At 59.9% G+C, this 458,787-nt stretch carries 417 protein-coding genes, 2 tRNA genes, 1 pseudogene and 3 riboswitches (2 of these 423 cut by a window edge); of the genes and pseudogenes, 216 read left to right on the top strand and 204 right to left on the bottom strand.

Annotated elements, in window-relative coordinates; genetic code table 11:
* Positions 1-832, top strand: partial view of a choline ABC transporter ATP-binding protein gene (gene choV / locus ACYQ54_RS15710; protein WP_460084839.1) — the 3' portion only. The gene continues 197 nt to the left of window position 1, outside the view; the window shows 832 of its 1,029 coding nt (coding positions 198-1,029); its start codon lies beyond the left edge, outside the window; the stop codon is at positions 830-832.
* A 196-nt stretch (positions 833-1,028) separates the two neighbouring features.
* Here choV and ACYQ54_RS15705 read toward each other — a convergent pair whose 3' ends face one another.
* Positions 1,029-1,241 carry a cold-shock protein gene (locus ACYQ54_RS15705; protein WP_006934329.1) on the bottom strand — a complete coding sequence of 71 codons (213 nt, stop codon included), beginning with the start codon at positions 1,239-1,241 and terminating at the stop codon, positions 1,029-1,031.
* A gap of 383 nt (positions 1,242-1,624) precedes the next feature.
* Here ACYQ54_RS15705 and ACYQ54_RS15700 point away from each other — a divergent pair, with 383 nt between their 5' ends.
* Together ACYQ54_RS15700 and ACYQ54_RS15695 are read left to right on the top strand one after the other, a co-directional pair.
* Positions 1,625-1,984 carry a BA14K family protein gene (locus tag ACYQ54_RS15700; RefSeq protein WP_330559221.1) on the top strand — a complete coding sequence of 120 codons (360 nt, stop codon included), beginning with the start codon at positions 1,625-1,627 and terminating at the stop codon, positions 1,982-1,984.
* Between the two features lie 306 nt (positions 1,985-2,290).
* Entirely contained in the window at positions 2,291-3,181 is an 891-nt protein-coding gene (locus ACYQ54_RS15695; RefSeq protein ID WP_460083848.1) for a hypothetical protein, read from the top strand.
* Between the two features lie 39 nt (positions 3,182-3,220).
* Here ACYQ54_RS15695 and ACYQ54_RS15690 read toward each other — a convergent pair whose 3' ends face one another.
* Both ACYQ54_RS15690 and ACYQ54_RS15685 read right to left on the bottom strand, forming a co-directional pair.
* Entirely contained in the window at positions 3,221-3,670 is a 450-nt protein-coding gene (locus tag ACYQ54_RS15690) for a YaiI/YqxD family protein (protein ID WP_460083847.1), read from the bottom strand.
* Positions 3,667-4,908, bottom strand: a complete 1,242-nt coding sequence (locus ACYQ54_RS15685) for a BaiN/RdsA family NAD(P)/FAD-dependent oxidoreductase (protein ID WP_460083845.1) — start codon at positions 4,906-4,908, stop codon at positions 3,667-3,669. Before ACYQ54_RS15685 ends, ACYQ54_RS15690 begins: the two co-directional genes overlap by 4 nt.
* A gap of 176 nt (positions 4,909-5,084) precedes the next feature.
* Between ACYQ54_RS15685 and ACYQ54_RS15680 the strand changes: the two genes are divergently transcribed.
* Complete coding sequence (locus tag ACYQ54_RS15680) at positions 5,085-6,278, top strand: HD domain-containing phosphohydrolase (protein WP_460083843.1); 1,194 nt, start codon at positions 5,085-5,087, stop codon at positions 6,276-6,278.
* 29 nt (positions 6,279-6,307) lie between these two features.
* On the opposite strand, the gene ACYQ54_RS15675 is transcribed toward ACYQ54_RS15680, so the two are convergent.
* Entirely contained in the window at positions 6,308-7,096 is a 789-nt protein-coding gene (locus tag ACYQ54_RS15675; protein ID WP_460083841.1) for a glycosyltransferase family 2 protein, read from the bottom strand.
* An 89-nt stretch (positions 7,097-7,185) separates the two neighbouring features.
* Entirely contained in the window at positions 7,186-8,856 is a 1,671-nt protein-coding gene (locus tag ACYQ54_RS15670) for an alpha-glucosidase family protein (protein ID WP_460083839.1), read from the bottom strand.
* A 570-nt stretch (positions 8,857-9,426) separates the two neighbouring features.
* Between ACYQ54_RS15670 and ACYQ54_RS15665 the strand changes: the two genes are divergently transcribed.
* From ACYQ54_RS15665 to ACYQ54_RS15655, 3 genes are all read left to right on the top strand, one after another.
* Positions 9,427-10,593 carry an acetyl-CoA acetyltransferase gene (locus tag ACYQ54_RS15665; protein WP_460083837.1) on the top strand — a complete coding sequence of 389 codons (1,167 nt, stop codon included), beginning with the start codon at positions 9,427-9,429 and terminating at the stop codon, positions 10,591-10,593.
* Between the two features lie 221 nt (positions 10,594-10,814).
* Positions 10,815-12,542: a methyl-accepting chemotaxis protein gene (locus ACYQ54_RS15660; RefSeq protein WP_460083835.1), complete on the top strand. Its 1,728-nt coding sequence runs from the start codon at positions 10,815-10,817 to the stop codon at positions 12,540-12,542.
* A gap of 280 nt (positions 12,543-12,822) precedes the next feature.
* A complete protein-coding gene (locus ACYQ54_RS15655; RefSeq protein ID WP_460083833.1) occupies positions 12,823-13,275 on the top strand; it encodes a hypothetical protein in 453 nt (150 codons plus the stop codon).
* Positions 13,276-13,450: 175 nt separating this feature from the next.
* Here the strand turns inward: ACYQ54_RS15655 and ACYQ54_RS15650 are convergent, their stop codons facing one another.
* Complete coding sequence (locus ACYQ54_RS15650; RefSeq protein ID WP_460083831.1) at positions 13,451-14,569, bottom strand: hypothetical protein; 1,119 nt, start codon at positions 14,567-14,569, stop codon at positions 13,451-13,453.
* 362 nt (positions 14,570-14,931) lie between these two features.
* On the opposite strand from ACYQ54_RS15650, the gene cysG reads away from it, so the two are divergent.
* The 7 genes from cysG to ACYQ54_RS15615 all read left to right on the top strand — a co-directional run bounded on the left by cysG (position 14,932) and on the right by ACYQ54_RS15615 (position 22,820).
* Positions 14,932-16,395 carry a siroheme synthase CysG gene (gene cysG / locus ACYQ54_RS15645; protein ID WP_460083829.1) on the top strand — a complete coding sequence of 488 codons (1,464 nt, stop codon included), beginning with the start codon at positions 14,932-14,934 and terminating at the stop codon, positions 16,393-16,395.
* A gap of 21 nt (positions 16,396-16,416) precedes the next feature.
* Positions 16,417-16,716 carry a DUF2849 domain-containing protein gene (locus ACYQ54_RS15640; protein ID WP_460083827.1) on the top strand — a complete coding sequence of 100 codons (300 nt, stop codon included), beginning with the start codon at positions 16,417-16,419 and terminating at the stop codon, positions 16,714-16,716.
* A 63-nt stretch (positions 16,717-16,779) separates the two neighbouring features.
* Positions 16,780-18,438, top strand: a complete 1,659-nt coding sequence (locus tag ACYQ54_RS15635; protein WP_460083825.1) for a nitrite/sulfite reductase — start codon at positions 16,780-16,782, stop codon at positions 18,436-18,438.
* Positions 18,425-19,186: a phosphoadenylyl-sulfate reductase gene (locus ACYQ54_RS15630; protein ID WP_460083823.1), complete on the top strand. Its 762-nt coding sequence runs from the start codon at positions 18,425-18,427 to the stop codon at positions 19,184-19,186. The genes ACYQ54_RS15635 and ACYQ54_RS15630 overlap by 14 nt, the downstream gene beginning before the upstream one ends.
* 34 nt (positions 19,187-19,220) lie before the next feature.
* Positions 19,221-19,754: a DUF934 domain-containing protein gene (locus ACYQ54_RS15625; RefSeq protein ID WP_460083821.1), complete on the top strand. Its 534-nt coding sequence runs from the start codon at positions 19,221-19,223 to the stop codon at positions 19,752-19,754.
* Positions 19,755-20,263: 509 nt separating this feature from the next.
* A complete protein-coding gene (locus tag ACYQ54_RS15620) occupies positions 20,264-21,037 on the top strand; it encodes an enoyl-ACP reductase FabI (RefSeq protein ID WP_460083819.1) in 774 nt (257 codons plus the stop codon).
* A 355-nt stretch (positions 21,038-21,392) separates the two neighbouring features.
* Positions 21,393-22,820 carry a GGDEF domain-containing protein gene (locus ACYQ54_RS15615; protein ID WP_460083818.1) on the top strand — a complete coding sequence of 476 codons (1,428 nt, stop codon included), beginning with the start codon at positions 21,393-21,395 and terminating at the stop codon, positions 22,818-22,820.
* Between the two features lie 22 nt (positions 22,821-22,842).
* On the opposite strand, the gene ACYQ54_RS15610 is transcribed toward ACYQ54_RS15615, so the two are convergent.
* The gene (locus ACYQ54_RS15610; RefSeq protein WP_460083816.1) at positions 22,843-23,487 is read right to left on the bottom strand and encodes a TetR/AcrR family transcriptional regulator; all 645 of its coding nucleotides are present in this window, start codon (positions 23,485-23,487) and stop codon (positions 22,843-22,845) included.
* A 75-nt stretch (positions 23,488-23,562) separates the two neighbouring features.
* On the opposite strand from ACYQ54_RS15610, the gene ACYQ54_RS15605 reads away from it, so the two are divergent.
* Positions 23,563-24,357, top strand: coding sequence for a MipA/OmpV family protein (locus tag ACYQ54_RS15605; RefSeq protein WP_460083814.1), 795 nt, complete (start codon positions 23,563-23,565; stop codon positions 24,355-24,357).
* A gap of 28 nt (positions 24,358-24,385) precedes the next feature.
* On the opposite strand, the gene ACYQ54_RS15600 is transcribed toward ACYQ54_RS15605, so the two are convergent.
* The 6 genes from ACYQ54_RS15600 to ACYQ54_RS15575 all read right to left on the bottom strand — a co-directional run bounded on the left by ACYQ54_RS15600 (position 24,386) and on the right by ACYQ54_RS15575 (position 29,265).
* Positions 24,386-24,784, bottom strand: coding sequence for an MAPEG family protein (locus ACYQ54_RS15600; RefSeq protein ID WP_460083812.1), 399 nt, complete (start codon positions 24,782-24,784; stop codon positions 24,386-24,388).
* A gap of 113 nt (positions 24,785-24,897) precedes the next feature.
* On the bottom strand, positions 24,898-25,281 hold the full coding sequence (locus tag ACYQ54_RS15595; protein WP_460083810.1) for a VOC family protein: 384 nt from the start codon (positions 25,279-25,281) through the stop codon (positions 24,898-24,900).
* A 142-nt stretch (positions 25,282-25,423) separates the two neighbouring features.
* Positions 25,424-26,668: an RNA polymerase sigma factor gene (locus tag ACYQ54_RS15590; RefSeq protein WP_460083808.1), complete on the bottom strand. Its 1,245-nt coding sequence runs from the start codon at positions 26,666-26,668 to the stop codon at positions 25,424-25,426.
* Positions 26,637-27,029, bottom strand: a complete 393-nt coding sequence (locus ACYQ54_RS15585) for a YciI family protein (RefSeq protein WP_460083807.1) — start codon at positions 27,027-27,029, stop codon at positions 26,637-26,639. Before ACYQ54_RS15585 ends, ACYQ54_RS15590 begins: the two co-directional genes overlap by 32 nt.
* A 170-nt stretch (positions 27,030-27,199) precedes the next feature.
* On the bottom strand, positions 27,200-28,183 hold the full coding sequence (mbfA, locus tag ACYQ54_RS15580; protein WP_460083805.1) for an iron exporter MbfA: 984 nt from the start codon (positions 28,181-28,183) through the stop codon (positions 27,200-27,202).
* 158 nt (positions 28,184-28,341) lie between these two features.
* Positions 28,342-29,265, bottom strand: a complete 924-nt coding sequence (locus ACYQ54_RS15575; RefSeq protein WP_460083803.1) for a LysR family transcriptional regulator — start codon at positions 29,263-29,265, stop codon at positions 28,342-28,344.
* Positions 29,266-29,344: 79 nt separating this feature from the next.
* Between ACYQ54_RS15575 and ACYQ54_RS15570 the strand changes: the two genes are divergently transcribed.
* Positions 29,345-30,217, top strand: a complete 873-nt coding sequence (locus ACYQ54_RS15570) for an oxidoreductase (protein ID WP_460083801.1) — start codon at positions 29,345-29,347, stop codon at positions 30,215-30,217.
* Between the two features lie 66 nt (positions 30,218-30,283).
* Here the strand turns inward: ACYQ54_RS15570 and ACYQ54_RS15565 are convergent, their stop codons facing one another.
* The 3 genes from ACYQ54_RS15565 to ACYQ54_RS15555 all read right to left on the bottom strand — a co-directional run bounded on the left by ACYQ54_RS15565 (position 30,284) and on the right by ACYQ54_RS15555 (position 33,981).
* A complete protein-coding gene (locus ACYQ54_RS15565) occupies positions 30,284-31,678 on the bottom strand; it encodes an aspartate aminotransferase family protein (protein WP_460083799.1) in 1,395 nt (464 codons plus the stop codon).
* Positions 31,679-31,709: 31 nt separating this feature from the next.
* Positions 31,710-33,116: a glutamine synthetase family protein gene (locus ACYQ54_RS15560; protein ID WP_460083797.1), complete on the bottom strand. Its 1,407-nt coding sequence runs from the start codon at positions 33,114-33,116 to the stop codon at positions 31,710-31,712.
* A 151-nt stretch (positions 33,117-33,267) separates the two neighbouring features.
* Positions 33,268-33,981, bottom strand: coding sequence for a GntR family transcriptional regulator (locus ACYQ54_RS15555; protein WP_460083796.1), 714 nt, complete (start codon positions 33,979-33,981; stop codon positions 33,268-33,270).
* 164 nt (positions 33,982-34,145) lie between these two features.
* Here ACYQ54_RS15555 and ACYQ54_RS15550 point away from each other — a divergent pair, with 164 nt between their 5' ends.
* From ACYQ54_RS15550 to ACYQ54_RS15520, 7 genes are all read left to right on the top strand, one after another.
* Complete coding sequence (locus tag ACYQ54_RS15550) at positions 34,146-35,534, top strand: glutamine synthetase family protein (RefSeq protein ID WP_460083794.1); 1,389 nt, start codon at positions 34,146-34,148, stop codon at positions 35,532-35,534.
* Between the two features lie 150 nt (positions 35,535-35,684).
* On the top strand, positions 35,685-36,779 hold the full coding sequence (locus tag ACYQ54_RS15545; RefSeq protein ID WP_460083792.1) for a polyamine ABC transporter substrate-binding protein: 1,095 nt from the start codon (positions 35,685-35,687) through the stop codon (positions 36,777-36,779).
* Between the two features lie 77 nt (positions 36,780-36,856).
* Positions 36,857-38,014, top strand: coding sequence for an ABC transporter ATP-binding protein (locus tag ACYQ54_RS15540; RefSeq protein ID WP_460083791.1), 1,158 nt, complete (start codon positions 36,857-36,859; stop codon positions 38,012-38,014).
* A gap of 9 nt (positions 38,015-38,023) precedes the next feature.
* The gene (locus tag ACYQ54_RS15535; RefSeq protein ID WP_460083789.1) at positions 38,024-38,953 is read left to right on the top strand and encodes an ABC transporter permease subunit; all 930 of its coding nucleotides are present in this window, start codon (positions 38,024-38,026) and stop codon (positions 38,951-38,953) included.
* Positions 38,950-39,774: an ABC transporter permease gene (locus ACYQ54_RS15530; RefSeq protein ID WP_460083787.1), complete on the top strand. Its 825-nt coding sequence runs from the start codon at positions 38,950-38,952 to the stop codon at positions 39,772-39,774. Before ACYQ54_RS15535 ends, ACYQ54_RS15530 begins: the two co-directional genes overlap by 4 nt.
* 178 nt (positions 39,775-39,952) lie before the next feature.
* Positions 39,953-41,107, top strand: coding sequence for a GNAT family N-acetyltransferase (locus tag ACYQ54_RS15525; RefSeq protein ID WP_460083785.1), 1,155 nt, complete (start codon positions 39,953-39,955; stop codon positions 41,105-41,107).
* A gap of 377 nt (positions 41,108-41,484) precedes the next feature.
* Complete coding sequence (locus ACYQ54_RS15520; RefSeq protein ID WP_460083783.1) at positions 41,485-42,249, top strand: GNAT family N-acetyltransferase; 765 nt, start codon at positions 41,485-41,487, stop codon at positions 42,247-42,249.
* 12 nt (positions 42,250-42,261) lie between these two features.
* Here the strand turns inward: ACYQ54_RS15520 and ACYQ54_RS15515 are convergent, their stop codons facing one another.
* Positions 42,262-42,507: a DUF6460 domain-containing protein gene (locus ACYQ54_RS15515; RefSeq protein WP_460083781.1), complete on the bottom strand. Its 246-nt coding sequence runs from the start codon at positions 42,505-42,507 to the stop codon at positions 42,262-42,264.
* A 297-nt stretch (positions 42,508-42,804) separates the two neighbouring features.
* On the opposite strand from ACYQ54_RS15515, the gene ACYQ54_RS15510 reads away from it, so the two are divergent.
* From ACYQ54_RS15510 to ACYQ54_RS15500, 3 genes are all read left to right on the top strand, one after another.
* Positions 42,805-43,500, top strand: coding sequence for a CoA transferase subunit A (locus tag ACYQ54_RS15510; RefSeq protein ID WP_023002182.1), 696 nt, complete (start codon positions 42,805-42,807; stop codon positions 43,498-43,500).
* 13 nt (positions 43,501-43,513) lie between these two features.
* Positions 43,514-44,143, top strand: coding sequence for a CoA transferase subunit B (locus ACYQ54_RS15505; protein ID WP_460083779.1), 630 nt, complete (start codon positions 43,514-43,516; stop codon positions 44,141-44,143).
* A 386-nt stretch (positions 44,144-44,529) separates the two neighbouring features.
* Positions 44,530-46,698 carry a putative bifunctional diguanylate cyclase/phosphodiesterase gene (locus ACYQ54_RS15500; RefSeq protein ID WP_460083777.1) on the top strand — a complete coding sequence of 723 codons (2,169 nt, stop codon included), beginning with the start codon at positions 44,530-44,532 and terminating at the stop codon, positions 46,696-46,698.
* 28 nt (positions 46,699-46,726) lie between these two features.
* On the opposite strand, the gene ftsH is transcribed toward ACYQ54_RS15500, so the two are convergent.
* The 5 genes from ftsH to ACYQ54_RS15475 all read right to left on the bottom strand — a co-directional run bounded on the left by ftsH (position 46,727) and on the right by ACYQ54_RS15475 (position 57,343).
* The gene (gene ftsH, locus ACYQ54_RS15495) at positions 46,727-48,553 is read right to left on the bottom strand and encodes an ATP-dependent zinc metalloprotease FtsH (protein ID WP_460083775.1); all 1,827 of its coding nucleotides are present in this window, start codon (positions 48,551-48,553) and stop codon (positions 46,727-46,729) included.
* Between the two features lie 106 nt (positions 48,554-48,659).
* Positions 48,660-50,348, bottom strand: coding sequence for an ABC transporter permease (locus ACYQ54_RS15490; protein WP_460083773.1), 1,689 nt, complete (start codon positions 50,346-50,348; stop codon positions 48,660-48,662).
* Between the two features lie 318 nt (positions 50,349-50,666).
* Entirely contained in the window at positions 50,667-51,710 is a 1,044-nt protein-coding gene (locus tag ACYQ54_RS15485; protein WP_460083771.1) for a Fe(3+) ABC transporter substrate-binding protein, read from the bottom strand.
* Between the two features lie 269 nt (positions 51,711-51,979).
* Complete coding sequence (locus ACYQ54_RS15480; RefSeq protein ID WP_460083769.1) at positions 51,980-52,672, bottom strand: DUF4336 domain-containing protein; 693 nt, start codon at positions 52,670-52,672, stop codon at positions 51,980-51,982.
* A gap of 24 nt (positions 52,673-52,696) precedes the next feature.
* The gene (locus tag ACYQ54_RS15475; RefSeq protein ID WP_460083767.1) at positions 52,697-57,343 is read right to left on the bottom strand and encodes a PAS domain-containing sensor histidine kinase; all 4,647 of its coding nucleotides are present in this window, start codon (positions 57,341-57,343) and stop codon (positions 52,697-52,699) included.
* 261 nt (positions 57,344-57,604) lie between these two features.
* Between ACYQ54_RS15475 and ACYQ54_RS15470 the strand changes: the two genes are divergently transcribed.
* The 7 genes from ACYQ54_RS15470 (at position 57,605) to ACYQ54_RS15440 (ending at position 63,126) form a co-directional block, all read left to right on the top strand.
* Entirely contained in the window at positions 57,605-57,991 is a 387-nt protein-coding gene (locus ACYQ54_RS15470; RefSeq protein WP_460083765.1) for a phasin, read from the top strand.
* 366 nt (positions 57,992-58,357) lie between these two features.
* Positions 58,358-58,876 carry a phasin gene (locus tag ACYQ54_RS15465; protein ID WP_460083763.1) on the top strand — a complete coding sequence of 173 codons (519 nt, stop codon included), beginning with the start codon at positions 58,358-58,360 and terminating at the stop codon, positions 58,874-58,876.
* 226 nt (positions 58,877-59,102) lie between these two features.
* Positions 59,103-59,179, top strand: a tRNA-His gene (locus ACYQ54_RS15460).
* A gap of 360 nt (positions 59,180-59,539) precedes the next feature.
* Positions 59,540-60,298 (top strand): SDR family oxidoreductase, encoded by a 759-nt coding sequence (locus ACYQ54_RS15455; RefSeq protein ID WP_460083761.1) that lies wholly within the window; start codon positions 59,540-59,542, stop codon positions 60,296-60,298.
* Between the two features lie 255 nt (positions 60,299-60,553).
* Positions 60,554-61,630: a bifunctional DNA-binding transcriptional regulator/O6-methylguanine-DNA methyltransferase Ada gene (gene ada / locus ACYQ54_RS15450; protein WP_460083759.1), complete on the top strand. Its 1,077-nt coding sequence runs from the start codon at positions 60,554-60,556 to the stop codon at positions 61,628-61,630.
* Positions 61,627-62,379 (top strand): 2OG-Fe(II) oxygenase, encoded by a 753-nt coding sequence (locus ACYQ54_RS15445; RefSeq protein ID WP_460083757.1) that lies wholly within the window; start codon positions 61,627-61,629, stop codon positions 62,377-62,379. The genes ada and ACYQ54_RS15445 overlap by 4 nt, the downstream gene beginning before the upstream one ends.
* Before the next feature lie 258 nt (positions 62,380-62,637).
* Entirely contained in the window at positions 62,638-63,126 is a 489-nt protein-coding gene (locus tag ACYQ54_RS15440; RefSeq protein ID WP_460083755.1) for a hypothetical protein, read from the top strand.
* A gap of 16 nt (positions 63,127-63,142) precedes the next feature.
* On the opposite strand, the gene ACYQ54_RS15435 is transcribed toward ACYQ54_RS15440, so the two are convergent.
* The 3 genes from ACYQ54_RS15435 to ACYQ54_RS15425 all read right to left on the bottom strand — a co-directional run bounded on the left by ACYQ54_RS15435 (position 63,143) and on the right by ACYQ54_RS15425 (position 65,181).
* A complete protein-coding gene (locus ACYQ54_RS15435) occupies positions 63,143-63,448 on the bottom strand; it encodes a GNAT family N-acetyltransferase (protein WP_460083753.1) in 306 nt (101 codons plus the stop codon).
* 333 nt (positions 63,449-63,781) lie between these two features.
* On the bottom strand, positions 63,782-64,486 hold the full coding sequence (locus tag ACYQ54_RS15430; RefSeq protein WP_460083751.1) for a pirin family protein: 705 nt from the start codon (positions 64,484-64,486) through the stop codon (positions 63,782-63,784).
* Positions 64,487-64,614: 128 nt separating this feature from the next.
* A complete protein-coding gene (locus tag ACYQ54_RS15425; protein ID WP_460083750.1) occupies positions 64,615-65,181 on the bottom strand; it encodes a DUF3291 domain-containing protein in 567 nt (188 codons plus the stop codon).
* A 188-nt stretch (positions 65,182-65,369) separates the two neighbouring features.
* Here ACYQ54_RS15425 and ACYQ54_RS15420 point away from each other — a divergent pair, with 188 nt between their 5' ends.
* From ACYQ54_RS15420 to ACYQ54_RS15410, 3 genes are all read left to right on the top strand, one after another.
* Positions 65,370-66,197, top strand: a complete 828-nt coding sequence (locus ACYQ54_RS15420) for a sulfite exporter TauE/SafE family protein (protein WP_460084836.1) — start codon at positions 65,370-65,372, stop codon at positions 66,195-66,197.
* 132 nt (positions 66,198-66,329) lie between these two features.
* On the top strand, positions 66,330-67,031 hold the full coding sequence (locus tag ACYQ54_RS15415) for an AzlC family ABC transporter permease (RefSeq protein WP_460083748.1): 702 nt from the start codon (positions 66,330-66,332) through the stop codon (positions 67,029-67,031).
* Positions 67,024-67,344, top strand: coding sequence for an AzlD family protein (locus ACYQ54_RS15410; protein ID WP_062490371.1), 321 nt, complete (start codon positions 67,024-67,026; stop codon positions 67,342-67,344). Before ACYQ54_RS15415 ends, ACYQ54_RS15410 begins: the two co-directional genes overlap by 8 nt.
* A gap of 4 nt (positions 67,345-67,348) precedes the next feature.
* Here ACYQ54_RS15410 and ACYQ54_RS15405 read toward each other — a convergent pair whose 3' ends face one another.
* On the bottom strand, positions 67,349-68,896 hold the full coding sequence (locus ACYQ54_RS15405; RefSeq protein ID WP_460083746.1) for a bifunctional aminoglycoside phosphotransferase/ATP-binding protein: 1,548 nt from the start codon (positions 68,894-68,896) through the stop codon (positions 67,349-67,351).
* Positions 68,897-69,024: 128 nt separating this feature from the next.
* Here ACYQ54_RS15405 and ACYQ54_RS15400 point away from each other — a divergent pair, with 128 nt between their 5' ends.
* The 4 genes from ACYQ54_RS15400 (at position 69,025) to ACYQ54_RS15385 (ending at position 74,547) form a co-directional block, all read left to right on the top strand.
* Positions 69,025-69,405, top strand: coding sequence for a hypothetical protein (locus ACYQ54_RS15400; RefSeq protein WP_460083744.1), 381 nt, complete (start codon positions 69,025-69,027; stop codon positions 69,403-69,405).
* A gap of 271 nt (positions 69,406-69,676) precedes the next feature.
* Complete coding sequence (locus tag ACYQ54_RS15395) at positions 69,677-71,341, top strand: thiamine pyrophosphate-binding protein (RefSeq protein WP_460083742.1); 1,665 nt, start codon at positions 69,677-69,679, stop codon at positions 71,339-71,341.
* Positions 71,342-71,791: 450 nt separating this feature from the next.
* Complete coding sequence (locus ACYQ54_RS15390) at positions 71,792-73,507, top strand: thiamine pyrophosphate-requiring protein (protein WP_460083740.1); 1,716 nt, start codon at positions 71,792-71,794, stop codon at positions 73,505-73,507.
* A gap of 164 nt (positions 73,508-73,671) precedes the next feature.
* Positions 73,672-74,547 carry a bifunctional allantoicase/(S)-ureidoglycine aminohydrolase gene (locus ACYQ54_RS15385; RefSeq protein WP_460084835.1) on the top strand — a complete coding sequence of 292 codons (876 nt, stop codon included), beginning with the start codon at positions 73,672-73,674 and terminating at the stop codon, positions 74,545-74,547.
* 95 nt (positions 74,548-74,642) lie between these two features.
* Here the strand turns inward: ACYQ54_RS15385 and bhcR are convergent, their stop codons facing one another.
* On the bottom strand, positions 74,643-75,503 hold the full coding sequence (gene bhcR, locus ACYQ54_RS15380; protein ID WP_460083738.1) for an HTH-type transcriptional regulator BhcR: 861 nt from the start codon (positions 75,501-75,503) through the stop codon (positions 74,643-74,645).
* Between the two features lie 170 nt (positions 75,504-75,673).
* Between bhcR and bhcA the strand changes: the two genes are divergently transcribed.
* The 5 genes from bhcA (at position 75,674) to ACYQ54_RS15355 (ending at position 81,485) form a co-directional block, all read left to right on the top strand.
* Complete coding sequence (gene bhcA, locus ACYQ54_RS15375; RefSeq protein ID WP_460083737.1) at positions 75,674-76,864, top strand: L-aspartate--glyoxylate aminotransferase BhcA; 1,191 nt, start codon at positions 75,674-75,676, stop codon at positions 76,862-76,864.
* Positions 76,861-77,853: a beta-hydroxyaspartate dehydratase BhcB gene (gene bhcB, locus ACYQ54_RS15370; RefSeq protein ID WP_460083735.1), complete on the top strand. Its 993-nt coding sequence runs from the start codon at positions 76,861-76,863 to the stop codon at positions 77,851-77,853. The genes bhcA and bhcB overlap by 4 nt, the downstream gene beginning before the upstream one ends.
* Positions 77,854-77,952: 99 nt before the next feature.
* Positions 77,953-79,116 (top strand): 3-hydroxy-D-aspartate aldolase BhcC, encoded by a 1,164-nt coding sequence (gene bhcC / locus ACYQ54_RS15365; protein ID WP_460083733.1) that lies wholly within the window; start codon positions 77,953-77,955, stop codon positions 79,114-79,116.
* Between the two features lie 327 nt (positions 79,117-79,443).
* Positions 79,444-80,409: an iminosuccinate reductase BhcD gene (bhcD, locus tag ACYQ54_RS15360; protein WP_460083731.1), complete on the top strand. Its 966-nt coding sequence runs from the start codon at positions 79,444-79,446 to the stop codon at positions 80,407-80,409.
* A gap of 92 nt (positions 80,410-80,501) precedes the next feature.
* Positions 80,502-81,485, top strand: a complete 984-nt coding sequence (locus tag ACYQ54_RS15355) for a type I glyceraldehyde-3-phosphate dehydrogenase (protein WP_460083729.1) — start codon at positions 80,502-80,504, stop codon at positions 81,483-81,485.
* A gap of 421 nt (positions 81,486-81,906) precedes the next feature.
* Here ACYQ54_RS15355 and ACYQ54_RS15350 read toward each other — a convergent pair whose 3' ends face one another.
* From ACYQ54_RS15350 to puuE, 3 genes are all read right to left on the bottom strand, one after another.
* Positions 81,907-83,343, bottom strand: coding sequence for a uracil-xanthine permease family protein (locus ACYQ54_RS15350; RefSeq protein ID WP_460083727.1), 1,437 nt, complete (start codon positions 83,341-83,343; stop codon positions 81,907-81,909).
* 72 nt (positions 83,344-83,415) lie between these two features.
* Positions 83,416-83,913 (bottom strand): ureidoglycolate lyase, encoded by a 498-nt coding sequence (locus tag ACYQ54_RS15345; RefSeq protein ID WP_460083725.1) that lies wholly within the window; start codon positions 83,911-83,913, stop codon positions 83,416-83,418.
* Positions 83,910-85,304: an allantoinase PuuE gene (gene puuE / locus ACYQ54_RS15340; RefSeq protein WP_460084832.1), complete on the bottom strand. Its 1,395-nt coding sequence runs from the start codon at positions 85,302-85,304 to the stop codon at positions 83,910-83,912. The genes ACYQ54_RS15345 and puuE overlap by 4 nt, the downstream gene beginning before the upstream one ends.
* Before the next feature lie 226 nt (positions 85,305-85,530).
* Between puuE and uraH the strand changes: the two genes are divergently transcribed.
* The gene (gene uraH, locus ACYQ54_RS15335) at positions 85,531-85,884 is read left to right on the top strand and encodes a hydroxyisourate hydrolase (RefSeq protein WP_460083723.1); all 354 of its coding nucleotides are present in this window, start codon (positions 85,531-85,533) and stop codon (positions 85,882-85,884) included.
* Between the two features lie 5 nt (positions 85,885-85,889).
* Here uraH and ACYQ54_RS15330 read toward each other — a convergent pair whose 3' ends face one another.
* Complete coding sequence (locus ACYQ54_RS15330; RefSeq protein ID WP_460083721.1) at positions 85,890-86,303, bottom strand: hypothetical protein; 414 nt, start codon at positions 86,301-86,303, stop codon at positions 85,890-85,892.
* A 54-nt stretch (positions 86,304-86,357) separates the two neighbouring features.
* Positions 86,358-87,686, bottom strand: a complete 1,329-nt coding sequence (locus ACYQ54_RS15325) for a mechanosensitive ion channel family protein (protein WP_460083719.1) — start codon at positions 87,684-87,686, stop codon at positions 86,358-86,360.
* A 256-nt stretch (positions 87,687-87,942) separates the two neighbouring features.
* Here ACYQ54_RS15325 and ACYQ54_RS15320 point away from each other — a divergent pair, with 256 nt between their 5' ends.
* The gene (locus tag ACYQ54_RS15320) at positions 87,943-88,542 is read left to right on the top strand and encodes a SagB/ThcOx family dehydrogenase (protein WP_460083717.1); all 600 of its coding nucleotides are present in this window, start codon (positions 87,943-87,945) and stop codon (positions 88,540-88,542) included.
* 4 nt (positions 88,543-88,546) lie between these two features.
* Here ACYQ54_RS15320 and ACYQ54_RS15315 read toward each other — a convergent pair whose 3' ends face one another.
* The 8 genes from ACYQ54_RS15315 to ACYQ54_RS15280 all read right to left on the bottom strand — a co-directional run bounded on the left by ACYQ54_RS15315 (position 88,547) and on the right by ACYQ54_RS15280 (position 95,811).
* On the bottom strand, positions 88,547-89,320 hold the full coding sequence (locus tag ACYQ54_RS15315; RefSeq protein WP_460083715.1) for a Stf0 family sulfotransferase: 774 nt from the start codon (positions 89,318-89,320) through the stop codon (positions 88,547-88,549).
* 469 nt (positions 89,321-89,789) lie between these two features.
* Positions 89,790-90,131: a RidA family protein gene (locus ACYQ54_RS15310; protein WP_460083713.1), complete on the bottom strand. Its 342-nt coding sequence runs from the start codon at positions 90,129-90,131 to the stop codon at positions 89,790-89,792.
* Positions 90,128-91,531, bottom strand: coding sequence for an FAD/NAD(P)-dependent oxidoreductase (locus tag ACYQ54_RS15305; protein ID WP_460083711.1), 1,404 nt, complete (start codon positions 91,529-91,531; stop codon positions 90,128-90,130). The genes ACYQ54_RS15310 and ACYQ54_RS15305 overlap by 4 nt, the downstream gene beginning before the upstream one ends.
* Positions 91,524-91,835, bottom strand: a complete 312-nt coding sequence (locus tag ACYQ54_RS15300; protein ID WP_460083709.1) for a (2Fe-2S)-binding protein — start codon at positions 91,833-91,835, stop codon at positions 91,524-91,526. The genes ACYQ54_RS15305 and ACYQ54_RS15300 overlap by 8 nt, the downstream gene beginning before the upstream one ends.
* On the bottom strand, positions 91,810-92,910 hold the full coding sequence (locus ACYQ54_RS15295; protein ID WP_460083707.1) for an NAD(P)/FAD-dependent oxidoreductase: 1,101 nt from the start codon (positions 92,908-92,910) through the stop codon (positions 91,810-91,812). Before ACYQ54_RS15295 ends, ACYQ54_RS15300 begins: the two co-directional genes overlap by 26 nt.
* Positions 92,911-92,982: 72 nt before the next feature.
* Entirely contained in the window at positions 92,983-93,993 is a 1,011-nt protein-coding gene (gene dctP / locus ACYQ54_RS15290; RefSeq protein ID WP_460083705.1) for a TRAP transporter substrate-binding protein DctP, read from the bottom strand.
* A 46-nt stretch (positions 93,994-94,039) separates the two neighbouring features.
* Positions 94,040-95,338, bottom strand: a complete 1,299-nt coding sequence (locus ACYQ54_RS15285) for a TRAP transporter large permease (protein WP_460083703.1) — start codon at positions 95,336-95,338, stop codon at positions 94,040-94,042.
* On the bottom strand, positions 95,335-95,811 hold the full coding sequence (locus ACYQ54_RS15280) for a TRAP transporter small permease (protein WP_460083701.1): 477 nt from the start codon (positions 95,809-95,811) through the stop codon (positions 95,335-95,337). The genes ACYQ54_RS15285 and ACYQ54_RS15280 overlap by 4 nt, the downstream gene beginning before the upstream one ends.
* A 136-nt stretch (positions 95,812-95,947) precedes the next feature.
* Here ACYQ54_RS15280 and ACYQ54_RS15275 point away from each other — a divergent pair, with 136 nt between their 5' ends.
* Complete coding sequence (locus ACYQ54_RS15275) at positions 95,948-96,889, top strand: LysR substrate-binding domain-containing protein (protein WP_460083699.1); 942 nt, start codon at positions 95,948-95,950, stop codon at positions 96,887-96,889.
* A 23-nt stretch (positions 96,890-96,912) separates the two neighbouring features.
* Here ACYQ54_RS15275 and ACYQ54_RS15270 read toward each other — a convergent pair whose 3' ends face one another.
* Positions 96,913-97,833 (bottom strand): LysR family transcriptional regulator, encoded by a 921-nt coding sequence (locus tag ACYQ54_RS15270; RefSeq protein WP_460083697.1) that lies wholly within the window; start codon positions 97,831-97,833, stop codon positions 96,913-96,915.
* A gap of 122 nt (positions 97,834-97,955) precedes the next feature.
* On the opposite strand from ACYQ54_RS15270, the gene ACYQ54_RS15265 reads away from it, so the two are divergent.
* A complete protein-coding gene (locus ACYQ54_RS15265; protein WP_460083695.1) occupies positions 97,956-99,218 on the top strand; it encodes a urate hydroxylase PuuD in 1,263 nt (420 codons plus the stop codon).
* Between the two features lie 112 nt (positions 99,219-99,330).
* Here ACYQ54_RS15265 and ACYQ54_RS15260 read toward each other — a convergent pair whose 3' ends face one another.
* A complete protein-coding gene (locus ACYQ54_RS15260) occupies positions 99,331-102,060 on the bottom strand; it encodes a bifunctional acetate--CoA ligase family protein/GNAT family N-acetyltransferase (RefSeq protein ID WP_460083693.1) in 2,730 nt (909 codons plus the stop codon).
* A gap of 345 nt (positions 102,061-102,405) precedes the next feature.
* Positions 102,406-103,239 carry a universal stress protein gene (locus ACYQ54_RS15255; protein ID WP_460083691.1) on the bottom strand — a complete coding sequence of 278 codons (834 nt, stop codon included), beginning with the start codon at positions 103,237-103,239 and terminating at the stop codon, positions 102,406-102,408.
* Between the two features lie 155 nt (positions 103,240-103,394).
* Between ACYQ54_RS15255 and ACYQ54_RS15250 the strand changes: the two genes are divergently transcribed.
* The 5 genes from ACYQ54_RS15250 (at position 103,395) to ACYQ54_RS15230 (ending at position 110,130) form a co-directional block, all read left to right on the top strand.
* A complete protein-coding gene (locus tag ACYQ54_RS15250) occupies positions 103,395-105,191 on the top strand; it encodes a sensor histidine kinase (protein WP_460083689.1) in 1,797 nt (598 codons plus the stop codon).
* On the top strand, positions 105,188-106,582 hold the full coding sequence (locus tag ACYQ54_RS15245; RefSeq protein ID WP_460083687.1) for a sigma-54-dependent transcriptional regulator: 1,395 nt from the start codon (positions 105,188-105,190) through the stop codon (positions 106,580-106,582). Before ACYQ54_RS15250 ends, ACYQ54_RS15245 begins: the two co-directional genes overlap by 4 nt.
* 440 nt (positions 106,583-107,022) lie before the next feature.
* Positions 107,023-108,039, top strand: a complete 1,017-nt coding sequence (locus ACYQ54_RS15240; RefSeq protein WP_460083685.1) for a C4-dicarboxylate TRAP transporter substrate-binding protein — start codon at positions 107,023-107,025, stop codon at positions 108,037-108,039.
* A 76-nt stretch (positions 108,040-108,115) separates the two neighbouring features.
* On the top strand, positions 108,116-108,760 hold the full coding sequence (locus ACYQ54_RS15235; RefSeq protein WP_460083683.1) for a TRAP transporter small permease subunit: 645 nt from the start codon (positions 108,116-108,118) through the stop codon (positions 108,758-108,760).
* Entirely contained in the window at positions 108,757-110,130 is a 1,374-nt protein-coding gene (locus ACYQ54_RS15230; protein ID WP_460083681.1) for a TRAP transporter large permease, read from the top strand. Before ACYQ54_RS15235 ends, ACYQ54_RS15230 begins: the two co-directional genes overlap by 4 nt.
* Positions 110,131-110,226: 96 nt before the next feature.
* On the opposite strand, the gene ACYQ54_RS15225 is transcribed toward ACYQ54_RS15230, so the two are convergent.
* The 5 genes from ACYQ54_RS15225 to ACYQ54_RS15205 all read right to left on the bottom strand — a co-directional run bounded on the left by ACYQ54_RS15225 (position 110,227) and on the right by ACYQ54_RS15205 (position 115,556).
* Positions 110,227-110,823 carry a DUF805 domain-containing protein gene (locus ACYQ54_RS15225; RefSeq protein ID WP_460083679.1) on the bottom strand — a complete coding sequence of 199 codons (597 nt, stop codon included), beginning with the start codon at positions 110,821-110,823 and terminating at the stop codon, positions 110,227-110,229.
* Positions 110,824-110,943: 120 nt separating this feature from the next.
* Positions 110,944-112,506 carry an exodeoxyribonuclease VII large subunit gene (gene xseA, locus ACYQ54_RS15220; RefSeq protein ID WP_460083677.1) on the bottom strand — a complete coding sequence of 521 codons (1,563 nt, stop codon included), beginning with the start codon at positions 112,504-112,506 and terminating at the stop codon, positions 110,944-110,946.
* Positions 112,507-113,721: 1,215 nt separating this feature from the next.
* The gene (locus ACYQ54_RS15215; RefSeq protein WP_460084829.1) at positions 113,722-114,063 is read right to left on the bottom strand and encodes a ShlB/FhaC/HecB family hemolysin secretion/activation protein; all 342 of its coding nucleotides are present in this window, start codon (positions 114,061-114,063) and stop codon (positions 113,722-113,724) included.
* Entirely contained in the window at positions 113,948-115,207 is a 1,260-nt protein-coding gene (locus tag ACYQ54_RS15210; RefSeq protein WP_460083675.1) for a ShlB/FhaC/HecB family protein, read from the bottom strand. The genes ACYQ54_RS15215 and ACYQ54_RS15210 overlap by 116 nt, the downstream gene beginning before the upstream one ends.
* A gap of 94 nt (positions 115,208-115,301) precedes the next feature.
* Positions 115,302-115,556: a hypothetical protein gene (locus ACYQ54_RS15205; RefSeq protein WP_460084877.1), complete on the bottom strand. Its 255-nt coding sequence runs from the start codon at positions 115,554-115,556 to the stop codon at positions 115,302-115,304.
* A gap of 3 nt (positions 115,557-115,559) precedes the next feature.
* Here ACYQ54_RS15205 and ACYQ54_RS15200 point away from each other — a divergent pair, with 3 nt between their 5' ends.
* The 4 genes from ACYQ54_RS15200 (at position 115,560) to ACYQ54_RS15185 (ending at position 120,773) form a co-directional block, all read left to right on the top strand.
* Positions 115,560-116,318: a 16S rRNA (uracil(1498)-N(3))-methyltransferase gene (locus ACYQ54_RS15200; RefSeq protein WP_460084827.1), complete on the top strand. Its 759-nt coding sequence runs from the start codon at positions 115,560-115,562 to the stop codon at positions 116,316-116,318.
* A gap of 4 nt (positions 116,319-116,322) precedes the next feature.
* On the top strand, positions 116,323-118,083 hold the full coding sequence (locus ACYQ54_RS15195) for an adenylate/guanylate cyclase domain-containing protein (RefSeq protein WP_460083673.1): 1,761 nt from the start codon (positions 116,323-116,325) through the stop codon (positions 118,081-118,083).
* A 396-nt stretch (positions 118,084-118,479) separates the two neighbouring features.
* Positions 118,480-119,853 carry a glutamate--cysteine ligase gene (locus ACYQ54_RS15190; RefSeq protein WP_460083671.1) on the top strand — a complete coding sequence of 458 codons (1,374 nt, stop codon included), beginning with the start codon at positions 118,480-118,482 and terminating at the stop codon, positions 119,851-119,853.
* A gap of 146 nt (positions 119,854-119,999) precedes the next feature.
* Positions 120,000-120,773: a DUF937 domain-containing protein gene (locus ACYQ54_RS15185; protein WP_460083669.1), complete on the top strand. Its 774-nt coding sequence runs from the start codon at positions 120,000-120,002 to the stop codon at positions 120,771-120,773.
* Between the two features lie 125 nt (positions 120,774-120,898).
* Here ACYQ54_RS15185 and ACYQ54_RS15180 read toward each other — a convergent pair whose 3' ends face one another.
* Positions 120,899-121,213, bottom strand: coding sequence for a DUF1127 domain-containing protein (locus ACYQ54_RS15180; protein ID WP_460083667.1), 315 nt, complete (start codon positions 121,211-121,213; stop codon positions 120,899-120,901).
* Positions 121,214-121,476: 263 nt separating this feature from the next.
* Between ACYQ54_RS15180 and ACYQ54_RS15175 the strand changes: the two genes are divergently transcribed.
* Positions 121,477-122,352 carry a LysR substrate-binding domain-containing protein gene (locus ACYQ54_RS15175; RefSeq protein WP_460083666.1) on the top strand — a complete coding sequence of 292 codons (876 nt, stop codon included), beginning with the start codon at positions 121,477-121,479 and terminating at the stop codon, positions 122,350-122,352.
* Positions 122,353-122,522: 170 nt separating this feature from the next.
* Positions 122,523-123,413 (top strand): LysR substrate-binding domain-containing protein, encoded by an 891-nt coding sequence (locus tag ACYQ54_RS15170; RefSeq protein WP_460083665.1) that lies wholly within the window; start codon positions 122,523-122,525, stop codon positions 123,411-123,413.
* A gap of 39 nt (positions 123,414-123,452) precedes the next feature.
* Here the strand turns inward: ACYQ54_RS15170 and ACYQ54_RS15165 are convergent, their stop codons facing one another.
* Positions 123,453-124,370, bottom strand: a complete 918-nt coding sequence (locus tag ACYQ54_RS15165) for a DMT family transporter (RefSeq protein WP_460083664.1) — start codon at positions 124,368-124,370, stop codon at positions 123,453-123,455.
* Between the two features lie 157 nt (positions 124,371-124,527).
* Between ACYQ54_RS15165 and ACYQ54_RS15160 the strand changes: the two genes are divergently transcribed.
* Positions 124,528-125,226: a type 1 glutamine amidotransferase gene (locus ACYQ54_RS15160; protein WP_460083662.1), complete on the top strand. Its 699-nt coding sequence runs from the start codon at positions 124,528-124,530 to the stop codon at positions 125,224-125,226.
* A gap of 48 nt (positions 125,227-125,274) precedes the next feature.
* Here the strand turns inward: ACYQ54_RS15160 and ACYQ54_RS15155 are convergent, their stop codons facing one another.
* Positions 125,275-126,252 carry a threonine dehydratase gene (locus ACYQ54_RS15155; protein WP_460083660.1) on the bottom strand — a complete coding sequence of 326 codons (978 nt, stop codon included), beginning with the start codon at positions 126,250-126,252 and terminating at the stop codon, positions 125,275-125,277.
* 129 nt (positions 126,253-126,381) lie between these two features.
* Between ACYQ54_RS15155 and ACYQ54_RS15150 the strand changes: the two genes are divergently transcribed.
* Positions 126,382-127,182, top strand: coding sequence for a helix-turn-helix transcriptional regulator (locus ACYQ54_RS15150; RefSeq protein ID WP_460083658.1), 801 nt, complete (start codon positions 126,382-126,384; stop codon positions 127,180-127,182).
* 4 nt (positions 127,183-127,186) lie between these two features.
* On the opposite strand, the gene ACYQ54_RS15145 is transcribed toward ACYQ54_RS15150, so the two are convergent.
* Together ACYQ54_RS15145 and ACYQ54_RS15140 are read right to left on the bottom strand one after the other, a co-directional pair.
* Positions 127,187-128,323 carry an alpha-hydroxy acid oxidase gene (locus ACYQ54_RS15145; protein ID WP_460083657.1) on the bottom strand — a complete coding sequence of 379 codons (1,137 nt, stop codon included), beginning with the start codon at positions 128,321-128,323 and terminating at the stop codon, positions 127,187-127,189.
* A gap of 32 nt (positions 128,324-128,355) precedes the next feature.
* Positions 128,356-129,108, bottom strand: a complete 753-nt coding sequence (locus ACYQ54_RS15140; RefSeq protein WP_460083655.1) for a FadR/GntR family transcriptional regulator — start codon at positions 129,106-129,108, stop codon at positions 128,356-128,358.
* Between the two features lie 195 nt (positions 129,109-129,303).
* Here ACYQ54_RS15140 and ACYQ54_RS15135 point away from each other — a divergent pair, with 195 nt between their 5' ends.
* Positions 129,304-130,602, top strand: a complete 1,299-nt coding sequence (locus ACYQ54_RS15135) for a DUF3422 family protein (RefSeq protein WP_460083653.1) — start codon at positions 129,304-129,306, stop codon at positions 130,600-130,602.
* A 161-nt stretch (positions 130,603-130,763) separates the two neighbouring features.
* On the opposite strand, the gene ACYQ54_RS15130 is transcribed toward ACYQ54_RS15135, so the two are convergent.
* Positions 130,764-131,159, bottom strand: coding sequence for a c-type cytochrome (locus ACYQ54_RS15130; protein WP_460083651.1), 396 nt, complete (start codon positions 131,157-131,159; stop codon positions 130,764-130,766).
* A gap of 137 nt (positions 131,160-131,296) precedes the next feature.
* Positions 131,297-132,241, bottom strand: coding sequence for a LysR family transcriptional regulator (locus ACYQ54_RS15125; RefSeq protein WP_460083649.1), 945 nt, complete (start codon positions 132,239-132,241; stop codon positions 131,297-131,299).
* A 170-nt stretch (positions 132,242-132,411) separates the two neighbouring features.
* Between ACYQ54_RS15125 and ACYQ54_RS15120 the strand changes: the two genes are divergently transcribed.
* From ACYQ54_RS15120 to ACYQ54_RS15110, 3 genes are read left to right on the top strand one after another with little or no spacing between them, the layout of a single operon-like run.
* Positions 132,412-133,893 (top strand): FAD-linked oxidase C-terminal domain-containing protein, encoded by a 1,482-nt coding sequence (locus tag ACYQ54_RS15120; RefSeq protein WP_460084825.1) that lies wholly within the window; start codon positions 132,412-132,414, stop codon positions 133,891-133,893.
* Between the two features lie 9 nt (positions 133,894-133,902).
* Positions 133,903-135,093: a glycolate oxidase subunit GlcE gene (gene glcE / locus ACYQ54_RS15115; protein ID WP_460083648.1), complete on the top strand. Its 1,191-nt coding sequence runs from the start codon at positions 133,903-133,905 to the stop codon at positions 135,091-135,093.
* 44 nt (positions 135,094-135,137) lie between these two features.
* Positions 135,138-135,497 carry a DUF4870 family protein gene (locus ACYQ54_RS15110; protein ID WP_460083646.1) on the top strand — a complete coding sequence of 120 codons (360 nt, stop codon included), beginning with the start codon at positions 135,138-135,140 and terminating at the stop codon, positions 135,495-135,497.
* Between the two features lie 75 nt (positions 135,498-135,572).
* Here the strand turns inward: ACYQ54_RS15110 and ACYQ54_RS15105 are convergent, their stop codons facing one another.
* Entirely contained in the window at positions 135,573-136,202 is a 630-nt protein-coding gene (locus tag ACYQ54_RS15105; protein WP_460083644.1) for a hypothetical protein, read from the bottom strand.
* A gap of 269 nt (positions 136,203-136,471) precedes the next feature.
* Between ACYQ54_RS15105 and glcF the strand changes: the two genes are divergently transcribed.
* Positions 136,472-137,809, top strand: a complete 1,338-nt coding sequence (glcF, locus tag ACYQ54_RS15100; RefSeq protein WP_460083642.1) for a glycolate oxidase subunit GlcF — start codon at positions 136,472-136,474, stop codon at positions 137,807-137,809.
* Between the two features lie 44 nt (positions 137,810-137,853).
* On the opposite strand, the gene clcA is transcribed toward glcF, so the two are convergent.
* From clcA to ACYQ54_RS15085, 3 genes are all read right to left on the bottom strand, one after another.
* Positions 137,854-139,215, bottom strand: a complete 1,362-nt coding sequence (clcA, locus tag ACYQ54_RS15095; RefSeq protein WP_460083640.1) for a H(+)/Cl(-) exchange transporter ClcA — start codon at positions 139,213-139,215, stop codon at positions 137,854-137,856.
* Between the two features lie 154 nt (positions 139,216-139,369).
* The gene (locus ACYQ54_RS15090) at positions 139,370-140,164 is read right to left on the bottom strand and encodes a L,D-transpeptidase (RefSeq protein ID WP_460083638.1); all 795 of its coding nucleotides are present in this window, start codon (positions 140,162-140,164) and stop codon (positions 139,370-139,372) included.
* Between the two features lie 239 nt (positions 140,165-140,403).
* On the bottom strand, positions 140,404-141,072 hold the full coding sequence (locus tag ACYQ54_RS15085) for a DUF2927 domain-containing protein (RefSeq protein ID WP_460083636.1): 669 nt from the start codon (positions 141,070-141,072) through the stop codon (positions 140,404-140,406).
* Positions 141,073-141,383: 311 nt separating this feature from the next.
* Between ACYQ54_RS15085 and ACYQ54_RS15080 the strand changes: the two genes are divergently transcribed.
* Together ACYQ54_RS15080 and ACYQ54_RS15075 are read left to right on the top strand one after the other, a co-directional pair.
* Positions 141,384-142,133, top strand: a complete 750-nt coding sequence (locus ACYQ54_RS15080) for a protein phosphatase CheZ (RefSeq protein WP_460083634.1) — start codon at positions 141,384-141,386, stop codon at positions 142,131-142,133.
* Positions 142,134-142,278: 145 nt separating this feature from the next.
* Positions 142,279-142,959 carry a DNA-3-methyladenine glycosylase I gene (locus ACYQ54_RS15075; RefSeq protein ID WP_460083632.1) on the top strand — a complete coding sequence of 227 codons (681 nt, stop codon included), beginning with the start codon at positions 142,279-142,281 and terminating at the stop codon, positions 142,957-142,959.
* Positions 142,960-143,254: 295 nt separating this feature from the next.
* Here ACYQ54_RS15075 and hisG read toward each other — a convergent pair whose 3' ends face one another.
* From hisG to hisS, 3 genes are read right to left on the bottom strand one after another with little or no spacing between them, the layout of a single operon-like run.
* Positions 143,255-144,223, bottom strand: coding sequence for an ATP phosphoribosyltransferase (gene hisG / locus ACYQ54_RS15070; RefSeq protein ID WP_460083631.1), 969 nt, complete (start codon positions 144,221-144,223; stop codon positions 143,255-143,257).
* On the bottom strand, positions 144,220-145,374 hold the full coding sequence (locus ACYQ54_RS15065; RefSeq protein WP_460083629.1) for an ATP phosphoribosyltransferase regulatory subunit: 1,155 nt from the start codon (positions 145,372-145,374) through the stop codon (positions 144,220-144,222). Before ACYQ54_RS15065 ends, hisG begins: the two co-directional genes overlap by 4 nt.
* A 2-nt stretch (positions 145,375-145,376) precedes the next feature.
* Positions 145,377-146,843 (bottom strand): histidine--tRNA ligase, encoded by a 1,467-nt coding sequence (gene hisS, locus ACYQ54_RS15060; RefSeq protein WP_460083628.1) that lies wholly within the window; start codon positions 146,841-146,843, stop codon positions 145,377-145,379.
* A gap of 476 nt (positions 146,844-147,319) precedes the next feature.
* On the opposite strand from hisS, the gene ACYQ54_RS15055 reads away from it, so the two are divergent.
* The 4 genes from ACYQ54_RS15055 to ACYQ54_RS15040 all read left to right on the top strand — a co-directional run bounded on the left by ACYQ54_RS15055 (position 147,320) and on the right by ACYQ54_RS15040 (position 151,874).
* Positions 147,320-148,483, top strand: a complete 1,164-nt coding sequence (locus tag ACYQ54_RS15055) for a glycosyltransferase family 2 protein (protein WP_460083627.1) — start codon at positions 147,320-147,322, stop codon at positions 148,481-148,483.
* Positions 148,484-148,519: 36 nt separating this feature from the next.
* The gene (locus tag ACYQ54_RS15050; RefSeq protein ID WP_460083626.1) at positions 148,520-149,992 is read left to right on the top strand and encodes an ArnT family glycosyltransferase; all 1,473 of its coding nucleotides are present in this window, start codon (positions 148,520-148,522) and stop codon (positions 149,990-149,992) included.
* 108 nt (positions 149,993-150,100) lie between these two features.
* Positions 150,101-150,898, top strand: a complete 798-nt coding sequence (locus ACYQ54_RS15045; protein WP_460083624.1) for a ChbG/HpnK family deacetylase — start codon at positions 150,101-150,103, stop codon at positions 150,896-150,898.
* A 379-nt stretch (positions 150,899-151,277) separates the two neighbouring features.
* Complete coding sequence (locus ACYQ54_RS15040) at positions 151,278-151,874, top strand: Crp/Fnr family transcriptional regulator (protein ID WP_208984547.1); 597 nt, start codon at positions 151,278-151,280, stop codon at positions 151,872-151,874.
* 142 nt (positions 151,875-152,016) lie between these two features.
* Here ACYQ54_RS15040 and ACYQ54_RS15035 read toward each other — a convergent pair whose 3' ends face one another.
* Positions 152,017-152,448: an RrF2 family transcriptional regulator gene (locus ACYQ54_RS15035; protein ID WP_460083622.1), complete on the bottom strand. Its 432-nt coding sequence runs from the start codon at positions 152,446-152,448 to the stop codon at positions 152,017-152,019.
* A gap of 97 nt (positions 152,449-152,545) precedes the next feature.
* Here ACYQ54_RS15035 and ACYQ54_RS15030 point away from each other — a divergent pair, with 97 nt between their 5' ends.
* The 3 genes from ACYQ54_RS15030 to ACYQ54_RS15020 all read left to right on the top strand — a co-directional run bounded on the left by ACYQ54_RS15030 (position 152,546) and on the right by ACYQ54_RS15020 (position 153,872).
* Complete coding sequence (locus ACYQ54_RS15030; protein WP_460083620.1) at positions 152,546-153,037, top strand: group III truncated hemoglobin; 492 nt, start codon at positions 152,546-152,548, stop codon at positions 153,035-153,037.
* Positions 153,038-153,039: 2 nt separating this feature from the next.
* Positions 153,040-153,261 carry a hypothetical protein gene (locus ACYQ54_RS15025; protein ID WP_460083618.1) on the top strand — a complete coding sequence of 74 codons (222 nt, stop codon included), beginning with the start codon at positions 153,040-153,042 and terminating at the stop codon, positions 153,259-153,261.
* A 266-nt stretch (positions 153,262-153,527) separates the two neighbouring features.
* Positions 153,528-153,872: an acyl-CoA thioesterase gene (locus ACYQ54_RS15020; protein WP_051990218.1), complete on the top strand. Its 345-nt coding sequence runs from the start codon at positions 153,528-153,530 to the stop codon at positions 153,870-153,872.
* A gap of 67 nt (positions 153,873-153,939) precedes the next feature.
* On the opposite strand, the gene ACYQ54_RS15015 is transcribed toward ACYQ54_RS15020, so the two are convergent.
* On the bottom strand, positions 153,940-154,239 hold the full coding sequence (locus ACYQ54_RS15015) for a hypothetical protein (protein ID WP_460083616.1): 300 nt from the start codon (positions 154,237-154,239) through the stop codon (positions 153,940-153,942).
* A gap of 41 nt (positions 154,240-154,280) precedes the next feature.
* A riboswitch (SAM-I-IV-variant riboswitch) is annotated at positions 154,281-154,405 on the bottom strand.
* Between the two features lie 98 nt (positions 154,406-154,503).
* On the opposite strand from ACYQ54_RS15015, the gene ACYQ54_RS15010 reads away from it, so the two are divergent.
* Complete coding sequence (locus tag ACYQ54_RS15010; RefSeq protein ID WP_460083614.1) at positions 154,504-155,193, top strand: YoaK family protein; 690 nt, start codon at positions 154,504-154,506, stop codon at positions 155,191-155,193.
* 65 nt (positions 155,194-155,258) lie between these two features.
* Here ACYQ54_RS15010 and ACYQ54_RS15005 read toward each other — a convergent pair whose 3' ends face one another.
* The 4 genes from ACYQ54_RS15005 to ACYQ54_RS14990 form a co-directional block, all read right to left on the bottom strand.
* Positions 155,259-155,978, bottom strand: a complete 720-nt coding sequence (locus ACYQ54_RS15005) for an ABC transporter ATP-binding protein (RefSeq protein ID WP_460083612.1) — start codon at positions 155,976-155,978, stop codon at positions 155,259-155,261.
* Positions 155,975-157,210, bottom strand: coding sequence for an ABC transporter permease (locus ACYQ54_RS15000; protein ID WP_460083610.1), 1,236 nt, complete (start codon positions 157,208-157,210; stop codon positions 155,975-155,977). Before ACYQ54_RS15000 ends, ACYQ54_RS15005 begins: the two co-directional genes overlap by 4 nt.
* Positions 157,210-158,223, bottom strand: a complete 1,014-nt coding sequence (locus ACYQ54_RS14995) for an efflux RND transporter periplasmic adaptor subunit (protein WP_460083608.1) — start codon at positions 158,221-158,223, stop codon at positions 157,210-157,212. The genes ACYQ54_RS15000 and ACYQ54_RS14995 overlap by 1 nt, the downstream gene beginning before the upstream one ends.
* Before the next feature lie 144 nt (positions 158,224-158,367).
* Entirely contained in the window at positions 158,368-158,580 is a 213-nt protein-coding gene (locus ACYQ54_RS14990; protein WP_460075131.1) for a SlyX family protein, read from the bottom strand.
* Positions 158,581-158,775: 195 nt separating this feature from the next.
* Between ACYQ54_RS14990 and ACYQ54_RS14985 the strand changes: the two genes are divergently transcribed.
* On the top strand, positions 158,776-159,480 hold the full coding sequence (locus ACYQ54_RS14985) for a glutathione S-transferase N-terminal domain-containing protein (protein WP_460083606.1): 705 nt from the start codon (positions 158,776-158,778) through the stop codon (positions 159,478-159,480).
* A gap of 17 nt (positions 159,481-159,497) precedes the next feature.
* Here ACYQ54_RS14985 and ACYQ54_RS14980 read toward each other — a convergent pair whose 3' ends face one another.
* From ACYQ54_RS14980 to ACYQ54_RS14950, 7 genes are all read right to left on the bottom strand, one after another.
* Entirely contained in the window at positions 159,498-159,701 is a 204-nt protein-coding gene (locus ACYQ54_RS14980; protein WP_460083605.1) for a hypothetical protein, read from the bottom strand.
* 102 nt (positions 159,702-159,803) lie between these two features.
* The gene (locus ACYQ54_RS14975) at positions 159,804-160,478 is read right to left on the bottom strand and encodes a YceI family protein (protein ID WP_460083603.1); all 675 of its coding nucleotides are present in this window, start codon (positions 160,476-160,478) and stop codon (positions 159,804-159,806) included.
* Positions 160,479-161,033: 555 nt separating this feature from the next.
* Positions 161,034-162,674 carry a chaperonin GroEL gene (gene groL, locus ACYQ54_RS14970; RefSeq protein ID WP_460083601.1) on the bottom strand — a complete coding sequence of 547 codons (1,641 nt, stop codon included), beginning with the start codon at positions 162,672-162,674 and terminating at the stop codon, positions 161,034-161,036.
* Positions 162,675-162,731: 57 nt separating this feature from the next.
* A complete protein-coding gene (gene groES, locus ACYQ54_RS14965; RefSeq protein WP_006935644.1) occupies positions 162,732-163,019 on the bottom strand; it encodes a co-chaperone GroES in 288 nt (95 codons plus the stop codon).
* A gap of 280 nt (positions 163,020-163,299) precedes the next feature.
* A complete protein-coding gene (locus ACYQ54_RS14960) occupies positions 163,300-163,875 on the bottom strand; it encodes a hypothetical protein (RefSeq protein WP_460083599.1) in 576 nt (191 codons plus the stop codon).
* 184 nt (positions 163,876-164,059) lie between these two features.
* A complete protein-coding gene (locus ACYQ54_RS14955) occupies positions 164,060-165,550 on the bottom strand; it encodes a sigma-54-dependent transcriptional regulator (RefSeq protein ID WP_460083597.1) in 1,491 nt (496 codons plus the stop codon).
* A 215-nt stretch (positions 165,551-165,765) separates the two neighbouring features.
* A complete protein-coding gene (locus ACYQ54_RS14950; RefSeq protein ID WP_460083595.1) occupies positions 165,766-166,557 on the bottom strand; it encodes a hypothetical protein in 792 nt (263 codons plus the stop codon).
* 355 nt (positions 166,558-166,912) lie between these two features.
* Between ACYQ54_RS14950 and ACYQ54_RS14945 the strand changes: the two genes are divergently transcribed.
* Positions 166,913-168,472, top strand: coding sequence for an EAL domain-containing protein (locus ACYQ54_RS14945; RefSeq protein WP_460083593.1), 1,560 nt, complete (start codon positions 166,913-166,915; stop codon positions 168,470-168,472).
* A 412-nt stretch (positions 168,473-168,884) separates the two neighbouring features.
* On the opposite strand, the gene ACYQ54_RS14940 is transcribed toward ACYQ54_RS14945, so the two are convergent.
* The 5 genes from ACYQ54_RS14940 to ileS form a co-directional block, all read right to left on the bottom strand.
* Positions 168,885-170,213: a M16 family metallopeptidase gene (locus ACYQ54_RS14940; RefSeq protein ID WP_460083591.1), complete on the bottom strand. Its 1,329-nt coding sequence runs from the start codon at positions 170,211-170,213 to the stop codon at positions 168,885-168,887.
* A gap of 2 nt (positions 170,214-170,215) precedes the next feature.
* Positions 170,216-171,616 carry a M16 family metallopeptidase gene (locus ACYQ54_RS14935; RefSeq protein WP_460084823.1) on the bottom strand — a complete coding sequence of 467 codons (1,401 nt, stop codon included), beginning with the start codon at positions 171,614-171,616 and terminating at the stop codon, positions 170,216-170,218.
* Between the two features lie 270 nt (positions 171,617-171,886).
* Positions 171,887-172,594, bottom strand: a complete 708-nt coding sequence (locus tag ACYQ54_RS14930; protein ID WP_460083590.1) for a hypothetical protein — start codon at positions 172,592-172,594, stop codon at positions 171,887-171,889.
* Positions 172,595-172,674: 80 nt separating this feature from the next.
* Complete coding sequence (lspA, locus tag ACYQ54_RS14925; RefSeq protein WP_460083588.1) at positions 172,675-173,208, bottom strand: signal peptidase II; 534 nt, start codon at positions 173,206-173,208, stop codon at positions 172,675-172,677.
* 21 nt (positions 173,209-173,229) lie between these two features.
* Positions 173,230-176,190 (bottom strand): isoleucine--tRNA ligase, encoded by a 2,961-nt coding sequence (ileS, locus tag ACYQ54_RS14920; RefSeq protein ID WP_460083586.1) that lies wholly within the window; start codon positions 176,188-176,190, stop codon positions 173,230-173,232.
* Positions 176,191-176,570: 380 nt separating this feature from the next.
* Between ileS and ACYQ54_RS14915 the strand changes: the two genes are divergently transcribed.
* Positions 176,571-177,854, top strand: a complete 1,284-nt coding sequence (locus tag ACYQ54_RS14915; protein WP_460083584.1) for a glycosyltransferase family 87 protein — start codon at positions 176,571-176,573, stop codon at positions 177,852-177,854.
* On the opposite strand, the gene ACYQ54_RS14910 is transcribed toward ACYQ54_RS14915, so the two are convergent.
* From ACYQ54_RS14910 to ACYQ54_RS14900, 3 genes are all read right to left on the bottom strand, one after another.
* Positions 177,846-178,781: a DMT family transporter gene (locus ACYQ54_RS14910; protein ID WP_460083582.1), complete on the bottom strand. Its 936-nt coding sequence runs from the start codon at positions 178,779-178,781 to the stop codon at positions 177,846-177,848. The two genes, ACYQ54_RS14915 and ACYQ54_RS14910, sit on opposite strands and share 9 nt — an antisense overlap.
* A gap of 248 nt (positions 178,782-179,029) precedes the next feature.
* Positions 179,030-180,028, bottom strand: a complete 999-nt coding sequence (locus tag ACYQ54_RS14905) for a bifunctional riboflavin kinase/FAD synthetase (RefSeq protein WP_460083581.1) — start codon at positions 180,026-180,028, stop codon at positions 179,030-179,032.
* Between the two features lie 185 nt (positions 180,029-180,213).
* Positions 180,214-180,660: a MaoC family dehydratase gene (locus ACYQ54_RS14900; protein WP_460083579.1), complete on the bottom strand. Its 447-nt coding sequence runs from the start codon at positions 180,658-180,660 to the stop codon at positions 180,214-180,216.
* A gap of 249 nt (positions 180,661-180,909) precedes the next feature.
* Here ACYQ54_RS14900 and ACYQ54_RS14895 point away from each other — a divergent pair, with 249 nt between their 5' ends.
* Both ACYQ54_RS14895 and ACYQ54_RS14890 read left to right on the top strand, forming a co-directional pair.
* Positions 180,910-181,293 carry a response regulator gene (locus tag ACYQ54_RS14895; RefSeq protein WP_006935666.1) on the top strand — a complete coding sequence of 128 codons (384 nt, stop codon included), beginning with the start codon at positions 180,910-180,912 and terminating at the stop codon, positions 181,291-181,293.
* Positions 181,294-181,466: 173 nt separating this feature from the next.
* The gene (locus tag ACYQ54_RS14890) at positions 181,467-182,159 is read left to right on the top strand and encodes a protein phosphatase CheZ (RefSeq protein ID WP_460083577.1); all 693 of its coding nucleotides are present in this window, start codon (positions 181,467-181,469) and stop codon (positions 182,157-182,159) included.
* Positions 182,160-182,279: 120 nt separating this feature from the next.
* Here ACYQ54_RS14890 and ACYQ54_RS14885 read toward each other — a convergent pair whose 3' ends face one another.
* Together ACYQ54_RS14885 and ACYQ54_RS14880 are read right to left on the bottom strand one after the other, a co-directional pair.
* Entirely contained in the window at positions 182,280-185,405 is a 3,126-nt protein-coding gene (locus tag ACYQ54_RS14885; RefSeq protein ID WP_460083575.1) for an efflux RND transporter permease subunit, read from the bottom strand.
* Positions 185,402-186,775 carry an efflux RND transporter periplasmic adaptor subunit gene (locus ACYQ54_RS14880; protein ID WP_460083574.1) on the bottom strand — a complete coding sequence of 458 codons (1,374 nt, stop codon included), beginning with the start codon at positions 186,773-186,775 and terminating at the stop codon, positions 185,402-185,404. Before ACYQ54_RS14880 ends, ACYQ54_RS14885 begins: the two co-directional genes overlap by 4 nt.
* Positions 186,776-186,979: 204 nt before the next feature.
* On the opposite strand from ACYQ54_RS14880, the gene ACYQ54_RS14875 reads away from it, so the two are divergent.
* Positions 186,980-187,552, top strand: coding sequence for a TetR/AcrR family transcriptional regulator (locus tag ACYQ54_RS14875; protein ID WP_460083573.1), 573 nt, complete (start codon positions 186,980-186,982; stop codon positions 187,550-187,552).
* 28 nt (positions 187,553-187,580) lie between these two features.
* On the opposite strand, the gene ACYQ54_RS14870 is transcribed toward ACYQ54_RS14875, so the two are convergent.
* Complete coding sequence (locus tag ACYQ54_RS14870) at positions 187,581-188,456, bottom strand: TIGR01459 family HAD-type hydrolase (protein ID WP_460083571.1); 876 nt, start codon at positions 188,454-188,456, stop codon at positions 187,581-187,583.
* A 114-nt stretch (positions 188,457-188,570) separates the two neighbouring features.
* Here ACYQ54_RS14870 and mutL point away from each other — a divergent pair, with 114 nt between their 5' ends.
* Together mutL and ACYQ54_RS14860 are read left to right on the top strand one after the other, a co-directional pair.
* Positions 188,571-190,463, top strand: a complete 1,893-nt coding sequence (mutL, locus tag ACYQ54_RS14865; RefSeq protein ID WP_460083569.1) for a DNA mismatch repair endonuclease MutL — start codon at positions 188,571-188,573, stop codon at positions 190,461-190,463.
* A gap of 63 nt (positions 190,464-190,526) precedes the next feature.
* Positions 190,527-191,405: an alpha/beta hydrolase gene (locus tag ACYQ54_RS14860; protein ID WP_460083567.1), complete on the top strand. Its 879-nt coding sequence runs from the start codon at positions 190,527-190,529 to the stop codon at positions 191,403-191,405.
* A 76-nt stretch (positions 191,406-191,481) separates the two neighbouring features.
* On the opposite strand, the gene ACYQ54_RS14855 is transcribed toward ACYQ54_RS14860, so the two are convergent.
* Positions 191,482-192,666 carry a porin gene (locus tag ACYQ54_RS14855; RefSeq protein WP_460083566.1) on the bottom strand — a complete coding sequence of 395 codons (1,185 nt, stop codon included), beginning with the start codon at positions 192,664-192,666 and terminating at the stop codon, positions 191,482-191,484.
* 162 nt (positions 192,667-192,828) lie between these two features.
* Positions 192,829-193,290, bottom strand: a complete 462-nt coding sequence (locus ACYQ54_RS14850; protein WP_460084821.1) for a nucleoside deaminase — start codon at positions 193,288-193,290, stop codon at positions 192,829-192,831.
* Positions 193,291-193,506: 216 nt separating this feature from the next.
* Between ACYQ54_RS14850 and ACYQ54_RS14845 the strand changes: the two are divergent.
* Positions 193,507-194,673, top strand: a pseudogene (locus ACYQ54_RS14845) (pseudouridine synthase); the annotation flags it as partial.
* 263 nt (positions 194,674-194,936) lie between these two features.
* Positions 194,937-195,494 carry a 16S rRNA (guanine(966)-N(2))-methyltransferase RsmD gene (gene rsmD, locus ACYQ54_RS14840; RefSeq protein ID WP_460083564.1) on the top strand — a complete coding sequence of 186 codons (558 nt, stop codon included), beginning with the start codon at positions 194,937-194,939 and terminating at the stop codon, positions 195,492-195,494.
* A gap of 69 nt (positions 195,495-195,563) precedes the next feature.
* Here rsmD and ACYQ54_RS14835 read toward each other — a convergent pair whose 3' ends face one another.
* The 7 genes from ACYQ54_RS14835 to ACYQ54_RS14805 form a co-directional block, all read right to left on the bottom strand.
* Positions 195,564-196,433: an MBL fold metallo-hydrolase gene (locus ACYQ54_RS14835; protein ID WP_460083562.1), complete on the bottom strand. Its 870-nt coding sequence runs from the start codon at positions 196,431-196,433 to the stop codon at positions 195,564-195,566.
* Between the two features lie 218 nt (positions 196,434-196,651).
* A complete protein-coding gene (locus ACYQ54_RS14830; protein ID WP_460083560.1) occupies positions 196,652-196,918 on the bottom strand; it encodes a hypothetical protein in 267 nt (88 codons plus the stop codon).
* A 193-nt stretch (positions 196,919-197,111) separates the two neighbouring features.
* Entirely contained in the window at positions 197,112-197,951 is an 840-nt protein-coding gene (locus ACYQ54_RS14825) for a patatin-like phospholipase family protein (RefSeq protein WP_460083558.1), read from the bottom strand.
* Between the two features lie 154 nt (positions 197,952-198,105).
* Complete coding sequence (locus ACYQ54_RS14820; protein ID WP_460083556.1) at positions 198,106-201,255, bottom strand: putative bifunctional diguanylate cyclase/phosphodiesterase; 3,150 nt, start codon at positions 201,253-201,255, stop codon at positions 198,106-198,108.
* A gap of 407 nt (positions 201,256-201,662) precedes the next feature.
* Positions 201,663-202,583: an alpha/beta fold hydrolase gene (locus tag ACYQ54_RS14815; protein ID WP_460083554.1), complete on the bottom strand. Its 921-nt coding sequence runs from the start codon at positions 202,581-202,583 to the stop codon at positions 201,663-201,665.
* Positions 202,584-202,688: 105 nt separating this feature from the next.
* Complete coding sequence (purD, locus tag ACYQ54_RS14810) at positions 202,689-203,966, bottom strand: phosphoribosylamine--glycine ligase (protein WP_460083552.1); 1,278 nt, start codon at positions 203,964-203,966, stop codon at positions 202,689-202,691.
* 104 nt (positions 203,967-204,070) lie between these two features.
* Complete coding sequence (locus ACYQ54_RS14805; protein ID WP_460083550.1) at positions 204,071-204,841, bottom strand: PEBP family protein; 771 nt, start codon at positions 204,839-204,841, stop codon at positions 204,071-204,073.
* Positions 204,842-204,978: 137 nt separating this feature from the next.
* Here ACYQ54_RS14805 and ubiA point away from each other — a divergent pair, with 137 nt between their 5' ends.
* Complete coding sequence (ubiA, locus tag ACYQ54_RS14800; protein WP_460083548.1) at positions 204,979-205,935, top strand: 4-hydroxybenzoate octaprenyltransferase; 957 nt, start codon at positions 204,979-204,981, stop codon at positions 205,933-205,935.
* Between the two features lie 50 nt (positions 205,936-205,985).
* Here ubiA and ACYQ54_RS14795 read toward each other — a convergent pair whose 3' ends face one another.
* Positions 205,986-206,576 (bottom strand): DUF6101 family protein, encoded by a 591-nt coding sequence (locus tag ACYQ54_RS14795; protein WP_460083546.1) that lies wholly within the window; start codon positions 206,574-206,576, stop codon positions 205,986-205,988.
* Between the two features lie 444 nt (positions 206,577-207,020).
* On the opposite strand from ACYQ54_RS14795, the gene ACYQ54_RS14790 reads away from it, so the two are divergent.
* Genes ACYQ54_RS14790 through lpxK form a run of 6 tightly spaced genes read left to right on the top strand, consistent with a single transcriptional unit; the run spans position 207,021 to position 212,516 of the window.
* Positions 207,021-208,364: a TldD/PmbA family protein gene (locus ACYQ54_RS14790; RefSeq protein WP_460083544.1), complete on the top strand. Its 1,344-nt coding sequence runs from the start codon at positions 207,021-207,023 to the stop codon at positions 208,362-208,364.
* On the top strand, positions 208,351-209,184 hold the full coding sequence (locus tag ACYQ54_RS14785; protein WP_460083542.1) for a 3'(2'),5'-bisphosphate nucleotidase CysQ: 834 nt from the start codon (positions 208,351-208,353) through the stop codon (positions 209,182-209,184). The genes ACYQ54_RS14790 and ACYQ54_RS14785 overlap by 14 nt, the downstream gene beginning before the upstream one ends.
* A 34-nt stretch (positions 209,185-209,218) precedes the next feature.
* On the top strand, positions 209,219-209,458 hold the full coding sequence (locus ACYQ54_RS14780; RefSeq protein ID WP_460083540.1) for a DUF4170 domain-containing protein: 240 nt from the start codon (positions 209,219-209,221) through the stop codon (positions 209,456-209,458).
* Between the two features lie 31 nt (positions 209,459-209,489).
* Complete coding sequence (locus ACYQ54_RS14775; RefSeq protein WP_460083539.1) at positions 209,490-210,188, top strand: lysophospholipid acyltransferase family protein; 699 nt, start codon at positions 209,490-209,492, stop codon at positions 210,186-210,188.
* Positions 210,181-211,497 carry a 3-deoxy-D-manno-octulosonic acid transferase gene (locus ACYQ54_RS14770; RefSeq protein WP_460083537.1) on the top strand — a complete coding sequence of 439 codons (1,317 nt, stop codon included), beginning with the start codon at positions 210,181-210,183 and terminating at the stop codon, positions 211,495-211,497. The genes ACYQ54_RS14775 and ACYQ54_RS14770 overlap by 8 nt, the downstream gene beginning before the upstream one ends.
* Positions 211,494-212,516, top strand: a complete 1,023-nt coding sequence (gene lpxK / locus ACYQ54_RS14765) for a tetraacyldisaccharide 4'-kinase (RefSeq protein ID WP_460083535.1) — start codon at positions 211,494-211,496, stop codon at positions 212,514-212,516. Before ACYQ54_RS14770 ends, lpxK begins: the two co-directional genes overlap by 4 nt.
* Positions 212,517-212,542: 26 nt before the next feature.
* Here the strand turns inward: lpxK and ACYQ54_RS14760 are convergent, their stop codons facing one another.
* Positions 212,543-212,755, bottom strand: coding sequence for a DUF2093 domain-containing protein (locus ACYQ54_RS14760; protein ID WP_023002031.1), 213 nt, complete (start codon positions 212,753-212,755; stop codon positions 212,543-212,545).
* 341 nt (positions 212,756-213,096) lie between these two features.
* Here ACYQ54_RS14760 and tldD point away from each other — a divergent pair, with 341 nt between their 5' ends.
* Together tldD and ACYQ54_RS14750 are read left to right on the top strand one after the other, a co-directional pair.
* Positions 213,097-214,521, top strand: coding sequence for a metalloprotease TldD (gene tldD / locus ACYQ54_RS14755; protein ID WP_460083533.1), 1,425 nt, complete (start codon positions 213,097-213,099; stop codon positions 214,519-214,521).
* 19 nt (positions 214,522-214,540) lie between these two features.
* Positions 214,541-215,155, top strand: a complete 615-nt coding sequence (locus ACYQ54_RS14750; RefSeq protein ID WP_460083532.1) for an HAD family hydrolase — start codon at positions 214,541-214,543, stop codon at positions 215,153-215,155.
* Positions 215,156-215,191: 36 nt separating this feature from the next.
* Here the strand turns inward: ACYQ54_RS14750 and ACYQ54_RS14745 are convergent, their stop codons facing one another.
* A complete protein-coding gene (locus ACYQ54_RS14745; protein WP_460083530.1) occupies positions 215,192-215,806 on the bottom strand; it encodes an AraC family transcriptional regulator in 615 nt (204 codons plus the stop codon).
* A 298-nt stretch (positions 215,807-216,104) separates the two neighbouring features.
* Here ACYQ54_RS14745 and ACYQ54_RS14740 point away from each other — a divergent pair, with 298 nt between their 5' ends.
* Positions 216,105-217,898, top strand: a complete 1,794-nt coding sequence (locus ACYQ54_RS14740; protein ID WP_460083528.1) for a monovalent cation:proton antiporter-2 (CPA2) family protein — start codon at positions 216,105-216,107, stop codon at positions 217,896-217,898.
* A gap of 85 nt (positions 217,899-217,983) precedes the next feature.
* On the opposite strand, the gene ACYQ54_RS14735 is transcribed toward ACYQ54_RS14740, so the two are convergent.
* Complete coding sequence (locus ACYQ54_RS14735) at positions 217,984-218,457, bottom strand: invasion associated locus B family protein (protein ID WP_460084818.1); 474 nt, start codon at positions 218,455-218,457, stop codon at positions 217,984-217,986.
* A 585-nt stretch (positions 218,458-219,042) separates the two neighbouring features.
* Here ACYQ54_RS14735 and coxB point away from each other — a divergent pair.
* The 8 genes from coxB (at position 219,043) to ACYQ54_RS14695 (ending at position 225,719) form a co-directional block, all read left to right on the top strand.
* Positions 219,043-219,990 carry a cytochrome c oxidase subunit II gene (gene coxB, locus ACYQ54_RS14730; protein ID WP_460083526.1) on the top strand — a complete coding sequence of 316 codons (948 nt, stop codon included), beginning with the start codon at positions 219,043-219,045 and terminating at the stop codon, positions 219,988-219,990.
* A gap of 77 nt (positions 219,991-220,067) precedes the next feature.
* Positions 220,068-221,663, top strand: a complete 1,596-nt coding sequence (gene ctaD, locus ACYQ54_RS14725) for a cytochrome c oxidase subunit I (protein WP_460083525.1) — start codon at positions 220,068-220,070, stop codon at positions 221,661-221,663.
* A gap of 150 nt (positions 221,664-221,813) precedes the next feature.
* On the top strand, positions 221,814-222,749 hold the full coding sequence (locus ACYQ54_RS14720; protein WP_460083524.1) for a heme o synthase: 936 nt from the start codon (positions 221,814-221,816) through the stop codon (positions 222,747-222,749).
* 4 nt (positions 222,750-222,753) lie between these two features.
* Complete coding sequence (locus tag ACYQ54_RS14715; protein ID WP_460083522.1) at positions 222,754-222,915, top strand: hypothetical protein; 162 nt, start codon at positions 222,754-222,756, stop codon at positions 222,913-222,915.
* A gap of 10 nt (positions 222,916-222,925) precedes the next feature.
* Positions 222,926-223,531: a cytochrome c oxidase assembly protein gene (locus tag ACYQ54_RS14710; RefSeq protein ID WP_460083520.1), complete on the top strand. Its 606-nt coding sequence runs from the start codon at positions 222,926-222,928 to the stop codon at positions 223,529-223,531.
* Between the two features lie 50 nt (positions 223,532-223,581).
* On the top strand, positions 223,582-224,454 hold the full coding sequence (locus tag ACYQ54_RS14705; RefSeq protein WP_460083518.1) for a cytochrome c oxidase subunit 3: 873 nt from the start codon (positions 223,582-223,584) through the stop codon (positions 224,452-224,454).
* Between the two features lie 80 nt (positions 224,455-224,534).
* On the top strand, positions 224,535-224,930 hold the full coding sequence (locus tag ACYQ54_RS14700) for a DUF983 domain-containing protein (RefSeq protein ID WP_460084816.1): 396 nt from the start codon (positions 224,535-224,537) through the stop codon (positions 224,928-224,930).
* A 27-nt stretch (positions 224,931-224,957) separates the two neighbouring features.
* Positions 224,958-225,719, top strand: a complete 762-nt coding sequence (locus ACYQ54_RS14695; RefSeq protein WP_460083516.1) for an SURF1 family protein — start codon at positions 224,958-224,960, stop codon at positions 225,717-225,719.
* Positions 225,720-225,985: 266 nt separating this feature from the next.
* Here the strand turns inward: ACYQ54_RS14695 and ACYQ54_RS14690 are convergent, their stop codons facing one another.
* Together ACYQ54_RS14690 and ACYQ54_RS14685 are read right to left on the bottom strand one after the other, a co-directional pair.
* Positions 225,986-226,474, bottom strand: coding sequence for a redoxin family protein (locus ACYQ54_RS14690; protein ID WP_460083515.1), 489 nt, complete (start codon positions 226,472-226,474; stop codon positions 225,986-225,988).
* Between the two features lie 133 nt (positions 226,475-226,607).
* Positions 226,608-227,429, bottom strand: a complete 822-nt coding sequence (locus tag ACYQ54_RS14685; protein WP_460083513.1) for a protein-disulfide reductase DsbD domain-containing protein — start codon at positions 227,427-227,429, stop codon at positions 226,608-226,610.
* Between the two features lie 184 nt (positions 227,430-227,613).
* On the opposite strand from ACYQ54_RS14685, the gene ACYQ54_RS14680 reads away from it, so the two are divergent.
* The 5 genes from ACYQ54_RS14680 to ACYQ54_RS14660 all read left to right on the top strand — a co-directional run bounded on the left by ACYQ54_RS14680 (position 227,614) and on the right by ACYQ54_RS14660 (position 234,749).
* Positions 227,614-228,210: a YqgE/AlgH family protein gene (locus ACYQ54_RS14680; protein WP_460083511.1), complete on the top strand. Its 597-nt coding sequence runs from the start codon at positions 227,614-227,616 to the stop codon at positions 228,208-228,210.
* A gap of 229 nt (positions 228,211-228,439) precedes the next feature.
* A complete protein-coding gene (gene thrC, locus ACYQ54_RS14675) occupies positions 228,440-229,846 on the top strand; it encodes a threonine synthase (RefSeq protein ID WP_460083509.1) in 1,407 nt (468 codons plus the stop codon).
* Positions 229,847-229,850: 4 nt separating this feature from the next.
* On the top strand, positions 229,851-231,140 hold the full coding sequence (locus ACYQ54_RS14670; RefSeq protein ID WP_460083508.1) for a M16 family metallopeptidase: 1,290 nt from the start codon (positions 229,851-229,853) through the stop codon (positions 231,138-231,140).
* 29 nt (positions 231,141-231,169) lie between these two features.
* The gene (locus tag ACYQ54_RS14665; protein ID WP_330559042.1) at positions 231,170-231,808 is read left to right on the top strand and encodes a GNAT family N-acetyltransferase; all 639 of its coding nucleotides are present in this window, start codon (positions 231,170-231,172) and stop codon (positions 231,806-231,808) included.
* Positions 231,809-231,839: 31 nt separating this feature from the next.
* Positions 231,840-234,749 carry an EAL domain-containing protein gene (locus ACYQ54_RS14660; RefSeq protein ID WP_460083506.1) on the top strand — a complete coding sequence of 970 codons (2,910 nt, stop codon included), beginning with the start codon at positions 231,840-231,842 and terminating at the stop codon, positions 234,747-234,749.
* A gap of 458 nt (positions 234,750-235,207) precedes the next feature.
* On the opposite strand, the gene ACYQ54_RS14655 is transcribed toward ACYQ54_RS14660, so the two are convergent.
* The 4 genes from ACYQ54_RS14655 to ispH are packed head-to-tail and all read right to left on the bottom strand — an operon-like array spanning position 235,208 to position 238,584.
* A complete protein-coding gene (locus ACYQ54_RS14655; protein WP_460083504.1) occupies positions 235,208-236,131 on the bottom strand; it encodes a diacylglycerol/lipid kinase family protein in 924 nt (307 codons plus the stop codon).
* A 17-nt stretch (positions 236,132-236,148) separates the two neighbouring features.
* A complete protein-coding gene (gene rnhA, locus ACYQ54_RS14650; RefSeq protein WP_460083502.1) occupies positions 236,149-236,616 on the bottom strand; it encodes a ribonuclease HI in 468 nt (155 codons plus the stop codon).
* Positions 236,613-237,578 (bottom strand): homoserine kinase, encoded by a 966-nt coding sequence (gene thrB / locus ACYQ54_RS14645; RefSeq protein WP_460083500.1) that lies wholly within the window; start codon positions 237,576-237,578, stop codon positions 236,613-236,615. The genes rnhA and thrB overlap by 4 nt, the downstream gene beginning before the upstream one ends.
* 4 nt (positions 237,579-237,582) lie before the next feature.
* Entirely contained in the window at positions 237,583-238,584 is a 1,002-nt protein-coding gene (gene ispH / locus ACYQ54_RS14640) for a 4-hydroxy-3-methylbut-2-enyl diphosphate reductase (RefSeq protein ID WP_460083499.1), read from the bottom strand.
* Between the two features lie 188 nt (positions 238,585-238,772).
* On the opposite strand from ispH, the gene ACYQ54_RS14635 reads away from it, so the two are divergent.
* From ACYQ54_RS14635 to gcvPB, 6 genes are all read left to right on the top strand, one after another.
* Positions 238,773-239,357, top strand: a complete 585-nt coding sequence (locus tag ACYQ54_RS14635) for a hypothetical protein (RefSeq protein ID WP_460083497.1) — start codon at positions 238,773-238,775, stop codon at positions 239,355-239,357.
* A gap of 230 nt (positions 239,358-239,587) precedes the next feature.
* Positions 239,588-239,680, top strand: a riboswitch (glycine riboswitch).
* Positions 239,681-239,862: 182 nt separating this feature from the next.
* Positions 239,863-241,014, top strand: coding sequence for a glycine cleavage system aminomethyltransferase GcvT (gene gcvT, locus ACYQ54_RS14630; protein ID WP_460083495.1), 1,152 nt, complete (start codon positions 239,863-239,865; stop codon positions 241,012-241,014).
* Between the two features lie 26 nt (positions 241,015-241,040).
* The gene (gcvH, locus tag ACYQ54_RS14625) at positions 241,041-241,412 is read left to right on the top strand and encodes a glycine cleavage system protein GcvH (protein ID WP_460083493.1); all 372 of its coding nucleotides are present in this window, start codon (positions 241,041-241,043) and stop codon (positions 241,410-241,412) included.
* A gap of 3 nt (positions 241,413-241,415) precedes the next feature.
* Entirely contained in the window at positions 241,416-241,901 is a 486-nt protein-coding gene (locus ACYQ54_RS14620; RefSeq protein WP_460083492.1) for an OsmC family protein, read from the top strand.
* A 233-nt stretch (positions 241,902-242,134) separates the two neighbouring features.
* Complete coding sequence (gcvPA, locus tag ACYQ54_RS14615; protein WP_460083490.1) at positions 242,135-243,481, top strand: aminomethyl-transferring glycine dehydrogenase subunit GcvPA; 1,347 nt, start codon at positions 242,135-242,137, stop codon at positions 243,479-243,481.
* Complete coding sequence (gcvPB, locus tag ACYQ54_RS14610; protein WP_460083488.1) at positions 243,478-245,070, top strand: aminomethyl-transferring glycine dehydrogenase subunit GcvPB; 1,593 nt, start codon at positions 243,478-243,480, stop codon at positions 245,068-245,070. Before gcvPA ends, gcvPB begins: the two co-directional genes overlap by 4 nt.
* A gap of 65 nt (positions 245,071-245,135) precedes the next feature.
* On the opposite strand, the gene ACYQ54_RS14605 is transcribed toward gcvPB, so the two are convergent.
* Positions 245,136-245,951, bottom strand: a complete 816-nt coding sequence (locus ACYQ54_RS14605; protein ID WP_460083486.1) for a class I SAM-dependent methyltransferase — start codon at positions 245,949-245,951, stop codon at positions 245,136-245,138.
* 198 nt (positions 245,952-246,149) lie between these two features.
* On the opposite strand from ACYQ54_RS14605, the gene ACYQ54_RS14600 reads away from it, so the two are divergent.
* Together ACYQ54_RS14600 and ACYQ54_RS14595 are read left to right on the top strand one after the other, a co-directional pair.
* The gene (locus ACYQ54_RS14600; protein ID WP_460083484.1) at positions 246,150-246,617 is read left to right on the top strand and encodes a MarR family winged helix-turn-helix transcriptional regulator; all 468 of its coding nucleotides are present in this window, start codon (positions 246,150-246,152) and stop codon (positions 246,615-246,617) included.
* Between the two features lie 22 nt (positions 246,618-246,639).
* On the top strand, positions 246,640-247,284 hold the full coding sequence (locus tag ACYQ54_RS14595) for a cysteine hydrolase family protein (protein WP_460083482.1): 645 nt from the start codon (positions 246,640-246,642) through the stop codon (positions 247,282-247,284).
* A 44-nt stretch (positions 247,285-247,328) separates the two neighbouring features.
* Here the strand turns inward: ACYQ54_RS14595 and ACYQ54_RS14590 are convergent, their stop codons facing one another.
* Positions 247,329-248,033, bottom strand: a complete 705-nt coding sequence (locus tag ACYQ54_RS14590) for a glutathione S-transferase family protein (RefSeq protein WP_460083480.1) — start codon at positions 248,031-248,033, stop codon at positions 247,329-247,331.
* A 97-nt stretch (positions 248,034-248,130) separates the two neighbouring features.
* Here ACYQ54_RS14590 and ACYQ54_RS14585 point away from each other — a divergent pair, with 97 nt between their 5' ends.
* From ACYQ54_RS14585 to tyrS, 3 genes are all read left to right on the top strand, one after another.
* Positions 248,131-248,574, top strand: coding sequence for a MarR family winged helix-turn-helix transcriptional regulator (locus ACYQ54_RS14585; protein ID WP_460083478.1), 444 nt, complete (start codon positions 248,131-248,133; stop codon positions 248,572-248,574).
* Between the two features lie 98 nt (positions 248,575-248,672).
* Positions 248,673-249,257 carry a hemerythrin domain-containing protein gene (locus tag ACYQ54_RS14580; RefSeq protein ID WP_460083476.1) on the top strand — a complete coding sequence of 195 codons (585 nt, stop codon included), beginning with the start codon at positions 248,673-248,675 and terminating at the stop codon, positions 249,255-249,257.
* Positions 249,258-249,656: 399 nt separating this feature from the next.
* Entirely contained in the window at positions 249,657-250,934 is a 1,278-nt protein-coding gene (gene tyrS / locus ACYQ54_RS14575; RefSeq protein ID WP_460083474.1) for a tyrosine--tRNA ligase, read from the top strand.
* A gap of 6 nt (positions 250,935-250,940) precedes the next feature.
* Here tyrS and ACYQ54_RS14570 read toward each other — a convergent pair whose 3' ends face one another.
* The 4 genes from ACYQ54_RS14570 to ACYQ54_RS14555 all read right to left on the bottom strand — a co-directional run bounded on the left by ACYQ54_RS14570 (position 250,941) and on the right by ACYQ54_RS14555 (position 253,026).
* A complete protein-coding gene (locus tag ACYQ54_RS14570) occupies positions 250,941-251,501 on the bottom strand; it encodes a DUF4166 domain-containing protein (RefSeq protein WP_460083472.1) in 561 nt (186 codons plus the stop codon).
* A 310-nt stretch (positions 251,502-251,811) separates the two neighbouring features.
* The gene (locus ACYQ54_RS14565) at positions 251,812-252,027 is read right to left on the bottom strand and encodes a tautomerase family protein (protein WP_460083470.1); all 216 of its coding nucleotides are present in this window, start codon (positions 252,025-252,027) and stop codon (positions 251,812-251,814) included.
* A 1-nt stretch (position 252,028) separates the two neighbouring features.
* A complete protein-coding gene (locus ACYQ54_RS14560) occupies positions 252,029-252,415 on the bottom strand; it encodes a nuclear transport factor 2 family protein (protein ID WP_460083469.1) in 387 nt (128 codons plus the stop codon).
* Positions 252,412-253,026, bottom strand: coding sequence for a glutathione binding-like protein (locus ACYQ54_RS14555; RefSeq protein WP_460083467.1), 615 nt, complete (start codon positions 253,024-253,026; stop codon positions 252,412-252,414). Before ACYQ54_RS14555 ends, ACYQ54_RS14560 begins: the two co-directional genes overlap by 4 nt.
* A 221-nt stretch (positions 253,027-253,247) precedes the next feature.
* Between ACYQ54_RS14555 and ACYQ54_RS14550 the strand changes: the two genes are divergently transcribed.
* Together ACYQ54_RS14550 and ACYQ54_RS14545 are read left to right on the top strand one after the other, a co-directional pair.
* Positions 253,248-253,556 (top strand): winged helix-turn-helix transcriptional regulator, encoded by a 309-nt coding sequence (locus ACYQ54_RS14550; protein ID WP_460083466.1) that lies wholly within the window; start codon positions 253,248-253,250, stop codon positions 253,554-253,556.
* Between the two features lie 22 nt (positions 253,557-253,578).
* Positions 253,579-254,301 carry an alpha/beta fold hydrolase gene (locus ACYQ54_RS14545; protein ID WP_460083464.1) on the top strand — a complete coding sequence of 241 codons (723 nt, stop codon included), beginning with the start codon at positions 253,579-253,581 and terminating at the stop codon, positions 254,299-254,301.
* A gap of 110 nt (positions 254,302-254,411) precedes the next feature.
* Here ACYQ54_RS14545 and adh read toward each other — a convergent pair whose 3' ends face one another.
* Positions 254,412-255,932: an aldehyde dehydrogenase gene (gene adh, locus ACYQ54_RS14540; protein WP_460083462.1), complete on the bottom strand. Its 1,521-nt coding sequence runs from the start codon at positions 255,930-255,932 to the stop codon at positions 254,412-254,414.
* Positions 255,933-256,105: 173 nt separating this feature from the next.
* Entirely contained in the window at positions 256,106-257,050 is a 945-nt protein-coding gene (locus ACYQ54_RS14535) for a GAF domain-containing protein (protein ID WP_460083460.1), read from the bottom strand.
* Between the two features lie 442 nt (positions 257,051-257,492).
* Between ACYQ54_RS14535 and ACYQ54_RS14530 the strand changes: the two genes are divergently transcribed.
* Together ACYQ54_RS14530 and ACYQ54_RS14525 are read left to right on the top strand one after the other, a co-directional pair.
* Positions 257,493-258,077, top strand: a complete 585-nt coding sequence (locus ACYQ54_RS14530) for a heme NO-binding domain-containing protein (RefSeq protein WP_460083458.1) — start codon at positions 257,493-257,495, stop codon at positions 258,075-258,077.
* Positions 258,074-259,879 (top strand): putative bifunctional diguanylate cyclase/phosphodiesterase, encoded by a 1,806-nt coding sequence (locus ACYQ54_RS14525; protein WP_460083454.1) that lies wholly within the window; start codon positions 258,074-258,076, stop codon positions 259,877-259,879. The genes ACYQ54_RS14530 and ACYQ54_RS14525 overlap by 4 nt, the downstream gene beginning before the upstream one ends.
* Positions 259,880-260,055: 176 nt before the next feature.
* On the opposite strand, the gene ACYQ54_RS14520 is transcribed toward ACYQ54_RS14525, so the two are convergent.
* The 4 genes from ACYQ54_RS14520 to ACYQ54_RS14505 all read right to left on the bottom strand — a co-directional run bounded on the left by ACYQ54_RS14520 (position 260,056) and on the right by ACYQ54_RS14505 (position 263,857).
* Positions 260,056-261,195 (bottom strand): DNA methyltransferase, encoded by a 1,140-nt coding sequence (locus ACYQ54_RS14520; RefSeq protein WP_460083453.1) that lies wholly within the window; start codon positions 261,193-261,195, stop codon positions 260,056-260,058.
* Between the two features lie 131 nt (positions 261,196-261,326).
* Positions 261,327-262,013: a DNA-3-methyladenine glycosylase I gene (locus ACYQ54_RS14515; protein ID WP_460083451.1), complete on the bottom strand. Its 687-nt coding sequence runs from the start codon at positions 262,011-262,013 to the stop codon at positions 261,327-261,329.
* A gap of 114 nt (positions 262,014-262,127) precedes the next feature.
* Complete coding sequence (locus ACYQ54_RS14510) at positions 262,128-262,934, bottom strand: amino acid ABC transporter permease (protein ID WP_460083449.1); 807 nt, start codon at positions 262,932-262,934, stop codon at positions 262,128-262,130.
* Positions 262,935-263,056: 122 nt separating this feature from the next.
* A complete protein-coding gene (locus ACYQ54_RS14505) occupies positions 263,057-263,857 on the bottom strand; it encodes a transporter substrate-binding domain-containing protein (protein WP_460083447.1) in 801 nt (266 codons plus the stop codon).
* A 198-nt stretch (positions 263,858-264,055) separates the two neighbouring features.
* Here ACYQ54_RS14505 and ACYQ54_RS14500 point away from each other — a divergent pair, with 198 nt between their 5' ends.
* On the top strand, positions 264,056-265,564 hold the full coding sequence (locus tag ACYQ54_RS14500) for an AMP nucleosidase (RefSeq protein ID WP_460083446.1): 1,509 nt from the start codon (positions 264,056-264,058) through the stop codon (positions 265,562-265,564).
* A gap of 297 nt (positions 265,565-265,861) precedes the next feature.
* On the opposite strand, the gene ACYQ54_RS14495 is transcribed toward ACYQ54_RS14500, so the two are convergent.
* The 4 genes from ACYQ54_RS14495 to mutY form a co-directional block, all read right to left on the bottom strand.
* Positions 265,862-266,968: a Gfo/Idh/MocA family protein gene (locus ACYQ54_RS14495; protein ID WP_460083444.1), complete on the bottom strand. Its 1,107-nt coding sequence runs from the start codon at positions 266,966-266,968 to the stop codon at positions 265,862-265,864.
* 83 nt (positions 266,969-267,051) lie between these two features.
* Positions 267,052-267,537, bottom strand: a complete 486-nt coding sequence (gene bfr, locus ACYQ54_RS14490; protein ID WP_460083442.1) for a bacterioferritin — start codon at positions 267,535-267,537, stop codon at positions 267,052-267,054.
* A 249-nt stretch (positions 267,538-267,786) separates the two neighbouring features.
* Positions 267,787-268,335, bottom strand: a complete 549-nt coding sequence (locus ACYQ54_RS14485; protein ID WP_460083441.1) for a 2OG-Fe(II) oxygenase — start codon at positions 268,333-268,335, stop codon at positions 267,787-267,789.
* A gap of 82 nt (positions 268,336-268,417) precedes the next feature.
* A complete protein-coding gene (mutY, locus tag ACYQ54_RS14480) occupies positions 268,418-269,497 on the bottom strand; it encodes an A/G-specific adenine glycosylase (protein ID WP_460083439.1) in 1,080 nt (359 codons plus the stop codon).
* Between the two features lie 224 nt (positions 269,498-269,721).
* Between mutY and ACYQ54_RS14475 the strand changes: the two genes are divergently transcribed.
* The 8 genes from ACYQ54_RS14475 to ACYQ54_RS14440 all read left to right on the top strand — a co-directional run bounded on the left by ACYQ54_RS14475 (position 269,722) and on the right by ACYQ54_RS14440 (position 277,607).
* On the top strand, positions 269,722-270,231 hold the full coding sequence (locus tag ACYQ54_RS14475; protein WP_460083437.1) for a DUF721 domain-containing protein: 510 nt from the start codon (positions 269,722-269,724) through the stop codon (positions 270,229-270,231).
* Between the two features lie 365 nt (positions 270,232-270,596).
* Positions 270,597-271,232, top strand: coding sequence for a DsbA family protein (locus tag ACYQ54_RS14470; RefSeq protein WP_460083435.1), 636 nt, complete (start codon positions 270,597-270,599; stop codon positions 271,230-271,232).
* An 87-nt stretch (positions 271,233-271,319) separates the two neighbouring features.
* On the top strand, positions 271,320-274,778 hold the full coding sequence (gene smc, locus ACYQ54_RS14465; protein WP_460083433.1) for a chromosome segregation protein SMC: 3,459 nt from the start codon (positions 271,320-271,322) through the stop codon (positions 274,776-274,778).
* Between the two features lie 212 nt (positions 274,779-274,990).
* Positions 274,991-275,377 (top strand): AtpZ/AtpI family protein, encoded by a 387-nt coding sequence (locus ACYQ54_RS14460; protein ID WP_460083431.1) that lies wholly within the window; start codon positions 274,991-274,993, stop codon positions 275,375-275,377.
* 53 nt (positions 275,378-275,430) lie between these two features.
* Positions 275,431-276,180, top strand: a complete 750-nt coding sequence (locus ACYQ54_RS14455; protein WP_460083429.1) for a F0F1 ATP synthase subunit A — start codon at positions 275,431-275,433, stop codon at positions 276,178-276,180.
* A 70-nt stretch (positions 276,181-276,250) separates the two neighbouring features.
* Positions 276,251-276,475 carry a F0F1 ATP synthase subunit C gene (locus ACYQ54_RS14450; RefSeq protein ID WP_006935776.1) on the top strand — a complete coding sequence of 75 codons (225 nt, stop codon included), beginning with the start codon at positions 276,251-276,253 and terminating at the stop codon, positions 276,473-276,475.
* A gap of 81 nt (positions 276,476-276,556) precedes the next feature.
* On the top strand, positions 276,557-277,117 hold the full coding sequence (locus tag ACYQ54_RS14445) for a F0F1 ATP synthase subunit B (protein WP_460083427.1): 561 nt from the start codon (positions 276,557-276,559) through the stop codon (positions 277,115-277,117).
* Positions 277,118-277,127: 10 nt separating this feature from the next.
* Positions 277,128-277,607: a F0F1 ATP synthase subunit B family protein gene (locus ACYQ54_RS14440; RefSeq protein WP_460083425.1), complete on the top strand. Its 480-nt coding sequence runs from the start codon at positions 277,128-277,130 to the stop codon at positions 277,605-277,607.
* Positions 277,608-277,828: 221 nt separating this feature from the next.
* Here the strand turns inward: ACYQ54_RS14440 and ACYQ54_RS14435 are convergent, their stop codons facing one another.
* The 4 genes from ACYQ54_RS14435 to ACYQ54_RS14420 all read right to left on the bottom strand — a co-directional run bounded on the left by ACYQ54_RS14435 (position 277,829) and on the right by ACYQ54_RS14420 (position 281,199).
* Positions 277,829-278,386 carry an N-acetyltransferase family protein gene (locus ACYQ54_RS14435; protein ID WP_460083424.1) on the bottom strand — a complete coding sequence of 186 codons (558 nt, stop codon included), beginning with the start codon at positions 278,384-278,386 and terminating at the stop codon, positions 277,829-277,831.
* 23 nt (positions 278,387-278,409) lie between these two features.
* On the bottom strand, positions 278,410-279,060 hold the full coding sequence (locus tag ACYQ54_RS14430) for a ribonuclease HII (protein ID WP_460083422.1): 651 nt from the start codon (positions 279,058-279,060) through the stop codon (positions 278,410-278,412).
* A gap of 45 nt (positions 279,061-279,105) precedes the next feature.
* Positions 279,106-280,242: a PA0069 family radical SAM protein gene (locus ACYQ54_RS14425; RefSeq protein ID WP_460083421.1), complete on the bottom strand. Its 1,137-nt coding sequence runs from the start codon at positions 280,240-280,242 to the stop codon at positions 279,106-279,108.
* A 132-nt stretch (positions 280,243-280,374) separates the two neighbouring features.
* Positions 280,375-281,199, bottom strand: coding sequence for a substrate-binding periplasmic protein (locus ACYQ54_RS14420; RefSeq protein ID WP_460083419.1), 825 nt, complete (start codon positions 281,197-281,199; stop codon positions 280,375-280,377).
* Between the two features lie 385 nt (positions 281,200-281,584).
* On the opposite strand from ACYQ54_RS14420, the gene ACYQ54_RS14415 reads away from it, so the two are divergent.
* Complete coding sequence (locus ACYQ54_RS14415; RefSeq protein WP_460083418.1) at positions 281,585-282,280, top strand: glycosyltransferase; 696 nt, start codon at positions 281,585-281,587, stop codon at positions 282,278-282,280.
* A gap of 56 nt (positions 282,281-282,336) precedes the next feature.
* On the opposite strand, the gene moaB is transcribed toward ACYQ54_RS14415, so the two are convergent.
* On the bottom strand, positions 282,337-282,894 hold the full coding sequence (gene moaB / locus ACYQ54_RS14410; protein ID WP_460083416.1) for a molybdenum cofactor biosynthesis protein B: 558 nt from the start codon (positions 282,892-282,894) through the stop codon (positions 282,337-282,339).
* Positions 282,895-283,080: 186 nt separating this feature from the next.
* On the opposite strand from moaB, the gene ACYQ54_RS14405 reads away from it, so the two are divergent.
* The 6 genes from ACYQ54_RS14405 (at position 283,081) to ACYQ54_RS14380 (ending at position 290,663) form a co-directional block, all read left to right on the top strand.
* Positions 283,081-284,307 (top strand): aminotransferase-like domain-containing protein, encoded by a 1,227-nt coding sequence (locus ACYQ54_RS14405; protein ID WP_460083414.1) that lies wholly within the window; start codon positions 283,081-283,083, stop codon positions 284,305-284,307.
* A gap of 39 nt (positions 284,308-284,346) precedes the next feature.
* Positions 284,347-284,991 carry a ceramidase domain-containing protein gene (locus ACYQ54_RS14400; RefSeq protein WP_460083412.1) on the top strand — a complete coding sequence of 215 codons (645 nt, stop codon included), beginning with the start codon at positions 284,347-284,349 and terminating at the stop codon, positions 284,989-284,991.
* A gap of 108 nt (positions 284,992-285,099) precedes the next feature.
* Positions 285,100-287,394, top strand: coding sequence for an NADP-dependent malic enzyme (locus ACYQ54_RS14395; RefSeq protein WP_460083410.1), 2,295 nt, complete (start codon positions 285,100-285,102; stop codon positions 287,392-287,394).
* A gap of 81 nt (positions 287,395-287,475) precedes the next feature.
* Positions 287,476-287,823, top strand: coding sequence for a chorismate mutase (locus ACYQ54_RS14390; RefSeq protein WP_460083408.1), 348 nt, complete (start codon positions 287,476-287,478; stop codon positions 287,821-287,823).
* A 71-nt stretch (positions 287,824-287,894) separates the two neighbouring features.
* Positions 287,895-289,019, top strand: coding sequence for a PQQ-dependent sugar dehydrogenase (locus ACYQ54_RS14385; protein WP_460083406.1), 1,125 nt, complete (start codon positions 287,895-287,897; stop codon positions 289,017-289,019).
* A 333-nt stretch (positions 289,020-289,352) separates the two neighbouring features.
* Entirely contained in the window at positions 289,353-290,663 is a 1,311-nt protein-coding gene (locus ACYQ54_RS14380) for a DEAD/DEAH box helicase (protein ID WP_460083404.1), read from the top strand.
* On the opposite strand, the gene ACYQ54_RS14375 is transcribed toward ACYQ54_RS14380, so the two are convergent.
* Positions 290,636-291,007 carry a hypothetical protein gene (locus ACYQ54_RS14375; RefSeq protein ID WP_460083402.1) on the bottom strand — a complete coding sequence of 124 codons (372 nt, stop codon included), beginning with the start codon at positions 291,005-291,007 and terminating at the stop codon, positions 290,636-290,638. The two genes, ACYQ54_RS14380 and ACYQ54_RS14375, sit on opposite strands and share 28 nt — an antisense overlap.
* Before the next feature lie 849 nt (positions 291,008-291,856).
* Positions 291,857-293,533 (bottom strand): electron transfer flavoprotein-ubiquinone oxidoreductase, encoded by a 1,677-nt coding sequence (locus tag ACYQ54_RS14370; protein WP_460083401.1) that lies wholly within the window; start codon positions 293,531-293,533, stop codon positions 291,857-291,859.
* A 381-nt stretch (positions 293,534-293,914) separates the two neighbouring features.
* Here ACYQ54_RS14370 and ACYQ54_RS14365 point away from each other — a divergent pair, with 381 nt between their 5' ends.
* The 4 genes from ACYQ54_RS14365 to ACYQ54_RS14350 all read left to right on the top strand — a co-directional run bounded on the left by ACYQ54_RS14365 (position 293,915) and on the right by ACYQ54_RS14350 (position 296,877).
* Positions 293,915-294,874: a uracil-DNA glycosylase gene (locus ACYQ54_RS14365; RefSeq protein ID WP_460084813.1), complete on the top strand. Its 960-nt coding sequence runs from the start codon at positions 293,915-293,917 to the stop codon at positions 294,872-294,874.
* A 197-nt stretch (positions 294,875-295,071) separates the two neighbouring features.
* A complete protein-coding gene (locus ACYQ54_RS14360; protein ID WP_460083399.1) occupies positions 295,072-295,668 on the top strand; it encodes a PilZ domain-containing protein in 597 nt (198 codons plus the stop codon).
* Between the two features lie 118 nt (positions 295,669-295,786).
* Positions 295,787-296,644 (top strand): S49 family peptidase, encoded by an 858-nt coding sequence (locus ACYQ54_RS14355; protein WP_460083398.1) that lies wholly within the window; start codon positions 295,787-295,789, stop codon positions 296,642-296,644.
* Positions 296,645-296,691: 47 nt separating this feature from the next.
* The gene (locus ACYQ54_RS14350) at positions 296,692-296,877 is read left to right on the top strand and encodes a hypothetical protein (RefSeq protein ID WP_460083396.1); all 186 of its coding nucleotides are present in this window, start codon (positions 296,692-296,694) and stop codon (positions 296,875-296,877) included.
* 35 nt (positions 296,878-296,912) lie between these two features.
* On the opposite strand, the gene ACYQ54_RS14345 is transcribed toward ACYQ54_RS14350, so the two are convergent.
* Entirely contained in the window at positions 296,913-298,304 is a 1,392-nt protein-coding gene (locus ACYQ54_RS14345; RefSeq protein ID WP_460083394.1) for an MATE family efflux transporter, read from the bottom strand.
* A gap of 317 nt (positions 298,305-298,621) precedes the next feature.
* Between ACYQ54_RS14345 and ACYQ54_RS14340 the strand changes: the two genes are divergently transcribed.
* Positions 298,622-299,563 carry a glycine--tRNA ligase subunit alpha gene (locus ACYQ54_RS14340; protein ID WP_460084811.1) on the top strand — a complete coding sequence of 314 codons (942 nt, stop codon included), beginning with the start codon at positions 298,622-298,624 and terminating at the stop codon, positions 299,561-299,563.
* 117 nt (positions 299,564-299,680) lie between these two features.
* Here the strand turns inward: ACYQ54_RS14340 and ACYQ54_RS14335 are convergent, their stop codons facing one another.
* Positions 299,681-300,031 carry a hypothetical protein gene (locus ACYQ54_RS14335; RefSeq protein WP_460083392.1) on the bottom strand — a complete coding sequence of 117 codons (351 nt, stop codon included), beginning with the start codon at positions 300,029-300,031 and terminating at the stop codon, positions 299,681-299,683.
* A 187-nt stretch (positions 300,032-300,218) separates the two neighbouring features.
* On the opposite strand from ACYQ54_RS14335, the gene ACYQ54_RS14330 reads away from it, so the two are divergent.
* The 3 genes from ACYQ54_RS14330 (at position 300,219) to gltS (ending at position 304,054) form a co-directional block, all read left to right on the top strand.
* Positions 300,219-300,779, top strand: a complete 561-nt coding sequence (locus tag ACYQ54_RS14330; RefSeq protein WP_460084808.1) for a LemA family protein — start codon at positions 300,219-300,221, stop codon at positions 300,777-300,779.
* A gap of 10 nt (positions 300,780-300,789) precedes the next feature.
* Positions 300,790-302,736: a DUF2207 domain-containing protein gene (locus ACYQ54_RS14325; protein WP_460083390.1), complete on the top strand. Its 1,947-nt coding sequence runs from the start codon at positions 300,790-300,792 to the stop codon at positions 302,734-302,736.
* Between the two features lie 97 nt (positions 302,737-302,833).
* Entirely contained in the window at positions 302,834-304,054 is a 1,221-nt protein-coding gene (gene gltS, locus ACYQ54_RS14320) for a sodium/glutamate symporter (RefSeq protein ID WP_460083388.1), read from the top strand.
* A gap of 11 nt (positions 304,055-304,065) precedes the next feature.
* Here the strand turns inward: gltS and ACYQ54_RS14315 are convergent, their stop codons facing one another.
* Positions 304,066-305,496 (bottom strand): putative bifunctional diguanylate cyclase/phosphodiesterase, encoded by a 1,431-nt coding sequence (locus ACYQ54_RS14315; RefSeq protein ID WP_460083386.1) that lies wholly within the window; start codon positions 305,494-305,496, stop codon positions 304,066-304,068.
* Between the two features lie 367 nt (positions 305,497-305,863).
* Here ACYQ54_RS14315 and glyS point away from each other — a divergent pair, with 367 nt between their 5' ends.
* Complete coding sequence (gene glyS / locus ACYQ54_RS14310; RefSeq protein WP_460083384.1) at positions 305,864-307,951, top strand: glycine--tRNA ligase subunit beta; 2,088 nt, start codon at positions 305,864-305,866, stop codon at positions 307,949-307,951.
* Between the two features lie 141 nt (positions 307,952-308,092).
* Here the strand turns inward: glyS and ACYQ54_RS14305 are convergent, their stop codons facing one another.
* Positions 308,093-309,328 carry an MFS transporter gene (locus ACYQ54_RS14305; RefSeq protein WP_460083382.1) on the bottom strand — a complete coding sequence of 412 codons (1,236 nt, stop codon included), beginning with the start codon at positions 309,326-309,328 and terminating at the stop codon, positions 308,093-308,095.
* Between the two features lie 81 nt (positions 309,329-309,409).
* On the bottom strand, positions 309,410-309,754 hold the full coding sequence (locus ACYQ54_RS14300; RefSeq protein WP_460083380.1) for a hypothetical protein: 345 nt from the start codon (positions 309,752-309,754) through the stop codon (positions 309,410-309,412).
* Between the two features lie 38 nt (positions 309,755-309,792).
* Here ACYQ54_RS14300 and nadA point away from each other — a divergent pair, with 38 nt between their 5' ends.
* The 3 genes from nadA (at position 309,793) to nadC (ending at position 313,452) form a co-directional block, all read left to right on the top strand.
* Complete coding sequence (gene nadA, locus ACYQ54_RS14295) at positions 309,793-310,875, top strand: quinolinate synthase NadA (protein ID WP_460083378.1); 1,083 nt, start codon at positions 309,793-309,795, stop codon at positions 310,873-310,875.
* 99 nt (positions 310,876-310,974) lie between these two features.
* The gene (locus ACYQ54_RS14290; protein WP_460083376.1) at positions 310,975-312,576 is read left to right on the top strand and encodes an L-aspartate oxidase; all 1,602 of its coding nucleotides are present in this window, start codon (positions 310,975-310,977) and stop codon (positions 312,574-312,576) included.
* A gap of 12 nt (positions 312,577-312,588) precedes the next feature.
* Entirely contained in the window at positions 312,589-313,452 is an 864-nt protein-coding gene (nadC, locus tag ACYQ54_RS14285) for a carboxylating nicotinate-nucleotide diphosphorylase (protein WP_460083375.1), read from the top strand.
* Positions 313,453-313,661: 209 nt separating this feature from the next.
* On the opposite strand, the gene ACYQ54_RS14280 is transcribed toward nadC, so the two are convergent.
* Positions 313,662-314,255 (bottom strand): HupE/UreJ family protein, encoded by a 594-nt coding sequence (locus ACYQ54_RS14280; protein WP_460083373.1) that lies wholly within the window; start codon positions 314,253-314,255, stop codon positions 313,662-313,664.
* Between the two features lie 304 nt (positions 314,256-314,559).
* Between ACYQ54_RS14280 and ACYQ54_RS14275 the strand changes: the two genes are divergently transcribed.
* Positions 314,560-315,624, top strand: coding sequence for a GlxA family transcriptional regulator (locus tag ACYQ54_RS14275; RefSeq protein ID WP_460083371.1), 1,065 nt, complete (start codon positions 314,560-314,562; stop codon positions 315,622-315,624).
* A gap of 65 nt (positions 315,625-315,689) precedes the next feature.
* On the opposite strand, the gene ACYQ54_RS14270 is transcribed toward ACYQ54_RS14275, so the two are convergent.
* Positions 315,690-316,346, bottom strand: coding sequence for a GntR family transcriptional regulator (locus ACYQ54_RS14270; RefSeq protein WP_460083369.1), 657 nt, complete (start codon positions 316,344-316,346; stop codon positions 315,690-315,692).
* Between the two features lie 133 nt (positions 316,347-316,479).
* Between ACYQ54_RS14270 and dctP (ACYQ54_RS14265) the strand changes: the two genes are divergently transcribed.
* The 5 genes from dctP (ACYQ54_RS14265) to ACYQ54_RS14245 all read left to right on the top strand — a co-directional run bounded on the left by dctP (ACYQ54_RS14265) (position 316,480) and on the right by ACYQ54_RS14245 (position 322,284).
* Positions 316,480-317,466: a TRAP transporter substrate-binding protein DctP gene (gene dctP / locus ACYQ54_RS14265; RefSeq protein ID WP_460083367.1), complete on the top strand. Its 987-nt coding sequence runs from the start codon at positions 316,480-316,482 to the stop codon at positions 317,464-317,466.
* A 75-nt stretch (positions 317,467-317,541) separates the two neighbouring features.
* On the top strand, positions 317,542-318,090 hold the full coding sequence (locus ACYQ54_RS14260) for a TRAP transporter small permease (protein WP_460083365.1): 549 nt from the start codon (positions 317,542-317,544) through the stop codon (positions 318,088-318,090).
* Positions 318,090-319,406 carry a TRAP transporter large permease gene (locus tag ACYQ54_RS14255; protein ID WP_460083363.1) on the top strand — a complete coding sequence of 439 codons (1,317 nt, stop codon included), beginning with the start codon at positions 318,090-318,092 and terminating at the stop codon, positions 319,404-319,406. Before ACYQ54_RS14260 ends, ACYQ54_RS14255 begins: the two co-directional genes overlap by 1 nt.
* Entirely contained in the window at positions 319,406-320,671 is a 1,266-nt protein-coding gene (locus ACYQ54_RS14250) for a malonyl-CoA decarboxylase (RefSeq protein ID WP_460083361.1), read from the top strand. The genes ACYQ54_RS14255 and ACYQ54_RS14250 overlap by 1 nt, the downstream gene beginning before the upstream one ends.
* A gap of 92 nt (positions 320,672-320,763) precedes the next feature.
* Positions 320,764-322,284, top strand: coding sequence for a malonate--CoA ligase (locus ACYQ54_RS14245; RefSeq protein WP_460083359.1), 1,521 nt, complete (start codon positions 320,764-320,766; stop codon positions 322,282-322,284).
* A 193-nt stretch (positions 322,285-322,477) separates the two neighbouring features.
* Here ACYQ54_RS14245 and ACYQ54_RS14240 read toward each other — a convergent pair whose 3' ends face one another.
* The 6 genes from ACYQ54_RS14240 to ygfZ all read right to left on the bottom strand — a co-directional run bounded on the left by ACYQ54_RS14240 (position 322,478) and on the right by ygfZ (position 328,394).
* Positions 322,478-323,317: a hypothetical protein gene (locus tag ACYQ54_RS14240; protein ID WP_460083357.1), complete on the bottom strand. Its 840-nt coding sequence runs from the start codon at positions 323,315-323,317 to the stop codon at positions 322,478-322,480.
* Between the two features lie 370 nt (positions 323,318-323,687).
* Positions 323,688-324,935, bottom strand: coding sequence for a cell wall hydrolase (locus ACYQ54_RS14235; RefSeq protein WP_460083355.1), 1,248 nt, complete (start codon positions 324,933-324,935; stop codon positions 323,688-323,690).
* Between the two features lie 233 nt (positions 324,936-325,168).
* Positions 325,169-326,200: an NUDIX hydrolase gene (locus ACYQ54_RS14230; RefSeq protein ID WP_460083354.1), complete on the bottom strand. Its 1,032-nt coding sequence runs from the start codon at positions 326,198-326,200 to the stop codon at positions 325,169-325,171.
* Between the two features lie 20 nt (positions 326,201-326,220).
* Positions 326,221-326,727 carry a tyrosine phosphatase family protein gene (locus ACYQ54_RS14225; protein ID WP_460083352.1) on the bottom strand — a complete coding sequence of 169 codons (507 nt, stop codon included), beginning with the start codon at positions 326,725-326,727 and terminating at the stop codon, positions 326,221-326,223.
* Between the two features lie 54 nt (positions 326,728-326,781).
* Entirely contained in the window at positions 326,782-327,444 is a 663-nt protein-coding gene (locus ACYQ54_RS14220) for a YfbR-like 5'-deoxynucleotidase (RefSeq protein WP_460083350.1), read from the bottom strand.
* Between the two features lie 23 nt (positions 327,445-327,467).
* Positions 327,468-328,394, bottom strand: coding sequence for a CAF17-like 4Fe-4S cluster assembly/insertion protein YgfZ (gene ygfZ / locus ACYQ54_RS14215; protein ID WP_460083349.1), 927 nt, complete (start codon positions 328,392-328,394; stop codon positions 327,468-327,470).
* Between the two features lie 195 nt (positions 328,395-328,589).
* On the opposite strand from ygfZ, the gene ACYQ54_RS14210 reads away from it, so the two are divergent.
* The 4 genes from ACYQ54_RS14210 to ACYQ54_RS14195 all read left to right on the top strand — a co-directional run bounded on the left by ACYQ54_RS14210 (position 328,590) and on the right by ACYQ54_RS14195 (position 333,614).
* Positions 328,590-329,921, top strand: a complete 1,332-nt coding sequence (locus tag ACYQ54_RS14210) for a dihydroorotase (protein ID WP_460083347.1) — start codon at positions 328,590-328,592, stop codon at positions 329,919-329,921.
* A gap of 263 nt (positions 329,922-330,184) precedes the next feature.
* Positions 330,185-331,393 (top strand): L,D-transpeptidase family protein, encoded by a 1,209-nt coding sequence (locus ACYQ54_RS14205; RefSeq protein WP_460083345.1) that lies wholly within the window; start codon positions 330,185-330,187, stop codon positions 331,391-331,393.
* Positions 331,394-331,662: 269 nt separating this feature from the next.
* Positions 331,663-332,925: a BtaA family protein gene (locus ACYQ54_RS14200; RefSeq protein WP_460083343.1), complete on the top strand. Its 1,263-nt coding sequence runs from the start codon at positions 331,663-331,665 to the stop codon at positions 332,923-332,925.
* 32 nt (positions 332,926-332,957) lie between these two features.
* Positions 332,958-333,614, top strand: coding sequence for a class I SAM-dependent methyltransferase (locus ACYQ54_RS14195; RefSeq protein ID WP_460083341.1), 657 nt, complete (start codon positions 332,958-332,960; stop codon positions 333,612-333,614).
* 43 nt (positions 333,615-333,657) lie between these two features.
* Here the strand turns inward: ACYQ54_RS14195 and ACYQ54_RS14190 are convergent, their stop codons facing one another.
* The 3 genes from ACYQ54_RS14190 to ACYQ54_RS14180 form a co-directional block, all read right to left on the bottom strand.
* Positions 333,658-335,163, bottom strand: a complete 1,506-nt coding sequence (locus tag ACYQ54_RS14190) for a caspase family protein (RefSeq protein WP_460083339.1) — start codon at positions 335,161-335,163, stop codon at positions 333,658-333,660.
* Between the two features lie 7 nt (positions 335,164-335,170).
* A complete protein-coding gene (locus ACYQ54_RS14185) occupies positions 335,171-336,253 on the bottom strand; it encodes an OmpA family protein (RefSeq protein ID WP_460083338.1) in 1,083 nt (360 codons plus the stop codon).
* A 163-nt stretch (positions 336,254-336,416) separates the two neighbouring features.
* Positions 336,417-337,385 carry a LysR family transcriptional regulator gene (locus ACYQ54_RS14180; RefSeq protein ID WP_460083336.1) on the bottom strand — a complete coding sequence of 323 codons (969 nt, stop codon included), beginning with the start codon at positions 337,383-337,385 and terminating at the stop codon, positions 336,417-336,419.
* Between the two features lie 108 nt (positions 337,386-337,493).
* Here ACYQ54_RS14180 and ACYQ54_RS14175 point away from each other — a divergent pair, with 108 nt between their 5' ends.
* The 10 genes from ACYQ54_RS14175 to ACYQ54_RS14130 all read left to right on the top strand — a co-directional run bounded on the left by ACYQ54_RS14175 (position 337,494) and on the right by ACYQ54_RS14130 (position 346,792).
* Entirely contained in the window at positions 337,494-338,360 is an 867-nt protein-coding gene (locus ACYQ54_RS14175) for an ABC transporter permease (RefSeq protein ID WP_460083334.1), read from the top strand.
* A complete protein-coding gene (locus tag ACYQ54_RS14170; RefSeq protein ID WP_077290682.1) occupies positions 338,360-339,145 on the top strand; it encodes an ABC transporter permease in 786 nt (261 codons plus the stop codon). Before ACYQ54_RS14175 ends, ACYQ54_RS14170 begins: the two co-directional genes overlap by 1 nt.
* Before the next feature lie 49 nt (positions 339,146-339,194).
* Positions 339,195-340,334, top strand: coding sequence for an extracellular solute-binding protein (locus tag ACYQ54_RS14165; RefSeq protein ID WP_229003065.1), 1,140 nt, complete (start codon positions 339,195-339,197; stop codon positions 340,332-340,334).
* Between the two features lie 86 nt (positions 340,335-340,420).
* On the top strand, positions 340,421-341,506 hold the full coding sequence (locus ACYQ54_RS14160) for an ABC transporter ATP-binding protein (protein ID WP_460083332.1): 1,086 nt from the start codon (positions 340,421-340,423) through the stop codon (positions 341,504-341,506).
* Positions 341,503-342,858: an aminotransferase family protein gene (locus tag ACYQ54_RS14155; RefSeq protein ID WP_460083331.1), complete on the top strand. Its 1,356-nt coding sequence runs from the start codon at positions 341,503-341,505 to the stop codon at positions 342,856-342,858. The genes ACYQ54_RS14160 and ACYQ54_RS14155 overlap by 4 nt, the downstream gene beginning before the upstream one ends.
* 10 nt (positions 342,859-342,868) lie before the next feature.
* Positions 342,869-343,798 (top strand): beta-keto acid cleavage family enzyme, encoded by a 930-nt coding sequence (locus ACYQ54_RS14150; RefSeq protein WP_460083329.1) that lies wholly within the window; start codon positions 342,869-342,871, stop codon positions 343,796-343,798.
* Positions 343,799-343,800: 2 nt separating this feature from the next.
* Positions 343,801-344,289: an N-acetyltransferase family protein gene (locus tag ACYQ54_RS14145; RefSeq protein WP_460083328.1), complete on the top strand. Its 489-nt coding sequence runs from the start codon at positions 343,801-343,803 to the stop codon at positions 344,287-344,289.
* Positions 344,286-345,308, top strand: coding sequence for a histone deacetylase family protein (locus ACYQ54_RS14140; protein WP_460083326.1), 1,023 nt, complete (start codon positions 344,286-344,288; stop codon positions 345,306-345,308). The genes ACYQ54_RS14145 and ACYQ54_RS14140 overlap by 4 nt, the downstream gene beginning before the upstream one ends.
* Positions 345,305-346,405, top strand: a complete 1,101-nt coding sequence (locus ACYQ54_RS14135; RefSeq protein ID WP_460083324.1) for an NAD(P)/FAD-dependent oxidoreductase — start codon at positions 345,305-345,307, stop codon at positions 346,403-346,405. Before ACYQ54_RS14140 ends, ACYQ54_RS14135 begins: the two co-directional genes overlap by 4 nt.
* 36 nt (positions 346,406-346,441) lie before the next feature.
* Complete coding sequence (locus tag ACYQ54_RS14130) at positions 346,442-346,792, top strand: RidA family protein (RefSeq protein ID WP_330558947.1); 351 nt, start codon at positions 346,442-346,444, stop codon at positions 346,790-346,792.
* A gap of 50 nt (positions 346,793-346,842) precedes the next feature.
* Here the strand turns inward: ACYQ54_RS14130 and ACYQ54_RS14125 are convergent, their stop codons facing one another.
* Positions 346,843-347,076, bottom strand: a complete 234-nt coding sequence (locus ACYQ54_RS14125; protein WP_460083323.1) for a hypothetical protein — start codon at positions 347,074-347,076, stop codon at positions 346,843-346,845.
* A complete protein-coding gene (locus tag ACYQ54_RS14120; RefSeq protein ID WP_460083321.1) occupies positions 347,073-348,680 on the bottom strand; it encodes an FAD-dependent monooxygenase in 1,608 nt (535 codons plus the stop codon). The genes ACYQ54_RS14125 and ACYQ54_RS14120 overlap by 4 nt, the downstream gene beginning before the upstream one ends.
* A 91-nt stretch (positions 348,681-348,771) precedes the next feature.
* Between ACYQ54_RS14120 and ACYQ54_RS14115 the strand changes: the two genes are divergently transcribed.
* The gene (locus tag ACYQ54_RS14115) at positions 348,772-349,482 is read left to right on the top strand and encodes a helix-turn-helix transcriptional regulator (RefSeq protein ID WP_460083319.1); all 711 of its coding nucleotides are present in this window, start codon (positions 348,772-348,774) and stop codon (positions 349,480-349,482) included.
* 14 nt (positions 349,483-349,496) lie between these two features.
* Here ACYQ54_RS14115 and ACYQ54_RS14110 read toward each other — a convergent pair whose 3' ends face one another.
* Positions 349,497-350,315, bottom strand: a complete 819-nt coding sequence (locus tag ACYQ54_RS14110) for a helix-turn-helix domain-containing protein (protein ID WP_460083317.1) — start codon at positions 350,313-350,315, stop codon at positions 349,497-349,499.
* Between the two features lie 133 nt (positions 350,316-350,448).
* Here ACYQ54_RS14110 and ACYQ54_RS14105 point away from each other — a divergent pair, with 133 nt between their 5' ends.
* On the top strand, positions 350,449-350,859 hold the full coding sequence (locus ACYQ54_RS14105) for a hypothetical protein (RefSeq protein ID WP_460083316.1): 411 nt from the start codon (positions 350,449-350,451) through the stop codon (positions 350,857-350,859).
* Between the two features lie 12 nt (positions 350,860-350,871).
* On the top strand, positions 350,872-351,192 hold the full coding sequence (locus ACYQ54_RS14100) for a DUF1330 domain-containing protein (protein ID WP_460083314.1): 321 nt from the start codon (positions 350,872-350,874) through the stop codon (positions 351,190-351,192).
* 83 nt (positions 351,193-351,275) lie between these two features.
* On the opposite strand, the gene ACYQ54_RS14095 is transcribed toward ACYQ54_RS14100, so the two are convergent.
* The 6 genes from ACYQ54_RS14095 to ACYQ54_RS14070 all read right to left on the bottom strand — a co-directional run bounded on the left by ACYQ54_RS14095 (position 351,276) and on the right by ACYQ54_RS14070 (position 358,083).
* A complete protein-coding gene (locus tag ACYQ54_RS14095; protein ID WP_460083313.1) occupies positions 351,276-352,076 on the bottom strand; it encodes a hypothetical protein in 801 nt (266 codons plus the stop codon).
* 20 nt (positions 352,077-352,096) lie between these two features.
* Positions 352,097-352,888: a transporter gene (locus ACYQ54_RS14090; RefSeq protein ID WP_460083311.1), complete on the bottom strand. Its 792-nt coding sequence runs from the start codon at positions 352,886-352,888 to the stop codon at positions 352,097-352,099.
* A 140-nt stretch (positions 352,889-353,028) separates the two neighbouring features.
* A complete protein-coding gene (locus ACYQ54_RS14085; protein ID WP_460083310.1) occupies positions 353,029-354,984 on the bottom strand; it encodes a multiheme c-type cytochrome in 1,956 nt (651 codons plus the stop codon).
* Positions 354,985-355,031: 47 nt separating this feature from the next.
* Positions 355,032-356,030, bottom strand: a complete 999-nt coding sequence (locus ACYQ54_RS14080) for an HAD family hydrolase (RefSeq protein WP_460083308.1) — start codon at positions 356,028-356,030, stop codon at positions 355,032-355,034.
* 83 nt (positions 356,031-356,113) lie between these two features.
* On the bottom strand, positions 356,114-357,760 hold the full coding sequence (locus ACYQ54_RS14075) for an arylsulfatase (protein WP_460083306.1): 1,647 nt from the start codon (positions 357,758-357,760) through the stop codon (positions 356,114-356,116).
* Positions 357,761-357,762: 2 nt separating this feature from the next.
* Entirely contained in the window at positions 357,763-358,083 is a 321-nt protein-coding gene (locus ACYQ54_RS14070) for a hypothetical protein (protein WP_460083304.1), read from the bottom strand.
* A gap of 176 nt (positions 358,084-358,259) precedes the next feature.
* Between ACYQ54_RS14070 and ACYQ54_RS14065 the strand changes: the two genes are divergently transcribed.
* Entirely contained in the window at positions 358,260-360,065 is a 1,806-nt protein-coding gene (locus tag ACYQ54_RS14065) for a tetratricopeptide repeat protein (RefSeq protein WP_460083302.1), read from the top strand.
* A gap of 128 nt (positions 360,066-360,193) precedes the next feature.
* Here ACYQ54_RS14065 and ACYQ54_RS14060 read toward each other — a convergent pair whose 3' ends face one another.
* Both ACYQ54_RS14060 and ACYQ54_RS14055 read right to left on the bottom strand, forming a co-directional pair.
* Positions 360,194-360,406: a hypothetical protein gene (locus ACYQ54_RS14060; RefSeq protein ID WP_460083300.1), complete on the bottom strand. Its 213-nt coding sequence runs from the start codon at positions 360,404-360,406 to the stop codon at positions 360,194-360,196.
* Positions 360,407-360,588: 182 nt separating this feature from the next.
* A complete protein-coding gene (locus ACYQ54_RS14055; protein ID WP_460083298.1) occupies positions 360,589-361,278 on the bottom strand; it encodes a hypothetical protein in 690 nt (229 codons plus the stop codon).
* Between the two features lie 212 nt (positions 361,279-361,490).
* Here ACYQ54_RS14055 and ACYQ54_RS14050 point away from each other — a divergent pair, with 212 nt between their 5' ends.
* Complete coding sequence (locus ACYQ54_RS14050; protein ID WP_460083296.1) at positions 361,491-362,144, top strand: LysE family translocator; 654 nt, start codon at positions 361,491-361,493, stop codon at positions 362,142-362,144.
* A gap of 57 nt (positions 362,145-362,201) precedes the next feature.
* Here ACYQ54_RS14050 and ACYQ54_RS14045 read toward each other — a convergent pair whose 3' ends face one another.
* The 4 genes from ACYQ54_RS14045 to ACYQ54_RS14030 all read right to left on the bottom strand — a co-directional run bounded on the left by ACYQ54_RS14045 (position 362,202) and on the right by ACYQ54_RS14030 (position 364,021).
* Positions 362,202-362,474: a hypothetical protein gene (locus ACYQ54_RS14045; RefSeq protein WP_006933467.1), complete on the bottom strand. Its 273-nt coding sequence runs from the start codon at positions 362,472-362,474 to the stop codon at positions 362,202-362,204.
* Positions 362,475-362,665: 191 nt separating this feature from the next.
* Positions 362,666-363,076 (bottom strand): TIGR02301 family protein, encoded by a 411-nt coding sequence (locus tag ACYQ54_RS14040; protein ID WP_460083295.1) that lies wholly within the window; start codon positions 363,074-363,076, stop codon positions 362,666-362,668.
* A 38-nt stretch (positions 363,077-363,114) separates the two neighbouring features.
* Positions 363,115-363,573 carry an NUDIX hydrolase gene (locus ACYQ54_RS14035; protein ID WP_460083293.1) on the bottom strand — a complete coding sequence of 153 codons (459 nt, stop codon included), beginning with the start codon at positions 363,571-363,573 and terminating at the stop codon, positions 363,115-363,117.
* Between the two features lie 58 nt (positions 363,574-363,631).
* Positions 363,632-364,021, bottom strand: coding sequence for a hypothetical protein (locus ACYQ54_RS14030; protein ID WP_460083292.1), 390 nt, complete (start codon positions 364,019-364,021; stop codon positions 363,632-363,634).
* 236 nt (positions 364,022-364,257) lie between these two features.
* On the opposite strand from ACYQ54_RS14030, the gene ACYQ54_RS14025 reads away from it, so the two are divergent.
* Both ACYQ54_RS14025 and ACYQ54_RS14020 read left to right on the top strand, forming a co-directional pair.
* Positions 364,258-365,016, top strand: coding sequence for an SOS response-associated peptidase (locus ACYQ54_RS14025; RefSeq protein WP_460083290.1), 759 nt, complete (start codon positions 364,258-364,260; stop codon positions 365,014-365,016).
* Between the two features lie 78 nt (positions 365,017-365,094).
* Positions 365,095-365,970 (top strand): methyltransferase, encoded by an 876-nt coding sequence (locus ACYQ54_RS14020; RefSeq protein ID WP_460083288.1) that lies wholly within the window; start codon positions 365,095-365,097, stop codon positions 365,968-365,970.
* A 106-nt stretch (positions 365,971-366,076) separates the two neighbouring features.
* Here ACYQ54_RS14020 and ACYQ54_RS14015 read toward each other — a convergent pair whose 3' ends face one another.
* The 4 genes from ACYQ54_RS14015 to ACYQ54_RS14000 form a co-directional block, all read right to left on the bottom strand.
* Positions 366,077-366,508, bottom strand: a complete 432-nt coding sequence (locus tag ACYQ54_RS14015; protein ID WP_460083286.1) for a glyoxalase superfamily protein — start codon at positions 366,506-366,508, stop codon at positions 366,077-366,079.
* A gap of 418 nt (positions 366,509-366,926) precedes the next feature.
* Positions 366,927-368,390, bottom strand: a complete 1,464-nt coding sequence (gene dnaA / locus ACYQ54_RS14010; RefSeq protein ID WP_460083284.1) for a chromosomal replication initiator protein DnaA — start codon at positions 368,388-368,390, stop codon at positions 366,927-366,929.
* Positions 368,391-369,335: 945 nt separating this feature from the next.
* On the bottom strand, positions 369,336-370,616 hold the full coding sequence (locus tag ACYQ54_RS14005) for a glycoside hydrolase family protein (RefSeq protein WP_460083282.1): 1,281 nt from the start codon (positions 370,614-370,616) through the stop codon (positions 369,336-369,338).
* A gap of 311 nt (positions 370,617-370,927) precedes the next feature.
* Positions 370,928-372,340, bottom strand: coding sequence for an FAD-binding oxidoreductase (locus ACYQ54_RS14000; protein ID WP_460083280.1), 1,413 nt, complete (start codon positions 372,338-372,340; stop codon positions 370,928-370,930).
* Positions 372,341-372,509: 169 nt separating this feature from the next.
* On the opposite strand from ACYQ54_RS14000, the gene fabI reads away from it, so the two are divergent.
* From fabI to ACYQ54_RS13985, 3 genes are all read left to right on the top strand, one after another.
* Positions 372,510-373,328, top strand: a complete 819-nt coding sequence (gene fabI, locus ACYQ54_RS13995; RefSeq protein ID WP_460083278.1) for an enoyl-ACP reductase FabI — start codon at positions 372,510-372,512, stop codon at positions 373,326-373,328.
* An 89-nt stretch (positions 373,329-373,417) separates the two neighbouring features.
* Entirely contained in the window at positions 373,418-374,062 is a 645-nt protein-coding gene (locus ACYQ54_RS13990; RefSeq protein WP_460083276.1) for a histidine phosphatase family protein, read from the top strand.
* A gap of 235 nt (positions 374,063-374,297) precedes the next feature.
* Positions 374,298-375,482 carry a DUF3095 domain-containing protein gene (locus ACYQ54_RS13985; protein ID WP_460083274.1) on the top strand — a complete coding sequence of 395 codons (1,185 nt, stop codon included), beginning with the start codon at positions 374,298-374,300 and terminating at the stop codon, positions 375,480-375,482.
* Here ACYQ54_RS13985 and ACYQ54_RS13980 read toward each other — a convergent pair.
* Positions 375,473-377,728 (bottom strand): putative bifunctional diguanylate cyclase/phosphodiesterase, encoded by a 2,256-nt coding sequence (locus ACYQ54_RS13980; protein WP_460083272.1) that lies wholly within the window; start codon positions 377,726-377,728, stop codon positions 375,473-375,475. The two genes, ACYQ54_RS13985 and ACYQ54_RS13980, sit on opposite strands and share 10 nt — an antisense overlap.
* Positions 377,729-378,058: 330 nt before the next feature.
* On the opposite strand from ACYQ54_RS13980, the gene aroC reads away from it, so the two are divergent.
* Positions 378,059-379,144 (top strand): chorismate synthase, encoded by a 1,086-nt coding sequence (gene aroC / locus ACYQ54_RS13975; RefSeq protein ID WP_460083270.1) that lies wholly within the window; start codon positions 378,059-378,061, stop codon positions 379,142-379,144.
* A gap of 140 nt (positions 379,145-379,284) precedes the next feature.
* The gene (gene yghX / locus ACYQ54_RS13970) at positions 379,285-380,172 is read left to right on the top strand and encodes a YghX family hydrolase (protein WP_460084805.1); all 888 of its coding nucleotides are present in this window, start codon (positions 379,285-379,287) and stop codon (positions 380,170-380,172) included.
* 131 nt (positions 380,173-380,303) lie between these two features.
* Here yghX and ACYQ54_RS13965 read toward each other — a convergent pair whose 3' ends face one another.
* The 14 genes from ACYQ54_RS13965 to ACYQ54_RS13900 all read right to left on the bottom strand — a co-directional run bounded on the left by ACYQ54_RS13965 (position 380,304) and on the right by ACYQ54_RS13900 (position 396,245).
* Positions 380,304-380,858, bottom strand: coding sequence for a hypothetical protein (locus ACYQ54_RS13965; protein WP_460083268.1), 555 nt, complete (start codon positions 380,856-380,858; stop codon positions 380,304-380,306).
* A 23-nt stretch (positions 380,859-380,881) separates the two neighbouring features.
* Positions 380,882-382,201 (bottom strand): 3,4-dihydroxy-2-butanone-4-phosphate synthase, encoded by a 1,320-nt coding sequence (gene ribB / locus ACYQ54_RS13960; protein ID WP_460083266.1) that lies wholly within the window; start codon positions 382,199-382,201, stop codon positions 380,882-380,884.
* A 71-nt stretch (positions 382,202-382,272) separates the two neighbouring features.
* Complete coding sequence (locus ACYQ54_RS13955; protein ID WP_460083264.1) at positions 382,273-383,382, bottom strand: class I SAM-dependent methyltransferase; 1,110 nt, start codon at positions 383,380-383,382, stop codon at positions 382,273-382,275.
* Positions 383,383-383,396: 14 nt separating this feature from the next.
* Positions 383,397-384,629, bottom strand: a complete 1,233-nt coding sequence (locus ACYQ54_RS13950) for a class I SAM-dependent RNA methyltransferase (protein WP_460083262.1) — start codon at positions 384,627-384,629, stop codon at positions 383,397-383,399.
* A 131-nt stretch (positions 384,630-384,760) separates the two neighbouring features.
* The gene (locus ACYQ54_RS13945; protein ID WP_460083260.1) at positions 384,761-385,501 is read right to left on the bottom strand and encodes a TlyA family RNA methyltransferase; all 741 of its coding nucleotides are present in this window, start codon (positions 385,499-385,501) and stop codon (positions 384,761-384,763) included.
* Positions 385,502-385,508: 7 nt separating this feature from the next.
* Positions 385,509-385,637, bottom strand: coding sequence for a hypothetical protein (locus tag ACYQ54_RS13940; protein WP_286192660.1), 129 nt, complete (start codon positions 385,635-385,637; stop codon positions 385,509-385,511).
* Positions 385,638-385,670: 33 nt separating this feature from the next.
* Positions 385,671-386,297 (bottom strand): SCO family protein, encoded by a 627-nt coding sequence (locus ACYQ54_RS13935; protein WP_460083257.1) that lies wholly within the window; start codon positions 386,295-386,297, stop codon positions 385,671-385,673.
* Between the two features lie 117 nt (positions 386,298-386,414).
* Positions 386,415-386,933 (bottom strand): copper chaperone PCu(A)C, encoded by a 519-nt coding sequence (locus ACYQ54_RS13930; protein ID WP_460083255.1) that lies wholly within the window; start codon positions 386,931-386,933, stop codon positions 386,415-386,417.
* Positions 386,934-387,471: 538 nt separating this feature from the next.
* Positions 387,472-388,896 (bottom strand): MFS transporter, encoded by a 1,425-nt coding sequence (locus ACYQ54_RS13925; RefSeq protein WP_460084802.1) that lies wholly within the window; start codon positions 388,894-388,896, stop codon positions 387,472-387,474.
* Positions 388,897-389,103: 207 nt separating this feature from the next.
* Entirely contained in the window at positions 389,104-391,065 is a 1,962-nt protein-coding gene (gene dxs, locus ACYQ54_RS13920) for a 1-deoxy-D-xylulose-5-phosphate synthase (RefSeq protein WP_460083253.1), read from the bottom strand.
* A gap of 347 nt (positions 391,066-391,412) precedes the next feature.
* Positions 391,413-392,516, bottom strand: a complete 1,104-nt coding sequence (locus ACYQ54_RS13915) for a helix-turn-helix transcriptional regulator (RefSeq protein ID WP_460083251.1) — start codon at positions 392,514-392,516, stop codon at positions 391,413-391,415.
* A 553-nt stretch (positions 392,517-393,069) separates the two neighbouring features.
* The gene (locus ACYQ54_RS13910; protein ID WP_460083249.1) at positions 393,070-393,318 is read right to left on the bottom strand and encodes an exodeoxyribonuclease VII small subunit; all 249 of its coding nucleotides are present in this window, start codon (positions 393,316-393,318) and stop codon (positions 393,070-393,072) included.
* Between the two features lie 138 nt (positions 393,319-393,456).
* On the bottom strand, positions 393,457-394,386 hold the full coding sequence (locus ACYQ54_RS13905; RefSeq protein WP_460083247.1) for a histone deacetylase family protein: 930 nt from the start codon (positions 394,384-394,386) through the stop codon (positions 393,457-393,459).
* Between the two features lie 863 nt (positions 394,387-395,249).
* Positions 395,250-396,245 (bottom strand): L-threonylcarbamoyladenylate synthase, encoded by a 996-nt coding sequence (locus tag ACYQ54_RS13900; protein ID WP_460083246.1) that lies wholly within the window; start codon positions 396,243-396,245, stop codon positions 395,250-395,252.
* Positions 396,246-396,559: 314 nt separating this feature from the next.
* Here ACYQ54_RS13900 and ACYQ54_RS13895 point away from each other — a divergent pair, with 314 nt between their 5' ends.
* The 3 genes from ACYQ54_RS13895 (at position 396,560) to ACYQ54_RS13885 (ending at position 400,044) form a co-directional block, all read left to right on the top strand.
* Complete coding sequence (locus ACYQ54_RS13895) at positions 396,560-398,341, top strand: acyl-CoA dehydrogenase (RefSeq protein WP_460083244.1); 1,782 nt, start codon at positions 396,560-396,562, stop codon at positions 398,339-398,341.
* Positions 398,342-398,362: 21 nt separating this feature from the next.
* Positions 398,363-399,106, top strand: a complete 744-nt coding sequence (locus ACYQ54_RS13890) for a crotonase/enoyl-CoA hydratase family protein (protein WP_460083243.1) — start codon at positions 398,363-398,365, stop codon at positions 399,104-399,106.
* A gap of 74 nt (positions 399,107-399,180) precedes the next feature.
* Positions 399,181-400,044: an SDR family oxidoreductase gene (locus tag ACYQ54_RS13885; RefSeq protein WP_460083241.1), complete on the top strand. Its 864-nt coding sequence runs from the start codon at positions 399,181-399,183 to the stop codon at positions 400,042-400,044.
* A gap of 69 nt (positions 400,045-400,113) precedes the next feature.
* On the opposite strand, the gene ACYQ54_RS13880 is transcribed toward ACYQ54_RS13885, so the two are convergent.
* Entirely contained in the window at positions 400,114-400,680 is a 567-nt protein-coding gene (locus ACYQ54_RS13880; protein ID WP_460083239.1) for an NADPH-dependent FMN reductase, read from the bottom strand.
* A gap of 135 nt (positions 400,681-400,815) precedes the next feature.
* On the opposite strand from ACYQ54_RS13880, the gene ACYQ54_RS13875 reads away from it, so the two are divergent.
* Together ACYQ54_RS13875 and ACYQ54_RS13870 are read left to right on the top strand one after the other, a co-directional pair.
* Positions 400,816-401,226: a winged helix-turn-helix transcriptional regulator gene (locus tag ACYQ54_RS13875; protein ID WP_460083237.1), complete on the top strand. Its 411-nt coding sequence runs from the start codon at positions 400,816-400,818 to the stop codon at positions 401,224-401,226.
* Positions 401,227-401,396: 170 nt separating this feature from the next.
* Entirely contained in the window at positions 401,397-402,938 is a 1,542-nt protein-coding gene (locus ACYQ54_RS13870; protein WP_460083235.1) for an ankyrin repeat domain-containing protein, read from the top strand.
* On the opposite strand, the gene ACYQ54_RS13865 is transcribed toward ACYQ54_RS13870, so the two are convergent.
* The gene (locus ACYQ54_RS13865) at positions 402,906-403,673 is read right to left on the bottom strand and encodes a DeoR/GlpR family DNA-binding transcription regulator (protein WP_460083233.1); all 768 of its coding nucleotides are present in this window, start codon (positions 403,671-403,673) and stop codon (positions 402,906-402,908) included. The two genes, ACYQ54_RS13870 and ACYQ54_RS13865, sit on opposite strands and share 33 nt — an antisense overlap.
* A gap of 101 nt (positions 403,674-403,774) precedes the next feature.
* Here ACYQ54_RS13865 and ACYQ54_RS13860 point away from each other — a divergent pair, with 101 nt between their 5' ends.
* Both ACYQ54_RS13860 and ACYQ54_RS13855 read left to right on the top strand, forming a co-directional pair.
* Positions 403,775-404,956 carry an amidohydrolase family protein gene (locus ACYQ54_RS13860; protein ID WP_460083231.1) on the top strand — a complete coding sequence of 394 codons (1,182 nt, stop codon included), beginning with the start codon at positions 403,775-403,777 and terminating at the stop codon, positions 404,954-404,956.
* A gap of 118 nt (positions 404,957-405,074) precedes the next feature.
* Positions 405,075-405,881 (top strand): mechanosensitive ion channel family protein, encoded by an 807-nt coding sequence (locus ACYQ54_RS13855; RefSeq protein WP_460083229.1) that lies wholly within the window; start codon positions 405,075-405,077, stop codon positions 405,879-405,881.
* Between the two features lie 54 nt (positions 405,882-405,935).
* Here the strand turns inward: ACYQ54_RS13855 and ACYQ54_RS13850 are convergent, their stop codons facing one another.
* The 3 genes from ACYQ54_RS13850 to ACYQ54_RS13840 form a co-directional block, all read right to left on the bottom strand.
* Positions 405,936-408,974 (bottom strand): cation:proton antiporter domain-containing protein, encoded by a 3,039-nt coding sequence (locus tag ACYQ54_RS13850; protein ID WP_460083227.1) that lies wholly within the window; start codon positions 408,972-408,974, stop codon positions 405,936-405,938.
* Positions 408,975-409,023: 49 nt separating this feature from the next.
* Complete coding sequence (locus ACYQ54_RS13845; RefSeq protein ID WP_460083224.1) at positions 409,024-410,562, bottom strand: hypothetical protein; 1,539 nt, start codon at positions 410,560-410,562, stop codon at positions 409,024-409,026.
* 111 nt (positions 410,563-410,673) lie between these two features.
* Positions 410,674-411,585: a DMT family transporter gene (locus ACYQ54_RS13840; protein ID WP_460084801.1), complete on the bottom strand. Its 912-nt coding sequence runs from the start codon at positions 411,583-411,585 to the stop codon at positions 410,674-410,676.
* Positions 411,586-411,815: 230 nt separating this feature from the next.
* On the opposite strand from ACYQ54_RS13840, the gene ACYQ54_RS13835 reads away from it, so the two are divergent.
* Positions 411,816-413,978 (top strand): malate synthase G, encoded by a 2,163-nt coding sequence (locus ACYQ54_RS13835; protein ID WP_460083222.1) that lies wholly within the window; start codon positions 411,816-411,818, stop codon positions 413,976-413,978.
* Positions 413,979-414,279: 301 nt separating this feature from the next.
* Positions 414,280-416,382: a putative bifunctional diguanylate cyclase/phosphodiesterase gene (locus ACYQ54_RS13830; RefSeq protein ID WP_460083219.1), complete on the top strand. Its 2,103-nt coding sequence runs from the start codon at positions 414,280-414,282 to the stop codon at positions 416,380-416,382.
* A gap of 108 nt (positions 416,383-416,490) precedes the next feature.
* Here the strand turns inward: ACYQ54_RS13830 and ACYQ54_RS13825 are convergent, their stop codons facing one another.
* Genes ACYQ54_RS13825 through ACYQ54_RS13815 form a run of 3 tightly spaced genes read right to left on the bottom strand, consistent with a single transcriptional unit; the run spans position 416,491 to position 420,813 of the window.
* Complete coding sequence (locus ACYQ54_RS13825; RefSeq protein ID WP_460083217.1) at positions 416,491-417,702, bottom strand: mandelate racemase/muconate lactonizing enzyme family protein; 1,212 nt, start codon at positions 417,700-417,702, stop codon at positions 416,491-416,493.
* Between the two features lie 10 nt (positions 417,703-417,712).
* Positions 417,713-419,200, bottom strand: a complete 1,488-nt coding sequence (locus ACYQ54_RS13820) for an aldehyde dehydrogenase family protein (protein ID WP_460083215.1) — start codon at positions 419,198-419,200, stop codon at positions 417,713-417,715.
* Positions 419,197-420,813 (bottom strand): GMC family oxidoreductase, encoded by a 1,617-nt coding sequence (locus ACYQ54_RS13815; protein ID WP_460083213.1) that lies wholly within the window; start codon positions 420,811-420,813, stop codon positions 419,197-419,199. Before ACYQ54_RS13815 ends, ACYQ54_RS13820 begins: the two co-directional genes overlap by 4 nt.
* A 179-nt stretch (positions 420,814-420,992) precedes the next feature.
* On the opposite strand from ACYQ54_RS13815, the gene ACYQ54_RS13810 reads away from it, so the two are divergent.
* Entirely contained in the window at positions 420,993-421,898 is a 906-nt protein-coding gene (locus ACYQ54_RS13810; RefSeq protein WP_460083210.1) for a LysR substrate-binding domain-containing protein, read from the top strand.
* Between the two features lie 102 nt (positions 421,899-422,000).
* Here the strand turns inward: ACYQ54_RS13810 and ACYQ54_RS13805 are convergent, their stop codons facing one another.
* Both ACYQ54_RS13805 and ACYQ54_RS13800 read right to left on the bottom strand, forming a co-directional pair.
* The gene (locus ACYQ54_RS13805) at positions 422,001-424,376 is read right to left on the bottom strand and encodes a fatty acid cis/trans isomerase (protein WP_460083207.1); all 2,376 of its coding nucleotides are present in this window, start codon (positions 424,374-424,376) and stop codon (positions 422,001-422,003) included.
* Entirely contained in the window at positions 424,366-424,596 is a 231-nt protein-coding gene (locus tag ACYQ54_RS13800) for a hypothetical protein (RefSeq protein ID WP_460083205.1), read from the bottom strand. The genes ACYQ54_RS13805 and ACYQ54_RS13800 overlap by 11 nt, the downstream gene beginning before the upstream one ends.
* 202 nt (positions 424,597-424,798) lie before the next feature.
* On the opposite strand from ACYQ54_RS13800, the gene ACYQ54_RS13795 reads away from it, so the two are divergent.
* The 4 genes from ACYQ54_RS13795 to ACYQ54_RS13780 all read left to right on the top strand — a co-directional run bounded on the left by ACYQ54_RS13795 (position 424,799) and on the right by ACYQ54_RS13780 (position 428,753).
* Positions 424,799-426,124, top strand: a complete 1,326-nt coding sequence (locus ACYQ54_RS13795) for an NAD(P)/FAD-dependent oxidoreductase (protein WP_460083203.1) — start codon at positions 424,799-424,801, stop codon at positions 426,122-426,124.
* A 1-nt stretch (position 426,125) separates the two neighbouring features.
* Positions 426,126-427,448: an NAD(P)/FAD-dependent oxidoreductase gene (locus tag ACYQ54_RS13790; RefSeq protein ID WP_460083200.1), complete on the top strand. Its 1,323-nt coding sequence runs from the start codon at positions 426,126-426,128 to the stop codon at positions 427,446-427,448.
* A 58-nt stretch (positions 427,449-427,506) separates the two neighbouring features.
* Entirely contained in the window at positions 427,507-428,133 is a 627-nt protein-coding gene (locus ACYQ54_RS13785; RefSeq protein WP_460083198.1) for an N-acetyltransferase family protein, read from the top strand.
* A 74-nt stretch (positions 428,134-428,207) separates the two neighbouring features.
* Positions 428,208-428,753 carry a ClbS/DfsB family four-helix bundle protein gene (locus ACYQ54_RS13780; protein ID WP_460083195.1) on the top strand — a complete coding sequence of 182 codons (546 nt, stop codon included), beginning with the start codon at positions 428,208-428,210 and terminating at the stop codon, positions 428,751-428,753.
* Here the strand turns inward: ACYQ54_RS13780 and ACYQ54_RS13775 are convergent.
* The 5 genes from ACYQ54_RS13775 to ACYQ54_RS13755 all read right to left on the bottom strand — a co-directional run bounded on the left by ACYQ54_RS13775 (position 428,735) and on the right by ACYQ54_RS13755 (position 432,065).
* Positions 428,735-429,463, bottom strand: a complete 729-nt coding sequence (locus tag ACYQ54_RS13775) for a GNAT family N-acetyltransferase (RefSeq protein ID WP_460083193.1) — start codon at positions 429,461-429,463, stop codon at positions 428,735-428,737. The two genes, ACYQ54_RS13780 and ACYQ54_RS13775, sit on opposite strands and share 19 nt — an antisense overlap.
* A complete protein-coding gene (locus ACYQ54_RS13770; protein ID WP_460083190.1) occupies positions 429,444-429,764 on the bottom strand; it encodes an antibiotic biosynthesis monooxygenase family protein in 321 nt (106 codons plus the stop codon). The genes ACYQ54_RS13775 and ACYQ54_RS13770 overlap by 20 nt, the downstream gene beginning before the upstream one ends.
* Positions 429,761-430,291, bottom strand: coding sequence for a MarR family winged helix-turn-helix transcriptional regulator (locus ACYQ54_RS13765; protein ID WP_460083188.1), 531 nt, complete (start codon positions 430,289-430,291; stop codon positions 429,761-429,763). The genes ACYQ54_RS13770 and ACYQ54_RS13765 overlap by 4 nt, the downstream gene beginning before the upstream one ends.
* Positions 430,292-430,469: 178 nt before the next feature.
* The gene (locus ACYQ54_RS13760) at positions 430,470-431,453 is read right to left on the bottom strand and encodes a DnaJ C-terminal domain-containing protein (RefSeq protein WP_460083186.1); all 984 of its coding nucleotides are present in this window, start codon (positions 431,451-431,453) and stop codon (positions 430,470-430,472) included.
* Positions 431,454-431,651: 198 nt separating this feature from the next.
* Positions 431,652-432,065 carry an RT0821/Lpp0805 family surface protein gene (locus ACYQ54_RS13755; protein WP_460083184.1) on the bottom strand — a complete coding sequence of 138 codons (414 nt, stop codon included), beginning with the start codon at positions 432,063-432,065 and terminating at the stop codon, positions 431,652-431,654.
* A gap of 136 nt (positions 432,066-432,201) precedes the next feature.
* On the opposite strand from ACYQ54_RS13755, the gene pdxH reads away from it, so the two are divergent.
* A complete protein-coding gene (gene pdxH, locus ACYQ54_RS13750) occupies positions 432,202-432,837 on the top strand; it encodes a pyridoxamine 5'-phosphate oxidase (protein ID WP_460083182.1) in 636 nt (211 codons plus the stop codon).
* Positions 432,838-432,887: 50 nt separating this feature from the next.
* On the opposite strand, the gene ACYQ54_RS13745 is transcribed toward pdxH, so the two are convergent.
* The 3 genes from ACYQ54_RS13745 to ACYQ54_RS13735 form a co-directional block, all read right to left on the bottom strand.
* Entirely contained in the window at positions 432,888-433,862 is a 975-nt protein-coding gene (locus tag ACYQ54_RS13745) for a magnesium transporter CorA family protein (RefSeq protein WP_460083179.1), read from the bottom strand.
* A gap of 276 nt (positions 433,863-434,138) precedes the next feature.
* Positions 434,139-434,282, bottom strand: a complete 144-nt coding sequence (locus tag ACYQ54_RS13740) for a hypothetical protein (protein WP_460083177.1) — start codon at positions 434,280-434,282, stop codon at positions 434,139-434,141.
* Between the two features lie 287 nt (positions 434,283-434,569).
* Complete coding sequence (locus ACYQ54_RS13735) at positions 434,570-435,037, bottom strand: hypothetical protein (RefSeq protein WP_460083174.1); 468 nt, start codon at positions 435,035-435,037, stop codon at positions 434,570-434,572.
* A gap of 189 nt (positions 435,038-435,226) precedes the next feature.
* On the opposite strand from ACYQ54_RS13735, the gene ACYQ54_RS13730 reads away from it, so the two are divergent.
* The gene (locus ACYQ54_RS13730; RefSeq protein WP_460083171.1) at positions 435,227-436,225 is read left to right on the top strand and encodes a DUF1499 domain-containing protein; all 999 of its coding nucleotides are present in this window, start codon (positions 435,227-435,229) and stop codon (positions 436,223-436,225) included.
* A gap of 12 nt (positions 436,226-436,237) precedes the next feature.
* On the opposite strand, the gene ACYQ54_RS13725 is transcribed toward ACYQ54_RS13730, so the two are convergent.
* Positions 436,238-437,140, bottom strand: coding sequence for an MBL fold metallo-hydrolase (locus ACYQ54_RS13725; RefSeq protein WP_460083168.1), 903 nt, complete (start codon positions 437,138-437,140; stop codon positions 436,238-436,240).
* Positions 437,141-437,312: 172 nt separating this feature from the next.
* Between ACYQ54_RS13725 and ACYQ54_RS13720 the strand changes: the two genes are divergently transcribed.
* The 9 genes from ACYQ54_RS13720 to phoB all read left to right on the top strand — a co-directional run bounded on the left by ACYQ54_RS13720 (position 437,313) and on the right by phoB (position 447,254).
* Positions 437,313-437,798, top strand: a complete 486-nt coding sequence (locus tag ACYQ54_RS13720; RefSeq protein WP_460083166.1) for an SRPBCC family protein — start codon at positions 437,313-437,315, stop codon at positions 437,796-437,798.
* Between the two features lie 347 nt (positions 437,799-438,145).
* Complete coding sequence (locus tag ACYQ54_RS13715; RefSeq protein WP_460083163.1) at positions 438,146-439,501, top strand: ATP-binding protein; 1,356 nt, start codon at positions 438,146-438,148, stop codon at positions 439,499-439,501.
* A gap of 183 nt (positions 439,502-439,684) precedes the next feature.
* Positions 439,685-440,656: a substrate-binding domain-containing protein gene (locus ACYQ54_RS13710; RefSeq protein ID WP_460084798.1), complete on the top strand. Its 972-nt coding sequence runs from the start codon at positions 439,685-439,687 to the stop codon at positions 440,654-440,656.
* Between the two features lie 352 nt (positions 440,657-441,008).
* Complete coding sequence (locus ACYQ54_RS13705) at positions 441,009-442,049, top strand: substrate-binding domain-containing protein (protein WP_023001818.1); 1,041 nt, start codon at positions 441,009-441,011, stop codon at positions 442,047-442,049.
* Between the two features lie 65 nt (positions 442,050-442,114).
* Positions 442,115-443,584, top strand: a complete 1,470-nt coding sequence (pstC, locus tag ACYQ54_RS13700; RefSeq protein WP_460083160.1) for a phosphate ABC transporter permease subunit PstC — start codon at positions 442,115-442,117, stop codon at positions 443,582-443,584.
* Positions 443,584-444,936: a phosphate ABC transporter permease PstA gene (gene pstA / locus ACYQ54_RS13695; RefSeq protein WP_460083158.1), complete on the top strand. Its 1,353-nt coding sequence runs from the start codon at positions 443,584-443,586 to the stop codon at positions 444,934-444,936. Before pstC ends, pstA begins: the two co-directional genes overlap by 1 nt.
* A gap of 11 nt (positions 444,937-444,947) precedes the next feature.
* Positions 444,948-445,745, top strand: a complete 798-nt coding sequence (pstB, locus tag ACYQ54_RS13690) for a phosphate ABC transporter ATP-binding protein PstB (protein ID WP_006933578.1) — start codon at positions 444,948-444,950, stop codon at positions 445,743-445,745.
* A 31-nt stretch (positions 445,746-445,776) separates the two neighbouring features.
* Complete coding sequence (phoU, locus tag ACYQ54_RS13685) at positions 445,777-446,472, top strand: phosphate signaling complex protein PhoU (RefSeq protein WP_460083156.1); 696 nt, start codon at positions 445,777-445,779, stop codon at positions 446,470-446,472.
* 80 nt (positions 446,473-446,552) lie between these two features.
* On the top strand, positions 446,553-447,254 hold the full coding sequence (gene phoB / locus ACYQ54_RS13680) for a phosphate regulon transcriptional regulator PhoB (protein WP_460083153.1): 702 nt from the start codon (positions 446,553-446,555) through the stop codon (positions 447,252-447,254).
* 241 nt (positions 447,255-447,495) lie between these two features.
* Here phoB and ACYQ54_RS13675 read toward each other — a convergent pair whose 3' ends face one another.
* Positions 447,496-448,032 carry a GcrA family cell cycle regulator gene (locus tag ACYQ54_RS13675; RefSeq protein WP_460083151.1) on the bottom strand — a complete coding sequence of 179 codons (537 nt, stop codon included), beginning with the start codon at positions 448,030-448,032 and terminating at the stop codon, positions 447,496-447,498.
* Between the two features lie 440 nt (positions 448,033-448,472).
* Between ACYQ54_RS13675 and ACYQ54_RS13670 the strand changes: the two genes are divergently transcribed.
* From ACYQ54_RS13670 to ACYQ54_RS13660, 3 genes are read left to right on the top strand one after another with little or no spacing between them, the layout of a single operon-like run.
* Positions 448,473-449,669 carry an acetylornithine transaminase gene (locus tag ACYQ54_RS13670; RefSeq protein ID WP_460083149.1) on the top strand — a complete coding sequence of 399 codons (1,197 nt, stop codon included), beginning with the start codon at positions 448,473-448,475 and terminating at the stop codon, positions 449,667-449,669.
* Positions 449,669-450,598 carry an ornithine carbamoyltransferase gene (argF, locus tag ACYQ54_RS13665; RefSeq protein ID WP_460083147.1) on the top strand — a complete coding sequence of 310 codons (930 nt, stop codon included), beginning with the start codon at positions 449,669-449,671 and terminating at the stop codon, positions 450,596-450,598. Before ACYQ54_RS13670 ends, argF begins: the two co-directional genes overlap by 1 nt.
* Before the next feature lie 10 nt (positions 450,599-450,608).
* A complete protein-coding gene (locus ACYQ54_RS13660; RefSeq protein ID WP_460083144.1) occupies positions 450,609-451,595 on the top strand; it encodes an Hsp33 family molecular chaperone in 987 nt (328 codons plus the stop codon).
* A 328-nt stretch (positions 451,596-451,923) separates the two neighbouring features.
* Here ACYQ54_RS13660 and ACYQ54_RS13655 read toward each other — a convergent pair whose 3' ends face one another.
* A complete protein-coding gene (locus tag ACYQ54_RS13655) occupies positions 451,924-452,571 on the bottom strand; it encodes an alpha/beta family hydrolase (RefSeq protein WP_460083142.1) in 648 nt (215 codons plus the stop codon).
* A gap of 115 nt (positions 452,572-452,686) precedes the next feature.
* On the opposite strand from ACYQ54_RS13655, the gene ACYQ54_RS13650 reads away from it, so the two are divergent.
* Positions 452,687-453,532, top strand: a complete 846-nt coding sequence (locus ACYQ54_RS13650) for a sterol desaturase family protein (protein WP_460083140.1) — start codon at positions 452,687-452,689, stop codon at positions 453,530-453,532.
* A 30-nt stretch (positions 453,533-453,562) separates the two neighbouring features.
* On the opposite strand, the gene ACYQ54_RS13645 is transcribed toward ACYQ54_RS13650, so the two are convergent.
* Entirely contained in the window at positions 453,563-454,453 is an 891-nt protein-coding gene (locus tag ACYQ54_RS13645; RefSeq protein ID WP_460083137.1) for a transporter substrate-binding domain-containing protein, read from the bottom strand.
* A 105-nt stretch (positions 454,454-454,558) separates the two neighbouring features.
* Positions 454,559-455,035, bottom strand: coding sequence for an Lrp/AsnC family transcriptional regulator (locus ACYQ54_RS13640; protein WP_460083135.1), 477 nt, complete (start codon positions 455,033-455,035; stop codon positions 454,559-454,561).
* Positions 455,036-455,185: 150 nt separating this feature from the next.
* Between ACYQ54_RS13640 and ACYQ54_RS13635 the strand changes: the two genes are divergently transcribed.
* Positions 455,186-455,392, top strand: coding sequence for a DUF1127 domain-containing protein (locus ACYQ54_RS13635; protein WP_460083134.1), 207 nt, complete (start codon positions 455,186-455,188; stop codon positions 455,390-455,392).
* A 47-nt stretch (positions 455,393-455,439) separates the two neighbouring features.
* Here ACYQ54_RS13635 and ACYQ54_RS13630 read toward each other — a convergent pair.
* Positions 455,440-455,513, bottom strand: a tRNA-Gly gene (locus ACYQ54_RS13630).
* Positions 455,514-455,682: 169 nt separating this feature from the next.
* Here ACYQ54_RS13630 and ACYQ54_RS13625 point away from each other — a divergent pair.
* A complete protein-coding gene (locus ACYQ54_RS13625; protein WP_460083132.1) occupies positions 455,683-456,483 on the top strand; it encodes an ion transporter in 801 nt (266 codons plus the stop codon).
* Between the two features lie 471 nt (positions 456,484-456,954).
* Here ACYQ54_RS13625 and ACYQ54_RS13620 read toward each other — a convergent pair whose 3' ends face one another.
* Together ACYQ54_RS13620 and ACYQ54_RS13615 are read right to left on the bottom strand one after the other, a co-directional pair.
* Positions 456,955-457,503 (bottom strand): IMPACT family protein, encoded by a 549-nt coding sequence (locus tag ACYQ54_RS13620; protein WP_460083129.1) that lies wholly within the window; start codon positions 457,501-457,503, stop codon positions 456,955-456,957.
* A 6-nt stretch (positions 457,504-457,509) separates the two neighbouring features.
* Complete coding sequence (locus tag ACYQ54_RS13615) at positions 457,510-458,646, bottom strand: 2'-deoxycytidine 5'-triphosphate deaminase (protein ID WP_460083126.1); 1,137 nt, start codon at positions 458,644-458,646, stop codon at positions 457,510-457,512.
* A gap of 138 nt (positions 458,647-458,784) precedes the next feature.
* A riboswitch (SAM riboswitch) is annotated at positions 458,785-458,787 on the top strand (it continues 77 nt past the right edge of the window).

Here is a 458,787-nt window from a genome sequence, read left to right as displayed (position 1 = left end):
CAAGTCGACGCTGCTTCGCGCCGTCAACGGCCTTAATCCCGTCATCCGGGGCGAAGTACAGGTCCATGACGGCGCGCGTTACGTCAATCCGGAAACCTGCTCGGAAAACGATCTGCGGGAATTGCGCCGGCACCGGATCGGCATGGTGTTCCAGCAGTTCGGTCTTCTGCCCTGGCGCACGGTGGCGGAAAACGTCGGCTTCGGCCTGGAGCTTGCAGGCATGCCGACAAAGGAAAGGGCGGCCAAGGTAGAGGCCCAGCTCAAGCTGGTCGGCCTTACCGGCTGGGGCGAAAAGCATGTGCACGAATTGTCCGGCGGCATGCAGCAGCGTGTCGGCCTGGCCCGTGCATTTGCGACCGACGCACCAATCTTGCTGATGGACGAACCGTTCTCGGCGCTGGATCCGCTCATTCGCGACAAGCTGCAGGACGAACTGCTCGACCTTCAGAAGGAACTCAACCGGACCATAATCTTCGTCAGTCACGATCTCGATGAAGCGGCCAAGATCGGCTCGCGCATCGCGATCATGGAAGGCGGGCGGGTGATCCAGCTGGGTACGTCGCAGGAAATCGTCAAGGCACCGGCCACCAGGTATGTGGCGGAATTCGTCAGTCACATGAACCCGCTCAATGTGCTCCGGGCCCGTGATATCATGGTGCCTCCCGGCAGCCTGCCGGGCTCGCTTGCCAGTGGCCTGACCTGTGATGCGGAAGCCTCGATCCGGGAAGTTGCGCAGTTGAAGAAATCCAGCAAGGACCCTGTCGTCGTCAAGGCGAGCGGTTCCATTGTCGGTGTTATCGGCGAGAAGGAACTTCTGGACTGCATGGCGTAAGGTGTGCAAGGCGAAACGAAGGCGGTTCAACCCGATGGACTTCCTCGGGATGAGGACGGATATTCGACAGCGGGAAAGCGATTTCGAAAGCTGCGTATCAAGCCACAAAACAAACAAAAAACGGGACCGAAAGGTCCCGTTTTTCGTTGTTCAATCCGCGCCAGCCGCCTGCAGGCGGAGGCCGCAGTCTGAAACCTTAGAGCAGTTCGAGCTGTGCAGCCTGCTTGCCGCGGCCGCGACGGTCATCTTCGGCAACGAAGGAGATCTTCGCACCTTCGACAGGCGTACCGATACCGGCCTGCTCGAATGCGGTGATGTGGACGAAGACGTCCTTGGAACCGTTTTCCGGAGTGATGAAGCCGAAGCCACGGTCATGGTTGAAGAATTTAATGGTGCCGTTCTCACGCATGGAGAAACCTTTCCGCTGGTTGGATGCGCCATCCCGTTCCCGGCAGGCGCGGATAAACGAGAAGTCAACAAGAAACGGAAAGCTTAGAAATTCAGAGCAGCGCTTGATGGAGCCCTGCCGAAGTCAGTCTCACCGGGTCTTTCGTCAGTCCCGTACGGCACAACGCGTACCGATGGAAAATAATGTAGGTCGAGGTGGCGCTGACGGCAAGCGAAAGATTTTGGCAGTGGTCAAATCTAGGCCACAAAGCCGATAAATCCTGATTTCGTGACAAAGTGACAGCATGTGACACCAGTCACAGTGCCCGACCGGGGGGCGGGTTAGTTTCGTCTCATGAGTTGAGGCGGACAGCAGGGCCTCACGACACAGGAAGGGACACCGTCATGTTCAAGAAGTTTGCAGTTACCGCCTCTGCGCTGGCTCTTGTTGCCGGCGTCACGTTGACCTCCCAGGCAACGCCCGCACATGCCGCCAAGGGCTGGCAGGTTGGCGTCGGTGTCGCCAGCGGCCTCGCCGCAGGAGCGATCCTCGGGTCGGCTCTTTCCCAGCCTCGCTATGTTGCTCCGCCGCCGGCCTATTATCCGGCGCCGCCGGCCTACTATCCCGCACCGGCCCCGGTGGTGTACCGCCCGGCTCCCTGGAGCCCGGCCTGGTACAACTACTGCAGCCGCAAGTACCGCTCGTTCAACCCGAACACCGGTTACTTCCTGTCCTATTCCGGGCAGTACCGCTTCTGCCAGTAAGGCAATTTCTACTATCGCCGGCGCAACCGGCCCGAAGAGGCCTCCGGCCACTCCCTGCAAGGGTTTCCTCCCCACCTTGCAGGGAGTTTTTTGTTTGCATGAGATCAAAAGCTCGAAAGCGTTTCTGATGAACGCTGGTTTTCTGAAAGAATTCGTCAGAATTGAGCGTTTTACATCTTCTAAAATTGCAATTACTCGTATTTTGATTGTCTCCTCCACCTTCCAAGGGTGGAGGATTACTTTCCGATCATCGAGATGTCCTTGGCGCTTCCGCGACATCTCTGCCGGTTGGACGGGGGAAAATACATGATTGCGAAATACCTTGGTGTCCTGCTGCCGCTCGCTGCGTTAAGCATGACGATTTCACCCGCAAATTCACAACAGACGCTGCCTGCCGTGGACGGGATCAGCGGTAAGGTAACCCTCAATGGCGGCAGTTCCGACGGAAACGCGGTCGGAGGTGTGGAAGGCGCAATCACGATGCCGCTTGGACACAGGTTCGGCCTGCAGCTTGATGCCGGTGTCGGTGGCTATGATGAACCCTTTGCAGGGCAATCCGCCTATTACGGCGCCGGGGCGCATCTGTTCTGGCGAGACCCGTCAACCGGCATGATCGGCCTCGAAGGCTCCCTTTCCCATCTGGACGCGTACCAGGGTGTCGATGTGTTTTCCGCCGGCATAGAGGCCGAGCGATACTGGGGTCCGATCACACTAGGGGGCGTCGTCGGGGTGACGGATGGCAGCCACGCGATCGAAACCAACGGACGCGGTCAATTCAGATATGATCTCGATGCCACATTCGTGGCCGGTTCGAAACTCACCTGGTATCCTGACGAGAACCTGGCCCTGTCTGTGTCCGGCAGGGTATCGGGTGGTGATGCATCCGGGGGGCTCGGCGTCGAATGGGCACCGCTACGCGATACGCAGCTTCAACCCAGCCTGTTTGCGCGCGCTGCACTGCGCGAGGGCGGCGAAGCCTATGCTCTTGCGGGCGTCAGCATCTATTTCGGTGGCAAGTCCAAGTCCCTTATCCGTCGCCATCGCGAGGATGATCCGCCGATCGCTAATGTGATGACACTGGGAGATCTGGGTTTTACCCTGGGTGCGATCATGAAGTTCAAACAACATAAGGACAATCCGACCCAGCAACCTAACGGGACGCCTCCGTCTCTGTCGATACTTGGTTGGCTTCTCTAGGGCCTCTGGCAAGAGAAAAATGCCAGGCCGGTGTCAGGCCTACACCCGCTTGGCTGCGCGCATGATGGTTTCAAGCTGGTTGAGAAATCGAGAGCGGTCAGCCTTGGTGAAGCCAGGGCCACTTTCGCGGATTTCACCGATTTCACGCAGGTGGGTGTTGAGATCGCGCATGGCAAGGCGCATGCCAATGGCATCCTCACGGAACGGTTTGCCCGTCGGGCCGATGACCAGAGCTCCCGCCTTCACGCATCGTGCCGCCAGCGGCACATCGGCAGTCACCACAACATCGCCGGGTTGAGCCCGTTCCGCAATCCAGTTGTCGGCTTCGTCCGGCCCTTCAGGCACGACCACCCGTTCGATCAGGTCGCCTTCCGGAAGCCGCATCCAGCTGTTCGAGACGAATTTGATCTGCACGTTGTGGCGCTCGCCCACGCGAACGGCTTCGTCCTTGACCGGACAGGCGTCGGCGTCGATGTAGAGCACGGTCATGTTGCTTGCTCTCCTTTCGAGCGTTGAAGATAGGCTGCGATGCCAGCCGCCGCCCGGGCTCCTGTCGCAAAACACGCCTGCAGCAGGTACCCGCCCGTTGGCGCTTCCCAGTCCAGCATTTCACCGGCGGCAAAGACGCCGGGCAGCTTCTTGAGCATCAGCCCCTCATCCAGTTCGTCCAGAGCAATGCCGCCAGCGGAGGAGATCGCCCGTTCGATGGAATAGGGGGCATCAAGAACAACGGGAATCGCCTTGATGCGTCCTGCAAGGGTTGCCGGATCGGAGGGAATGTCGCCAGCTTCACGCAGCAGCGCCATTTCCACCGGGTTCATCCGCAGGGTCTTTTTGAGGAATGTGGCGACAGATTGCTTGCCGCGGGGTCTTGAGAGTTTTGCTGCCAACTCGTCCGCCCCGGCCTGTGGCCGCAGGTCGATGTCCAGTGTCGCGGAGCTGGTCTTGTTGATCGTGTCGCGCAATTCGGCGGACAAGGCGTAGACCGCGCCGCCTTCAAGTCCCTGACCCGTAACAACGGCCTCTCCCATTACCTTCTTGCCGTCGTGGCAAAGAGCGATGCGCTTGAGTGGGGTACCGGCAAACCGGTCTTTCAGGAAATCACTCCAGCTGGTTCGAAATCCGCAATTTGCCGGCTGAAGCCGGTTGATGCGGACACCGTGCTCTTCCAGCATTGGCACCCAGGCAGCATTGGAGCCGAGCTTCGGCCAGCTTGCGCCGCCCAGAGCCAACAGGCAGGCACGCGCGGAAAGGGACTGCGTGTCCTCGTCTCCAGTTCCATCCTTGTCCCCGGTCCGGATCCGGAACGTTCCGTCCTGCTCGATGCCGCTCAGTGCATGCCGTGTCAGCAGACGTACGCCGTTCCTGTCCAGCCGGCGCAGCCAGGCGCGCAACAGAGGTGATGCCTTCATGGATTTCGGGAAAACGCGCCCGCTGCTGCCGACAAAGGTGTCTTCGCCAAGGTCTTCGCACCAGCCTCGCAGCGCTTCGGGCGGAAAGTCGCGGATAAGGGGCGTCAAAAAGGGCTCAGCGTGCCGGTAGCGTCCCAGGAAGGCCGCAAGGTCCTCGCTGTGGGTCAGGTTCAGGCCACCACGGCCGGCCATCAGGAATTTGCGCGCGGGAGAGGGCATGCGGTCGATCACCACAACGGCATGGCCTTTTTCGGACAGGCGCTCCGCAGCGAAAAGACCGGCCGGACCGGCGCCGGCAATCAGAACGTCAAACATGCCGCCTTATAGTTCAAGGCGGGCGGCAAAGACCACCATGGATTTTCATCAAGGCCGATGATTGAAAATCGCGGTTTTCCGCAAGTATTTGTTATCAGTCTCATGAGATTATTATCCGGGGGTTGTACCTGCGGAAGTTTTCCCGGCAGGTTTTCTTCCTGTGAAAGGAGCCGTGAATGGAAAAAAACACGGACCTGGTAGTCGTTGCCGATCCGGACAAGGAAGTGCAGACGGGCTTTGAACGCCTGTTTGGCACTCACATGAGGGTCGTCTGCTTTTCTGAGACGGAAACTGCTTTGCAGTTTCTGAAGCAGAACCATGGCGCGGCAGTCATTTTCTCTTGTTTCAATTTGCCGGGACGCGGCGGAACGGCCTTTCTTCGGGCTGCGGAGAGCATTGCCCCACAGGCCGCTCGGGTCATGCTGACCCGGGAAACCTCGGCGGAAGCCATCAAGAAAACACTCAATGAAGCCCATGCCTTCATGTTTCTGGAAAAGCCCTGTCAATCGACAGATCTGGTCAACGCCATGGAAACGGCGCTGTCCCATCACCTTCAGCTCGCCAAGGACCGCGCGCTGCTGGAGCGGACACTGGCCGGATCCGTCAAGCTTCTGATCGACATGCTGGCGCTGTTCCACCCGGAAGCCTTCCGGCGCACGGCTACAGTCCGCAAACAGGCCCTGCGGCTGGCCAAGCGCCTTGGAATGAAGAAAACCTGGGAACTTGAGATGTCGGTGATGTTGTCACCGCTCGGCGAAGCGTTAATGCCGAAACAGATCCTCGCCCGTTACCGCGCCGCCCGCAGCCTCACCGAGCAAGAACGTAATATTCTGGACCGCGCGCCGGTCCAGTCGCGGGATCTTTTGAAGAACATTCCACAATTGGAGAAGGTGTCCGAATATCTGTTTCTGTCCGGCCGCGGTTTCGACGGGTCGGGTTTCCCCAAGGATGGGCCGACGGGCAAGGAAATCCCGATGATTGCCCGCATCCTCAAGCTGCTGACCGATCTCTGGTATGCAAGCCCGGAAAGCGGGCCGGATGCCGCGGCCTTCGAGGCACTCACCATCAACAAGCGCAAATATGATCCGATGCTGCTGGAGCTGGCCAAGGACACGCTGATGGATGACGTGCCGGAGGCCCGCAAGAAGCTCATTGCCGAATGCTATATTCGCTCGCTTCAGCCTGGCGATGTGTTGATTGATGATGCGCTGACCGAAATCGGCCACGAACTGGTGCTGTCCCGCGGACATATGCTGACACCGACCACCATCCGCCGGCTGGAGCATTTCCACCAGGCTTCGGGTGTCCGCCAGCCTATCCGCGTCGAACGTCATTCGGCCCCGGAAGAGGCTCTGATCGATACGGCCTGAAACGTGAAGGACGGCGGCGAGAGCGTCCGTCAGTCCGTCTTTGTCCTGTCCAGCAATTCGGCCTCATAGGCCTTGGCGACGCGCAGGAAGCGGGCGTGGGCGTAGTTCATGGCAAGGATGAATCCCCACCAGCCGTATTTGCGGTACTTGCGCACGAAATAGGCCTTGAAGAAGCTCACCGGGAATTCTGTCAGGAGGCGGCTTTTCGGCAGTTTGCGGCCGCGGGCGCGCATGTCGTCCACCTGCATGCCGGAATAGCGGTTGTATTTGCCCACCTGGAAATCCAGCGAGCGAATGGACCGATGCGCCATGATGCCGGAAAGGTTCGCAATCCGCGCGCCCTCCTCGGGGCGCACCGTGTCATGCACGGTGGAAGCCGAGAACCGGCCCTTGCGCCGGTCGTAGAGACGGATCTGGTGGTAGCCGTAGGCCCAGGGGGCAGGGGCGGATTCATGGGCATAAAGATCGCGGATCATGATGCGCCAGCCGTCGGCGTCCGTGTAGCTTCCGTCGGCGAATTTGGCTCTGATTTCAGCGGCGAGGTCCGGCGTCACTTCTTCGTCGGCGTCCAGATTGAGCAGCCAGTCGTTGCGGCAGAGGTCTTCGCCAAAGCGTTTCTGCGGGCCGTAGCCGGGCCAGTCGTTGTGAACGACCCGCGCACCAAGTTTCTCGGCCACGGCGACCGTCTCATCACTGGACCCGCTGTCGATGACGATGACCTCGTCCACCCAACCAATGACGCTTGCGATCGGCAGGGCAATCCGGTCGGCCTCGTCACGGGCAATGATGAAAACGGAAAGGGGCAGGCGGTCGGTCATGAACGGTCCGGCTTTACTGTGAAGGCGTGGCCGGAAAAGCTCCGGCGCGACTATTTAGCCGTGCCGGAGCCTGAATTGAAGTCGGGAAATCAGGATTTCACGCGTGCGAACAGCGCATCGAGGCCCTGAAGCGCAATCGTGGACCCGTCCAGCGTACCGCTGAAGCCGGGGGCGCTCAGGTCTTCCATCTCAAGTCCGCTCAACGTAACGGTCGCTGGCTCGGTGCCGAGGTTGAAGGCGCAAAGCACGGTTTCATCCTGATGACTGCGGGTGAACACCAGCGTGTTGTCCTGGCTGTCGAGAAAGACCATGTCGCCCTTTTTCAGGGGCTCATGGGACTGCCGCCAGGCGTAGAAGGCCCGGTTCCGGTTGAGGATGGAGTTTTCATCCTTGTCCTGCTCGAAGGCGGCAAGGGCAAGGTGATCCTGCGCGACCGGAAGCCAGGGCTCGGCTTCGGAGAAACCGGCATGGCTGTTGTCCTTCACCCAGGGCATCGGCGTCCGGCAGCCGTCACGACCCTTGTATTCCGGCCAGAAACGGATGCCGTATGGATCCTGCAGCTTCTCGAACGGCACTTCAGCCTGCGGCAGTCCCAGTTCCTCGCCCTGGTAAAGGCAGGGCGTGCCGCGCAGGGAGGCGCAGAGCGCGGTTTCGAGCGGTGCGAACCGGGCAAGGTCCAGATCTTCACCCCAGCGGCTGGCCACCCGCTTCACATCATGGTTCGACAGCGCCCAGGAGGCCCAGCCCGAGCCGATACCGGCGTTCATTTCTTCCACGATCTTGCGGATATAAGGCGCCGAATGCTGAGGGGTCAGCAGGTCGAAGCTGTAGGCCATGTGAATGCGTTTGCCGGCTTCCGTGTAGGAGGCGGTCAGTTCCACGGCCTGGCCATCGGCGCCGATCTCACCCACGGATGTCGTGCCGGGATATTTGTCCAGGAGGGCGCGCAGCTTTTCAAGGAACACCAGGTTTTCCGGCTGGGTCTTGTCATAAAGGTGATCCTGGTACCCGTACGGGTTGGTTGGATCGACGGTGGACGGCATCTGCGAAGCGCTCAGCGGAGGATTGTCCCGGAGCTGCTTGTCGTGGAAATAGAAGTTCACCGTATCAAGGCGGAAGCCGTCGACACCCCTGTCGAGCCAGAACCTGGCAGCACCGAGAACGGCATCCTGAACCTCCGTGTTATGGAAGTTCAGATCCGGCTGGCTGGTCAGGAAATTATGCATGTAATACTGGCACCGGCGGCTGTCCCATTCCCAGGCCGGCCCTCCGAAGATCGACAGCCAGTTGGTCGGCACAGTACCGTCCGGCCTGGCGTCGGCCCACACGAACCAGTCGGCTTTGGCATTGTCCCGCGAAGAGCGGCTCTCGACAAACCAGGGGTGCCGGTCGGAGGTGTGCGAGATTACCAGATCGATGATCACCTTGAGGCCACGTGCATGGGCGGCGGCCAGCATGCGGTCGAAATCGGCAAGGGTGCCGAACATCGGGTCGACATCCTCGTAATCGGAGACGTCGTAACCGAAATCGTCCATCGGCGAGGTGAAGAAGGGCGACAGCCAGATGGCATCGACACCCAGCGAGGCGATGTAGTCCATACGTTCGCTGACGCCGTTCAGGTCGCCGATGCCGTCACCGTTGGTGTCGTTGAAGGAGCGCGGATAGATCTGGTAGATCACCGCTCCACGCCACCAATCCGGGTCTTTGATCATGTCTGATGGCACATCAGCCTCCAGGCCCGTTTCGGCTTCTTCGAACATTGCCGGTGTCTCCGTTCCGCTTCTGAGGCGATCTTAGGGGTTTCAAAGCGCTTTGAATGGCTATATCCAGCGCCTCTTCAGGTCAAGTGAACAGTTCTGAAAAAGTTGCGCGGGGATCGCTTTCGGTAAGCGATGTGTGAATTGTGTCGTTCGATCGCGCGCATGAGGAAGCACATGCAAAAACCGGCCCTGCGAGGCAGGGCCGGTGGAGCTACTGAAAAGTGACGAAACACGATTTTGTCCGGAACACGCACTTCCTACACCGCTTGAATGACAGCGGTATGACCATGTTCTTCGTCGTTTCTCCCTGGCATGAGCCGCGCTCACCGTGTAGCAGGCGCGCAGTCGATTGCTGCGTTATCTCTTTGGACTATCGAAGGTAAGTAATTGAATTAAATAGCGGAAAAATATTGTTATTACGTTTAGGTCAGTTTCTTCTTGCAAAGCAACATGGAAGCTGGAACTGTCCCCGCACACAGAACTTACGTAAGATGGAGGACACCCGCACGGAACAAGCGATCCGGCGGAAATCGGGTTCCATCTTGCGGGCAAAAACCTGGAGGAAGTGTCATGACGGCAGCCATGGTGGGTTGGGCACACATGCCCTTCGGCAAACATTCGGAAGAAACGGTTGAAAGCATGATCGTCAAGGTGGCGGTCGATGCCATCAAGGACGCCGGCATCGAGCCGGGAGATGTCGACGAGATTCTGCTCGGTCATTTCAATGCGGGTTTCTCGGCGCAGGATTTCACCGCCTCTCTGGTCTTGCAGGCCGATCCGGCCCTGCGCTTCAAGCCGGCAACCCGTGTCGAAAACGCTTGCGCCACCGGCTCTGCCGCCGTCCATCAGGGCGTGCGTGCCATTGCATCGGGCGACGCCCGCTTCGTGCTTGTGGTCGGTGTCGAGCAGATGACCACGACCCCCGGACCGGAAATCGGCAAGAACCTGCTTAAGGCGTCCTACCTGAAGGAAGAAGGCGATATCCCGGCAGGCTTTGCCGGTGTCTTCGGCAAGATCGCCGATGCCTATTTCCAGAAATATGGCGACCAGTCCGATGCCCTGGCCAAGATTGCGTCGAAGAACCACAAGAACGGTGTCGGCAATCCTTACGCCCAGATGCGCAAGGATCTCGGATTTGATTTCTGCCGGGCGGAATCTGAAAAGAACCCGTTTGTTGCCGGTCCGCTGAAGCGCACCGACTGTTCGCTGGTGTCCGACGGTGCCGCGGCACTGGTCCTGACCGATCCGGCAACGGCACTCGGCATGAAAAAGGCTGTCGCCTTCCGTGCACTTGCCCATGTGCAGGATTTCCTGCCCATGTCTAAGCGCGACATCCTGAAGTTTGAAGGGTGTTCCAAGGCCTGGGGCCAGGCACTCGGCGATGCCAATCTGGCGCTGGACGATCTGTCTTTCGTCGAGACCCACGACTGTTTCACCATTGCCGAGCTGATCGAATATGAAGCCATGGGCCTCACCAAGGAAGGCGAGGGCGCTCGCGCCGTGCTGGAAGGCTGGACGGAGATGGGCGGCAAACTGCCGGTGAACCCCTCTGGTGGTCTGAAGGCCAAGGGCCATCCGATTGGCGCTACCGGTGTCTCCATGCACGTGCTCACTGCCATGCAGCTGACCGGCACTGCCGGCGACATTCAGGTCAAGAACGCCGAAATCGGCGGCATCTTCAACATGGGTGGTGCCGCAGTGGCCAACTTCGTGTCCGTAATGCAGGCGATGAAGTAATCGGCAGGCAAAAATATTTCTAACTGGGACTTAAAAAGAGGGCGATTTATTGCCCTCTTTTTCGTTTTTGTTGAATATCAAAGTAGTTTTTCAATTAGTTTAAGCTGGTAAGAAATTCCTGAGTGTTCACCTAAATTAATTTTTTAAAAATCTTATAAAAACAAGATATTGCCCAGAGTAACGCACCGGCAGGGGCAGGTGCGGCATAAACTGGGTCAACCATGTTCGTCTTCAAAAGTCTGAAATCCAAAATGATCGCCATGCTGGCGGTTCTATTTGTTGTCGCAACCGCATTGAGCCTCGGGACAATCCGCAATCTTGGTGTGCTCGAGGAAAATGCGGGACATCTTCGTGAGCGGGCGGAAACCTTCGCCACTGACGGTGTCAACCTGGCCATGACGCTTCGAAAAATGCAGTTCGACATCGTTCAGGTGCAGCAGTGGCTGACGGATATATCCGCCACGCGCGGTCTCGATGGTCTGAACGACGGGTTTGATCTTGCAGCCGACTTCTCCGAACAGCTCAAAAGCGACAGTGCGGCGGCGATAGCTCTTGCTGAAATGCTTGGTTATGCCGATCTGGTTGAGAAGATCCAGGACATACAGGGGAAATTCCCGGCGTATTATGATTCAGGAAAAGCCATGGCCGAAGCCTATGTTGCCGGAGGTCCTGAGCAGGGCAACAAGCTCATGGGTAATTTCGACGGCGCAGCTGAAGGCCTGACAACTGCCCTTGAGGCGGCTCTCGATCTACATCAAGAACACCTGGAAACGGAGCGCGCCGAACTGGCAACTGAAGTCGCAAGCTATCATAGCGCGGCCGAAAGCGCAGATGTAATGACCTACGCCAACCTGGGGCTTGTCGTACTTGCTCTGGCAGCCGCAGGCTTCTTCGTCATGCGGTCGGTTATCCTGCCACTTGGCTCCTTCTCCGAAGCCGTGGGTCGTCTCGCCCAGGGCGACTATGGCGTTCATCTTCCCGAGTGCGAACGCGCCGACGAAATCGGGCAACTGGCAAATGCGATCAACATCCTGCGCGATGGCGCGTCCGAGCGGGAAAAGCTGGTTGGGGCGCAGAAAGCGGAAGACGAGGCCCGCATTCTCCGTTTGCGTCAGCGCGAAGAACTGACGGCTTCTTTCCGCAGCAGTGTGTCTTCACTCATTGTCGATGTAACCGGAACCATGTCGGAGCTCGAAGAAACGGCAACCGTGCTGATCGGCGTTGCCGACGACACAACCGCACATGCGGAAGGGGCAGCTCATTCTTCCAATTCTGCCCTTGGCAATGTCGAGGCTGTTGCCTCTGCCGCCGAGGAGCTTTCCGTTTCCATCGAAGAGATCAACCAGCGCGTGGCTTCCACATCCGCAGTTGTCTCTGAGGCGGCGGAAACCACGAGCCTGACCAATGACAAGGTGGCGACCCTGTCGTCGGCAGCTCAGGAAATCGGCGAAGTCGTCCAGTTGATCCAGACCATTGCAGAACAGACCAACCTTCTGGCGCTGAACGCCACAATCGAGGCTGCCCGCGCAGGCGAGGCCGGAAGGGGCTTTGCAGTCGTGGCGGCGGAAGTGAAGGAATTGGCCAACCAGACGGCCAAGGCAACGGAAAGCATCACGCAGCAGATTGTTGCCATTCAGGAAGCGACCACCGATGCGGCTCACTCGATCCAGCAGATTACAGAGATCATGGGCAATGTGACGGCGGAAACCACGGCGATTGCCTCCGCGGTCACCGAACAGAGCGCGGCAACCAGTGAAATTGCCCGTGGTGTCAACGAGGCCTCAAGCAGCACTCAGACGGCAAGCGAAAGCGTGTCCGGCATGAAGGAAAACGCGGTCCGCTCCAAGGATGCTGCTGGAGAAGTCAGGCAGGCAGTCAATCTGGTCGCCGAACGGACCCAGACGCTGACGCATCAGATCGAGGACTTTATCAAGTCCTTTGCAGCCTGAGGCACTTTCGTCAGTGCAAGGAAAAGCCGGCGGTTTCCGCCGGCTTTTCCTTGCACGTGGTCACTGCCATGCAGCTGACCGGCACTGCCGGCGACATTCAGGTCAAGAACGCCGAGATCGGCGGCATCTACAACTGGGAGGGGCCGCGGTGGCCAATTTCGTGTCCGTGATGCAGGCGATGAAGTAGTCTTGTAACGAACAGGAAGTGCAATTAGCTTGCGATGGATGGATCGGCTGTGGCTGCTCCGTCCATTCTTGTTTCAGTCTCTATACAAATCTCATGACAAAAGACTTATTCATCAGTTTATTTTACGTGGCGGTGTTATATTTCTTCGGCGCCTTCACAATACTGCAGGGATGTCCGCCCTTTTACAAGGAATCTAAGCCAATTTTCGCCTTCAACTCTCCGGCGAAGGATGAAGTTCTGGAGGGAATGCAATTTATATTCATTGCTTCTGGAGTTGTTCTAGCCACGATTTTTCTGAATTGGTTGACCGGCTTAAACGTTTTTCTGGCCTTCTCCGCCGGTTGCCTCTACGGCGGCTGGTCCATTCGCTCAAAATTGAAACGGACGTCTGACGGGCCTCTGCCCTGGGTCGCGGTCTACACGGCATCACCGCTGCTGTTCCCGCTGTTCGATCGCAGGCCGATGCTGCTGTTCGACATCTGGACGCTGGCCGTCACGGGCGTCTTCGGTTTTCCCCTAGTCGCGATTGCCTTCATGAAGGGGTGAGGCGGGGCGAGGGTTTTCGTGTTTCCGGACTGCCACCCCTATTCGAAGCGCAGCAGATGGCCAAGATTCGGCAAATCGGTCGTTGCGCAGCACAGTGACTGATGTGACTCTTGGCTGCCCATTTGCGCAGGGATGGCAACAGTGGAAATGCAATTGCAGTGCAAAACTGTGAGGATTACTGCGCCGCGCTTGCGACTGCTGAATAAAGGTCCTCGTCCGTCAATTCAGGCGGAGAGACCGGTGCACCGCCGCCTTCGCCGACGTAGCTATCCGCGACACCGTAAATGAAGACTCCGCCCACCTTGCGCTTGACGATGGCAACCCGCTCGATCAGCTGGAAATCACCTGTCTCGCAGTTGGCATAACTGGTGTAGAGCGGTTTGCCGTTCTCGTTGATCCTTTCCGAGCCGGAGCTAAACCTGCCTTCCGTGCATTTCTTCTGACTGTCGGCGACAATAAGAGACATCAGCTCTTCTTCCGATTGATAGCTGCCCTCCGGAAAAATATGCGCCACAAGTGTTCGGGCGTCGTTGGCGGCAACCGCGTGCAAACCGTTGAGGTCTTCCTCGCGCTGTCCTTCCGGGATCAGCTTCAGCCCGGAAATACCCGCACTGCCCATCAGGTTGAACAGAGCCTGTGTGGCTTCGATGGCAAGTTGCGGATCGGTAGCTGCGCTGGTGGCCGATGCGTTCTCTTTGGCCGGTGCCGTATTCCCGAGGCCACCTTGCGGGCTGGCTGCTGCGGTCGTGCCGGTGCCCGGTGCTGCGCCATGGCGGGCAATGTTCTGCTCCACGCATTTGGCAAGACGGGCCATCAGGCGGGAGGTTCCCGTCAGTCGAAACTCGTAATTATAGGTGCCGTCGTGAACGTAGAGTGTCCGGCCCCGGCGGAAGCGGGTGATGATGTAGCCGCCCTTCGGCATCTGCATGCGGGCGAGATCCTTGGACGTCGCCTTGGCAACGCCGCTCTGCCACGCGCCCCGGTCGATCCGATACTGAAGCGGAATGTCCGCGCCCACCTTCATGTTCCAGTGAGGTGCTGAAAAGCCGATGGCCCAATTGTAATGGGTATCGACCTGGACATACAGCGTGATGCCGCTGCGATAGTCCGCGGATGCGACGCAGGTCGAAAACCCACCGCTCTGATCGTCCGTGAATGCGCTGCCGTGCCAGCTGCCGACACGGAACTTGTCGACGACGGCAGCATGAGCAATTCCGAAGCTGCCGAGGAGCAGAAGTCCGGCGGCAATCCCGGCAGCAGCACCGGCCGCAACCAATGAGTGAACAAGACGCATCATACCCCCCTGATGCCATAGCGACCGGGTTCCAGCCGCTTGGAAAGGCTAAGTGATTTCCTCTGCGGCATCAAGAAAGACGCACTCTGAAACAACGGTGTTGTGCCTTTGCGGACCAGTTTGGACAAAGACCGGCAAAGCCGTCTGAAACCCGCCTGTGGCCAATAGATCCGGAGCGGCGGTGCAAGAGGATTTCCCTGCGAAACCCGCTTTGGAGAGCTGCCGGGAATTGAAATTGGTCAAAGCAGACGATTGCAAAAAACTATTCCGCTTCTGTTTCCAGCTTTGAAATCCGGTGCCCGGCGCCGGAAAGGGCCTCCGACTACATTAAGTCCATCAAACTGGGACCGGAGACCCTGAAGATGACGAGCCGTAGCGGCGACACTCTGAAAACACTGAAAAAGCCGGAAGACCGGCTCGACGTGTTCCCGGCCTTCATGAAGGTGGCCGGGCGGCGAGTGCTTGTCGTGGGTCACGGCGGTGAAGCTGCCGCGAAGGTCCGCCTCCTGGGTGAAACCAATGCCACGATCGTGGTCGTCTCCAGCACGGTCGAACCGGATCTGCAGGACGCCATCACGCTGTTCGAGGCCGAGCATGTTGCAGAGGATTTTAAGCCCCGTCACCTGAACGATGCGGCGCTGGTGTTTTCCGCCCGTGAAGACTGGGATCTCGACAAGGCCGTTGTCGATGCCGCCCGCAAGGCAGGCGTTCCGGTCAACGCTGTCGACAAGCCGGAGCTTTGCGATTTCTACACCGGTGCACTGGTCAACCGTGCGCCGATTGCCGTGGCGATCACCTCCACCGGTGTTGGCCCCGTGCTCTCGCGACACATCCGCGCCCGGATCGAGGCCATGCTGCCGCGTTCCACCGGTGAGCTGGCGCGTCTTGCCGAAAGCTTTCGCGATGCCGCCACCAAGGTGATCCGCGACGGCGGCCTGCGCCGCAGCTTCTGGGCGCGTTTCTTCTCCGGTTCGGTCGCTACCAATCTTTATGCCGGCAAGGCTGATGTCGCCCGTTCAGAGGCGCAGCGTTTGCTGAACTCCATGGCCGACGAGCCCGGTTTTGTCTGGCTGGTCGGCGCAGGACCGGGTGCGGAAGATCTGTTGACCCTGCGCGCACAGCGCCTGCTTCAGGAAGCCGACGTCATCGTTCACGATGCGCTGGTGCCGGCGAATGTCGTTGCCATGGGGCGCCGCGACGCGGAACGCATTTCGGTCGGCAAGCGCAAGGGCGCTCATTCCGTACCGCAGTCAGAAATTTGCAGCCTTCTGGTCGACCTTGGTCGCAAGGGGCTGAAAGTCGTGCGCCTGAAGGCGGGAGATCCGATGGTCTTCGGCCGCGCGGCGGAAGAAATGGAGGCGCTCCGCGAAGGTGGCGTCGGCTTTGAAATTGTTCCCGGCGTCACAGCAGCCTTCGCCGCGGCAGCTTCGGCCCAGATCCCGCTCACGTTGCGCGGTGTCGCCTCCAACCTGGTTTTCGCAACCGGCCACAACGCCAGGTCCGAAACCCTGCCGGACTGGGCCGGGCTTGCTCTCAAGGGCGCGACGGTTGCGGTCTATATGGGCCGGTCCGTGGCCGCTGCCGTTGCCGAGAAGATGATCGGTGCGGGTTTGAAGCCGGAAACGCCGGTTGCCGTGATCGAGAACGCGGCTCACCCGGACGAACGCCAATTTGCCGGAACCCTTTCCGAACTCGCGGTGCTGTCGAACCGCAGCGAGATCGACGGGCCGGTTCTGATCGTGATCGGTGAGGCCGTGGGCCATGCCGCAATGGACAAGGCCGAACCCCTGGCGCCGCAGCTTGCCGCCCGGGTCGCTGCCGCCTGAATTTGAAGAGAGTGGACGCACATGAAAGTCATCACCGCCAACCGCCTTCTGAACGGCGATGTTGTCTGGCTCGCGGAAAACGGGTCCTGGGTCGAGCGCATTACCCTGGCAAAGGTCTATGAGGGCAAGGAAGCGGTCGCCGCAGCCCTGGCCGAAGGCCTTGAAGCCGAGAAGAACCAGAAAGTCGTCAGCGTCTATGAGATGGACGTGACCGTCGAGGACGGTGTCATCGTTCCGGTTCGCCTGCGCGAGAAGATCCGCGCGACCGGCCCGACCACCCACCCGGAACTGGGCAAGCAGGCCCAGGCAGTTTCCGCCTGAGATAACAGACTAGGGCGGGGCAGCGCCTTCACATGGCAGCGCCCGCTGAGGAGAGATTGAGACATGTACCGTTACGACGAATTTGACGCGAGTTTCGTGAACCAGCGCACCGAGCAGTTCAAGGACCAGGTCCGCCGCCGTCTTGCCGGCGAATTGTCCGAGGACGAGTTCAAGCCGCTGCGCCTGATGAACGGTCTGTATCTGCAGCTTCATGCCTACATGCTGCGTGTTGCCATTCCCTATGGCACGCTCAATGGACGGCAGATGCGCAAGCTTGCGCACATTGCCCGAACCTATGACCAGAGCTACGGCCACTTCACCACGCGCCAGAACATCCAGTTCAACTGGCCGAAGCTGGAAGACACGCCGAAGATCCTGGAAGAGCTTGCCGAAGTCGAGATGCACGCCATCCAGACCTCTGGCAACTGCATTCGCAACGTGACCGCGGACCATTTCGCCGGTGCTGCCGCCGACGAAATCGCCGACCCGCGTCCCTATGCGGAGATCCTGCGCCAGTGGTCGTCGCTGCATCCGGAATTCTCGTTCCTGCCGCGCAAGTTCAAGATCGCCATCACCGGCGCCCCGAACGACCGCGCCGCGGTGCAGGTGCACGACATCGGTCTGCAGCTGACCCGCAACGATGCCGGCGAGATCGGCTTCGTGGTTTTCGTCGGTGGCGGTCTCGGCCGCACGCCGATGATCGGCCGCAAGGTGCGCGACTTCCTGCCCGAGGAAGATCTGCTGGCATATTCGGAGGCGATCCTGCGCGTCTATAACCGTTATGGCCGCCGTGACAACAAGTACAAGGCCCGCATCAAGATCCTGGTTCATGAAACCGGTCTGGAAGAGCTGAAGGCGGATATCGAAGCCGAATTTGAAAAGATCCGCTTCGGCGTCCTGCGTCTGCCGGACGAGGAAGTGCGCCGCATCGAAGCCTATTTCGCACCGCCACCGCTGGAAGTGGGCAGCGCGACCTCGCCCGTGGTTGAAGCTCGCAAGGCGTCGGATGCAGCCTTTGCCCAGTTCACGGCTCATAACCTCAACCCGCACCGGGTGCCGGGCTACACGTCCGTGACCCTGTCGATGAAGCCGATCGGCGGCATCCCGGGCGATGCGTCCGACGAGCAGATGGATGTGATCGCGGACCTCGCCGAAAAATACGGACATGACGAGATCCGCATCAGCCACGAGCAGAACGTGATCCTGCCGCATGTGAAACTGGACGACTTGCCGGCGCTGTTCGATCAGCTTGTGGCGGCCCGTATTGCGGAAGGCAATTCCGGTCTGATCACCGACATCATCGCCTGCCCGGGCATGGACTATTGCGCCCTGGCAACCGCCCGCTCCATTCCGGTTGCGCAACGGATCTCCGAACGCTTCGGTGCTGCAGACCGGCAGGCGGAAATCGGTGAGCTGAAGATCAAGATCTCCGGCTGCATCAACGCCTGTGGTCACCACCATGTCGGCCACATCGGCATTCTCGGTCTGGAGAAGAAGGGCGAGGAATTCTATCAGGTGACGCTTGGCGGTTCCGCCAACGAAAACGCGTCCATTGGTGAAATCGTCGGCCGCGGCTTCTCGTCTGAAGAAGTGGTCGATGCCATCGAGAAGCTGGTCGATACCTATCTCGGCCTGCGGAACGGCAAAGAAGAGACCTTCCTGGAGGCTTATCGCCGGGTTGGGGAGGATCCCTTCAAGGAGGCCCTTTATGGCGCTGCATGAGACATTCAGCCTAGGTGCTGATCCGGAGCTGGGCTTGCAGGCGGAAGTAGCTGCGCTCAATGCCCAGTTCGAGGGTGCAACCGCGGACGACGTTCTGAGGGGGGCCATCCGCCACCAGTTTGCCGGTGGCATTGCCATGGTCTCCAGCTTCGGAGCAGACTCCGCCGTGCTGTTGCATATGGTCGCCCAGATCGATCCGTCGACGCCGGTGATCTTTGTCGACACGGTCAAGCTGTTTCCGGCCACGCTTCTCTACCGTGATGAACTGATCGAAAAGCTCGGCCTGACCGATGTCCGGACCCAGAAGCCGAACAAGGACGATCTTTCCAGGGAAGATCCGGCAGGCATGCTTTGGATGAGCGACACCGATGCCTGCTGCCATATTCGCAAGGTGGTGCCGCTGGCGCAGGCCTTGGACGGGTTCGAGGCCTGGATCTCCGGACGCAAGCGGTTCCAGAGTGCAAGCCGCTCCAGCCTGGAGTTCTTCGAGATCGACGAAGGCAGGGTGAAGGTCAATCCGCTCGCGGACTGGACGGCAGCCGAAATTCTGGATTACGCCAAGACCCACAACCTGCCGCCGCATCCGCTGGTCGCGCAGGGCTACCCCTCCATCGGCTGCCTGCCCTGCACCAGCAAGGTTGCTCCCGGTGAGGACCCCCGTGCCGGACGTTGGCGCGGCCAGGACAAGACGGAATGCGGCATTCACTGGCCGACCCATGGCAAGGAAGTTGACGGTAGTGGTATCTGACCGCTGCCGGTAAAGGATTTTGAGGACGCAAAGAATGGCAACGATTTTCAAGGACGGCGATTTCGTCGAGGAAACCTGGACACGCACAGATACCGAAGCCGGCACCTCTGTCGAAGGCGATGCGCTTGTGCCGATGACCGTGTTTCTCATCGACCCGGACGCCTATCTGGCTCGCGACGGCAAGACCGCCGTCATCGTCGAGGCAGGCGATGATGTCGAGCTGATCGAAAACTATCTCGACCGGCTGGCGCTGGTTGCCGTCGACTTCCCGAGTTTTTCCGATGGTCGCGGCTTTTCCGCGGCCCGTATCCTGCGCGAGCAGATCGGGTACAAGGGCGACATCCGCGCAATCGGAAAATACATTCTCGACCAGGTGCCGCTGGCGCGCCGCTGTGGTGTGTCGACGTTCGAGATTTCCAAGCCGGAAGTCCTGAAGGCCCTGAAGGCCGGGGAATGGCCCGAAGTGACCAAATATCTGCAACCTGTCGGCACCGTCGATGAAATCCCGGAAGGCACGCGTCCCTGGGCACGTCGCTCCCACAGGGATCTTGCTGTCGCAGCAGAATAATTCAGACAGGCCCGGCCGGTTGTACGCTGGCCGGCACGTTGTTTTGAAGAAACATTTACAGGGATCTCGCCGGGCGGGATCCTTGTTTGTTTTTGGAGGCCTTTCCCGTCCACTTCCGGATCACGCCTTGCGCGGCGGGCATAGTTGGCCTGGTGCTGCGGATCCGCAGAAAGGTGTCTGAAACGATCGATTGCTCACGCTTGATTCTTTGCCGTCAAATAAAATGTTTGAGCGTAGCCTCGTTCCGCTTTTCCCGCAGAGGAGTGGCCCGCAACCTGGAAGCACTTCGTCAGTGGATTGAAACATCCGGTTACAGGCTGTGAGTCGCGTTGTCACGAGACTGTCTTATTATACGTCATATGGTCTCGCGGCATAGTAATTTGCCGGCGAACCGGTCGTCGCGCACGAGACAATGTGGCGTCAAATCGAGGAGCCGGGGGTATTGCCTTATCGATTCCCGAAAACCAATACCTCAGGCCGGTTTCGGTCCACAGCAGGAATGTCGCTCAATGGCCGTCACTCGCACTCTGGAAACGCTCTTCGATCTGAGGAAACCAGTCGTAAAGACCAACAAGGTGCTGGTCGTCGGTGTCAGCTCCAAACGGTCGCTCGGCCTGGCAATCGGCGAGCATATGCATCAGAGCGGCTGGGAAACGGTGCTGACGTCGCGCCGGCCCGAAAAGCTGGCCGCAAAGACACCGCATCACGACATCCGTTTCCTGGACTATCCCCAGTCCATGGACGCAATCGATGACCTGACCGATCTGACAGGCATGGTGTTCTGCCTCGCCAAGACCGATATCAGCGACACCGGCCAGAGCGGGCTGTTGGGCACGAGCGAAGAGAATTTTCTGAAGACCATCAGCACGAGCTGCTATGCCTTCATCGCCCTGGTACGCGAAGTCCAGCGGCGCAACCCCAACCTCAGGTCCGTTGTTGCGCTGACCTTTCTGGGGGGAGAGCGGGTGGTTCCCGGTTACGAGGTACTTGGCGTTGCCAAGGCTGCGCTCGAACATTCCGTGCGGGCGCTCGCAGCCGAACTCGGTCATGAAAATGTCCGCGTCAACGGGGTTTCCGCTGGCGCTGTGCCCACCACCTCGTCGCGCGTTCTGCCCGATTTCCGTAAGGTTCATGAAGTTCTGTCACGCCAGTCGTTCCTTCGCCGCGGTGTCACTGCCGAGGAAGTCGCCGGTGCGGCGGCCTATCTGCTCAGCGAGCAGTCCGGCGGCATGACGGGCGAGATCCTTCAGGTCAACGGCGGATTGCGGCACACGGTTCTGTAACGAACAGCACCTGCCTCAACTTGCGCTGAGGCGCGTCCGGGCGAAGTCTGCCATTGCAATTCGGTTGGCCTGGCAACGGCCTTTTTGCGTAAAGCGACAGAGCCTACCGACAATTCAAGTCCAGGGTTTTGGCTGAATTTAATACAGTGCATCCGCAGGCAGGAAGTTAATGCATACTTTGTGCTTGTGTTCCTGTCAGTTGTTTGGATAAACAGCCTCACCATGCCCCAGATGGATCAAGGGATTCGGACTTCGAAACCTTCCGAAACAACGGGTGCACTTCGAGAAATTGCGGAAGGTCCGACGGCGAATGCCTGAATTAATTTAATTTGGGCGGTCGCAGATGGAGATGGCTGTGGTCGAGAACTTATACGGCAAGGGCGGCGTGCTGGACCGCTTCGCGAGGCCTGAACTGCGCGTTCCGTTCTTACTCGGGATGGCAGTGTTTCTGGCCTGCCTCTTCGGTATCCTGACACGGCCGACCGGGTTTCTGGCCGCAGTCTGGCCCGCCAATGCGATCCTCCTCGGCCTGATGATCCGCGTGCCGAAATCGGACGGGTGGCAGAGCTGGTGTGCCGCCGCCCTGGCGTATATGGCTGCGGATCTGTTGACCGGCTCGACGTTTGAAAAGTCGTTTCTGCTCAACGCTGCCAACATTGTCGGGGTGGCGGCCGGCTATCAGGTCTGCAGGCACTTGCCTGTCGCTTCCGCCCGGCTGCAGCAACCGATTGCGCTACTTCATCTTGTACTGGCCTCGGCGATTGCCGCCAGCGCGGCAGGTGTCGTTGGAGGCATTGCAAATCCGCTTCTGTTCGGAGGCGGCGTTATTCCAGGTTGGATCTTCTGGTCGACGACCGAGCTGGTGAATTACATCTCTTTCCTGCCGGTCATTCTCTCCGCCCCCAGGCTGGGGAGAACGCACACGGACCTTGCCGGTCTGATCACGCGCCTGAGGCAGGAAAAGCGGATACCTCTGATCCTGCTTCTGATGTCCTGTGCTGCAGGGGCGGTCGTCGGCGGTCCCGGTGCCATCGCTTTTCCCGTGCCGGCGCTTTTGTGGTGCGGTCTCGTTTTTTCAGTGTTTCCGACCGCGATATTGACGCTTTTCATTGGCGTCTGGGGGCTTGTTATTCTTTCAAACGGTCTGGGTGACGGCTCATCTCAGCAGCTCGACGTGATGACACTCATCTCCATCCGGCTTGGTATTTCCCTTGTCGCGCTGGCCCCCATCATGCTGTCTTGCATCACACAAAGCCGGAACGGGCTGCTGGACCGTCTGCAATACCTCGCCATGCACGATCAGCTTACCGATGTTCTCAACAGAAACACCTTCCGGGATGAACTTGGCCGCAGGCTTGCCTGCGGAACAAGCGGCTTTGCCCTGCTGATGGTCGATCTCGATCATTTCAAGTCGGTCAACGACACGTTTGGACATGCGGCCGGCGATACCGTTCTGGTCAGTTTTGTCCGGAGGGTGGAAAGCACTCTGCGGCCGGGCAGTCTTCTTGGCCGCATGGGCGGCGAAGAATTTGCGGTGATGATCCCGGACTGTCACCTCGCGGATGCCGTGGCAGAAGCGGAAAGAATTCGGCAGAGCGTCGGCTGCCAGCCAGTCGCTGCGGGAGACGGCAAGGTGGTTCGGGTCACGGCAAGTCTCGGCGTTGTCGCGGTCGAAACCGACAACGCAGCCTGTCTCGACACCCTTCTGGCCGAAGCCGACAGGCTTTGCTACCTGGCAAAGGAACGTGGCCGCAACCGCGTGGAGTTTGGCGGAGCGGCCTAAGCTGCCCGCTTCGTGACATGCTTCAGTCTTCTGTGGTCGGAGTGAGGTAGAGCAATTGCGGGAAGATCTCTTCCAGCGCCGGGTCGCGTCCCGTTTCGGCATTGGCCGTATAGAACTGCCGATTGGCCTTCAGGTTGGCATAGCCGTGAATGAACGCCCACAGCATGGTTTCAACGGACGTCCGATGTACCGGATTTTCACAATTGTCGGGTGAAAGCCCCTCGGAGACTTCCCTCAGAACCGCATAGGATTCACGGCTCGCAGGCTGCAAGTCCGGATAGATGTCGATCTGGCGTTCCATGGAGAACATCAGCCGGAACAAATGCGGGTTTTCTTCCACGAAAGCGATGTAGCCATGGGCGCTTGCAAGTATCTGCGCGCGTGCATCTTTCGCCGCGTCCGCCATGTGCCTGCGCATCGTCCCGGCAAATTGCCGGAAGCCTTCCGTTGCGATGGCAGCCTGGAGGATGGCGAGATTGGCGAAGTGGTTCTTCGGCGCCCCATGAGAAACGCCGGCACGAGCCGCACAGGCCCGAAGTGACAGGGCTTCCAGCCCGTCTTCGCGCAGGATGTCCAGTCCAGCCTGGATCAGGGCTTCCTTCAGATTGCCGTGATGATATTTCGGATCGCTCAGGCCGGCCTCCCTCAAAGTAGACAGTGTCAACATTTTCGTTGACGTTGTGAAATCCGACATATAGACAGTGACAACATTGCTGGGGTCGCAATGCAGAAGGGTTGTCTTATGTCGTCTAAGTGTTATGTGCGGGCTGGTCTCATTGCAAGCCTTGCCCTTGTCGCAGGTCCTGCGATGGGGGACGAGCAGAAGGACTGGAGTGTGCTGGTCGGTGCCGGTCCCTTCTTTGGCCCGGAATATCTGGGATCGAAGGACTACGGTTTTGTCCCCGGCATCATCGCGTCCGTGCAGAAGGGGCCTTATTTCGTCAAGTTCAACGGATTGACGGCAACAGCAAACGTGCTGCCTTTCGAAAGTTTCTATGCCGGTCCCCTGATCGGCTACGGCACAGGCCGCAAGGACGTTTCCGACAAGGTTGTCGACAAGCTTCCCGACGTCGACGAGGAGTTGTGGGTCGGCGCCACGGTTGGCGGTGGCTATGCGGGTTTGCTTCTCGATCGCGATTCGCTTGGTGCCAGCATTGAAATCGCCCATGATGTTATTGGCGACAGCGGCACCACGGCAACTTTCAGCCTGGGCTACGAGATCAATGCCACGCAACGTCTGGCCCTGGGCCTCGACGTCTCCACGACCTTTGCCGATGGAGCCTATGCCGATGCCTATTACTCCGTGACCGCAAAAGGGGCGTCAGCGAGCGGTCTCAGGCAATACAAGGCCGACGCCGGGTTCCGGGACGTGAGCGTCGATGTGTCATCGAGGTTCGCGGTTACCGAGAACTGGGGCGTCGGCGGACTGGTCGGTGGGTCAGTGCTTCTCGGCAGCATGGCCGACAGCCCGATCGTCGAGGATCGGGGCGAAGCGCTCAGTGGGCATGGTGGCCTTTTCCTCTGGTACCGTTTCTGACCGGGCCACCGACACAGGCAGCCGGTCTTTAGCGGAAAAACTGAGCCAGTACATAAGCTGGGAAGATTACCAGCGGGGCCAAGGTCAGGAGCATGCCTATGGCCCTGCCGAGGCCGAAACCGGACGTGACCAGCGTGCCATAATGGAGAACCCGGCCGAACAGAAGGGCGCCACCAACGCTCCAGAGCATTGCATCCGGTGCTCCGGCAATCTCGGCGGCTCCCATGGCCAGCAGGGTCATCGGGACGGTTTCCGTAAAGTTGGCGTGCGCCCTCATGCGTTGCAGCAGGGTTGCGTCGTCGCCGTGCAGAAACTGAATGCCGGTTCTGGCCCGGCGGAGACCAACTGCCACCGTCATAGGCACCTGCAATACCGCAAACAGGGCAACAAAGATCGCCGTCACCGGCAGCACAGACATCGTTTGCATGGATGGATCTCTTGCGAAAGCTTGTTTCGAACGGCTGGCCGGGCCGCCTCCCGGCGCAAGGCCGGGCGACAGGTTCCAGGTGCCGAGTTTCAGTTGCAAAGGGCCAGCCGCACTTACGCGTCTGCCGGTTCTTCGTATGTAATCATCGCGATAACGCCTCCCAGCGGATCGACGATCGTTGCAATGCGACCGACATTCGGAATGCTCATCGGTTCCATAGTTACCGTAGCGCCAAGCGCACGGGCTTTTTCGACACGCGTATCGACATTGTCGACAGTGACGTAGGGCAGCCAGCGGGGGCTGTCAGTTTCCATGGACGGAAAGCCGCCAATCATCTCTTCGTTGTTCATGATCATGGTATAGGGGCCAACGCCCACATCCACGGTTTTCGAACCCCAGCCGAGCAAATCGGAATAGAAGGCCTGCGCCTTGGCTCCATCTGCGCAGTGAAGTTCCATCCAGCTGAATGCGCCATGGGTTTGCGACGGAATGCTCATGTCTTTCATCCTCATTGTTGAAAAAGGTCACCTGGAACAGCCAGGTGAACAGAGGACGGTGGAGGGCAGACAGATCCGACAGGGCGATTGAAATTAATTGAAAGATCGAACTGTATTTGAAGCGGTGGGGCCGGTAGCGCGGTCAAATGCCGGGAGAAACGCTCATCTTTCGGAGGATGTGGTCGCGGTCGACATCGGTTGCGGCAAAGTCCAGTGCCTTGCGGTAAGCCGCCTGCGCTTCCTCCTCCCGGCCCAGTTCTTCCAGGAGCGTGGCGCGGACAACATGAAAATTCGGGTAACGCTCCAGCGAGCCTGACAAGGCCTCCAGCTTGCACAAGGCCTCCTCTGGTCCTTTCAACTTTGCCTGAACCACGGCGCGGTTGAGCGCGACGACAGGCGAGGGGCGAATATGTTCCAGTGCCCGGTAGAGGCGGTCGATCTCCGCCCAGTTTGTCTGTGCGTAGGTTTCCGCCTGAGTGTGGGTCGATGCGATGGCGGCCTCGATCTGAAGCGGTCCTGGCCGTGCCTTGCGTAAGGCGGCTTCCAGAAGAATGTTTCCTTCCGCGATCAGTTTCCGGTCCCAGAGCAACCGGTCCTGATCCTCCAGCGTAACCGCGCTGCCGCTCCTGCTGAGCCGGGCCTTGCGGCGGGAATGCTGAATCAGGCACAGGGCCAGCAATCCGCGCAGTTCCGGCTCTTCGGGAAAGAGCCGCACGATCAGGCGGGCAAGGCGGATGGCTTCCTCGCACAGGGACTCGCGGATCAGCTCCTCTCCCTGAGATGCGGAATAACCTTCGTTGAAGATCAGGTAGATGGCATTGGCGACAGTGGACAGCCGCTCGGCACGGGCTACCCGGTCGGGTTCCTCATAAACGAGGTTTGCCGCCTGCAGCCGTTTTTTGGCACGTGTGATACGCTGTTCCATGGTCTTTGGCTGGACCAGGAACGCACGTGCGATTTCCTCGACCGTGAGACCGGTGACGATTTTCAGTGAGAGGGCAATCTGCTGGTCCCGGCGCAGCATCGGATGACAGCAGGTAAACAGGAGGCGCAGGACATCGTCCCGGTAGACGGCGTGATCCAGTGACTGCGTCAGATCTTCTTCCGGATGTGGCCCTTGGAGAGCAGGATCGAGATCTTCGGGAGCGGTGAGCGTCTCCTTTTTCCGCTTGCGCAGGACATCGATGCCCGCATTGCGTCCGGCCACGATCAGCCAGGCAACCGGATCGGCGGGCAACTGGTCTGGTGACCAGGCCGTCAGCGCCTTCAACGACGCCTCCTGGAACGAATCCTCGGCGAGGTCTATGTCGCCGAAGAAACGGTTGAGGGCCGCCAGAACCCGCGGGCGGGCAGCCCTAAGATGCGTTGATAACCAGGCGCTCGGCATTCTTGAAATCGGCTCCCTCGAAGAACTCCACCGGGCGGATTTCAATACGGCCATGATCGAGCGGCAGGATCTTCACCGCCTCTATGGCTTCCTCCAGCGTCGGGCAGTCGATCAGGTAAAATCCCATGAACTGCTCCTTCGTCTCGGCAAAGGGACCATCCGTGACAACAAAGTCGTCGCGATCCTTGTTGATTGTGACCGACGTACCGGTCGACATCAGCTTGGTCGCAACGGCAAAGGACTTGTTCGTCTTGGTATGTTCGTGAAACGCGCCGTGCTTCTGATAGACGGCGGCAAGTTCTTCGGGTGGCAGAGCATCGATGAAATCTTCGCTGGCATAAATCAAAACGGAAAACAGCATTCAAGTCCCTCCGGTTCCTTGGATCGATACCCCAGGAACGTTCAGGCGCGAGCTTAACCGACAGTCGGACCAAAAAAAGGAGAAAATTTCCTGCCGTATCTGCTGCCGGCATGCGGAAGCGGGGTGACGCTCGTTCGTACAACAAGCTGCCACCCGTCCTTGGTCCTCGGCTAGGCGTTGCCGATGAGCACGCCCGCGGCAAAGACCAGGGAGCCGCCGAGGACCACCTGAAACGCCGCCCGCAGAAACGGTGTTTCCATGTAACGGTTCTGGATCCAGGCAATCGCCCACAATTCGATGAAAACGACGACGGCTGCGACGCTTGTCGCCGTCCAGAATTCGGGAATGAGATAGGGCAGGGCGTGACCGAGGCCGCCGAGCGCGGTCATGATGCCGGAGGCAAGGCCGCGCTTCAGCGGCGAGCCGCGACCGGACAACACGCCATCGTCATGGGCGGCTTCCGTAAAGCCCATGGAAATACCTGCGCCGACGGAGGCCGACAGCCCGACAAGAAAGGTCTGCCAGGTATCCTGCGTTGCAAAGGCGGCAGCAAAGATCGGGGCAAGCGTCGACACCGACCCGTCCATCAGCCCGGCGAGTCCGGGCTGGACATAGGTCAGGATGAATTGCCGGCGTTCGGTCTGGCGTTCTTCTTCCTGCACGTCGTCCGGCGTGTGTTTGGCACCCAGACGCTGGGCCAGGCTTTCGTGCCCTTTTTCCGCAAGGGCCAGATCGCCCAGAAGCTCGCGGGTTCCCGCATCGGATGTGCGCTTGGCGGCTTCGATATAGAAGCGGTAGGCCTGCGCCTCCATATCCTCCGCCATGGCGCGGACCTTTTCCAGTCCGAGTGGGCGCACGAGCCAGTCGGGCTTGCGATCATAATAGCCGCGCACATGCTCCCGGCGAATGAGCGGAATCGTTTCGCCAAACCGGGCACGGTGCTGTTCGATCAGCCGCCGCCTGTGCTCGTTTTCCTCTTCCGCCATGTCGTCGAAGACCTTGGCCGATTGCGGAAACTGATCGCGCAGCCCATCGGCGTAAGCCTTGTAGATGCGGGCGTCGTCTTCTTCGGAGGAAATCGCGAGCGCCAGGATTTCCTGTTCGGAAAGGGACGAGAAATCCCGTTTTCCCAGCGTGAAGAACCGTCTGAGCATAAAGGTTTTTCCTGAAATGCGCCGTGCTTGAGATGTTTCAACTCAAGCTCCTGCGAGGGAGAATGGCAAGAGCTGAAAGTCAAGAATGCAGATTCCGGCCGGCGCCATGATGACGCATGTACCCCGCGTCGGTTGCATCCACCAGGGGCCAGCTCTTGCTAATCGGGGCGGGAAGCACGCTGTTTTCCGACGTAGTCGATAAAGGCACGCAGCGGGCTTGGCATGAAACGGCTTGAGAAATAGAGGCGCGGACCGTCGAACTCGACCCACCAGTCAGTCAGTACCGGCATCAGGGTTCCGGATTCGAAATGCGGCTCCAGCCAGTTCCGGAAAGTATGTACGAAACCATGCCCGGCCTGTGCCAGCCCGATCGCGGCGGCTGCGCTCGAGGTCGAGATGATGAGCCTTGCCGCCGGATCCACGATCAGTGTTTCATTTTCTTTTTCGAACTCCCAATCGGTCAACGCTCCGCTGGAAAAGCGGTGCCTGATACAATCATGCTTCAGCAGGTCGCGCGGATGCTCAGGCACGCCCTTCCGCTCCAGATAGGCAGGCGCGGCAGCTAACGCCGCCCATTGGCGTTTGGGGCCGATCGGAACGGCGATCATGTCCTGTGCAAGATGCTCACCGTATCGGATACCCGCATCGCATCCGGCGGCATTGATATCCAGAAACCTGTCATCGACCATTACCTCTATCTGCACTTCCGGATGAGTGGCCAGAAAGCCATCAAGGAGAGGTGGCAGGATGTCGGTCATTACCGCACCAGGCACGTTCAACTTCAGTCGGCCGCGAACCGTACTTTGCGAACTGGCGGCATCGCTGAGGGCAGCTCGGGCTTCCGCCATCACCGGTTCGAGGCGGTCGGCAAGCGCCTTGCCTGCTTCCGTAAACCGGACACTTCGGGTGGTGCGAACGAACAGTGGCACACCGAGCCGCCGTTCCAGCCGCGTGATCGTCTCGCTGACGGTGGAAGGTGCAAGGCCCAGCCAACGGGATGCTGTTCGGAAACCCTGGCCTCTTGCGACTGCCAGGAAGATGGAGATCTCGTCGAGCGAGGGGAAGGGATTATTGTTCGTCATGTCGAACAAGGTATTCGCACCATGACAGGTTATCAATCTTAGGGCGAACAGTCATGTTTGATGAACAAGGAGACTTCTCATGACTGATCAACTTCCCTCGGCCGCTGCTGGCCGGTTCACGTTTCCCGGCACGAGCCTGTCCGTCAACCGGATGGGGTACGGTGCCATGCAGCTTGCCGGACCGCATGTGTTCGGTCCTCCAAAAGACGTAGCCGAGGCACGCGCAGTCCTGACGGAGGCTCTGGAACTTGGCATCGATCACATCGACACCAGCGATTTTTACGGCCCCCATGTCACCAACGAGCTGATACGCGAGGCAATTCATCCCTATCCGGCCAATCTCGTTCTGGTGACCAAAATAGGTGCATGGCGCAACGACGAAGGCGGCTGGATCCTCGACCGGAACCCGGACTTCCTTCGCAAGTCGGTCGAGGACAACCTTGAGCGCCTGAACCTTGAGCATCTGGCAGTCGTCAACCTGCGCATGAGTGGTCCGGATGACGATATGGCAGAGCCAATGGAGGTCATGCGACGGATGCAGGAAGAGGGCCTGTTGCTCCATATCGGCGTCAGCACGGTCACCGAGGCACAACTGCAGGCTGCCCGCGACATCGCGCCTGTGGTTTGCGTGCAGAACCATTACAATCTTGTCCAGCGCCAGGACGACAGGATGATCGACAGCCTGGCTGACGACGGCATCGCTTATGTGCCTTATTTTCCGCTTGGGGGCTTCACGCCGCTGCAGGTTGGGGAATTGAACGCGATTGCTGAAGATCTCGGGCATTCCCCGCAAAAGGTTGCTCTCAGCTGGTTGCTGCATGGCAGCCCGAACATCCTGCTCATCCCCGGCACTTCTCGGCGAACGCATCTGCGTGAGAATATTTCTGCCGCCAGCCTCAAGCTGGACAACGAGGTCATGAGGCGGTTGAACGCCATTGCAGGCCTGAACTGAATGAAAAAGGCCCGGCCGCAATTTCGCAGCCGGGCTTTGTCTTTGGTTGCTGGCGTTGGGGCGCGCTTATCCCAGCCAACCGTCGCGTTTCAGCAACTGATAGGTTTCGTCGAGCGTCTTCTCGGCGGTCTTCACCAGAATGTCGGCTTCTTCATGGGTCAGGACCAGCGGCGGCGAGATGATCAGGCTGTCGCGCACAGCGCGCATGACCATTCCGTTGCCGAAGGAAATGTCACGGCAGATGGTGCCGGCGGTACCGACATCCTTGAAGGGCCGGTGCGGATTTTTCTTGTCCGGCACCAGTTCCAGTGCGCCGACAAGGCCGCTCATGCGCGCTTCGCCGATCAACGGATGGTCGCCCAGCTTCAGCCAGCGCTCCTTGAGATAGGGACCGATATCGGTCTTGACGCGCTCGACCAGGCCTTCGCGCTCGATGATGTCCAGATTGGCGAGGGCAGCCGCGGCACAGGCTGGATGACCTGAATAGGTGTAGCCGTGATAGAACTCCTCGCCCGACAGCATCAGGCCTTCGGCCACGCGGTCGGACACCATGACACCGCCCATCGGCAGGTAGCCGGACGTCAGGCCCTTGGCGATCGGCATCAGGTCCGGCTTCATGCCGTAATGGGTCGAACCGAACCACTCTCCGAGACGGCCGAAACCGCAGATCACTTCGTCGGAAACGAACAGGATGTCGCGCTCGTCGAGGATGCGGCGGATTTCCGGCCAATAGGTCTCCGGCGGAATGATGACGCCGCCCGCGCCCTGGATAGGTTCGGCGATGAAGGCCGCGACCTTGTCCTCACCGATCTCGTCGATGGCTTCTTCCAGCTTGCGGGCTGCAAAGACACCGAACTCTTCCGGGCTCATCTCATGGCCTTCACCGAACCAGTAGGGCTGGTCGATGTGATGGACACCGGGAACCGGAAGATCGCCCTGCTGGTGCATGCCCTTCATGCCGCCCAGGCTGGTGCCGGCAAGCGTGGAGCCGTGATAGCCGTTCCAGCGGCCGATGATCACCTTCTTGTCCGGTTTGCCCATCTTGTCCCAATAGGTGCGAACCATGCGGAACACAGTGTCGTTGGCCTCGGATCCGGACGAGCAATAGAACACCCTGTTGATGTGATCGGGAGCCAGTTTCGCCAGCTTCTCCGACAGGGCGATCGCAGGCGGATGGGTCGTCTTGAAGAACGTGTTGTAATAGGACAATTCGTTCATCTGCTTGTAGACGGCGTCCGCAATTTCCTTGCGGCCATGACCCACCTGAACGCACCACAGACCGGCCATGCCGTCCAGAATCCGGTTGCCCTCCGAATCCGTCAGCCAGATGCCGTCGGCATGGGTGATCACCCGGCTGCCTTCCTGGTTCAGCGACTTCATGTCGGAAAAAGGATGCCAGTGGTGAGCGGCATCGAGTTCCTGAAGAGCCTTGGTCGGATAGATGTTGGAATGGGCCGTCATTGGCGAACGCTCCGGATAGTGACAGACGGGATCAGACGTTGAGCAGCAGGTATTCCCGCTCCCAGGGGCTGATCACGGACATGAAGGTTTCAAATTCCTCGTATTTGATCGCCCGGTAGGTGGCGACGAACTGTTCGCCGAATACCTCGATCATCTCGTCGGATTTTTCGAACTTGGCCAGCGCCTCCGGCAGGCCGCGCGGCAGGGATTTCGACCGTTCCGAACAATCGTCGGATTTCGGGGAATCCGGCTTCAGTCCGTTGACCATGCCCAGATAACCGCAGGCAAGACTTGCGGCGATGGCGAGATACGGATTGACGTCGGACCCCGGAACCCGGTTTTCCAGGCGCCGTGCCTGGGCGTTGGAATAGGGTACGCGCAGGCCTACCGTGCGGTTGTCATATCCCCAATAGACATTCACCGGCGCGGTCGAGGTCTTTGAGAACCGGCGGTAGGAATTGACGAAGGGCGCCATGATGCAGGTGACCCGCGGCAGGTACCGCTGGTGACCGGCAATGAAGGATAGGAACGCCTGGGTTTCCTCGCCGTTCGCGTCGGCAAAGATGTTGAGTCCTGTTTCCTTGTCGATCACCGACTGGTGGATATGCATGGCCGAACCCGGCTGGTTCGACATCGGTTTCGACATGAAGGTGGCGTACATCTCGTGGCGCAGCGCGGCTTCGCGGATGGTACGCTTGAACAGAAAAACCTGGTCGGCCAGGGCCAGCGGCTGGCCATGACGCAGGTTGATTTCCATCTGCGCCGCGCCTTCCTCGTGGATCATCGTGTCGATCTCGAGGCCCTGCTGTTCCGACAGGTCGTAGATGTCGTCGATCAGGTCATCGAATTCATTCAACGCGGAAATCGAATAGGACTGGCGGCCGACTTCCGGCCGGCCGGAGCGCCCGCGCGGCGGTTCCAGCGGATAGTCGGGATCGGTGTTCGGACGCACAAGGTAAAATTCGATTTCCGGTGCCACGACCGGTTCCCAGCCCTTGTCCTCGTAGAGTTTGAGAACGCGCTTCAGAACGTTGCGGGGGGCGGTTTCAACCGGAGCCCCCTGGCGAGTGACCGCGTCGTGGATAAGCTGCGCCGTTGGGTCGCTTTCCCACGGCACAGTGGTCAGCGTGCTGTAGTCGGGCTTGAAATAAAGGTCGCCGTCAATCGGGTTGTGCTGAAACCAGTCGTCATCGTCCGGATAGTCGCCCGAGATCGTCTGCGCGAAGATCGAGGCAGGCATCGTCATGACCGGGCCGGAGAAGAACTTTCCCGTCGGCATCATCTTGCCGCGGGCAACACCGGCAAGGTCCGGAACGATACATTCGATGTCCTGGATGTTGCGCGCATTGAGCCATTCGCGGGCAGCATCGACATCCGGAACGCCGCGCAGGCTGTCGACCGGATTTTCGCTTTCGCTGGCAGGCGTTTCAGCAGTCACAAGAAGCTCCAATGGTTTGGCACTTTGGCCGGGGCAGGGAACGCCATTTGGACGGCAAACAGGGGTGTTATCAAGAGCCTGTCTGCGAGAGCCTGTCCCGGGTCGAAGAAATCATTTTGTGATCACAAAATGGCACGGCTTGAGAAAAGGATCAACCGCCTGATGCATCCGACAGGATTTCCTTGCCCAGGAGGCCCATTCCGTCGGCAATATCGGCCGCAATGGCAGCCCGCAGGGCCGGCCCATCCTGCTCTTCAATCGCGCGGATAGCTTCCTTGTGCCGGTCTTCCAGGCTGGCGGTGCCGACCCGGCCGTAGACAGTGCGCATGAACGGCGCGAACTGCAGCCACAAACTGTCGATCAGCGGCAGCAGAACCTTGGATCCGGAAGCCCTGTAGATGCGAAAATGAAAAGCGTGATTGAGCCGCATATAGGCCTCGGCGTCGCCGCTGGTCAGGCGCTCGTCGATGTTGTCGTCGATCGACTGAAGGTCCTTCGCATCCTGCGGCGTGAGGTGGGGCAGAGCCAATTCCGCCAGTTCCGGTTCCAGAAGGAGCCTGGCTTTCAACACTTCGTCGAAGCGGGCAGGGGTCATGTCCGGGATCTGCACCCGTCCGTTGGGCTTGACCTCGAGGGCGTTCTCCGCCGCCAGCCGTTGCAGCACTTCGCGCACCGGCATCGGGCTGACGCCCAATTCTGCCGCAAGGCCCCGGATCGTCACGGCTTTTCCGGGAATGAACCGCCCGGTCAACAACCCGGACCGGACGGCACTGTCGACCTGTCCACGGGTCGCGCCGCGCGACGTCGAAGGGCCGCTGGCCTCCTTCGCGGGGCCGGATTGCAAGGCGGATCGCCGAAGGGCCAAAGACATCCTCCCGAAAAAGTCAAACGGTCAATTTATGCGATGCCGCTTGACAGGGTTTTCCGAAAGTGATCACATTTTTGGAAAGGACGCAAACAAAAGCTGCCGCCTGCCGCATGAGTGCGGACGGCTCAGTCCAGCAAGACGCAGGGGCGTAAAAACTCTAAATGAACGAGCTTCCCCACCAGATCCTCGAGCATCCGGCGCTGCCCGGGTGGAAGACGGATTTCGAGGCCTTCATGGCCGCCCATCCCGATCTTGATACGCTCGAGGTCATTCTGCCGGATACCAACGGCGTGCTGCGCGGCAAGTGGCTGCCGGGCAAGGCTCTCGAAAAAGTTTTCGAGGGCGGTGTGGCCTTTCCCTATTCGCTTTACGGGCTGGATGTCTGGGGCCGCGAGGTCGAAGCGACCGGTATGCACCTGGAAACAGGTGACAAGGACGGCGTCTGCTGGCCGATCCCCGAAACGCTGAAGCTCGTTCCCTGGACAGACCGCAAGACCGCTCAGGTGCTGCTGTCCATGTATGACCGGGACGGAGAGCCCTTCCTGGCGGATCCGCGTCACGTTCTGGAAAACATGGTCGCCCGCCTGAAGGACGAATTCGGTGTGACCGCCACCTGCGCCTTCGAGCTCGAATTCTATCTGTTCGAGGAAAGCGACGGCGACTGGACCGAGCAGCCGAAGCCGCTGTTTTCCACCCATCTCGGCCCGGCCCGGCAAAACATGTATGCCCTGTCGGATCTGGAAGCCCTGCTGCCTGTCGTCGACGATCTGCGCCGGGCCTGCGAGGTCCAGGGGATTCCGGCCGACGCGGCGGTGTCTGAAGCCGCGCCCGGCCAGTTCGAACTCAATTTGCATCATCGCCGCAATCCGTTGCTTGCCGCTGACGACGTCGTCATGCTGCGCCGCCTCGTGGCCGGGGTTGCCCGCAAGCACGAACTCAAGGCTTCCTTCATGGCCAAACCCTACGTCGAGTGGCCCGGTAACGGCATGCATGTTCATGTGTCCATGGAAGACGAGAAAGGCAACTTGTTCGCGAATCCGGAAACCGGCGCCGACAGGCTGGGCCATGCCATCAACGGCCTTTTGAAAACCATGCCGGAAGCCCTGTTGCTGTTCATCTCGACCTTCAACGGCTTCCGCCGAATGCAGCCCGGTTCCTATGCTCCTGCCTCGATTTGCTGGGGCTACGACAACCGATCCGTGGCCTTGCGCGTTCCGGCCTCGACACCGGACGCGGCGCGCGTGGAACACCGGATCGCCGGCGCCGACGCCAACCCCTATCTTGTGCTGACCGGCATCCTTGCCGGTATGATGGAAGGCCTCAGGCTGAAGAAGGATCCGCCTGCGCCCGTGACCGGCAATGCCTACGAGAAGCGCAAGAAACGCCTGACGCCCTGGATGGACGAAGCCATTGATGCTTTTGAAGCCTCGAAGCTGATGAAACAGGCGGTCGGCAAGGAAATGCACAAGGTACTTACCGAGATCAAACGGGAGGAACTGAACGAATTTGGGCGGGAGATTTCGTCGCTTGAGCGACAGACTTATTTGTGATCGGCTGTTGCCCAAAATCGACGCTGGACAAAAACCGGCACCATAGCCAATCTGCGGGACAGACAAGACGCAAACAGCGCAAATGTCCATTTGCATTCAGGCACTAGGCCATCAAAAGGCCACAGACAAAACTCTGAGGGGAGTTCTCAAATGACGTTGAAATCCATGTTGACCGGGGTCGCCGTTCTCAGCCTGATGAGCGGTGCGGCATTCGCCCAGGACAAGGTCGTGAATGTCTACAACTGGTCGGACTATATCGACGAGACCATTCTGGAAGACTTCACCAAGGAAACCGGCATCAAGGTTGTCTACGACGTGTTCGATAGCAACGAAGTGCTGGAAACCAAGTTGCTGGCAGGCGGCACGGGCTACGACGTCGTCGTCCCGACCGGAACCTTCCTGGCCCGCCAGATCCAGGCTGGCGTCTTCTCCGAACTGGACAAGTCCAAGCTGCCGAACCTTTCCAACATGTGGAAGGACATCGAGGCACGTGTCGACAAATACGATCCGGGCAACAAGCACTCCATCAACTACATGTGGGGCACCACCGGTTTCGGCTACAATGTCGACAAGGTGAAAGCGGCCCTCGGCGACAACCCGCCGGTAGACAGCTGGGATCTCCTGTTCAAGAAGGAGAACATCGAGAAGCTGAAGGATTGCGGCGTGTTCATTCTGGACGCTCCGACCGAGCTCATCCCGGCCGCGCTCAACTATCTGGGTCTTGATCCGGACAGCAAGGATCCGGCGGAAATCGAAAAGGCAGGCGAGCTGCTGATGTCGGTTCGCCCGTATATCCAGAAGTTCCACTCTTCCGAATACATCAACGCACTCGCCAATGGCGATATCTGCCTGGCAGTCGGCTGGTCCGGCGATGTTCTGCAGGCCCGCGACCGCGCTTCCGAAGCCGGCAACGGCGTGACCGTCGAATATTCGATCCCGAAAGAAGGCGCGCTGATGTGGTTCGACCAGATGGCGATCCCGGCCGATGCTCCGCACAAGGAAGAAGCGCACGAGTTCCTCAACTACATCATGCGTCCTGAAGTCATGGCGAAGGCCTCCAACGTGGTCTACTACGCCAACGGCAACAAGGCATCGCAGGAATTCCTCAACGAGGACGTGATCGGCGATCCGGCGATCTACCCGCCCGAGGAAGCGGTGAAGAACCTCTACACCGTGACCCCCTATCCCCCGAAGGTGAACCGGGTCGTGACCCGTACCTGGACCTCGGTCAAGAGCGGACAGTAAGCGAATGCAAACGCCGGGCCCTTCCCAAGGGTCCGGCGCTTTGGTCTTGTGAAGGTCTCTTAGGGGTGGGGATTGCTTTGGCGAAGAAATCGATTGGACCGGTGCGTCGGGCCTACAGCCCATGGGATGACCCGGAAAAAGCACCGTTTATCGAATTCCGGAATGTCACCAAGAAGTTCGGTGACTTTACCGCGGTCAACAACCTGTCTCTGAAAATCTATGAGCGAGAGTTTTTCGCGCTGCTTGGTGGCTCGGGCTGTGGCAAGACCACGCTGATGCGCATGCTGGCCGGTTTCGAGACGCCGACATCGGGGCAGATCTTTCTTGATGGTCAGGACCTGGCCGGTATCCCGCCTTTCAAACGCCCGTCCAACATGATGTTCCAGTCCTACGCGCTGTTTCCGCACATGAGTGTTGAAAAGAACATCGCCTTCGGTCTGAAGCAGGACAAGTTGCCGGCATCTGAGGTCGATGCACGCGTTGCCGAAATGCTGCGGCTGACCAAGCTGGAACAATTCGCCAAACGCAGGCCGCACCAGCTCTCGGGTGGCCAGCGCCAGCGTGTCGCGCTCGCCCGCTCGCTTGCCAAGCGCCCCAAGGTACTGCTGCTGGACGAGCCGCTCGGCGCGCTTGACCGCAAGCTTCGCGAAGAAACCCAGTTCGAGCTGATGAACATTCAGGAAGAACTGAAAATGACCTTCCTGATCGTCACCCACGACCAGGAAGAGGCCATGACTGTGGCGGACCGCATCGCCGTCATGGACAAGGGCGAGCTGGTTCAGGTCGCCACACCGGCCGAAATCTACGAAACCCCCAATTCCAAGTTCGTGGCCGACTTCATCGGCGATATCAATCTGATCGAAGCCAACGTCATCGAGAAATCGGAGGCGGGAACGAAGCTGCGCTCGGTGGCGGACGATTTCTCAATCGAAAGCGACCAGGTGACCGATGCCGCGATCGGCGATCGGGTCTGGTACGCCATTCGCCCGGAAAAGGTTCGTATTGCCCAGGGGCGCCGTGAAAAGGGTGTGCCCAACCGGATCGACGGCGTGGTTTGGGATATCGCTTATCTTGGCGACATGTCCATCATCCACTCGAAGGTCGGGGGTGACGACAGCGACACGCTGCGAGCCACCTTTGCCAATGTCTCCCGCATGGTCGAGAACCCGATCACCTGGGATGACGAGGTCGTCATGTCCTTCGACCGGGATGCCGGCGTCATTCTCAAAGGGTAGGAGGAAGCGATGTCAGAGCTGCACGTTCCCGCCCAACCCAAACGGTCACTCGGCGGCTGGCTGCTGATCGCGGTGCCCTATGTCTGGTTGCTGATCTTTTTCCTGGCGCCGTTTCTGATCGTCTTCAAGATTTCCCTGTCTCAGGTGGCTGTCGCCATTCCCCCCTATGTTCCGACCTTCGACCTGGCGGAAGGCTGGAAAGGCATCTGGGAAAGCGTTTCGGAGTTCTCCTTCGAAAACTACATCTGGCTGACGGAAGACGATCTTTACTGGAAATCCTATCTGTCGTCGGTGATCATCGCAGGCATTTCAACGCTGCTGACTCTCATCATCGGCTATCCGATCGCCTACGGCATGGCGCGCAGTCCACAGTCCTTGCGTCCGACGTTGTTGATGCTGGTGATCCTGCCTTTCTGGACCAGCTTTCTGATCCGCGTCTACGCCTGGATCGGCATCCTGAAAAATGAAGGCCTGCTCAACCAGCTTCTGCTGGCGCTCGGCATCATCGACGAACCGCTGGTGATCATGAACACCAACATCGCGGTCTTTATCGGTATCGTCTATTCCTACCTGCCGTTCCTGGTGCTGCCACTTTATGCCAGCCTGGAACGGCTTGACGGCAGCCTGCTGGAAGCGGCTGAGGATCTGGGCTGTCCGCCTTGGAAGGCCTTCTGGAAAATCACCGTGCCCTTGTCGCTGCCCGGTGTCATCGCGGGATGTTTCCTGGTGTTTATTCCGGCCGTCGGTGAGTTCGTTATTCCGGATCTGCTCGGCGGGTCCAATACGCTGATGATCGGCAAGACGCTCTGGGTCGAGTTTTTCAACAACCGCGACTGGCCGGTGTCGTCGGCAGTCGCCGTGATCCTTCTGATGATCCTGGTGGTCCCGATCGTGCTCTTCCAGAACCAGCAGCAGAAAATGTCGGAGAAAGAAGGATGACGCGCGGTCCGACCTGGTTCAACATCACCTCGCTCGTGGCAGGCTTTTCGTTCCTGTATCTGCCCATCGTGCTACTGGTTATCTATTCCTTCAACGAAAGCCGGCTCGTAACCGTGTGGGGGGGCTTTTCCACCAAATGGTACGCCTCGCTGCTGCAAAACGATCAGCTGCTCGATGCTGCCTGGGTGACGCTGCGTGTTGCCTTTGCCTCGGCCACCCTGGCGACGATCATCGGCACCATTGCCGCGCTTGTTCTGGTGAGGTCCGGACGGTTCGTCGGCCGGTCGCTGTTCTCCGGCATGATCTTCGCGCCGCTGGTGATGCCGGAGGTGATCCTCGGCCTGTCGCTGCTTCTGCTGTTCGTGGCCATGGACTATACCCGCGGTTTCTGGACCGTGATGCTGGCGCACACCACCTTTGCCAGTTGTTATGTGGCCGTCGTGGTCCAGTCGCGTCTGGTCGGCTTCGACAAGTCCATCGAGGAAGCTGCCGAAGACCTCGGCTGCCCGCCGGTCAAGACCTTCTTCCTGATCACGCTGCCGATCATCCTGCCCGGTGTCATCGCCGGATGGATGCTGGCCTTCACATTGTCGCTGGACGACCTGGTGATCGCCAGCTTCACCACGGGGCCGGGTGCCACGACGTTGCCGATGAAGATCTACTCCCAGGTCCGGCTTGGCGTAACACCGGAAATCAATGCGGTCTGCACCATTCTCGTTGTTCTGGTCACCATGGGTGTGATTGCCGCCTCCATAGCGACCAAACGGCAACAGGTGCAAAAAGAGCGCGACGAACGGGCCGCTTTTGGCGCGGAAGGCTGATTACCTGATCCGGGGCAGCCGTCAGCCTACTGACTGGCCGTGATCTGAAGGCACTCGAAACCGGGTGCCGTAATCTGGGCAATACCGATTTTTTAACAAAACCATGCACATTTAACAGTCGGGGCTATGCACGTATAAGTGTAGCCTGACAGGCAAGTTCAATGGGGTTTCGCGATCAATGGCATGGCATGAAACAGAGCATTTGCTGGCTCTGGATGGCACGGCCGTATCCCAAATAAAAGTTCGTCAATTCGAAGCGCCCACGCTTTCGGAAATGCACCGGCTTTGGGCGTCGCTGAAAGGCGGCGCAGTGTCGACGCCGTTTCAGACCCCGGAGTTTCTGTCGGCTTTTCAGGACACCCAGACAAAGGTCGGGGAACGTAATCTGTCCGTAGCTGTCTTTGCCGAAGCCGGTGAACAGCAGACCCCGTGCATGCTTCTGCCACTTGTTAAGTACCGTCGCGGCCCGATCAGGGTTGTCGGCATGCCTGACTACGGACTGGCGGACCAGAACGGTCCGGTCATCGGTGCCGCCTGTCAGGCGACAAGAGACTTCCGAGTCGAAATGATCCGCGCGTTCCTGGGACGCATCGACGATGCAGACATCGTTGATTTTCAAAAGCTGCACGGCCGCATCGATACATTGGAAAACCCGCTTTGGTATCTGCCAGAGGCATTTGTCCAAAACAGTTCGCTGCAACTGGACCTTCGCGAAGTGGGCAGCTCCGGCAACCGGTGCGGCAAATCGATCTACAAGAAAACCAGATCGAAATTTCGCAAGCTTGTCGACGCGGGTGTCACCCTGGTCGAGGCCACAACGCCTGAAGAGCGCGTGCACCTGTTCAGAACCCTTGCCGCTCAACGCAGTGAGCGCTTCCGCCAGCTCGGCCGGGAGGACAGCCTGGAGCGGGAAGACCGCTCATCGTTCTACTCCCGTCTGGCAGCGATGGAGGCAGCGGAAACACCCTACAAGGCTTTTGCGCTGAAGCGGGGCGACGAGACTGTTGCAGCCATGGTGCTGATGATGTCGGGTTCCCAGGCAACGGCTGTTCTGGTGTCTATCGGGGATCCTCGATGGCACGCCTATTCGCCGGGAATGGTGTTGTTCGCCAAGGCGATTGAACGGTCATACGAAGCCGGTGTGCGCTGGTTCAGCTTTGGAACCGGCCAGCAGGAATACAAGCAAAGATTTGGCGGCCAGGAACAGCCATCCCGTCGTCTGCTCCTGCCTCTCAGTACGCGCGGAAGGCTGTTCGTGGGGGCGCGCGAGGCGCATCGGGCCGCACAGGACATGCTGCAGATCGCGCTTCGCAGGAATGGTGTGGAGGTGTGACCGACATGTCAGTCATGGCTGGAGGAAAAACCGGGCCTGCATATCCGGCAAGCAACAGGACCAATATCGTCTGGCATGAGAAACCCGGTGGAGATGTCCTGGCATCGCTTTGGTCTTCTCTTTCAGACGGTGTCGTGTGTTCGTCGTTTCAGACGAAGGAGTTCGTCGACTGTTTTTTTCGCGAACTTGCACCGGCCACTTGCGAGACCTTCGGAGTGCTTGCGGCATATTGGCAGGATAATCCTGCGCCCTGCGCGCTCTTACCATTGATACGATATCGAAAGGGACCGGTTCGTATTGCATCGAGCCCGGATCTGGGAGTAGCTGACCAGAACGCACCTGTCCTCAGCCGGGCATTTGCAAACGAAGACAGTGCAGTGGTGCAGGCGGTTGCGTTCGATATGATCGGGGCAATTTCGGGTGCGGACGTTCTTGACATCAGGAAACTGCATGCGTCGATGGGGGATACGTCCAACCCTCTTTTCTGGCATCCGGGAGCAACCGGGGAAAGCAGTACATTGTTTCTGGACGCCGACGCTCTTGCTGCTTCGGGAACCGGCGCGCAGAAAGGGGTTTACAAGAAGTCCAGAGCAAGCTTTCGCAAAATCGAGAAGGAAGGTGTGCGACTGGTCGAGGCCGCAAGTGCGGGCGAGCGGTTGGAAATCCTCGAAACCTTGATGGTGCACCGGGAGCAGCGTTTCAATTCCCTTGGGCGCAGGAACACCTTGAAGCAGGACAATCGGGAGAATTTCTATCGGGCTTTGGCGGCCCAACCGGGCAGGGACAATCCACTCAAGGTTCTGGCACTCAAGACCGACACCAGCATTGTTGCCGCTGTTGCCATGTTGGTGAACGAAGGACATTTGAACGGCATTTTGATCTCGATCGGGGCGGAACAGTGGCACCGGTATTCGCCTGGCATGGTCATGCTCGTCCAGTCGCTATACTGGGCACGGGACAACAATATGAAGATCTATAATTTCGGGGCCGGTTTGCAGGCCTACAAAAGCAGGTTCGGCGCAACCGAACAGCCAACACGACGCCTGCTCCTGCCGCTGAATGCAAAAGGATGGGCGGCCATCACCGCAGTAAAAGCCAGACAGCACGCAAAAGAGATGTTGAAGGCCTTCAAGGCAGACTAGGGTGTGGAACGCTTATCCCGCCCGCGGTGGACGGACCAGGTAGATCAGCAGCCAGATAGGGACGACGATGAAGGCGCCCAGGATCATGTTGGGAATAGCCCAGTCCCGAAACTCCAGCAGATAGATCCAGAGTTCCAGCGGGCTCATGCCAACTGAGCCCAGAATGTCCTGTGCCGTGATGTTCACGAAAGAAAGACCCGCCCCGACAAGCAGCGAGATGACCGCGATCTTGAAGAATGTCGACAGAAACGGGAACACAGTACGTGATGTCTTTCAGTAGGCTCAGGGTATCGGGTACCGCAAGGAGAGCGAATATGCCCGGCGGTCAATGCTCAATTCTTGCCATTAAGAATTTACAAACCATAAACAACTTGCCGAAAACCGCCAAAACCCGCGCCGCGGCGGTAGCGCAGCACCCGGTATCGTGGGGCAAGTCGATTAAGTGACGAGTCATTCATGTTTTTCGCTGCAACGCGGGAAAGAGCTCTTGACCCGGTCGAACCAAGCGGCGAATGTGCGCCTCACGCATGTAGCGGTCTTAAACGGGAGTGAAACATGAACAAAATTTATCCGGACGCAAAGGCCGCCCTCGAGGGGCTGACCTTTGACGGCATGACGGTGATGGCCGGCGGGTTCGGCCTCTGCGGCATTCCGGAAAATCTGATCGTGGCGCTCCGGGATTCCGGAGCCAAGGACATCACCGCCATTTCCAACAATGCCGGTGTCGATGACTTTGGCCTCGGTCTTCTGCTGCAGACACGCCAGATCAAGAAGATGGTTTCGTCCTACGTCGGTGAAAACGCGACCTTCGAAAAGCAGTATCTGAACGGTGAACTCGAGCTGGAGTTCAACCCGCAAGGCACGCTGGCCGAGCGCATCCGGGCAGGCGGCGCAGGCATTCCGGGCTTCTACACCAAGACCGGCGTCGGCACGCTGATTGCCGAAGGCAAGGAGCACAAGGACTTCAACGGCGAGACCTACATCATGGAAACTGGCCTCGTGGCCGATGTGTCGCTGGTCAAGGCCTGGAAGGCCGACAAGGAAGGCAACCTGATCTACCGCAAGACCGCGCGCAACTTCAATCCGATGATGGCAACCGCCGGCAAGACCTGTGTCGTGGAAGTCGAGGAGATTGTCGAGATCGGTGAACTCGACCCGGACAACATCCACACCGCCGGCATCTTCGTCGACCGCATCATCGTCGGCAGCCACGAAAAACGCATCGAAAAGCGCACCACGCGCGCAGCCTGAGGGAGATAACATCATGGCATGGACTCGTGATGACATGGCAAAGCGTGCCGCGCAGGAACTGGAAGACGGCTTCTATGTAAACCTGGGCATCGGCATTCCGACCCTTGTATCCAACTATATTCCGGACGGTGTCCACGTGACCCTGCAGTCGGAAAACGGCATGCTCGGCATGGGCCCGTTCCCGACCGATGACGAGGTCGACGCCGACCTGATCAACGCCGGCAAGCAGACCATCACCGAACTGCCGCAGACCAGCTATTTCTCGTCTGCCGACAGCTTCGGCATGATCCGCGGCGGCCATATCGACCTGTCGATCCTTGGCGCCATGGAAGTGTCCGAAGACGGCGATCTCGCCAACTGGATGATTCCGGGCAAGATGGTCAAGGGCATGGGTGGTGCGATGGATCTCGTTGCAGGCGTCAAGCGCGTGGTGGTGATCATGGATCACACCTCGAAGGCCGGCGATCCCAAGCTGCTGAAAGAATGCTCGCTGCCGCTCACTGGTGTAAAATGCGTTGACCGCGTGATCACCAATTTCGGGGTCTTCGACGTCGTCGATGGCGGCCTGAAGGTGGTTGAACTCGCTGACGGCGTCACGCTGGACGAAGTCAAGGAAAAGACCCAGGCGACGCTCCTGTCCTAAGGCGGGTGCGCACTTCGGCGACGTTTCAAGCAAAGGTGTCTGCGGTCTCGCAGACACCTTTTTTGATGCCGGTCCACCCAGGCCCGGCGATCTTTTTCAAAGAAAATAAATTATGTGAATGGGTCGTAGGCTCAATATGTCCCGAATTGGAACCAATTCGTAGAATTACCAAGGAAATATCCAAATTCGTTAATAGTTTGAATTGCGATTAACCCGCATAAATCTAGCATAGATAACTCGTTGTCCTTTAAAAGCCGGGAAAGACGATTTCCTGGCTAAAAAACAGATCAGTGTTTACGCGTTTTGACGACTGGCGTTTACCTTCTTCAATCCACCTTCAAGACTTGCTGTGTATGGTTTCCAGGTATTCGCAAGGGGTGTTTGGCGTGCCTGGAACGCATGGGGCTGTCTCAAAGCTGATTAAAGTCCTGTCGACCTGGCTTCCCAGCCTGCGCACGCGGTTCGTGTTGCTGGTGGCCGGCCTGTTTCTGGCACTCTCGGTCGTTATGATCATGGTAGCGAGCTATCTCGATCTGCGTGACGAAGAGCAGCGGGTGGTCTCGGACGCGCGGGCTATCGGGGCGACGGTCAGCCGTCTGGCCGTGCCGCATCTGACCAACCACCACTACCTGATCCTCGAGCAGGAACTGGAAAGCATCGCCGGCAGCGGTGTCGTCGAACTGGCTCAGGTTCACGATCCGGCCCGGGCGGTCACAATCGACAGCGATCCGGTCACCAGCTATTTCGACGAATTGGACCAGCATCCGCTGATCAAGCTGTCTCTGGAAACCGGCCTGGACCAGATCCGTCAGACGAAAGACAGGATCGAAATCGCCTTGCCCGTGCGCGAGACGGCGGACAGCCCGGTTCTCGGGGTCGCGCTTGTGTCGGTCAAGCGGCTTCAGGCCAATGGCATGCTGTTCGCCATCTGGGGCCGGAACATCGTCATCACCCTGGTGCTGCTGATATTTTGTATTCCGGTGACGTTTCACTTTGCGGAAAACTTCGTCCGGCCGATCAAGGCTCTAACCCAAACCGCTCACACGGTGAGCGCTGGCAATTTCGACGCGCCTTTCCCTGTCGAACGAACCGATGAAATCGGTGTTCTCGCCCGCGCCTATCGCGATATGGTCGGGACCATACGCAACAACATGGCCCGCATTCATGAGCTGGCCTATGTCGACCCGGTAACACGCCTGCCGAACCGGGAGTGTTTCCGCCAGCACTTCAATTCCAACATGCAGAACAGCGATGGCACGCGGCAACGCATGTCTGTTCTCTTTATCGATCTCGACCGTTTCAAGCGGGTGAATGACAGCTACGGACACGATCATGGCGACGCCCTGTTAAAGGAAGTGGCGGCGCGGCTGCAGCGTCTGTTGAACAGGTCTGACAACGTGGCGGCAGGTAACGCAACTTTTCCGCCACTTGTCGCCAGGCTTGGCGGCGATGAGTTCGCCATCATTATGCCGGCCGAAAAGCCCATGTCCAACGTCTACACGCTCGCAGACCAGCTGGTGCAATGTGTCGAACAGCCCCTGGAAATTAACGGTCTGACCATGGCCGTCGGAGCCAGCATCGGCGTCTCGACCTATCCCGAAGACGGCGAAGATTACACAGCGATCCTGAAGAACGCGGACATTGCCATGTACGCGGCCAAGCGGACCGGCGGCAACCGGGCTTGCTTCTTCAACGAGATCGAAGGCGACTCGCGGTCTCATGAACGTATCCGCCTGGAAGCGGAACTGAAACGGGCTCTTCTGACAGACGAGATCACCATCGCTTTCCAGCCAAAGATCGGTTGTGCCTCGATGAAGGTTGTTGGTGCCGAAGTGCTCGCCCGCTGGGACCATCCGGAGCGGGGCCTGCTGGCGCCGGGCTGTTTTATCGACGTTGCCGAGGAAAGTGACCTGATAACGCGCCTGGGTGACCGGGTTCTGGAGCTTGCCTGCCGCCAGGGGCGTGTCTGGCTCGAACAGGGTCAGCGTTTACCGCTGGCGGTCAATGTGTCTATCCGCCAACTTGAAAAGCCGGGGTTCACGGCTCGTGTGCTCGACATTCTGGAGGTGACCGGCTTTCCGGCTGAGCTGTTGCAGCTTGAGGTGACGGAGACGGTTGCCATGGGGGATCCGGAGCGGATTTCGGAGGCGGCCAAGCCGCTTCTGGAAGCCGGCATCACCTTTGCCATCGATGATTTCGGAACCGGCTATTCCAGCCTGGCGCATTTGCAGCGACTGCCGTTCAATACCTTCAAGATCGACCGCAGTTTCATCAGCGGCCTTGCCGCGGACCATCACAGCCGCTCGATCGTCCAGACCATTCTGGCGATGGCCAAGAGCCTCAGCTACGAAGTTGTCGCCGAGGGCGTTGAAACGGAAGAACAGCACGTTTTCCTGGCGGAGAACGGCTGTACGACCGCGCAAGGCTTCCTCTTTGCACGGCCGATGCCGGCAGAGCATTTCGAAGCCTGGTCAAAAGCGTTCCTGCAGGATGGGTCTCAAAGATTCCCTAGCGTCATGCAGCTGGTGGAAAGCGGCCGCATAGTCGCCGCCTGAGGCTGCAAGGCAGCAAATCGCGCCAGTCTTATTCCGCGGCCTCGGTCTTCCGGCGCTCGGCAATGGGTCGGATCGCGGGGAAATCCTGGTCGGTCAGCGTTTCCTTCGCAAGCAGCATGGCCGCGCCCTCGTCGAGTTCACCGCGATGGCTTTTCAGGAGGTCCTTGGCGCGCTGGAACGCAGCTTCCACCCGTTGCTTGATCGCAAGGTCGATCTCCCGCTGGGTCTGTTCGGATACCTCAGCAACGTCTCCGGCAGGCTGGCCGAGAAAATTCTGACGTTGGGTGGAATAGGCGCGATTGCCCAGGTCCGGATCCATGCCGTAGCGCATGACCATGTCACGGGCAACTTCGGTCACCTTTTGCAGGTCATCGGAAGCTCCTGTGGAGATCTCGTTGAAGACGACGTCTTCTGCTGCCCGGCCTCCCATCAGAACGGTCATGCGGTTTTCCAGATCTTGTTCGGATAACAGGAAACGATCCTCGGTCGGACGTTGCATCGTGTAACCAAGTGCGCCGATGCCGCGCGGGATGATCGAGATCTTGTGCACCGGATCGCAGCCTTCCAGATTGGCCGCAACCAGGGCATGGCCCATTTCGTGGAAGGCAACGGTCCTGCGTTCCTTGTCGGACAGGATCCGGCTACGCTTTTCCAGTCCCGCGATGACCCGCTCGACCGCCTCGTTGAAGTCCTGCAGCGTGACGGCATCTCCCTGTCGCCGGGTTGCCAGCAGGGCGGCCTCGTTAACAAGTGTCGCGAGGTCGGCGCCGGAAAAACCGGCAGTCAGCTGGGCCACCTGGTCGAGGTCGATCTCTGCCGCCAGCTTGATCTTCTTCACATGGACGTCGAGGATCGCCCGCCGGCCGATCTTGTCCGGACGGTCGACCAGCACCTGGCGGTCGAAACGTCCGGCGCGCAACAGGGCCGGGTCCAGGATCTCCGGCCGGTTGGTCGCCGCCAGCAGGATGATGCCGCTGGACGGATCGAAGCCGTCGAGTTCGGTCAGGAGCTGGTTGAGGGTCTGTTCCTTCTCGTCGTTGCTGCCCATGGGGCCAGCCGCACGCGCCCGGCCGAGAGCGTCCAGCTCGTCGATGAAGATGATGGCCGGTGCGGCCTTGCGGGCCTGTTCGAAGAGATCGCGCACACGCGCCGCGCCGACACCGACGAACATTTCCACGAATTCGGAGCCGGAGATCGAAAAAAACGGCACGCCGGCTTCACCGGCCACGGCGCGGGCCAGCAGTGTCTTGCCTGTGCCAGGAGGGCCAACCAGAAGGATGCCCTTGGGCACATGCGCGCCCAGACGGCCATAGGAAGCCGGTTCCTTCAGGAAGTCGACGATCTCCTTCAGTTCCCGCTTGGCTTCATCCACCCCGGCGACATTCTGAAAAGTGACTTTCACATCCTTTTCGACAAACACCTTCGCCTTGGATTTGCCGACCGTCATCATGCCGCCGAGGCCCTGTTTCTCGGCGAAGCGGCGGATAAAGAACATCCACAAGCCGAACAGAAGCAGGACCGGCAGAACCCACGAAAGGATGTCTCGAATGAAGGTGTTCTGAACGACACCGGTATATTTGACGTCATACTTGCTGAGTTCGTCGGCAAGGGGGATCTCGACACGTGTGGTGACGAAATACTGCTTGCCGTCCTTGAGTTCCGCCTTGAACTTGCCTTCGATGAAGTTCTCCTTGACGGCGATCTCCTCGATCTTGCCGTCCTTGAGATACTGCTCGAACTGGCTGTAGGGGATCTGCTCGACGGTTCGGTAAGTGGCCCACCAGCTTTGGAACATCAGCACCAGCATCATGGCGATGAAGGCGTACCAAAGATTTATCTGGTGTTTCTTTTCCATCGAGGAATCGTCCCGGCAAATATCTGAACTATGCCGCCATTGACGCGGTTCACCGGGAGGCTGTCAAGGCGCGAAGCGGGGCGCGAGACGGCATGGCAGCCCCGGCTCAGATGACTGGCTCCAGTTGCCGCTTGGAGGTTTGCGTGCGGAAAGACGAGGCGCTGGAACGAGCAAGGTAGATGACGGGGATCAGGCCGACGAGAACGATCGCCAGCGAGGGCAGGGCGGCTTCGCCGAAGGCTTCGCGCGATGCGGCTTCAAACACGGTCGTCGCCAGTGTCTCGAAGTTGAACGGGCGCAGCAGCACTGTTGCGGGCAGCTCCTTCATGCAATCGACGAAGCTGAGCAGGGCTGCGGACAGAAGCACGGGCTTCAGGATAGGCAAGTGAATCTGTGTCAGGGTTTGCCCGGTGTTGCGACCGAGCGTTCGGGCGGCCATGTCGAGATGCGGTGTGATCCGGCCGAAGCCGCCTTCCACCTGGCCATAGGAGACCGCGAGGAAGCGGACCACATAGGCGAACACAAGACCGGTGCCGCTGCCCAGCAGCAAAAGCCCGGTATTGATGCCGAACCAGGCTTCCATGCGGGCATCCAGAAAATTGTCGAAGCCGGCCAGCGGAACCAGAATGCCGATGGCCAGAACGGTGCCCGGAATGGCATAGCCGATGGAGGCAAGCCGGACGGCAACTTTCAGCGGGCCTCTGGGATTCAGGCGCAGGGCATATGCCAGGGCAACGGAAATGAGCACTGTGATCAGCGCTGCAACGGCAGCAAGGCTCAGACTGTTCCAGACGGCTTCCAGAAAACCGCTGTCCCAAAAGCCATCCAGCCGCCGGCTGGCAAGGTCTGCAAGCAACAGGCCGGGCACAACGAAGCCGACAAAGACAGGTGTGAGGCACAGCAGCAACGCCAGCATGGACTGCCAGCGGCCCAGTTCGAAGCGCGTCGGCGGCCGGTGCTTGGCGCCTCCTCCGCTGTCGAAACGCTGTTTGCGCCGTCCGAACCGCTCCAGCCACAGCAGCAGGAACACCATGACCAGCATGGCCAGTGCCAACTGGGCGGCACCCCCAAGGCTCGAGCGGTGCAGCCAGGTGTCATAAACGGAGAAGGTCAGCGTCTTTACACCGAAGAACGTCACGGCACCGATATCGTTGAGGCATTCCATCAGGGCGAGCGAAATGCCAATGACGATCGCTGGTCTTGCAAGGGGCAGGGCAACACGGAAGAAAAGCCCGTAGGGCGAAGCGCCAAGCGTGCGCGAGACATCCAGCGTCGAGGCGGACTGGATGAGGAAGCTGGCGCGGGTCGTCAGGTAGACATAAGGGTAGAGCACCGCCCCCATGACGAATATGGCGCCGCCCAGCGAGCGAATTTCGGGAAACCAATAGTCTCTGGACGTCTTGAAGCCGAATAGCGTCCGGATCAGGCTCTGGACCGGACCGGTATAATCGAGCACTTCGACATAGGCGAAGGCGACAATATAGGTCGGCACGGCCAGAGGTACGAGAAGGGCCCAGTCGAGAATCTTCCTTCCCGGGAAATTGCACATCGTTACCAGCCAGGCGGTGGCAACGCCGGTAATGCCGGTGGTCAGGCCGACGCCGAGCATCAGCAACACGGTGGTTTTCAGGGAGCCCGGCAGAACCGTCGTCAGAAGGTGTCCCCAGACCTCACCCGTCGGCGTCAACGCAATCCACACAATTGCTGCCAATGGCAACAGTACCAGCGTGGCAATCGTCAGTGATGAAAATTGCCAGAAACGGTCTGCAAGAGTGAGGGATGGCGTGCGCAGCAAGGCCTGTCATTTCTTTGAGAATGGTTCGCAGGAAGCTCTATAGGCAAAACCCGGAAAATGCAAAAGCCAAGAGATACCGAGGCGTGACCTGAATTTTTGCGGTGGTTTTCTTTTCGTCATGCCATGGCTCGACCATGGCATCCATGCCGTTGAGGATCGGATCGACGTCACCTCTGAATTTTGTCGACAGGGAACGGCATGGATTGCCGGATCAAGTCCGGCAATGACGGGCCCCAGAATAGTTTGAAAGTCCGCCTTCCTTGCTCTCAACAGAAAAGCGCCGCAGAATGCGGCGCCCGTCTTTTTGTCATCGTGGCCTCAAGAAGCCGGACCGTCGTCGAAGCCGACTTCGTCGATCAGTTCGCTGGCAGTCTTGCGGTTCTTGGCAATGTCGGCAAGCGGCAGGGTGTCCTTTTTGAATTCACCCCAGCTCGCAACGCGTTCGGACACCGCAACACCCGGCTTGACCGGATATTCGTGGTTGGTTTCGGCGTAGATTTCCTGGGCTTCTTCGGAGGACAGGAACTCGATCAGCTTGACCGCATTGTCCTTGTTCGGTGCGTTCTTCGCAAGGATGACGCCGGCAATGTTGACGTGGCTGCCGCGGTCGTTGGTATTCGGGAACAGGATGCGGACGCTGTCGGCCCAGGTCTGCTGTTCCGGTTCCTTCTCGCTGGTCTGCATCAGACCCATGTAATAGGTGTTGCCGAGTGCGATGTCGCATTCGCCGGCAAAGATGGCCTTGACCTGGGCGCGGTCGTTGCCGGCAGGCTTGCGGGCGAGGTTGTCGCGAACGCCTTCCAGCCATTTCTCGGTCTCTTCGACACCATGATGCGCGACCATCGAGGCAACCAGCCCGACGGTGTAGACGTGTTGTCCGGAGCGGGTACACAGGCGGCCCTTCCACTTCGGATCTGCAAGTTCCTCGTAGGTGATGCTGTCCTGGTCAACACGTTCCTTGGAGGCGTAGATCACACGGGCGCGGTTGGTCAGGCCGATCCAGTGTCCTTCCGGATCGCGGAATTCTGCCGGAACGTTCGCATTGACGACTTCAGAGACAACCGGCTGTGAAATGCCGAGCTGCTTGGCGCCGTCCAGGCGGCCGATATCAACAGTCAGCAGAACGTCCGCCGGTGAGTTGGCCCCTTCCGCCGCAATGCGCTCGCCCAGGCCTTCAGCGGCAAAGACGACGTTGGTCTTGATGCCTGTTTCCTTGGTGAAGGCTTCGAGCAGCGGCTCGATCAGATACGGCTGGCGGTAGGAGTAGATATTCACTTCCCCGTCGGCAAATGCGGGTACGGCGGAAAGGGTTGCCGAGGACAGCAGGGCGGCGCCTGCCAGGGCACGGAAAGTGGAATTCATGTAACTCTCCCGGTGAGTTGGTTCTTGTTGTCCGGAACCTGGATCCGAAGCTTGCCGGGAATATGTCGCCAGAGTGTTATAAAGTCAATAAAGCAAGTAAAATCAATACTTTAGAATGGTTCAAAACTAACTGGAGGATTGCACTCCAGTATATTCCCGAAAAGCGATGAGAATACAGGAGTTTAAGACTCGACTTTAAGTGTGCCGTCACTGCGCAAGTGGCATTGGAAGTCGATCACGAACACGTTATCGGTGGGCGTGAAAAACTGTCACACCCAGGCAAGAGCCGGCCGCAAGAAGGCTGTGCCGTCGGACGACTGCCAGACGCCGTGGGCCATGATCACTTTTTCCGGTGACCAGGCAAGGATACGGTCTCGGCAGACACGCGCCTTGCGACGGTTGAAGAAGCTCAATCGCCATTCCAGGGGCGCATAGCCCTTGCCTTCGACAATACCCCACAAACCGGCGATCCAGCGTTGCCAGGGCTTCCAGTACCGGTCCAGAAACCCTTGCGAGAAATGCTCGCTGAGATCGGCCAGGATGACCGTTGCGGAGGGTTGGTGCAGGAACACCACTTCATCCATTGCCGGAGATCCGGAAAAGCGCACCATGTCGATGACACCTTCAAAGGCATCCGGCACGGCCTCGTCCAGCGCCGGTTCGAAGGCAAGATCGGTGCGTTTGGAAATGGTGCTCTCAGGCCCCCAGAGTTTTGCCTCCGGCCAGGCCGCCTTCCAGTCTTGCAGGAAAAGGTGGTGGATCTTGTTTGGGCTGACGAGATGCGCCGGGGTTCCCAGAGCGTCGACTTCCCGCCGGATGTCCGGTGACAGGGCGATCGGCGACCAGACCCACAGCTTGCCGGACGGCAAGCGGACGATGACGCAGCGGGTCGGGTAGGGAAATCCGTAGAAGGAGACATTGTCTCCTTCCAGGATCCAGATGTTGCTGTCGACTTCAATCAAGAACCGCTCCTGACAGGTCCGGCACTATTCCGAAAGCACCCGTTGGGTGGGGAATATGATTTCCACCAGCGTACCCTGGTCAGGTGTGGAATCGATATGGAAGCTGGCCCGGTTTGCCTCGACCAGAGCCTTGGTCAGAGGCAGACCGAGACCGGTTCCACCGCCCCGGCTGGAGGTGTGCAGTTGCCGGAAGGGTTCGAGCGCCGCCGCAAGCTGCTTGGCTGTCATGCCGGTGCCGGTGTCGCGGACACGCAGGGCAACCTCGCCATTGCTTTCCAGCGCGGTCGACAGGATCACCTGGCCACCGGACTTGTTGTATTTGATGGCGTTGGACAGAAGGTTCAGCACGATCTGGCGCAGCGAGCGCGGGTCGGCCACCACGTCAGGCACGGATTCCGGCAGGCTGGCGCGGATGATGACACGTTCCCGGTTGGCCTGTGGCTGCATCAAGGCAACGCATTCGTTGATGACGTCATTGGTCGAGACGGCAGAGAACTTGAGATCCAGCTTGCCTGCCTCGATCTTGGACAGGTCCAGAAGATCGTTGATAAGGCTCATGATGTGTGAGCCGGATGTGCGGATGTCCTTGAGGTAGTCCTTGTAGCGGTCGTTGCCGATCGGGCCAAATCGCTCTTCCATCATGACTTCCGAAAAGCCGATGATGGCGTTCAGCGGTGTGCGGATCTCATGGCTGATCTTGGCCAGGAAATCGGACTTCTGAGAACTGGCGTTCTCGGCCTGGCGCTTGGCCTGGGTCAGTTCCTCTTCGGCGGTCTTCCACTGGGTGATGTCCCGCAGCACCGCACAGTATTTGACATCGTCCTTGGTTCCACCGATCCGGCCAATGGTCATGAACAGCGGAATGAGCCCACCGGTCGGAACCTTGCCCAGCACTTCGCGTCCATCATTGAGGATGGAGGCAACGCCGTTGCGCGACAGTCCGTCCAGATAGTCGGCGGCGGCCCGGTGGCTTTCCGGTGCAAGGAATTCGGTCAGCGGGGCGCCGATCATGTCAGACCGGCTGGCGCTGAACAGGGCTTCCGCCGATCCGTTTACCTTCAGGATGGAGCCGTTTTGATCGAGCACCAGAACGCCGTCGGTGGCGGTTTCCAGGATGGTGTCCATCTCGGCGATCTGGTTGCGCGCGCTGTCGAGTTCCGCGCGCACTTCCGCAAAGAAGTTCGGCGATGAGGGGGCCGCAGTGGCAGGAGCCGGTTTTACCTTGCGTTCGGTGATGGAAATCATCAGACCCCGGTTGCCGTTCCACGGAACCGAATGCATGTGCGCATCGACATTCAGAACACCACCGTCGGACAAGCGCATCTTCATGGTCTCATCGACCTCGCCGTCCATGCCTTCGGCATCCGGCAATTCTTCCGCGTCATCGATGAAGAGGGCCTCAAGACCGCCTGCTTCGCACAGAGCGGCGATCGACCGGTAGCCAAGCATCTTCAAGAGGGCCTTGTTGGCGTAGAGAACTTCCCGGTCGTGGGCAATGGCGATGCCGATGGGCAAGCGGTCCAGCAGGCTCGGGTCAATGGGTCCGGCTTCCGGAACTTCCGGCGGCAGCTCTTCGACAGGTTCTTCCGGATCGGGCGCATCGAATTCTTCAAGATCACCCTCAAGCCGTGCTCCCAAGGCTTCCGCGATCTTGCGGAAGGCCTGGCGTTCGGGCCGGGAAAGACCAGAGGTATCCACCGGAACGACGCGTGGTTTTACCGTTGCGAGCGGGATGACCTGGCCAGTCGTCTTCTGCTCGGCCGGTTCGTCGGCGTCGCCTGTTTCGGCAGCCTTGTCCTCGCTCTCGAATGCAGCAGTTTCCTCGAAGAACTCACGCTCCTCTGCGGTGTCATCCGTTTCCAGAGACGCGGCTACGGCTTCGATCTCGCGGTCTTCTTCCTCAACGAGATCGAAATGTGCATCTTCAAAGGCGGGTTCGGGCTCGAACTGGTCATCGTCCCGGAGAGAGGGGGCTTCGTTCCCCGCTTGAAGATCGTCTTCCACGTCGGAGAGGTCGACATCGTCGTCGTCAACAGCCTCGAGCGACGTGTCGTCGTCTTCCAGACCCTTGGTATCTTCTTCTTCCTCGAAGAGATCGCGCGGCTTCTTCTCTGCCTGCTTGTACGCCTTGGCAAGCGACTTGACCGCACTTTCGATTTCAGCGGGCTTCAACGCCGCAGGTCCGGAAATACCGGTCGGCTCGACGGCAACAGGTTTGGCTGCCGCAACGGCTGTGTCGGTGGCCATGATCTCGTCAACGGGCGGTTCGTCGACCGCGGCATCGCTCTCGACGTCCACGTCTGCTTCGGTTTCGTCTGTCAGATCAGCATCGTCCTCGTCGAAGGAGGTATCTTCGGTCGCGACGTCACTGGCCTCGTCTTCAAGATCTTCGGCTTCAGCGTCTGCCGCTTCCTGTGTGTCTTCTGTTTCTTCCGTCGGGTCGCCCGCTGTTCCGATGACCTCAGCACTTGCGACGTCGCCAGCTTCTTCATCAGTCTCTGAAGCGTCGGTTGCTTCGGACGAAGCTTCGCTGTCCGGTGCGTCTTGAAGGCCGGATTCCAGCGCCTTGAACTTGCTGTCGAGAGCTGCGCCCGGCAGATCGTCGAAATCCTTTTCGGTGTCGGGTCCGGTATCATCTGCCGCGGTACCGGTTGCATCAACTCCCGTGTCAGTCTTGTCGGCTTCATTCGCCTTCACGGGCGGCTCGACAGGGCGCTGCGGGGGTTTGCCGGTGAACTTTGCCAGTGAACCGACCAGAGCAGCCGCGCTGGCACCCAGAAAAGTCTTGCCTGCGAAGGAATCCGGTTTTGCCGGTTTCAGATCCGCAAGCCTGGCCGCTGCTTCAGCAGTTTCCTGCTGTTGTGTTGCGTCCGGCTCTTCGGATTCACCCGCCTGTACGTTCGCAGTGGCATCAGGTGTTTCGGCCGCGGCTTCGGCATTGCCGAGGGTGTCTTCCCTAACCTGGTCGCTGCTGGCCGCGGCAAGGTCCTCGTCCATGTCCGTCACTGCGGAGATTTCACCGGCCTCGACGGCGGGGTTGCTTTCCATCTGCGTTTCAGCGCTGCGGGAGATTTCTTCTTCCGAAAGCTGGTCGTGACCGGTTTCGGTCTCGTCCGAGACGGTGGCTGCCGCCCCGACAACGGCCAGCACCGGTCCGGCGGGCTGCTCGCCGCGCTCTGCCACCGCGTCGGCGGTCCGGCAAACACCGAAGCCTCGATAGCCTTCGAATTTGCGATTCCGGTCGAAGGCGGGCAGGGCGGCCATGTCCACGGGCACGCGCAAGTCTGCGCCGGTCACCGGCCAGTCAATTGTCTTGCCGCTCCAGGTATCGCGCCGGTCAAGCGCTCGTGCGATGTGACCGCGCGGGTCGAGATCGAACCGGTCGGCAACTTGCTGCCAGGTCAGGCCGACAATGTCGGTTGCCGACGGGCCGAGAACTTCGGCAAACTCGTCGGACAGGAACGTGAACCGCTGGTCGATATCCATCTTCCAGGCAAAGCGCACCGGTCTGCGCCGCGGCTGGAAGACGAAGCCGTCCCGCGCCGTGTCATCGCTCGTGTCTGCGGCGGTTGCGTCTTCAAGACCCGTACCGTTGGACACGGCGCCCTCGGAGACAGCCTCCATGGCGCTGATCTTCTCGCTATCAGCATCAACAGCGGTTTCGTCTTCCTCGTAGATGTCGAGGTCCACCTCTCCGGCGTCCATCGGGGAGATGTCGTCCGACATAACCGCACTGGCGACGACCGACTGCTCGTGGACGGGCTGGTCGACGGTGTCTTCCACCAGGGGCTCGTCTCTATCCTGCGCCGCTGTGTCCGGAGTGACGGTAGGTTGGTCAGCGGTTTCCAGCTCGTCTTCGTCCGCCCGCACCCAGCCGGCATCGTCGTCGCCGGTTGCGGATGCCTCGTCCTCTTTTCCGGATGAGGCCGCAGCGACGGCTGCTCCGGCGGCAAAGCCCGCTGCAGGCAATGCGGCATCGGCAGCGGATGGCTCCGGCTCTTCCGTGCTTTTGCTGGTGTCTTCCCCGGTGTCCGTGTCGCCATCAGCCAGGGGCAGGTTTTCCAGAACCACCAGCTTCTCGCGGTCGGTAACCTTCAGGACCACACCCTCGTGGAAGGCGCCTTCCAGCTCCAGCGGTCCGAAGAGGGCCGTTTGGTCCTCCGGCAGGTCGAGGTCTTCCGGGGTTCCGACAAGCTCGCCGAAGCGGTTTTCCACCGAACCGCCATCCGTCACGAACACTGTGGCGTCGTCGTCGCGCAGCATCTGCGCAAAGGCCGGAACCGGGTCCTTCGTTGCCGACAGGCCCTTGTCGCCGCACACGATCAGGGCAGCAGCGTCACCATTTTCCAGTTCGACGCGCATGCACTGGCACGTCAGCAACATGACCCGAAGGCCCCGGTAGAATCGAAGCCGGTCGATGCTGAATTTGTCGGTGAGGCCGGATTCGGCGATGCGGGCAATATGCGGACGGGCAGGCGAGCGCTCGAGCGACGTCAGGCTGGCCAGATCGGATACGGTCTGTGCCGAGAAAAACGCGGCCCCGGCGGCATTCGCCCATAGAATACGCGCGCCGTCAGCCGACCAGAGCCAGGCTGCCCTTTTGTCGGCGACAAGCTGAACCAGATCATCCATGGCGGTCAGTTCCAGGAATGATAGGGTCTGTTCGTCCATGGCTCTGCTCCAAACTGGTCTGCAACACCGGTTGACGGGTGCGTGGCGGCCGGATTTGCCCAAAGTGGTAAACACTCCGTTAATACAAGCAATCTCCAACTCAGTCCACGTAAAGCAAGGTTGCTAAAGGGGTTACATGAAGGCGTGGTTAATCCGACTGGACAAGTTTGCCGGAATGCCATCGTCGTGTTACGAATTTTTGGCATGGAAGGATTTCAGGATACCTGCCTGATATCTTTCGTCGACCTGAGGAGCGCCGACATGAGCACAGACAAGACCGGATTTGAAATTCCCGACCAGATGCGCGATTTCGCGGAAAAGAGCGTCGACCAGGCCCGCAAGGCCTTCGACGACTTCATGGGAGCGACCCACAAGGCCGTCAGCAACGTGGAAGACAGCGCAAATGCGGTTCAGGCCGGGGCTGCGGATGTCAACAAGAAGGCGCTGACCTATGCCGAAGAGCATGTCGACGCCGCCTTCAAGTTCGCGCAGGAACTGGTCAAGGCGCAAAACGTCGAAGACATGATGAACCTGCAGCAGGATTATCTGCGCAGTCAGATGGAGTCCCTCGGCGAACAGGCGCGCGAGTTTTCCAACTCGGCCACCAAGGCCGTTCAGGACGCTGCCAAGGCCACTCAGAAAAAATAATCTGGCTGGCTTTTTTGCCTTGCGCAGGGTGACGGAACCCCGCGCAAGGTCCGGCAAGTGTTGCGTTGAATATTTCCTGTTTTGGTTGTATGATTTTTCCCGGCTTCGCTGTCTTGTTTCGTCTTCCTTTGTCCGGCCAATGACTTGACGTCAGGGGTCTGGATTTCGACAGGCGTTTTGCAGAGCGGAATAGACGAAACCCCAGAAATCCCCGACGGTAATTTCATTGTGCAGTGCAAAAAAATGTTGCAATGCAGCACGGCATGCACTATGTAGTGTTTGCGGATGACGACAGGGACCGCCGGCAAACGTATCGGCGGAAGAAAATGCACCAATGATCGCATCCGGACTCAAGGAGATGAGATCATGACTGACACGACAACCACTGGCACTGCAAAAACTGCCCCGAAAGCCCGCGCCACCAAAGCAAAAACTTCTGCCGCTGGTGCAGCTTTCCCGGACTTCGAGGCTTTTGCCATGCCGAATATGGAAGTTCCTGCCATGTTCCGTGAAGCAACGGAAAAAGGCATCGAGAACGCCCGCGACGCTTATGCAAAAGTGAAAACCGCTGCTGAAGACGCGACTGACCTGATGGAAGACACCTTCGAGACGTCCCGTCAGGGCGTGGTGGAATTCAACCACAAGGCTGTTGATGCTGCCAAAGCCAACGCCGACGCTGCTTTCACTTTCGTCAAGGACATCATGTCCGCAAAGAGCATATCTGAAGCTATCGAACTGCAGTCCACGTTTGCTCGCCAGCAGTTTGACGCTCTGAGCGCCCAGACCAAGGAAATGCATGAGCTGGCTACCAAGCTCGGCACCGATGTTTCCGCTCCGGTCAAGGAAGCGTTCGAGAAGTCCTTCAAGGACATCAAGGTCAACTAATCCGGCATTCGGCCGTCCGCAATCACATGATTGCGGCATGGCCGGGCCTTGCCGATGATATCGGCAAACAGTTGATATGCCCGGAGCATCGCTCCGGGCATTTGCTTTTCAACAGGTCGGAAATTTCCGAAAATTCCCGCTTGCGGGTTGGAAAAAACGAGTTTAGAAGACGCCCTTGCAAATGGCGGCACGGGTCAGTATGGTCCGCGTCACCTCACGCCTTTAAGCAGACGTAGCTCAGTTGGTTAGAGCGTCGGATTGTGGCTCCGAAGGTCGGTGGTTCGAATCCACTCGTCTGTACCATTCCCCCTTCATTCATTTGAAATCAGAAAATGTTCCAGACGCAGGTCATTCTTGCGGCTGCCGCGTCTGATGGCATTTTTATTTTGTACTCGTAATACGGCAGCAGAATTGTCCGAAGCTGCTGTGAGATCTCCTTCATAATCGAAGTCAGAGCCTTTGGTCGGAATGCGGCGGCCGGAGCTGGGATGCCCATTGTCCTCAAGCTGGTTCTTCGTGGCGCAGCCACCCTGCGCATGATCCTCAGATGCCGGTTCTCGGATTTGAGGACAAGAAACGGATAGTTAGGCTCGGCTCGATCGTGACACCTGTCGCTCGGACCTCGGCTCATGCCGGGTCCAATGACAGACAGGAGAAAACGTCATGGAACTGGAAAACAAGTCGATCATCATCACCGGGGCAAGCAGCGGGATCGGTGCTGCCGCAGCGGCCTTGTTTGCGGCCGAAGGGGCGCAGGTCGTCCTCGGCGCAAGGCGATCCGTGGAGCTTGAGTCTGTTGCCTCCAAAATCCGCGCGGCCAACGGCACAGCCGTGTTTCTGGACGGCGACGTCAAGGACGAGGGCTATGCCGCTGCGCTTGTCGACCTCGCCTTGAAGGAGTTCGGCCGACTGGATGGTGCGTTCAACAATGCCGGCATCGTTGGCGCGATGGAACCTGTCCCCGACATGGGCATTGGCAACTGGAACGAAATCCTGGCGGTCAACCTGACCGCGGCCTTCCTGGCTGCAAAGGCACAGATACCCGCCATGAAGAAAACCGGTGGAGGTTCGATCGTCTTCACATCGTCATTCGTCGGCTTCAGCAATGCGGGCTTGCCTGGCATGGGCGCCTATGCGGCCTCCAAGGCCGGTCTCAATGGCTTGGTGCAATCACTTGCCTCTGACCATGCCGCGGAAGGTATTCGGGCTCATGCCTTGATGCCGGGGGGCACCATCACAGCAGCCGGTGGGGAAGGAAATCCCGACGTCATGGCATTCATTGCAGGTTTGCACCCCATGAAACGTATGGCGGACGCGAGGGAGATCGCACAAGCTGCGCTTTTCCTGCTGTCTGATCGGGCAAGCTTCATGACGGGAAGTCCCACGATTGTCGATGGCGGCATGTCCATTCGGCTGACCTGACCAGACGCTTTGCCACAAGGCGGGTAGCTGCCTTGTGGCAAATTCCGGAACGACAGTTCATCGCAGCAGCGCCAGTTCAGCAGGCCTGAACAGTGCCCCCCACTCTATTCTCTGACTTCATATTCAAATTTGCCCTCGGCTCGGAAATCGGGTCGATGAAGTCCCCGATTTGAGGGTAAGGACCGGAGTGCGCGGTCGTAATGCCGGTGACAGGATCGGCGAAGTTGAAGACACCAATTTCGGGAAAACGCACCAATGGAAACCGTGGAATTCGATCAGACAAAGCTGCCAGTTGCCGAGGATCCAAGGTGGGCGCGTATTGCAGCCCGCGACAAGACCGCAGACGGCCAGTTCTGGTATTCGGTTTCGACGACCGGGGTCTATTGTCGTCCCTCGTGCCCTTCGCGCCTGGCCAATCCGGAGAATGTGCAGCTTCACTCCACGCTTGAAAGCGCGCGGGCGACCGGCTTCAGGGCGTGTAAACGGTGCAGGCCGGAAGGCCTGCCACCCGCTGCGGAGAATGCAGCCATCGTTGCCAGAGCTTGCCGTATCATTGAAAAAAGCGAGGAAGAGCCGTCACTGGATGATCTTGCCCGCTCCGTTGGCCGCAGCTCCAGCTACTTTCACCGTGTCTTCAAGGCGGCGACCGGTCTTACTCCGAAAGATTATGCCTCGGCACACAGGGCCAACAAGGTTCGCGACGGACTTGGGTCCGGCATAACGGTGACAGAGGCCATCTATGACGCAGGCTTTAACTCCAGCGGGCGTTTTTACGAAAAGTCCACTGGGCTGCTGGGCATGACACCCACGCAATATCGCTCCGGCGGGGCCGATGAGGAAATCAGGTTTGCGGTCGGCCAGGCGTCTCTTGGTGCAATCCTGGTTGCATCCAGCAGGAAAGGCGTTGTTTCGATTCTCCTTGGAAATGATCCAGGCGAATTGGTCAGGGATCTGCAGGATCGTTTCCCCAGGGCAAGACTGGTTGGTGCGGACCACGACTATGAAGTGCTGGTCGCAAGAGTGGTGGGATTTGTCGAATGCCCCAAAATCGGTCTGGATCTTCCGCTTGATGTCCGCGGCACCGTTTTTCAGCAAAGGGTATGGCAGGCACTTCAGGAAATCCCTGCCGGCGAAACTGTTTCCTATTCGGAAGTTGCCCGGCGCATCAGGGCGCCCAAAGCAACCCGGGCCGTCGCACGGGCGTGTGCTGCAAACAATCTCGCGGTGGCAATCCCCTGCCACCGTGTGGTTCGAAACGACGGTGCACTTTCAGGCTATGCCTGGGGTATCGACCGTAAGCGCGATCTGATCGAGAGCGAGAAGCTGGCATGAACAACTTCACCACTGTCCCGGATCGCGCGGCCGCGGCGACGTCCGCCGTTGAGGCGCGGGTCGCCGGCTATGATTGGGCCGCAATCCATGAAGAGTTGAACGGTTTCGGCTGTGTCACGCTGCCAAAGCTTTTGTCGTCCGAGGAATGTCGTGCGCTCTCGTCTCTCTATGTCGACGAAAACCACTTCAGAAGCCATGTGATCATGGCCCGGCACGGGTTCGGCAAAGGGGAATATCGCTACTTCAAATATCCTCTACCGGATATTCTCGGGGGATTGCGGACCGCGCTTTATCCGCGTTTCGCCGGTCTCGCCAACAGGTGGAACGAGACGATGGGGTTCGATCAACGATATCCGGATACCCACGCCGACTATCTGCAACAATGCCACCTGGCGGGTCAGAACCGGCCAACTCCGCTTCTGCTGCAGTACAGTGCCGGCGACTTCAACTGCCTTCACCAGGATCTTTATGGCGATCTGGTTTTTCCGATCCAGGTCGCGATTTTGCTGTCGGAACCGGACAAGGATTTCGCGGGCGGCGAGTTCTGCATGACCGAACAACGCCCGCGCATGCAGAGCCGCGTTGAAGTTGTCCGTCTGCACCAGGGAGATGCAGTCGCCTTTGCCGTTCACAACCGTCCGGTCCAGGGAACGAGGGGGAGCTACCGTGTAAACCTGCGTCACGGCGTCAGCCGCGTTCGCTCCGGCATTCGGCATACCGCAGGAATTATTTTCCATGACGCGAAATGATGTTCGCCACTTCGCATCATCGTTTGCTTGCGGGAAGGTGGCTTCAACCCTCATTCCGCTAGTGGTGAGCATGATTTCCCGGCTGGATTGCAGGGGCAGCAGTGACATGCCCCGCCGCGTGAACCGATCTGCTGGCTGGTTATGCGGCCGGTTCTCCCAACAAATTAAGACTTTCTGCCGGTTCAGCGGCGGCGAAAGCGTTGTGCGGAACGCCAGACTCTGTCTGAATGAGAGCACCTGGTCTCAAAGGAGCGCACAATGTCCTATCATGATGCCCCCGGTCTTGGTCGCCGTCTGGTTCGCCTGCCGGGTCAGTTGCTTCTGGCACTTGTGAACGCGACGGCGCTGCTCGTCATTGCTGCCTGCGTGCTGGCGCTTGTTGTGTTGAACAGGGTCGATAGCGCGGGCGAACGCATCGCCGGGAACGTGACCGAAGCCGCGCTGGCCCGCTTGCAGGTCTCTCCGGGAGAATTCAAGTCCCGGATCGAAGCGCTGGATGGCAAGATCTCGGCACTCAGGACACAGCTTTCCGATCCGGAGCTCAAGGATCACTGGGAAGTCGCGCAGCAGTTGAAGGACCTCAACCGGAACCTTGCCGACATCAAGCTGGCAGCGGCCGGTCTGAGCGCTGCCGGTCCGCAAATCACCGAAACCGCCTTCGAGCAGGCGGGCGACATGCTTACCGGTGCGCTCTACGCCCTGCGCGGGTGCCAGGTCGAGGTGAAAGACGCCGAGCCGTCAAGCTGACCGCCTTGCTTGCCGATCAGCCCTGAAACACGTCCGCCCATTCGGGATGCTTGCGGCGCTGCGCATTCACATAAGGACATAGCGGTACGATCTTCACCTGCTTGTGGCGGGCATCCTCGACAAGTCGCTCCACCAATGCCTTGCCGACACCCATGCCGCGCATGCTGTCCGGCACACCGGTGTGATCGGCGATGATCAGATGTTCGTTGACGATGGAAAAGGTCAGTTCGGCAGGCTCGGTAATCCCTTCGATCTTGGCCACGTAGCGGCCTTTGCTGCCATCCTGTTCCAGGGTGATGGCGGGGGACGTCGTTGCGGACATTGTCTGTCTCCTGAAGTGGAAGAAAGCGATTGCTCTGATCCAGGGTGCAATTTGGTATTTTCTGTCCAAGGGAACAGGTTGCCCGTTCCGCTCCCGACTTCATTCTCCGTCTTTGCAGGGCTCGACCCTGCAATCCATGCCGTTTCCTTGCTTCAGGCAAAGTCTGCCCGTGTGGAGGTGAAACAGGGGGAAACCCATGGGCGACCCTTAGGATGACGGAATGGGATGGAGGACTTTGCAGAAGCCATGTGTTTCCAGCCACCCGATTGTTCCCGATATCATCCCCGATGATGTACAGGGAGAGGGGCGGGAACGATCCCGCCCCAACACCTGCTAGGCTGCCAGGTCGAACAGCAGGAACTCCGCATTCTCGCTGGCGGTCAGCGAGATCGCGCCGGTCTGCAGCAGACCGAGGCCATCGCCGGCGGAAAGCGGCTGGTCATTGACGCTAAGCTTGCCCTTCACCAGTTGCAGCCAGACCTTGCGGCCGGGGCGGATGTCGAAGTCAAGGCTACGGTCAGCGGACAGAAGAGACGCGTAGAGATCGACATCCTGATGAATGGTGACGGATCCGTCACGCCCGTCGCGAGACCCGATCAGACGCAGCGCGTTCTGCCGTTCGGCGTCCGGAAAGGCCTTTTGTTCGTAGCTTGGCTGAAGCCCGTCCGCTTCCGGCACGATCCAGATTTGCAGGAAGTGGACCGGGGCCGTGTCCGAATGATTGTACTCGCTGTGGCGGACACCGGTGCCCGCGCTCATGCGCTGCAGTTCACCGGGCCGGATGACCGAGCCTGTGCCAATCGAATCCTTGTGTTCCAGTCCGCCCGAAACGACGTAGGAGATGATCTCCATGTTTTGGTGCGGGTGGGTCGGGAAACCGGCGCTCGGGGCGACGCGGTCCTCGTTGATCACCCGCAAGGCTCCAAAGCCGATGTGGTTCGGATCGAAGTAGGACCCGAAGGAGAAGGTGTGCTTGCTCTTCAGCCAGCCGAAATCGGCGTCGCCTCTGGCATCCGAAGGACGAAGTATCTGGTTCATGGATCAATCCTTTCCCAATCTCTGGCACGAAGAGGTCCGTGCGCTGTTGGGTCTTAGATTGCCATTGCAGTTCCATTTTACAATTCAGCCGAAGCTGGACAATTAGTTGTCAATTCTTGAACAATAGCCTATTGAACCGCCTTGGGGGCTTCGGCTCGGATGCGGTTTCGTTCCGCGATCTGTTTAGATACGCCGCCGTTCACGGTTGCCGGTTTTCCATCCGGGCCGAACGCGCACTTGAATGTGAAGGCGTCCGCTGAGGGGCCGGTGTCGCCCAGATGTTCGAAGCGTTCGACCGCTTCCACCCAGTCCGGCTGATGGCCTTCAGGCACCCACCAAAGCGCATAGGCAGGATAGCTGTTGTCTTCCCGCATGAAGTCAGGTCCCTGTCTCAGGATCTCGGCATGCGGCCCGCGGTAGACGGCTGCAAGCGCTGATTCCAGATCCTGCCAGAGCGAGATTGTGGAGGGTGCCCAGCCGTCGCCATTGTCCTGCCAGTACTTGGGAAACACCTGCTCGCCCCAACTGTCCGGTCCAGGTTCGTCGTCGTATCCCGAGCGGGCAACGAAGCCTTCGGCGCGTTCCATGGCCGCCCACACAAGCGGCTCTGCCTGGTGGAAAGGCTCCACATCCCGGTGGTCTGCCCGGGTGCGGAATTGGCCGAATGTGTAGAGCGCAATCCAGTAACCGCTCATGTCGCCTCCCTGCCGAATGACACCTGGCCGAGACTGGCCGCAAATCGCTCCAATCACAAGAGCTTGCGGGGGCAGCAAAACAGATAGTCCACGTAAGCGGCTGGAAAAATCCGCGCAGCTGGTCTAAGCGCTGGATGACGACTTTGGCGGCCGGCATCAGTGCGGCCACCGGCAACGAGGATAATTGCGTGGAAGATCTCAGCCTTTTCTCCCTTGGCCTACTGGCTGTTGCACTGCTGGCAACCGGGCTTGTGGCCGGGATCATCGCCGGCCTGCTCGGTGTCGGCGGCGGCATCGTCATCGTGCCGGTACTCTATTACATGTTCACCGCGCTGAAGATCGACCCTTCCGTGCTCATGCATGTGGCGGTTGGAACGTCATTGGCAACCATCCTGGCAACCGGTACTTCGTCGGCGCGCGCCCATTACAATCGTGGCAGCGTTGATATGGATCTGCTGAAACGCTGGTGGTGGGCGATTGCCCTTGGCGTTGTTGCGGGTGGAACCCTTGCGGGCAACATCTCGGGTGGCGCGCTGACGCTGGTCTTCGGGATCGTGGCGCTCGCGGTGTCGGCGAACATGATGTTCCGCAAGGACGGTTCCCATCTGGCCGACAGCCTGCCGGGCACTCCGATCAAGGAAGTGCTGGGTTTCCTGATCGGCGGGATCTCCGTGATGATGGGCATTGGCGGTGGCACGCTCGGCGTGCCGACGTTGACGCTGTTCAATTATCCGATCCGCAAGGCCGTCGGAACCGCCGCGGCCATCGGCCTGATCATTGCCGTTCCCGGCACCTTGCTGTCGATCTTTTTCGGCTGGGGAGAGGCTGGGCGTCCGCCGTTCTCGCTTGGGTATGTCAACCTCATCGGCTTTTTTCTGATCATTCCGGCCAGCACGTTTGCAGCGCCCCTGGGTGCCAAGATCGCTCACGCGATCGATCCGTCCAAGCTCAAGCTGGTATTCGCGCTGTTCCTCGGCTTTACCGGCCTGCGCATGATCTACGGCGTGCTGTTCTGACGAGGGATCCGGTCCCGGCAGCAGGAACGCTGATGGGTAAATCAAAAGGTTTTATTGGTTCTCGGGCGATTTATCAGCAATACTGACCATTCTTTGCGGGGGCTGCCCGCCGCCTGACACTCTTGGACAGACATGTTGAACAAAAATGTGACCCTCAGCCTGCAAGGCTGCGTGCGGGGCGCCACGATGTGCATTCCGGTCTCCCCGGGCATCATCGCGCTTGGACTGGTCTTCGGAACGGTCGCCGCACAAAAGGGACTGACCTTCCTGGAAACAATCATGATCAACTCGCTGGTCTTCGCCGGGGCCAGTCAGTTCGTCGCGATGGAAGTCTACAGCGATCCGCTCACCTATGGTCTTGTGGTGGCGATGATCGGGGTGACGGCTGCCGTCAACATGCGCATGCTCCTGATCGGCGCGAGCCTGCGGCCGTGGCTCGGGCAGGTGCCCGCCTGGCAGACCTATCCTTCCCTGTTCCTGCTGACGGATCTCAACTGGCTGCTGGCCTTGTCGGAATACAACAAGGGTACGCGCGACTGGGGGATCTATCTGGGCAGCGGCCTGTTCACGTGGTCGGTCTGGTCGCTTTCCGTCATTCCGGGTTATTTTGCCGGCAGTCTGGTGTCTGACCCGAAGGTCTACGGCCTCGATGTGGTTCTGCCGGCCTTCTTCGCCGCGCTTCTGGTGCCGCTCTGGAAAGGCAAGCGCCAGACCGTCAGCTGGCTGTTCGCAGGCGGTATCGCCGCGCTGACCTGGTATCTCGTCGGTGGCTACTGGAGCATTTTCACCGGTGCCATTGCCGGTGCTTTCGCGGGGGCCTATCTCGATGACTGAGGGAGCCTTTACCGCAGATCCAATCTTCATTCTGGCCGTGCTTGGCATGACCGCGGTCACCTATGCGCTTAGAGCAGGCGGTTACTGGGTCATGGGCCGGTTGCCGATCACGCCGCGGGTTCGCCGTGGACTTGAAGCCCTGCCGGGAGCGATCATCGTCTCCACCATCCTGCCTATCGTGCTGAAGGGTGGGCTGGCCGTGGCCCTGTGCCTCGTTGTCGCTGCAGCCGCACAGGTGACCTTGCGCAAGGAATATGTCGCCGTCTTCTGCGCGGCAGGTGCCGCAGCCGCCCTTCGGGCAGCCGGGCTTTAACTTTCTATCGGTTCAAGATCCGCCGAACCTGCCCGGCCGTTTCTTCAACATTGCTTCCCGCGTCGATTTCCGACCAGTTCATCCGGCCAAGATCGTAGCCGAGTTGCGTGTCGACAACGTCGGTGGTTGCATCCGAGGCATCGTCTTCACGTGCCTGGACACGGGCTTTCAGGATGTTCGCCGGGGCCGACAGCCAAAAGCCGCTGAACCCGCAGTCGACCTTGCCTGCGATGGCTTTAACGCGGTCCCGTTCGCTTTCAGCGGCAAACACGGCATCAAAGATCGCCGAGTGGCCGGCCGCAAGGACGGTCTGAATGGCGTCGTCCAGCGCATGGTAGACCTTCTGGGAGGCTTCGAGCGTGTAGGCTTCCACTGGTGCCTTTTCCGTCTCGTCGATGCCCAGCAGACGTTTGCGCATCACGTCCGTACGCAACACCCGTGCTCCGGGAGCTCGCCCGATCTCAGGGGCAACTTCATAGGCGAGCGTGGTTTTGCCGGTGCCGGACAGGCCGCCGATGGCGACCAGTTGTGGACGCGACGGATCCAGAAAGGTCAATGCATGGCGGAAATAGGCCTGAGCCTGGTCGCGCTGTAGTTGTTTCTGCTCCGGGTCAGACTGGTTGAGTGCAGCGCTGGCTGCGATCTTCGAGCGGATTGCAGCACGCATCATCAAGTAGAAAGGCAGAGCTGCCAGGCCTTCGGAATGTGTGTCCAGGCGGCTCTTGTCCAGATATCGGTTGAACACTCTGTTGGCGGCGCGCAGTTGGCCACGATCCCACAGATCCATCAGGAGAAAGGCGAGGTCGTAGAGAACGTCGCCCGTGGCAATCGCATCGGAAAATTCGACCGCGTCGAACAGCACTGGGTAACCGTCGACCAGGACGATGTTGCGAAGATGGGCATCGCCGTGGCAGCGGCGGATCAGACCCTGCTCGCCGCGCCGCAGGATCAACTCGTGCAGGGCCGAGAGAACGGTGCGGGATGTTTCGGTCAGATGCCGGACAGCTTCTGCGTCAAACAGATCGGGATGCTCGCGAAAGGCATCGTCGTTCTGCTCCACATAGCTTGCAAGCTCCGCGTAGAACCCGTTGCCCTGGCGCAGTGGCGCGGCGTCATGAGCACTGACCATCATGTCCGCCAGCCGGGCGGACAGGCTGTCGGGAAGCGGGCCTTGTTCGGCAATGGCATCCAGTTCGTGCTGCCGCTCGAACCGGTTCATTTCAATCGCCCACTCAATGACCTCGCCAGTGCCGCCAAGGGCCAGGCTTCCGTCAGCTTCCCGCGTTACAGGTACGGCTTGCCGGTAGATCTGCGGTGCATTGGGCCGGTTATAGGTGATTTCCGCCTTGCAGGCCTCTTCGCGCAGAGGCAACGTCGAATAATCAAGGAAGGGAAACTTGACCGACCGCTTGACCTTGTAGGCCTTGCTGCCCACCAGAAAAACGATGTTGGCATGGGTGTCGATCCGCCTTACCTCGGCCCGGTGCGGATCGTCTGAAGGCAGGCTGCTCAGGAAGGCAAGCGCCTGGTTCTGGGTTTCGGCCTGATCCATCTTCCGTCCCTTTAGCTGACACACGGCAAAACATGCCCCACATGCAAACCGTCGGGTTTGATCCTTCTCAATGTGAGGTGCCCCGGATGTGGCACAAATAAACCGGATTGTCAGTAAAGGAGGGCCCCATGAACGACTATCCTGCATTGAAGAAGATCAGGTTGAACCTGGCCAGAACCAAGGATTTCCCGCAAGGCTCGGCGAGCCACGGTTACGAATTCACCGCTCCGCTTGATGAAAGCGGTCATATTGACGCCGGCCTTTGGAAGAAGGAGCGTGACCATTGCCGTGTTCGGCGTTTCTGGGGCGCCGAGGAAGAGGAAGTCGGGCATCTCATCCACCGCCCCGGTGGATCCTGGGCTTTCCATTACGACATCGACGGCGAGGATGACGACGAGGCGGGCTACCGGTTCGGCGCGCATGCCTTCAACCCGGGCGAATATGTCTCCATCAAGGACGAGGACGGTGAAATGCACACCTTCCAGGTGGTGACGGTTCAACCGGTCTGAAATCAGCTTCCCATAACAAGACATAACAACGAATGGGGGCAGGGGCGCCGGGGAACCGGTGCCCCTTTATTGTGTCTCGTCAGTTTGGATCTGGATCTGCGTTCGGCTTGCGCCTGACTTGTTCTGAATGAAGGTGCTGGAAGACCGGGGAGGAGTATCCTTCCAATTTGGAATGACCCCATTGCCAATTAATCTGATTTTCGCCCCTAACGGGCCAGATTTTCATACGCTATAGAATGAACAGAACTTTTTTATCGTAAGGACCCGGAACATGGACCAGAAGACCGGCGGCGAATTGTTGGTAGAGGCGCTGGAGCGCCATGGCGCGGAGCGCGTGTTCTGTGTGCCCGGCGAAAGTTACCTTGCCGTGCTCGATGCGCTTTATGACGCGTCGATACCGGTCACGGTCTGCCGCCAGGAAGGCGGCGCGGCGATGATGGCCGATGCCTGGGGCAAGCTCACCGGCAAGCCGGGCATCTGCATGGTGACACGTGGGCCCGGTGCCACGAACGCTTCCGCAGGCGTACATGTAGCGGCGCAGGATTCAACGCCGATGATCCTGTTCATCGGCCAGATCGAACGCGGCATGCGCGAGCGCGAAGCCTTTCAGGAAATCGACTACCGCCAGATGTTCGGTGGCATCGCAAAATGGGTGGCCGAGATCGATCACGCGGACCGCGTACCCGAGTTCATTTCCCGTGCGTATCATGTCGCGACATCCGGCCGTCCGGGGCCGGTGGTGCTGGCTCTGCCGGAGGACATGCTGGTTGAAAAGGCAGCCGCCGAACAGCCGCCCGCTTGGACCCAGGTTGAGACCCACCCGGGCCTCACCCAGATGGCGGACCTGCAGAAGCGCCTGTGGGCGGCGGAACGGCCGATTGCCATCCTGGGCGGCAGCCGCTGGTCCGAAGACGCCGTGGCCGCCTTCACCCGCTTTGCAGAGCGTTTCGACCTGCCGGTCGCCTGTTCGTTCCGCCGTCAGATGCTGTTCGACAATCTTCATCCGAACTACGCCGGCGATGTCGGTATCGGCATCAATCCGAAACTGCTTGCGCGGGTCAAATCGTCCGACCTGATCCTACTCGTCGGCGGACGACTGTCGGAGATGCCGAGCCAGTCCTATTCGCTGCTCGATATTCCGTCTCCGGCACAGCAGTTGGTGCATGTTCATCCGGATGCGGAGGAACTCGGCCGTGTCTACCGCCCGGCACAGGCGATCCATGCCAGCCCGACCGCCTTCTGCAAGGCCGCCGAAGGCCTTCAGCCGCCGGCAGAGTTGAAAGGCGCCGGTCAAGCGGCACAGGCCCATCGGGACTATCTCGACTGGTCCGGCGCCCGGCCGCAAGTTCCCGGCAACCTGCAGATGTCAGGCGTCATGGAATGGCTGGAAGCCAACCTGCCGGAAGACGCGGTCTGCACCAACGGTGCCGGCAACTACGCCACCTGGCTGCACCGCTTCCACCGTTTCCGCCGCTACGCCACGCAGGCAGCACCAACCAGTGGCTCCATGGGCTACGGCCTGCCGGCGGCGGTTGCCGCCAAGCTCGCCTATCCGGAGCGCGAAGTCGTCTGTTTTGCAGGTGACGGCTGCTTGCAGATGACCATGCAGGAATTCGGCACTGCCTGTCAGGACGGCGCCAACATCATTGTGCTGGCGATCGACAACGGCATGTACGGCACCATCCGCATGCACCAGGAGCGCACCTATCCGGGCCGCCCGTCGGCAACCAAACTGGTCAATCCGGATTTCGCCGCTCTCGCCCGCAGCTATGGTGCCTTCGGCGAGACGGTGGAAACGACGGATGCCTTCGGTCCGGCGTTCGAACGAGCCCGCGTTGCCGGAACACCGGCGATCCTGCACCTGAAGCTCGACCCGGAAGCCATCACCCCGGCCGCCAGCCTCAGCCAGATCCGCGCAGTCGCACAAGGCAGGTAGCCGGCTTTTATTCAACTGCGGTGCTTTCCGCCTTGTCGCGTTGGCGGCAAGGCCGGAACAGGATCAGCTGTTTGGCAGGGCAAAAAACCCGTCAGGTCATCAGGTTGCGGAGCCTCGCCAGCGTATCCGCAGCTGCTGTCTTACAGATCGTTCAACATCAGTTGGCCGACGCGGGCGGCCACCGCTGGCAGGCTTTTTAAACCGGCGCGGTGCCGTCGCAAACCTGGTTGATCAGCTCCGGCGGCAATCATTGTGACAGCGACAATCGCGGTCTTGAGAAAACATGCCGGCCGACTTTCATTTCCCGCCCATCGCTGTTTTTTATCGTCTAGGGTGCGCGTCAAAGCAGATGTGAATGCGCCCGGGTTCAGTCGGGTCCTTTTTCCGCAAGGCCCTGAATTGCCGCGCAATTTCTGCATCCTGCATTACAAGCGGACACGGGAGCACGGCATGGCCGACCGGATGGACAGCACCACGATTACCGCGGGTGGCGCGGTGTTCGGCAAGTTGAAAGCGCTTGGCGTCGACTATGTCTTTGCCAATTCCGGAACGGATTTCCCACCGATCATCGAGGGACTGATCGAAGCGACCCAGAGCGGGCTCGACCTGCCGGTACCGATCACGGTGCCGCACGAGCATGTCGCCGTGGGCATGGCGCATGGTTACTACCAGATCTCGGGCAGGATCCAGTCGGTCATGCTGCACACCAATGTGGGGCTTTCCAACGGCATCACCGGGGCCATCAATGCCTGGTGCGACCAGATCCCCGTCCTGATGATGTCCGGTCGCACACCGGTGATGGAAGGCGGCCGCTTCGGTGCCCGCACGGTTCCGATCGGCTGGGGGCAGGAAATGTTCGACCAGACCGCGCTGATCCGCGAGGTTACCAAGTGGGACTATGAACTGCGCTTCCCCGAGCAGATCGCGGATCTCTTCGACCGGGGCTGGGCCATCGCCAATTCCACGCCCAAAGGGCCCGTCTATCTCAGCCTGCCGCGAGAAGTTCTGTGCGGGCAAACCCCGCCCGATGGCCTCGATACACCTTCGAAACAGGCACCCGTCATTGCCGCACCGGACCCCGCTTCCCTGAAACGGGCAGCGGATCTGCTGGCACAGGCAAAAAGCCCGTTGATCATCAGCCAGCGCGGCGCTGGATCGGAAGGAGCCTTTGCGGCCCTCGGACCGTTCCTGACGGACTGGGCCCTGCCGCTGTCGCACTATTGGGCCAATCAGCTTTCCGTGCCCCTGTCGCACCCGATGCAGGTAGGAGCGTCGCCGGAAGCGTTGCTTGCCGAGGCGGACGTGGTGCTGGTGATGAATTCTCTGGCGCCCTGGTGGCCGGACAAGGTTACGCTTCGCGACGACGTCACCGTGATCCAGCTCGGGCCGGATCCGCTCTTTTCCCGCACTCCGATCCGCAACTTTCAGGCGGATGTGACCCTGGCAGGCGAAACCGCACAGACGGTGCTGGCACTGATTGCCGAAATGCAGACGCGCCCGCGCGACGAAGCCGCGTTGAACGCTCGCAGACATCGTATTGCCGAACTGTCCTCCGCCAATCGTGCGGAGGTTGTCGGCCGGGCCAAGCGCGGCAATTCCGGGCCGATGAGCAAGGACTGGGTCAGTCTTTGCCTTGGCCGCGCCATCAAGGGACGGAAGGCCACCATCTTCCATGAACTTGGTTGTCCGCTTGAGCCGCTCGATCTGGAGCAACCGAACAGCTACTTCCAGGAACCTCATTCCGGGGGGCTTGGCTGGGGCCTTGCCGCAGCGCTTGGCGCGCAGCTCGCCGATCGCGACCGGTTGGTCTTCGCAACAATCGGCGACGGCAGCTACATGTTCGCCAACCCGACGGCCTGCCACATGGTCGCCGAGGCGCATGCGTTGCCGGTCATCACGCTGGTGCTGAACAACGAGGAATGGGGCGCGGTGCGTCATTCTGTGGTGGGCACCTATAAGGACGGCCTTGCCAGCAAGGCCAATGATGTGCCGCTGACGTCGCTTCGGCCAAGCCCGGATTTCACCAGAACTGCCGAAGCCAGCCGCGCTTATACCGAGACGGTGACGGAAGGCGACGCCCTGCCGGCAGCGCTGGAACGTGCCATCAAGGTGGCGACGGAGGAAAAGCGGCAGGTCCTGCTCAACATCGCCATCGCGCGGGCTTGAGGCATAGGCTCGATTAATTGGAAGATTAAGAAAATCAAGGGACGATTATCTTGTTTTTCCGAAAGGAGCTCTTCGGACATGCCCCGTGGTCCGGTATCGAAAGGCAAGTCATAGTTCCCGGCAACTGGTTTTGTTGAAGAAGAAGGTTGGCCGTGTCCCAGTCCATGTCCCCAAGATCCTATTACGCGCCGACCGGCGGTCACCCCGGTCAGGAAACACTCCTGACCGACCGGGCCGTCTTTACCGATGCCTATGCGGTCATCCCGAAAGGCACGATGCGTGACATCGTCACCAGCTATCTGCCGTTCTGGAACAAGACCCGCCTGTGGGTGCTGTCTCGGCCATTGTCCGGGTTTGCCGAAACCTTCTCGCAGTACATCGTCGAAGTCTCGCCGGGTGGCGGCTCCGACCGGCCGGAGACCGACCCTTCAGCCGAAGGCGTCCTGTTCGTTGTCGAGGGGGAGGCCGTTCTGACGGCCGAGGGTCAGCGTTACGACCTGAAGCCCGGAAGCTACGCCTTCCTGCCGCCGCAAACCGACTGGGCCCTGAAGAACACAGGCAGCGAGCCGGTGCGGTTCCACTGGGTCCGCAAGGCGTTCGAGCCTGTCGACGGTCTGGAGCGGCCGACCCTTTTCGTCACCCACGAAAACGATATCGAACCGCGTGCGATGCCCGGTACGGACGGCAAATGGGCAACGACCCGTTTTGTCGACCCCGAAGACGTGCGCCACGACATGCATGTCAACATCGTTACCTTCCAGCCGGGGGCGGTTATTCCCTTCGCTGAAACTCATGTGATGGAACACGGGCTTTATGTCCTGGAAGGCAAGGCGGTCTATCGCCTCAACCAGGACTGGGTCGAGGTCGAGGCTGGCGACTACATGTGGCTGCGCGCTTTCTGCCCGCAAGCCTGCTATGCCGGCGGTCCGGGTCCGTTCCGCTATCTCCTCTACAAGGACGTCAATCGGCACATGAAACTGCAGCCGGCCGGCCGCTTCGAGGCCGGTGCCCGGCAGAGCTTCCGCAGCGCTGCAGAGTAAAGAGAAAAGCCTCTCCTTGCCACGTCCTCCTCAGAATGAGGCAGTGGGCGGGAGCGGCTGTATCTTTGGAAGGACCGAAGGTAGGGAAGACGTCCTCATTCCACGGTCTTCCTTTGCGGCGAAGTGACTTCACCACCGAGGGCGGCGGTCAGTGCAGCGGCCGCCGCCTTCACCGCTTCCGCGAAGGGGGCGATCCTGTCCGGGCTGACGCGGCTGGTGGGGCCGGACACGGACAGCCCGGCGACAGCCTCGCCATAGTGATTGAACACGGGCGCCGCTATGCAGCGCATGCCGAGGTTCTTTTCCTCCCCGTCGATCGAATACCCGCGCGCACGGATCGTCTCCAGATCCGCGGCCAGCAGGTCCGCGTCGCACAGCGTGTGTTCGGTGAAGCGTTCCCGGTCGGTTTGCCGCAGGATGCGTTTGCACTGATCCTTGTCCATGAAGGCCAGCAGTGCCTTGCCGATGCCGGAGGCATGCAGCGGCGACAATGTGCCGGGCGGGAAAAACGCACGAATGCTTTCGTGGGTCTCAACCTGGCTGACGAACAGCACCTGATCTGCCTGCGCCACACCCAGATTGGCCGTTTCTCCCGTCTGTTCCATCAGAGAGCGCAGGATCGGGCGAGCCCGCTCCACCAGACTGGTGCGCCTGAGAAAGCGTGCGCCGATGATGAAGGCCCCCGGGCCGATGTGCCAGAGCTGCTGGGCCTGGTCGAATTCCACCAGGCCGCGTGCCTCCAGCGTAAACAGGATGCGGTAGAGCGTCGCCGTGGATTCGCCAAGCTGCTCCGACAGGGCCGACAGCGAGACGCCGGACTGGGTGCTCAGATGCTCAAACACGGCCATGGCCCGGTCGAGCGACTTGATGGTGTTCTGCTCGGTCTTGTCGTCCCAGGCCCGCGGCCGTCCGCGGGCGCGCCTTGTGCTGGAAGTATCGGTTTTCTGGTCTGTCATCAGATCACTTTTTACCAATATGAAAAATCAATTCATCATATGAAAAATATAACACACTGACAAGATTGGTAATTTCTGAAAATTACAGTTCTGAAAAAATATTTTAAAAAAATTGCGGAACTTTGCCCTTGCGCAGTACCGTTTCTCAAAATTCATAAGAGGAAACGGCCATGAGCTTCCAGAATCCTGTTTTCATTCCCGGCCCCACCAACATGCCGGAAGCGCTCCGCAGAGCCTGCGACATGCCGACCCTGGACCATCGCTCGCCGCTGTTCGGACAGATCCTGCAGCCAGCGCTTGCCGGCGTCAAAAAGGTCCTGAAGACGGAAACCGCCGAGGTGTTCCTGTTTCCGTCGACCGGCACCGGCGGATGGGAAACAGCCATCACCAACACCTTGAGCCCTGGCGACAAGATCCTGGCTGCCCGCAACGGCATGTTCAGCCATCGCTGGATCGACATGTGCCAGCGCCACGGTTTGAAAGTTGAAGTTGTCGAAGCGCCCTGGGGCACGGGATTGCCGGCGAACCGCTACGAGGAAATCCTTGCCGCGGATACCAATCACGAGATCAAGGCCGTTCTGGCAACGCACAATGAAACCGCGACAGGCGTCAAATCCGACATTGCCGCGGTGCGCCGCGCGCTGAATGCCGCAAAGCATCCGGCCCTGCTCTTCGTCGACGGCGTCAGCTCCATTGCCTCCATGGATTTCCGCATGGACGAATGGGGCGTTGATGCTGCCATCACCGGATCCCAGAAAGGCTTCATGCTGCCGCCGGGCCTTGCCATCATCGCCCTGTCGCCAAAGGCGCAGGCCACCGTAGAAAGCGCCAGGCTGCCGCGCACCTTTTTCGATGTTCGCGACATGATGAAGGCCTACGCCAACAACGCCTATCCCTATACGCCGGCCGTCGGTCTGATGAACGGTCTGAAGCAGAGCTGCGACATGCTGCTCACGGAAGGGCTCGACAACGTCTTTGCCCGCCACCACCGCATTGCCGAAGGCGTGCGTGCCGCTGTCCGGGCCTGGGGCCTGGAGCTTTGCGCCCGGACACCTGACGTCTATTCGGACACTGTCAGCGCAATCCGCACGCCCGAGGGCTTCAACGCCACCAGCATCGTGACCCATGCTGCCGGCAAATACGGTGTCGCCTTTGGCGTCGGCCTTGGAGAGGTCGCAGGCAAGGTCTTCCGCATCGGCCATCTCGGCAGCCTGACCGACGTCATGATGCTGTCGGGGCTGGCGACCGCCGAAATGGTCATGGCCGATCTCGGCCTCAACATCAAACTCGGCGCCGGTGTTGCGGCCGCCCAGGAAGTCTATCGCAGCGACAGCGCCATTGCCTCGAAGGAAGCCGCATGAAAACCGACGCCCTGACCCAGTACATTCCGACGCTCGAGGACATGCTCGTCGCCCATGAGCGCATCAAGCCGCATATCCACCGCACGCCGGTCATGACCTCATCGTTCCTGAACGAATTGACCGGTGCGGAGCTGTTCTTCAAATGCGAGAACTTCCAGAAGGCGGGTGCTTTCAAGGTGCGCGGTGCGTCGAATGCCGTCTTCGGTCTGGACGAGGAAACCGCCAAGGCCGGTGTCGCCACCCATTCGTCGGGCAATCACGCGCTCAGCCTGTCCTATGCAGCCGGTCGACGGGGCATTCCCTGCCACGTGGTGATGCCGCGAACTGCGCCGCAGGCCAAGAAGGACGCGGTGCGCGGTTATGGCGGCATCATCACCGAGTGCGAGCCGTCCACTTCCAGCCGCGAAGCGGTCTTTGCCGAGGTTGAAGCCCGCACCGGCGCGGAGTTCGTTCATCCCTATAACGACCCGCGTGTGATCGCGGGGCAGGGCACCTGTTCCAAGGAATTGCTGGAGCAGACGGACGGCCTTGACGCGGTGATCGCTCCGATCGGCGGCGGCGGCATGGTGTCCGGCACGTGTCTGACCCTGTCGAACCTGGCACCAGGCGTGGAGATCTTTGCTGCGGAACCGGAGCAGGCGGATGATGCCGCGCGCAGTTTCAAGGCCGGCCACATCATTGCCGACGACGCACCGAACACCGTTGCCGACGGGCTGAAGGTGCCGCTCAAGGAGCTGACCTGGCACTTCGTCTCCAACCACGTCACCGACATCCTGACTGCCTCGGAACAGGAAATTGTCGATGCCATGCGGCTGATCTGGGCACGGATGAAGATCGTCATGGAACCTTCCTCCGCCGTGCCGTTGGCAACCATCCTGAAGAACAGGGACGTCTTCGCCGGCAAGCGCGTCGGGGTGATTATCACCGGCGGCAATGTCGATCTCGGCAAATTGCCCTGGAGCATCCTGCGTTCCGAGGAACGCAGCTAAGATGCTCCACCGCTTTAAAAACGATCAACTTTTCAGCATTCGGATGAAATCCGAAAGCTGGTTGATCCGGAACGTATAGGCCACTTGGAGAAGTACGAAATGAACGCACAAACCGGATTTGAAAAACTCGAAGTCGGCTATGACATTCCGGCCCTTCCGGGCATGGATGAGGCCGATATCCAGACGCCTTGCCTGGTGCTCGATCTCGATGCGCTGGAGCGCAACATCAAGAAGATGGGCGACTACGCCAAGGCCCATGGCATGCGCCACCGGGTCCATGGCAAGATGCACAAGTCGGTGGATGTTGCCAAGTTGCAGGAACGTCTCGGCGGTGCTGTCGGCGTCTGCTGCCAGAAGGTTTCGGAAGCCGAAGTTTTCGCCCGTGGCGGCATAAAGGACATTCTTGTCTCCAACCAGGTGCGCGACCCGAAAAAGATCGACCGTTTGGCGCAGCTACCGAAATACGGCTGCCGCACGATCGTTTGCGTGGATGATCTTGCCAATGTCGCGGACCTGTCAGAGGCTGCCGTCAAACACGACACTACTCTGGAAGTCTTCATCGAGATCGATTGCGGCGCCGGTCGCTGCGGCGTGACCACGAGCGACGCCGTCGTCGAGATCGCCAAGGCGGTGGATGTAGCCAGAAACCTGAAGTTCTCCGGTATCCAGGCCTACCAGGGCGCCATGCAGCACATCGACAGCTTTGAGGCCCGCAAGGAAAAACTCGACATCGCCATCGCCATGGTCAAGGACGCTGTCGAGGCGTTGAAGAAGGAAGGTCTGGAACCGGAACTCGTTTCAGGCGGCGGCACGGGCTCCTACTATTTTGAGTCCAATTCCGGCGTCTACAACGAGCTGCAATGTGGTTCCTACGCCTTCATGGATGCGGATTACGGCCGGATCCTTGATAAGGACGGCAAGCGCATCGACCAGGGTGAATGGGAAAATGCCTTCTTCATCCTGACCCAGGTAATGAGCCACGCAAAAGCCGACAAGGCGATCTGCGATGCGGGCCTTAAAGCCCAGTCCGTCGACAGCGGCCTGCCGTTCATCTACGGCCGCAGCGATGTCGAATATGTCAAATGCTCGGACGAGCACGGTGTCATTGCCGATCCGAAGGGTGTTTTGCAGGTGGGCGAGAAGCTGAAGCTGGTTCCGGGCCACTGCGACCCGACCGCCAACGTTCACGACTGGTATGTCGGCGTGCGAGGCGGCAAGGTCGAGACGGTCTGGCCGGTCTCGGCCCGCGGCAAGGCTTATTGAGAACCACGATCTCCCAGCCTCCCCTTCGTCATCCCGGCCAAGCGCAGCGCGAGCCGGGACCGGAGAGCCCCATTGTCTTCGGGATTAACCCGATACACCCCGGCTCCCCGGTCCCGGATCTCCGCTCCGCTGCGTCCGGGATGACGATGGAGGGGAGGCGTTTTGCAGCGCCCTGAACCAACCACATCCTCATCCTGAGGAGGACCGCAGGTCCGTCTCGAAGGATGGGCCAAATACTCCGAGCGAGCCGCCCATCCTTCGAGACGGCGCTTCGCACCTCCTCAGGATGAGGTCGGGGGTGAAGAAGATGTTTTGCTGGAGACATACATGATCATCGTTCCTGAAAAGGAAATCGCCGGCCTCATCGGCCGCCAGGAATCCTTCGAGGCCGTCGAGAGCGTCTTTGCCGCCATGGCGAGCGGAGCGGCCTATAATTTTCCGGTTATCCGTGAGGCAATCGGACATGCCGATGCGCTTTATGGTTTCAAGTCCGGCTTCGACCGGTCGTCTCTGGCGCTTGGCCTGAAGTCCGGGGGCTACTGGCCGGGCAACATGGCAAAGGGGCTTACCAACCATCAGTCGACCGTGTTCCTGTTCGATGCCGATACCGGCAAGGCAAAGGCCGTTGTCGGCGGCAACCTTCTGACGGCGCTCAGAACGGCGGCAGCTTCGGCAGTGTCCATCAAGCATCTGGCACGCAAGGACGCGAAGGTGCTTGGCATGATCGGGGCTGGCCACCAGTCGGCATTCCAGATGCGGGCCGCGGCCGAACAGCGCAATTTCGAAAAGGTGCTCGGCTGGAACCTTCACCCGGACAGGCTGGTGCGCCTGGAAGAGACCGCCAGCGAGCTGGGCCTTCCCTACGAATCCGTCGATCTGGACAGGCTGGGTGCGGAAGCCGACGTGATCGTATCGATCACCTCCAGCTTCGATCCCATTCTGATGGAGGAGCACGTCACACCGGGCACGCATATTGCCTGCATGGGGACCGATACCAAGGGCAAGCAGGAAGTCGATGTTGCGCTTGTTGCCAGGGCAAAGCTCTTCACCGACGAAGTTGCACAGTCGGCAACGATCGGCGAATGCCAGCATGCGGTCGCCGCCGGAATTGTCTCTGAGGACAATATAATTGAGATCGGCGCAGTCATTAATGGTAATCATCCGGGCAGGACGTCGCAGAGCGATATTACCCTCTTCGACGGTACCGGCGTCGGCCTTCAGGACCTTGCCGTGGCATCCGCTGCGGTCGATCTGGCAATCCGGAAAGGCGTCGCAATCGAAGTGGACTTTTGAGGCTTCGAAGACAGGCACAGCCGGCGCGTCCTCCCCGGATCAGCTCCTGGCCGTCCTTCCGGGGTCTCATCCGACGGAACTAGGTCGTGAGAATGCGGATTGTGATCAACGGGTTCGGCCGGATCGGCCGGACAGTTTTGCGTCAGGTGCTCAAACTCCCGGAAACGGAACGAATAGAAGTGGTGCGGATCAACGATATCGCACCGCTGGAGACCTGTGCGTATCTCTTCAAATATGACAGCGTTTTCGGTCCATGGCCGGGCGAGGTCACGGCGGGTGACGGCACACTGACGGTGGATGGGCGCGAGATCGTGTTTTCCGCCGAGCCTGATCTGTCTCTCCTCGACCTTTCCGAGGTTGATGTGGTGATGGAATGCACCGGCAAGGCTGATACGCGCGATATCGCCGAGCGTGGTCTCAGAGCCGGGGCAAAAAACGTTCTGGTTTCCGGTCCTTCAAAGGCGGCGGACGTCACGCTGGTTCTGGGGGCTAACGAGGAACAGCTCGGCAGCCACCGTATCGTCTCCAACGGCTCCTGCACCACCAACGCGCTCGCCCCGCTCCTGCGCGGTCTCGATGATGCCATCGGCATCAAGAGCGGGCATATGACCACCATTCACTGCTACACCGGCAGTCAGCCGATGGTGGACGCTCCGCGCGGCCCGCTGGAGCGCAGCCGCGCCGGGGGCGTCTCCATGGTTCCGACCACCACAAGTGCCACCAGGCTCGTCGGCGACGTGCTGCCCCAGCTTGCCGGCAAGGTGAGCGGAGCTGCCGTGCGTGTTCCGGCGATCAGTGTTTCGGCCGTCGACCTGACGGTGACATTGGCACAGCCCGTCAAGGCACCGTTCAACGACAAGCTGCTCGAGATCTTTGCCGGTAATCCGGTGATCGGCTTTGTGCGTGACCGGGTCGTGTCCACGGATATGCGGGCCCGTCCGGAATCCCTGGTAATCCATCTGCCCGAAACGCTTGAAGCCAATGACTACCAGGTGCGCATCTTCGGCTGGTACGACAATGAATGGGGCTTTTCCGCCCGCATGATCGACATGGCGCGGCTGATGGCGGGGCGGTAAGGGGAGAAGCCCACAAGCTCTCCTTTTGCTGTCGGTCCTGACAAGTGCCATAACCTGCGCGCCGCGAATACCTCAGAAGAAAATTGGCCGCGCTTGCAGCGCGAAATATGTCTGGATTCCGGATCTGCGTCCGGCTGCACCTCCCTTGTCCGGAATGACGTTGAGAGATCAGATGCAAGGTCTCTGATCAATTCACTGCCAGTCTCTCAGACGGGCAAAACCCCACCATGGACATCCCGGCCAAACGACGTGCGAGCCGGGATCGGGAAGTGACAGGACCAGGGTATTTCCACGTGATGACCGGCAGATCCCGGCTCACCAGTCCCGGATCTTCGCTGCGCTGCGTCCGGCATGACGTGCCAGAGGCCACAAAAAAGGGCCGCTGGTGCGGCCCTTTCTCATGTTCCTGAAGCGCTTGCCCTTACGCCGTTTCTTCCTTCGGCAGGGAGCCGCGTCCGTGGCCGGAGAGACCGCCGGAAACCTCTTCGGTGGATTCGTCGGAGAGTTCTTCCGGCAGCACCAGGTTGAGGACGATGGCGATCAAGGCCGCCGGCAGCAGACCGCTGGTCAGAAGGATGCGCGCGGTATCCGGCATGTGCTGCAGGGCGCCCGGTTCCAGCTGAAGGCCGAGGCCGATGGACAGCGAGATGGCGAAGATCACCATGTTGCGCCGGTTCCAGTTCACATCCGACAGCATCGAGATACCGGCGGCAACAACCATGCCGAACATCACGATGACACCGCCGCCAAGAACCTCGATCGGAACGGTGCGGATCACCGCGCCGACCTTCGGGATCAGGCCGCAGACGATCAGGAAGATCGCTCCGATGGTCACCACATGGCGGCTCATGACACCGGTCATGGCGATGAGGCCGACATTCTGGCTGAAGGAGGTGTTCGGGAAACCGCCGAAGAAACCGGCGATGGCCGTTCCAAGACCATCGGCAAAGGTCGCTCCGGCAATTTCCTTGTCCGTGGCTTCTCGGCCGGCACCGCCCTTGGTGATGCCGGAGACGTCGCCAACGGTTTCCACCGCCGACACGAAGGCCATCAGGCAGAAGCCGAGCACGGCTGCAAAGGAGAATTCAAAACCGTATTTGAACGGCTGTGGCAGGGCAAAGACGGCCGCACGGTCCCAGGAGGTCGAGACTGCTTCGAAGGTTAGCATGCCGGTGGCCAGCGCGAAGATGTAACCGGCGATCAGGCCGAGCAACACCGCGGAGACCGACATCATGCCCTTGCCGAAGAACTTCAGTCCGAGAGTTACCACGATCACCACCAGAGCGGCAGCCCAGTTGATCAATGAGCCATATTCCGGTGTGCCGATGGCTGGAACACCGCCGGCAGCATACTGGATGCCGACCTGAACCAGCGCGAGGCCGATCATGGTCACCACAAGTCCTGTCACCAGCGGTGGCAGGGCGAAGCGTATCTTGCCGATGACCAGACCCAGGCAGGCATGGAAGAAACCACCGATGATGACACCACCGAAGAGTGCCGCCAGACCGTCGACGCCCTTGCCGGCGACAAGCGGGATCATGATCGGCAGGAAGGCAAAGGAGGTGCCCTGAACGATGGGCAGGGCCGCGCCGACCGGGCCGAGGGTGATCGTCTGCAACAGGGTCGCGACCCCGGCGAAGACCATGGACATCTGGATGAGATAAAGCAGTTCCGGAAAGTCGGGAGAATTGGACCCGAAACCGAAGCCGGCTGCACCGGCCACGATGATGGCAGGTGTGACGTTGGAGACGAACATGGCCAGGACATGCTGGATGCCAAGCGGGATCGCCTTGTATAGCGGTGGCGTGTAATTGGGATCCCGGAGCTGCTCCGGAGATCCGATCGACGAATTAGACATTTCTGCTCCTCTGAAGGTCGTATGAACGTCTCCGCCTCGTTGAGCGGGCAGGGATCGTTCTGAAAGGGAGGCTTATTCCTTGTTGTCGGCCTCCACTGTCCAAGGGTCGGGAAACCAGTGTTCCTCCAGGTTGGTTCCTTCCCCGATGCGGTCCACGACCGCGTAGCGGCCCGCTTGCCAAAGCGGCGCCAAAACACCGTGCCAGGTGCCGCGATACAGGTTTATCGCCTGTCCGGGCTGGCTGATGAATGCCTTCAGGTTGGCCGGCTGGCCGTTCTCGTCGTCAGCGACGACAACAAGCATCGGCACACCGTCCAGCGGAATGAAGGCCTGACTGCCTTCCGGGTGACGCTCGACCATGTCGACGACATAGGGAAACGACCGGGCCTTGGCATCGAACAGGCTGATGCCTGCCCGGCCTTCGCCGAAGTCGAGCTTTGCCCGGTCGTGATGACGGCCGCACATGCCCTGATTTATGATTTTGTCGGGCGCACCCGCCACCTCGAGAACATCGCCATAGGGGGCGAAGGCCTCTGCGGTCAGGATCGATGGGGCAATGAGACGGCTCACGGCAGCAGGTCCTTGAGCCGGAACTGGGCAATCCGTTCCACCTGACGGCAGGCTTCCCCGAATTCCGTCGCACGGTCATTGTCGATCCGGCGCTGGAAGGCAGCCATGATCGAGGCCTTGTCATGATCGCGCACTGCGATGATGAACGGGAAGCCGTGTTTTTCGACGTAGGTATTGTTCAGCCGGGTAAAAGTCTCGCGTTCCTCGTCGGTCAGCATGTCGAGACCGGCGCTGGCCTGTTCGTTGGTGCTTTCCGCCGTGAGGCGGCCGGCCTGTGCCAGCTTGCCGGCAAGGTCCGGGTGTGCGGTCAGAACGCCGAGGCGTTCTTCTTCGCTGGCGGAACGGAACATCCGGCACAGAGCATTGTGAACACCGGCGGCGCAGTCATGGGCCGGGCCGAGTTCAAGGTCGAAGGCGCGTTCGGCAATCCAGGGGGAATGCTCGAAGATGCCGCCGAAGGTTTTGACGAACTCGGCTTTTTCCATACGGCTGGGGCGAAGGCCTTTCTGCGGCGGATGGGTCTTGGCCCAATGGTCCGCGATCTCGAGCCGTCGCGGGCACCAGACGCCGTCATGGGTCTGGATATGATCGATGAACTTCTTCAGCGCCATGATCTTGCCCGGACGGCCGACAAGGCGGCAATGCAGGCCGATGGACATCATTTTTGGCGTGTCCGTCGAACCTTCCTCATAGAGCATGTCGAAAGCGTTCTTCAGGTAGAGGAAGAAATCCTCACCGTCCGTCCATCCCGGTGCGGTCGCGAAGCGCATGTCGTTGGCTTCCAGCGTATAGGGAATGATCAGCTGATCCCGGCCGTCGACATCCAGCCAATAGGGCAGATCGTCGTCATAGGTGTCGGAAATATAGGCAAATCCACCTTCCTCGGCGACAAGGCGGACGGTGTTTTCCGAGCAGCGGCCGGTGTACCAGCCGAGTGGACGGCTGCCGACCACTTCCGTGTGCAGGCGGATTGCCTCGGCAATGGCCGCGCGTTCCTCCGCCTCGGGCATGTCCTTGTGCTCGACCCACTTGAGGCCGTGGCTGGCGATTTCCCAGCCGGCGTCCTTCATGGCCTGGACCTGTTCCGGACTGCGGGCAAGCGCGGAGGCGACCCCGTAGATGGTCAGCGGAATGCCGGCCCGGGTGAACAGCCGGTGCAGGCGCCAGAAGCCGGCGCGCGCGCCGTATTCATAGATGGATTCCATGTTCCAGTGACGCTTGCCCTGCCACTGGGCAGCACCTGGAATATCGGACAGGAACGCCTCTGACGCGGCATCATCGTGCAACACGCAATTCTCGCCGCCTTCCTCGTAGTTCAACACGAACTGGACAGCGACCCTGGCTCCACCCGGCCACTTTGGATCCGGCGGGTTCTGACCATAGCCACGCATGTTCCGGGAATAGCGATTCAAGACGGACCTCCTCGTGATACCAACGGATTTTGAACCAAGCAAAGACTATGCCTCATTCAAGGGCTGGCATGTTGTCTTCTTATAAAACAGAATAATGGACATGACTTTCTCGTCTTTTTAGAAAGTGCTTCCTGTGAACCACGGGTGCCCTTCGGGTGAGGCCCACAGCATCATGCGCGCAATCTGACATCTGGAGGAGGCCACGATGGCCGGTTACCTGACAACCCACGTGCTCGACACCGCCCAGGGCTGCCCTGGAAAAGGCATCAAGATCGATCTTTATGCAATCGACGGCGAAAGCCGGACCTATGTCCGCAGCCTCGAAACCAACGACGACGGCCGCACCGACAGCCCGATCCTGCCAAAAGACGAATTCAAGACCGGAACCTACGAGCTGGTGTTCCATGTCGGCGCCTATTTCGACGCCGCAGGCATCAAGCTGCCGGAACCGAAATTCCTCGACGTGGTACCGCTGCGATTCGGCATGTCGGAGGAGGCCCACTACCACGTGCCTCTTCTTGTCTCGCCATTCAGCTATTCGACCTATCGGGGCAGCTGAGGCTTCTATTTAAAGAAACTCTGCAGAAACCGTGTCGTTTCAGCGCTCAAGCCAACCACCTTGTTGGTCGCCTGCCGGTAGAACTTGAAATTGAGTTCGGTTTCCGGCCGGCCGTCCTTCCAGTCGTTGAAGGGACGCAAGTGAGCCCGGCCAAGCGGACGTTGCGCTGTTGCGTCCCGGCTGATCTCCAAATTCACGCGCGGGACCTGACGGTCCACATTCTCCAGCCTCGGCACGGCTTCGACGGTGGATACAACACCTCGAGCGATCAGACCCGGTCCGCCCTCATTTTCACTCGCAAAGACGAAGATCACGTCACCGGCAGAAATGTTCTTGCCGCCATACATGGTTTTCTGACGCGGCAGACTGAAATGCATCGCATCGAGATCTCGAATTTCCACCTTTACGGCGTAAGCCATTTACCGACCCTTTTGGCACCGACGCCAACGCCCGCGGCAATACGGGCAGCCCATTCAATCGGCTGGAGAGCGCTCTAGATTGACACGTACGGCAGACATTTCACCCGTCTCCTTCTTCAAAATAATCTCCCGATGCGGATACGGGATGCCGATCTCGTTTTCCTTGAACGTATCCCACAGCGCCAGCAGCACCTTGCCGCGCACATTGGTGAGGCCCTGTTGCGGGTCGCGGATCCAGAAGCGCAGGACGAAGTCGAGCGAACTGTCGCCAAACCCCGTCAGCCAGCAGACCGGGCGCCGGGAGTTTTCGACCCGGCTAACGGTCATCGCAGCTTCGATGGCCAACTTGCTGACCTCATGCGGATCGGCATCGTAGGAAACGCCGAAATTGACGTCGAGACGGACAAGTTCGTCGCTGAAGGACCAGTTGATCACCCGGTGGGTGATGAAGTCCTCGTTCGGGATCAGATACTCGCGTCCGTCTCGCGTCACGACGGAAACGAAGCGGGCACGCAACTCGCGGATCCAGCCGAACGTGCCTTCCAGCGAGATGGTGTCGCCCGGTTTGATCGACTTGTCGAGCAGGATTATGATGCCGGAAATGAAGTTGGAAATGACCTTCTGCAGGCCGAATCCGAGACCAAGGCCGACGGCCCCGGTAAAGACCGTGAACGCGGACAGATCGATTCCGACGGATGACAGAGCGATCATCCCGGCCACCAGAATCAGCCCGAACTTGGCGACCTTGCCGACCAGCACTCGGATCGAAGGGGTCAGCTCGTCCGACTTTTGAACCTGCTCATCGAAATAGCGCCCGACAACCACCGCGACCCATATGGTTGCGATCAGAAGCAGGACCGCCTTGAGGATCAGCAGCAGCGACAGCCGCATCTCGCCGAGCGGCAACGCCAGACTGTCGAGGAACGTGCCGGCCTCGTCGTCGAAACCCAGAATGACCAGCGCGACATAGATCCAGGCTAGCCAGCTGAGCGATCTGGCCACCAGCCGGTTGCGGATAACTCTTGAAAGTACTGCGACAAACAGCCAGGCGAGCGACAGGGACAGGGCAATCGCAATGAAATGGCTGCGGCTCGGCCAGGTGACGCTGCGCATGACCGTGAGCGCGATGAACAGAAACAGGCTGAAGAAGATCCACTCGATCCGCCGGAGCAGAGCCACCACCACCCGCAGCAGGCTCGGGTGTCCCTTGATCTCCCGGGCACGGGCTTCCAGCCTCGGTTCAAAGCGAAGGCTCAGCACCTTGGCCAGGCCGAACAGGACGGCGATGATGGCGAGCTGATAGGCAAACCAGGGCGCAGTCAGGTAGCTGAGCGCCAGTGTGACCCAGGACTGAACTGCGGCAATGAAGGTGTCCGGACTCATGTTTACCCGCTTTCACCCGAAGGTCGCCGGAAACGGACCGGCGACAATGTTCCGGTCCGCTGGCGAAAGCTTAGCAACAAATTCAATCCTTTACACCCTTGCCACGTTTCCCTGATAGGTGATTGCCCTGGAATGTAACTAGGCGACCCGAACCGTCCGGCAACTCCTCTCGGGTGCATCGGCATGTCGCGCCAAGTGGTTCCTGTCGCATGTCAAAGCTGCTAAAGCATCTCCAGATTGATTTGAGGGACGAGCCTTGGCAGAGATATCACTTCGGGATGCGCTGACCCTGCGGCGCACGGTGCGGCAGTTCACGCAGACAACCGTTCCCCGGACCGCGCTGGAAAGGCTGATCCAGGCCGCTCAAGGCGAAACCGGTGCCGAAGGTCGCAGAACCGCGCCATCGGCTCATGCCCTGTTCCCGCTTAGGCTGTTTGTCGTTGCCGGCCGCGTGGACGATCTGGAAACCGGGCTGTATGCGGTTGATTCCGCGACCCTCGAAATGACAAAGCGTCACGGCAAGGATCTGCGGCCGGACCTTCGTCGGGCAGCCATCGGCGATCCGGCGTGGATCACGGATGCGGCCTGCATCGTTGCGATTGCTGCCGACATGATCGGCCCCTGCCAGCATTTCGCCGACCAGCCACCTTATGGCGCACGCGGCGCCCGTTATGTGCATATGGAAGCCGGTGCGGCGGCGCAGAATCTGCAGCTTCAGGCAGTCGCCGAAGGTCTCGGTGCGGTGCTTGTCGGCGGCTTTCACGACGAAGCCACCGCAGACATCCTTGGCCTGGAGGCCCCTCTTGCCCCCCTGATCCTGCTCTGTGTCGGTGCACCGGAAGCGACCCCGGCCTGATGGATCACGCGACCAGATGGCCTGCGTCCAGGTCTTGCCGGAAACGCGTTACCCAGTCCGCGCTGGTGGCATCGGCCAGCTTGGCGACGCCCGGCACGACATTGTCTGCCTCCGAGCCGTCGCATCCGAGGTGCTCCAACACCTGACGCAGCGCGGCTTGAGGATCGGCGGCGAGATCCTCATAGGTCATCCTCAATGGTGAGATGCCTTCGCTCGCGAACCAGTCCGTCCACTCCAGGTCGAAACGGGTGAAGCGGTCGTGGCATTCTTGCAGCGCGACCGGATCGTATTCCAGCGGTTGCGGTTCCGACAAACGCTCCAGCTCGGTGCCGTCCGGGGCCTTGTGCCAGAGACCGGATTGCTCGGCCCGGACAAAGGAGACAGCCTGATCGACCTTGTCGGTGCGGGTCAGGTGAATGAACAGCGTCTTGCCGAAGGCGGCCTCAAGTCGTGCCAGATCGCTCGCACCGTCCGGATGCAGGATGGCAAGTTGTTTCATGAAGAAGTCAAAGCTGTGCCGCTGAAGGCGCAGGCCAAAGAGGTCGGTACCTCGGGTTCCTTTTTCGATGGCCGTCGCAAATATACGGTGCAGCAGTGCCCGCTCGCCTTCTTCCCGCATCACGTCAACGTTCAGGTCCTCGCGCCAGGCCGCCAGGGACGGCTCGTGAAAGTAGGAGCCCGGATGCCCGGATACACCCGTTGCCGACAGAAGCTTGCAGAGCAGCGTGCTGCCGCTGCGGGGGGAGGTGCACAGGATGTAGGACGAGTAGGCAGACATGGCATCTTCATTTCAAGGATAGGTGACAGGCGCAAGACACCTGCAGCAACGTGTGGTGCTTGCGCCGGACATAGGATTGAAATTGCGACGGATTTTGATCAAGGGGTGTCCGGCGAGCAACACCCTGTCAGTGCGTTCGCCGTTACCGGTCAGGTCTTGGAGTGCAACTGCAGACCGGCAAGACAGTTTGTTCGCAGAAGTTCCGCAGCGCGGTTTTCGCTCAAGCCTCACCCTATGCAAAACGGTCACCCCGGAAAAGCGCGGCGCAGATCCGGGGCCTGCTCGTAGAGGTAGCTCACCGAAACGGGAGCATTGAGAGCCGCACCCAGGTTCTGGAAATGAGCAGGCCCCGGGTCTCGCGTTGCTCGCCCGGGGTGACGTCAAAGGCAGTAGCACCGGCGTACGTTTGCGTCTGAGGTCTTGCTGGCAAGCGCTCACGTTACGCCAGGCGACGACTTTCAGTCCGCCATCAGTCGCAGGCTGCGGTGATGATGATTTCGACCTTCAGTTCCGCCCGGGCAAGTTTGGATTCTCCGCAGGCACGTGCCGGGGCGTGGCCTTCGGGTACCCAGGCGTCCCAGACGGAGTTCATGTCGGCGAAGTCGCTCATGTCCGACAGCCAGACGATGGCTTGCAGGATGTTCTTGCGCGAGGAGCCAGCCTTTTCCAGCAAAGCGTCGATGCGCGACAGGCAATCCCGGGTCTGGTCGGCAACACTTGCGCCGTCGCCCACCTGGCCGCACAAATAGGCAACGCCATTGTGCTTGACGATCTTGCTCATGCGGGGGCCGGTTTCGATGCGTTCTATCATGTGACGGGTTCCTGTTCGTCGGTTTCCAGGTCGGTCATGGCCGCCAGCTCACCGAGCGTGACCGGTTTCAGCGGCGGCCGGATGCGGTAATAGCCGGTGTCGTCCTGCGAACGTCCATTCTCGGCAGCAAGAAGCTCGGTAACCGTCAGCCCGCAATAGCGGCCCTGACATGGGCCCATGCCGGATCGTCCAAAGGCCTTTGTCTGGTTGGGACCAAGGCACCCGAGACCGGCATAGCGGCGAATGTCACCTGCGGTGACTTCCTCGCAGCGGCAGACGATTGTGTCATCGGCTGGCGCCAGAGCTTCCTTGAACGGCGGGTAAGCCCGGTCCACGAACGGCCGCGCGGCGAGTTCGATCGCCAGCTGCTGCTGTAAGCGGGCTGCCGTCCGGTCGCGATCTGACGGGGTGGATTTTCCGAGATCGCTGGCAATCTCCAGCGCGGCAAGCGCTCCCTGTAGCCGGGCGGCAATTGCCCCGCCGATTCCCGCGCCATCGCCGGCGATGAAAATGCCGGAAACCTTTGTCCGGCCCCAGTCGTCTTTTTTCGGCACGAAGCAGTGTTGCTCTTCGTTCCAATGATGCGGTACGTCGATGGAACGGGCCGCCTGTGTATTGGGCACGACGCCGTGGTGCAGCAGCACTGTCGCGCAGTCCAGCCTGTGGTGTTTGCCGTTGGAGACAAAGTTTATGGCTTCCGCCTGTGTCTTGCCTTCAATGGTGATCTCCGACGCGCCGGTGTAGCGGGCAACACCCGCCTTGCGGATCTCGGCCAGCAGACCCAGCCCCTTTGCCAGCAGACGCCAGCCACGGAGTGCACCGGGAAGGTATCGAAGCGCAGCTTTTCTGTCAGACGATGTCTGTGTTTCCACAAGAGCCAGTGGCGGTGTGCCTGCCCGGCACATCTGGGCGGCGACCAGGTAAAGCAAAGGCCCGCTTCCTGCCAGAACGGCCTGCTCGCACAAAAGACCGGACTGTTTCAAGAGGATCTGTGCCGCGCCTGCGGTCATCACGCCAGGCAACGTCCAGCCCGGCACCGGCATCGGCCGCTCCAGCGCGCCGGTGGCAATCAGCAGGCGCTTGGCTTTTGCGGTGGAAGCTGCGCCGTCACGGGTAAAGGAGACGCGCGGACCTGCTTCGATCTGCCAGATGGTGGTGCCTGTCAGATGCCGGATCATCGGATGGTCGAGCGCCTCTGCGAGCACGCGTCCCTTGGTGTAATCGCTGCCGAGAATTTGTGCCCGGTCTTCTGGCACGTTTCCGACGTCGCGGTAGATCTGTCCACCGGGCCGGGCCTGCTCGTCCAGAAGCAGAACGGAAAGTCCCGCGTCTGCCGCTGTTCTGGCTGCCGCCATTCCTGCCGGACCCGCGCCGAGAACAAGAAGGTCTGCTTCAAGCATCGCCGTCTCCTTCGGTTCCCGGCATGCCGATATCCATGCCGGCGGTCACCTCGCTCATGCAGGCCTGACGGGTGACACCGTCGATTTCGACAAGGCACTCGAAGCAGGCGCCCATCATGCAGAACGGTCCGCGCTCCGCTCCGGATACGGGCGTCTGACGGAAGGACAGGACACCGGCCGCCAGAAGCTCGGCCGCCAGATTGCCGCCATCGCGCAACATCAGATCCTTGCCGGCAAACCGGACGCGGACGCGGACGCGAGGAACATCTGTTTCCAGTTCACGAAAGGTCGAAGCGGTCTTCACTGAACACCTCCAGGTCTGGCGCTGTGTCGGTCTTTTCCAGCCAGTCGGGCAGGAAGGATGCATGTGCGGCGGCCAGGGTAATGCCGCTGTGGCAGGTCAAGAGAAAGGCGCCCGGCATCTCCTGGCTTTCCTGATAGATCGGCAGGCCATCGGGCGAGAGTACCCGCAAGGCTCCCCAGCTGCGCACGAGCTGGGCCTTTGCCAGGATCGGGTAGGCGGTTACCGCCTCGGCTGCGAGACCCGCGAGTCCTTTGGCGGTGACCTTGTCATTGAACCCGACTTCCTCGTTGGTCGCGCCGATCTGAATGCCGCCTTCATCCACCTGACGGGCGATCAGGGACGGCCGGTTGAGGATCTTCGGCAGCTTTTCGGTGATCAGGACCTGGCCGCGCTGCGGCCGAATGGGAGCCATGAAGCCCAGTTTTGGTCCAAGTGCTGCCGAGCCGAGACCGGCGGCAAGCACCAGTTTGGCCGCTTCGACGACGGTTCCATCGCTGCACCTGATTTTAAACGAGCTGTCCCGCGTGACCGTGTCCACCGTCTTGCCGTTCAGCACGGTTCCGCCCTTGCCGCGTACACCGGCGGCAAGGCCTCGCAGCAGCTTCAGCGGATTGGCGTGGCCGTCCTGATGATGAAGAATGGCCCCGGCCACCTTCGGTCCGATCTCGGGTTCTTCCCGGCGCAGCTCGTTGTGCCCCAGAATTTCATAAGGGTAATCACCGCCGAGCTTTTCCCTCAGGATTTCATATTGGGCGACGGTCTCGGCAAGTGTCTCGTCCGAGAAATGGAGGTCGTAACCGCCGTTCTGTTCCAGCGCCGCGTCAAAACCGGTAGCATCTCGCAAGGTGGCGGCGAAGTCCGCCCAGGCAGCCGCAGACCGTTGTGACCAGCGGGCATAGGCGGGCTGTTTCATGCCCTTGGATTGCACCCAGACAAGGCCGAAATTACCGCGGCTGGCGCGAAAACTGCCGTCGTCACCGTCAAGAACGGTGACTGACCTGCTGCGCTGGAGCAGACCCCAGGCAACGGAAAGCCCCACGACGCCTCCACCGATGATGGCGTAGTCCGATTCCATGATATTTCCCGAATTAGATCGATAACCGGGCGGCGCAGGCCGCCCGGCAGAGCGCTGGTCAGTTCACAGCATTCAGTTCAAAGCCTTGTCGAGGATCGACTGGCCCCACTCCTGACCGACGTCATTGAGAAGCTCCGGCCATACCGTTTCACGCACCTTGGTTGCCATGCCGGCAAGCTGTTCGTCGGTGAGTTCAACGACCGTCGCATCGAGTTCATCTGAAAGACGCTGCTCCCACTTGCCCTGGTCTTCCTCGGCGACGACCCAGCGGGCGGCTTCGAAGTCTTCAGCAGCCTTTTTCATAGCTGTCTGATCGTCCTCATCGAGGCCCGACAGAGCTTCGTTGGAAATGATCATGAACCAGACCTCGAAATGGGTGTTGGCCGGAATGTAGGACTTGGTGACATCGCGGAACGACGCATAGTAGCCCTCTGCACCAGAGCCGATGACACCGTCGACCACACCTACCTGGATCGCCGTGAAGGCTTCGGAGAAGGGGATCGGTGCCGGAATATAGCCGAGCGCTTCACCGGTGAGCTGGAAGCTCTTGATACCGGGCACGCGCACCTTGATGCCTTTCGGCTCGGTGGTGCCGGGCGTGACGGCGTCGCGGTTCAGGGAAATGCCGCCGAAATAGACCGGGTAAGCCGCCAGCATGGTGATGTCCTGCTTGGAGAACAGCTCGGCCATGGTCTCGTGCAGCACACCGCCGGGGCCATAGATCTTGCGGGCCTCTTCCCAGTTGGACGCCAGGAACGGCACAGAAGCGATCTGCATCCGCCGGTCGGTACCGGTTGCTGCCGGCTGGGTTGCCATTTCAATGGCGCCGACGGACACACGTTCCTGCACGGTGGTGTAGTCACCCAGTGCCGAGGCGGCGTAGATCTCGATATTGACGTCGCCGCCGGTGGCTTCCTTTACGGCTTCGGCATAGGCCTTCAGCTCGACGTCGATGGTCGCGCCCTGCGGACGGACATGGCTCATCTTGAAATCGGCCGCCTGGGCAGCGCCGGAAAGGCCGATCAGTGTTGCGACGGCAGTCGCGGTCAAAAGCTTCTTCATGATGTTCCCCGTGGTTTGCATGTTGTCCTCCCTGGAAAGTCGGTTTCGGTTGGATTTATGAGCCGGCTCAGTAGCCGAACAGGCGTGGCAGGTAGAGCGACAGGTCCGGCCAGAAGGAGGTCAGGAAGACCACCGGCACGTAACCGGTCACGACCAGGAACATGGCCGGCGGAATGACCTTGGTGACCTTCACCTTGCCGATGCGGGCGCCGAGATAGAGGATCGACGCATAGGGCGGTGTAACCCCGCCCATGGCGGTGTTGACGCCCATGATCGCGGCGAACTGGACCGGGCTGATATCGAGCGCCTGCATCAGTGGCAGCAGGAGTGGCGCCACCAGAATGATGGCGGTGGCATCGTTGACGACCATGCCGATCAGGAACAGCAGGATGTTGATCAGGATCAGCAGAACGATCTTGTTCTCGGTGATGCCGAAGATGACGCTGACCAGCTTCTGCGGCACGCCTTCGTAAACGAACATCTGCCCGAGGATCATGGAAAACAGGATCATCAGCATGATTGCGCCGACGGCCGTCGCGGCTTCCTTGCCGGCAAAGAGGAAGTTGTCGAGACGCAGGCCCTTGTAGATCAGGAAGCCGACCGGGATTGCGTAGATGACGGCAAGAGCGGCGGATTCGGTCGGAGTCATGATGCCGCCGTAGATGCCGCCAAGGATCATCACCGGCATCAGCAGGGCCGGAAAGGCATAGATGCCGCGCTTCGTGATGTCGGCGGTGAACTCCCGCGCGGTCGGCTTTTCGTCCAGAACCAGGTTGAACTTGCGTGCCATCCAAAGGTTCACGGCCGAAAAGTTGAACATGATGAGCAGGCCCGGGCCGAGGGTCGCCAGAAAGCAGGCGGCGATCGAAGTGTCCGTCACCCAGCCGAACAGGATCATGCTCAGGGACGGCGGGATCAGCAGACCGAGGATCGACGAATTGGCGATCAGCGCGGTGGCGTATTCCCGTGGATAACCGCGTTTTTCCATTTCCGGGATCAGCAGCGGGCCGATGGCGGAAATACCCGTTAGACCGGAGCCGGATATAGCACCGATGATGGCGCAGCTGACGGCAGCGACGACACCCAGACCACCACGGACATGACCGACGAAGGAATTGACGAAGCGCAGCAGCGCTGCGGCAATCCCGCTTTCCGACATGATGGTGCCGGCAAGCACGAACAGCGGTATGGCGAGGAGCGCCGGGTTGCCGAGCTGCTGAAAACCCCACAGCACCATGCCTTTCATGGTGACGTCGCCGATGAAATACATGACCATCAACGCTGCGCCGAAGCACCAGGGCAGCGGGACGCCCAGGGTCAGCGTGATGACCAGAACCAGGATGGCCAGAAGCGCGATCTCGATCATTGTGCGCCTCCATCTGCCGTCCGCAGGCTGCGGACATGCATCAGCAGATAGGTGCCGGTATAGACCATCATCAGCACCAGCCCGACGACCAGCGCGACATCTGCATAGAAGGTCGGAATGTAGAGGGTCGGGCTCTCGCGCCAGACCCGCCAGGCATAGCGGGTATAGTCCCACGCCCAGGTCAGCAGCCAGATGCCGACAACGAGGCTGATCAGTTCACCGACAATGGCCAGAATGGTGTGTTGGCGGTCTGTCTTGAGGAAGATTTCAAGGACGTTGGCGCGGATGTGGCTGTTTTCCCGGGAGGCGTTTACCGCGCCGAAAATATAGAGCCAGAGCGTCGGATACATGATCGTTTCTTCCAGCCCCATCACCGGGACCTGAAACACGTAGCGCGTGACGACCTGAACAAACTGGCCAAGCGCGACGATCATGATCAGAGCCGTCAAAAGGCACTGCGTGAACCGTTCCAAAACCACCCCCGTATTGTTGGCGCCTTTTTTTGGCGCTCGAACACCCTCTGTCTGGAAGGGGAGTATGGAATTGGCCAATCCATAAAGGCAAATTCGAAATATTGCTACTTTGATAGAGTGACTTTATAGTTTTGTCATGAACCTTTCCTTCCGTCAGTTGCAGACATTCGTGCAGGTGATGCGCACCGGATCCGTCTCCGAAGCAGGGCGGGCTTTGGGGCGGACCCAACCTGCCGTCAGTGCCATGATTGCGGGGCTGGAACGGGAAGTCGGCTTTCAGCTGTTCGAACGCGAGCGCGGCCGGCTCGTGCCCAAGCCCGAAGCGCATTATTTTCTGGAAGAGGCTGAGTTTCTGCTGGAGCGTCTGGCCCGCTCGACCCGCACACTGCAGGACATCGGCAACCTGGAAAAGGGCAAGCTCCGGATCGCCTGCAACCCGGCAGCCTCCAGCTTTTTCATGCCCCGGGTTCTGGCCGATTTCCTGCGGGACAAACCGGAGATCGAAGCCTCTCTGATGATGCGGTCTTCTCCTGTTGTCACCGACTGGATTGCCTCCCAACAGTACGATATCGGCTTTGCCGAAACGCCGGAACCGCGACGCACCATCATTTCGGAAGTCTTCGCTCTGCCGGGTGTCTGCGCCGTGCCGAAGGACGATCCGCTCGCCCGGAAAAAGACGATCACACCCGCCGATCTTGACGGCAAACCGATGGCGATGCTGTTCGACGATCACTCGATCAGTGAACAGACACGCAAGGCCTTCGACGAGGCGGGAGCAAGGCTCAACAAGCGCTTCGAGCTCAGAACGTTCCTGCCCGCCCTGCAGCTTGTCTCCGAAGGGCTTTGCTACACGATCTGCGAGGGATTGTCGGCGATCAGCCATCAGGAAAGCTTCGGCCCGGAAAACAGTCTGGTGTTCCGTCCGTTCAAACCGGATTGCTTTCTCAACATGTCGCTGCTGACCCCGGCCAACCGGCCGCTCTCCCTTCTGGTGGAAAGCTTTGCGGAGGTGTTGCGCGGGGAAGTGAAGACGCTGGTGGATCGGGCTGCCGGCCTCGGGACAACACTAAGACAGTAGCGCCGATCTGCGATATCAGGCTCTCAGTGGGCGCTGGCCATGTCCGCCAGCGATTTCTGGATGTGCGCCACCATGAAATCCAGAAACAGGCGCACCTTCGGATCCTGGCGGCGGCGGTGGGTGTAGAGGCAGGCCATCTGGACGGGGATCGGCGGCTCGCTTTCCAGCACTGGCACCAGCTTGCCGGCGGCGAGATAATCGGCAACCTCGAACACCGGTTTCAACACGATGCCGTGTCCTTCCAGCGCCCAGCCGGTCAGAACGTCGCCATGGTCGGATTCGAACGGACCGGAGACCGCGACGCGCTTCACACCGTTTTCCGTCTGCAGAGGCCACTGGAATTCCGGCGCGCCGGGATACCGCATGTTGAGACAGTCGTGGCGGCCGGCGGCCAGCTCGTCGCTGGTTTTCGGGTTGCCCTTGCGGGCAAGATACTCCGGCGAAGCGCAGAGCATGCGGCTGCAATCAGCGATCTTGCGGATCTTCAGGTTGGAATCTTCCGGCAGACCCAGGAAAAACGCGGCATCGAGACCTTCTCCGGTCAGGTCGACCTTGCGGTCGGACAGGCGCAGGCGGATGTCGATCAGCGGGTTCGCTTCCTTGAACTTCGGGATCGCAGGTGCGATCAGTCTCTGACCCATGCCGATGGGGGCAGCCACAAAGAGCGTGCCGCGCGGCGAACGGGTGACATTGCTGATCTCCGCTTCAGCTTCTTCCACCGCCTCGATGATTTTTGTTGCACCGCGATAGAACAAGTTGCCATGCTCTGTCGGACTGAGGGCACGGGTGGTTCGCTGGAACAGGCGCACATTCAGATGCTCTTCCAGTTGGGACACCCGTGACGACGCGACGGCGGATGAAATCCGCAGATCTCGTGCAGCGGCAGACATGTTGCCCAACTCGTAAACGCGCAGAAAGGTACGGATGTTTTCCAGATACGCCATGAGGATGTCCAGCCGGGCCGGTTTATTGTTCCGATTTTTTTGAAACTGCTCGGAATTATCCCGAGATACCAGAAAATTCCCGCATGGGCTAGCTTGGGTCAAACGAATTTGGAGGGGAAGCAATGCTGGACATTGCCATCATTTGGGACTGGATTGCCTTTGCGGTCCGCTGGCTGCACGTGATTACCGCGATGGCCTGGATCGGTTCGTCGTTCTATTTCGTCGCGCTGGACCTCGGGCTGAAGAAGGCCCCCGACCTGCCCAAGGGCGCCCATGGCGAGGAATGGCAGGTTCACGGCGGCGGCTTCTATCACATCCGCAAGTTCCTGGTTGCCCCGGAAAACATGCCGGAGCACCTGGTCTGGTTCAAATGGGAAAGCTATTCCACGTGGCTGTCCGGCGCGGCCCTTCTGATGGTTGTCTACTGGGTTGGCGGCGAACTTTACCTGATCGATCCGGCCAAGGCCGATCTCGCCCTGTGGCAGGGCGTCCTGATTTCCGCCGGTTCTCTGACTATCGGCTGGCTGGTCTATGACCGGCTGTGCAAGTCGAAGCTCGGCGAGAGCCCGACGCTGCTGATGGTGCTGCTGTTCGCACTGCTGGTGGCCATGGGTTACGGCTACAACGAGATCTTCACCGGTCGGGCCACCATGCTGCACCTTGGCGCCTTCACCGCCACGATCATGACCGCGAACGTGTTCTTTATCATCATTCCGAACCAGAAAATCGTGGTGGCGGACCTGAAGGCCGGGCGCACGCCGGACGCAAAATACGGCAAGATCGCCAAGCTGCGCTCAACCCACAACAATTACCTGACCCTGCCGGTCGTGTTCCTGATGCTGAGCAACCATTACCCGCTCGCCTTCGCCTCGGAATACAACTGGCTGATCGCTGCCCTTGTCTTCCTGATGGGCGTCACCATCCGGCATTATTTCAACACCAAGCACACGGGCGCTCCCGCACCGACCTGGACCTGGCTGGCAACGGCGATCCTGTTCGTCGCGATCATTCAGCTGTCCATGGCACCGTTGCAACAGGATACCTGGGAGGCTTCGGACGCCCGTTCGCTGACTGAGACGGAACAGGTGTTCGCCAGTGCGGAAGGCATCGACGACGTCATGAACATCATCCCAGGTCGATGCGGCATGTGCCACGCCCGCGAACCCTTCTACGAGGGCATTCACTGGGCACCGAAAGGCATGCTTCTGGAAACCAAGGCGGATGTCGTGCGCGCCGCCAAGCAGATCTACCTTCAGGCCGGCGTCACCAACGCCATGCCACCGGCCAACGTCTCCTTCATGGAAGAGGACGAGCGCAAGAAGATCGTGGAATGGTACCGGAATGCCCGCGAGCAACTGCCGTTCGGAGTGGCCGCAACACATTGATTAAACGCCATTCTGCCAAACATTGCGCTCCTCCCGGTGGGGAGCGCTCTTGTTTGGCTGAAGCTGCGCCTGCCTTGTCATCCGGATCTGGCTTTAGGCCTACGAAGTGGGGTCAGATTTCTTCCGGCACCTCTGCCACGGGCAACGTCACCAGGGCTATGCCGGGATCGTCCGGCGAAGTGCTGACGGAAAAGCCGAGAGACTGGCACATGGAGATCATTGACGTGTTTTCCTTCAGGACCTCGCCCTTGATCACCTCGATACCGTCCGCTTTCGCGTAACGGATGATCAGTTTCATCAAGGTCCAGCCAAGCCCCTGGCCTTTCAGGTCCGAGCGGACCATGACGGCATATTCACCCGTCTGGTGGTCCGGGTCCGCATGCAGGCGCACCACGCCAAGCAAGCTGCCGTCAGAAGGTTCGATAGCCGCAAAGGCGATTGCGCGGGCGTAATCGAGCTGGGTCAGCCGGGACAGGAAACGGTGACTGAAATCACGCACCGGTGCGAAGAAGCGCAGGCGCAGGTCTTCTGGCGTTACCTGCTCGAAAAACGTCTTGAACAGGTCCTCGTCTTCCGGACGGACGGGCCGGATGAAGATTTCGCGCCCATCCTTCAGCTCGAGCGTCCGCTCCCATTCCTGCGGGTAGGGCGCAATGGCAAGGCGGGAGCTGCCGGTGCGGCCCGGGCGTTTTTCCGGATGGCACAATGTCATGCGCGCATCCAGCCCGATGAGGCCGCTCGGCAGGGCAACCAGCGGATTGATGTCGAGTTCCTGTATCTCAGGAATATCGACGGTGATCTGGGAGAGCTTCACCAGGGCTTGCGCAAGCGCTGCCCTGTCGAGTGCCGGACGTGCCGGTCCGCCGTCCAGAAGTCGGGCAATCCGGGTGCGGTCAATCAGAGCCTCGGCCAGATTGAGATCCAGCGGCGGGAGTTCCAGAGCAACGTCCTCGCTTTCCTCAATGGCCGTGCCACCATGGCCGAACACCAGAAACGGCCCAAAATCCTGCGTTTCGGCGACGCCCATGTAAAGCTCCAGTCCGTGCCGGTCTTCCAGCATCGGATGGATGGAGAGCCCGGCAATGTGGGCGTCCGGGTAGTCCCGTCTGGTTTTTGTGACCAGCTCTTCAGCCGCATGTCGGACGGCTTCGGGGCTTTCCAGCCCCAGCCGGACGCCATCGATCCGCGATTTGAACGGCAGGTCCGGTGAGATCAACTTGGCAACGCAATGCACCGCGGTCTTGAAGAAGGGTTCCGACAGTTTGCCGGCTTCCTCGGGCGTTGACGCCATGGCGGTCGCCATGATCGGCAGATCATAGGCTTCCAGAACCGCGACCACTTCCGGCGGACTGAGCCAGGTGCGGTCTTCCTGAAGAGCCGCGGCGACGATGCCGCGTGCACGCGCGACATCAGGCGAAAATGTGCTCGGCAGGCTGGCGGGTGCTGCCATCAGGAATTCGCGCGCCTGCGCATCATGGGCCAGATGCATCAGACTGCGTGCGGCCTCCGCCGGGCTGGCGTAGTTCGGGATCCGGGCTTCGGAAAGAGCTGCCCGCGTTGCGCCGTCACCGCCGATGAGGCCCGCCACAAGCGCCTTGCGCCGGCCGGTTCTGCGCCGGTCCTGGGCGGCAGCATCGGCGATTGCCTTGGCGATGGCGGACAAGGGCTGGAAGGCGCTGGCCGCCTGAAGCACGACGGCACCGTCGACGTTCGGGTCTTTCAGCACCGTCACGATCGCCTCGGTGATCTGCTCGGGTGTGACGTTCTCCTTCAGGATCACCGATCCGCCTGCGGCAGGCGTTACCGACAGGCCTGCATAGCTGCGGCTGGTGTCTTCAAGGGCTGTTCGTGTTTCCGGGGCAAGTTCGGCGAAGGCCCCGCCCAGATCCGTCAGCCTGTCGACGGCAAGGCTGGCGAGGCTGCGCCCGTTGGCGATGACGGCGAGCTTGTCGCATCGGGGAACACGGATGTGGGATAGGGTTTCCAGTGCCTCGAACATCTCGTCGAGATCTTGCACGCGCAACAGTCCGGTGCGGCGAAACACTGTCTCGTAGACCCGGTCCGTGCGGGCGAGGCGACCGGCGTGGGTTCGGCCCGTGCCGCCTGTATCCCGGCTCTTGCCGGAGCGGATCACGATCACCGGTTTGCTGCGGGCAGCCGCCCTGGCGGCGGATATGAACTTTCTCGGAACGGCGATGCCTTCCAGATGAAGAACGATCGCGCGGGTATGATAGTCCTGGGCGAAATAGTCGATCAGGTCACTGATATCGACATCCATCCGTGCGCCGAGCGAGACGACAGCGGAAAAGCCGGTTCGGTGGGTCTTCGCCCAGGAAAGCGTCGCGTTGAGAACGGCGCCGGAGCGCGAGAAAAAGGCAACTTCCCCTTTTTCCGGCCGCTCGGCGCTCAGAAGGGCGTTGAGTCCGGTTGCCGGAACGGCAAGGCCAAGTGTGCCCGGTCCGATGAGGCGCAAGTTGGTTGCCTGCGCGGCCACGCGGCAGTCCTGAAGCAGCTCCTCCGGCCAGGTTTCGTAGCCGGGAGACGGGATCAGCACAGCCTTGGTTCCGCCTGCACCGAGGGCCCTGATCTGTTCCGGTAATGCGTCCGCCCTGGCGAGGTATATTGCCAGGTCAGGCATCTTTTTCAGGTCTTCCAGCCGGTCAACCTTCCGGCCCTTGAACGGAACATTGTCGTCGATCCCGACGAGCGTTACCGGATGGCCGGCTTCGATGTCCTGCAGGCAGGCAATCAGCTTGCTGGTCAGGACGCCCGGATGCCTGCAGGGCCCGATCACGGCTATCGATCCTGGCGCAAAGAAACCATCAAGGTTGCGAATGGTCATGAGATCGATCCTCTGAAAAGCTCCGCAAGGAACGAGACGTCTGAAATGAACCTAGGTCACAGGCCGAAATTTTCACGTAACCGGTACGACAAACCGCAATCATTCGACAGTCAGGCCTGCTGCTGTACCGGTGTCTTGAAACCGAGATTGTGCGCCCAGTTTACGCTCAATTTCGCTCCGCCCGAGCCCGAACACGTGTGCTGGTGTGACTTGCTCACAAAAAAGCCCGCGGACCGGAGTGTGTCAGGTTCGCGGGCGTTTTGCATCGCAAAATCTCAATGCCTTCAGGGAACGGCCCGGACCCATGATAGAGGTCGGGACCGCGTTCGCGCGTGCGCCGGGTGCCTAATGGGCCATCAGCACCGGAACGGTCATGGCTTCCAGAATTTCCCTGGTTGCTCCGCCGAACAGGAATTCACGCATGCGGCTGTGGCCATAACCGCCCATCACCACCAGATCGTTGCTGTTGTCGGACACATGGTTGAGAACCGTATCGGCAATGCCCGCCTGCGGGTTGGTGACAACGTCGACGGTGACATCCATGTTGTGGCGAGCCAGATAGTTGGCGACGTCGGCACCGGGCTGTCCGGTTGCTTTCGTTGCTTTCTTCTCGACAACCAGAACGGTGATCTTTTCCGCCCTTTCCAGAACCGGCAGGGCGGCGTGGATGGCCCGCGTTGCCGTTGAGCTGCCGTCCCAGCCGACCAGAACGTTCTGTGGTTGGAAGGATTTGCTCCCGATATAGGGCACAAGCAGAACCGGCACACCACTTTCAAACAGGACCGTCTCGATCAGCAGTTCGCGCATCGGCTCCGGCTTGTCCGGATTGGCCTGGCCAATGACCACGAGGTCGGTCGGGCGGCAATGAACAAGCACGTTTTCCAGCGGGCCGCCGGTGAGGATTTCCGCGAGCCGGCTTTCGTTCTTCACGCCTGCCAGGCGGGCAAGCTCGTCGAATTCCTTTTTTGCCTCGGAAGCGGCGGCGATCGCCTGTTCATGTGCTGCCTGCAAATAGTCGACCGGCATTGGCGCGGCGGCAAATGCGGGGACAACCGGCTCGAACGACACGGCCAGTCCGGTGACATGGGCATCGTAGTTGCGGCCGAATTCCAGGGCATATTTGGCGGCAGGCTGGTCGCCCGCGAGATCCAGAACGGTCAAAATATCTTTGATAGGCATATATCCCTCCTGCGGCCGGTATCATGGCATCGAACCAGCTTCGTTAAAAATCTATAGGACTGAATGTGGTGAGTCCTTGACGCGCATCAATGTCACTTTTCCGGTCCGATGCCCAGCCGGGTGGCGGGAACGGAAAAAATGCGCAATATGGAGCAATGTCAAAACGCTGGCTCTATCTGGCCTTGCCACCGTTCCTGCTCGTGGCGGCCGCCTTCATGCTGGTTCAGCTCTTCATGGAGCTGGATGAGGACAGCGTTGACAGGAAGGCAGCCGAGCGGCTGACGCTCTATCGCCAGACAATTCTGGGCGAATACCAGAAGTATCGCTATCTGCCCTATATGATCGCCCGCGACCCGCGGGCGACATCCGCGCTCGGGCTCGGTCAGCCGTCGGAAAGCGCCAATCGTTTCCTGCAGGAAATGGCTGAAAATTCCGGCGTGGAACTGCTCTACGTCATGAACACCGAAGGCACGACCCTGGCTTCCAGCAACTGGCAGGAAGAATTGTCGCTGGTTGGCCGCAACTACGGTTTCAGGCCTTATTTCACCTCGGCCATCAAAGGCGAGGAAGGCCGGTTTTTTGCAATCGGCGCAACCTCGGACGAACCCGGCCTGTTCCTGGCCCGGCCGACGCCGGTCAGCGGCAGGCCGGTTGGCGTCGCGGTGGTCAAGGTAGACATGGGGCCTTTGGAAGAAGCCTGGGCCGAGGGCGGTGAGACCGTATTTGCGACTGATGCCAATGGCGTGATTTTTCTGTCCAGCCAGTCCGACTGGCGCTACCGGACGCTGACGGCGCTGCCGCAGGAAGTGCGCCAGATGATCGAGGCCACGCGTCAGTATGCCGGACGGGACCTGTCCCCGGTCAGCGACACGCTGGTTGAGGAAAAGCAGCAGCTTGTCATCGACGGCAAGGATTACCGGCACAATTCGGCGGACGTCGGCCTGCTCGGCTGGACCCTGCATTTCCTGGTGCCGGTGGAGGAAACCCGCAAGAGCGTGCTGCCGATCTGGGCGGCGACCATCACGCTCTGCCTCGTCTATGCGGTCATTGTTCTGGTGCTCCGCGGAAGGCGCCTGCGCAAGGCTTCCGCGCTCTTGCGGCAGGAATCGGCTGGCCTGAAGGAGCTGAACACTCGCCTGGTGGAAGAAATCCAGGAGCGGCGGCGGGTCGAAAAAGAGCTGCTGGAAGCACAGCGCGGCCTTGCCCGCTCCAGCCGCCTGGCGGCCGTCGGCGAGATGTCGGCGGCGGTCGTTCATGAACTCAGCCAGCCACTGGCAGCCTTGCGCATGTTCGTGGCTGGAACGCGCAAGTTCCTGGAAAAGGGCGATACGGAAACCGCCTCGGAAAACCTCAACGAGATCGACTCCCTGCAGATGCGCATGGCCAGCCTGACGCAGGAACTCAAACGCTTCGCCCGGCCCGGTGAAAGCCGGATCGAGAAGATCGACCTGACCGAGAGTGTCCGGACCGCCGAAAAGATTGTCCGTCCCCGTTTCGAGGAGACCGGCTGCCTCCTGAAGCTGGACCTGCCGTGTGAGCCGCTGGAAGCGGAAACCGCGCCGCTCCGGATCGAGCAGATCCTGGTCAATCTTCTGCGCAATGGCGCCGACGCAACGGCGGGCGAAGAAGCCGGCGAGGTGCAGCTGCGTGCAGACCGGCAGGGCAGTGAGCTGGTGTTGGCAATTTCCGACAACGGGCCCGGGATCCCGGAAGATCTGAAGGAGCGGATCTTTGATCCGTTCTTCTCCACCAAGACCAGCAGCGGTGGCATGGGGCTCGGCCTTGCCATCTCCATGCGTCTTGCAGAGGATCTGGGCGGCAGCTTGTCGGTGCGGGCCAACAGCCCTAAGGGTGCTGTGTTTGAATTGCGTCTGCCTGCGCTGACCGGGAATAGAGCCGGCCAGACTTCGGCAGATGCCAGGACCGAACGGGAACCCGAAGCCGCAGAATGACCGACCTTTCCCAGAAGATCCCTGTTCTTATCGTCGATGACGACCCGGCCATGCGCGCAGCCTTGCGGCAATGGATAAGGCTGGCCGGTTTCGAAACCCAGGAGGTGGCGACCGCAGGACAGGCGCTGGCCAGATTGTCCGCCGACTTCCGTGGCTGTGTTGTCTCGGACGTGATGCTGGATGGTGAGGACGGTGTCTCCCTGCTGCGCAGGATCGGAGCGATCGACGCGGACCTTCCGGTGGTTCTGATCACCGGTCACGGTGACGTGCCGATGGCCGTCGAGGCGATGCGGGCCGGGGCCTACGACTTTGTCGAAAAGCCCTTCGATCCCGACCACATTGCCGACGTGGTCCGCCGGGCCTGCGACAGGCGGGCGCTTGTCTTGGAGAACCGCTTGCTGCGCACGCAGCTTCAGGACGGCGCTGGGCTGGAAAGCCGCCTGATCGGCAACAGTCCAGCCATGCAGGCCCTGCGTCAGCAGATCCTGCATTTTGCTGCCACGGATGCTGCCGTCCTCATCACCGGCGAAACCGGCACCGGCAAAGAAGTGATCGCCCAGGCCCTTCACGATTTCAGCGCGCGCAAGGCTGGGGCTTTCATGGCCATCAATGCCGCGGCCCTGCCGGAAGCCATGGTGGAAGCGGAACTGTTTGGCCATGAGGCAGGGGCCTTCACGGGCGCGGACAGACAAAGGATCGGCCGGATCGAGGCGGCAAGCGGCGGTGTCCTGTTCCTGGACGAGATCGTCTCCATGCCGCTGGCGCTCCAGCCGAAACTGCTGCGCGTTCTTCAGGAGAAAAAGGTGGACCGTATTGGTGGAACAAAGCCCGTCGACGTCGATATCCGCCTGGTCAGCGCGGCCAATATCGATCCGAAAGAGGCGGTGCGCACGGGGCGGTTGCGCGAGGACCTGCTTTTCAGGCTGAACACCATCGAACTGCGTGTACCGCCGCTGCGCGAACGCGGTCGTGACGCGCTCTTGCTGTTCGACACGTTCCTGAACCGCTTTGCCGCCCAATACGGGCTGGACGCCCCGACCACCAGCGCTCGTGACGAGGCATTTCTGCAGACCTATGGCTGGCCCGGAAATGTTCGGGAATTGCGCAACGCTGCCGAACGATTCGTGCTCAACGCCCCGGTCAGCCCACAGCCTCTGGAAGAGCTGGTGACGGGACAGCGGGAAACGACCCCGGTTCCCGCCGGTGGTGGCTTGAAGGAACTTATGGACGCCTATGAGCGTAACCTGATTGAAGGTTCACTGCGGCGTCATGGCGGACGAATGGCCGACGTCATGCAGGAACTCAACCTGCCGCGCCGGACGCTGAACGAAAAAATGACCCGCCTTGGCCTCAGCCGCGATCTGGCAAGCACCGAGGGTGTGGAGGGGTAGACGCTCCTCAAGGCATTCATCCGAACGATGCTCCCAGCATCCAGCCTCATCCAGAGGAAGTGCGTCGGCGCTGTCTCGAAGCATGGGCCGCTTGCTCTTGAAGTCGCATGCCGTCCCTCGAGACGGACGTGGCGGTCCTTCTCAGGATGAGCGTTTCAGTGAATGAGACGGTGGTGCAAGGCAGGCAAGCAAGCTCCCCAGACCACGCCAAACTGGCGAAAATCCGCCAAGGGTCACGAGGCATCGGCAAGATCTTGCCGAGCTGCACCGCAGCATTTTTGGGCAGGGACAGAAAGAAGCGCCGATTTCCTTCGGGAAAGTGTTGCCAGCGAGAACTGGCACGGGTCATGCTACAGGTTCATCGACTTGGCACGGGCTTGTGCGCGGAGGTGTTCAGGCCGAGCTGCCAAGGAAATGAGCAAACGTCTTGGGAGGATTGCATGCTCTTTTCACTGAAATCCGCAACCGCTGTATCCGCGGCTGCGCTGTCTCTGGTATTCGCCACCGAAACCTTTGCCGCTGATGTCACCTGGAACGTGTCGCTCTGGGGCAAGCGCCGTGCGTTTACCGAGCATGTCGAAAAGCTGGCCGAAGAAGTGGCCGCAAAGACCGACGGCAAGTTCGAAATCAAACTGCAGTACGGTGAAGCCCTGTCGAAGTCTCGCGAGAATCTCGACGGCATTTCCTTCGGTGCGTTCGAAATGGCGCAGATCTGCGCCTCCTATCACCCGGACAAGAACCCGAGCCTGACGGTTCTGGAACTGCCGTTCCTGGGCGTGAAGGACCTTGACCAGGAAATCAAGGTATCGATGAAGCTCTATGAGCATCCCGCCGTGAAGGAAGACCTTGCTCGCTGGAACGCTCAGGCCCTGATGCCGTCGCCGATGCCGCAGTACAACTTTGCAGGCAAGGGCGATGTGCCGAGCAAGATTTCCGATTTCAACGGCATGCGTGTGCGTGCCTTGGGCGGCATCGGCCAGCTGATGGAAGCCGTTGGCGCCGTGCCGACCTCCGTGACCGCTTCGGAAACCTACCAGGCGATCGACTCCGGCACTGTGGCGGCTGCCAGTTTCGCACCGCATGCGCATCTGTCGTTCAAGGTGGTGGAAGTCGCCGACTGGTGGACCAAGAACCTGAACCCGGGAACCGTGCAGTGCCCGGTGATCGTGAACATCGACGCCTACAATGCCTTGCCGGATGACTTCAAGGCAGCACTCGACAGCTCGGTTCAGCCGGCGCTGGCGCACTACCTGGAAACCTACGACAAGGTTTATGAAAAGTGGTGGCCGGAGCTGGAAAGCCGCGGCGTGACCCAGGTCGAGTTCTCCGACGCCGAACTGGCAGCCTTTGCTGAAAAAGCCGGTCCGATCCAGGCCGCATGGGTGGAAGAACAGTCCGCCAACGGTCTGCCGGCACAGGAGATCCTGGACATGGTCAAGTCGACCCTCGCGGAATAAGCCCGGCAAGCCTGGACTATTCCACACTCTTCCCGGCGCGACCTGCGTCGGGAAGCCAATGCTCGGGGCTTAACTCATGAACACAATCGATCCCGGAGGACGTTCCGTTTCGGAGCGCCCGGTCACTTATATCCGCTTTGATGGCTGGCTCGCTCATGTCGAGAATGCCTTCAACCTGTTTGCCGCCGGGGCCATTCTGGCCTTGATGCTGCTGGCCGTGGTTCAGGTAATCGGCCGCCTGGTCTTCAACACCCCTGTGCCGGGCTTCATCGACATTACCGAACAGGCCATGGCCATCTTCGCCTTCGCCGGTATCGCCTACTGCCAGCGCGTCGGTGGCCACATCCGCATGGAAATCGTGCTCGGCAAGCTAAGCGGCCGGACGCTTTACATCTGCGAAATGCTGGGTGTCATCCTGATCGCCTTCACGGTCGCCCTCCTGATCTGGGGCTCCTGGTACCATTTCGACCGCTCCTGGACGATCGGCGACAGCACTATGGATATCCGCCTGCCGACCTGGCCGTCCAAGCTGATGGTGCCGGTCGCGCTCAGTCTTCTGTTTCTGCGCCTGTGCATGCAGGCCTACGGTTACGCTCGCCTGGTCGCCGACCCGGCGCGTGAAGCCTACTGCGTGCCGATGATCGAGGGTGTCGAGGAACACGCCAAACACGAAATCGAAGAAGCCCTGGGCGACGACATTGAAGAAGGAGGCGCGCGATGACGACGCCGTTTGAAGTTGGCCTCCTGATGACCGGCGTGCTGCTGGTCCTTGTTGTCCTGGGTGTGCGCGTGGCCTTTGCGGCAGCCTTCACAGGTCTGGTTGGGCTGATTGTCCTGTTCTCCCTGAAAATGGGGTTCTCGAAAGGCTTTTTCGTAGCCCTGCAGATGGCAGGCACGATCCCTCATTCCAAGTCGGTCACCTATGCCCTGTCGGTATTGCCGACCTTCATCCTGATCGGTTTTCTGGCCTTTTACGCAGGCTTCACCAAGCAGTTGTTTGAAGCGGCAAAACGCTGGCTTGGCTGGCTGCCGGGCGGCATGGCCGTCGGCACGGTGTTCTCCACCGCCGGTTTTGCGGCCGTTTCGGGGGCATCGGTGGCAACGGCTGCGGTCTTTGCACGCGTCGCCATTCCCGAAATGCTGGCAGCCGGTTATTCCAAGCGCCTGTCGGCGGCAGTGGTCGCCGCGGGTGGCACGCTGGCCTCGCTGATCCCGCCGTCCGCGATCCTTGTGATCTACGCCATTCTGGTGGAACAGTCGGTCGGCAAGCTGCTGATCGCCGGTTTCCTGCCGGGCGTGTTTTCGGCGCTGATCTATGTCGGCATCATCGTGGGCGTCTCCGCCTGGCGCGGCGATGCACCACCGGTTGGCGGCTTTACCTGGAAAGAGCGGTTCGAAAGCGTTCCGGGAACCCTGCCGATCATTGCGGTTGTCGCGATCATCTTCTGTTCGTTCTTTTTCGGTCTGGCCACCCCGACCGAAGCCGGTTCGCTCGGAGCCTTCGTGGTGCTGGTCGTTGCCTTCATGAAAGGCATGCGCACCAAGCAGCTCGGTCAGGCCCTGCACGAGACCGCGAAATTGACGGTGATGATCTTCACGCTGATCTGGGGCGTGCTGGTCTATGTCCGGTTCCTGGGCTTTGCCGGCCTGCCGGACGCCTTCAAGGACTTTATCGTCGCGCTGGACTATTCTCCCTGGGTGGTGATGGTCTGCATTCTCCTGGCCTATGCCGTGCTTGGCATGTTCATGGATGCGATCGGCATGCTCATCCTGACGCTGCCTGTGGTCTATCCTGCGGTGATGGCGCTGAACGGCGGTGAGGGCGTTTCGGCGGCCGACAGTGCCTTCGGCATGTCGGGCGAGGCCTGCTCGATCTGGTTCGGCATTCTGGTGGTGAAGATGGCGGAGCTCTGTCTGATCACGCCACCGATCGGGTTGAACTGCTTCGTCGTGTCGGGCGTCCGTCCGGATATTCCGGTTCAGGAAGTTTTCCGCGGATGCGTACCGTTCTTCGTCGCCGATGTCCTGACCATCGCGGGCCTGCTGGCTTTCCCGTCGATCATCACGATCCTGCCGGAGCTGATGTCCTGACAGCGTCGAAATCGGACTAGAAAAGGAAAACGCCGCCGGGAGGTCTTTCCGGCGGCGTTTTTTCGTTGTTGGCCGGGGAATTGCCCCGGGTTCGGGTTAATCGAAGATGTGAGCCTGGCTTTGCGGGGTGTCGAAGCGGTTCGGCCCCGGGGTGCCTGCAAAGAACATGTTGGCAAAGCCCTGGCAGATGGTCAGAAGCGTGCCGATGATCGGGATGAACCACGCCAGCATCCACATGCCGGAGACGTCCCTGTCATGAAAACGGCGCACCTGAACGGAGATGTTCGACACGAAGAACGGCAACAGGGTCAACCAAAGTGTGAAAACGCTCGAGTCGGCGAGGATCCGTCTGGCTTCGGCTTCGTTGTCGAAATTCAGGCCGAGCGATGCGAAGAAACCGAAGACGATGGCGGCCGACACGATGGTGTTGAACGTTCCGATGGCCCAGTAGCCGAGCCGGCCGATCCGGCCGTTGAAGCTGAAGAAGAAGCCGAGAAACTGCAGCGCCGCGTCAATGATCGACAGGCCACTTTCGCCGGAAACCTGCGCAGCGGCACCTCCTGCGCGCGCATAACTGCCAGCAGCCGAGGCATAGGCATCGTTGCCGGAATAGGCGTTCTGGCTCGGGCCCCATTGACCCGGGCCTTGCTGGTTCAATCCACGTTTTCCAAACTGCTTGCGCTGCACCGCCATCAGTATCCCCCGTCCGAAAATTTCTTGTCAGAACGGAGGTAACGCTACGCGAGCCGACTTAAGATTGACGTAAGGGAGTTGGTTAAATCTTGGTGAAATTGCGAAGGGATGGTTGTCCGGTCAGAACAGGCTGCCCTGGCTGGTTGCCGGGCCCTTGGCGGGAGCCTGCCTTTTCGGTTTGGCGGGTTTGGGACCGGCACTGTCGCTGAGCGCCACAGCGTCGAGGGTGCCGTCCGCCAGCTCAATGGAAAGGGCCGCCCCGGAGGCAACTGCCGCAGCCGAGCGAACCGGTTGGCCGCTGTCGTCCCGCACCACTGCATATCCGCGTGCCAGAACATCCTTGTAGGAAAGCGACTTCAGCAGTTTCTGCAACCCGTCGAGACGTGCCTTTTCCTGAGACAGGCGAGCAAGATAGGCACGGTTGAGCCGATCACCCAGACCGGACAGGCGTTCTGTGCCAAGTGTCGTCTGCTGGGTGAGCCTGGCCGGTGTCAGCCGCACGGCCAGCGCTTCGAAGGACTGCCGCTTCTGCGCGACGGCGACCTGCAGTGCGCGCTGCTTGCGGTCGCTTGCCTGGACAAGATCCTGCCGGGCCTTCGTGCTCAGACGGGACAGGAGCAGTGGTGTCAGGCGGCCGGCAAAATTCTGGTAATGGGTCCGGTGCGTTCTGGTGCTGACGATCAGTGCCCGTTCCAGGCTGCTGGCCAGCGTATCGAATTTCTGGCGCGGCAGGGCCAGGAGGTCCTGCGGTGCGGGCAGGGCGGCGCTGGCGGCACGCAACTCGGTGCGCCGGGTGGTGACGAACCGCACCAGCCCCGAATTGAGCCTGCGGGACCGGTCATCGACCATGGCCATCAGTTCGGCCTTCACCGGCACGGCAATTTCCGCAGCGCCCGTCGGCGTGGGCGCACGCAGGTCGGCGGCAAGGTCGATTAGTGTCCAGTCGGTTTCATGGCCGACGGCCGAGATCAGCGGGATCTGGCTATCTGCAGCTGCGCGGACGACGGCTTCCTCGTTGAAACCCCAAAGGTCCTCGATGCTACCGCCGCCGCGGGCAACGATCAGAACATCCGGGCGCGGGATCGGGCCGCCGGGTTGCAGGGCGTTGAAGCCGCGAATGCCGTTGGCGACTTCAGCGCCCGAGGTTTCGCCCTGGACGCGGACAGGCCAGACCAGAACATGCAGGGGAAAGCGGTCGGCGATCCGGTGCAGGATATCCCGGATGACCGCACCGGTGGGCGAGGTCACCACGCCGATGACCCTTGGCAAAGGTGGCAACAGCTGTTTGCGCTCTTCGGCAAAGAGGCCTTCTGCAGCGAGCTTCTTCTTGCGCTCTTCCAGCAGCGCCATCAGCGCGCCGGCACCGGCAGGTTCCAGGGAATCGATCACCATCTGGTATTTCGACTGGCCCGGGAACGTCGTGATCTTGCCGGTGGCGATCACCTCCAGCCCCTGTTCGGGCTGGATTTTCAGTTTGGAAGCGGCTCCTCGCCAGATCACGCCGGACAGGACCGAGCGGTCGTCCTTCAGGTCCAGATAGATATGACCGGACCCCGGCCGGGAAATCCGGCCCAATTCGCCGCGCACCCGCACATAGCCGAAGGCATCCTCCATCGTACGCTTGATGGAGAAGGAAATTTCGGAGACCGAAAATTCGGCGACATTTGAGGGTTGATCGGCCACAGGTGATTCCTTTGCTCTCCTGAAACTGGAGGCATCAAATGCGGTGGTCAAGACGGCAGGCGGCGTGTCGACACGAAAGCGCGCACAAATTGGCTCAGTTCCGGTGGCGTCGCTTGATGGAGACCAGGCATCCGGCATCCTGAGGATGGCGGGCCGGCAAGTCCTTTGCGATTGCATCGACAACGTCGATGTCTGTCATGGCTCCGGCATAGGAACGGGTGTTACCCCCAGCCCGTCTTATCCTGCGCCCATGGCCACTGATGGTACAATCCCAGATTTCTCCCGTTGACGGGTCAAGGTGCCGCGGCAGCGCATGTGGTTTCTGTCGGCCCGGCATGTCGGTCACATGCTGTGGACTGTTCGGCGCGTCCACGTGGCTCGGGGCGTGCGATATCGTGTTGGTTGCCGGGAGGGAGCTGGAACCTCTGACGACTGCGACCTGACCGGTGCCGCCAGGACGCACGGGCGGTATGCCGATTGTGGAGGTAGTGGCCGTAGGCACCGGGCGTGGCACGAGTTGGGGTGTGGGGACAGGTGTTGGTGTTGGTGTCTGCTGAACCTGCTGCGGAACCCGCTGGGGAATTGAAAATAGCTGCGGCACGAGAGAAGGGGTTGCGACGGGTTGCAGCGTCGGTGCTTGCTGCACTTGCTGCGGGACCTGTTGTGGACTGTTGCTTAACTGCGGAACCAGCGGCGGGACAGCAACGGGCCTCGGGGTCGGTGCTTGCTGCACTTGCTGCGGGACCTGTTGTGGACTGTTGCTTAACTGCGGAACCAGTGGCGGGACAGCAACGGGCCTCGGGGTCGGCGCTTGCTGCACTTGCTGGGGTACCTGTTGCGGACTGTTGAGCCGCTGCGGCACCACTGACGGAACAGCGACGGGTCGCAGAGTTGGCGCTTGTTGCACTTGTTGCGGGACAGGGTTCGGAGTTGCCAGCGGAACCGTGTAAGGAATGGCACCGGGTCCACCCTGCCCCGTGGTGGGGGCTATGGTTTGACCGGTGGGCAGTTGGGTGCTTGTGGGGGGCTGGCCGCCCGTCGTCCCACCACCAGTGCCACCTGATGACGTGGCGCTGCAATCTGACCCATGATGGTTGCCTACACCAATGCACCATCCATAGTGACTTCCTGCGGCTTCTGCTGACGATACGGCCATCCCAGCACACAGCACGAGTGCGGCGGACAGTGACCTGTGCTTTGGGAACAGATGCACCATCACCAGGTTCTCCCGAGACTGAGGTAGAAAGCAGGGCTGTAGCGCTCGGTAAATTCTCCGTCCACCAGCGGCACGCCCAGCCATCCGTTGACGAAATAATTTCGGGCAAAGATGGAAGACCAGCCGGCTCCGGCGGACACGAGGCTTGAATGCCCGATTTCAGTTGGTGTGGGATCCAGGTTGCTGATCGTGCCGGCATCGAGAAAGACAAAAGGCTCGAAACGATCAAGCCAGGTGCCGGTGGTGTCGACCGAAAGGGAAAGTTCCAGCTTGCTGATCAGGCCGAGGTCTCCCTGGGCCTCGTCGAAACGGTATCCGCGCAGTGAATAGCGGTCGCCCAGGTAGATTTGCTCGACAGAGGGTAGGTGGTTGCTGGTGGCCTGCCCCCAGAATTTCGGTGTTCAGATACACGCTGTGATGCAGAAACGGTAGCGGCTCGATATGGCCGATCCCAGCACGCAGATGCCAGAAGGTGTCGTCTCCGTCATCGATGGCCGAAGGTTCCGGACCAGCGCGTGTTCCGGCCGTGAAGTTTACCGCCAGTTCGGTTGCGCCACCCCTGTCGTGAGTGTTGCCATATATCAAGGCCAGTGCCGCCGTATCGACGGCGCTACGGTATTTGAAGCCGCCACCGTCCGAGTTTGAATCTGCATAGCGCAATTCCAGCAAAGCATAGCCGTATTCATGGGTGTTTCTGAGAAATGGATACCCGAATGACAAAACGCCATTCAGCCCGTTCTGGTCTGTGGTGACCAGCGACCCACTGGCGTTGCGGCGCCCGAGGGCGTTGCCGAAATAGCCTTCCACGTAGGCGCCGTTCGAACCAACCGGTGCGCGGTAGGTGACTGCACCGAAAAAGGAATGACCGTCATCCGCAACTGTCTCGAACGTGTCGACGGCGCTGACACCGGCCTGAAGCCGCAGCAGATCCCCCGCAAGGAAAGTCGAATAGAATTCCTGGCTCGCAAAACCGGCCAGGGTTTTACCGAATTCCCGAGGCGGATTGTCGAATTGAAGGCTGCCGGATTGCCTGACGCTGCTTGCCAGTCTTCGCAGCCGGGCACCTGTCTGGCCTGACGGATAATCAAGCTCGGTTGTCAGATGAACTCCGGCCAGATCCCGGGCAAGCATAATGGCACGTTCGAAAGTGCTTTGCCGCAGGGGGCGTTCCGCGACCAGATGCTGCACATAGGACCGAATCCGCCGGTAGAGCCGTGCATCTACACCCTCAATAGAAATGGTTTCCACAAATCCTTCACGAACCCGGAACGTGTCGGACGGTGCGCCGGGTGTTCGGACAACCTGAACCTCCGTGAGGAAATATCCGTCTTCGCGATAGATGAGCTCGATGCTTTGGGCGAGGCGATTCGAATAGACTTCGCCATCCTGGAGGCGAATGTGCTGATAAGCGAAGGCAAGCAGGTGTCCAGGATCGTAGACGGTTACACCGGTGATCCGCGGGGTTGCCAGGCAAGCCGATGCCATCCCTACAATCAACAGGGCTGTTAGGAACAATTGTCGTAAAAGTTGAATTGCTTCAGTCTCGAGAAATCCCCAACTCATGAACGCAGGAGCATCGTCATGACTGGCAATAGTTCTTGTTCTCAGTAGCTTGGCGCGGCTGCAAGACGGCATTTGCATCGAGTCCGGGGCTGCTTGTCTCTGTGTTGACGTTAGGGAGGCAGGTTTGACGGTGCAACCGGAATATGCAGAACTTCATGGTGTTGTTCAGGAAAAAACAGCCCACGATCTTAGCCCGCACATAAAACCCTGTAAAAAATGCTTGTATCTCGGAAACGGCATTGAAATTGCCACGATCGCTGACCAGTGTCATGACATGGCCAAATACGAGTTCAACATGCAACGACTGTTTTTGCGACACATCCTCGCCGATGGTGCGCGCATCGAAGCGGACCGCAGCCAGGCGAACTACCTTCTGAACGTTCTGCGCCTCAAGGACGGCGACTATGTGCTTGTCTTCAACGGCAGCGACGGCGAATGGCTGGCCAAGATCGTCAGCAACGGACGGCGCGACTGCACCTTGCAGCTGATGGAGCGCACCCGGGAACAGACCTCTGCGAACGACCTGATGTACATGTTCGCCCCGCTCAAGCACGCGCGGCTGGACTACATGGTGCAAAAGGCCGTGGAGATGGGGGCGGGCAGCCTGAAGCCGGTGCTGACCCAGCATACCCAGGCAAGCCGTATCAATCTGGAGCGCATGGAAGCCAACGTGATCGAAGCTGCCGAGCAGTGCGGCGTGCTGGCGGTCCCGGAAGTGCTTGCACCCCAGCCGTTGGCGGATGTGCTTGCGGTTTGGCCAGAAGCGCAGCCCGGGCGCAGGTTGCTGTTCTGCGATGAAGCGGAAGGAACCAACAACCCGCTTCTGACTCTCGCCCAGATGAAGGAAAATGGTCCGCAGCCGCTGGCCATTCTGATCGGCCCTGAAGGCGGCTTCTCAGAAGAAGAGCGGTCGCTTTTGCGCAGTCTCGATTTTGTCACCCCAATTCCCCTCGGTCCGCGTATCCTGCGTGCCGATACGGCCGCCGTAGCTGCCTTGGCCGTGCTGCAGGCAACGGTCGGCGACTGGAGATAGACGAATGCCGCAGGAGGTCCTTGCACCCGGAGGCGCAAGCAGCGGAAACGTTGAGGCGACCGGCGGTGTCAGGGACGCGAAGAAGGCAATCGCTCCGGCAGAAACGCGCAGGGGCTTTCGTGTGCCGGTCGGGGTCGCTCTCGGACTGGTGTTTTCCGTTCTGCTGGTCCTCATCTGCGGCATCATCATCACCTATATGGCCGCTTCGGACCGGCGTATCGCCGGCCGGCTTCTGGACGAGCAGGGCGTTGCCGTTCTCAGGGGCAACGAGGAGGTTCTGACCGGGTTCTTCGACAGACAGCAACTGCTGTTCCGTTCAGTCGCGGCCCATGTTGCCGAAACGGGTGCGAAGCTGACCGCAGCCGATCTTCGAGCCTACGAGCCGTTGATGCCCGATGGCGCCAGGCTGGAACTCGGTTCGGCCGTTCTGGTCGAAACCCCGCCGGATGAATTGCCGGACATCGCCTGGTCTGCTTTCGAGATCCGCACGGGCTTCGACACGGCGATCAAGACAGCGGAACTGGATCTTGGTAACGGCCAGCTCCTGATCGGCGTTTATCCGCAACAGGTCTTTGCCGATCTTGCCCGGACCATGGCCTTTGAAGGCAGGCAACAGGTTTTCATGCTGTCCGGACGGGACCGGGCAATCGCCGTCGAAGGGCTTCCTGCGAGCGATTTCTTGGTGCAGCCCGGGCAACCGCTGCCTTCCCTGGACAAGCTGACCGGATCGCCGCTCCATCTCATCTGGGCACCCAACGACCAGTCCCACGATATGGGCGGGTCGGTGACGGGCAGGGTGTTCCCGGGTGACCAGGGCATGTTCACGGCACTCTATACCGAGGTCGGCTCAGGCCCGGCCAAGGGCTGGATCCTGGGAGCTCTCTACAAGGCGGAGGAATTCGGTGCCGCGCTGGACCAGACGCGGATCGTCCTTTACGCCGCGCTGGTTGCGCTTGTTGTCGGCGCGGTTCTGTCTTTTGCGGTTGGCCGGATGCTCGGGCGCCCGCTGATCCGTCTTGCCCATGCGGCTGCCGGCCTGCGTCAGCTCGAGTTTGCATCCACCGGCAAATTGCCGCGCTCTCGGCTGAAAGAACTGGACGACGTCAACCAGGCGTTCAACGGCTCCCTCGGAGCGCTCAATGCCTTTGCCAAATATGTGCCACGGCAGCTTGTGTCCCGGTTGATCGAAGAGGGTATGACCGAGGCGCGCAACATCGAACTGCGGGAAATGACCATCGTCTTCACTGATCTCGCCGGATTCACAGGCATGGCCTCGCACCTGAGCGCGGAGGAAACGGCCGCCTACCTGAACGGCTATTTCGAGACGGTGTCGCAGGCGATAACCGAGCGTCAGGGCACGATCGACAAGTTCATCGGCGACGGCGTGATGGCGTTCTGGGGCGCACCGGCCGATCAGCCGGACCACGCCGCCAAGGCGATTGCTGCGGTCAAGGCGCTCGCCGACCGGATCACCGCGGAACCGGACGCCTCCATGCGCGTGCGCGTCGGGGTTCACACCGGCAAGGTGGTGGTTGGCGATATCGGCTCTGCCGCCCGCATGAACTATACGGTTATCGGGGACGCGGTGAACGTTGCCGCTAGGCTTCAGGAATATGGCAAGCATGTCGACCCGGGCGCTCGGGTGATCGTTCTTGCCAGCGGCGATACGATGGCCCAGTTGCCGGAAGGTCTCAGCGCCACCAGTCTTGGTGCCATCCAGCTTCGTGGCCGCACGGAACCGTTATCGGTCTTCAGGATCGCGTGACAGCAGACACGCGGTCTGATGGTAGCGGATTTTCGTCCGGGCAGGTCTTGGTTTCCAACAAGTTCGCGAAGCGGTCTGAATTGGCTCTGCCGCAGGCACGTCCCGCTGCTGCCAGTGGGCGCAGGACCGTTGCGTGGACCACCGGCGAACAAGCTTTCGGCAATGCTGTCGCACAGCCCCGGGATCCGCTATCGCGCTTTGCTGAAAAAACGGATTGCAGTGCTCAAACGACTCGGCATGATCACCATGCGCACTTCGGTGTCGTTTCCTTGCTTGCATTCTTGTTTCAGGAAACCTAAATCACCGAGGCTCAAAAGCGTTCCTCCCGGGACGCGCCGGATCACTGCGGTTTGTAGGGGGCAGCCTGACGGGCCGCGCAGTTTTTAGGACGCTTTCATGGCCCGCGATACGGTCGACTCCACCCCGATTGAAACAGTTGCGGACCTCGCCGCGACGCTCGAGGAGGGCTGTAAGCCGGAAGAGAAGTTTCTCATCGGCACCGAGCACGAAAAGTTCGGCTTCTGCCTGAACGAACTGTCGCCGATCCCCTACGAGGGCGAAAAGGGCGTCGAAGCTATCCTGACCGGCATGGAAAAGCTGATCAACTGGGAGCGGATCGAGGATGCAGGCAAGATCATCGGTTTGGCCGACGACCGTGGCGGCGGTGCGATCTCCATCGAGCCGGGTGGCCAGTTTGAACTTTCGGGTGCGCCGCTCGACAACCTGCATCTGACCTGCCGCGAAGCCAACCAGCATCTTGCCGACGTACGCCGGGTCGCCGAACCGCTCGGCATCGGCTTTCTGGGCATCGGCATGGCCCCGACCTGGACGCGCGCCGACATGCCGCGCATGCCGAAGTCCCGTTACGACATCATGACGAACTACATGCCGAAGGTCGGCTCGCTTGGTCTCGACATGATGTACCGGACCTCCACCATCCAGGTGAATCTCGATTTTTCGTCCGAAGCGGACATGGCCCTGAAGATGCGCGTCGGTCTGGCGCTGCAACCGATTGCGACCGCCATTTTCGCCAATTCACCCTTCACCGAAGGCAAGCCGAACGGCTTCAAATCCTTCCGCGCCCAGATCTGGACCGACACCGACCACGATCGCACCGGCGACATGCCCTTTGCCTTCGAGGAAGGCTTCGGGTTTGAGCGCTACGTCGAATGGGCGATTGATGTGCCGATGTATTTCGTCAAGCGCGGCTCGACCTATTACGACGTCACCGGCACCACCTTCCGCCAGTTCATGGAAGGTGCACTGGAAGGCAAGGTGCCGGATGCAACGCCCAACATTGGCGACTGGAACAATCACCTGTCCACGCTTTTCCCGGATGTCCGGCTGAAAAAATATATTGAGATGCGCGGGGCCGACGGCGGTCCCTGGCGGCGCATCTGCGCTCTGCCGGCACTCTGGGTCGGTCTGCTTTACGACCAGGGCGTGCTCGATCAGGCCTGGGAACTGGTCAAGGACTGGACGCAGGAAGAACGTGCGGCCCTCAGGGCAGGTGTTCCCGAAACCGCACTGCAGACGCCGTTCCGCTCCGGCACCGTTCTGGATGTCGCCAAGCAGGTGCTTGCCCTGTCTCAGGAAGGTCTCAAGCGCCGCAACCGCCTGAGCGATGGCGATCTGGACGAGCGCGTGCATCTGGCTCCGATCGAGGAAGGCCTTGCTTCCGGCATGTGCCCGGCCGACGTTCTGCTGCAGCGCTATCAAGGTTCCTGGAAGGGCGACATCAGCCAGGTCTTCCGCGACTACGCCTATTGAGTGGCGCCTGCCCGCGACTGTCAGTTGCGGGCGACTGGCACTGTCCGCAAAAGGCCTCAATTGACCTGAGGGCCGCGAAGCGTCACTCTGTCTGTGATCGGTCTTTTTTCTCAAGGCCTTGCAACAGCGTGAGCGGAGCGACGCAAATGACTGGCAGCGAGACGGGAGCTCCTCCCTTCGACATCTTTTCCCTGTCGGAAGATGTGCGCAACCGTTTCGGCTGGTCGAATGACGACCTGAGCCGGGTGATGGAGCAGCTCTTGCCTGCTGCGCTCAACGGCTTCCGCTACTTCGGCAGCACTGTGCCGGGCTTTTCAGAATTTCTCGGGCAGACGTCACCCCTTGGCACGGCCGCGCAAAATCCGTTTGCCGGTTATGCGGGCCTGTTCCAGAGCCCCTCCGATGCGGCGTTGACGCCGTTTTTTGGGCCCGAGGCTGTTCAAAAGGCTCTTGCCAGCCAGATATCCAGCCTCACCGGACTGCAGCGTGATGCCATCCAGGAAATGATGCCGGTGGCGGCGACGCTTGCCATGGGGCAGATCGCCAGGCCCTTTGTCCACGGCGAGGCCCGCAACCTGCTCGACGCCTATCTGCGCGGCTTTGCCCGAGGCCGGCCGAAACCGCAGCCGACCCCGGTCGACTATCTTCAAGGGTATGCCGAGGCCATGCAGTCCTTCTGGGGTGCTTTTCTGCAGCCTGCCAGCATCGTCACGAAACCTGCGACACCCGAGCCCGAACCGGAGCCGCAGGAAGAAGAGCTGCCGTCGGAGGACGAGGCAGAGGATCTTGACGCCAACGCCTCTGAATTCGAGGAGATGGTGTCCAGCTGGATGACGGCCGGACGCGATTTTCAGTCCAGCCAGTTCAAGGCCTTCGACAGCTTCTTCGAAAAAGCCTCAAAGGACTTCCGGGATACCTGAGGTGTGTCCGAGCGGCGTCTGCCGCAGATCTCTTTTTGCAAAAAAAGACCCGCCGTGAGGCGGGTCAGTTTCGTCAGCAAGGCTTGCCGACAGGGGCTGCAAATGAGGGGAGGTCAGCCGAAGGGTCAGGCCGCCAGCTGGCGGGTCTTGCTTTCGGTCACGAGTGTCATCACCGGCTTGTCCTGCGCCGAATTGGCGGCGCTATAACCGAGCGTCTCGCGGAGCGCTGAAGATTCGTTCACCAGAGATGTCGGATCGGTATAGAACGGCTGCGCCAGTGCGCGTCGAACGTCGCTCCGGGTCAGGCCGATGTCTTTCAGCTGCTCGTCGGACCAGTCATTCAGTTCCGCGAACTGACGACGGTTGTTCAGTACACGCCATACACGGGCAACCATCTGCCCGAAGAGAGCGAAGAACGGGGTGCTTGCGGTATGTGTCATGGCAAAATTCTCCTGTTGGCTGACGGAGGGATTCCGGCTGCCTGTTCCGAGCCTGATTTGGCGTCGCTTGTTGTGGAACATCCCCTATGTGGACTTTTTGCTTTTATTAATCCAACGAATGTTTGTGATTGAAATAATCACTTTTTGTGAAGTCAAAATTCTCAAAGCGCTTCGATTGAGGCAATGCGGCCGCACTGTGAAATCATTTCGCCATTAAATGGATGCCGTGTTAAACATGAGCATCCTTTATCAGTGAGGCGCTTATGCTCGACCTGGATCAGCTCCGGACCTTTGTGGCCATTGCCGAAAGCGGCAGCTTCACCAAGGCAGCGGACAATGTGCACAAGACGCAGTCGGCGGTGTCCATGCAGATGCGCCGACTGGAAGAGCGGATCGGCAAACCGCTGTTCGTCCGTGTCGGCCGTCAGTCCCGCCTGACCGAGCATGGCGAACGACTGCTTCATTACGCACGCAGGCTCGTTCAGCTCAATGACGAGACACTTTCCGCCTTCGATGACACGGAACTTGCCGGCCTCGTCCGCCTGGGTACGCCGGATGACTACGCCGACCGGTTCCTGCCGGAAATTCTGGCGCGCTTCTCCAGATCCAATCCGAAGGCCGAAGTCAGCGTTGTCTGTGCCCCGACACCCAATCTGGCCGACATGATCGCCGAGGGCGAACTTGATGTTGCTATCATCACCCACGTGCAGAAACGGGGCCGCAAGAACGTCGACCTCGTCCGGCGTGAGCCGTTGCTCTGGGTCGTTTCGGCCCGTCACGCGGTGGAAAACGAGTCGCCCCTGCCGCTGGCGCTCGGGCGTGCCACCTGCGACTGGCGCCGGGCAGCAATCAATGCTCTCAGCGACCAGATGCGCGAGCACCGGCTGCTTTATTCGAGCTGGAATTCGACGGCTGTCGGAGCCGCCGTTCTGGCCGGGCTTGCCATTTCCGTTCTGCCGGAATCGGCGCTTCGGTCCGGAATGCGAGTGCTGACGGAGGCCGAAGGCTTCCCGAAACTGCCCGATTGCGAGATAGGCATCATGCGGTCCTGGCACAACAATTCCCGTGTCACGGACGCGCTGGTCGAGCACATCGTCTCGTCGCTCGACAACCTCTCGGTGCCCCTGGCTGCCGAGTAGTTGCAACGGAGCGGAATTCCTGGACTGATTTCAAGAGCTTACCTAGAGAACTGATTCCGTCAGGCAAGCAAATTCCGATTGAATTGTAAAAAGTTGTGATGTATCTTCTGTAGATTAATTCGAATCTCAAATCTCACCACTGGTTTGTGGCTCATTTATAGGGTCCTTGCATGCATCACGCACTGGACATCGACCAACTTCGAACGTTTTTAGCGATCGCGGAGCTGGGCAGCTTCACCAAGGCTGGCGAAGCTGTGCACAAGACACAGTCGGCGGTTTCCATGCAGATGCGGCGGCTGGAAGAGCGTGTCGGCCAACCGATTTTCATCAAGGACGGTCGTCAGTCCCGACTGACGGAAAACGGCTTGCGGCTGGTCGAGTTTGCCCGGCGCATGATCATGCTGAACGACGAAACCCTGTCGGCCTTTAACGGCCAGAAGGAAGTCGGTCACGTGAAGCTCGGCGTGCCGGACGATTATGCCGACCGGCTGCTGCCGCAGGTGCTGGCAGCCTTCAACCGGCTCAACCCTTCCATTGAAGTGCAGGTGGAATGCCTGTCCAGTGTCCGGCTGACGGATGCGATCCGCGAAGGAACACTCGACGTCGCCATCACGACGTCCCAGGACACGATGGATCTGAGAGGCGAAATCATTCGCCGCGAACCACTCTACTGGGTCACGTCGACCCAGCATTCTGCCCATACCCAGGACATCGTCCGGCTGGCGCTCGGTCCGGTGACCTGTGGCTGGCGGCGGATTTCCATGGATGCTCTCGATCGTGCGGGACGCCCCTACCGGGTCTCCTACACAAGCTCAAGCGCCGCAGCCCTTGTTGGTGCCGTGCAGGCCGGGCTCGCGGTCACGGTGTTTCCGGAAAGCGCGATCCGGGACGGCATGCGCATTCTGGACGAGAAGGACGGGTTTCCGACGCTGCCTTATTGCGATATCGCTCTGCTGCGCTCGGATACCGCACGCGAAGCCATGCACGACACATTGTGCAATCACCTGGTGGCGGCCATCGGCAACGTTGGCAGCGGCACATCCCAAATGGCGGCGGAATAAACCTCCGCCGTCCGGTTTCTTCTCATGTCAGGGATGGACCTACCGGGCACGCAGCATCATCAGGTTGCCACCGATGACACAGGCCAGACCGGCGGCGGCCACTGGCGTCCACTGATAGCCTTCGAAAATGGTCGACAGAGTGAGAGCGACCACCGGGAACATCACGGTGGCATAGCCCGCCCGTGCCGAGCCGATGCGTCCGAGCAGGGTCAGGTAGGAGGCAAACGCGATCACAGAGGCAACCACCGCCAAATAGATCAGACTGCCGAGATAGTGGACCGACCATTCCACGGAAAAGCTCTGGCCGTGCAAGGCGGAAAACAGGCCCAGGAACACCATGCCGTAGACCATGCCCCAGGCCGTGGCAGGTGTAACGCCGATGCCGCGCCGCTGTGTGTCAGCCGACAGCATGTTGCCCAGGCAGAAGGACAGAGTACCGCCAACGCACATGGCCAGGCCGATGGCGGCTTCGCCGTTGAATTCGGCCCCGGCCAGCTTCGGCCAGAACATCAGGCCGATGCCGAGAAAGCCGAGCAGGCCAGCCACGAGTGCGATCGGGCTTGGCCGTTGGCCGAACAGGATCAAACCCAGAAACAGGTTGAAGATCGAGGCGGTGGAGAAGATCACCGCCAGCAGCCCGGACGGCAAAATGGCCGCGCCGTAATAAAACAGCGTGAAGTTGGTGGAGAACAGAAGCACGCCAAGACCGGCAAACCGCATGTGGTCCTGAAGCCCGAAGGCAAGATGATGTCCGCGAAAGCGCGCCCAAGCCATCATGATCGAGGCTGCCAGCACGAAGCGCCAGAACACCGAAACTTCAGGTGAGACCGTCGCCACCTGACCTTTCATCGCGATCCAGCTGAAGCCCCAGGCCAGCACCGTTACCGCGTAAAGACCATAGTCGGTTGCACTGAAACCGGCAGAGCCGGGCCGGAGGCTGGGGGATGCAACGCTCATGAAGGAACCGATCTAGAAGGGGGATGTTGTCACAAAGATTGGCGGTCCAGACACTTCAATGCAAATGATTGTTTTTGATGTTTTCATCAAGGTTGCGCATGGATAAGGTCTGTGTGGAACGGGAGCGGCAAAGCTCGCAGGCACCATTGAGGGCAAGATGCACTTTCTCGTCGTAGAGAACTATCAGCATACGGACCTCGGCATTCTGGGCCGGGTCGCCACGCAGGAAGGTTATAGCTGGAAGACCGTAAGGGCCTATGAGAGAGAGCTGCTCCCAACGACGACCGACGCGTTTATGGGATTGGTGGTGCTGGGGGGAGCCCAGGATGCACTGGCGGATGAAGCGTATCCGCATCTGCCGCAAGTCTGCGATCTGATCCGTGCCTTCGATGATGCCGAGAAGCCGGTTCTGGGCATTTGCCTAGGATCACAACTGATCGCCCGTGCCTTCGGCGGAGAAAACCTTCTTGGCCTGCCGGTGGAATTCGGCTGGCACGATGTGACACCAACGGACGCAGGCCAGGAGGATCCGGTGGTTGGCAAGCTCGGTACCGGGGCGCCGCAGTTCCACTGGCATTCCGATACGGTTACACTGCCTGATGGCGCCGTGCTACTGGCAAGCAGCGCCATGACACCGGTTCAGGCATTCCGCATGGGCCGTACGACCTACGCAATCCAGTTCCATTTTGAAACCGGCCTGCCCGAAGTCCGCAACTGGACGGAAACCTTCGCCGACGATATTCGGGCGCATACGCCGGACTGGCACAGCCGTTTCGACGCCGAAGCGACCCGCAATGCGGCGCAGGCCGACGAGACCGGCGCCGCAATTGCAAAGGCCTGGCTGTCTTTGCTTTGAACCCTTTCGCGCACAAACGCGTGTCCCGGGATTTTGTCATCCCGGTTTTCAGACAACCGGGGTTCCACCGGCCAGAACCGTCTGCATTGCCGTTTCGTCCAGGTTTCCTCCCGAAAGAATGATCCCCGCCTTCTTGCCTTGAAGTTTCGGCGCATCCTGAATCAGGGCGGCGAGGGCGGCAGCGCCTGCTCCTTCTGCAAGATTATGCGTATCGGCAAAAAGGATGCGGATGGCGGCAGCAATCTCGTCATCCGACACCGTCGCGATCCGGCTGGCGCGATTCCGCAGGATGTCGAGCGCCGGCTGCACCGGCTCCCGGCAGGCCATTCCGTCGGCGAAAGTGGCGGCCGTGTCCGTGGTGACGATTTTTCCGGCCTCGGCAGAAAGCCGGTAGGCGGGGGCGTTTTCCGTCACGATCGGCACGATCTCGGTTTTCAAGCCCAGCAGGTCGCGAACCGTTATCAGCCCGCAGGCACCGGACCCCATGCCGACCGGAACATAGACCACATCGAGGTCGCCATGCGCCTGGAAGAATTCCAAAGCGTAGGTGGCAACACCCAGGACGATGTTCTTGTGAAAGCTCGGCACCATCAGGAAGCCGCTTTCGCCGGCCAGCCGTTCGGCGGTTCGCCGGGAAATATCGAAGTCGCGACCGTCGATCACAAGGTTCGCACCGAAAGCCTTCATCGCCCGGTTCTTGCCCTCCGCATTGCCTTCGGGCACCACGATGGTGGCGGGCAGGCCAAGCGTGCGGGCGGCCAGGGCCATGGACTGGCCATGGTTCCCCCGGGTGGCTGTCACCACCCCACTGGGGCGGCCGTTTTCTTCGATATGTTTCTGGATAAAGACGATGGAACTGCGTGCCTTGAAGGCACCGATCGGCGTGTGGTTCTCGTGTTTTACCGCAATCTCCACGCCGAAACGCTCTTTCAGGAGTGGCCAGACATAACTTGGCGTTTCAGGCACCAGTTGGCGCACGATCGGAAAGGCGGCTTCAAGTTCGTCCAGGGTGAAAAGGGGTGTCATTTGCGTGGTCGGGCCTGATTGTTGGTATTGGTCGGCGGCGAGTATATCCCGGCGGCCGGTCCCGTCTTTCAGGATCCTGAACCTATTCGGGCTTGCGCGGCCAACAATCCTGCGTCAGGTTTGCTGGCCATGTCGCCGAACACTGTTCATACCCGGCTGGAATCAAGGTCCATCAAGCGGGAGATTGCCGGGCACAGGCTCAGCCTGCTGCCGGCCGTCGCCTATGACGTCGGCTTCGTGGCGGATACGGACACCATCGGCTTTGCCTTCGACGTTCAAACGGGCAGCCATGCCATTGCCTCGGACAGGCAAGAAGAGTTCGTCCGATTGCCCAACACGCTGGCTTTGACCCCAAGCGGTTGTGATATTCGCTCAAGGTCGGACACAGGTGGCGAATACCTTCTGCTCAGCGGCGGCAGTATCCGTCTTGCGGGCGATAGCTACCGGACCAATATCCCGTCGAAATCGGCTTCCGTGGCGGCGAGCAGACTGCGCAAGTGGTTGTTGTCGGACGCGCCGTTAGACCGTGTCGAAACCGAAGCATGCCTAAACGCGCTTGCCGAGGCCGGGCAAAAGCCGCAGCGCCCAGGCAAGGCGGCAAGATGGATGACGGGCAAACGTTTCCGGAGAGTGGCCGACAGGATCGAGGCCGATCTCGGGTCAGGCCTGACCGTTGCCGTTCTGGCGGAGGAGATCGGCGTTTCTGCAAGTTTCCTGAGCCGGGCCTTCTCGGCGTATTGCGGGCAGTCGCCTTATGACTACATCGTCAGCCGGCGGCTGCAGCGCGCTCGCGCGCTCATCGCCTCCACCGGGAAGCCGCTCGCGGAGATCGCGCTCTGTTCAGGATTTTCATCGCAAAGCCACATGACCGCCAGTTTCCGGACACGCCTCGGGATCAGTCCCTCGATGATCGCGCGTCCGGACCGGTGATCGGTCAGAGCACCAGGTTGTGACGGCCGACCTTGTTGATGTCGGTTTCGCCGCAAAGACCCATGGTGACATCCAGTTCCTTGTGCATGATCTGCAGCACCTTGGAGACACCTTCCTTGCCCATGGCACCAAGGCCATAGATGAAGGCGCGGCCGATGTAGGTGCTTTTCGCGCCCATGGCCACGGCCTTGAAGACGTCCTGACCGGACCGGATACCGCTGTCGAAATGCACTTCGATCTTGTCGCCGACCGCATCGACGATGTCCTGAAGCACCTCATAGGATGCAAGTGCACCGTCGAGCTGACGGCCACCATGGTTGGAGACGACGATCGCGTCTGCGCCGACCTCCGCCGCGATCTTCGCGTCCTCGACATCGTTGATGCCCTTGAGGATCAGTTTGCGCTTCCAGTGGGATTTCACCCATTCCACCGATGACCAGTCGAGGGTCGGGTCGAACTGGCTGTTGGTCCATTCGGCAAGTGAGGTCATGTCTCCAACGCCGGCCACATGGCCATGAATGTTGCCAAACTGGCGGCGCTTGGTCTGCATCATGTGCCAGCACCAGCGCGGCTTGAAGGCAAGGTCCAGCAACACGTGCGGCTTGGGCTTGGGCGGCGTGGACAGACCGTTTTTCAGGTCCTTGTGACGCTGGCCCAGCACCTGAAGATCGAGCGTGAGAACGAGTGCCGAACAGCCCGCAGCCGTTGCACGCTGCATCAGGTTTTCCGAAAAGCCCCGGTCGCGCATGACATAGAGCTGGAACCAGAACGGGTTCTTGGTGTTCTCGGCGACATCTTCGATGGAGCACACGCTCATGGTGGACAGCGTGAAAGGCACGCCGAATTCCTCGGCGGCCTGCGCGGCGAGAATCTCGCCATCGGCTCGCTGCATCCCTGTCAGACCGACGGGGGCAAGAGCGACCGGCATGGAGACGTCCTGGCCAACCATCGTGGTCTTGACCGTGCGGTTGTCGATGTTGCAGGCAACGCGTTGCCGCAGCTTCTGGCGCTGCAGCGCCGCTTCGTTTTCCCGGTAGGTGCTCTGTGTCCAGGACCCCGTATCCGCATAGTCGTAAAACATTTTCGGAACCCGGCGCCGAGCCAGGGCCTGCATGTCGGCAACATCGGTCACAACAGTCATCGATTTCCTCCTGAGGCTCACGAACGAGCCGGTTATCGGGTTCGTCTCAGGCCGGCCAGCTGTTCGCGCCGGTCCAGATCCTTCGTTTCGGCCAGGGTGCCGCGCACATAGTCGATATGGTCTTCCGAGGCCTGTCTTGCGCGGGCGGTATCCCCGGTCCGAATTGCGTCGGCGATGGCCTTGTGCTGCTGCAACAGCTCTATCCGCGCCGTCGGATGGTGGTAAAGCCTGCCCCGGTTGTAGAAGACACCGTTTTCCAGAAGGCGGTAACAGGAGCGCAGCGTGTGCAGCATCACCACGTTGTGGGCCGCTTCGCCGACCGCGTGGTGGAAGGCGACGTCCAGCCGGCTTTCCGCAGGAAGGTCTTCGACATCATGCGCTTCCTGCATCTGGCGAACAATGTCCTGAAGCCGGGCAAGATCGGACGGGGCGGCCCGCGCGGCCGCAAGGGCTGCAGCCTGGCTCTCGATGCCGCGCCGGAATTCGAAATAATCGTTCACTGCGCCCGGATGGCGGGCGATGAGTTGGATCACCGCTTCGGAAAAGATCGGGCCAATCAGGTCCGCAACATATGTGCCGCCGCCACGGCGTGATGCGATCAGCTCCCGGTCTTCAAGCGTTTTCAGCGCCTCGCGAAGCACCGGCCGGGAGACGTTCATCTGGTCGGCAAGGTCGCGCTCGGCGGGCAGTCTGTCGCCGGACTGAAGCACGCCTTTCAGGATCAGATCCTCGATCTGCTCCACGACGGCATTTGCCGTTTTCTGATGATCGACCGGCTGAAACATACCGCTCCCGCTCCATTGGTGACGCGGAAAATAGCGCCGCTTTCGAAATTGGTCAATTTTTTTGTCCAATTATTTGTTGCTGAAATGTCGCGCCGGAAACCCAATTGTCGGCTGCGGCAATAATGCCGATTGGTTTCCGCCATGCCTTAGGGGAATGTGAGAGAGACAGAACGCTACCAAAGTCGGGGTTGTTCCTTGGATCAGGGATCAGAAAACGGGTCCACCTTTCCTGCCTTCCGCACGTCTCCGCTCAGGGAAAAGGTGCTGGGGGAGGTTCACGCACGGCCGTTTCGCGCGTTGCCCTGTCCGCGGACTGTTCTCCACTACGCTTTCCTGACGGACGCGGACGAAGCTGCCAGAGATCATGCCTGGCTGTCCGAATTCTGCATTTCCCGCGGCGGGCACGGACCCGCACCCGGTGCCCGGCATCATACGGTCAATTTCGGCGGTGGCACCTTGAGTTGGGAGCAGCACGCGGAATTCACCACATACACTTGGGATGGAGCTGCCCACGAGCAGACCATTTTCGGGCAGGTGCCGATAAACCATCCCTTTGGCGCCGCGTTTCGGGCTCCGGGAGATCTGCTGGTCGCTGTCAGGCTGGAACTGCGTGGTGGCGACGAGGGCAAGGAGTGGCGGAGCCAGTTCGATGAAGGCAGCCTGACGGTCTCCAATCTGGAAGATGGAGCCGCCATGGTCGCAACCGACTTCCGGCAGGATGGCGACGGTCTCACACGGCTCCTGGTCTGCAACCGGACCCTGAGCGACGTTCAGTCCGGCGCCATTGTCCAGAGGCTTCTGGAAGTGGAAACCTACCGCACGCTGGCCATGCTGGGGTTGTTCGAGGCAACGAGACTTCAACCCGACATCCGGCGCTTCGAGATCGAGCTGGCGGAACTGACCGGTCAGATGCAGGAGACCTCCGCGCTGGGCGCCAACCAGGAGCTTCTGGACAAATTGAGCGGCCTGGCCGCGGCACTTGAAGCAGGGGCGACGGCCAGCACCTTCCGGTTCGGCGCGAGCCGCGCCTATGACCAGATCGTCCGGGCGAGGCTCGAGACCCTGCGCGAAGACGCTGCCTCCGGCGAACTTTCAATGGCATCTTTCCTCGTCCGTCGGCTTGCCCCGGCCATGCGCACTTGCCAGGCCATAGAGGACCGCCAGGCGATGCTCTCGCGCAAGCTGGCGCGGGCCACCACGCTGTTGCGCACCCGTGTCGATGTCGAACTGGAAGAACAGAACCGCTCGCTGCTGGAGTCCATGAACCGGCGCGCGCACCTTCAGCTTCGCCTGCAGCAAACCGTCGAAGGCCTGTCCGTCGCGGCCGTGAGCTACTACGTCGTCGGCCTGATTTCCTATCTCGCGAAAGCCGCCAAGGAAACCGGCCTGCCTCTGCCCGATTCCAACGTTATGACCGGCATATCCGTTCCGGTGGTCGTGCTGGTGATCTGGTGGACGGTCAAGCGCATCCGCCAGCAACATGGTGAACACTAGGGGCTGCAACACGGAAAACCCGTGCAGCAGGCTGGTCCCGTCGGTGTGACTCCGGATTGCCGGCTCCCGCGTCCAGGATCCCGCACGCAGAACAGTTTGGTTCTCAAACATGAAAAAGGCCGGGTTCCCCCGGCCTTTGCTGTATTCTCTTCGAGACAGGCTTACTTGCTCGAACCGTCTTCGTTGTATTGGTTCAAGTAGGCGATCACGTTCTCGCGGTCGTCTTCCTTCTTCAGACCTGCAAAAGCCATCTTGCCCTTCGGAATCATGTCCTTCGGCTTGGTCAGGTAGGCATCGAGCGTCTCGACGTCCCATACCTTGCCATCGGCCATTTCGAGCAGGTTTGCGGAATACTTGTAGCCATCAACCGCGCCCCAGGCCCGGCCGACAATACCATTCAGTTCGGGACCGACCTTGTTCTTGGCGTCAGGTCCAACCGCGTGGCAGGCGGCGCATTTCTTGAAAACTTTCTCACCCTTGGCAGGGTCGCCGTCGGCGCTAGCCTGAACGGTCAGGGCCAGAAGCGCGGTTCCGGCGATCATCAGCAGTCGCTGCATATGTGTCTCCCTCGGTTTGGGTGTTCAAACCCCCGCCAACAGAACAGGATGTCACACGTTGATGCAAGTGACGGACCGTCGCATCCCGTCAGAACCGCTCACGATCATCCCGGGGGCCCCTGCACCAAGTCGGGATTTCAGCCTGCCCGGGCATTGCTTGGCAGGCGTAGCCAGTCTTCCAGCCCATGATCCCAATAGGGCGACGAGCCATAGAGACCTGCAAGGAAATCGATGAAGACGCGCACCTTGGCGGGGAGGAACTGGCGACTGGGATAAACGGCATAAAGGCCGACATCCTTCGAAGCCCGGTACTGCGGCAGCAGAATCTGCAATTTTCCTTCACGCAGTTCCGGGCCGACGTCCCAGGTGGAGCGGAGCGCGACACCGACCCCTGCCAACAGGCACTCGCGCACGACCTCGTTGGAATTGGTCTTGACCGGTGCCTGCGTGCGCACCGTCTCGATGCCGTCCGGACCCGCCAGGCGCCAGGGGTCCTGGTTGGTCGCGGCAATGGTGACGTGATTGGCGACAAGATCCTCGATGCTTTCCGGCATGCCGTATTTTTCCAGATAGGCGGGGCTGGCGCACAGGATGCGGTGCACCGGTGCAAGACGGCGGGCCACAAGGCTCGAATCGGAAAGCTCTGCAATGCGGATGGCAAGATCGTAACCGTCGCCGACAATGTCGACGAAATCGTCGGAGAGATCGAGATTCACGGACAGATCGGAATTCTCGGCCAGGAAATTGCCGAGGTGAGGGGCAATGTGCAGACGGCCAAAGGAGGTCGGTACCGCGACCTTCAGATTGCCGCGTGCCTTGGCAGAACCTCGCGAGACGAACGATTCGGCTTCTTCCACGGACGCAAGAATGGCGACCACACGCTCGTAAAAGCCCTGTCCGGCCTCGGTCATGGCGATCTGGCGCGTCGTGCGTTGCAGCAGCCTTGTCCCGAGTTTTTCCTCCAGACGCCGGATGCGTTTGGAGACGACTGCGGGCGACAGGCTCATTTCGCGGCCGGCTGCCGACATGCTGCCGGCGCTCACCACCCTTGCGAAAATCTCCATGTCGGTCAGATTGCTCATTTTCAATCTCTCAGAAAGACAATTAGTATTTGCCGGTCGTTTCCCTCGGGCACGAACCTTGCCAGACTTGGGCAAGGGTAATTCACTGCCATCTCATGTTACGTAGGACCAATTCAACTGGATCAACGTATTTATAGGTATAAGGAGTTCGTTTCGTGACCGCCATTGCGATGCCCGCACCCGATCAGGCCGTGTTGGCCCGCCGCCAGGAGATCCTGGGCGCGCTTCAGGCAATTGTGCCCGGAGAAGGGGTGATCCATGACGAACGCGAAATGCGCGCCTACGAGACCGACGCGCTGACGGCATACCGCCAGTTGCCTCTGATCGTCGTCCTGCCGGAAACGGTCGAGCAGGTCTCCAGGGTTCTGAAATATTGCCACGACAACGACGTTAAGGTCGTCCCCCGTGGGGCGGGAACCTCGCTGTCGGGCGGTGCACTGCCCCTGGAAGACGGCGTTCTGCTGTCGATGATGAAGTTCAACCGTGTCCTCGACATCGACTATGAGAACCGGGCCGTGGTCGTCCAGCCAGGTGTTACCAACCTGGGCATTACACGCGCGGTCGAACACGAGGGCTTCTATTACGCACCGGATCCGTCCTCTCAGATTGCCTGTTCCATCGGTGGCAACATTGCCGAAAATTCCGGCGGTGTGCACTGCCTGAAGTACGGCCTGACCACCAACAATGTTCTGGGCCTTGAAATGGTGCTGGTCACCGGCGAGGTCATCCGTCTTGGCGGCAAGCATCTGGATAGCGAGGGCTATGACCTGCTGGCGCTGATGACCGGTTCGGAAGGTCTGCTCGGGGTCGTGACCGAAGTTACCGTGCGCATCCTGCAAAAACCCGAGACTGCACGAGCACTCCTGATCGGGTTTCCGACCAGCGAGGACGGCGGCCGCTGCGTGGCCGAAATCATCGCCGCCGGCATCATTCCCGGGGGCATGGAGATGATGGACAAGCCCGCCATTCACGCAGCGGAGGATTTCGTCAACGCGGGGTATCCGCGCGATGTCGAGGCCTTGCTGATCGTGGAGCTGGACGGTCCGGAAGGCGAGGTCGATTATCTGATCGGCCGGGTGGAGGAAATCGCCAAGGCCAACCAGGCCAGCCATGTGCGTATTTCCGAAAGTGAAGAAGAGCGCATGACCTTCTGGGCGGGCCGCAAGGCGGCGTTTCCGGCGGTCGGCCGTATCTCTCCGGATTACCTGTGCATGGACGGCACGATCCCGCGCCGCGAGCTGCCGAAGGTGCTGGCCAGAATGCGGGAGCTGTCCGAAAAACACGGGCTTGGTGTCGCCAACGTCTTTCACGCCGGCGACGGCAATCTGCACCCGCTGATCCTCTACGATGCCAACAAGCCTGGCGAGCTGGACGCAGCCGAGGCCTTTGGTGCAGATATCCTGAGACTGTGTGTTGAGGTCGGCGGCGTTTTGACCGGGGAACACGGCGTCGGTATCGAAAAGCGCGACCTGATGACGGACATGTTCACCGAAGCGGATCTGAAGCAGCAGCAGCGTGTCAAATGCGCTTTCGACCAGAAGCATCTCCTCAATCCGGGTAAGGTTTTTCCGGTGCTGCACCGCTGCGCCGAACTCGGCAAGATGCATGTACACAAGGGCCAGTTGCCCTTTCCAGATATTCCGCGGTTCTGAGGGCAAGGCATGGACGCAATAATGAAACCGCGAAACACCGGAGACGTGGAAAAGGTGGTGGCCTGGGCCGCCGCCGAAGACCAGCCTCTGGAAATTATCGGCCAGGGCTCGAAGCGGGCGCTCGGGCGCCCCGTGCAGGCCGCCCATGTTCTGGATCTTTCGGGACTGACGGGCGTGGAGAGTTACGAACCGGCAGAGCTGGTGCTGACCGTGAAGGCCGGCACGCCGATTACCGAGGTCGAGAAGCTGGTCGACGACAACGGCCAGGAACTATCGTTCGAACCGATGGATTTCGGCCCGCTTCTGGGCAGCGCTCCGGCGCAGGGCACAATTGGCGGCGTGCTGGCGGCAAACCTGTCCGGCCCCCGCCGGATCAAGGCTGGTGCCGCTCGGGATCACGTGCTTGGCATGGAAGCGGTATCCGGACGCGGCGAAATCTTCAATTCCGGCGGCAAGGTGGTCAAGAACGTCACCGGTTACGACCTGCCGCGGGCTCTGTGCGGTGCCTATGGCACGCTTGCCGTCGCAACAACCGTGACACTGAAGGTCAATCCCAAGCCGGAGACCTCGGCGACATTCATGCTGTCCGGACTGACTGACGACGACGGCATCAAGGCGTTGTGCCAGGCCATGGGGTCGTCGGCGGAAGTCTCCGGTGCCGCCCATCTACCTGCGGGCGTTAACGGAGGCAGCAGCTCGACCGTATTGCGCCTGGAAGGGTTCTCCACTTCGGTGGACTACCGTTTCAAGACCCTGCAGGCATTGCTGGGTCCCTACGGCACCCCCGCGCGGCTGGAGGAGATGGAAACCGGGGCGCTCTGGCAGACAATCCGGGATGTGAAACCCTATGCCGGCGGCGAAACACCCGTCTGGCGGATTTCCGTCGCCCCGACGGCAGGGCCTCAACTGGTTGCGGGCCTGAGAGAAGCGTTCGAGCTTCAGGCGTACTACGACTGGAGCGGCGGTCTTGTCTGGCTGTCCTGTCTGGACGGCAACCTTCACGAGGTGGACATCAGGGCAGCGGTGGCTGCGGTCGGTGGTGGTCATGCGATGCTTGTGCGGGCCGATGCGTCCCAGCGATCCAATGCTTCGGTGTTTCAACCACAGCCGGCTCCTCTGGCAGCCCTGTCGCGCCGCCTGAAAGAACAGTTTGACCCGAAAGGCATCCTAAATCCTGGAAAAATGGTCAGCGGCGTGTAGTGTGACGGCATAATCATCACGCGCATTTCAAACGGAGCGCCTTCATGGATCAACAGTCCGAAGTTTCCGGTTACATGGAGCCTGGCGGCAAGAACGCCACGCTCATCTATATTCTTTATCTGGCAAACATCATTGTGCCGTTCACCGCCATTGTCGGCGTCATCTTTGCCTATCTCAACAGGGGCAACGGCTCGGCCTGGGTCGACAGTCACTACACCTATCAGATCCGCACCTTCTGGATCGGGCTGCTGCTCGGCATTGTCAGCGGTCTTCTGACCCTGGTTCTGATCGGGTTCCTGATGCTGATCGCCGTGCTGATCTGGATGATCGTCCGTTGCATCAAGGGGCTTCAGCTTGCAGGCCGCAACGAGCCTGTGCCCAATCCGGAAACCTGGATGTTCTGACCAACGGGCAATGCCCGCCCGCTGTGTGCGGTACGGGCCTCGAACGTTCAAGAAAGATTGCCGGAGCGGCAGGAATTACTGCGCCGGCAGGCACTTCACTGTCACGTCATAGCCGTAACCATCGCGCTGGTGCGTGGTGTTTTTCAGCGACCACTTGTTCTTTTCAGCCTTGTTCTTCTTCGCCGCCACGGCGTCCAGTTCGAAATAGGCCTTGGCGGACACGGTCCAGGTCTTGCTGAGCGCGGCGGACTTCTTCATGCCACCCTTCAACACTTTGTCCAGATTGAGCGAGCACGCCTGCACCGGATCCCAGCCCTGCCACTTCACCTTGGCCATCGGGATCACCGGCTTGTAGGAAATGGAAACCGTGCGCTTGGTGCCCGCACCGACATCGCGGTTCTGGAAGCTCTTGCTCCACAACGCACCGTCCGCTTCGAAATACTGCACGTTCTTGAAGGAACCGACCTTCATGGCAACAATGCGCTCGCCGCTGGTTGCCTTGGCCGACAGGCGCAGCAGGAACCGGTGATTGCCGGATTTGATCTTGGTGTAGTTGTAGGAATTGGCTTTCACTTCGACAGGATTGACGTCGATACCGTCGCGTTTGACGTCCACGTTTTCGATCCAGTCCTTGGCCATGGCGCCGGTTGCAACGCTGGCCAGAACGGCGGTCAGAACGGCTGTTTTTGAAATGGTCTCAATCATCAAATAAATTCCTTGTTTGGCATTACTGTTGTCCACGCTTCGCAACCTAGGCACCCGAGGTTGAACCGGTTCTGAGTGCGCCATTTATCCGGGGTTCATGTTCCCGCCTTTCGGCTCACGGGTCCGGGAAGCGGTGGGACAAAAAGTTCGTGCCGGCAAAACCGTTGTGCCGCAAAGGTGCCTTGTGCCGCCCTTCTTCAGACCGTACGATCCGCCTCGCTCGGAAGGAGAAACCCGAAACGACGGGTCATTGAGGGATACGGGGAGCAATGCAGACAAATTTCACCGCAGAGCAGCTGAAGGACAGTCACGTCGCAGCGTCGGAAAAGATCCTGCGCAAATGTGTGCACTGCGGTTTCTGTACAGCCACGTGCCCGACCTTCACGCTGCTGGGAGACGAACTCGACAGCCCCCGGGGCCGGATCTACCTGATCAAGGATATGCTGGAGAACGACCGCCCGGCGGACGCGACCATCGTCAAGCATATCGACCGGTGCCTGTCCTGCCTTGCCTGCATGACCACCTGTCCGTCCGGCGTGCATTACATGCATCTGGTCGATCACGCCCGCATTCATATCGAAAAGACCTACAAGCGTCCGCTCCCGGACCGCGTGATGCGCTCGATCCTTGCATTCGTGCTGCCTCATCCGAAACGGTTCCGGCTTGCCCTGATTGGTGCATATTTCGGCCGGCCTTTTGCGGGTCTTCTGAAGATGATGGGGGGGCCGCTTGCCCGCATGGGTGCCATGCTGGAACTGGCACCGGCCAAGGCGCCGGGCCGCGGACAGCTGGAAGGACCCGGGGTCTTCACGCCTGACATCCCCAAACGCAAGGGGCGTATTGCGCTTCTCAGCGGCTGCGCCCAGCCTGTCCTCAATCCCGGCATCAACGATGCGACCATCCGGCTCTTGCGCAGGGCCGGGTACGAGATCGTGCTGCCTGAGGGCGAGGTCTGTTGTGGGGCGCTTGTTCATCACATGGGCAAGGAAGAAGCGTCCCTGGAAAACGCCCGTCGCAATGTCGACGTCTGGATGAAGGAAGCCGAGGGCGAGGGACTGGATGCGATTCTCATCACCGCATCCGGTTGCGGCACCACCATCAAGGACTACGGCTTCATGCTGAAGGACGATCCAGCCTATGCCGAAAAGGCGGCCCGGGTGTCAGACCTTGCAAAGGACGTGACCGAGTTTCTGACCGGTGTCGACCTTGGCGAGCCGCCAATGAAGCCCGGCCTGACGGTTGCCTACCACTCGGCCTGTTCCATGCAGCACGGCCAGAAGATCACCCGCCAGCCGAAAGATCTGCTGACGGCCGCGGGCTTTGCCGTGAAGAATGTTCCCGAAGGCCACCTGTGCTGCGGTTCGGCCGGAACTTACAACATTCTCCAGCCGGAGATTGCCCGCCGCCTTCGTGACCGCAAGGTCGCCAATATCGAAAAGACCCGGCCGGACGTGATCGCCACCGGCAATATCGGCTGCATGACGCAGATCGGTCTTGGCACCGAAATACCGATCCTGCACACGGCGGAACTGCTCGACTGGGTCTATGGTGGTCCTCAACCGGAAAGTCTGACACCGGTCCTCCAGCAGCGCGACGCGGCGGAATAGGCAGAGGGAACGGCGGGGAGAGCTCCTTGCGGGCTCGCAGCCCGTCAGCTCTCCCGCGTGCCCAGTTGTACCGGCGTCTTGTCTCCGTCCGGGGAACCGTCGACAGGTTGTCCGGCCAGCCGCAGCGTACGTTCCAGCAGTTCCTCGTAGATCGGACGCCCGCCCATGTGGTGCGCCGTCAGCGAGGCCGTCGTGCAGGTGATCAGCACGGGCATGATGAGTGAATAGGCGCCGGTCAGTTCCATCACCAGAACCACACCGACGAGCGGCGCGCGCACGGATGCGGCGAAGAACCCGCCCATGGCGGCAACCGCACATGCGCTCCGGAAATCGTCTTCCACCGGCAGCAGCTCCGCGGATGCGACACCGAACGCGAGACCGGCGCAGGTTGCGATCGACAGCATAGGCGCGAAGATGCCGCCCGGCACACCGGATGCATAGGAAAACAGAACCCCGCCGAAACGAAACAGCGTCAGCACCAACAGCGTGATCACTCCGTAATTCGACAGGATGAGGTCGTGGACCAGTTCTTCTCCGCCGCTGGTGGCCGCCGGAAGGGCGTTCAGCAGCAGGCCTGTTGCCGCACCGATGACCAGCGCCGGCACCCAGCGAAGCCCGGAAGGAATTTTCAGAAAGAGATCCATGACAGTGATCAGCGCCCGATTGAAAAACACACCGAGCGCGCCAAGGAAAATTCCGAGAACCGCCAGCAGCGCGAAGCTCCAGACCGGCACATAGCCGACATCAACCTGCAGTGGCGGGCCGATATGGGTCAGCTGTTCTGTAATGGCCGCGCTCAGGATCGAGGCGATGATGACAGCCATATAGGTGCGATAGCCGAAGGGGAATTGCCGGCGGGTTTCCTCAACGATGAACAGGATGGCGGCAAGCGGGGCGTTGAACGCGGCCGCCAGCCCTGCGGCGGCCCCGGCAGCCAGAAGGCCCTTGTGGTCATCGGGCGACAGATCCTGCGAACGCGACAAGGCCTCCGCGGTCATCGCGCCCATATGGATCGTGGGACCTTCCCGCCCGAGCACAAGCCCTGATCCGAGCGCCAGCAGACCACCGAAAAACTTGGCGATGAGAACACGCGGCCAATGCAGCGGCCGCTTGTCTTCCATTGCCCCTTCGATTTCCTGGATCCCGCTGCCGGCTGCTTCAGGGGCGATCCGCCTCACCAGAAGATAGGCACCCGTGACACAGGCGGCCGATATCGCCATGGATACCGCGTAAGGCATGTACCCCGTTCCGAGTGCCCCCCGAAGCGCGGCATAATGGGCAAACAGGAAATCCAGCCCGGTGTGGAAGCCGGTCGCCAAACCGCCGACCATAATGCCGACCAGCGTGGCCTTGAAAAAATAGGCGGCATCCGAACGGACCGAAAAGGAGGAGAGTGGGTCTTTCATGCCGCGGTCCTGAAAGAGCTTTGGGAAAACAGCTGCAGGCCGGCGATTCGACCCTTGTTGCCATCAGACTGCAAAGAAAAGCCGGACCCCGCAACAAAAACGCGCGGCACGGCCGCGCGTCTGAATTCCGTTCGCCGGAATGCGGGAAGCCTGGTCAGATTACATGCACCGTGGTGCCGACCTTGACCCGCTCGTATAGGTCCATGACGTCCTCGTTGCGCATGCGGATGCAGCCGGAGGAAACCGCGTGACCGATGGTCCAGGGCTGATTGGAGCCGTGGATGCGGTAGAGCGTCGAGCCGAGATACATGGCGCGCGCACCAAGCGGGTTTTCCGGGCCGCCAGCCATGAACGTCGGCAGGTCAGGGCGGCGCTTGCGCATTTCCGCCGGCGGACGCCAGTCCGGCCATTCCGCCTTGCGGGTGACCTTGTGCGTGCCCGCCCATTCGAAACCGGGCTTGCCGACGCCAACACCATAGCGCCGTGCCGTACCGTCGTTCTGAACCAGATACAGGTAACGTTCGTTGGTATCGATCACGATCGTGCCGGCCTTGTGCGGGCCATCATAGTTCACGATGGTCGGCAGGAACTGCGGCGCGATCTGCCGGGATTGCGGCGCTCTTGCCTGGCGTTGCGGCTGTTGGCGCACCGGTTGCTGGCGTGGCGACCACCAGTTGGCGCGGCGCACTTGCGGCTGCTGCTGGACACGCGGCTGCTGAACACGCTGCTGTTTGAACTGATACCGCTGCTTTGTCGAGCGTCGCTGCACCTGTGGCTGCAACTGCAGCATCCAGGGCTCGGTCAGGTTCGGGCTGAGCACGAGCGGTGGCGGCGAGACCTGGCCCGCGGTTGCCGGAACACCGGCAAGGCCGGAGGAAAGAACCAGGACACCGGCGAACCCGAGTGCCTTGGGAAGCATATTACGCAGCAGGAACATGGCAGTACTCATCAACTTGTCATCGACCACGTTCAGCGGCCTTTTACAGCCGCCGGTTAACGGATTGGCAAGGATGATAAGCAGCTCAGGCTGTTGCAAAGATGAATCCGGCGCAGGGAAATCAGGTAATCTTTTCTTATGGTTAGTCGTTGGTTGAGGAACAGGCTTAATGAAATCCTAGGCGACGCGGATGTGACCTGAGTGACCTTTTGAGTCCGTTTGAAAAGACTGTGCTTTCCAGGAATCCTTGGTTAACGCACGCGATGCCGGGCGTCGCGCGCCACAAGCGGCAGGATCGGCCGCGTCTGCTGCATCGACATCCCCGGCTTGATGCGCGGATCATAAAGCATGTTCAAAATGATCTGGTCGAACACCGTGAAGCGGCTGTGGCGCGAGGAATCGTTAAAGACAGAATGGGTGAGCTGCTCGTCATCATTCATCGGGCCGAGGCCCTGCAGAAGTTCCTCGACAAGGCAACGTTTGAACAGGAACTCGCCTTCGTCGGAAACGATGACCGCCGCCGAACGCTTGATGCCCTTGCGTCCTGAAACGACACGAACAAGGCATCGACCCGGGACCCGGGCATGATCGTTCTTGTAGATGTCCTTCTTCACGACCGGTTCATACTGAGCCCGGTCCACCACATAGACTTCGAAATTCGCAGCGGCAGGATCGTTGGTGATATCGGTTGTCAGCCCGCCGACGCGGTTGCCGATTTCCCGGACGAACCGGTGAACAGTCTGCGTCCTGTCGCGTGCAGACAGATTATGGACATAAAACAGGACCGGGGTTGTGAACTTCTTGACCAGATATGGGCGCCAGCTCCAGCTACGGTATTCGAGACCGAACACGGTCTTCTCGAATCCAGCCAGCAACTCTTCCGTCGAAAAGGAATCGGCTGCTGCCGCCGGGGAGCTCAAGCTGACAGGGCCTGTAAGAAGGAGCAGACAGGTCAATAGGAAGCGCATGAAATTCATTTAGGTCAAAGCACCGTTTGCAGCCACATTGGCCTGAGGGTCATGCCTGATCATGCGCGCAGCAGTTCGTTGTTAAAGCCTGTCGAGGATAACCAAAGCGTCGCCGGGTGGAAAGCCAAGAAACCGTTACCAAACACCAAATTACGCCGTTGGGTGCGCCAAGCATTGAAAAAACAATTCTTTAAACTTCGCGCGCTATAAGGGTTCCTATTGCGATTTAAGAAAGCCTGCAGGGGCGGGGAACGGGAGTAGGCATGGCCGCGGTGAAAAGATCCTTTCGAGCGGAAAGCTTGATACGCATGAATTCCGGGGCGAACGAGACCCCCGCCTATGCTGAAGAACGTCGTCACCAGGAAGTTTTGGCAGAGATCGCCAGCCTCAAATCCATGCTGAAGAACGGGCCGGACCAACAGGCACCGCTTGATCCGGAAGCCATGAGCGCAAAGTTCATGGCCGAGTTCCGCAAGGAACTGTCCGAGGCAGCCAAGCTCAAGGTCGAACTGGACGCCATCTACGAGGCAATCGCCCAGACGAAGCGCGAGATCGCGACGCTGCATCACACGACTGGTTCCAAGGGCGAGGAGATGACCCGGGTCACCAACGAGCTTGACGCCGTGGTGATCGGAACGGAAGGGGCGACCGAAACGATCCTGGCGTCTGCCGAGTTCATCGACGAGACCGCCAACACGCTGTCCGCGCGTCTTGGCAAGGAAGACGCCGAACTGGCAAACGATATTCAGGACAAGGTCATCCAGATCTTCGAGGCCTGCAACTTCCAGGATCTGACCGGCCAGCGCATCACCAAGGTGGTATCGACACTACGGTTCGTCGAAGATCGCATCATGCAGATGATGGACATCTGGGGCGGCATCGAAACCTTCAAGGACATCGAAGTCGAACAGCGTGACCACAAGGAAGGCGACGCTGCCCTGCTCAACGGTCCGGCGCTGGAAAGCGACATCGATGTGGCAACCCAGGACGATATTGACGCCCTGTTCGCCTGAGACGCCTCTCAAATCAGACATTGCAAAACCCGGCCGGATTGGCCGGGTTTTGTTTTTTTGGGTCCGGCAGCTCGCATTTCGGGTTGCCTTGCGGTTTCGTCGAGGCTACCAAGGCGTGAACAAATGGTGAATATCGAGGCATCGCATGGCGCAGCAGAAACCGGCGGAAACGTCACATAGGGAACGCGACCCGGTGACAGGCCTTCTGTTGGGTGACGATGACAGGAACCGCTGCTGGTGGCATGGCGGGCTGGAGGACTACCAGCGCTATCACGACACCGAGTGGGGCTGGCCGGTTGACGAGGACAGGCGTCTTTTTGAGAAAATCTGTCTGGAAGGGTTTCAGTCTGGCCTGTCCTGGCTGACCATCCTGCGCAAGCGCGACGCCTTCCGGGCCGCCTTTGCCAATTTCGAATTCGAGCAGGTGGCAAAGTTTACGGAAGCGGATGTTGAACGCTGTCTTCAGGACAGCGGTATTGTCCGCCATCGCCGCAAGATCGAATCCACCATCAACAACGCCCGGCGGGCACTGGAGCTGAGGCAGGAGTTCGGCACGCTCGCCGCCTACTTCTGGTCGTTCGAGCCGAAACCGGAAAACCGTCCGGAAAAACTGGATTTCGCGACGGCGAAAACCCTGGGCAAGACGGCGGAAAGCACGGCGTTGTCGAAGGATTTGAAAAAACGCGGCTGGAGTTTTGTCGGCCCGACCACAGTCTATGCCTTCATGCAATCGATGGGCATGGTCAACGACCACCTGGAAGGTTGCTGTTGCCGCGAAAGCGTCGAGGCGGTCCGCACGGCGTTCAAACGTCCGGTGCGGCGCTGAAGGCGTTCAGGTCTTTAAGAGTTGCAAGGCATCATTTCCAACCATTGTCCACGAACTCGCCGGTTCGTTCACCCGTAAGAAGGTGGGGGCCGGGCCGGTCGGCCACCCGTGCTTTGCCATTTCCATGGCTAGCCAACCTCGGCAGAAAACGCAGGGCTGAGAACTGGCACAGATGGATTCCCTTCCCCCTTGTGGGGAAGGGTTAGGGATGGGGGTATTCGGCGAAGTCGAAAAAGCACCGGAAACAAGCAACGCCCGCAATGATGTGACGCGGCTCGGAAACGCTGCGGAGCGCCTACCCGACCACCTTTGCCTTCAGCGGAGAAAACAGCCGGTTTTCCTTGGAGAACACATAGTCCAACGTTTCGACGGTTACGGTTTCCGCACCTTCTTCGATCAAGAGCTGAGCGCAGTCGGCAACGGCGTCCTTGGGGCACAGAACGCTGACATGATGCAGGTCGTCGACCTCTGAAAAGCGTTGCTGGGCGCCGACATTGCTGACGGACCGAAGGGCCTGCGTGCGGTCGGCGACCACGGCTTTCACCAGTTTGACGTTGCGCGCGGCGTCTTCCGCGGCCACCCGGTCGAGAATTGCCCGGGCTGCACCAAGGGCGGTGGCTGACCAGTCGGCGTTGAGCGAAGCCACGAGATTGGCCTGGCTCTTCAGCATCACGCCGTCAGTCAGGATTTTCAGGTTGTTGGCCTGCAGCGTCGAGCCGGTGGTGGTGATGTCGACGATGAGTTCCGCGGACCCGGCTGCCGGTGCGCCTTCAGTCGCGCCTGCACTTTCCACGATGCGATAGTCGGCTATGCCGTGACCGGCAAAGAACGAACGGGTGAGATTGACGTATTTGGTCGCAACACGCAGACGGCGGCCATGTCGATTGCGGAAATCGGAAGCGACATCTGACAGATCCGCCATGGTTTCAACGTCGATCCACGCCTTGGGCACGGCAACCACCACATCTGCCGGGCCGAAGCCGAGCGGAGTGACGATGTGGACCGTGCTTTCCGGATTGGCGATGTTCTCATGCACGAGATCCAGGCCGGTGATGCCGAAATGGACCGTGCCGTCGGAAAGTTCCCGTGCAATTTCTGAAGCCGACAGGAAGGCGATTTCCACATTCGGCAGACCCTTGATGGCACCGCGATAATTTCGTGCGCCGCCGGGCTGCACCACCTTCAGGCCCGCACGGCCGAAGAACTCGTGCGTGTTTTCCTGCAGGCGACCCTTGGAGGGGATGGCGATAATCAGTTTGCTCATGACCTAACACTCGCTGCAATCCGGTCGAGCCACATTGAAAAGCCGATGGCCGGTACGTCGTCTTCAGCCCCCAGAAGCGTCACCAGCTTGTCGTAGCGGCCGCCGCCGACCAGCGGACCTTCCACCGGCGGATTGATGGCGTGAATCTCGAAGACAAAGCCGGAATAATAATCGAGGCGGCGGCCGAACTCGGCTGCGAATGTCAGCCGGGAAGGGTCGATGCCTTTGGTGTTCAGGGCCGCAAGACGTTGTTCGAATGCGGCAATGGGCGTGTCCAGCCCAAGGCCGAAATCGCGTGCAAAATCGCGCAGTACGCTGGCGGCGCTGGCACCGTCCGCCTTCAGGGCCAGATAGGCTGAAAGTGTTTCCGCCGCCTTGTCGTGGCCACGGGCGCCACTGGCAAGGGCAGCCTGTTCCAGGAAACGGTCGGCGATTTCGCTGGGAGTACGTCCGCCGACGGCTGAAATTCCGGCAATCGACAAAAGATCCTCGACGACCGCGTGGGCAGCCTCAGGATCAGCTCCTTCCAGGGCCGACAGGAAGCCGAGGCGGACGTCACGGCTGTCATCATCGGACGCCGAAGCACCGGCCATGCGGGTGATCGCGGCGGTCAGACGGTCTGTCTCGCCAAAGAGATCACGCAGGCGGCGGCGCCACACGGTCGGCAGATCGAGACCTTCCAGCACGGCAGCAAAAAGCGTCTCGTCGCCGATGCGGATGACGATGTCCGACAGGCCGAATTCTTCCAGTGCCTTGACGGACAGCGCAAGCAGATCGGCATCGGCTTCGGCGGTGTCCGTACGGCCGAGACTTTCGGCACCAAGTTGCGGGATTTCCCCCAGACCGTCCGGCCGCTGCCGGAACACCGGGCCGTTGTAGCAATAGGCGGCGGGAAGCTTGACGGCGTCCTGCGCCAGATGATGACGGCAAACCGGAATGGTGAAGTCGGGGCGCAGGCACAGGTCGAGCCCGTCGGTGCCGCTGGTCAGATACAGCCGGCGGCGGATATCCTCGCCGGTCAGGTCCAGAAAGACGTCCGCCGGTTGCAGGATCGGCGGGCTGACCTCGTCATGGCCCGCGGCCCTGAACAGGCCGAGCACCGTTTCGATCTTTTCCGGATCCAGTCCGGTTACCTGTGCCGCCCCGCTCATGTTCATCCCTCGTTCTGTCGCTGGCGGTCTTCCGCCTGCCCGTCCAGGATGCTGCGCACGGTTGCGATGAGGTCCGTCTCCTTGACGGTCACCTGCGCCGGACGGCTTTCACGCCAGGTAATGTTGTCGGTGATCTCTTCGGAAAGCCGCTTGCCCTCGATCAGGTCCTTGACCTGGATCTCGCCGGCTTCCCGCTCGTCAGAGCCCTGGATGATGGCAATCGGGCAGTTGCGCCGGTCGGCATATTTCAGCTGGTTGCCGAACTTCTTCCAGTTGCCCTGGTACATTTCTGCGCGAATACCGGCTTCGCGCAGGTCCTGCACCATTTTCTGGTAGCGTCCAAGCGCGGCGACATCGCCGTCCATCACGGTGACCAGCACCGGCGCGACAACGTCGGACGTGCCGAGCTTGCCGAGGTTCTTCAGCGCGGTCATCAGGCGGGAAACGCCGATTGAAAAGCCTGTCGCGGGTACGTCACGTCCGGTGAAGCGCTTGACCAGCCCATCATAGCGACCGCCGCCGCCGACAGATCCGAACTGGACGACGTCGCCCTTCTCGTTGGTCACGTCGAAAAGGAGTTCGGCTTCGAACACTGTGCCGGTGTAATACTCCAGGCCGCGCACGACCGAGGGGTCGATCTTGATCCGGTCCTCGCCATAACCGCAGGCCGAGAAGATCTCCGCCATGGTGTTAAGCTCGGTGATGCCCTCGTTGTCCAACGTGCCCGTGCCTGAGACAAAGGCAATAATGCTGTCGATGGCGTTCGGGTCCAGCTCCGCACCCTTGGTAAAGTCGCCGCTCTCGTCCTTGCGGCCGTCGCCCAGCAGCAGGCGAACGCCTTCAATTCCGAACTTGTCGAGCTTGTCGATGGCTCTGAGAACCGTCAGCCGGCGTTCTTCATGATCTTCACCACCAAGGCCAATGCTTTCCAGCACACCGTCCAGAACCTTGCGGTTGTTGACCCGGATGACATATTGCCCGCGCGGAATGCCGAGAGCTTCCATCGTGTCGGACATCATCATGCACATTTCGGCATCCGCCTGGACGCCCGGCGCGCCGACCGTATCCGCGTCGAACTGCATGAACTGGCGAAAGCGGCCCGGCCCGGGCTTTTCATTGCGGAACACCCAGCCGGCCCGGTAGGTGCGGTAGGGCAGCTGGATCTCGTTGATGTTCTCCGACACGTGGCGCGCCAGTGGTGCGGTCAGGTCGTAGCGCAGGCTCATCCATTGCTCGTCTTCGTCCTGCACCGAAAAAACACCGGCGTTGGGCCGGTCGGTGTCGGGCAGGAACTTGCCGAGGCAATCGGTGTATTCGAAAGCGGGGGTTTCGACGGGATCGAAACCGTAACGCTCATAGACGCCGCGAATTTTCGCAAGCATCTCGTCCGTGGCGCGAATGTCCTCGGCAGAGCGGTCAACGAAGCCACGCGGCAGGCGGGCTTTCAGCTTGTTCGGTTTTTTGGCCATAAAGGTCTTGAATCCTGGCGAGTTCCCGGCCGGACTGCGCCCAGGGAAACCCTTCGCATCCAGCTGGCTGATATTGCGGCTGTCGTAGACGAAACACGGCGCAAGGGCAAGGCGGTGCAGCATGCTGGCGGTTCGTTCGATACCGACTGGATGAGAGGGTGCGCTTCAGATCCGGGTTCGGAGAATGCCGTGCAGCGCGCAGGGACACTTCGGCGAATCTGCACCTGGTGCCTTGTTTGCATCACAGTTCGCGGTAAAAGGGCGTTTCAGGAACAGTGGAAATGTGGCAGCGGAAGACCGGTAAAGCATATCGGTTCGGCAATTCGGCCGGACAGTGCAGGCGGTTCCCGGACAATGCAGGCATCTATTGTCTTTTCTTGTATTTAATCTCTGCCGGGCTATGGTCCGCGCGGATCGGGTGAAAAGGGCCGTTTCGTCGCCAGTGAAAGGCACGGGACCGGCGGACAGGGTTCAGAATGGACAGTGCGGTGCGCATGGCGGACGAAAATGTCGGCGAAGGCGGGGCTGAGGCCTTGACGGGACCGACAAAGCAGACGGCCGCCGAACTCAGTATCATCCTGCCGAGTTTCAACGAAGCCGCCAACATTCCGATCCTGATCGGCCTCCTGGACGAGGCACTTGCCGGCATTGCCTGGGAAGCGATCGTCGTCGACGACAATTCACCGGACGGAACCACCGAGGTCGCCCGCAATATCGCCCGGACCGATGCCCGCGTCAGGGTCATCCGCCGGATTGGCCGCCGGGGCCTTTCAGGGGCTTGCATCGAGGGCATTCTGGCGTCTTCCGCACCCTTTGTTGCGGTCATGGATGCGGACCTGCAGCATGACGAGACCATGCTGCCCAAGATGCTGGCCGCTCTGAAGGCCGACGACACGGACCTGGTGGTCGCAAGCCGCAAGGTCGATGGCGGCACCATTGGCGAAGGCCTGTCATCGTTTCGTGCCTGGGGCTCCAACTTTGCCAATGGTCTGGCGCAGAAGCTGCTGAATGTCACCTTGAAGGATCCGATGAGCGGCTTCTTCATGATCCGCCGAGAAAAAGCCGAAGCCCTTGCGCCGAAACTCTCGCCCCAGGGCTTCAAGATCCTGCTCGACCTCGTTTCCAGTGCGGACGGTACCCTGAAAATCAAGGAACTGCCGTTCACATTCCGCGAACGCCAGCACGGCGAGAGCAAGCTGGATACGCTGGTGACGCTCGACTATTTCGGCCTGCTGCTCGCGAAGTATTTCGGCGACATCGTTTCGGTGCGTTTCCTGATGTTCGGCCTTGTTGGGGCAAGCGGCCTGTTCGTCCATCTGGCGGCGCTGCGCGTGTTCCTCTTGAGTGATCTGGAATTCAACCTCGCCCAGACGGCGGCGTCCTTTGTCGCCATGACATCGAACTTCTTCTTCAACAATCAGCTGACCTACCGCGACCGGCGCCTGACCGGCTTTAAGGTGCTGATCGGTCTCCTGACCTTCTATGCGGTCTGTTCGGTCGGTGTCCTTGCCAACGTCGGTGTCGCCAACCTGATCTACGCCGATCCGTCCTATTGGTGGTTCGCCGGTACGGCGGGCGCGATCATGGGGGCTGTCTGGAACTATGCGGCAAGCTCCGCTCTGACCTGGCGCAAGTCGTAAAGGCCTTTCGTGACTGCTCAAGCCCAGACAGGACCCGTGCCTTTTTACCTGCGGCCGGCAGGACTGATCCTGATCGTCGGCCTGCTGACGGCGCTGAAAATCTTTGCCGCAGCCAATTCCCATTTTGTCGAGGACGAAGCCTATTACCGGCTTTGGGGGCTTTCTCCGGCCCTGAGTTATTACGACCATCCGCCGATGATTGGCTGGTGGATCGGCATCGGGCAGACGTTTTTCGGTGACACGGTCTTTGCGGTGCGTGCGCTTGTCATTGCATCCGGCGTGATCGGTTCCCTGGCACTGTGGCGCACCGCCTCGCTGCTGTTCGGGCGCACCGCTGCTGCATGGTCCGTGCTGTTTCTCAACGCCAGCCTGCTGGTTGGCATTGGCGGCATTCTCGCGACGCCTGACGCACCTTCTGTGTTGTTCTGGGGGCTAACCCTGTGGGCACTGACGGAGCTGTCGACATCCAGAAACGCCAACTGGTGGCTGGTGGTTGGGCTGATGGCAGGCTGTGGGCTGCTTGCCAAGTATTCGGTCCTGTTCCTGGGGGCGGGCATCGTGCTCTGGTTGATGTGGGTGCCGGATGCCCGGCGCTGGTGGAGCCGCTGGCAGCTCTGGGCTGGGGGGCTGCTTGCGCTCCTCTGCTTTTCGCCGGTGCTTTACTGGAACCACGCCCATGAGTGGGTCAGCTTCTACAAACAGTTCGGCAGGGCTGGCACGGCGGGCTTCACCGCCAGGTACATTCCCGAGTTTCTGGGCGCTCTGATCGGCCTGATGAACCCGTTGATCGCGGTGCTGGCATTTGCCGGTGCCTTGAGGCTTTTCAAGGGATTGAAGGCGCGGGAAAACGCGGCGTCTCTCCTGCTTCTCACCGTTTTGCCGTTCCTGCTGTATCTCGTCTACCACTCGTTTCATTCCCGCGTACAGGCCAACTGGCCAGCGCCGCTTTTCCCCGCCTTCGCCATGATGGCGGCGGTGTTCGTCACCAACCTGCCGACCGGTTCCGTCTTGTGGCAGCGCCTGGCCCAAGCGGGTGTCGCGCTTGGCCTTGCCGTTGCCGTGGTGGTGCAGCTTCACGCGGTCTGGCCGCTGACGGGCACATTTGCGCGCAAGGACCCGACCTTCCAGTTGCGCGGCTGGCCCGAGATCGGTCAGGAGGTACGGGAACTGGCAAACAGGGAAGGGGCCGGCTTCGTGGCAACGACCAGCTACGGTCTCAACGGCCAGCTCGACTTCCTGCTGAAGGAAGACCTGCCGGTGTTCCAGCTGACCGAGCGGATACGCTATGTCATGCAGCCGGTGCCCGACATGTCGCTGTTCGATGGTCCGGGGCTTTATGTTGCCGAAAAACGCCGGAACCGGGAAAGCGACCTGCGGCAGTCGTTTGCCTCCGTGGAGGAAGTCGCCGAGCTGACGCGCAAGGTCAAAGATGTGCCGTTGGAAAAGCTTGTAGTCTACAAGGTTGAAGGGCGTATCGGCCCGGTGTTGGAGCCGGTTGACGCAAACTGAACCGGCAGAAGATGTCGGCTCCACCCAACATCCGACTTGATTTGCTTGACCGAATGCCGCAGGGATGTGGCTTAATATTCATAATGTCCGGTCCGCCTGCGGAATTTCATGAAGCGAATTACACTTGGAGCGTTGGACTACGGCCTTGCCTTCGGGGTCGACCGCGCCTTGCGTGAACTTGTGGAACGGGGGCGCCTCAGCGCTCTCGGGGCCATGGTTGCCACCGAGCTGTGGCCACGGGAATTCCGTCCACTTCAGGAAACCGCGGAAAAAGTCGGCAAACGCGCTCTGTTCGGAGTGACGCTTGCTTTCAGCGGCGATCGTGTCTCGCCCGTCAGCGCCCGCATGCAGGAAATCTATGGCGACCGCATGTTCACACGTGAACAGATCCAGCGCCGTGCCTTGTTCCGGCTTTTGCCCGACCAAATCCTGCAAGAAGAAGCCCAGGCACAGCTTGCCCGTTACAGCGTGCTGATGAAACGCCAGCCGGATTTCGTGGCAGTGCGCGAGGGGCTTCTGGAGCGCACGTCGCTGGCGCGGATCGTTCTGAAGGCGATCGAGCATGCCGACTATCCCGAACCGCCTCTGGTGATTTCGCCAGTGCCGCCAGGTCTCAAGGCAGCCCGGCTGTCGCGTCTTGCCAGGGTGCATGGGCTGAAGCTGCTGCCCAAGGCTGAGCCCTTGCCGGAGACCGAGGATCAGGAAGCGCTGCATGCCCTGTTGCACAATCACTTCGACGGCATGAGCGACCTCAGCTTCGTTGCCGCTATTCCGGGCCGGTCTGACGACCGCCTGCGCCGGGACGAGCCGCGGCGGAAGATTGCGATTCGCGAATGCCAGTATGAGGTTCTGTCCAGTCAGCGGTTCTTTCATACGCTGGAGAAAAAAGACGTTTTTCTGAACTGACACCGAACTTTCGCGTAGGGTGCGGGCTGAGAGATAAGTGTGCGTGTTGACCAGGGCCTGCGATAACAGCCCGGCAGGACTGAAAGGCGCCGCAGGGCACAACGAAAAAACGGCCCTGCGGGGTACAGGGCCGTTTTTCGTGGAGGTCCGGAAGAGGGGAGGGGCGGCCCCGCTTCCATGTCCTTTGATATAGGGTTATTTTGCTGGAATGCACGTGATGGGCATCACAAGATGACGTTTGATCTTGTAATTTCGCGGGTATCAGCGCTTTTGGCAGGGGGAAGGTGTGGCTGAAATCAAGGATTTTTTAAAAAATAGCTTTTCGCTAGAGGGGCTTGACCCGGAATTGGCCGTTGGCCTGTCGCGCCTCGCAAGGCCGATGAAAATATCGGCCGGCACCATTCTCTTCGAAAACGGGGACCCCGGAAACGGCTGTTACGCCGTCCTGGAAGGCTCGCTCAAGGTTTCGCTTCTGTCCGTGGAAGGCGACGAGCAACTGCTTGCGGTGCTTGGACCGGGCGATCTTGTCGGTGAACTGGCCCTGCTCGACGGTCGTCCGCGGTCGGCCACGGTCATCTCCCTCAAGGAAGCCCAGCTCGCATTCATCGACAAGGCCGCCTTCCAGCGCTTCGCCGACGAGAACCCGGCCGTCTACCGGCATATGCTGTCAATTGTCGGCAAGCGGCTGCGTCACGCCAATGATGTGCTGGCGGCGCGCTCGTTCCTGCCCTTGCCGGGACGGGTCGCGCAGACCCTTCTGCAGCTGGCGGAAACTTTCGGCAAGCCGCTGGACGATGGCCGGTTGCTGATCCACTACAAGCTCAGCCAGGCGGACATCGCCAACATGGCGGGGGCCGCGCGTGAAAACGTCAGCCGCGTCCTTAACGACTGGAAACGGGCAGGCACCATCAGCCGGATTTCAGGCTACTATTGCCTGGAGCAGATGGACTTCCTGGAAAAGGCCTCGACGCTATAAGGCAACAAGGGTGTCCATCACCGGAACAACAGTGCAGATGCACTGGGTGAGGGCTGCGCACTCTGATGCTGCTTTCCACCGAGCTTGATCCAACGCTGCCTTGCCGGAATTTGCCGTGATACCGTCTTGCGGCCGTTCTGCTTCAAGCGTCGGTTTCCACCGGCATGGCCAATTGCGTTCCTGCAAGGATTGACGCCAGAGTGTCGGCATTGAGACTGTCGAGAAACGCTTCCGATGCCCGTGCCATCGCGCCTTTCAAGGCGCAGCGCGGCAGGAAAGCGCAGACTGTGGGTTCGGGCTTGAGACAGGCCACCACGCCAAGGTCTGGCTCGATCAGCCGTACGACGTCACCCAGCCGGATCGTGTCTGGCGCCCTGGCCAGACGGATGCCACCGCCGCGTCCGCGGGTCGTCTCCAGGTAGCCACCCTTGGCGAGATGGGCGACGATTTTCATCACATGAGACTTGGCAAGGCCAAGCTGCCGCGACAGCTTGTCGACGGTCTGCGGATCGTTCGACTGGCCTGTGGCCATCAGGATTCTCAAGGCAAAATCGCTGGCCTGACTAAGGCGCATGGCTGGGTCTCTTTAAACATTCATCTTATATGTTGATTTTAGCGCGTCGCTGTGCCATTTAAAAGATGCATCTTAAATGAATGTTATGGAGGCGGCGATGGAAGCCCCTAACTCCAGTTCAAACAGGTACAAGCTGCAGAGACGCGACACGCCGGACAAGGGCGACCGCCTCCAGCGCTATGAGCAGGTCGACGAACAGGCGATCCATGTGATGGTCCATACCTTCTATGGCTGCATTCGCCAGCATCCGCGGTTGGGGGGCATCTTCGAGCGCCGCCTGGCTGGCCGGTGGGAAGAGCACCTGCCGAAAATGGAGGCCTTCTGGCAATCCGTGCTGATGAAGAACGGCGCCTACAAGGGAAAGCCTGTGCCGGCCCACCTGAAGCAGAAGGAGATGGTCAGCGCGGACTACGGTGAATGGCTCGGCGTGTTCCGCCCCGTGATCCGCGAATTGTTCGTTCCTGACCTTGCCGACGAGATTGTCTCCGTTGCTGAACGAATTGCCCAGAGCCTCTGGCTGGCCACCTTCGGAACACCCGGAGCCAATCCACCAGCCGAGCTGTCCTCGCAATCTTCTGAATGGAGCTGATCATGCTGGTAACAATCGTCCTGATCGCGGAAGCACTGGTGTTCGTCTGGTTCACGGTGTTCTCGCTGATGCTTCTTTCCATGTATCTGGACTCGCGCGGCATGCCGCTGCCGAAGCTGGATGTTGCCGGGCGGACGCTGATCGGCAGCGCAAAACTGGCCTTCATCACCGGCATTATCGCTCTTTCGGCGATGACAGTCTTCGAGATCCAGGCCTTCAGCTAGAAAGTCACAAAAATGAACACGTCCAATCTTATGCATCGCGGCCTGCCGATCCTGCTGATCTGGGTCGCGGCACCCATGCCCTTGTGGATCATGGCGATCCTGATGTTTGTCTTGCGATAACAGGCTTTGGGTCAGCAACGTAGGGACCCGCCGTCGTTCAGCCACTTCTATTCTTGCAGGCTATGACCTAGTCTTCTTGCGAGAATCAGCGGAGGGGTTCAGGCGTGTACGACGAAAAGCCGACTGGCGATCTGACATTGCGTACCATGGCGATGCCGGCCGACACCAATGCCTCGGGAGATATTTTCGGGGGCTGGGTGTTGTCGCAGATGGATCTGGCAGGCGGTATCGCTGCCGGTCAGCGGGCCGAAGGGCGTGTTGTGACCATCGCGGTCGACAAGATGAAATTCATCCGGCCTGTCCATGTGGGCGATGTGCTGTGCGTTTATGCCGAAGTCCTTCGCGTCGGCAATTCGTCGATGGAAATCAAGCTTGAATCCTGGGCTCTGCGTCATCGCTACGGCCACCGCGAAAAGGTGACCGAAGCGGTCTTCACCATGGTGGCCGTCGATGACGGCGGCAAGCCGCGTCCCGTTCCCAAAAGGGATTGAGCGAACAGACGCGCCGCCGACGCACAGCTTGGCATTCGGACAAGCCCCGGATAACCAGCCTTCTTTATTAGTGCCTGAGGGGTCCATGCCGATTGAGAATATCGGCAAACAGGTCTTCATCGACAGCGCAGGTGCAGCCGTTCGCCCAGAGTTGAAGCAGTGTTTTCAGGCGCTCTGTGCGGGCCGACTGGCTGAGCGGCGCCTTGTGCCGCGGCAGGCCGCCCAGAATGCGCAGGGATTTGATCCGTGCCAGCACGCAGTCTTCAGCTGCCTGGCACCAGATATCCGTTCCGGCAAGCTGGGAGCTCGCCGCCACATGGTTCTCGATCAGATCTGCCGCACGTCCGGCAAAAGGGTCCTGAGACAAAAAATCCTCCATCGGTTGCCCGAGGAGGACTGGCGCATGCAAATTAACCGCTTCGTTGCCGGAAAGCCTCGGTTGAGGGTCTGACCGGCCGCATCCCTGTTGCGGAAACCACCTTGCCCGGAACGGCAGGTTGGCGAGGGCGCCAGCCCTTCTCTTGATGATTGCGGGCTTATGCCATGTCCATTCCACCTTGGCAAGACCGTCAGTGCATGGCACATCTTCCTGAAAGGACTAGCTCGGGAGTGTGTGTAGTTGGACCGGTCCATGTTGCATCACAGTCGGCCAATCGTGCCGATCCTGCTCGCCTTTTGCGCCTGCTTCATTGATGTGGTCTGCATCCTCGGCCTGTTTCATACGTTTACGGCCTTCATAACCGGCACCCTTGTCGTTCTGTGCACGGAGGTGTTTCACCAGGCGGAAAACGCGGCCCTGAAGGTGTTTGTGCTGGCAGTCTTCTTCGCATCCACCCTCTTCTGGTTCGTTTCCGTTACGAGGCTGGTGCAGAAAAACAGGATCACCGTGAAGCATCTGTTCGCGCTCGAAGCCTTGCTGGTGGCTGCCTTCATGCTGGTTGCAGGACTGGGCGATCCATCCGCCGGAGGCCCGCTCTCGGCCGTCACCCTGACGGCGATCGGGTTTTCGACCGTCGCCATGTCGCTTCAGAATGTCATCATGCTGACGCTGCTCAACCGGCATGTTCCGACAACCATCATGACCGGCAACACGCTGAAGCTTGTGCTTGGCATCGCCGACTATTTTACGCATCCCGAAACGCGGCCAGACAGCCGGTCTCGGATCCGTCACCAGACCCTGGTGCTGTCCGCCTTCGCCGCCGGAGGGCTGCTGGCAAGTTTTCTGATGACGATCATGGGCTTCTGGGCGCTTGCGATACCTGTCACCCTGCTGATGTTGCTGGCGCTGGTGCAGCCGGTGCGCGAGGGTCAGGCCGCCTGAGGCAGGTAGCACCCTGGCTACATGGCCAAATTGTTTCTGATTCGTCGGGCCGAGAGGGAATGCCCCTAGCGATGCTTGTCGTAGTCGATGCGACCATCGACCAGATGGATGCGCCGGTCCATCCGGTCGGCAAGCTCAAGGTCGTGCGTGACTGCGACAACGGTTGTTTTCTCGGTCTTCACGATGTCCTGCAGGCTTTCAAACACCTGTTCGGTTGAAGCGCTGTCCAGACTTCCGGTCGGTTCGTCTGCCAGGATCAGCGCCGGCGAATTGGCAAGCGCGCGGGCAACGGCGACCCGCTGGCGCTGACCACCGGAAAGTTGCTCCGGGCGGCGGTGCAGGAAGTCTTCCAGTCCGAGTGCCGCCAGAAGCCCCGTTGCATGATCGAGCTGCGCCTTGGGGCTGCGTTTGCCGAGCCGCTGCATCGGGATCATCACATTTTCCAGCGCGGTAAACTCTGGCAGAAGGAAATGGAACTGAAAGACGAAGCCCAGTTTTTCCAGACGAAGTTGCGCCATTTCGGCAGATGTCAGCGCATGGGTGGGAAGTCCGTCGATCCGGACTTCGCCGGACGTTGGCCGGTCCAGAAGGCCCAGCAGATAGAGCAGAGAGGATTTGCCGGATCCTGACGGGCCGGTAATTGCCACGAACTCCGCTTCGCCCACCTGAAAGCTCACATCCTGCACCAGCGTCACCGGCACGATGGCCGGCAGGATACGGGTGAGATTGCTGGCCTCCAGCAAAACACGGTCGGCTTGGGCCTGCTGTTCCGGGGCAGGGGTCATGTCGCGCCCCGGATGATGTCGACAGGGTTGAGCCGGGCGGCCTTCCGGGCGGGAATATATCCGGCGATTCCGGAGGAAAACAGTGCGAGAAGGCAGGCAACGACGTAGTGCAGGGTGGAGAAATAGATCGGCAGGTGAGTCATTTCCACGTCCTGGGTGAACTCGAATTTGACGGACGCAAGATAGCTCGAGAGGCCGAAGCCGAGGGCCGAGCCTGCGAGAGCTCCCAGAACGCCGATCACCAGTCCTTCAAGCACGAAGATCTGCTGAATGTCGCCTTCCGGAAATCCGAGGGATTTCAGGATCGCGATGTCGCGTGCCTTTTCGTGTACGATTGTCGAGACGATGTTGAAGATGCCGAACCCGGCAACGACGAGGATGGCCCCGACGACCGTGTACATGATCACGTTGCGCACGAAAAAGGCTTCCATCAACCCTTCGTTGGCCTCTTCCCAGGATACCGCCTTGTAGCCAAGCTGGCGCTCAGCCCGGGCGGCAACCTCGTTGGCTTCTCCGATCGAGTTGAGGTGGATTGCGATCGAGTTGATGACGTCAGGCTTTTCCAGGAGGATCTGAACCGCCTTCAACGGTGCATAGGCCAGTCCTTCATCGCTTGTGGTGATGCCGCTGTGGAACAGGCCGACGATCTTGAAGCGTTTGGCGACGCCGTTTGCGGAAGTCAGGGTCACAGTATCTCCCAGCTCCGCGCCGAGCCGTTCAGCGGCCTTGTCACCGATGACGAGCCCGTTGGATGTGATGTCCAGATCCTCGAAGGTGCCCTGACGCATGTCCTCGCCGATCTTGGAAACAGTCAGTTCGCGCTTGGGCTCCACGCCGATCAGCGTCATGCCGATGTCCTGTCCGGCATAGCGCAGCACCGCCTGGCCGCTCAGACGCTGTGCCATCGACCCGTTCACCCAGTCGCGCAACGAGGCGAGCGCTTCCGTGGGGTTGCGGATACCGCGAAGGTCTTCCTTCGGTCTCAAGCCATGATAAGTGACGGCATCGTAGACGGCACTGGCCGGTTGTTCCGCCGGTGCGCGCTGTTCGTCCAGGATCTCCACATGGGGAATGGCATCGATCAGCGTTGCCGTGAAATCGCGTTGGGATCCTTCCATGAGGCTGGCCATCGCCACCGAAAAACCCACGCCGAGCGCAACCCCAAGCGTCGAAACGATGGTTTGACGCAAGCGATTGCGGATGTGGGTGGAAGCGATGCGCAAGAGAAGCATTACTTGCCGTCTCCGGCCACCGGTCTGACTGTCTGCCCTTCTTCGAGATCCGGGTTATAGGGAAAAACAACCCGGGTACTGGCGGTAACACCTGTCAGTACTTCAATGGCGCGAGTCCCCCTGATCCCGGTTTGGATCGCCAGCGGCACGACCCTGTTGTCACGATCCAGCGTCAGCAGCTTCGAACCGTCGAAGGCCGCGGTCGGCAGCAGCAGCGCATCCTCTTTCTCGGCAGTGACAATATTGATCTCGGCTGTCATGCCGATGCGCAGCGGCGTGTCTTCGGGCAGGTCGAGGTAGACCCGGTAGTTCTTCAGCACCGGGTCGCCTTTCGGGGTGATGCTGGCGACTTTCGCTGTCAGTTCCTTGTCTGGAAAGGCATCCGCGCGGATCAGGGCCGTGTGGCCCTTGGCGACCTTGGGAATATCCTCTTCGTTGACTTCCGCCACCAGTTGAAGGGGAGACGGCTGGCCAATCCAGAACAGGATTTCACCGGGTTCGGCAACTTCTCCGACCGATCCGTCCGCACGCAGCACCATTCCGTCCATGGGGGCCACGATGACATAGTCGCGCAGACGCTCTTTCTGAGCCGCGGTTATGGCATTGATGCGGATCAGTTCGTTCTGGGCCTTGTCGTAGACCTGCTGGCTGACGACCCGGCGTTCCAGCAGCTGCAAGGCACGCGCCTTGTCGGACTGGGCCAGTTCCTGGCGCGCTTCCAGCTCGGCGAGTGTCGCACGGGCGTCGCCGCTGTCGAGCTCCGCCAGCTTGTCGCCCTTTGTCACATGGTCGCCCTCGCAGCCGCACAGCGAAACGATCCGCTCCCGGATGATGCTGGTGACCTTGGCCCATCGCACGGGTTCGACGACAGCCGTGGCATAGACCACTTCCGCCGCCCTGCCGGTGGTGGGGCTCACTGTCTGAACTTCAGGCGGTCTTTGCGACCACCAGAACCAGCCGGTGACGGTCCCGGCGATCAGCAGAAGAAAAATCAGGAGTTTCAAAAAACGCATCGTACACCCTTGCCGGATCTGCCGCCACAATAGCGTCTCGGTGGCGCAATGCCATGGTCTGGATCAAATGTGAAAACTTGCGTGCGAAGGTGTTGCCGATCCGGTTTCCTGCGCTCCAGGGTTTAGTCAAGTCTTCCCAGGCAATCAGTAATGCGGCGGTTTTTCGATCTGATGACCAGGCAGAACATTTTCCATCAGCTCGGTGACCTGATCCGTCATGTTGGTGACGAGCCGGTTCAGCCGGTCGAGCTGGCGTCCCTGATTGAAAACGACGGTGTTGAGTTCGTCGATGGTGTTGAGCGCATGGGCGAGGTCGATCTCGAGCTTCTCGATCCGGGCTTCCTTGTCGTCGGCCATTGGCGTCTCCTGCGTCTTCTGGGCGCTGTTTCGTTTGCGACGCGCCCGGTGTCTGTCGACGCAGGTATATTGCGGGAGCGGCGAAACACCAACTCCCATCATTGGTACGCAGCGGGTTTGCAGCCGGCACGCCTGTGCATATATCTATACGTAATCCTGACAAGGACCGGGATCCATCAAACCAGAGAGTGCCGCATGACAGACCTGTCCGACTTCGAGATCTCCCGCAAATGGCCAGCGACGCATCCCGACCGCATCCAGCTTTACTCGCTGCCAACGCCCAATGGCATCAAGGTCTCCGCCATGCTGGAGGAAACGGGCCTGCCTTATGAACCGCATCTGGTCGATTTTGGCAGCGATGACCAGTTGAGCCCGGAATTCCTGTCGCTCAATCCGAACAACAAGATCCCGGCAATGATCGATCCGCTCGGCCCTGGAGGCGAGCCGCTGCCATTGTGGGAATCGGGGGCGATACTGATTTATCTGGCGGAAAAGTCCGGCAAATTTCTGCCGAAAGACCCGGCAAAGCGCGCCGAAACGCTCCAATGGCTGATGTGGCAGATGGGGGGCTTCGGCCCGATGGCAGGACAGCTCGGCTTTTTTCACAAGTTCGCTGGCCGGGAATACGAAGACCGCCGTCCGTTCGAGCGGTACCGGGATGAAACCAGACGCCTGCTCGGCGTTCTGGACCGGCAGTTGGAGGGGCGGGAATTCATTATAGGGAACGACTACACCATCGCCGACATGGCCTGTTGGCCCTGGGCGCGAAACATCAACGGGTTCTATGAAGCCGGTGAAGTGACCGGCTTCGCGTCTTTCACAAATGTCGTCCGCTGGGTCGACACCTGCATGAGCCGTCCCGCAAGCCGCAAGGCAGTCGACATTCCTTCGCGCGACTAGGTTTCAGCGACAGTCCCTCAAGCCAGGAAGACGACCGAGGTCAACAGGGCAAGCAACAGGATAATCACTGCTGCGACCCGCCAGACCGTACCGTATCTGGAAACCGGGGGAACCTGGGATTCCAGCTCCTGGTCGGTCAGCGCCTCCTGAGCGATGGTCCTGTTAAGGTGATCCGTGGTTTCATATGGTTCTGAAGCTGTCTGTCTCATACCCTGTGCCATTGGTCTCTCCATGTTCCTGTTCTTAAGGAAAACCGGCGAAGACCACTTCGGTTCCGAAAAGCGTCCCGGACGCTTTCGGACGTCGGACATGGAGCAGCCGGATCACTGCCCTTCGGCGTCCTTCAGCGGGGGCCCGTTGAACTCTGTTTCGATGAGCAAATCGACCTCATCGCCAACCCCGAGATTGGAACCTTCAGGTGGCAGGCCGTAGGACATGCCGAAATCGGACCTCTTCAGCGTAGCCGTTGCGGAAAACCCGATCCGCGCCTGCGGATCGTAAACGGCCAGACCCGGATAACCTCCGTTGAAGCGCACGTTGAGTTCGACAGGTCGTGTTTCTCCCCGGAATGTCAGGTTGCCTGTTACGACAGCGGTGTCATCCCCGGTCAGGTCAATGTCAGTCGAGCGATAGGTGATCTTCGGATGGGCAGCCGCATCCAGCCAATCGGGACCAAGCAACATGTCACGGAAGCCATCCGGTGGAGTTGCAGTCAGGTGCAGCGACGCCGGGTTGATGTTGACGCTCAGGCTGGCATTCACCGGATCAGCCGGGTCGATTTCCAGAGTGGCATCAAAGTCTGCAAATGACGCGCTGTAGAATGAAAACCCGAGGTGATCTGCCCTGAAAGTGAGCGTGGAATGGTATTTGTCGATCTTGTAGCTGCCCGCCGGGAGGTCCGCCGCGGTGTCTCCCGCATTCGCGGCAAGTGACGGCAGCAGCATCAATGCAGCAACGGAAAACGCGGAGAGAAGACAAAGTCCCGGTGACTGCGGCATGGTGGTTCCTTTGTTGTCCGGCGATCTGAAGCCGTGTGTATCCCGGTTCGAATTCAGGTGCGGCGGTTGGTGTGTTGCTGGTGAGCTCATTCCGAAGGATCAACCGTTCAGAACCAAGCCTAGTTAACGTACCGACCAGTTGGTATGTTGTCAAGTTGCGTTCATGGCTTCTCGCCGGGAAGGGAAAGAGATTTGGATCATGGATCCCCTACCGAAGCCATGGTTGCCGAACAGCGGTGCAAACTCAAATGATGGGCGGCAAACAAAAAGGGCGGTCCAAAGAGGGACCTTTCGATAAAGCTTTTGAGCTTTGGGCTTCTTGGATGTCCATGCCGCTCCCCGTGCCGCACCGCGGCACAAACCTAAATGATGGGCGGCAAACAAAAAAGGCGGTCCGAAGACCGCCCTTTCGATAAAGCTTTTGAGCTTTGGGCTTCTTGGATGTCCATGCCGCTCCCCGTGCCGCATCGCGGCACAAACCTAAATGATGGGCGGCAAACAAAAAGGGCGGTCCGAAGACCGCCCTTTCGATAAAGCTTTTGAGCTTTGGGCTTCTTAGAAGCCCATGCCGCCCATACCGCCCATGTCGCCACCCGGCATTGCCGGAGCGTCTTTCTTCGGCAGTTCGGCAACCATGGCTTCGGTGGTGATCAGCAGACCAGCGACGGAAGCTGCGTCCTGCAGAGCAGTACGGACAACCTTGGTCGGGTCGATGATGCCAGCTTCGATCATGTTGACGAACTGTTCGGTCTGAGCGTTGAAGCCGAAGGACGGATCGTCGTTTTCCTGGATCTTGCCAACAACGATGGAGCCTTCGACACCAGCGTTTTCAGCGATCTGACGGATCGGAGCTTCCAGAGCGCGCAGGACGATCTTGATACCGGCTGCGATGTCTGCGTTGTCAGACTTCAGGCCTTCAACGGCCTTCTTGGCACGCAGGAGAGCGGTACCGCCACCCGGGACGATGCCTTCTTCAACGGCAGCGCGGGTTGCGTTCAGAGCGTCGTCGACGCGGTCTTTTTTCTCTTTCACTTCGATTTCGGTCGCACCGCCAACGCGGATCACGGCAACGCCGCCTGCAAGCTTAGCAAGACGCTCCTGGAGCTTCTCACGGTCGTAATCGGAAGTGGTTTCTTCGATCTGAGCCTTGATCTGGGAAACGCGGCCGTTGATGTCGTCCTTGGAACCAGCACCGTCAACGATGGTGGTGTTTTCCTTGGTGATGGACACCTTCTCGGCGGTGCCGAGCATGTCGAGGGTCACGTTCTCAAGCTTGATGCCGAGATCTTCGGAGATCACGGTACCGCCGGTCAGGATCGCGATGTCTTCCAGCATGGCCTTGCGGCGGTCGCCGAAGCCCGGAGCCTTGACGGCAGCAATCTTCAGGCCGCCACGCAGCTTGTTGACGACGAGGGTAGCGAGTGCTTCGCCTTCGACGTCTTCAGCAATGATCAGCAGCGGACGGGAAGACTGAACAACAGCTTCCAGGATCGGCAGCATGGCCTGCAGGTTGGAGAGCTTCTTTTCGTGCAGCAGGATGTACGGCTTTTCCAGGTCAGCCATCATCTTGTCAGCGTTGGTGACGAAGTAAGGAGACAGGTAGCCGCGGTCGAACTGCATGCCTTCAACGACTTCGAGTTCCGTTTCGAGGGACTTTGCTTCCTCGACGGTGATCACGCCTTCGTTGCCGACTTTCTGCATCGCTTCGGCAATGTCCTTGCCGACCTGCTCGTCGCCGTTAGCGGAGATCGTGCCGACCTGTGCCACTTCAGCGGAAGTGGTGATGGTCTTGGAGGCAGCGGTCAGAGCCTTGACGGCTTCAGCAGCAGCGAGATCGACGCCGCGCTTCAGGTCCATCGGGTTCATGCCGGCTGCAACAGCCTTGGCGCCTTCCTTGACGATGGACTGGGCCAGAACGGTTGCGGTGGTGGTACCGTCGCCAGCGATGTCGTTGGTCTTGGAAGCCACTTCGCGCACCATCTGGGCGCCCATGTTTTCGAACTTGTCTTCCAGTTCGATTTCCTTGGCAACCGAGACACCGTCCTTGGTGATGCGCGGTGCGCCGAAGGACTTGTCGAGAACGACGTTACGGCCTTTCGGGCCGAGGGTTACCTTGACGGCATTTGCGAGAGTGTCCACGCCGCGCAGCATGCGCTCGCGAGCGTCGGAACCGAATTTTACTTCTTTAGAAGACATGTGGTCGTCTCACTTATTTTGGAATTTGAATTGAGATCAGAAGCGGTTCGCGAGTGGTTACGCGATCACGCCCATGATGTCGGATTCCTTCATGATCAGGAGGTCTTCACCGTCGATCTTGACTTCGGTGCCGGACCACTTGCCGAACAGAACGCGGTCGCCAGCCTTGACGTCGAGCGGTACGATCTCGCCGTTGTCCTTGCGGGCGCCGGTGCCGATGGCGATGATTTCGCCTTCCTGAGGCTTTTCCTTAGCGGTGTCCGGAATGATAATGCCGCCAGCAGTCTTTGCTTCAGAATCTACGCGGCGAACGACGACACGGTCGTGCAGTGGACGAAATGCCATAACACTGTTTCCTCTCATGGGCGCGCCCCACGCAATAGGCAGCGCGCGAGACATGAACATTGGGTTTCGTTGCACGGAAGGAAATTGCCTCCCGTCACCAATTAGCACTCCTTAACAGCGAGTGCTAACAGCGCCATGGATTTATGTAGCTGTGGTCAGCTTGTCAATGCTTTGTGACGATAATTTAATCGCAATCGGGGCGGAACCGCCCAAGCCGAAGTCATCGGCTCCCAAAACGGCGGTTTCAAGGCACAGCCGGCGTCCCGGCCGCGCTGATTGCTCAGTTTGCGCCGGAGGTGTTTCCGGTGACGCTGAACGGCAGCGTGAAGGCACTGGTTTCCCCGCCGACCTTGTCCGAAAAACTGGTTTCCAGCTGATAGTCACCGGCCGGCAGGCCGCTGAACTGGAAGGTGAGGGCGGCGGACAATTCCCGCTGCTTGGAGCGGCCGCTGCCGGCGAAGGTCGCAAAGTTTTCCTGTTCCGCCAGCACCTGGCCGGACTTGGTCAGCAGCTTGTAGTCCGCCGTCAACTCATAGGCAAAACCGCCATCGGATTCCTGAAAGGCGTAACCGACCGGTTCCGCATAGACAGTAAGAGCCTCGCCATCTGCAAAGACGGCATCGCTGCGCGGTGTATATTGACCGTAGCCGGTGCCGGGACTGGAAGAGAAGGTCGCGACCGTGAAGGAAAGCCCGGCTGCAGTCCATGCCTCATCAAGGGCGGCAAGCGCGTTCTGGAAAGCTTCCGGAGGACTGGTGGGGGATTGCGCCTGCGCGGACATCAGCCCTGCAGACATTCCGGTTGCGATCAGAACAGCAGACAGCATCTGCCTCGAAGCACGACTTCCCACCAGCATCATCATTATCCCCGCACGCCTTTAAATCTTGTCGTTTTCAGCGATTTTGCCGATATAGACCGACTTGTCCGATTAAACAAGACAATGTGTGCGGCGCGGTAAACGCCGGTTTTCACGGGGCTCTGCACGTTATCCGCGAAAGAAGAAAACCGGATTGCGGTGAACGCATCGCCGGCCTCCTTGCTCACATGCTGCGGGCCATCCAGGACTGGCGCTTGCGGTAGATGGTCGAAGGACTGATCTCGAGAGCAGCGGCGGCCATGGCGATATTGCCATCGAACGCATCAAGAGCATCTTCGATGATGCGCCGTTCCTGAGCCCAGAGCGGCTCGATGGTACCGAACGGCCGGCTTGGCGGGGCTGCGCGGGACCGCTCGCGGGACAGGTCGATCAAGGTCCCCGGGCGGCTGCTCTGGTCGCGGATGACCAGCGGCAGCATGTCATAGGTGACCGCTGCACCGTCGTTCATGACCACGATTTGCCGGATTGTGTTTTCCAGTTGGCGAACATTGCCCGGCCATGAATAGGAAACGATCCGGGCTTCTGCGTCTGCGTCGAACCCTCTGAAACCGCGCCGCTCTTCCGCCGAATAGCGTTCGAGGAAGGTTTCGGCCAGCGGCAGGATATCGTCCCGGCGCTCCCTGAGCGGCGGAAGATGGATCGGCAGTACGTGCAGGCGGTAGTAAAGGTCCTCGCGGAAGCGGCCGGCGGAAATTTCCTGAACCGGATTCCGGTTGGTGGCGCAGATGATGCGCGCGTCCACCTTGCGGGTATGTGTATCACCCAGGCGCTGAAAGGTGCCCGTCTGCAGGAAGCGCAGCAGCTTGCTCTGCAGCAGAAGGTCCATCTCGCCGATCTCGTCCAGGAACAGCGTGCCGCCGTCGGCCTGTTCGGCTGCGCCCACCCGGTTGTCGGCTGCACCGGTAAAGGCGCCGCGGACATATCCGAAGATCTCACTTTCGATCAGGTCCCGCGGAATGGCGGCGCAATTCAGCGTCACGAAGCGGTTGGAGCGGCGTTCGGACAGGTCGTGCACCGCCGTGGCGCACAGTTCCTTGCCCGTTCCCGATTCACCTGTGATGAAGACCGGAGCCTGCGACGGCGCCATGCGACCGATCTGGTCGTGAATGTCGCGCATCTGGGCAGAGTTGCCTACAAGCCGGTTCATCCCGGAGGATTGCGTTCTGACGGAAGCCATCCGGACCGGAGGCACGGAAAGCTCCTGCGACGAAACGGAAGGTTGCACGTTCTGGGAGGCTGCGGGTGCTTGCTGCTGGACGGGCCGGCGCTGTTTCAACTGGAAGGAGATCTTGGAAGCAAGCGCGTCCAGGGAGAAGGGTTTGGTCAGGAAATCATGAGCACCGGCGCGCATGGCGCTGACGGCGCGGGAGACGGACCCCTTGGCGGAAACCGCGATGATGACTGCCTTGGGACAGCGGACCGCGTAGGCTTCCAGGGCTTCGTCGCCACCAATGGTTTCCAGATCGATGATCAGGATGTCGGTGGTCTTGTCCGCAAGGTCTTGCAGGCAGGATGAGGATTCCGTGTACAGAATGGGGTCCGTGCAGGCGTGAGACAGTTTGGCACAAACCGCAGACGTGCGGGCAGCCTCAGAGGCCGTTGCGTCAAGTACGCGTACTATAACAGGCAGCTCTTTGCCCTCATTACTCCCCATTGCTGGGTAACTCCCATCGCTGGATACGTGTCATTCGAATATCGAAAGATTCGTTAATTTGATAATTCTCCGAACAGGGTAAACAAAGCGTTGTCAGAAGACGCAATTTGTGGACGATCTTCGGCTTCGGCACAGAAAAGGGCTGAAATAAGCAAAATATTCCAGGTTGTGCAGTGTGTGCCGGCAATCCCGGCTGTCGAACCGGAGGTCAGGCGTTAAAGGCTGGCGATGAGATAACCCGCAAGAAAACACGTCAGGCACAGGGCGAGGACCAGCCGCGGCGCAACGGGTTTGGCCAATGTTCCGCGCAGGTCGTCGAAGAGCGCAACTGGAGGGGTTCGGTTCCGGGCGGACTTTCCGGCGCGCAGGAGAGGCGCGGGAGATTGCTCCACATGGTAGCTGTGCACGGGATACGGTACTTCACCCGTTTCCAGGTCAGGATACGTTGTTGCTTCAGGGGCTGGGGTTCTGCCAGGCATGTCCCGGACCACAAGGTCCGCGGAACAATCCGGTAGCGCACCGGCTTGCACCGGATGAAACTCGGGTGCGTAGCTACCCTTCGGAATAGTGATGCGCACAGGATCATCGGCCCCGGAACCGGCGTAGTATTTCTCGAGCCGGCGCCGCAGCCTGGCTGCCTCCACGCGCACGATCGGGTCCGTCACCGGGTTGAAGTCCTCTGGCCGTCCGAGAGCTTCGACGGCGATCGTATAGCCTTTGATTTTTTCCTGCTGCTTGTTCAACGTGGCATGCACGACAAACCCCAGGAAGGCCTGAAGCTGAGGCGCGGACTGGAATTCGGAGCTTTTCAGTGTGTTGATGAGGGCAGCTTTAATCTGTTCCTCGCACCGCACTTGATCGGTGGCATTGCCGCCCGTGGTAAGTTCTGCGGTCTTTAGGGATGGGTGAGCGTCCGGCGTAGGGCGGTCCTGCGATGGCAGACCTGTCTTCTTGTCCGGTGCACTCTCACGCGGCGCCCGATAAGTTGTTTGTTCGGCTGCATGCATGTCAGCCCCCTTGAAAGGCGTATTTACAGATCCGTCACAACGCAGGTTCCCTAACGTAACTTTAGACGAACTATTGCCGAATGCAACGGTCAAAAGGTCAAGGGGAGGTCAACGTCCCGGCCTTGTGGCTTTCGGCCGTTTGCGACACTGTGGACGTAGCGTGAGGACCGCAAAACGCCAAAATTCCCTGACACATCAACCATAGTCGGGGACAAGTCACGGATTCCATGCCGCAAAGCGGTTGTGGATTCGGTCGCGCATGGTTCTTAAGGCATGATTAACCAGTAATTTTTGATTCGCGTTGGAACTTTCGAACACCATGGGGCGGACAGGGACCATATTCGTAGCAGTTTGCATGGCCGTGATCGCGCTGTCGTCAGCGACAGTTCTGATCTTCCAGTTCGGTCGTCCGTTTGGCGAAGCTGTTTCCCTGTCGCTCGCGCTCATGTGCACGATGATCCTGATCCATTTGCTGATCGGGCGTGCCCGCGACCGTGGAGCCGTGAGCGAGGCGGTTGACCGTCTTGAAGAGCGCATGGCGGATCTGGACGAGGATGTCGGCAATCTTGAAGGCAGGCTTACGGGCATGGAGCACACCATGCCGCGCCGGACCCGCGCCGAAATCGATCCGCTTTTTGCCGAAGTTGAAGTTCTGGGCACCCTGGTCAAGCAGATGGCCGAGGCCATGTCCGATCTGGAGGCGCGGGTAGAGGACCAGCAGGCCATCGCGCCGCCGCCACAGATGCCCAGCCTGCCGCGCTATCAGCCGCCGCAGCAAGCCTATCAGGACGAACGCCGTCCATCCTTTCAGGCACCGCAGAACTGGCCTCCGGTTCAGCAGCCTTCCCAGGCACCCCAGCGCCCGCAGCAAGCCCCTTCGCCATATGCTCAGGCACAGGAAACAGGCACCGGCTCGCAAAAGCCTTACGCCCCGCCGGTCGCGCCGCGCACGGACATGAGCGAGTTCGACCGCCGCTATGGAGTGCATGCACCGCGCCGCGGCGATGAACCTGGCCACCTTCATGCAGGTGAGCAACCGGTTCATCAGCAGCAGGACTACGCATTTGAATTGCCGGACGACCCGGAACCGCATCTTCCCGAACGTGCTGCAGACAGGCCGAAGCCGAACATGGTCATGCGTGAGCTGATCACATCTGCACTCAACGCCAATCGGGTGGAGCTGCACCTGCAACCGATCGTGACGCTGCCGCAGCGCCAGGTGAAATACTACGAAGCCTTCACGCGGCTGCGGGACAACGGCGGCAACCTGATCGAAGCCTCGGTATTTCTGCCGGAAGCGGTCCTGTCCGGCCAGATTGCCCGGATCGACAATCTGTTGCTGTTCCGCTCCATCCAGGTCGTGCGCCGTCTCACCTCTCGCAATCGCAACGCCATCCTGTTTTGCAATATCTCGACGCAGTCGCTTGTCGACGAAACCTTCTTCCCGGGTTTCCTGGAATTCGTGAAGGCGAACCAGGATCTGGCGGATGTACTGGTGTTCGAATTCTCCCAGGAGGATGTCGCCCAGATGGGGGCGATGGAGCTGGAAAGCCTGAGTTCACTGTTCGAAGCAGGGTTCCGCTTCTCCGTCGACCAGATTGCCGACATGAAGATGGATTTCAATTCTCTGGCCGGGCGCGGGTTCAAATACGGCAAGCTGCATGCGGACTATCTCATCGGACGCCGCGAAGCCAAGCACGGGCATATCCATCCGTCCGATTTCGGCGATCTGCTTCACCGCTATGGCATGCAGCTGATCACCGATCACGTCGAAACGGAATCGCAGGTGCTGGAGCTGCTGGACTATGACGTCAAGCTTGCCCAGGGCAACCTGTTCTCACCACCGCGCCCTGTGCGTGCGGAGGTTCTGCAGGGCGCACCGGCTCCCGGTCCGCGACGGTCCGCTGCAGGCTGACCGGAGCGTCGGCGTCTGATCATTCTCAGAACGAAAATAGTCCCGATAACTGAACGTCGGTGAACCGTCGCAGTCGTCTTCGATCATGCGCTGACGCGGTGTGACATGAGCAGACCACCAAAGAGCTTCCAGATCAGCCCCATACCGTTGCCGACCAGCAAGGACTTCAGCGTCAGCCCGAACAAGCGTAGCGCCGATCCGGGAACGCTCTCATGTCGGCATTCTGAAGCGATTGGGCTTCAATCGTGACAATCCCGTGCACGATGCCTGTCAGCCTTGAAGGGGTGCCTGCAAGCGCCACAAAAGACCGACCCCAGTTCCGAGCCCGGCACGCGCCAGTGGCACCCAAACGGGAAACGCCCCGGTTTGAGGCCGGGGCGTTTGCGGTCAAGTCAATGTGTGAAGCGCGGGATTATCCCTGCTTCGGACCGACGGTGACGATGGTTGGTGTCTTGTCGGCCAGCAGCCTTTGGGCTACTCGCTGAACGTCTTTCAGGGTGATGGCTTCGATCTCGCTGTTGCGGCGGTCGAAATAGTCGATCCCCAGACCGGCATTCTGCAGCGCCACCAGCTGCCGGGCAATCTTGCCCGAACTGTCGAAGCGCAAGGGGTAGGAGCCAGTCAGATACTGTTTGGCGGACTGCAATTCGTCTTCGCTCGGTCCTGTCTCGGCCATGCGCCTGATCTGTTCCAGCATGATCTTCACTGTCTCGTCCGCCCGGTCTGCCTTGGTTGCCGCGTTGCCGATCAGAAGGCCAGTGTGGGCGTAGGGCGATAGCGACGTGCCGGCTCCATAGGATAGCCCGCGCTTCTCACGCACTTCCTCATACATCCAGGACGTGAAGGTCCCGCCACCCAGAATATGGTTCATCACATAGGCGGCCTGATAGTCCGGGTCGTCGCGGGTCAGGCCCGGCAGGCCGAGCAGGATCGTGGTTTGCGGAACCGCCAGTTGCTGGGTCACTTCCGTGCCGAAATCCGGTTCGAAATCTGCAATCTCGACCAGTTGGCCTTCCTCCGGCAGCGGGGCAAACACCTTGTCGAGAACCCCGGCAAGGGTTTCCGCGTCGATTGCACCGACAACACCGATGATCAGCCCTTTTCGGGCAAGAAGCTTTTGTTGCTGGCTTGCAAGGTCGTCCGCGGTCAGGCCGGTCAGGCTCTCGGCAGTTCCGAGTGTCGGCCGGGCGTAGGGGTGATCGCCGAACATCGCGTCTGCGAGGGACCTTCCGGCGATCGCATCCGGATCGCTTTCGTTGCGTCTTGCCCGTTGCGACAGTTGGGCTTTCATCCGCTCCACCGGTGCGTCGTCGAAGCGCGGCGAGTTGACGGCCAGTGCAAGGAGATCGCCCGCCTCATCAAGGGTGGGAGTCAACGTGCGCAAGCTGCCGTAGAACCGGTCCTTGCCGGTGCTGAAATTGATGCTGATCGCGAGCTCTTCCAGCTTGGCCTGAAAGGTCTCGGAATCCAGTTCGCCGGCGCCTTCGTCAAGCGTGGCTGCAAGTAGGCGCGTCAGTCCTTCCTTGCCGGCAGGATCCTGGGCGGAGCCGCCGTCGAAAGAGAAGTCGAGCGCGATAATGGGCACGGTGTGGTCTTCCACCAGCCAGGCCGTAATGCCCTTCGGGCTGGTGACTTCCTGGATCTCGACAGCCTGTGCCAGCCTGACCAGGCCGAACAGGGCGACAAGCGACAGGGCGAGTGCGGAGACCGGGCCGCGCATGGAGAAAAGGATCTGGGCCATGATCAGGATTTGTCCTTCATCTGGGGCGCGTCGGATTGGGCGGCATCTGGCACGACAGGCGGTTCCATACGCAACTCACCGATCACCGGCAGGCCGGCAAGATACGTGCGGGCGGCATCCAGGACGTCTTCAGGTGTGACTTCCTGCACCTGGGACGGCCAGGTCTGCACGTCCGCAATTGTCTGTCCGGTGGTCAGCGCACCGCCAAAAAGGCGTGCCAGCCCAGACTGGCTGTCCTGCGCGTAGATAGCACTGGCAACCATGCTGTCCCGGGCACGTTTGACTTCCTCTTCGGTGACACCGGTTTCGAGCAGTTTCTGGATCTCGACGGCAATGAGCCGCTCCATGTCGTCCAGCGTGTAGCCGGGGCGCGGGACGGCGTAGACGCCGAAGCGGCCGTCGTTGAGAGCACTGCCCTGGTAGTAGGCCCCGGCGCTCAGGGCGGCTTCCTGATCGAGGACCAGTGCCTTGTGCAGGCGGCTGGAGGGGCCTTCGCCGAGAATGTAGGACAGGATGTCCAGCGCCTCGGGCGTGCGGCCTTCACCCGTCGTCTGGCTCGGCACGATCCATGTCTGCGACAGCGACTCCTGGCGCACGCGCGGATCGGAAACGGCAATGCGTCTTTCTCCCGCAAGCGGTGGTTCGGCCGGGCGGAGACGTTCACCCGGTTCGGCGCGCCGGGCAACCTTGCCATAGGTTTCCTGCGCAAGCTTGCGAACCGCGTCGACGTCCACATCACCGGCGATCACCACCACCGCGTTGTTGGGAGTGTAGAACCGGTCGTAGAAGGCAATCGCCGCTTCCTTGTTGAGAGCTTCGATTTCACTCTGCCAGCCGATAACGGGTGAGCCATATGGATGGTTGACGAACGTGATGGAATTGAGCGCCTCCTGCAACCGGGAGCCTGGCTCGCTGTCGACCCGCATCCGCCGTTCTTCCAGAACCACGTCGCGCTCAGGTGTCACCACCTCGTCGCTCAGCACAAGATTTTCCATGCGGTCGGCTTCCAGCGCCATCATCAGCGGCAGGTGCTGCTTGGCGACCTTCTGGAAATAGGCGGTGTAGTCGGTACTGGTGAAGGCGTTTTCCTGGCCACCCCGATCGGCAACCATCTTTGAGAATTCGCCATTGGGATGGGCGTGCGTACCCTTGAACATCAGGTGTTCAAGAAAGTGTGCAACGCCTGACTGGCCTTCCGGTTCGTCGGCAGAGCCGACCTTGTACCAGATCATGTGGGTGACCACCGGTGCCCGGCGATCCGGGATGACCACCACCTGCAATCCGTTGTCCAGCGTGAAGCTTTCAAGGTTCGGCGCAATCATCAGGTTTCCGGCGGTAGCCGGCGCCGAAAATGCCGTTCCCGGAACGAGGGCCGTACCGCCACCAAGCAGGAGCGCGGGCATCAGCACGAGGCCGATGGAGCGCTTCAACCGCCGGACGGGCGACATCATGGCGTGCTTCGAGGGGGATGGGTTCACGTGCAACTCCCGTTTTTGATCTTTCGAACAGCATGCGCTCCCGCAAGGGGCAGGAAAAGTGCAAAGCCGGACAATCTTGGGGTGGCCAACAAAAAAGACCTCCGGTGCTCTCCTCCATATAGGAGGTGCGGTCCGGAGGTCCCGTTACAATTTTGTCATCTGCTGTCGGGGCCTTGAAGCCCTGTCACTGGACGGTCAGTTACAGAAGGTCTGGTCGCCTTCCAGGCAACGCGGATCAAGCGGCTTGGAATCGTATTCGTCGTAATTGGTCGGCTTGCGCTTTTTCTTCACGACTTCCGGCATCGGTGCATCCGGCGACGGCGTGCTGTAACCGGTGGGCGGGTCGGTCAGATAGCGGCGGGCAGACAGGCCGTTCTGCTCGATACCGGCCTGCTGGGACCGCAGCTGCTGCAGGCGTTCCCATTCGGCACGCTGCTCTTCACGGGTCAGCTTGCCGCCCTCGGTTACCTCGTTGAAGCGGCGCTCCGCGTCCAGATCGCGATTCTGGCCGGTCACACCGGTGATCCTGAAGCCGCGCATCTGTTCCGGCGTCAGCGGTTCGCTGTTCATGCTGCCGGTCTTGCCGGAACTTGCATAAAGCTGCTTCAGCTCGGTCAGCTGCTCGTTTTCACGCTGCTTGGGCCAGTTCTCGGCATTCACACCGGCCACATTGGTTTCCGGCTCGGGAAGGTTGGTCGGCTGCGCGGGCATGGCCAGCGGGGCGCGCGGCTTGTACTCGATCTGCTTTGCGTTCGGATCGACAGCGCCAAGGCCTTTCATCACGGTGTCGACAAGGGCGACATCCGGTGCCTGGCTCGTGCCATCCGCTGCCTGGCAGGCGGCCAATCCGGCCAGAAGCACCAGAACTGCAGAATTCTTTACAAACCCAACTAACGTCCGCACTGCGCAGACCCCTCGATTTCTCATAAAAAACAGCCGGCAGCACTCCGCCCGCGATCAGTCGTTAAGTCCAGCCTAAACCATTATTTTGCGGCTGAATTAGGACCATTTCGAAAACTGTCATACAGGAGACCGGCGACGCCCGCAACGATCCACACATCCGCCAGGTTGAACACGTACCAGGAGAACGTGCCGACGTGGAAATGAACGAAGTCAACCACAGCGCCATAGGCCAGTCTGTCGATGCCGTTTCCGATCGCCCCGCCGATGACGAGTGCCAATGCAAGCGCCAAGAGGCGTGACTGGCAACGCGCAGACCAGACCCACAGGCCGATGGTGACGGCAATCGTCACGCCTGCCAGAAGCCAGCGTCCCAGATCGCTGTTCTGCTGGAACAGGCCATAGGAAATGCCCCGGTTCCAGACCAGCACGATCTCCACAACGGGCAGCAGGTCGACCGGCCCGTTCCACGCGAGATTGAACCCGTGCAGCAGCCAGAGTTTGGTGCCCTGGTCGATGACGACACCGATCAGGGCGACCAGCAGCACAAATGCGCTGAAACGGCCCCACACAAGGGGCCGTTTCGGGGTTGGGGAAGAAGTCTCCTGCGGTGTCATCTCGATCTACAGCCTTGCCGCTCAGGCCGCGGCATGAGCTGCGTCCCATTCCCGCAGGGCGGCCGCATCGCGAAGGGTCACGTCCGGATACTCCGGGTCGGTGCCGACTTCCGGCAGGATCTTCCAGGAGCGGGCGCATTTGGTGCCGTCGGCAAGGCCGGGCACGACTGCGACGCCCTTGGTGTCGCTGAGCGTGAATGCCCCTTCGGGTGCCGGTTCACTGCTGAGCGTCAGCTGGCTGGTGATGGCGATATCGGCCATGTCCTTGCCCTTGAGCGCTTCCATGAGATCCGGATCGGTCACATGCACAACCGGGTGAGCTTCCAGTGAAGAACCGATGCGCTTTTCACGGCGTTCGATTTCCAGCGCACCGGTGACCACGCGGCGCACCGTCTTGATCTTCGCCCATTTCGCGGCCAGGGCATCGTCGCGCCACTCGGCCGGGACAGTCGGAAACTGTTCCAGGTGAACACAGGCTTCCTCGCCATAGCGGGAGGTCCAGCTCTCGTCCATGGTGAATGGCATCATCGGCGCCAGCCAGGTGACCAGACAATCGAACAGCTTGTCGATCACGAAGAGGGAAGCCTTGCGGCGCACCGACGAGGCCGCGTCGCAGTAAAGAGCGTCCTTGCGGATGTCGAAATAGAAGGCCGACAGTTCCACCGTCATGAAGGTGAACAGCTGGTGGAAGACCTTCTTGTAGTCGAACTCCCAGTAGGCCTCGCGGATCATCTTGTCGAGTTCGGAAAGCCGGTGCAGCATCAGCCGTTCCAGCTCCGGCATGTCGGCAAGAGCGACTTCTTCACCGGTGGCATGGGCAAGTGATCCCAGCATCCAGCGCAGCGTGTTGCGCAGCTTGCGATAGCTGTCGACGCTGGTCTTGATGATCTCCGGCCCGAGGCGCTGGTCTTCCCAATAGTCGGTAGACGCCACCCACAGGCGCAGGATGTCGGCACCATACTGCTTGATGACGTCTTGCGGGAACACCTGGTTCCCAAGCGACTTCGACATCTTGCGGCCGTCTTCGGCCATGGTGAAGCCATGGGTCAGTACGGCGTCATAGGGCGCATGGCCACGTGTGCCACAGCTTTCCAGAAGCGAGGAATGGAACCAGCCGCGATGCTGGTCGGAGCCTTCCAGATAAAGGACGTAATCCTGGCCGCCATCGGTCTTGCGCTTGGGCGCAAGGTCTTCACGCTGTTCCAGCACGAAGGCATGGGTGGAACCACTGTCAAACCAGACATCCAGAATGTCCGTGACCATATCCCATTCGTCGGCCTTGTAGTCGTTGCCCAGGAACCGTTCCTTGGCGCCATCCGCAAACCAGGCGTCCGCGCCTTCTGCGACAAAGGCATCGAAGATGCGCTTGTTGACGGCTTCGTCCTTCAGGACTTCCGAGCTTTCCTTGTGAATGAACACGGTGATCGGAACACCCCAGGCGCGCTGACGCGACAGCACCCAGTCCGGCCGGTTTTCGATCATCGACCGCAGACGCTTCTGGCCGGCACCCGGCACGAAGCGCGTCTCGTCGATGGCGGTCAGCGCGCGGGTGCGCAGCGTGTCGCCTTCGCCGGAAAGCTGCTTGTCCATATAGACGAACCATTGCGGCGTGTTGCGGAAGATCACCGGTTTCTTGGAGCGCCAGGAATGCGGATAGGAATGCTTCAGCCGGCCGAGACCGATCAGGTTGCCGCTTTCCTTCAGTTTCTCGATGACAGCCTTGTTGGCCTTGCCCTTTTCACCCTTGTGCGTGATGACCTCGCAACCTTCGAAGCCCGGCGCATCCTTGGTGTAAAAGCCGTCATCGGCAACGGTGAACGGGATGGCGGTGTTGATGCCGCGCGCTTCCAGGTCTGCCCGTTTGGTCATCCAGATTTCAAAGTCGTCCGTGCCGTGGCCCGGTGCGGTGTGCACGAAGCCCGTACCCGCATCGTCGGTGACATGGTCGCCGTCCAGCAGCGGCACGTCGAAATCGTAGCCGCCGAGGTCGAGACCGGCCAGCGGGTGGGCACAGGTCAGTGTTTCCAGCTCGTCGTTGCTGACGGCCCGCACGCGTGCGAAATCGGTGATGCGGGCGTTCTTGAACACTTCGCCGGCAAGCGCATCGGCCAGGAGCAGCTTGTCGCCCTTCTGGACCCAGTTGTCGTCCGGCAGTCCGTCCTGCGTAACCTCATAAAGGCTGTAATCGATACGCGACGAATAGCTGATGGCGCGGTTGCCCGGGATGGTCCAGGGGGTGGTCGTCCAGATGACGACGGCTGCGTCGAGCAGTTCCTCGACGGCTGCTTCATCGCGTCCGCCGGCGCTTTCGATCGGGAATTTCACCCAGATCATGTCGGACTGGTAGTCCTGATACTCGATCTCGGCTTCGGCAAGCGCCGTCTTTTCGACAACCGACCACATTACCGGTTTGGAACCGCGATAAAGCTGGCCGGACGTGGCGAACTTCATCAGTTCCCGCGCGATGATGGCTTCGCTTTCGAAGCGCATCGTCAGATAGGGATTGTCCCAGTCGCCCTCGATGCCGAGACGCTTGAATTCCTTGCGTTGAACGTCGATCCAGTGTTCGGCAAATTCGCGGCACTCGCGGCGGAATTCGTTGATCGGCACCTCGTCCTTGTTCTTGCCCTTGGCGCGATACTGTTCCTCGATCTTCCACTCGATCGGCAGGCCATGGCAGTCCCAGCCCGGCACGTAGTTGCTCTCGAACCCCGTCATCTGCATGGAGCGGGTGACGATGTCCTTCAGCGTCTTGTTCAAAGCGTGGCCGATGTGGATGTTGCCGTTGGCATAGGGAGGGCCGTCATGCAGCACGAACTTCTTACGGCCCTTGCCTTGTTCGCGCAGCTTTTTGTAGACGTCCATCTGTTCCCAGCGGGCCAGGATTTCCGGCTCCTTCTTGGGAAGTCCGGCGCGCATCGGGAATTCGGTCTGCGGCAGGTTCAGCGTTTCGGAATAGTCGCGTTTATCTGTCTCGGTCATCGTCACGTCGATCCGGTCGTTCGGGCACCTGGCCCGCGTCATTTGTCAGGATGATTGCCGTCCCGTTTCGGGCAGCAACATGAATACAGGAAGTCCCGGTCCCTGGCGCCGCATTGCCGCGTCAGCCGAAGGCCGGGCAAGTAATTCGCGTAATCGCGGTCGTCGGTCTGGCGACGACTATGAGAGCCTTGTGTTGCATGGCAAGGGACATAGCAGCACTTCGGCGATGAATAAAGATGTTCCGGCAAATCCTGTGTTGTTTGTCCGCCCTGTAACTGCGCGATGGTCCAAAATTGGCTCCGGGTAACCGAATATGAATGTCTTTGCGTCATGGATAGGCCCGCATTTACACGGGCAAGTGACGGATAGACCGGCAGAACATGGCCACTGAAATGAAACAATCGGCGCAGGTTTCCCCAGGGAAGGCTCATCAGGCAAGTCTCTGGTCCCGCGGCGCGGTGACCGGCGACTGGCTCAGCTGGGACCGGATCGGCTTTGCCTGCCTGTGTTCGGCAATCGGTTTCGCGCTGGGTCTTGTGTGGATGCTGGTCATGCCGAACACGTATGGCGCGCCCAACGGTACCCTGCTGATGGATTACCTGAGCTTCTGGCTCGCAGGTGGCCAGGCGCTCACCGGAACCCCGGACGTGGCTTACAATCCGGCTGCGTTCTCCGCACTCCAGCAGCAGTTCACCGGATCCGATACCGTTTTCGGTTTCTTCTATCCGCCGACCTTCCAGATGCTGCAGATGCCTTTTGCGCTCCTGCCCTACAAGATCGCCTTTGCCGTCTTTATCGGATTGACGACGGGGCTCTTGTGCCTGGCTTGCCGCCTGATTGCAGGCAATTGGCTGCTGGCCGCCTGTCTGATCCTCATTCCGGCCTGCGCCAACAATGCCTTTCACGGACAAAACGCGGCATTGACCGCGGCGCTCTACGGCTTCGTCCTGGTGGGGATCGAACGACGGCAATTGATCTGGGCGGGTGTTGCGCTGGGGCTGCTGACCATCAAGCCCCAGTTGGGCATCCTGATTCCCGTGGCACTTGTTGCCAGCCTCAACTGGCGAACCTTCCTCAGCGCGTCCGTCACGACGCTGGCGTTTGCTGCCTTCAGTGCGGCGGTGCTCGGCGTCGGTGTCTGGCAGGCGTTCTGGGTGCAGGCGCCGGTTGCCTCCGCCATGATGGAACTCGGCGGTGTGGAATGGGGCAAGATGATCTCGGTCTACGGCGCGGGCAGGGTGCTCGGGCTTGCTCACCTGCCGGCGATGGCGGTTCAGGCGGTCGTTGCCCTTGGTGCTGCCGCCTGCGTCTGGCGGGTCTGGCGCCGGACCGACGTCATGGCGGTGCGGGCTCCGGTTCTGGTCGGCGGCGCCTTGCTGGTCACGCCCTTTGCGCTTTCCTACGATCTGACCCTGATCATCATTCCGTGTGCTTTCCTGATCCGTGAGGGGCTCAGAAACGGTTTCCTGCCGTATGAAAAAGTCGCGCTTTTCGTCGTCATCGGCCTGTCGGCATCCACCAGCCCGTTCGCCATCTGGCTGGGTTTGCCGATCGCGCCCGTTCTGCCGGTGATGCTTGTCTGGCTGGGACTGCGCAGACTGCAAACGGCTGTCGTGGATCCGGAACGTGGCCGTCTCAACGGCGCGATCGCCGGTTCAGCCTGACGCAGCCTGTCTCAGCTTGCGCTCCCGGTGGGTGATGTAAAGCCCGCTGGAGATGATCAAGGCAATCCCGAGCCAGGTCGGCCCGTCCGGAAAATTGGCGAAGACCAGATAGCCGAACAGCGTTGCGCTGACGATCTCGATATATTGCAATGGTGCCAGCAAGCTGGCGTTTCCGCGTTGAAAGGCGGAAACGACAAGACCATGGCCGGCGAAGGAAATCAGGCCGATCAATGCCAGCAACCCTGATTGGGATGCATTCGGCATCACGAATTCCATGCCTTCGATTCCGGTCAGATATCCGATGACAAGCCCGATTCCAAGCAGCAGAGATCCCGACAGGCCCGCACTGAACTGGATGGTCAGAAGATCGTCCCGAACGGGATAGAGCCTGTTGAGCAACAGATAGAAGGAAAACAGGACAGCAGTTGCCACGGGAAGCAGGCTGACCAGACCGATTTCGGCCAGTGTCGGACGAAGCACGATGATGGCACCCAGGAGACCGACCAGAATGGCGCCGATCCGGCGGGGACCAACCTGTTCCTTCAAAAGCACCGCTGCCAGGATGGTAAGCACCATCGGCTCGACAAAAAAGATCGAGATCGCGGTGGCAACCGTCATGTATTTTACCGCGGTGAAGAAACAGAGCGACGCCGTGCCCAGAAGGATGCCACGCAGATAGTTCACGACCGGTTGCTTGCCCTTGAGACGCATGATCCGGCCGGTGAACAATGCAATGGCGAGACTGATCAGAAGCTGGAAGAAGAAGCGGCCGAAGGTGACTTCAAGCGTCGCCAGCTCCGCCGAGAGGTACTTGGCGGTAATGTCCATGACCGGCAGCAGCAGCATGGCCGAGGTCATCAGGAAAATCGCCAGGAGCGGGTTCTGTTCGACATCCCCGGCGTGCGGGGAACTGGACTGACGCTTCATCGTGCTGCAACCTCCGGAGCGTCTTCATGTCTGAAAACCACACGCGAACAGGGAATTCGCCGGCTTTCCGGCGATGGGCAATCGCATTGGAATTGGACCGGCAACAGGGAAAGGGCCGGGCAACGGGGACTGTGGTGACTGCCGCAGGACGATTGCCGATCCTCATTCCTTTTGAAGTCGAACGCCACCGCGGGCAAGCCGGGAAACAGCAAGTTAGTCAGATATCGGAAAATTATTTTTCCGGCCGTTCAGGCGGAAAGGTCGAGCAGCTTCATATCGAGTTCGGAAAGTGGTTGCATCGAACCCAGCGCAGCGCGGGCCTCTTCGCTGTCCCGGTCCATCTGCGCGATCAAAGCCTCGACCGTCTCGAACTTTTCCTCACCCCGCAGATAGGACACCAGGTGCACCCGCAGCGTCTTGCCGTAGAGGTCGCCGGTGAAATCGAACAGAAACACTTCGAACAGGGCGGCGCCATTGTCGAAGGTGGGGCGGCGTCCGTAGCTGGCGACACCGTCGTGCCAGGCTCCGTCCACACGGACCTTGACCGCATAGATGCCCTGCTTCAGCGGGCAGTCCTCTGACAGGCTCAGATTGGCCGTCGGATAGCCGAGATCGCGGCCGCGCTTGTCGCCGTGACGCACGTCCGCATCGAAAAACCAGCGGTACCCCAACAGGCCGTTCGCCTGGGAAATGTCCCCCCGTGACAGGCTGTCGCGAATACGGGTGGAGGAAATGACTTCGGCGCCTTCGTCTTCCTCGCGCTGCACGATGGTCACGCCGAAACCGTGATCGGCACCGGCTGCACGCAAATAGTCGGGCGTGCCCTGTCTGGCCCGGCCGAAATGGAAATCATATCCGGTGACCGCATGGGAGATGCCGAGTGTGTCGATCAGAATGTCCTGGACGAAGGCGTTTGCCTCAATGCCGGCAAACTCCTTGTTGAAAGGCAGGATAAGTGCGCCATCGAGGCCGCACAGGCGCAGCATGTCGATCTTCTGCTGTGGCGGTGTGAGACGGAAAACAGGCTTGGAGGGATTGAAGACCGTGCGCGGATGGGGCTCGAAGCTCATGGCATAAACGGGATGATGGGTCCCGTGACCAAGGCCGAGAGCGGCTTCAAGAACAGCCCGATGCCCCCTGTGAACGCCATCGAAGTTGCCAATGGCGACGATGCCGCCTTTCAGGTCCGCCGGAAAGGCATCCAGACTTTCGATAACCGGAAAGCTGGAGGGATCAGTGGAGCTCATGCGGCAAACCTTCGCGCAACGATACGGTGGAACGGCCCGATGTGCCGGACCGTCCTGCAGGAACACGTCGATAAAGGCGCTCCGTGAAGGAAAGCCCCGCCGACTTTGGCGTGGAACCTGCCGTCAAGCAAAGCAAAGGTCAAGATGGGGATGTGCCGAAGACTTGCCTTTGCAGGCGCAGCCCGTCAAAGACCCGAGCGATCCTCGTCCCGGCCGGGAACTTTCACCAGCGCCTCGCCTTCCAGGACCACGGTGTCGTCGACACTGCAGATGCAGGACAGGCGGGCACGGTTGCCACGCTCCATCAGTTCCTCGACGGTGACAGTCACCTTGACGTCGTCGCCGATCCTGACCGGGGCCTTGAAATTGAGCGTCTGCGACAGATAGATCGCTCCGGGACCGGGAAGGCGGGTGCCAAGTACGGCCGAGATCAGGCTGGCAGTATAGAGGCCATGGGCGATTCTCGTCTTGAAGGGGGTGCGGGCAGCGAAATGTTCGGACAGATGAATCGGGTTCCGGTCGCCGGATACTTCCGCAAAGCCGACCACATCCGAAGAACTCACATGCTTTACGAGTACTTCACTCATGCCGACCGAAAGATCTTCGAAGCAGAGTTTTTGCAGTTCCAACATTACGGTTTCCGCCCTGTTTTGTCTTGATTTGAAGTAGGCGGACGCTAGGCGGTGCAAGGTTTTCTGGCAATTGTGCTTTGGGCGAAGAAAAAAGCGCCTGATATTAACGGTCTTTTCAGGGGCAGTCGGTAGATTGCGTTGAGTGTGGGGAGGTGAGGACACATAATGTGTCGCTCTCCTTCGAAGTCATAACGCGTTTCCACCGGCCCACGGCCAGGGGCCGCGCAAATTGACAGTATGGAGTAGACAATGGCCCTTGATCTTCAGATGCCGGTCCTCGTGGTCGATGACTACAAAACGATGATTCGCATCATTCGGAACCTGCTCAAGCAACTCGGTTTCGAAGACATCGACGATGCTGCGGACGGCACCGAAGCTTTGGAAAAAATGAAACAGCGCCGTTATGGCCTGGTGATTTCCGACTGGAACATGGAACCGATGACCGGTTACGAGCTGCTGAAGCAGGTTCGTGCCGACGGCAGTCTCAGCAAGACGCCTTTCATCATGGTGACTGCTGAATCCAAGACGGAAAACGTCATCGCCGCCAAAAAAGCCGGCGTGAACAATTACATCGTGAAGCCCTTCAATGCTCAGACACTGAAAGGCAAGATCGAGGCGGTCTTCTCCGATTGATTTCTTGCACTTGGCGGAGGCCAGCGTTGGGGCGCACCTCCGCCAGTGCCAGACGGATGTACATGATCGGCGCGGTCTTGCTGGGCAGGCAGGTCGGGTCAGCTTTGGTGCATCCGAAAAGTAATAGCGGTTCCTGAGCAATTCGGATCCGTGCTTCGGAGGATGCTTTCAAAATGGAAAGGCTCGATCTGGTGGCCAGTATGAAACAGGAAAACATTGCCCGAGTCATAGACTTCCTGCAGGAAAACAAGAACAGGCAAGGTGAAGTTTCCCTGACCGACGTGATGCATCTTGCAGAAGTCATGTCGGGTTCGATGCACGATTTTCTGTCGACCGTTCAACCGGCCGTCACGGAAGAACTGACTGTCATCGCCAAGGAAATCAGGCGCATGAAGGAGGAAATCTCCCAATTGCGTGCCAATGACATGACTGGCAGCAAGATCCCGGACGCCGGACGGGAACTGGACGCCATCGTGGAGGCGACGGAAGAAGCCACCAACACCATCATGGAAGCGGCCGAAGAAATCATGGGTGCTGATGCCAGCGACCACGATGCCTATCAGGAACTGGTCAGCAACAAGATGATCAGCATCTTCGAGGCCTGCACCTTTCAGGACATCACCGGCCAGCGAATTTCCAAGGTTGTCGCAACGCTGCGTTACATCGACGAGCGTGTGACCTCCTTCATCGAGCAATTGCGCATTCCCGAAGATCTGGACGCGACCCTGGTCGAGACCGAAGCGGAACGCCGCAAGCGCGAGCTGATCCTCCATGGTCCGCAGCATTCCGGCGAAGGTGTCTCCCAGGACGATATCGATGCGCTGCTGGGCGGCGCGCAGGCGGACATCGACAAGCTGTTCGACTGACCCGGACTGAAGAAAAGATTACGAAGGGCTCTCCATTGGAGGGCCCTTTTTGGTTCCGAACATTCTCTCCGGCGTCATCCCATGGTCTAGCCGTGGGATGACGAAGTCAGAGAGGAGCATCTATTCGGCGGCTGCCAGCTTCTCCCGATGTGCCTTGCGTTCCCTGGCGAGCGAGGTGAGATCGAAGTCATCCAGGATGGTGTAGAAGGCCGGGACCACGAACACGATCATGAGTGTCGTGCCGATCAGCCCGAAGGAGATCGAGGTCACCAGCGGGATCAGCACCTGTGCCTGGGGGCTTGTTTCGAACAGCAGCGGCAGCAGGCCCACGATGGTGGTGACCGACGTCAGCAGGATGGCGCGAAACCTGGCCTTGGCGCCCAGAGGGGCGATATCCGCAACGTTTTCCAGGGACGGGTCGTGCTCGTCCTTGATGAACTGAACCAGCAGGATCGAATCGTTGACGACGATGCCGGCGAGCGAGATGAACCCCAGCATGCTGGGCATTGCGAAGTCGATCCCCATCAGGAAGTGCCCCCAGACGGCGCCGATCAAGGCCATGGGGATCAAGGTCATTACGACGATCGGTTCGCTATAGCTGCGGAACTGGAAGCTGAGCAGGATGAAGACGAAGATCAGGCCCGTGCCGAGTGCCTTGACCATGGACGCCTGGGTCTTGGCACCTTCCGCGTTCTGCCCTTCGGTCGAGGTGAGCAGCCCGGGATATTTTTCCACTAGCTGCGGCAGGAAACGGGTTTCCGTATCCTTGACGACTTCGTTGGCATTGGCAATGCCGAGAAGAACATCGCCTGTCACCGTTACGGTCGGCACCCTGTCGATGCGGTTGATACGCGTATAGCTGCGATCGGAACGGATTTCGGCAACAGACCCGAGCGGGACCCGGTGCCCCGAAGGTGTTTCCACGGTGAAGAGTTCGAAATCACCAAGGCTGTTGCGGTCGCTCCCGGCAAGGCGGACATCGACTTCGAAGCTTTCCGAGCCGACCTGAACCTCGTCGGCGGTAATACCGTTGTAGGCGCCTCTCAACTGATCCGCGATTGCCTTTGCATCAAGCCCGACCGCTCCGGCACCGTCCTTCAGCGACAGGGCCAGTTCCGGTTTGCCAAGGCTCAGATCGTCGGAAATGTTGTAGACGCCGTCATAACCGTTGAGCCAGGCTTGAAGGTCTTCCGAAGCCCGGTCAAGCACTTGCAGGTCGTTATGGGCCAGACGCAATTCGATGGCGCGCCCCGCGGGCCCGATGCTGGATTCGGTCAGGATGATGCGCCGGACGTCGAGGGTCTCGGGCAACTCCTGGCGCCAGGTTTTCAGGATCTCCTGGTTGCCGGCATCGCGTAGCGGTCCGTCCAGCAGATCGATGTCGATGGTCGCAAGATGCGCTCCGCTGGTCCCGGCATCGCTGTTTTCGTTGAACCGGACCAGTACGTTCTTGAGCAGCGAAGCACCGTCCGGATTGCGCGGCGATAGCGCCGCATCCATGCGCTCCAGCGCACCGACGGTCTCCGCCACCACCTTGCGGGTGTCGGCGAGCGTCGCGCTGGCCGGCAATTCGATCCGTGCTTCGATCTGGTCGCCTTCCACATTCGGGAAGGCCTGGAATTTCACAAGTCCACCGGCAAGAAGCGAGACGGAACCAAGAAAGATCATGAGGCAGAAGCCGACGGTAAAATAGCGGTTCCTGACCGCCCATGTTGCGCTGGGCCCGACCACATGTTCGCGAACCCAGCCGACACCGCTCTCCGCCTTGCGGGTAACCCAGCTTGGCGTGTCGTGTGTCGCACCGTGGGAGAGGTGGTTGGGCAGGATCAGGAAGGCTTCCACGAGAGAAACGGCCAGCACCAGCAGCATGACGATGGGGATCACCCGCAGCAGATCGCCGAGATCGCCTTCGATGAAGGCAAGCGCACCGAAGATGGCCGTGGTCGTCACAAACGAAGACAATACCCCCGGAGCAACCTGCAGCGTGCCCTGAATGGCCGCTTCAAGGGGGCTGAGGCCGCGCTGCCTGCGCGTTGCGATGTTTTCGGAAATGACGATGGCATCGTCCATCATGATGCCGACCACGATCAGAAGTGCCACCATCGACAGCATGTTGATCGTCAGGCCCAGAAGGGACATGGCGGCGAGCGCCCCCAGAAAGGACACAGGCAGGCCCATGCCGATCCAGAAGGCTTGCCGTCCGCCAAAGAAGATCCACATGGCCGCGACGACAAGGGCCAGGCCCTGCAGTGAATTGTTGACCAGCATCCACAGCCGGTCCTTCAGGATGATGGAGCCGTCGTTGATGATGGTCAGCGTTACACCGGGGGCGGTGCGGGCCTGTTCCTCGCCGACGAATTCCTGCACCCGCTCCACCACCTTGATCAGGTCGTCGCTACGGGTCATCGAGATGTCGAGAACAGCCGCCAGCCTGCCGTTGAGCCGGGTTTCCACCTCTTCGTCCTCGAAGAGATCGGTGATCGTGGCAATGTCGCCCAGCTTGATCTGGCCACCTTGCGGCGACGAAGCGACTATCACCGATGCATAGGCGTCAGCGGCAAGGCGTTCGTCGGCAAAGCGCAGCAGGATCGATCCGCCTTCGGCGGAGATCTCGCCGGATGGTGCGCTGATATTCTGCCGGGTCAGGGTATTTGCGATTTCCGAGAGCGTCAGCCCAACCTCGCGTGCGGCGGCGTCGCGAACCTCGATGCGGAACTGTCTGTCCGAGAAGCCCGAGATCTCGACTTGCGGAATGCCGCCGAACTTCAGCATGCGGTCTTTCACCGCCTCTGCGTAGTTTTTAAGCTGCGGCTTGTCGTCGATTCCAGTGATGACGACGGACGTGGCCTCGCTCAGGCGGCCGGCCTCCTCGATGATCGGATCCTCGACGCCCTCGGGAAAATCGGAGATCGCGTTGATCTCGCGGTCGATATCCAGCATCAGCTGGTCGATATCCTTGCCTTCGATGATCTTGACCGTGGCAAGCGCAAGATTTTCCCGGGAATCGCATTTCAGCTCGTCGATATTTTCGATCCCGTCGAGCGCATCCTCGATCCTGCGGCAGACCGTGCGTTCGACATCCGCGGAGGTTGCGCCCGGATAGGCGACGGTCACGGTGATGCGTTTGATCGGGATTTGCGGAAAGGTTTCCAGCAAAAGGCCCGGAAGGTTCAGGAGACCGAGAATGATGAAACCCGCCATCAACAGATTGGCAGCGGTTGGGTGCTGGGCGAAGTAGCGGATCATTGCCGGTCCTCACCTTTGACAGCATCCATGCCGGCCATTCTAGTCAGGCTTTCCTTCACTGTTTCGTCCTCGACCGGCTTCAGCAGCATGCCTTCGATCACGGGTGAAACGTCGCTGACGACGACCTTCGTTCCTGCCGCAAGTTCCGATCCCAGCACGACGATGTCATCAAAGCGGAAGGCGATGTCGACCGGAACCAGGACCAGACGGCTTTCAGATGAGACTGTCATGATGGTGCCGCCGTGGACTGCGTTGCGCGGCAGGACGATCTGATCCGCGACAGGTGGTGCAGACAGTTCGACTTCGGTGAACATGCCCTTGACCAGAGGGGGCTTGATGCCCGGCCGGATGGTGTCATAGGGCTTGTCCACGCTTACGATCAGTCCGATGGACCGGGTGTCCGGGTCGACCGTGTCGCTGACCCGTTTGACGCGCGCGTCCCAAACGGCGGCGTCGCCGACGGAACCGACCCTGACCTTGGCCGTCAGCCGGTCGAGAGAGTGGCGCGCGCGGATGACGCCGTCTTCCGTTTCCAGTTGCCCGGGAAAGGCCAGATTGGCAAACCCGGCCATGTTGCCCGGGCTGATCTGCACGTCGATGTCGGCCGCGTCGATCCCGTCAAGTTCTCCGATGGAACTGCCGGCGCCGACATATTGGTCGATTTCCACATTGACCCTCGAGACCCTTGCGTCGAAGGGCACACGGATCGTGGTGCGGTCAAGGTTCAGCTTCGCCGTCTCCAGCCGAACCTCGTTCTTGGCCTTTACCTGCTCCAGCGCCTTCTGTTTTACCGGGTTGAGCGCAATTTCGTTTTCCAGATCCTGAACACGCGACCTTTGCTGAAGAACGATGCCTTCCTGGTTCTCGACCTGCTGGTCGGAGGCGACCTTGCGCTCCAGCAGCGTTTTCAGCCGCGCCAGTTCGCGCTGCTCCAGATCAAGGACGGACTTGGCGATTGCCAGCGACTGTTTCTGAGTGTCCAGCGTGACGGCCAGCTGTTCGATATCCACGTCTGCGCTGGCGATGTCGCTCTGTGCCTCGGCGATCTCCAGCTCATAGTCTTCCCGCGCAAGTGTCACCAGAATTTCCCCTTCGGGAATGAATTCACCGCGCTTGAAATCCGGATTGATGAAAGTGACACGGCCGGAGACCTGCGCGATCGCATCGAGCGTATGGGCCGGGTCGACCGTCCCGTATCCCGTCACGCGTGGCACAAAGTCCTGAGGCTCTACCGTGACCACGCGCACGACCGTTGCCGTTTCCCCGATGTCGGTGCGCCTGGGCGCTTCCCGTCCGCTCACCGCATAGAACAGCACCGCCGCACCGGCGAGCACGGGGGGGAGTATCAGGGCTTTTCGCAAAAGCGACACGGCAGCTCTCCTAGAAAAGTGTTCGCATGACAGGTGGTAACCCTCCGTCCGGCGACATTCCTTTTAATGCAAGTCTAAACTTGCAAATAGGCATGCTTCAATTTTATTGCAAGTGATTGCTTGCATTGACGGGGTGTTTGGCGTTAGGTGCGACAGAATGACTTCAGGAAAATTGAGGACGCGCCCGGCGCGTTTTGCAGCCAAGTGCCTAGAAATGTAGATGTTTCAGAGATCTATTCCGCAACTATCGAGCTGTTCTGCGAACGCGGGTTCGGCGGCACCACGACCAGGGAAATCGCGGACAGGGCAGGGGTGAACGAAGTCACGCTGTTTCGCCGTTTCGGGTCGAAGGCTGGACTGATCGAGGCCGCCATCGGCGATACGCTCTCCGACGTCTCTTTCGGCAGGATGTCACCGGGGGACGACGTCAGGTCTGATCTTCTGGAAGTCGTCCGCCGCTATCTGGACACCTACCGGAAGCACAGCGGGCTTGCCTTGACGCTGTTTGCGCAGGTGCCGCAGCATCCTGAATTGCGTACGGTCACACCCTTCCTGTTGCGAAACCTTCAGGGTGTCGCCCGCATTCTCGCCCGGCACCAGAGCAACGGGCAGCTCAAACCGGGAGATCCGGTCAGCTTCGCCGTCGCGCTCATCGCGCCGCTTGCGGTCATGGGTTTCATGAAGGAGATGGGCCTGGGCACGGGCCACGAAGGCCTGGACGTGGAAAATTACGTCCAGACCTATCTGCAGGGACATGGCCCGAATTCCGAAGATTAAGCCAGTCCGGTCTGACGCTTTTGATGGATTACCACCAAAGGCGCGGTAGGGCGGCGCGGGCGCGCAGGCCCTCTTCGGCAAGGCGGCGGCGGATCAGGTGTTCGTCCGGAGCGTCGCTCGGACCAAAATCGGATGCATGAATGCCGGCCGTGATGAACAGCACGTCGAGATCCTGTGAGACCGCGCCGCGAATGTCGGTCGGCAGGCCGTCACCGATTGCCAGAACATCTTCCTTGGCAATCTCTTCGCCGGCGAGCGCCGCAAGACGTTTCATCGCCGCATCATAGATCGGGGCATGAGGCTTGCCGAGAATGGCGACTTCACCGCCCAGGTCTTCGTAAAGACGGGCGAGGGCGCCGGCGCACCAGATCAGGCGCTCGCCGCGCTCCACCACGATGTCGGGATTGGCGCAGATCATCGGCAGGCCGCGTTCGGCCAGTTTCTGCAGCCGGTCGCGGTAATCGTCGGGCGTTTCGACCTCGTCGTCTTCCAGTCCGGTGCAGCTGATGCCCTCGGCTTCCTCGTCATTGGTCGTGAAGGTGGCTTCAAGACCGTGATATAGCGGCTGATCCCGGTGCGGACCAATGTGCAGAAGCGTCTTCTTGCCCTGAGCAACCAGAATTTCGCGGGTCACGTCGCCGGAAGTGACGATGTCGTCGTAAGTTCCGTCCGGTACGCCGAGACCTGTCAGCATCTCGCCGACCTGCTTGGCCGGACGGGGTGCATTGGTGATCAGCACGACCTTGCCGCCGGCTTCCTCACGGAAGGCCTTGAGGGCTTTGTGCGCGCCTTCAAAAGCAGATACACCGTTGTGCAGCACGCCCCACACGTCACACAGGATGCCCTTGTAGGACGGGGCGAGGGTGCGGAGCCCCTCAACAAGAAGCGGTGCAGAAACTGTCATGGCGGGTCACTCGGATCTGGGTAGGTCTGATAAGCTTTGCTGAAGAATCGACGCAAACTCGGCGCGGACCATATAGGAACATGGCGCGGTGCGAAACCGAGTAGAGGGAGTTTCATGAAGGTCAGGCAACTTGGCGAACAGGTGATCAACCAGATTGCGGCGGGCGAAGTTATCGAACGACCCGCCAGCGTGATCAAGGAGTTGGTTGAAAACGCCGTCGACGCCGGGGCAAAACAGGTCGAGATCGTCACCGCAGCCGGTGGCAAGACGCTAATGCGCGTTGCCGATGATGGCGAGGGCATGCGCCAGGAGGATCTGCAGCTTGCGATCCGTCGCCATTGCACCTCGAAGATTTCCGACGACGACCTGTTCGACATCCGCACACTCGGGTTTCGCGGTGAAGCGCTGCCGTCCATCGGCTCCGTTGCCCGGTTGGCGATCCAGACCCGCCACAAGGACGAGGACCATGCCTGGGCCATCGCCGTCGAGGGCGGCCGGGAACAGCCGCTTGTGCCGGCTGCACGCACGAAGGGCACTCAGGTCGAGGTGCGTGACCTCTTCTTCGCGACACCTGCCCGGCTGAAGTTCCTGAAATCCGACCGCGCGGAAGCTGCCGCCATCACCGAAATCGTCAAGCGGATTGCGCTTGCTTATCCGGAAATCGGCTTCTCCCTCGGCGGTGCCGACCGGCAGTCGCAGAGCTGGCCCGCCGCGCGCGGCGACGAACCGCATCTGGCGCGGATCGCACAGATCCTCGGCCAGGACTTCGTCGACAACGCCATGGAGATTGACGCAGCCCGCGAAGGTGTCCGCCTCACAGGGTTTGCAGGCCTGCCGACCCACCACCGCGGCAATGCCCAGAACCAGTTCTTTTTCGTCAACGGCCGGCCGGTGAAGGACAAGCTGCTTCTGTCCGGCCTGCGCGGTGCCTATGCGGATGTTCTCGCCCGCGATCGGCATCCGGTCGTGGTCCTGTTCATCGACCTTGATCCGGCCTTGGTGGATGTCAACGTGCATCCGGCCAAAGCCGATGTGCGCTTTCGCGACAGTCAGCTTGTGCGCGGGCTTCTGGTGGGGGCCATCAAGCATGCGCTGGTGCAGTCTGGGCACCGGTCATCGACGTCAAATGCCGCTGTTGCTCTGGATGCCATCAGGGCACAATCGGCGGGGTTCTCGCAGACTGGCCATCCGCCGTCATCTCCGGCAGGTTCCGGCGGTTACGGCGGCGGCTCCTATACGCGCACATCCGCCGCACCTCACTGGGTGCCGGAAGCCTTCAGCCCACTTCAAACGGAAAGCGTGCCAGCGACAGGCTTTGCCGAAGCACCGCAGCCTGCCTTCGAGCGCCAGAACGGCTTTGCCGATTTTGCGAGACCTTCGGCAGATGCTCGTGCAAGTGAGGTTCCGGTCGAGGCGGAAAAGACCCGCCTTCCGCTGGGAGCCGCCCGGGCGCAGGTCCACGAAACCTATATCATCGCGCAGACCGAGGATGGCGTCGTCATCGTCGACCAGCACGCCGCCCACGAGAGGCTTGTCTATGAGCGTCTGAAGGAGGCACTGGCAAAGAAGGACGTCGCCCGCCAGATCCTGCTGATCCCCGAAATCGTCGAGCTGCCGGAAGAAGATGCGATCCGGCTTGCCGATCGCGCGGAAGATCTGGAAAAGGTCGGTCTGTCACTTGAGGCCTTCGGGCCTGGCGCCATCGCCGTGCGGGAAACCCCGGCGATCCTGGGTGACATGGATATCCAGGGCATGGTCCGGAACCTGGCCGATGAGCTTGCCGAATGGGACACGGCGGAAGGTCTCAAGGAAAAGCTGGATCATGTTGCCGCCACGATGGCCTGTCACGGTTCTGTTCGGGCGGGCAGGCGCATGCGGCCGGAGGAAATGGATGCGCTGTTGCGCGACATGGAAGCCACACCGCTTTCCGGCCAGTGCAACCACGGCCGGCCAACCTGGGTGGAGCTGAAACTCGGCGATATCGAGAAGCTGTTCGGCCGCAAATAACCCGGCAATCTGATCGGCCTCCCGTTGCGGACCGTAGACACCGGAGCAACGGGAGAAAGTCACATGACGCAAACCGGCTCCGGCAGCGCGGATCAGAGCCTGCAAAAATCCAGCAGACCGGGACGCGCCCTTTGGGCGTTGCTCTCCCGCCTGGCCATCATTGCAGGCATCGCCTACGCCATGGCGGCAGGCTACATGTATCTCAATCAGCGAAACTTCATCTTCGTTCCAACGGGTGAATTGAGCACACCGGAGGAAAAAGGACTGGAGGGTGTTACGGTCGAGACGGTGGCGATGGCTGATGGCACCGGGGTGACCGTCTGGCGCGCGGAGCCCTCAGCGGAAGGTGCCCCCACCGCGCTCTATTTTCACGGAAACTCTGCCAATGTGTCCGGCCGCTGGAAGCGGTTCAAGCTGATCCTGGACAGCGGCTTCGGCCTCTATGCACCCAGCTACCGGGGATATGCCGGAAGTGAGGGCAGTCCTTCGGAACAGGCGTTGATTTCGGACGGTCTGGAGCATTTCGACCGGATGGCGGCATCAGGAACACCTGTCATCATCCACGGTGAAAGCCTTGGGTCGGGTGTTGCCGCGGCGGTGGCCGCAGAGCGCCCGCAAACGGATCTTGTGGTGCTGGAGGCGCCCTATACGGCGCTGATTGACATGGCCGCAAAGCGGTATCCCTGGTTGCCGGTAGGGCTCATGATGACGGACCCGATGCCGACACGGGAACGCGTCGGCAAGATCTCCGCACCTGTCCTGATCGTGCACGGGACCGAAGACCGGGTCATTCCGGTGGAGCACGGCAAGCGTCTCCATGAATTTGTGCATGATCCAAAGGAACTGGTGATCGTCGACGGCGCCGGCCACAGCAATCTATGGTCAAACGGAATGTGGGATATCGTCCTCTCCGCCTGGGCGAAGTGGCACGAAGGCGCCTGACGCTGCCAGAACATAGCCCTGAAAACAGAAAACCCCGGATCAGTGTCCGGGGTTTTCGTTTGTCTGATTGCCGTCTTCAGAACGTGCGTTGCAGACGGAAAGTGCCGTAAAGCTCGTAGGTGTCGTTCAGGCCGGACGAGCGGCTGTAGTCGACGTCGCGATACTGGATTTCCGGGCCCATCAGGAAGCCCGAAACCGGTTCCCAGACCACGTTGGCCGTTGCGTCCCACTGGGTGAAGTCGTAAGCGCTCGTGCCGCCGTCGACATCATGATAGCCGCCCTCGACATTCACCTGGACGGTATCGGTCACGCCGAGGGTCACGCCGCCGAAGATGTTCAGCGTCTTGGTGGTCTCGGTGCTGGTGCCGTTCCACACCGCGTCGGTGATGCGGCTGTTCCAGCCTGTGGACCCAAATCCGCTGGCGCCGTCTGTATAGACTGCCTGCAGGGAGACCGCGCCGCCCTTGGCAAAGCCGCCGAAGTTGACGGTCACACCGGCACCGGCAGCCCAGCCAAGTTCGTCTTCGGTCCGGCCGGCAAGGCCATTGTAGGCCGCGCTCGGATAAACCTGGTGCAGGGCACCCATGATCTGCGCCTGGCCCCAGCCCTGGTTGACACCGAGAGCCGCGACGAAGTCGGGTGCGCGGGTGCCGCCGTAGGTCTGGTTGGTGCCGTTGATTGCGATGTTCTGTTCGCGGCCCGACCGGTCTTCCAGCGCAACCGTCGCGTTGAAGCCGTTGCCGAATGCCATGGTGTAGGCGATCTGGTTCAGCTTGCGGTCGGAATAGCTTTCGATCTGGGCGTTGAAGGCATAACCGGTGAAGAAGTCGAAGTTCGACCCGTTATGACCGGCGAGCAGGCCGCCCCACTGGATATAGGCCTTGTCCAGCGTGGTTGCCGTGGAGGCGTTGGTCAGCGTGATGTAGGACTCGATAAAGGCGCGCAGGGTGCCGAACTCGGTCGCGGTGCGTGCGTCGAGGTAAAGATACCCGCGCGAACGCCACTGGTAGCCGTCGGTGTCACGGTCGCCCCACGCATTTTCGGCTTCACCGAAGTTGCGGACGCGGAACTCGGTCCGGACACGGCCGCCGACGCGCAGGCAGGTTTCTGTACCGGGAATGTAATAGAAGCGGGCGCCGTAGGCGTCACAGATCCGGACGTAGTCGACAGGTTCCGGAGCCACCGGCAGGTCAGCGGAAAGAGCCGGACTTGCGGCTGCGATGAAACCGGCGATTGCCCCGAGAACAACTTTACGAGTCATTTGATACTCCGATGAAGTGCGGAAATACCCCCACACATAATATGTCGTTCGTAGATGACAGTTTCAGATTAACGAAGTAACGAAAGCTGCTCTCAGGTGTGTTTGGCTGCCGTTGTTGCCTTTCGGCAACGGGCAATCCGGTCAATCCAGCGAAGAATCCAGCTAGCGCCTTGTCTGGAAGAACGACTTGAGCAGGCCCGCTGCTCGGATCTCGCCAATGCCGGAATAGACATCCGGCGCATGATGGCAGGTCGGCTGGCGGAAGAATCGCGTGCCGTGATCGACGGCGCCGCCTTTTTCATCACCGGCGCCGTAGTAAAGCCGGCGGACCCGGGCAAAGGAAATGGCTCCCGCGCACATGGGGCAGGGCTCGAGCGTCACATAGAGATCGCAGTCCGGAAGGCGCTGGGAAGCGGCCAGTTCGCATGCGGTTCGGATCACGAGGATTTCCGCGTGCGCGGTCGGATCGTTCAGTTCCAGCGTCCGGTTGCCGTTTCTGGCGACGACTTGTCCATCCCGGACAAGCACCGCACCGACGGGTACTTCTCCGCGTGCGGCAGCCTTTTCGGCTTCTTCAATCGCGAGATCCATGAAAGATAGCTGGTTGGCGGAAACGGTGGACATCGGGCTGGACGTGTTGGAGCGCAAATATGGACATCGCCTTGATTTGACACGCTGTCCGGTCGCTCCTGTTTACCCGGAAACGCCGCGGCCGTCAGCCCCGGGAAGGCATCTGCGGCAGCAACAAGGCTACGCCATGCGTCCTGAACACGGCATCTCTGCGGTTTATGCAGAAAACAAGCGATTCCCGAAAGGCTCAAGCTCTGCTATGACGCGCGCATGACGACAAGAAAATTCTCTTCCGAGCGCCCGGGTCCCGCAAAAGGCCGTGGACGCGACAAACGTGCACCGGAAAAACGCCGGCCCGCACCGAGCGATAAACCGAAAGCCGGCCCCAAAAAGGGCGGCTTCGAAAAACGTGCGCCGAAACCGGCCCCCGCACCTATCGTGGGCGAAGCCGGCGACCGCGGTGAACGCATTGCCAAAGTGATGGCGCGTGTTGGCCTGTGTTCGCGCCGAGAGGCCGAGGTCTGGATTGAAAACGGCCGCGTCCAGCTCAATGGGCAGCTCCTGACGACGCCCGCGGTTACCGTGACACCGGAGGACAAGGTGCTTGTCGATGGCGAGCCTCTGCCGCTGCGCGAGCGCACGCGGCTCTGGCTCTATCACAAGCCGCGCGGTCTGGTGACCACCAACAAGGATCCGGAAGGACGTCCGACGGTGTTCGAACGCTTGCCGGAAGACCTGCCGCGCGTGTTGACCGTGGGCCGACTCGACATCAACACCGAGGGCCTCTTGCTCCTGACCAATGACGGCGGGCTGGCGCGTGTTCTGGAATTGCCGGCAACCGGCTGGTTGCGCCGCTACCGCGTGCGCGCCTTCGGCAAGGTAACCCAAGCGGATCTTGATACCCTGAAGGACGGTATCGCGATTGACGGTTTGCTCTATGGCGCTATCGAGGCAACGCTCGACAAGGAGCAGGGCAACAACGTCTGGATGACGGTGGGGTTGCGCGAGGGCAAGAACCGTGAGGTCAAACGTGTTCTGGAACATCTGGGTCTTGCCGTGAACCGGCTGATCCGTCTGTCCTATGGCCCGTTCCAGTTGATGGATCTGCCGGAAGGCGACGTCCGCGAAATTCGCGGACGTGTTCTGCGCGACCAGTTGGGCGATGCCCTGGCCGAGGAAGCCGGTGCGGATTTCGATGCTCCGATCTTTCATGCGCCCAAGCCCGAAGCCGAAAAGAAACCTGCCGGTGCGAAGCGAGGCGGTGGTCGGGATGGCGGTGGTCGGGATGGCGGCAGCCGTGACGGTGGCGGCCGGGATAGTGGCAAGCGCGAGTCCAGCCAGGGCCGCTGGATGACCGCGCGTGAAGGCCGCAGCGAGACTGACCGCAAGCGGGCGGCAAAAAACGAACGCAACGAGCAGCGTGAAGAACGCAAGAAGGGGTCCGGCCAGGGACCGCGCAAGAATTCCGGGCCGCGCCAGGAAAAGGTAAAAGTCTCGCCGCGTTCCCGTTTCCGTCTGACCTCCGAGCCGAAACCGCGCAAGGATTTCAGTGAAGAACGTTTCGCCCCGCCCCCGCGTCGAATCTGGGGTGAGGAAGGCACGGTGGAAGACAAGCAGCAGGAACGCCGTTCCAGCCGTGACAAGGACGAACGGCGCGGACCCCCCAAGGGTGGGCGGCCGCCGCGTCGCGGGGATCGTTCGTGAGAATAGTCGCCGGGCGGTTCAAGGGCGCGGCTCTCGCTGCGCCCAAATCGCAGGACACCCGGCCCACGAGTGACCGTCTTCGCGAAACAATTTTCAACATTCTGGCCCATGGCCTGGATGTTGATCTTGAAGACGCAAGGGTGCTGGATCTGTTTGCTGGAACCGGTGCGCTGGGCTTTGAGGCCATCAGCCGGGGCGCCCGTCATTGCACCTTCATCGAAGAAGGGGCGGAAGCCCGTGGCATCATACGCCGCAACATGGAAGCTCTCGGCCTCAATGGCGCTGCGAAGATATTCCGTCGTGATGCCACGCGCCTTGGCAGCGCCGGCACCATCGAGCCTTTCGATCTTGTCTTCGCCGATCCGCCCTACGACAAGAAGCTGGGTGAAAAGGCACTGGTCTCTGCAGCCGGGGGCGAATGGCTGAAGCCGGGCGCCTTGTGTGTGCTCGAGGAAAGGTCTTCCGCCCAGATCGACATTCCGGAAGGCTTTGAGGAACTCGACCGCCGTCAGGCGGGCGACAGCCAGGTTCTGTTCCTGCGATACAGCGGCTGACACCTCCTCGGGTCAGTCGCGACATCATAGGGAGGCGGCGCAGTCCGTTTCCAGGGGCCGTTCAGGCTGTCAGGCGCCGCCAGGCATCATGATGTAGGCGGTTTTCCTGACCGGCAGGCTGGAACGACTGACAAGAAGCGACGGTGCCTTCGCCTGCACGATCTCGTATCCTGCTTCCTGCGCGCGGCCCACGAATGCCTGCAACGCGCCGGAAAAGTGAAAATGCATCGGGATGACCATCGCAGGTCCGATGCTTTCCAGAACATCCATCAGACTGTCCAGCCGCAGCGTCGAGCTGTTGTCGATTGCGGCAAACACGACGTCGATCTGGCCAAGGCGGACGAGATCTTCCTGTGTCAGCCGGTGATGCAGGTGGCCCAGATGCGCAATGCACATATCGGCGACTTCGAAGATGAAGATCGAATTGCCAAGCCGGCGCTCTTCCCCGTCCCAGCCGCGGATATTGGTCTGGATGTTGCGGATGCGGACGTCGTCAATCGTCACATCGTGATCAAGCGGGCCGCCCTTCGGGTTCCAGCCGTAGAGAAGATGCTCGATGTTGGGGTCCGGGCTGATGGAGTAATGCGTACTGTGCGCGCCGTTCATCGTGGCCACATTCGGGGGCAGCAGCGGTCGCACACTGTCATTGTAATCGGTCGCGATCCGCACACCCTTGGGTGTTTCAAGTTCGAAGGTGGAATGGCCGATGTAGCGGATCTGCACTTCATTTGCCTGCAGGGCCGCGCGCCAGATCCGGACTTCATTTGGACCCGGCGTTCTGTAAGGCGCATCGGCCACCAACTGACAGACCGCGAATGCCGGTGCGGACAGCACAGCACTAACCAGAAGCCCCAGCAGCAAGGGAACCAATCGGAGCGCCCTGGCACCCAGGGCTCCCATGTGTCGACGTGCGTGAAGTGGGGAACTGTGCGCTGCCATGTCAATCCATCCCGAAAACCAGTCCTCAGCAAAATAGTAGGGGGCGGACCGCCATCGGCAAGGAGCAGCCGCGGTACGGCAGGCCGTTTGCCTGAAACTTGAGACGTTTTGCGGGGGGCATGCCAAAAGAAAAGGCAACCGGCTTGCGCTGAGAGCTGCAAAGGCGGTTGCCTAAGGTGGGGGCGGGTGGGAGGAAGAACCAGCCCCGGAATGGACTTTCAAACCACGTATAGACTGACCGGAGGTTTCCCGGTTTTTGCCGTCCGGCTGCCTGTGTCGCCTTCGCCTGCAAAACCTGCGCTGCTTGCCTGACGGTAGATCAGGTCGCCTGCATGGCCGGCTTCCATCACGAGTGCCTGCTGGCTGCACAGGGATGCCAGCGACAGGCCGAGGCGGCGGAAATGTGCGCGGCGATAACAGTAGACGGCGAGTGCCGCGCGCTGCTGTTCCGGCAGTTGGTACCCCGCATCCGTTACCGCGTTCAACGTTGCGTCCAGTAACCGTTTCAGCAAATCGTCCGATACCGGACAGGCTTCCAAATCTGTTGATCCCGATGGCCGCATTGACCTTCTCCTAATAGATTGAGAAAAGTATTTAGGAGTAAGATTAATGATTTGTTAAACGCAAAGTCCGTTCCAATAAAAATGAATTATACGGATAATTTTGCGCATGTTGCCATCAAGTAACTTCCATTGTTTCTTTTATCAATTTCTCCAATTGTTCCCTGGTAACCGTACGCAAGGATTCTGCCTTATCCAGAATGTGCTCGGCTTTCATGAAGTCCAGTATGCGAATGGAATCATGTGGCGGGCTGACCAGGATATCCGGTTGATCTGATTTCAGTTTTTGCCTGGTGATGGTCTGCATGAGGATCTGCGAAGAACCGAACAGGGAATCCAGCATGCTGATGTCTTCCTTGTTCTCGCGCGGCACCGGCGCCCCCACGACATCAACGGCAATGACAATGTCGCAAGTTCCCCTGAGGCCGTCGAAAGGCAGTGGATTGACGACGCCGCCGTCGATCAGAAACCGGTCGCCATACCGCACTGGTCTGAATATCGCGGGAATCGCAATGGATGCGGCCAGTGCCGGCAACAGCGGGCCACTTTCGAAATCAACTTCCTCGCAGCGGTAGAAATCGGTTGCCAGCATGCGCAGCGGAATGTCGAGTTCCTCGAATGTATCGGAAAGGTAGTCCGCGACGAAGACCTCCAGCACCCGCAGTGGGTCGAACTGCACGGGACCGCCGCGGAACACATCGGCGAACCTGCGCGGCCTGAGCTGCCACAGGCGCGACAACACGTTGTTGCGATCAGCAAATGTCTCCAGTGCTATCTCGCGGATTTCCTGGCCGCTGCGGCCGCTGGCATAGGCGGCGCCCATGAGCGCGCCGATGGAGGTTCCGTTGATCCGGGCAGGTTTGATGCCGAGATCGTCGAGGGCCTCCAGAACGGGGATGTGCGCAAGGCCTCGCGCGCCGCCGCCACCAAGGGCAAGACCGATTCTGGGGGAAGACATGGATGGCATGGTCCGGTTCCGGCACTATGGGCATTACCCTGCACATGGGTGCTCAATCGGCCCTTGCCAACCATACGATCGCCTGCAAAAGCCCTAGCTGGCCGAAAAGGCAGTGCGAAGCCGGGGGAAACTCAGATAATGAAATAGGAGGAACTCAGAGCACGAAATAAAGGTCGTCCGCGGCTTCCGACATCCAGTCCGTAGCCTGATCGAACGGCATCGGCCGCGCGATCAGATAACCCTGGATCGAGAAATCGCCCATCATCCGCAGGCGATCATATTGTTCCTCGGTTTCAACGCCTTCACAGACGATGCCGATATTGAGCGACCGTGCCAGGTGAATGAGCTGGTTGACGATCACTTCCTTTTTCGGGTCCTGCAGCATCTGGCGGGTAAACGACCGGTCGATCTTGAGCCCGTTGATCGGCAGGTCAGAGACATGGGACAGGGACGCGTAGCCGGTCCCGAAATCATCCAGTTCGATATGAACGCCAAGTTCGAACAGTTGCCTCAGGGCAACCAGGTGACCGGACCGGTTGTCGTTGAGGAAAACCGACTCCAGCACTTCGGCGGTAATTCTGTCCGGCCCGACATTGTGTTTTGCCATCGCCGCCTTGAAGTGCTCGAGCAACAGCCCGGACGACAGATGTGACGGCGAGACGTTCACGGACACGCGGCCGAAATCGAGGCCCAGGTCGATCCAGTGGCGTGCAGCGGCAAAGGCCTTGTCGAGGACGATTTCACCCAGGATCGGCGCGAGCCCGGATTTTTCCACGACGGGCAGAAAATCGGCAGGCGAAACCGTGCCGCGTTCCGGATGCTGCCAGCGCACCAGCGCCTCGATGCCGGTGACGGCCTGGGTGCGCAGATTGACCTGGGGCTGGAACACGAGGAAGAACTGGTCGTTCTTGACCGCGTCTTTCAGTTCCAGTTCGATCTGTGCTTCCGTCTCGCTGTCGGTGCGCATGTCCGGCCGGAAGTACGTGTAGCGATCCTTGCCGTTCTCCTTGGACTGGTAAAGGGCGAGGTCGGCATTGACCAGAAGCGTGTCGAAGTCGTCGCCGTCCTCCGGACACAGCGCCAGACCCATGCTCACGGTCGGCCAGAACCTGTTGCCGTTGAACTCCATCGGCATCCGCATGACCCGGCGAGCCCGTTCGCATAACTCGTTGGGGTCGGCCATACCGCTTTCCGCAAGGATGACGAACTCGTCGCCGCCCCAACGATAGGCAGTGCCCAGTCCGCGGCAGACTTCGCGCAAGCGGCGACCGGTTTCCTCCAGGCAGTGATCGCCCGCCTGGTGACCGAGCGTGTCGTTGACCCGCTTGAAGCCGTCCATGTCGACGTGAACGAGAAAAGCCGGTTTTTCGATCCGGGCGAAACGCTCCTTGGCATCGCGCTGACAGCCGGCGCGATTGGACAGTTTCGTCAGGGGGTCGAAATAGGCAAGACGTTCGGCGCGGATCTTGGCTTCGCGGGTTTCGTTTTCGCGCTGCACCCGTTCCGAAACATCGTTGGCAATGGCCACGAACAGATCGCGGTCCTGATCCCGAAGAAGCTGGACCCTCAGGTCTACCGGGTATTCGCTGCCGTCCTTGCGCCGGTGGACACTTTCGACCGACAGGTGGTCCCGATGACCATTCAGCAAAGGAGCGACATGGCGGCGGACCGTTTCCGGGTCGTAAACGGGGTCGATGTCGCCGATCTTCTGGAATTTGAGCTCTTCGATCGTGTAACCGAGATTGGTTAGGGCGCAGCGGTTTGCATATTCGATCTGGAAGGTCGCCGCGTCCAGGATGTAGATTTCATTCAGCGAGGACTCCAGAATATTGGCAAGCAGGAGGTTCTTGCGTTCCGCCAGACAGCGGTCGGTAATGTCATGAACGGTCCCGATTACCTTGGAGGCCTTGCCGTCCAGACCGGCAAGCACGTAACCGCGAACATGCAGATACTGGACGCTGCCGTCATCATGCACAAGCGAGTGTTCGGCATCAAATTCGCCGCAGGACTTCACCGCGGCATTTACCGCTGCCAGGGTTTTCCGGTGTTCTTCCTCGGGGATACGGGCAAACAGGTAGGGCTGGATCTCGGCTGCCGGAAGATCCGGCGGGATTCTCATGATCCGATAGTATTCTTCAGACCCCAGGATTTCGTTGGAAGCGATATCGCGTTCCCAGCTGCCCACATGCGCTATCCGCTGTGCTTCCACAAGCTGAAGTGAGCTGCTTTCCAGCTTAAGGGTATTATCCAGAACTTCCGCTTCAAGACGAGCGCGTGTCAGCTGCACGGAGGACTGCAGCCGGGACAACAGACGGAAGACCACCGTCCAGGCGAGCAGCGCCAGACCGATACCTGCCATCAGAGACAACAACGTTCCCTTGGCAAAGTCCCAGATGTTGTCCGTGATGTCCTTTACCAGCAGGAGCTTCACGTCGTTGTTCGGGGTTACGACCATAATTGGCAGATCGCGAACCATGAACACCTTGCTGTTCTGGAGGAAGAAGCTGTTGAAGCCGGCGAAGTGGCCGTTGGAGGCGATCTTGCTGAAGTCGAAGCCGGTCGGCGTCAGATTGCCCAGCACCTTATAGTGAACCGTGCTGGAATCACCTGCTTCCGCGACTTCGCAGGCCTTGACGATCTGGGCATTGACCGCGGAACTGGCCAGCGCGAGCGATTGTTCGATATTGATCGCGAGTTTCAGATACCCGATCCGGATGCCTTCGACGAGCCAGGGCTTGAGCACGCTGACGATGAATTCGTTGTTCGGGCCAAGTTCGATCGCATCGGCCTCGCGGAACCGGCTGGAATTCAGTTCGGACTGGAAGGCATCGGCATCCTGGCCCGGTGAGGCGTTGCTCTTCGCGCGATAGACGACCTGCTGGTCGGCGGAATAGATGGTCAGCTCCGCAATATTGAGGTCGGCGGCTTTTCCGGCAAAGACCCGGTCGGCAATGGCCTTGATGTTGGCCGTGTCCTTGTTGCGGATGGCTGTCTGCAAGGCCGCGTCCGCGCTGACGACACTCACCGCCTGGTCGAGCGTTTCTTCACCTAGCGTCCGTTGATGCATCAGCAGACGCTCGGTGGTCTGGACGATCAGATCCTGCGGCTCGCGCAGCGTACGGTACTCGGTAACGACGTTCTGAAGGGTAAGGACGGCGACCGTCAGGCAGAGAAATGACAGGAAAAGGGCCCGGAGCGGCTTTTCGAAACAGGTTTCGTCCTTGCACCAACGCGTGAGTATCCGGTCCAGAACGGCGCTCGGGTTTCGCCCACGCGCTTGCGTGCGCGATTCATCGTCGCGCAACTCCTTCCGTTGCCAAAACTCTTGCTTGCCCACGCGTAGCACCTGTTCCCCCGAACAGCCTCGGCTGCTCTTTGTTCGGCAAGGACAATCCACTCTTTGTTATGGCCACCGGGCACGGTGATTTTATGCAAATGATCCCTGCCAATTTTCTCAATAGGCTGTATTGGTTAAATTGTATTGAATGTGTTTCTTAAGGCCCATTAAGAAAAAACAACTGCAATGCCGAAAACTTGCTGTTTCACAATGGATTGTATTTGTTCGCGCTCTGATGAGCTGAAACAAGGCAAAATAGTTTGAGTGATGTTCGGGCGGCTCCATTGGGTATGGCGCCGGCAGAACCTGTCTGGTTGAAATCTCGTTGCTGACCGGCGCAATCTGCCCTGGGTAAAGGGCCGGTTTCCTCGGCGCTATGACGTTTCCGGTGGCCCTGCAAAGAATTCGATCAGGGCATCGAGCGTCTCCTGCGGGGCCTCTTCAGGCAGGAAGTGACCGCATGGAAGCGCCGCGCCGACGGCTTCCGGAGACCAGCCGCGCCAGACTTCAAGCGGATCGTCGACGCTTGTAGCGATGCCTTTGCTTCCCCACAGCGCGAGCAGGGGAACAAGGATTTTTTTGCCGGCGTCCACATCGGCGCGGTCGTGTTCGTAGTCGATCGTCGCGCCTGCGCGGTAGTCTTCACAGGTCGCCGACACCCGGTCCGGCTCGCAGAACCACTTGCGGTTATGCACCATGGCCTTCTTGGAAAAACATGACAGGTTCTTGGCTGTGGTCCAACTCGCCAGCGTGTGTTCGAGAAACCGTTTCGGTGCAGCGGAAATGAGTTTTTCCGGGAACGGCGCGGCCTGGGCCAGAAACATCCAGTGATAGATCTTCAGGCCGAACAGCCTGTCCATCCGGTCCCAGTAGTCGCATGTCGGCAGGATGTCGAGAACGGCAACCTTCAGAAGGGCTTCCGGATGATCGAGCGCCAGGCGATAGGCTACCCGGCCGCCGCGGTCATGCCCGGCCAGATAGAAAGTCGGGTGGCCGAGAGCCTTCATGAGTTCGACCATGGCCGAAGCCATGCTTCGCTTGGAATAAGCCGCATGGTCGTCCGAAAGCGGTGGCACGGAAGACCGGCCATAGCCCGGAAGATCAGGCGCTATGACCGTGAAGTGCTCGGCAAGCTGCGGCGCCACCTTGTGCCAGCAGACATGGGATTGGGGGTAGCCATGCAGCAAAAGCAGCGGCGGGCCGGACCCGCCGACCCGGCAGAACAACCGCACATCGCTGGCTTCGACGGTGATGCTGTCAAACCCCGGAAACAAATCCGGGAGGTCTTTTTTCACGTCTGTCTCCCCAATCAGCGCAGGGGGACAAGATTAGCTGTGGTTTCAAACGCCTGCCAAGTCCCGGAAACCAAATATGCTTCGATTTCCGGAGTTGCGATTTGCTCAGCCTTCGCTTTCCCGCGCAATGGCCCGCCAGCCGATGTCGCTGCGGCAGAAGCCTTCCGGCCAGTCGATGTCGCGGATCCTCTCATAGGCCCGCTGTTGAGCCTCTTGAACGGTGGCGCCGACAGCGGTCACGTTCAGAACACGTCCGCCATTGGCCAGGATTCGCGCGCCATCGCGTTTGGTGCCGGCGTGAAAAACGGCGACGTCGTCCGTTGCAGCCGTGTCGAGACCACGGATTTCCGTACCCTTGTCGTAGCTGCCCGGGTAACCTCTGGCGGCCATGACGACGGTCAGTGCCGCCTCGTCGCGCCAGTCGGCGGTGGTTTGGTCCAGCCGTCCCTCGACGCTGGCAAGCAACAGATCCAGGAGATCGCTCTTGAGGCGCATGACCAGGACCTGGCATTCCGGATCGCCGAAGCGGGTATTGTATTCAATCAGCTTCGGGCCGTTCTTGCCGATCATCAGACCCGCATAGAGCACTCCCTTGAAAGGGGTGCCGCGTTTGGCAAGCGTCGCAATGGTCGGCTCGATGATGGTGCGCATCACGTCGGCAATCAGTCCGTCTGTCAGGACGGGAGCCGGCGAATAGGCGCCCATGCCGCCGGTATTCGGCCCTTCATCGCCATCATAGGCGCGCTTGTGGTCCTGTGCGGTGGCAAGCGGCAAAGCGTGGGTCCCGTCAGACAACACGAAAAAGCTTGCTTCCTCGCCTTCCAGGAATTCCTCGATGACGACTTCGGCGCCAGCTGCTCCAAATGAACCTTCGAAACAGGCGGTGACCGCTTCCTCGGCGTCTTTCAGCGTCATGGCAACCACAACACCCTTGCCGGCGGCGAGCCCGTCCGCCTTGACGACAATCGGAGCACCCTGTTCGCGAACATAAGCGAGCGCGGCGTCAGCCGTGTCGAAGCGGCCATAGCCTGCCGTCGGAATGTTCGCTTCGTCGCACACGCCCTTGGTGAACGCCTTGGAACCTTCCAGCTGAGCAGCCGCTTTCGACGGGCCGAACGCTTTGATCCCGGCTTTTTCCAGGTCGTCGACCAGACCGGCCACAAGCGGTGCTTCAGGACCGACGACAACAAGATCGATTTCGTGGTCGCGACAGAAGCCGATAACTGCCTGATGATCTGCGGTGTCCAGATTGCAGAGCTCGGCCACCTCTGCAATGCCGGCATTGCCGGGTGCCGCATAGAGCTTGGTGAGCTTGGGAGATTTTGCCAGCGCCCAGGCAAGCGCGTGTTCGCGGCCGCCGGATCCGATCAGGAGAAGTTTCATAAACGGGCAGTCTCTTCGTGAAGGTTGAAGCAAGAGGGCCGTGACCTAACACGGAGGGCACCCCACCGCAATTGGCGGCGCACGCGATGGCTCATTTCTGCCGCTCAGCGCCCAACCGTAACGCGGCAATAAAGGATGTTGTCCTTCTTCAGGTCAGGCCCCCAGATGAGTTGCGCCGATGGAGCCCATTCGATGCGGTCATATCCGTCCTTGGGGCCGACCTCACGGGTTGTATGCACGGCAGCCTTCGGCCAGGAGCTGTCGTCGAAACCGGGGGCCGTCCAATCGTCCGGAACGGGTGTTCTCGTTGGCGCGCACACCGGCAGGGAAGGGTCCGGATCGCGTTCGCGTGCACATTCGGCGTCGGCCGGCGCGGATTGTACGGTCAGGCATTTCCAGTCCGGGCCGGTTGCCGTCAGCACCTTGCCACTCGACACGTCCTTGAACTGGGCGATCGCACCGCCGTCGCCCAGCTGCTGACGCCGTGTGCCGACATATTCAAGACCGGTTTCGTTTTCCATGAAATCGCGAAATTCGAATGCAAGGGTCATCGGAAAGTCGGAGCTGAATTCGAACCGCTCCGCATTGAACGACCGTTCTGTCTTGATGGAAACGCTGTCCTCCACAAGCGGAACACCGTTGACGAAGAGCCTGAACCAGTTGTCAACCCAGACCTCGCCAAGCACGGTGTGGGCGCCTGAACTCTCGATCCGGCTTTCGTGAAGGTCCGGGCCGCCGCCGCGAGGTGGTGGACCCTTGCCTCCTCCCGGTGGAGGCGGCGGCGGTTTCTGGGCGAAGGAAGCTGCCGGACCGCTTGCAAGTCCGATGAAGAGCATGAGGAGGACACCGGTTGCCGGCCGGGTTTTGATCGTCACGACGTATTCCTTTTCCCAACTGAGAGTTTCACGATAGCGTCTCTGCGACCTCTTGCGGGATGAAATTCCTGCCGAATACCGCTAAAAGGGCCAAAGAGGGGCGGAAGACGGGAGCGTTTCCGCCGGACAATCGACAGATGGACGGATCGAAAGTGTTTTCCACGAACGACACGGGGCCGGTTGCAGATGCGGTCAAGAAGCATTGGGTGGATACGCGGCTGCCCGCTGGCCTGCGCCCCTATGCCCGCCTTGCCCGCTGGGAACGCCCAATCGGCTGGTGGCTTCTGCTCTGGCCCTGTTTCTGGTCCGCGGCCCTGGCGGCGATTGCCGGTGGCAAGGCGTGGCCGGATCCTTGGCACATTGTTCTGTTTTTCATCGGTGCGGTTGCCATGCGCGGCGCGGGCTGCACCTATAACGACCTCGTCGACGTCGATATCGATTCAAAGGTCGAGCGGACCCGCTCCAGGCCGATCCCGGCAGGGCAGGTAACGAGGCTGCAGGCCAAGATCTTTCTGGTGGTGCAGGCCCTCATCGGGCTGGCTGTGCTGCTGCAGTTCAACACCTTCACCATCTGGCTGGGCATTGCCTCCCTTCTGCCGGTCGCGATCTATCCCTTCATGAAGCGCATCACCAACTGGCCGCAGCTGTTTCTGGGGTTCGCCTTTTCCTGGGGCGCGCTCATGGGGTGGGCGGCGGCCTTCGGCTCGTTGTCCTGGTCGCCGGTGTTTCTCTATGTCGGCGGTATCTGTTGGACGATCGGTTACGACACGATCTACGCCCATCAGGACAAGGAAGACGATGCTCTTGTCGGCGTTAAGTCCACCGCACGCCTTTTCGATGAGCACACCAAGCCGGCCCTGATCATGCTCTATAGCTGCGCAACCGCGCTGTTCTTTCTGGCCTCGATCTTTGCCGATGCCGGGCCGGCCGCCTTTGTCGGCATTCTGGCCGGCGTCATTCACCTGGGGTGGCAGATCGCCGTTCTGGATATTGACGACGGCGATCAGTGCCTGCAGCTGTTCCGTTCCAACGGGACCTACGGCTGGATCCTGTTCTTCGGCTTCCTCGCGGATGCGTTGATCGGGGCACTGTAACGAAAAAAGCCCCGCTCGGCGGGGCTTTTTATGCACGTCTCGGGCTCGCTTCAGGTGCGGGCGATTATCTCGCGCTCATTGGCGTGGATGGTTGCCGCAGGTTCACGCTTGCCGGGAAGACGGCGGTTCAGGAAGCGAGGGCGGCGGCCGGTCAGCAGGCGAAGTTTGCGCCGGGGCGCAGGCTTTGCCGCCGGAACGGCGCTGTAGGCTTCGATCGGCTTCACCTTGCCACCAAGATCGCACACCAGCATCGGCAGGTTGAACACCTGGGCCCAACGGCTCCACAGAACTGCGAGGTCGTCGGATTTCTCCGTCTCGGCCAGGGTGATCGACAGCGCGCTGTCGGGATGCTTCAGGATCAGGGCCGCCAGGATTTCACCCGGGGCTGCGCCGGGAACGATCCGGACCATGACACCGTCGAACCCTTGAGCGGGTACGACCACCGTCACCGGAACACCGGCAACACGCCGCTTGATGACCGCCCTGTCGCGATCCAGGAAAATTTCAGCTGGCAGGGAAGGTGCGCCCGGCCGGGTCTCGAGGCGCTGCTCGAAGTGGGCCGGCAAGCAACCGGGATGCGGCATCGCTTGTGCGCCGGCCCCGGTTGCTACCATTTCCTGTATTTCTGTTTGACGTCTCAAATGACTCTCCACCGGACCTTTAGGTCGGACCATTTTTGGTCTCTCGATGCATTCCAATCTACTGAAGAAGAGTCGTGAACCACTTAAGATACAGAGTTAAAAAAGTCTGATTTATAAGAGGGTTACTGGAATGTAATCAGGCAGGTAAGACCTTGTTCAGTTATGTGGCAAAATTGACTTGATGCAACCTTTGGATGAATTTGGCGCCTCGTCCCGATCTTGTCTATCCTGCGGTCATTATTGCGAAAATCCGTCATCAGGCTGCGGCAATGCAACCTCTTGCCGTGACCGGTGCTAAAACCCATTTCCAGCCGATCAGGGGAAAACCATGGCACTGGACGGCTCCCGGAAAGACCGGAATGCCCGCAAACGGCCCCGGCAGTTGCAGCGCAGCCGTGCGGGGCGTAAACAACTGCCGAACCAGAAGACGAGAGAGCGGACACGATGTCGGAACTGATTGATCAAAGCGAACTGCAATCCCGGGCAGCCCGTCTTGTAGAGGCCGCACGCAAGGCCGGAGCAGACGCCTGCGACGCGATTGCGGTTACCGGGGTCTCGCTCTCGGTCGATGTCCGTGAAGGCAAGGTAGAGGAAACGGAACGCGCGGAAGGTGACGACGTCACCCTCAGGGTGTTTGTCGGCAAACGTACCGCAGCCGTTTCTGCAAACCGGCTCGATGATCCGGCGAGCCTTGCCGAGCGCGCGGTAGCAATGGCAAAGGTCGCCCCGGAAGATCCCTATGCCGGCCTGGCCGACCAGGAACTTCTCGTGAAGGAGTTTCCGGAGCTTGAGCTTCTGGACACCAGGGAAATGACCGCCGAGGAGCTCACGCAGATTGCACTGGAAGCGGAAGCCGCCGGTCTGGACGTCGACGGTGTTACCAAGTCCGGTGGTGCGGGTGCCTCCTGGCGGCTTGCCGGGGTCGTTCTGGCAACCAGCCACGGTTTCGAAGGCTCCTATATTTCGTCCCGTTATGGCATGTCCATGACCGCTGTTGCAGGTGAGGGCACAGGCATGGAGCGGGACTATGATTTTGACAGCCGTACCTATTTCGAAGATCTGGAGGCCCCGGCGGAGATCGGCCGCAGGGCCGGCGAAAGAGCGGTGCGCCGTCTCAACCCGAACAAGCTTTCGACCCGCACCGCGAACGTCATTTATGAATCGCGCGCGGCCCGCAGCATCCTTGGACACCTTGTCGGGGCGATTAACGGGGCCGCGATTGCCCGCAAGACCAGCTTTCTGAAAGACCGGATGGGCGAGGCCGTCTTCGCACCGGGCATTCAGGTGGTGGACGATCCGTTCAAGCGCCGGGGCGCGGCGACACGTCCGTTTGATGGCGAAGGCACCCGCGCGGAGCGTCTTGATGTCATTGAAGACGGTATCCTGCGTCACTGGTTCCTGGATGGCGCCTCCGCACGTGAATTGGGGCTGACACCCAACGGCCGAGCCCACCGCAGCGGCAGCGGCACGTCACCGGGTGCAACAAACGTGACCCTGATGCCTGGTGAAAAGTCGCTGGAAGAGCTGATGGCGGAAGCCGGGCAGGGTCTGCTGGTGACCGACCTGATCGGCCACGGCGTCAATGGCCTCACCGGTGATTATTCCCGTGGTGCAGCCGGGTTCTGGTTCGAAAACGGCCAGATCGTCGAAGCTGTCAGCGAGATTACCATTGCCGGCAACCTGAAGGACATGTTCGCACGTCTTGTTCCCGGCAGCGATCTCGACAACCGTTACTCGGCTGCCACCCCCTCCGTGATGATCGAAGGAATGGCCCTTGCCGGAAGCTGACAGGGGAATGGATGAGGCAGGACTGGACGAGGCAGGGCGGGACGCGGACCTGCACCTGCTGGAAACGGCTGCGCGCCAGGCCGGCGATATCGCGCTGAGTTTCTTCGGCCAGGACCCGGAGACCTGGTACAAGGGCAAGGCGGGCATGTCGCCGGTGTCGGAGGCCGATCTCGCTGTGGATCGCTTCCTGGCGGATCATCTTCGGGCAGCACGCCCGGACTACGGCTGGCTGTCGGAAGAAACTGCTGATGACCGCAGCCGCCTCAATCATGACCGTGTCTTCATTGTCGATCCGATCGACGGCACGCGTGCCTTTTTGGCTGGCGGCGATGAATGGACCGTCGCGATTGCCGTGGTCGAGGCGGGCCGGCCTGTTGCCGCTTGCGTTTTCTGTCCGCGCCGGGACGAGATGTTCCTGGCCCGTACAGGTGGCGGAGCCTGGCTGAACGGTTCGCGATTGGCGGTTTCCGGCCAGACCAGTGTTTCCGGAGCAACCTTGACCGGGCCTCATTCCATCGTTGCCAATCAGGATGTGGTCGCTGCGGGATTTGTCGGCACGCAAATCCTGCGTTCTCTGGCCTATCGGCTGGCCGTCGTGGCGGCCGGACGGGTTGATGTGGGCGCCGCGCGAGGTGGCCCAAGCGATTGGGATCTTGCGGCGGCGGATCTTTTGGTGCAGGAAGCGGGCGGTATACTGACCGACCTGTCGGGTCGGAACCTGATCTATAACCGCGCCAAGACCGGCCACCCGGCCCTGATCGCAGCTCCCGTTGCGCTGATCGGGCCTGTGCGCGACGCGCTCGACGACCTGATCAGGTAGCACCCCGGTTGCAGCGACGAAAGCGAGGATATTCATGAGTGACACCGATACTCCGAAGCAGCTTCTTCATCTTGTGTTCGGCGGCGAGCTGGAAACTCCGGAAGGGCTGACGTTCCGCGACCTGGAAGATCTGGATATCGTCGGGATCTACCCGAATTATGCCGAAGCCTACAAAGTCTGGAAATCCAAGGCGCAGGCAACGGTCGACAACGCGCATATGCGCTACTTCATCGTTCACATGCATCGCTTGCTCGATCCGGAAACGGCTTCCTAAGCGGCGCAGCTTTCTCAGGCGACACCACCAAATGATAAAACGCCTTGGCCGCCAGCCCTGGGTTCTGGCCAGCATCGGCACCCTGATGGCCGCTTACCTGAAGCTGGTCCACCGTACCAACCGGTTCGTGATCGAGCCGGAGGGCGTGCACGAACGTTCCGAACAGGATCTGCCGGTGATCGTGGCCATGTGGCACGGCCAGCACTTCATGGTGCCCTTCGCCAAGCCGGCTCATTGGCCGGCCAAGGTGATGATTTCCAGGTCCGCCGACGGTGAGGTCAACGCGATTGCAGCACGCAAGCTCGGCCTGGGCCTGATCCGCGCCTCGGGCGGCAGGAACGCCCGCCAGATCAAGAAGCGCGGCGGCATGCGCGGCTTCATCGAGGCGCTTCGGGCGCTGAAAGAAGGCTATTCCATCGCCATGACGGCGGATGTGCCCAAGGGCCCGGCCCGCAAGTCCGGCGTCGGCATCGTTCAGCTTGCCAAGCATTCGGGCCGTCCCATCCTGCCGGTGGCGGTGGCAACAAGCCGCAGCATCGAACTCAATAGTTGGGACAAGGCCAGCGTGAACCTGCCGTTCGGCCGAGGCAGCATCGCGGTGAGCGACCTGATCTGGGTTCCCGCCGATGCGGACGACGACACGCTTGAGGACTATCGACTCAAGGTCGAAGATGGGCTCAACGTGGCGACGAAACGGGCTTACGAGCTGGTCGGAAGGGCGGATGGCTGACCGCCGACCCCTTGTTTTCAGTCTATACAGGGTCCTTGCCCGGGCCCTGACACCTCTGTTCAATCTGCTGTTCTGGCTGCGTAGCCGGTCCGGAAAGGAAGTTTCTGCCCGCAAGGGGGAACGTTTCGGACGAAGTGCAACACAACGCCCTGCCGGGAAGCTTGTCTGGATCCACGCGGCCAGTGTCGGCGAAACCGTGTCCGTGCTGCCCCTGGTCGATGAGCTGACGTCATCCGGACACAAGGTGCTCTTGACCACTGTCACCGTTACGGCGGCGGAACTGGCGCATGGCCGGTTGCCTGAGGGCGCAATCCACCAGTTCATGCCCTTCGATGCACCCGGACCGATTTCGCGGTTTCTGGAGCACTGGTCGCCCGATCTGGCGATGGTGGTTGAATCCGAAATTTGGCCCTGCCTGTTTGACGAAATGCGTGCGCGGCAAACACCCTTCGTGCTTCTCAACGGCCGCCTGTCGGACAGGTCCTTTAGAAGCTGGGCGCGGTTTCCTCGTGTTTCCGGATACCTGTTTCGCTGTCTTGATCTGGTTCTGGCGCAAAGTGCTGCCGACGGTGAGCGGTTCCGCCTTTTGGGATGCGGCAACGTGTCGACACCCGGCAACCTGAAATTCGACGCTCCGGATCCGGCCGTGGATGAAGACCAGGCAGCTGCCCTGGCGGCGCAGACAGGGCACCGACCAGTGTGGCTGGCGGCGCTGACACATCCGGGCGAGGACGAGATCGTGCTCGATGCCTTTGGCCGTCTGTGTGAAGAATTCCCGGATCTCTTGCTGGTTCTGGTTCCGCGCCATCCTGTCCGCACCGATGATATTGCCGCCTTGATCGAACAGCGGGGGCTGCGTGCGGTACGGCGCAGCCTTGATCAGGCAATTGAAACGGACACAGATGTCTATCTCGGTGATACACTGGGCGAGATGGGACTCTTTTACAGATTGGCTCCGGTGACGTTTCTGGGCGGTTCATTCAATGATGCGGGTGGTCATAACCCGGTAGAAGCTGCACTTTCCGGCTCGGCGCTGGTCACCGGGCCGCGCGTGGCAAACGCCCGGGCCGTTTACAAGGGTTTCTGGAGCCGGCGGGCGTCCCTGAAAGCTGATCTGCCGGAAAACCTGGCTGATTGCGTCGGCAGTCTGTTGCGAGACCCCGATAAAGCACGGGCGCAAGCCGAAAGAGCCAGAGCCCTGGTCGAGGCCGGTCGCGGTGCAATGGGGGAGACCCTGAAGGTGCTTCAGCCCCTGCTTGGGCAAGCCGGCACCGCTGCTGACGGGCCATTGCCGCGGGGCAACGCATGAAGACGGCGCCGGACTTCTGGTGGAAGCCGGGATCGACACTGGCAAGTTGGCTGCTGTCGCCGGCAGGCTGGATCTACGGCCTTGTGTCCGGGCGGCGCGTGTTGAAGAAGCCCAAGGCCAGAAGCCGTTTGCCTGTAATCTGCGTCGGCAATTTCGTGGTCGGCGGCACGGGCAAGACCCCTTTCGCCATCGAACTGTCCTACCGCCTGCAGGAAGACGGCCTGCGACCCGGTTTCCTGCTGCGCGGATATGGCGGCAAGGCGAAGGGGCCTCTTCTTGTCGATGCCGGCCTGCACGATGCCGACGTTGTCGGTGACGAGGCTTTGTTGCTGGCCCGCTACGGACCGACCGTGATCGCGGCCGACAGGCCCGCGGGGGCGCGGCTTGCCGAACAGCAGCCCATCGACGTGCTGCTGATGGATGACGGATTTCAGAACCCGGCACTTGCGAAGGATCTCAGCCTTGTGCTGGTCGATTGCAGCGTTGGGTTTGGCAATGGCAAGTGCCTGCCCGCGGGGCCCTTGCGAGCGCCCGCTGCAAAGCAGATCCTGAAGGCCGATTGCCTTGTTCTGGTAGGTGAAGGCGATGCGGCGGAAGAAGCGGTGCATCTGGCCGGACGCAAGGGATTGCCGATCCTGCACGCGCATGTGCGGCCCCAGGCCAACGACGGACTGGCCGGATGCAGGCTGTTTGCATTCGCGGGCATCGGCCGGCCGCAGAAATTCTTCGATACGCTGAAATCCCTCGGCTATGACGTGAAGAAGACGCGGGAGTTCCCCGATCACCATCTTTACACGCAAGCCGATGTACGCGCACTGCTGACCGAAGCCGAAGAGGCCGGTTACAAGCTGGTGACGACGTCCAAGGACATGGCAAGGCTGGAAACGACGACAGGCGAACTGTTCCACTGGATCGCTTCAAGCGCGGCCGTTCTGGAAGTTAGAATGGAAATCGACGACGAAGACAGGCTGGCAGGGCTCATCAAGGAGCGGCTTCGGCGACGGCAATTCGAAACTTGATGCTGCGTGGTCTTGCGTGAAACGGTTCAGCGCGTTTCCAGATACCGCTTCATGGATGCATTCGCATCGACATAAGCTTCCTGCCGCTCGACCGACCAGTATTTCAGCTCGTCCAGAGGGATCGCCGTTCCGGTTACCGCGCAACGCACGAAGGTCCCCGGTGTTTCCACCTGATAGTCTCCGTCCAGATAGCGGACGCGGGCTTCATTGGGGATACGCGGATTTTCGTAACGGTTCATGATCTGCAGTTTGGCTGTCGGTCTATCGGAAAGTCTGCTTAGCATTTATGGCAGACTGGCAGGTGAGGGCAAGTCAAAGCTGTGCCGGCGGTGAGCGGAGAGTGGGAAAACCGTTGCCGAATCCCTGTCTCTGTCACGCCGAAAATGGCCAATCGACGGGGCGATGGCTCTGCTTGGACGGGAAAACGATCGTTAGACCAAAGATACTGGCAAGTGGAATTCTCGGCTTATGGGATGATTTGCGCGCCAAAACGCTTATGTTGTGGGAAACCACCAAATTGCCCGGCCTGGCAGTGTGAGCCACAGCAGCCAGACGATCCGGGCGAAATCAGGACTTACAGATGACCCTTTCCACGACCGATCTCATCGAATCTTCCGGCCTGGGGCTCGAAACCGCAAGACGGATCACTCAAGACGCTTTGGAAGGAGCGGATGATGGCGAGCTTTTTGTCGAATATCGGCAAAGCGAGGGACTGGTTTTCGATAATGGTCGTTTGAAGGGCGCCAATTACGACACGGCCCAGGGCTTCGGCCTGAGAGCGGTTGCCGGTGAAGCTGCCGGATACGCCCATGCCGGCGATATCTCCGAAGGTGCGCTGAAACGCGCCGCCGAGGCGGTCAGCGCCGTCAAGAAGGGGTATTCGGGCAGCTATGCGGCAGCGCCTGCGCGCACCAACCAGACGCTTTATACGGATGCAAATCCGCTCGGCGGGCCGAGCTTTGAGGACAAGGTCAAGCTTCTGCAGGAAATCGATGCCTATGCGAGGGCGAAGGATCCGCGCGTGCGGCAGGTGTCCGCTTCTCTGGCGGGGTCCTGGCAGGTGGTCGAGATCCTGCGTGCCGACGGTCATCTGGTGCGTGATGTCCGCCCGATGGTGCGTCTCAGCATCTCCGTTGTCGCGGGCAATGACGAACGCCAGGAGAGTGGCTCTTTCGGTTGCGGTGGCCGGGAAGGCTTCGAGCGGTTCATCACCACGGAAAACTGGCAGGGCGGTGTCGACGAGGCGCTGCGTCAGGCGCTCGTCAATCTGGAGGCTGTTCCCGCTCCTGCAGGCACCTTCGATGTGGTGCTGGGGCCGGGCTGGCCGGGCATCCTGCTGCATGAAGCTGTCGGCCACGGCCTTGAGGGCGATTTCAACCGCAAGAAAACCTCCGCATTTGCCGGCTTGATGGGCCAGCGTGTTGCCTCGCCGGGCGTCACCATTGTTGATGACGGCACCATTTCCGATCGTCGCGGCTCGCTGACGGTGGACGACGAAGGCACGCCTTCCAGCCGGACGGTGCTGATCGAGGATGGCATTTTGAAGGGCTACATGCAGGACCGGCAGAATGCGCGGCTGATGGGTATGGAGCCGACTGGCAACGGCCGTCGCCAGTCCTACGCGCACATTCCGATGCCGCGCATGACCAACACGGTGATGATGGCGGGAGACAAGGACCCGGAAGAGATCCTGTCGTCGGTTAAGGACGGCATTTACGCCGTGTCCTTTGGTGGTGGCCAGGTCGACATCACTTCAGGAAAATTCGTGTTCTCCTGCACCGAGGCCTATCGTGTCCAGAACGGCAAGGTCGGCGCGCCGGTGAAAGGGGCAATGCTGATCGGCAACGGACCGGACGCGCTGACGCGTGTCTCCATGATCGGCAACGACATGAAACTGGACCCGGGCATGGGCACCTGCGGCAAGCAGGGGCAGGGCGTGCCTGTCGGCGTCGGCCAGCCGTCCATGCGCATCAACGCCATGACCATAGGCGGAACGGCAGTCTGACTAGGCTGCCGGTGGATCCATGCCTGAAATCAAATTCGTTATCTTCGATATGGATCTGGTGCTCTACGACTATGACCACCAGATCCGCCTGAAGCTGCTTGAAGAGCTGACGGGTCGGCCGGCTGCCGAAATCGACCAGTCGGTCTGGGGCGGCCCGCATGAAAATGCGGCCGAGGCGGGGGATCCTGCAACGGCCGAAGCCTATCTGGAGCAATTCGCACGGCTGCTCGAGTTTCCGATCGACTTCAAGACCTGGGCGGATGTGCGCCGGAAAATGATGCGCGCGCGGCCGGACGTTCTGGCGCTTGTCCAAGACTTGAAAGCCGCGGCAGATGTCGCCCTTCTCACCAACAACGGTATGCTGTTGAAAGAGGCCTTGCCTGTGTGCGCGCCGGAAACCATAGAGATATTCGGCGACAAGGCCCATGTCTCAGCGGAGTTTGGTGCTCGCAAGCCCGATCCGCTCGTCTATGAGCGCATCTGCAGCCGGTATGGCTATCGTCCCGAAGAAAGCGCGTTTGTCGATGATCGCGCTGAAAACGTCGAAGGGGCGCAAGGCGCCGGATTGACCGGCCATCACTACAAGACAGCGGAAGGCCTGGAAACGTTCCTGAGGACATTCCGGCTGATCTGAACCGGAAGGCAGTTTCCAGACCCCAGTGTGTTGAGCTCAGGGTTTCGGGTGAAAGTGCTTCTGAGGCAGCAGGTCTTCCGAGCTGAATGTCCCGTTTCCGGCAATGACCATTCCACGCGCAACGTTCAGGTTCCTGGCAACACCATTTCCCTTCAGCAGCCCGCCTCTCAGGTCCGGATCGTCTTCCTGGAAGGAGCTTCCGTCCGACAACGTGCAGCTATCGACGGTGATGTTACCGAGGATCTGGCTGCCGTCACCGAGGGTGCATGTGCCGTAGATGGCCGGATTGTTCAGAAAACGGCCGTGACTGCCGATCCGTATTTCCGCGCCGGTCCTGTTGGCCTTGGCCGAAAATCCGCCTTCACCGAACTGGTTGTTGCTGCCGATCTCGATGTTGCCGGTCACCGCTTCGAAATGGCTGCCGGAGTGCACAATATTGCCGTCGGCCAGGCGAATTTCAGAGCCAGCGCAGGTTTTCAGCGTGACACCCGGATAAAAAACATTGTTTTTCCCGACCGACACACCTGCCGATATCAGCGTGGAAAACGGATCCAGAACGTGATTGCCGTCCAGGGCTTCCATCATTTGAGACAGTGTCAGAAACCCGCAGGCGAGTCGTGCGGCATCGATGGAGGCTGACAGGTCGGGCATGCGTTGGTTGGGTCCATATTCGAGTGCAGGCAGAAAAATCCGGCCTTCGGACAGTACGCCGTCCTGAAAGCTTTTCCACCAGATGTCCGCAACGCTACGCAGCAAACATCCTGCTTGCAATCAGGTTGTGCAGATCTTGGCTATGGTGCTGTCCTTGGATTGAAAATAAAGCACTTTTTTCCTGCAGGCGCTGGATTTGAGTGAGGGATAGAGCATATTCTCTGATATCGTCATTGTGAGCCGAATTCGCCTGACCCAAGCGGGTGAAGTGGCGGGACCCGGCAGCAGAGGAGAAGGAATGGCAGCAGAAGGAGCCCCTCCGTTTTTTGCCGAGTCGATCGTGTTTCTGGCGGCAACGGTTGTCGCGGTTCCGATCGCCAAGAGGCTGGGGCTTGGATCCGTGGTCGGTTATCTCGCTGCCGGAGCGGTCATCGGTCCGCACGGCCTGCAGCTTCTCGGCTCGGGTGAAGATGTCCTTCATGTGGCCGAACTTGGTGTCGTCCTGCTGCTCTTTGTCATCGGTCTGGAACTGGATCCCCAGAAACTCTGGCGGATGAAACGCGACATCTTCGGCCTCGGAACGGCTCAGGTACTTCTCACCGGCGTGACGTTTCACGGTATCGGGCGGCTGGCCGGATATTCCTTCACGACGTCCTTGGTTGCCGGGTTCGGCCTTGCGCTCTCCTCGACAGCATTCGCGCTACAGATCCTGCAGGAACGTGGGCAACTTTCCTCCGCCTACGGCCAACGGGCGTTCGGCATCCTGTTGCTCCAGGATATTGCCATCGTGCCGCTTCTGGCGATGGTCGCCATCCTGGCGCCGGGCGAAGGCCCGGCCACCTACACCCAGATCCTGAGCGAGATCATGATCGTTCTGGGGGCGGTGGCCGCCGTTGTCCTGACTGGCCGATATCTTGTGTCGCCGATCTTTCTGCTTCTGGCGGCAAGCCGAGCGCGGGAAGTCATGCTGACAGCGGCTCTTCTGGTCGCGCTTGGCAGCGCCGGCATCATGCATGCGGTCGGCCTGTCCATGGCGCTCGGGGCCTTTCTGGCCGGTGTGCTTCTGGCCGAATCGAGTTTCCGGCACACGCTCGAAGCGGATATCGAACCGTTCCGGTCTCTGCTGATGGGGCTGTTCTTCGTTGCCGTCGGCATGTCGCTCGATGTCTATCTTGTGATGAGCCATTGGGAGATCCTGGCCCTCGGCGTTATCTGTGTCATGGGCGTGAAGGGCGTATTCCTCTGGGCTTTGTCGCGCAGCACCGGTTCGCCGAATTCCGACGCCCTGCGCATTGCCGTCACGCTGCCGCAGGGTGGTGAATTCGCCTTTGTTCTGTTTACCGCCGCCGTTGGCGAGCGCCTGTTGAGCTACCAGGCCGTGAACCAGTTGAACGCGATTGTGGTCTTGACCATGCTGCTGACGCCGGTTGCCTGTCTCGGGCTGGACCGGCTGGCTGCCAGGGTCAAGGCACGGGGTGTTGAAAATCCGTCCATCGAAACCTTCGAGGATGCGACGCCGACAGTGCTGGTGATCGGCTTCGGCCGTTTCGGCATGGTCGTTGCCCAGTTCCTGACGTCCGAAGGGCTGGAGATCACCGCGATCGACAACCGGCCGGACCGCATCGCCTATGCCCGCAAGCAGGGCTACAAGGTCTACTACGGCGATGCCACGCGGGCGGACGTGCTGGCGGCGGCAGGGGCCGGCAAGGCGACGCTGGTTGCCATGTGCATCGAGAACGACAAGGTGATGGGCAAGGCCATCGATCTCGTTCGCGAAGGCTTCCCCGATGCCCTGATCTTCTGCCGCGCAACGGATCGGGCGCATATGCTGGACCTCACCAAGCGAGGAGTCGATTTCCAGATTCGCGAGACATTCGAATCAAGCGTGGTCTTCGGCCGTGCCGCGCTGGAGGCGCTAGGTACTCCGCTCGACCGGATCGACCAGATCGAGGAGGATGTGCGCGACCGGGACGAGGAACGCCTTGCCCAGCAATTGCGCGAGGGCATGTTTGCCGGTGCGGACAAGCTGCACAAGGTCACGCCGCGCCGGACGGTTACGGCCGACACGCCGGATGCACCCGCCGCGGAATAGTCCGGCAAGGCCCACTCCGGGTCTCTGAAAACGAAAAAAGGCGCCGCTGGGGCGCCTTTCGTGTGTTTGCGGATATGTGTCCCGATCAGGGCAGGGCGTCGAAGCCGGACGAAAACCCGTTCAGGGAAATCGGGATGCCGATTCCTTCTTCCGGGGTCTGGAAGATGATGAAGGTGGCCTGAGAGCCGGCCTGCAGCTTGCTCAGCAGATCTTCTTCCAGAATAACCTCGGCGATACAGCCGTTTGGAAGGCAGCGCACGAAGCCGGCCCGGCCGATATCGGCGTTGTCGACCCTCAGGCCGAGGCCGGACGGCAACAGAACGCCAAGCGGCGCGAGAACCCGGAGAATGCGGGCTTGCTTGTCGGCGGTCTTCAGGATGATCACGGACAAGCCGACATTTTCCCGGTCGGCAGCGGTGACGTTCTGGATCAGCGCGCATTGTTCCCCGGTGGACCCGGGAGGCGTGTCGCAGCGCATTTGCCAGTCGCCGTGAGTCGAACGGACCTCACCTTGTGCCGCGGCGGGCAGATTTCCGTATGTCAACGAACTGAAGACGATCCCGGCAACGGCCGCGAGTTTGGAAAAAGACAGTCTGGAACGTCCGTTAGGGCGGGCAGCCAGTGACTGCGGCAATTGGGTTGACAAGAAATCCTCCAGTCAATCGTTGTCCGGTTCGCTTCTGGCCGGCCAGGCAAAACAATGCGGCCCGCTTGGCGAATCAAGGTGTAATTCCAGGCCAGACATTGCCGCATGACGGCGCATGTTTCCAGTCCGGCGGCTCAGGAAGCGCAGGATTAACCGCAATTCTTGTCGAAAATTCGTATGTCCTTGACCCGTGTCAAATGCCGGAGCGCTGCAGGCGGCTGTGAAAAGTTGGAAATTCCGTTGCAGCCCGGCGTTTCTTGTGGTTTTTGTGCGGCTCAAAGGTGTCGGTGGATTGATGCGGCACATCGCCGCTATGCCCGATGGTAGCCATCGCCCTTTATATGAGTTTGTGGTTATAGTCCGGTCAAACTCATGACCTTGTCCAATGCCAGGACGCAGCAGATTTGGCTTGCGCAGCGACGCCAAGCCCGCTACTGCCGCACCGGATTGGACCGGATCTGAGTCCGGAAATTTAGCATTTTCCGCCACTTCAGGCGGATGAGGGAAGGGAGCGCGGACGTGAAGGCAGTCTTCAAGCGTCTCATGACTATGGCCGGTGCGGCGGCAACTTTTGCTGGAGTGTCGACGGCGGCCCTGGCAGCGGAATCCGGCATCAAGGAATGGCAGTTGGGCTTTCAGGCCTCTGTCACCGATGTAATGGACGACATTACCTGGTTCAACGGGTTCACCCTGGTGATCATCACCGTAATCACGCTGTTCGTGCTGGGATTGCTGATCGTCTGCATGACCCGCTTCAGCGCAAAATCGAACCCGGTTCCGTCCAGGACATCGCACAATACCATGATCGAAGTGGTCTGGACGGTTGCGCCGATCCTGATCCTGGTCGTCATCGCGATCCCGTCCTTCCGCTTGCTCTACAAGCAGCTGGACATTCCCGAATATGAGATGACCATCAAGGCGACCGGGTTCCAGTGGTACTGGGGCTACGAGTACACCGATGAAAACATGGGTGAGCTCTCCTTCGATTCCCTTATGGTCAAGGACGATGAACGTCAGGCAGTGGCAGATTCCCGCGGCGTGACGCTGAACGAGGTTCCGCGCCTGCTGTCCGTTGACTACGATCTCGTCATTCCGGTCGACACCACGGTCCGCGTCCAGGTGACCTCCGAGGATGTGATCCATTCCTTCGCGATGCCGTCCTTCGGCGTCAAGGTCGATGCCATTCCGGGCCGTCTGAACGAGACCTGGTTCCATGCCCGCGAAGAAGGCGTCTACTACGGTCAGTGTTCCGAGCTTTGCGGCAAGGATCATGCCTTCATGCCGATCGCGATCCGGGTGGTTTCCAAGGATCAGTTCCAGACCTGGGCTACAGCCGCGCAGGACGACCTGGACACCGCAAACGAGCAGCTGCTGGCGTCGATTGCCGATGCGAAGAAGCTGGCTGCCGCAGGCAAGGTTGAAGAGATCTCTGTCGCCGCGAAATAATGCGGCGGCGATCCTGTTTGGCGATGCGCGCGATGTCATGCAGCGCCGCTGAGAAAGTCTGAAAGAGGGAGCCCAAAATGGCTGCGACCGAAGCACATGCGGCACATGGCCATCCGACCGGATGGCGCCGCTGGGTCTATTCGACCAACCACAAGGACATCGGTCTCATGTACCTGATGTTCGCTATCATGGCAGGTATCGTTGGCGGCGCGCTCAGCGTCGGCATGCGGATGGAACTTCAGGAGCCGGGGATGCAGATCTTCGGTGATCCGCACCTGTTCAACGTTTTCACCACCGCTCACGGTCTGATCATGATCTTCTTCATGGTCATGCCGGCCATGATCGGCGGCTATGCCAACTTCTTCGTGCCGATCATGATCGGTGCGCCGGACATGGCGTTCCCACGGATGAACAACATCTCCTTCTGGCTGCTTCCGCCGGCCTTCCTGCTCCTGCTTCTCTCCCTCTTCGTTGAAGGTCCTCCGGGCTCCAACGGCGTCGGTGGTGGCTGGACCATCTATCCGCCGCTGTCCACCTCCGGTCAGCCCGGACCGGCAATGGATCTGGCGATCCTGGCACTGCACATCGCAGGTGCTTCCTCGATCCTCGGTGCCATCAACTTCATCACGACCATCTTCAACATGCGTGCGCCGGGCATGACCCTGCACAAGATGCCGCTGTTCGCGTGGTCCGTGCTGATCACGGCATTCCTGCTGCTGCTCTCCCTGCCGGTTCTGGCTGGTGCCATCACCATGCTGCTGACCGACCGTAACTTCGGCACCACGTTCTTTGCGCCTGCCGGTGGCGGTGACCCGATCCTGTTCCAGCACCTGTTCTGGTTCTTCGGTCACCCGGAAGTGTACATCCTGATCCTGCCGGGCTTCGGCATCATCAGCCACATCATTTCCACCTTCTCGCGCAAGCCGATCTTCGGTTACCTCGGCATGGCCTACGCCATGGTCGCCATCGGCGTCGTCGGCTTCATCGTGTGGGCTCACCACATGTACACCGTCGGCATGTCCTCCGAGACGCAGGCCTACTTCGTGGCCGCCACCATGGTGATTGCGGTTCCCACCGGTGTGAAGATCTTCTCCTGGATCGCCACCATGTGGGGCGGTTCCATCGAGTTCCGCACGCCAATGGTCTGGGCAATCGGCTTCATCTTCCTGTTCACCGTTGGTGGTGTGACGGGTGTGCAGCTCGCCAACGCCGGTCTCGACCGCTCGTTCCACGACACCTACTACGTGGTTGCTCACTTCCACTACGTGCTGTCGCTGGGTGCCGTGTTCGCGATCTTCGCAGCCTGGTACTACTGGTTCCCGAAAATGTTCGGGTACATGTATAACGAGACGATCGGCAAGGCCCATTTCTGGATCACCTTCGTGGGCGTGAACCTGGTGTTCTTCCCGCAGCACTTCCTGGGTCTGAACGGCATGCCGCGTCGCTATGTCGACTATCCGGATGCGTTTGCCGGCTGGAACTTCGTGTCTTCCATCGGCTCCTACATCTCGGCCTTCGCGGTTCTGGTGTTCCTCTTCGGTATCTTCGAAGCGTTCTCCAAGAAGCGTGTTGTCGGCAACAACCCGTGGGGCGAAGGGGCAACGACCCTGGAGTGGACGCTGCCGTCTCCGCCGCCGTTCCACCAGTTCGAGACCTTGCCGCGCATCAAGTAATCCGCGGCGGGAGGTTCGCCTCCCAGTCAAGATCAGCACCGCGCCGGTTGCCGGCGCGGTGCTCCCTTTAAAGAATGCTGCCGGGCCATGTGCACCCGGACGAGCGATCTGCGGATCGCCGGCGAAAACAAGAATTCAAAGGACGCGCCTATGTCGCTCGTTGAGCGCCAGGATACGATGAGCCAGGAAACCGCTGTCTGGGACGGCGGCATGGGATCGGTGAGCGACTATGTGGCGCTCCTGAAGCCGCGTGTGATGTCCCTGGTCATCTTCACCGCATTTGTCGGCCTGATGCTGGCACCGGGATCCGTGCATCCGGTGCTGGGCGTTGTCGCGATCCTGTGCATTGCCATCGGAGCAGGCGCATCTGGCGCGCTCAACATGTGGTACGACGCCGACATCGATGAAGTCATGACGCGCACCCGCAAGCGGCCGATCCCGGCCGGCAAGGTCACGCGGGACGAGGCGCTTGCCTTCGGTGTGACTCTGTCCATCGGTTCAGTGGTTCTGCTCGGCCTTCTGGTCAACTGGTTTGCCGGGGCGTTTCTGGCCTTCACAATCTTCTTCTACGTGATTGTCTATACGATGTGGCTGAAGCGCTCGACGCCTCAGAATATCGTCATCGGCGGTGCTGCAGGCGCGTTTCCTCCGATGATCGGCTGGGCAGCCGTTACCGGAAGTGTCAGCCTGGAAAGCTTCGTGCTGTTCCTGATCATCTTCATGTGGACTCCACCACACTTCTGGGCGCTGGCGCTGGTCAAGAACGGCGACTACCAGGCCGCCAAGATCCCGATGCTGCCGGTCGTCGCGGGCGAGACCGTGACACGGCACCACATTCTTGCCTACGCCGTCCTGCTCGCTCCCATCGGTGTCGCGCCTTACCTGCTTGGCTTTGCCAGCCCGGTTTACGGTGTCGCATCCGCTGTTCTGAGTGCAATCTTCGTCGGTCTGTCCTTCGACGTCTGGCGCAAGCGGGAAGGCGACCCGGCCAAGGCTGCCTGCTGGCGCTTGTTCAAGTTTTCAATCTTTTACCTGTTCATGCTTTTTGCCCTTCTTCTGGGCGAAAGCCTGATCGCAGGAGCGTGACGTGATGGCCAAGGAAGAACAGGGCATTGCGCTCACTGAAGAACAGAAGAAGAAGCGCCGGTCGCGGTCGATCGCGATTGCCTGTGTGCTCGGCGGCCTCGTCTTGCTGTTCTACGTCGTGACCATCGTCAAACTGGGCCCCGGTATCCTGGACCGGGCGCTTTGAGGGAGATCGTGTGAGCAACGGAAAAGACACTTCGAACCTGTCACGCAGCAACCGCAAGGTCGCGGTGGTTTGCGCCGGCGTGTTCATGTTCATGGTCGGGGCAGCCTATGCCGCCGTGCCGCTCTACAATCTTTTCTGCCGCGTCACCGGCTTTGGCGGCACCACTCAGGTTGCCACGGCCGAGAGCGACGTGATCATCGACCGCAAGATCACCGTGCGCTTCGACGGCAACGTCAATCACGAGCTGCCCTGGAAATTCAAGCCGGTGCAGCGTTCGGTCACTCTCCAGATGGGCGAAACCGCCCAGCTGGAATATGTGGCTACCAACACGGGTTCGGACAGGACCGTCGGCACGTCGACTTTCAACGTGTCGCCGCCAACGGCCGGAGCCTATTTCAACAAGCTGCAATGCTTCTGCTTCACCGAGCAGGCGCTGGAAAGCGGCGAGACTGTTCAAATGCCGGTCGTCTTCTTCGTCGACCCGGAAATGGACAAGGATCCTGAGCTGAAACACGTCAAGGAAATCACTTTGTCCTACACCTTCTTCCCGGTAGAACAACCGGAACGTCCTGTTGCAGCAAAGGCCGAGAAGGCCGCTGCTGAAACAAAACTTTAAGCGATTGGCGCAAACCGCGCCGGAAATGACTGTCTTTGGGGAGCTTGCCGATGGCTGAGGCACATACCAAAAACCACGATTACCACTTGGTGGATCCTAGTCCGTGGCCGTTCATCGCATCCGTCGGTGCGTTCGTCATGGCGCTGGGTGCCATCGGCTTCATGAAATATGCCCAGGGCACGGACTTTGTCCTGCTTGGTCTGGATCTCACCGGCTGGGGCCTGTTCGCGATCGGTTTGCTGATCGTCCTTTACGTGATGTTCGGCTGGTGGCGCGACACTATTCGCGAATCCGCCCAGGGTCATCACACCCGTGTGGTCTCGCTGCATCTGCGCTACGGCATGCTTCTGTTCATCGCTTCTGAAGTGATGTTCTTTGTTGCCTGGTTCTGGGCCTATTTCGATGCCTCGCTCTTTACCGGCGAAGCCATCCAGTATGCCCGCGTCGAGGCGACCGGCGGTCACTGGCCGCCGGCTGGTATCGAAACCTTCGATCCCTGGCACCTGCCGCTGCTCAACACGCTGATCCTGCTGTGCTCCGGCACCACGGTCACCTGGGCGCACCATGCTCTGTTGCACGATGACCGCGAAGGTCTGAAATGGGGCCTGACCTTCACGGTTCTGCTCGGCGTTCTCTTCACCATCTGCCAAGTCTACGAATACTCTCATGCAGCATTCGACTTCGGCGGAAATATCTATGGCGCGACCTTCTTCATGGCGACCGGTTTCCACGGTTTTCACGTGATCGTCGGCACCATCTTCCTGGCGGTGTGCCTGTTCCGGGCCTTGGCCGGTCAGTTCACTGTCGAGAAGCACTTCGGGTTCGAAGCTGCAGCATGGTACTGGCACTTCGTTGACGTCGTCTGGCTGTTCCTGTTCGTCTCCATCTATATCTGGGGCGCAGGCACACCGGCCGCTCACTAGGTTCGCGCCGCATCGGCACGACCAGCGCCCGATCCGGTCACCGGATCGGGCGTTTTCATTTCAGCTGAAGCTTGAGGCACATCATGGAAGACAAGGCGCATTTTCCACCGGTCAATCCGGTTTCTGCGGGCCTGTCGGGCAAGTGTCCGCGCTGCGGCCAGGGCAAACTCTTTGACGGCTTCCTGGGCGTCAAAAAGTCCTGCATGGCCTGCGGGCTAGACTATTCGTTCGCTGACAGTGGCGACGGTCCGGCCGTCTTCGTCATCATGATCGTCGGCTTCATCGTCGTCGGCCTGGTGCTGTTCGTCGAGCTTTCCTACCAGCCCCCGATCTGGGTGCACCTTATCCTCTGGCTTCCGCTGACAATCTTGCTGGCCGGTGGCGTTCTGCGGCCGCTGAAGGGCCTGATGATCGCGCTTCAGTTCCGTCACCAGGCTGCCGAAGGGCAACTGGACAAGGGCAAGGACGGCAATTGACCGGGCAAGTCCCGGGAAGACAAACCCATGCGTAAACTCATTATTCCGATGCTCGCCGCCATCGCGGCGCTTGCAGTCCTGCTCAATCTCGGTTTCTGGCAGCTTGATCGGCTGGCCTGGAAGGAAGATCTTATCGAACAGGTGAAGGTGGGCGTTTCAAGCCCGCCGGTGGCCGCCCCGGAACCAGCCGCCTGGGCTGACCTTGCACCTGCCGACGACTATGGGCATGTCAGGATCAACGGGCGTTTCCTGGAAGGCGCCGTCTTCTATTACACCGCCCTGGCCGAGCCGGCAGGAACCGTGGGCGGACCTGGCGTCATGGTCTATGCGCCCTTTGAGACGGACCAGGGTTGGGTTGTCCTGGTCAATCGCGGGTTTCTGCCACAGGGTCTCGACAAGACACTGCGCGAAAAAGCAATCGCACCACCGGATGGCGCGTGGGAGCTGACAGGACTGTTGCGCCTGAGCGAGAAGCCGAACTGGACGACCCCGGAGCCCGGGAAAGAAGATCGAATCTGGTTTGCGCGCGACACGGATGCCATGGCTGAAGAACTGGGGTTGGATCCGGCAAAGCTTGCGCCCTACAGCGTCGATCTCGATGCTGCCTTTACACCGCCTTCAGGTCTTCCCCAGGCGGGCGAGACCATCGTTCACTTCAAGAACGACCATCTGGGCTATGCACTGACCTGGTTCGGTCTCGCCGCCACGCTGATCGGGGTCTACCTTACTTACGCAGCAAGTATTCTGTGGCCGCGTAAACGACAGGCGGGTGAAAAGTCGACCAAGTAGGTGGTGCCGGTGGGTTTGTGACGCGAAAGAATGTGGCTCCGCCGGGCTGAGAAAAGCCAGTCTCTCCGTCGTCATTCCGACCAGGTGAAGCGCGAGCCGGGATCGGGAAGGCACAAAGCCACATTTGTCAGCAGATCTGTTGAAAGGACGTCGACACTCCGATCCCGGATCTCCGCGTTGCTGCGTCCGGGATGACCTGCCGGGGGGTGGTCAAAAAAGGGCCCCGCAGGGCCCTTCGTCATTTCATGCGAATGCTTGCAGCAAGTTCAGCCAAGCGCTTCGAGGATCGCGGCGGCGCCGGTCTTGGTGGCTTCGCCCGGGGCTTCCTCGATGGCGAGGAAGGTCACGACGCCGTCCTTGGCGATCAGCGCAAAGCGCTGAGACCGCAGATGGCCGAAGATCGGTGCCGGACCGAGGCCGAGGCCTGCGGCTTCCACGAAACCGGCAGCCGTGTCGGACAGGAAGGTAATGCTGTCACCGGCGCTGGAAGCCTTCTTCCACGCATCCATGACGAAAACGTCGTTCACGGACAGGACCGCGATGGTGTCGACGCCCTTGTTCTTCAGGGTTTCCGCGTGTTCGACGAAGCCCGGCAGATGGTTCATGTGGCAAGTCGGCGTGAATGCGCCCGGAACACCGAAAAGAACAACGGTCTTGCCGGATGTGAGCTCGCCGGTCGATATTTCGCCGGGGCCATCCGCGGTCATTGTGTTGAACGTTGCCTCTGGAAGACGATCCCCAACAGAAAGTGTCATACTGAATATCCCTTGATTGACCGGCTGCGGCGAAACGGCAGCCCCGCGTCACAGATAGGGCTTTGTTGGCCAGACGTCGAGGGAGGATGGTTCAAAAGCGGTTCGCCAATGCCACCGGCCTCGGCCAGGCGGCTTACTTTACCCAGGCAGGATCAATCGGAAACAGTTGTTCGACGGCGCGGCCGCCCGCAGACAGTACCAGACGCAAGTGTGTGTCCTTGTCCGTCGTTTTCATGCCTTTGAGCGACAGGCGCCAGAGCGGCTTTTCGCCGGTCTGACCGGCAGGCTTGGGCAGGCCGATATAGGAACCTTCTGGAGCGGCGGCAAACAGGTCGGGCACCGCGTCTTCAGGCACATGAGCCGAGATTTCCAGCGCATCTCCTGAGGCAGACAGGGCCACGGCCTTGATCTGAAGATCCTCGGACGGACCGGCTGCAGGCACCGCCTCGAGGTCTCTTGCAATCAGCTTCTGGGCAAGATCGTCGGTCTGTGCATCCGGTGCCAGATCCAGTGTCAGCGAAGCATCTCCGGGAACGCAGATCTCGTTACAGATGCCAAAAAAGACGTCCAGTTTCAGCGTCACCGCCTGACCGGGACTTACAGGTTCGATCCGCAGCGGCAGGACGATGCCGTTGTGATAGACGATCGATTCCGAAAAACCGTCGTCGTAGCGCTCAGGCGCTGGATAGAGCACCTCGGTGGACTTGAGGTTTGCGCTTTCCGAAGCGTCGATCAGCGGGGGAATTCCGGCCTCTCCCGGATAGCGCCAATAGGTATGCCAACCCGGTTCCAGCATGAACTCCAGTCCGGCAAGATAGCGGCCGTCTTTAATGGGGCCGGTCGCGATCAGCCTGATCGCGCCTCCCTGAACTTCCGTCCAGCCGGTCATGGCGGCATGGGCGGGAACAGGCAGTGCGGCAAGGGCAAGCAAGAAGGCAATGACAGAGCGTTTCATGACCTCTGTGCTACACGAGTTTCGGGCAAGCGTCATCGGTCAGGCTGGGCAATTCAGGTCATATCCTTGTGACGCTGAAGTGAGCCGGATGCCATCCGACGGGCACAAACAGACATTAACAAAGTCTCGCAAAGGGGCTATGCTTTCCTCAGGGCAGAGCGCGTCAACAGAAAACGAGGTACGCATGGCCGGATCCGAAGCAACAGAATCCCTTGAAGGTCAGTTTCTGATTGCGATGCCAGGAATGGCAGACAGCCGGTTCGAACATTCTGTGATTTATCTTTGCTCTCATTCCGATCAGGGCGCCATGGGCCTCGTGGTGAACCAGGTTGCCCGTCATCTATCCCTGGAAGAGCTTCTGATACAACTCGATATCGTCAACGACGACGGCGCCATTCGTCTGCCGCCGAAGGTACGTGACATGAGCGTGCACAAGGGCGGACCGGTCGAAGTCGAACGCGGGTTCGTTCTACATAGCGACGATTTCATGCTGAACCAGTCGACGCTTGCCATCGACAACGGCATTTGCCTCACGGCGACATTGGAGATCCTTCGGGCGCTCGCGCAGGGCGCAGGTCCCTCCCAGGCCATGCTGGCACTTGGCTATGCCGGCTGGGCGCCGGGACAGCTGGAAAACGAGATCCAGGCCAATGGATGGCTGACAGCTCCGGCCGATCCCGAGATCCTGTTCGACCGGGCTTCCGACAAGAAATGGCATCGCGCACTCGCCAGCATGGGGATCGACCCCGCCATGCTTTATGCCGACGCCGGGCATGCCTGAGGGCGCCTGGTCCTCGTCCGGTTTCGGGAAACTTGTCTCTCTGCGGTCATCATTTTAGCCAAAAGCGACTTGCGCTTGAATGTTATGGCGCGTAAGTCGCATCAATGGCATGGTTTGTTTCAAATCTGCCGGAATTCAAGTAGGCTGATCCTTCTCGCATCAGAGGTCTGGCAAACAGGCAGGGGACGCGGGCGTCCCGCGACAAACAAAGCAAGAGGAAAGTTGCGCGGTGAAATACATCAGTACGCGTGGTGAAGCACCAGTTCTGGAATTTTCCGATGTCCTGCTCCAGGGACTCGCGCGCGACGGCGGACTTTATCTACCCGAAACCTGGCCGCAATTTGATGCCGATACCATCGCATCCTTCGCCGGTAAACCCTATCAGGACGTTGCCTTTCAGGTCATTTCGCCCTTCGTTGCCGGTGCAATTCCCGAAGACGATCTGAAGGCGATGATCGAAGAAGCCTATGACGGCTTCCGCCACCCTGCCGTGACGCCACTTGTTCAGACGGCACCGAACACATTCATCCTCGAACTCTTTCACGGGCCGACGCTGGCATTCAAGGATGTTGCGATGCAGCTCCTTGGCCGGATGATGGACTATGTCCTGGCCGAACGCGGCCTGCGCGCGACAATCGTCGGCGCGACGTCCGGAGACACCGGTGGTGCAGCCATCGAGGCATTCCGGGGGCGCGAGCGCACCGATATCTTCATCCTCTTCCCCGACGGGCGCGTCTCCAGCGTGCAGCGCCGCCAGATGACGACGCCGGCGGAAAAGAACGTTCATGCCCTGGCCCTTGACGGCGACTTTGACGATTGCCAGGCCATCGTCAAAGGCATGTTCAACCATTTCTCCTTCCGTGACAGGGTCGCCCTGTCCGGCGTCAACTCGATCAACTGGGCACGGATTCTGGCGCAGATCGTCTACTACTTCGTTGCTGGCGCTGCCCTTGGCGCGCCGCATCGCAAGATTTCCTTCACCGTGCCGACTGGCAACTTCGGCGATATCTTCGCCGGCTATGCCGCCATGCAGATGGGATTGCCCGTCGAAAAGCTGGTGGTGGCGACCAATGTCAACGATATCCTGGCGCGTACGCTCAAAACCGGGCGTTATGAAAAGCGCGGCGTGACGCCAACCATTTCTCCGTCCATGGACATTCAGGTGTCTTCCAATTTCGAACGGCTTCTGGCCGAGGTCTGCGGACGCGATGGCGCAGCCGTTCGGCGCATGATGAACCAGTTGAGCCAGTCCGGCAGCTTCGAGATTGAGGAAGGGCCGCTCCGCGCCATGCGTGCGGTTTTCGGCGCAGGCCGCTGCGACGAGAACGAAACGGCAGAGACCATCGCGGAACTGTGGAACGAGGCGGGCTATCTTCTGGACCCGCACACGGCAATCGGCGTCCATGTGGCGAAAGTCCACGATAACGGTGAGACACCGATGGTGGTATTGGGCACGGCGCATCCGGCAAAATTCCCGGATGCGGTGGAAAGGGCTTCAGGAAACCGGCCGGAGTTGCCGGAAAACCTGAAGGACATGATGACTGCGGAGGAGCGCCAGCAGGTACTGGCGGCGGAACAGGGCGTGGTGGAACGATACATCGAAGATCACGCCCGGGCCGTTACTGCTGGGGTGTGAGCATATGAAAGTACAAACAACAATCCTCGATAACGGGATGACGGTCGTCACCGACCAGATGTCTCATCTGAAAACCGCCGCTCTTGGCGTGTGGGTGCGAACCGGGTCGCGGGCGGAAGCCGTGCATCAGAATGGGATAACCCATCTTCTGGAGCATATGGCCTTCAAGGGAACCAAGACCCGCACAGCCCGCGGCATTGCCGAGGAGATCGAGGCGGTCGGCGGCGAGCTGAATGCCTCCACCAGTATCGAGCACACCAACTACTATGCCCGGATCCTGGCCGAGGACACACCGCTTGCAGTCGATATTCTGGCCGACATCCTGCAAAACTCGACTTTCGACGCTCAGGAGCTGACCCGCGAACAGCATGTGATCCTTCAGGAAATCGGCGCCGCCAACGACTCTCCCGACGATCAGGCTTTCGATCTGTTCCAGGAAACCGCCTGGCCGGAGCAAGCCATCGGCCGGCCGATCCTCGGGACGCCGGAAACGGTCCAGGGGTTCAACCGGGATGCGCTGAATGCCTATCTCGCCGACCGTTATCGGGCACCGGACATGGTTCTGGCGGCCGCCGGAGCTGTCGATCACGACGAACTTGTCGCTCTGGCCCGCGAAAAATTCGGCGGGTTCAATTCCGAACCGGCAGCACCGGAGTCCGAAGCGCGCTACCGGGGTGGGGAAACCCTTCGCCCGAAAGAGCTGATGGAAGCACAGGTTCTGATCGGGTTCGAAGGCCGGCCTTACAAATCCAAGGACTATTACGCCATCCAGATATTGGCGTCTGTTCTGGGCGGGGGCATGTCATCGCGCCTGTTCCAGGAAATCCGCGAGAAACATGGCCTGTGCTACGCCATTTACAGCTTCCACTGGGCGTTCTCCGATACCGGACTGTTCGGTCTGCATGCGGCCACCAGCCAGGAAGATCTGGCTGCGCTGATGCCGATGATCGTCGATGAGCTGATCGCTGCCACGCAGACGATCTCCGACGACGAAGTCGCCCGCTCCAGGGCCCAGATACGCGCCGGCCTTATGATGGCGCTGGAAAGCCCTGCCGCACGCGCCGGACAGATTGCCCGTCAGATCCTCGTGCACAACCGCGTGCTCGATCCTGACGAGATTTCCTCCAAGATTGAAGCCGTGACCGCAGCCGACATCCGCAGGGTCGCCCACGAAACCTTCGTGGGCACGGTGCCGACCCTGACCGCGATCGGGCCGGTCGACGGTATCATGACTGCGGACGAACTCGCAGGACGGCTTCAGCAAAGCCCGGTCCTGCGGGCCGCGTCCATGTAGGCTGGACAGAACAAGGCGGAGAGTGGGGCATGGCGCTGTTACGGCCGGGAGCATCACCTGACGCCGAACTCCTGATTGAAGCCGGCGGTTATTATCTTCGCCCGCCGATCATGTACGACTTCAAGCCGTGGGCGGAATTGCGCGGCGAAAGCCGGGCCTTCCTGAAGCCCTGGGAGCCGCTTTGGCCATCCGACGACCTGACGCGGACCGGCTTTCGCCGTCGCTTGCGCCGCTATTCGAAGGATCGCAAGGAGGGCCGCAGCCTGTCCTTCCTTCTGTTTCGTGCGCGCACCAACGAGATCCTCGGTGGCCTGACCCTCAGCAATATCCGCAGGGGTGTCAGCCAGACTGCGACACTTGGCTACTGGATGGGAGAACGGCACGCGGGAAAAGGACACATGTCCTCGGCCGTCGCCATGATCTTGCCGTTTTGTTTCGACGTGTTGAACCTTCATCGAATTGAAGCGGCATGTCTGCCAACGAACATGCCGTCCATACGTCTGCTCGAAAATGCCGGGTTCCACCGGGAAGGCTACGCACGCAACTATCTGTTAATTAACGGGACCTGGCAGGATCATCTGCTGTTTGCCTGTTTGGCGGAAGACCATGCGTCGCGACCTGAAAAGGTGGCACCGAGCGTCGAGGGAATCTTGAAAGAATTCTTGTGACATGCGCCACAACCCGGTACTTCTTCGCCCCATGTCGATTGTGATACCGGATCCGATAAGAAGCGTGATCAGAAACCTTGTCATTGCTCTGACGTTGTTTGCAACGTTGCTTGCAACCCTGCCTGCGCAGGCGCTGGAGCCGATCCCTGTTCCGATCGATGTCGAAGCGCTGGATATCACCAATTCCGTCGACCTGCATCGCGAGGCCGGGACCCGGCTTCAGGTCTCGACCGCACCGGGTGCGGACGGCATCGTGCGGCGTATCGAGGTGCCGTCCCGCGACGGCACCAACACCAATTGGGCGGTCTTCGCGCTGGCCAACACCAGTGATGACCAGATCGACCGGCTGATCGTCGCGCCCAATTACAAGCTGGTCGGATCCGACCTGTTCTGGCCGGACCTCGGTTCCTCGCGCATCCTGGCGATCACGCCGAGCCAGGGCATTGCACCCGAGCGTCAGAAAAGTCTCGAGGCAGATGTCTTCCTGGTCACGCTCGATCCGGGCTCCATCGTAACTTTCGTGGCGGAAATGACGACGCCGAACCTGCCGGAAATCCGGATCTGGGAACCGGACGTCTACGAGGAAACCGTCAACGCTTACACGCTCTATCGCGGCATCATTCTGGGCATCTCCGGCCTGCTCGCCCTGTTCCTGACAATCCTTTTCGTGGTCAAGGGCACGGTCATGTTCCCGGCCACGGCAGCACTCGCCTGGTCGGTTCTCGCCTATCTGTGCATCGATTTCGGCTTCTGGGGCATGGTGTTCAAGCTGGAAGGCGGCGGCAGCCAGTTGGCGCGCGCCTGCGCCGAGGTCATGCTTGCGGCCAGCCTGATCATCTTCCTCTACGCCTATCTCAATCTCAATCGCTGGAACATTCACTATTCACACCTGGCGCTGACGACTCTGATCCTGATCCTGGGTCTGCTGGGCGTTGCGGTCTGGGACCCGTCGATTGCGGCCGGCATCGCCCGTCTGGCGCTCGCCGTCATCGGCCTACTCGGCTTTGTCACCATCGCCGTGCTCGCCTTCCAGCATTACGATCGTGCCATTCTGCTGATCCCGACCTGGTGCCTGCTGATGGCATGGCTGGTTGGTGCGGCCATGACCGTGACCGGATATCTGTCGAACGACATCGTGCAGCCCGCCCTTGGCGGAGGTCTCGTCCTGATCGTTCTGCTGATCGGCTTCACTGTGATGCAGCACGCTTTTGCGGGCGGGGCCATTGCGCAGGGGCTTATCTCCGATGTCGAACGCAAGGCCCTGGCGCTGACCGGAGCCGGTGACATCATCTGGGACTGGGACATCGACCGCGACCGCATTTACACGGGCAACGAGGTTGAAGACCTGCTCAATCTGAAGCGCGGCACCCTGGAGGGGCCCGCGCGCGACTGGCTGGACATCCTGCACCCTCAGGACCGTGACCGGTTCCGGGCAACGCTGGACGCGGTCATCGACCAGCGCCGCGGCAAGGTAACGCAAACTTTCCGGCTGCGTTCCGAAGACGGACATTTCCGCTGGTTCCGGTTGCGGGCCCGGCCGATCATCGGCTCGGACGGCGAGGTCATCCGCTGCGTGGGCACGCTGCTGGACGTGACAGAGGAGCGCACCGCAGAGGAACGTCTCCTGCACGATGCCGTCCATGACAATCTCACGGGCCTGCCGAACCGGGAACTGTTCGTCGACCGGTTGCGCACCAGCGTCATCCGGTCCCGGGCCGAGGAAACCTCCAAGCCGACCCTTCTTGTGCTCAACCTGGACCGCTTCAAGCAGGTCAACGACAGCATCGGCCTGTCAGCTGGCGACAGTATCCTTTTGACGGTTGCCCGCCGTCTCGGCCGCCTGATCGGCCAGCAGGACACGCTCGGCCGTCTTTCCGGTGACCAGTATGGCCTGGTTCTGCTCTCCGAACAGGAGCCGGACCGGATCGTTGCGCTGGCAGATTCGCTGCGCAAGGCCGTTCGCGCTCCGATCACCTTCGGTGACCGGGAAATCTTCCTGACCTGCTCTGTCGGCATTGCCTTCTTCGAAGGCGGCAAGCAAGCGGTTGAAGACATGGTCACCAATGCGGAGATCGCGCTCAACCACGCCAAGCGTCTGGGAGGCGATCGCCAGGAAGTGTTCCGTCCGATCCTGCGTCCGCTCGACAAGAACATCGTTGATCTGGAAGCCGACCTGCGCGAAGCGATCAAGAAAGAAACGCTCGGTGTCTACTTCCAGCCTATTATCCGGCTCGAAGACCAGGCAGTGGCCGGCTTCGAAGTGCTTGCACGCTGGAACCACGCCAAGCGCGGCAAGATTTCGCCGTCGGAGTTCATTCCCGTTGCCGAACAGTCCGGCCTCATCAACGAACTGGGCATCTACATGCTCGACAAGGGCGCACAACAACTGGCGTTCTGGCAACGCGAGTTCCCGATGCAGCAGCCGTTGTTTGCTTCGGTCAACCTGTCGTCCCGTCAGTTGCTCAAGCAGGATCTCATCAACGATGTGAAGGCGGTCCTGTCGCGAACCTCGCTGACGCCGGGTACCCTGAAACTGGAACTGACGGAATCGCTGGTCATGTCCAACCCGGAATATTCCGCCAAGGTGCTTGAGCGTCTTCGCGGATTGGGGGCAGGCCTGTCTCTGGACGACTTCGGCACCGGTCACTCCTCGCTGTCCTATCTGCAGCGCTTCCCGTTCGACACGATCAAGATCGACCAGTCCTTCGTGAAACCGAACGGTTCTTCCGCGCGGCCGGTCCTGCTCAGGACAATCGTCGCCATGGGACATGATCTCGGCATGTCTGTCGTTGCCGAGGGAGCGGAGAGCGAGAACGACGCGCTGGAGCTGTATCAGCTCGGCTGCGAATACGCTCAAGGCTTTTTCTTCGGCGAGGCTGTTACTGCAGCGGAAGCCACCAAGATCCTGCGCAAGATGCCGGCGCAGGCGGAAACGGCTTGATGTTCGCCGGCGTCTGGTACTCCGGGTAATAGTGCCTTCCGGAACGGTTGCGAGCGAACCTGCATTTCACTCACTCCGTGATGTCCATTGGCTCTCCATTGGCTCAGGCCTCGGGCAAGCGGCGGTCACGGGATGGATTGCAGGGTCGAGCCCTGCAATGACGAGAGAATTGGCAGGGCTGGGATCTGGAAGGGGAAAGCAGAGCATTCGCTTCCACTCGCTCGCGCTCTTCTGTCTCTGCGACCACTTGCTAAGAGCATGTTGACCCGCTGACCTTTCCACCCACTCCGTCATGCCATGGCTGGACCATGGCATCCATGCCGTTGGTTCTCCTTCGGCTGAGGCTTCGGCGAGGTCACGGGATGGAATTGCTGGGTCAAGTCCTGCAATGACGGCGGAGTTGGTTTGGTACGGTGGGGTTCGGAAGGCGAGGGCACGGTTGCCGCGCGGTTACCGCGTCAAGGTGCCAGGATGGGGACTGTCTTGTCCGTCTGCCTGATTTCCAGAGGCGTCGCGCCAAACGGATCGCCGTCCACCTGCGCCGCGACGGCGCCTGTGGCCAGAATGGAAGCGGACGTGAACGGGCGCACAAGAGCACCCTTGGCCTTGTGGATGCGGCCCATCAGCAAGGCAACGCCATAGCAGAAGGACGACCAGGGATCGTCTCTTTCCAGAACCAGCATATGCAGGCCAGGATCTGTCGCACCGCCGGGGCAGATGACAAAGGGGCCGCCATAGTGGCGGGCATTGCTGGCAACGGCGAGCTTGCCGGTCAGCTCTTCGCCGTCCAGAATCACTTTCAGCGAGGCGCTCTTGCGCTTGAAGCCGGTTCGCAGCGCAGTGATGACATAGGCGAGCTTGCCGAGACGCCGCTTCAGGGACAGCGGTACCGCGTGGACGACTTCGGCATCGAAGCCGGCAGAAGCCATCAGTACAAAGGGCCTGCCGTTGGCGAGGCCGTAATGGAGTTGCCTGGTCTTGCCGCGTCGGATGAGCTCGGCAATTGCTTTTGCATTGCGCGGCAGGCCGAGTTCCAGCGCCAGCACGTTGGCAGTACCAAAGGGAATGATACCCAGTTGTGGTGGGGCAGGGTGGTTCTGAAATCCGGTCAGCGCCTCGTTGACGGAGCCGTCGCCGCCTGCGACCACAAGCGTCTGAATGGGCAGCGAGGGATCTGCGCAGATGTCGCCGATCTCACCGGCATGACGGGTCAGCCGGATCTCGGTCTTGCAGCCGAGATCTTCCAGGCGATTGCGTACGTCATCCAGAAACTCGGCGCTGTAGCCACCCGAGGTCGGGTTGGCAACGATCAGCACCTTTCCGGCCATATCCGGAACCATTGTGCGCACTGCCGCTGCGCCGGACCACCAGAAACGTCTCACTCAAAATCCTCTGCACATCAGACAGGATTCGTTTTTTCGCCGTTCTTATACGGGGCCATTCCGCCACGCGCCAGTTCGTCCGCACGTTCATTGTCCGGATGACCGGCATGGCCTTTGACCCAGTGCCAGGTGACGTCATGGCGTTCCCTCGCGGCGTCAAGGGCTTGCCAAAGATCGGCGTTCTTCACCGGTTTGTTAGCGGCCGTGCGCCAATTCTTGCGCTTCCAGCCGTACATCCATTCCTTGATGCCGCTGCGCACATAGGTGCTGTCGGTATAGAGGTCGACCGCGCAAGGACGCTTGAGGGCATTCAGCGCCTCGATGGCGGCCATCAGCTCCATCCGGTTGTTGGTGGTTTCCTCCTCGCCGCCGCAGAGCTCTTTCTCATGCTCCCCGAACCGCAGGATCACCCCCCAACCGCCAGGGCCGGGATTGCCCGAACAGGCTCCGTCCGTATAGATCGTGACCCGGTTGCTGTCCGTCATCGCTCCAGCCCGTATGCCTGCGTGGTGGCGACACTCTGGTGAAACCGCAGTTTCTTCAGATACTCCAGCGGATCCTTCGGCGTGACCAGCGCACCTTCCGGCACGCTCAGCCAGTCGTAAAGCCGCGTCAGCAGGAAGCGCAGGGCCGCGCCGCGGCAAAGGGTCGGAAGAGCATCATACTCGGCCTCGCTCAACGGCCGTACGGCGGTGTAGCCCTTCAGCAGGGCCTTCGCCTTGGTGACGTTGAACGACATGTCCAGTTCGAAGCACCAGGCGTTCAGACAGATGGCAATGTCATAGGCGAAGGCATCATTGCAGGCGAAGTAGAAATCGATCAGGCCGGAAAGCTCGTTACCGAGAAAGAACACGTTGTCCGGAAAGAGGTCCGCATGGATCACCCCGCTCGGAAGTTCCCTGGGCCAGACCTTTTCAAGGTGATCGAGTTCGCTGGCGATCTCGCTGCCTAGGCCCGGATGAACCGTGTCGCTGCGCGCTCCGCATTGGTCGAACAGTGGCCGCCAGCCGCTGACGTCGAGCGCATTCTTGCGGTACCCGTCATAATCGGCACCGTCCAGATGCAACTCGGCCATCGCCCGCCCCAACTCGGCGCAATGATCCACTCTGGGCCGTTTGACCCACATGCCGTCCAGGAAGGTAACCAGAGCGGCCGGCCTGCCCGCAAGCGTGCCCAGCAGATTGCCGTCCCTGGAGGGAACCGGCGTCGGGCAGGAAAGACCCTTTGCCGCCAGATGCTGCAAAAGGTTCAGGAAATACGGCAGATCGTCCGGGTTCACACGCTTTTCGTAAAGCGTGAGGATATAAGACGCCTTGTCGGTGTGGACCAGGAAGTTGCTGTTCTCGACGCCTTCGGCGATGCCCTTGAAGGACAACAGACGCCCGACATCATAGCTGCCGATGAAGTCGTTGAGCTCTTCATCGGTCACTTCGGTGTAAACAGCCATGGGGTTATCCGGCAGCGGCCTGGGAGGCGGCGATCATGTCACGCAGCTCCCGCGGCAGGTTGAAGGAAATCGTTTCTTCGGCGGTGCGAACCGTCTCGACCTTGACGTCGAAGCGCTCGGCGAACGCCGCGATGATTTCCTCTACAAGAGTTTCGGGGGCCGATGCACCTGCTGTCAGACCCAATGAGGCAATGCCTTCGAAATCCCGCCAGTCAATGTCGCTTGCACGCTGGATCAGGACCGCCGTCTTGCAGCCGGCCCGTTCCGCAACTTCGCGCAGACGCTGCGAGTTGGAAGAATTCGGTGCTCCGACAACGATCATCGCGTCGACCCTTGGTGCCACCTGCTTGACCGCTTCCTGTCTGTTGGTCGTGGCGTAGCAGATGTCCTCCTTGTGCGGGGCGACAATCTGCGGGAACCGCGCCTGCAGCACTTCGACGATCCCGGCGGTGTCGTCCACCGACAAGGTGGTCTGGGTGATATAGGCAAGGGGCCGGTCGGTCTTCGGCGTGAACGCGCGGGCGTCGTCTACCGTCTCGATCAGGCTGACGGTGCCTTCGGGCAGCTGGCCCATGGTGCCGATCACCTCGGGATGGCCCGCATGGCCGATGAGCAGGATCTCGCGGTCCCTCCGGAAATGGATTTCGGCTTCCTTGTGGACTTTCGAGACCAGCGGACAGGTGGCATCGAGATAGAACATCTTGCGTGTCTGGGCATCTTCCGGGACGGATTTCGGTACGCCGTGGGCCGAGAAGATGACCGGCCTGTCAGTGTGTCCTTGCGGAATTTCTTCCAGCTCTTCCACGAAGACGGCGCCCTTCGCCTTCAGCCCGTCAACCACGAACTTGTTGTGCACGATTTCGTGACGGACGTAGACCGGACTGCCGTATTTTTCCAGGGCGAGTTCCACGATCTGGATGGCGCGGTCGACACCGGCGCAAAATCCGCGTGGCGCGCACAGGTGGATGGCAAGCGGTGTTTTTTCCTGTCTGCTCTCGGTCATCATGCTCTTTCGAGGAACGTTTCTGCGCGCAATAAGGGCTTGCAGCCACGCTGTGTCAAGGGATGTGCGGCAAGCTGAACCAATTCAGCCACAATGAGCTGCTTGAAGGTTTGCGTTTGACAAGCCTCGCCAAGCAATTCTTCTCCTGCTATGAAGCTCCGCCGACAAATGTTGCATTTTATGGAATGAAGATGATCAGTGCGATTCCCGCCGTCTCCGGCAAGACCCTGAAGACAGTTCTGGCCGTGGGCCTGTCCGCCGCGGCTTTGGCGGGGTGTATGAGTGCCGCTGATGGTGTTGCGGGCAAGGTCATTTCAGGCGGTCAGCAGCCGATCGAGATTTCTCCTGAAACTTTCGCTCCACCCGTTCCCTGTCCTGCCCTGCAGCTTCAATCCAACACCTATCTGATCCGCAAGTACGTCCGGGGCAAGGATAATGACCCTCAGGGACTGCTTTATCAGGCAACCGTCAAGGACTGGGCCAACACCTGTACGCAGCAACCCGACGGAAGCCGCCGCATGAAGCTTGGCCTGTCTGGCGACGTCACCTCCGGTCCGGCCTGGAAAGGTGGTGAAGTGGTTCTGCCGATGCGTGTCGCTATCGTTCCCGGTGGCAGCGGCGCCAAGCCGCTCAGCTCCGAGGTGCTGAAGATCCCGGTGACGCTCGGAGCCGATTCTCCCAGCGAAACCTGGACGTTGATCGAAGAGAAATTCACGATCCCGGCTGGTGCGGACGCCAAGGTCGTCTTCGGCTTCGACGAAGGCCGACGCCGGTAAGGCTGGGCGCTTCACGCCCGTAGCGAACTGAATTCAGATTCTGGAATGTCGCCCAGCCGGGAAAACTGAAACCGGCCGGCCGCGACTTGTGCGCCGTCATGACGACGGTGACTTAAATTGTGCACTGGCAAAATTGCCGGGGCAGCATGTCGCATATTGACAAGACTATGTCTGCCTCGCACAATCCCGCCCCAATCGGGGTCGTCCCCCGGTTGGCGTGGAAACACGTCAATGTTTGTGCGGGAGAGGCCGGGTGAAAGGATCCTGGCGCCGAAGGAGCAACCGCCCCGGAAACTCTCAGGCAGAAGGACCGCATGAACTGCAACGCTCTGGAAAGCAGTGCTCCGCAATTGGGTTTGTGGACTGCTCACCGAAGGAGTAACCGGAAGGCACCACGGGTGCCGGACGGGAAATCTCTCAGGTACTCGGACAGAGGGGGTGCAGACGGATCAGGACCCGCTCGGGCCGGTTCGGGACTGCGCAACCCCGAATACGAGGACCGTTCATGGCGGAAACCGTTGCAGATGCCGATCTGAAACAAACGCCTCTACACGACCTTCATGTGGAACTGGGTGCACGCATGGTGCCCTTTGCGGGTTACTCCATGCCCGTGCAGTACAAGGCCGGCATCATGGCCGAGCACCAGCAGACACGCACGAAGGCCGGCCTTTTTGATGTTTCCCACATGGGCCAGGCAGTGTTGATCGGTCCCGATCACGAAACCACTGCCCGGGCGCTGGAAACGCTGACCCCGTCCAATTTCGTCGAGCTTGGCCACGGCCGCCAGCGCTACACGGTGCTGCTCAATGACGAAGGTGGCATCATCGACGATCTGATGGTCACCCGGCCGCTTTCCGAAGCTGAAGACGGAAAGCTGATGCTGGTGGTCAATGCCTCCCGCAAGGATGTCGACTACGCACATTTCCGCGACAGATTGCCTGAAAACGTGACCCTTGAAGTGATCGAGGATCGTGCACTGATTGCGGTTCAGGGGCCGGAAGCCGTGGCTGCTGTCGCAGCTCACGCGCCGCAGGCCGCAGACCTCGGCTTCATGGCCGCCGCGCCGATGGAGTTCGACGGGATAGACTGCCACGTCGCCCGTGCCGGCTATACCGGCGAGGATGGCGTCGAGATGTCCGTACCTGCCGGAGCTGCCGAAGCAATTGCCCGTGCGCTGCTGGCTGACGACAGGGTCGGGGCGATTGGCCTTGGGGCCCGCGACAGCCTGCGCCTCGAGGCAGGTCTCTGCCTTTATGGCCATGACATTGACGAGATGACGTCTCCCGTTGAAGGCGCCATTACCTTCTGCATGCAGAAACGACGCCGCGAAGAAGGTGGTTTTCCGGGTGCCGAACGCATTCAGGGTGAACTCGAAAACGGACCGGGTCGTGTCCGCGTCGGTCTGCGCCTTGATGGCAAGGCACCCGCGCGCGAAGGGGCCGAGATAGCGCTGCCAGACGGGCCGGTGATCGGCACCGTGACATCCGGCGGCTTCGCGCCGACCGTGGGCGCCCCGATTGCCATGGGCTATGTCCCGGCGGAGCATTCCGAAACTGGCACGCCGCTTGAATTGATCGTCAGAGGCAAGCGCCTGCCCGCCACCGTTGCGGACATGCCGTTTGTTCCGAACCGCTATTACCGCAAACCCAAAGCATAAATCTTTCCAGATAACGGACGCACAACATGACCACCTATTACTCCAAGGACCACGAGTGGATCGCTGTAGACGGCGGTAATGCCACCATCGGCATCACCTCCTACGCACAGGAGCAGCTCGGCGACGTCGTTTATGTCGAATTGCCGGAAGCCGGAAAGGCGCTGTCCCAGGGCGACGAAGCCGCCGTTGTGGAATCCGTCAAGGCCGCCAGTGAAGTCTACGCACCGATCGACGGCGAAGTTGTCGAGGCAAATGATGCGCTGGTGGACGAACCGGCCAAGGTCAACGAAGATCCCGAAGGCGCTGCCTGGTTCATCAAGATGACTGTCGGCAACGCGGATCAGCTGTCCGACCTCATGGACGAGGCAGCCTACAAGGCATACGTGGGGACTTTGTAATTCATGGCGGGGCACTACTACACGGCACAGGTGGAATGGGCTTGCGACGGTGACTACGCCGCTAACGCCTATTCCAGAGGGCATATCTGGCGTTTTGACGGCGGTCTGGAGATCCCGGCAAGCGCATCGCCCACGGTGGTACCCCTGCCATATTCCATCGAAGCCGCCGTCGATCCGGAAGAGGCCTTCGTCGCAGCTATCTCGTCCTGCCACATGATGTCCTTTCTGGACCTTGCACGGCGGGCAAACTTCGTTGTCGCCAGCTACAGCGACCGTGCCCAGGGCGAAATGAGCCGTGTGGCACGGGGCAGGATGGCCATCACGAAAGTGGTGCTGCGGCCCGCAATCTCATTGGTTGCGGCGGAAGATCCGGACCCGACCTGGCTGACAGATCTGCATGAAAAGGCGCATGACGTCTGTTTCATCGCCAACTCCGTGAAGTGTGAAATCGTGGTGGAGCCCGAGCCGCTCCGTCTCGTCGCACCGTGACTTCCCGGAATCGGCCGCACCGTGTCGGGGCCGATTCCATGTTCTGGATGGTAACAAATCCTCTCTTCCGACCTCCCGGACGGTGCCATCGCGCCAAACCGGGATCGGGAAGCCCGTATTCGAGAGCTTGCAGGCTTCGGGTTCCGGGCCTCACTCCGTCCCCCGGGGGATGGTGAAATGAGAACGTGGATGATGCCGGTCCGATTTTTGATCAAACCCTTGGGAGCTGCCTGATGCGCTACCTGCCTTTGACCGATACCGACCGCAGCGACATGCTCGCGCGGATCGGCGTCAATTCTGTTGACGACCTCTTTGCGGATATTCCCGAAGACGTCCGTATGAAGGGCCTGCTGGACCTTCCCAAACGCGCCAGCGAAATGGAAGTGGAACGCAAACTCTCCGCCATGGCCTCCAGGAATACGGCTGCCGGTTCGGTACCGTTCTTCGTTGGCGCCGGTGCCTACAAGCATCACGTGCCGGCAACGGTCGATCACCTGATCCAGCGTTCGGAGTTCCTGACCTCCTACACGCCCTATCAGCCGGAAATCACGCAGGGTACGCTGCAGTATCTGTTTGAATTCCAGTCCCAGGTTGCACGCCTCACGGCCATGGATGTCGCCAACGCCTCCATGTATGACGGCTCCACCGGCACCGGCGAAGCCGTGCTGATGGCGCACCGGGTGACCAAGCGAAACAAGGCGGTGCTCTCCGGTGGATTGCATCCGCAATACCGTGCGGTCGTCGAGGGCCTGTCGAACATGGCTGGCGACCGCGTCGTCAGTCTGCCGGCCGACCCGACGGGCACGGAAGACATCCTGTCCCAGATCGATGACGAGACGTCCTGCGTCGTCGTCCAGTCGCCGTCGTTCTATGGCCAGCTTATCGACCTGAAGCCGATTGCCGAAAAGGCGCATCAGCACAAGGCGCTGCTGATTGCGGTCTTTACCGAAGTGGTCTCACTCGGCCTGATCGAGCCTCCGGGAACGCAAGGTGCTGATATCGTGGTTGGCGAAGGTCAGTCCATCGGCAACGGCCTCAATTTCGGCGGCCCTTATGTCGGCCTCTTCGCCACCCGTCAGCAATACGTCCGCCAGATGCCGGGCCGGCTCTGCGGCGAGACGGTAGATGCGGAAGGCAAGCGTGGCTTCGTGCTGACGCTGTCGACCCGCGAGCAGCATATCCGCCGCGACAAGGCAACGTCGAACATTTGCACCAACTCGGGGCTTTGCTGTCTTGCCTTCACCATTCACATGTCCCTGCTGGGGCAGGCGGGGTTGACCAGGCTGGCCCGCATCAACCACGGCAATGCGGTGAAGCTGAAGAAGCTTCTTGCCGGTGTGCATGGCGTCGAGGTTCTGAACTCGGCCTATTTCAACGAGTTCACCATTGCCCTGCCGAAAGTGGCCGAGGATGTAGTCGAACAATTGGCAGAACGCGGCGTTCTCGCAGGCCTGCCGGTTTCGCGTCTGGAACCGGGCAACAAGGATCTCGCGAACCTGCTGGTCGTCGCATCGACCGAAGTCAACACGGATGAAGACCGCGCGGCCTTTGCGGACGCGCTGAAGGAGGTGCTGGCATGAGCATGAACACGCAAGGTCGCCCGACCGCAGCGGGTGAAGCTGGAGAAACCTTCCGTCCGAAGACCTTCACCGGCAACCGCGGTCTCGACATGGAAGAGCCGCTGATCTTCGAATTCGGCTCGCTGGAAACCACCGGTGTCGACCTCGACGAGGATGAAGGCGCCGACTTCGAGCTTGGCGGCTTCGAGCGCAAGGCCGAGATTGGCCTGCCTGGCCTCGCCGAACCGGAAGCGATGCGCCACTACGTGCGCCTGTCGCGGAACAACTACGCCATCGACAGCGGTCTCTATCCGCTCGGGTCGTGCACCATGAAGCACAATCCGCGTCTCAACGAGAAGATGGCCCGTCTGCCTGGGTTCGCAGACATCCATCCTCTGCAGCCGGTCTCCTCCGTGCCCGGTGCGCTGGAACTGATCGATGCGCTTGCTCACTGGCTGATGGTCTCCACCAACACCTCTGCCGTCGCGATGAGCCCGAAGGCGGGTGCCCACGGCGAACTGTGCGGCATGATGGCGATCAAGGCGGCCCATACGGCGGCCGGTCGCGATCCGAAGATCGTGCTGGTGCCGGAAAGTGCCCACGGCACCAACCCGGCAACGGCAGCGCTGCTCGGCTACAAGGTGGTCAATATCGATGCCAAGGACGACGGGACCGTCGATCTGGATGCCTTGAAGAAGACCATTGCCGAGCACGAGGGCAATATTGCCGGCATCATGCTGACCAACCCGAACACCTGCGGGCTGTTCGAACGGGAAGTGAAGCAGATTGCCGACCTGATCCACAAGGCGGACGCCTATTTCTACTGCGATGGCGCCAACTTCAACGCCATCGTGGGCAAGGCCCGGCCGGGGGATCTTGGTGTCGACGCCATGCACATCAACCTGCACAAGACCTTTTCCACGCCCCATGGCGGTGGTGGTCCGGGTTCCGGTCCTGTGGTCCTGTCCGAGCGTCTGGCACCCTTTGCGCCGCTGCCGTTCATCCGCAAGACGGACAAGGGCCTTGAGCTGGTCGAAACCGAAGCTGGCACCAAAGACGGTGAGCAGCCCTTCGGCCGCATGACCGCCTTCCACGGCCAGATGGGCATGTACGTGCGGGCTCTGTCCTACATGATGAGCCACGGGTCCGACGGCCTGCGGCAAGCGTCGGAAGATGCGGTGCTGAACGCGAACTATGTCCGCGTCGGCCTGCAGGACCTGATGAGCCTGCCTTTTGGCGAGCGTCCTTGCATGCACGAAGTGCTGTTCGACGACAGCTTCCTGAAGGATACCGGTGTCACCACGCTCGACTTCGCCAAGGCGATGATCGACGAAGGCTATCATCCGATGACCATGTATTTCCCGCTGGTCGTTCATGGCGCGATGCTGATCGAGCCGACGGAGTCGGAAAGCCGGGCTGCACTGGACCTCTTCGTCGCCACCATGCGCGACCTCGTCATGAGTGCCAAGCGCGGCGAAACGGAACGTTTCTCCGGCGCGCCGTATCTCGCTCCGCGCCGCCGTCTGGACGAAACGGGCGCCGCCCGCAAGCCGGTCCTGAAATGGACCGAACCGGCTCCGGCTGAAGTAACCCCGGCCGCCGCGGAGTAATGTCCCGGACGATCTGTAAAAGCTTGAAAACCCCGGCTTCGGCCGGGGTTTTTGTTTCCCGGCATTCAGGTGTGTGCAGTCACCACGTTGGAGACGTGAGGAAAGCGGATGGCTTTCCCGTCAAAACAGCTGCCGACTGCTGTCAGGAAATCATTGAAGCAGGCGTTTCTTTCTTCCTCGGAAAGGCGGGACAGCTTGTCTCCGGTATGCATGCCGCCCATGGCCCCTTCGGCGTAAGCACGGCCATCCGGGTGATGCAGCGTGAGCGACACCGTCTCCAGCCGGATATCCTGAAACCCGGCAGCTTCAAAATTCGCCCGGATTTCTTCAGGGTCGGAGAGCTGGCAGATCGCACGAACGGCTGCTCCAGCCTCTGCGCCGACGTGTTTTTCCAATGCGGTTGCCTGCGCCATCAGCAAGGGGTTCTCGGATAGGCCGCGGGAAACGCAGAAGGCGACGCGGCCGCCGCGTGCCAGAACACGATGAAGTTCGCGCAGGGCTGCAACACGATCCGGGAAAAACTGCAGGGCCTGCTGGCAGTAAGCCAGGTCAAAGTTGGCGTCCGGGAAAGGCAGATTGCCGGCGTCCGCTTCGAACCATTCGGCTTTTATCCCGATTTCGTCTGCTTTGGTGGCCGCAACGGCCAGCATGTCTGCGCTCATGTCGACACCGGCCAGTTTTGCGAACCCGGTTCCATGGCTCGCTATTTCGCGGGTCACCGCTCCGGTGCCGCATGCAAGGTCCAGGATCCGGTCACCTTGCTGGGGAGGTTGTCGTCGAAGCAACTCTCGTGCCCAGGGCTGAAAGATCACCGGCACCATGACACTGTCGTATCGCTCGGCAAATGTTCCGTTTCGGGGGACGCTTTCCTGGTTGCTCATGGTTTGCTCCGGTCTGCGAACGGGTAAGGCAGTATAGGCCTAAAACCACCGTAAGGCACGGAGCCCTGTTTTCGTCTGGATCGCGCGTTCCGCCTGCCAGTCTCCGGCTCGCTGTGTGACGGGTGGCCTCAAAACCTCAAAAATCAAATTGACAACAATAATGTCAAAATGACATAAAACTTGTCAAATGAGGTGCCCATGAAAAAGTCCGCAGAGCTTTACGAAATCATCCGTCTGATACGCCCCGTTCACCGCCGTCTCGCGCGGGCGGTGGAGGCGAAACTGGAAGGAACCGAGGTGACCGTCGGCATGCGTGCGGTCATGGAAGTGCTGGAGGAGGCAGGTCCCTTGGCCGTGCCCGAGATCGGGCGGGCCCTGTTTCTCGCCCGCCAACAGATCCAGCTTCTGATAAATGCCCTGGAAGAGCAGGGCCTGGTCGAGCGCCGACCCAATCCGGCGCACAAGCGATCGCCATTGTTCACGCTGAGCGAAGGCGGACACGACCGGTTCGGCGAAATCAGGGCGCGGGAGACCGATGAAATTGAGACAGTCTGCGAGCTTTTTTCGGACGAGGATCTGCGCTCCACCCAGCGGGTCCTATGCACAATGCTAGATCATTTCGCCGCGTTCGAGGACGACCCGGACCGGCCCAAGGCACTGGAATAATTTCAAGAACAGGAGAGGTCGGATGACCGGTATCTGGATTGCGATCGGGCTCTGCACCGCGGGCGTTGTTGCCTATATCGTCTATTGCCTGCGGCGGCTGGGAACGCCGACAAAAGGCGCAAGTATCGACAGGACACTGCGGCCAGGCACGGCTCTGGTGGTGATCGACGTGCAGGAGGACTTCACCAGGAACGTCGGCAAACACGCTTTTGACCCAGGCCAGAGAGACGCCGTGCTTGCCGAAATAGGGCGCCAGGTGGAAGCGCATCGGATGGCAGGCCACCAGGTCGCTTTTGTCAAGAATGTCTTCCGCGACTGGCCGGTGATCGCGGCCATGAAGATGTCGGCGGGCGGTATCGGCACACCGGGGCGAGACGGTTTGAAACTCGACCGGACGCTTGCTGTCGGCAACGCTCCGGTCTTCGAGAAATCGATCGGTGACAGTTTCTCCAGTCCGCAATTCGAAGCCTGGCTTGAGGAAAAGCGGATCGGGCGGCTAGTCCTGGTCGGTCTTGATGCCTGTCATTGCGTTCAGTTGACCGCAAAGGGTGCGTTGAACCGGGGGTATGACGTGGAAATCCGGGAACCGGCGACGCTGACAACCACACCGGACAGATGGACGGACCTCAAAGGCGAGTTGGGTAAACTCGGGGCAGCCTTCGCCTGAGGCGGGCGCAGCCGACGCTTTGTCCGGCTGCGCTGCAGGGCTTTTTATTGTGCAGCCTGGAGTGATCTCTCCCGGCTGCGCAAATCCAGCAGCTGGGATATCCAGCTGTCTCGCTTTTGCAGAAAGGCGATCAGAAGCGCGGGATAGTCCGCGGAGACCGCATCCTGTACCGAAGATCTTGCCTTGAGGCACTCGCGCCAGGCCTGGACCCGGTCAAACGTGTCAAACGTCCCGAGTTCGACAAACGTCTCAAAGACATCGAAATAGCGGAAGACCGGCGCAAAAGCCGCATCGACCAGCGAAAAGGATGGGCCGGCGAAGAACGGACCGTCCGGATCGAGTTCGCCTTCCAGGTGACGGAACTTTGCGCGCAGCGCTTCGCTGGCGGTGTAAAACCCGGTGTCGTCCCTGGCGTTGTAGAGCGCACCGATCCCGTTCAGGATCTGCGAGGCAAATTCGATATAGGCCCGGTGCCGGGCGCGGTCTGCAGGGTCTTCCGGATGCAGCCGGCTACCCTCGGTCTCGTCCAGAAATTCAACGATCGGGGCGGACTCGAAGAGATAGCGCTCGCCGTCCAGTTTCAGCAGCGGCACCTTGCCGAGTGGGGAGGCCGCACGGAACCAGTCCGGCTTGTCGGCAAGGTCGATAGTGACCCTTTCAAACGGCACATTCTTTTCATGAAGGACGATCGCTGCGCGCTGCACATAAGGGCAAAGCGCATGACTGATCAGGGTGAGGGTATCTGGCATCCGGGGAAACTCCTTTTCATGCACTTGCATTAAAATGAATGCAGTTGCATGAAAAATCAAGATTGATGCAGTTGCATAAATTTTCTATCTCTCGTTCATGACCAACACCACGCAAACACCGCCTGCTGCCATCGACGCCTGGGCCCGTCTTCAGCGGGCAAGCGGCGCTGTTCTGGCAAGGGTCGAGGCGCGCCTGAAGGCGGCCGGGTTCCCGCCACTCGGCTGGTACGATGTGCTGCTGGAGCTGAGCCGGGCGCAGGACGGGACCCTGCGACCGGTTGAAATCGAAAAGCGGATGCTGCTGGCGCAATACAATGTCTCGCGTCTGCTCGACCGCCTGGCGGTCGCGGGTTACATCGAAAAGCTGAAGAGCCCGGAAGACGGCAGGGGTGTTTCGGTACGTCTGACCCAGGAAGGTGAAGTGCTTTTGAAGGCCATGTGGCCCTGTTACCGGGCAGCGGTGGACGCCGAATTCACAAGGCTTCTGGAGCCGGGGGACACCGAGGCGCTCTGGGACGTGCTGGGCAAGCTTGTGCGGTGACATCTGTTCCCGGGGAGTGAACACACTGTTTCCCCATGACACGCCAAAACATGCGTATAAGGTCGGCAAAACCTCTTAATGACCGGACTCTGATTGCCATGACCGACAGCACCAACCTGGACGAACGGACCGGACTTCCGCAGGAATGGCTGTTCCTTCTGAAAGAACATCCGCGCGAAGACTGGCCGGGTCACCGGAACCTGGGGCCCTTGACCGAATTCTGGCTCGCCCGGCACAACGGCTTTCGTCAGCTCGGCGGTGATCTGGACACCATCCTGACTGACTTTCGCGAACAAAAGATTCCGGTAAACCGGTTTGGCAACCTGTTCGCGCCGCGCCTGCAGCAGTTCCTTAGCGAGCTGCATCACCATCACATGATCGAGGATCAGCACTATTTCCCGGTCTTCATGGAGGCCGAAAAGCGCCTTGTGGATGGATTCGAGCTGCTGGAAGGCGATCATGAGCTGATCCACCACCGCATCGAGGCGGTGATCAGGAGCGCCAACAAGCTGTTCGGACAACTGCAGACAAAAGACCGGGACGCCATCCGCCGCGCAGCCGACAGTTTCGCCGGTGTCAGTGACACCCTGATTTCCGGCCTGATGCGCCATCTGGACGATGAGGAAGACCTGATCGTGCCGGTGATCCTGGATCGCGGTGAGAGGAAGCTGGGGCTGTCGTAGAGGTGGGTATCAGTCCGGCGTAGAATGCACACGTTGTTATGTGGAGTTACGGACCCCTCTGTCCGTTTCACGGACCCCTCTGTCCGTTTCACGGACATCTTCCCCACAAGAGGGGAGGGTGGTACGTGCGGTGTTGCCCTGGAGAAACGGCGGGTCTGGTAATTTGATATCGCCGCTGCATCGTGAAACAACAGGCTTGACTCTTTTCCCGGCCTAACGCATTTAAAATGGCATGACCAAGATGAGCGCATCCTTCGTGTATTTTTATTACGTCACCGACATACCGGCGGCTGCGTAGGATCTTGTTCACCCCATAGACACCTCAAAAGCCGCCGCGTCAGGCGGCTTTTTGGTTTCTAGAGACCCGAGCTTCCTGGCGGGGGAACCAGGAAGCGAAAAATGACCAGACATATGATCGAAGCCGGAAAACCGGCGACAAAACTCAAATCGGAAGCACTTGCAGTGCTTCTGGAACGCGGCCTCGTGCATCAGTGCACGGATATCGAGGCACTCGACCAGACCCTGTCGCAGGGGCCGATCACCGCATACGCCGGGTTTGATGCCACGGCCGCCAGCCTTCATGTCGGCCACCTGATGCCGCTGATGACCATGCGTTGGCTGCAGAAGCTCGGCCATCGTCCCATCGTCGTGCTCGGTGGCGGCACCAGCCAGATCGGCGATCCGAGCTTCCGCAAGGATGCGCGGCCGATGCTGGAAGAACGCCAGATCGCGGCCAACATCGCGACCATACGGCGATCCGTCGAACGGCTCGTCGACATGGAAGGCGAAGATGGGGCTTTGCTGGTCGACAATGCGGAATGGCTCAACGAATTCCGCTTCCTGGAATTCCTCCGCGATTATGGCTCCCAGTTCACCGTCAACCGCATGATGACCTTCGACAGCGTCAAGTCACGCCTCGATGCGCAGATGCCGCTGACGGTTCTGGAGTTCTGCTACATGATGCTGCAGGCCGTCGATTTCCTCGAGCTGGCAAAGCGCCACGATTGCTCGCTTCAGGTTGGTGGGTCCGACCAGTGGGGCAACATCGTCAACGGTGTGGAGCTTGGCCGCCGCGATGGCCGCAAGCTGCACGGTCTGACGGTGCCACTGCTGACCACCGCCAGCGGTGCCAAGATGGGCAAGACGGCCGCCGGGGCGGTGTGGCTGCATCCCGAACACCTGTCGCCTTTCGGTTTCTGGCAGTTCTGGCGCAACACCGCCGATGCGGATGTCGCCAGGTTCCTGCGCCTCTTCACCGAGCTTCCGATGAGCGAGATCGACAGGTTGGCGGAACTGGAAGGGGCTGAGTTGAACGAAGCCAAGAAAATCCTGGCCACCCAGGTGACAGCGATCGTTCACGGCCCGGAAGAAGCCCGTGGAGCCTTGCAGCAGGGCGATGCGCTGTTTGCGGGTGAAGGCGAGATCCTGGAGCCGACCCACAGTCTGCCGCTGAAAACGCTGGCGGATGGTCTCGGCGTTCTGGAACTTGTGGTCGCGGTTGGTTTCGCGGCATCCAACGGTGAAGCCCGCCGGCTGGTGGAAGGGGGCGGCGTCCGCCTCAACAACCTGATCGTCGACGACGCGCGCCGCCGCATTGCCACGGGTGATCTTCAGGCCAATGACCGCCTGTCGGTTTCCGTCGGCAAACGCCGCAAGGCTCTGGTGGGGTTTGAGTGAAGCGTCTCAGACGGCTTCCGTATCATCGATCAGAACGGCCGGTTCCAGCCGGCCGTTGTAACCAAAAACCTTCCCGATCAGCGGGAAGGTCACTTCTACGGTGAAACTGTACCTTCCATCGACAACACGCTCGCGCCCGACCGCTCTCGGAGCAAGACGCAGCGGTAGAGGCAGGGGGCCAAGCGAAACCTTTGCCGGGGTGATGTCAATGCCCTTGTCGCTTGCCGTTACCCGCATCTTGAACAGGAACGGTCCAAGGCGTTCCAGCATGCAGGGATAGCCTTCACCCATTCCGGCCATCATGTCGGTCCGGAACGGCTGCCCGTCAAACCGCCGGGTCCAGCGCTCGCCGCCCACGACAGGTTCAAAGCTGGTCTCGACCGGAACACCTATCTGCGCTTCCGGTAACCTCACCAGCCGGCAAATCAGTCTTGCGCCCCACGAGCTTCCCCGGCTGACATCCGCGGTGCCCCGCGCCACCCGCGCGAAGCTGTGCATCCGCCGGATTTCTGCCGGAACCTTGTCGAATTGGGGGCCGAGGATGGTTTGATAAAGCGTGCGGGGCATGTGAGAACTGCTTTGATGTCGATGTGTCTTCTCAGACAGACCATTCTCGCATCGTTTGGACAACTGCAAATCTCTTTGCACTTGTTTGGTGACGTCCAGGTGAGCACCATTCAACCTCCCCATACCTTAGCTTCCCCACCATCCCCTTCCACTTCCTCCGTCATGCCATGGCCGAGCCCTGCAATGACGAATGTTTGGGACGAACGGAATAGTCCAGGGCTTTCCGGACTGTGGAGAGGAACTGAAAGAGGGAAGCGCAACGCGGCCACAAAGAAAGAAGCCGGGTTTGCCCCGGCTTCCTTTGGACCAGTCAGCCCTGTTTCTGCAGCTGCCTTGCCCGGTATTCTTCCACCGGCAGGCCGCCGACGCCCCAGTTCTCAAGGGCCACTTCCTCGATCACCACAAAAGTGGTTGCCGGGTTCTTGTCGAGAACGTCAACCAGCAGGTCCGTCGCGCCTTTGATAAGCTTGGCTTTCTGCTCCGCCGTCACCCCTTCGCGGGTCACCTGGATATTCACGTAAGGCATGTCACGCCACTCCTTCGTTGCGTGGTCGGATTTCGAAAATCTTCGCCATGATTTGCCAGCGGCCTTCGTCGCGCACGAAGGTCAGGAAATCGGTGAAGTCGTTGGTGCCGATCGAGCAGCGAACCCGGGCAAAGGCCGTGTTCTCACCGGCGAACTGGATCTCGTCGATGACGTCGCGGCGCTCCTCGCCCCGGGACGCCGGCGACTGACGGGCAGCGACGACCGGCACATAGTCGGCCATCGTGCGATAGAGCAGGGGTGTTTCGTCCGCTGTGGCGTAGATTGCCCTCTCGTGAAACACCGCCTGCAAAAGGTCGGTATCGCAGTGATAAAGTGCGTCGAAATAGTCGGAAATGACGTTTTCCAGCGCTGTGAAGGCACTGCTCATGCCGCCAGGCCTTCTTCCTGAAGGGTCTTCTGGGTGGCTGGGCGGGTGCGAATGCGCTCGACATAGGCGGCGGTCTTCGGCCAGTCGCCAAGGGACACGCCGATGAAGTTCGTCCAGTTCAGGATGACAAAGGCATAGGCGTCGGCAACTGAGAAGGTATCTCCCAAAAGATAGTCGCCGCCCTTGGCCAGCAAGGCATCGAACTGGCCGAGTTTGGTCTTCAGCTTGGTCTGGTTTTCAGCTGCTTCTGCTTCAGAAAATTCCTTGCCGGAGAAGAACGGGCTGAACCCCTTGTGCAGTTCTGAGGACAGGAAGCTGAGCAATTCCAGCACGCGGAACCGGTCGAGCGGCTTGCCCGCTGCATCGGCGGCAAAGTCCGGATATTGGTCGCCGAGCCAATGCAGGATCGCGACGTTTTCGGTAAGAACGTCACCGCTTTCAAACTGGAGTGCCGGTACATAGCCGCGAGGATTTGTCAGCGAGTAAGCTGCTCCGGTTTCGGTCAGACCCGCAGTCGTGTCCACTTTTTCGAGACTGTAGGTGGCTCCGGCTTCATTGAGCAGGAGATGAGCAGCCATGGAACAGGCACCGGGTTTATAGAACAGTTTCATCGATTGGCTCCTTCGTTCGTATCGATGCCCGGAAGGTGTTATTTTAAGTCACCATTGACAAGCAGGTTTCTATTGGTAACTTGAATTATCGAGTTACCGTACAGAAACCTGATGGTTCCTGCGTGACCTTGAACCCTTGAAGATCGTGTGGTCCCATGGCCTTGAAAATGCGGAAGAATCAAAGCCCGGCGCCGCCGGAACCCTGCAGCCTGACACAGTGCATGCAGGTGATATCCGGTGCCTGGGCGCCCAACGTCATCTGGAGCCTGCGGGCGGGGCCGCGCCGCTTCAACGAGCTGAAGGCGGATATTCCCCCTGTCTCCGGCAAGGTCCTGTCGCAGCGCCTGTCCGAGCTCGAAGGACGTGGCGTGCTGTTGCGCCATGTCCGCCCGACATCGCCGCCTTCTGTCGAATATGAGCTGACGGATCTCGGTCATCAGCTGATTCCGGCCCTGGAAGCCATCGTCGAAGTCGGTCACAAACTGAAGATGCGGCGCGACATTCACCTGGAGGCTCAGACTGCCGAATAGGCGGTCGAGCGGGGAGGGGCTCTTGAAACAGCAGACTTTCGTTTGCGTCCACGGCGTCTGGCATGGCGGTTGGTGCTGGTCGCGTCTGGCAAACATCCTGCGGGCACGTGGGCATCGCGTGACCACGCCGACACAAACGGGCCTCGGCGAGCGCTCGCATCTGCTCTCGCCGGAGATCTCCATACAGACGTTCGTGGAGGATATCGTTCGCCATCTGCGCTTCGAAGAGATGACCAACGTCGTTCTTGTTGGCCACAGCTTTGGCGGTATCCCGATTACCGGCGTAGCCGACCTCCTGCCGGACCGGATTGCGAAGCTGGTCTATCTCGACGCAATCATGCTGGAGAGTGGTGAAACCTGGTTCGATCTTTTGCCTGAGGATCTCGCGGAAGACCGCAGGAAATTGGCAGAAAACAGCAGCGGAGGCCTCTCGCTGCCGCCGGCCTCGCCGGCAAGTTTCGGCATCACCCGCCCCGATGACATTGCCTTTCTGGAACCACGCCTGACACCGCATCCGTTCCGGACCTTCACCACGGCGCTGGACCTGAAACACCCGGTCGGCAACGGCCTTCCGGCTCACTACATCGAATGCACTGACCCGCCCTATCCACCGGCGAAGGTGGCGCTTGAACGCGCGAAGGCAAAAGGCTGGCCGGTCTCTCAAATCGCGACTGGGCACGACGCAATGGTGAGCGAACCGGAGGCGCTGGCCGATTTGCTGGAGGACATCTCAGAGCAGCCTTGACGACCACCAGGTGCCGTTTCGGTCTCGGGTCTTGAACGGAAAACGGGGCAGTCTTCTTTCGAAGACCGCCCCGCATCACTGCCGGAACAGGATCGGTAACGCCGGCAGTTTTAGAAGAACCCGAGCTTGTTCGGGTTGTAGCTGACCAGCATGTTCTTGGTCTGCTGATAGTGATCCAGCATCATCTTGTGGGTCTCACGGCCGATACCGGACTGCTTGTAGCCGCCGAAAGCCGCGTGGGCGGGGTAGGCGTGGTAGTTGTTCACCCACACACGGCCGGCCTCAATGGCGCGGCCGAAGCGGTAGCAACGGTTGGCATCGCGCGACCACACGCCGGCGCCAAGGCCATACATGGTGTCGTTGGCAATCGCGAGGGCTTCTTCTTCCGTTTTGAACGTGGTGACGGATACGACCGGACCGAAGATTTCCTCCTGGAAGACCCGCATCTTGTTGTGGCCTTTCAGGATGGTCGGCTGAACGTAGAACCCGCCGGAAAGGTCACCGTCGAACTTCGCTTCCGCGCCGCCGCACAGCACTTCCGCACCTTCCTCGACGCCGATGGTCAGATAGGACAGGATCTTGTCCTGCTGCTCGCGGCTGGCCTGGGCTCCGACCATGGTCTCGATGGCACGCGGATCGCCCTGCTTGATTGCTTTCACACGGGCGATAGCCCGCTCGATGAAGGCTTCGTAGATGTCTTCCTGGATCAGCGCCCGGCTCGGGCAGGTGCAGACTTCACCCTGGTTGAAGGCGAAGAGAACAAAGCCCTCGATGGCCTTGTCGAAGAACGCATCGTCCTGGCTCATGACGTCGGAGAAGAAGATGTTCGGCGATTTTCCGCCGAGTTCCAGGGTCACCGGAATCAGGTTCTCCGTCGCATATTGCATGATCATCCGACCGGTTTCGGTGGACCCGGTAAAGGCGATCTTGGCGATGCGGTTGGACTTGGCAAGCGGGGCACCGACTTCCGCACCAAAGCCGTTGACGATGTTGAGAACGCCATCCGGCAACAGGCCGCCGATGAGCTCTGCCAGCACCATGATCGCAGCCGGTGTCTGCTCAGCCGGCTTCAACACGACGCAGTTGCCTGCGGCAAGCGCCGGAGCCAGTTTCCAGGCTGCCATCAGGATGGAGAAGTTCCACGGGATGATCTGTCCGACGACCCCGAGCGGCTCATGAAAATGGTAGGCGACGGTATCGGCATCGATCTCCGACATGGAACCTTCCTGGCCGCGCAGAACACCTGCGAAGTAACGGAAGTGGTCGATGGAAAGCGGAATATCTGCCGCGGTGGTTTCGCGGATCGGCTTGCCGTTGTCCCAGGTTTCAGCCTTGGCCAGAATGTCGAGATTCTGTTCCATGACATCGGCGATCTTCAGCAGGATGTTGGCGCGTTCCGCTGCCGGGGTCCGACCCCAGCCGTCCTTGGCAGCATGTGCCGCATCGAGCGCCAGATCCACATCTGCGGCGTCGGAGCGGGCGACTTCGCAAACGTTGGCGCCGGAAATCGGCGTGATGTTGTTGAAGTACCGTCCGTTCACCGGCGCAACGAACTTGCCGCCAATGTAGTTGTCATAGCGGGATTTGAACGGTGACGTCGTGTCGACGTCAAAGCTTGGCATCTGATTCATCTGGGATCCTCCACAAGATCGGCAGTCAGGCAACTGAAGCTGCGACTGACCGAAAGTCCCGGTCCTCCACCGGGAATGGAGGGACTGTGCGGGAGGAGCTTGCGCAGCGATAGGAGGGGGAAGGAGCAAGTGTCCGGCATGTGTCTCAGTTCTGAGACAGGTCGGCCGGGATATCAGTCGATGCCGAGCCGTTTCATTCGCCGGTAAAGGGTTGCCCGGCCGATGCCGAGTGCGCGGGCCGCTTCGGAGACGTTGCCTCCAGCCCGCGTCAGGGCACGGATGACGGCAGCTCTTTCGGCCTTTTCAAATCCGCTCGGACCGTCCTCCCGGCCAAGCAGATCTGAAGCGGGCAGGGGTTTCAAAGGGCCGGTTGCACCGAGCCCGAAGGCCTTTCTGGCGGCGCGGGTCGCGCCGAGCACGATGTCGTCGGCATCCACGGCCAACAGCATTGCGGTGTCCGTGGTTTCTCCGTCCGCTACGATGATACGGGCAGAGGGAAAGGCGGCACGGAAAGTTTCGATCTCGATCTGCCTGGCGGTCTGCGAGACCATCGCTGCAATCAGCCGGTTGAAGGTTTCCGTCTGGTCGGATCGAGCGGAGGAGACGTCAAGCGCGCCGGCAAGCCGGCCGTCCGGTCCGTAGATCGGCGCGTCCATGCAGCTCATGCCGACATTGCGTGCCAGGAAGTGCTCTTGCCGGTGGACGATCAGATTGCGTTCCTCGGCAAGGCAGGTGCCGATGCCGTTTGTCCCGACTGCAGCTTCGCTCCAGTCGGTGCCCTGGCTGAGGCCCCAGTCCTGAAAGATGTCCGCGTCTGCCGTCATGCAGCGCTGGTCGAGCACCACCCCTTCCGCGTCGGTCAGTAGAACCGTGCAGCCGGACTGGCCGACCAGGCCGAACAGTTGATCCAGTTTGGGAGCGGCAATCTTCAGAAAGGCTCCGGTCTCTTCCCGGCGCCGACAAAGCTGGTCGTCGCCCATGCGCTGCGGCGGCTTGTGGGCGGCAGGATCAAGGCCGTGCTTGTCGATCGACCTGCGCCAGGACGCTGCAATCCGGGACAGCGCAGGCGCCGATCCCGATTGCACGGTTCGCAGAACTGTTTCGACATGATCTTTCATTGCGTTAATCGACGACCTCGGGTCTTCCGGTGGTTTGTCCCGGTTTCAGACCGTCGGTCCGTTCCTCCCATGAACGCCCGATTGACCGCGGAGGATGGCGGCAATGCAAGGGGAATGCAAGCCGCCTCTCTGGAAGTGGAGCCGGGCCGGGGACGTGAACCCATCGTACTCCTCGGCAAGTCATTGTCTTGCTGGATCCGGTGACTGTCTGGATTTCGGCGTCAAGTCATCGGTTTTACAGAGTTTTCAGGTATTCATTGTCGTTTTTTCCAATGTTCAATTTCGGCAAAAGAATATCTGTATGGGGAGGCTTAGGATTTTGCGAGAATGTGACGAAAATATTTCCCGCGTTTTGAGTTAAAAGAGGAAATATTTCAGGAGTGGATTAATGCCGGTGTAAGCAAGTTCGTATATTCACTATGCTAACTCTGGAGGAGTTTGCATGTATGGAATGGTGAACGAAGGCATTCGTACCTTCATTCTGGACAATCACGGACCAGAGGCCTGGCATAGCATTTGCGAAACTGCAGGCTTGGAGGAGCTCGAGTTCGAAAGAATGTCGAGTTATGACGACGCCATCACCTACAAGCTCATTGAAGCCATTTGCAGCTTTACCGGGCTTTCCTCAACGGATGTCCTCAGCGTCTTTGGAAAATACTGGGTTGAGTTTGCGGGAGCCTCGCATTTCGGCAATCTCATGCGACTTGCCGGCAATTCCTTCGTCGAGCAATTGAAAGGGCTCGACGACATGCATGACCGGATTCTGCTCTCGATGCCTCATCTGAAACCGCCGTCCTTCGAGGTTGACCAGAAGGACGATGGATCCTGCATTCTGCATTACTATTCCGAACGTGACGGGCTGGCGCCGATGGTGGTCGGGCTTCTGCACGGTTTGGCCAATGAGACGGGGGCGACCATTGAGGTCAATCAGGTCGCGGCGAAATCGGAGCAGTCTGATCACGATATCTTCGAGATCAGGATCCTCGACATAACGCCTCAATCCACAATCTCCGAGGTTGGAATTTGACTGCATCCAAACTCGATCTGACCAACAAGGCCATCGACATGCTGTTTCCCATGCATGTCGTGTTGGACGATGACGGGCGGATCGAGGGACTGGGCCCCACCTTGGAAAGGATCCTTGGACCCGGAGTTCTTGGAGAACGTCTGTTCGACGTCTTCAAGGTGGAAAGGCCACGGAGTCTCAGATCCATGGCCTGTATCCGCGAACGGCTCGGCACCAAACTCGTTCTCTCAGCATGTCCGCAGGATGGGGAACGGATACAGTTTCGCGGTTTCGCGCTGAGCGCTGCGGCCAATGACACGATTTTCCTCGATCTGTCCTTCGGGCTTCACCTGTCGCAGGTCGTGGAACGTTTCAGACTGACGGAAGCCGACTTCAAGCCCAACGACTTTTCCATTGATCTCTTCTATTCCTTCGAAGCGCAGCGAACCCTTCTCGAGGACAGCCAGAAGATGGCGACCGCGCTCAAGACGGCGAAGATAGAAGCAGAGAAGAAAGCCTCCCAGGATCCGCTGACCGAAATAGCGAACAGGGGGGCACTGCACCGGCGCCTTGAAGACGTTTTGCAACTGCCCGATACGGGCCGGTTGTTCGCCCTGCTGCATATCGATCTGGATGAGTTCAAATCGATCAACGACAATTACGGCCACACCGCAGGTGACATGATCCTCATGCAAACGGCTGAGGCACTGACATCGGTTTGTGGTCCGGACGATCTTCCGGCGAGACTCGGTGGTGATGAGTTCGCTCTGTTTCTGGCAAATCCGCCGGACAAGGAAAACCTGTATGCCATGGCACTGCGCTTGCTGAACGCCATCGCGATGCCGATCCGCTACAATGGGCATAGCTGCCAGGTCAGCGCGAGCATAGGCGTCGTGGTGTTTCACCCCGGCGAAGTCCAGAACGCCGACAGGCTGATCGCGAATTCGGATATCGCGCTTTACGACGCCAAGATTACCAGGTCGTCCGTCAAATTGCTGTCGAAGGAAATGATCCGGCGGCATGAGGAAACCAGCAGGCTGGTCTCGCAGATCGAAGAAGGCCTGAAATTCAGCCAGTTCGTTCCGTTTTTTCAGCCGCAGATCGATAGTGCGACGGGGCGGGTGTGCGGCCTTGAGGTCGTAGCTCGCTGGGAGACTGCGGAGCAGGGGATTCTGCCACCGGCCCGGTTCCTGGAAACGGCGACCAGGGCAAACATCATGTCCGAAATCGACCGCCAGGTGCGGTGCAAGGCCTTCACCCATTTTGCAGCCTGGAAGTCGACCGGCAGGGACATCGGCAAGCTCTCGTTGAACGTGACCGCTTCGAACCTCAGATCGGTTGAGTTCGTGGCGATTTTGCAGGCGGAACTCGCGAACGCGGGCTTGAAGCCCGGCGATATTCAACTGGAACTTCTGGAATCGATCCTGTTCGACCAGTCCGACCAGGAATTGATCGCCCAGTGCCGCAATCTGGAGCAGGCCGGCTTTGCCCTGGCACTTGATGACTTTGGCACCGGGCACTCGTCCATTGCCACCCTGATTGAGACGCCGGTCGCGACGTTGAAGATCGACCGGTCTTTTGTGTCAGGGCTCGACAGGAATCCGAAGATGCAGAGGATTGCCGGCGCCATGCTGGCAATGGCCCGGAACATGGGACTGGAGGTCCTGGCAGAGGGCGTGGAAACCCGCGAGGAACTGGAGTTTCTGGAAAATTGCGGTTGCCGCCTTTTCCAGGGCTTCTATTTTTCGCCGCCCATCAGCGCAACCGAGATCTTGCAATGGCTGGATGTCTGGGCCCCTGATCTGAAGTGCCTGACTGCCTGACTGCCTGACTGCCTGACAGCCTGACAGCCTGACAGCATTCTTACTTCCAGAATGGCTGGGTGGCTGCGCGGGGCATAGTCACTGTTCCAAAAAAAGAAAACCCCGTCTCCTTTTCTGGGAAACGGGGCCAAGTGGATCTCGCGGGGAACGCGAAGTCTCTTCTTTGGAGTGCCTGCTTATGCCTGCAGGCGGGATCTTATCTCCTTGCGGAGGTCGTCGATGGGTGACGTCTTGCCACCCTCGTTTATGTGCCAGAAAGTCCAGCCGTTGCAGGCTTCCTGACCCTGTACAAGTGCGCCGACCTTGTGAATCGAGCCGGTATGATCGCCGGATTTCAGCGAGCCGTCTGCGCGCACGATGGCAAGATGCTTGCCTTTCGGGCAGCTGAGTTCCGTACCCGGCTGCAGCAGACCGCTTTCCAGCAGCGTGCCGAAGGGAATGCGTTTCAGCGCCCGCTTGCCCTGCTGCATTTCCAGCGAGGCCGCATCACCCGGCTCGATGGCCGAAATGCGCGCCGTGGCCGCGTCGATATAGTCCTGCTCACGCTCCACGCCGACGTAGTGGCGGCCAAGCTTCTTGGCCACAGCCCCGGTGGTGCCGGTTCCGAAGAACGGGTCAAGCACGACATCGCCCGGCTTGGAGGAGGCGGTCAGGACCCGGTAGAGCAGAGCTTCCGGTTTCTGGGTCGGATGAACCTTCTGTCCGTCCTTGCCCTTCAATCGTTCGGTACCCGTGCACAGAGGCAGGTGCCAGTCGGAACGCATCTGAAGGTCTTCGTTGAAGGTCTTCAGGGCATCATAGTTGAAGGTCGGCTTGGCATCTTTCGACTTGACTGCCCAGATCATGGTCTCGTGGGCATTGGTGAACCGTTTGCCGCGGAAATTCGGCATCGGGTTGGACTTCAGCCAGACGATGTCGTTCATGATCCAGAAGCCGAGATCCTGCAGGATCGCGCCAACACGGAAGATGTTGTGATAGGAACCGATCACATACAGCGAGCCATCAGCCTTCATCACCCGGCGTGTGGCCAGAAGCCAGGCCCGGGTGAAAGCATCATAGGCTTCGAAACTTTCGAACTGGTCCCAGTGGTCGTCACAGGCGTCAACCTTGGACTGATCCGGTCTGTGCAAATCGCCACCCAACTGAAGGTTGTAAGGCGGGTCCGCAAAGACCAGGTCGACAGACCGGGACGGCAGTTTCTCAAGGGCGGCTACGCAGTCGCCCTTCAGGATCGTGTTTAGCCAGGAAGCACCAGCTTCCGGTTCATTTGATAGACGGGGTGCCGCGAAGGACACCCCGGTACGCAGTACACTCATTGCGACGCAATACCTCACGCAATTTCGAGTGTCATGGTTACCGGGTTTGGTAAATCAGGGGTTAAGTTCGAGAAACAAAAATTCCCTTTGAATCAAGGCTTTGTTTACAATCGTAAATGCTAAATGAGAAGTTAATGACCTGTCCCGACCGAAAAGGCCAGAATTCTGCTGATTTCGTTCAAAGGACGACCGGAAGTTGCTTTCCAATCGTTAAAGGCCGCCTGAATTGCGGTAAGATTTTTTTTCGACAGCGTGTCCTTGTCGATGACATTTTCGCGGATCAGGGCGTTAACCACATCGCCGGAGAGGACGAAACTTTCCTTGCCCATGAAACGCAGAGCGATTTGCCCTGTATTGCCACCAAGGCGGCTGCCCCGCTTCTTGAGCAACTCCATCAGGCCGATCTGGTCGCTGACCGGGTAATGCGCGAAGAATTTGGCCGCGCTGCCGTGTTCGGTCGCAAGCTCCTTTAGAAAAATCGCGTTTTCCTGGACAGAGCGGATCTTGGCGCCGTTGCGGACAATGCGCTTGTCGCCGAGCAGCTCCTCGAACGCCTCGTCGGGCAAGAAGGCCAGGCGTGCCACGTCGAACCCTTCGAAAGCGTCTTCGAAGCCCGGCCACTTCTGGTCGATCACCTTCCAGCTGAAGCCGGCCTGAAACACGCATCTGGTGAACATGGCAAGCCAGCGATCGTCACCGACCTGTTCCAGCTCTTCCGCAGTCTTGGGCGCATTATGCTCCGCAAGCAGGGCATTGAGTGCTGCCGGTCCGCCTTTCTTTTCCGCGGCCAACGCTTCTATGTCTTCAAACGAACGCATGCAGATCTCCGTCTCGCTGCAAATAGCCGATCCACCCTTAAACCCTCATCCTGAGGAGGCGCTCGGCGCTTCCTCAGGATGAGGAAAAGGAGGGGAGGTGGTCGGAGAAAAACCTTAGCGTTCCTGGATCTGTTTTGTCCGTTCAAATTTGCGCAGGGCCAGCGAAAGCGTGATCGTCATCATCAGATAGATCAGTGCCACCACGTTGTATGTCTCGAAATAGCGGAAGGACCCGGCGGCATAGACCTTGCCAAGCTGAGTGATGTCGGCGACACCCAAAACCGATACCAGTGAACTGTCCTTGATCAGGGCGATGAAATCGTTGCCGAGCGGCGGCAGAATGGTTTTCAGCGCTTGCGGGAAGATGATCAGCCGGAACCGCAGCCAGCGGTTCATGCCGAGCGCTTCTGCGGCCTCTATCTGGCCCTTGTCCACGGCCTGGATGCCCGCGCGAAAGACTTCGGCAATGAAGGCCGAGTAGCCGATCGTCAGCGCCAGAACGGCGCGCCAGAGCAGCGGGAAATCCCGTGTGCGCAGCGGATCCAGTCCCAGGGGTTCCAGGATGGCGTTCATCCCGGCAATGAACAGAGGCGTTGCGACGAAGGCGATATAAAGCAGCAGCACGATGATCGGCATCCCGCGCACGATCTCGACATAGAACCTTGCGCTCTGGCGCAACACCACCGATCCGGAGAGTAAGGCGAGGGCCAGCATGAGCCCTATCAGCGACGCGAAGAAGAAGGCGACCAGTGTCACGAAAACTGTCAGCCCGATACCGCGCGAGACTGTTGCCATGACCTGCGAATAGATGTCGTCGGTAGCAATCTGGAACAACAGAAAAACCGCAATGCCGCCAGCGACCAGAAGCCAGTAGGGAAAGTCCTCTTTGGGCGCGCCGGACGGTGTGGTGTTGCGGATCATTGGTTGGTCTCGGCTCCAGCGTTATTTGCGGCGGTTCAAAGGAAAATGGCCGATATCGGGGCCAAAGGCCCGGATACCGGCCACAGGTCGGAAAGTCCAGCCGCCGGGGGCGGCGAATGGCCTTACTGGGCGACTTTGTAGTCGAAGAACCACTTTTTGTTGAGTGCATCCAGGGTGCCGTCGGTCCGCATGCTGTTCACTGCCGCGTTGATCGGCTCGATAAGGTCGGAACCTTTCGGGAAGATGAAGCCGAAGTCTTCCGAGCCCATCGGATCGCCGATGAGCTTGAAGGTGTCCGGGTTGGTCGCGACGTAGCCCTGGCCGCCTGTGCTGTCGGTCAGGACCAGATCGACGTCCCCCGTCTTGAGAGCCTGAACGGCCGCGCCGAAGGTTTCGAACAGCTTGATGCGCGGATTGGCTTCGTCGCCGTCCAGCACCTCATAAACAGTCACGTAGAAGGGCGTGGTGCCTGGCTGGGCACCGGCCAGGAAGTCCTCGTTGGCCGCAAAACCCTTGGCGTCTGTAAAGCGGTCCTCATCGGCGCGCACCAGCATGAACATTTCAGAGCGCATGTAGGGTTTGGAAAAATCCACCTGTTCCGCACGGTCGGCCCGAATGGTGATGCCGTTCATCGCCATGTCGTATTCGCCAGCGGAAATGGCAGGGATCATGGCGTCCCAGCTGGTGTTCTGAAAGGTGACGTTCAGATTCAGCCGTTTGGCGATTTCGGCAACAGCATCATATTCCCAGCCGATTGCCTCGCCTGACTTCGGGTCGACGAACTGCAGCGGGGGATAGGTGTTCTCCGAAGCAATGACGATGTTCCGGCCACCAAGATCCGGCAGATTGTCGGCAAGGGCGGAGACGCCTGCGCCAATCAGGGAGGAAACGGCAACCGCGAGGGTCAGGACGGTTTTTTTCATGGGAGACTCCTGGTCAAAAGTTAGCCGGACTTTAGCCGCTTGCCACGCGTTGGGAAAGCCTGCTGAAATGCCTCGTTGAGGACGGAGTGCAGAAATTTTCTCTCTGCGAAAAAAAATTCAAAATCCGATGTTAGATCTATTGACCAAAGGGATCGTTAGCGGGACTGTTAGCCCATAACAACAATAAGGAGACGGTTTGTGTCCAACTCTACCAAGAACTTTTTTCATCAAGCCGCCCGCAGGGTCCGGCATGCGCCATCGCATCCGCTTGAGGTTTTTACCGACGCCAACAAGGCGGTCGACCGGCTGATCGAAATCTTTGAATCCAACACTGCATTTCTGCGTCAGCATTTTCAGGATCTTCTGGAAGGCAAGGAAATCGACGGTCGCGTGCGCGCGTTTTATCCGCAGGTCCGTATTGTGACCGACAGCCACGTCCGCCTCGACAGCCGCCTGTCCTATGGGTTCGTCTCCCGGCCGGGCACCCATGCCTCGACGATCACCCGCCCGGACCTGTTTCGCAATTATCTGGTGTCGCAGCTGTCGCTGCTGATGAAGAACCACGACGTTCCGATCCAGGTCGGCGACAGCGACATGCCGATCCCGCTGCATTTCGCCTTTTACGACGGCACACATGTTGAAGGCGGCGCCGCGGCGGCCAATCTCGACCGTCCCCTGGCAGATATGTTCGATCTTCCGGACCTGACGGTAATGGATGATTCCATCGCCAACGGTACTTACGATCCGTCCGACGGGGTCATGCCGCTTGCCTCCTTCACAGCTCCGCGCGTCGACTATTCGCTGCACAGGCTGCAGCACTACACAGCAACAAAAGCCGAGCACTTCCAGAACTATGTGCTTTTCACGAACTACCAGTTCTACATCGATGAATTCTGCCGCATGTCCAAGGAACTGCTCTTGCAGCCCGACAGCGGCTACGAGTCCTTCGTGTCCCCCGGCAACGTCGTGCTGGAGGCAGGGCAGAGCCAGCCGGACGGCGAAGAGCTGACAAAGCTTCCGCAAATGCCGGCCTATCACCTGAAACGGGCCGACGGCAGCGGCATCACCATGGTCAATATCGGTGTCGGGCCTTCCAACGCCAAAACCATCACCGACCATATCGCCGTTCTGCGTCCGCATGTCTGGCTGATGCTCGGCCACTGCGCAGGCCTCAGGAACAGCCAGACACTCGGCGATTATGTTTTGGCACATGGCTACGTGCGCGAGGACAATGTTCTCGATCAGGATCTGCCGATCTGGGTGCCGATCCCGCCGTTGGCCGAAGTGCAGGTGGCACTGGAAGACGCGGTTGCGGAAATCACGGGTATTGACGGCTACGAACTGAAACGCGTCATGAGGACAGGGACGGTCGTTTCGCTCGACAACCGCAACTGGGAACTCTGGGATCAGCCGGAACTGGTCAAACGGTTCTCACAGTCCCGCGCCATCGCGCTCGATATGGAATCGGCAACCATCGCCGCCAACGGCTTCCGCTTCCGTGTGCCCTACGGCACGCTGCTGTGCATTTCCGACAAGCCGCTCCACGGCGAACTGAAGCTGCCGGGCATGGCGACCGATTTCTACAAGCGGCAGGTTGCCCAGCATCTCCAGATCGGTATCAGGGCAATGGAAAAGATGCGCGACATGACCGCCGAACGCCTGCATTCGCGCAAGCTCCGCAGCTTTGCCGAAACGGCCTTCCAGTAGCAGACAGAGGTTCTGCGGCGAACTGGATTTCGGTGTCACCCCGGGCGAGCAAAGCGAGACCCGGGGGCCACTATTTTCCAGTGGGCCGATTGATCGCCCGCTAGCAGCAAAGGCCTTGTACGCTTTGGCCGAAGGTGAGGCGGGTAGGTCCCGGATCTGCGCTGACGCTTGTCCGGGGTGACACCCGGGTTGGAGGGCGCACGTCGATCAGTGGCGAGCGCAGTTGGTCTGGGCATCACCTTCTTTAGGAAGACAACGAGACAGAGACGGTTGCCCGCCTCCGCGTCATTTCTCCCGTCAAACCGTCGCCCAGGTTCCTGTCTCCGACGACTTCCAGGCAGCTTCCGTGACCAGTTGCACATCCAGGCCGTCCTGGAACGTCGGCCAGACGGGCTGTCCGGTCTCGATGGCTTTCAGAAAATCCCGCATCTCGATGATGATCTGGTCCTGATAGCCTGTGCCGTGACCAGGCCCCTGGCAGAAGGGCAGGTAGTCGGGATGCGCCGGCCCGGTCAGGATCTTGCGAAAGCCACGTTCTGCCTCCGGTCCCTCGGCAAGGTAAAGCCAGAGGGCGTTCTGGTCCTCCTGGTCGAAGCGGATCGCGCCCGTGTCACCGTAGATCTCATAGGCGTAGCCCATCTTCCGACCGGTCGCGACGCGGCTGATGAAAAGATGACCCATGGCTCCGCTGCGAAAGCGGCACATGAGATGGGCCTGATCGTCATTGGTGACGGCTTCCGGCCCCGCATCACCGGGACGCTCGGAATGAACTGTCTGGATATCCGCACAAACGCTGGAAATCGGGCCTGCCAAGCGCAGGGCGGCGTTGATGATGTGAGGGGCGAGGTCGCCCATGCATCCGTTGCTTCTGTCCTTTGTGCGCCAGTGAGACGGCGTTTGCGGATCGGCCAGAAAATCCTCGGTGTGCTCGGCGCGGAGATAGTGGATCCGACCGATCCGTCCCGAGTTGATCAGTTCGAAGGCAAATTGGCTTGCCGGAGTGCGGATATAGTTGAAGCCGGTCATGTTCGGCAGTCCGGACGCCTCTGCCGCCTCGATCATCTTGCGGCAGTCGTCCGCATGACTGGCAAGCGGCTTTTCGCAGAAAACAGCCTTGCCATGTGCAAAGGCTGCAAGGGCGATCTCCATATGGGTCGATTGGGGCGAGGCGATCACCACCGCATCGATTTTCGGATCCGACACCACGGTGCGCCAGTTGTCCGTCGCCCGGTTGAAACCGAAGGCCCTGGCCTTTTCACGGGCACCGGTCAGGGTCGTTGCGCAGATCAGTTCGCAAACCGGGCGCAATCCTGTGTCGAACACCGACGCCACCGATTTCAAGGCAACCGCATGGGCCTTTCCCATGTAGCCTGTTCCGATCAGCCCGACCCGAATTTCCGCCATGGCTTCGCATCTCCCGTTTCATTGAAAAAGCCGGTGCAGACCTGCACCGGCTTCAACATAACCAATGAGACGGTTGCTTGCGACTATTCGGCTTCGTCGGCCGGAGCGGCGTTCAGCATGCCGTAGCGCTCGACGCCGATCTTTTCCAGAAGGTCGAGCTGGGTTTCCAGAAAGTCGATATGGCCTTCCTCGTCCGACAGCAGTTCTTCGAAAAGCTGCATGGACACATAGTCGCCTTCCTCGCGGCAGATGTCGCGGGATTTGGCGTAGGCCGTGCGCGCGTCATATTCGCCCGCGAGGTCGGATTCCAGCACTTCCTTGATGTTCTGGCCGATACGCAGCGGTGCAACCTTCTGCATGTTCGGATGGCCTTCCAGGAAGATGATCCGGTCGACGAGCTTGTCGGCGTGCTGCATTTCCTCGATCGATTCTTCGCGTTCCTTCTTGGCCAGACGCGCAAAGCCCCAATCGCTCAGGAGGCGGTAGTGAAGCCAGTACTGATTGATGGCGCCAAGCTCGAGAAACAGAGCTTCGTTCAGGCGCTCAATGACTTTTTCATTCCCTTTCACGGCAGAGCCTCCTTGTTGCAAACCGGATATTGTTTAGAATTATTCTAGAGTAATTCGCGGCAGGCGCAAGGGTCCGTTGCGCCCTGAAGTGTAACGTCCACTGGTTACACCCTGATACAGTGAATTGAAACCGGCCAGGCAAATCGCCCGCAAAATCAGCGCATGACACACGAACACTCGTTTGCCCGCACTGGCGCAGGCCATGCTGGAGAGGTCGGGCACCACAGGGCTTGCCCTCCTTGTCAGACCTTATCGGAAGCGGGGGCCGTGGCTCCAGCAGGTCAGGGAGTAGCGCGTTCCCTTCGTCACCGGCACGACCCGGTGCAACATGAAACTGGCAAACAGCGTTGCACAGCCCTGTTCGCGCGATGCGGCCATCACCTTGTGCCCGAGACTGATTTCCAGCGCCCCGCCTTCATAGGCGTCCGATGAGGAAAGCTGGGTGACGATGGTCGCCTTGCGGAACTGGGCGATGGGGCCTTCGCCAACGTCGGAATGCCAGTCGTAATGGCCTTCCTCGCTTTCGTCGTAGATGGCGACCTGCAGTTTTTCCCGAAACTCTGTGATGTCGAAATCAAAGGCGTCCCGGTTGGCTTTCGCGACGGCTGTCATCACGCGGTTCAACACCCAGCCAGCAGCGCCTTCGTCATCGAGCCAGCTAATTCTGGCGCGGCGGATATCGCTCTGCTGCTTGCCGCCCACTAGCCCGCCTGTGTCCTGGGCTTCCGCCTGGCTCAGGCGAATAATTTCATCGCAGTCCTTTTGAGAGAAGAGTGCGTCATAGGAATATGTGAACATCGAGGCTCGGATCCGGAGAGAGGTGCGCTGATCAACATCCAATACGGCCAAACTGCAACTGTTTTCTTATGCCGGGAAACAACTATTTTTCGGCCGGTTCGAGTGCGGCGAAAAGCACTTTTCTCATCACGGTCGGAAGTGCTTCCGTTTCAAGCACTTCGGGCGCCGACCACCAGGCCTCCTCGAGCGGGACGGTGACGCCGGCCGGCACATCGGCCCGGTAGATTGCCAGTCGCAGGTGGAAGTGGGTGAATGTGTGCTTGACCTCCGTCGACCGTTGAAGCCAGGCGGCAGGAAATGGCGCCATGCCGGCGGCTTCCTGAAGGTCGAAATCCTCCGCCCATTCGGTCCCCGGAACTTCGCTCATCCCGCCGAGAAGGCCTCGTGGTGGCCGGCGGCGCAGCAAGACAGCTCCCGTTGCCGCGTCAACGGCCACGAATGCGGCGCCGTATCGGGTGGGTTTTTCCTTCTTGGGCGCCTTGCGTGGCAGTGTTTCGGCAAGACCTGATGATTGCACCTGACAGATGGTACGCCAGGGGCAGAGCGCGCATGCAGGCCGTTTGGGTGTGCATATGGTTGCGCCGAGGTCCATGACGGCCTGTGCGAAATCACCGGGCCGCTGGTCCGGCGTCAGTTCCGCCATTCGTGCCTTGATCTCGGGTTTGGCGTCCGGAAGCGGTGTTTCGATCCGGTACATCCGTGTCAGGACCCGCTCCACGTTTCCGTCGACCACTGCCGCATGCCGGTCGAAGGCAATGGTCGCGATGGCGGCAGCCGTGTAAGGCCCGATACCCGGCAACTTCAGCAAGGCGTTTTCGTCTTCCGGAAAACGGCCATTGTGGTTTCGTGCCACGGTTTCCGCACATTTTTTCAAGTTGCGTGCCCGTGAATAATATCCAAGGCCCGCCCAGGCTTTCATGACGTCTTCTTCGTCCGCCGCGGCAAGATCGGTGACCGTTGGCCAGCTTCGCGTAAACTTCGCGAAATAGTCTTTGACTGCAGCGACTGTTGTCTGCTGCAGCATGACTTCTGACAGCCAGATCCGGTAAGGATCGGGCACTTCACCCAATTTCCGGTCTTCCGGCGAAACCCGCCAGGGCAGGCGCCTGGCATGACGGTCGTACCAGTCGAGAAGCAGTCTGGAAGGGGAAGCAGTTGTCATGAGGTCAGCAAAACAAGAGGTGTTGATGTGAAGCAGCAAGCCTTGGATAGCCTGGGGACAACTTGGCTGATACAGGCAATGCCGTGATGTTGGAGAAAGTATTCGTCGTCATTTTGTCGTATTCTATTGAGACACAACACCCCAATCCGGAAATTGGCCGGCAAGACGCCGCACCTTACGTCTGGATGAGGAGGTAGGCTATTAGCGCTACAAAGGCAAACCCTGTGCAGACCTCGAAAGGGGTGAAATCGCTGGCCGATCTTGTCGGCAAGGCGATGACGCCTGTTTGCCGGAAGCGGGGATTTGCGTCCGTTGATATCATTGCCTCCTGGGCCGATATCGTCGGCGAGCGTTATGGCACGCGCGTGCAGCCGGACAGACTGATCTGGCCGCGCCAACCCGAGCGCGGCGACCCGGAAAACCCGCCGGAGCCGGCAACACTGGTGGTTCATACGGACGGGGCAACAGCCCTGATGTTGTCTCATGACAGCGCGCAGGTGATCGAGCGCATCAACACCTTCTACGGCTGGCGGGCCATAGGCCGCATCAAGATCCTGCAGAAACCTGTTCTGGTGAAACAGCCTGTGCGCAAGAAGCCCTTGCGCGACCTGACGCAAACCGAAGAACAGCAGCTCGAAGCCCGTCTGGAAGGCGTTGAAAACGACCGTCTGCGGCAGGCGCTCAAGAAGCTCGGTGCTCAGGTGATTGCTCGCAGGGAAGACGATGCCGCGTGATGCGGCAGTGCATGTTCGTCCAATAACAACTCTGTGAAACTGGAGCCGCCGGAAGTTCCGCCGGATACGTTTTTTTCTCGAAAAGCGAAGGATTCCCGGAACGTTAGCACGGCCGGGGCGCGGATTTACGCGGGCTGCTCCAGACCATTCACCGTCCTCGCTCCTGCCACATTTGATAAGCTTTGTTGACGCCGCCTGCCCGAGAGGGCACAGAGAGCGGCAAGCTGGTTCATCCTGCATTCAGGTGAAGGCAAATAGGGTGGCCAGGTACAATTTAACCCGATCGGCTTGGATGTCCGCCAGGATGTTCTTCGATCCACGCACCGGCCGGTGCAGCGCTTGACTAATGTGACAGGACGATCTTCGTGACCCAGACCCGTAGACAGTTTCTCAAAACCACTGCACTGGCGGCGGCCGCATTCTGCGTTGCCGGTTCCGGCTTGGCCCTTGCCGAGACCGTCGATCTTGCCGAACTGATCAAACCAGGCCCGCTGGGCGACAAGATCCTGGGCGACGAAAACGCGCCGGTCACGATTGTGGAATACGCATCCATGACCTGTGGACATTGCGCTAATTTCCACGAGCGTACCTATCCGGCCCTGAAATCCGAATACATCGATACCGGCAAGGTTCGCTTCATTTTCCGCGAATTCCCTCTCGACCCGGTTGCCGCCGGTGCGTTCATGCTCGCTCGCTGCGCGCCAGCCGACAAGTATTTCGAGATTGTGGACATCATGTTCGAACAGCAGCGGACCTGGGCGTTTACGGACAATCCGTACCAATCCATGCTCGACTTTTCCAAGCAGATAGGTTTTACAAAAGAGTCCTTTGAGGAATGCTTGGGGAACCAGGGCCTGCTCGACGCCATCGATGCGGTGAAAAACCGCGGTGCAAACGAGTTTGGCGTGAATTCCACTCCGACATTCTTCATCAATGGCGAAAAGCACTCGGGGGCGCTTTCGATTGAAGAGATGGGCAAACTTATTGAGGCAAACCTCTAGACTGGCGGCAGTTCCGCCGGTCTGTTCGGGCTGCTTCGATCAGACCCATGATCTTCGGCTGCCCGTGTCCACGGGGCACGGGCGCCAATGAAATTTTCCAAACTCCGCATCGTCGGCTTCAAATCCTTCGTCGAACCGATGGAGTTCATCATCGGCAATGGCCTGACCGGGGTGGTCGGGCCCAATGGTTGCGGCAAGTCCAACCTTGTCGAAGCCTTGCGCTGGGTGATGGGCGAAAACTCCTACAAGAACATGCGTGCGTCCGGCATGGACGACGTCATCTTTTCCGGCAGCCTGAACCGCCCGGCGCGCAACACCGCCGAAGTGACGCTTTACCTGGAAAACCAGGATCGCACGGCACCGGCTGCCTTCAACGATGCCGATGCCCTTGAAGTCAGCCGCCGCATCGAGCGCGAGCAAGGCTCAAACTACAAGATCAACGCCAAGGATGTGCGCGCACGCGACGTGCAGCTGCTGTTCGCGGATGCCTCCACCGGCGCGCGCTCGCCCGCCATGGTGCGTCAGGGCCAGATCGGTGAGCTTATTGCCGCCAAGCCGACCTCCCGCAGGCAGATCCTGGAAGAGGCCGCCGGTATCTCCGGTCTGCATTCGCGCCGGCACGAGGCGGAAATCCGCCTTCGCGCCGCAGAGCAGAACCTGGAGCGGCTGGAGGATGTTCTCGTCCAGATCGACGGCCAGCTCGACAATCTGCGGCGGCAATCGCGTCAGGCGTCCCGTTACCGCAACCTGTCCTCCGAAATTCGCGGAGCGGAAGCCTCGATCCTTTATATCCGCTGGACCGAAGCGCGCGATGCGCTGGGCACGGCCGAAAGCCACTTTGCCGAAGCGCAGAAGCAGGTGAACGAAGCCACGGGTCTGCAGGCCGAAAGTGCGCGCATCCAGGCGATCGCGGCCCACAAGCTGCCGGAACTGCGCGACGACGCTGCCAAGGCGGGCGCCGCGTTGCAGCGGCTGGTGATCGCGCGCAACGAACTGGATGCCGAAGAACGCCGGGTGAAGGAAAAGCTTCAGGACCTGGAGCGCCGTCTGGTGCAATTGGCCGAAGACATCCGCCGCGAACAGTCCATGGTGTCCGAGAACGATGAGGTTCTGGAACGCCTGTCGGAAGAACGTGCGGAGCTGCTGGAAGAAAACGAGATGGTTCATGAGCGCACCGAAAGCGCTCGTGAAAAGGTGGCAGAAGCAGAAGAGGCCGTCGGAACGGTGGAAAGCCAGTTGTCCGATCTGACCGCGGCCGAGGCTCGCGCAACGGCTGAACGCCGTCAGATGGAGCGGGCGGTCGCCGAAAGCCGTCAGCGCTCCGACCGCCTGCTCGCCCAGGCGCAGGACGCCCAGAGGGCGCTTGCTGAAATCAACGAGCGTATGGCCGAACAGGACGGCGTTTCTGAAAACCGGGAAGCGCTGGAAGTGGCCGAGGAGGCCCTTCTGGAGGCCGAGGCGGCGGCGGAAGAAGCGGAGACCGCCACCCGCGAGGCGCGCGAGCAGGAGCAGTCCGCGCGTGGTCCTTTGGGCGATGCCCGCCAGTTGCTGCAGGGGCTCGAGACCGAGGCAAGGACGCTGGAGCAGGTGCTCAACGTCCATTCCGAACAGGATCACACGCCAGTCGTCGAGCAGATCCAGGTGGAACAGGGGTTCGAAACCGCTCTTGGGGCCGCTCTCGGCGAAGACCTTGATGCCTCGCTCGAAGAAGCGGCTGCCGTCCGGTGGGGCGGTGTATTGTCTCATGACGGCGATCCGGCCTTGCCGGGTGGTGCCCGCAGTTTGACCGAAGTGGTGGAAGCCCCCGCCGAACTCAGCCGCCGTTTGCGCCAGATCGGTATCGTCGAGCAGGCAGAAGGTCCAGCTCTGCGCGCGTCTCTGAAACCGGGCCAGTGTCTTGTTTCAGTGGAAGGTGATCTGTGGCGCTGGGACGGCTTCGTGATTGCCGCCAACGCCCCGACACCGGCGGCACAGCGTCTGGCACAGAAGAATCGCCTCGCCGAGCTGGGGGATGAAATCGAACAGGCCCGGCGCGAGCTCGAGGATCGCCAGCAGGCGCTGGAAAGCGCCGCGTCCCGGGTTCGTCAGGCTGCGGAACTTGAGCAACTGGCCAGAGGCAAGGTGCGTGACGGCCAAAGGCAGACGGCTGCCGCGCGTGAGGCTTTGGCCGCAGCGGAAAGGGCTGTCTCGCAATTTGCCGCCAAGCTGGAAGCTGCGCAGGACCGGGCACAGCGTTTGGGAGAAGAGGCTGAGCTGGCACGTGAACAGCTCGCCGAGGCCGAAGAGCGCCTGGAAGAGGCGCCGGACGGAACCAGCTATCGCGACCGCATCGAGGACTTGCAGTCGCAGGTCGCGGCTGCTCGTGGCGCCCTGGCCGAGGCAAGGGCGGTGTCAGAGGGCCTTGCCCGTGAGCAGCAGATGCGCGACCGGCGCCTTGAAGCTATTGCCCGTGAATATGACGGCTGGAAAACCCGTGCCGCCAATGCCGCCCAGCAGATTTCCATTTTGCAGGAGCGGCGTGAGGAGGCGGAAGAAGAACGGGCCGAACTGATCGAGGCGCCGGAAGACATAGAGATCAAGCGCCGCGACCTTTTTTCCGCCATCGCCAAGGCGGAAGAAGAGAAGAAGGCCAAGGACGATCAGCTCCAGCAGGCGGAACTGGATCTCGCCGATGTCGACCGCGCCGCCAAGGCCGCGATGGAAGCGATGGCGGGGGCGCGGGAAGAGAAGATCCGCGCCGAGGAACGCCTTGAGGCTGCCCGCGACCGCAAGCAGAACCTGGAACGGCGGATCGATGAAGATCTGGAAGTGCCGGTGACGGCGCTGCCGGAGATTGCGGGTCTCAAGGAAGGCGCGCCGCTGCCCGATCCGGATGCCATGGAGCGCAAGCTGGAGCGGCTGAAGGCCGAACGCGAACGCCTTGGTGGCGTCAACCTGCGAGCGGAAGAAGAACTGCGCGAAATCGACGATCAGAAGACCACGCTGACCTCGGAACGCGACGACCTGATCGAGGCGATTCGCCGCCTGCGAACGGGCATCTCCAATCTCAACCGCGAGGCGCGGGAACGCCTGCTGGCCTCCTTCGAGGTCGTCAACGGTCATTTCCAGCGCTTGTTTACCCATCTTTTCGGGGGCGGCACCGCCGAATTGCAGCTTGTCGATTCCGACGACCCTCTCGATGCGGGTCTGGAAATCATTGCCCGGCCACCGGGCAAGAAGCCGCAGACCATGACGCTTCTCTCCGGCGGCGAGCAGGCTCTCACTGCTATGTCGCTGATTTTCGCAGTGTTTCTGACCAACCCGGCACCAATCTGCGTGCTCGACGAGGTCGATGCACCGCTGGATGATGCCAACGTGGAGCGCTATTGCGACCTCCTGGACGAGATGGCCAAGAGTACGGAAACCAGATTTGTCGTGATTACGCACAATCCGATCACCATGGCGCGCATGAACCGCCTCTTCGGCGTGACAATGGCCGAGCGCGGTGTTTCCCAGCTTGTTTCGGTCGATCTGGAGACGGCGGAGCGATTCCGCGAAACTGGCTAAGAATGCGTCTGGTGCGGCACTGCCGCGAAAACCTTATGCAACTTAGGTCTGGCCGAATCTGCGTAATCAGAAAAATATGTTATTTTTCAAATGGATAGAGTTTAACGCAGGCTTCTTGACACGGCATGAGGTGCCGACTATGGTGCGCGCGGCTTAGGGGGCTCCCCAGTTGTCGGATCAAGCATGTCGGCGCGAGCTGAGGACTTAAGAACATGTCTTCGCAAAACGGCGATAATGAGGATCGGGTGGTTGGTTCCCCGGAAGCGGGTCTGTCGGAACGGCGGGCTCAATTGAACCGGAAGCTTGACGACATAAGGGTGGTTGAACAAAAGACCGCTCGGAAGTCTCAAAGCAGCTCATCCGGATACGCGCAGGCAATGAAGCTCTCTTCGGAGTTTATCGCCGGTGTGCTGGTGGGGGCCGGGATCGGTTGGGTAGCCGACCAGTGGCTTGGGACGTCGCCTTTCGGGCTGATTGTCTTTCTGCTGCTGGGTTTTGTGGCCGGGGTCTTGAACGTTCTGCGCGCGGCCGGTGTGGTCGAGCAGCCGGATGCCAAGGTCCAGCGCGAAAAAGACGTTCAGAACGACAGATCGAAATAGAATTTGTCGCGCCTTCTGGCGCATTTATATGAACGAGCGAAGAAGGCTGGCCGGTGGCGAACGATCCGATCCATCAGTTCCATATCCAGACGCTATTCCCGATTGAAGTCGGGGGCATGGATTTCTCTTTCACCAACTCTTCGTTGTTCATGGTTTTGACCGTGGCGGCGACGTCTGCTTTCCTGATTTTTTCGACCAGCGGTCGCGGACTTGTTCCGTCCCGTCTGCAGTCGATTTCGGAAATGGCGTATGAGTTTGTAGCCGGAACATTGCGAAGTTCAGCGGGGACGGAGGGCATGCGTTTCTTCCCTCTCGTGTTCTCGCTTTTCATGTTCGTTCTGGTGGCGAACCTTTTCGGGATGTTCCCGTACTTCTTTACCATCACCAGCCACATCATCGTGACCTTCGCCCTGGCGATGCTGGTGATCCTTACAGTGATCATCTACGGCTTCATGAAAAACGGCATGAAGTTCCTCAAGCTCTTCGTCCCGAGTGGCGTGCCGGCGGCACTGATCCCGCTTGTGACCCTGATCGAGGTGATCTCGTTCCTTTCGCGTCCGATCAGCCTGTCCGTTCGTCTTTTTGCGAACATGCTTGCCGGTCACATCACGCTGAAAGTGTTCTCCGGATTCATCGTCAGCCTTAGCGCGATGGGTGCGGTTGGTATCTTCGGATCCATTCTCCCTCTCGGAATGACGGTTGCCCTGACGGCTCTGGAATTCCTGGTCGCGTTCCTGCAGGCATACGTCTTCACCGTTCTGACCTGCATGTATCTGAACGACGCCATTCATCCTTCACACTGAGGGTAACCCAATCACACGGCCTTTGCGCCGCGAGTGAGCAATCTGCAAACACCATTTAGGAGCACGTGTCATGGAAGCAGAAGCAGCAAAATACATCGGTGCCGGTATCGCATGCCTGGGCATGGGCGGCGCAGGCATCGGCCTCGGCAACATTTTCGGTAACTACCTCGCAGGCGCTCTGCGCAACCCGTCCGCTGCTGATGGCCAGTTCGGCCGTCTGATCTTCGGCTTCGCCGTGACGGAAGCTCTGGGCATCTTCTCCCTGCTGGTGGCTCTGATCCTCCTGTTCGCTTAATCGCTAATCCTTAGCGACTATCGATGCGACTCCGGTGGCGGCGCGCTCTAGCGCCGCCCAGCCGGATTTAGGAGACTGGAAATGGCAGGCCAAACTCACTCGACCACAGAAGGCATGCACGAAGCCATAGAAGTGCCGGCCGCAGAGCATGGCGCGGGTTTCCCGCCTTTTGACAGCACCACATTCGCCTCCCAGCTCTTGTGGCTCGCGATCACGTTCGGCGTGTTCTACTGGATCATGAAGAATGTGGCCGTTCCGCGGATTTCAGGCATCCTGGAAGACCGTAGGGACCGTATCGCCGGTGACATTTCCGAAGCCAACCGGCTGAAGGAAGAAACCGACGCTGCGATCGCAGCTTACGAGCAGGCGCTGGCCGAGGCTCGCAACAAGGCTCATGGCATTGCCCATGAGACGCGGACCAAGCTCAAGGCCGACCACGAAGCTCGCCGCGAAAAGGCGGAAGCCGAGCTGAACGGAAAGCTGAAGGCAGCCGAGGCACAGATCGCTGCAACCAAGACTGATGCCCTTTCTCAGATCGGGGATATTGCCGGAGAAACCGCTTCAGCGCTCGTCGAGCAGCTGATGGGCAAAGCTCCGACCAAGACCGACCTGACCAAGGCGCTCAAGTCGGCGATGAACTGAGGAGACCGTCATGGACGCTACATTTTGGGCCCTGATCGGTCTTATCCTGTTCTTCGTCGTGATCATTTACGTCAAGGTTCCGGCCAAGATTAACGGATCACTGGACGAGCGCGCCGAAACAATCCGCAAGGAACTGGAAGACGCACGCAAGATGCGTGAAGAAGCCCAGTCTCTGTTGTCGGAGTATCAGCGCAAGCGTCACGAAGCCGAAAGCGAAGCGGAAGCCATCATTGCAGAAGCCAACTCGGAAGCCGAGCGCCTGACGCTTGAAACGAGCCAGGCTCTGGAAGAAATGATTGCTCGCCGTACCAAGGCCGCGGAAGACAAGATTGCCCAGGCAGAAAGCCAGGCAGTTGCCGAAGTCCGCGCCAAGGCTGCCGACATTGCCGTTGCCGCTGCCGAGGAAATCCTTGCCGCAAAGGTCAAGGACAAAGTCGCCGACGACATCCTCGCCAAGAGCATTGAGCAGGTGAAGGAGCGACTGAACTAAGTTCGGTTTGCTTAGCTGACGAATTGAAGAAGCGGCCTCTCGGGGCCGCTTTTTTGTTGGCGGTTCAAAGTATCCCGATTTCGCAGCCCTGAAGACCCGGGCGAGGATGAAGACAGACTAGCTGGGCTAGCGGCTTCCGGCGGGGCCGCCATCTTCACCCGGTCCCGATTAGTCGCGTTTCGTTCGTGAACCGGCTTCGTCTCGACAAGGTCCGGTTGGCGTCAACTGGCAGAAAGGCTCGGTGCAGACACATCCCAGGTCATGATCAGATTGGGAACAGAGCCGCCTTCGAAGTCGAAGGTCCAGTGTCCCTCCGTAACCATGCCTTGGGCCTCGTAAAACCCGATTGCCTTCCGGTTGCCCTCATAGACGGTCAGAAACAGCTTTGAATGACCAGCGTCGCGCGCAAGGCAGCTTGCAGCCTCCAGAAGTCTGGTGCCCACTCCACGGCCCTGATGATGACGCCGGACGTAAAGAGTTTCGATCTCCGCCGATCCGCATCCGTTCTCGACCGGCCGGGCCTTGAGGTCGAGTTTCAGATATCCGAGCAAACCGACGCTGTTGCGGCAGACAATCAGATGTTTGTCGGGACTTTGAAGCACAGCTGTGAAAACTTGCGGAGCATAGGCCTGGAGTACATGGCTGGCGTAACTGTCGGGAATCCCGTCTGTTGCATAAGTATCCAGCCAGACCTCGATGGAGAGGGCGGCAAGTGCGTTGATATCCGCGGTTCTGGCGCGAGTGATCTCGGAACCGGCATTGGAACTGGTCAATGGCATGGCGATCCTTGTCGTGACGTTCCTCAGGAACCTGCGGCGAGCCTGACCGGCTTGAAGCTGATGCGATGGTGTACCGTCGGGCCATGACGTCCCAGAGCGGCCTGATGTTGCGGCACGCCATAACCCTTGTGCTGGGCAAACCCGTATTCAGGAAAGCTGGCGTCCAGGTGAACCATCATCCTGTCTCGGGTCACCTTGGCGACGATGGAGGCAGCCGCGACGCACAGGCAGCGGCCATCGCCCTTGATCAGCGCCTGTCCGGCCTGTTTCAGGCCATGTGGTACGTCGCGGCCGTCGACCAGAACATAATCGGGAACAAGCGATAGGTGATTGACTGCCCGCACCATGGCCGACAGGGTCGCAGTGCGAATGTTCAGGTCGTCTATCGTGGCCGGTGCGGCGCTGGCGATTGAGACATGGGCCGTTGCAATGATCTGCTCGAAAAGCTCTTCGCGCCGGGTCTCTGACAGTTTTTTGGAATCATTGAGACCATCCGGCATGCGGTCATAGTCAAGGATAACTGCCGCGGTCACGACGGGGCCGGCCCAGGGACCGCGTCCGGCTTCGTCCACGCCGCACAGCCGTCCGCCAAACGCGGCTGCATGCTTGCGTTCAACTGCAAGGTCGGGGCTGTCGGGAAATGCAAGGTCGAATAGGGAGGGGCTGAACGTCATGAGAAGCACCCTGCCGCCGGACAGCGTGTTTCTCAAGATCTCGCGTCAAAAGAGGTCCAATTGCACACCGCCTTTTTGCGGCTGGACGAAGGCCTCGGTGTTGAGTTTCCTGCGTCGCAGATTGAGCCCGAGCCGTTTCGCCGCCAGCGAGAAGCGTTTGGCAATCTGATCGGCATAGGGGCCGCGGCCTCGCATACGCTCGCCCCATTTGGCGTCATAGTCCTTGCCGCCGCGCATGGCGCGGATCAGGTTCATCACATGGCGATACCTGTCCGGTCGCTGTCGCAGCAGCCAGTCGCGAAAGAGCTCCGAGACTTCCAGCGGCAACCGCAGGAGGATATAGGCCACCTCCGTGGCGCCATGTTCGGCGGCTGCCTCCAGCACGTTTTCGATCTCGCTGTCGGTAAGCGCGGGGATCACGGGGGCCATCATCACGGACGTTGGAATTCCGGCGGCCGATAGGGCCCGGACGGCCTCAAGACGTTTGTGCGGGGCAGAGGCACGCGGTTCCATTGCCCGGCAGAGTTTCTTGTCGAGAGTTGTTACCGACAGGGCAACCTTCACCAGATTTCTTTCCGCCAGCCTCGACAGGATGTCGATGTCGCGCGTGACCAGTGCCGACTTGGTGACGATGGCGACCGGATGGGAGCAATTGTCCAGAACCTCCAGAATGTCGCGCATCAGCTTGTAGCTGCGTTCCATCGGCTGGTAGGGGTCGGTGTTGGTTCCGATGGCGATCACGCGCGGCTGGTAGCCGGGCCTGGAGAGCTCACGTTCCAGAAGCTGGGCCGCATTTGGCTTGGCGAACAGCCTCGTTTCAAAATCGAGCCCCGGAGACAGCCCCATGAAGGCGTGGCTCGGCCGGGCGAAGCAATAGATGCAGCCGTGCTCGCAGCCCCGGTAGGGATTGATCGAGCGGTCGAAGGAAATATCCGGAGATTCGTTCCGGGTGATGATCGTCCTGGCGCGTTCTTCCTGGATCTGAGTTTTCAGCGGCGGCAGGTCTTCCAGGCTTTCCCAGCCATCGTCGAAATATTCCCGCGACAGCTTTTCGAACCGTCCGGACGCGTTGATCGCAGCCGCACGGCCACGGCGTCGCTGCTCGGCAACGGTGCGACCATCAGGTACGAGGCCTGCTGCATCGACAGGAACGGATAACTCGTCGGGAGGGCTGAGGGGCACGCGCAAAGGTCCAGGTTACGGGTTGGAACATAACGAGAACATTATCACGGCGCGGACATGATGCAAGATGCCGTTTGCAACGGGTGGTATCGGAGACTGAAAAGACAGTGGACTTCTTGAGCCGCTGAAAATTCAGGAGCCGCTGCGCTCCTGGTGATTTGGCCGTCTGCCAAGGTATTTGACCAGGATCGCGTCCAGCGTGCCATCAGACTGCATTTCGCGAATTGTGGCGTCATACCGGGCAGGCAGGCTCTTGATATCAGGATAGTTCGAGGCTTTGGCGAAGACGTTGTAGTAGGGTTTGGTGATCAGCGGTAGCGGCAGCGTGGCGAGCTGATCCAGCCGTCCGGCCTTCTTCTCCTCGTAGAGCGTGCTGATCGTGTTCATGGGAACCGCATCCACGCGCTTGGCCAGAAGCATGCCGATCTGCAGGGTGTTGTTGGCAACTGTCTGGAAATCGAGACCGGAGTTGAGGAACTCTGGCGTATAGGCAAAGTCCTGTGTGATGCCGATCTGCAGGCCTTTCAGGTCTTCGTAGTCTTCAAAACGGATCGTATCGGCGTCTTCCGCACGGATGAAAAAGCTCCAGCTGATGTCGATGTAGCTTTCTTCCGGATAGATCAGATACTCCGTCCGATCCTGTTTCTTGGAAAACAGAAGCAGCATATCCGCCCGCCCGGCACGGGCTTCCTGCTGGATGCGGGTTCCCGACTCGACAAGCTCAAGAGAGTAGGACAGACCAAGGCGTCGCATGACTTCATCGAGAACCTCGACGTCGATGCCCTTGTAGACACCGTTCTCAAGAAACTTGTAGGGCTCTTCGGGTGTTGCCAGAACGATGAGGTCACGGGCAGAGGCCGCTCCGACCTGTAGAAACAGAGCCAGGACGAGTCCGGCAAGTGCTGCCACAACCCGATCCAGCGTCGGTTTCAGGCGGCTTCCAGCCGAAATTGGCATTTGATCAGGTGTCGTCATCACGCAACTGCACCAGTCCTGGTCGGAGAAACAGTGTTCAGCTTTGGCAAGCACTCTTAAGATAGTATGAAATCCGGTCCTTCCTTTTGCCGGAGACGGCAAATTTCTCAAAAGCCGACAAATGGATACCGATCGACTTCCCGAGGAAGCAACTTTTCGCAGTACCATGACGCCTCGGTGAGAGGTACTGCTACAGCTTTCGCCCGATCTTTTCTTTTCATGCAACCAAAGTAGACATTCCCCCACGATATATATCACGATGGTTGGTGCTCGATTATTGGAGTTTGTTAAGAACCCGAACAAAAAACAGCTCCCGCTTCGCTGGCGACACTCGCACTTTGGAAAAAATCATGTAAAACTTGAATTCATGATTAGCGTCATCATTGCGACAAGAAATTCCGAAACCGAGCTCGTTCACGCGCTTTCGGCCCTGGTGCCGGCAGCGGCAGAGGGCGTCATCCGCGAAGTTATCGTGGTTGACGGCGGATCATCGGACCATACTGAGAAAGTTGCCGACGCTGCCGGATGTGTCTGGGTCAACCGAGGCAATGCATCCCGCAGCGAACGCCTTGCCTATGGCGCCTCGATGGCAAGCCGGGGGGACTGGCTGCTGTTTCTGCGGCCTGAAACGCTTCTGGAAAGCGGTTGGCATCATGAAGCCCAGGCATTTACCGAACGGGCGGCCCGTGCACCAAACGGCCCGCGTACGGCGGCCAGCTTCCGGCTTCGCTACGAAGCCTTTGGCCTGAGTGCGCGGGTAAGCGAGTCATTCGCGGCCTTGCGGTCTCAATTGCTCGGTATGCCCTACGGCAACCAGGGCCTCCTGATTTCCCGGCAGTTTTATCAGAAGCTCGGCGGCCATCGGCCATTGCCCGAACTGGAAGACCTCGACATCGCCAAGCGTATCGGGCGCGGGCGGATGGTATTCCTGCGTGCAGCTGCCGTTTCATCCGGCGCACCGGAGCGGGAAGGCGTTGTCTCGAGATTCCGCCAGGCGTTTGCACGCTTCTGCGTTGGCACCTTGCGCATTCCGGCAAGTGTTGCCGTCAAGCTGCACGGCTGAAAAGGGCGCTACAAGGTTCTGGACGGACACGCTCTTTTTCGGTGTGGTGGTGGCGATCACGCCTCCCGCAGCTTGCCGCGCTTCAGGTGCTCGTCGAGCCGGGGCATGATCTCCACGAAATTGCAGGGCATGTGGCGGTAGTCCAGCTGCCATTTCAAGATGCCGTCCCAGGCATCCTTGCAGGCTCCCGGTGATCCGGGCAGCACGAAAATGTAGGTTGCTCCGGCGACGCCGCCAGTTGCGCGGGACTGGATCGTGGAGGTGCCGATCTTGTCGTAGGAGATCCGGTGAAAGACCTCTGAAAAGCCGTCCATGCGTTTTTCGAACAGGGGTTCCATCGCTTCCGGCGTCACGTCCCGCCCGGTAAAGCCGGTACCGCCGGTCGAGATGATTACATCCACGCCCTTGTCCGAAATCCAGTCTTTGACCACTGCCTGAATGGCGGGAACGTCATCGGTAACGATCTGCCTGTCGGCAAGCACGTGGCCGGCCTTTTCGATCCGGTCTGCCAGCGTGTTGCCGGACCGATCTTCCTCCAGCTTGCGCGTGTCCGAAACCGTCAGCACGGCAATATTGAGCGGAATGAACGGACGGCTTTCATCGAGACGGGACATGGTGAACTCCTTTGCTCTCCAGACATAGGCGATAGCCCCATCTGCTTCCAGAGGCAGCAAGCAAACTGTCACGGTAAATCGACCTTGAAATAAAATTACAAAAAATAACAAGATTGAGACACTTGCAAAAAATTTAGGTCAGTATTATTGACTTAAATAACCAATCCAAAATGCAATGAGCCAACGATGACAACCTGGGAAAGCCTTTACGCCCGACGCGCCAGCCGCATGCGTGCTTCGGAAATCCGCGAACTCCTGAAACTTCTGGACCAACCGGATGTGATCAACTTCGCCGGCGGTATTCCCGATCAGGCCCTTTTTCCTGCGGACGCGTTCAAGGCGGCTTATCAGGAAATTCTGGCGGGACCGGATGCTGGTCGTGCGCTGCAATACGGCATGAGCGAGGGCAGCGCCCGCCTGCGCAACTGGATCGTCAGCCACATGCGCCGCCTCGGTGTCGATTGCGGGCCGGAGAATATTCTGGTGACGTCCGGGTCTCAGCAGGGGCTTGATTACATAGGCAAACTGTTCCTGACCGAAGGCGACACCGCGCTGGTGCAGTGGCCGACCTATCTGGGTGCGTTGCAGGCGTTCAATGCATATGAGCCTGCCTATGACCGGCTGGACCCGGGTGCCAATCGTCCGGCAGAGGACTATGCGGCCACGGCGCGCGAAAAGGGCGGACGGATCAAGTTCGCCTATCTCTCTCCCGATTTTGCCAACCCGACCGGCCTGACGGTGGATCTGGCTGAGCGAAAGCGTCTGCTGGCGCTGGCCGGCGAACTCTCCTGTGCGGTCATCGAGGATTCTCCCTACGAGGCACTGCGCTATGACGGCGAGCCGCTGCCGCCGATGCTGGCACTGGATTGCGAAGCGTCCGGCGGGATCAACAACGCCCGTACGCTGTATTGCGGCAGCTTTTCCAAGTCGCTCTCGCCTGGATTGCGCCTTGGCTGGATCTGCGCTGCCGCTGACGTCATTTCCAGGCTGGTGCTGATCAAGCAGGCGAGCGATCTGAACTCGCCGGTGCTTAACCAGGAAGCCATGGCCCGGGTCGCTGAAAATGTCTTTCAGCAGCACACCGCAAAGACGAATGCAGTCTACAAGGCGCGCCGCGATGCAATGCTGGCCGCGCTGGAACGGCACATGCGGGCAGGCGTTAGCTGGACCCGGCCGGAAGGAGGCATGTTCGTCTGGATGACCCTGCCTGAAGGGCTGGACGCAGCCGCGCTGCTTGAGACCTCCATCGAAACGGTGCGGGTCGCCTTCGTGCCCGGCCGCGCTTTCCATCCGGACGGCACCGGGGCAAACACCCTGCGGCTCAGCTTCTCCTGCAACGACTATCAGAAAATCGAAGAAGGTATTTCAAGGCTGGGCCGCTTGATTACCGAAACTGTCACGTCCAAGTTGTAGGTCCTTCGAGGGAAGAAGCAGGGGCGGGTGTTGGAGCCGATGGCGCTGACCGACAAGCTGGACAATTATTGTGAGCGGGTTGGGCCGGAGTTCTGGTCCGAACCGCTCAATGCGCTCACCAATGCGGCATTCCTGATCGCTTCCATCGCCGGCTACATGCTCTGGCGTCGCAAGACACCGGATGATCTCTTTGCCCTCTCACTGATCGGCATCGTGTTCGTGACCGGCATCGGGTCGTTCCTGTTCCACACCTTTGCGACACGATGGGCGAGCCTTGCCGATGTCATACCGATCGCACTGTTCATCCATGTCTATCTCTATGCCGCACTGAACCGGTTTCTGGGGCTGTCCTGGTGGGCAGCACTCGGGGTCGTGATCGTGTTTTTTGCCGCAACGCCTTTCGCCGGTCGGGCGGTTGCGCCGCTGCTGGGGTCATCTGCGGGCTACGTGCCTGCGCTGTTGGCGATCTTCGTGGTCGGTGGGCTGTTCGTTCGTAAAAATGTGCGCCTTGGGCGTGAGGTGCTGCTGACGGGTGTCATCTTTGCGCTGTCGCTGACATTCCGGACGCTGGATGGTCCGGTCTGCACGCAGTTTGCCATCGGCACACATTTCCTGTGGCATATCCTGAACGGGTTCGTACTGTTTTTGTTATTACGGGTTCTCATCAGGCAGCGCGCCGGTTAAATCACACAGAGTAATCATAAACATTGCAGATCATCGTCGCGGACAGCCCGCAGAGCTTTGCAGAACAACAATATGACCTTAGGGAAGAGGCAGGAGACAGGGACCGTCATGAGCGACAACAACAAGAGCGGAAGTGATCTGACCGAGGCGGCCCTGTTCTATCACGAGCATCCGCGACCCGGTAAACTGGAGATCCAGGCGATCAAGCCGCTGGGCAACCAGCGCGACCTGGCACTGGCCTATTCTCCTGGCGTTGCCGCGCCCTGTCTTGCGATTGCCGACAATCCGGCTCTGGCCGCCAACTACACCTCGCGCGGCAATCTGGTGGCGGTCATTTCAAACGGCACGGCAGTGCTCGGCCTCGGCAATATCGGCCCGCTGGCGTCCAAGCCGGTGATGGAAGGCAAGGCGGTCCTTTTCAAGAAATTCGCCGGTATCGACGTCTTCGATATCGAAGTGGCCCAGACAGACGTTGAAAAGTTCGTCGATGCCGTTGCTGTTCTGGAGCCGACGTTCGGCGGCATCAATCTGGAAGACATCAAGGCACCCGAATGCTTCATGATTGAATCGAAGCTTCGGGAGCGAATGAACATTCCGGTCTTTCACGACGATCAGCACGGCACGGCAATCATCGTCGGCGCGGCGGTTCGCAACGGGCTGGACCTGGCCGGCAAGAAGATCGAAGAAGCCAAGATCGTTGCTTCTGGCGCGGGCGCGGCAGCGCTAGCCTGCCTCAACATGCTGGTTTCGCTCGGTGCAAAGCGCGAGAATATCTGGGTTACGGATATCGAAGGTGTCGTCTATGAAGGCCGAGAGGCGCTGATGGACGAATGGAAGGCGATCTTTGCCCAGAAGACGGATCTCCGCTCTCTCGATCAGGTGATCGAAGGGGCCGATGTCTTTCTGGGGCTCTCCGCCGCCGGTGTTCTGAAGCCGAGCATGGTGGAAAAGATGGGCAAGGGCCCGCTGATCCTGGCCCTGGCCAATCCCAATCCGGAAATCATGCCGGAAGACGCGAAGGCCGCCCGAGATGACGTTGTCATGTGTACCGGACGGTCCGACTATCCGAACCAGGTCAACAACGTCCTGTGCTTCCCCTATATCTTCCGCGGTGCCCTCGATGTCGGGGCGACCACCATCAACGAGGAAATGAAGCGGGCAGCCGTCGAAGCCATTGCCGGGCTTGCGCGTGAAGAGCCGTCGGACGTCGCGGCACGCGCCTATGGCGGCAAGACCGAAACCTTCGGCCCCAACTACCTGATCCCGTCGCCTTTCGACCAGCGTCTGATCCTGCGCATTGCCCCGGCTGTCGCCAAGGCTGCCATGGCAACTGGTGTCGCCACGCGCCCAATCGAGGATTTCACCGCCTACAAGGATCGGCTGAACCGCTTCGTCTTCCGTTCCGGCCTCATCATGAAGCCGATCATCCAGAACGCCAGCAAGGATCCGAAGCGGATCATCTACGCGGAAGGCGAGGACGAGCGCGTGCTTCGTGCCGCCCAGGTACTGATCGAGGACAATATCGCCAAGCCGATCCTGGTCGGCCGTCCGGATGTGTTGCAACAGCGCTGCGAACGCTTCGGCCTGCGCATCCGCCCGGACATCGATTTCGAATTCATCAACCCGCAGGACGACCCGCGCTATCGCGACTATGTCGATGAATATTTCGAGTGTGTCGGCCGCCAGGGCATGCCGCCCAACGCGGCGCGCACGGTCGTGCGAACCAACACAACCGTGATTTCGGCCCTCGCGGTGCGCCGCGGCGACGCCGATGCGGTCATCTGCGGCCTGGAAGGCCGGTTCATCCGCCATCTGCGCGACATCAAGCAGGTGATCGGCATTTGCGAAACGGCCCGGGATCTTTCGGCCATGTCGCTGCTGATCAACTCGCAAGGCGCGGTGTTCCTGTCGGATACCTTCGTTACCGAGGACCCGACCGCGGAAGAGATCTCCGAGATGGCAAGCCTTGCCGCCGAAGAAATCCGCCGCTTCGGCATCGAACCGAAGATCGCCTTGCTGTCGCTGTCCAACTTCGGTTCCCGCGACACAGCGTCCTCACGCAAGATGCGCGAAGCGCTGGAATTGATCTGGAAGCGACATCCGGAGCTGGAAGTCGACGGCGAAATGCATGGCGACAGCGCGCTCAGCGTCGATCTGCGCGAACGGGTGATGCCGGGCAGCAAGCTGAAGGGGGAGGCCAACCTGTTGCTATTCCCGAATCTCGACGCGGCAAACATCGCCCACAACCTGCTGAAAGTCTCGACCCAGGCGCTCCATGTCGGTCCGATCCTTCTGGGAACTGCCAAACCGGCGCATATCCTGACGCCGTCGGTCACCTCGCGCGGTGTGGTGAACATGTCGGCGCTTGCCAGCGTCGAAGCGCAGACCCGGTCCGCCGGATAAGTCCTGCTTCAAATCGCGCCTTCTATTGATCATGGCGGACCGGTACAACCGGTCCGCTTTTCCATTTTGAAACGGCTTGCCATGACCTGTGTGAAACAGCCCGCCGACTGCGCCAGCAAAACGGACATCCGGACCGCCATCGATGCGCTTGACGAGGAACTCTTGCAGCTCTTTGCCCGTCGCCAGGGGTATGTCCGCCGCATGGCGGATTTGAAACGACATCCTGACGAGGCTTTTGACCATCACCGGATCGAAACCATGGTGGCAGCCCTCAAGGACAGAGCGGAAGAACTTGGCCTGGAAGGCGAACAGGCGGAGGCGGTCTGGCGAACGCTGATCGACTGGAATGTGGCCTTTGAAAAGCGCACGATTGCTGCGCGACTAAACGCGCCGCAAAGCGAGCCGTCCAAAGCAGGCTCCGATTTTTAAGACCTTTCCGGGTTTTCGAGGCGGCTCAAGCTCCTACCTATCAGGTCGTCTGGATTACCTGTGGAGCCCTCATGACCCTGAATGCGTATCTTCTTCCGCGACTGGCCGCCCTGGCGGCAGCGCTTGTCCTGCCGGTCACCCCGGCTGCGATGGCGCAGTCCTCCGTCCAGCTTGAAACCGTCGCAGCCGGATTGTCCCATCCCTGGAGCGTCGCCTTTCTTCCGCAGGAGGGCTACCTGGTGACGGAGCGGAATGGCGGTATCAAGCACATTGATCCATCCGGCACGCAAAGCCAGGTCTCCGGCGGTCCTGAAGTGTTTGCGCAGGGGCAGGGGGGGCTGCTTGATGTTGTGCTCAGTCCGGACTTTGCCACCGACCGCACAGTTTTTCTCACCTTTTCGCAAGGGTCTCCCGAAGGTGCCGGCACGTCGCTGTTCAGGGCAAGGCTCTCCGATGCCTTTGAGGGAGGCTTTGCGCTGGAAGACGGGGAGACCATCTTTTCCGGCAACAACAAGGCATTTGGCGGCCGTCATTTCGGCTCTCGTCTTGCCTTTGCTCCCGACGGCAACCTGTTCATGACGGTGGGCGAACGGGGAGACGGCGAGCGCGCGCAAGATCCGTCAGACCATGCGGGCTCTGTATTGCGCCTGACACGGGACGGCCAGCCAGCTCCGGGCAATCCCTTTGTCGGACAGGAGGGTCGCAAGCCGGAAATCTGGTCCTATGGGCATCGCAATCCCCAGGCAGCCGCAATCCATCCCCTGACAGGAGTGCTCTGGACAGTCGAGCATGGAGCCCGTGGTGGTGACGAGATCAACATTCCCGAGGCCGGGAAGAATTATGGCTGGCCGGTGATTTCCTATGGCCGCCACTACTCGGGTTCAAAGATCGGCGAAGGCACCGCGAAAGAGGGGATGGAACAGCCGATACACTATTGGGATCCATCCATCGCTCCGTCCGGCATGGCCTTTGTCACCAGTGATCGTTATCCCGATTGGCAAGGCGACCTGCTGGTCGGCGCTCTGGCCGGGCGGCATCTGGCTCGCATCGACCTGCAGGATGGCAGGGTCGTTGGTGAGGAAAAACTGCTGACGGACCTGAACGAACGGATCCGCGATGTGCGTCAGGGGCCGGACGGTTATCTCTATGTCCTGACCGACAGCAACGATGGCAGGCTGCTCCGTCTGCAGCCCTGAGACTGGTCGATCTTTTTGAGCTTTAAGCGCTTTTGCGGCTTCTGTGCTTGACATTTCAGCCTTTCCCGACGATATACCGCAGTGCAACCGCTGCCGCGTGAGCAGAGAGTGCGCCCCGGACAAGAACAGATTCTTGGCGGGCAGTCGCAAGAGGGTTGCCACTTAAAGAACCCAATGAGGGGTTCAACCAGTTCCCATTTCACGCGAGGGTCTGGCGGCAAAGGGACCGTGTAGCGATGGCTGCCGGCTGTGCCGCACTCCAACTTCAAACCGCACCGTCGCTGACGTGCGGTTGAACAAGCGTTTGTTTTCGCTTGAACCAAGGATTTTATATTGACCGACTTTCAAAGCCTGGGACTCTCCAATGGCCTCGTAACTGCCGTTGCCGAGAATGGCTATGACGCTCCGACGCCGATCCAGCTAAAAGCTATTCCGTTGATTCTGGAAGGCCGCGACCTGATGGGTCTGGCGCAGACCGGCACGGGCAAAACGGCGGCATTCGGCCTGCCGCTGATCGATCGGCTTCTGATCGACAACAAAAGAGCGGCCCCCAAGGGCACGCGGGCGCTGATTCTGGCGCCGACCCGCGAACTGGTAAACCAGATCGCCAAGAACCTGATTTCCTTCCTGAAACATACACCGCTGCGGGTCTCCTCCGTGGTTGGCGGTGTTTCCATCAACGGCCAGATCAAGCGGCTCTCGAAGGGAACCGACATTCTGGTCGCCACGCCTGGTCGTCTGCTCGACCTGGTCGACCGCGAAGCGATCAATCTGCGCACCGCGTCCTATCTGGTGCTCGACGAAGCCGACCAGATGCTCGATCTCGGCTTCATTCATGCCCTGCGCCGCATCGCCGGTCTGGTGGCCGACAAGCGGCAGACGCTGCTGTTCTCTGCCACCATGCCGAAGCAGATCAACGAACTGGCGCAGTCGTATCTGCGCAACCCGGAGCGAGTCGAAGTCGCCCCGACCGGCAAGACCGCGGACAAGGTCACCCAGTCCGTCCATTTCATGGACAAGACCGTGAAGGGCGACTTCCTGGTCGATCAGCTTCGCGACAAGCCGGACGGGCTTTCCCTGGTGTTCTGCCGGACCAAGCACGGTGCCGAGCGGCTGATGCGCAAGCTGGCCCATTCCGGTATTTCCGCGGGCTCGATCCACGGCAACAAGAGCCAGAATCAACGCGATCGCGCGATCAAGGATCTGCGTGACGGCACGATCAATGTGCTTGTGGCAACCGACGTTGCTGCCCGCGGCATCGATATTCCAGGTGTCAGCCACGTCTATAACTTCGAGCTGCCGGAAGTTGCTGAAGCCTACGTTCACCGGATCGGCCGTACGGCTCGTGCCGGTGCGGAAGGCGAGGCGATTGCCCTGTGTGCTCCGGAAGAAATCGGGCTTTTCCGTCAGATCGAAAAACTGATCGGCATCGAGATCACCGTGGCAGGCGGCGAAATTCCGCCGATGTCTGCGGCAACCGGGCGTGCCAAGCGTGGTGGAAGCCGGACCGGCAACGGTAACAGCAAGCCGGGCGGCAAGAAGCCCTTCCGCAAGCAGTCGTCTTCCAGCGCCAACGACAACGCGTCCGAGAGCAGGCGTCCTCCGCGCCGTCGTCGTCAGAACACGCGCAGAGACGCCGCCTGACGTCTGGCGACGCAAATCCAAGTCATTTCGATATGAAAAGAAATTGCACCGGGAAGTGGCCTTCCCGGTGCCGAACCTTGTGGTCGATGGGTTTCAGCACTGTTGACCAGCACTGAATGAAATTGGTGGAAGAACCGCCGGATCAGAACCAGAACCGCCGCAGCCTGGCTATGACCCTGCTTACCTCCTGTCCACAAGGCATCCAGCCGCTTGCGCGGCTCGATCTCGTTAATCTTTCGGGAAGCCCGCGGGATATCCGCGAAGAACTTACAGGAAGCCGCCAAGATTTTGGCGGACTGCCACAAATTTGCCCCGTTGAAGTAAACGTAAATTAACCAACGCAAGACTGCAATCACAACCGGTTGGTTGCCTTTTGGTATGTGGATAAACAAATTCGTCAGTGATTACAGTTGGTTGACGATGTGGTAGTGCTGCGGCCGCGAGGTGGCTTATCAATTTCTGGTAGAGCTGCAGGTCTGGCGCTTAAAATAAGCGCTTAGATTTCAAAGAATTGGCACGTTCATTTTCTTTATCTATTGTTATATAGAAAAAATTTATGGCCCGGAATTGTCTGGAGATTTTCCCTATAGCCTTGTTTGAAAAGGGAAAAAACTGACAATAGTTATACTGTAAATTCTCGCGAGGCGTCGATTGGCTTTTCGACTCGTTGCTGCGACTACCAGACTATCGGCAGGTCGGGATCACGAGCGCCCTTGAAATTTGACCAAGTGGTATAATTTTGTCTTCTGGAGCCATAACAAGTTTTTATTCAGGGTATTATTTATTTGACCTTGCCGTAGGGGGAGTTTATTCCGGCGCCATCACGGGTTTGGTTAACAGAATTAAACAAATCGAAACCCGAAAAAAAATCCAGATCATCTCTGGGACAAAAGTGCACGCTGGCTCCATCGGGACCAACGACCCCATAAGAATTGCCCGTTGTTAATACGGGTTACGAACTTGTGGCGCGGGCAAGCGCGCAGCGGCAAGCGGAGCAGCATGACTGCTCGGCTCCGTCTGCTCGTTTGACAACCGCAACAGGCTGGACCCCCACAACCGCCGGCCTGATTACGACCCATCGGCCGCAAGACTGCAGCACCGGAAAGGTTTCCTTTCCGGTGCTGTTCGTTTTTCAAGGCATAAAAAAACCACGGGTTTCCCCGTGGCTTTTACTGCTTTCCGGTCTGGCAGCGTTACATGTTCGGATAGTTCGGGCCGCCGGAGCCTTCCGGAACCGTCCAGGTGATGTTGCCGTTCGGGTCCTTGATGTCACAGGTCTTGCAGTGGACGCAGTTCTGCGCGTTGATCTGGAACCGCGGCGCATCTTCGCCTTCCTCGATCCATTCATAAACGCCGGCCGGGCAATAGCGGTTGGACGGACCCGCAAAAACGTCGTGCTCCGAGCGCTTCTGCAGTGCCTCGTCCTTCACCTTCAGGTGGATCGGCTGATCTTCTTCGTGGTTCGTGTTGGAGAGGAACACGGAAGACAGCTTGTCGAAGGAGACGACGCCATCGGGCTTCGGATAGTCGATCTTCTTGCAGTCCTTGGCCGGTTTGAGCGTATCTGCGTCCCTCTTGCCGTGTTTCATCGTGCCGAAGAAAGAGAAGCCGAACAGCTCGTTGGTCCACATGTCGAGCCCGCCAAGGGCGATGCCGATTGCTGTGCCGAATTTCGACCACAGCGGCTTGGCATTGCGGACGCGCCACAGGTCCTTGCCGATCGGGCTGTCCCGCCAGGCGGTGTCGTAACTGGTGAGTTCGTTGTGCGCCTCACCGCGACCGATCGCCGCCATGACTTCCTCTGCCGCCAGCATGCCGGACAGCATCGCGTTGTGGGATCCCTTGATCCGCGGCACGTTGACGAAGCCTGCGGAACAGCCCATCAGCAAACCGCCGGGGAAGGACAGTTTCGGAACGGACTGGAAGCCCCCTTCGGTAATGGCCCGGGCACCATAGGAAATGCGCTTGCCGCCTTCAAAGGTATCGCGGATAGCCGGATGGGTCTTGAAGCGCTGGAACTCGTCGAAGGGAGACAGCCAGGGGTTTTCGTAGTTGAGGTGAAGGACGAAGCCGACGGCCACCTGATTGTCTTCCAGGTGATACAGGAACGAACCGCCACCGGTCTTGCCGTCGAGCGGCCAGCCGAAGGAGTGCTGCACGAGGCCAAGCCGGTGCTTTTCCGGATCGATCTGCCACAACTCCTTGATGCCAATGCCGAACTTCGGAACGTCGCTGTCCTTGTCGAGATCGAATTTCTCGATGAGCTGCTTGGCCAGAGAGCCGCGCGCGCCTTCACCGATCAATGTGTATTTGCCGCGCAGCTCCATGCCGCGCGTGAACATGGCATTGGGCTTGCCGTCCCGGCCGATACCCATGTCACCCGTTGCTACGCCAACCACGTTGCCGTTGTCGTCATAGAGAATTTCGGCGGCGGCAAAGCCTGGATAGATTTCAACGCCGAGCGCTTCCGCCTTCTCCGCGAGCCAGCGGCAGACGTTTCCGAGCGAGACAATGTAGTTGCCGTGGTTGTTCATCAGCTTGGGCATGAACATGTTCGGCAGACGCATGGACCCTGCCGGCCCCAGCACGAGGAAATGGTCGTCGGTGACCGCTGTCTTGATGGGGGTGTCTTCTTCGCGCCATTCGGGAAGCAGCTTGTCGAGGGCGATCGGATCGATCACGGCGCCGGAGAGAATATGCGCACCGACCTCGGATCCTTTTTCCAATACGACGACGCTCAGCTCTTCGCCCTTGTCATTGGCGATCTGTTTCAACCGGATCGCGGCTGCAAGTCCCGCAGGCCCTGCGCCGACGATCACAACATCCACATCCATGCTTTCGCGTTCGCCAAGCGCTTCTTGTTCGCTCATCTTTTTCTCCCTCCGCCCAAAGGGCAATTCCTGCGCCGCCAGGTGCTCAATTCAAATGAATCAGCGTATGGATAACGGCTGATGCCCAATTGTCAGAGCAACTTAACTGCGTCCGTTCGAACACAGCGCCAATTAGCCCTTACCGCCTATTTGCCCCATTTTGCAGCGCAAAACACGACATTTTTCACCGGCAATTGCGAAATCTGGCTGCAATTCCTTCAGTTGGGCACCAGATAGACCAAAGCAGGCTTGAGGCGTCAAGTGCAAAGATTACGTTTACGTAAACGTAACTAAGCGGCATTGATGGCCCTGCTGAAATTGTGTACAGGCTCTGGAAAACAGGGCGGAATGAACGCGGTTCAGCGCTGCACGCTTGTAGAAATGATCGTGGTGGTTAAACTCCGCGCCGGAGGCAGCCCCTTGCAACATATCCCGAACGACCCGCGACACCTTGAAGCTCTGCTGGATTTCTTTGCCGGCGCGGGCGTCGATTGTTTTCTTCAGGACGAACCCGTGGATTGGGTGGCGCTAACGCGTGCGCAGGCAGCGCAAAGGGCGCAGGCGGGTCAACAGGCGGTGGTCCCAGCACCTGCGCAGCAGCCCCGGCAACAAGTTCCGGCAGGCAGTTTTCAAGGTCAGGCGGGTGCCCCGGTTCCTGCGGTTCCCATTTCCCCTCAGGCCGGTGCAGTACCACCTGCGTCAATGGGGCAGGCGCCCGTTCTGCCCGACAGGGAAATCATAGCAGCCGCCCGGGATCTCGCGGCGTCGGCCCCGACGCTTGAGGAACTGCGCAATTGCCTTGGTGCGTTCGAAGGCTGCAACCTCAAACTCACGGCCAAGAAACTTGTCTTTGCTGACGGCAACCCGCAGGCGCGGTTGATGTTCGTCGGCGAAGCTCCGGGTCGGGACGAGGACCTGCAGGGTCTGCCGTTTGTCGGCCGCTCCGGCCAGTTGCTGGACAGGATGCTGGGGGCTATCGGTCTGGATCGCTCATCTGCCTATATCGCCAACGTGGTGCCATGGCGGCCACCCGGCAATCGGACGCCGACGCCGCAGGAAACCGAGATCTGCAAGCCATTCATCCTGCGCCAGATAGAACTGGTCAATCCGGATGTGCTTGTCTTCCTTGGCGCGGCATCGGCCAAGACCCTGCTTGGTGTTCAGGATGGCATCCGCAAGATGCGCGGGCGCTGGATGACCTATCCCTGCAAGGGCAGGGAGATCTCGGCTATCGCCACCTATCATCCGGCGTATCTCTTGCGCAGTCCGCTCGAGAAGCGATTGTCGTGGCGTGATTTTCTGGCGATCAAGCAGAAGCTGGAAGAAAAAGCAGCGCAATAATCTGCGGACTGCATGGTTTCATGCAATCAATCAGACGTTTTTCAGCGCTCGACCTTGCCGGACGGGTTGGTCGAAACCCTCAAGGAACCACCTCCTTTTCAAGTTGAAAGTGACCTTGCGTTAACTTGGATTTCAGCCTACAGGTTGTAACGTGGAGTGTGTAACACTGTAGGTGATTTCAACAACCGGTCATGACGATGGATGCGGACAAATGCATTTCGGCGCTTGTCGTCGACTTGGCGGACATGTCGTGTTTCGAAGCAACGGCCTATGATCTGACAGAGAAGGGCTGTTGGATTGCGTCCGACAGGGTTGACCTTCTGAAGGAGGAGGTGGGCTTGCGCCTGGCCGGCTTCGACAAGCTGGTGCGCGGGACCGTGATAGCCTATGGCGATCAGCAGGCGCAAATTTCCTTTCAGACCAAACGAGAGACGTCTGGCGAAAAACGCCGCGAGATCCGGCGCCGGGTCTTGATCACGGCAATCGTCTGCGGCAAGACCAATCCGGCGACAATGAGATGCCGGATCGTCGATGCCAGCAGGTCCGGATGCCGGCTGGAGGGCGACAGGCTGGATCGTCTGCCGAACGAAATCGAAGTCTCCATTCCCGGTCTCGATCTGCCGATCAGCGCAGAGATTGTCTGGCGCAAGAACAACCAGGCGGGAGTCAAGCTTACCTGGCCCTTCGAACCTTCACCGAAGCCCAAACCGGAAGAGGTGCTGGACCGCTTGAAGGAAGAAGAGGCAAAGCCCAAGCGCAAGCGGAAAAAGAAGATCAGCGCCTTCGGGGGGTGAGCTGTCCTTCGTCACGTAAATCCGCACAACAAGGTTTTGACGGTCCGGAGCCTTTGCAAGCGGGCCCTGCGTACATATATCGGAGGGAGTTTGTGAACTCTTTCAGGGCCAATAGCGCGTGATTTCATCCCTTCGCCGTTTTCTTCCAAAACCCTTTCGAAACGATAAGCCTGTCATCCCGGTCGTGCGCCTGCATGGCGCTATTGGTGGCGGTGGCCCGTTTAGGTCGGGACTGTCCCTGGCGACCGCGTCACTCCCCCTGGAAAAGGCCTTCTCGATGAAGAAGGCGCCGGCGGTAGCCCTGGTTGTCAATTCGCCGGGCGGTTCGCCTGTCCAGTCGCGGCTTATCTTCAAGCGGATCCGTGATCTGGCGAAGGAAAACGAGAAGGATGTTCTGGTCTTTGTCGAGGACGTTGCGGCTAGCGGCGGTTACATGATTGCGCTCGCAGGGGACGAGATCTTTGTTGATCCGTCGTCCATCGTCGGCTCGATCGGCGTGGTTGCGGCAGGGTTCGGCTTTACCGAAATGATCAAGAAGATCGGTGTCGACCGGCGGGTCTATACCGCCGGGGAAAAGAAGGTGACACTCGATCCCTTCCAGCCCGAAGTGCCGGAGGACATCGAATACATCAAAAGCCTGCAGCTTGAGATCCACGAGACGTTCATCGACATGGTGAAGTCGCGCCGCGGCGACGTGCTGGCGGACGACCCGGATCTTTTTTCCGGCAAGTTCTGGACCGGCCGCACAGGCGTTCAACTGGGTCTGGTCGATGCGATCGGCGACCTGCGCGGCGTGATCAAGGAGCGGTATGGAGACAAGGCCGAGCCGAAACTGATTTCAGCTCCGCGCGGCCTGCTTGGCCGCAAGGCCGGGCTTGGAGTCGGCCCAGCCAGGGGGCGGATGCTGGAGGGGCTCGGCGATGAGTTGATATCCTCCGTCGAGGAACGGGCATTGTGGATGCGCTACGGCCTTTAAAAAGGCATAATGCCTGTGTGAAAATCGGGCGAGCAAGGGGAAACGAAATGACCGAACTGATAGGCGTGGCCGCATTGGCCGTTGGTGGCTACTGGATCGTGCAACGCGTCAAGCGCAAGATGGCCGAGGTTGAAAACCAGATTTCCCGGGCAGCCGCCAAGGCCGACCCGAATGGTCCCGGGGCAAAACTGGTACAGGATCCGGTCAGCGGCAAATACCGGCCGCAGGCCTGAGGAAACGGCGGGCAATTTGATCGCCCGCCATCGCATCATTTTGCCGGAACCGCCCGAAACAGGCCCCAGCGTGCCGAGCCACCGCGCGCGGTGATCCCCAGCAGGACGAGCGTCACAATAAGCAGCATCAGTTCGGCCAGAGGGCTGGACAGCCAGATGCCGCCTTCTCCGAAATACACCGGCATCACGAACACCAGCGGCAGGAAGAAGGCATAGGGCTTGGCGAGGCTCAGCAGAGCTGCCCGGCCGGCATCGCCGAGCGCCTGGAAATAGGTCGCCACCATGAACAGCGGGCCGGCGACAAAATAAAGCGCCACGATCACCGGAAGAATCCGGCCGACTTCCGCCACGACGCCGGGATCATCGACGAAAGCGAAGCCGATCTGGTGAGAAAGCAGTCCGAGCGTCAGTTCCGCAAGGCCACAATAGGCAAAGGCCGTAACCAGCCCCAGCCGCAATGTGCTGTCCGAGCGATGCCATAGCCCTGCACCGGAATTGTTGCCGATCATGGCTTGCAGCGCCTGGGCGAGACCCAGGAGCGGCAGATAGCAGAACGTCATGATCCGGGTGACGATCCCGAAAGCCGCCACGGTTGCCTCATAGCCGCTGGCGCCAGCCGATTGCAGAGCGGCGATGGTCGCCGCCGAGCCGAGCGCAATACCTATGAAGCTCAGGCTCTGGGGAGCGCCAAGCATCAGGATGGCGCGCCAGGATGACGTCAGCGGGTACCGCAGAAGCGCAACCGGTGACAACGGCGTTTTGCCACTCAGCCGCAAGACCAGCATGATTGCAAGTGCAAGCGCCTGTGCCAGGACGGTTCCGGCGGCGCTGCCGGCGACGCCGTAGTCGAAGACCGCAATCAGCAGATAATCGAAAACGATGTTGGCCAGCGAGACGAGCAGGCTGAGGCCTGCCATCACAACGGCAAGACCTTCGTTGCGCAGCGCATCCGCATTCACCGACAAGACGAACATCAGCGGTGAAAAGGCGACGGTGATCGCAAGATAGGTATGGCTCATACCTGCGATCTCCGCCGAACCGTCGGCGGCGGCCCGGGTGAGCCCGTCGCCGAATAGCACAAACAGCATGATCACAACGGCTGCTATGGCAAGTGCCAGCCCATGGGCGCCGGCAAAAACCGCTTCAGCGTCCGCCCGCAGGCCTGCCCCGAGCTTTCGGGCCAGCACACTGGACATGCCGCTGGCGACCAGCGTCGCCAGAGCTGCCAGAAACATGTAGGCGGGAAACATCAGCGTGACCGCGCTGAGGGCGTCCGGCCCGACAAACAGGCCAAGGAATATGGCGTCGACGACGGTCAGCAATCCGTTCATGCTCATCACCAGAATGATGGGCAAGGCGGTTCTGGCCAGGGTCGGAAGGATTGGCCCATGCGTAAATGTGTTGGGCCGGGACATGTCGGAAGACATTCCGTTCTCCATCAATGGGCATTTCGAAAGGGAAGGAGGGGCTCGCATTGCCACCAGCGCGAAATGCGTGGGGAACAGAAAGTCTTTAAAACCAGAATTTCACCGTGACTGTCGTCCGCGAGCGGCAGGCATTCTGGAACCGTTGCGAGGGATACCGCGGCGCAGGCAGTCCGTCAATCTGAAACCGCCGCGCCCGCTTCGCCTTGACCTTGCCCCGACATCGTGGCACCTGTCGCCCCAAGCTGGCGGCACGTGAACGCCGGACAGAGCCACATTCGCGGAACAACTTCATGTCGACTGAAAACCTGCCGGCGCATATGCGGCCGGAAAACTCCTTTCAAGGCCTGATCCTGACCCTGCAGCGCTACTGGGCAGACCAGGGCTGTGTTGTGCTTCAGCCTTACGACATGGAAGTCGGCGCCGGTACGTTCCACCCGGCAACCACGCTGCGCTCGCTCGGCCCGCGTCCGTGGCGGGCAGCTTACGTGCAGCCCTCGCGCCGTCCGACGGATGGCCGCTATGGCGAGAACCCGAACCGCCTACAGCACTACTACCAGTTCCAGGTGATCCTGAAGCCGTCTCCGGCCAATCTCCAGGACCTTTACCTGAATTCACTCTATGCCATCGGTCTCGATCCGAAGCTGCATGACATCCGTTTTGTGGAAGACGATTGGGAAAGCCCGACCCTGGGCGCCTGGGGGCTAGGCTGGGAATGCTGGTGCGATGGCATGGAAGTCTCGCAGTTCACCTATTTCCAGCAGGTGGCCGGCTTTGAATGTTCGCCGGTCTCCGGCGAATTGACCTACGGCCTGGAACGGCTGGCCATGTATATCCAGGGCGTCGATAACGTCTACGACCTCAATTACAATGGCATGGAAGGCGACGCCAAGGTCACCTATGGCGATGTCTTCCTGCAGGCCGAGCAGGAATATTCCCGGCACAATTTCGAACATGCGGACACCGAAATGCTGTTCCGCCACTTCAAGGATGCCGAAGCCGAGTGCCGCTCGTTGCTGGAAGCAGGTGCAAAGGCACGCGAAGCGGCCGGTGCCAATGTGCATCAGGTGGTGCTGCCGGCCTACGACCAGTGCATCAAGGCCAGCCACGCCTTCAACCTGCTGGATGCGCGCGGTGTCATTTCCGTGACCGAACGTCAGAGCTACATCCTGCGTGTCCGCGAACTGGCCAAGGCCTGCGGCGCCGCTTTCCTGGAAACGGAAGCCGGTGGTGTCGGCTATCACAACCAGGCTGCGGAATAAGACTTTCCAGCCTGAGTCGGGTCATCTGGATTAATCGAATGCGGGGCCAAGTTGGCCCCGTTTTCGCTAGAAAGTATCAAGCAGTTCATCTGTCTGTTTTCAGCGACCTGTCGAGGCTCACTCGGGTTCCGAGCCGGGCTCGGGCTCCGAGCCGGGCTCGGGCTCCAGCTCGCAGGTGAGACGCGTGTCACCGATGTCCAGATGGCCCGCCTGGCGATCGCCCGAAAACCGGGTGTTTCCCCGCTCGAAACGTTCATCCGAAACACCTGGCACCGGGTCGAGCAGGACCTGTGTATGCGCCTTTCCACCAACAGGACCGGAAAGTGTCGCAGGGCCTGGCTCCAGCGGATTGAAGATGACGAAATAGACCTGGTTGCCATTTGCACAGCGGTACTGGTCGGCAAGCGAGGCATGGGTCTCTTGCGCCATGGTCGACCACACAAGCAGTGCCGCGCAAGGCAGCCTCATCCAGGGTAGCCGCAAGATGTGCATCGAGAGCCGACCTTTCGTTCCGGTGTCCACGCAGGTTTGTCCAACCTCATCTGCAAACCTGTGTCGAAGATTACAGAATGTCCCATTTCGCGCATCCGGCGCTTGAAGATGATGACAAGCCTGCACCTCCCGGTTAGCTTCCAGAACACATTTTCTGGAGGTGATTGTCTTGACCTGGTTTCTTCTCGCAGCCCTGATCGCGATCTCGGTTTTTGCGATCGTTCTTTACAATGGACTTGTCAAGAAACGGCAGATGGTCGAGGAGGGCTGGAGCGGCATCGATGTGCAGCTCAAACGGCGGGCAAACCTCGTGCCCAATCTCGTAGAGACCGTGAAAGGCTATGCCTCGCACGAAAAGGACGCGCTGGAAGCGGTGACCAGCATGCGGGCGCAGGTGTCGGCGGTGCCGAAGGATGATGTCGCCGCCCGTGCAAAGGCCGAAGGCGATCTCAGTCACGCTCTTGGCCGGTTGTTCGCAGTCGCTGAAGCCTATCCGGACCTGAAGGCCAGCCAGAATTTTTCCGATCTGCACAAGTCGCTGGACGAGATCGAAAACGCCATCCAGATGGCTCGCCGCTATTACAACGGTGCTGTCCGGAACCTGAATGTCGCAGTCGAGAGCTTCCCGTCCAACCTGATCGCCAACCAGTTCAAGTTCGAAAAGGCCGAGTATTTCGAAATCGAAGACGAAACCGACCGCGCGGTGCCGAAGGTCCAGTTCTGAGGTGCTTGCAATGTTGAACCGGATAGCTGCCGGCATTTTCGCCGCCTTCGTTCTGCTGGCCGCAAGTCTCGGAGCCCAGGCTGAAGAGCGCATTTTGAAGTTCGTGTCCGATATCGACGTGGCGAGTGATGGCACGTTGACGGTGACGGAAACGATCACGGTGCGTGCGGAAGGCGATCAGATCAGGCGTGGCATTTTCCGCGACATCCCGCTTGCGGTGGAGGGGGCGAACGGACGTATCTACAAGGCCGGCTTCAAACTGCTCTCGGTGCTGCAGGACGGTGTGCCTGCCCCACATCACACCAACGCCAACGGCCAGGGTGTCCGGATCTATGTCGGTGAGGAAAATACGTTCCTGTCGCCAGGCAATTACACCTACACCTTCACCTATGAAACCGACCGGCAGGTCCGCTTCTTTGAGGATCACGACGAGGTCTACTGGAATGTGACCGGCAACGAATGGATCTTTCCCGTAGATGAAGCTGTCGCACGGGTCGTATTGCCGGAAGGCGTGAAAGCCAGCGAATGGACGGCCTATACCGGCGGCTATGGAGAGACCGGCAAGGCCTTTGAGGCACGCAGTGCCCAAGGTGGCGAGGAGGTGGTTTTTCGAACCACGGCGGTCCTGCGCCCCTATGAGGGTCTGTCAGTCAACGTCAGCCTGCCGAAAGGGGCAATTGCGCCGCCATCGGAATCCGAGCGGATCGAATATTTCCTCAGCGACTACAGGTCGGAGCTGATCGGCGGGGCAGGTCTGCTGCTGGTTGTGATCTACTATTTCACCGCCTGGTCGATGGTCGGCCGGGACCCTGCCGAAGGCGTCGTCTTTCCAAGGTTCACTCCGCCCACGAACATTTCGCCGGCTCTCGCCAAATACATCGTCAACCGTGGTTTCGGCGATGGTGGCTGGGTGGCTCTGTCGGCAGCCTGTCTCAATCTGGCGGTCAAGAAACGTTTGCGCCTTGAGGAAGAGGATGGTGATACCACCCTGGTGCTGAACCGGACGGGCCGGGAAGAGCAGATTCCGGGTTTCGGACTGCCGAAAGGCGAAGCGGCGCTGGAGGACTGGCTGAGCGGGCGGGGCAGCCCGCTGACACTGAACAAGGCCAATGGCACATCGATCCAGGCACTGGGCCGAAAGTTCCGTGCGGCCATCGAACGGGAAAGCCGCAACCTCTTTTTCAGGACCAACAGGCGCTATCTCATTCCCGGATTCATTCTGAGCCTGATCACCATTGTTGCGCTTCTTGCCTTCGGCGGACTGCAGCCCGGCCAGGAAGGCTTCGTCATCGTTTTTCTGGTCTTTTCCGTCTTTGCGAGCGTTATCTCCGTCAATCTCGGCAAAGCCATTTTCCGCTTCTCCAACATGAAGCTGCGCATGGGGCTGATTTTTGTCGTGTTCGGTCTGGCCATGTCGGGAGCTGCCTTCGGTGCCTACCATGTGAATGGCGGGGTGGATTCCCTGCCTGTTCTACCGTTCATCGCGGTTGCTCTGGTCGCTCTCAACATCCTGTTCTTTTTCCTGATCGGCGCCCCGACAGCGGCCGGCCGGCAGGCTCTCGACGAGATCGAGGGATTGCGGATGTACCTGAGCGTGGCCGAAAAGGAACGGCTCAACATGGCTGAGGTTCCGGACATGAGCACGGTTCATTTCGAGGAACTGCTGCCCTATGCCGTTGCGCTTGGGGTCGAAAAGCCCTGGGCGAAGGCCTTCGAAGCCTGGCTCACGACAGCGGCAGGGGTTGCCGCGGCCGCCAGCTATCATCCGGGCTGGTATTCCGGCAGCCACTTCGATGCCCGTCATGTGTCCGACAGCCTGGGCCGGACAGCAAGTTCCATGGCAGGGTCTTTCCAGTCCTCGCTTCCCGCACCAAAATCATCCAGCTCCGGATCGTCAGGCTCGTCGGGCGGCTTTTCCGGCGGCGGCGGCGGTGGAGGTGGCGGCGGCGGCTGGTAGTTGGTGGTTGGTAGCTGGCCAGCGACCGGAAGGCCTCACCTTGCGCAAGAGCCTCCAAACGGCATAGTGGAAGCGTCAGACACGGGCAGGGGTGCAGATGACCGGCGAAACGATCACGCTAACGGAATTTGTCAGCTTCAATCTTGCCATCCTAGTCTATTTTCTCGGTGTGCGGCTGAACAAGAAGGTCTCGTTCCTGAACAGGTTCAACATTCCAGAACCTGTTTCCGGTGGTCTGCTGGTGGCGCTGCTGTCACTTGCGATCTATCTGGCCATGGGGACGGAAATCGCGTTTTCGCTCCAGTCGCGCGATTACCTGCTGTACTGCTTCTTCACCGCCATCGGCCTGAACGCCAGGTTCGCGGATCTGGCCAAAGGCGGCAGGCCGCTGTTGATCCTGCTGGTGCTTACCGTCTTTTACATGATGCTTCAGAATACCGTCGGCACGAGTATCGCGGCAGTTCTGGGACTGCCCGCAGGTTTCGGCCTGCTGGGTGGCACCATTTCACTGGTTGGTGGCCACGGCACGGCGATTGCGTGGGGACCGAAGCTCGCGGCTGACTACGGTGTTGAAGGCGCCGTTGAGATAGGTGCTGCAACGGCAACGCTCGGCTTGATTGCGGCCAGTCTTCTTGGCGGGCCTGTCGGCAAGTTTCTGATCGAACGACGAGGTGGCAAGCCCGATCCGAACCGCCCGAAAGAAGCCCCGATGATCGGCCTGGAACTGGAGCGGGCACCGGACACAAGCGTGACCCACACAGGCTTGATGCGCGCGCTGCTGGTCCTCAACATCGCAATTGGCCTCGGCGTCGCGCTTCAGGAAGCCTTGAGTGTGGGGATCGGTCTCGATCTTCCGGTGTTTGTCTGCTGTCTCTTCTGCGGCATCGTGCTGTCCAATTCCGTGCCGGTGGTCTTTCGGAAGATGACCTGGCCGGCCCGGTCCAAATCCCTGGCGGTATTGTCCGACCTTGCTCTCGGCATCTTTCTGACGATGTCACTCATGAGCCTGCAGCTCTGGACAATCGCAGGGCTGGCAGGACCGATGCTGCTGATCCTTTTCACGCAGGTCGTCGTTGCTGCCGCCTTCATCATCCTGGTGCTCTATCCTCTGATGGGAAGGGATTACAATGCAGCGGTGCTCGGCGCGGGATTCGCTGGATTTGCGCTGGGGGCTACGCCGACCGCCATTGCCAACATGACCGCAGTAACCAAACATTTCGGCCCGGCAACCCAGGCGTTCCTGATCCTGCCACTTGTCTCGGCGTTTTTCGTGGATCTTGCCAATGCGGTCATCATCCTCCTGTTTCTCGGAGGGTGAAGGCTGACGTTTCAGGCAGCGTCTGTTTTCTGGCTGAAGGGGAAACGCCCGTCGACCTGAGATTCCAGCAGGCTGAAGGCTTCGTCCGATGTAACAGCGGCCGCATAGAGGAATCCCTGGCCGTAGTGACAGCCATTGGAGTTGAGCGCGTCATGAACGGCGCTTTCCTCGATCCCTTCGGCAACGGCGTCGATGTCGAGACCCTTGGACAGCACCAGAATGGCTTCGACGATGGCCGCGCACTGCTTGTCTTCCAACATGCGCTCGGTGAAGGACTTGTCGATCTTGACCTTCTTGATCGGGAAGTCGCGCAGATAGCTGAGGCTGGAATGGCCCGCACCGAAATCGTCAAGAGCAATGGCGATGCCCGCATCCGTCAGTTCGGTGAGGATGCGTTTGGCCGATTCCGGGTTTTTCACCAGTGACGTCTCGGTGATTTCAAGGACCAGCCGGCTGGGCGGGAAATCGTATTTCTTCAAGATGGAACACACCTGGGCCGGCAAGGCGGGATCCTGCAGCTGCACAGGCGAGAGGTTGAACGACAGGTAGAGCGTGTCAGGCCAGGTGGCGGCGACCTTGCAGGCGTCCTCCAGCAGGTGCTGGGTCAGCTCGGAGATGATGCCGCAATCTTCCGCAATCGGGATGAACTGCAGCGGCGGCACCTTGCCGAAGTCTGCGTCGGTCCAGCGCGCCAGTGCCTCGAAGCCGGCAATGCGGCCGGAATCCATGTCCAGGATGGGCTGGTAGTAAGCCTTGACCTCGTGTTCCGAAATCGCACGGCGCAGGCGCTGTTCCAGTAGGGTCCGATGCAGGATCGAGGCATCCATGTCGACCTCGAAGAACCGATAGGTCGAGCGGCCGGAGGACTTGGCCCGGTAAAGAGCGATGTCGGCCCGGCGCAGCAGTTCGGTGACTGCATGGCCGTCGTGGGGGTAAAGGGCGATGCCGATGCCGGTGCCGATGGAAATCTGCCGGTCACCAAATTCGAAACGGTCGTTGATCCGGGTCAAGAGGCGCCGGGCGAAACCTGCTGCATCTGACTTGTCCTTGAAAACAGGGGACACGATGGCAAATTCGTCACCGCCGAGACGGGCGACTATGCCTTCATTACCCAGGGTTTCCGCCAGCCGGTCGGCGAAGCTACGCAAGAGATTGTCGCCGAATGCGTGGCCATAGACATCGTTGATCGGTTTGAATCCGTCGAGATCGAGCATCATCACCGCGCGGAAACAGTCCGGTTTGACCTCGCGTGTGAGATCGGCAAAGGCTTCCAGCAGGCGGCGGCGGTTGGGAAGTCCGGTCAGCGGATCGTGCTGGGCAAGGGCCAGGGCTTCGCTATGAGCCGAGGACCTTGCCTTAAGCTCCTTGCGCAGCCGCCGTGTCGCCCATGCGCCGTATCCCAGGCTGAAGATGGCGATGCCCAGCAGAAGGCTGGTGATCACGTCGAACGTCATTTGCGATTGGTGGAGCTGATAAGCGGGAAAAAGTACTGGAAGGACCTTAACCCCAGTAAAAATGACAAGAACTATCGCAAGTAACGCAACTATAGATCGAGTCAAATATCTGTTGTCTGCAACTTCCCGGTTCACCACAAGGTCAGTCCCAATACATGCAACTGCTAACAAGTCGCGGAGTTTCACATGCAATCATTGAAGAAGAATGAAACAAAGCGGACAGAGTGCCGTCAAAATGATCGGGCGAGGCGGTGAGCGCCGCCGTGAAAGGGGGTGACAAGTCATCATTGTCTTGGTAACGGACGGCGCAAACCGTTTCCGGTGTTATGCCACCAGACCAAAGGTCCAGATATCCATGCCCGATCTTCTGCTTGAGCTGTTCAGCGAAGAAATTCCGGCCCGCATGCAACGCAAGGCGGCCGAAGATCTGAAATCTCTTGTGACCAATGCCCTGGTGGATGCCGGTTTGCCGTATGAAGGGGCAAAGGCCTTCGCGACGCCTCGGCGTCTGGCACTGCATGTTGCCGGCGTTCCCGCCGGTTCCGCCGCCACGCGCGAAGAGCGGAAGGGCCCGCGCGTCGGAGCCCCCGAAAAGGCGCTGGATGGTTTCCTGCGCGGTGCAGGCCTGACCTCGATCGACCAGGCAATCGTTCAGACAGACCCGAAGAAGGGTGATTTCTACGTTGCCGTGATCGAGAAGCCGGGCCGTTCGGCGATCGATGTGATCGCTGAATTCATGCCGGGCATCCTGCGCAACTTCCCCTGGCCGATAACCATGCGCTGGGGCGCCGCGACCACCCGCTGGGTGCGGCCGCTGCACTCCATCGTGGCCAGCTTTGGTCCGGAAACGGAAGAGCCGGATGTGGTACCGTTCGAGTTCGATGGCATAAAGGCCGGCAAGACCACGCGCGGCCACCGCTTCCTGGCGAACGAGGCTTTCGACGTTCGCCGGTTCGACGACTACGCGCCGGCGCTGGAAAAGCACAAGGTCGTGCTCGACGCGGACCGCCGCAAGGACATTATCCAGAACGACGCCAAGGATAGTGCGCTGGCGCTCGGCCTCGATCTGGTCGAGGATCCGGGTCTTCTTGAAGAAGTTGCAGGGCTGGTGGAATGGCCGGTGGTTCTGACGGGAAGTTTCGATGAAGACTTCCTGACGATTCCGGACGAGTGCATTCAGTTGACTATCAAGGTCAACCAGAAGTGCTTCGTCTTGAAGAACCCGGCCACGGGACGTCTTGCCAACAAGTTTGTGCTGATTTCCAACATCGTCGCCGACGACGGCGGCAAGCTGATCGTTGCCGGAAACGAGAAGGTTATCCGTGCCCGCCTTTCCGATGCCCGCTTCTTCTGGGAAACGGATCTTAAGTCGAAGCTGTCGGACAATCTGCCCAAGCTGGACGAAGTCAAATTCCATGAAAAACTCGGCAGTGTCGGCGAGCGGGTGAAACGCCTGATTGCGCTTTCGGCAGAACTTGCCCCGATTTCCGGAGCGGACGAGACGAAGGCCAAACGCGCCGCGGAACTTGCCAAGGCCGACCTCGTCTCCAACATGGTTTTCGAATTCCCGGAACTGCAGGGCCTGATGGGTCGCTATTACGCGGCAGCCCAGGGCGAGGATGCATCGGTGGCAACCGCCATCGAGGAGCATTACAAGCCGCAGGGGCCGAGCGACAACGTGCCGACCGACCCGGTCGCCGTTGCCGTCGCGCTTGCCGAAAAGCTGGATCTGCTTGCGGGCTTCTGGGCCATCGACGAAAAGCCGACCGGCTCCAAGGACCCCTATGCGCTGCGCCGCGCGGCCCTGGGCGTGATCCGGATTATTCTGGAGAACAACCTCAGGATCAGGCTTGGCGACGTTCTGCGGTCCGCCCTGGACCTGCAAGGCGTGAAACCGGCCGACCCTGCGACTCTCGTGGCCGATCTGCTGTCCTTCTTTGCCGACCGCCTGAAAGTCCATCTGAAGGACGAAGGCGCGCGTCATGACCTGATCGATGCCGTCTTTGCGCTGGAAGGTCAGGACGACTTGCTGATGGTGGTCCGCCGTGTCGAAGCCCTCGGCAAGTTCGTTTCCTCCGACGATGGCACCAACCTGCTGGCCGGGTACAAGCGCGCGGTCAACATTCTGAAGGCAGAAGAAAAGAAGGACGGCACCCCTGTTTCCGGCAAGCCGCATGCGGACCACTTCCAGGAGCAGGCCGAAATCGATCTGGCCGCTGCCATCGATGTAGCCCGTGCCGAAGCGGCAGACGCCGTTGTGAGCGAAAATTTCGAAGGAGCGATGGAAGCCCTGTCGAAACTGCGCGCTCCGGTCGATCGTTTCTTCGATGACATTCTGGTCAATGCCGAAGATGCCACGCTGCGCATGAACCGTCTGCAGCTCCTCTCCGAAATCCGGGATGCGACCCACGTCGTGGCCGATTTCTCGAAGGTCGCCGGATAAACCGACCAGACCTGAAAACAAAAAGGCGGGCCCTGATCAGGTCCGCCTTTTTCAGTTCTGGGGCTCAGTCCGGGACTGAGCCTGGGGAAGAGTTGCCTTCCCGACATATCCAGCTTCGGTTCAGCTCGAAAATTCCACCCCTTACTCGGCAGGTACAGCGGCCAGCCGGTCGACGGGTTTTTCCTGGATCGGCCAATGCACGATGGCGGCGAAGATGCCGAGGGCGATGCCCAGCCACCAGATGGCGTCGTACGAACCTGTTTCATCATAGATCTTGCCGCCCAGCCACACGCCCAGGAATGAGCCGATCTGGTGGGACAGGAAGACGAAGCCGAACAAGGTCGCCATGTAGCGCGGTCCGAACATGACGGCGACAAGGCCGGATGTCGGCGGAACGGTCGACAGCCACAGGAGACCCATCACACCGGAGAACACGAGCAACGAGGCAGGCGTGACCGGCAGCATGATGAAGGCGAATATCGCGAAAGAGCGGCCAAGGTAGATCAGCGAGAGGAAGATCGGCTTGGAATAGCGGCCGGAAATGTAGCCTGACAGCAGCGAGCCGGCGATATTGCACAGGCCTATGAGCGCGATGGCTGTGGCACCCCAGGCCGGATCAAGGCCAAGGTCGGCGATATAGGGCGGCAGGTGCACCGTGATGAAGGCGACGTGAAAGCCGCATACGAAAAAGCCGAAGGTCAGAAGAATAAATCCGCGCGTCCCGAAGGCTTCGGAAATGGCTGAGGTCAGCTTCTGGTCGTTCGCCGGATTGCTGTTTTTCGGCATTTCCGACTTGCCGCGGAGCGCAATGGCCAGAAGCGGCACGAGGGCGACAAGACCGGCAAAGACGATAAGCGTCTGTTGCCAGCCGATGCTGGCGATCAGCGTGCCGCCAAGCGGCGCGAACAGGAACTGGCCGAGCGAGCCGGAGGCCGTGCCGATGCCGAAGGCGAGCGTTCTCTGCGAAGGCGAGACCGCGCGGCCGAAGGCGGCCAGAACCAGGGAAAAGGACGAACAGGCAATACCGAGCCCGATGAGCACGCCGGCGGAAATATGCAGTGCGACAGTGCTTTCCGCGTCGATCATCAACAACAGGCCGGTGCAGTAGAGCGCGGCACCGAGCGTCATGGTCTTCCAGGTTCCGAACCGGTCGGCCATCATGCCGGCAATTGGCTGGCCGATGCCCCACATCAGGTTCTGGATCGCCAGCGCCAGCGCGAAGATCTCACGGCTCCAGTCCCGAGCTTCTGTCATTGGCTGGAAGAAAAGGCCCATGGCGGAACGCGGGCCGAAGGAAATGAGGGCAATCAAACAGCCGCAGGAAATCACCAGCGGGATATTGGGGCCAACCCGGCCGGGAGAAGAAGCTGTTGTCATTGAGGGGTCTCTCATCGTGATATTACGATATGAATAGTCTGAAATCGATCACAAGCAAAACGCGTATTTTTGATGGATTGATCAGCGTTGCGAATGGAACGGTAAAATTTCGATCATGCCAGCGTGATCTGCCTTGGGCGATACGAAAGCAGCAACAGGCGTTGCTGGAGCTTGGCTGGTTTTACCGTTTGCGTCTCGTTTTCGAAGGAGATAATTGTTAGCCGGCTTTTCGAGGATGGAAAAGTTGCGCCTTAAGGTCAGGAAAACAAAGGCAAATCGGACTTCAGGCCAGATTTTTTCCGATTTTTGTAGATTTTCGATTTGCCGATGACTATATAAACTCCGAAAGAGCAAAAGCATGGGCATCACAGCCCGTTTTCTTTTGTCTCCAATATGCTCAAGTTGAGTATAAATAAATAGCGGCACATATCACCCCTCGCGCCGCGCACTATAGGGAGGTCGCCATGACCATTGCCCAGACCAAAGCACCGGTTGGAGCACCGATTGCCGCCGGACTGACGGCACTGGAGCGTTTCGGCAAGCTGGAACGCCCGGACCTGCGTTACACGCCGGAAGTTGCCGAGGCGACCGCGCCGATCTACGACAAGGTCAAGCATATCATCCCGGCCATCGAATGGCCTGCTCTGGCGCCGACCATTCATGCGATCAACAAGCTGAAGAAGCAGCGAAACGCGGTCATTCTGGCTCACAACTACATGACGCCGGATATCTACCATGGTGTTGCCGACATCGTTGGCGACAGCCTGCAACTGGCCATCGAGGCGACCCGCACCGATGCGGAAGTCATCGTCCAGTGCGGCGTGCACTTCATGGCTGAAACCTCGAAGATCCTGAGCCCGGAAAAGACCGTGCTGATCCCGGATATGCGTGCAGGCTGCTCGCTGGCCGAATCCATCACCGGTGCGGATGTGCGGGCCCTGCGCGAGCGCAACCCTGGCATCCCGATCATCACCTACGTGAACACGTCGGCTGATGTGAAGGCGGAATGCGATATCTGTTGCACCTCATCCAATGCGCTGCAGGTGGTGGAAAGCTTCGGCGTCGACAAGGTGTTCCTGATCCCGGACAAGTATCTGGCCGCGAATGTCGGCAACAAGACCGATGTCGAGGTTCTGGTATGGGACGGCGCCTGCGAAGTGCATGAACGCTTCACCGCCGAGGAGCTGCGCGACTATCGCAAGATCGAGCCGAACGTGAAGATCATTGCTCATCCGGAGTGCCCGCCCGAAGTGGTCGCAGAAGCCGATTTCGCCGGGTCCACTGCGCACATGATCGACTGGGTCAAGACCAAACGTCCGGAGAAGGTGATGATGATCACCGAATGCTCCATGGCGGACAACGTTGCCAGCGAAACACCGGGTGTCGACTACATCCGCCCGTGCAACCTGTGCCCGCACATGAAGCGGATCACGCTGACCAAGATCCTGGACTCTCTTCTGGAGATGAAAGAGGAAGTGGTCGTCGACCCGGCAGTGGCCGACAGGGCCCGCACCGCGGTCGAGCGGATGATCAACTTGAAAATCTGACCGGCTTCGGTCTAAACCGCATCTAAGCGATTGCTTCCGGGCCCTCCGGCCCGGGAGTTTCTTTGGGGCTGGTGCCCCATCTGTTCCAGGAAGTTTCCCATGGCCGTGTCGGTTGAGGATTTTGCACCTGCCTATGTAGGCAAGGATGTGGATGATGTCGTCATTCTGGGGGGAGGTCTGGCAGGCCTCTTCTGCGCGCTGAAACTCAGCCCGCGGCCGGTCACGGTCATCACCAACGCACCGATCGGGCAGGGGGCGTCCTCCGCCTGGGCGCAGGGCGGCATTGCCGCTGCGATCTCCGAGCAGGATTCGGTTGAAAAGCACCGGGACGATACGCTGGTGGCAGGCTGCGGTATCTGCGAGGAAAAGATCGTCGAACAGATGACACGCGAAGGCAGTGCCCGGGTGCATGATCTGTTGTCCTACGGTGTTCCGTTCGATCAGGATCTCGAAGGTCGGCTGAAGTTTTCGCGCGAAGCTGCCCATTCCCAGAGCCGGGTCGTGCGGGTGCGCGGCGATATGGCCGGCCGGGCGATCATGGATGCCCTGATCGCGGCCGTGCGCAAGACGCCTTCGATCCGCATTCTGGAAGGCTATATCGGCGAAAGCTTCATTGGCGAAGGGCGGTATGTCACCGGTGTCCTGGCTCGCCGGCGCGGCGGTCTCGAACGGCTGATCTTCCCCGCCAAGGCCGTGGTGCTTGCCTCCGGTGGCATCGGCCACCTTTATGAGCTGACGACCAACCCGCACGAAGCCAACGGCCACGGCCTTGCCATGGCAGCCCGTGCCGGTGCCGTGATTGCCGACGCTGAATTCGTGCAGTTTCACCCGACCGCGCTTGATCTCGGCAAGGATCCGGCACCGCTTGCGACCGAAGCCCTGCGCGGTGAAGGCGCGACCCTCCTCAACAAGGCTGGCGAGCGCTTCATGGAAGGCGTTCATCCGGACCTGGAGCTGGCCCCGCGCGACATCGTTGCCCGGGCAATCCACAAGGAAATCTCGGAGGGGCGGGGGGCATTCCTCGATTGCCGGACGGCGATCGGCGACAGGTTCAAGGAAGATTTTCCGACTGTCTTCGCGGCAGCATCCGCAGCCGGCCTGGACCCGGCGAAGGATCTGCTGCCGGTAGCGCCCGCAGAACATTACCACATGGGTGGTGTCTTGACCGATGCCAACGGCCGGACGTCTCTCGACGGCCTCTGGGCCGCGGGTGAGGTCGCATCGTCCGGAGCCCATGGCGCCAACCGTCTTGCTTCCAATTCTCTGCTGGAAGCGGTCGTGTTTGCCGCGCGCATTGCCGAAGATATCCAGGGCCTGATGCCCACGCCGCGCAGCGCCTACTGGAATGAGATGGACGATGCTCCCGGTCTGCCGAGCCAGCGTAACGCCGAGGAGCGGGAAGCGATAACGGTTCTGCGCAGGACGCTGGCGCGCAATGTCGGTGTGCTGCGCGATGCCGCCGGGCTCAAGACAGCCCTGGCCGATATCGCAAGGGTGGAACAGAATTGTGTGCGCCAGTCGATCCTCAACATGATGGTTGCCGGACGGATCATCACAGCGGCAGCGCTGAAGCGCGAAGAAAGCCGTGGTGGGCATTTCCGCAAGGACTTCCCGCAGGAAAACCCTGACAAGGCAACCCGCTCCTACACCACATTGAAGGAAGTCGAGGCCATCACCGCCGAGGCCCTGGAAACTGCCTGACCGGAGGGACGCATGACCCGCAGATATTTGCCCGAGCTGCCACGCCTGATGGTGGATGAAGCCGTCAAGGCAGCCCTTCTGGAGGATTGGGGCCGGGCAGGCGACGTCACCAGCCAGGCAACACTGCCACCGGAAGCAAAAGCCTCCGCCGTGATTGCCGCGCGCAAACCGGGCGTACTGGCCGGGCTTGCCTTCGCCGAAAGCGCATTCCGCCAGACGGATGCAGGGCTGCAGTTCGAGGCCGTTCTGACCGATGGTGACCGGTTGTCTCCGAAGGCCGTAGTCGCCCGGATCGAAGGACCGGCGCGCGCACTACTGGCTGCCGAACGGGTCGCGCTGAATTTTCTGGGGCATCTGTCCGGCGTTGCGACGGCTACATCCCAATTCGCCGATCTGATTGCCCACACAAAGGCCGACATTGTCTGCACCCGCAAGACAACGCCGGGTCTGCGTGCATTCGAGAAATATGCGGTCAAATGCGGTGGCGGTTCCAACCACAGGTTCGGCCTCGATGATGCGATCCTGATCAAGGACAACCACATCGCGGTCGCAGGCGGCGTGACCCAGGCCATCGAATCCGCCAAGGTGTTCGCCGGCCATCTGGTGAAGATCGAGGTGGAAGTCGATACGCTCGAGCAATTGCAGGAAGCACTCGCGGCCGGACCAGATGTGGTCATGCTCGACAACATGCCGCCCGACGTACTGAAACAGGCTGTCGCAATTGCCGGAGGCAAGGTGTTGCTGGAAGCTTCCGGGGGCATCGAACTCGACACTGTCAAGGCCGTTGCCGAAGCCGGGGTAGATCTGATCTCCTCAGGCTGGATCACCCATTCGGCTCCGGTCCTGGATCTGGGTCTTGATATCGAGATCGGCTGAGATCTTTTTACTTTCTACAGCTCAAATTTGGGCGCTGTCTGGGCCTGCAACCCAACCTCATCCTGAGGAAGCGCGCAGCGCTGTCTCGAAGGATGGGCGGCACACTTCGGAATAGTTGCCCATCCTTCGAGACGAACCTGGCTGTCCTCCTCAGGATGAGGTGGAGTTGTGAAGGCAGGCAGGGCCGTAGCTCAATCAGCCGATAACAATCAGCCCGCAGCGAGATAAAGCCCGCCAAGAGCCGTCAGTACACCGAGGCTGCGGATAATCCGCGGCGCCCAGGCTGGATCGTTGCGTGTGGCCACATTGGCGCCGTAGCCGATCAGAAGACCGGCCGCATGCAGAAGCGCGGTCGCCAGCACAAAGCCGCCGGCATAGGCAAGTTCTCCCGCCGAGCCGATTTCACCGCCATGGGCGTGGCCGTGGCAGATGCCGAACACGCCCACCAGCGCGGCGCACACACCGAGTGGCAAACGCAGGGCCAGCGCGACGAGGACACCCAGAACCACGACGGACGTCAGTATGAAGGGTTCGACGTAAGGGAGCGGCACGCCTGCAAGCGACACCAGAAATCCGATAATCATAGAGCCGACGAAAGCAGTTGGCAGCGCCCAGACTGCCCGTCCGCCAAGAAGGGCAGCCCACAGGCCGACAGCGATCATCGCCAGCACGTGATCGGTGCCGAACAGCGGATGGGAAAAGCCGGCAGCAAAAGACCCGTGCTCGGACGGATCCAGATGGGCAAGGGCAGGAGAGGCGGTCAACAGGCCGAACGCGGCGGCAAGGCCGAGGCGGTAGAACATGAAATGATCCTTCGGTTGGTCACTCCGGTGCCCCGGGATGGGTCGCACCGTTCATGATTGGGTCAAGACACCTCGTACTATCTGTGATTCTGGGACCCTGTAAACCGTATTGCCAGCCACGATCTCGATGCCTGCGCGAGGTCGCGCCGGGAGCAACCATGGGACGACCGGCGACGAGCGGGGAAGAACTGCGACATTCTAGTCCGGTTTTCGGATACGGACCGGATTTGTAGAGTGTTAAATTTCTGGCTGAAGGTCCTCAGGATACGGCCGAGCCGATGACAAGGATGGAGGCAGGGTTCCGGTGAACGGTAGATTGGACGAACCACAGGCAACGCGCGGGCAGACGTCGTCCCCGTTGCCCGACCGGACCGATCCGCGAAATGGCGGAGAGGGGCTTGCCTCCCGGACCGTCGAAATCTGCTTTCTGCTTATGAGGAATTTCTCTCTGCTCTCCTTCGCCTCGGCGATCGAGCCCTTGCGAATTGCGAACAAGGTTCTGAAGCGAAAGGCCTTTACTTATCGCTGCTGCAGTCTGGATGGCAGCGACGCCGTTGCCAGCAACGGCAGTATCATACGGGCCGATTGCGCCATTGGAGACGTCGAACGTCCGGACCTTCTGGCGGTCTGCAGCAGTGACGACGTGGAGCGTATTTCCCTGTCACTGGCCCAGAAGGTTGCGATCCGGAAACTGGCGAACCGGTCCAGCCGGATCGCGGGTATCTGCACCGGTGCCTATGTGCTGGCCGACTTCGGTCTGCTCGACAACAGGAATTGCACGATCCACTGGGAATATGCCGATTTCTTCAAGGAACGGTTCCCGGATGCCAGACTGGTGGACAGCCTCATTCAGACAGATGGCAAGTACATGACCTGCGCGGGCGGAACCTCCGCGCTGGATCTCATGATCGGCTTTGTTGCCCAGGTTCACGGTGGGGCGGTAGCTGCTGACGTTGCTGAAATCGCCTTGCATCACGACTGGCGCAGCGGCAACGAGCGGCAGCACAAGCACATGCGTGATGATCTGGAATCCGTTTCGCAACGGGTGCGCAGCAGTATCTCCCTGATGACGGAGAATGTTGTCGAACCGCTTTCCTTGCAGGAAATTGCGCAGAAACTGGACGTCAGTCCCCGGCAATTGCAGCGGGAGTTCCAGAAATACCTGAATTGCAGCCCACAGGAATACTATGCCAAGGTTCGCCTGGATATCGCCCGCCAGCTTGTCTGCCGCACGTCCATGCGCATGATCGACATCGCAATGGCTTGCGGGTTTGCCAGCGCGTCCCATTTTTCGAAGCGCTACCGGTCAGCCCTTGGCACAAGTCCTGCCGCGGACCGTCAGCAGCATGGCCGGGTTTTCGAGTTCTAGCGGAAGCAATCACCGGTATCGTCGTTCGATCCGGCAATCGTCGCGGGGTGTCTAAGGCGGGGTAATTACTCGGCGGCGGGCTTCAGGCTTGCCATCAGGTGGTGGAACTTCTCACCCTGCACGGAGACGTGCCGGCGAATGGCCGCTGCCGCTCGTTCGCCGTCGGCCGCTTCAATGGCGGCCACGACGTCTTCATGTTCTGCCATGGATTGTTTCATGCGCCCGCGCACACGCAACTGCACCCTGCGGAAAGGCTGCAGACGCCGCTGCAGGCGCAGGCACTCCTGTTCCAGAAACCGGTTGCCCGACTGGCGGTAGATGATGGCGTGAAACTGCTCGTTTTCCAGATAGTAGCCATCGGTGTCCTGGGCCTCGACCGCATGCTTGCAACGCTCGTTCGCAGCGTGCAGGTCGGCAAGCGCTGTTTCGGAAATGCGCGCCGCAGCCAGGCGGGCGCTTACGGCTTCCAACTCAGCCATGACTTCAAACATTTCAATCAGTTCCACCGGACCGGGCTGGCGGACGAAGACGCCGCGGCGAGGGATCTGAACGACAAGGCCGGATTGGGAAAGCCTGTGCAGAGCTTCCCGGATCGGGGTTCTGGAAACGGAAAAACGACTCGCAAGCTGAACCTCGTCCAGCCTGTCGCCATCGGCGAATGTGCCGTCGAAAATCAGCCCTTCAAGCGCATCCGCGATGCGGTCGGATCGTTTTCTTTCCATTGTTGGCATTTAGCATAGGACATTTTTGCGCGCAATATTTTCGATCTTGTATACAAAAAACCTTGACAAAAAAACATCACCTGAGGGTAAGATCCATCTCCGGTTCCCGTTCGGAACCATCAGGGAGGAAAGAATGAACATCAAATTCACAGCGTCGGTCGCTGCCGTAACGCTTTTCGCCAGCGCGCTCACCGCCAATGCCGAGGAGCTGCGCCTGTCACACCAGTGGTCCACCGGCGACGTTCGCCACAAGGTGGCTCAGATGGTGGCTGACGACGTGGCGGCGGCCGGTGTCGATCTCGACATCAAGATTTTCCCGTCCCAGTCGCTTCTGAAGGCCCGCGAGCAATACAAGCCGCTGAGCCGTGGCCTGCTGGACATGACTGTTCTGCCACTCAGCTATGCCGGTGGCCAGCAGCCTGCCTATAACCTGACCCTGATGCCGGGTCTGGTGAAGAACCATGACCATGCCGCCCGGATGAACGAAAGCCCCTTCATGGATGCCATTGAGGAAATCATGGCAGAGGATGACGTGATGGTGCTTGTCCACGGCTATCTGGCCGGTGGCTTTGCGGCCAAGGACAAGTGCATCACAAAGCCGGAAGACATGCCGGGCCTTCAGACCCGCGCGGCCGGCAAGGCGTTCGAGCAGATGCTTGCAGGCGCCGGGGCCTCGATTGCGTCCATGGCATCTTCCGAAGTTTACAACGCCATGCAATCCGGCGTTCTGGACGCGGTCAACACCTCGTCCTCGTCCTTCGTCAGCTACCGCATCTATGAGCAGGTTTCCTGCTACACCCCGGCTGGCGACTACGCGCTCTGGTTCATGTACCAGCCTCTCCTGATGAACAAGGCCAAGTTCGACAGCCTGACGGAAGATCAGCAGAAAGCTCTGCTGGCTGCCTCCGAAAAGGCGCAGGCTTTCTATCTCGAAGAAGCCAAGAAGGAAGACGCAGTTTCTGCAGAAGTCTTCCGTGACAACGGTGTCGAGATTGCGGAAATGACCGCGGCGGATTTCGAAGCCTGGCGGACCCTTGCCAAGGAAACCTCCTACAAGGCTTTCGTGGAAGAGACCCCCAACGGTCAGCAGCTTCTCGATCTGGCATTCGACGTAGAATAAGCGCCTGAACTTCCAGGGCGGCCGGGAGGCCGCCCTGGAACCAGTTCCAAAGGACCTCATTTCAAGGAGTGACCCATGGCGGGCCACAGTACGGCAGCGGTTGCGCATGCCGGCCGCAATCCCTTCTTGCGCTTCGTCGCCGCGATCTCGACCGTGGCCGGCTGGTGTTCGGCAACGATGATCGTTTTCGCGGTCGTGATCACCTGTCAGATGATCTTCGTGCGTCTGGTGCTCAATGCATCCACTGTCTGGCAGACAGAAACGGTCATCTACCTTGCCATTGCCGCAACCCTTGTCGGACTGCCTTACGTGCAGCGGCTTCGGGGACACGTCAATGTCGACCTGTTTCCCCTGTGGCTGGCGCCGCGTGCCCGCTTCGTGCTGGCCTGCATCACGCTGTCAGTCTCCATTCTGGTCATGGCGATGATGTTCTATTACGGCTTCGAATTCTGGCACATAGCCTGGTCGAAGGGCTGGACCTCCGACACGGTCTGGGGCGTCAGGCTCTGGATCCCTTATCTGTCGCTCCCTGTCGGTTTCGGGTTGCTGTTGCTGCAGCTCACCGCTGACCTGTTCGCGGTTCTCACTGGTATCGACAAACCCTTCGGTCTGGAGGACAATTAATGGATCCGTTGCTGCTCGGTGCACTGGTGGCTGTCGCCACTATCCTTGTCCTCTTCTCCGGCATTTCCGTCGCGATCGGTCTTCTGATCGTGTCCGCCGGTTTCCTGCTGGCCTTCGACGGCTTCCGGTCGCTGGAACTGATGCCGGAAATCCTGTTCGGCAAACTTGATAATTTCGCGCTTCTGTCGATCCCCATGTTCATCATCATGGGCGCTTCCATCGCCTCGACGCGGGCAGGGGCGGATCTCTACGAAGCGCTGGAACGCTGGCTGACGCGGGTTCCCGGTGGGCTTGTCGTTTCCAATCTCGGTGCCTGTGCCCTTTTCGCCGCCATGTCCGGGTCGTCACCGGCCACGTGTGCCGCCATCGGCAAGATGGGCATTCCGGAAATGCGCAAGCGCGGTTATCCGGATGGCGTTGCCGCCGGTTCCATCGCCGCTGGCGGAACGCTCGGCATCCTGATTCCGCCGTCGGTCACCATGATTGTCTACGGCATTTCGACGGAAACCTCGATCGGCCGCTTGTTCCTGGCCGGCGTCATTCCCGGCCTGATGCTGATGGGGCTATTCATGGCCTGGTCGCTCTATTCGACCTGGCGCAGCGGCAATGCCAGCGTGCTTAGTGCAGGCAACTACAGCTGGGCGGAAAAGTTCGAGATCCTGCCGCGCGTGCTGCCGTTCATGATCATCATCCTCGGCGTGCTCTATGCAATGTACGGCGGCATCGCGACCCCGTCGGAAACAGCGGCAGTTGGCGCTCTGCTCTGCCTGCTGATCGCGGTCATCATCTACCGGCTCTGGAGCCCCAAGCTGCTCTGGACCGTCTTGCGTGACAGCACTCGGGAAAGCGTGATGATCCTTTTCATCATCGCCGCAGCCGGCGTCTTCTCCTACATGCTGTCGTCGCTGTTCATCACCCAGGCGATTGCCGAATGGATCGGGACCCTGGCGGTCAACCGCTGGATCCTGATGGCCGCAATCAACGTGTTCCTGCTGATTGCCGGCTTCTTTCTGCCGCCCGTCGCCGTGATCCTGATGGCAGCGCCGATCCTGCTGCCGATCATCACGACCGCAGGTTTCGACCCGATCTGGTTTGCCGTCGTGCTGACGATCAACATGGAAATCGGGCTGATTTCACCTCCGGTCGGGCTGAACCTTTACGTGATCAACGGCATCGCTCCTGACATTTCCTTGAAGACGATCCTCACCGGGTCCCTGCCATTCGTGGCCTGCATGTTCCTGGCGATCGTCATCCTCTGTCTGTTCCCGGAACTTGCCACCTGGCTGCCGGATGTGGTGATGGGAGAAGCGCGGTGATGTTTCTGGCCGACCTGCTGACGACCGTTTTCGAGCGAAAATATCTGTCCAAATGGACAGACAAGGCGGATGACCGTCCGCTCGAAGCGCTCGTCGCCGATCTGATCGGTGCAACGGGAGAGGTCTCCGGGCAAAATCTTGCCCGGCAGATACTCAGCCGGTACGGTGCTCTGGATGATGAGGAAAAGCGCGCCTTCTTCCTCCATCTCGCCGAAGGTCTTGCCGTGTCGGCTCCAGCAGTCCGTTCCGCGCTGGAGCATTACGAGAAAGGCCAGTCGAAGGCGAGCTACCGGGAGTTCATGGAAGCTGTCGAACCACCCCGGCAGGAACTGATCCGGCGGCTCAACCAGGTTCCGGACGCAACCCGGCTTCTGGTTGGCATGCGCGAAGATCTGTTACGCCTCAGCAAGGGGGATGATGCCCTTCAGGCGCTCGATCTGGACTTCCGGCATCTGTTCGCCAGCTGGTTCAATCGCGGGTTCCTGGTGCTGCGGCCGATCAATTGGGAAAGCCCGGCCCAGCTTCTGGAAAAGATCATTGCCTATGAAGCCGTTCATGCGATCGACAGCTGGAGCGATCTGCGCAGGCGGCTGGAACCGGTCGACAGACGCTGCTTCGCGTTCCTTCACCCGGCCATGCCGGACGAGCCGCTTATCTTCGTCGAAGTGGCCCTGACGAAGGGAATACCGGGCTCTATCCAGGGCCTTCTGGCAGAAAACAGAAACCAGATCGATGCCGATACCGCGGATACCGCGGTATTCTATTCAATTTCCAACTGTCAGGCGGGCCTTGCCGGCATTTCCTTCGGCAACTCGCTCATCAAGCAGGTTGCCGCGGATCTGTCGCTGGAACTGCCCAAGCTCAAGACGTTTGTTACCTTGTCGCCGATCCCTGGGCTGGTCCGCTGGCTCGAGGCAGAGGGCATCGACCACACCGGGGCCGACGACGACACCCTTCGCAAGCTGGCAGCCCGTTATCTGATGACCGCAAAGCGCAAGGATGGCCTGCCGCTCGACCCCGTCGCCCGCTTCCATCTGGGCAACGGCGCGCTGGTGCACCAGGTGCATGCCGGGGCGGATCTTTCGGACAAGGGCCTGAAGCAGTCTGCCGGTGTGATGGTCAACTACCTCTATGACCTGGAAAGGGTGACACAGAACCATGAAAGGTTCGCCTCGTCCCGGACGATTGCCGCGTCCTCTGAAATCAAATCGCTCAGCACTGCTGGAGAAAACGCGTTCACTTTAGAGCTTTCCGCGTTGAACTGAATGCGGCTAAAAAGCCCTAACATTATAGAATCGATCAGCTTTTTGGCCTTGGAAGGTTAGATCGAACGCCTGCTGATCCTGGAGCCCCATAGATGACAAACCCACTCTACGACCAACTGTTCGGAAAGCACGCCGGCAAGACCACCCCATTTCTGATCTTTCAGGACGGCTCCATCCTGACACACGCGGAGTTCCTGCAGAACGCGGCGCAGATTGCCCACGTGCTGACCGACAATGGCATGGTGGCTGGTGATCGCCTGGCAGCTCAGGTCGAAAAGTCCGCCACGGCTCTGGCACTCTATGCGGCTTGCGCCCAGACCGGCATTGTCTTTCTTCCGCTGAACACAGCCTATACGGTCGACGAACTCAGCTATTTTATCGAAAACAGCGGTGCGAAAACCGTGGTCTGCGCCGGTGCCAGCAAGACCTTGCTGGATCCCGTTGCCTCGAACCTTGGTGCCCGTCTCGAAACCCTCAACGCGGACGGAACCGGTTCGCTGACGGATCAGGCAAAAGCCAAACCGTCGGAATTCGCAACGGTGGAGCGGGCGCCGGACGATCTGGCGGCTTTCCTTTACACCTCCGGCACCACCGGACGGTCCAAGGGCGCGATGCTGACGCACGCGAACCTGCTGTCGAATGCCCAGACCCTGGCGGATCTCTGGCAGTTCACCGACAAGGATGTGTTGCTGCATGCCCTGCCGATCTTCCACACGCACGGTCTGTTCGTTGCAACCAACGTTTCGCTCGTGGCTGGCGGTGCGATCCTGTTCCTGCCGAAATTCGATCTGGACGCCATGATCGCGCTCATGCCGAAGGCGACTTCCATGATGGGCGTGCCGACCTTCTATACGCGCCTTCTTCAGGACGAACGGTTCACGGCAGAGCTGACAAAAGGCATGCGGCTGTTCATTTCCGGAAGCGCACCGCTTCTTGCCGAAACGCATCGCCAGTTCGAGGAACGCACCGGACACCGGATCCTGGAACGCTACGGCATGACCGAAACCAACATGAACACCTCCAACCCCTACCAGGGCGAGCGCCGCGCGGGAACTGTCGGCTTCCCGCTGCCGGGTGTGGAATTGAAGATCACCGATCCTGCGACGGGCGACACCCTTCCACCGGAAACGGTTGGCCAGATCGAGGTGCGCGGCCCCAACGTGTTCAAGGGATACTGGCAGATGCCTGAGAAGACGGCGGCGGAATTGCGCCAGGACGGCTTCTTCATCACGGGTGATCTCGGGATGATCGATGCGGACGGATATGTTCATATCGTCGGGCGCAACAAGGACCTGATCATTTCAGGTGGCTACAACATCTATCCGAAGGAAATCGAGCTGATCCTGGATGCTCAGCCGGGTGTGCGGGAAAGCGCGGTCATCGGCGTGCCGCATTCGGACTTCGGTGAAACGGTCCTCGGACTTGTGGTTCCGGACAGCAAGGAAAAACCGGATCTGGACGCGATCCTGGCGGTCGCCGGAACATCTCTGGCCCGTTTCAAGCATCCGCGAAAGCTCGTTTTGGTCGACAGTCTGCCGCGCAACACCATGGGCAAGGTCCAGAAGAACGTTCTGAGGGAGCAGTTCAAAGGCACTTTTGAAGCGACAAACTGACTTCAGGTCAAACGAGCGTTTTTGACCCGTCCAACAGAGTGTCGAGCTTTGTCTTCGCCCGGGAAATCCCTTGCCGGACGATCTTGGCAACTGGCTGGTGATCGGCAAGGGCTTTCGCCCTGCCGTTCACCCGCCCGTTTTCTTTCCCCGTGACAAAGCCCCTTTCACAAGGAAGCCCTGTCAGGGCGTCGTGCTAGCTTGCATCCGGGGCTGACAGAACGCTTCGGCCATTCAAGATGCGGTCCCAGATCTTGTCTCCATCTGGAAAATCCGGAATGCCGTCATAAAGAACAGCGACGTCGGGATCGAGCCAGGAAATATCAGGCGAACGATCACGGCAAAAGCGGTGACAGTCATAGCGTTCGGCAGAGATGACCTGATCATCGCCGATCAGTGCTTCCGCCGACACAGCGCCATGAATGTAGAGTTCCCCGTCACTGCTTTTTCCAAGCACGGTCTGCATGACACTGAGCGTGCCATCGATTTGCATCAAGGTGTTGGTGTTGATCAGAGACCTGGCGGTGACGTCGCCGTTCACGCGGACGCAGACAGGACCATCGTCACCAGTGGAAAAGAGTATCCCCTGAGTGGTCACCGGCCCCTCGATGATCAGGCCGGCAGCACCACAGGCCCGGCCGAACGTGCCGAAATCAAAATCATCGTCGATGCTGAGGCCCTCTGCGAAATGAAGAATGAGCCAGGGGCGTTCGCTGCCGTAAACGCGGGTAATGTCATTCGAAACGCTCGTGAATGACGGATCGTCTGGAATTTTGTTGGTCCAGATGAGATTGCCGATGCTGCCGTCAGTCAGCCCTTCAGGGGCGTTGCATTCGGAGTATCCGAATTTGCGCAGATTGCCTTCAATGTGGTTCGAAAACTCGCGCAGATAGTCGGGGGTATCGTTCAGCTTGACCACGAAAAAGGATGTGGTGCCACAGCCGATGCGGATGGTCAGAACGTCACCATAAATGGAAAGCTGAACGATGTGATCGTTGCGGTCTTTTTTCAAGGTAAGGGCGGATGAACCGGACAAGATCTGTTCCTTATGGCGTGGTTTGAGACTGGTTTGAACGCGAAAGGACAAACCTCCTGGTTGAGCAGATCATTGATTTCGTGAGTGAATTCAAGAGGGGCGGTGAAATAGCTTTCGGTGCGGAAACATCGGAAACTGCAGATTGAAACCAACGGGCGCCAACTGGAAACTGATGGGGAGAGCAAAAACATATCTGGCGACAGCACAATGCCGCGGCTTGATTTCCGCGGTCAGCCAGCAACGCACTTAAAAAGCGGTGCCCAAATTCGTTTCAACAATTTCTGTTGGGAGGAGGTCGCACCTCGGGGAAACCGCAATCACGCGAGATCCCTTCATGCCTGGCCGTTTTGGCAGAGGCCTGACGGCTGGATCAGTTCCAGCCGCCGGCGTAGGTCTTGTAGAAGATGTGCAGGCCAACCTGGCCGCGCTTGGCCATGGACTTCGCCCATCGCGGATTGACGTATGTCGCGTGATAGTGGGTCGAGGCGTCAACCATCTTGGAATAGCGCTTGCCGTCTGTGACTTGCCTTGCCAGCTTTTGCGCCGTTGCCCAGGACGCCGGGCTGGAAATACGGTCCTTGATACCATCGCAGGCGAAGGAGAACTGGCAGCGGTTGCGCTTGTGGCGGTTCTGGTAAACGACGCCGCAGATGCTGTCAGGGTAGGCCGGATTCTTGACGCGGTTCAGCACGACCTGGGCCACAGCCACCTGGCCGTCTTCGCTTTCACCGCGAGCTTCGAAATAGATGGCCTCGGCAAGGCAGCGCTGCTCTTTCTTGTCTCCAACGGAGAGCGGCAGCGGTTTCTGCGCCCACCAGTGCGGATTTTCCGGGTCTTCCGGCGGCGGCAGTTCCTGCTCATACATCGCAGCGCCGAAAAGCGCATCGAACGGTTCCTTGGTTTCCTTGACGCTTTCAGGCGCATAGGCGGAGACAAGCGAGAAGCTGGCGGCTGCAGCGTTGCGCGCCATCATCACCTTTTGAAGGTCCAGTGGTCCGCCTTCCGGGAACCCTTCCTTGCCGGCGTTGGCCAGCATGCTGGTTTCCTGAGAGTTGAGCGGTTGCGCTTTGACGAAGGCAACACGGGGCAGGTCCTCGTGTTTCTTCTCCGTCGAGATCAGACTGGACATGGCGTAGAGATTGCCGGCGGCCCTGTCGACCATCTGCCGGTCCGGCGCCATTGTGATCAGTCGATCGCTCTTGGCGGAGCTGTTGGTCAGGATTGTGTCGGGAATCTTGGTCGGTCGGGCGCTTCTGGCCACATCTTCAAAACCGACGAGTGGTCTCGCTTCGAAGCCGTCATCGGCAGAGGTGAGCGTCAGGATCGGCGAAGACAGGTGGTCTGGCACCGGTGTCGTACCGAGCGCCAGCTTCGGCGCAATCTTGGTCGTGAAATTCGCAGGCTCAAGGTACATCATCCAGCGAGGCGATTCTTCCTTGCGGGCATTGACGAGCGCGAAGATGTCCTGGTTTCCAACCGATCCGCCGATGCCGAGCCAGATCAGCGGACAGGCAACAAGGATGTATTTGAGCCGGCGCATGCGCGCACGGACCGGGCCGATATCTTGTGTCACTTTAGAAGAAAACCGCTTTCCGTTGCGGGACTTAAGGCCAGACATACGCAGCCAACTCCAACTCGTTACACATCGTCCCGAAAACGCGGACGAACAGCGTGAACGCTGTGTAAACAACGACGCTGGAATTGAAGATGTCTGCTTAACCTTGAAAGAGCGTTAATAAGACTGGAATTCGCGGAAATTCGAGGAAGTTTTCGCGTCGACAGGTGGAGTCATGGTTAATATTACTAAGGACTTAACTTTGTTGACCGCGCGGAAAAAATATCCGATGTCGTTCAGCGCCCACCGAGGCGAAGCCCCGGAGCCGGCCGTTCGTTCATCAACTGATGGCGGAACCGGAACAGGGCGGCGGGGCGGCCGCCGGTCGCGGTGGACGTTGCGCCGGTCGGTTCGACAAGGTCGGCGTTTTCCACCAGGCGGCGGAAATTCTGTTTGTGCAGATGGCGTCCTGAAATGGCCTCGACCGAAGTCTGCAGTTCGGTCAGGGTGAAAGTTTCCGGCATCAGTTCGAAGATCACCGGCCGGTATTTCAGTTTGCCGCGCAGCCGGGAAATGGCCGTCGCCAGCACCCGGCGGTGGTCGAAGCGCATCGAGGCACCGAGAAAAGGCAGGTTCGACCGGCGCAGGGCAGCAGGCCGTCCATCGGTCCGTGCTTCTTCCACAAGTCCAGCCTCGTAGAGGAGTTCGAAACGCTCCAGCGCCCGCTCTTCGTCCCAGGAGGTTGCACCGGTTCCGAAGGCCAGGCGGACCCGTTCCTGACGCCCAAGCGGTTTGGGTGGCTCGCCTGAAGGCGGTGGCTCGCTGGCCCACGAATCGAGCGCGGGCAGAATGTCCCGATCCAGGACATCGGGCCGGCCGGTGCGCCAGTCTTCCCAGGGAAAATAGTCGTACCAGGACCGCCATGCGGAATTGTGCCGCGACAGCATGTTCTCCGAATCCGGGGTCTGGCGCGTCAGCGCCAGATACCCGACCGAAACCACATGCGGGCCTTCGTCACCGAAAACCCGGTGCCGCCCCCGGTCGCCAAACGTATAGAGCTGTTCCACATAGCCGAGCCTCAGCGCGGTCTGATTTTCCACCCAGGACCGCAGGCCGATCTCGAATGTACGGTGATGAATCGGGTCGAACGGACCGAAGGGCAGGCTGTCCAGCGTTGCCCCTCCCGACGGGGGCGCACCGGTTTCCTCACCTGTCTCCCCAGCAGCCTCCTTGGCATCGTTCACATGAACGATCTGAGGCAGGCCCCCGGCAACCGATACGATGACGGCATTCAATCCGATTTCAATATTGGCTTGCCGGTGGGGCATTGCGTCTCCGTGGTTTGTTGTCAGTCGATCGGCATGACAAAGGGGGTGCCTTCAAAGGCATTGGCACCGCGGCCGATGCCACGGATGGCGTCGATCATGCGGCCGTCACGGCCGAGGAGTTTGTCCCCGATGGCGACGATCCGCGCGTTCGGTGTTGCCGAGGGCGAGCGTTCGCGCAGGATCTTCGCAAGGCGGTATTCATCCGCCTCCGGGTTGAGTGCGCAAGCCGCCACATAGGCACCGGCGGTCGACCGGCTGATCCCAGCCCAGCAATGGATTACCAGAGGTGCCTGCCGGTCCCAGGATTTCACGAAGGACAGAAACGCCGCCACTTGCCGTTCGCTGGCCGGCACCAGTCCCGGCACAGGGCTGACAATGTCGTTGAAAGCCAGAAAAAGATGCCGCTCCGGCAAGATGCCTGCCGGGGTCGGCACGTTCATTTCCGCGTTGATCAGAGTGACCACGGATTTAGCGCCGGTGGCGACCACCGTTTCAGGCAATTTTGATAGGGAGCAGACGTGCAGCATGACAGAACCGGTTTTTTGTATCTGTCAATAAACTAGGGTCATTCGCAGGCAAGGTCACCCGTTAGCTTGCCGGCTTTTCGGGTTGTTCCCAGCTTCGCGCAGGGCTTCGATCTCCTCGAAGCGCTTCATGAACCGTTCCTGGGCGGTTTTCACCGGCAGGGGCTCAAGCCCGTAGCGCAATTTGCCATTGGCATCGGGTGGAAAGCCGCGCGGTTTGCCGAAGATCTTCGCCGCTTCATCTTCGTCGAAACCGGCCAGTTCCACAGCCTCGAAATAGGCACAGATGATGTCTGCCCGCTTGGCCAGCTTCTTCACGGTCTGGGGAATTGCCGCGGGCAGGCCGAACCGCAGGTGAATTGCCCCCTGCAAACGGGATTCCACGCCCTTGTACGCTTCGCCGATGACGGACTTGAAGGGGGAAATCATGTCACCGATGACATATTCCGGTGCATCGTGCAGCAGAACCGCCAGGCGCCAGTGCGGCGGCAGGTCCGGTTTCAGCATCAGCGCGATGTCCTCAACGATCAACGAGTGTTCCGCGACCGAGAAGGCGTGGTTGCCATAGGTCTGGCCGTTCCAGCGCGCGACACGGGCTAGGCCGTGGGCGATGTCGGAGATCTCGACGTCGAGCGGCGAGGGGTCCAGTAGATTGAGCCGTCTGCCGGACAACATGCGCTGCCAGGCGCGCGGAGGCTGGTCGGTACGGGCAGAGGCCATCGGTCCTCAAGGGTCTCGCGGTTTCAGTCCGCGGTGCTCGGCTCCGGCAAGGTAAAGGATGCCCACAGGGGCAGCTTGACCAGAATCTCCGCGTCACCGCATTGCAGAGGGATGCCGTTGTCCTTGGCTTGGGCAACCTTGTCAAGGCGCAGAAGGGCAAGGCCCACAGCCCTATCGCCGATGCTCGAGCTGGAACCCAGGGACCCCAGGGATTTGCCGCCGGCGACAATATCAGTGCCTTTTTCCGGAAGCGCAGCGCTGCTTTCGATCTGGACGAAGCGCTTGCGGGCGTTGCCCCGGTGCTGCATGCGTGAAACCACTTCCTGGCCGACATAACACCCTTTGGAAAAGGAGACGCCGCCAAGCTGGTCGAGGTCGGCATCATGCGGAAAGATGTCCGAGTAGTCGTAGTCTTTCAGCCCCTCCGGCACACCCTGTAAAATGCGGTAATGGTCATAGGCTGCAAGATCTGAAGACGTGCCGCCAAGTTTCGAAGTGATGTCCGCCACCGGGCCCGCAATGCGCTGGCCAAGTGCAGGTAGCCTCGGATCCGTGACCACGGCCATCGCGCTGTCCAGGGCTCCGTTCGGGACATCGTCCAGGGAGCTGCCGGGTGCCTCGCTGTCGTCCCAGAGGGCGATCACGCCGATTTCTGCCGACAGCAACTCAAGTTCCACCTTCGCTCTCAGCCGGTAGAAGGTCAGGCGTTTGAGAAGCTCGGCGGCTGTTGCGGAAGGTGCATCCAGCAGATAGCCGTCTTCCTGTCGGTATATCAGGAAGTCGAACAGGATCTTGCCCTGCGGGGTCAGCAGGGCACCGGCACTCGCACCGTTTTCCGACATCCCGTCGATATCCGCGGTCACCAGATTTTGCAGGAAATGCTGCGCTTCGGCGCCGCCAACACGGATCAGCGAGCGATCGGACAGATGGGCGTAGGACAGGGTCGTCACGGCAGGCTCCATGGAAATGATGACTGATTCAGACAGGTCGTCTGGCCAGATTTGCTTGATTGCCACATAGGCGCTTTACCCACCGTGGGCAAGGTTCTGAATCTGTCGGCCCCTGTCTGGTCCTTTGCTGCCGGGCCGCGTATAAGCCCGGTAAACCAACATGCAGACTGACCCGAATTTACGCGGAGGAGCCACATGAGCGCGACCTATGACCTGATCCTGAAGGGCGGAACCGTAGTCAATCAGGACGGCGAGGGGCAGCGTGATGTTGCTGTTCGCGATGGCCGGATTGCCGGCATCGGCTCCTTCGATCCCTCACAGGCCGGCGAAACGGTCGATTGCACGGGACTGCACGTCCTGCCGGGTGTCATGGACACGCAGGTGCATTTCCGCGAGCCTGGCCTTGACCACAAGGAAGACCTGGAGTCCGGTTCCCGTGCTGCCGTCATGGGCGGCGTCACGGCGGTTTTCGAGATGCCGAACACCAATCCGCTGACGACGTCCGAGGCTGCCCTTGCCGACAAGGTGCAACGTGGACATCACCGCATGCACTGCGACTTTGCCTTCTGGGTCGGCGGCACGCGTGACAACGTCAAGGACATTCCCGAGCTGGAGCGCCTGCCGGCTGCCGCTGGCATCAAGGTGTTCATGGGCTCCTCCACCGGCGATCTTCTGGTGGAAGACGACCAGGGCGTGAAGGAAATCCTGTCCGTCACCCGCCGCCGTGCGGCCTTCCACTCCGAGGACGAGTTCCGCCTGCGGGAACGCCAGGGAGAGCGTGTCGAAGGCGATCCGAGTTCGCACCCGATCTGGCGCGACGAGATCGCTGCGCTCAAATGCACCCAGCGGCTGGTGGGCATCGCGCGTGAAACCGGAGCCAAGATCCACATCCTGCATCTGTCGACGGCTGAAGAGGTGGATTTTCTGATCGATCACAAGGATGTGGCCTCCATCGAGGTGACACCGCACCACCTGACCCTGACGGACGAGGCATACCACCGGCTGGGCACGCTGGTTCAGATGAACCCGCCGGTGCGCGCACCACGTCATTCCGAACGCCTGTGGTGGGCACTGGAGCAGGGTATCCTCGACATTTTCGGGTCCGATCATGCCCCGCATCTGCTGGAAGAAAAACAAAAGCCCTATCCGGCTTCGCCGTCCGGCATGACCGGCGTGCAGACGCTGGTGCCGATCATGCTTGATCACGTCAATGCCGGCCGTCTCAGCCTGGCGCGCTTCGTCGACATGACAAGCGCAGGCCCGGCCCGCCTCTTCCAGACAGCGCGCAAGGGCCGGATTGCCGTTGGCTACGATGCCGACTTCACCGTGGTGGACATGAAGCGCACGGAAACGATCCGCAACGAATGGATTGCCTCCAAATGCGGGTGGACGCCCTATGACGGCAAGGACGTCATCGGCTGGCCGGTCGGCACTGTTGTGCGCGGACAGCGGGTCATGTGGGACGGCGAGTTGTCGACCCCGTCGCGCGGCGAAGCCGTCCGGTTTCAGGACGGCCTGAAGGTCTGAGGCAAGCCGAAATTGCGAGAACCTGCGGCGTGAAGGGGCTGACTGCCTGTTCAGGCCCGGTTCACGTTGCCGCTGCTAATTGTACAAAATGTGATGTGAATAACAGCCGCGAGCTGGGTAATGTGCGACGTTGCGGCTGAAAGGTCGAAGGAAACCAATAAGTAACCGTGTTTCCTAACCCGATCTATACGTGTCTTTGTTAGCCTTTGAATCGAGCTTTATGGGTTTTTGCGTTGGGGAGCTCAGGGATGTTGTCATTTGAAATGAATAACCGAGGCAGGCGCGCACGGTCGCTGCTCAGCCTGACAGGTGCCGCAGTAATTTCGTTCGCCGCCATGTCGGCTGCTTTTGCACGCGATGTCGCTCCGGAAACGGACACGGCGGGTGAACCGCCGTTGCATATGCTGGTGTCGCTGGACGAGCAGAAAATCAAGGTCTATCGCGGTCTGGATCTGATCGAGGTCTCCTCGATTTCTTCTGGAAAGCGAGGCCACGGCACGCCGACCGGCGTGTTTTCCATTCTGGAAAAGAAGCGCAAGCATTTTTCCAATATTTACGACAATGCGCCGATGCCGTTCATGCAACGCCTGACATGGTCGGGCATTGCCTTGCATGTCGGCAGGTTGCCGGGATACCCGGCCTCTCACGGTTGCATTCGTCTTCCCAAGGCGTTTGCGCAGTCGCTCTACAGCATGACCGAGCGCGGAATGCATGTTGTCGTGACCAGGGGAGATGCAAATCCGCTCGGCGTGCATCATGCCGTGCTGCCGCAGCCCTATGTGCCCGAAACCGAAGTCGCCAGCCTGTCAGACGAAAACATTGCGGCTGACCCGGCCTTGCGCGGTGCCATTCAGGATGCACCCTTGCAGGCGAACCTGCCGGCAACACAGCCGGAAAACCCTTATTTCGATCAACCTCTTCGGATGATCATCACGCCGCAGAAAGCGCCAGGCCGTGTTCAGGTGCTGCAACAACTGCTCAACCAGATGGGCTTCAACGCCGGTCCGGAGGACGGTGTCATGGGCCGCAAGACCCGTGCAGCGATCAGTCTTTACCAGGAAGGGTCCGAACTGCCGGTGACCGGTCAGCTGACCGATGCTCTTGAAGCCCGTATCCATGCGGATGCCGGCTATGAAGAGCCACAGAATGCGACGCTGCGGATCCGCCGCAAGTTCCGCGATGTCTATTCCGCACCTGTCACGATCAAGGATATCGATCAGGAAATCGGAACACACGTCTTCACCGCGATGGATTTCAAACCCGGCGCGTCTTCGGTCGAATGGATCGCGGTTTCCGCAGAAGGCGAGCGCGGCGGAGCGGCAATGGACGTTCTTGACCGGATCGAAATGCCGAAAAAGGTTGCGCTTGAGGTGTCCAGGATGCTGACGCCGGGTTCGTCCCTGACGGTCACGGACCGCAACTTCACCCGCAACACGGGCCTTGGCACCGATTTCGTGGTGATCACCCGCTAAGTCCAGGCCACCCAACGCCCTGGACGGAAACACAGCCCCCGCTTCGGCGGGGGCTTTTTCGTTTGACGTTCCTCTGTCGGGGCCCGCCGGACTCAGCGAAGCGAAGATCCAGGGATCCGGGATTGGGGGCCAGGTTGAGAGGGTCGAGCCCGGTCCACGGCAGTTTGATTATCCGGACAACCGCTCAAATCTTCGCAACGTCACCAAACTGTCGCGTCTGTCACGTATCGGAAGGCAGTTTATTGGCGCAGGTGACCCGGGAGAAAGACATGGCGCAAAGCACGCTCACCGCATCGAAGAAACGTCTCAAGAATGCGGTTCACCGTTCTGAAGCAACCTCCAAGGACGGTTTTCTAGAGCGCCTGTTCACATTCGCCTTCAAGGGCCTTGTCTATCCGCAGATCTGGGAAGATCCGGATGTCGACATGAAGGCTCTGCGCCTGACGCCGGACTCCAGAATGATCACGATCGCGTCGGGTGGCTGCAATGTCATGTCCTATTTGACGGCAAACCCGGCCGAAATCACCGCTGTGGACCTCAATCGCGCGCATGTTGCGCTGGGCCGGTTGAAGCTGGCGGCGGCCAAGCATTTTCCCAATTACGAGATCTTCTACAGGTTCTTTGGCGAGGCGGACGAAAAGGCCAATGTCGCCGCCTATCAGCGTTTCCTGAAGGACCAGCTCGATCCTGAAACGGTTGCCTACTGGGAAGGCCGGGATCTGGCCAACTGGGGACGCAAGCGGATCACGTTGTTCTCGCGCGATCTCTATCACCATGGCCTCTTGGGATATTGCATCGGTGCCGGTCACCTGATCGCAAGGCTTTATGGCATCGACCCGAAGTACATGGTCAAGACCAAGTCGCTGGAAGAGCAGCGCACTTTCTTCGACACAGCGCTGGCGCCGCTGTTCGACAAGCGACTGGTGCGCTGGGCAACCTCGAAGAAGATGTCACTCTATGGCCTCGGCATTCCGCCCGCGCAATATGATGCGCTGGTGTCCGCCAGTGCCGAAGGCGACATGTCCGCGGTGCTGCGTCAGCGGCTTGAAAAGCTCGCCTGCGACTTCTCCATGCAGGACAATTATTTTGCCTGGCAGGCCTTCGGTCGCGGCTACGCTCCAGGCAATCAGGAAAGCACCGGTCCTGCAGGGCCTTTGCCGCCGTATCTGAAGCGGGAGCATTTCGAGGAAATCCGCCAGCGCGCCGGCCGGGTGCGGGTGCTGAACCGCAATTTCACCGAGCACCTGCAGACCGTGGCGGACGATACACTCGACGCCTATGTCCTGCTGGACGCACAGGACTGGATGACCGATCATCAGCTCAACGCGCTCTGGACCGAGATTACGCGCACCGCGCGTCCGGGCGCCCGGGTGATCTTCCGCACGGCTGCCGAACCGACACTTCTGCCGGGCCGTGTTTCCGACCGGATCCTCGATCGCTGGACCTATGAGGAAGAGGAGAGCCTGCAGCTTGGTCGTCAGGACCGCTCCTCAATCTATGGTGGCTTCCATCTTTACGTGTTCAACGGCTAAGCTGGCCCTCCAGTCTACGGAACAACAGCGTCATGACCCAAGCTGTCGAAACGGCCCGGCTGATGGATGCCGTCTACCGCCATCAGCGCCATTTTTACGATCTGACCCGCAAGTTCTATCTGCTCGGCCGCGACAGGCTGATCCGTGACCTCCAGCCACCGCGCGGCGGTGTTGTGCTGGAACTTGGCTGCGGCACGGGCCGGAACCTCGTTGCGGCCGCAAAAGCCTATCCGGACGTACGCTTCTTTGGTCTCGACATTTCCCGGAACATGCTGGAGACCGCGCAGAAGAACATCGACAAGGCAGGCCTGACGGACCGGATAACGCTTGTGGAAGGCGATGCCGCAAACCCGGCGGCAACGGAAGGACTGGGCGTTCCGGCTTTCGACCGCGTCTTTTATTCCTATACGCTGTCCATGATCCCGATCTGGCGCGAAGCGCTGGCGGCAGGTGCTGCCCGGCTGACGCCAGACGGACGTGTTCATGTGGTCGACTTCGGTCAGCAGGAACGTTTGCCTGGCTGGTTCAAGCGCCTGCTTTTCGCCTGGCTCAAATCCTTCCACGTGTCTCCACGGCCGGATCTGGAAAAAGAGCTGAAAGGCTTGGCTGCCGGCATAGGAGGGGAGACCGTGTTTCATCGCCTTTACGGCGGCTATTCGGACTATGCGGTGATCACGAAATCGCAATGACCGAAAGAGGTGAACCAACGCCGCTGCAAAACCTGCGTTGAGGTCACGGACAACCCTGTTCCGCCCAAAGCCGCAATGCGTCCTTGAAGGCACCACCATAGGGGTGCTGTTTCGCAACTGCGCGTGACTTGTTGGCGACATAGGTCTTGGCCTGGTCACACAGGTTCGCCTGTTCCCATTGATGGCAGGCAGCGCAGGTCTTGTCTTTCCAGACCGCTTCCGGCAGGCCCTCGATGGGCGGGAATTTCGGAGATCCGGTAATCAGCTCAGAAATGCTTCGGCTGGCGATATCCGGCTCTCCCATCGCGAGCGGTGCGTTGAATGCTATGACGGCAGACGCTTCCCCAGGATCAGAGGCAGGGGAAACTTCTTGAGCGGTTGCCGGCGTGTCTTCCCGCTTTGCCTGATCGGCGACCGGGTCCGTGCTCTGCTCCTTGTTCGCGATTGTCTGCAATTCAAGGCGTGCGAGCTCGGCAAAGGCACCATTGGGATATGCATCCAGATAGGCTTGATAGGCGCTCGCGGTCCCGTTACGGCGCGCTGTCTCGATCATGTCCCGCTCGCTCGTCTGGGGTGTGGCAGGTTCGGCTTTCTGTTGCGGGGCAGGTGTTGCTTCCGCGGTGGGCTGCGTTTCCTTTTCCATCAGAGCCGTCAGGAGTTTCCTGGCTTCTCCGGAGTATCGGCTGTCCGGGTGTGCACGCAGGAACAGAAGGACCTGCAAAGGATCCTTGCTGAGTTTCACCGAATCCCAGATCTGGCGCAGTTCGACTTCTTCGGCGGAGGGGGCCTTGGCGGGGACGAACTGGAAGTCAACAGTGAGGGATGAAGTATCCCACGGGGTCTGCTGGTTGCCGGTCTCCTTCAGAACATCGACTCGAACTGCCTTGAAAAGGGTCTCGACGGGCATGCCGGGCGTCGGCATGTGCCGGGCCAGCGCTTCTGTGAACGGGCTATTGCCGCCGGTTCCGTCGAGAGCGATGTCGCCAGGCGCCGTCGAATAGGCCAGGAAGGTGCCCCTTGGAGCTTTCATTTCCGCCAGACCGTTGTCGCTCAGGTCCGGGATCGAAACGAACGGATTGTTTCGGCAGGCATCCAGAATGACGATGTTGGTTCGGTTTCGGGCGGAGAACATCTGCCTCAAAACGGCCTGGGCCGGAACACCGACCAGGCTGAGGTCGGCAGCGTCCTGAAGCTCGATGTCGACTGGAAGCAGAAAGTTTGCACCGAAGGACTGAACTCCGTGTCCCGCATAGTAGAACAGCCCGGTTGCGTCCTCTCCGGCGGCCCGTAACCGGCTGCCAAACCGGGAGATTGCCGTGATCATCTCGTTCTGGTTCGAGTCGGTGACAAGCGTGACGTCGAAGCCGACCTCTCTCAGCGCATTGGCCATCAGATCCGCATCGTTTACGGGATTGTCCAGCGGCGTAACCGTCGTGTAGGCGCCATTGCCGACAACCAGCGCCAGCCGCGGTTCCGCGTATGCCCTCTCGGGCAGGGTGCCGATGGTCAGTATCAGCGCCATGATGAAACCGATGGTAAGGCGGTGCATGGTGGTCCTATTCGACAACGACAAACTCTATTCGCCGGTTGCGGTGTTTTCCTTCGGCAGACGTGTTCGGGGCGACGGGACGGCTCTCGCCGTAGCCGACACTCCTGATCCTGCTATCGGGAACGTTCTTCGAGACAAGATATTGTTTGACCGCATCTGCGCGACGCTCAGACAAACGCTGGTTCGACGTATCGCTGCCGTCACTGTCGGTGTGTCCGCCGACCTCAATGGTCAGTCCCGGGCATCTCGTGATGATGTCGACGAGGCTGTTCAACAGCGGTTCGCTTCGTGGGTCAAGCTGTGAACTTCCACTTGGAAAATAAATATTGTCCGTGCGGGACAGGATCTCGAACCGGCCGGTGCAGGCTTCACTGTCCAGGTTGCCTTCCGGTTCCAGCGCGGTGCTTGCCGCCGATTGGGAAGCTGCGACCTGTGGGGCCTTATCGCCCGAAACACTCTGAACCGGTTCACCGGCTTTCCGCGCGAAGACGAAATCGAAGGAAACCGTTGCCGAGGGTACGATCACCACACCGGCGGCTTCCTCGAGTTTCTTGATGCCGCCTCCGAGTGCAAAGTCCGAAGCCGCAACGGAAATCGGTGCGGTGCTCGAAACGGCAACCAGATCCTCACTCAGATAGGTAACGGCGACATTTGACTGGAATGATTTGGAAACTCCGTGGAGGTCCAGATTGAAGGAGAGCGGTATTATCTTGCGTTTCGCAGTCGGAAGGTCGGCAAGAGCGGACGCGTCGATTTGTGTCGTGATGACGGCTTCGGGAAACTCGAAGGTCTCGAAGAACAGGAACCGCATGCGCACGTTTCTGAGGTCGATCTTTGTATCGATCGAGTCCAGAAAGATGCGCACTCTGGCGTTGCCGGTTTCGTCTATGCCGCCTTCAAATTCGGCAAAGGCGCTCGATTCGACGATTGTGAGGTTCTTGACCGACTGGAACCGCAAGGACGATGCATCCCGTTGCAGGGTCCAGCCGCCTTCAAAGAATTCTTCCGATGCAGTGGCAGGGGACTGAAAAAGGGCAACTGTCACCAGTGCGAGGAAGAACATTTTCCAGGCGAACCGCACACCATTCATCTTCCTACCCCTTCAACCCGGACGGCGTTGACCGCCACTTTTCCGTAACGTCCTGAAAGTTTTACAAAGTTGGCGAGGGAATGCAACGTACCGCTATCGGGTTTCCCAGGTTGGTCGCTCAATTTGGTAAAGACGTCAGTTGCCCATTGAGCCACGATGCATGTCAGCGATAAGTCCGCTCTTCGATCGGCGTCTTCCTTATCTTTTCGAGCAACATGTCGAGAAGAGCCTGTTCGGCGCGATTGAGTTTTGCTTTCGGGTTCCAGACCACATGTACATCGATCTCCGGCAGCGCGTCATAGGGGGGCAGCTGCCACAGCAGTCCCTCGCGAACATCCCGCTTGGCGACGTGAACGGGCAGGGGGCCGATGCCCAGCCCGGCAATGATCATGCGCCGGACTTCTTCCAGGTTTGCCGAGGTGCCGACGATCCGGTCTTCCAGATCCGCTTCCGCGCGCATCAGCGTCACCGGACGCAGCGCGTCTTCCAGCCGGTCGGTGACGAAGCTGACGGCGGACTGGCCCGCAAGATCGGTCTTTGTCAGGTCGGTCTTGCCGTAAAGCGGGTGGGGCGGACCGCAGAACAGTCCGAAGAACTCCCGGAAAAGCCGCAGATATTCAAGCTTCGGATTTCGCTCCCTCACCAGGCAGACGGCAAGCGAAGCCCGGCGTGAGGTGACGGCCTCCAGAGCGTCCTTGCTGGCGGAGACGTTGATGGTCAGCGTTGCCGCCGGGTGGCGTTCGTGAAACTCGCGCAAGGTGTCGTCATAGAGCGGCGAGACCACGTGACTGGCCATCGCGATCTCGACATGGCCCCGGATCTCGTCGGTGACGTCGCGCATCAGGGTTCCAAGCCGCAGGATCGAACCCTGGATCTCGATGGCTTCCTTCAACAGCAATTGGCCGGCTTCCGTCAGCTCGAACTGACCCGGCTTCCTGTTGATAAGTTTGCGGTCAAGCCGGTCCTCCAGCCGCTTCAGTGCGCTGGAAACGGTGGGCTGCTTGAGGCGCAGCCTGTCGGCCGCCCGCGTCACGCTTCCTGACTGGGCCAGCACGATAAAGGTTCGCAGCAGGTTCCAGTCCAGTTCGCGGGCAAGCCGTTCCGCCTGGATTGGACGCAATCGCTCAGTCATTGATCAGATCTATAGTTATAATTTCTACTATCTATTTGATCAATGAACACCCGTCTGCGACGCTGAAGTCAAGCAATTTTGACAAGGCATCGGGCAGGATTTGAGCGCATGAGCGTCGAGGCGCGGGAAAAACGGCAGCCATGGATACTTCTCTCCCCTGCGCTCACGGCAGTGGGGTTGCTGCTGTTCGTCCCGCTCATGTTCATCGTCGTTTATTCGTTCTGGCTGCGCACCGCCACCGGCGCCGATCAGGCGGGCTTCTATCTGGACAACTGGAACGAGGCGCTGACTGATCCCTTCTATCGGGACATCCTTCTCGGCACGCTGCGGATTGCGGCGATCACGACAATTGCCTGTGCCGTCATGGGCTATCCGGCGGCCTATTTCATCGCCCGCTCGCGCGGCAACAAGGCCTTGCTGCTGCTGTTGCTGATGCTGCCTTTCTGGATCAGTTACATCATCCGGACCATGTCCTGGATCAACATCCTGGGTGTGTCCGGTGCGGTCAACTGGGCGCTGCTCAATCTCGGCATCGTTTCCGAACCGGTCCAGATGCTTTACAACGAGCCAACGGTGATCCTGGGCCTCGTGCATTTCCTGCTGCCCTTCATGGTGCTGAACGTCTATGTGGCGCTGGAAGGGATCGATGTTTCGCTGGAGGACGCGGCCTGTTCGCTCGGCTCCACACGCTGGCAGGCGTTCCGGGAAGTCACCTTGCCGCTGTCCCTGCCAGGGCTTGCTGCGGGAGGCCTGCTCTGCTTCGTGCTGAGTGCTGGCACCTATATCACTCCGTTGGTTCTGGGTGGTCCGACGGACGCCATGTTCGCCAATCTCGTTTTCGAGGCGATCATCACCCAGCTCAACTGGCCGCTCGGCTCGGCGCTCTCGCTCATGCTGCTCGCCGTCCTCGGCGCCCTGGTCCTGATCTACAATCACTATCTCGGCATGGGCCAACTGATGAAGGGGCTTGGCTGATGGGGTGGCAACTGATCCGGGCCTATACGCTGCTGGTCTATCTGTTCATGTTCCTGCCGGTCGCGGTGGTGGTGCTGCTCAGCTTCAACGCCAGCCAGTTCGGCAGCTTTCCGATGACCGGCTTCTCGTTCCGCTGGTTCGTCGAGCTGGCCGGCAATGACGCCATCCTGCGGGCGTTCCAGACCTCGATTGTCCTTGGTGCGCTGACGGCGCTGATCTCCACCACACTGGGCGTTCTGGCAAGCCTTGCCCTGGTGCGCTACGAGGTGCCCGGCCGCAACCTGATCTCCACCCTTCTGATCGCTCCCATCCTGGTGCCTGAGGTGGTGCTGGCGGTTGCCCTGCTGCTGTTCCTGAATTTCCTGTCGATCAACAAGAGCTTCTTCCTGCTCCTGATGGGGCACGTCATCTTCACGCTGCCTTTCGTCATCCTGGTGGTGCAGGCCCGCCTCGTCGGCATTCGCCGCGACTATGAGGAAGCCGCGCTCAGCCTTGGCGCCAGTCCGGTGCAGGCCTTCTTCCAGATCACGCTGCCCCTGCTGGCACCGGCGGTCTTCGCCGGCATGCTCTTCGCCTTCACCATCAGCTTCGACGACATCACCGGCACCTTGTTCTGGAAGCCGGGCGGGGTTGAAACCGTGCCCACCCAGATCTTTGCCATGCTGCGCAATTCCATCTCTCCTGAGATCAACGCGCTCGGCACCGTGATGATTTTCCTTACCGTCGGCCTGCCGCTTCTCGGGCTCGCAATTGCCCGGCGGATGGCCATGCAGCGCGGCGGTTAGAACCGCGCGATCAAAGCAAGAAACCGACAGAACCAGAGTGGAAAACAAGATGGACAATACCAAACGCTATGAGCGTCTGCGCGAACGCTATCTCAATGGCGATCTCGACCGCCGCAAGTTTCTCGGCCTGATCGGGGCAGCCGGTCTCGCCTACGGGGTGCAGACACCCTTTGCCCGCCATGCCATGGCTGCAACCGAGGAAGTCCGCTTCGATGGCTGGGGCGGGGTCGTTTCGGAGGCCTTCCGCAAATATGCCTTCGATCCCTATACGGAAAAGACCGGTATCAAGGTTGTCGACGGAACGTTCGGTGGCGGTGACGAATATCTCTCGCGCGTCAAGGCTAGCCAGGAAGGCGAATACAACATCGCTCACCTGTCCGGCGTCTTCGACTACGCGCGCTATGTCAATCTCGGGCTGAACTCGACCCTCAACGAGGACAACATCCCGAACCTGAAATACGTGATCCCGAAGCTGACCGACGTCTTCCGTGGTGTCACCGACGGCAAGCTGTCCTGCGTGCCCTATGACTACGGCACCACCGGCATTGCTTATAACCGGAAGTACATCTCCGACGACGAGGCCAAGGAGAAGGGCGCGAAGCTCCTGATCGACGAAGCCTACAAGGGCAAGATCGGCGGCTGGTCTGACTGGCGCACGCGCATCTGGTATGCATCGCTGCAGACTGACCAGGACCCGAACAACGCAACGGATATGGATGCCGTCTGGCAAGCCGTGCGCACCAACCGCGATCTTCTCTTGAAATACTGGCAGTCCGGTGCGGAGCTGATGAGCCTTCTGGCGGAAGAGGAAATCTACGTCACCGAGGGCTGGTCCGGCCGGATCTACGCCCTTCAGGAGCAGGGCCACGATATTGGCTACATCGATCCGCCCAACGGTTTCGGCTGGCAGGAATGCCTGTTCGTGATCAAGGGCTCGCCGATGGAAGCATGTGAAGAGCTTCTGAATTTCATGCTGGCGCCGGAAACCTCCATTGCGGTCGCCGAGGGGCAGAACTATCCGCCCGCTCTTGACCCGACAAAGGTCGAGCTCGGCAAGAAGATCCCGACCCTTCCGGCGTTCGATCCGACGGGAACCCTCGACGGTCTGACTTTCGCCAATCCGGAATACTGGAACAGTCACGAACAGGACTGGTCCAAGATGTTCGGGCGGATCCAGAAGGGTTACTGAACCCGGTACGGCCCCATCACTGACCCAGCACCTTCCGGCAGTTGCTGCCGGAAGGTCGTCTTCTCCCCAGGACCTGGAGAATTTGCGTGAGCGCGGTTTCCCTCAACAATATCGTCAAAAAGTTCGGCGGCTTCACCGCTGTTCACCGGATGAGCATGGATATTCCGGACGGAAGCTTCGTAACCCTGCTCGGCCCCTCCGGATGCGGCAAGACAACAACCCTCAGGATGATCGCTGGCCTCATCGACCCCACCGAAGGCGACATCACCATCAAGGGGCAGCGCATCAACGATGTGCCGATCCACAGGCGGAACCTGGGGCTGGTCTTTCAGAATTACGCGCTCTTTCCCCACAAGACGATTGCCGAAAATGTGGCCTTCGGCCTCAAGTACCGCGACATGCCCAAGGCGGAGGCCGAAAAAAAGGTGCGCGATGTCCTGGAGCTGGTGCAATTGCCCCACGTCGGCGACCGCTATCCCAAGCAGCTGTCCGGCGGCCAGCAGCAACGTATCGCACTGGCCCGTGCCATCGTTATCGAACCGGATGTCCTGTTGCTGGACGAGCCGCTGTCCGCGCTCGATGCCAACCTGCGGGAAGACATGCGTGTCGAGCTGAAGCGCATCCAGCATCAGATCGGCATCACCACAGTCTTCGTCACTCACGACCAGTCGGAAGCGCTTGCCATGTCCGACCGGATCGTCGTCATGTCCAACGGACGGGTGGAGCAGATCGGTACGCCGCAGGAAGTCTACAATACGCCTGCAAGCGAGTTCGTCTCGCGTTTCCTGGGCATTTCCAACATTCTGTCCGCCACTTGCCAGGACGTGAACGGGCAGGAGCTTTCCCTCGAGCTGCCTCATTTCGGCAAGGTCAACGTACCCAGGGAAAAGGCCCCCAATGTAACGCAGGCCGGTCCTGCACAGCTTGTTATCCGGGCCGAGAAACTTCTGCTGGCGGAAAAATCCGCTCCGGCGGATGATCGCATCGCACTCGACGGCACAGTCGAGGCGGTGGACTACCAGGGTCAGGCGGCGCGATATTTCGTACGCGTCGGCGACCAGCAACTTCAGGTGATCAACATGATCGATCAGCATCCTTTTCAGGAAGGTACGGATGTTTCCGTGCGCTTCCGCCCGCGCGACTGCGCAGCCCTGCCTGGAGCTGCTTCATGAGCCGTCAGGAAACCTCTCATCTGTTCTATCAGTCCCGCCAGCGCCGGCCCGTTCTGGACCAGGCACGTGGCGTCTACATGTGGGATGTCGACGGCAAACGCTATCTCGACGGCTCGTCCGGGGCGATGGTCTGCAACATCGGCCATTCCAACCCGCGCGTGCTGGAGGCGATGCGCAAGCAGATGGACAAGTCCACCTTCGGTTATCGCCTCCATTTCGAAACCGAATCTGCCGAGCTTCTGGCCGCCAAGACCGCCGCACTGGCACCCGAGGGGCTTGAAAAGGTCTTCTTCGTCTCCGGCGGGTCGGAAGCAGTGGAGAGCGCCATCAAGCTGGCCCGCCAGAACGCAATCGCGATCGGCGAGGCACAGCGTTACAAGATCATCTCGCGCGAACCGAGCTATCACGGCTGCACCCTCGGCGCGCTTGCTCTGACGGGCTATGCCCCGCTCACCGCGCCTTTCGATCCGATGATGCGACCGATGCCGAAGATCCCGGCACCGCGTGCCTATCTTGACGGGCTGGACCCGGAAGACGAAGCAACGGGCAGGCACTATGCAGACATGCTGGAAGCAAAGATCCTTTCCGAAGGTCCTGAAACGATCCTGGCCTTCATCGTTGAACCGATCGGCGGCGCGTCAACCGGTGCGCTTGTGCCGCCCAAAGGCTACATGCAGCGCATTCGCGAGATCTGTACGCGCTACGGCGTCCTGCTGATCCATGACGAGGTCATGACCGGAGGCGGGCGCACCGGCAAATTCTTCGCGGGTGAACACTGGAACGTGGATCCGGACATCCTTGTGATCTCCAAGGGCTTTGCCGCAGGCTATGCCCCCCTCGGGGCCATGATCGCGCATAAGGACATCGTCACCAACGTGCTCGACAACGGCGGCTTCCTGCACGGCTTCACCTATGCCGGCAATCCGCTTGCCTGTTCGGCGGGTCTTGCGGTGCTGGAGGAGATCGAACGGGAAAACCTTTGCCAGAACGCGGCTGAGACCGGGGCACTCCTGAAGAGCGAACTGAAGAAGCTGATGGACCGCTATTCGATCATCGGCGACGTGCGCGGCCAAGGGCTGCTGTTGGCCTTCGAACTGGTTGAGGACAGTGCAAGCCTGAGACCGCTCGCGAAGGAACTGAACGCCTTCAACGAACTGGTCGACATCGCCTACGAAAACGGCCTCATCATCTATTCTCGCAGGACGCGGGGCGGCTACAGCGGCGATCATTTCCTGATCGCACCGCCCATGATATCGACTGCGGATCATGTTGCCGAGATCATCGAGGGCCTCGACCTTTCCCTCCGCCAGTTCCTGGACAGGATTTCGGGGCAACAGGCCAAAGCCAGCTGAAAATCAAGACATGACAGACAAGATCATCATCACCTGTGCCGTCACGGGCTCCATTCACACACCCACAATGTCGCCCCATCTGCCGGTGACGCCCGCCGAAATTGCAGGCCAGGCCATTGGTGCCGCCGAGGCGGGTGCGGCCATACTGCATCTGCATGCGCGCAATCCCGAAACGGGTCAGCCGTCTGCCCGGGAAACCGACTTCATGGCCTTCCTGCCGGAGATCAAGGCGGGCTGCGGCGCAGTGCTCAACCTGTCCACCGGAGGCAGCGCCATCATGAGCCTGGAGGACAGGCTTGCAGGTCCGCTCAAGGCCGAGCCGGAAATGTGCTCGCTCAACATGGGCAGCATGAACTTCGCGCTCTATCCCTTGGCCGACCGGTATGACACTTGGGTGCATGATTGGGAGCAGCCGTTCCTGCGCGGCACGGACGATCTCGTCTTCAAGAACACGCCACGGGATATCGAGTTCGTGCTGACCCGGATGGGCCAGCAGCGCGGCGCGCGCTTCGAGTTCGAATGTTACGACGTCGGCCATCTCTACATGCTGCGCCACTTCGCTGACCGGGGCCTCGTCAAGCCGCCGTACTTCATCCAGTTCGTCTTCGGTGTTCTGGGCGGTATTGGCGCGGACCCGGAGAACCTGCAACACATGAAGCGGATGGCGGACAAGCTTTTTGGCGACGACTATATCTTCTCCGTCTTGGCAGCCGGCCGCCAGCAGATCCCCTTTGCTACCATTGCCGCCAGCATGGGGGGGCACGTGCGTGTCGGGCTGGAAGACAACCTTTATATTGCCAAGGGTGAGCTCGCCCGCTCCAACGCAGAGCAGGTCACCAAGATCCGCCGGATCGTCGAGGAGCTCGGACGCAAGGTCGCCACGCCGGAGGAAGCCAGGCAGATGCTCGGCCTCAAAGGGGCCAGCGGGACGGCCTTCTGATCATGAGCGGCATAACGATCAGGCGGGCAGAACGGGCTGACGCCGAAAGGCTCCACACAGCGCTGCTCCAGCTTTCCGCTGATATGGCAGACACCCATGTTGCAGGTCTCGATGACGTCATCCACCATGGTTTCATGGAAGCGCCAGCCTTCTTCGCACTGCTGGCAATCCGGAACTCTGACGATCGAACACTCGGCGTATTGCAGGCCTCACCGGTCTTTTCAACGACGCGCGGCGGAACCGGCCTTTACGTCTCGGATCTCTGGGTGGATGGAGAAGCGCGCGGGGAAGGGCTGGGCCAGCGCCTGCTTGCTGCCAGCCTTGACCTTGCCCCCGAAAGCTGGACCCCGGTGTTTCTGAAGCTCGCCGTTTATCACGACAATCCGGATGCTCGCCGCTTCTATGAACGCCTCGGCTTCCAGCCCCGGACAAACGAAACCGTCTTCGATCTGCGTGGACCTGCCCTGACCAAACTGAGGGACCGCTCATGAGAGCCATTTTCGACGACCGCCAATGGGTGCATGACCCCAAGCATTTCATGGCAAACGGAACCAGGCTGGCCAATCCGGAACAGCCGAAACGCATCGAGGTCCTGACAGCAGGTGCCAAGGCAGCCGGCTGCCGTTTCGAAGCGCCTGACGATCACGGCCTTGGACCGATTGCGGCGCTTCATTCGGCTGAATACCTGGTGTTTCTGCAAACGATCCATGAACGCTGGAGCCGGATCGAGGGAGCATCCGACGAGGTCATTCCGAACATTCATCCGGACCGGCGCACGGCAAGCTATCCGCGCTCGGCGGTTGGTCAGGCAGGTTTCCACCAGGCCGATACCAGTTGCCCCATCGCCGCCGGCACCTGGGAAGCGGCCTATTGGTCCGCCCAGAGCGCGGTTCAGGGCGCGGACTTGATGGTGGCCGGTGAACAGGCCGCCTATGTGCTGTCACGCCCGCCAGGGCACCACGCCTTTGCCGATCTGGCAGGGGGGTTCTGCTTTTTGAACAACTCCGGAATTGCCGCCGAAAGGCTTTTGAAGGCGGGCAAGCGGCCGGCGATCCTCGATATCGACGTGCACCACGGCAACGGCACGCAAGGCATCTTCTATGAGCGCGGTGATGTGCTCACCGTTTCGTTGCATGCCGATCCGGTGCGTTTCTATCCGTTCTTCTGGGGACACGGCCACGAGCGCGGAGAAGGGGAAGGACGAGGCTGCAATCTCAACCTGCCCCTGGTGCGCGGCACGGGAGATGAGGACTATCTGAAAACCCTGGAAACGGCATTTGATCACATACGGGCATTTGGTGTCGACATTCTTGTTGTTGCACTGGGTCTCGATGCATATGAAAAAGATCCCCTCAAGGGTCTCGCCATCACCACGGCCGGGTTCGGACGGATCGGTGCCGCCATTGCGAAGCTCGGCCTGCCGGTGCTGTTCGTGCAGGAGGGTGGCTATCTTTCGGAAGAATTGGGCCAGAACCTCACCAGTTTTCTGACAGGCTTCCAGGACGCATGATTGAATCATCGGACTTTCTGATCATCGGTGGCGGCATCGCCGGCACCGGGGCCGCAGCGCGGCTTGCACCGGAGGCAAAGGTCACGGTGCTGGAAATGGAAGATGCGCTTGGCCGTCATGCGACCGGCCGCTCCGCCGCCATCTTCATCCGCAATTACGGGAATGCCACGTTGCGGGCATTGAATGCCGCTTCCGAACCGGTTCTGAAAAATCCGGAAGGGATTTGCGAAGAAAGCCTGCTGTCGCCCCGGGGTGAAATGCTCATTGCGACCGAGGACGAACTGGACGCCTTCCAGGCCTACCTGGACGGTGCCGACGGCATGGAGGTGCTGACGGCTGACGAAGCTGTCGCCTTGTTTCCCCTGCTTCGCAAGGAAACGATTGCTGCCGCTGCCATTGAACGGGATGCACAGGATATCGACGTCGACCGGCTGTTGCAGGGCTTTGCCCGGCTTGCGCGCAAGGCTGGGGCGCGGTTCGTCACCGAAGCTCCGGCACAGCGCATTCTCAGGAGCGGAGGTCTGTGGCGTGTCGAGACGCCCATGGGCGCGTTCGAGGCTCCGGTTCTCATCAATGCCGCCGGAGCCTGGGCGGATCAGATCGCCGGTCTGGCGGGTGTCCGCAAGGTCGGCCTCGTGCCCATGCGCCGCTCGGCCGCTATCGTGCCGCCACCGGACGGCGTCGATGTCACGAAATGGCCGCTTGTCGCCAGTGCGTCCGAGCAATGGTATGCCAAACCGGATGCCGGCAAATTCATGGTCTCGCCCGCCGATGAGGACCCTGTCGAACCGCATGACGCCTGGGCCGACGACATGGTTCTGGCCGAAGGTCTGCACCGGTTCGAACAGGCCGTAACCATGCCCATCACACGCGTGGAGCGGAACTGGGCGGGCTTGCGCAGCTTTGTGGCTGATCGCACGCCCGTGGTCGGGTTCGCACCGGATGCGGAAGGGTTTTTCTGGCTTGCCGGTCAGGGTGGCTACGGCGTACAAACAGCGCCGGCTCTCTCCCGGCTCGTAGCGGATCTTTGTCTCAAGCGTCCGAGCGAGCTGCCCGAAACGGTAGTGACCGCTCTCGATCCCGCCCGTCTGTTCTGACCGGGTGTCTCTTTCAAGACTAGAAGGAATTCAATCATGTCCGACATCAAACGGCTGGAAGTTGGCCCGCGCATGAGCCAGGCAGTTATCCACGGCGGTCTCGTCTATCTTGCCGGCCAGGTCGGCAATCCGGGCGATACTGTCACCAACCAGACCCAGACCATCCTGGAGCGCATCGACGCCCTTCTGGCGCAGGCCGGAAGCGACAAGAGCCGCATCCTTCAGACCACTATCTGGATGGACGACATGAAGGATTTTGCCGAGATGAACAAGGTCTGGGACGCCTGGGTGGATCCGGCCAATCCACCGGCACGGGCAACTGGTGAAGCCAAGCTGGCCGCACCGGAATACAAGGTCGAGATCATCGTCATCGCGGCGCTTGCCTGAAGAGGCCTCGGCGGGTTCGCAATTGCAGGGCCGGCCTGACCTAACCAATGTCATCCCGGCTCTCGCTTTACTGTGTCCGGGATGACGGACTGATTGCGCGGACGTAACTCCTCAAGATTTTCGGCAGCGTCCGCGATCTGCTGCAGAACTTTCTTCGCATCGGTGATCTCGTGAGCCAGCAGCAAGGCGAGCTTGGCAAGGTAAAGCTCACGCGTTTCGGCATCCACCGCATCCAGTTGCTCGGCCAGGGCTTCATAAACGGTTTCGAGATCGGCAGGCGTCATGATTGTCCTCCGGCTGTTGCACGCTCGAGAGCCTGACGGATGGCATCCGGCGAAGCGGCCTTCCAGCGTGCAGCAATATGCATGTCCGGCCGGACGAGATAGGCACTGCCTGTGGAAGCCGCGAGCACTTCCGCCGCTTCAGAGCCCGTCTGCAGGACAATCGGTGTGAGACCAGGCCCGACAACCTGGTCTGCCAGCCCCGCATCGAAAGTGATCAGCGAGAAACCACTTGCGAGCCTGTCGGACAGAAACTCGTCACCGACCCTTGCATCCGGCACCACCGCACCGGGTTTGGGGCCTCCGTCAAAGCCGGGATCGTCCGGGCAAACCACTGGGCTGTGCGCATAGGTGTAGGGAGTCATCTGCCTTGGGTTGGCGAGTTCTCCTGCGAAGGGGTGGCTGAGTGAAAGATTGAGCGCGGCGTCGCGCATCAATTGCCAGCCTGTTGTCGGCGGTGTCATGAACCGGGCGGATTTGGACGCGTTCACGAAGACGTCCAGCGTCGCGCCGCGCCGCTCGGGCGTATAGCTGTCCAGCAGATCAGAACCTGCCTGGCCCTTCAGCACCCAGGCCAGCTTCCAGGCGATGTTATGCGCATCGGCAAGACCGTTGTTGAGGCCGCGCACGCCGAAGATTGGCACGATATGCGCGCTGTCGCCGATGAAGAACACCCGGCCGTCTCGGTAGTCGTCCAGTGCCAGGGTGTTGGCCGAATAGATGCTCCACCATTCCAGGTCCCAGTCACCGGCATAACCGATGTCCGCCAGAACTGCGGCAACCGAGGCCCGCACGGTGTCCTCGCGGACAGCCTCGGCTTCGTCCTCGCCATCGCTTAGCTGATAGTCGATGCGCCAGATGTTGTCGGGCTGCTTGTGAACCAGGATCGTTCCACCACGCCGGCAGTCGGGATCGAACAGGGCCCGGCGGATCGTCGGGTAATCGTGCTCCATCCGGACGTCGGCAATCACGTAGCGACCTTCGAAATTCTCGCCCTTGAGGCGCAGGCCGCGCAGCCCTCTGATGGTGCTGCGCGCACCATCCGCCGCAAGCACCCAGTCGCAACTCAACTGGTAGCTGCCAAGAGGATCCTCGATCGTCAGACGGACGCCCTGGTCCTGATCTTCGAGGTCCGAAACGCGGCTTTGCCATCTCGTTTCGATCAGCGGCTCCCGCGCGATCGCATCCCACAGGAACTGCTCGATGTATTGCTGCTGGAGGTTATACATCGGCCGGTACTTCTCGCGCGGACTGTCCGGCATCTCGAATTCCAGGATCTGCCGGCCGCGATAGAAGCTGCGGCCCGTGGTCCAGCCGAGTGATTTTTCGAGAAAGGGCGCGACCGCTCCAAGCTGGTCCAGGATGTGAAAGCTCTGCCGGGCGATGCAGATCGCGCGGCTGCCGTCGTTGAAGGTCGACTTTGCATCGATGAGGACCGACGGTATCCCCTCCCGGGCCAATGCCAGCGCGGCAGTCATGCCCACCGGGCCCGCACCTGCGATGGCGACGCGCACAGGCTGGCTCAGATGGGTGCGGTTCGAAGGCGCTTCGAAATGCGGATAGGTGAAATAGAGCGAGTCCGTTTCGGCACGTCCGGCTGGCCGCATCTGAGTATCCTCCCTGATCGTCACGGGAAGTCTAGGAGGTTGGCCGCACCGCGTCTGTCCCCTTTTGGGGAGGACATGCTATCAGCGTTACATGAGCACTTCGGACAGCATCAAGACTGCCAGCCACATTGAAGCCTGCCTTGCGGATCTGGGTACGGATCGATTCGCGCAGGCTTTCGTTGCTTACGTAGAAACGCTCGGCGTCGACCAGATCATGGTGTTTGCCATCGACAAGACCCAGGCGCGCTGTCTGCTGTCGTGGCACTTCAGCCGCTCCGCCTTGGCCGGTAAACTCGCCGAAACCTACCTCGACGGCTGGTTTCTCAAGGACCCGCTGTTGCCCGACCTGATGGCCGCACCGCCTCAATCGGTGACATTGAGCCGGCTGGACGAGATCGAAGGGCGGATGAGTGCGGATTATCGGAGGCTTTTTTTCGAAAATCCCGGCATGCTGGCAAAGACGACACTGCTGGCGGTCGGTGAACGGCTGAGGCTCTTCGTCAGCTTGTATCAAGGTGACGCGACAGCGCCCTTGTGCGACCCGGATCTGGCACGCCTCGCCGGACGTCTGGCTCTAATGCATTTCGAAAAGGCTTCGGACACGGACGTGCCACCGCCTCTGGCAGCGCTCAGCGATCGGGAGCGTTCGGTGTGTCTGGGCATCCTGTCCGGACGCAAGGCGGAGGCGATTGCGGCGGATCTCGACGTCGCTCCCTCGACGGTGATCACCTACCGCAAACGCGCCTACGCCAAGCTTGGCGTTACCTCCAGAGCGGGGCTCTTTGCAATCTGCGGGAAGTAATCGCGTCATGCGGCTCAAGAACGGCCGCCCGCACTTCCTGCGCTCAAGGCATTCATCTGTCTTGCCGTTTCTTCGTCCGCGGGAAAGAACGCCTCGATGGCGATTTCGGACAAGGTGACATCCACGGCCGTGCCGAACACCGTCGTGGTGCTCAGGAAGCTCAAGGTTCCGTTGGGGCCTTGCAGATAAAGCGGAACGGCGATGCGTCCCTTCTGTGACGGTACCTCGGTCCGTGATTTGCGCGACCGCTCCGGAGCCATTTCGGCGAGTTCCTCCCTGAGCGCGGCAAGCTTCGGGTCGGCGGACTGATCTACCTCATGTGCGAGGCGTGCAAGAATATGGGCGTGCCATTCACCGAGGTTGAGGATGCGCGGGGCCAGGCCATCTGGGTGCAGGCTGAGGCGAAGCACATTTACCGGTGCTTCCAGCAGGTGCGGCGCGACGCCGTCCAGCAAGGCAAAGATCGCCTGATTGGCGGCCTGCAGCTCCCAATGCCGGTTCACGGCAAGGGCAGGGTGGGGCAAATGTCCGTCGAGGATCTGCCGGACAACAGCGGTTGCCGCGGCAAGTTCAGGCTCATCCAGCCCGTGCTGCGGATATTGCGGGGCATGGCCTGCCGCAACAAGAATGGCATTGCGTTCACGCAAGGGGACATCCAGCTGTTCCGCAAGATGCATCACCATGTCCCGGCTTGGACGAGACCTGCCCGATTCCAGAAAACTCAGGTGGCGCTGAGAGATATCCGCTTCACTGGCCAGTGCAAGCTGGCTCATTCGCCGGTGTTGTCGCCACTGGCGCAGCAGGTCACCCGCCGTTTCCGCTGTTCGTTTCATGAGCATTACCTTGCCGGTGCAGTTTCGAAGATTCAATTACCTGCGAAGTAATCGACTTCAGAACATCGATTGGCAATCCTCTTGTCATCGCCACTTGCAGCGTGCGGGTGGGCTTCAGGATTGGAGACAGATGATGACCAAATCGAATTCAGGTGTTCCGTTACAGGTGGTTCTGAGGTTTGACGCGCTCACCTGTGCGGTGATGGGTGTCCTGCTGGTCGGCGCATCCGGATGGATCGCCGGATTGACGGCACTTCCAGGCGTGCTCCTGTTCTGGGCAGGTCTGGCCTTGTTTCCGGTAGCGGTTTTCATGGGAGTATTCGCTTTTGCCGGTCAGGTGCCTGTCTGGGCGTCAAGCCTGGTAGTTGCCGGCAATCTTCTTTGGGTGCTGGCCAGTTTGCTGCTGCCGTTGACGGGCCTGTTTGCGCCCAATGTTCTGGGCTGGGCGTTCCTGTTGGCGCAGGCCGTCGTCGTGCTCTGCTTCACCTGGCTGGAGTGGAAAGCTGCAAGGCCGCAGCCCGTCATTGCGCAACCGCTTGCTTGAAGAGGCCGGACCATGACCTGTTACGCCATCGGCCATCTGCGCGAAATCGAAATGGGGCCCGACATCGTGGCCTATCTGGAAGGGATCGACGCAACGCTGGCACCGTTTGACGGACGTTTCATCGTCCATGGCGGTGAGAAATGTCAGCTGGAAGGCACGTTTCAGGGTGATCTCATCGTGATTGCCTTCCCTGACCGGGGACGTGCGGAGGCCTGGTACGCATCGCCAGCCTACCGGAAAATCCTGCCGCTGCGCCTGAACAAGGCGGTTGGGGAGGTGTTCCTCATCGAAGGGGTAGATGCAGACCACAAGGCAACGGATGTGCTGCTGTGATCTCGCGACACTCAATTCGCGCTCAAAAAAGGCCGATCCGTTTCAGCGGAGCGGCCTTTCGCTTTGAAATCCCTGCCATAAGTCTAGAAGCTGATGGCAACGCCCATCAACGGGCCGTGCGTGACCGTGTCGTAGGTGAAGGCGGATTGTCCGGACTTGCCGTTGTCGTAGTCGACGCCGATCGCCTTGTACTGCAGATGCAGAGCGACACGTTCGTTGAAGTGGTAGCCGACACCGCCCTGAAGGCCCCAGGTAAACTCCGACACAAGACCGAAGCCACCGACATTACCGCTACCGAAAAGTGACCATTTCGGCGCGACGAAAACCTGCCCACGGACACCGATTACCGGGTCGATCCACTGTTCGGTTACTGTCCGGGTGAAGGTGTTGGCCGGCGTGTTGGCGCTGACCTTGAGTTGGTTGTACCACCAGCGGCCCCCGGCATAGGCCTCGGCCCAGTTCTTGTCCTGATGCCAGAAGCGGTAGCCGAAGAAGGCTTCGGTCACCAATTGCTTGACGCCCGCGTCGATGGTGCCGCCGACGCGGGGGAAGCTGCGGCCCTTGCCCAGGTCCATATAGGCCGTGTCCAGCGATGCGCCGAAACGATTGTCGTAAAGCGCCTCGACATGCCCCATCGCACCGAATTGCAGGTTCTCGAAAATGGTTCCTGGCGACACGTCCAGTGACGTGTTTGGCAATCTGCCGACGCGGCTGTTGCCCTGAATGGTGGGAGCAAGCAGGTATGGCGCGACAATGAATTTCCACGTTCGCTCGACACGCACATCCGGTGTCTCAACCGGTGCAGGGGCTTGTGGTAGATCGGCAGCCTGCGCTCCCCCTGTCAGGAGACAGGCGAAAATCAGTAAGTGTGTACCTTTAATCATCATTCCCCCACCCCGTGGCCCTATTTCGGGAAAAGAAACGTCACGGCAGCCCGCGCGCCAAAGCCTTCCGGACCGTTGTCCGAACTTGCCGCATAATACCGCACTCCAGCCTGAATACTGATAGGCTGTTTGTCTATCGTCACCAGTTTGGCAACCATCGCATTGATTGGAACCGACCATTCGTTCGAGGTCCAGTCGTAGGTGGATTCCGAGTTCAGCGTGAACGTCCAGGCATCGGTGGTCGTGTAGGACAGGAAGGGCTGCAGGAAGGTCGAGTTGACATCGCCGCGGTTGTCGTCACCTGCATAGGACCAGACATGGTTGGCAAGCCCGCCGTAGGTCCACGGCCCGGACTGGCGCAGCACAACGCCCGTCGGTCCGGCACCCCACTTGCGGGTGCTCAGAAGATCCTGGGTTCCGGTAGGCAGCAACAGCACCGGGCCGACGCCCCAGATGATTCCGCCGGCAGTCGGTTCCTTGGGGGAAAAGAATAAGCTCTGCGTGGTATCGCTGAGACCGAACTGCGTGCCTGAATTGCCGGCGATGTCGTCCTGCCAGACCACGGGCACGATCGTCCGCGAGATCAGATTCCAGTGCTCGTTGAGTGAAATCGGAATAACCGGCTGAATGTTCAGCGTGACCTTGTCGCCGTCCGACGGGCCAAATCCGTGATCGTAGTTCCACTGAAACGGAACGCTGATTAGCGAAGCCACCGGGTTGGAAAGCTTCTTGGCCAGGTCGGCATCCTGTGCACCTGCGGGTGTCATCTGGAAAACAAGCGCCAGGATACTCCAGGCAAAAAACTGCTTCATGCCACATAACCTTCCATGCCGAGGGACAACCTGCAGCTTTCGCTGATGCCCTAATCACTGATGGTACCCGGAGGCGTCGTCTTGAGGCCTCGGATGTGTTTTGAAAAAAAGCAATCAGAAGTGTAACACGGTTTTCCTGCCTACTGCTGTGAAAGCTGTTGTTTGTAGGATTGCAGCGTCGGATCCGAGGGATTGGCGACCAGAGCTTTCTGCAAACTGAACTGCGCACCGGCCATGTCGCCGATCGCCATCTTGATGCGTACCTGCATCTCCCATGCATTGATCATTTGCGGGTCCAGTCGAGTCACTTCCTCGAACGCGGCTATGGCTGCCGGGATATTGCGAAGGACAAGAGCCGTACCGCCAAGCACAAGCTGGGTTTCCGGAAAGTCCGCCTTGTTCGCGAGCGACTGCTGCCATTCAGTGGTGGCACGGGAAGCCGCGTCGGCCATTTTGCCTGGCATGTGGGCGATCGGGGCGCCGATCATGAGGCGGGCCGCGGCAATCCGAACGGATTTTACCGGATCGCTCAAGGCGGGGATGATCCGAGGAAGCCGCTGGGTTGGCGGAACCTGTTGCTGCAGCGACAGCGCCCCGGCGCGAACCATGGGGTCTGGATCGGAAATAAGGTCGGTGACGGCCTCGGCGATCTCCGGTGTTGCGACAGGCAGCAGCAGGTCCAGCGCGCTTGCCCGCACGATACCCGGGTAGCTGCTCTGGCGGGCGACTGCCAGAAGGTCCGTGGCGTTTACGCCCGGGTCCTGCCGAGCGGTTGAAAAGACCTCCGCGAAATGCGGGCCGCGGTGACGGCTGTCCGGAAACCGTTTTTCAAGTTCTTCGGCCGCCCAGGCAGCCGACTTGTCATCGTGGCAGTCGCTGCAGGCGTTCGGCGTTCCGAGCTTTTCCGAAAGATCCGGCCGCGGAACACGGAAGGAATGATCCCTTCTGCCATCGGTGCCCATGTAGACGCGCTCGATCATGTGGCAGGATTTGCACTCGGCAGCCGGCGTATCCGGCTGGTGGAAATGATGCGAAGGGTCGTCGTAAAGCTTTGCGGTCAGAGATGGGAACGCCTCGTTGCCTGCAGCGCTGTGACACTGGGTGCAAACGGCGTTCCCTTCCGCACGTAGCGCACCGCTGTGCGGTTCGTGACAATTGCTGCAGCCGACGCCCTTGGCGTACATCTTTGACTGAAGAAACGAGCCGTAGACATAGACCTCGTCAAGGATCTGACCGTCGGCATGGTAAAGGCCTGCCCGGAGTGGCGACAGGCGGAAGGCATCAAGGAAGGGTGTCCCGGGAACCGGGTTGCCATCCTCAAAGGCTTCGCGCCGGGAATGACAGCCTGCACATTGCTGGATTTCCGCTTCCGGCCGGCCTTTTTCAAAAACCGGCAAAAGACCGGACGGGCCGGTTCCGGGAAAGGGGCTTTCGGCGTAGGCGTCAGCGTCTTTTGCCCAGGCCAGATGGGCCGCGCCCGGCCCGTGACAGGCTTCACAGCCGACCCCGATTTCCGCCTGCATGCTGGAATAGGTTCTGGTGCCGGGGTCGTAGTTCTTTTCAAAGCCGGTGGCGTGGCACTCGGCGCAGCGGGCGTTCCAGTTCTTGTAAGGACCGGTCCAGTGCAGACCGTCATCAGGAGGGGGAGCGTCATCGCCATAGAGGTGATACCAGCGCTTCTTCTGCTGGTCCCACACCACATCGAAGGATTGAACCCGGCCCGGTTCCGTTTCGACCAGATACTGCTGAAGGGGTGCGATACCGTCGACACCGATCACCTTGAAGGTCTGCGTTTTACCCGGAACATCCGTAGTTTCGATGAAAAAGTCGCCGTCCTTCGTGAAAAAGCGGCTGGTGCGGCCCTTGTGGGTGAATTTCGTATCGTTGAAATCCGCGTCGACGGTCTCCGGTCCGGGCTCCATCCAGGCATGTGCATGGTCGGAAAGACGCCATGCCCTGGTTTCTGCCTCATGACATCCGGCACAGGCTTGCGTCCCGACATAATCGGGAACCTCTTGCGATCTGGCTTCATTTGCGAATGCAAGGCATGTCCAGGCACTTGTGAAAATGACGAACAGGTGTCTGAACAGCAGCATTTATCTCTTTCCGATTGGCTTGGCCGATGGGGCAGCATGCAGTGATATTATTGGTTCGGAAAGATCTGCTTCCAGTCGTCTTTCATGCTGATGATGTGCCAGCCTTCTTTCGAGGCGTCGTCCAGGCCCTTGTCCAACGTGCCGAAATGGGTATCGCGATCATAGGCATATTCCCTGTCGGCATCGTCGTGATGGACGAACATGCCGAGGCGCTTGCCCGACCCTGCGGTCGTATATTGCAGCATCTGAAAGTCACCGTCTGAATTGCCGAACGCCGCTAGCGGGCGCTTGCCGATATGGGTCAGGATCCCGACGGGCTTGCCAACCTTGTCGTCGACAAAGGCAATCTTGGGTGTCCGCATCAGGCTGGGAACGCCGTCGATGACCTTGTACTCGGTGACAATTGACGATCCGACCACTTGCTCGGGCGGTATCCCGTAGATCTTTTCTGTCCAGGGACGCATGAATTCGATGCCACCACCAGAAACGATGTAGGTCTTGAAGTCGTTGGCGCGCAGATAGGCGAGCAGTTCCAGCATCGGTTGATAGACAAGTTCGGTATAGGGCTTGTCGAATTTCGGGTGTTTGGCAGTCGCGATCCAGTCGGTGACGATCTTTTCGAATGCGTCCGTGCTCATGCCGGCATGGGTCGCAGCGACAATCTCCATCAATCCCTTTTCACCGGCTTTGCCGAGCGCTTCCATGTCATTTTCCAGAACGGCCTGAAACGGTTGGGTCGTCTTCCATTCGGGGTGGTCGGGCGCCATGGCCTTCACCCGGTCGAGCGCGAACGCAAGCTGGGTGTAAAAGGGATGTTCCACCCACAAGGTGCCGTCATTGTCGAAGGTTGCGATCCGGTCTCCCGGCGCCACGAACTCCGGACCGCCTTCCGCTGTAACAGCTTCAACGAACTCGACGATCGCCTGCTTGTTCGCTCCGTCGTTCCAGGAGGGCAGCGGATCGGTCTGGGCAAGGGCGTCCGCCGCCCAGAAGCTGACCGCCACCAGGCAGGAAAGCAATGCACTGAAAAGGGATTTGGCCTTCATGGCAGACACCTTCTAGTTTGGCGATTTTTGGTAGATGCCCGCCCCGATTTCGCGCGGGGCGAGCACTCTTCATCCATTACGTATCAGTTGCCGGTCGGCAGACCGATCGAGAAGCCGTCCTTGGCAAGGGCATCCTGAACGTACTTGAAGCGTTGATACTGAGTCAAAGTAATCGGCCCTGTATAAACTTCACTCTGCAGCTTCCGCGGCGGATACTTGACGTAGGATTCAACGAGTTTTTTCACTTCCTCATTGATCACTGGCAGGTACCAGGTGCGTTCGGTGAAGTTGTTCATGAACATGTCGTAGCGTTCCTGCGGATCGGCAAGCAGATTGAAGATCTGCGGGACAGTTGCAACGTAGCTTTCCGCCCCTTTCCAGCCAAGGTTGGTATCCACGGCCAGGCCGCCGGTTGATGCGCCGTCATCGCCGCGCAGGTTGAACACTGCCTTGTAGTTGCCGACACGGGCTGCTCCCGGGGAAAGTTCGTTTTCGGTGAAATAGAACCAGGCTTTGCGGCCGGAGTCTCCCGTGCCTTCCCAGACAGGTGTCATGTCGTAGCTGTCGAAGATGATTGGTTTGCCTTCGCGGTCTTCGGTCGGCAGAGTGATGCCTGCAACGGAGGCAAAGGTCGCCATCAGGTCGAGACCACCGACTACGGCGGCACTCTTCGTGTCCGGTTTGACATGGCCCGGCCAGCGAACGATTGCCGGAACGCGGTTGCCGCCTTCACGCACGGTGCCCTTGGTACCGCGGAATGGCGTGTAACCGGCATCAGGATAGACGTCCTGCCAGGCGCCGTTGTCAGTCGTCCAGAAGACAATCGTGTTGTCCGCCAGGTTAAGGTCGTCGAGTTTCTTGACCAGATTGCCGATACGCGCGTCGAGTTCGACGACGGAATCGGCATATTTGGTCTTGGAAATCGATTTTCCTTCAAAATCGGGTGCGGGCATGTTGGGCTGGTGCACCTTCATGAAGTTGACGTTGATGAAGAACGGCGTATCCGGCTTCTTGGCAGCTTCCTCCAGGAATTCGAGCCCGGCTTTTTCGACATAGCCGTCAAAGAAGGGAATGCCGACGACGCCCTTGTCTGGCGTGTCGACATATTGGCCGTTGATCTTGAAGTCTTCCGCCGCCTTTTCGCCGGCCTTGCCCGAAAGCGATCCCTTGGTGACCTTCTTGAACATATCGCGCAGGTCTTCCGGCATGTCCGGGAACCAGGTTGGATCGGCATAGGTGTACGCATTGAGGTGATAAAGGCCGACATATTTCATCACGTCGTAGCCCTGGGCGTTGGGAAGCGCGTAATCGTCTTCACCCAGGTGCCATTTGCCGGTGAAATAGGTGTCGTAGCCACCGGTCTTGAGAACGGACGCCAGTGTCCACTCTGCAGCCGGAAGCCCGCCGCCCTGACCCTGGAAAGCCACCGTGGTCATGCCTGACCGGTTGGGAATGCGGCCTGTCTGCATGGCAGCGCGGCCTGGCGTACAGCTTGGCTGGGCATAGAAATGGGTAAACATCATGCCGTCATCGGCCAGTTTGTCGATGTTCGGCGTGGGCATGCCACGGGCTTCGCCTCCCAGATACGGACCCGTATCGCCGTATCCGGTGTCGTCCGACACAATGAAGAGAATATTGGGTTTTTTCGCTTCTTGAGCGAAGGATATTCCTGACAGTGCTGTGCAGGCCAATCCCGCGACCGCTAGTCCGGTCACTATTCTGGTCAACATCTCTAATGGCTCCCTTTTGGTCCATTTGTTGAGGAGGCCTGTGAAGGCCCGTCGTAACGTGCGCTTCCAGTCAGGAAGCTTGAAATTTCCCGTTCGAGTTCTTCAATCACGGCACGATAGTCGGCAGCCTTGTCTGCATCAGCCTGCCAGCGATCAAGGGCGCAACAAGCGGTTGCGTAGTCCTCGCAAAGAGACACAAAGGCAGGGTGATTGTTGCAGAGGCGGCGGACAGCGAGTTCGTCCACGTTGAAGCGACGCATGATGAGAGCTGCTGTCGGCATGACGGCGTTGCTCCGTTGTCGGTAAGACTTGGAAAATTCCAATTGGATTACGTACGGGACTCCGGGCTTTTACAAGGTATGAACAGGTACGAACAGGAGTCTGGGAGCGTGTGCCAGTCGCAAAAAGGGAGTACAAATATTGCTATAACCAGAGAACCGGGGCACTTTGAGAACGTTCGGATAAACTAAATTTTTGACGGATTTTTCAAGGCGAGGCGATGCAGTCGGGAAGCCAACATAAAGTTGCAACCTTACAGGGGCAGGAATTCGACTGTCCCGAGCATGTCCGCGCGGAACTAGCGCGCGTTCTGGCCAGCGACCACTTTCATGCAACGCCGAAACGCCGTGACATGCTGACCTTCCTGATCGAGGAAACGCTGGCCGGACGAGCAGACACGTTGAAGGGCTACGCCATCGGTCTGGCGGTTTTCGGCAGGGACGAGAGTTTCGACCCGCAGTCCGATCCGATTGTCCGTCTGGAGGCCCGCCGCCTCCGTCACGATCTGGACAGCTACTACATTGCCGAAGGCGCGCAAAATCCCATCCGGATTTCCATTCCCAAGGGACAATACGCTCCGAAGTTTCACAACAAACGGGAAGAATTGGGCTTCCAGGAGGAACTGTCCGATCATTCGGTGACCGAAAGCGCAGTTGATCGGAGCGGCAAGGGGAGCGCCGCAGTCAGGCCGGCCGGCAATACGGCCAGGCTGCCCTGGGCCATTGCTTTCGTGGCGGTCTTTTGCGCGCTGGTAGCAACCGGCGTGCTGATTGCAAATCATGTCCTGCCCGGTCGCGGTGACAGGCTGGATATGTCCAAGCCTTCCGTAATGGTATTGCCGTTTACGGTGAACTCGACGGATCCCGAACAGAAAATTCTGGCTCAAGGCATTTCGGATCAGATCATGGCCGCGCTGAGCCGGTTTCCGGACTTCCGGATCTTTCTGCCGCCCTCGGGACGGGGGATGTCCGACACCTACGATCCTGTCGAGATTGGCCGGCAGGAGGATGTCGCCTTCCTTATTACCGGCACGGTCGGCTCCGAAAATGATCTGATCCGCGTCCTTGTCAAACTCGTTCATACGCCCAGCAAACGGGTGCTCTGGTCAGGTAGCTACGATCGAAGTCGCAGCCGGTCGTCCCTGCTGGACATTGAGAACACGATCGCCGGCGAGATAGCCTCCATCGTGGGCCAGCCCTATGGTGTCATCAGGAATGAACTGGCGAGCAACCTGCCCGACGAAACCGAACCAAGCAGCGACAGTTTCGAATGCGTGCTGCGCGGTTACGTCTACCGCAGGAACTTTTCGAAACAACTGCACGCAACTCTCCAGGCGTGTCTGGAGCGCGCTGTCAAGCGTGATCCGGGATATGCTGAGGCCTGGGCTATGCTGGGTTGGATCTACCTGGATTCTGCACGCTTTGGCCTTGCTGCAGTCGGAAACAAGGAACTTGCCTTCGACCGTGCACTGGACTCAGCCTCGCATGCGGTGAGCCTCGACACCAACAACATCCTGGCGCTCAAGGCACTTTCGTCAATCAATCACTACATGGGCAATATCGAGGAAGGGGAGAGGCTCGCCAAAAAGGCTTTGGATCTCAATCCCAACGATCCGGACACATTGGCCCAGCTCGGCTGGCGGCTGGCCGTCGTGGGAAAATTCGAGGAAGGAATTCCCTATCTGGAAAAGGCGATCGAACGTACGCGGAACGCGCCCGGCTGGTATTTCCATCTGATTGCCATAAACCACCTGCTGAACGGCCACTACGCCGAGATGCTGACGGCGGCGAAGAAGGGGGTTCTCGACGGATCCGGAGTCAGTTGGTGCCTCGTCGCAATTGCTCAATCGAAACTTGGCAACAAGGAAGCCGCCGGCGCAGCTGTGAAGAGAATGATGGAAATATCTCCTGCACTTGGGCAGAACCCCGCCGGGTTCCTGCGTTCACACCAAGCCAGTGATCAGATCGTCAACGCCCTTGTGGAAGGGCTGAAGACTGCCGGCTGGACCGATCCGGCCAGAAACTGAGTTCCTGTGACTTTTTCATGTTTTGACGAGCTTGCCGGCCATGGAGGCGGCTCAACGACTTTCCGAAACGGCTATTCTGTTGCCAGAAGCCTTTCCGGAAAGCCGATCTTGACCACACAGACGCCGGTTTAGCAGCCCGGTGTCATCGAAGTGCCTTCGGACATCGCGCCGGAGCAATCGTCAGGATCACCGTCAGGACCCTGGTCTACGGAACTCAGGCCGCCGATCGGGGGGGCCGCGCTGCCGTTTTCAAGGCCGTCACCGGACTGGCTGCTGGATTGGCAGCCGCCAAGGGCCAGAAGAGAAATCAGAAAGGCACTGGAAAAAAGTCTTGCAATCATCTTGGTCACTCACATGCGCCGCGGGTGGCGGGAGTTGGAAGGCGGGGCGCAAGCACGTGGATTTCGAGCAATAGATTTCTTGCGCTCGCATTGATTGTCACGATTTTTTCATTTGCCGCAATAGCTCCGTCGATCTGTAGATCTGTTTTATCCGACGCCTTGCACCCGGAGGATCGCCTGTATCAGTCGCCGGCCACGAAGTAATGAAGCGTACCGTCCGGACCGATCCCGACGCGGTAAAACGTCCAGGCGCCAAAGTCCTGCATTTCTGAAAAATCACCTGCGGTGACAATCCTGAACATTTCGACCTTCTGGTCGGGTGTCAGATCGTGTAAGGGATAGCGGGCAAAATACGGCCAGATATACATTTCCTGGGGCGTTCCCTCATCGACATGCAGGAAGCCTGCATCCATGATGTCGGCGAGAATGGCTAGGATCTCGAAGCCCTCGCCATCGCCGGAGCTTTCCTTCAGAAAATCTATGGGGTCGTCGATCTGCCCGAACGAGACCGTGGGCGGCAGTTCGTTGCTTTCGAACACCATGCGCAGCCGTTCCATGTTTCCAGAAAGCGCGGCTTCCTTCAGCTGGGCCTGCATGCGCTGGACCGGTTTCGGCAAGTAGGACGTGCTGTAGAGCACTTGAGGCAATCCGGCTCCTTCTTGCGCAGGCGCTTCCGCTGCCCCGGTGCCGGCCGGTTCGCCGGCCTCGGGCGGGGTGAGGTCTTCTGCAGGGATCGCCGGTGCATTTCCGGCCTCGGCAGGCGCAACGGGTATCGTTTCGACCTGAACTGTCTTGGCAATGCCAGGGGCCGCCAAAACCGTGCCTGCCAGCAGACCGGCGGCCAGAACCGCAGCCTGATAAATCCGACTCATGGAAAGTTCCTCATTTTTCCGCTCCGACCTGTCCCAGTCGTTCCACACCGGCACAGGCAGGCATCGCCCCGCGCCATTCCTTAAACAATTCGTGCGAGACTGAAAACATCGGGACCGGAATTTCCTCTTGTCTTGTCACGACGCCGCAGGGCCGCTATCGAGAGGTCCGTTCGCTTGAAAAGTAATATCACAGGTCTAGAAAAGGACCGGCCGTGTCGTTTTTCGAATATGCGCTGATCGGATTTTTTGTCGGCATTCTCACAACAGCCCCGGTCGGACCTGTCAATATCATGGCCATTCAGCACGCGGTGCGCGGCGGCTTTCGCCAGGGGGTTTTCGTGGGGCTGGGCGCTGTGGTCGCAGATACCATATTTGCAGCGGCGGCGATTTTCGGCATCTCGGCCGTCACCAACTTCATCGAAGGACAGTTCGATCTCATCGAGGTCGTCGGCGGGGCCCTGCTGATCATTTTCGGCATCAAGATCTGGAACACGCATCCGCATCTGACGAAAGACGGCAATCCGAGGGTTCACGGGTTTTGGGCCGACGCGACCGCGGCGTTTTTCATGGCGATCACCAATCCTGGTGCGGTGCTGGCTTTCGTGGCGATATTCGGCGGGCTGGGTGATTACCGGCCGCCGACCAATGATCACTTAGGCGCATTGATTATGGTCGCTGGGGTGACAGCAGGTGCGACCACATGGTGGGTTCTGGTGTCGGCTTCCGTCTCCCACTTCAAATCGCGCATCGACGATCTCTGGCTGGACCGTGCCAACCACATTGCCGGGTTTCTGCTTGTCGTGTTCGGCGCGCTGATTTATCTCAAGCTGGCGCTGGAAGCGGCCGGAGTTGAGCTGATCGTGTAAAGGGCTGGAATCAAAAAGGCCGGTGACCCGGCCTTTTCAGATTGCGTGCCGTGACATCTACTGAAGAACGCGGTTCACAGTGTAGTCGCCCTGCAGGATGCGGTCCGGCAGGCCTTCGGCCAATTTGGCCACGGCATCTTCACCATAGGCAGCAACCAGGTCCGCAAGTGCGGTGAACATTGCCGCATGAGCGACAGCGTCCGCATCCACACCATTGGCGATGGCTTCGGCCCAGGCGTCGGAAATGAAGCCGAGTGCAGCACGTCTGATGTCTTCGTCTTCAGCAAATTCGGCTTCCATTGCCGCGTCGGCGTAATCGTCGTTTATCATTCGCTTCCTTACCGGTCCTTCCCGAACGCAGGAGGGACAACCCCCACGTGTTCCTGCCCCGAATCTTGAGTATTGATCCTAGCACGGTGAACCGCGCTGATAAGTAACCGTGAACGCAAACTTAACGGCCACCCACAAATTTGATTCAAAAGGTTAACCAACTCGTAACGATTTGAAGATTTCTGCGGAATTTAACGACCATAGCGGCTGGTGACGTCGCTGATAATGACCTCACCTTCGCTCAAGTACTGTCCCATTGCGAGACGAGCCGCCTCGGTGCACTCTCTGTAAGCGACTGAGAAACCACGATAACCTTGGTTAAATCGCTCGATGAACCTGCGTCGCCGATTCTCGTCCAGCGTTTCTGCGTCGAGGAAATCTTCCATTCGGTCGCGCCAGCTTGGATTGTCGTTCTCCTTGCACAGCGGACGCAAGAAGTGCAGCGCTCCGAAGATCTCCGACAGACGCATGAGTTGCTGTTCGAAAGGTGGTGCGTCGATCGCGGATTCCTGTGCCGTTGCAACCTGAACCGGACACATGAGCCCCACAGTCAGAACAACAGCGGTCCGGAACAACAAAGCGTGCATGCGGCGTTTCATCATGAGCGGATCATGCTGAACCCGGCCGGGCACCGCAAGCACTATGGCAGGTTGATCCCAAGATTAGAGACCTGGTTGTTTCCCGAAAGGTGCCGGCGGATGCGTTCTGGGGTACCTGGTGTGGTCAGCAGGTCGTCGAGATCTTCCAGGCGGACCCAGTCGAGCGCGGCGGCATCGTCAGCGGCAACCGGGTTGCCGGAAACATAGGGGCCGCAAAATACGGTAAGGATGAAGTGGGTGACAACACGGCCGTCTTCGTCGCGCTGGATGGAATCGAATGTCTCGACAGGCTCGCCGATTGCGGCGGTGACCCCGGTTTCCTCAAGCAGTTCGCGGGTGGCTGCTTCCTGCAGAGTTTCGCCAAGCTCGATCACGCCGCCCGGCAGGCTCCAGTGATCCTTGAAGGGTGGCTTGCCGCGCTTGACCAGAAGAGCGCGGCCGTCGCGGTGGCACAGGACACTGACACTGGCACGCGGCATTTCCGGATAAAACCTGGACATGGATCCTCAGCAGGCGGAGAGACGACTGATTCTGCCGGCAAGAATAAGCCGCCCGGGGCTACGCGAACAGGGCGTCGATTTCTGCCTGGGCACCTTCGCCTTCATGCTGGGTCGCTTCGGGCTCCACGTGGCCGTGAATGACGGCGCCTGCGACGGCGATCAGCGGCTTGATTTCAATCGTCGCCTTGTCGGCAATCTGCGTTGCCACCATCGCCGGATCCGGCGTCTCGCGCAGCTGATTTTGAATCTCGCAGACGAGCTTGTTTATGCCCGAAACCTGTTTTTCCAGATGCTCGCGCAGGTAAGCCGGAGCAGCGTGGAAGGCCATGATGGCCAGGTTCTTGTCCTTGAAAGTCGAGTTCTCGAAATGGCCCTCATAGTCGAGCGGCTCCCATTCCAGAACGTCTTCGGCGCAGTCCGGCATATCCGGGAGCATTTCCAGAAGCATCATTACTTCATTGAAATGATTGAGATAATCGGTCGCCAAACCAGTGTGGGGATTAATGTTTGCCTGTTCCAGCCTTTCGGCTGCCAGCTCCCCGGCGCCCAAAACTGGATGCAAACATTCCATACCTGTCCCCCTGTTATTGACTTGGGTCCTACGGTACTTCTTTTTTATTTCCAATTGCCTAACTTGGCGGAACCTGTTTGCCCTGTTTGCGGGCCCCTGACGGGAGAAAAATGATGTGCGGCCGTCTGGCTCTCACGACACCACCGGATGCTGTACGCAGCTTCTTCGACTACGTCGACCAGCCCAATTTTCCGCCGCGATACAACATCGCGCCGACCCAGCCGCTGGCCATCGTGCGTCAGTCGCTTGATTGCACGCGCCGCTTTCACCTTGTCCGCTGGGGACTGATGCCGCCCTGGGTCAAGGATCCGGCCAGTTTCACGCTGTTGATCAATGCCAGGGCGGAAACGGCGTCGCAAAAACCTTCGTTCCGCAACGCCATGCGCCATCACAGGTGCCTTGTGCCAGCGTCCGGATTTTACGAGTGGCGGCGCACGCCGGAGGGCAAGCAGCCTTTCTGGATCCACCCGGCGGAAGGCGACATCATGGGCTTTGCCGGCCTTTGGGAAACCTGGTCGGATCCCGATGGAGGTGACATCGACACCGGAGCGATCCTCACGATTCAGTCCAACCGGATGATGTCGGCGATCCATCACCGGATGCCGGTGATCCTGAAGCAGGAAGATTTCGGTACCTGGCTGGATGTTGCCAATGTGGACAGGCGAGAGGCACAAAAGCTGCTTCAGCCGGTCGAAGACGATTTTCTGGTCGCGACGCCGGTTTCGAACCGCGTCAACAAGGTCGTGAACGACGACGCAGACGTCCAGCGCGAGATCTCGCCGGAGGAAATGGCCGTTCCCTTGAAGAAAGTTGCCAAGCCCGCGGCGGCGGAGAAAAATCGGTCTGAAAAAAATCAGCTTGATCTGTTCTGATCCGTCGCTGACATCAGATTTGCCGTGCAAAAGTCCGCTCATGGCTGTAGGGCAGTGGCTCAGCCGCAGGGATAGACAATGAGCAACGACGACACGCCTGAATTCGAGCTAGACGAGACCTTCGACGACGACGCTCCGGAAAACGAAGCATTGGCGGAAGCCTATAATCGCGGTCTTGCCCTGCAGAAATCGGGCGACCTTGAGGGCGCCGCACAAGCCTACCGCGAAGCCCTTGCGCTTGACCCGGACGACCAGGGCGGTGTCAGCATCCGCCTTGCGGCTATCGGCGCGGAAGCTGCGCCTCGGAAAATGCCGGACGCCTACGTCGCGACCCTGTTCGATCAACACGCTGATGTGTTCGACGATATCCTGGTCGACGAGCTTGGTTATTGCGTGCCTTTGCTGGTTCGTGACATGGTCCAGAAGCTTGAGATCGGCCCTTTCGAGCGGCTGCTCGACCTTGGCTGTGGCACCGGTCTCACCGGAATGGCTCTGGCCGACTGCACGACCCACCGGACAGGTGTCGATCTCTCCGAACGGATTGTCGAACTCGCCTATGATCGTGAAGTCTATGACGACCTGTATGTCGGCGAGGCAGTCGCATTCCTTGAGGATTTCGAGGAAGACGACGGCTCACGGCCAAGCTGGGACATGATCGCGGCAACCGACGTCTTTCCCTATCTGGGAGCTGTCGAACCGTTTCTGGCGGGTGCTGTCGACCGGTTGAGCCCAGGCGGATACCTGGCGTTCTCGACCGAAACCTTGCCGGAAGACATCCTCCAGGGCCGCTCTTTCATGGTTGGTCCGAAAAGCCGCTTTGCGCAGGGCGAAGGCTATATTCGCTCCTCCCTGGCTACGGCCGGTTTCAACATTCTCGCCATGGATCCGATTGTCGTGCGTCTGGAAGAGGGCGATCCCGTACCCGGACACCTGGTGATCGCGCGGCTGCGCTAGGCCCATCCGCTCAACAGGCATCAATTGTCTGACGCTCAGCCGATATGCCCCTGATCAACGGCCGTTCCATCGCAATCGATCGAACGGCCGAATGATGCTGTCGTGGTCAGTCAGCCCTTTGCATGCGCAGATAGGGTTCGCCGTCCGACGTCCGCTTGACCGCAACACCGTCGCCGTTGATGAGAACCACGACCCTGCTGCGAAACGCGGAAAAGCTGTCGAAGGTGACCACATCCACGGGCGTGTCGAACTTGATGGTCACCCTGTATTGGCCTGCCGGGCCAACCCGGGTCAGCGACAGAACCTCCCCTTCAAAGGGTTGCTTCATGTAAGTGCCAGAGACGCGGTTTCCGACAGAAAACTGCATCTGGTTCGGCCGGGCTGCTGTGGCGGAAACAGTGTTCCAGTCCTTGAAGCCGTACTGGGCGGACAGGAGTTCGAGCGCCTGGCTGTGGGAAATATCCTGTCCCTTGGCAGCGAGCGCGGCACGCAGGCGCTTGGCCTGGGCCTTGAGATTGGCAACGCTGGGTAGCGTCATGGGTTTACCTTTCCAAGAAAGGCAGGCGGTCAGGTTTTGCCGGTTGGCGATAACCCGTCATGGGGCCCGCGTTGCCATCAGCCTGCACTGTCTCGTGAAGGTCGATCAAAGCTGCAAGATGTCTTGCGCAAGGGAATTCACCTTGGCCGAAGCCTGCGGGCGGCCGGTTCCCTCAAACCGGCGCAAGGCATACGCCCAGGCCCGGGTTCTGTCAACGCGGCAAAAAGAAAGCCGCTGGCGCGGCTTCAAGGAGAGGGAGGTTAAGATGAAATACCCGGCGGTTCAGGCCGCCTGAGTTCGCCTGCGCCCTGCCGGACGCAGAAAGGTGATTGCCCTGAATAGGGGGCAGGGCAATCGCGGAGGCGTGCGTGCCCGCCGCCGCAGGTTTTCCGGGGGGAGGGGTGTCCCCGGAAACGGGTCAGGTGTGGATCAGCCGCTTCAGGAGTTCGACTTCCTGCGCCAGGGTCCTGTCCTTGGACACCATGTCTTCAATCTTGCGGACAGCGTGCAGCACCGTGGTGTGATCGCGGTTGCCGAAACGCCGGCCGATTTCCGGCAGTGAACGGCCGGTCATCACCTTTGCGATATACATCGCGATCTGGCGCGGACGGACCAGCGTGCGGGCCCGGCAGGACGACAGAAGGTCCGCCTTGGTAACGCTGAAATGCTTGCAGACAACCTGCTGGATTTCTTCCACCTTGATGGAACGGGGCTCACCGATCCGAACCAGGTCGTGCAGTGTCTTTTCCGCAAGATCCATCGTCACCGGCTGCTTGGTCAGCTGGTTGTGGGCGAACAGGCGATTGAGAGCACCTTCCAGGTCACGGGCAGAAGCAATCACGTAGCGTGCAATGTGGTCGGCGACGTCTTCGGGAACGGAGAAACCCGGATGCGTGCGACGTGCAGCGGTGATCCGCTTTTTCAGGATGTCGTGGCGCAATGCGTAATCCGTTGCCTGGATGCCGACGACTTCACCTTTCTGAATCCGATAGCGCAGGGCATCGCCGAGCGTATCGAGGTCTTCAGGTGATCGATCGGCTGCGATAATGATTTGGGTCGGCGATTCCATCAGCAGTTCCAGCGTCTTGCTGAATTCATCCGCGGCTTGCTTGCCGTGCAGGAACTGGAGATCGTCAACAAGAAGCAGGTCGATGGAGCGCATTGCCTGACGCAGCACCGGGAAAGCCGGCGTTCTGAGAGCTGGCACCAGATGATACATGAAGAACTCTGCCGACAGATAGGCAACCTGCCGTCCCGTCTTGCGGGCTTCGGCTGCCGCAGCCTGCAGCAAGTGGGTCTTGCCGATGCCGGTGGCGGAATGGATGTAGAGCAGATCCAGAGTGCCCTGGTGTCCGGCCGCCATCTGACGCACGGCGGCGCAGGCAAGGCTGTTCGAGGCACCTTCGGCAAAGGTATCGAAGGTCAGCTTCGGATTGAGGGAGGCACCGTTCAGGAACTCGGCCGCCGCGTTCTCGTTGCTGTCCGCAAGGCACGGAATGACCGACATGCCGTGGGACGAGCCGAATTGAGGCGTGCTGCTGAAAGGGCCGGGACGACCGCTGATCCGCCGGGCGGAGATCGCCTTGGGGGCAAGACCGGCATTGAGCTGACGAGGACGTAGAGCACCGCGAACGGTCAACTCGATACGGTTGATATCGTCCTGCTCGCGTTTCCAGAGGCCGACGAGCTGCTTCTCGTAATTGTTCTGAATCCAGTTTTTGAGGAAGCGGGTGGGCACCGACAGGCGCACTGCATCGCCCGTGGTTTCTTCGTGGTTTACTCTGCCGAACCAGTTGGAAAATACATCGTCACCGAGCTCGTTTCTCAGTTCCTTTTTCACACGATCCCATTGATCCGAACCAGCTAAGTTCTGAACCTGCATTGTGGCCTCCATTGGAGGGACCGTTTGGAACCGCTCCCCCCCTGTGCACTGTCTATGAGCAACGATGTTCCGCCTCGCTGCCCGTTTGTTTCGTTAGGTCTTTTGCCCATTTTGGGTCTCCAGACCGGATGGCTTATTAGTGCCTATGAAACATCATTAACCTTTTGATTACCATGTTTACAAATAGCTTATTTTTATGAGGTCATAGACGTTTCATATTGTAATTTTTGTAGATGACGGGCGCTGCGCATGTAAATTTTACATAGCGAATCTTGCGTTTTGTCATCGTCAGGACATGCCGCAAGTCCCGACCTAGTTGTTCTCCTGTTGCTGTTTCCGCTCTGCCTGTGAGCTTGAAGACGATTTTAGGAAAAATTTAACTTTTCGGGATTTTTTCTGCGAGTTTTCAAAAGGCTGCTGTCAAATTAAGAAGTTTAGCCTAGGAAAAAGCCGGTATTGATCGAAAGATCATGTCGTTTCTGACAAGGTGCGTACGCGCTGGTTCACCTGTGGCATGTCAGCCAAACGGGCTAACGGTCTTGTTAACCGGTTCAGGATGCCTGCAACACAGTGGAAGCTGGGGACAATATGTGCTCAGAAAATGGGCCGTTTGAATTGAAGGGACCAAATTCGGTCCGGTTTCCGTCGCCGTAAACCGCTGACGGATCAAGCCCCTGAGCGCAACAATGCATGCATTCGTGCCGCCGCCATTTTTGGCAGGCCGGGTTAACCTTATCCCCAGCTCCGGGCAAACTTCGGCAACCTGCCAGTTTTGACAATTGATCCGCCTGGGCTGTTGCGGGCGAAGCGTGTTAGTCGGGTACTAAGTGCTTTTACTTAGCTGTGAGCCGCCCCTTTCCAAGTAGAGATCAGTAATTTCCGAAGGCTGGTCTTGCTGGTGTGGCGGAGCCGGCTTTTGACGAGACGGCTCCGTCCGATGCTGGTTCAAGTGGTGGTCTTGAAAACATTCGCGACTGTCGAGAACAGGAAATTCCTGTTCGTGTGAACATCTATCGGCGAGTTGGGTCCCGTGTTGGCCCAGATGGGCGCGTCGTTGGAAAGGCCGGGGCCGCGTTGGACCGAAACAAGGCCGAACCCGTCATTGTCCCAATAACCGTTTGGAAATCCGGGAGCCGGCGGGCCGCCCCACCAGGTGTAGATGTTGGGCGCTTCCGGCTGGTTCCACAGTTCGTCGCAATATTCGAAGTAATAAAGACCGATACACAAGGGATGGGCAAAGGCCTGGGGCAGCATCTTCTGCGCAACTTGCGCTGCCTTGCTGCAGGTTTGGTCGTCAGAGTAGATGGTTCCGGGATTGTTTGCATCCCGATGGCTGGTGGCTGGAATGCCCCACTCGGTGAGGAGAACGGGCTTCAGGGCCCGCGGAGGCAGTTTGCCGTAGTCTTTGAAGATGCTTTCGAAGGTTTCGGTCTGATAGGTGTTGACGCCCCAGAAGTCTATGCTTGGACAGTTCTCCATGTAGGAAGACGCTTTCAGGGGAATGTTCGGGTCATCGTGGGTGGCCATGCCGGCCAGTTTGCCGGGGGCTTCTTCCTTGACGATGGCAGCCATCTTCTCCACCTGGCTCCACCAGAATGTGGCCAACTCCGGCTTGTTGTAGCAAACGTCGGCGCCGTCCTGTTCGTTCTGGATGGTGAACCCCATAACCGCCGGATGATCTGCAACGGATCTGACGGTCTCACGCAATACGTTGGTCCAGTAATCGATCTCTGCCGGTGTGGCCTTGTCGTATTGGGTCTTCCAGAACATCGTGGCGGGCAGGGGAATACCGATCAGAACGGATCGATGCATCTTCGCTTCAGGTGGCGCAAACTTGTCCCAAGCCAGGTCCAGAAAATTCAGATGCGTGAAATACTGACCGCTGTTCCACGGAGAGGGAAAGGTTCCGTTGCCTTCCAGTTGCCGCGACAGCATGCAGTAGACTCGAAGCGAATTGTTGTTGAGTTGCCGGAAATTGGGAAAATCGCGTGACAGCAAGGGCGCCCAACTGGAAATGTAAGTGCCGTCCGCTTCGTAATTGTCCCAGTACCAGTCGCCCAGGGCGGGCGCATAGGAATTGGAGCCGTTGATGGGTGCCGGGGAATAGCAGACCCCTTTCAATTTCACTTTGGTGGACGTGGGTTGTTTCCCGTCTTCCGTGAGCTCGCAATAAAGATTTGCGGTTCCATCGCTGTCAACGGAACAGGTCCATTTGGTGGTCGTCATGGTGTGGCCGCCTGAAATAATGGGTTTCTCCTGGCGTCTTACGTCCAGGAATGAGAACTTTTTCGTGCGAATGCCAAAGAGTACAACTAAAGAGTGCTGAAGAAAGCTTTAAGACGCGTATCGCGCGTATTCGGTGACGACAGCTGTCCGGCCTGCAAAATTCTCGAAATCCAGAACGGTGCTGCCCTGGTTGTTCAAACAACAATGCCGGCACGCGAGGTGCCGGCATCGATTTTTCAAAGAAGGGGAGCCGTCGACCGGCCTGGACAAATCGGGGCGTCAAGTCTGCCTTCACACGAAGGCAGGCCAGTCTAGAGGACGCGGCCGGGGTTCAGCAGGCCCTTGGGATCGAATGCGGCTTTGACCCGCTTCATGAGATCCAGCTCGATGCCAGGTTTGACGTCCTTCAGGAGATCACGCTTGAGACGGCCAATTCCGTGCTCTGCGGAGATGCTGCCACCGAACTCATTGACGATGCCATGAACAATGGCGTTCATTTCATCCCACTTCGCCAGGTACGCTTCCTTGTCGGCGCCCACGGGCTGGCTGATGTTGAAGTGGATGTTTCCGTCGCCGATGTGGCCGAACGGAACAGGCCGGCACCCGGGCACGAAGGCTTCGACCGCCGCCATGGCCTTGTCCAGGAAGTCGGGTATCGAGGCGACAGGCACGGAAACGTCATGCTTGATCGATCCGCCTTCCGGCTTCTGCACTTCTGACATACCGTGGCGGATATGCCAGAAATCGTGAACCTGGGTCAGGTTCTGCGCAAAGGCAGCGTCTTCAACCAGCCCGTCTTCGAACGCTTCGCCGAGAATGCTTTCCATCAGGTCGCGCACCGGGAAGGCCTCGGAACCGCTGGACAGTTCCATCAGGACATACCAGGCGTGTTCGCCCTCAAGCGGGTCGCGTGCCCCCTCGAGGTGACGAAGGCAGAATTCGACACCGACGCGAGGCATGATCTCGAAGCCCGTCAGAACCGGGCCGGCCTGCGCCTTTGCCAGAGTGAACAGCTTGAGTGCGGCCTGCGGATTCGGCAAGCCGATGAAGGCAGCTTCCAGTTTCTTGGGCCTGGGGAAAAGTTTGAGCGCAGCGGCGGTAATGATGCCCAGAGTGCCTTCGCCACCGATAAATAATTGTTTCAAATCATAACCGGTATTGTCCTTGCGAAGGGTTCTGAGACCGTTCCAGATCTCGCCCGTGGGCAGCACAACTTCGAGTCCCAGTACCAGGTCGCGCGTGTTGCCATAGGCCAGAACGGCCGTGCCGCCGGCATTGGTGGAAATGTTCCCGCCTATCTGGCAGGACCCTTGTGCACCGAGCGCAAGCGGGAATAACCGGTCGACCTTTTCCGCTTCGTTCTGCAACGTCTCAAGCACCACACCGGCCTCGGCCGTAATGGTGAAGCCGGCCGGGTCGACGGCACGAACCTTGTTGAGGCGCGACAGCGAAAGAACGATTTCGTCCCCGGTTTCCTGCGGAATCTGGCCGCCCACGAGGCCGGTGTTGCCTCCCTGCGGCACGACCTTGAGATCGTTCTGATAGGCGTAGGCCATGACGGCGCTCACCTCTTCGGTGTTGCCGGGGCGCAGCACCATGGGAGTGACGCCCTGATACAGGTCGCGCCATTCGGTGAGATAGGGAGCCTGGTCGTCCGGGCTTGTCAGAACGTTTGCTGCGCCGATCATCTCGGCGAAGCGGTCGGCATGGGGAGTGCGCTCCATGAGCGGGGTCCTCGTGAAGTTTGACAGTAAAATTCGGGCGCCAACATAGTGTCTGAAAGCGTCTGCGTCGACGGTTCATTCCGTCACCGTGTCTCTTGAAGGAACAGACCCCTTGTGCCATAGGAAGCCAGCCCGCTGGGGCGGTATTGGAATTCTTTCGGAGACGACGATGGCGGAAACGCGCGGACTGATGAATGGCAAACGCGGCCTGATCATGGGTGTGGCAAACAACAAGTCAATTGCCTGGGGTATTGCCAAAGCACTGGCCGACGCGGGAGCAGAACTGGCTCTTACCTACCAGGGCGATGCGCTCAAGAAGCGGGTCGAACCACTGGCCGACCAGTTGGGTGCCATCGTTGTGGGCCATTGCGACGTGACCGATGGCGGCTCCATCGATGCAGTCTTCAAGGCCCTGGAAGACAAATGGGGCAAGATCGATTTTCTCGTCCATGCCGTCGCCTTCTCCGACAAATCCGAATTGACCGGCCGTTTCGTCGATACGTCTTCCGATAACTTCGCCCGCACCATGGATATTTCCTGCTACTCGCTGACCGCTGTCACCCAGCGCGCCGAGAAGCTGATGTCCGACGGCGGTTCCATTCTGACGCTGACCTACTACGGCGCCGAGAAAGTGATGCCGCATTACAATGTCATGGGCGTTGCCAAGGCCGCGCTGGAAACCAGCGTGAAGTATCTGGCGATGGACCTCGGCCCGCAGAATATTCGCGTCAATGCGATCTCCGCCGGGCCGATCAAGACGCTGGCGGCCTCCGGCATCGGCGACTTCCGCTACATTCTGAAGTGGAACGAATACAATTCTCCCTTGCGCCGCACCGTAACCATCGAGGAAGTCGGCGACAGCGCCCTGTTCCTGCTGTCCGACCTTGGCCGCGGTGTCACCGGCGAGATCCAGCATGTCGATTGCGGCTACAACATCGTCGGCATGAAGGCGGTGGACGCGCCGGACATCTCCGTCGTCAAGGATTGACCTGTTCGGATGGCCGGTCTCGCACCGGCCATTTTCATATCGCACGTGCCCCGGTCGCCAAGGGGCAGCCACGCCTGCCGGAAACTGAAATGACAACTGTGCTGAGTGCCCCGAAATCCGACCTGCTGCCCAAGCTGCATGATCCGGAGTTCCTGGTCTTCGTTCGCCACGGCCAAACGGACTGGAACTTCGAAGGACGCATGCAGGGCCAAAGGGACATTCCGCTCAATGACATCGGGCGCGGCCAGGCCAGCGGCAACGGTGAGCGGCTGAAGTCGTTTCTGGAGCGCGAAGCGATCGACCCTGCCGGGCTGGATTTTGTTGCATCACCGCTCCACCGTACGCGGTCGACAATGGAGTTGCTGCGCCAGTCCATGGGGCTGCCGGTGGAGGCCTACAGACTTGAGGATCAGCTCAAGGAGATCACCTTTGGTGACTGGGAAGGCTTCACGTTGGAAGAACTGGCGGATGAGGAACAGGACCTGATCCTGCAACGCCGGGCCGACAAATGGGGCTTCGTTCCCCCAAAGGGCGAAAGCTACAGGATGCTTGCCGAACGCATCGGCCGCTGGCTGGTGACGGTTGACCGGCCCTCGGTCGTGGTGTCCCATGGCGGCGTCTTCCGTGTTCTGCGCGGTCTGCTGGAAGGGTTGGACACGGTTTCCGTTCCCAAGCTCGATGTGCCACAGGACAAGGTCTTTGTGTGGCGTAACGGCGGCTTCGAGGTCGTCTAGGCGACAAATTTCAGTACTTTGTTGCCTCGCCTGTCTTGTCGATTGTCCCTGGCCCTGGCCCTGGCCCTGGCCCTGGCCGTTCCGGTCCGTGCGTCATCGTGGCCGGTATTTTGTTCCCCAAAGATCACGAAGATGTGCTTGAAAACGGCTAGTGTCGGGTGATCGGCAGGCGTCTGCCTATCGTACTTGCGAGCACATAACTCAATGGGTCAATGACAGACCCGGGATCAAAACCTTGTCCAAAGACGATTTTTATAGCGAGCTGCCCAGCTTCTCGGATTTCAGTACGGTCGCCTTGCTGGACGAATACCGGCCGGTTCCAGATGACTGGTACGTCCTTGCGGCCGACATCGTGCGTTCCGGTGATGCTGTCGCCGCGGGCCGGTACAAGGAAGTCAACATGGTTGGAGCCGCGGTGATCGCGGCTGTCCTGAACCGGATCGGCAGTGACCGCGTGCCGTTTGTCTTCGGCGGCGATGGTGCGATGCTGGTTGTGCCCGAACACGATGTCGAGGCAGCCAGGGATGCGCTGGCCGGCGTCGTCGGTCTGGCGCGGCAGGTCATGGAGCTGGAGCTGCGAGCCGCTGCAATTCCGGTTGCCCATATTCGGGCACTGGGCGGCGATATCCGCCTGCGCAAGTATCGTCTCAGTCCCGGCAATCATCTCGCCATGATCCTGGGGGACGGTTTGGCAATCGCGGATCGCATCCTGAAAGATCCCGAGAAAGCCAGGCCTTTTGCAGTCTCTAGTCCCGATGCGGCCTTGCCGCCGCTGGACGGGTTATCCTGCCGATGGGAGCCGCTTCCTTCGCGCAACGGCCATATCGTGTCCTTGATCGTCAAACCGACAGGACGTACCCCCATGCAGGACATCCTGCGCGGGCTTGCCGATAAACTTGGCTATGATCCCTTGAGGGACGACAGCAAAACCAGACTGGCGGACAAGAGCCGTCTGCGCTTCCGTTTTCCACCAACGGGAACGCGCTATGAAGTGCGTCTAGGCTCGCCGGGCAAACATTTGCGCGGATGGGCAAAGGCGCTGCTGGAATCGGTGGTTTTCGTTATCAGCTACCATACGGGCTGGCGTGTCGGCCCCTTCGATCCGAAACGCTACTTTCCGGAGCTTGGCCTCAACACGGATCATCGCAAGGTTGGCGACAGCCTTCAGCTCGTTCTCGATTTGTCGCCCGAGCAGTTTGAAGATGTCGAGGACTATCTGAAGTCTGGCTATGCTGCCGGCGATCTCGTGTACGGGCTGCACGTTTCCGCGTCAGCTCTGATGACCTGCTTCGTCGAGGATATCGGCAAGAGCCGGCATATCCATTTTGTCGACGGGGCTGACGGCGGCTTTTCCCTGGCGGCTGCCGAGTTCAAGAAAAGGCAGGCGGCCTTGGCGCCGGCAGCTGCTGGTCAGGCCTGACTGCGCAGCGGTCCGTGTCTTTCGAGAACGGTCATGGGTTGAGCGAAATTCTGTTTCAGGATCATCGTTGCAAGGTCGCTGTCGGGCACGGCCTTTGAAATCAGGAACCCCTGGATGACATCGCAGCCGTGGCGTTTCAGCCAGTCGCGCTCGCCTTCCGTCTCCACGCCTTCGGCAAGGACGCTTATGTCGAGGCTCTTTGCAAGGCTGATCAGCGCGCTGGTGAATTTCTGCAGAGCCGGGTTGGTGTCAACGCCGGAAATGAAACTGCGGTCGATCTTGACCCGGTCGACATTGAGATCGCGCAGGCTGGAAATGCTGGAATGGCCGGTTCCGAAGTCGTCCAGTTCGATGAAGAAACCCAACTCAGACAAGCGGGCGATATTCTGCTTGATGGGAGTTGCCGTGATTTCGTCGATCATCACCGCTTCCAGGATTTCCAGGCTGACATCGGCCGGCTGAAGGCCAAGGTCAAGAACTTGCCTGTGCAACGCGTCCACGGCCATGGCGCTTGTCAGAAGGCTGGCGGTGACGTTCAGGCCCAGATGGATGGCGGGCCGAGTCTTGCCGCTGAGGCTCGCGGCGAATTTCAGCGCACGGCTGCGCACCGCGTCCTCGACCTCCTCCATGTAACCAGCCTCCATGGCTGCCGGCAGGAAGGAACCGGGATAACGGATCTGGTCCTTGTCGATCCAGCGGGCAAGGGCTTCGGCGCCGACAACTTCTCCCGTGTGAATGTTTACCTGCGGCTGGAACCAGGCAACGATGTTGCCTTCCTTGAGCGCATTTTGAAGTTCCTTGGCAATCGCGTCGCCTTCCTCGAACGCGGCGCGCATTGCCGGTGTGAAGCGATCGAACTTGCGCGGGCCTTTCTGCTTTGCAGCCCGCAAAGCCAGAGCAGCGTCGGTGAGAATATGATCGGAGATCTGGTCACCCGGGCTGCTGATGAAGATGCCCGCATTGGCCTCGATCGCCGATCTGTTGTTGCCGATGATCCGGTCCGTTGCGATCTCCTGAAGCAAAGTGAAGGCGAGTTGCTCGAACCGCGCCGCCTTCTTGAGGCGTGGCCGCAGAAACAGGAACTCCGTTCCGCCAGTCCGGCACAGAAAGTCTTCCGGCCCGGCGTGCTGGGTCAACTGTTCGGCCACTTGTCGCAGAAGTGAATCGCCATTGTGGTCGCCGAACCGGTCGTTGACCTTCTTGAACTGGCGCAAGTCTATCAGGATCGCGCCCGTCCGAAGTCCGGGCTCTGCCGGCGGCAGGTTGCGGATGGTGTTCAGCAGGGCACGCCGGTTCGGCAGTCCGGTCAGGGGATCATGAAATCCGAGATTCTCGAACTCCTGCTGCGTTCTGTCGGCCAGCGCCCGGGACAGGGCAATGGCAATGGCAAAGGCTGCAACGATGACCAGTCCGCCGACAAGCCCGGCAAGGGTAACGGCAAACAGCGTTTCGGATCTTTGCCGCTGCAGGTCCATCAGGAGATAGTCGACGGTGGACTGCCACAGGGCGAAAGCGGCATTGACCAGCGCCGGCTGCATCTCCACCACCGGCTGGGAAATAACGTCCATGCCCTTTTCGGCGGTGATCGTTGAAGACAGCAGCTTCGATCCCGCGGTTTGAAAGGCAACATTTGTTGTTCGGAATGCTCTGGCCTGCTTCTGCAACAGATCAGCTTGCTCTCCGGTCAGGTCGTTGAAATATGCCACCGTGTCCCGCGAAGCGCCGTCGGCAGCAATCTTGTACTGGCCCCCCTGGACCGGGATCAGCATCTTGTCCCAGACATTGATCTCGCCCCGGGTGGAAATGCTCTTGGCATTGCTTGCCATGATTGCGGATTCAATCACCACGGTCGGCAAGGTGTCGGTGATCAGGTGCGGAAGCTTTGCGGTCTCGAAGGAAGATGTCGAACTCAGTCTGGTGACCTGGGAGATCGTCGAGGCAAGAATTCGCGCCTGTCGGAGCGCGAGGGGAATGTTGCCTTCTTTCAGGAAGGTATCGAGCGGTTCAATCAGATCGGCCGACCGTTCTTCACCGCCAAGGGCATTGAGCCGCCCGCGCAGATGGTCCGTCGTGTCGTGGATCTTGCCGGTGAGTGCTTTTTCCTGCATCAGCGGCCCCAGCGCCTCTATCAGGTGAAGCCCGGCAAGGCTGTTGTCGATCGAGTTGACCTTCTCGAATTTATTGTGAAACCAGAGTGAGGCAAAGAGCAGGCTGGGCGCCAGCAAAAATACGATCAGTCCAGTCAACCAGCCCCTGATCCGCAACGTTTTGCCTCTTGGTGTTTATTAGATCCCAACGTGTAATAGCGGTAGAGGTTTAAGGATTGGCAAATCCTAGGTCGAAATATCGCCAATCTTTCGCGAATTATCCTGTGTCGTTCAAGAACATGTTATCGATACACGCTTCAGGAGGCATGGCTTCCATTCAAAAACTACTTGCCATCAATTTTGACAAGGCTGGCGGACAAATGGACTTGCCAAAAATACCCGTATTCCCGGCTGCGGGCTTGAGCTTGCGGGCGCGATGGCGTATCGCTCGGCGCCTGACATTTCATTTGCAAGCCTCGGTCACCGTTCATGTCGCATAACAGTTTTGGTCATCTTTTCCGGGTCACCACCTGGGGCGAAAGCCACGGTCCCGCAATTGGTTGCGTGGTCGACGGTTGCCCGCCGCTCATTCCGCTGACGGAGGCCGACATCCAGGGCTTCATGGACAAGCGCAAGCCTGGGCAGTCCCGCTTCACCACACAGCGGCGCGAGCCGGATGAAGTCAAGATTCTGTCCGGCGTCATGGTCGACGAGGACGGTATCCAGAAAACCACCGGAACGCCGATTTCGCTGTTCGTGGAAAACACCGACCAGCGCTCCAAGGACTATTCGGAGATCAAGGACCGGTTCCGTCCGGGCCATGCCGATTTCACCTACGATGCCAAATACGGTATTCGCGACTATCGCGGTGGCGGCCGTTCGTCGGCGCGCGAAACCGCCATGCGTGTTGCTGCCGGTGCCGTCGCCCGCAAAGTGCTGCAGGGCGTGAGCGTTCGCGGCGCTTTGGTGCAGATCGGGCCGCACAAGATCGACCGGGCCAACTGGGACTGGGCCGAAGTCGACAACAACGCCTTCTTCTGCCCCGATGCTGAGGCTGCCGCTTTCTGGGCGGACTATCTGGACGGAATCCGCAAGGCCGGCTCTTCCGTTGGTGCAGTCATCGAAGTGGTTGCGGAAGGTGTGCCGGCAGGTTGGGGAGCCCCGATCTACGGCAAGCTGGACACGGATCTTGCCGCGGCGATGATGTCGATCAATGCGGTCAAGGGTGTCGAGGTCGGCAACGGCTTCGACGCCGCAAGCCTGACCGGTGAAGACAATGCCGACGAGATCCGCCTCGACGACGTCGGCCGTCCAGTGTTCCTGAGCAACCATTCCGGCGGCATCCTCGGCGGCATCTCCAACGGAGATCCATTGGTCGTCCGGTTCGCGGTCAAGCCGACCTCTTCGATCCTGACCGAACGCAAGTCGATCACCAGCAAGGGGGAAGAGGTCAATGTCATGACCAAGGGCCGTCACGACCCTTGCGTCGGCATTCGTGCGGTGCCGGTGGGCGAGGCTATGATGGCTTGTGTCCTGGCCGACCATTTCCTGCGTCATCGCGGCCAGATCGGCTGACCGGCAGACGCTGAGGGTTACAACTCGTTACAATTCCGGAAGGCAAGGGCCATGGACCTTGCCCGTCATCTCCCTAGTTTTATCTCCAGCATGACGTCTCATGCATTTCAGGGAGTGATGACATGAATGAAATGACGCCGGTGCGCCGTATGACGGCAAAGGACTTTCCCCAGGAACTGCTCGATCTCTATGATTTCTACGCGCATGGAAAGATCACCAAGCGCGAGTTCATGAACGGGGCCGCAAAATTCGCGGTCGGTGGACTGACTGCCGCCATGCTGCTCGACCAGCTGTCGCCGAATTATGCGCTTGCCCAGCAGGTTGCGCCGGACGATGCCGGCATCGTCACCGAACGCATCACTTACCCGTCTCCGAATGGCCATGGCGAAGTCAACGGCTATCTGGTGAAGCCGGCAGGCGCCACAGGCAAGCTTCCGGCGGTGCTGGTCGTACACGAGAACCGGGGTCTCAACCCATACATCGAGGATGTCGCGCGCCGCCTCGGCAAGGCGGGTTTCATGGCGCTGGCACCTGACGGCCTGACTTCTGTCGGCGGCTATCCCGGCAATGATGACCAGGGCCGCGAATTGCAGCGCACGGTCGACGGCACTAAGCTGATGAACGACTTCTTTGCGGGCTTTGAGTATCTGCTCAACAGCGACGACAGCACCGGCAAGGTTGGCGCGGTCGGCTTCTGCTACGGCGGCGGTGTCGTCAACGCCATTGCGGTTGCCTATCCGGAGCTTGCCGCCGGGGTGCCCTTCTACGGCCGTCAGCCGGACGCCGCTGACGTCTCAAAGATCGAGGCTCCCCTGATGTTGCAGTATGCCGAGCTGGACGAGCGCATAAATGCCGGTTGGCCGGCCTATGAGGAGGCTCTGAAGGCCAACGGCAAGACCTATGTGGCGCATATGTATCCTGGCGTGAACCACGGCTTCCACAACGACACCACGCCGCGTTACGACGAAGCGGCCGCAAAGCTCGCAGAGCAGAGAACGGTCGAATTCTTCAAGGAAAATCTGATGTAGGGCAGACAGGGCCTGCTCTTGTCTCGCCATCCCGGTTCCGGCTTCGCCTGGCCGGGATGGCCAAGATCAGCCTGCTCGTTGCTGGGCGCGGAGACAGTTCGGCCCGATGTCCTTTACGGACAGGTGCCCGGTCAGACGAACTTGAAAGCCCGGATACGGCTCAGGATTTCTTCCGGGTCGGCTGCGAGCGTGTGCAGGTTGATTGCGATCAGTTCCCGGCCATGCTCGCGCGGTGTGCGCTTCCAGTTGCGCATCATGAATTTCTTCCAGACCGGAAAGGTCTGTGCCTTGGTAACGGCATCGTCCAGGGAGCGGGTCAGGAGGACATCCAGGCGCACCAACTCGATGTTGCGCACGGATGTCCGTTTCACGTCCGTCATCCGGATTGCGGCCCAGTCAATGAAACCGATGCGCTCCACATACAGGCCGTCCTCGTTGGCGCCGAGCTGGGGCTTGCCTTTCTCGATCATCGGATAATGCCAATAGGCAATCCCGAGAGGGGCGAGGGCGGCGAGCGCCAGCAATGGAAGATTGCCGACGGCTCCGATTACGGCGAACAAAATGCCGAGGATCAGGCTGCCATAGACGATGCTCTCGCTCTGGCTGCGGTTAAAGCCGACGGTGAAGGGCACCGGGGCCGGCTTTGCGTTGTCCTCTTGCTTGACTGCCTCTGTCTTCGCCGCCATGAAAGGCCCCTTCCGAAGGATCCTCAGGTGTCGAGGATCTCTGTTTCGTCAATCTTGATGTCGAAGCCTTCCAGCCCAACGTAATGACGCTCACGGGAGGCCAGCAGGCGAATTGAACTGACGCCCAGGTCCTTCAGGATCTGTGCGCCAAGCCCGACCTCACGCCATTGTTCCTGTCTAGCTTGTGCGGAGCTGTGTTCCTCGGAATCGGCGGCTTCAAAGTCCGATCTCGCCCGTTTCGACTGACGGGCAACACCCACCGAACCTTCACGCAGATAGACGATGACACCCCGTCCGCGATCCGCGAAATGCTTCATGATCTGATCAAGTGGCTGAACGTCTCCAAAGACATCATCAAGGACGGATTCCAGTTGCAGACGCACTGGCACGCTGCGGCCGTCCAGAATGTCGCCATAGACGATGGCCAGATGGTGCATCGGGTCGTACGGGGTGGAATAGGTGGTGGCATAGGCCGGGCCGAAGACCGTGTCGACAGGCTGCTCGTTGACACGCTCCACCAGCTTCTCGGTCCGCTGGCGCCAGGCGATCAGGTCGGAAACGGAGACCATCTTCAGGTCGTGTTCCGCGGCAAACTCGGCCACCTGCTGACCGCGCTTGACGGTGCCGTCGTCATTGACCAGCTCACTGATGACACCGACCTGCTCCAGGCCGGCAAGACGGCACAGGTCAACGGCGGCTTCCGTGTGACCGGAGCGGATCATCACACCGCCTTCCTTGGCCACCAGCGGGAAGATGTGCCCCGGGCGCACGAAATCATCAGCGCCGACATTCGGGTTTGCCAGGGCGCGCACGGTGGAGCAGCGTTCCTCGGCCGAAATGCCTGTGGTCAGCCCCTGCCGGTAGTCGACGGAAATGGTGAAGGCGGTTGCCAGTGGAGCATCGTTTTCGGCAACCATCGGGTCGAGGCGCAGGCGCCGGGCATGGGCAACCGTCATCGGCGCACAGATGATGCCGGAGGTGTGACGCACCATGAAGGCCATCTGTTCCTGCGTGACCTTGGCAGCGGCGACGATCAGGTCGCCCTCGTTCTCGCGGTCGTCATCGTCAGTCACGACCACCATTTCTCCACGTTCGAATGCGCGGATTGCTTCTGCGACACGGGCCTGGGACACGGGATGCTCCTTGGTTGTAGACAGTCCGAGAAAGTCGTTGGGGGTTACGGCGCCATTGGTGGCAATGGCGATCTTGCGGGCCATATCCCGCGAGACCCAGACATTGGGGTCGTTGCATAGGGCAGTTACGGAGGCGGGCGACAGGTTGGCGCGGCGCGCAAAGGCGCTGCGGCTTTCCCCTGTCTGCATGAGCCATAGATCCAATCTCATGGCGTCGGATATACGCCCGAATGTTTTCAGTCTCAAGAGAAGAGGCGAAATTTTTCAGTGATACTGAAAGATCAGTCGTTTTTGATAAACTCGGCGACGCGGGAAACGAAGGCCGGAGCCATCCAGCGCTCCTCCAGCCCTGCCGCGTTGGCGAGGCCTGTCAGGTCTTCGGTGAGATAAGACGTAAAATACGGCTCGTGGAAAAGCTGCGGAAAGACCGACAGCAGGCCGTCATATTCCGGCACATCTCCTGTCTGCAGGCTGTCGACAAAAAGAAACGAGCCACCCGGCTTCAGAACGCGGGCCACTTCCGAGATGACCTGCTTGCGGACCTTCGGCGGCAATTCGTGAAACAGGAAGACGCAGGACACAACGTCGAGAGAGTCGTTCGCAAACGGCAATGTTTCGGCCAGACCGCAGACATACCTCGCGCGGGGCGACGGCAGGCGTTCACGGGCAACACTCAGATAGGGCTCGGACAGATCCAGGCCCGTGCCCTTGAGGCGTGGAAAGGCGGAAAGGGCGGGCCTCAGCAGGCCACCGGTACCGCAGGCAATATCGAGATACGAGACGCGGCGTTGGTCCTTGCGGCGTAGGATCCTGGCGAAAGGCACCAGGGCTCTGCGGCGCATCACGGCGGTGGCTCCCGAAAAGAGTACATCCACCTGGAAGTCGTAGAGCCGGGCGCTTTCCTCCGACAGCCAGCCATCGGTCTGAAAATGAAAGTTCTGCCGGTAATAACGAGGCAGGGCTGCTGCAAAGCCCTCGGTGGAATTCACTTCCTGGTGCGCGCCGCTTGCCCGCCGGCGCGCAACCTCCGGCACATCCTTGAAGAACGCACGGCTGGTCGCAACCAGCTCGCCCGGCGTCATGGTGCCGTCGGACGGCAGCGGATACACCCCGTTCTCGACGGCTTTGAGATCGTCCGCGAACAGCTTGACGATGTCCGACAGCATGCGTCGCTGGCTCGGCACCGGGCCTGTCGGCACTACTTTTGGTGTTTCGGGAAGCTGTTTCTGCAGGTCCCGGTTCATCCGCCGCATGGCTTCGGAATGCAGGGTATAAAGTGCGACCCGGCTGCCTTGATAAAGCGCATAACGCGTTCGCCGGGCGAGGCTCAAAAGCGGCGGCAGGCTGCGGGATCCTCTGACAGGTTCGAATTCCTCATCCGCCGCGCTCATGGCTCACTCCCCGATCAAGGCCTGGTCAACACCGCCACTGCTTCAATATGGGGCGAATAGTGGAACTGGTCCACCGGTGTGACGCTTTGCAGCACATATCCGCCGTCGAGCAGGATCCTCAGATCCCGGGCGAGCGTGGCAGGATTGCAGGACACGGCGACAATTGTCCTGACCTTGGAAAGAGCCAGCTGCTCCGCCTGTGCCTGGGCGCCCGCGCGCGGCGGGTCGAAGACCACGGCGTCGTAGGGTTCCAGTTCGTCCTTCACCAGCGGCCTGCGCGACAGGTCCCGCCGTTCGAAAGTGACTTTCTTCAAGCCCTGTGGTTTGCGTAGCGACTTGTCGAAAGCCGCCAGTGCCGCGGCATCGCCTTCCACTGCATGCACATTTGCTTGCCGGCCGAGCCGCAGCGCGAATGTGCCGACACCCGAAAAGAGATCGGCAACGGTTTTCGCCTTGCCGACACCTTCCAGAACGAGCTTGGACAGAGCATGTTCCGCCGCCAGCGTTGCCTGGGCAAAGCCGCCCGGTGCCGCAACAATGCCGATACCACCCATGTCAAGCAGGGGTGGGCGCAGCTCCAGAATGACTTCGCCATTGACCGAAAGCCGGGCAAGGTTCTGGTCGACGACCTTTTGCGACAGGGCCGGGATCTTGCGTTCGTATCCCTTGTCGGCCTTGTCGAGAGCGACATCCAGACCCGAGGTCGTCACCAGCACGGTGATGCGAAGCTCACCTTTTTTCGGCAGAACTTCCGAGGCTAGCGACTTGAGGCCGGGCAGCGCTTCGACGATGACGGGATCCAGCACCGGACATTCGGCGATATCGACCAGCCGGTGGCTGGCCTTTTCATGGTATCCGAGCAGGGTGTGGTGTCCGGCCCTTGTCGCGGTCAGTACAGCCCGGCGGCGTCCGCCTACGGTCGCTGCAATCGTGTCGGACACGTCGGTCTCGATACCGCGGTCACGCAAGGCCTTTTCGACAAGTCCGCGTTTCCAGGAAAGGTAAGGGGATTGCGCAAGGTGCTGCACGGAGCAACCGCCGCAGGCGTCGTAGTGTCGGCACACCGGTTCGACCCGGTTCGGGGACCTTTTCTCGATCACCGGATTTTGCGCGCGTCCGTCCACCACATTGGCCCGAACGGTTTCCCCGGGCAGGGCGCCGGCCACATAGATGGTCCCGGTCTCCGTCTCGGCAACGCCGTCGCCACGGTGGCCGAGCGTCGTGATTTCAATCTCTCTCTCGCTCATGGCCGAGCGATAGCGCCAAGAAGGGGATTGAGCAAGCCTTGATCACGAGACCGTCTCTCCGCGACATCCCTGAACACAGCGGCTCGCGCTTGTTCGGGACCAAGAAGAGGGTAGGAAAGGGGCGATGGCGCTCAGCCGGCCTTCTTGCCGTAAAGCAGCCATTCCGCATTGCCGTCACCGCCCTTGACCGGTGAGGGGATAAGATCACCAGCCTGCCAGCCGGGCACTGTGTCCAGCCACATTTTCAGGGATTTTGCGGTTTCGACCGCAATCTCCGGATCGACCAGGCCGCCCTTGCCGATGTTGTCCTTGCCCGCCTCGAATTGCGGTTTCACCAGGAAGACACCTTCCGCGCCTTGCGCCGCAAGCGCAAGCGCGGGCGGCAGGGCAAGTTTCAGCGAGATGAAACTGACGTCGGAGACGAGCAGGGCCGGGGCATCTCCACCAAGATCCTCTGTTGTCAGATCCCGGGCATTGAGGCCATCACGTGCAGCCACCTTCGGATCCGTCTTCAGGCTGTCATGCAACTGGCCGTGGCCGACATCGATGGCGTGAACCTTTTCAGCACCGCGTTCCAGCAGCACCTGGGTAAAGCCACCCGTGGAGGCGCCGATGTCGAGGCAGATCCGGCGTGCCGGATCGACGCCGAACCGGTCCAGGCCTTCGATCAGCTTCAGCGCAGCCCGGCTGACGTAGCCGGATGCCGGATCTTCAACGGTGATGCTGGCACCGGCTGACGTCTTTTGCGCCGGTTTTGTGCGCAGCGTTCCGTCGACGCTCACAGTCCCGCGCAGGATGGCGTCACGGGCTCTCGCCCGGCTGGGGAAGACACCCGTATCGACGAGATGCTGGTCGAGGCGTTGCTTGGACATGGGAAAATCAGAAGCAGCCGGCGATTGCCGAGATCAGACGGTCGGCAAAGACACGCTCACCGGCGTAAAGCCACAGAAATGCCGACAGCGCGACGAGGCCCGTCGCGCCGGCGGTCAGTCCCATGAACAGCGGCATGCGCATTGTGTCCGGCTTGCTCCAGATGTTGCCTCAGGAAGATGCCGGCGCGTTGTCGATGAGCCTGCGCAGCTTCTTCAAGGCGTTTTCCTCCGCCTCACCATAAGCAATGGTGCCGACGAACTTGTTGTCCGCACTCATCAGGTAGACGGCAGCGGAATGGTCCATCGTATAGTCGCCATCGTCAAGAGGCACCTTCTTGGAATACACCCGGTAGGCCTTCAGCATGGCGTCGATCTGTTCTCGCGAACCTGTCAGCGGCACGATGCGCTTGTCGAATGCCCAAACGTAATCGCGCATGACTTCGGGGGTATCGCGTTCCGGATCAACGGTGACGAACGCGTAGTTGAGCTTGTCGGCATCCGGTCCTAGTTCCGCCATCCAGCCCTGAAGCTCGGAGAGCGTCGTCGGGCAGACGTCTGGACAGAAGGTGAAGCCGAAGAACATTACGGTCGGCTTCGTGGAAAAGGTTTCATCGGTCACCGTTTCACCGCTGCCATTGACAAGTTCGAACGGGCCGCCAATGGCCGCCAGAGGTTCGATCAAGGCGCCGGTTCCCTTGTTGCCGGCGGTCTGCTGATAGACCAGCACTCCGGAGACGACCGCGAGCACGGCAACTGCCGCCCAGGCCACGTAGCGGAAGAGTTTCAAACCAGACATCGGTTTCGTCCTGTTCTGACCAGGGCCACCGGCAACCGCTTGTGCGCGGGGGCTCTGACACTTTGAAAATGAGTGCGGGCGCTTCATCGCGACCGAAGCAACGCCCGCCGACGGTGCTCAGTTCTTGCTGTGATCCATCTTGCCGTGGTCCATGGCGCCATGCTCCGCACCGGCGTCGGGGGTTTTGGCCCCCATCTTGGAAACAGCCAGTTCGACAGCAACATCCCCGGCTTTTTCAAAGGTCAGGACAACCGGAATTCTGGTGCCCTCTTCGAAGGGTTGATTGAGGCCCATGAACATGATGTGGAACCCACCCGGCTGAAGCGCAACCGTCTCGCCGGCCGGGATTTCGACACCGTCTTCCATCTTGCGCATTTTCATCACGCCGTCGGTCACCGCCATCTCGTGTATTTCCACCTTGGCGGCAACGTCGGAACTTGCCGCGACAAGGCGGTCTGCATCGGTGCCGTTGTTGACGATTTCCACGAAACCGCCACCTGCCTTGGCTTTCGGCGGGGTTGCGCGGGTCCAGGGATGGTTGAGCGTCAGCTCGCCAACCTTGTAGTCGTGCGCGAGTGCGGACAGGGAGACAAGCGAAAGGGCGGCGGCAACCGCAACGGATTTCCAGAGTTTCATAATGCTATTCCTTAAGGTCTGAGAAGTCGAAATGTCTTTCAGATCAAGGAAGGCGGAGCCCTTATGGCAGCGGTTCGCCGGGCAGAAGCCAGGACAGCCTGTTGCCTGGTTAGAAAATGGGGATTGGCGGCGCTCGCGAGCAGTCGATCCGGAAGCGGGGCAGTGCTCGCAAGGCAGGGCGCGATTGCGCAACCGTGGGCACAGACCGGGCCGCACTGGCAGGTTAGAGGGTTGTGTGGCCCAGGAAGGCTCTGCTCTTGCCCGGAGGGCTGGCAGAGGCTGGTGAGACCTGCGGCAACCGCCGCGTCCGAAGACAGCGCACTGGCCAGCACCAGCAGCACAAGTCGCATCGCAAAGGCAAGGGTTGCCAGTGCCACCAATGGGTGGCGCTCCTGCCTCAGACGTTGCAGCTTTGTGATGCGCGAACTCATGCTGCGGCTATAAGCCGGTTGCAAGGCCGTGTCGAGGGGCGAAACCGCGCAGGCGCCAGGGACGGGCCGTGACGCAACGCCATGGGCCCGCGAACCGCAAGATGGCATCAAGTTTTTGGCGTAGGCCTGTCAGGTGTCTCGCTCGACGTTTGTTCCGGTTCGGCGCCTTCGGCAGACCCGGCAGGTTCCTCGGACTTGGTCTCATTCTCGGACGACGTATCGAAATTGTAGATGTCGTCTTCGTAGGCCGGGAATTCCTCGGGTGGGATGACATATTCTTCGGAAGCTGCGTCCAGTGCTTCGGCGGAGATAACCGAACCGACCTGAGCGGTGGATGCGTATTCGAAGTCTGTCTTTTCTTCGGCCGTCGGTGCCACGCGGGTGACAACACGGGCAAGGATGAAGATCACCATCAAGATATTCGCCGCGATGATCATGATGTAGAGACCGGATGGGCCGGTGTGGCTCATGATCATGGAGGCCGCCAGAGGTCCTATGATCGAACCGATACCGAACGACAGAAGCATGCCGGAGGAGGTGGCGACGAAATCTTCGGAAGCCGCGTGATCGAAGGCGTGCGCAACCGCGATTGCATAAAGCGGCTGCACGGCCATGCCCATCGCCACCGCACTCAGGATGGCGACCATGAAGTCCTTCGGCGAGAAGAACACGATTGCCATCGAGACGGCTGCAGTCGCGATGCCGAGACCGGCGATCACGAGACGACGGTCGATGCGGTCGGAGAGCCGGCCCACTGGCCACTGCGCAATAAGACCACCGCCGACGATGGCGGCGGCATAAAACGCGGCTTGCTTGGTGGAAAGGCCAATCTGCGACCCGTAAAGCGACGAGAGCGTAAGCAGAGCCCCTTGCGAGGCACCAATGAAAAGCACACCGACAAATGCTGCCGGGGAGTTCTTGTAGAGCTTCTTTGGCTGGAAACGCACCAGCGTGATTGGCGCGGGCTGGGTCGATGTGGTCAGCGAAACGGGCATCACCGCAAGGGACACCATCACCGAGGCAATTGCGAAGGGGATGAAATCGGCGATGTTCATCGACGCAATAGAGATCTGCCCCAGCATCAGGGCGCCAAACAGGACGACGATGTAAAACGACATCACCGTGCCGCGGTTTTCGTTCGACGCGCTTTCGTTGAGCCAGCTTTCGACGATCATGTAGAAGCCGGCAAGACTGAAGCCGGAGATCATGCGGATGATCATCCAGGCATAGGGGTCGATGATCACCGGATGCAGGATGGCGGCAGCCGACATCAGCGAAACCAGCGCGGCAAAGGCACGAATGTGACCGGCCCGCATGATCACCAGCGGCGCACCAAGACAGCCGATCACCATGCCGAAGAAATAGGCCGAGGACACCAGACCGATTTCGAAGTCGGTGAAGTAAAACCGTTCCGCGGCCAGAGGCAGCAGTGTCGTCTGCAGACCGTGCCCGAATATCAGCAAGGCGACCGACAACAAGAGCGCGGATACGGAAAGAAGGGTCTGAGCCATGGCTGCATCCTGACGATGGATCGCCGCAGCTCCATCTGGAGCACTACGGCTGGTATCGAGCTCTGGAAATAAAACAAAAGCGCCGGTTTGAACCGACGCGACTGTTCCTTTCGACCAGCCTTTTCAGGTATGGCGTCTCGTGTCAATCACGATTGGTTTCCGCTCCCCAGACGACTTTTTGGCTGGACGCTTTCGATACCTGTTTTGGTGGCGCCGGCTTGTGGACGGTCAGGCGCGTTGCGGCGCACTGACCGAGGCGGTGCCGAGTGCGGTGAAGACCGTTTTCAGGATGCCGTCGCAGTCAAGTCCTGCCCGGGCATACATCGCGTCCGGCTTGTCGTGATCCATATAGGCGTCCGGCAAAGCCAGGGCGCGTACCTTCAGCCCGTTGTCCAGCAGGCCTTCCTCGGCAAGCCTTGTCAGCACGTGGCTACCGAAGCCGCCGGCGGAGCCTTCTTCGATCATGACAAGCACTTCATGCTCGCGGGCAAGGCGCCGGATCATGTCCATGTCCAGCGGCTTGGCAAAGCGGGCATCTGCGACGGTGGTCGAAAGCCCGGCGGCATCCAGCTCGTCAGCAGCCTTGAGGCATTCGCTCATCCGTCCACCGAAGTTCAGAAGGGCAACCTTGGTGCCTTCCCGGCGGATGACACCCTTGCCGATTTCAAGCACGCTGCCGCGTTCCGGCATGTCGAGGCCGACACCTTCTCCGCGCGGATAACGGAACGAAATCGGGCCTTCGTCATAGGCAACTGCAGTTGCCACCATGTGGCGCAGTTCCACCTCGTCCGAAGCGGCCATGACGACAAAACCGGGCAGACAGGTGAGGAACGCGGTGTCGAAGGCACCTGCGTGGGTCGGACCATCCGCGCCAACAAGACCTGCACGGTCTATCGGAAAGCGCACCGGCAGGCCCTGGATCGCCACGTCGTGCACGACCTGGTCATAGGCGCGCTGCAGGAAGGTGGAGTAGATCGCGCAAAACGGCTTGAAGCCTTCGGTCGCAAGGCCCGCGGCAAAGGTGACCGCATGCTGTTCGGCGATGCCGACATCGAAGGTGCGTTTCGGATAGGCTTCGCCGAACAGATCAAGGCCGGTTCCATCCGGCATGGCAGCGGTGATCGCGACCACCCTGTCGTCCGTTTCCGCTTCCTTGATCAGCGAAGTCGCGAAGACGTTGGTATAGCTGGGCGCATTGGCCTTCGGCTTGGCTTGCTTGCCGGTGACAACATCGAACTTGGCAACGCCGTGATACTTGTCCTTTGCGCCTTCCGCAGGCGCGTATCCCTTGCCCTTCTGCGTGACCGCATGGATCAAGATCGGTCCGTGGTGTGTGTCGCGGACATTCTTCAGGACAGGCAGCAGATGTTCCAGGTTATGCCCGTCCACCGGACCGACATAATAGAAACCGAGCTCCTCGAACAAGGTGCCACCCGTCCAGAAACCGCGGGCATATTCCTCGGCGCGGGCGGCCTTCTCGAACACCGGCTTGGGCAGGTTCTTGACCAGGTTCTTGGCCGCATCGCGGAAGGTCTGGTAGGTCGGGCCCGACACGAGCTTGGCCAGATAGGCTGACATGGCACCGACCGGCGGTGCAATGGACATGTCGTTGTCGTTGAGGATGACGATGAGGCGCGAACCGAGATGGCCGGCGTTGTTCATCGCTTCGTAGGCCATGCCGGCGGACATGGCACCGTCGCCGATCACCGCAATGACGTTGTTGTTGGCGCCCTTGAGATCACGTCCGGCAGACATTCCGAGGCCTGCGGAGATCGACGTGGAGGAGTGCGCGGCCCCAAACGGATCGAAAGCGCTTTCGGCGCGTTTGGTGAACCCCGAAAGGCCATTGCCCTGGCGCAGGGTACGGATCCGGTCGCGGCGTTCCGTAAGGATCTTGTGCGGATAGCACTGATGGCCGACGTCCCAGATCAGCTTGTCTTCAGGTGTGTTGAAGACATAGTGCAGGGCCACGGTGAGTTCGACGACGCCAAGCCCGGCGCCCAGATGACCGCCGGTAATCGACACGGCGTCGATCGTTTCCGCGCGCAATTCGTCGGCGAGCTGCTTGAGTTCGCTTTCATCGAGCAGGCGCAGATCGGCCGGGGTCTTGACCTTGTCAAGAAGAGGGGTGTCGGGCTTGGAAGTCACTCTGGAGATAGCTCCACGATTTGAAACATGGCGGGCAGGCATACACCAACCGGATATAGGGCGCAAATCGGGCGGGGGGTATGCGCCAAATTGGCCCCATGATTTCAAGGACCGGTCCGGACTGCCCTTGTGTGAACAAACCTAGAGGTTGATTTGGCAGAAACCGTGCAACTTTTGACGAAAATACGCGCAGTCACCCCATAGGGTGATGCAAATCGTCTGGATTTGGCTTAGGGATTGAGAGTGGTCGATGGGGCCACGTGCACAGAGATCCACTTGGAGTCGTAATTCGCGGCTCCATTTTTTTATTCGCGCACTACTAAGCCCTTGCCGGAACGACAATAAATGCAGGCAGAGCGGGTGCAGGCATCTTTCGTCTGAAAACACGCTCAGAACAGCCGCGCAATCCTGTGCACGAGCCGTGCGAGCTCCAGTTGTGTGTGCACTCCGGTTTTCTCGTAGATGCGCCGCAGATGGGTTTTGGCGGTGTTCCGGGTAATGCCGAGGTCATCGACCGTGGTGCTCATGGCGCCGGTCATGGTCAGGTGCCAGGCCAGATGGGCTTCGGATTGCGACAGGTCGAAATGATCCTGAAGACAAAGTTCGATTTCGTCCGGCGGGTCTTTCGATTCCGTCACCCGGATCAGATGCAGCGGCTCTTCGCAGGTTCCTGGCGGCAGGTTCTGGTTTGAAACTGTCTCGAGCGAGATGCGGCGCAGAGACCCTGCCTCTGGTGCCAAGCTGAACAAGATGCTTTTCGGCTCTGCCATACCGCCGTTCTCAAATGCGCTCAGGTGCTCCTTAAGGGCAGCGTCCAGCTGCTTGTTCTTGATGGTCAGTGTCTGTCGCCGACAGGCCGCGATGTCCAGTTCCGACAATATCTCCAACCCGTCGGGTGTCTGAGCCAGGATGTCCCGTTTCCTGTCGATGAGAACGGCGGAGCCCTCCAGAACGGAAAGCAACAGTTGCTGGAACCGGTGCCTGAGGCGCTGTTTCTCCAGTTGGAAATGGACATTGAGCCCCGGCATCAGCGCTCTGACAACGGACCGGAATGTGGCGCTGGCCTGATCGGTGTCGATTGTCTCGGGAGCGCGACCGATGAAAAGGCATCCGAACAGGACGGATGAACGTTCCTTGCGCCAGACAGGAGTAGCTAGCCACGGAGCGTCTCGCAGCAATTTATCCGGAGCATCCGCGCGGGAAACAGAGCTTTCCTCCTGTCCGGGGGCTGAGGCTGTGAAGCGGCCGTTCGCAAGGGACGTCTTGCGATAGGGATGGAGCAGGGAGGCATCCGAGAGCAGGAATTGAAACGCGGTTTTGCCGTATTCCGTTTCGATGTCACTCAGAATGTTTGCCAGCATTATCGCTTGACGTTCACCGCCCAACGTCGGCAGCGACGTGCCATCCGCATCGTATTCGACAAGAAAGGATCTGCAATTCAGTTTGGTGTCTATGAAGTTCAGAACCGAGAGCCAGTCTTCGGATTGTGTCACGGGCTTGAGGGCCCGTGTAAGTAGTTCTACATGGTCATGTTCGCTAAGCGCAGGCATACTCTGTTGCGTCTACTAGTCACCACATTGATTTCATCTTGTTATTTCTAATAATTTTACCAATTCAACAAACAAATGGCAATCGAATAGAGAGGGGGTAACCTATGGTACGGTTGTGCATTCGGTAAATGAAATGAGGTCGTCTGCTTGTTGGAAGACGGGGGCAGGTCTTTGAATTTACTTTGGTTTATCCCCGGGAGGGCTTCATCGGCGGCATTGCGCTGTCCTGAGGGGTTCTCCAGACAAAATTGAGCGAGCCAGCACGCTTCGCCGCAGTCGCACCATCGCGTGCTCGTTGGCATAGGCACCTGTCGGGATCCGGGATCTATGCAAGTCGCGACAGGCATGTGTCTGTTTGAAGGCTCTTCCGGTCTGCCGGTCAAGCCTGCTGTGCAGCTTGGCTTTCAGAGCCATGCAAGTAACAGAGCGTGGACTTCCGCAGGTCAGATCAGCGTCAGGCCACCGCCGGACAGTTTCCTGTTTGGTCGAGACGAGACTACTGCGGGTCCAGCGCTTCGGTGCCACTGGCTTCACCGTTCTGACCAAGCTGGATTTTCTCGACCTTTGCTTCCGCGGACTTCAGAAGCGTGTCGCAATGCTTGCGCAGCGCGTCGCCGCGTTCGTACATGTCGATACTCCGCTCCAGCGGAACGTTGCCCTGTTCCAGTTCCCGCACAATGGTTTCCAACTGCTTCAGCGCGTCTTCAAAGGAAAGGCCGGCAATATCGTTGGCAGCATCGGTCATCGGTCGGATCCCGTTTGTCTGGATGTCGTCTGGTCTTGAGGGAAACTTGCGGTCTGTGGGCGGAAGGTCAAGGTTTCATTTGGGCCTGGCGCCGGTCATCCCCGTGCTTTTCGATCTTGTTCCGCTGAGTTGGCCAGCTTATCCGGTCATCAGGGTCATGACATGGGCCGCGACCGATCGCGCCAGGCCTTCAAGATCGTATCCCCCTTCAAGCACGGAGATCAGATGGCCGTTGCTGTGGGCGTCGGCCACGTCCATCAAGGCGCGTGTCGCCCAGGCAAAGTCGGCTTCGACCAGATTGAGCCCGCCAAGCGGGTCACGCATGTGGGCATCGAACCCTGCAGAAACGATCACCAGTTCCGGCGCGAAGTGATTGAGGCGTGGCAGGAGCAGAACCTCGAAAGCTTCCTTGAAGCCGGTTCCGTCTTCGCCCGGGGCCAGCGGTGCATTCACGATTGTGTTGGCTTCTCCGGTCTCCGAAGCAGCCCCGGAGCCCGGATAAAGCGGCATCTGATGTGTGGAGCAATACATCACCGTCGGATCGTCCCAGAAGATATCCTGAGTTCCGTTGCCGTGATGAACGTCGAAATCGACGATAGCCACCCGCTCCAGTCCGTATTTCGATTGTGCGTAGCGTGCGGCAACCGCCGCATTGTTGAAAAAGCAGAAGCCCATGGCACGGTCTTTTTCCGCATGGTGACCGGGCGGACGGGAGGCGGAAAAAGCGTTGTTGACCTTTTTCGTCAAGACCTCGTCAACAGCACGGCAGGCACCGCCGACGCCGCGCAGCGCCGCTTCCCAGGTGCCCGGCGACATGGTGGTGTCAGCGTCGACCCGGGCCGTTCCTTCCGCAGGGGCCAGCCGGTGGATCTGGTCGACATAGCTCATCGGATGCGCGCGGGCGATGTCTTCGACGGTTCCCATCGGCGCGAGATCGCGTTCCACGGACTGGAATTTTTCGTGCTCCAGGATCCTGTCGATGGCGCGGATGCGGTCCGGCCGCTCCGGATGCCCCACGGGTGTCAGGTGGTCGAGGTAGGACGAATGATGCAGAAGCAGCGTAGACAAGGGGCGTTTCCGGAAGGTCGATTGTTATCTTATGACTGTTTTGCATCAGAACGGTTGCCGGACAGGCTGTCAATTCCCGCATTGGAATAACAACTGCGCCTAAGTTGATGCGCGCCAGGGAGTGGAAACCTGGATTTTCCGATAAAATTCAAAAATTTAGATCGAGTGGAAATCAGATGCAGGTGCCGGACTGCCCAAAGGGGGTGTCTTCACTGTTGCGTTGGAATGGCTGGAGGGCGGCCTGAAGGACCGGAGCGCGGTGCTATTTACTGCCCCCCTCCCGAAACCGGCCTGGATGTCAAAGCTTGGTCGCACGCAGGCGAGGCAAATACCAGGTGCAGCCGGGCGCGGGCGACGTCTTGTGGAAGTGCTCTGCTGGCAATGCGTTTCCATCGGCTTTAACGGATTAAACTTGGATCGGCTGAAGGAAGATCAAAAAAAGGGGGCCGGCTATCTTGCCGGCCCTTACCGAGGTGCGAGCACCGCAATGCCCGAGGGGAGGTCCGCTGCATCTCAAATCTGATTCTTAAACTACGTGATTCCAGTAAGGGAATGCGAGCTTTTTACCGTAATCCATTTAGGGCATGGTGTTGATAAGTTTGCAGTAGAGGTGCGTATCCTGATGAGTATTGTATGAAATGCTTAACCAAAATCGGGGTTGGACAGCGACGGTTGCTTGTCCGTTAAAACGGAAACTTGCTGTTTTGCCCGCTTAACTTCAGGTGATCAGGATTCAGCTTGAGTTTTAGGACTTGCTTCCGAGTTGCTGTTTTTTAAGGCCTTTTGTTTTGGTGCCGAAGAATGCGTCAAATCACCGGGAAACAAATTTAGCCAGCTCAAGTGTTGGCTGGTGGTTCTATGCGTCAGTCGCGAGGCGCGGCTGCACGGCGCAGCCGATCGTTGATCGCTTCGCCCAGTCCAAAGCTGGGGATAAACTGCACCTTGATGATGCCGACACCCCGTCCATCCAGAAATCTCATGGCGCGAAACAGATTGGCCGCGGCTTCGGCAAGGTCGCCGGCTGGGCTCAGGTTGAATTCCGCCTGTGCGAATTCGGCACCCGGCAAACGGTCGGACCCGAAGGAAAGCAGTCCGTCGCCGGTAGTCACCTCTCTTGCGTTCAGCAACATCGCCGCGTCGGGCGCATAATGCGACGTCAGCATGCCCGGTGCAGCAGGAGCGTCCGGCCGCATCTCGGGGCTGGCGCCTTCAAGAGCCTGCCCAAGCACACGTTCGATATCTTCGCGGGCAAGACCGCCAGGCCGCAGCAACCGCGGCGTCCCGTCGAGGAGACCGACGATCGTGGATTCGATGCCGACTGCGCAGGCACCCGCATCAATGACAAAGCTGAGCGAAGGGCCGAGGTCGGCAACGACATCTTCTGCGCGTGTCGGACTGATCCTGCCGGACCGGTTTGCACTTGGCGCGGCCAGCGGTCTACCGGTTTTCTCTGCCAGAAATCGCATAACCGGACCGACCGGAACGCGAAGGGCAACGGACTGAAGCCCGGCTGTGGCCAGATCGGAAATCGGAGAATCCGGGCGTTTGGGGACAACCAGTGTCAGTGGGCCGGGCCAGAAGGCTTCCGCCAGCGCCAGCGCGCGTTCATCGAAAACGCCATGTTCCAGCGCCGCGTCCAGTGTCTGTACGTGAGAGATGAGCGGATTGAACTGCGGCCGACCCTTGGCTGCAAAAATCTTCGCGCAAGCCGTGCCGTTGGTCGCATCGGCGGCAAGGCCATAAACGGTTTCCGTCGGAACTGCCACGAGTTCACCCGCCAGCAGGGCGGCGCAAACCGCATCAGCTTCAGGCGCTGCCTGCCAGTCGGGTGCCGTAATGTCGAGCGTCCAAGTCCGCATGTGCCTCACTCGATTGCGCATCCGGCATTCACGGGCAGCCTGGACGTGCGAAGATTCCCGTTTCGACAACAATTGTACAATGAGTTCCGGAAGGCGTGGAGCCGACCGGACATGTCATTTCCGCAATTGACCAAAAAGACGATGACCTGCCGCTGCGATACGGGTTGACGTTAACGTCAACGGGTCTATTGTCCTTTCAAACCGCTGTCGATAGCGCCTTTTGCGGAGTAGCCTTGCCGCCGTCAAGCTCGGAACAGCGAAAACCGTCATTCGGCGGATTTAGAAAAAAGCCAATTGGTGTTGGGAGGACCTGAATGTATCGCGCACCCGTCGATGAGATTGCCTTCACTCTGAAACACGTCTGCGGTCTGTCTGACCTGCAAAAGAGTGCCCGTCACGCCGAACTTGGCGATGATCTTGTCGATGCCATCCTGACCGAGGCTGGCCGGTTCGCTGCAGAGGAAATTGCCCCCCTCAACGCGGTTGCCGACAAGCACGGGACGCCGCTTGCCGATGGCAAGGTGTCCACGCCTCCGGGCTGGCGCGAAGCCTATCATGCCTGGATCGAGGGCGGCTGGAACAGCCTGACCGCGGATCCTGAATCTGGCGGCCAGGGCCTGCCGGTGATGATGTCCGCGGCTGCGCTTGAAATGTGGAATTCCGGTTCGATGGCATTCGCAATCGGCCCGACCCTGACCATCGGCGCGATCGAGGCGATGGAAAAGCACGCTTCGGAAGAACTCAAGGCCAAGTACCTGGAGAAGCTGGTTTCCGGCGAGTGGATGGGCACGATGAACCTGACCGAGCCACAGGCCGGTTCGGATCTGAATGCGCTGAAAGCGAAAGCCGAGCGCCGGGATGACGGCACCTACCGCATCTTCGGACAGAAGATCTTCATCACCTATGGCGACCACGACCTGACCGACAACATCGTCCACATGGTTCTGGCGCGCCTGCCGGATGCGCCGGCTGGCACCAGAGGCATTTCGCTGTTCCTCGTGCCGAAGTTCCTGGTCAATGACGATGGCTCTCTGGGAGAGCGCAATGATGTGAAGGTTGCCGGTGTCGAGCACAAGATGGGCATCCACGGCTCCCCGACCTGCACCATGGTCTACGGCGACGAAGGTGGTGCCATCGGTTGGCTGGTCGGTGAGGAAAACCGGGGACTGGCCTGCATGTTCACGATGATGAACAACGCCCGTCTGGCGGTCGGTATCCAGGGGCTTGGAGTGGCGGAACGCGCCTATCAGCACGCGCTCGCCTACGCGCTGGAGCGCAAGCAGGGCAGGGCGCCGGGAGACACCGGTGAGGGCATGAGCCCGATAGCCCGCCATCCGGACATCAAGCGCATGCTCCTGGGCATGAAGGCACGCACGCAGGTCGCCCGGGCCATCTGCTATGCGTGTGCCCACGCCATCGACATGTCGAAGATTGCCGAGGACGAGGCTGGCAAGACCTTCTGGAGCGAACGCGCCAGTTTTCTAACGCCGATTGCCAAGGCTCTGCCGACGGATTTCGGCGTTGAAGTCGCTTCTCTTGGAATTCAGATCCATGGCGGCATGGGGTTTATCGAGGAGACGGGCGCCGCCCAGCACCTGCGTGATGCCCGCATCGCGCCGATCTATGAAGGCACCAACGGCATTCAGTCCATCGATCTGGTCATGCGCAAGCTGCCGCTGTCCGGCGGCGAGCACATCAAGGGGTTCATCGCGGAACTGCAGGCGGTGGCCGACGCGGTTGCAGCGTCCAACCGCCCGGAATTCGGAGCGACGGCGGACCGGCTTTCAGTCAGCATACGGGACCTTGAAGAGGCAACCGGGTTCATGCAGGGCGCGCAGGCGGACGGCAGGGTCGGCGATGCCCTGGCGGGGGCAACTCCCTATCTGCGGCTCGCCGGCCTGACCCTCGGGGGCGCCTTGCTTGCCAAGGGGGCGCTTGCCTCGGCAGGTGAACCGGCACAAAGGCTGGCCGAACGTACGCTGCTCGCGCGCAGTTTCTGCGAAACCACGTTGGGTGAAACCGCCGGTTTGAAGTCGGATATTCTTCTGTCCGCCGAAGCCATTCAGGCGTTCGACGCCGAAGCCCTGGCGTCCTGAACCGCCCGATTGGAGTAGAAAATGATCCGCAAGTCCCTGGAAGACGGTGTCCAGACCCTGCGTCTGGACCGGCCGGAAAAGAAGAATGCCCTGACTGGGCAGATGTACAGTGATCTCGCAGAAGCTCTGGAAACCGGCAACACGGATGCGGGCATCCGCTGTCATCTGATCTGCGGCCTGCCGGAAGTCTTCACGGCCGGCAACGATATTGGCGACTTCCTGCAATATGCGGGCAAGACAGGTCTTGGCGAAACGCCGGTGGTGCGATTCCTGCGGGCCTTGGTACGCAACGAAAAGCCCCTGGTCGCCTCCATCGACGGCATTGCCATCGGCGTCGGCACGACATTGCTGATGCATTGCGACATGGTGTTCGCCAGCCCGCGTGCGCTCATCCGCTCCCCCTTCGTCGATCTGGGGCTCGTTCCGGAGGCCGGCTCCAGTCTGCTCGGACCTCAGATCATGGGGCCCGCGCGGGCCTTTGAACTGCTGTGCCTCGGCAACGCCTTTTCGGCCGAGAAAGCCGCTCAGGCCGGGCTTGTGAACGAAGTCGTGGAAGGTGATGTCGACGCGGCAGCCCTGGCTTGCGCGAAGGAAATCGCCGCGAAGCCGCCTGAAGCGATGGCTCTCTCCAGAAAGCTCCTGCGCGGGGACACTGCTCGGCTTTCGGAGCGGGTGGAAGAGGAAATCAGGATCTTCGCTAGCCGGCTGAGTGTGCCGGAAACCATCGCCGCCTTCCAGGCTTTCATGACGAAAAAAAAGGCCTGAGCCCCATTGGGTCGGGACGACAAAACTGAAGACCGCAAGGTCGTCGCCGGAGAGCGACATACGGAGGAAACACCATGTCCCTGAAGGGCAAGACACTTTTCATCACTGGCGCATCACGCGGGATCGGCAAGGCGATTGCGCTACGAGCCGCGCGGGACGGCGCCAACATCGCCGTCGCCGCGAAGACGGCGGAACCGCATCCCAAACTGGAAGGCACGATCTATTCTGCCGCCGAGGAGATCGAGGCAGCCGGAGGCAAGGCGTTGCCGGTGCTGCTTGATGTGCGCGACGACGAAGCGGTCAAGGACGCAATGGACAAGACCGCGGCGCATTTCGGCGGCCTCGATATTCTGGTCAACAATGCCAGCGCCATCCAGTTGACGCCGTTGCAGCAGACCGACATGAAGCGGTTCGATCTGATGCATCAGATCAATACCCGCGGCACCCTGGCCTGTTCCAAACACGCCATCGATCATCTGAAACAGTCCGCCAATCCGCATATCCTGATGCTGTCGCCCCCGCTGGACATGCAGGAAAAATGGTTCGCACCGTTCACACCTTATTCCATCGCCAAATACGGCATGAGCCTGGTGGTGCTGGGGCTGGCCGGTGAGTTGCGCTCCAAGGGGATTGCGGTCAATGCGCTGTGGCCGCGTACGACCATTGCGACGGCGGCGATCAAGAACATCATCGGTGGCGACAAGATGATGCAGCAGAGCCGGACGCCGGACATTCTGGCCGATGCGGCCTATGAGATCTTCACCACACCGTCGCGGGAATTCACCGGGCAGTTCGTGATCGATGACACCTTCCTGGCCAGCCGGGGCGTTACCGATTTCGACAAGTACCGGGTGGATCCCAGCCTTGCTCTGGCACCTGATTTTTTCGTGCCGGAGGACAGCCAGGCACCGTGCGACCTGGGACCGGTCAAGAAATAGCGCCGGATCGCTCAGATCGTACAAAGGCATTTCAGGGCCGCCGGATCGACATCCGGCGGCCTTTTTCATTTAGCCGCGCAAGGTCTTCAGGGCGGTTGCCCATTTGGTCAACTCGCCCAGCAACTGCGTGGCGCCTTCGTTCATCTTGTCGTTCGGCGTGAAAACGCCTTCGTCGTTGATGAATTCTGCGAAGAACGGAACCGGCACCACCTGCGGCAGGGCCATGACATTGACGTTGGCCAGCAACTCACGCAGCGTCTGTGACGCACGCAGACCGCCGGAAATGCCACCGTAGCTGATGATTCCTGCCGCCTTGTAGTTCCATTCGCGGTAGAGCACCTGGATTGCGTTGACCAGGGATGCCGGTGTGAAATAGTCGTATTCCGGGGTCAGGAACAGGAAGGCGTCGGCGTCGGCAACGATGCTGCTCCAGCGTTTCGTGTGTTCGTGGGTATACTGCTGGGCAGCCGGATGAGCAGGCTCGTTCAGAAGCGGCAGGTTGATGTCGGCGAGATCGATACTTTCCACCTCGAAACCGCCATGGGCCTCGACGGCACTGGCCGCCCACTTCGCAATGGTTGGCCCGGCCCGACCGGGCCGCGTGGACCCGGAGATGATCTTCAGTTTCAGCGACATGATGAATTCCTTGAGAAACAGAAAATTGGGAGGAGTATCCAGACGATACCTCGGTATATGTTGGATACCGGCCTCAAATGATGTAAGACCGAGCCGACCGCAAGACGGCACTTTTTGGAAACCGAGGTATCCTTGATGAAACCGCTGGCGAAACCCGTCGAAGAATTGGGGCGCAAGCAATTGCCGCACCATGAGGATCCACGCTGCGTGCCTGTACGCAGGCTGCTGCAAACCGTCGGCAGCAAATGGTGCAGCCTTGTGGTTGCCCATCTTGAATACGAGCCGCGCCGGTTTTCCGATCTCAAGCGGTCGATTGGTGGCGTGACCCAGAAATCCCTGACGGCGACCTTGCGGGAACTGGAGAAGGACGGACTGGTCAACCGCGTCGTAACACCCAGCATTCCACCGCGTGTCGACTATTCCCTGACGCCGCTCGGAAGAACGCTTCTGGCGCCGCTCAAGGCGCTCACCGATTGGGCGATCGAGAACGAAGCCGCCGTTTCCTCCGCTCGCGAACGGTTCGAGCAAGAGAACGGAGCGGATTGATCCGAAGGGTTGATATCCGCCGATTCATCATGCAGTTTGGCCTCGCCGACGAGGGCGGCTGCCGGATCCGCGGAAAGCGAGAGCACCCTGACTTCTGACGACATACGCCGGTTTTTCACCTGCGCCCGACACCAGCGGATCGCCCGGGCTTTCGATACAGGAGAAAAGCCATGTCCGCAGGACCTGCATCTTCCCTCGACAATTTCAAGAAATCCGCACGCCGTCTCAGAAAAGCGTTTCTGAAAGGCGAGGCAGAGGCCGCTGAACGTCTGGCTGTCCACGTAGACCCGGCAAAGCAGCTGCGCCATGCCGACTTCTTGCATGTGATTGCCCGCGAAGCCGGTCACGAAAGCTGGCCGAAGCTGAAATTCGCTGTCGAAACGGTATCCCTGAGCCGGGCAGAACGGGCAGAGCGTATGAAACAGGCGCTCTACTTCGGGCAGCATTGGGTTACGGAAAAACTGCTGGCTGACGACCCGGCACTGAAGGACGACAATTTCGGTCTTCAGGTCGCCCTTTACGAGCTCGATGCCGTTCGTCAGGCAATTGAGGCAGACGCTGAAGCGGGCTCCAGCCTTGTTGGAACGCGTTCGCCGATCCTTCATCTGGCGTATTCGAAGGAAATTCACCGGAGTCCGGAACGGGCAGCGGACATGATCGCCATCGCCGAACTGCTGGTCGCCAACGGAGCGGATGTGAATGACGGGTTCCCGGAAAGGCCGGGTGACAAACACATGCTGTCCGCACTCTACGGCGCTTTGTGTCACGCGGATAATTTCGAACTTGGCCGTTGGCTGTTGGAACACGGAGCCGATCCCAACGACAACGAAAGCCTCTACCACGCCACCGAACTTGAGCATCCGCGTGCGCTTGAACTGCTTCTGAAGCATGGTGCGCGGCCGGACGGGACCAACGCCTTGCCGCGCGCGCTGGATTTCGACGACGAAATCAAGGTCCGGCTGCTTCTGGATGCGGGAGCCGATCCGAATGTCACCGTGCCGGATCATCCGAGCGGTCAGCCAATGAACACCATTCCCGCGCTTCATCAGGCCGCCCGGCGTGGTGGCTCGGTGAAGACTGTCGAGCTGTTGCTTGCCCATGGTGCCGACCCGGAAGCGGTGTGGGACGGGCACACCGGATACGCGATGGCGTTGATATACGGCAATCTACCCGTCGCGGCCTTCCTGGCGAAGCGTGGGCATGCGCACGAGCTGGACGAGAACGAAAAGGTGCTGGCGGCCTGTGCGGAAGGAAAGGCTGAGGCAGGAAGGCTGGATATTACTTGTCTGAGCAAGGAAGACAAAGGCCTGCTGACGCGGCTTGCCTTCATTCCCGGCAAGCTGGAGCACATGAAGTCGCTGATCGCAGCCGGTCTGGATCCGGATGAACCTGATGACATGGGGTTACCGCCGTTGCACGTTGCAGGCTGGAACGGCCTTGTGGAGGAGACGGCCTATTTCCTCTCGCTTGGGCCGGACCTCACCCGCAAGAACCTCTTTGGCGGCGATGCCCTCGACACCGTCGTCCACGGTTCGGAATTTGCCCCCAAGCTTAAGGAAGCGGATCACATCGTCTGCGCGCGACTGCTGCTTGAAGCCGGCAGCTTGCTCGATCAGCGCTCCATCACAGGATGTGGCAACGAGGAGATGGCGCAGTTTCTGGAAGACTGGCAGTTGGCATCAGGCGAGCCTGACAGTGACGCCGCTCTCTGACAGCGTCCGCAGGATTTCAGGATCGAGCTCTTTTTCGGCAATCAGCGTGTTGAGGAGCGAGGCCGGTCCGATCCGATAAGCGGCGGCGGTGCCGATCTTGTCGGCAGTCGCCACCGCTATTGTTTCCGACGAGGCGGCGATCATCGCCCGCTTGAGAGCTGCCTCGTCGTAATGCGCTGTTGTCAGGCCTGCCGTTGGATCAATGCCATGAATGCCGAAGAAGCAGATGTCTGCATTGATATGTTCGATAGCGTCGAGAACATTTGCCCCGACGGTCATCTGGCTTCTTTTGTCAAACACGCCGCCGAGCAGGACGATTTCGGCATGCGGGTGATCTGCCAGGGCCGTCGCTGTCTGTGGGCTGTTGGTGATGGCAGTGAACGCAAGCGACTTCGGGATCTTGTTGGCTATGGCAAGATTGGTCGTACCGCCATCGAACAGAACCACGTGGCCTGAGCTGATCATCGACGCAGCTTCTTTCGCCAGTCGTGCTTTGGGGGACGCGGATATCTTGTAGCGGTTTGCGAAGGGCTGCTCCGCCGGTGAAACCGGTAACGCGGCCCCATGGACGCGCTGGATGAGACCTTCGGCTGCCAGTTCTCTGAAATCGCGCCGGGCAGAATCCTCCGATATCCCGAAGGCCGTAGCCAGGTCGCCAGTCGTCAGCCGGCCCTTGCGGCCGAGTGTCTCCAGTATGAATTTTCTGCGCTCGTCGGGACTGGCATCCGTTTGCATTGACATCTCCAGGAAATATTGCCTGTTTATGCATGAGTGTGCAAAAACGTGCAATAAAAGTTGCTGGAAAAATTCAGTAAAAGAAGGGAGATCTTGGCGTCATGGACGGTCAAACTGTGTTCAAGGGGAATATCGTTCTTCCGGACAGTATCCTGGAACAGGGGTATGCGGTCTGCCGCAAGGGCCGGATCGAGCATGTCGGGCCGGACAACCCCATCCCGGACGGACCTGTGATCGAGGCCGATTTCGTCGCACCGGGATACGTCGATATTCATGTTCATGGTGGCGCAGGTGCCGACTACATGGACGGTACTCCCGAGGCCGTCAACGCCGTCAATCGGTCTCACGCTCGGCACGGCACCACCACGCTGTTCCCGACAACAACCACTGGCAGCCGGGCAGAGCTGGAAGCCATGGTCACCGCCTGCGAGCAGGTGGAGGCCAGCTGGAACCCGACCAAAGGGGCGCGGATTGCCGGAGTTCATTTTTACGGGCCTTACTTTGCCCGGGACAAGGTCGGAGTGCATGCGCCTGAAGGACGGCGCGATCCGGTACGGGACGAATATGAACATTTCCTGGGCAGGGAAATCGTCCGGATTGCCACCTGTGCGGCAGAGCTTCCCGGAGCGGAGCTCTTCTACCGTTTCGCCGCGTCCTCGGGATGTTTCCTGACCTGCGGTCATTCCAACGCCTGCTGGCAGGAAATGGAAACCGCTTTTCTCGACGGTGTGCGACACGTCGACCATTTCTGGTGCGCGATGAGCTCTGTCGCCTCGCTGAGGAAACGCTTCGGCACACCGATGCGAGCCGGCATGGAACAGTTCGTCCTGGCGAATAAAGAGATGAGTACCGAGGTGATTGCCGATGGTTACCACCTGTCGGATGATCTGCTTGCCTTCGCCTACAGAATGATCGGCCCAAAGCGGCTTTGCCTGGTGACTGACGCAAACCGGGCGCTGGACTGTCCCGCTGGAGAATATCGTTTTGGACCGGCTGCATCCGGAACACTTGTGATCAGTGACGGAACGACCGTGCGCGGCCGCGACGGTGACTTGGCCAGCTCGATGCATGGTATGGACCACATGGTCCGGACAATGGCGCGGGCAACGCGAGCACCTCTTCATGAAGTGATCCGCATGGCCAGCCTGACCCCGGCGGAACGGACCGGCATCTCCACTGACGTGGGTAGTCTGGAATGCGGAAAACGTGCCGACATCCTGCTGCTGTCCGAAGATCTTCAGATCCGCCGGGTTTATGTCGAAGGGCAGCCACTGGAAAACTGATTATCGCAGGCTGAACCGGTAACGAGCGGCAATCTCCGGGTGCATTGCTGGCCAGTGCGGAAATCTGCTGGTAGTACTTTCACGTACTCAAGTAATTGCACAAGGACGGAGGGACTTCATGGAAAGCGCAATAGACCAGGTGAGCGTCTATACGCCACTGATCATCAACGCAGTGAAAGCCATCATCGTTCTGGTGATCGGTTGGTTTCTGGCCGGCCTGCTTTCGGGCATTGTCAAGAGACGCATCGTTGCCCACCCGCGTATCGACGATACCATCGGCAGCTTTGCAGCGTCGATCGTTCGCTGGCTGATTCTGCTCGTCACAGTCATCGCGGTTCTGCAGCTTTTCGGCATTCAGGCAACCAGCCTTGTGGCGGTTCTCGGCGCAGGTACGCTCGCCATCGGCCTGGCGTTGCAAGGCACGCTGAGTGACATTGCTGCCGGTGTCATGCTGATCATCTTCCGTCCCTACAAGGTCGGCCAGTATGTCGACATCGGAGGAACCTCCGGAACGGTGAAGGATCTCAATATCTTCGTTACCGAGCTCGTGACGCCGGACAATGTTCAGATCATCATGCCGAACGGGAAGGCCTGGGGCACGGTCGTCACCAATTTCTCTGCCCATTCCACCCGTCGTCTCGATCTGACTTTCGGCATCGACTATGGCGACGACATCGACAAGGCGGTGCAGATCATCCTTGATGTCGCCAATGCGGACGAACGGGTTCACAAGGATCCGGAACCCTGGGTCCGGTTGACCAATCTCGGAGACAGTTCGGTCGATCTCGGTGTCAGGTTGTGGTGCGATGCCGGCAACTATTGGGAACTGAAATTCCACATGCTGAAATCGGTGAAGGAAGCGTTCGACGCCGGCGGCATCTCCATTCCGTATCCGCATTCGGTGGAAATCCAGAAGGCAGGATAACACCTCCGGTGTCGCCGCAGATCACCTTGAATACTGCGGCGATGTCCGGGGGCATCAGGCCCGCGCTGTCTCCCTGGTCTTGGTTTTCGGCTTTTCGGCTTCCTCGGGTTCATCCTTTTTGGAGGCGTCATCAGTCGATTTGGGTTCTGCCGCATCCGGCGCGGGCGCTGCTTCTGAGTTTGTCGGGTGAGCCTGGGTAGCTTCAGCGCCGTCCCTGTCCGTCTTCGGGTCGGCGGAGGTCGGCTCGTCCGTACTCTCTGCCTCGGACCGAGCCTCTGCCTTGCCTTCGCTCTTGTCTCCAAACTCGTTCGGCAAGGACGTCTCCTCAGCCGGTACAGTGACGGTGTCTGCTGCGCTCAGCTTTTCCATGAGTGATGGATCGTTTTGCGCGTTCGTCTCATCGAAGGTGAGAACTTCAGCTTCCGTTTCGGTTGCTCCGGGCTCTGCAGGATCTGCCTCTGGAGCCGGGTCTTCTTCGGACCTGGTGCTGGTTCTGATCTCCGAGAAAATGGGAAAGACCGGGTCTTCCATTTCCGCCTCGCCATCGTCCATGTTCATCAGCTGACGCCGTTTGGTCAGCATTGCGACGTGGTTGCGCAGATCTTCGTTGTTAGCCAGAAGGGCCTTGAAGTCCTGTGACCTGAGGCTGAGCAGTTGGCAATACCCGAGCGCGACGACGTCGGCGCTGCGGCGTCCGCCGGTCATCAGGGCGATTTCGCCGAACACGTCGCCACGCCCAAGACGGATATTGTGGCTGGGCGCACGCACTTCCACCGCACCGGATGCAATGAAGTAGGCAGCGTCGCCGCGGTCGCCCTTGCGGATCAGTTTCTCTCCCGGCGTGGCGAATTGCGGCCGCATCATCCGCCGGATGGCTTTCTGCTGCTTGCGGGAGAGGTCTGCGAACAGGGGATGGGCGCTGACGAGCTCGCGGGTCTTGAGGCCGAGATCCAGCTTCGGCCGTGTGTGGCAGTCCTTGCGGGTCCGCTCGACATCGCGCAGGAGATCTCGATGCAGCTCGGTGCCGATCAGCATCTGTTCCTTGGCTTCGTCATAGGCGGTTTCTTCCAGCCGGACACCGGCCTTGCGCAGGAACTGACCTTCAAGTGCATCGGCATAGTCGGGATATTGCAGGCGCAGGGCGTCGATGGCGGCCAGGGTCTCGTCCTGCCGGATCGCCAGGGTATCCTGCAGAATGTCGGCAACACGATCCCCGAGCAGAGGGCGGATTCGCCGGTTGTTGAAGTCGACCAATTCGTCCGCGAGGATCCGGTAGACGAGCAGGAATTCGAACCGGTCGGCCAGGCGTATCGCCAGCGGACGGGCGATCCTGAGCCGACGCTGAAGTGCTTGTGCCAGGCGGAAGCCAAGGCCGAATTTCAGCGGTTGACGCGCAGCCTGGTTATAGCCGGAGCGGCCGTCGCTTCGCGTCAGGTCACCGGTTCGTCCGGTGAGGGCCAGAAAGCGCGAAACCGACCGGCCGGAAATGGTCTTTTCGTGGAAATGCTCCAGCACAAGCTGTTGCTCCCGGTCTGCCAGCGCAATCAGCCCGATGCGGACACGGTCCCAGTCCTTCAGTTCTTCCAGCTTGTTGGTTTCCGCCGCTGCGGCCGCGGCACGGGTTTCGTAGCCCTTCAGCACATCGTCGGTGACGCGTGGTGCGATGTGATAGTTCCGGGCGGCTGTTTCCAGTTCGTGCCGGACGTCAGACAACGCCAGCGCAAGGAACTGTGTACGCAGTGCCTCGTCACGGGCATTCAGCTTGTCGAGGCCGAGCAGGCGGATCAGCGGCTTCAGACTGGTGCCGTAGACAAGCAGGGTGAACAGAACGAAGCCCGTCGCCAGCTTGGTGACGAAGACCGAAACTTCCTCCGACAGCATCGCATGCTCGGACACACTGAGCGCCAGCGTCAGCGTGACGGCGCCCCGCATGCCGCCCCACAGGATCACGGTCTTGTAGCGGTCGTTGACCGCCTGTCCCATCCGGAACACGCTGAGGACCGGCAGCAGTCCGAAGATGACGACTGCACGGGCCGCGAGCGCCGCGACGATGACGACAAACAGCAACAGAATGTCAATGGGCGTGAAGCCTTCCACGAAGCGTGGGATCAGGATGGCAGACAACAGGAAGATCAGCGAAGCGGCCCAGAAGGAGATCTGCTCCCAGACCGCGTGGAGAAACTGCCAGCTGGCGGGCTGAATGCGGGCCGGGCCGTAAAGGTTGAACACCGTCCCGGCACAGACAACCGCAACAACGGCGGAAACATCGACGAACTGGTCGCTGAGCACATAGGTGCCATAGGGCAGGGCAAGGCTCAGGGTGACCTGCGCCAGCGGGATATCGCGCATGATCGGCAGGAGGGACACCGCGATCCGGCCAAGCAGCGCGCCGACAATGATGCCGCCGGCAAAGGAGCGGCAGAAGGCGATGGCCGCTTCGCCGACGGTCATGGTCTCGTGGCCCGCCAGCATGTGCAGCAGGATGACGAAGATCACGATGGCGGCGGCATCGTTAAGCAGGCTCTCGCCTTCCACGATGCGGCCAAGCCGTGCCGGCGCACCGATGTCCCGGAAGATGGCGACAACGGCAACCGGGTCCGTGGTGGCCACGATTGAGCCGAGCAGCAGGCAGGCGATCAGCGTGATGTCCGTGAGCGAGAACAGTGCGGCAAGCGGATAAAGGGCAAAACCGATAAAGGCCGTGGCGACAAAAACCGCAACGACTGCCATCAGCAGAATGGGGGCAATATCCTCGACGATGCGCCGGACTTCCAGCGTGAGCGCGGTTTGAAACAGCAGGATCGGCAGAAAAATATAGAGGATCATCTCCGAATCCAGCGGGGGATTGATGAAGACGTCCGCAATCGCATTGAAGGCATTCGTTTCGGCTGTGTAGCGCAGATAGATGGCCAGAATGCCGATCATCGTGCCGACAGTTGCCAGCAAGACGCTGGGCGCCAGCCCAAGCCGTCGGGCAAGGGGCTGCAGCAGCGAAATCGTTATCAGGAGCAGCGCGAAAGCGCCTGTAATTAATGGAGTTTCCATGTCGATATGGTGCACCGCGATTGCGGCAATTTCAAATTGGCGTTCCAAATATTATTGCCGCGACGGGCAATAGGGCACAGGATTACGCGCAAATGCGTTAACGTCCGAATGCTTTTCGGAACGGCCATGTAAGAAATCTCACCCAGTCGCCGATAAAGAGCCAGATCATCGCCGGAACCAGCATGATCAGTGCAAACGGCAGGAAGAAGACGACCTTCACGAGCTTGAGCGGCAAAGAGGTAGCATCAGTGGCAGCGCGGTTCCCCAGCACGAAGCGCCAGAAGCGGTTCCACCAGCGCCAGAGATACCAGCTCATGAACAGCGTGACGACGGTGAGAACCGAGAGCAGGATCAGGTCGAAATTTGATATCCAGGGTATCCAGCGGCTTTCGACTTCTTCCGTGTGCTCGGGGTCCTCGCCATTGCGGTGAATGGTCCTGACACTTGTGCGCAAGCTTGCGTCCAGCAACCAGCCTGCGAGCGTGTAGTCGTCTCCGGCAGAGACGGACACCTCAGGGGAAGTCGTTACGGGGTTCGCCACCGGGCTGAAACGGGTGGCGGTAACAAGGCGGAAGTTTCGTTCATCGGCAGCGTGGATCAGCGTCGTGCTGTTGGGGGGCGATAATGCCTTGAGAAGGTCGGCCTGGGTCATGGCAGACTGTGCGGCCTCGAAACGCTTTTCCAGTGCCGTCTTTGAAAACCAGCTTTGACCTGGCTGGACCAGCGAGTTGCTTTCCACAAGCATCAGGTTGACCCGCTGGCTTTCGGCGGCTGCCTGGAAGGCGTCGAGGTCGATTTCCCGAACCGACTTGCCATCACGCACGCCTAGTTGCGGGCGGCCGGTTTGCGGGTGTGGAGCGATGCGGCCGGAGACCACCAGCGTCCGGTTTTTGTATTTCGCCAGGCTGGACGCCAGAATGTCGGCGTTCAGATTGGCAAGCAAATCGCCCGGTCCGGATACCGCCGAAACCTCGGCGCTGCTGAACCGGGCCATCTTGAGATCCGCCCGTTTGACCGGTCGGCTCAGAAACCTGATGTTGGCGTCGAGTGCTCTTGCCGTTGCCGGGTTGATCAAGACGTCCGGCGAAAGGGCGACCGCCAGTCTGGTGCCTCCCGGAACGCGAACCGGCTTCAACTCGAATGATTTGCCGTCTGGCCGCACCATCATCGGCCGAGCATTGGGCGGCAGGTTGTCCAACTTGTCCCGGAGCTTGAAGAAATCGGTTTCCCGCAGGGCCAGGTGCAGAGCTTCGGGTGCCTTGGGTTTGCCTGGAACGTCGCCCGCCAGAGGCCGGTGGGCCTGTCTGGCTGCATCGTCCAGGGCGTTCGGCAGGTCGTGCAGGGAGGCCAGTTGCAGGCTTTTCCCGTCCGGCGTGACAAGCTGCCAGGCTTTCCCCGGTGCCGGTACCAGGGCAAGGGATGCAGCGCCGGTAACCCTGGGCAGCCGTTTTGCAAGGGAAGCACCTTCATCGAGAAGATGCTTGGGTGTGTCGATGTGTTTCCCGGCCGAGCCGGCAGCGTCGCCAGCCTCCCGCGCGAGCCGCGACAACAAACCGGCGTTGGCGGTCGAGACAAGACACAAGGTGGTTGCCACGAGGGCAAGCACGCGGAAGGAACCTTTGAAAGTGCGGAACACGAGGGAAATCCCGATCAGATAGAAAAGAGGTAATTCCAAATACTCAAAACAACGGCACAGATGCGCGCGTTGTGCTCTGCGACCAATAGGTCCGGCATTCTACTTCTGCGGTCAACCTGCCCTGCGTTCCGACAGCCAGATGCCACCGATAACCAGCGCCAGAGCGGTGCCATGGTACCACTTGAACGGTTCACCGAGGATGGAAACCGCCAGAATGGCCGCGAAGATCGGCACGAGATTGATGAAGACCCCCGCGCGTGCAGGGCCGATCAGCTCGACGCCGCGCATGAAGAAGATCTGTGCCAGGCAGGAGGGAAAGAGCGCGATATACAGCACCACCAGCCAGCCCTGGAACGACGGCCACTGAACGGTGCCGGCTGCGATGTCATATGCAAGACCTGGCAGGGAGGTGAGGGCGGCGATGCAGGACAGAACCGCAAAGAAGGCGAGAGGTGAAACCTGTGGCCGGTCGCGCAGCGCAAGCGTATATCCGGAATAGAGCACACAGGCGATCAGCATCACGCCATCGCCAGGATTGACGGCAAGCGCAAGCAGCACGTCCAGGCTGCCCTGGGCGGCAATCAGCGTCACCCCGGCAAGCGTCAGCAGAATGCCTATCACCTGCAAGGCCCGGACCCTGGTGCCGAAGGCAATCAAGGAACCGATCAGAACAAGAATCGGGACCGACCCCTGGATAATGCCCAGGTTGACGGCCGTGGTCTTCGTCGCAGCAATGTAGAACAGGGTGTTGAACCCAATGAACCCGAAGACGGCCATCAGCACCATGCGGACGGAATAGGGCCGCATGAGGGGCCATTCCGCACATATGTGCCGCCATTGCAGCGGTACCAGGATGCCGGCAACGATCACCCAGCGCAGGAACACCACCACCATGGGAGACACTTCGCCAACCGCGAGGCGGCCGGCAACGGTGTTGCCGCCCCAGAACAGCGTGGTGAGGGCCAGCATCAAAAGGGCGTTGCCATAGGTCAGGACGCCTACACGTTTAACCAGCGAAAACATGGAAACCGTTGCGTGGAAGGTGGAGCGGAAACCCATCGGTAGCGGATTGGCGGGCGGACGCAAAGGGCATTCTTTTTGTATACCGACTTATACTGTTGGAGATAATGATCTGGATCTTTTCCAAAATGGAAAAAGTCATCCATTCGACCCGGCAATTGACGATTGCGTGCTTTGACCCCAAAACACGGACTAATATCAGATATTCAAGTTCGTTTTAGGGGAGCTGACAGATGACAGGCCGCGTCGATGCCCATGGATTGCAAGTTGCCAGGGTTCTTTATGACTTCGTCAATGAAAAGGCCCTTCCGGATACAGGCGTTGATCAGGACCATTTCTGGAAAAGCCTGTCGAGCCTGATCCATGATCTGGTGCCGAAGAACCGGTCGCTTCTGGCAAAGCGTGACAGCCTGCAGGAAAAGATCGATATCTGGCACAAGGCCAATCCGGGCACGCCGGACATGGACGGTTACAAGACTTTCCTGACGGAAATCGGTTATCTGGTGCCGGAAGGCCCGGACTTTTCCGTCGGCACTGCCAACATCGATCCGGAGATCGGCACCGTTGCCGGCCCGCAGCTTGTCGTGCCGGTGATGAACGCCCGCTACGCGCTGAACGCCGCCAATGCCCGTTGGGGTTCTCTCTACGATGCGCTTTACGGCACCGATGCGATGGGCTCTCTTCCGGCCGGCAAGGGCTTCGACCCCGCGCGCGGCGCAGAGGTCATTGCCTATGCACGCAAGATCCTGGACGAAGCGGCGCCGCTTGCGGCCGGCAGCTGGTCCGATGTCACCGGGTTTGCCGTGGAAGACGAGGTTCTGGTCATTTCGACGAAGACCGGAACCACGTCTCTTTCCGATGCGTCCCAGTTCGCCGGCTATTCCGGAGACAACGCAGCTCCTTACAAGGTTCTGCTGGTCAGGAACGGCCTGCATCTTGAAATCAACATCGATGCCCAGCATCCGATCGGCAAGACCGATGACGCCCATATCGCCGATGTGATCCTGGAATCGGCGATGTCCACGATCATGGATTGCGAGGATTCCGTTGCCGCTGTCGATGCGGAAGACAAGGTCGTCGTCTACACCAACTGGCTCGGCCTGATGAGGGGCGACCTGGAAGAAACATTCGTGAAGGGCGGCGAAACCGTCACCCGCCGCATGAATGGCGACCGCAACTACACCGCGCCCGATGGCGCTGCGCTGTCCCTGCACGGCCGCTCGCTGCTGCTGGTGCGCAATGTCGGCCATCTGATGACCAACGATGCCGTGCTCGACAAGGACGGCAACGAAGTGCCTGAAGGCCTTCTCGACGGCATGATCACCTCCCTGATCGCGCTGCATGACATCGGCCCGAACGGGCGCGAACTGAACAGCCGTGCGGGCTCGGTCTATATCGTCAAGCCGAAGATGCACGGTCCGGAAGAAGTGGCCTTTGCCTGCGAGATTTTCAACCGGGTGGAAGATGCGCTCGGTCTGGAACGCAACACGCTCAAGATGGGCATCATGGACGAGGAACGCCGCACCACGGTGAACCTGAAAGAGTGTATTCGCCAGGCCAAGGACAGGGTATTCTTCATCAACACCGGCTTCCTCGACCGCACTGGTGACGAAATGCACACCTCCATGGAAGCCGGCCCGATGATCCGCAAGGGCGACATGAAGACCGCGACCTGGATCAGTGCCTACGAGAACAACAACGTCGATGTCGGTCTCGCCTGCGGTCTGCCGGGTCATGCACAGATCGGCAAGGGCATGTGGGCCATGCCCGACCTGATGCATGCGATGCTTGAGCAGAAGATCGGTCATCCGATGTCCGGCGCCAATACCGCGTGGGTTCCGTCCCCGACGGCTGCGACGCTGCATGCGCTGCACTATCACAAGGTGGCGGTGAAGGATCGTCAGACCGAGCTGAAGAGCCGCGCTGCCGCGAAGCTGGAAGACATTCTCTCCATTCCCGTTGCCGAGCGCCCCAACTGGGCACCCGAAGACATTCAGGCCGAGCTCGACAACAATGCCCAGGGTATTCTGGGCTACGTCGTGCGCTGGGTCGAACAGGGTGTCGGTTGCTCCAAGGTGCCGGACATCAACGATGTCGGTCTGATGGAAGACCGCGCAACGCTTCGCATTTCCTCGCAGCATATTGCCAACTGGCTGCATCATGGCGTTGTGAGCCGTGAGCAGGTTCTGGAGACCATGAAGCGCATGGCTGCCGTGGTCGATGGCCAGAACGAAGGCGACCCGCTGTACCGGCCGATGGCCGCAGACTTCGACGGTTCGGTCGCTTTCCAGGCGGCTTGTGAACTGGTGTTCGAAGGCACCAGCCAGCCAAATGGCTACACCGAGCCGGTCCTGCATCGCCGCAGGATCGAGTTCAAGGCGAAAACCGCAGCCTGACGCCTTTGCCAGGGACTGAATGCTTCGGCCGCCGGGAAAGTTCCCGGCGGCCGATATCGTTTCAGCGTCCTGTTCGCGCAGGACGTGTTGACTGGTTTTGTGCTCCGCAAAACGAGAATGGTAAACGGGTAAAAATCGAAGCAAAGTGTCTTCGATGGAAAACAGTCGGCTTTCTAAAAAAACGTCCGTATTTCCAGAGGGTTAAAGCGATTTACCAACCGTTATCCATATAACGGGCCGCCTACGTGTTTTTACGACTTTAGCGACGAAAAACGGTACCTTGCATTATCTGGAGTTGATGATGCTAACCGTCCTGTCTTGCATAGCTTTCGAGCATGACCCGTTGTTTGTTGCCCTGGCGGTAATAATCCTGACGGTCGGTGCCGTTTTGACTATGCGGCTGTTCGCACGTGTCCGGCGCACGCAGGGCGATCTCAAGTACCTCTGGCTGTTGCTGTCCGGCCTCATTGCCGGAGGCACCATCTGGAGTACGCACTTCGTTGCAATGATTGCCTACAAGAGCCCGTTCATCCTCGGTTACGACCTGAAACTGACAGCCTTGTCGCTGGTTATCGCGATTGCCGGGACGACAGCAGGACTTCTGGTCAGCAGCATTACCCAGAGATCCGTGCTCATTGAAGTTGGAGGCATTATCTTCGGCGCTTCCATTGCGGCGATGCACTTCATCGGTATCGAGGCACTTCAGATTTCCGGCATCATGACGTTGTCGACGCCGTTCGTCGTCATTGCCATCGTATTGGCCTGCCTCTTCGGCCTCATGGCCACCAGCCGTGTGGCGCGTCCGGTAACGCGCTACTGCAAGTACGGCGCAGTTCTCAGTCTCATCCTCGCCGTCGCCAGCCTGCACTTTGTTGCCATGGCAGGTGTTGAAATTCTTCCGCTTCGCCTGGATGGCGCCGTCAAGGATCTTGTCTCCAACCAGTTGATCGGTATCTCGGTCGTCTTCACCATGAGCGTCCTGTTGCTGTCGGCGATGATTACCTATTCGATCGACAGCGCGAATTCCCAGGTTGCCGAGAGCAGGGTCAACCACATCACCCATCACGACCCGCTGACCGGTCTGCCCAACCGCCGGGCGCTCAACCTCTATCTCGATGGCTTCCTGACCAGGTTTGCGACGGACAACGCCCGTATCGTCGTCCTGAACTGCAGCTTGAGCCGCTTCAAGGTCGTCAATGAAGTCCACGGACATGCCTGCGGCGACGCTCTGCTGCGTCACGTGGCAAAGCACCTGTCGGAGAACCTCGAACCGGGCGAATATGTCGCCAGGATCGGCGGGGTGGAGTTCGGGATTGTGGGCAAGCCGGTGTATTACCGGGGCTACATCCTGGATCTGTGCAAGCGCATTCAAAGGCTTGTTGCAAGCCCGCTTCTCTGGCAGGGCGAAGAGATCCGCATCAGTTGCAGCGTCGGATACGCCAATTTTCCAGATCATGCGTCTTCAGGCGGACAGTTGCTTGAGGCCGCGCAGCGGGCCATGCACCGTGCAAAGGCAGCCGGAGGCAATGCTGCACTCTGTTATGACGTCGAACTGGATCAGCAGACCCGCGAGCGCAGTGCCCTTGCCATGGATCTGCGCAATGCGCTGAAAAACGGCGAGTTCGAGCTTTATTACCAGCTTCAGAACGATGTCACGACACGGGAAGTCACAGGAACGGAAGTGCTGCTGCGCTGGAACCACCCGCAGCGGGGCATGATCCCGCCATTCGAGTTCATTCCGATTGCGGAAGAGACTGGCCAGATCCGCGAAATCGGTGCCTGGATCATTCGCACCGCGTGCCGTGAGGCCGCATCCTGGGACAACAGGGTCAAGATCGCAGTCAACGTGGCACCTGTGCAGCTTGCAGACAGCAACTTCCCTGATATCGTGGCTCATGCACTGAAGGAAAGCGGGCTCGACCCGGCACGTCTCGAACTGGAAATCACCGAGACAGGCATCATTGCCGACACGTCACACGCATTGCAGATCATCCACCAGCTGAAGCGGCTCGGCATTCGTATCGCCATGGACGATTTCGGCACCGGCTATTCCTCGCTTGCAACCCTGCAAGCCTTTCCCTTCGACAAGATCAAGATCGACCGGGAATTCGTCAAGGATCTGGGTGGCAACAAGCAGTCCGAGGCCATCATCAAGGCAACGATCATCCTGGGCGAAAGCCTTAATATCCCGGTGCTTGCGGAAGGCGTGGAAACGGAAGACCATCTCGGCTTCCTCGCTTCGCAAGGGTGCAACGAGGTCCAGGGCTTCCTGTTCGGCAGGCCGATGCCTGTGGGCGATGTCCGCCGCGCGCTGATGGCCTCAACGGCGTTGAAGGTCGAGGAACAGCAGGGTCCAGCCGCAGAGCCTGAACCGGAATTTCCCCTGGTCAGCCAGGTGGCGTGAGGCGGAACGACGTCCACGAGAAAGCTCCCAACTCTTCGAGGCCGGCAATGACGAGGGAAGGGATCGGGCGAGCCTCTAGAAACTCGCCCCACCCGGATATGGCATTCCTCAAAGCGGCAAGGCCGGGCTTTCCTGGAACCCCAGATGCAGCTCATTGCCCGTGTAGGGATGTGCTCGCGCAACGTCCTCATTCAGATCATGACCGAGGCCTGGTTCGCTTGAAGGAATGACATAGCCGTCTTCCCAGCGTATCGGGGTTTTCAGCAGGTCGGCATAGAACCCGTCGAAGGTACGGATCGATTCCAGCACCAGAAAGTTCGGGCTGCAGGTTGCAAGCTGGATATTGGCGAGCGCCACCAGCGGACCGCAATAAAGATGCGGGGCGATCTGCGCCGAACGACACTCCGCCATGGCTGCAATCTTCTTGGCCTCAAGCAAGCCACCGACACGCCCGAGGTTCATCTGCAGGATGCTTGCCGCACCGGTTTCGAGCACCCGGGCGAATTCATATTTGGTGCAGAGCCGCTCACCGGTCGCAACCGGGATCGAAGTGAACCGTGCCACCTCGGCCATGTCTTCCGGTTTTTCCGGGGGGACCGGTTCCTCGAACCAGAGAGGATCATATGCCTCGATCCGGCGGGCAAGGCGCTTGGCGCCCGAGACTGTGAACTGGCCGTGAGTCCCGAAAAGAAGGTCCGCCCTGGTGCCGACAGCATTGCGGATCTGCCGGCAGAACGCTTCTGAACGCTCGAGATCATCTAGGCTGGGCTGATGGCCGTCATAAATCGTGTAGGCCCCCGCAGGATCGAACTTCACCGCCGTGAAGCCTTGCTCCACCGCCTTGATTGCAACTTCCGCAGCCATGTCCGGGTCGTTGTAGACATTGGGTTTCGACGGGTCGGGGTAGACATCGCCATCGGAGGGATAGAGGTAGGTGTAGGACCGAAGACGCTCATGCACCTTGCCGCCCAGAAGCTGATAGGCCGGCTTGCCGGCGGCCTTGCCGATGATGTCCCAGCAGGCCATTTCGAGCCCCGACAAAACCCCCATGACGGTGACATCCGGACGCTGCGTGTAGCCGGCGCCATAGGTCTTGTGCCAGAGCTTCTCGATATGATGCGGATCCTCACCCTCGAACTGGCGCTGAAATACGTCCTTCGCCATGTCGGCAACCAGATGAGGGCCGAAGGTCGCATTGTAGATCTCGCCGTATCCGATGATGCCGCAGGCAGTCACCAGCTTGACGAAGATGAAGTAGCGCCCACCGTGGCGCGGCGGGGCGTTTTCGACGACGAAGGTCTCGATTTGGTCGAGTTTCATTTTGGTCCGCTTAGCTCGCGTTGCTGATCGTGATGGACTTTACCTTGGTATAGGCGTCGAGGCCTTCCCAGCCTTTTTCGCGGCCGTAACCTGATTTCTTGTTGCCGCCGAAAGGCAGCTCCAGACCGCCGGCCCAATAGTCGTTGACCGAAACCTGGCCGCAATCCAATGCTCCGGCAACCCGCATCGCCCTGCCAACGTCATTGGTATAGACGCTGGCGATCAGGCCGAAGTCGGTGCCGTTGGCAAGTGCGACGGCTTCTTCCTCGCGCTCGAACATCTGAACAGACAGCACCGGGCCGAAGATTTCTTCCTGGACCGCGGGATCGTCCGGGGTGAGATCCGCGATAATTGTCGGCTGGAAGAACCAGCCCTTGCCGGTATCCGTGTCGCTGGTGACGTCGCCGCCGGTCAGGATGTTGGCGCCGCGCGCCTTCGCGGCATCCACATGGTCCTTGATACGGGAAAGATGCAGTGCGGAATTGATAGCGCCCATGTCCGGGGCCGTCAGGCCATGACCGGTTCTGATCCTGGCCGCGCGTTCGGCAAGGATTGAAAGTACCTCGTCGCGGATCGACTTGTGCAGGATCAGCCGCGATCCGGCCGAACAGATCTGGCCGGAATTGGAAAAGATTGCCCAATAGGCTCCATCGGCGACCTTCTCCGGATCGGCATCGGCAAAAGCGATCAGCGGCGACTTGCCGCCGAGTTCCAGCGTGAGACGGGTGACATTCGGGGCAGCCATCTGGGCCACATTGATGCCGGTGATGACAGAGCCGGTGAAAGTAAGCTGCTTGATGCGCGGGTCGCGCGCCATTTGCGCGCCGATATCACTGCCCAGGCCGGTGACCACATTCACCAGACCGCCCGGCACCCCGGCCTCGCAAAGGAGTTCCGCCATGATAAGCGCGGTAAAGGGCGTGGTCTCGGCCGGCTTGGCAACGACGGAACAGCCCGCGGCAAGGGCAGGGGCGACACCGCGCGCGAAGGTCGAGGTGGGATAGTTCCAGGGAATGATATGCCCTGTAACTCCGACCGGTTCGCGCACGGTGAAGGCGGTATAGGCAGGGCCGAGGTTGACCGACCGTCCGTCAAGCTTGTCGGCGGCGCCTGCGTAATATTCGAAGAGGCGCGCGGAGGACTGTACGTCGCCCTGGGCCTCCGCCAGAGTCTTGCCACTGTCGACCACTTCGATCACGGCCAGCCGGTCGGCGTTGTCGCGGAACACCCGGGCGACATTGTTCAGGATACGGCAGCGCTCAGCTGGCGTGACCTGCCGCCACTGGACCGCCGCCTTCTCGGCAGTGTCGATGGCCCGGTCCAGGTCATTTTCGGTGCCCAGTGAAAATTCGGCAAAGGCTTCCGCCCGGCCCGGGTCGAAGCTCTCCATCTTGCGGCTGGAGGCAGGTGTGCGCTTGCCGGCGATGAAATGCCCGCCGGGCAAGGCGTCCAGCCTGCCGGTGGTCAGATAGTCTTGGGCGATGTCCTGAACGGTCATGAGAATGCTCGCTTCTGGTCTTCCAGGATGAGATCGGCTCCTTTGAGAGCCAGCATCATGGTCGGGGCGTTGGTGTTGCCGGAGGTGATGTTCGGAAAGGCGGAGGCGTCGGCAACGCGCAGCCCTTCAATTCCGTGCACCTGCAGCCGGCTGTTGACGACGGTCGTGTCGCGGTTTTCGCCCATGCGGCAGGTCGATACCGGATGGAAGACGGTGCTGGCCCGGGCGCGGAAGTCCGCCAGGATGCCGTCACCTTCAAGTTCTCCGAGGTTTGGAGGGATGGGTTGTTCGACAAGTGCGCTCAAGGCCTGGCTTGCCATCAGCTTCTGGCAGAGCTTGCCGCCGTCGATCACGGTCTGGCGGTCTTCCTCGGTCGCCAGCGAATTGGGCCGGATCGAAGGCGCCGCACTGGCATCGGCGCTTTTGATGTCGATGCGACCCCGGCTGGTCGGGCGGGCCGGCTGGGCGCAGATGATGAAGCCGTTGAACGGGTCGATGGTCAGCCGGGTCTTGTCCTTGTAAGGCCTAAGGCGATAGCTGATCGGATTGAAATAGAGCTGTTGGTCTGGCCGGGTCAGGTCTGGACGCGACCGCAGGAAGCCGCCGCACTGGTTGACGGATAGAGCCAGCGGGCCCTTGCGTGTCGCTGCATATTTTATGGCGGAGAGCGCCTGGCCAAGCAGGGGACGCAGGATTGCGTTGAGTGTAGGCTCCTTGGCGCGGAAGGTGAAATTCGCCGCCAGATGATCCTGAAGATTGCCGCCGACATTGTCATTGGCCTGGATGACGGGAATACCCAGTTCGGCGAGAAGACTGCCCGGACCAATGCCGGAGACCTGTAGCAGTTGCGGCGAGCCAATGGCACCAGCCGCCAGAATGACTTCCCGGCTTGCAAGCAAGATTTCTCCACTCAGGAGTTCGACGCCGAGCGCCTTCTTTCCCTCAAACAGGATGCGGCCGACCTTGGCCCAGGTTCGAACTGTCAGGTTCTTGCGGGCAAGAGCGGGGCGGAGGTAAGCGCGTGCGGAAGAACACCGTCGGCCGTCCTGGGTGTTGATCTGGTAAATGCCACCGCCTTCCGGCGCGTCGCCGTTGAAATCGTCACTCCTCGGCAGGCCCACTTCGCGGATTGCGGCAAAGAAGTGCCGGTTCACCTTGTGGATCTGATCGGACACATTCTGGATATGGATCGGTCCATTGCCTTGCTTGATGCCGTCGCAGGTGACTCTGGTTTCAAGACGCTCATAGGTTGCCTTGACGTTCGCCCAGCCCCAGCCAGTCGCGCCGGAGGCTTCCCAGTCGTCGAAATCGCCGGGCAGGCCGCGGCAATAGACCATGGCATTGATCGACCCGGATCCACCCAGCAGCCGGCCGCGTGGCCAGTAGACACTGCGTCCGTCCAGTCCCTCGTCCGGATCTGTCATGAAACGCCATGTGCGTTTCGGATCGGAATTCAGCTTGCCGTAGCCGAGCGGCAGCGACACCCAGGGCGAGGTATCGGACCCACCGGCCTCCAGCAAAAGGACACGCGTTTGCGGATCGGCGCTCAGGCGCTCCGCCAGGATACATCCGGCCGAGCCGGCCCCCACGATGATGTAATCGACCTTGTCCATGATGCGCTGCCAGTTGACCGACGTTTCGGCAAAGTGTCAGCGAGGATCGGAAAATGCTGAAACGAAAAAACATTTGGTATAGCATCGAAAAAATTTGAAGAAGAAGGCTGTTTGAAAAGGCATGATTGCCTTTTAAGGCGACCGCAAGCCATGTCTGTCACTGAGGAAAACGAAGCGAAATGGCATATAATCTGCCGCCGTTGACATGGCTGCGCGCGTTCGAGGCTGCAGCCCGGTTGGGAAACTTCACCCGGGCGGCGGAGGAATTGCTGATTACACCTGCAGCCGTCAGTTATCAGGTGCGCCAGTTGGAGCAGCTCCTGGGCTATCCGCTCTTCGACCGTGTCCACCGGGAGCTGGCCTTGACCCGACTGGGGCAGACCTATCTGCCGACCGTTGAAAAGGCGTTTTCCGACCTTTCCATCGCCACCGTCTCGGTCTTTGGCGAGCGCGACCGGCAGCCGGTTCGTTTCCGCTGCCTCAACAGCTTCGGTCAGCTCTGGATGATCCCACGGCTGCGCGGGTTTCAGCAAGCACATCCCGGTGTCGACCTGCAGATGATCTCTGCGTCCTGGGCGGAAACCCTCAGTCCGGAACTGTTCGACATCGATATCCGTTTTGGTGATGGCAGCTGGACCGACGGGGTGGTGGCGTTTCTGCTGAACGATCCCATCATCCCGGTGTGCCATCCGGATCTGGCACTCGATCCGGGAAAGCGCGAGATTGAAGCTCTTGCGGAAGCTGAACGTCTCGACATCATGGGCGTGATCGACACTTGGGAGAGCTTCTTCCGGAGCCACAGTCATATGGTGCCCAAACGCAACGGCCTGCAGGTTGACCAGACCCTGTCGGCCCTGGAACTGGCAGCTCTCGGCCATGGCCACGCTCTGGTTCTGGAAACGCTGGCTCAGCCCTATCTCGATAGCGGCCGGCTGATCCGTTCATCGGAGAAGAAGATCAAGAGCCGCCACAGCTACTATCTCGTCACCAACGGCCCGCGCCAGGCACTCGGCCCCGACGCCCAGATCTTTTGCGACTGGATGTTCCGGGAACTCGGCGGCGAGGCGGGAAAAGAGAGTCATTGAAGGATATGAGCTGCTTGTCGGACTGATTGCAACATATTCTCGCTCCTCAGGAGGAGGGAGACAGTTTGGCTGAGCAAAAGCCTTCCCGGTCAGGCGGCAGACCTAATCAAGCGAGAAGGTGAACTCGAATAGCCGGTCGATCGGGTCGAGGGGTTTTGGGTCGCGGTAGCGGTTGAGATCGAGCAGTCCCGCCTGAAGCTCATCCTGGTCTCTCAGGGCTGCCTGGATCCGGTCAAATTCGATCCAGAACGCCGGATCGGTTCTGCGGATGCCGAAACGTTCCACGAGTTTGAGATAATCGTCCTGCGATCGGATCGCCCGAACCGTCTCGACGAATGTCGGCAGCTGAACGTGGCTCACCTTGAACATGAAATTCGGATAGCTGCTGAACTGGCCGGGAACGACCGTCACGCTGTCGTTCTGCGGCTCGCGGCGCAGGTCCTCGTTGAAGATGAAGGCGACATTGCTGTGGGCCATGTCGTGCACCAGGGTGAATACCTGTGCTTCATGGCCCGTTTCCACGAGCAGAACCGAAATATCGGGCAGGAATTTCGCGAAGGGTGCGGGCTTGACGGATAGCGGGCGCAACTGTCCCGCTGGTGTGTCATCGGCGGCACAAGTGCTGCCGCTGCAACGGTTGATGGGATCGTATTCGGCCCACAAGTCAGCAGGTTCGCGCAGTAGTTCCGTCAGGAATTCCGTTTTGGTATGGCCGGTCTTAAAGTCGATGCCCGTTGGGGATTGGGTGTCGAGAGCACTTTCCTTCCAGTGATCAACCAGATTGACGAGCGGCCCCTGATACCAGCTTTCATGCATGGGCTTGCGCACCTGCGGCGGCAGGAAAGACAGAAAGTTCCGTTCTCCCTCGCGGCGCAGACTGTCCATGTAGAGACGGGTCGTCAGCTGATGTTCCACGTTGCCGAATACGTCGAACCCGGCCACCAGATTGTAATAGATCCGCTCGAACAGCGGGAAGTCGATCACCCAGGCTGTTTCAGGCACCGCGCCGACAAAACCGGTGACGACGGAGGCAGAGGAAAAATTTCGATAGACGGTCAGGCGGGCATCAACCTCGGTGCCGTCACCGTTCCAGATATCCCCATAGTCCGGTCCACCGTCCACTTTGAACTTCTGCTCATATTGTCCTTTGCGAAACTCCTGATATTTGACCGGTCCCAGCGACAGGAACCCTTCCAGTCGCTTGGACAATTTGCCATTGGTCTGGGCAACCGGCAGTTCCAGGATCGGGATGGCGGTCTCCAGGAAGCCCGGATCGGTCACGGACAGATCTGCATCGGGCGTCAGAAAGGAGACCCAGAAGCGGTCCTCGATCACGTTCACCGCAACCTGGCCGTAACAGACAGGGCCGCGAATGAAGGAACGGACGAAATAAAGCGCGTCGTCCAGCAGGAACTGATAGCGGCTGCGGGCCGGAATCTCGCGGAACGTGGACAGCGGGTTGCCGCCGGCGGCTGTTGAATAGGGCGGCAGGCTGGCAAGGTCCCACTCGCTTTTCAGGAACAGCTCTTCATAGCGGTTCAGGCGCTTTGGACCGATCTCGTAGACCATGTGCTCCTTGTGCAGGATGGTACTGTCTATAAGGATGAGCCTGTAGTGGAAGGGGCCGCCTGGATCATCGAAGGGACGGCGCGAGGCAATTTCATCAGCTGGCGACCCGGACGCGGTTCTGGAGCGGATCACCCTGAAAAACCGGCTCTGGTCGTCGCCTTCCAGATGCAGATGAGCCAGAAACAGGTGTTCAAAGAGATACCGCGCAACAAGCTTGGACCGGGTGTCACCGCGATTTAGGAAGGTTTCGATGGCGTGCACTGACCGGTAGATACTCTCCGGCAGATTTTTGTCTGTGTCCGACGCAGGTGCGCCGTCCCTGGCCCAGGTCAGCAACGTCCTGTAATCGTCGTCCGCAAGCGGTGCCATGGCAAAGGGCATGCCGCCCTGCGGATGCTCCTTCAGATAGTCCTTCACCTTGCCGGGCATGGCACAGGTGTTCGCACGCAGCGTCGAAATGTCGATGCCGTCGGGAAGCGGTGCACCAAGCTTGAATTCGGTCTTCCGGCCGGCCAGCAAAAGTTGTTCAAGAACAGATGGCCCGTCGTGCGCCCCGACAACGTCAAAGAAGCCTTTGGCGCGCCAGCCCGGAACGGTCTTTGCGTCGATCCCCAGGCGGGTCATGGGGGCATCGTCAAGCCGGGAGGAATCGTAGACTTTCTGCTTGCTCGCTCCGCGCAACCACCCCTCGGGCGAAGACAGTTTGAGCTGACAGGGGGCGTCATAGCAGCCATGGCAGACGACACAGCGCTTGTTGAGAACGTCCAGAGCCGAGGTGCTCTCCTGCGCCGATGCCGTCGTAGCCGCCCAGCACAGCAGTAGCATGACCTGAAACAGGCGTTTCAGGACCCTGAAAACGAGCGCCTGAATGCGGCCTGTGTCAATCGGATCCGGAATTTCAACCGTCATCATCTTCCATCCGCGGACGGGTGACCCGGTTCGGATCGTCAGGGCCCTTGTAGTTGAACAGGTAGGCCCACGCGGCATAGGCGGTGATTGCCGCCATGATGTAGACCCAGGTGACGGTGCCGAACGCATATTCCACGCCGGCCCAGCCGGCACAGAAAGCGACCAGAAGAATTCTGCGCCACAGTGGATCGAACCAGGGGTGTTCTACGGGACCAAACACAGTTTTGCCTTCCTTTTGCGTCATCTGGGCCGTGCAGCTCCGGCTTCCTGACGTAGCGGGAGCCTCAAGAGCTTGCAAAATCAGGCAAAACCTGACTGCCGACGTCTGATTACACCTTGAAACTGTCTGCTGAACAAGGGAATGTGGCGTTCCACTCCCGGCCACGGAAATTCATGTTGATAAGAGGAGCCTGGCTTCCGACATGCTGACTGCGCTTGATCTCCTGACAGCTAATGACACGCCAGGTCAACACCCTCCATCCTATTACGCCGTAACGGCCAACAGGCAAACGGCTCATCCGGTTCTCGAGGGCTCGCAGACGTGCACGGTCTGCGTCATCGGCGGCGGCTACACGGGCCTCTCGGCCGCGTTGCATCTGGCAGAACGCGGTGTCGATGTGATCCTTCTGGAAGCCAACCGGATCGGTTGGGGCGCGTCGGGCCGCAACGGCGGCCAGGTCGGGTCCGGCCAACGCATGGACCAGACGGTTCTGGAAGAGCGTCACGGCAAGTCTCACGCCAGATTGCTGTGGAATCTTGCCGAAGATTCCAAGGCGCTGGTCAAGGACCTGATCGTGAAGCACCAGATCGCCTGCGACTACACGCCGGGGATACTGCATGCCGACCACCGAAAGAGTTTTGTCGAGGAAAGCCGGGACTACGTCGAGCATCTCAGGCTGGTCTATGGCTATGAGGACATCCGCTTCGTTGGGCCCGAAGAAATTGGCGATCAGGTCGGCAGTCCACGCTATTACGGCGGGTCTCTGGACATGGGAGCCGGTCACCTCCATCCGCTCAATTTCGCACTGGGGCTCGGTCAGGCGGCCGAAGCTGCAGGGGCCAGGATTTTCGAGGAGACCAAGGTCACCGGCATTGAAGGCAAGGGTACGGAGCGGATCACCGTGAAGACCGGGCTTGGCGACGTTCGTGCGGACCACGTTATTCTGGCGTGCAACGGCTATCTCGGCCGTCTCGACCGGCAGACCGCTGCGCATGTCATGCCGATCAACAATTTCATCGTGGCGACCGAGCCTTTCTCGGAAGGCGAGGCGCAGAAGATAATCCGCAACAACGTTGCCGTGGCCGACAGCAAGTTCGTGATCAACTACTTCCGTCTGTCCGCCGACCGGCGGCTGCTGTTCGGCGGCGGGGAAAATTACGGCTACCGCTTTCCTGACGATATCAAGGCCTTCGTGCGTGAGCCGATGCTGGAAATTTTTCCTCAGCTCAGTGACGTTGCGATCGACTACGGTTGGGGTGGCACACTCGCGATAACGCCAAAGCGCATGCCTTATTTTGCACGCCTGGCTCCCAACATGCTGACTGCCGGGGGATATTCCGGCCACGGTGTCGCCATGGCGACGCTCGGTGGCCAGGTGCTGGCGGAGGCGGTAGCAGGAACCGCTGGGCGCTTCGACGTGTTCGAGAAGCTGAACGTACCGGCTTTCCCTGGCGGCGACCGGCTTCGCTTCCCGCTTCTGGTACTGGCCATGACCTGGTTCTCCCTGCGGGACAGGCTCGGGTTCTGAGATGCTGCAGAACCGCACAGAAACGCGCCGAACCATCGGCAGTTACTGGGAGGCCAGCGTGCCGCAGGTGCGGTTGGACCGGCAACTGATCGGCAATGCGCTGTTCGATGTCGCGGTGATCGGTGCGGGTTTTGCCGGGCTGAGTGCTGCGCTCCGGCTTGCGCAAGCAGGTGTTTCCGTCTGCGTTCTGGAAGCGGAACATGTCGGCTACGGCGCATCGGGCCGCAATGGCGGGTTCTGCTGCCTTGGCGGGACCAAGCTCGACGAGCGCCGCCTGATCAAGAAGTTCGGTCTGGAGGAAGCACGCCGCTTCGTCGCCTATCAGGTCGCTGGCGTCAATCTGGTTGCCCAAAGGCTCGATAACTGGGGTGTCGATGCCGACCGTCATTCCAAGGGCGAGATCTATCTTGCACACCGGCCGAAGGACTTTGCCGGGTTTCAGGCGGAAGCGGGTTTCCTGAAAGAAAATTTCGGCATCAAGGCGCGTGTGCTCTCCAAGACGGAGTTGGACGGTGAAGGCTATGGCGGGCCGGCATTTCACGGTGGCCTGCACGTTCCTTATGGCTTCGCGCTCAATCCGATGGCGTATGTCCAGGCTCTCGCGGAGCAGGTACGCCGGGCTGGTGGCAAGATATTCGGAAAATCGCCGGTAACAGGAATTACCCGGGACAGCGATCGGTGGCATCTGGAGACCGAGCACGGCTTCGTTCGCACGAAGAAGATCGTCCTGGCAGGCAACGGCTATGCGCGCGAAGATGCACCCAGATGGCTGCACGGCCGCACATTGCCGGTCATGTCGTCAATCCAGGTGACCCGTCCCTTGAGCGAGGACGAACTTGCCGCTCAGGGCTGGACGTCCGATACGATGGCGGCCGACACCCGTAATCTTTTGCACTATTTCCGCCTATTGCCAGACCGGCGGTTCCTGTTTGGAACCCGTGGTGGCATTTTCGAAAATGCGCAGTCTCTGGCGGCCATGTACCAGCGCGCTAGGTCGGATTTCGAGGAAATGTTTCCCGCCTGGTCGGGCGTCGAAGCGGAACACAGCTGGTATGGTCACGTGTGTCTGGCGCGCAACCTGACGCCCTTTGTCGGCGAAGTGCCTGGCCTCGGCGGTATTTATGCCGCGATGGGATGGCATGGCAGCGGTATCGCGATGGCCTCGATTTCAGGCGAGAAGGTTGCCGGGCTGGTCCTTGGCAAACTGAAGCCGGAAGACCTGCCGGTTCCCTTGCGCCAGCCATTCCGGAAATTCCCGCTGCCGTCTCTGCGCAAGCTCTATCTTCAGGGCGCTTACTGGTGGTACGGCTTGCAGGACAGGTGATCGGCAGGCCCGCGCCTTGCGCGCGCCGGGATCACAGCAGACAGGAATTCTGGTGCCTATGACTGAGACCATAACCGTTAGGCCGGCCGAGCTCCGGGACCTCGATACAGTATATGACATCTGTCTGAAAACCGGACAGGCCGGACGCGATGCGACGGATCTGTATCGCGATCCCGAGTTGATCGGTCATATCTACGCCGGGCCTTATGTGGCCTTGAACGGCCCCATCAGTTTTGTCGCGGAAGACGATGAAGGGGTGTTCGGTTATGCGGTTGGTGTCAGCGATACACGGGCCTTCGAACGCGATCTGGAGCGGGAATGGTGGCCAGCCCTGCGCGAGCGCTATCCCGAACCGCCACAGCACAAGACTGCACAGACAGCCGACGACCTGCGGATCCGGACGATCCATAATCCATCCGCGGTGCCGCAGGCAGTCATCGATGATTATCCAGCCCATATTCACATGAACCTTCTGCCACGTGCCCGCGGCAGAGGCGTTGGAACAAAGCTCCTGGACGCTTGGATCGCAGCTGCGAAGGCGAGAGGCGTTTCAGCCGTGCATGCTGGTGTGAGTGCGATCAACGAAGCCGGAATGGCCTTCTGGAATGCGAGGGATTTCCATCCGGTGCTGACGGTCCGCAGCAGCGGCTCCCATGGCACGATCTGGTGTGGACGGACCCTGTAACAGCCGCGTTCCAACGCCGGTGCGTGGAACTTTGCGGTCTTTGATGCCAATTCGTGCGGTCTCGGGAGAGCGGAATGCCGGCCACCTCCAAAACGGAATTGCTCGCCGCAAGCGAGCGCGAGTTTTCCAAGCTGCAACAGCTTCTCGATGACCTGCCTGCAATGCTGCGCCTTGAAAAGGACGCGGACGGCATTTCGCCGAAGGATATTATTGGTCACCGGGCACACTGGATCGACCTGTTCCTGGGCTGGTACCGCGACGGACAGGCGGGCAGGCCGGTCTGGTTTCCCGCCAAGGGATACAAGTGGAACGAGACGGCCAGATACAATGCCGACCTGCGGCAGAAACAGTCCGGTCTGTCGTGGCGGTCTGCGCGATCCCTTCTGGACAGCAATCACGCCGAACTGCTTGCCCTCCTGGAAAACCTGGACGAAGAGGAGCTGTACGGCGGCCCGATGAAAGGCTCCAACAACCAATGGACGACGGGCCGCTGGGCGGAAGCTGCCGGTCCGAGCCATTACCGGTCAGCTGCAAAATACCTGCGCGGGCGTCTCACCCTGTATAAGGAGGCGAGAGACAACCGCCTTGCCCAATCGGGGGATCAGTCCGGATCAACCTGATCCTTGCGTTTGACCACTGCCACATTGACCTCCCGCCAGATTTCGAAACCCAGCTTCCGGTAAAGGGCTATCGCTCCGTGATTGTCCGCGTAAGCGTGGAGGAACGGCGTGTCTCCGCGGCTCCTGATGACTTCAGTCACATGAAGAGAGAGTTCGGACGCCAGGCCTCTACCGCGGAAATCGGGATGAGTGCAGATCCCGCTGACTTCCGTATAGCCGTCGAGATTGATCCTGCTACCAGCCATCGCAGCCAGTCGGCCGTCCTGCCTGATGCCAAAGAAAGTACCCAGCTCTGGCGTGCGTGCGGTAAACGGGCCCGGTTTGGTCAGCATTGCGAGCTCGACCATCTCCGGCACATCGGTTTCGTCCAGTTGCACGATTGAAGTCGATCGGGATGGGCCCGCTGACGGTGAAACTTCCACCATGAGAACACCCAGCGCGGTAATCTCTGCCTCAAGATCTTGGGGCAGGGCGATGTCGTCCGCCTGCAGAATGAACGCCCGGTCGTCACCCGGTTGAATCAGCTCCGCCAGCGCGGCCAAAGCTTCGGGCGAATTGTCCACCGCTGCCGCAAAGGGGGAGATGGCCGGGTCGAAACGGCGGGCAAGGTCGCCACCCTGGCTGAATTGCACATGCCGGGAGGTCAGGGCTGACCAGACGACCCGCTTCAGAAGGCTGTCCCGGCTCGGTTCATTCATAACTGCGTGCATCTTCGAGCTCATAGTGTTGTGAAACCAGATCCCATCGCTTCAGGACTTTCTGGGCGGCATCAGGAACATAACAGCGTTCGTAATCAGGCCCTTGAAACGCGATGATGTTCTCAAGCGAGCGGAAGCTCATGATGGTGATGAACTCCACTTCGGTTTCCAGGTCGCGCCGCAGCACTTCGATCCCGAGATAGCCGGGAATGGCCTTGGCCTCGATCCCCGGAATGACCTGTGTCGTGAGGACATGTGCATAGGTGTCGGCCATGCCGGGGTCTGTCCAGCCGTGCCAGATGCGCTTGATCACGCTTTATCCTCCGGGGAAGCCTGCAGACTGCTCCAGGGCTGCAACGGGGCGTCTTTGCAGCGGGCGGAAAGCGGCCGTACGCAAAGAGCATCCTCCAGACAGGCAAGCTGATCGAGAAGGGGGCCTTCCAGACCCTTGCAGGCGTCTGCAACGGCCAATGTGATTGCGGGCCAGAGTGTTTCTTTCAGATGGGCGACCAGGGCAGCTCCCTTGTCGGTCAGGCCGATTGTCGTCACGCGACGGTCCTGTTGCGAGGGAACGGATTCAACCAGTCCATCCGACTTCATCTTGTTGATGGTTCTGGTAACGCCCGGTTGGCTCTGGCCAAGGGCCTTCGCCAGATCGCCGATACTCAAAGGGCCCTGTCGGTCGAGTGCGGCAAGAACAGGGTTGTGCGGCGTCGGCAGACTGGTGTCGGCAAGCTCGGCTGCAACGATCTGCGTTTGTGCCTGCAGCATTTCCCCGATCCGTTTCAGCCGGCTGCCCAGGGTGGCATAGCCGAGCGCGCGGACGACATCTTCGCTCATAAGTCACTCCCATTTACATAACTTGATATATAACTAGTTATGTAAATTTGCAAGACCCGACGTTTCAAGAGCGTGGAGGCCGATCGGAGCGGAGGTTGCGAAGGTCAAAAAACGTCGCCCCGCCAGTGGGGACCGGCGGGGCGAGACTGAACTTCAAAGCATTGACGAAGAGGATAGCCTAGTCGAATTCCGGCCCGCGTGCGCGGTACGGAGTGATTTCCTTCCAGGCCCGCATGAGCGTGTCCAGTTCATCGTCGCTGTGCGGCGGCATGACGATCTGCAGTTTGACCAGAAGATCGCCGTGGCCACCGGTCTTGGTCGGCAGCCCCTTGCCCTTGAGGCGCATGGTCTTGCCACTGGAGGCATTGGCCGGAACGGTCAGGTTGACGGCACCTGACAGGGTCGGCGTGCGCACCTTTGCGCCGAGTACGGCTTCATAGAGCGTCAGCGGCAGGTCGAGGTGCAGGTCGGATCCTTTCACCTCGAAAAGCTTGTGCGGCTTGAACCGGATCTCGACAACAGCGTCTCCTGCGGGGCCGCCGTTTTCACCAGGATGTCCCTGGCCCTTGAGCCGGATCTTCTCGCCTTCGACAACGCCCTTGGGCAGGGTGACGTTCACCGTCTTGCCGCTTGGAAGCGTTACCTGGGTCTTGCCGGAGTTGACGATGTCTTCCAGCGAGGCCCGGGCGACGAGTTCCGCGTTGGCGCCTTTCGCCTTCGGCGGCGCTTTGGCACGGGCCCCGGCGCCGAAACCTGCACCCGGACCTGCTCCAGCACCAGCACCTGCTCGCGCACGGCCGCCGAAGCTGCCGAAAATGTCGTTCAGGATGTCATCGAAACTGCCACCGCCGCCGGACGTCTTGTGTGCGCGCGCACCACCGGTTCCACCGAAGTCTTCGTATCCGGAGAAGCCGTCGAAACCGTGGGCCTGGTAGCGCTGCTTGCCTTCCGCATCGATTTCGCCACGGTCGAACTTGGCGCGCTTTTCCTTGTCGCCGACAATTTCATAGGCCTGGTTTGCTTCGGAAAAGCGCTGCGCCGCCGTCGGATCGTCCTTGTTCTGATCCGGATGGTACTTTTTGGCCAGCTTCCGAAAGGCCTTCTTGATTTCGCTCTCGCTGGCAGATTTTGCCACCCCGAGAACGCTATAGGGATCACGCATTCGTCTCACCAGGTTCCTAAGATTTTCCGGCAGGCCGACCCGGGCACCGCTCCGTCCGGCAAACCGAACCGAAGCGTGCAAGTCTAGCAGGTCATGCTTGACCGGACTTGTCCTCTATATCGGGATGAATAGGAAAAAATTCCAGACCCCGATCCTCGTGTTGAGGACCTTCCGGTTTTAGCGGGTTTTCGCCGGGGTTCAAGCGTCGGCGACAGTCAGGCTGGTGATCGCGAATTTCTGCGTCACGTCCCGGCAGGCTGTGCCGGAGTACAGCTTGATGCCGACAATGGTATTTGCGGTGGTCTGAAAGCCGAGGCAACCGGTTTCGCTGAAGGCGGATGTGTTGATGTTGGACAGGGTGCCCGAATTGCCGCTGATCGAATTCAGCCACGTCAGAGAAAGGGCCTGTATCGGCTTCCCGGTGTCAAGGTCCGGGCCGATTGCATCGAGGTTCTGCGCGATGACCGACCTGTCGTCGTCATTGATGTCCGCATAGGCGACATCGGATGCGGACGGAATGGAACCGGTCAGAACGGTGGGGGAATCGATGTTGTTGCTACCCACTGGTACGGACAACTGGCTGCACCCGCCAAGCGTTGTTGCGATGGCCATGCAAAGTGCGGCTAAGGGTTGGATCTTTATGTGCCCGGCAGTATATGAACGCATACGATACATTTTTCAGACAGCCCCCCGGCCCGGCGTTTTCTAGCCGCTCTAAAAGGCTGTCGTTTCCTTCGACAGGTTACCGATGACAGACCTTAAAGATCCCCCTCAAGAGTTAACAAAAGGTGACTTTACAGAAGTAGTGAAGCCATTTGAGCTTTTTGCAGAATGGCTTGAGGATGCCAGGGCGTCGGAGCCCAACGATCCCAACGCGCTGGCTCTGTCGACGGTCGATGAAGACGGCCTGCCCAATGTTCGGATGGTTCTCCTGAAGGACTTCGACGAACGTGGCTTCGTTTTTTACACAAATTTCGAGAGTGCCAAGGGACAGGAGCTGCTCTCCGCAGGCAAGGCGGCCATGTGTTTCCACTGGAAGTCCTTGCGCCGGCAGGTTCGCATCCGTGGTCTGGTCGAGCAGGTCTCTAACGAGGAAGCGGACGAATATTACCGCTCCCGGCCGCGCGGCAGCCGGATCGGTGCCTGGGCGTCCCGGCAGTCGCGTCCGCTGGAAAGCCGGTTCGCGCTGGAAAAGGAAGTGGCGAAATTTACCGCCAAATTCGGCATCGGCGACATTCCGCGGCCCGACCATTGGTCCGGCATGCGTCTGGTGCCGCTTTCCATCGAATTCTGGCACGATAGGCCGTTCCGGCTGCATGACCGGGTGCAATTCACCCGTACCTCCGCAGATCAGTCCTGGAGCAAGGCGCGTCTCTATCCTTGATGCGACTGTCCGTGGGGCCTTGCTAACAAGCAGTCAGACGGTTGGAAGGATCAAAGCAGGCGTTTCCAGCGGAAGAACAGGAACGTCAGGGCTACCGACGACACCATCAGGCCCAGCGAGAAAAGAAACCCGAGTTGCCAGTTCAGCTCCGGCATGTTGGCAAAGTTCATGCCGTAGATCGACGCGATGAGCGTCGGCGGCAGGAAGATCACGCTGACGACGGTAAAGATCTTGGAGATCTGGTTCTGTTCCAGCGTGACGAGACCGACTGTCGCGTCCAACAGGAAGGACAGCTTGGCGTCCAGTGCGTCGCCATGTTCCTTGATGGAATGGATGTCCCTGCCGAACATCTTGCAGTCGGCTTCCTGCTCCTCGTTCAGGTTCAGCCGCTTGGCGTGCGTGCTGAGGTAAAGCATCATCCGCGACAGGCTTGTGCACACGTCGTGCATCTTGGAAACGTGCAAGCCGATCTGCCCCAGTTGCTTGATGGCGATCTGGTAACTCGCGGTCTTGCGCATGTTGAGGCCGTCGCCGAACACCTGCACCGCCAGTTTGTCATAGCGGGCCGAGGCGCTTTCCATTTCGTCGGCACAGCGGTCGACGATGATGTCGAGCATGGCAAACAGCACGGCCGGTCCCTTGTGGGCGATACTCGTATCGCTCTGAACCTTGCGCGACAGAAGTGCGATGGATCTCGGTTCGCCGTATCGAACCGTCACCAGCCGTCTGGCATTGATGACGAAAGTGACGGATGAGAGTGCCGGGTCGATCATCTGGGTGGCAATGGGAAGCTGTGCGGTCATCACCACGGCGCCTGGTTCCAGGTAAAGCCGTTCGGAAGTTTCGATGGAGGCGATCTCGTCCCGTGTCGGGATCTCCGCGCCCATCAGCTTCTCTGCGGCCTTTTGCTCGTCCTGTGTCGGGGCGACAAGGTCGATCCAAACCGATGTGGACGGCAAAGGCGCACCGGAGGCAAGCTCGATACGCTCCAGACCTTTTACAGTCGGGCAGTAGGCAATGATCATGCAGGCAATCTCCGCCGAAGGACACGGAACGTGCCCTGTTCGGCGGCAGTTTGCCCAACAGACAGGAAGACGGCAACCGTCTGCGAAAGGTGATTTTGCGGCACAAGTCCAGCTCTGGCCGCTTCAGGATCACGGACATTCAACCGTCGCCGATCGTATGCCCGAACTTGTCCTTGGCCGGTCGCTCCGGCAATCAAACAGCGTCTTTCACCACCTCGGACTGCCGGCAATCAGCCGGCGGTCGGCCAGGAAGGCTGACGCGGTGTGCGCAGCGGCTCAGTTTTTCTTTTTCGCCACCGTGCCCGAATTCTTGCAAAGGGCAGCTGCATTGAGGGCTGCGATGCCGACGGGCTTGTAAAGGTTGACCAGTTTCGCGTCAGCGCTTTGCTTCGGTGCAGGGCGGGGAGATTGCTCAGACATTTGTCTCGTCCGTTGTCTTTTCCAGTGCCCGCTCTCTGGGTTTAAGTGTCTATGGCTCGCGGGCGGTGTGCATGTCGTATCCAATTGCGGCAAACGGAAGGCGGCAAATAAGCCTTTCAGCCGGTTTTTGCATCGGATGTGAAAAAGCATGCGCTTATTGGCGGAAATCAGCCAGTCAAAAACAATAACAAGATGTAACGAATCCGGAGTGGAATTGAAGTATTGCGGTAACAATTTCTTTACAAATTAAGCGAAGGGGGAGCTTGCGAAAGTATATGACTGCCCGTTCATATGAAATAGCTTCTGTGATTTCGCAGTGGAGAGCCGCGCAAGGCGCTGAATAATCCAAGCAGAGAGCGGGCAGAACTGAGCATCACCGTGACAGTGCAAACGCCCAGTCCGGCAAGCATCAGCGCCGAGGAGCTGGATGCTCCCAGCAGGATCATCAGACCACCGGTGCTGAGGCCTATGACCAACAGGGCAATGGTGGTTCGAAGGTAATGATAATGGGCCTGCAGCCAGCGGCCTTCTGGTTCCGCGTAGATGACCGCGATTCCCAGCGCGATAGGCGACAGCAGCACCGTCAGGACGAGCAGGTGGCACAGGCATATATTCGCAGAGCCCGGCCGGAACAGGCCGAAAGGTGAAAACGCTTTTTGTTTTCCGCCACCGGCAGACCGGTGTTCCGGTTCGTTCGTCGCCGGTTCGTTCGTCGCCGGTTCATTCGTCGTATGACGGGACCGCAATCCGGTCATGCCTTACCCCGATTTGAAACTGTAATTCCAGCGTGTCTTGCTTGCACGATTATCGTTTGCTCTCAAGGAATGTATGATGTGTTGGCCGTCGAAGTGAAGTTCATTTTTGACAAATTGGCTGTAAACGGAGAAACAATCAGGTGGACACCTTGCCGCGTCGGTGCGGCAGGCCAGGCGAGATAGGATCTCATGAAGCGCTACGCCGTCTATAAAACAGCTTCGGCACCGGCAAGCCGCACGATCGGCTCCGTGGCACTGGCGCTCGCGGCGATTTCTTTCCTGGCAAAGCGGTTCGGCTTCATCGATGCCGATGTGTTTGTCCTGTCGCTGATTGCGGCGGCAACGATTGCGCTCGCTGCCATCCTGCTGGCGCTGTTCGGCTTCCACCGGATCTGGACCTATGGCGGACCCGGCGTGCCGGCGGCGCTTACAGGGTTGTTCCTGGGGCTGCTGGCGCTTGCCACGCCTGCACTTGTGGTCGGAATGCTGGTCATGCACGCGGGAGCGAGTGACCTGGCAACCAACCGAACCGATCCACCCGAACTTGAAACAAAGGTGATTTCAAGCGAACAGCCTTTTCTCGACTGGCTGAACACCGTGCTTGTGGAAGACGTCTGGCCGACCGTGGCCACCTATACGGGTGCCGCGCCAGATGTGAGTGCTGTGGGCAATTCGGCGGAAGACCGCCTGTATCCGGATATCGTTCCACGCCGATACCGCATTTCCACGGCCCAGTTGCATGCAGCCGGCCTCAAGGCGCTTGAAGCGTTGAACTGGCAGGTGGTCGGTGAATTGCCGCCCGATCTTCTCGATGCGCCAACCTTTCTCCAGGCCGAGGGCAGTTCGCAGATCCTTGGGTTGAAACACGACATCGTCTTGCGCGTCCGGCCCGATTCGGTCGGAGCTCTGCTTGATGTGCGCTCGCGCTCGCGCACGCCCTTGAAGGATCTGACCGACAATGCGGATCGCATCCGTCTTGTCTTCAGCGAAATCGACCGTGTGCTGCTGGAAACCTATGGCGACCTGGCGAGACTTTCGGTCGACGAGACGGAACTCGAAGAGGATCTGCCGATCGAGCCGGTCGAAGATCCGCGCGCAACAATTCCGTTGCCGGGGTTCAAGCCCTATTTCGAGGACGAGGATGCTCCGGTTGCCGAAGGTCTCGATGCGGTCGATCTGGAAGGCTGATTGCCTGCTGGATCAGCCGATGAGGCGATAGCGGGCGGTTAGCGACAACTCGGGGCTGGCCGCGACGCGCCCCTTGTCCGCAAGGTCTTCCAGGTGTGCGAAAACCGACAGGCCTGCCGCCGGGTGCAGCGTCGGATCGACGGCGGCATAAAGCACCGACACGATTTCCGGGATCGATTTTTCACCCTTGGCCAGCTCCTGCAGAATAGAGGCTTCCCGGTCGAGCCGGTGACGCTTCAGGTCGCGGACATAGTCGATCGCATTGCGGACCAGGCCGCCATGACCAGGCAGGTAGATATCTTCCGTGCGGGCCAGCAGCTTGTCGACGGAGGCCATATAGTCCCGCATGCTGCCATCTGGCGGCGCGATGACCGATGTCGACCAACCCATGACATGGTCGGCGGAAAGCAGAACCGGTTCGCCGCTCAGGGCAAAACACAGATGATTGGATGTGTGGCCGGGAGTGGCCACGGTTTCCAGCGAAATGCCGGCCGCCTCGAACGTTTCGCCATCTTCCAGCAACCTGTCGGGCGCGTAATCCTTGTCGCCGCTGGCATCGAGCGGGTTGACCTCGTTTTCCAGAAGCGCCCGCGCTGGCCGGTGCGGCCCGCACCCGATGATCGGGGCACCGGTCCTTTCCTTCAGCAGACGCGCGCCCGGTGAATGATCCACATGTGTATGCGTGACCACAATAGCCTCGATCTCGGCGCCTTGAGCGGCTTTCAAGATGGTATCGACCTGTCCTTCCAGTGCCGGCCCGGGATCGACACAGATCAGCCGGCTGGTTCCCAGCAGATAGCTGTTGGTGCCATGAAACGTGAAAGGTCCCGGATTCTTCACTGTTAGCCGGCGCACGCCTGGCATCAGCTCGACGGCAGTTCCGTATTGCGGATCGAACGCGCGGTCGTGCTTCATGTTATCTCCGGTTTCTTTCTTCCGTTTGGCGGATGTGTTCGCGGCACCGGGCCGGGGCATCGCGTCATGTATCTGACGTTTGAATCGGCTAGGGAAGCGGTACTTTGCCAAGCCGGGCCCAAATGTGGAACAGTGCCTTTGGGGTTGGAAAGAATGAATTTGACGGAAAATCATGACATATGACACCGAGTGCCGGTTCGAAGGCATGTTGAACCTGCCACGGGACCAGGCCTTTTCACTGTTTGTCGACCGGCTGGATTTGTGGTGGACCTCTCCGTTCAAGGATGCGGGAGAGGGCAAGGTGCAGGCGGGGATCGATCCCTATGCAGGCGGAAGCTGCTATGAAATCGACGCTGACGGGCAGCACCGTGTCTGGGGAACAGTCCTGTCTCTGGAACCGCCGCTGTACATACGTCTGGCCTGGCAGGTTAGCCGTGAGGGCGAGGAGATCGCGGATCCTGCGACAGCAAGCCGTGTCATGGTGAATTTCCGCGAAGCCGGGGACGTCACCCGCATTGAAATCGTCCATAGCGAGTTTCTGAGGCATGGCGAAGCGGGTGCGGAGTATCTGGAACTCATGCGCCAGCCCGACGGCTGGCCACGTATTCTGGACAATCTGAAATCCGCTGCCAGACATCCTTTGCCGCGTAACCAGTGACAGGTTCCCGGGTCCTCTTTCCTGTCACGAAAAGACTGGAAAGGGCCACGGCGCATAATCGTCGGCTGGCAGGGCTTTGTTTTCATTTCGTGTTTTTTGATTTCGGACATGGCGCCGGTACTGTCCTGACCATCGGAACAGGTCTAACGTACCTGGTATTCGAGAGGCATAATGGCAGCCTTCAGGAAAGTGTTTTTTTGTCGCTTGGCTGACATGCTTTCCGTGTTAGGGGATTGGTTCGACACTGCCCCGAACTCCCTATTCCGGCCTTGCACATTTACTGAGACGTCGAAATAGTGTCTGCACTCGGGAGTACAAACTGCTGAAACGAATTCGCTCGACCGTCCATGACCCAACCGCCTTCGCCACTCGAAGAGCCTGCTGAAGACCGGCAGGCCGCATCGCCGCTGACCCGACTTGGCGAAGCCCGTTGGATTCTGATGATCGCGCTCGGTGCCGCTGCCGGTGCGGTCATCATACATGACGTTCCGCTGACGACGGCGCTTCTTGCCATGGCCGCATTGGTGGTCGTGGCCTGTTTCGTTCCCCGCAAGTCGTCAGGCCGCCGGGTCAAGCTGAGTGCTCAGCGGGAAATCCGCAGGATGTGGCCCGGGACGGGCATGAAGGTGACGGTGGACGCGCTGCCGACTCCCTGTTTCGTGGCCGACGGGCGGGGCATCACCCGCTACGTCAACAAGCAGGCTCTGTCGATCTATCAGGGCGTAAAGCCGGGAGATCCGCTGTCTTTCTCGCTCCGGGCTCCCTCGCTTCTGGAAGCCTTTGACCGTGTCTGCACCACAGGTGAGGCCGAGAAGATCAGCTGGATCGAGAAAGTGCCGACCGAAACCTGGTACGAGGCTCATCTCTCGCCGATCTACATGCCTGGAAGCAGTGGTCAGGAGAAGGTTCCGAGCTTGCCGGATTTCATTCTGGTGGTCATTCAGGACCTGACCGAGAACCGCCGGCTGGAACGGATGCGTACGGATTTTGTCGCCAATGCCAGCCATGAACTGCGCACGCCCCTGGCATCGCTGACGGGTTTTATCGAAACCTTGCAAGGACCCGCACGCAACGATCCGGAAGCCCGGGACAGGTTCCTGTCGATCATGCTGGATCAGGCTGGACGCATGCGCCGCCTGATCGATGACATCCTGTCGCTCTCCCGAATCGAGTTGAAGGCTCACGTGCGTCCGGCGAATGCTGTCGATCTGTCAGAGATCGTGCGGCATACATCGGATGCCCTGTCGCCACTGGCCTCTGACATGGGCGTCGAAATCCGGCTTCATCTGCCTGATGCGCCCGCACGGATCCAGGGTGATCGGGACGAACTCATCCAGGTGACGGAAAACCTGATCGAGAATGCGCTGAAATACGGTCATGACGGCAAATATGTCGACGTTGGTCTTGAGAAAACGTGCGAGCCGCAGGACACGCTGTCCTGGCAACTGTCGGTGCGCGATTATGGCGAGGGCATTCCGCGCGAACATCTGCCGCGCCTGACAGAACGGTTCTACCGGGTCGATGTCGAATCGAGCCGGGCGATGAAAGGCACGGGCCTCGGTCTCGCCATTGTAAAACATATCCTGACACGCCATCGCGGACGCCTCGATGTGGAGAGTGAGCCGGGGCAGGGCGCGACCTTCAAGGTCAGTTTGCCTGCCATGGAGAACGTGGAAGGTATCCCCGAGAAAATCTCCGCCTGAAAGCGAATGAACGACTGTCGTATTCCTGAGACGGGACGCTGTTAGAGGCTGCCGTGGCAAGTTCGGAACAGTTTTCCGGGGCCGGCCAGGCGATCTGCAAGGAAGAAGACCTGCTTTGCCGGATCACGCCCGCGTTTTTAGTCCAGGAGTTTTGATGTGCCGATATATTTGTCAGCCCGCGCGATGGTGTGTGGTGTATTCTGTTTGGCATCCCTGACAGCCGAAGCTCGAGACCGTTTGCTCATTGTCGGCTCGTCCACGGTGTTTCCGTTTTCGACCGCGGTCGCGGAAACGGTCGGAAACAACGGCATGAAATTCCCGATTGTCGAATCCACTGGCTCGGGCACCGGGTTCAGTCTGTTCTGCAAGGGGGTGGGCGAACACACTCCGGACATCACCAATGCCTCCAGGCGCATGAAGGCTTCGGAACTGGAGACCTGCCGGGCCAACGGCGTCACGCCGGTCGAAGTAGAAATCGGCTATGACGGCATTGTGCTGGCCAATTCGCGCAAAGGCCCGAAATTCACCCTGACAGTCGAGCAGATCTTCGAAGCTCTGGCGGAAAAGCTTCCACGGGACGGCCAGCTTGTCGACAACGCAAATCTGTCATGGTCGGACATCGATGCAGCGTTGCCGGACGAGAAGATCGAAGTGCTCGGGCCGCCTCCGACCTCCGGAACCCGCGATGCCTTCGAAGAGCTTGTCATGGAAGAAGGCTGCAAGGCGGTCCGGGACCTGGAGAAGGATGGCTGCGCGCGCATCCGCCGGGACGGCAGCTTCGTTGAAGCCGGAGAGAATGACGATCTGATTGTCGGTGCGCTGGAGGCCAATCCCGTGACGGTGGGCATATTCGGCTATTCCTTCCTGATGCAGAACCGCGACAAGATCCAGAGTGTCGGTGTCAACGGCGTCGAGCCGACGTTCGAGAAGATTGCATCTGGCGAATATCCCGTTTCCCGTCCGCTGTTTTTCTACATCAAGAAGGAACACGTGGGCCTCATCCCGGGCGTGGAGGCCTATGTGGCGGCCTTCACCAGCGAGGAGGCCTGGGGCGATGACGGTTATCTGGCGGGCAAGGGGTTGATTCCGCTTTCAGCTGAAAAACGCAGGGAAGAGGCCGCCGAGGCACAGGCATTGCCGGCGTTGCAACTCTGATCGAGCGATTCAGACAGGACAAACCCGAAAGGGCCCTTGCGGCAAGTGCCTGATCGCCCCGCCGAACGCGCGTCAGACCGGCCGAAAGGATAAACAAATTCCCTGTCAGCTTTGCGGAGGTGCCTGAGAGCTGCACCCTGTGCGCCTTGAGGCGGGTTTTTGTGACCCTCCGCGACACAAAACCGTCAAGGATCAGGTTTTATTGAATAAATTCAACGGCTTAAATTGTCACAAAACTGAAAAGGAACTGTCATAGAACTCTCATCCGTGGAGCCTAGGTTCCCCGCATCGCTCGTGCACATCCAAGCGCGGTGATCATCTAGAAACCTTGACATTCAAAGGGAGTGGTCAAGTGAAATTTACGACCCTCGTTAGCGCAACTGCTCTTGCCGTTGCTTCCACTGCATTCGTTGGTTCGGCTCAGGCTCGCGACCAGGTGCAGATTGCTGGTTCCTCCACGGTTCTTCCTTATGCTTCCATCGTTGCTGAAGCATTCGGCGAAAACACCGATTTCCCGACACCGGTCGTTGAATCCGGTGGCTCCTCTGCAGGTCTGAAGAAGTTCTGCACCGGCGTTGGTGAAAACACCATCGACATCGCGAACGCTTCCCGCGCAATCCGCGAAAAGGAAATCAAGGCCTGCGCAGAAGCCGGCGTGAAGGACATCATCGAAGTCCGCATCGGCTACGACGGCATCGTCTTCGCGTCCCAGAAAGACGGCCCGGCTTTCAACGAATTCACTCAGGTTCAGTGGTTCAACGCTCTGTCTCCGAAAGTCCTGAAGGACGGTCAGATCGTCGATAACCCGTACACCAAGTGGTCTGAAGTTGACGCTTCTCTGCCGGATGCGGAAATCGCCGCTTTCATCCCGGGCACCAAGCACGGCACTCGTGAAGTCTTCGAAGAAAAAGTTCTGGCAGTCGGCTGTGAAGAATCTGGCGCTCTGAAAGCCATGATCGACGGCGGCATGTCCGAAGACGACGCTGAAGACGCTTGTATCGCAGTTCGCACCGACGGCAAGTCCGTTGACATTGACGGCGACTACACCGAGACCCTGGCTCGCATCGACTCCAACCCGAACGGCGTTGGCGTTTTCGGTCTGGCGTTCTACGAGAACAACACCGACAAGCTCAAAGTGGCAACGATGGCCGGCATTGCTCCGTCCACCGAAACCATCGCAAAGGGCGAGTATCCGGTTTCCCGTCCGCTGTTCTTCTACATCAAGAAGGCACACATCGGTGTTATCCCGGGCCTGAAGGAATACGCTCAGTTCTTCGTTTCTGACGAAATCGCTGGCCCGGATGGCCCGCTGGCCCAGTATGGCCTGGTTTCCGATCCGGAACTGGCTGCTACTCAGGCTTCCATCGAAGCCGAAGAAACGATGGGCAACTAAGCACATCTTTCCGAAAGGGCGGCTTCGGCCGCCCTTTCTTTCTTCTTTGCCGGTTGGGTCGCCCTATGTCACTTCCATATATTCTTATTGCGCTGCTGGTTCTGGCTGTCGCCGGATACATAGTCGGCCGCGGAAAAGCGTTGAATTCTGCCGGAGGGGATTCGCGAGAGCTTCATTCCCTGCCTGGTTATTACGGCTGGAACGTCGTCGTTTCGATACTCGTTCCCGCACTGCTGTTGCTCGTTGCCTGGCTGATCGTTCAGCCGATCATTCTGGACAGCCAGGTTTCCTCAAAGATTTCCCAAGAGACCATTGCCGCAAGCTCGCTCGATCTCATCATGAGCGACGTCGTTCGTGTTGCCGAGGGTTTGGACCTTGCCGTCTCACAAGGGGCCATGACGTCGGATGCGGCGGCCTCCATCCGCACAGAACTGACGGACGTGCGCAGCCGTCTCGGCCAGATCGGTGTTGCGCTGGGGTCTGAAGTGACCGCCGAAACGCTACGGGCCGCACAGACCTACCGCAGCATTTCCGGAACCGGCCTGCTGCTGCGGACCATTGCGGTTCTGGCTGCCGGTCTGATTGGTTTTGCTGTCGGCGTGATGCGCACCAACAAGGATTTCCGTGCCCGCAACGTGGTGGAAACAGTTGTCCGCTACATCCTGATCGCAGCGGCCTCTATCGCCATCCTGACGACCGTCGGCATCGTGCTCTCGCTGATCTTCAACACAGTCGAGTTCTTCCGGCTTTATCCGGCTGCCGACTTCTTCTTCGGCCTGACCTGGGCGCCAAGCTTTGGCGGCGGATCGGAGCTTGGGATCGTGCCGTTGATCTGGGCGACCATGTATATTTCCCTGATTGCCCTGGCAGTCGCCGTGCCGATCGGCCTGTTCGCAGCGATTTACCTGTCCGAGTATGCAACGCCGCACGTGCGGGCCATCGCCAAGCCTCTGCTTGAGATCCTGGCCGGTATTCCGACCATCGTTTACGGTCTCTTCGCGCTGCTGACGGTCGGTCCACTCCTGATGAACCTGTTCGGTTCCGGCGGTGCGCTCGGCGTCAGCTGGATGTCGGGCGCTTCCTCGGTGTTCACCGCAGGCGCGGTCATGGGCATCATGCTGATCCCATTCGTCAGCTCCCTCTCCGACGACATCATCAACGCCGTGCCCCAGGCCATGCGCGACGGCTCCCTCGGCCTTGGCGCCACCCATTCCGAAACGGTGAAGCAGGTCATCCTGCCGGCGGCCCTGCCGGGTATCGTCGGTGCCATCCTGCTGGCGGCTTCTCGCGCCATCGGTGAAACCATGATCGTGGTCCTGGGGGCCGGGGCCGCTGCCCGCCTCAGCATGAACCCTCTCGAAGCGATGACCACCGTGACCGCGAAGATCGTCAGCCAGCTCACCGGCGACAACGACTTTGCCTCCCCGGAAGCGCTGGTCGCCTTCGCGCTCGGCATGACCCTGTTTGTCGTGACCCTGGGGCTCAACATCTTCGCGCTCTTCATCGTGCGCAAATATCGGGAGCAGTACGACTAATGACCGACACGACCCTTACGCCTCCGTCGGACAAGACCAGTGCTCCGGCCCCGAACAAGATCACCTCACTTCTCGAACTCGATCCGCTGACCAGGAAGCGCAATGCCGCGGAAGCCCGTTTCAAGCTCTATGGCATCATCGCCATCGGCATTGGCCTGTTCTTCCTCGTCGCGCTTCTGTGGGCAATCCTTTCCAACGGTCTTGGCGCCTTCAGCCAGACCTTTCTGAAGGTGGATGTCCCACTCAATCAGCAGCAGATTACCGAAGCGGAAAAATCGGTGGTCAAGACCTCCAAATACCGCGCCATCATCGACGACGCCTTTGCCAGGGAACTCGCCGGTGCCAACATCACCACGGACATGTCGGCGAAAGACCTGCAGAAGCTGTTCTCGTCAGGCGCCGCCGCGACGGTTCGTGACTACGTTCTCGCCAATCCGGACAAGATCGGTTCGACCGTCACCTTCGAGCTGATTGCCTCCTCCCGTGTCGACGGTTACCTGAAGGGCCGCGTCAAGCGGGAAGATCTTGCCGAAGACAAGAACCTGGATGCAGCACATCTGGATCTGGCAGACCAGATGCAGTCTGCCGGCATTCTGGAGAAGCGCTTCAACTGGGCCTTCATCACCGGCACCGATGCTTCTGATAGCCGTCCGGAGCAGGCCGGCATCGGGGCGTCCATGATCGGGTCACTGTTCATGATGCTGGTGGTGCTGTTCCTGTCACTGCCGATCGGCGTCGCCGCTTCCATCTATCTGGAAGAATTCGCTCCGCAGAACAAATTCACTGATCTCATCGAGGTGAACATTTCCAACCTCGCCGCGGTCCCATCCATCGTGTTCGGTATTCTTGGCCTGGCGGTGTTCATCCAGTTCATGCATCTGCCGCAGTCCGCACCGCTCGTCGGTGGTCTGGTGCTGACGCTGATGACACTGCCGACGATCATCATCTCCACGCGCGCCTCGCTGAAGGCGGTTCCGCCGAGCATCCGCGATGCGGCCCTCGGGATCGGCGCCTCCAAGATGCAGTCGATTTTCCACCACGTGCTGCCGCTGGCCATGCCGGGCATTCTGACCGGAACGATCATCGGTCTGGCGCAGGCCCTCGGGGAAACAGCTCCGCTGCTGCTGATCGGGATGGTCGGCTTCATCGCCTCGAACTTCCCCGATGGCGTGGCTGCCGGTTTCTTTTCTCCGAACTCGGCCATGCCGGCCCAGATCTACGAATGGGCGAAACGCGCCGATCCGGCATTCTATGAGCGCGCATGGGGCGGGATCATCGTGCTGCTGGTCTTCCTCATGACCATGAACATTATCGCGATCATCCTGCGCCGCAGGTTTGAGCGCCGCTGGTAAGGATTGCTCCGATGAACGAGATGCCGAATTTTGAACAGGCGAAAACCATGACCGAAAGCAAAATTTCCGCGAACAAGGTGCAGGTCTATTATGGCGATACCCACGCCATCAAGGACGTGGACATTGAAATCCAGCCGCGCTCCGTAACGGCCTTCATCGGCCCGTCCGGATGTGGCAAGTCGACCTTCCTGCGCACGCTCAATCGCATGAACGACACCATCGACATCTGCCGTGTCGAAGGCTCGATCAAGATCGATGGCGAGAATATCTACGATCCCAAGGTCGATCCGGTGCAGCTGCGCGCAAAGGTCGGCATGGTGTTCCAGAAGCCGAACCCGTTTCCGAAGTCGATCTACGACAACATCGCCTACGGTCCGCGGATCCACGGCCTGTCCCGCAGCAAGGCCGAGCTGGATGAAATCGTAGCGTCCAGCCTGCAGAAGGCCGGCCTTTGGGAAGAAGTGAAAAACCGTCTGGACGAGCCGGGCACCGGCATGTCGGGCGGACAGCAGCAGCGTCTTTGCATCGCCCGTGCGATTGCCGTGAGCCCGGAAGTGATCCTGATGGACGAACCGTGCTCGGCGCTTGACCCCATCGCGACGGCGAAGGTGGAAGAGCTGATCGACGAACTGCGTGAAAACTTCACCATCGTGATCGTGACCCACTCGATGCAGCAGGCTGCCCGTGTGTCTCAGCGTACCGCGTTCTTCCACCTTGGTGTTCTGGTGGAGGAAGGTCTGACGGAGGACATCTTTACCAACCCGAAGGACAAGCGTACGCAGGACTACATTACGGGCCGCTTTGGCTAAGCATTTTTTAGGTTTCTGAAGGGGACACAGGATGTCTGAACATACAGTCACGGCTTACGATGACGAACTGACGGCCATGGCCGGCAAGGTCGCAGAAATGGGCGGTATTGCCGAGAAAGCTTTCGCCGATGCGGTCTCTGCGCTGGTGTCGCAGGATCTGGAGCTTGCCAAGGCGACGATCAAGGGCGACGTCCGTCTGGACAGTCTTTACAACGAACTTGAAGTGAAGCTGATCGAGCTGATCGTCCGCCGCCAGCCGATGGGGCAGGACCTGCGCGAAATCACCGCTGCCACGCGCATTGCCAACGACCTGGAACGTGTCGGCGATCTTGCCAAGAACGTGGCAAAGCGGGTGATCGCCATCGACAGCGACCTGCAGAACAAGAAGCTCGCGATCGGTGTCGAACACATGACCGAGCTGGCATTGTCCCAGCTCAAGCAGGTCCTGGATGCCTACGCCCGCAAGGATGCGGAAGCCGCGCGCAGGGTTCAGGAAGCCGATGCCGAGGTCGATGCGATCTATACGTCCATCTTCCGCGAACTCCTGACCTACATGATGGAAGATCCGCGCGTCATCACCCAGTGCGTCCACCTGCTGTTCTGCGCCAAGAACATCGAGCGCATCGGCGACCACGCGACCAACATCGCCGAGAACGTCTATTACATGGTCACTGGCGAACGTCTGCCGGAAGACCGGGCAAAGGTAGACGAAACAGGCGCGGTCTGACCGCTCACGTTCGACGGATTTGCAAAAAAGTCTAAACGGCCGGCGCTCGGGCGCCGGTTGCGGTAATTGGAGCGAGATGTATGCCGAAGGTGCTCATCGTTGAAGACGAAGAACCGCTCAGCCTTCTTTTGAGATACAATTTGGAAGCGGAAGGGTACTCGGTCGAGTCCTGTGTCCGGGGTGACGAGGCGGAAATCCGCCTGCGGGAAAGCCTGCCGGATCTGTTGTTGCTCGACTGGATGCTGCCGGGCCTGTCCGGAATTGAACTGTGTCGCCGTCTCAGGGCGCGCGAGGATACCGAACGCCTGCCGGTCATCATGCTGACGGCGCGCGGCGAGGAAGCGGAGCGTATCCGTGGCCTGTCGACCGGTGCCGATGATTATGTGGTCAAGCCTTTCTCGGTGCCCGAACTGATGGCCCGTGTGCGCGCCATCCTGCGGCGGGCGAGCCCGGAAGTGGTGTCCACCATGCTGCGATCCGGGGATATCGAACTGGATCGCGAAACCCACCGGGTTCGCCGCAGCGCCAAGGAAATCCACCTGGGGCCGACCGAATTCCGCCTTCTGGAGTTCCTGATGACGTCGCCCGGCCGTGTCTTTTCCCGCGAGCAACTGCTCGATGGGGTCTGGGGCCATGACGTCTATGTGGACGAACGCACTGTCGACGTGCACGTCGGCCGGTTGCGCAAGGCTTTGAACAAGGGCAAGGCGAAGGACCCGATCCGTACCGTTCGCGGCGCCGGTTATGCTTTCAACGACCAGTTCACTTCAGCAACCGCCTGAGCACCTAATGCGGAATAAGCAATAAGGAGCCCGCTTTCGAGCGGGCTTTTTGCGCTTCAGGATGTTTGCCTTTTGGCGAGCCGACGGTGCGTTAGAGAATTGACCAAGAGCCTTGTCATCTCAGGATGAGATCCGGCATTGATGCCGCTGGAAGGGCTGTGCAACCCTCCGTGTGAAAGCCTAAACAAAAAAACCCGCCAGAACGGCGGGCTTTTCATGAGCTGGGTTTGCCTGGAGGCTATCAGCCTGCCTGGGCCATCGTCTTGCGATCGCGTCGACGGTCGGCGACCGGCTGATAGGCAATCTTGCAGTGATGGACACAATAGGGGACGCCGGCGTCGGACTGGCGGCCGCAGAAATAGAAGTCGTCGGTTGCCGGATCGCCAATCGGCCATTTGCAGGTCCGCTCGGTCAGCGTCAGGATTGTGGCCCGTTGCGAGATCGGCACCAGTTCGGCAATCGGTTCCACGCGCGGCTTGGCTTCCACCACAGGCGCCGGCGAAATGTCGGCTTTCAGGGCCGTTGCGCCAATTGACTGAGGATGAGACGTGACAGGTTTCTTCGGCGCGGCACCCGTCGCAGGCGCGGCCGAGCGCGGCCGGCGAGGCTTCGCGCTTGACGAAGTGGACTTGGCACGGCCGGACAAACCAAGACGGTGCACCTTGCCGATCACGGCGTTACGGGTGACGCCACCCAGTTCGCCTGCAATCTGGCTCGCGCTCAAGCCGTCGCCCCAAAGCTTTTTGAGAAGCTCAACCCGTTCGTTTGTCCAACTCATCGCCGCACCCTTTAGTTCGACCGACCTGCGGCCATTAACCCCGTGTTAAGCATGCACATGCACGCCTAATGCTGGCAGATCTAGTGCCTCTTGTTGATTTGCCTCACGAGATCTCGTGTCTGATTGCTGAGAGGTTACAATAACGTTAATTTGTCAGGCAACCGCCGGACCCAAACCAGTTGGGGATGAAACGACTTTTCCCCAATTATGGCGAGGTCATTGAGAATTTTACGAAATCTGCCTTCCGTGACATCTGAAATGTGTTGTGCGGCATTTCCATTGACAGCGCATGGTACCGGCAGTGTATAAGAAAGCCGCTACGTGCCGCCTCATCGGGGCGGCACGTTGCGTTTTGGCCCTTCGGCATCTTTTCAAGGTGACGGCCCGGCGTCGAGGCGACGCTGGGACAGCAAGGGCGTTTAAGGGAGACAAACGAGGTTATGTCCGCGACTGCACTATTCGGAAATTACGCAAGATCGAACCTGTCTTTCGATCATGGGGAAGGTGTCTGGCTGGTAACGACTGACGGCCGACGATTCCTCGATTGCGGTTCCGGCATCGCGGTCAACGCACTCGGTCATGCCCATCCGCATCTGGTCAAGGCATTGCAGGATCAGGCCGCCAAGCTATGGCATACGTCCAACCTGCACCAGATCCCCGATGGCGAGCGGCTGGCGCAGCGCCTGTGCGCGGCTACCTTCGCCGACAAGGTGCTGTTCGTGAATTCCGGCGCCGAGGCGATGGAAGCCGCGATCAAATGCGCGCGCCGCTATCATTATGACAATGGCAATCCCGAACGGTTCCACATCGTTACCTTCGAAGGCGCCTTCCATGGCCGGACCATCGCGACCATCGCGGCTGGCGGCCAGGCAAAATATCTTGAGGGTTTCGGTCCGAAGGCTCCCGGTTTCGACCAGGTGCCGGCTGGTGATCTGGACGCGTTGAAAGACGCCGTCGGCCCTCATACGGCGGCCATCGCCATCGAACCCGTTCAGGGCGAGGGCGGTATTCGTGAGATCCCGGCCGACTTCCTGCGCGCGCTGCGCAAGATCTGCGACGACAACGGCATTCTGCTGATCTTCGACGAGATCCAGACCGGCGTCGGACGGACCGGCAAGCTGTTCGCTCACCAGTGGGCGGGCGTTGAGCCGGACCTGATGGCGATTGCCAAGGGGATCGGCGGCGGTTTCCCGATGGGCGCATGCCTTGCAACCGAGGAAACGGCGGCAGCCCTTTCTCCCGGAACGCATGGCACCACTTTTGGCGGCAATCCGCTGGCAATGGCGGTTGGCAATGCGGTGCTGGACGTGGTGCTGGAAGACGGTTTCCTGGAAAGCGTGCGGCAGAAGGGGCTGAGTTTCAAGCAGAAGCTGGCCGGGCTCGTGGACAGCCATCCGGACGTGCTGGCGGAAGTGCGCGGCAATGGCCTGATGCTCGGTCTGAAATGCGTGGTGCCGGTAGCCGATTACGTTCTTGCGGCCCGTGAAGCGGGTCTCTTGGCAGTGCCTGCCGGCGATAACGTGGTGCGCATCATGCCGCCACTGACCATGAGCGAAGATGAAATTTCCACTGCCGTCGAGCGCCTGGATCAGGCAGCTGTTGCGGTGGAAGCTAAATTGGCGGAAGGAGCGGCCTGATGACCGCAAACGGAACCTACCGGAACTTTCTGGATCTGACGGACTTCGAAGGCGACGAACTGCGCGCCATCCTGGACACCAGCCGGAAGATCAAGTCGAGCCGAAATGGTGTGCACCGGGGCCAGGGCCCGCTGGCTGGCAAGGTGCTGGCCATGATCTTCGAACAGCCGTCGACCCGCACGCGCATTTCCTTCGATGTCGGCATGCGCGAGCTTGGCGGCGAGACCCTGATGCTGACCGGTGCTGAAATGCAGCTCGGCCGCGGCGAAACCATTGCCGATACGGCACGGGTTCTGTCCCGTTTCGTCGACGCGATCATGATCCGTATTCTCGATCACAACGAACTGCGCGAACTTGCGGAAAATGCCACGGTGCCGGTGATCAACGGTCTGACCAAAGTCTCGCATCCTTGCCAGATCATGGCTGACCTGTTGACCTTCGAAGAGCATCGCGGCTCGATCAAGGGCAAGAGCGTCGCCTGGACAGGCGACAGCAACAACGTGCTTGCCTCCTGGATCCATGCCGCACCACGCCTCGACTTCGAACTGCGCATCGCGACGCCGAGTGAACTGGCGCCGCCGATGGACCTGATCGAGACCGCTCGCGCCAAGGGTGGTTCCATTCAGGTCACGACGGACCCATATGAGGCGGTCAAGGGGACCGACTGTGTCGTTACCGACTGTTGGGTGTCCATGGGCGATGACGACGCGGAATCGCGTCACAATCTCCTCAGTGCCTATCAGGTGAACAAGCGCCTGATGGCTGAGGCAAACCAGGACGCCCTGTTCATGCATTGCCTGCCGGCCCACCGGGGTGAGGAAGTCACTTCGGACGTCATGGACGGTCCCAACTCCGTTGTGTTTGACGAAGCCGAAAACCGGCTCCATGCCCAGAAGGGCATTCTGGCCTGGTGCTTCGGCGCAGCATAAGGCAAGCCAAGTGGCACTTAATCTTGATGAACTGGGCATTACGCCTGCGGGGCTGGACGCTGTCCGGCCCTTTGCCGTGGAAGGGCTTGATGTGCGCGGCCGTGCGGTTGCGCTGGGTCCTGTCCTTGAAAAAATTCTGGACCGTCACGCCTATCCTGAACCGGTTTCCCGCCTGCTGGCGGAAGCCATCGTTCTGACCAGCCTGTTGGGCACCTCGCTGAAATTCGACGGTCGCTTCACTCTGCAGACGCAGACCAAGGGGCCGGTGTCGATGCTGGTTGTCGACTTCAAGACACCCGATGCGATCCGCGCCTGCGCAACCTTCGATGCCGGAGAGGTCGCCGCGCTGATCGCAGATGGCCAGGCGACGCAGGAAGCCCTTCTCGGGCACGGACATCTGGCGATGACCATCGACCAGGGGCCGCACATGCAGCGCTACCAGGGACTGGTGGAACTGGATGGCGTTTCACTGGAAGAAGTCGCACGGCGCTACTTCGAGCGGTCGGAGCAAATTCCGACCGAAGTTCGGCTCGGCGTTGGTGAACTGTTCACCCGTCAGGAAGGTGAAGGCCATGCCAAGACCTGGACCGCTGGCGGCATACTTATCCAGTTCCTGCCCGAGGCTCCGGAACGCATGCATCAGGCCGATATCGATCCGGGCGACGCGCCGGAAGGCACGCGTCCGCACGAGGTCGACGAAGATGATGCCTGGGTGGAAGCCAAGGTCCTGGTCGAGACGGTCAAGGATGTCGAGCTGACCGACCCGGAAGTCAGCGTGGAAATGTTGCTTTTCCGCCTGTTCCACGAACGCGGCGTCCGCCTCTTCGAACCGCAGCCGCTGGCCGACAAGTGCAGCTGCTCGCGGGAGAAGATCGAGAGTGTTCTCGCGGGCTTCAGCCAGGACGATGTTGACCACATGACGGTCGACGGCAAGATCATCGTCACCTGCGAATTCTGCAGCACTCGCTACGAATTCGACGGCAAGCCGGGTCAGTAAGCCGGAGCGAAGGGACATTGAAGAAAGCCCGGATCGGAAACGGTCCGGTTTTTTTGTTCCCTGCAGTCAATGCCCCTCATCCTGAGGAAGCGCTTTAGCGCTGTCTCGTCGGATGGCCCACTTGCGCAAAACGTTACCACTCGTGTTTCGGTGGAAGTCTCTGACGACTAAAGGAGCCACCCCGGGCTTCCACAGGGAGACCCGGGGCGCACAGGTTTCCAGAGCGAGGGCAAAGGCAACGCGCCGGCTTCGGCAAGTGGTCAGGCAAGTAGGCCATGGACCTGCGCTGCGCTGGCCGGGCTGAGGGCCCGGGGTGTTTTGGCGGGCCTTAACCCGTGAACCCGTCCACAAATGCCCTGACGGCTTCTGCGGCCAGAGTGATGTTGCCGTCGAGTGTTGCCGGTGACTTGCCGCGCGGGCCGAAGTCGTGGTTGCCGTCTTCCAGATAGGTCAGGCTGACGTGAACGGGCAAGGAGACCTCGTCCAGTTCCGCCTTCGAGCCGAACGGATCCCGATCGCCCTGCAGCACCAGAACCGGCCGCTTGGCGTCCTGAAGCGGCTGGAGCCGCCACTCGGCATCTGCCTTGCCCGTCGGGTGGAAGGGGTAGCCGAAACAGGCAACGCCCTTGACGCGCCCGGGGAGCGAGCCGCCACCTGCCAGCATCGCGGCAACCCTGCCGCCCATCGATTTGCCCCCGATCAGTATCGGCCCCTCGCTTTGCCCCAGTACAGACTGCAGGGCGGTCTGGAACTCGGCAATCAGCTTGTCGGCCCGTGGTGGCGGCTTTTTAGGGCCACCGGTCCGGCGGCCGGCCATATAGGCAAATTCGAAGCGCGCGGCGGCGATACCTTCGCTAGCGAGAGCGGCCGAGAGCCTGTTCATGAAGGCTGAGTCCATGGCTGCCCCGGCACCATGGGCCAGCAGCAGGGTGGCCACAGGGGGCGTTTCGGGGCGGGTCCAGAGAAAGTCGGTCATGATGATGTGATCTGTCGCAGCGGCAAGGAGTGATATCAGGAGTATTGTGCTATCGCCCTATCGTGCCATCGGGACCGTGGCAAGCTGCATTAGTCAGGACGTTTCAAAAGACCCCATGTTTGACCAGATCGACATCAACCAGCTGCGTATGGCCTGCTTCGCCGGTATCTTTCTGATCATGGCGCTGTTGGAAGCCGGCTTGCCCCGGCGCCGCCTGAAAAGCAGCCGGTTGAAACGCTGGCCGACCAACTGGGGCATTGTTCTGCTTGATGCCCTGCTGGTGCGACTGATCTTCCCCATCGGCGGTGTTGGTGTGGCACTGCTGGCGCAGGAAAAGGGCTGGGGTCTGTTCGCGCTGCTTGGTTGGTCAGGTGTTCTGGCAGGTTTGCTCACCTTCGTCGTGCTCGATCTTGCAGTGTGGTTCCAGCATCTGGTGTCGCACAAGGTTCCCCTTTTCTGGCGCATTCACCGCACGCATCATGCGGACAGCGAGGTCGATGCGACGACGGCGCTCAGGTTCCATCCGATCGAAATTTTACTGTCCTTCCTCTGGAAGGGACTGGTGATTGTCGCGCTTGGCGGCCCGGTCGAGGCTGTGCTGATCTTCGAGATCGTGCTGAATGCCTCGGCGGTTTTCAGTCACGCGAATGTCCGCTTGCCGCTTTGGCTGGATCGCCCCTTGCGTTTCCTGATCGTCACCCCGGACATGCACCGCATTCATCACTCGGTGCTGCCGCACGAGACAGATTCCAATTACGGATTTTATCTTTCAGTCTGGGACCGCCTGTTCGGAACCTATGTTGAAGATCCCGAGCAGGGCCACGAAACGATGGAAATCGGGCTGGGTTCCGCGCTCACCCCGCGTGCGCATTCGTTTCCCTTCAGCCTGGCGATACCGTTTCTGAATATTCCGGACCGAGCGAAAAATGCAGACCTTGGCAAACCGTCCGGCAAAAGCTGAGGTTGGTCGCGCCGGTAAAGTCCGGAGAGATCAGAAAAAGCTCATCGGAAAATAGCGCAGATAAAGCTCGCGGTAGATGCCCTTCTGATGAAGCTGGCGCAAGGCGTAGGTGAGGGCGGCGGCCCGTTCCGGGTCGTCCTGGCGGGTTGCGATCGCCATGCCTTCATCGAAGTAACCCGGCTCCAGCCACGGCCCTCCGGCAAAGGCGCAGCAGCCAGCAGCTGCTTCGCTTGGCAACCAGAAGGAAAGGTTCAGGCCATCGCCAAACAGGGCGTCGGCTGACCCCGCCTGGACCGCTTCCCTGGTTGCCTCGGCATTTTCCAGGCTGACAATCTCGGCTCCCGGAAAGAAGCGTTCGGCAAAGGCCTCGTAACGGGATCCGGCCTCGACCGCGATCTTCTTGCCTGCCAGTGCCTGTTCGTTGAAATCGGAGGCGTTATACGCCCGAACCACGAACCGTGCCGGCAGCTTCAGATAATCCTCTGTGAAGTTGAGGCGGCGCGTAGATGGCAGGCTGCGCGACAGTCCGGAAATGATCGCATCGCCTTCTTCCTCGTCCAGCGCCGGCAATAGCACATCGAAGTCCTTGATGCGCAGGGCACAGGAACTGCCGAGTTCCTGACAGAGTGCCCGGGCGAGGTCGACATTGAAGCCGGTAAGCCGGCCATGCTGATCGCGGAAGACGAAGGGCGGGTACCCGTCCGTCGCCAGAAACTGGATCTTGTCCGGAATGGTGCTCGGCCGGTCGTGGACGGCTTTCGGATCCCAGAAATTGGGAACGCGGACCGAAGGTTCCTGCGCGGCCGCAGATCCGGCAAGCAACGAGACTCCGGTCACCGTGGCAGCGAAGGCAACCAGTCCGGCAACCATTCCGGCAGCCTGCCGTCGGAAAGTCTCGGAAAGAAGCGGTCCCGTTTTCAAGTTGCTGTCCTGCCGGGTTTCGGATGGAGCGCAAACCGGATGCCTGCCGGGCACCAGGGATTCGCCGGTACAGATTATCTTGCTGCGGGGGGCTTTGTCAGCCAGTTATGATGCTGATGTCGACGAAACAGAGCCGGTTTCCGGCCCGGGATCATAGGAGCGCAGGACGACAATTGTATCGAAGCCCTTGATTTCATCTTCGTAGAAATGCGCTTCGGTGAAAGTCGCATAGGCTTCCATGGAAGCGCATTGCACCGTCAGGACCAGATCGGCCGGGCCCGTGACGTGATAGATCTTCTTCACTTCCCGAAGCTTCAGCAGCCTCTGGCGCAACTTCGCCATCCGCTCCGGCTGACCGCGCGTCAGCACCAGCGTCACCAACAAGGTAACGGACGCGCCCGTCGCTTCCGGCGACAGAATGGCCACTTCCCGCTCGATTACCCCCACGTCCCTGAGGCGTTGCACCCTGCGCAGACAGGCGGCCGAAGACAGGCCGACTTTCTCCGAAAGCTGCTTGCCGGTCTGCCGGGCATCGAGACTGAGAAGATGCAGAAGCTGATGATCGAAATCGTCCAGATCCATGGAGAAGGGTCCTTTCCGGCAGTGTTGCGCGGCAGTTTATCGGAGATCTGGAATTTTTGCGAATTTGTCGCTCCAATTTGAGAAGTTTGCGCACCATTCGCGGAAGCTTTTTCTAGACTTGCTCCTGTCTCGTTGGAAAGGAGCAAACAGATGTCCGATATCTTCGTGCCACTGCACCTTGCACGCTCTCTCAGAACTAGCCTGGTGCTTTCCATCCTTGATTTTCTGTCAATGGGGTTGCGTCGGCGGCGTGACATGGCCCATCTGGCAGATCTGCCTGACTACTTGCTGGAGGATGTCGGACTGAGCCGCTCGGATATCCGAAAACAGGCACAGATCGGGGAAACACTGCGCTGACAGAAGTGGGCAGCGGCTGCAAATTCGGGAGAGATGGTCAGGAGACTTGGAGCGGGTGAGGGGAATCGAACCCCCGTCTTAAGCTTGGGAAGCTTCTGCTCTACCATTGAGCTACACCCGCCGAACCTGATGAGCTTTCTGCGCCGACTTGCCCGACCTGTCAAGAAGGCTTCTTTGCAGGAGAGTTGCTTTTCCAAGGCGCGACGATCTTGCGCTGCGGCACTGAAATCGCCATGTTCCGGCCCGTGCGTTGCGGCACGCACGAAAAGCCATCAAACCGGGTCATTTAAATGCGAAATCAGGTCAGGGCACTGGTCACCTCACGCAATTGGGAAGTCTGCATCATCGGCATCATCGTTCTGAATGCGGTGACGCTGGGTCTGGAGACCAGCTCGGCTGTCATGGCCGAGGTTGGTGGCATATTGAGGATCATCGATCAGCTGATCCTCGGCATTTTCGTCGTTGAGCTGGCCTTGCGGCTCTATGCCCACGGTCTGAAGTTCTTCAAGGATCCCTGGAGCCTGTTCGACTTCAGCATTGTTGCCATCTCGCTGATGCCGGCAACGGGCAATCTGTCCGTGCTGCGGTCGCTGCGTATTCTGAGAGCCCTGCGCCTCATTTCTGTCGTGCCATCCCTGCGGCGTGTCATCGGCGGGCTGGTGGCCGCCTTGCCGGGCATGGGCTCGATTGTCGTGCTGATGGCACTGGTCTTCTACGTTTTTGCCGTCATGGCCACAAAGCTCTATGGCGCAACGTTTCCGGAATGGTTCGGCACTCTCGGCGCGTCGCTCTATACGCTGTTCCAGGTCATGACGCTGGAAAGCTGGTCCATGGGCATCGTGCGACCGGTCATGGATGTCTATCCCTATTCCTGGCTGTTCTTCGTACCCTTCATCCTGTGCACGGCCTTCACGGTGCTGAACCTGTTCATCGGTATCATCGTGTCCGCCATGCAGGAGGAGCACGAAGCCGAAGCCGACGCCAACCGCCAGGCCATCCACGACGACACAGGCCTGATCCTCGAAGAGGTCAGAGCGCTCCGCAATGAGGTCAAACAGCTTCAGGCTGAGGTAGGCAAGGCGCGGACATAAGACGTGCGACGCGCGATGTCGGTGACCATTCGGGTAACCTGTCGGCACGGTTTTGCTCTCCAGTTTGACTGAGGTGCCGATCTAATCTCGTGGTGAGTGCCCTGAGCGGTTGCTCCCTGATAATTGCGATCATTGGCAGGAGGGGGCGTGCATCCCGCATGATTGAGGAGAGTGCCGTGGTCGGTCGGGTTCTTGGCGAGTAGTACGATTGCTTTGTCAATCAGATCCGGCTCTCAACTCCCGCTGATGCGACGTCGGCTCGGGATAACCAACCATCCGATCGTCATTGCCGGACTTGATCCGGCAATCCAAGCCGTGACTTCGGTCGAACGGCGCAAGGCTCTTTGGTGAGGAAACGGCATGGATCCCATGGTCAAGCCATGGGATGGCGTACGCGCGACTGTCTATTATTTGAGGGCGGCAAGCAGCCTTGTTCGGAAAAGTGGGAAAGATCTTCCAGACTTGGAGAACTTATAACTCCACCAAAACCTCTTCCGGCCCCTCGACAGTCAGCGTCACGCCGTCTTCGGTGTAATCCCGCGTGATGACCGTCAAGCCGAGGCTTTCGATCCGCCGTTCCAGCTCGGAGCTGGAGGCAAAATCGGCGCGAACGGTTTTTGAAAGGATCTTCTGAAACGGAACCAGGTTGGCATTGTTGATGGCGTCCTGTGCCGCGCCCGAATAGGCGCGTGCGAGGCCGCCGCCGCCGAGCTTCGTGCCACCGAAATATCGCACGATCAGAACGGCACAGTTGATCAGTTCAGCGCCTTGCAGCACCCGAAGCGTGGGCATGCCGGAGGTGCCTGCCGGTTCGCCGTCGTCCTTGCCGCTTTCCTCTATCCGGTCGTCTTCCAACAGCCGGCGGTGCGCCGTGACGATGTGGTTGGCTTTCTTGTGTTCCTTGCGCAGCTCCTCCAGCCGCTGGTCGAACACGTCCACCGGCACAAGATGCGCCAGGAAACGGGACTTCCGGTCTTCCAGAAAGCCTTCGAATTCACGCGTTACGGTTTTCAGGGCCATCGGTGGTCAGGCGGGTGCCCTGAAATGCTTGGACAGCTTGAGGGCCTGGCCCTGATAGTTGGAGCCGATGCCTTCGCCGTATAGCGTTGCCGGCCGTTCCGCCATGTGTTCGTAAACCAGGCGGCCGATTGTCTGGCCGTGTTCCACGATGAAGGGCACATCGTGCGAGCGGACTTCCAAAACCGCGCGTGAGCCGACACCGCCGGCTCCCGCATGGCCAAAGCCCGGGTCGAAGAAGCCGGCGTAATGAACGCGGAACTCGCCGACGAGTGGATCGAACGGCACCATTTCTGCGGCATAGTCCGGCGGCACATGCACCGCTTCCTGGCTGACCAGGATGTAGAAGGCATCCGGATCAAGGATCAGTTCCGCCCGCTGGCGGCGATAGATCGGTTCCCAGAAGTCCAGGACATCCTGAGCGCCGACGACATCCACATCGATCAGTCCGGAGTGCTGCTTGGCGCGATAGCCGATCAGGCTGTTCGGGCCGGTCCCTTCCAGATCGATGGAGAGCTGCACACCGTTGCCGATGCGCTCGTTGCCGCCGCTCATCAACGTGTGCGCCTTGTGGACCTCTTCCAGTTCGGCATCCGGAATGAGCGACTGGCCGCGCCGGAAGCGGATCTGACTGAGGCGGGATCCGGACCGAACGAGAATCGGGAAGGTCAGCGGAGAGATTTCAGCATAGAGCGGACCGGTGTAGCCGGCCGGAATTGTATCGAAGGCCAACCCGTTGTCGGTAATGACACGGGTGAAGACATCCAGGCGCCCGGTGGAACTTTTCGGGTTTGCCGTGGCGGAAATATCCGATGCCAGAGCAAGGCTTTCCTGAAGCGGCACGATGTAGACGCAGCCGGTCTCAAGAACCGCACCTTCGCTCAGGTCGACGGTGTGCAGTTTCATCTGCTCAAGCCGTGCCGCAACCTGGATGTCCGGTCCCGGCAGGAAGCTGGCCCGCACCCGGTACGCTTGCCCGCCCAGACGCAGGTCGAGGCTGGCGGGCTGGATCTGTCCAGTGACTGGCGGTGCGTCCGCTGAAATCTCTCCGGCGGCGAACATCGCCTGGATTACCCGTTCCGGCAGAATGCCGTTTGCTGTGAGAATTGCGCTTCCGTTCAAGGCCTGACCTGCTGTGACGTTCATGAAGATATCCCGCAATTTGCTGGTCTATGGTCATTAAAGGATCGGGCCGCCCGCGCCAACAGGCATTCTGGTAGAACCGGGCATTTGGCAGGAAGGGACGCAAGGCAATTGACCTGCGCTTACTTTTCCCGTAGGACAATC

Source organism: Roseibium sp. LAB1 (genome assembly GCF_054658235.1).
This window is presented reverse-complemented; position numbering and strand designations above follow the sequence as displayed.

Coding starts and splice junctions, on each gene's coding strand:
- ACYQ54_RS14130 (WP_330558947.1), top strand. CDS start 346,442: ATGTCCGACATCAAACGGCTGGAAGTTGGCCCGCGCATGAGCCAGGCA.
- ACYQ54_RS14550 (WP_460083466.1), top strand. CDS start 253,248: ATGCAGGTGATATCCGGTGCCTGGGCGCCCAACGTCATCTGGAGCCTG.
- moaB (WP_460083416.1), bottom strand. CDS start 282,894: ATGTCCCGTCTCGATGAAAGCCGTCCGTTCATTCCGCTCAATATTGCC.
- dctP (WP_460083367.1), top strand. CDS start 316,480: ATGAACATCAAATTCACAGCGTCGGTCGCTGCCGTAACGCTTTTCGCC.
- ACYQ54_RS13875 (WP_460083237.1), top strand. CDS start 400,816: ATGAAACCGCTGGCGAAACCCGTCGAAGAATTGGGGCGCAAGCAATTG.
- ispH (WP_460083499.1), bottom strand. CDS start 238,584: ATGATGACCGAGAGCAGACAGGAAAAAACACCGCTTGCCATCCACCTG.
- ACYQ54_RS13935 (WP_460083257.1), bottom strand. CDS start 386,297: ATGTCTGGTTTGAAACTCTTCCGCTACGTGGCCTGGGCGGCAGTTGCC.
- ACYQ54_RS13795 (WP_460083203.1), top strand. CDS start 424,799: ATGCTGACTGCGCTTGATCTCCTGACAGCTAATGACACGCCAGGTCAA.
- ACYQ54_RS14560 (WP_460083469.1), bottom strand. CDS start 252,415: ATGAGCAGTGCCTTCACAGCGCTGGAAAACGTCATTTCCGACTATTTC.
- ACYQ54_RS14210 (WP_460083347.1), top strand. CDS start 328,590: ATGAGCGCGACCTATGACCTGATCCTGAAGGGCGGAACCGTAGTCAAT.
- ACYQ54_RS14225 (WP_460083352.1), bottom strand. CDS start 326,727: ATGCTGCACGTCTGCTCCCTATCAAAATTGCCTGAAACGGTGGTCGCC.
- ACYQ54_RS14600 (WP_460083484.1), top strand. CDS start 246,150: ATGAAAAAGTCCGCAGAGCTTTACGAAATCATCCGTCTGATACGCCCC.
- ACYQ54_RS15355 (WP_460083729.1), top strand. CDS start 80,502: ATGCGGATTGTGATCAACGGGTTCGGCCGGATCGGCCGGACAGTTTTG.
- rnhA (WP_460083502.1), bottom strand. CDS start 236,616: ATGACGGACAGCAACCGGGTCACGATCTATACGGACGGAGCCTGTTCG.
- ACYQ54_RS15605 (WP_460083814.1), top strand. CDS start 23,563: ATGTCGTCTAAGTGTTATGTGCGGGCTGGTCTCATTGCAAGCCTTGCC.
- ACYQ54_RS14370 (WP_460083401.1), bottom strand. CDS start 293,533: ATGAGCGAACAAGAAGCGCTTGGCGAACGCGAAAGCATGGATGTGGAT.
- hisG (WP_460083631.1), bottom strand. CDS start 144,223: ATGAGCAAACTGATTATCGCCATCCCCTCCAAGGGTCGCCTGCAGGAA.
- ACYQ54_RS14205 (WP_460083345.1), top strand. CDS start 330,185: ATGAATAACCGAGGCAGGCGCGCACGGTCGCTGCTCAGCCTGACAGGT.
- ACYQ54_RS15105 (WP_460083644.1), bottom strand. CDS start 136,202: ATGATTGAGACCATTTCAAAAACAGCCGTTCTGACCGCCGTTCTGGCC.
- pstA (WP_460083158.1), top strand. CDS start 443,584: ATGACCGACACGACCCTTACGCCTCCGTCGGACAAGACCAGTGCTCCG.
- ACYQ54_RS15475 (WP_460083767.1), bottom strand. CDS start 57,343: ATGGACGAACAGACCCTATCATTCCTGGAACTGACCGCCATGGATGAT.
- thrB (WP_460083500.1), bottom strand. CDS start 237,578: ATGGCTGTTTACACCGAAGTGACCGATGAAGAGCTCAACGACTTCATC.
- ACYQ54_RS15195 (WP_460083673.1), top strand. CDS start 116,323: ATGCCGCAGGAGGTCCTTGCACCCGGAGGCGCAAGCAGCGGAAACGTT.
- ACYQ54_RS14460 (WP_460083431.1), top strand. CDS start 274,991: ATGTCTTCGCAAAACGGCGATAATGAGGATCGGGTGGTTGGTTCCCCG.
- ACYQ54_RS15570 (WP_460083801.1), top strand. CDS start 29,345: ATGACTGATCAACTTCCCTCGGCCGCTGCTGGCCGGTTCACGTTTCCC.
- ACYQ54_RS14450 (WP_006935776.1), top strand. CDS start 276,251: ATGGAAGCAGAAGCAGCAAAATACATCGGTGCCGGTATCGCATGCCTG.
- ACYQ54_RS13860 (WP_460083231.1), top strand. CDS start 403,775: ATGGACGGTCAAACTGTGTTCAAGGGGAATATCGTTCTTCCGGACAGT.
- ACYQ54_RS15655 (WP_460083833.1), top strand. CDS start 12,823: ATGACAAAAGACTTATTCATCAGTTTATTTTACGTGGCGGTGTTATAT.
- ACYQ54_RS14750 (WP_460083532.1), top strand. CDS start 214,541: ATGCCTGAAATCAAATTCGTTATCTTCGATATGGATCTGGTGCTCTAC.
- ACYQ54_RS14915 (WP_460083584.1), top strand. CDS start 176,571: ATGGCCACTGAAATGAAACAATCGGCGCAGGTTTCCCCAGGGAAGGCT.
- ACYQ54_RS14585 (WP_460083478.1), top strand. CDS start 248,131: ATGACCAACACCACGCAAACACCGCCTGCTGCCATCGACGCCTGGGCC.
- ACYQ54_RS15545 (WP_460083792.1), top strand. CDS start 35,685: ATGACGTTGAAATCCATGTTGACCGGGGTCGCCGTTCTCAGCCTGATG.
- ACYQ54_RS14385 (WP_460083406.1), top strand. CDS start 287,895: ATGACCCTGAATGCGTATCTTCTTCCGCGACTGGCCGCCCTGGCGGCA.
- ACYQ54_RS15310 (WP_460083713.1), bottom strand. CDS start 90,131: ATGATAGAACGCATCGAAACCGGCCCCCGCATGAGCAAGATCGTCAAG.
- ACYQ54_RS15165 (WP_460083664.1), bottom strand. CDS start 124,370: ATGAGCGTTGCATCCCCCAGCCTCCGGCCCGGCTCTGCCGGTTTCAGT.
- ACYQ54_RS13865 (WP_460083233.1), bottom strand. CDS start 403,673: ATGCAAACGGATGCCAGTCCCGACGAGCGCAGAAAATTCATACTGGAG.
- ACYQ54_RS15295 (WP_460083707.1), bottom strand. CDS start 92,910: ATGGAATCGGACTACGCCATCATCGGTGGAGGCGTCGTGGGGCTTTCC.
- ACYQ54_RS14535 (WP_460083460.1), bottom strand. CDS start 257,050: ATGAAAGATCATGTCGAAACAGTTCTGCGAACCGTGCAATCGGGATCG.
- ACYQ54_RS13730 (WP_460083171.1), top strand. CDS start 435,227: ATGAAGCGCTACGCCGTCTATAAAACAGCTTCGGCACCGGCAAGCCGC.
- ACYQ54_RS14555 (WP_460083467.1), bottom strand. CDS start 253,026: ATGAAACTGTTCTATAAACCCGGTGCCTGTTCCATGGCTGCTCATCTC.
- ACYQ54_RS15035 (WP_460083622.1), bottom strand. CDS start 152,448: ATGCGCCTTAGTCAGGCCAGCGATTTTGCCTTGAGAATCCTGATGGCC.
- ACYQ54_RS14570 (WP_460083472.1), bottom strand. CDS start 251,501: ATGCCCCGCACGCTTTATCAAACCATCCTCGGCCCCCAATTCGACAAG.
- ACYQ54_RS14705 (WP_460083518.1), top strand. CDS start 223,582: ATGGCTGAGGCACATACCAAAAACCACGATTACCACTTGGTGGATCCT.
- ACYQ54_RS14495 (WP_460083444.1), bottom strand. CDS start 266,968: ATGGCGGAAATTCGGGTCGGGCTGATCGGAACAGGCTACATGGGAAAG.
- ACYQ54_RS14065 (WP_460083302.1), top strand. CDS start 358,260: ATGCAGTCGGGAAGCCAACATAAAGTTGCAACCTTACAGGGGCAGGAA.
- ACYQ54_RS14190 (WP_460083339.1), bottom strand. CDS start 335,163: ATGCACCGCCTTACCATCGGTTTCATCATGGCGCTGATACTGACCATC.
- smc (WP_460083433.1), top strand. CDS start 271,320: ATGAAATTTTCCAAACTCCGCATCGTCGGCTTCAAATCCTTCGTCGAA.
- ACYQ54_RS13990 (WP_460083276.1), top strand. CDS start 373,418: ATGACAACTGTGCTGAGTGCCCCGAAATCCGACCTGCTGCCCAAGCTG.
- ACYQ54_RS14430 (WP_460083422.1), bottom strand. CDS start 279,060: ATGACGTTCAGCCCCTCCCTATTCGACCTTGCATTTCCCGACAGCCCC.
- ACYQ54_RS13895 (WP_460083244.1), top strand. CDS start 396,560: ATGTATCGCGCACCCGTCGATGAGATTGCCTTCACTCTGAAACACGTC.
- ACYQ54_RS14870 (WP_460083571.1), bottom strand. CDS start 188,456: ATGACAGTTTCTGCACCGCTTCTTGTTGAGGGGCTCCGCACCCTCGCC.
- ACYQ54_RS14095 (WP_460083313.1), bottom strand. CDS start 352,076: ATGATTAAAGGTACACACTTACTGATTTTCGCCTGTCTCCTGACAGGG.
- ACYQ54_RS14905 (WP_460083581.1), bottom strand. CDS start 180,028: ATGAGCTCCACTGATCCCTCCAGCTTTCCGGTTATCGAAAGTCTGGAT.
- ACYQ54_RS15000 (WP_460083610.1), bottom strand. CDS start 157,210: ATGCTTCTCTTGCGCATCGCTTCCACCCACATCCGCAATCGCTTGCGT.
- ACYQ54_RS15125 (WP_460083649.1), bottom strand. CDS start 132,241: ATGAGCAATCTGACCGACATGGAGATTTTCGCAAGGGTGGTGAGCGCC.
- ACYQ54_RS15245 (WP_460083687.1), top strand. CDS start 105,188: ATGACCGACCTTTCCCAGAAGATCCCTGTTCTTATCGTCGATGACGAC.
- ACYQ54_RS13855 (WP_460083229.1), top strand. CDS start 405,075: ATGGAAAGCGCAATAGACCAGGTGAGCGTCTATACGCCACTGATCATC.
- ACYQ54_RS15445 (WP_460083757.1), top strand. CDS start 61,627: ATGAACAACTTCACCACTGTCCCGGATCGCGCGGCCGCGGCGACGTCC.
- ACYQ54_RS14345 (WP_460083394.1), bottom strand. CDS start 298,304: ATGTCTTCCGACATGTCCCGGCCCAACACATTTACGCATGGGCCAATC.
- dctP (WP_460083705.1), bottom strand. CDS start 93,993: ATGCAAACCACGGGGAACATCATGAAGAAGCTTTTGACCGCGACTGCC.
- nadC (WP_460083375.1), top strand. CDS start 312,589: ATGACCCGCAGATATTTGCCCGAGCTGCCACGCCTGATGGTGGATGAA.
- ACYQ54_RS14745 (WP_460083530.1), bottom strand. CDS start 215,806: ATGCCCGACCTGTCAGCCTCCATCGATGCCGCACGACTCGCCTGCGGG.
- ACYQ54_RS13930 (WP_460083255.1), bottom strand. CDS start 386,933: ATGAAACTCTGGAAATCCGTTGCGGTTGCCGCCGCCCTTTCGCTTGTC.
- ACYQ54_RS15210 (WP_460083675.1), bottom strand. CDS start 115,207: ATGGCATCGGCTTGCCTGGCAACCCCGCGGATCACCGGTGTAACCGTC.
- ACYQ54_RS14955 (WP_460083597.1), bottom strand. CDS start 165,550: ATGGGGAGTAATGAGGGCAAAGAGCTGCCTGTTATAGTACGCGTACTT.
- ACYQ54_RS13950 (WP_460083262.1), bottom strand. CDS start 384,629: ATGAGCGAGAGAGAGATTGAAATCACGACGCTCGGCCACCGTGGCGAC.
- ACYQ54_RS13870 (WP_460083235.1), top strand. CDS start 401,397: ATGTCCGCAGGACCTGCATCTTCCCTCGACAATTTCAAGAAATCCGCA.
- ACYQ54_RS15415 (WP_460083748.1), top strand. CDS start 66,330: ATGTTGAACAAAAATGTGACCCTCAGCCTGCAAGGCTGCGTGCGGGGC.
- ACYQ54_RS14025 (WP_460083290.1), top strand. CDS start 364,258: ATGTGCGGCCGTCTGGCTCTCACGACACCACCGGATGCTGTACGCAGC.
- ACYQ54_RS15530 (WP_460083787.1), top strand. CDS start 38,950: ATGACGCGCGGTCCGACCTGGTTCAACATCACCTCGCTCGTGGCAGGC.
- groL (WP_460083601.1), bottom strand. CDS start 162,674: ATGTCTTCTAAAGAAGTAAAATTCGGTTCCGACGCTCGCGAGCGCATG.
- ACYQ54_RS14245 (WP_460083359.1), top strand. CDS start 320,764: ATGACAAACCCACTCTACGACCAACTGTTCGGAAAGCACGCCGGCAAG.
- ACYQ54_RS15690 (WP_460083847.1), bottom strand. CDS start 3,670: ATGACCGTGCTCTACATCGACGCCGACGCCTGTCCGGTCAAGGACGAA.
- mutY (WP_460083439.1), bottom strand. CDS start 269,497: ATGACAACTGCTTCCCCTTCCAGACTGCTTCTCGACTGGTACGACCGT.
- ACYQ54_RS14760 (WP_023002031.1), bottom strand. CDS start 212,755: ATGAACCGTTACGAAAATCCGCGTATCCCCAATGAAGCCCGCGTCCGC.
- ACYQ54_RS15145 (WP_460083657.1), bottom strand. CDS start 128,323: ATGACTGTTGTGACCGATGTTGCCGACATGCAGGCCCTGGCTCGGCGC.
- ACYQ54_RS14680 (WP_460083511.1), top strand. CDS start 227,614: ATGGCCGGATCCGAAGCAACAGAATCCCTTGAAGGTCAGTTTCTGATT.
- ACYQ54_RS13785 (WP_460083198.1), top strand. CDS start 427,507: ATGACTGAGACCATAACCGTTAGGCCGGCCGAGCTCCGGGACCTCGAT.
- ACYQ54_RS14740 (WP_460083528.1), top strand. CDS start 216,105: ATGGCAGCAGAAGGAGCCCCTCCGTTTTTTGCCGAGTCGATCGTGTTT.
- ACYQ54_RS14365 (WP_460084813.1), top strand. CDS start 293,915: ATGATCGTGGTGGTTAAACTCCGCGCCGGAGGCAGCCCCTTGCAACAT.
- dxs (WP_460083253.1), bottom strand. CDS start 391,065: ATGCCTGCCCGCCATGTTTCAAATCGTGGAGCTATCTCCAGAGTGACT.
- ACYQ54_RS15160 (WP_460083662.1), top strand. CDS start 124,528: ATGCACTTTCTCGTCGTAGAGAACTATCAGCATACGGACCTCGGCATT.
- ACYQ54_RS14900 (WP_460083579.1), bottom strand. CDS start 180,660: ATGTTGGAACTGCAAAAACTCTGCTTCGAAGATCTTTCGGTCGGCATG.
- ACYQ54_RS14280 (WP_460083373.1), bottom strand. CDS start 314,255: ATGTTCTACCGCCTCGGCCTTGCCGCCGCGTTCGGCCTGTTGACCGCC.
- tldD (WP_460083533.1), top strand. CDS start 213,097: ATGACCCTTTCCACGACCGATCTCATCGAATCTTCCGGCCTGGGGCTC.
- ACYQ54_RS14835 (WP_460083562.1), bottom strand. CDS start 196,433: ATGGCAGCGCACAGTTCCCCACTTCACGCACGTCGACACATGGGAGCC.
- ACYQ54_RS13620 (WP_460083129.1), bottom strand. CDS start 457,503: ATGGCCCTGAAAACCGTAACGCGTGAATTCGAAGGCTTTCTGGAAGAC.
- ACYQ54_RS14790 (WP_460083544.1), top strand. CDS start 207,021: ATGTCGGAACTGATTGATCAAAGCGAACTGCAATCCCGGGCAGCCCGT.
- ACYQ54_RS14520 (WP_460083453.1), bottom strand. CDS start 261,195: ATGAGTGTACTGCGTACCGGGGTGTCCTTCGCGGCACCCCGTCTATCA.
- ACYQ54_RS14150 (WP_460083329.1), top strand. CDS start 342,869: ATGACAGACAAGATCATCATCACCTGTGCCGTCACGGGCTCCATTCAC.
- ACYQ54_RS14975 (WP_460083603.1), bottom strand. CDS start 160,478: ATGCCGCAGTCACCGGGACTTTGTCTTCTCTCCGCGTTTTCCGTTGCT.
- ACYQ54_RS14090 (WP_460083311.1), bottom strand. CDS start 352,888: ATGAAGCAGTTTTTTGCCTGGAGTATCCTGGCGCTTGTTTTCCAGATG.
- ACYQ54_RS15665 (WP_460083837.1), top strand. CDS start 9,427: ATGACGGCAGCCATGGTGGGTTGGGCACACATGCCCTTCGGCAAACAT.
- ACYQ54_RS13880 (WP_460083239.1), bottom strand. CDS start 400,680: ATGTCGCTGAAACTGAAGATCATCTCCGGGTCCACGCGGCCCGGTCGG.
- ACYQ54_RS15435 (WP_460083753.1), bottom strand. CDS start 63,448: ATGTCCGCAACGACGTCCCCCGCCATCACCCTGGAACAGGATGGCAGC.
- ACYQ54_RS15525 (WP_460083785.1), top strand. CDS start 39,953: ATGGCATGGCATGAAACAGAGCATTTGCTGGCTCTGGATGGCACGGCC.
- ACYQ54_RS15185 (WP_460083669.1), top strand. CDS start 120,000: ATGACTGGCAGCGAGACGGGAGCTCCTCCCTTCGACATCTTTTCCCTG.
- ACYQ54_RS13815 (WP_460083213.1), bottom strand. CDS start 420,813: ATGGACAAGGTCGATTACATCATCGTGGGGGCCGGCTCGGCCGGATGT.
- ACYQ54_RS15140 (WP_460083655.1), bottom strand. CDS start 129,108: ATGTTTCAGCCGGTCGATCATCAGAAAACGGCAAATGCCGTCGTGGAG.
- bhcB (WP_460083735.1), top strand. CDS start 76,861: ATGAAAACCGACGCCCTGACCCAGTACATTCCGACGCTCGAGGACATG.
- ACYQ54_RS14105 (WP_460083316.1), top strand. CDS start 350,449: ATGACCAAATCGAATTCAGGTGTTCCGTTACAGGTGGTTCTGAGGTTT.
- pstB (WP_006933578.1), top strand. CDS start 444,948: ATGAACGAGATGCCGAATTTTGAACAGGCGAAAACCATGACCGAAAGC.
- ftsH (WP_460083775.1), bottom strand. CDS start 48,553: ATGGAAAAGAAACACCAGATAAATCTTTGGTACGCCTTCATCGCCATG.
- ACYQ54_RS14175 (WP_460083334.1), top strand. CDS start 337,494: ATGAGCGTCGAGGCGCGGGAAAAACGGCAGCCATGGATACTTCTCTCC.
- ACYQ54_RS14135 (WP_460083324.1), top strand. CDS start 345,305: ATGATTGAATCATCGGACTTTCTGATCATCGGTGGCGGCATCGCCGGC.
- ACYQ54_RS15170 (WP_460083665.1), top strand. CDS start 122,523: ATGCATCACGCACTGGACATCGACCAACTTCGAACGTTTTTAGCGATC.
- ACYQ54_RS15155 (WP_460083660.1), bottom strand. CDS start 126,252: ATGACACCCCTTTTCACCCTGGACGAACTTGAAGCCGCCTTTCCGATC.
- ACYQ54_RS14040 (WP_460083295.1), bottom strand. CDS start 363,076: ATGATGAAACGCCGCATGCACGCTTTGTTGTTCCGGACCGCTGTTGTT.
- ACYQ54_RS15175 (WP_460083666.1), top strand. CDS start 121,477: ATGCTCGACCTGGATCAGCTCCGGACCTTTGTGGCCATTGCCGAAAGC.
- ACYQ54_RS14390 (WP_460083408.1), top strand. CDS start 287,476: ATGACCTGTGTGAAACAGCCCGCCGACTGCGCCAGCAAAACGGACATC.
- ACYQ54_RS15620 (WP_460083819.1), top strand. CDS start 20,264: ATGGCCGTCACTCGCACTCTGGAAACGCTCTTCGATCTGAGGAAACCA.
- ACYQ54_RS13625 (WP_460083132.1), top strand. CDS start 455,683: ATGCGAAATCAGGTCAGGGCACTGGTCACCTCACGCAATTGGGAAGTC.
- ACYQ54_RS14165 (WP_229003065.1), top strand. CDS start 339,195: ATGGACAATACCAAACGCTATGAGCGTCTGCGCGAACGCTATCTCAAT.
- hisS (WP_460083628.1), bottom strand. CDS start 146,843: ATGGCCAAAAAACCGAACAAGCTGAAAGCCCGCCTGCCGCGTGGCTTC.
- ACYQ54_RS15395 (WP_460083742.1), top strand. CDS start 69,677: ATGGACCAGAAGACCGGCGGCGAATTGTTGGTAGAGGCGCTGGAGCGC.
- ACYQ54_RS14435 (WP_460083424.1), bottom strand. CDS start 278,386: ATGCCATTGACCAGTTCCAATGCCGGTTCCGAGATCACTCGCGCCAGA.
- ACYQ54_RS15270 (WP_460083697.1), bottom strand. CDS start 97,833: ATGGCGTATCTGGAAAACATCCGTACCTTTCTGCGCGTTTACGAGTTG.
- ACYQ54_RS15410 (WP_062490371.1), top strand. CDS start 67,024: ATGACTGAGGGAGCCTTTACCGCAGATCCAATCTTCATTCTGGCCGTG.
- ACYQ54_RS13885 (WP_460083241.1), top strand. CDS start 399,181: ATGTCCCTGAAGGGCAAGACACTTTTCATCACTGGCGCATCACGCGGG.
- ACYQ54_RS15385 (WP_460084835.1), top strand. CDS start 73,672: ATGTCCCCAAGATCCTATTACGCGCCGACCGGCGGTCACCCCGGTCAG.
- ACYQ54_RS14060 (WP_460083300.1), bottom strand. CDS start 360,406: ATGATTGCAAGACTTTTTTCCAGTGCCTTTCTGATTTCTCTTCTGGCC.
- ACYQ54_RS14605 (WP_460083486.1), bottom strand. CDS start 245,951: ATGAGCAACCAGGAAAGCGTCCCCCGAAACGGAACATTTGCCGAGCGA.
- ACYQ54_RS14420 (WP_460083419.1), bottom strand. CDS start 281,199: ATGCCAATTTCGGCTGGAAGCCGCCTGAAACCGACGCTGGATCGGGTT.
- ACYQ54_RS14170 (WP_077290682.1), top strand. CDS start 338,360: ATGGGGTGGCAACTGATCCGGGCCTATACGCTGCTGGTCTATCTGTTC.
- ACYQ54_RS14260 (WP_460083365.1), top strand. CDS start 317,542: ATGGCGGGCCACAGTACGGCAGCGGTTGCGCATGCCGGCCGCAATCCC.
- ACYQ54_RS15075 (WP_460083632.1), top strand. CDS start 142,279: ATGGCGCAGCAGAAACCGGCGGAAACGTCACATAGGGAACGCGACCCG.
- ACYQ54_RS14890 (WP_460083577.1), top strand. CDS start 181,467: ATGGAAAGGCTCGATCTGGTGGCCAGTATGAAACAGGAAAACATTGCC.
- ACYQ54_RS14235 (WP_460083355.1), bottom strand. CDS start 324,935: ATGTCTGGCCTTAAGTCCCGCAACGGAAAGCGGTTTTCTTCTAAAGTG.
- ACYQ54_RS14935 (WP_460084823.1), bottom strand. CDS start 171,616: ATGCCCGCGCTCCTGCTTGGTGGCGGTACGGCCCTCGTTCCGGGAACG.
- ACYQ54_RS14940 (WP_460083591.1), bottom strand. CDS start 170,213: ATGGCCCAGATCCTTTTCTCCATGCGCGGCCCGGTCTCCGCACTCGCC.
- ACYQ54_RS14200 (WP_460083343.1), top strand. CDS start 331,663: ATGGCGCAAAGCACGCTCACCGCATCGAAGAAACGTCTCAAGAATGCG.
- ACYQ54_RS15350 (WP_460083727.1), bottom strand. CDS start 83,343: ATGTCTAATTCGTCGATCGGATCTCCGGAGCAGCTCCGGGATCCCAAT.
- ACYQ54_RS13735 (WP_460083174.1), bottom strand. CDS start 435,037: ATGACCGGATTGCGGTCCCGTCATACGACGAATGAACCGGCGACGAAC.
- ACYQ54_RS14100 (WP_460083314.1), top strand. CDS start 350,872: ATGACCTGTTACGCCATCGGCCATCTGCGCGAAATCGAAATGGGGCCC.
- ribB (WP_460083266.1), bottom strand. CDS start 382,201: ATGAGATTGGATCTATGGCTCATGCAGACAGGGGAAAGCCGCAGCGCC.
- ACYQ54_RS15325 (WP_460083719.1), bottom strand. CDS start 87,686: ATGAGTCCGGACACCTTCATTGCCGCAGTTCAGTCCTGGGTCACACTG.
- ACYQ54_RS15260 (WP_460083693.1), bottom strand. CDS start 102,060: ATGACCATTCGCAACCTTGATGGTTTCTTTGCGCCAGGATCGATAGCC.
- aroC (WP_460083270.1), top strand. CDS start 378,059: ATGTCGCATAACAGTTTTGGTCATCTTTTCCGGGTCACCACCTGGGGC.
- ACYQ54_RS15425 (WP_460083750.1), bottom strand. CDS start 65,181: ATGAGCGGTTACTGGATTGCGCTCTACACATTCGGCCAATTCCGCACC.
- ACYQ54_RS14850 (WP_460084821.1), bottom strand. CDS start 193,290: ATGTCCACCGTTTCCGCCAACCAGCTATCTTTCATGGATCTCGCGATT.
- argF (WP_460083147.1), top strand. CDS start 449,669: ATGACCGCAAACGGAACCTACCGGAACTTTCTGGATCTGACGGACTTC.
- ACYQ54_RS14110 (WP_460083317.1), bottom strand. CDS start 350,315: ATGAAACGAACAGCGGAAACGGCGGGTGACCTGCTGCGCCAGTGGCGA.
- ACYQ54_RS15505 (WP_460083779.1), top strand. CDS start 43,514: ATGGCATGGACTCGTGATGACATGGCAAAGCGTGCCGCGCAGGAACTG.
- ACYQ54_RS13740 (WP_460083177.1), bottom strand. CDS start 434,282: ATGTCTGAGCAATCTCCCCGCCCTGCACCGAAGCAAAGCGCTGACGCG.
- ACYQ54_RS14415 (WP_460083418.1), top strand. CDS start 281,585: ATGATTAGCGTCATCATTGCGACAAGAAATTCCGAAACCGAGCTCGTT.
- ACYQ54_RS15660 (WP_460083835.1), top strand. CDS start 10,815: ATGTTCGTCTTCAAAAGTCTGAAATCCAAAATGATCGCCATGCTGGCG.
- ubiA (WP_460083548.1), top strand. CDS start 204,979: ATGGACGGATCGAAAGTGTTTTCCACGAACGACACGGGGCCGGTTGCA.
- ctaD (WP_460083525.1), top strand. CDS start 220,068: ATGGCTGCGACCGAAGCACATGCGGCACATGGCCATCCGACCGGATGG.
- ACYQ54_RS14960 (WP_460083599.1), bottom strand. CDS start 163,875: ATGCTGGTGGGAAGTCGTGCTTCGAGGCAGATGCTGTCTGCTGTTCTG.
- ACYQ54_RS15595 (WP_460083810.1), bottom strand. CDS start 25,281: ATGAGCATTCCGTCGCAAACCCATGGCGCATTCAGCTGGATGGAACTT.
- ACYQ54_RS15705 (WP_006934329.1), bottom strand. CDS start 1,241: ATGCGTGAGAACGGCACCATTAAATTCTTCAACCATGACCGTGGCTTC.
- ACYQ54_RS13765 (WP_460083188.1), bottom strand. CDS start 430,291: ATGAGCGAAGATGTCGTCCGCGCGCTCGGCTATGCCACCCTGGGCAGC.
- ACYQ54_RS14290 (WP_460083376.1), top strand. CDS start 310,975: ATGGCCGTGTCGGTTGAGGATTTTGCACCTGCCTATGTAGGCAAGGAT.
- ACYQ54_RS15510 (WP_023002182.1), top strand. CDS start 42,805: ATGAACAAAATTTATCCGGACGCAAAGGCCGCCCTCGAGGGGCTGACC.
- ACYQ54_RS13830 (WP_460083219.1), top strand. CDS start 414,280: ATGCTAACCGTCCTGTCTTGCATAGCTTTCGAGCATGACCCGTTGTTT.
- ACYQ54_RS14180 (WP_460083336.1), bottom strand. CDS start 337,385: ATGACTGAGCGATTGCGTCCAATCCAGGCGGAACGGCTTGCCCGCGAA.
- ACYQ54_RS15455 (WP_460083761.1), top strand. CDS start 59,540: ATGGAACTGGAAAACAAGTCGATCATCATCACCGGGGCAAGCAGCGGG.
- ACYQ54_RS15550 (WP_460083794.1), top strand. CDS start 34,146: ATGAACGAGCTTCCCCACCAGATCCTCGAGCATCCGGCGCTGCCCGGG.
- ACYQ54_RS14895 (WP_006935666.1), top strand. CDS start 180,910: ATGGCCCTTGATCTTCAGATGCCGGTCCTCGTGGTCGATGACTACAAA.
- ACYQ54_RS15240 (WP_460083685.1), top strand. CDS start 107,023: ATGCTCTTTTCACTGAAATCCGCAACCGCTGTATCCGCGGCTGCGCTG.
- ACYQ54_RS15130 (WP_460083651.1), bottom strand. CDS start 131,159: ATGCAGCGACTGCTGATGATCGCCGGAACCGCGCTTCTGGCCCTGACC.
- ACYQ54_RS15535 (WP_460083789.1), top strand. CDS start 38,024: ATGTCAGAGCTGCACGTTCCCGCCCAACCCAAACGGTCACTCGGCGGC.
- ACYQ54_RS14325 (WP_460083390.1), top strand. CDS start 300,790: ATGTTGAACCGGATAGCTGCCGGCATTTTCGCCGCCTTCGTTCTGCTG.
- ACYQ54_RS14945 (WP_460083593.1), top strand. CDS start 166,913: ATGGCCGTGATCGCGCTGTCGTCAGCGACAGTTCTGATCTTCCAGTTC.
- ACYQ54_RS15685 (WP_460083845.1), bottom strand. CDS start 4,908: ATGTTTGACGTTCTGATTGCCGGCGCCGGTCCGGCCGGTCTTTTCGCT.
- ACYQ54_RS13945 (WP_460083260.1), bottom strand. CDS start 385,501: ATGTCCAAGCAACGCCTCGACCAGCATCTCGTCGATACGGGTGTCTTC.
- gltS (WP_460083388.1), top strand. CDS start 302,834: ATGACCGGCGAAACGATCACGCTAACGGAATTTGTCAGCTTCAATCTT.
- ACYQ54_RS15225 (WP_460083679.1), bottom strand. CDS start 110,823: ATGGCGGTGCAGCGCAAGCAGTTTGGAAAACGTGGATTGAACCAGCAA.
- ACYQ54_RS14270 (WP_460083369.1), bottom strand. CDS start 316,346: ATGGAAAGAAAACGATCCGACCGCATCGCGGATGCGCTTGAAGGGCTG.
- ACYQ54_RS13810 (WP_460083210.1), top strand. CDS start 420,993: ATGGCATATAATCTGCCGCCGTTGACATGGCTGCGCGCGTTCGAGGCT.
- ACYQ54_RS14860 (WP_460083567.1), top strand. CDS start 190,527: ATGACGCAAACCGGCTCCGGCAGCGCGGATCAGAGCCTGCAAAAATCC.
- ACYQ54_RS14855 (WP_460083566.1), bottom strand. CDS start 192,666: ATGACTCGTAAAGTTGTTCTCGGGGCAATCGCCGGTTTCATCGCAGCC.
- ACYQ54_RS13755 (WP_460083184.1), bottom strand. CDS start 432,065: ATGGCCATCGCAACAACGCTTGGCGGGTGCAGCCAGTTGTCCGTACCA.
- ACYQ54_RS14515 (WP_460083451.1), bottom strand. CDS start 262,013: ATGCGTTCGTTTGAAGACATAGAAGCGTTGGCCGCGGAAAAGAAAGGC.
- ACYQ54_RS13710 (WP_460084798.1), top strand. CDS start 439,685: ATGGTGTGTGGTGTATTCTGTTTGGCATCCCTGACAGCCGAAGCTCGA.
- ACYQ54_RS14055 (WP_460083298.1), bottom strand. CDS start 361,278: ATGAGTCGGATTTATCAGGCTGCGGTTCTGGCCGCCGGTCTGCTGGCA.
- ACYQ54_RS14985 (WP_460083606.1), top strand. CDS start 158,776: ATGACAGACCTGTCCGACTTCGAGATCTCCCGCAAATGGCCAGCGACG.
- ACYQ54_RS14115 (WP_460083319.1), top strand. CDS start 348,772: ATGAGCACTTCGGACAGCATCAAGACTGCCAGCCACATTGAAGCCTGC.
- ACYQ54_RS15470 (WP_460083765.1), top strand. CDS start 57,605: ATGAGCACAGACAAGACCGGATTTGAAATTCCCGACCAGATGCGCGAT.
- ACYQ54_RS14360 (WP_460083399.1), top strand. CDS start 295,072: ATGGATGCGGACAAATGCATTTCGGCGCTTGTCGTCGACTTGGCGGAC.
- purD (WP_460083552.1), bottom strand. CDS start 203,966: ATGAAACTTCTCCTGATCGGATCCGGCGGCCGCGAACACGCGCTTGCC.
- ACYQ54_RS15625 (WP_460083821.1), top strand. CDS start 19,221: ATGGCAACGATTTTCAAGGACGGCGATTTCGTCGAGGAAACCTGGACA.
- ACYQ54_RS15430 (WP_460083751.1), bottom strand. CDS start 64,486: ATGAACCAGATACTTCGTCCTTCGGATGCCAGAGGCGACGCCGATTTC.
- ACYQ54_RS14885 (WP_460083575.1), bottom strand. CDS start 185,405: ATGATCCGCTACTTCGCCCAGCACCCAACCGCTGCCAATCTGTTGATG.
- ACYQ54_RS15045 (WP_460083624.1), top strand. CDS start 150,101: ATGAAGCGAATTACACTTGGAGCGTTGGACTACGGCCTTGCCTTCGGG.
- ACYQ54_RS15330 (WP_460083721.1), bottom strand. CDS start 86,303: ATGGCTTACGCCGTAAAGGTGGAAATTCGAGATCTCGATGCGATGCAT.
- ACYQ54_RS15275 (WP_460083699.1), top strand. CDS start 95,948: ATGAACCTTTCCTTCCGTCAGTTGCAGACATTCGTGCAGGTGATGCGC.
- ACYQ54_RS15670 (WP_460083839.1), bottom strand. CDS start 8,856: ATGTTCGAAGAAGCCGAAACGGGCCTGGAGGCTGATGTGCCATCAGAC.
- ACYQ54_RS14950 (WP_460083595.1), bottom strand. CDS start 166,557: ATGCATGCAGCCGAACAAACAACTTATCGGGCGCCGCGTGAGAGTGCA.
- ACYQ54_RS13840 (WP_460084801.1), bottom strand. CDS start 411,585: ATGTTTTCGCTGGTTAAACGTGTAGGCGTCCTGACCTATGGCAACGCC.
- pdxH (WP_460083182.1), top strand. CDS start 432,202: ATGACAGACCTTAAAGATCCCCCTCAAGAGTTAACAAAAGGTGACTTT.
- uraH (WP_460083723.1), top strand. CDS start 85,531: ATGGCCGGTTACCTGACAACCCACGTGCTCGACACCGCCCAGGGCTGC.
- ACYQ54_RS14980 (WP_460083605.1), bottom strand. CDS start 159,701: ATGGCACAGGGTATGAGACAGACAGCTTCAGAACCATATGAAACCACG.
- ACYQ54_RS15120 (WP_460084825.1), top strand. CDS start 132,412: ATGCCCGCACCCGATCAGGCCGTGTTGGCCCGCCGCCAGGAGATCCTG.
- ACYQ54_RS14780 (WP_460083540.1), top strand. CDS start 209,219: ATGAGTGACACCGATACTCCGAAGCAGCTTCTTCATCTTGTGTTCGGC.
- ACYQ54_RS15055 (WP_460083627.1), top strand. CDS start 147,320: ATGGACAGTGCGGTGCGCATGGCGGACGAAAATGTCGGCGAAGGCGGG.
- ACYQ54_RS14720 (WP_460083524.1), top strand. CDS start 221,814: ATGTCGCTCGTTGAGCGCCAGGATACGATGAGCCAGGAAACCGCTGTC.
- ACYQ54_RS13650 (WP_460083140.1), top strand. CDS start 452,687: ATGTTTGACCAGATCGACATCAACCAGCTGCGTATGGCCTGCTTCGCC.
- groES (WP_006935644.1), bottom strand. CDS start 163,019: ATGGCATTTCGTCCACTGCACGACCGTGTCGTCGTTCGCCGCGTAGAT.
- ACYQ54_RS15020 (WP_051990218.1), top strand. CDS start 153,528: ATGGCGATGCCGGCCGACACCAATGCCTCGGGAGATATTTTCGGGGGC.
- ACYQ54_RS13805 (WP_460083207.1), bottom strand. CDS start 424,376: ATGACGGTTGAAATTCCGGATCCGATTGACACAGGCCGCATTCAGGCG.
- ACYQ54_RS15005 (WP_460083612.1), bottom strand. CDS start 155,978: ATGACCCCTGCCCCGGAACAGCAGGCCCAAGCCGACCGTGTTTTGCTG.
- ACYQ54_RS15590 (WP_460083808.1), bottom strand. CDS start 26,668: ATGCCGAGCGCCTGGTTATCAACGCATCTTAGGGCTGCCCGCCCGCGG.
- ACYQ54_RS14400 (WP_460083412.1), top strand. CDS start 284,347: ATGGCGCTGACCGACAAGCTGGACAATTATTGTGAGCGGGTTGGGCCG.
- ACYQ54_RS15640 (WP_460083827.1), top strand. CDS start 16,417: ATGAAAGTCATCACCGCCAACCGCCTTCTGAACGGCGATGTTGTCTGG.
- ACYQ54_RS14395 (WP_460083410.1), top strand. CDS start 285,100: ATGAGCGACAACAACAAGAGCGGAAGTGATCTGACCGAGGCGGCCCTG.
- gcvH (WP_460083493.1), top strand. CDS start 241,041: ATGACCACCTATTACTCCAAGGACCACGAGTGGATCGCTGTAGACGGC.
- ACYQ54_RS13900 (WP_460083246.1), bottom strand. CDS start 396,245: ATGCGGACTTGGACGCTCGACATTACGGCACCCGACTGGCAGGCAGCG.
- ACYQ54_RS14030 (WP_460083292.1), bottom strand. CDS start 364,021: ATGCTTCTGGAAATGCTCCCGGATATGCCGGACTGCGCCGAAGACGTT.
- glyS (WP_460083384.1), top strand. CDS start 305,864: ATGCCCGATCTTCTGCTTGAGCTGTTCAGCGAAGAAATTCCGGCCCGC.
- ACYQ54_RS14660 (WP_460083506.1), top strand. CDS start 231,840: ATGTCGATTGTGATACCGGATCCGATAAGAAGCGTGATCAGAAACCTT.
- ACYQ54_RS13955 (WP_460083264.1), bottom strand. CDS start 383,382: ATGAGCGCGGCGGATGAGGAATTCGAACCTGTCAGAGGATCCCGCAGC.
- ACYQ54_RS14340 (WP_460084811.1), top strand. CDS start 298,622: ATGCGGCCGGAAAACTCCTTTCAAGGCCTGATCCTGACCCTGCAGCGC.
- glcE (WP_460083648.1), top strand. CDS start 133,903: ATGGACGCAATAATGAAACCGCGAAACACCGGAGACGTGGAAAAGGTG.
- puuE (WP_460084832.1), bottom strand. CDS start 85,304: ATGCGTGGCTATGGTCAGAACCCGCCGGATCCAAAGTGGCCGGGTGGA.
- dnaA (WP_460083284.1), bottom strand. CDS start 368,390: ATGCAGGTTCAGAACTTAGCTGGTTCGGATCAATGGGATCGTGTGAAA.
- ACYQ54_RS15680 (WP_460083843.1), top strand. CDS start 5,085: ATGGAAAAAAACACGGACCTGGTAGTCGTTGCCGATCCGGACAAGGAA.
- ACYQ54_RS13720 (WP_460083166.1), top strand. CDS start 437,313: ATGACATATGACACCGAGTGCCGGTTCGAAGGCATGTTGAACCTGCCA.
- ACYQ54_RS15650 (WP_460083831.1), bottom strand. CDS start 14,569: ATGCGTCTTGTTCACTCATTGGTTGCGGCCGGTGCTGCTGCCGGGATT.
- ACYQ54_RS13775 (WP_460083193.1), bottom strand. CDS start 429,463: ATGCACGCAGTTATGAATGAACCGAGCCGGGACAGCCTTCTGAAGCGG.
- ileS (WP_460083586.1), bottom strand. CDS start 176,190: ATGACCGAGACAGATAAACGCGACTATTCCGAAACGCTGAACCTGCCG.
- ACYQ54_RS15390 (WP_460083740.1), top strand. CDS start 71,792: ATGGCCGACCGGATGGACAGCACCACGATTACCGCGGGTGGCGCGGTG.
- bhcR (WP_460083738.1), bottom strand. CDS start 75,503: ATGACAGACCAGAAAACCGATACTTCCAGCACAAGGCGCGCCCGCGGA.
- ACYQ54_RS14505 (WP_460083447.1), bottom strand. CDS start 263,857: ATGAAAAAAACCGTCCTGACCCTCGCGGTTGCCGTTTCCTCCCTGATT.
- ACYQ54_RS14635 (WP_460083497.1), top strand. CDS start 238,773: ATGATCAGTGCGATTCCCGCCGTCTCCGGCAAGACCCTGAAGACAGTT.
- mbfA (WP_460083805.1), bottom strand. CDS start 28,183: ATGCTCAGACGGTTCTTCACGCTGGGAAAACGGGATTTCTCGTCCCTT.
- ACYQ54_RS13835 (WP_460083222.1), top strand. CDS start 411,816: ATGACAGGCCGCGTCGATGCCCATGGATTGCAAGTTGCCAGGGTTCTT.
- ACYQ54_RS15205 (WP_460084877.1), bottom strand. CDS start 115,556: ATGACACTGGTCAGCGATCGTGGCAATTTCAATGCCGTTTCCGAGATA.
- ACYQ54_RS14995 (WP_460083608.1), bottom strand. CDS start 158,223: ATGCGTTTTTTGAAACTCCTGATTTTTCTTCTGCTGATCGCCGGGACC.
- ACYQ54_RS14715 (WP_460083522.1), top strand. CDS start 222,754: ATGGCCAAGGAAGAACAGGGCATTGCGCTCACTGAAGAACAGAAGAAG.
- ACYQ54_RS14220 (WP_460083350.1), bottom strand. CDS start 327,444: ATGGCCTCTGCCCGTACCGACCAGCCTCCGCGCGCCTGGCAGCGCATG.
- ACYQ54_RS14775 (WP_460083539.1), top strand. CDS start 209,490: ATGATAAAACGCCTTGGCCGCCAGCCCTGGGTTCTGGCCAGCATCGGC.
- ACYQ54_RS15110 (WP_460083646.1), top strand. CDS start 135,138: ATGGATCAACAGTCCGAAGTTTCCGGTTACATGGAGCCTGGCGGCAAG.
- ACYQ54_RS14350 (WP_460083396.1), top strand. CDS start 296,692: ATGACCGAACTGATAGGCGTGGCCGCATTGGCCGTTGGTGGCTACTGG.
- ACYQ54_RS14020 (WP_460083288.1), top strand. CDS start 365,095: ATGAGCAACGACGACACGCCTGAATTCGAGCTAGACGAGACCTTCGAC.
- ACYQ54_RS14080 (WP_460083308.1), bottom strand. CDS start 356,030: ATGAAGGCCAAATCCCTTTTCAGTGCATTGCTTTCCTGCCTGGTGGCG.
- ACYQ54_RS14405 (WP_460083414.1), top strand. CDS start 283,081: ATGACAACCTGGGAAAGCCTTTACGCCCGACGCGCCAGCCGCATGCGT.
- ACYQ54_RS15040 (WP_208984547.1), top strand. CDS start 151,278: ATGAAAATATCGGCCGGCACCATTCTCTTCGAAAACGGGGACCCCGGA.
- ACYQ54_RS14335 (WP_460083392.1), bottom strand. CDS start 300,031: ATGAGGCTGCCTTGCGCGGCACTGCTTGTGTGGTCGACCATGGCGCAA.
- ACYQ54_RS13890 (WP_460083243.1), top strand. CDS start 398,363: ATGATCCGCAAGTCCCTGGAAGACGGTGTCCAGACCCTGCGTCTGGAC.
- lpxK (WP_460083535.1), top strand. CDS start 211,494: ATGAAGACGGCGCCGGACTTCTGGTGGAAGCCGGGATCGACACTGGCA.
- ACYQ54_RS14510 (WP_460083449.1), bottom strand. CDS start 262,934: ATGATCCGCAACACCACACCGTCCGGCGCGCCCAAAGAGGACTTTCCC.
- clcA (WP_460083640.1), bottom strand. CDS start 139,215: ATGAAAGACCCACTCTCCTCCTTTTCGGTCCGTTCGGATGCCGCCTAT.
- ACYQ54_RS13820 (WP_460083215.1), bottom strand. CDS start 419,200: ATGACCGTTCAGGACATCGCCCAAGACTATCTGACCACCGGCAGGCTG.
- ACYQ54_RS13655 (WP_460083142.1), bottom strand. CDS start 452,571: ATGACCGACTTTCTCTGGACCCGCCCCGAAACGCCCCCTGTGGCCACC.
- ACYQ54_RS14145 (WP_460083328.1), top strand. CDS start 343,801: ATGAGCGGCATAACGATCAGGCGGGCAGAACGGGCTGACGCCGAAAGG.
- ACYQ54_RS15465 (WP_460083763.1), top strand. CDS start 58,358: ATGACTGACACGACAACCACTGGCACTGCAAAAACTGCCCCGAAAGCC.
- ACYQ54_RS14690 (WP_460083515.1), bottom strand. CDS start 226,474: ATGACACTTTCTGTTGGGGATCGTCTTCCAGAGGCAACGTTCAACACA.
- ACYQ54_RS13790 (WP_460083200.1), top strand. CDS start 426,126: ATGCTGCAGAACCGCACAGAAACGCGCCGAACCATCGGCAGTTACTGG.
- phoB (WP_460083153.1), top strand. CDS start 446,553: ATGCCGAAGGTGCTCATCGTTGAAGACGAAGAACCGCTCAGCCTTCTT.
- ACYQ54_RS13725 (WP_460083168.1), bottom strand. CDS start 437,140: ATGAAGCACGACCGCGCGTTCGATCCGCAATACGGAACTGCCGTCGAG.
- pstC (WP_460083160.1), top strand. CDS start 442,115: ATGTCACTTCCATATATTCTTATTGCGCTGCTGGTTCTGGCTGTCGCC.
- ACYQ54_RS13615 (WP_460083126.1), bottom strand. CDS start 458,646: ATGAACGTCACAGCAGGTCAGGCCTTGAACGGAAGCGCAATTCTCACA.
- ACYQ54_RS14195 (WP_460083341.1), top strand. CDS start 332,958: ATGACCCAAGCTGTCGAAACGGCCCGGCTGATGGATGCCGTCTACCGC.
- fabI (WP_460083278.1), top strand. CDS start 372,510: ATGGCGGAAACGCGCGGACTGATGAATGGCAAACGCGGCCTGATCATG.
- ACYQ54_RS14530 (WP_460083458.1), top strand. CDS start 257,493: ATGTATGGAATGGTGAACGAAGGCATTCGTACCTTCATTCTGGACAAT.
- ACYQ54_RS15235 (WP_460083683.1), top strand. CDS start 108,116: ATGAACACAATCGATCCCGGAGGACGTTCCGTTTCGGAGCGCCCGGTC.
- ACYQ54_RS13910 (WP_460083249.1), bottom strand. CDS start 393,318: ATGACCGATGCTGCCAACGATATTGCCGGCCTTTCCTTTGAAGACGCG.
- ACYQ54_RS15610 (WP_460083816.1), bottom strand. CDS start 23,487: ATGTTGACACTGTCTACTTTGAGGGAGGCCGGCCTGAGCGATCCGAAA.
- ACYQ54_RS15440 (WP_460083755.1), top strand. CDS start 62,638: ATGTCCTATCATGATGCCCCCGGTCTTGGTCGCCGTCTGGTTCGCCTG.
- ACYQ54_RS13635 (WP_460083134.1), top strand. CDS start 455,186: ATGTCCGATATCTTCGTGCCACTGCACCTTGCACGCTCTCTCAGAACT.
- ACYQ54_RS14045 (WP_006933467.1), bottom strand. CDS start 362,474: ATGATAAACGACGATTACGCCGACGCGGCAATGGAAGCCGAATTTGCT.
- ACYQ54_RS13670 (WP_460083149.1), top strand. CDS start 448,473: ATGTCCGCGACTGCACTATTCGGAAATTACGCAAGATCGAACCTGTCT.
- ACYQ54_RS14565 (WP_460083470.1), bottom strand. CDS start 252,027: ATGCCTTACGTGAATATCCAGGTGACCCGCGAAGGGGTGACGGCGGAG.
- ACYQ54_RS14440 (WP_460083425.1), top strand. CDS start 277,128: ATGGACGCTACATTTTGGGCCCTGATCGGTCTTATCCTGTTCTTCGTC.
- ACYQ54_RS14990 (WP_460075131.1), bottom strand. CDS start 158,580: ATGGCCGACGACAAGGAAGCCCGGATCGAGAAGCTCGAGATCGACCTC.
- ACYQ54_RS15080 (WP_460083634.1), top strand. CDS start 141,384: ATGGCCGCGGTGAAAAGATCCTTTCGAGCGGAAAGCTTGATACGCATG.
- ACYQ54_RS14620 (WP_460083492.1), top strand. CDS start 241,416: ATGGCGGGGCACTACTACACGGCACAGGTGGAATGGGCTTGCGACGGT.
- ACYQ54_RS15200 (WP_460084827.1), top strand. CDS start 115,560: ATGGCCAAATACGAGTTCAACATGCAACGACTGTTTTTGCGACACATC.
- ACYQ54_RS15400 (WP_460083744.1), top strand. CDS start 69,025: ATGAACGACTATCCTGCATTGAAGAAGATCAGGTTGAACCTGGCCAGA.
- ACYQ54_RS13640 (WP_460083135.1), bottom strand. CDS start 455,035: ATGGATCTGGACGATTTCGATCATCAGCTTCTGCATCTTCTCAGTCTC.
- ACYQ54_RS14305 (WP_460083382.1), bottom strand. CDS start 309,328: ATGACAACAGCTTCTTCTCCCGGCCGGGTTGGCCCCAATATCCCGCTG.
- ACYQ54_RS15180 (WP_460083667.1), bottom strand. CDS start 121,213: ATGACACATACCGCAAGCACCCCGTTCTTCGCTCTCTTCGGGCAGATG.
- ACYQ54_RS14120 (WP_460083321.1), bottom strand. CDS start 348,680: ATGCGGCCAGCCGGACGTGCCGAAACGGACTCGCTCTATTTCACCTAT.
- ACYQ54_RS14185 (WP_460083338.1), bottom strand. CDS start 336,253: ATGAATGGTGTGCGGTTCGCCTGGAAAATGTTCTTCCTCGCACTGGTG.
- ACYQ54_RS14580 (WP_460083476.1), top strand. CDS start 248,673: ATGACCGACAGCACCAACCTGGACGAACGGACCGGACTTCCGCAGGAA.
- nadA (WP_460083378.1), top strand. CDS start 309,793: ATGACCATTGCCCAGACCAAAGCACCGGTTGGAGCACCGATTGCCGCC.
- gcvT (WP_460083495.1), top strand. CDS start 239,863: ATGGCGGAAACCGTTGCAGATGCCGATCTGAAACAAACGCCTCTACAC.
- ACYQ54_RS14125 (WP_460083323.1), bottom strand. CDS start 347,076: ATGACGCCTGCCGATCTCGAAACCGTTTATGAAGCCCTGGCCGAGCAA.
- ACYQ54_RS15485 (WP_460083771.1), bottom strand. CDS start 51,710: ATGAATTCCACTTTCCGTGCCCTGGCAGGCGCCGCCCTGCTGTCCTCG.
- ACYQ54_RS15565 (WP_460083799.1), bottom strand. CDS start 31,678: ATGACGGCCCATTCCAACATCTATCCGACCAAGGCTCTTCAGGAACTC.
- ACYQ54_RS14085 (WP_460083310.1), bottom strand. CDS start 354,984: ATGCTGCTGTTCAGACACCTGTTCGTCATTTTCACAAGTGCCTGGACA.
- ACYQ54_RS15405 (WP_460083746.1), bottom strand. CDS start 68,896: ATGGATCAGGCCGAAACCCAGAACCAGGCGCTTGCCTTCCTGAGCAGC.
- ACYQ54_RS14695 (WP_460083516.1), top strand. CDS start 224,958: ATGCGTAAACTCATTATTCCGATGCTCGCCGCCATCGCGGCGCTTGCA.
- ACYQ54_RS15010 (WP_460083614.1), top strand. CDS start 154,504: ATGTTGCATCACAGTCGGCCAATCGTGCCGATCCTGCTCGCCTTTTGC.
- bhcD (WP_460083731.1), top strand. CDS start 79,444: ATGATCATCGTTCCTGAAAAGGAAATCGCCGGCCTCATCGGCCGCCAG.
- ACYQ54_RS14075 (WP_460083306.1), bottom strand. CDS start 357,760: ATGTTGACCAGAATAGTGACCGGACTAGCGGTCGCGGGATTGGCCTGC.
- ACYQ54_RS14230 (WP_460083354.1), bottom strand. CDS start 326,200: ATGCCCCACCGGCAAGCCAATATTGAAATCGGATTGAATGCCGTCATC.
- ACYQ54_RS14000 (WP_460083280.1), bottom strand. CDS start 372,340: ATGGAGCGCACTCCCCATGCCGACCGCTTCGCCGAGATGATCGGCGCA.
- ACYQ54_RS15635 (WP_460083825.1), top strand. CDS start 16,780: ATGTACCGTTACGACGAATTTGACGCGAGTTTCGTGAACCAGCGCACC.
- ACYQ54_RS15630 (WP_460083823.1), top strand. CDS start 18,425: ATGGCGCTGCATGAGACATTCAGCCTAGGTGCTGATCCGGAGCTGGGC.
- ACYQ54_RS15675 (WP_460083841.1), bottom strand. CDS start 7,096: ATGACCGACCGCCTGCCCCTTTCCGTTTTCATCATTGCCCGTGACGAG.
- ada (WP_460083759.1), top strand. CDS start 60,554: ATGGAAACCGTGGAATTCGATCAGACAAAGCTGCCAGTTGCCGAGGAT.
- phoU (WP_460083156.1), top strand. CDS start 445,777: ATGTCTGAACATACAGTCACGGCTTACGATGACGAACTGACGGCCATG.
- ACYQ54_RS14140 (WP_460083326.1), top strand. CDS start 344,286: ATGAGAGCCATTTTCGACGACCGCCAATGGGTGCATGACCCCAAGCAT.
- ACYQ54_RS14910 (WP_460083582.1), bottom strand. CDS start 178,781: ATGAAGCGTCAGTCCAGTTCCCCGCACGCCGGGGATGTCGAACAGAAC.
- ACYQ54_RS15600 (WP_460083812.1), bottom strand. CDS start 24,784: ATGCAAACGATGTCTGTGCTGCCGGTGACGGCGATCTTTGTTGCCCTG.
- ACYQ54_RS15025 (WP_460083618.1), top strand. CDS start 153,040: ATGCTGGTAACAATCGTCCTGATCGCGGAAGCACTGGTGTTCGTCTGG.
- gcvPA (WP_460083490.1), top strand. CDS start 242,135: ATGCGCTACCTGCCTTTGACCGATACCGACCGCAGCGACATGCTCGCG.
- lspA (WP_460083588.1), bottom strand. CDS start 173,208: ATGACACCGCAGGAGACTTCTTCCCCAACCCCGAAACGGCCCCTTGTG.
- ACYQ54_RS15315 (WP_460083715.1), bottom strand. CDS start 89,320: ATGTCTGCCTACTCGTCCTACATCCTGTGCACCTCCCCCCGCAGCGGC.
- ACYQ54_RS13965 (WP_460083268.1), bottom strand. CDS start 380,858: ATGGCGGCGAAGACAGAGGCAGTCAAGCAAGAGGACAACGCAAAGCCG.
- adh (WP_460083462.1), bottom strand. CDS start 255,932: ATGAATCAGATGCCAAGCTTTGACGTCGACACGACGTCACCGTTCAAA.
- gcvPB (WP_460083488.1), top strand. CDS start 243,478: ATGAGCATGAACACGCAAGGTCGCCCGACCGCAGCGGGTGAAGCTGGA.
- ACYQ54_RS14445 (WP_460083427.1), top strand. CDS start 276,557: ATGGCAGGCCAAACTCACTCGACCACAGAAGGCATGCACGAAGCCATA.
- ACYQ54_RS14015 (WP_460083286.1), bottom strand. CDS start 366,508: ATGACGCTACCCAGCGTTGCCAATCTCAAGGCCCAGGCCAAGCGCCTG.
- ACYQ54_RS15585 (WP_460083807.1), bottom strand. CDS start 27,029: ATGCTGTTTTCCGTTTTGATTTATGCCAGCGAAGATTTCATCGATGCT.
- ACYQ54_RS15285 (WP_460083703.1), bottom strand. CDS start 95,338: ATGATCGAGATCGCGCTTCTGGCCATCCTGGTTCTGGTCATCACGCTG.
- ACYQ54_RS13675 (WP_460083151.1), bottom strand. CDS start 448,032: ATGAGTTGGACAAACGAACGGGTTGAGCTTCTCAAAAAGCTTTGGGGC.
- ACYQ54_RS14595 (WP_460083482.1), top strand. CDS start 246,640: ATGACCGGTATCTGGATTGCGATCGGGCTCTGCACCGCGGGCGTTGTT.
- ACYQ54_RS15575 (WP_460083803.1), bottom strand. CDS start 29,265: ATGACGAACAATAATCCCTTCCCCTCGCTCGACGAGATCTCCATCTTC.
- ACYQ54_RS15250 (WP_460083689.1), top strand. CDS start 103,395: ATGTCAAAACGCTGGCTCTATCTGGCCTTGCCACCGTTCCTGCTCGTG.
- ACYQ54_RS13940 (WP_286192660.1), bottom strand. CDS start 385,637: ATGCCGCTGTTCATGGGACTGACCGCCGGCGCGACGGGCCTCGTCGCG.
- cysG (WP_460083829.1), top strand. CDS start 14,932: ATGACGAGCCGTAGCGGCGACACTCTGAAAACACTGAAAAAGCCGGAA.
- ACYQ54_RS14685 (WP_460083513.1), bottom strand. CDS start 227,429: ATGAAACGCTCTGTCATTGCCTTCTTGCTTGCCCTTGCCGCACTGCCT.
- ACYQ54_RS15230 (WP_460083681.1), top strand. CDS start 108,757: ATGACGACGCCGTTTGAAGTTGGCCTCCTGATGACCGGCGTGCTGCTG.
- ACYQ54_RS14155 (WP_460083331.1), top strand. CDS start 341,503: ATGAGCCGTCAGGAAACCTCTCATCTGTTCTATCAGTCCCGCCAGCGC.
- ACYQ54_RS14485 (WP_460083441.1), bottom strand. CDS start 268,335: ATGTTCACATATTCCTATGACGCACTCTTCTCTCAAAAGGACTGCGAT.
- ACYQ54_RS13760 (WP_460083186.1), bottom strand. CDS start 431,453: ATGCGTGATCCCTATAGCGTTCTCGGGGTGGCAAAATCTGCCAGCGAG.
- ACYQ54_RS14590 (WP_460083480.1), bottom strand. CDS start 248,033: ATGCCAGATACCCTCACCCTGATCAGTCATGCGCTTTGCCCTTATGTG.
- ACYQ54_RS14035 (WP_460083293.1), bottom strand. CDS start 363,573: ATGTCCAGGTTTTATCCGGAAATGCCGCGTGCCAGTGTCAGTGTCCTG.
- coxB (WP_460083526.1), top strand. CDS start 219,043: ATGAGGGAAGGGAGCGCGGACGTGAAGGCAGTCTTCAAGCGTCTCATG.
- ACYQ54_RS15695 (WP_460083848.1), top strand. CDS start 2,291: ATGATTGCGAAATACCTTGGTGTCCTGCTGCCGCTCGCTGCGTTAAGC.
- ACYQ54_RS14670 (WP_460083508.1), top strand. CDS start 229,851: ATGAAAGTACAAACAACAATCCTCGATAACGGGATGACGGTCGTCACC.
- ACYQ54_RS15305 (WP_460083711.1), bottom strand. CDS start 91,531: ATGCTTGAAGCAGACCTTCTTGTTCTCGGCGCGGGTCCGGCAGGAATG.
- ACYQ54_RS14005 (WP_460083282.1), bottom strand. CDS start 370,616: ATGACGACCACCAAATGGACCTGTTCCGTTGACAGCGATGGAACCGCA.
- ACYQ54_RS14825 (WP_460083558.1), bottom strand. CDS start 197,951: ATGTCTTCCCCCAGAATCGGTCTTGCCCTTGGTGGCGGCGGCGCGCGA.
- ACYQ54_RS14665 (WP_330559042.1), top strand. CDS start 231,170: ATGGCGCTGTTACGGCCGGGAGCATCACCTGACGCCGAACTCCTGATT.
- bhcC (WP_460083733.1), top strand. CDS start 77,953: ATGAACGCACAAACCGGATTTGAAAAACTCGAAGTCGGCTATGACATT.
- mutL (WP_460083569.1), top strand. CDS start 188,571: ATGAAGGTCAGGCAACTTGGCGAACAGGTGATCAACCAGATTGCGGCG.
- ACYQ54_RS15190 (WP_460083671.1), top strand. CDS start 118,480: ATGGCCCGCGATACGGTCGACTCCACCCCGATTGAAACAGTTGCGGAC.
- ACYQ54_RS13780 (WP_460083195.1), top strand. CDS start 428,208: ATGCCGGCCACCTCCAAAACGGAATTGCTCGCCGCAAGCGAGCGCGAG.
- bhcA (WP_460083737.1), top strand. CDS start 75,674: ATGAGCTTCCAGAATCCTGTTTTCATTCCCGGCCCCACCAACATGCCG.
- tyrS (WP_460083474.1), top strand. CDS start 249,657: ATGACCAGACATATGATCGAAGCCGGAAAACCGGCGACAAAACTCAAA.
- ACYQ54_RS13825 (WP_460083217.1), bottom strand. CDS start 417,702: ATGAAACTCGACCAAATCGAGACCTTCGTCGTCGAAAACGCCCCGCCG.
- ACYQ54_RS14770 (WP_460083537.1), top strand. CDS start 210,181: ATGGCTGACCGCCGACCCCTTGTTTTCAGTCTATACAGGGTCCTTGCC.
- ACYQ54_RS15700 (WP_330559221.1), top strand. CDS start 1,625: ATGTTCAAGAAGTTTGCAGTTACCGCCTCTGCGCTGGCTCTTGTTGCC.
- ACYQ54_RS15255 (WP_460083691.1), bottom strand. CDS start 103,239: ATGCCTATCAAAGATATTTTGACCGTTCTGGATCTCGCGGGCGACCAG.
- ACYQ54_RS15090 (WP_460083638.1), bottom strand. CDS start 140,164: ATGAGTACTGCCATGTTCCTGCTGCGTAATATGCTTCCCAAGGCACTC.
- ACYQ54_RS14255 (WP_460083363.1), top strand. CDS start 318,090: ATGGATCCGTTGCTGCTCGGTGCACTGGTGGCTGTCGCCACTATCCTT.
- ACYQ54_RS15030 (WP_460083620.1), top strand. CDS start 152,546: ATGGAAGCCCCTAACTCCAGTTCAAACAGGTACAAGCTGCAGAGACGC.
- ACYQ54_RS15065 (WP_460083629.1), bottom strand. CDS start 145,374: ATGAGCGGGGCGGCACAGGTAACCGGACTGGATCCGGAAAAGATCGAA.
- ACYQ54_RS14250 (WP_460083361.1), top strand. CDS start 319,406: ATGTTTCTGGCCGACCTGCTGACGACCGTTTTCGAGCGAAAATATCTG.
- ACYQ54_RS13715 (WP_460083163.1), top strand. CDS start 438,146: ATGACCCAACCGCCTTCGCCACTCGAAGAGCCTGCTGAAGACCGGCAG.
- glcF (WP_460083642.1), top strand. CDS start 136,472: ATGCAGACAAATTTCACCGCAGAGCAGCTGAAGGACAGTCACGTCGCA.
- ACYQ54_RS15150 (WP_460083658.1), top strand. CDS start 126,382: ATGTCGCCGAACACTGTTCATACCCGGCTGGAATCAAGGTCCATCAAG.
- ACYQ54_RS15265 (WP_460083695.1), top strand. CDS start 97,956: ATGCTGGACATTGCCATCATTTGGGACTGGATTGCCTTTGCGGTCCGC.
- ACYQ54_RS13745 (WP_460083179.1), bottom strand. CDS start 433,862: ATGATCATTGCCTACTGCCCGACTGTAAAAGGTCTGGAGCGTATCGAG.